Below are 461,373 nucleotides of genomic sequence, written 5' to 3'. Positions count from 1 at the left end.
CTATCCGCTCTGCACAGGACGCCCGCGAATGGGGAATCTCCCCGCGCCGCGCGCTGATCATCGCGCTGCTTCCACTAGGCATCGCACTCGCGGCCGCTGCCACTGCCCTGCACCCACCGCTGTTCATTTGGCTCCTCGACGAGGACTCCCTGATCGAGTGGTTCCAGTTCTTCTCCCTTGTGGCTGCCGGAGTCTTCCTGCCCCTCCTGGCGTACCACCTGTACAAGACCGGGCACAAAGCCATGGCCTTGCTGTACGGCGTGGTCGCTGCCGGGGTTTGGTTCCTGGCAGGAGAGGAGATCTCCTGGGGCCAACGCATCTTTGGCTGGCAGACACCGGAGGCCATGGAAGCGATCAACCGGCAGGGGGAGACCACTGTGCACAACATCGGCGGCGTGCAGGAGCTTGTCCCCGCCGCCATGCTGCTCGCAAGCCTGTACGGGGCCTGCGCACCCCTGGTCTGGAATGCCGTCAGCGCCCGTTGGAAGAACCTTGGCTCCGCGCATCTGCTCATCCCGCCGCTCTGCCTGGCGCCGGCCTTCGGGCTGGCAGCGGCCTACCGGCTTTTCCGTTTGCTGGTTTGGCCGTCGCCTGACTACGGCATCTCCGAATACGGCGAAGTCATGGAACTCAGCCTGTACCTGGGGCTGGCCCTGTTCACCTGGTTCAACCTGCGCCGCCTGCTGCCCGCCAGGCCCGCCGCCCGCGCCCCACGCCACCGGCTCACCGCCGCCGCGTAGCCTCAGCGACAGGGGCTCAGCCTCTTCAGAACTTTCGGTTATGCCGTTTCCGGGTCGATTTCCGGGGCAGGCTTAAAGGATGGAGACCATCAGCCCGAAGCTCTTGAACTGGGCGTCGATCCTGGATGACAAGACCCGCGAACAGGCGGTGATGACGGCGGCCCTGCCATTCATCTACCCCCACCTGGCACTGATGCCGGACGCGCATCTGGGCAAGGGCGCCACCGTGGGTTCGGTGATCCCCACGCTCCGCGCCATCATCCCGGCGGCCGTTGGCGTGGACATCGGATGCGGCATGATCGCGGTGCGGAACCAGTACTCGGTAAAAGACCTGCCGAGGGACCGGAAGAGCCTCCGCGAGGACATCGAGCGGGTCATCCCGTTGTCCGCCGGGAACAACAACCGGAAGATCCTCCCCACCGCGGAGCCGAGGATCGCCGAGCTGAAGCAGCGGGCCGCCAAAGCCGGCTTCAACCCCGCCCAGTACGTGGCCAAATGGGAGCTCCAGCTGGGCTCCCTGGGCTCGGGCAACCATTTCATCGAAGTGTCCGCGGATGAGTCCGACGGCGTGTGGCTGTTCCTGCATTCTGGCTCGCGGGGCATCGGCAACAGGATCGCCCAGCACCACATTGGTGTGGCCCAGCATGTCAGCCGGAAGAACCAGATCTACCTGCCCGATCCGGACCTGGCGTACCTGGACGAGGACACCCCGCAGTTCGAGCGGTACATCGCTGAACTGCGATGGGCCCAGCACTTCGCGCTGCTGAACCGGGAGGAAATGATGGACCGGGTGACGGCCCAGTTCAGCCGCTGGGTGGGCGGACCGGTGCAGGAACGCGAGCGGATCAACTGCCACCACAACTTCACCCAGCAGGAGACGCACTACGGCAAGCCGGTGTGGGTGTCCCGGAAGGGTGCCATCAAAGCCGGCCACGGCGATGCCGGGCTGATCCCGGGATCCATGGGGACGGCGTCGTATGTTGTGGAAGGCCGGGGCAACGCTGCCTCGCTCAACTCCTCCCCGCACGGGGCTGGTCGCGAATACTCCCGCAACGCAGCCCGGAAGACCTTCACACTGGAGGAACTGAAGCGCGCCATGCGGGGCATCGAGTTCCGCGCGTCGGAGGCCTTCATCGACGAAATTCCCGCCGCGTACAAGCCGATCGACCAGGTCATGCAGGACGCCGCGGACCTGGTCACCGTGCGGCACAAACTGCGGCAGCTGGTCAACGTCAAAGGCAATTGAAGCTGCGCATCAGGGCAACGGCACGGCAAAATGTGACGCCAGATGAACGTGCGTGACCCCCCGTTTCCGCTTCGTTGAACGGGTTTGGGCCACTCCCTATGGTGAAGCAATGACTAGTTCCAAGCCCGGGATGACCCGCATCGTGGCAGGCGAAAGCGCGCGCCCCACGCGCACGCGCGCCGTCGAGGCTGCGCTGGCCATCGGGCTGGTCCTGCTGATCGCCGTCGGAGCCGTCGTGGCCTCCAATATCTCCCGAGACACCGAGGCCCAGGCCGCCGAGCCCACGCCGGCCGCCGAGCTGAAGCTGGGTTACTTCGGGAACGTCACCCACGCTCCGGCGCTGGTGGGCGTCAAAAAGGGATTCCTGGCCGACGCCCTGGGCGGTACGAAGCTCAGCACCGAGACCTTCAACGCCGGTCCTGCCGCCATTGAGGCACTGAACGCCGGCGCCATCGATGCCGCGTACATCGGCCCCAACCCGGCCATCAACTCCTTTGCCAAAAGCCAAGGCCAGTCTGTGCGCGTGATCGCCGGAGCCGCGGCGGGCGGCGCCCAGCTGGTGGTCAAGCCCGGCATCGACTCCGCGGCTGACCTTCGGGGCAAGACCCTGGCAACGCCGCAGCTTGGCGGCACCCAGGACGTCGCCCTGCGCGCCTGGCTCTCCAAGCAGGGCTACAAGACCGGGGTGGACGGCAGCGGTGACGTGGCCATCAACCCCACGGACAACGCCCAGGCGCTCAAGCTGTTCCAGGACGGAAAGCTCGACGGCGCGTGGCTGCCCGAGCCGTGGGCCTCACGTTTGGTGCTCCAGGCCGGCGCCAAGGTGCTGGTGGATGAAAAGGACCTGTGGGATGGGGCCGACACCGGCAAGCCCGGCGAATTCCCCACCACCATCCTGATCGTGAACCAGAAGTTCGCCGCAGACCACCCGGACACCGTTAAGGCCCTGCTGAAGGGCAATGCGGACTCCGTGGCGTGGCTCAACTCGGCCCCGGCCGACGAGAAGGCCGCTCTTATCAACTCCGCCCTGCAGGAATCCGCCGGGGCCGCGCTGCCGGCGGATGTCCTGGCCCGGTCGCTGGCGAACATCAGCTTCACTCTTGACCCGCTGGCGGGCAGTTACCCCAAGCTGCTGCAGGACGGCATCGACGCCGGCACCACCAAAAAGGCCGACATCAACGGCCTCTTCGACCTCAGCGCCCTGAACCAGGTGACCGGCGGCGCGGACAAGATCTCAGCCGCCGGCCTCGGCCAGGACTGATCCACCACCACTTAAGGACGCCACCATGCCAGTAGTACTGGAACACCTGGGCAAGCGCTTCGGCGATGGCGCCCCGGTACTTGACGACGTCAACGCCAACATCAGGCAAGGCGAGTTCGTTGCCCTCCTCGGTGCCTCCGGCTGCGGCAAATCCACCCTCCTGAACATCATCGCGGGACTTGAAGCGCCGACGTCGGGCGCCCTGGAAGTGCCCAGCGACGGCGCCGCCTTCATGTTCCAGGACGCGGCGCTGTTTCCGTGGCTGACCGCACGGGAGAACATCGAACTGGCACTGAAGCTGCGCGGCGTGGGCAAAGCCGAACGCCGCACCAAGGCCCAGGAACTCCTCGAACTGGTGCACCTGGGATCCGCCGGGGACAAGCGCCCGCACGAACTGTCCGGCGGCATGCGGCAGCGCGTGTCCCTGGCCCGTTCGCTGGCCCAGGACCGGCAGCTGCTGCTTATGGATGAGCCCTTCGCCGCCCTCGACGCCATCACCCGCGACCTCCTGCACGATGAGCTGGAACGCATCTGGAAGGAAACCGGGCGGACCATCGTCTTCGTCACCCACAACGTCCGCGAGGCCGTCCGGCTGGGCCAGCGCGTCCTGCTGCTGTCCTCCCGCCCCGGCCGCGTGGTCCAGGAATGGGCAGTCACCGAGGAACACCGAACCGACGCCGGGCTCGCCGGCCAGCTGACCGGGGTCATCACCGCCCGGCTGCGGGAGGAGATTCGCCGCCATGCCAAGTAAGTTCCTGTCTGGCTCCGCGCCGGATGCCGCCCCCGCCCCTTCGCCGGACGGCTTTCGTCCTTCGGACGAAGCGTCCGGCTCCGACAAGCCCGATGCTACTCCCTGGGCGGCATCCGGCGCTGCGCCCGCAGCCCGTGAGCACGTGCATGCCGCCCTGACCCGGACGTCCACCGGCAACGAGGACCTCCGCGAGCTTGAATCCGGCTTGGACTCGCTGCAGTCCGACGCAGACCGCAAGCACCGCGTCGACTGGAGCCGGATTCTGCTGCCGGTGGCCGCCCTGGTGGTCCTGGTGCTCATCTGGCAGTTCTATGTGTCGCTCGGCGTGAAGCGGCGGGACCTGGTTCCGGGGCCGCTTGATGTGGTGGCCCAGATGGGTGTCCTGTGGAGCGACGGAAAGTTCCAGCAGTCCATCTGGACGTCACTGCAGCGCGGTGTGGTGGGCTTCCTGATATCGGTGGCCATCGCCACGCCGGTCGGCCTCCTGCTGGCCCAGGTTGCCCCGCTTCGACGCGCATTTGGACCGCTGATCTCCGGCCTCCAGGTGCTGCCGTCCGTGGCGTGGGTTCCCGCGGCCATCATCTGGTTCGGCCTCACGGATGCCACCGTGTACTTCGTGGTGTTCATGGGCGCCATCCCGTCCATCATCAACGGCCTGATTTCGGGCGTGGACCAGATCCCGCCGCAGTACCGCCGGGTGGGCACAGTCCTGGGCGCATCGCGGCTGCAAATGGCCCTGCAGGTGATCCTCCCGGCCGCACTGCCCGGCTACCTCAGCGGCCTCAAACAGGGATGGGCCTTCTCCTGGCGCTCACTCATGGCCGCGGAGATCATTGCCGTGGGCGGCACCATCGGCTTCGGCCTGGGCTCCCTGCTGGACCAGGGACGGGACCTGTCGGACATGACTATCGTCATGGCCGCCATCCTGCTGATCCTCGCCGTCGGCATCCTCATCGAGCTGCTGGTCTTCGGGCCCATCGAGAAGCGCCTCCTGCGCCGACGCGGCCTCCTGGCCGGCAGCACCCGCTAGCCCCAACACACCGCAAGCAGAGCCCGACGGCGACCTTCCGCCGTCGGGCTCTGCTGTTTCCTGGCGCATGGCAGACTGGCGCCATGACCGCCAGTTTCGTGTGCCGGACCGAATCCCAGCTACCCGTGGAGCAGCTGTTCGACTTGGCCCGCAGCATCGACCTTCACGTGGACTCCCAGAGGGACTCGGGGGAGCGGGCGGTTGCCGGCGTCACCAGTGGGCTGATCGGGGAGGGCCAGGAGGTGACCTGGCGGGCGAAGCACTTCAGTATTCCGCTCACCATGACCAGCAGGGTCACCCACCTGGATTTCCCCCGCAGCTTCACCGATGAGCAGGTGAAGGGCCCTTTAAAGGCCTTCCGGCACGTCCATGAATTCGAGCCCACGGCCGCCGGAAGCATCATGACGGACCGGGTGGAGTTCACCGCCCCGCTGGGAGTCCTGGGCCGCGCCGTCGAGCGCCTCATCCTGGCCCGGTACCTGGAACGGCTGATCCGGGACCGCGGCCGTTTCCTGGCCGCGCGAGCCTGAAAATCCTTTGTGACGCAGCGTTACCTTACGTGAACTGGTGTTGCTGGGCCTTTGTTGGCGAATGTGACGCCGCCCTACCGTTGATTCATGGCAATTCAGGACATATACCCCACGGCGCTGCGGCTGCTCGGCCGCCCCGTGCTGGTGGTGGGCGGCGGACCCGTCGCTGCCCGCCGCGCCAAGGGACTGCTCGACGCCGGTGCCCTGGTCACCGTCGTGGCTCCGGTTGCCTCGCCCGCGCTGCAGGAGTTGGTCGACGCCGGCCTGCTCACCTGGGAGGCGCGCCCCTACCTTTCAAGCGATGTCGACGGCGTCTGGTTCGTCCAGACAGCCACGGGCACCCCGGAAGTGGACGCCCGGGTCTCGGCCGACGCCGAGGCGCAGCGGGTGTGGTGCGTCAACGCCTCCGACCATGAAGCGTCCGCCGCCTGGACCCCCGCCGTCGCCGTGGTGGACGACGTCAAGATCGCCGTCAACGCCGGGGGAGACCCGCGCCGCGCCATGGCCGTCCGCGATGCCGTGGCCACCGCCCTGGAAACGGGAGACCTGCCGCTGCGCCGCCGCCGCGCGCACCGCGGGTCAGTCGCCCTTGTTGGCGGCGGCCCCGGCGACACCGGCCTTATCACCGTCCGCGGCCGCCGGCTCCTGGGCCAGGCCGACGTCGTTGTTGCGGACCGCCTCGGCCCCCGCGAACTGCTGAACGAACTCGCCCCGGATGTCCGCGTCATCGAAGTGGGCAAAACCCCCGGCCACCACCCCGTCCCGCAGGCAGACATCAACCGTCTCCTCGTCGAGGAAGCGCTCAAGGGCCACCGCGTTGTCCGGCTCAAGGGCGGCGACCCGTACGTGCTGGGACGCGGCGGCGAGGAAGCAGAGTACTGCCGGCAGAACGGCGTCGAGGTTGAGGTGGTCTCCGGCGTCACGTCCGCCATCTCCGTCCCGGCAGCCGCAGGTGTTCCGGTCACGCACCGCGGCCTGGCCAAGGGCTTCAGCGTGGTCACCGGCCACGAGGAACTCTCCGAGATCCCGGCCCGCCCGGACCACACGATTGTCCTGCTCATGGGCGTCGGCCAGCTGCGGGAATCCGCGTCCGCGCTGGGCGAAGCTGGACTGCCGCTGGACACACCTGTTGGTATCGTGGAAAACGGCTATTTGCCGGACCAGCGCGTCACCATTGGCACGCTCGGTTCCATCGCCGACCAGGCCAAGGCGGCCGGCGTCGCAAATCCTGCCGTGATTGTCATCGGTGACGTGGTGCGCGTGAGCCCGTTCGCGCCGTCGCACTTCAAAACCGCTGACTACAGCACCACCACCCCGAACAGCCCCCGCAAGACCGCCCTCACCACCTGAAACCCATCGATTGCTCCGTACTTGTCGTTATGAGCGTTCAAAACGACAAGTACTCAGCAGTCGATGCAGAAGAAAAGGAACACAGCCGTGTCATCCAGCACCACCGTAGGATCTGCTGAGCGTCCGCTGCGCGTCGCCGTCGTGGGCTCCGGCCCGGCCGGCGTCTACGCCGCCGACATCCTCACCAAGAGCGAAGCCGTCAAGAGCGGCGAGCTGACCGTCAGCATCGACCTCTTTGACCGCTACCCGGCACCCTACGGCCTGATCCGCTACGGCGTGGCCCCGGACCACCCCCGCATCAAGGGCATCGTGAACGCCCTGCACAAGGTGCTGGACCGCGGCGACATCCGCTTTTTCGGCAATGTCGACTACGGCACGGACCTCACCATCGAGGACCTCCGCAAGCACTACGACGCCGTCATCTTCGCCACCGGCGCCATCAAGGACGCGGACCTGAACATCCCCGGCGTCGAGCTGGAGGGCTCCTTCGGCGGCGCCGACTTCGTCTCCTGGTACGACGGCCACCCCGACGTGCCCCGGGAGTGGCCCCTGGAGGCCAAGGAAATCGCCGTGATCGGCAACGGCAACGTGGCCCTGGACGTGGCCCGCGTCCTGTCCAAGCACGCCGATGACCTGCTGGTCACCGAAATCCCGGACAACGTCTACGCGGGCCTGAAGGCGTCCCCGGTCACCGACGTCCACGTCTTCGGCCGCCGCGGCCCCGCCCAGGTCAAGTTCACCCCGCTGGAGCTGCGCGAGCTGTCCCACTCCAAGGACGTGGACATCATCCTGTACCCGGAGGACTTCGAGTTCGACGAGGAATCGGACCGCCAGATCCAGACGAACAACCAGACCAAGACCATGGTGGGCACGCTCACCAACTGGATCGCTGAGCAGCCCGAGGACCTCTCCGAGCTCAAGGCTTCGCGCCGCCTGCACCTGCACTTCCTGCACAGCCCGGTGGAGATCTACGACGACGCCGAGACCCCAGGCAAGGTGGCCGGCATCAAGTTTGAGCGCACCGAGCTGGACGGCACCGGCAACGCCCGTGGCACCGGCGAGTACGTGGACTACCCGGTCCAGGCTGTGTACCGCGCCATTGGCTACTTCGGTTCGGCCCTGCCGGACGTTGAGTTCGACCACAAGAAGGGCGTGGTGACGAACGACGGCGGCCGCGTCCTGGACGCGTCGGGCACCCACGTGCCGGGTCTCTACGCCACGGGCTGGATCAAGCGCGGACCGGTCGGGCTCATCGGTCACACCAAGGGCGACGCCCTGGAGACCGTCACGTACCTGCTGGAAGACCGCGAAAACCTTCCGGTCGCCGAGGCACCCGCAGAGGACGCGGTCACCGAACTCCTCGATGCCCGCGGCGTGAAGTTCACCAGCTGGGAAGGCTGGCTGGCCCTCGATGCCCACGAGCTCGCCCTCGGCGCAGCAGCCACGGAGGCCGGCGGCTCGCACGGCGTTAAAGTCAAGCGTGAGCGCATCAAGGTGGTGCCGCGCGGGGACATGGTGGACATCTCCCGCGACGGCGTAGCCGCCCAGGTCTAGAACCTAAATGCAGGAACCGCGGGGCCAATGGGCCCGCGGTTCCGGCATTTAAGCTGTGTTAACCGGGCTGCGCTACTTCCCCGCGCCGCCGATCGCCATCAGCTCCAGGCGCCGGAGGGTTTCGCGGTTCCGGGCAGAAATCAGCGGATCGCGCAGGAACTTGGGCATCAGCTTGCCCGGCCCGCGGATGGCGTCCTCGGCGATGGTCACCCGGCACTGGTTCCCGCGGTCCTCCAGCGTAATCTCCACCTTGGCCTCGCCCATGGGCCAGCCGCGTGCAACGAGTTCCAGGGAGCGGCCGGGCTCCACGGCGGCCACCTTGGTGCTGTCGTCGATGACCAGCGGCCAGGTCCCCACGGAGTGGTGCAGCTGGGCGCCGGCCTGCGGCCATTCGGCGTCCACGTCCCTGATCCGGGAGGCTCCCACCACCCAGCCCGAATAGAGCCAGCCGTCAGAGATGACCCGCCAGACGTCGGCGGAGGATGCGTTGAACAGCAGCGAGACGGTGGACATGGTGTTCCTTCCGGTTCCGGTGGTGCTTTGCTGAAGTGTTACGGGAGCGTTCTTTGGGCGCGCAGGTTGCTTGGCGCGTACGACGGCGGGAGGTGCGGGCCGCCGTGCGGCCCGGTAGGAGGGCTTCCGCAGGCGCCGGGTCCATCCGTAGGCCTCGGCGCCGGGCGGCTGGTTCTCCAGGGGATCGAACCGCAGGGGGATGTCAGCGGGGTTGCCGCCGGCGTGCAGCCGCAGCTCGCCGCACTCCCGCCAGGGTCCGCCCGGTGAGGCCCAGTGCAGCCCCAGCACCCATTCCCCGGACGCCAGCGAACCCGGCGGGAGGCTCCGCGTCCGCACGCCCAGCAGGACGGGACCGCGCTGGCCCCGGTATGGCATCAGCGTGGTCATGGTGGCTCCGGCGACGTCCAGCCGCGGCACAAGCAGGAACCGGCCCGGCCTGCCCCACCCGGTGGAGGCAAACAGCACGTCAGCCGGACCGGCAGCAGCGTCATCGGCGGCAGCAGCATCGCCGGACGGGGAAACGCGGAGCGCCAGGCCCAGGATGTCCGGCAGCGCCTGCGGCAGCCCCACGGACCGCGAGAAGCGGGCCACTACCTGGTCAGTGCCGGGGGAGTCCAGCCAGTCGATGCCGCTGGGGCCTGCCGGGTTGCCCGTCCTGGTGAGTACTCCGGCCAGGCCGAGGCCCTCCGGGTGGATGGGCCGGTCAGGCCGCGCGAGTTTCAGGAGCCGGAAGAGGGCGGCAAAGGCCTGCCCGGCACTCCCGATGACGGCGGAAACTGCGCGCAGTTGTTGGGTCATACTTCCTTCCTACCCACAAACCCCGGGACTACATGCGGCCGAACCGGGCCCGGATCAGTGCGAAAATCCCGTAGGCGATAAACCCGGCACCGATCGCCACCAGCAGGGTGGGTCCGAAGGGGTGGTCCTGCAGGGCCTTGAGGCTGCCGTCCAGCCCCGTCGACTCCTCGGGCCGGTGCTTGGCCGCGGCAATGATGAACAGCAGTCCGGTGAGGTCCAGTGCAATGCCTTTGGCGACATGGCCGGTGACGCCCAGGCTGTCGATAAGCCTGCCGCGCCGGGTGCCCTCAAAATGGAACAGTTCTTCCTTGAAGCCGCGCCGCAGCCCCTTGACGACGAAGTAGATGCCGATGCCCAGGATGGTCAGGCCCAAGGCCACCAGGAGCCATGGCCCCTCCGGGTGGTCCATCAGGCTGGCGCTGAAGTCGCGCGTGTTGTCGCCTGAGTCGCTGCGCTGGCCCAGCGCGAATCCTGCGAAAGTCAGGCCCACGCTGCCGTACGCGACCGCCAGGAACCCTGAGGAAACCAGCTTGGCCAGCCGTTCCTTGCGCGGGAGGCTTCGAGCCCGCAGGGTCGCTTCACTGGCCTGCCACAGGGCAAGGCCGAGGCAGGCCACCACGCACCCCCACATGACGAACGGGCCCCACGGGTTGTCCGCCAGTTGGGCGATGGCGCCGGTGGGTTCGGCCTCGCCCGGATGCCCGAAAGCGATGGCAATGGCGATGGCACCGAGGATGACGTGGAGCAGGGCCATGACGGCAAACCCGGCGCGGGCCAGCACATCCAGGACCTTGTGGTTGGAGGCCTCCTCGACAGCGTCCGCTGCCTGCCTGAGCGTGGATTCGCCGTTGGACATCCGTCAGCCGTTCATGGGCCCTTCGGCCCGCAGCTTTTCTGCGCCCGGTCCCTCGACGTGCACGGTGCAGCGGACCACCAGCTGGCCGGGGGCGTTGTCCAGCTCCACCAGGGATTCGTCTGCGCTGAGGACGGTGAACACTTCAGAACCCGCCACAACGTCCACGCCCTTGGCCTTTGCCGTTTGTTTGGCATTCCGCAGCGCCTCGCGCTCCAGTCCGTCCACGTAGCCGCTGTCACTTTCGCGGGCGGGGTTCCCGAAGGCCCAGCCGAACAATGTCCCTGTGTTTCCCATGGCGACGATATTACGCGGTGCGCCCTGTCCGGGACGGGCTTTCGTAATATTAGTAAGTGTGCTTACCATGGGCCGACCATACCTCGATGGAACCAAGGCAAGTGAAGTCTGCCGCGCAGCGGCAACCCGGAACCAGTTCACAACGTTAGGAATGCACATCATGGCAGGAAATCTCATTGCCCGTTCAGTTCACGACCTGACGGCAGCAGCATGGTTTGGTGGATCCCTGATGGGTGCCATCGGGCTCAACGGGGCTGCGGCCCAGGCCAAGGACCCCTCCGAGCGCACCCGGCTTTCCAGCGCCGGCTGGATGAAGTGGGCTCCGTTCCAGACCGCTGCCTTCGCCTCCCACCTGGTGGCGGACCTCGCCATCGCCTGGGAGAACAAGGGCCGGATCGCCAAGCAGGAGGGCGTGGCCCGCGACACCGTCATCAAGACCGCCGTCACGGTGGTGGGCGCCGCGGTGACCCTGTACTCGGGCATCCTGGGCAAGAAGGTGGACAAGCTCGCCGGTGAAGGTGCAGAGGGCGCAACCGAGCCGCACGGCGCTGCCTCGGACGAACTGAAGACCGCCCAGCAGCAGCTCAAGCTCCTGCAGTGGGCCATTCCCGGCTTCGCTGCCCTGGTGATCATCCTTGGCGCCAAGCACGGCGAGATGCAGCGGCCCAAGAACGTCTTCGCGGGCCTGCGCGGCGACTAAGGCGAATAAGAAACACACGGCGTACGACGGCGGTCCGGCACCACAGTGCCGGGCCGCTGTTTGTGTGCCGGCTTATTCCGCCAGCCACTCCGCACAAGAGTTCAGGTTCCGGCTCACGGTGGCCACGGCGGCGTCCTCATCCCGCCGTTCGATGGCCTCGAGCAGGGTTTCGTGGCCGTCCCGGGGCAGCCCGTTGAAGCCCGGCCGGCGCTGCTGGGTCAGCAGGTCCTGGTGGAACACGGTCCCAAAGCTCGCGTAGAGCTCGTGCAGCAGGGGGTTGCCGGACGCCCGCGCAATGCCTTCGTGGAAGTGCCAGTCGGCGTCCGCCCAGGGTTCGAAGTCGCCGTTCTTCCAAGCCTGGTCCCGGGTGGCGAGGAGCGCGCGCAGGGCCGTGACGTCGTCGTCCGTTGCATTGCGTGCGGCCAGCCGGGCAGCCTGGGTGTCCAGGCCCAGCCGGACCTCCAGGATGTGCTGTTCGGTATGGTCCTGGTACATGCGGCGGGCCGCGCCGGACATCTCGCTGGTGGCGCGCACGTAGGTGCCATCCCCGCGCCGCACCTCCAGCATGCCGCCGTGGGCCAGGGCCTTGACCGCTTCGCGGAGGGTGCCGCGGGAAACGCCCAGCCTGGCCACGAGCTCGGGTTCGGGCGGGATGCGCTGGTTCAGCGGCCACTCGCCGGAGTGCACCATTTCCCGCAGCTTGGCCGTGACTTCGGCGGCGAGCGGCGGACGTACCGAAGGGCTCAGCGACATGATGCTATTTTCCTTCCGAACGGTTGGGTCGCCCGGCAATAGTGCCGGCAGCCTCAGCGGGTTTAACCGACATGGCCTTCCCGGTAAGCAGATGGGACACCACGATCTGCACCAGTGCGAGCCCCAGCAGCAGCGCAAGGGGCAGTGACCAGCCACCGGTGGCGCTGTGCAGCAGCCCCATGCCGAACGGGCCCACGGTGGCCAGCAGGTATCCCGAGGACTGGGCCAGGGTGGACAAAGCGGTGGTTTCGGCGGTGCTGGTTCCGCTGCGGCTGATCATCACCATCACCAGCGGGAAGATGCCCAGGCCAAAACCGAGCAGGACAGCGGGGATGGCTGCCAATCCCACGGGCAGGACCAGCAGTGCCGCGATGCCCACCACCATGGTGATGCTCACCAGGTAGAAGGCGGGGCGCAGCATGCCCGGCCGGGCTCCGATGGCAATCAGCACCATGCCTGCCGGGACGGAAACAAGCTGCATCAGCCCGAACATCAGCCCGCTCTCCGACGCGCCCAGTCCCATGGTGGTCAGCATGTACGGGAACCAGCTCAGCAGGGCATACGCCAGCAATGCCTGCAGGGTGAAGATGGCGGTAAGGAGCTGGCCCTTGCGGGTGCGCAGCAACGGCCACGGGGAAACGTGCCCGGCCGCGGTCCGGACGGTGTGGCGGTGGGCGTGCAGGGCCACGGGCAGGAATCCCAGGAAGGCTGCGACGGCGGCGATGCCCACAGCACCCACGGCGGCGGACGGGGATCCCAGGGCCTGCGCCAGCGGGACCACCAGGACCGAGGTCAGGGTGCCGCCGGTGGTCATGGTCACCGTGTAGACGGCGGTCATGAGGGAGGTCCGGGAGGCGAAGTGCTCGCGGATGAAGGAGGGCATGGCCACATTGCAGATGGCCAGCCCGGACATGCCCACCACGCTGCCGGCCACCAGCATTCCGGTGGCGGGGATGCCGCGCAGCAGCAGCCCGCCGGCCAGCAGCGCCAGCGACAGCAGGATGGCCTTCTCCACCCCCACCTTGCCGCTGAGCCATGATGTCGCTGCCCCGGCCACCGCGAAGCAGAGCGTGGGGATGGACGGGATGCTGGCCGCCACCAGCGCCCCATAACCCAGCACGGCCTGGAGGTCGTGCAGCAGCGCGGAGGCCCCGGTGATGCCTGCGCGCAGGTTCAGCCCGATCAGCACCAGCGCAATGACACCAAACACGACGGCGGAGCGCGGCTTCGCAGGAACAGTCCCGGGATCCGGTGCGGCGGGAGCGGCCTGAGCGGCCGTGGGGGCGTCGGCGGTGACGGGGGCGGGGGAAGGGGGAGTGGCGGGCATACCCTCCACCGTAAAGGTTAGACGTTTGATGTTTGCGTATTTGTGGCCAACCTCTCCCTCCAGCGGGCGCCTGCAATAGACTGCCAACGGACTGTCGGAGGGCCTGGCGTTGACCAGGCGGCGCTGGAAGGACGGCTGTGGAGGCTTCCCGGGGACTTGAGATCGAGAAGAAGTACGACGTCGACACCGCCGCCGAAGTGCCGGCACTGGAGCAGGCTCCCGGGGTAGCCCGGACGGGCAAGCCGCACACGGACCTGCTGGAGGCGGTGTACTTCGACACTCCCAAACATGGCTTGGCCGCCCGCCGCATCACGCTTCGCCGCCGCACCGGAGGCAAGGACGCCGGGTGGCACCTGAAGCTGCCGCCGCAGGGCGCCGCAGCCGGGGAAAGCCCGCAGCACCGGACGGAGTTGCACGCACCGCTCGGCCGGCCCGACGTCGTCCCGGACAGCCTGCTCACCCACCTCCACGCCTACCTGCGGGGGACTGTCCCGGCTCCGGTGGTCCGGCTGGAAACCCGGCGCACTACCTACCCCCTCTATGGGGAAGACGGCGTGCACCTGGCCGACCTCGCCGACGACCACGTCACCGCCGCCCGGCTGGAGGACGGGCCGGACGCGCCCCGGCAGGAATGGCGTGAATGGGAGCTGGAACTGGTCCACGGTGACCCTGGCCTCTTCGTCCCCGTGGAGGAACTGCTCACCGCCGCCGGTGCCCGGCCCGCCGGCCACGCCTCCAAACTGGCGCGCGCCTTGGGCAGTGGCACCAAGGCGGGGAAGCGGGTTGCTGCCAGGGCTGGGACCGCCGCCGGCGAAGAGGCTCCCGGCGATGCCGGCGGGGCCGAAAGCAGCTCCGCCCTTCTGGCCGGAAAGCGTGCCCCGGCTGCCGCCGTCGTCACCGTCTATGTGGCCGCGCAGATCGACCAGATCCTCGCAAGGGACGCGGACGTCCGGAACGAGGAACCGGACGCCGTGCACGCCATGCGTTCGGCGACGCGCCGCATCCGCTCCGTTCTGGCCGCCTACGGCCGGCTCTACCGGGCGTCGCCGGTGCGCAAGCTGCGGAGCGAGCTGAAATGGCTGGGCCAGTTGCTGGGCCAGCCGCGCGACGCCGAGGTCCTGGGGAAACAGCTCCGCGAACAACTGGGCGCACTGCCGCCGGGGGAGGGCATCGCCGGCGCCACCTCCAGCGTGGAACAGCGTACCGGCAGCGATTATGACGCAGCCTACCGGCTCCTGCGGGAAGCCCTGGGATCGGCCCGCTACTTCCGGCTGCTGGACAAGCTCGAGGATTTCCGGGACAACCCGCCCGTGCGCGCCGAAGCAGTGACTCCCGGACGCCGGGCTGCCGCGAAGGCGGTGGACAAAGCCGCCAAACGCCTGCGCCGTTCGCATAAAGCCGTGAAGCGGGCCCGGCGCGGCAGGGAGGAGGAGCTTGCCCTCCACCGCGTCCGCAAAGACGCAAAGCGGCTGCGCCACGTGGCCGAATCGGCGGCCCTGGTGCACGGCAAGCGCGCCGGCAAGGTGGTCAAGGCCGCGCACCGGCAGCAAAAAATCCTGGGCCGCTTCCAGGACGCCGTCGTGGCCCGCGACCTGCTCGCCGCCATCGCCGCGGACTACAGCGATCCGGCCACGGCAGCCATCTACGCGGACCTGCTCAACCAGCAGGAAGAACGGATGCTGGCGGCAAAGGCCGGGTCCCGGAAGGCGTGGAAGAAGTCGCGCGACCTATTGGGTCACGGCGTGATCTGAGGTTGTGTACGGGGCTACTTGCCCTGCCGCGCCGACAACCGCGCCACCGCCAGCGCAAGCCACAGCTGCACCCGGTCCGCGGTGACCGCGGGATCGTAGCCGGTGAGCTCGGTGATCTGGGCCAGCCGGTAGCGGACCGTGTTGCGGTGCAGCGTGAGTTCCTCCGCCACCGCCGCCACGGAGCCGTTGTTGTTCAGGTAGCTTTCCAGCGTGGCCATGAGTTCGGAGCCGTGCGCGGCGTCGAAGGACCGCAGTGGGTTCAGCGACTCGTGCGCCATGTCCGCCAGCGGCACGTCCTCGCTGGCCAGCAGCAGGGACGTCAGGCTCAGCCGCTCCGGCTCGTTGACGGGCAGGCCATGGCTGGCGGCGTCGCGGGCCTCGAAATAGCTCCAGCGGAGCCCGTTGGGCTTGGTGTATGCCCCGCCGATGCCGATCGTGGCATGGATCCCGGCCTCGGCGAGGTGGTCGCTGAGCCTCCGGGCCAGCGACGGCGCCGTCCCGCCGTCGTCATTGACCACCAGCACCAGGTCCTTGCCCACGACGGCGGCGACTGCCTTCTCCAGTTCCTGCGGCACCGAGGTGCTCCCCAGGGCCTTGCCGTGGGCGGCGGATACAGCCAGCAGCACCACGTTCTTGCGGGTGCTGTTCACGCCAACGCCGGCCAGCCTGCGCTGAGCCTCGCTGGTCTCCAGCGCCCCGTGGATGACGTCCTCCAGCACCTGGCCGCAGAGGGCTCGCTGGGCCTGCCGCTGCTTGACCATGTTGTTCAGCTCCACGCTGATGAGGTTCTGCGCGTAGCCGATGATGCCGGTGTCCTCGAAGGGCTGGCGCACCCACAGGGTGCAGGCGTCACGCCGGCCGGTGGGCACGGGATAGCTGGACCAGCTGTCCGCCGAGGGGTGGGTGCTGCTGCTGTTGTAGAGCTGGGCCGTGAACTGGGTGAGCGCAATGTCCGTGCGCAGCATGCCACCAAGGTTCTTCAGCAGCTCCGCGAGCCCGCCGCCGGTCAGCAGCGCCCGGGCCAGCACCTGGTGCCCGGCGATCAGCCTCTCCAGCTTGGCGTAGTGGTCGGCGGACTGGGCGTCCGCCACCAGCTTGGTGATGGCGATGAACGGGGTCTCGTACGGGACCTCCACCACCGGGAGCCCCCACCGGTTGGCCTCCGCCAGCAGGGCCGGCGGCACCGCTTCGTGCGACAGTCCAACACCGAAGCCAATGCCCACCGCTCCGGCGCGCTGCACCTGGCGGACAAAGCGGCGCTGCTCGGGTGCCGAGCGCAGCCGCAGGCCCGTGGTGAGGACCAGTTCGCCGCCGTTGAGGAACCGCTGGGGATCCTCCAGTTCGGTCACCGCAACCCAGTTGATGTCCTGGTTCCAGGTAGTCTCCGCCACGCCCGCCTTGGACAGCTTCAAGGACGTCACGCCCACCAGGGCAGCAAGGGAAATGGCCATGAAGCAAGGATAAACGTGAGCTGGGCAACCGCACTAAACCCCTTTGGCAAGGGTGTGCAGGTGGCTATTCACCCGGCTTGGGCGCTGGCATAGGCTCAATGCAGTTCCATCCATCCGTCCTGGTCTCCGCCCGGCAGCAGATGGCCCATACGAAAGAGGTTGCACACCGTGGTCCAAACCTTGCAGAACTTCATCAACGGGAAGTTCGTTACACCCGCCGGCACCACCCTGCTGGACGTGGTCAACCCCGCCAACGGCGAAGTGGTGGCACAGGCTCCCGTGTCGGTGCAGGCGGATGTGGACGCCGCCATGGCGGCCGCCAAGGACGCCTTTCGGACCTGGAAGCACGTCACCCCGGGCCAGCGCCAGCTGATGTTGCTCAAGCTCGCGGACGCCATCGAGGCCAACAGCGACGAACTGGTCGAAGCCCAGCACCGCAACACCGGCCAGGTCCGGTCGCTCATTGCCTCCGAGGAAGTGGCCGCCGGCGCCGACCAGCTGCGCTTCTTCGCCGGTGCTGCCCGCATCCTGGAGGGCAAGTCCGCCGGCGAGTACTTCGAGGGCCATACCTCCTACGTCCGCCGCGAGCCCATCGGCGTGGTGGCCCAGGTGGCCCCGTGGAACTACCCCTTCCTGATGGCCATCTGGAAGATCGGTCCCGCGCTCGCCGCCGGCAACACCGTGGTGCTCAAGCCTTCCGACACCACCCCCGAATCCACCCTGGTGCTGGCCCGCCTCGCCGGGGAGATCCTGCCCACCGGCGTGCTGAACGTGGTACTCGGCACCGGCGAAACCGGCGCCATGATGGTGGAGCACAAGGTCCCCGGCCTGGTGTCCATCACCGGTTCGGTCCGGGCCGGCATCGCCGTCGCCTCCGGCGCCGCGAAGGGCCTCAAGCGCGCCCACCTGGAACTGGGCGGCAAGGCACCGGCCATCGTCTTCAAGGACGCCGACATTAAGAAGAGCGCCGCGGCCATCGCCGAGTTCGCCTTCTTCAACGCCGGCCAGGACTGCACCGCCATCACCCGCGTGCTGGTGGAGGAGTCCGTCCACGACGACGTCGTGGCAGCCATGGTGGAGCACACCAGGACCCTGCACACCGGCTCGCAGAACGACGAAGACAACTACTTCGGGCCGCTGAACAACATCAACCACTTCAACGCCGTCACCTCCGTGGTGGAGAACCTGCCCGCCAACTGCCGGATCGAGACCGGCGGGCACCGCGCGGGGGAGAAGGGCTTCTTCTTCGAGCCCACCATCATCACCGGCGCCAACCAGACCGACGACGTGGTGCAGAAGGAAACATTCGGCCCCGTCATCACCGTCCAGAAGTTCAGCACCGAGGAAGAAGCCGTGGCCATGGCCAACGACGTCGACTACGCGCTGGCCTCGAGCGTCTGGACCACCAACCACGGCACCGCCATGCGCCTCAGCCGCGACCTGGACTTCGGTGCCGTCTGGATCAACACCCACATCCTCCTCACCGCCGAAATGCCGCACGGCGGCTTCAAGCAGTCCGGCTACGGCAAGGACCTCTCCATGTACGGCGTGGAGGACTACACGCGCATCAAGCACGTCATGTCCGCGCTCGATTCCTGACGCCAACCGCTTCCCTTAGCAAGAAAGAAAACCCATGACCACCACCGCAGCAGACCCCACCTACCGCCTGGAGCAGAAGCGCCGCGTCCAGGCCGACTTCCCCGGCCCCAAGTCCGTGGCACTGACCGAACGCCGCAAGTCCGTGGTGGCTGCCGGCGTCGCCTCCAGCGTTCCGGTCTACGTGGCCGACGCCGACGGCGGCATCATCCAGGACGTCGACGGCAACTCCTTCATCGACCTCGGCTCAGGCATCGCCGTGACCAGCGTGGGCGCCTCCGACCCCGCCGTGGTCGGGGCCGTCAAGGAAGCCGTGGAGCACTTCACCCACACCTGCTTCATGGTCACCCCGTACGAAGGCTACGTGGCCGTCGCCGAGCAGCTGAACCGCCTCACCCCGGGCGACCACGAAAAGCGCACCGTCCTCTTCAACTCCGGCGCTGAGGCAGTGGAAAACGCCGTCAAGGTGGCCCGCCTGGCAACCGGACGCGACGCCGTCGTCGCCTTTGACCACGCCTACCACGGCCGCACCAACCTGACCATGGCGCTCACTGCCAAGGCCATGCCGTACAAGACCAACTTCGGCCCGTTCGCGCCCGAGGTCTACCGGATGCCCATGAGCTACCCGTTCCGCGAGGAAAACCCCGCCATCACGGGTGCCGAGGCCGCCAAGCGCGCCATCACCATGATCGAGAAGCAGATCGGCGGCGACCAGGTTGCCGCGATCATCATCGAACCCATCCAGGGTGAGGGCGGCTTCATCGTCCCGGCCGAGGGCTTCCTGCCCGCGCTGGCCGCCTGGGCCAAGGAGAAGGGCATCGTCTTCATCGCCGACGAAGTCCAGTCCGGCTTCTGCCGCACCGGTGAATGGTTCGCCGTCAACCACGAGGGCGTCGTCCCGGACATCATCACCATGGCCAAGGGCATTGCCGGCGGCATGCCGCTGTCCGCCATCACCGGCCGAGCCGACCTCCTGGACGCCGTGCACCCGGGTGGCCTGGGCGGCACCTACGGCGGCAACCCGGTGGCGTGCGCCGCTGCGCTGGCCGCCATCGGGTCCATGGAGGAATACGACCTCAACGGCCGTGCCCGCCACATCGAATCCATCGCCACGGCGCGCCTGAGCGAGCTCCAGGCTGAACTGGCCGGCGCCGGAACCGACGTTATCGGTGACGTCCGTGGCCGCGGTGCCATGCTCGCCGTCGAACTTGTCCAGGCAGGCTCCAAGGAACCGAACCCGGAGCTGACCAAGGCTGTTGCCGCCGCCTGCCTGAATGAGGGCGTCATCATCCTCACCTGCGGCACCTACGGCAACGTCATCCGCCTGCTTCCCCCGCTGGTCATTACCGATGAACTGCTCGCAGACGGCCTGGAAGTCCTCGCCGGCGCCATCAAGGCCAACGCGTAGAGGACCAAAACCCGCACCAATAAAAGGGCAGCACCCCCCCGGGGGGGGTGCTGCCCTTTTGTGCTGCCGGGAAAGCCTTGCTTGGGGGGTACCGGGGGTACCTACGCCCCCTCGCCGCACGGCGTCAACTACCTAACAACAGGCCAGCGCCAGCGGCAAAGCAGCGGTGCCCCCAACGGCGGTGTCGGTAGGTAACCCTCAAATTGTTTATTGAGTACCCGTTACTCGTGTCCGTCCTCCGCAGGGATACGTAATTTTGAACCTATAAACGGGTTGGGCTGCGCGCGACGCCGGTTGCCTAAGGCGCCGCCCCCACACCCCAAAAAGCGGAGCCACTCACGCTCCAATCGTGTCAGCCGCAGGGTAATGACGCTGCCCTCCCTTGGCGCTAATGACAGGTACTTCAACCAACGCCTGGTGTTTGGGCACCCCAGGTGGTGATACCCCAAAGCCCAATGACGGACTTCTTGCTTGAGACAAGGGGAATGGCAGTGACGCATCCGGGAAGTTTCGCAATACCTGCAGCAGTGCCGGCACAGGCCACCTTCGGCCGGGACGGAGCGATGTTTGAAAGCCTGCTGGGTTTCGTGGCCCAGCTGAGCCTGGTGCTGTGGAGCGTGGTCACCCTCACCGTGGTCATCCGCTTCATCGGCATCCGCTTCTACCGGCGCGCCGCCCGCAGGGCCCTGGCCCGGATCGCGGCCGCCAATGCTTCGGCCCCCGGCCCTGCCGGCGCCGCAACGGGTTCCGGCACCGACGTTTTCGGACCGAAGGAGGCTGCCGCCAAACCTTCCGCGAAACCTGCAGTCCCACCGGTTGTCCTGCCTGCCATCGCCGTGGTTCCGGTGATCAGGGCCGGGCTGGACCTGCTCCAGCCGGCCAACGTTCCGCTGCCCGAGGCCGTGACGAACGTGCTGGCCAGCCAATCAGTGGACGGGTGAACTAATGGACATCGCGCTCCTGGTCTTCTGGCTGTTCGCGGGCGTCAGCATCCTCTACGTGGTGCACTTTGGCCTCTACCTGGCCGGTGCCAATTTCTATGACATCTGGCAGCAGCGGCGGAAAGGGATTAGGGGCGTCCGGCTCCCCACCGCTTTCCAGCCCGAGTGCGCGGCCACGGCCACCTGGACCCTCAGGGCGCTCCCCGAGGTACCCGGCCTGGTGTCCATCGTCATTGCCGCGCACAACGAGGAAGCAGTGATCGTCCGGACGCTCGACTCCATCCGGCGCAACAACTACCGCTCCTTCGAGGTCCTTGTGGCGGACGACGCATCCAGCGACCTTACCGGCCGCCTGGTCCGCGACTTCCAACTGCGCCATCCGGAAATGAACCTGCGCCTGGTGCGGATGCACAGGAACGTGGGGAAGGGCGCCGCACTCAACGCCGTGCTCCGGCGGTTTGCCCGCGGCCAGTACGTGATGACGCTCGACGCCGACTCGGTCATCCAGCCGGACGCCATCACCAATGCGCTGTCCTACTTCGACGACCCGTACGTGGCCGGTGTTGCGGCGAACGTCCAGATCATCGAGGAGACCACAGCCCTGGGCATCCTGCAGCGCTTCGAGCACATGATCGGTTACCGCTCCAAGAAGCTCTACTCGCTACTGAACTGCGAGTTCGTGGTGGGCGGTGTGGCCTCCACCTACCGGATGCGCGTGCTGCGCAAGGTGGACTTCTACGATACAGACACAGTGACTGAGGACATCGGGCTCAGTACGAAAATCACCCACCTGGGCAACCGCCGGTTCCGGATGGTCTACGGTGCGGACGTGGTGGCCAGGACCGAAGGTGTGCTCACGTTCCGGGCCCTGGCCAAGCAGCGCTACCGCTGGAAGTACGGAAGCATCCAGAACCTCATCAAGTACCGCGGCATGGTGCTTAACCCCAGCCGCCGGTACAGCCGCACCCTGGCGTACTACCGGATGCCGATGGCCCTGCTGAGTGAGTTCACGCTGCTGGTCTCGCCCCTGGCCTGGACGTACGCCGTCTATTGGTCGCTGGCCACGTACACGCCGGCCCTGATCATCGGTTCGTATGCCACCATCACCGCGTACACGCTGCTGACGGTCCTGATGGATGAGAACCTCACGGCGGGGGAACGCACCAGGCTCTGCATGTACGCACCCACTGCCTACTTCCTCTTCTACATCATGGACTTGGTGCAGCTCGTGGCGGCCGTCCGCTGCATCACCCGATCGAGGGGCCTGGTCCGGCGTCCCGAGACCAACACCTGGAAGTCCCCGCAGCGGGCCGGCAGCGTGGGGGTGGTGACCAGTGCCGCCTAAGCGCCATAGGGTTCGCCGGGTACTTCTGAATCCCCTCGTCGTCATCACCGTCCTGGTCCTCCTGATCAGCGCCGGCTGGCTGGCGTACACGGGTAAGACGGGCAGCTTCGCCCAGCCCCGGCCGGGAGCCAACCTGCTGCCGGCACTCTTCCCCGCCCTGGCCGGACCGTCCGCCACACCCGGCCCGTCGCCGTCGGCCAGTTCCTCCCTGGATCCTGCCGGCGGCTGGACCGCCGGGCATAGCGGTGACGCCAAGACTTCTCTTGAGTTGGCGGCCGGGCAGATGGGCGGGCAGGCGCTTAAGCTCACGATCAGCCAGTACGCCTCAGGCGACGTCACCCTCAGCAGCCCGCGGGTGGACCTCGCCCCCGGCAAGAATTACTTCTTCAAGGCGTTCACCACCACCGACCCCGATTTCCGGTTGCTGGCCCGGAAGTACCACAAGGACGGCAGCACCACCCTGGAGCAGCTGCGGAATCCGCTGGAACGCCCGGGCACCTCGGCGTTTACGGTCAGCGACGCGTTCAACAGCGGGGACACGACGACGGCGGTGCAGTACGTCTTCCGCTTCGCCTCAGCGGGCACATTCCAGGTGGAGGGCGTGTACCTGGAAGCAGCCGAGGACGTCCAGCTTCCCGCATCCGGAGCAGGTGGCCCCAACGTGATCCCCAACCCGGGGTTTGCCGGTACCGATCCGGCCCGGCCCGCCTTCTGGTCCCCGTACTCGTCCGGGACATCGACGGTTGAGTCCGGGCGCGGCGAGGACGGGCGCGGCAGCTTCCTGTGGACCCGCGTGGGCAATTACCAGAACGGGGAAGCGAAGTGGCAGTACGAGCCCATCCCGGTGGCCGCCGACCGCTATTTCACCTTCAGCGCGGCCTACAAGTCGGATTCCAAGGCGGATGTGGTGGCCGAGTTTGAGCTTGCCGGCGGCGGGCGGAAATTCCGGAACCTGGAGACGGTGCCCCCGGCGGGGGAGTGGACCACCATCAGGGAATCGTTCCAGGTCCCGGACGGGGCGGAGACCGCGATGGTCACCGTCATTTCCCACGGGAACGGCACCACCGCCGTCCGCGACTTCTCGCTGATGGATGTCACCAGGCCGGGAGCGCTGCGCTGGCAGCAGCCTATGGTCTCGATCACGTTCGACGACGGCTGGCAGTCGGTGTACGATCGCGCCCTGCCGCTGCTGGACAAGCACGGCTTCAAGTCCACCCAGTACGTCAATCCCAGTTCCATCGAGACGCCGAACTTCATCACCGCGGCTGAGGTCCAGCAGATGAACCAGGCAGGACACGAGATTGCCGCCCACAGCTTCCAGCACGTGGACCTCACCTCCGTGGGCACCGGGAGGCTGGACGACGAGCTGCGCAAGAGCGAGGACGCCCTGGCAGCAGCGGGGCTGCCCACCGATGACCTGGCACCCCCGTACGGACGTTCCGACGCGCAGGTGGACTGGTACGCCGCCAAGTACTTCAAGATGGTCCGCGGCACGGGCGACGGCATCAACACCAGGCAGAACATCAACCCGCGCGATCTGAAGGTCCTCTACGTGACGGACACAACCACGCCGGAGATCCTCAAGGAAGCGCTCGCCGAAACCTCCCGGTCCAACGGCTGGCTCATCCTCGTGTACCACCAGATCGCGGCCCCCGACTCGTCGGGTACCCAGAAAAACACTATTGCGGCGGACAGGAGCACCATCACCAGCACCGTCCTCGCAACCCAGCTGCAGCTCATCGACGAAAGCGGCATCCAGGTTAAACCGGTCGCCCAGGCGTTCGAGCAGTTGCAGGGCCCGTGACCACCACCAGGCGGTGAAACGCGGCGCCTTCGCCATCCGAAAGAAGGAGAAAGTCATGATCAGATCAAGATCCAGCCTGGCGCGGCACCGCGCCAAGCTATTGACCATTGGGGCGGCGGTGTGGGCCATAGCGGCCGCACTCCTGTCCCCTGCGGCCGCCAATGCCGCGGTGGACAATCCCGCCCCAACTCCGCTCGTGTCCTTCACCTTCGACGACGGCATGCAGAATGCCCTGACGCAGGCGGCCCCCACACTCAAGAAGTATGGACTCACCGGGACCAGCTACATCATTACCAACTGCGTGGGCATGACCACGGTGCCGAACAACTGCCGCGCCAACACGGACGTTCCGTACATGACGTGGGACCAGATCACCCAGCTGCAGAACACTTACGGCTGGGAGATCGGCTCGCACACCGTGGACCACCAGTGCCTTGTGAGCGTGGGCAATGACTGCCAGGCAACCAAACTGACGGCTGCCCAGGTGGATGCCGAACTGGCCAACAGCCGGGCAGCGCTGGCGGCGCATGGCTTTACCGCCACAGCCCTCGCCACGCCATACGGCGACTACGACATGTCGACACTTGCCCAGATCGCCAAGTACTACAGCTCCATGCGTGGCTTCGCCGACGTGGGCAACAACATCTGGCCGCTGGGCGACCTCCTGCTCCACAACACCCCCGTGCAGGAGGTGACCACCCCGGTGGCCACCCTGAAGGCCAAGGTGGACGAGGCGATCGCGAACAAGACCTGGGCGATCTTCACGTTCCATGACATCAGGCCTTCGCCGAGCAAGACCCCGGACGACTACCAGTACGGGACGGCGGAGCTGGACCAGCTGGCTGCTTATGTGCAAACCAAGGTGGCGGCCGGCCAGATCAGGAACGTCAATGTCAGCAAGGGCCTGGTGAACGGCAGCCCCAACCTGCTCCCGAACCCGACGTTCAATAACGGCATTGCCGACGGGTGGCGGACCGACGCCCCGGCAGCGGTCACCGCTGACTCCGGGAACCATGGCAGCTACCCCGACCCAGCCAAATCCGTGAAGCTGGTGTCCGGTTCCGCCGCAGGCCACCTGTTCTCGCCGAAGGTTCCGGTCTCGGCAGCCAACAGCTACCTGTACAAGGCCTACCTCAACGTCGCCTCAATCTCCTCCGGCGAAGTTGGCTTCTACGTGGACGAATACAATGCGGCCGGGCAGTGGATTTCCGGGCAGTTCCGCAAGCGGGAAAACAGCCGCTGGGTGGAGTCGATGAACTTCACCTACACTCCCAGCTCCACCTCTGTGGCGTCTGCCAGCCTGCAGGTCTACGTGACCGGCACAGGCATCACCGCCTACCTGGACAACATGCAGATGATGGCCCTTGGGGCGGCAGCCCCTCCCACGCAGTCCCCGAACCTGGTGGCCAACGGCACGTTTGACGCCGGCATCGGCTCGGGCTGGAGGACGGACTCGGCGTCCACCATACTGGCTGACGGAGGGAACCACGGGAGCCCGGCCAACCCGGTGAACTCGGTCAAGATGGCGGCCACCACGGCCAACAGGCACCTGTTCTCCCCGCAGGTGGCGGTGGCCGGCGGCAGCTACAGGATTGCCAGCTACCTCAACATCACGGCGCGGATCAGCGGCGAGATGGGCTTCTACATTGACGAATACAACTCCGCCGGGCAGTGGATCTCCGGGCAGTGGAAACTCGGTGTCTCGGCCGGCGGCGTGACCAATGTGGACCTGACGTACTCGCCGAGCAGCACCGCGGTGGCCAAGGCGAGTCTGCAGGTCATCGTCCAGGGCAATTCAGGGCTGCAGGCGTATTTCGACGACGTCCGCTGGACCAAGTCGTAGCCGCACCAAGTCCTGGTTACAGGGAAGAAGACGAAGGATGGCCGGACGCCTGCACGCAGTGACGGTGGTGCTGGCGTCCGCCCTCCTCGTCATCCTCGCTTCCTGCTCCCCGCCCAAACCGGACGTGACGCTGGACCTGCTGCATGTGGACTGGCAGGACGTTCCGGGCGTCCGGGCCGGCAGCAGCGGCCTGCAGGTGACGCCCACTGCCAGGCGGATCGTGGAGCAAAGCGGGCAAGGGGGCCAGCCGAACCCTCCGCTCAACCTGGCCGGCACCCACCTTGTGGTGGGCGGGGATTTTTCGCTGAGCGCCACGTTCGCGGATGTCACCGCGGACGCATCCTGGGCCATATACAACCAGCCGCCAGTCATTGCGGATGAGTTCCGCGTGGAGCCGGCCGGCGTGCGGCTTACGCTCCAGGGCAACGGGTTGAGGATCGCAGTCTTTGACGGGGCGCAGAAGAAGGACGTGACCCAGCCGGTGCCCGTCCATGACGAGCACGTAACGGTGAAAGACGCGGCCGCTCCGCTCACGGTTCGCCGGTCCGGCGACACACTGGCCGTCGCCAGCGGCAGTGACACGCTCTCCTCGCTGCCCCTGGGCAAGGTCTTCTCATCAGGGCAACTGTGGCTGGGGTTCTCCAGCGACTCCGGGGACTTTGACATCACCTCGTTGAAGGCCGTGGCCCCGGGAAGTACCGGACTGCGCACGTCGGGGGCCGCGGCGGCAGACGCACAGCGGTCGGCCGACGGGCTCCAGGCCCTGGCCGCCAAGATCCGTCCCGACTTCCTGGTCGGCGCAGCCGTGGCCCTTGGACCCCTCACAGGCGACGAGGACTACGCGCGGGAGTTCGTGGGAAACTTCGGGGCGCTCACCCCGGAAAACGCCATGAAGCCGCAGTTCCTCTCCCCGCAGCAGGGCGTCTACACCTTCGAAGAGGCCGATGCCATCCTGGCCATTGCCCAAAGCAAGGGCATGGCGGTGCACGGCCACACCATCGCCTTCACGGAGGCCATGCCCCCCTGGATGCAGGAGCTGCCCACCGGCTCCGAGGCGGAACGACAGGCCACCGGCGCCGCACTGCTGGACTACGCCAGCACCGTGGTGGCGCACTTCAAGGGCAGGCTGGCTTCCCTGGACGTGGTGAACGAGCCGTTCGACGTCAGTCAGGGGACCAGCATGCAGCAGAACATCTGGTACCGCGCCTTCGGGCCCGGGTATCCCGCGGTGGTCTCCAAGGCTGTGTACGCCGCCGACCCGCAGGTCAAGCAGTACATCAACGAGAACGGCGCCGACGTGCCGGGCCGGCGCCAAGACGCCCTGCTCAAGCTCATCCTCGACACCAATGCGAAGGGCGGCCACATCTATGGTGCAGGCCTGCAGGCGCACGTCTACGACCTCAAGACCGACGCCATCTCCGCCGATGACCTCAGCCGAACGCTCAAAACCTTTGGGGACGCCGGGCTGCACGTTCGCATTTCCGAAAACGACGTCACGGACGATCAGGGGACGGACGCCCAGGCGAAGCAGTACGCCACGGTCCTGGCCACCTGCCTGCGCTCGCGCACCTGCGTCTCCTACACCACCTGGGGCGTTGACGACCGTTACGACTGGTGGATTGACGACGACGGGAGCCTCCGCCAGGGCCACGACCACCTGTTCAACGACGGGAAGCCTACGCCCGCGTACGACGCCGCGAAGCGCGCCTTGGGCGGCTGATCAGGCGGCCTTGCGGAGCGCCCTCCGGGCCAGCGAGTTCCTTCGTGCCGCCCGAAGCATGTCCAGGGTCAGCAGCACCAGGGCAAGCCACACCACCCCGAACCCGATCCAGCGCTCAATGGTCATCGCTTCACGGAACACGAACAGGGCCACCAGGAACTGCAGGACGGGGGCGAAGTACTGGAGCAGCCCGATGGTTGTCATGGGCAGCCGGCGTGCGGAGGCGCCGAAGAAGAGCAGCGGCACGGCCGTGATCACGCCGGAGGCCAGCAGCAACCAGAAGTGTCCCGCACCCTGGGATGTCAGGGTCGAACCGCCGCCGGCTGCCAGGACCACCATGGCCACCGCGGCCAGCGGGGCGAGCACCATGGTCTCCACGCTGAGGCTGGTGATGGCATCCACTTTTGAGCCCACCCGGTTCTTCACGAAGCCGTACAGGCCAAAGCTGAACGCCAGCGTCAGGGCGATCCAGGGCAGCTTCCCGTAGGAGTAGGTGAGGACACCCACCGCCACGAAGCCGACAACCACCGCCGCCCACTGCAGCGGCCGCAGCTTTTCCTTCAGGACCAGCACGCCCAGCAGGACCGAGACCAGCGGGTTGATGAAGTAGCCCAGGGACGTTTCCACGGCCTGCCCCGTGGTTACGCCGTACGTGTAGGTCAGCCAGTTGATGGCGATCAGGAACGCTGCCAGCGCCAGGGAGCCGAAAACCCGCCGGTCCTTCAAGGCCGCGGCAAGCACCCGCCACGTCCTGGTGACGGTGATCAGGAGTGCGCAGAACAGCAGCGACCAGACCACGCGGTTGGCGACAATTTCGACGGCGCCCGCCGGCATGAGGATGAAGAAGTACAGGGGGAGCAACCCCCACAAAACGTAGGCGCCGATGCCGAACAGCATTCCCGCCGTCGTGTCCTTGCCAACAGGCCCGGGGCCTGCCGGTGCACCTGCGGTGGATTTCGCCACCGGGGGAGCGGCGGCTGGGGTGGCGACGGGCGTGGCTGGAGAGGTTCCTTCTGGCGTGGGCACGCTCTCAATAACAGCATCCAGACGGCAGGTATTCCAGCAGGCAGGCGGCAATCCGGAAAATAGTCAGTAGGCTTGCTTTCATGACACGTGCGCCTCTGCCGAAGCCCGCCCCATGAGGCTCCGGCGCAGCAATGCCTCGGGCCGCGGCTACCGCAGGGTGGCCGCCGGCAAGGGCTTCAGTTACCGGGACCTGGACGGCTCCACGCTTCCGCCCGGTCCCATCCGCGACCGGCTGGAAAGCATCGGCATCCCGCCGGCATGGACCGACGTCTGGATTGCACCGTTCGAGAACGGCCACATCCAGGCCACCGGCGTGGACGGGGTGGGCCGCCGCCAGTACATCTACCATCCGGAGTGGCGCGAGCGTAAGGACCGGGTGAAGTTCGACCGCTCCCTCCAGTTGGCCGAATCCCTGCCCGCAGCCCGGCGGCGGGTCACCATGGACCTGCGCAGCGACGGCTTTACTCGGGACCGCGTCCTGGCAGCAGCCTTCCGGATGCTGGACAGCGGATCGCTCCGGGTGGGTTCCGAGCGGTACACCAATGAGAACGGCAGCAGAGGTTTGGCCACGCTCCTGTGCGCCCACGTCCAGGTGCGCAAGGACCGGATCCTGCTGCGTTTCCCGGCCAAAAGCGGCAAGGACTGGGAGTCCGAAATGCGCGACCCCGATCTCGCTGTCCTGCTGCGCCTGCTGAAGCGCCGCGGCTCCAACGCCAGGCTCCTGGCCTACAAGGAGGGCAGGACCTGGCGCCCGGTCACCAGCGCGGACATTAACGCCTACGTGAAGGAGCGCACCGGGGACGATTTCACGGCCAAGGACTTCAGGACGCTGCGCGGGACGGTGGCGGCCGCCGAAAGTTTGGCCCGCACCGGCCCGCAGCGCACCGCCGCCAAACGCAAGCGAGCCATCAGCCGGGCCATGTACGACGCCGCGCAGACGCTCGGCAACACCCCTTCCATCGCCCGGAAGAGCTATGTGGATCCGCGGGTGGTGGACCACTACCACGACGGCGAAACCATCGACCCGAAACGGCCGGACTCTGCGGAAGCCGAACTGCGCGCGCTGCTGTACCGCGAAGGCAAGGTTGTGCCCCTGGCCGCCAACTAGAATGGGGGACTGTGCGCTGCACCATGCCGCGCACCCTCATGGATCATGAGCAGGACCAGTCAGAAGGGCTCCCGGTGTCCAACCACAGCGAAACCCCAGCCAACCGTCCCCTCCGCGTTGCCATCGTCGGCGCGGGACCGGCAGGAGTCTATGCTGCGGACATCCTCACCAAGTCCAGCGGCGTGAAGGACGGGGACTTCCAGGTCAGCATCGACCTTTTCGAGGCCTACCCTGCGCCCTACGGCCTGATCAGGTATGGCGTGGCCCCTGACCACCCGCGCATCAAGGGCATCGTCAACGCCCTGCACAAGGTTTTGGACCGCGGGGACATCCGCTTCCTGGGCAACGTGACCTACGGCCGGGACCTCACGCTGCACGATTTCCGCGCCTTCTATGACGCCGTCATCTTTTCTACGGGTGCCGTCAAGGACGCGGACCTGGACATTCCGGGCATCAACCTGCAGGGCTCCTTTGGCGGCGCCGACTTCGTCTCCTGGTATGACGGCCATCCGGACGTCCCCCGTGAGTGGCCCCTTGAAGCCAGGGAAATCGCCGTCATCGGCAACGGCAACGTGGCCCTGGACGTGGCCCGCATGCTGGTCAAGCACCCCGAGGAACTACTTACCACCGAGATCCCGGACAACGTTTACGGCGGCCTCAAGTCCTCACCCGTCACCGACGTGCACGTCTTCGGCCGCCGCGGGCCGGCCCAGGTCAAGTTCACGCCGCTGGAGCTGCGCGAGCTCAGCCACATGGACGACGTGGACATCGTCCTGTACCCCGAGGACTTCGAATTCGACGATGCCTCGGACGAGGCCATCCGCACCAACAACCAGGTTAAGACCATGGTGAACACCCTCACCAACTGGCTGGTGGAGGAGCACGCGGAATCCGAAAACCCCTCCTCCCGCAGGCTGCACCTGCACTTCCTGCACAGCCCCGTTGAAGTGCTCGACGACGGCACAGGCAAGGTGGGCGGCATCAAGTTTGAGCGCATGCAGCTGGACGGGACAGGCAACGCCAAGGGGACGGGGGAGTATGTCGAGTACCCGGTCCAGGCCGTCTACCGGGCCATTGGCTACCACGGCTCGGCCCTGGACGAACTGGAATACGACGCCAAGCGCGGCGTCATCCCCAATGAGGGCGGCCGCGTTTTGGACGCCGAGGGCAACCCGGTCCCCGGTGTCTACACCACGGGTTGGATCAAGCGCGGTCCCGTCGGGTTGATCGGGCACACCAAGGGTGACGCGTTGGAGACCATCGGCTTCCTGCTGGAGGACCGGCTGAACCTGCCGGCGGCCAGCAACCCGGATCCGCAGGCCATCATCGATCTCCTTGAGGAACGCGGCATCGAATACACCACCTGGGAAGGGTGGAACAAGCTCGATGCGCACGAGGCAGCCCTGGGCGCGGCCTGGACCGGCCCTGGTGAACTGGACCACGTGGTGCGCGAACGCGTCAAGGTGGTGCCGCGCGAGGACATGATCCGCATCTCGCGCAGCTGACCCTATCCCGGGACTTTGGGCCCTGTCCCGCGGGCCGTATTCGAGTTAATCTGATTAACATGAATACGGCGGCGGCCAGGAGCCGGGCCTACGATTCGCCCAAGCGGACTTCCGCCGCCGCCCAAACGGGGCGCCGCATCCTGCAGGCTACCGAGGACCTCTTCATGGAGGGCCCGCTCGCCGACGTCACGCTGAGCGCCGTTGCAGCGCGGGCCGGGGTGACGGTCCAGACCGTCATCCGCAGGTTCGGAGACCGGGCAAGCCTCATCGGGGCCTGCAGCGCGGCCGCCATGGACCGCGTGGGCAGCGAGCGCAACGCTGCTCCTCCCGGCGACGTGCCGGCCGCCGTCGACAATCTCCTGGAGCACTACGAAACCACTGGCGCCCTGGCCCTGAAGATGCTTGCCGAGGAGGAAACCTCCTCCGTCCTCGCCGAGATCACCGAAGGCGGGCGGCAGCTCCACCGGGAGTGGTGCGAACGCGTCTTCGCGCCCTTCCTGACGGATGACTTCCTGCCGGACGGGGTGGAGCGGAAGCGCCGCTTTGCCCAGTTCGTCGCCCTCTGCGACGTCTACACCTGGAAACTGCTGCGTCTCGATGCCGGGCTCAGCCGCGACCAGGTGGCCCACTGCTTGCTCGAAATGCTGGAACCCTTCGTCCGGAGGCCCTGATGTCCACCATCCTTGCCTACACCTCTCCCGCCATCGGCCACCTTTTCCCGATGGTCCCGCTGCTCCAGGAGCTGAAGGCCCGCGGCCATGATGTCCACGTCCGTACCCTGCGCCGGCAGGTCCCGCTGCTCCTGGAGGCGGGGTTCCATGCCGGACCGGTAGATGACCGGATACTCGCGGTCGAGGCCACTGACTACCGCGCCAACAACGCGAAGGCGGCCTTGGCTTCCAGCGTGGAGACCTTCACGGCCCGTGCCAGGTTCGACGCCCCGGACCTGCAGCAGGCCATTGCTGACGTTCGCCCCGACCTGCTGCTCATCGACATCAACGCCTGGGGAGCCCGCATTCAGGCCGAATTTTCGGGGCTGCCGTGGGCCACCTTCAGCCCTTACACCCCGCCGCTGCCGTCAAGGGGTACCCCGCCGTTCGGGCCGGGACTGGCTCCCATGCCCGGCCCGCTGGGGAGGGCCCGTGATGCACTGGCCCGCCGCCTGGTGATTGGCGCCGTGGAAAAGCTGATGCTGCCGCACATCAACTCGCTGCGGGCGGAGCTGTCCGCCGGCCAACTTCCACCCGTCAGCGGTGCGGACGAGATGTTCCGCACCGCGCCGCTGATGCTCGTGGCCACGTCGCAGCCGTTCGAGTACCCGCATCCGGACTGGGGCCCGGATGTGCGGATGATCGGCGCACTCGCATGGGAGCCGCCGGCCGAACCTCCCGCCTGGCTCGTCGAGGCCACCCACCCCGTGGTCCTGGTGACCACGTCCTCCGAGTACCAGGCGGACGAAGCCATTGTCCGGACCGCCATGGCCGGACTTGCCGGGGAGCCCTTCACCGTCGTCGCTGCCCTCCCTGCAGCCCAGGCGGGCTCGGCGGGCGCCGCCAAAGCCGCCGGCACGGACCAGTTCGGGCCGCCGCCTGCCAATGCGCGGCTGGAGCATTTCGTCCCGCACGGGCCTGTGCTCGAGCGGGCGGCGGTCGCCATCACCCACGGCGGCATGGGGGCCACGCAGAAGGCGCTGGCACAAGGAGTGCCCGTGGTGGTGGTTCCGTTCGGCCGCGACCAGCACGAGGTGGCAGCCCGGGTGGCAGCAGCCGACGCCGGGGTGCGGCTGAGCCGGAAAAACCTCACCCCGGAGCGGCTCCGGGCAGCCGTCCACCGGGCCCTGGGCAAGGCGCCGGGTGCGCGGCGGGTGGCCGCCGGCTACGCCGCTGCCGGGGGAGCGGCGGCAGGGGCGGATGCACTGGAGGAACTGATCCGGGTGCGCCGGTGACACGGGGGTGCTGTCCGGCTATGCTGGCTGGGCCACCCTCCAGCCCTGCCTCGCCGGACAAGACTCCGGAACGGGAGTTCGATGACGAACCTGCTCCACCCAGAACCGCGCCAGCGTGCCGCGCTGGCCGGCCACGAGCGCCTGGGATCGGACCCGGGCGCGCCGGCCCCCGAGATCCCCGGGCTGCGCAACCTCATCAGGGAGTCCTGGCAGCGCTCGGCGGGCTTCAAGGCCAACCCTGACAATGCGGCGGCTCCGCTGGCCCTCGACTGGGACGAGCTGGAGGACTACCGCCGCCAGCACCCACTGGCAGCGATCATGCCGGTCATCAACAAACTGCTGGTCCAGCCCAGCCATGACAGCGGGCTCCTGGTTGCGGTGGGCGACGAGGTGGGCCGGCTGCTGTGGGTGGATGGCGACCCCACCCTGCAGCGCCGCGCCGAAGGCATGATGTTCGTTCCCGGCGCCGACTGGTCCGAGGCCAGCGTCGGCACCAGCGCGCCCGGCACCGCCCTTGCCCTGGGCCGGGGGATCCAGATCGCCGGAGCGGAGCACTACCAGCGCGCCGTTCATCCCTGGAGCTGCACCGCCGTCCCCTTCCATGACCCCGACTCCGGCGCCATGCTCGGCGTCGTGGACATCACCGGCACGGACACCGCGGTGGCGCCGCACACGCTGTCGCTGGTGGAGGCAACGGTGGCCGCCGCCCAGGCGCAGCTGCGGGTGGAGCGCCTGCAGCATGCCGCGGAACTGGCCAGGAAGCCCGTACGACGGCGGCCCACGGCCTCCGGAGGCGTCCGAGGCTTGGGTGCCAAGGAAGGCAGCCCGGCCAGGGAAGGCAGCCTCTACCGGAACAGCCTGCAACTGCTCGGCCGCGACCAGGCGCTGCTCAGCCTGGGGGGACGGACGGTCTCCCTGTCCGCCCGGCACAGCGAGATCCTTGCGCTGCTCAGCACGCACCCGGACGGGCTCAGCGCCGAGGAGCTCGGCTCGCTGCTGTACCCGGGGGAGGGTTCCACCATTACGCTCCGGGCCGAGATGGTCCGCCTCCGCAAGGTCATCCAGGAGTTGAGCGCGGACGCCGTTCCCGGCTCACGCCCCTACAGGCTCCCGCTGGACCTGGTGCCGGACACCGGCCAGGTGCTCAGCTGCCTGCAGCGCGGTGCGCACCGGATTGCCCTGGAGATATACCGCGGCGAGGTGCTTCCGCGCTCCGAGGCGCCCGGCATCGTGGACCTGAGGAACAGGGTTTCGTCCCTGCTCCGGGAAGCTGTCCTCACGGATGGCAGCGCCGAGTCCCTGCTCAAGTACGCTGCGCTGCCTGAGGCGAGGGACGACGTCGGCATCCGCCGTGCCGCGCTCCGCCTCCTGCCGCCGCGCTCACCCAAGCGGGCCGCCGTCGTGGCCGACCTGGAACGGCTGGAAGCCGAACTCCGCGCCTGAAAGCCGGCTCACCGGCACCTGTTGTGACCTGCGTCGCATCGTTGCAACCTTGCTGCAACCTCCCTGCTCCTACGCTGGCTTCATCGGCGAGCGCCCTTATGGGCCAGCCTTCTGCACAGCAAAGGAGCTAAGCACATGACCGTTTACGCACAGCCGGGAACCGACGGTTCGAAGGTCACCTTCAAGGACCGGTACGAGAACTGGATTGGGGGCGAATGGGTGGCCCCCGTGAAGGGCCAGTACTTCGAGAACATCACCCCGGTGACCGGCAAGGCGTTCTGCGAGGTGGCCCGCGGCACCGCCGAGGACATCGAACTGGCCCTGGACGCGGCACACAAGGCCGCACCTTCGTGGGGCAAGACGTCCGTGGCAGAACGGGCCGCCATCCTGAATAAGATCGCCGACCGCATCGACGAGAACCTCGAGATGCTCGCCGTCGCCGAAACCTGGGACAACGGCAAGCCGGTCCGGGAAACCCTCAACGCCGACCTGCCCCTGGCCTCGGACCACTTCCGCTACTTCGCCTCCGCGGTCCGGGCGCAGGAGGGCAGCCTCTCCCAGCTCGATGACAACACCACTGCGTACCACTTCCACGAGCCGCTCGGCGTGGTGGGCCAGATCATCCCCTGGAACTTCCCCATCCTGATGGCGGTCTGGAAGCTGGCGCCCGCGCTCGCTGCCGGCAACACCGTGGTGCTCAAGCCGGCCGAGCAGACGCCGTCGTCCATCCTGGTGCTGATGGAGCTCATCGCGGACCTGCTGCCCGCCGGTGTGGTCAACGTGGTCAATGGCTTCGGCGTGGAGGCCGGCAAGCCGCTGGCGTCCAGTTCCCGGATCCGGAAGATCGCGTTCACCGGTGAGACCACCACCGGGCGGCTGATCAGCCAGTACGCCAGCCAGAACCTCATCCCCGTCACCTTGGAACTGGGCGGCAAGAGCCCGAACATCTTCTTCAACGATGTTGCCCAGGAAAACGACGCCTTCTACGACAAGGCACAGGAGGGCTTTGCGCTGTTCGCCTTCAACCAGGGTGAAGTCTGCACGTGCCCGTCACGGGCGCTGGTCCAGGAGGACATTTACGACTCCTTCATGGCCGACGCCGTGGCACGGGTGGAAAAGATGATCCAGGGCAACCCGCTGGACACGGAAACGCAGGTGGGCGCCCAGGCTTCCAACGACCAGCTGGAAAAGATCCTGTCCTACATCGACATCGGAAAGCAGGAAGGCGCCAAGGTGCTAACGGGCGGTGCGCGGGCCGAACTCCCCGGCGACCTCGCCGGTGGTTTCTACGTCCAGCCCACCGTGTTCGAAGGCCACAACCGGATGCGGATCTTCCAGGAGGAAATCTTTGGCCCCGTGGTGGCCGTGACTCGGTTCAGTGACTACAACGACGCCATGGGCATCGCCAACGACACCCTGTACGGACTGGGCGCCGGCGTCTGGTCCCGCAGCGGCAACGTTGCCTACCGGGCGGGCCGCGAAATCCAGGCCGGCCGCGTCTGGATCAACAACTACCACGCCTACCCGGCAGGTGCCGCGTTCGGCGGCTACAAGTCCTCGGGCATCGGGCGTGAGAACCACGCCATGATGCTGGACCACTACCAGCAGACCAAGAACCTGCTGGTCAGCTACGACGAAAACAAGCTGGGCTTCTTCTAGGCCAGCCCGTACCACTACAACGACGCAAGGATTTCGCCAATGACGACGACAATGCAAGCAGCAGTAGTAACCGAATTCGGCACCGACCTGAAGGTCAAGGACATCGCCATTCCCCAGCCGGGGCCCGGACAGGCGCTGGTCAAGGTCCTGACCACCGGCGTCTGCCACACCGACCTCCACGCCGCGGAAGGCGACTGGCCGGTCAAACCATCCCCTCCATTTGTTCCCGGCCATGAGGGCGTGGGCGAAGTGGTGGCCCTCGGCGACGGTGTCACCGACCTCGCCATCGGTGACCTGGTGGGCAACGCCTGGCTGTGGTCAGCCTGCGGCGACTGCCAGTACTGCCGCACCGGGTGGGAAACACTGTGCGAGGCGCAGCAGAACGGCGGCTACAGCGTGGACGGCTCCTTCGGCGAATACATGTTGGTGGACTCGCGGTTCGCGGCCCGGATACCGGCGGGATCCGACCCCGTCGAGGTGGCGCCGGTGCTGTGCGCCGGCGTCACCGTCTACAAGGGCCTGAAGATGACCGAGACCCGGCCGGGGCAGTGGGTCACCATATCGGGCATCGGCGGCCTGGGGCACATAGCCGTGCAGTATGCCGTGGCCATGGGGCTTCGTGTCGCCGCCGTGGACATCGCCGACGACAAACTGGCCCTGGCCAAAGCCCATGGCGCCGAACTCACGGTCAACGCGCTGCACGAGGACCCGGCCGAAGTGATCCAGCGGGAAACGGGAGGCTGCCATGGAGTGCTGGTTACGGCGGTGCACCCGTCGGCGTTCGGACAGGCCATCGGCATGGCCCGGCGCGGCGGAACCATCGTGTTCAACGGGCTGCCCCCGGGGGACTTTCCGGCTCCGATCTTCGATATAGTGCTCAAGGGACTGACCGTCCGCGGTTCCATCGTGGGCACCCGGCAGGATCTTGAAGAAGCCCTGGACTTCTATGCCCGCGGAAAGATCCATCCCACGGTGTCCGTGCGGGAGCTGTCCGAGGTCAACGCGGTTTTCGACGAGATGAAGCACGCCAAGATCGACGGCCGCGTGGTGCTGAGGTTCTGATGCCCGCTGAAGGGTTGGCTGCCGCCGTGACGCTGCCCGGGGAAGACTTTTCCCGGGTGGCGCTCACGCCGGCTGCCGTGGACCTGCTCCGGATGCTGTGGGACAGGCACGGACCGCTCATGTTCCACCAGTCCGGCGGCTGCTGCGACGGGTCGTCGCCCATGTGCTATCCGGCAGGGGACTTCATCACGGGTGACTCGGACGTGCTGCTGGGGCTGTTCGACCTGGCGGACGGGCTGCAGCCCCGGCCACTGGAATTCTGGATGTCCAGGGAGCAGTTCAACTACTGGAGCCACACCCACCTGACCGTCGATGTCGTACCGGGCCGGGGCAGCGGATTTTCCGTTGAAGCGCCTGAGGGTAAACGCTTCCTGATCCGGTCAATGCTGATGGATTGGCCGTCCTAGGAAGTTCGACCAACAACGCCTCGGGGCTCTCCAATCGGAGGGCCCCGAGGTCGTTCACAGAAGAATGTTCGGCCGTAAGGGCGTCTCACTATTCGGGACAATTGGGACCGTCCAGTGGATGGACCGTATCGTTGATAGGTCTGTTTCCCTCACAAACCAGGATTGTGACCCCCAAATGAACCTTCTGCGGACAAAATCCATCGAGCAGTCGATCGCCGACGCCGATGAGCCCGGACGCAAGCTTAAGCGTTCCCTCAGCACCTGGGACCTCATGATCATGGGCGTCGCCGTTGCTGTCGGCGCCGGCATCTTCTCGGTCGGTGCCAAGGCGGCGGCCAACTTTGCCGGTCCCGCCGTGACGCTCTCCTTCGCCATTGCCGCCGTCACCTGCGCGCTGGCCATCATGTGCTACGCCGAGTTCGCCACCGCCATCCCCGTGGCGGGGTCGGCCTACGTCTTCACCTACGCCACCATGGGCGAACTCCTTGCCTGGATCATCGGCTGGAACCTGATCCTTGAACTCTTCACGGCAGCGGCCGTGATCGCCAAATACTGGGGCATCTACCTCAGCAAGGTGTTTGCCCTGACGGGCCTGGACATCCCGCCAGCCATCTCGCTGGGCGGCGTGGACCTCTACTGGGGCGCGTTCCTGATCGTGGCCATCTTCACCGTGCTGCTGGTGCTGGGCACCAAGCTCTCCGCACGGGTGGGCAACATTTTCACGCTGATCAAGATCGCCGTGGTCCTGTTCGTGATCGTGGTGGGCTTCACCTACGTGAAGTTCGAAAACTACACCCCGTTCGTTCCCGCGGCCGAGCCGACCGCGGGCACCGGCGCCGCTGACGTCCTGAAGCAGTCGTTCTTCGGCTTCCTGACCGGCGCTGCCCCGGCCCAGTACGGCACCATGGGCATCTTTGCCGGTGCCGCCCTGGTGTTCTTCGCCTTTATCGGCTTCGACGTGGTGGCCACCTCCGCCGAGGAAGTGAAGAACCCGCAGAAGACCCTGCCCCGCGGCATCTTCGGCGGCCTGGCCCTGGTGACGCTGCTCTACATCCTGGTCTCCTTGGCCCTGACCGGCATGGTGTCCTACACGCAGCTGGCCCAGGCCAAGAGCCCCACCCTCACCACCGCCTTCGAAGCCGTGGGCGACACGTCCGCCGCCAAGGTCATTGCCTTTGGTTCCCTGGTGGGCCTGACCACCGTGATCATGGTGCTCCTCATGGGCCTGTCCCGCGTGGTGCTGGCCATGAGCCGTGACGGCCTGCTGCCGCGCGCGCTGTCCAAGACCAGCGACAAACGTTCCACTCCGGTCCGACTCCAGATCATCTGCGGCACCGCGGTTGCCCTGGTGGCAGGCCTCACCAACGTGGACCTGCTCGAGGAGATGATCAACATCGGCACGCTGTCCGCGTTCGTGGTGGTCAGCCTGGGCATCCTGGTGCTCCGCAAGAAGCGCCCGGACCTGAAGCCTGCCTTCCGCGTCCCGTTCGGCAAGGTGGTGCCGGTGGTCTCTGCCGTGCTGTGCCTGTACCTGATGACCAACCTGGCCGTGGAGACCTGGATCTTCTTCGCGTTCTGGCTGGTCCTGGGCCTGGCGATCTACTTCGCCTACGGCCAGCGCCACTCGCGGCTCAACGAGCGCTTCGCCGAGGCCAACGCCACGGTCAACGGCACCGCCGGCAAGGCTTCGCACACGGCAGCTGAGCCCGATGACGAGGACGAGCTGAGCCGCACCTGACGGCCCTCCTCCCCAGCTGTTGAACTGCCCGCCCGGCCTCTGCCGGGCGGGCAGTCGCGTTTCCGCCGGCAGATCCGATCCTGTTCACGGTGCCGCGTACCTCCCCACCCACTCGACGAGCGGGCGCAGCTGCCGCCACCTGCCCGCGATCTCCTCCGCGGCAGCCTCCGTGGCCGTCCACTCCGGCTGGCCCAGCTCCACTCCCGTATACAGGGTTTTGTGCTTAAGGAGCTCAGCCCGCGGATGGTCCCGGTCGAAGCCGCGGGGGACTGTCTTGAGCTTCTCGCCTTCGATGCGGAAGCCGGCCGCCGCAATCGCATCCACGATCTCCTGCAGGGCAGTGCCGCTCCCCGAGGCGTCTGCTGCCGCCCGGAACCTGGCCAGCTGCGCAGGCGTATGGGAACGGTACCCGCCTCCCACCAGCAGCCCGTCGGCGCTGACCTGGAGGTAGTAGCCCACCCCTTCCTGCCGGGTGGCAAAGACACCCTGGGCGGTCTTATAGGGAGACTTGTCCTGCGAAAAGCGGACGTCCCGGTAGGGGCGGAACAGCCTGGCCGGACCAAACTCCGGCTCCAGCCCAGCCAGAAGTGCCCCCAGCGGCTCCTTGACTGCGGCGTCATACACGTCCTTGTGGCCAAGCCACCACTCGCGGTTGTTGTTCTCTTCCAGCTCCGCATAAAACCGGAAGGCTTCCGGGGGAATGCCTGCAAATGTGTCCATGAACGGAGCCTAGGAGGGCCCACGGGGAGCACGCCAGGGGACCAGGACCGTATGTGCAAAAAGACCACCCCTCCACGAAAAGCCCGTGGAGGGGTGGTCTTTCAGTTCAGCCTGCAGGAAGCCTGGCTAGCCGATCTTGTTGGCGGACTCTGCATCGGAGGCCGGAGCCGACGGGGCAGCGTCGGCGCCGAGGTTGGCGCGCAGCTTGGCGCCGAGTTCGGCATCCACATTGGTCCAGTACTGGATGGCGCGTTCCTTGATGCCGGAGCGCTTCACGCCGCCCACGGCGCCGGTGATGGTCTCCAGGAAGCGGGCCTTTTCACCTTCGTTGTAGACCTCGCGGTACAGCGCGCCGGCCTGGACGAAGTCGCCGTCCTCGGCGTGGAGGGAGTGCGCGGCGAGCGTCAGCTCGCCGTCGTTCTCCCAGCCGCCTGCCGCGTTCTGCGGCTCAACCGCAGCCGGGCCGCCGAAGGTGTTGGGGGCGTAGACCGGAACGGACGGCGCGTTGAACAGGAAGCGTCCCTGGCCGTCCTGGCTGTAGTTGTTGACCTGGTTCTTGGGCTGGTTCACCGGGATCTGGGCGTGGTTGGTGCCCACGCGGTAGCGGTGCGCATCCGCGTAGGAGAAGATGCGGGCCTGCAGCATCTTGTCCGGGGAAGCGGCGATGCCCGGGACGAAGTTCGACGGCGCGAAGGTGGCCTGCTCGATCTGCGCGAAGTAGTTCTCCGGGTTCTTGTTCAGCTCCATGGTGCCCACCTTGATCAGCGGGTAGTCCGCGTGCGGCCAGACCTTGGTCAGGTCGAACGGGTTGAAGCGGTAGGTCTTGGCATCCTCGTACGGCATGACCTGCACGTGCAGGTCCCAGGACGGGAAGTTGCCGGCCTCGATGTTCTCGGACAGGTCGCGGATGTAGAAGTCCGCGTCGGAGCCGGCAAGCTGTTCGGCCTGCTCGGAGCTCATGGAGTTCACGCCCTGATTGGACTTGAAGTGGTACTTGACCCAGAAACGCTCACCCTCGGCGTTGATCCACTGGTAGGTGTGCGAGCCGTAGCCCTGCATTTCACGCCAGGAGGCGGGCAGGCCGCGGTCGCCCATCAGCCAGGTGACCTGGTGGGCGGACTCGGGGGACAGGGTCCAGAAGTCCCACTGCATGTCGGCGTCACGCAGGTGCGTGCCCGGGAGGCGCTTCTGCGAGTGGATGAAGTCCGGGAACTTGATGCCGTCGCGGATGAAGAAGACGGGGGTGTTGTTGCCCACCAGGTCGTAGTTGCCCTCGCTGGTGTAGAACTTCACCGCAAAACCGCGCGGGTCGCGCCAGGTGTCCGGGGAGCCGTTCTCGCCGGCCACGGAGGAGAAGCGGATCAGCATCTCGGTCTCGAGGCCCGGCTGCAGGAATGCGGCCTTGGTGTACTTGGAAACATCCTCGGTGGTCTTGAACGTGCCGAATGCACCGCCGCCCTTGGCGTGCACTACGCGCTCCGGAACCCGCTCACGGTTGAACTGGGCGAGCTTCTCCACCAGGTAGTGGTCAGTCAGGATGATGGCACCATCGGCACCAACTGACTTCGAGTGTGCGTCGGATGTAACCGGCGCACCTGACTGGGTTGTGGAAACGGCAGTCATTGTTCTCCTATTTCTCTTTTTCTTGCGAGGGACTGTGGGGAGGAAGTTGCTGGGCCTGCTGGCATTCCTGGCAGATGCCCTGGTACATGACATCGGCGATCTGGATGGTCATGGGCTTGGCGTCCGGATTCCAGTGCGGTGTGAGGCAGGGGGCGTGGCCGACGGCGCAGTCCACGTCTTCCACGCGGCCGCAGCTGATGCAGATGGCGTGGTGGTGGTTGTCGCCTACGCGCGTTTCATACAGGGCGGGGGAGTGCGGCGGCTCGAAGCGGCGCAGCATGTGCAGGTCCGTCAGGTCGCCGAGGACGACGTACACGGACTGGGCCGTCAGTTCGGGAAGCTCGGCGCGGGCTGCGGCAAGGATGCTTTCGGCAGGGGAATGCGGGTGGCGTTCGACGGCGGCGAGGACAGCGAGCCGCTGCTTGGTCACCCTGCGGCCGTGGGCGCGCAGGGCTGCAGCCCATGCTTCCTGGCCGTCAAAGTGCTCCGTCATGGCTCCATTGAAACACTTATTTTGAGCAACTCACAATAAGGCTTGGCTAACCTCTCCACGTGTCCCGCTAGTGTTACGGAGTGGGGAAATTACTTGCCGATGTCACGCCGCTCAAGGAAAGCCCCGCATTCCGCCGGCTCTGGCTCGGATCCGCCGTGTCCGCCGTCGGCAGCCAGCTGACTTTGGTGGCGGTGAGCCTGGAGGTGTACCGGCTAACCTCGGACAGCTTCTACGTGGGCCTGCTGGGCATCTTCGCATTGGTTCCGCTGGTGATAAGCGGCCTGATGGGCGGGTCCATCGCCGACGCCCATGACCGCCGCCGCATCGCCCTGTTCGCTTCCGCGGTGCTGTGGCTGACCACCGGCCTGATCGCGCTGCAGGCCTGGCTGCACCTGGGCAACGTCTGGCTGCTGTACCTGCTTGTGGCACTGCAGAGCGGGGCGCAGGCCATCAACCAGCCGGCCCGCAGCGCCATCATCCCCATGCTGATCCGGAAGGAACTCCTGCCGGCAGCCAACGCGCTCAGCATGCTGTCCATGGGCCTGGCCATGACCGCAGGGCCCCTGCTGGCCGGCGTGCTCGTGGCCTGGCTCGGGTTCGGCTGGACCTACACCATCGACTTCGTCAGCTTTGCCTTCGTTCTCTGGGCTGTGTACCGGCTTCCGCCGATGCCTCCTGCCGGAACCCGCAGCAAAGTGGGGATTCGTTCCGTGATCGAGGGTTTCCGGTTCCTGGGTACCCGTCCCAACCTCCGCATGACCTTCATCATCGACCTGGTGGCCATGGTCCTTGCCCAGCCGCGGGCGCTGCTCCCGGCCGTCGCGGCGCTGATGATCGGCGGCGGCGAGGCAACCGTGGGCATCCTGCTGGCGTGCACCGCCGTCGGGGCTTTCCTGGCTGGCCTGTTCTCCGGACCGCTGGGCAGCGTCCGCCGCCAGGGGACCGCCGTCGTCGTATCCGTCATGGGCTGGGGTGCATCCATCGGGGCGTTCGGCCTGGTGGTGCTGCTCGCCGGCCCGGCACCGGATGGCGCGGTGACCGTGTGGCTGCTGCCCGCCGCCGTGTGCTGCGCCCTCGCCGGCATCGCGGACTCCATCAGCAGCGTCTTCCGGAACACCATCCTCCAGGCCGCAGCCCCCGACCACCTGCGCGGACGGCTGCAGGGCGTGTTCATCGTGGTGGTGGCCGGCGGTCCGCGGATCGGGGACCTACTGGCGGGCGGCGCGACTAAGATTTTGAGTGAGGGCTGGGTCCTGCTGTTCGGCGGTGTGCTGTGCATCGCGGGGGCGTGGCTGGCGGCGAAACTGCAGCCGGGCTTCGGGAAGTACGATGCGCGGAACCCGGTGCCCTAGCAAGCCGTTCCCTTAGTAAGGAGGAAACGTGCACAACCATCACAACGGCCTGAAGACCGCGGCACTGTTCGGCGTGCTGTGGGCCGTGCTGCTCGGCCTTGGCGGCCTGATCGGCGTCGGTACCCGCAGCTCGGCGCCCATTTGGATCATGGCGCTGATCGGCGTCGGGACCACGTTCTACGGCTACTGGAACAGCGACAAGATCGCCATCAGGTCCATGCAGGCCTTCCCGGTGACCGAAGCCCAGGCCCCGCAGCTCTACCAGATCGTCCGCGAGCTCTCCATGCGCGCCAACCAGTCCATGCCGCGCATCTACGTATCGCCCACGATGAACCCCAACGCCTTCGCCACCGGCCGCAACCCGCGGAATGCCGCCGTCTGCTGCACGGAGGGCATCCTTCAGCTGCTGGACCCGCGAGAACTCCGCGGCGTCCTGGGACACGAGCTCATGCACGTCTACAACCGCGACATCCTCACCTCGTCTGTGGCGGCCGCCGTTGCCGGCGTGATCACCTCGGTGGGCCAGATGCTGCTGTTCTTCGGCGGCGGCGACCGGCGCAACGCCAACCCGCTGGCCATGATCGCCATGGCTTTGCTGGCACCCTTCGCGGCGTCGCTCATCCAGATGGCCATCTCCCGCACCAGGGAGTACGACGCCGATGAGGACGGTTCGCAGCTCACCGGCGATCCGCTGGCACTCGCCTCAGCCCTGGGCAAGATCGAGCGCGGCGTCAGCCTTGCGCCGCTGCCGCAGGACCAGCGGCTGGTGAACGCCTCGCACCTGATGATCGCCAACCCGTTCCGCGGCGGGGCGATGAACAAGCTCTTCGCCACGCACCCGCCCATGCGGGACCGGATCGTCCGGCTGGAGCGGATGGCTGGCCGGCAGCTGTAGCCGGGACCCCGCCGTCGGACGCGTCCCCTGCCGCCTGCGACGCGCCCCTGTTCTGCCGACGCGCGAATTCGCCTGTGACGCGCAAAAAGGCCGGCGTACCCCAAATCCCGGGTGCGCCGGCCTTTTTGCGCAGCGAGGATCCTCTCGCGCGTCGAAAAAGACGCCGGAGGGCTAGCTGCGGAAGTTCACGAACTGCAGGTCGGCTTCCTCGAAGTCCTTCAGCAAGGCCATGGTAGCCTGCAGATCGTCACGGGACTTGGACGAGACACGGAGTTCGTCGCCCTGGATCTGGGACTTGACGGACTTGGGGCCTTCGTCGCGGATCAGCTTGTTGATCTTCTTGGCCAGGTCCTGGGCAATGCCCTCCTTGATGGAGGCCTCCAGGCGGTACTCCTTGCCGGAGGCGTAGGGCTCGCCCTCGTCCAGGGACTTCAGCGAGATGCCGCGCTTGATCAGCTTGGACTGGAAGACGTCCAGGACGGCCTTGACGCGTTCCTCCGAGTTGGCCTTCATGAGGATTTTTTCGCCGCTGAAGTCGATCTCGGCGCCAACGCCCTTGAAGTCATAGCGCTGTGCGATTTCCTTCTGGGACTGGTTGAGCGCGTTGGCCACTTCCTGCTTGTCCACTTTGCTTACGACGTCGAACGTTGACTCGCCTGCCATGACTCTCCTTTTGCTGATGGGAGCCCTGCGCGAAGGACAGGGCCTGGATTCCTGCGTTCCAGCCTAATACGGATGCCCCGCCCGGTGGGATGCGCATTTCACAGTTCCCTCTCAGCGGAAGCACCGGCGGAACGAAGGAGGGGTGGCCAGAGTTGGACCAGATGTACAGCAGTTGAAGGGAACACCACGATGCACCGCAAAACCGCCCGTTACGTCACCCGCACCACCACCGCAGCAGCCGGGGCGGTGGCAACAGCCGCAACGTCAGTGGCCGCGGCAGCGGTGGCGGCCTCCATTGTCCTCAGCCCGGCGGCAGACGCCTCATCCCGGATGGACGGCGTGCGCGCAGACCTCCAGCGCGCAGTCCAGTTGAACCAGATCACCGAAGAACAGGCGCTCAGCTTCGAGGCCAAGCTGGCGGGGCGCATCCTTGGCCAGGCCTAAGTTCGGGTTTTTGGCGTATTTTCGGGGCTTTTGAGGTGCCGTAGGGCCCGATTCGATTCTTCGCCCGAAGTTCTGTAAAGTTGTCTTGCCCGCGGTTACTGAAGCGGAACGGACCGGAAACGGCCCTTCCGAACACTGCATCGGCGGGTACTTCTTTTGAAGTTCGGCAGATTACCCGAGCGGCCAAAGGGGGCTGACTGTAAATCAGCTGGCAACGCCTACGGGGGTTCGAATCCCTCATCTGCCACCCAAGGAAAACCTCCGGAACCATCAGGTTCCGGAGGTTTTTTCGTGCTTCGGCACGACCCTCGGGTTGCACCCCGGTCCGGACGACGCACCCGCGGGTGCGGGGGTGCATCGTCCGGGCGCCGGTGCACACCCGTCGGGCCCCGGGAGGTGATACCGCGCCGTCGACACGATGTTGGGGCGGGCGTAATCTGGCAGCATCGGCGCATGTGCTCCGATGCCCTGCGTCGATATCCAATATCGGTGAAGGAGGATTCAATGAGTGCCGTACGCGAATTCATGACTACTGATGCGCGATGTGTCGGGGAAAATGAGTCCCTTCTTGAGGCTGCCCGGATGATGCGGGACCTCGATTGCGGAGCTCTTCCCATCTGCGGTGACGACGGCAAGTTGAAGGGCATGATCACCGATCGTGACATTGTGCTCAAGTGCGTCGCCGCCGGCCGGGACCCGGGCCAAATGATGGCCCGTGACCTCGCCTCCGGCAAGCCGTACTGCGTTGATGCCGACGCCAACGTTGATGCCGCCATCGACATGATGGAGCAGCACCAGGTCCGCAGGCTCCCGGTGATCTCGGACCACAAGCTGGTGGGCATCATCAGCCAGGGCGACATTGCGCGCAACTACTCCGAACAGCGCGTGGGCGAACTGGTGGAACACATCTCAGAACGCCACGGCATCTAGCGCAGGCAATCATGGCCTTGTCCGCGGATCCAGCCCCTGAAGGCCAGGACCCGCGGACAAGCTTAGGAAGACCTGCCGTGGGACAGGTTCAGTTCAGCGCGATCAGGAGCATCGTGCTGGTCCCCGGGATGCAGGTCTGCAGGATGGCCCGGGGGAAGCCGCCGAACACCGCGATGACGTCATTGGTGGTTCCCGGGTTGGGAACCGTGCCGCGACCCGTCACCGTGTAGGTGCCGTAGCCCGGAATGCTCACCGTCTCGCCCACCCCGATCCCGGAGAACCGGGCCCACCCGCCGCAGAAGTCGTGCTCGGTGATGAACAGCGAGTAGCCGTCGTTCGGGGTGTAGTGGATGGGCCCGATGCAGGCGTCCACCATCGATTGGCCGCCGGAGCCCGCAACGTAGATGGTGCGGACGGCAGGCGCTGCCGGCACGGCCGCGGGTGCGGGAGCAGGAGCGGGTGCGGCGGCTGGTGCCGGTGCCGCGGCAGGCTCAGGTGCGGCAGCTGGTGCCGGTGCAGGGGCGGCTACCGCTACCGGCGGCCCGGTCAGCAGCAGCGTTTCGCCCGGGTAGATGATGCTGTAGGCGCTCAGTCCGTTGGCTGCCAGCATCACATTCATGTCCACGCCATGGCCCGCGGCGATCGCGCCCACGGTGTCGCCGGGTACCACGGTGTAGAGGTTGGGATCACCGGCAGGTTCGGGGGCTGGTGCGGGCGCGGGCTCAGCAGGGGGCACGGGTTCGGCCGCCGGCACAGGTTCCGTGGGAGGGGCAGGCTGCGCCTCCGCAGCCGGGGCGGCTGCCTGGGCCGCCACCGCGGCAACGGCGCCTTGGTCCCCCTGCCCGGACGCGGCGCCGGAAGACGCTTCGGCGGGCGTGCCGGGCGACGGCGGTGAGGCGGCTTCCGCGACCTGGGCGGCCGCCGTCGTACTTCCATTGAGGGAGGCGGGCGGTGCCGCCAGGGCGCCGACGCCCACGGCCGCTACCACTGCCGCCGTGGCCATGCCGGCCCACAGCTTGTTGCTGATGACCGGATGGCCGGTGCTGAGGTCCGTGCGGGGTTCGTCGGTGGCGAAGCTTCGGCTGGTGCCGTCGGGGGAGGTGAGGGAAGGCTTGTTCATGGGTTGCCCATCAGGTGCGGTCCCGTCCGGGCATGCGGTGCAGGCCAGGACTGGACGGAGCGAGATGTCATTGCACCGCCGGCCCCGGCGAACGACGGGGCGGTTGGCGGTACAGGTTGGAGGCATCCGCACACCCAGAAAATGCAGAGCTCCGCATGAAGGCAAAACTCCCGGAAGCCACCCGGGGGACCTGCCAGTGCGTGTTGGTCCTAGGAATCCCGAGTCTAGGAATCACGCCAAGGGGCAGGCACCAGTAGGAATTACCCGACTTTTCCGGCCCGGTACTCGCCCGCGCGGGACCCGCTACTCAACCCCCGAAGGTCCGATACTTGCCGCTACAGCGGGCGGTGTTCCCGCAGTTCAGCGATTTCCCGCCGCAGCAGGGCGATCTCCGCCACCAGCTCCGCCACCTCAACCCGGACCGGTTCCTCCACCGCCTCAGCCACAGATTCAGCGGTGTCCTCCACGCGTTGGACCAGCCAGGACGCGATGGAGGCCGTGACCACACCTAGCACCGCGATTCCGCTCATCATCAGCGCCGTCGCCACCAAGCGGCCGATCGGTGTGATCGGATACATGTCCCCGTAACCCACCGTGGTGATGGTGGCGGTGGCCCACCAGAGGGCGTCGCCGAACGTGGTGATCTTGGCATCAGGCGCCCACTGCTCCACATCCAGGACCGCCAGCGCCCCCACAAAGACCAGCAGCGCCGCGGACGCCGCGACATAGGTGACCACCCGGCCGCGCAGTGTTTCGCCCACGGTCCGGTGCAGCACGGACAACAGCGTCACCAGGCGCAGCAGGCGCAGGGGCCGGAAGAACGGCAGCGCCACGATCACCAGCTCGTGCAGGTTCCGGACGAACCATTGCCGGCGGTTCTCTGCCAGCCACAGGTTCGCCGCATAATCCAGGACGAAGATGCACCAGGTCACCCACATGATGGCCTCAAGCCAGTCGGCGCCGGTGCCCTCAATCCGGCCGATCACCTGCCACGCATAGGCGGCCAGGAACACCAGCGCCGTAGCCATCAGGGGCCACTCCGCCAGGGCCCGGTAGCGTTGCTGCGTCATGCAGAAAATCCTACGGCGGATGGCCCCGGCCGGCAGGCCGCAAGATGTTACTGGCGGGTAACATTGGTACATGCACCTGCTCCTGAGAACCCTTTTTCTGCTCTTCCGTTCGTCCCGGCGCCCGCCGCTCGCTGTCTGGGAAGCGTCGTCGCTGCCGCTGCGGGTCCTGCCAACGGACATCGATATCGCCATGCACGTCAACAACGGCATGTACCTGTCCCTGATGGACCTGGGCAGATTCGACCTGATGGTACGCAGCGGCGTCTGGAAGCGGATGCGCCGGCGCGGGTGGAGCCCGGTGGTGTCCGCGGAAACCATCTCCTTCCGCAAGTCACTCCAGCTATGGCAGGAGTACACCATCGAGACCCGCATCATCGGGCTGGACACCAAGGCGATCTTCTTCGAGCAGCGCATGGTGGCCGACGGCGAGATTTACGCACGTGCCTACATCGCCACCCGGCTGGTCACCAAGGCCGGCCCGGTGGGCCAGGAGGACATCCTCGCCGAATTCGGCACCCCGCCTGCGGACCTCATGCTCCCCGAATGGATCCACGAATGGCGCGCCTCCAGCGCCCTCCCCGGCAGCCGCACACCCGCGCCGCACCTATGGAAGACGGGCGCCTAAAGGCCGGGTGCCGGCGTCGTACTCCCTGTTGTTCCCAATGACGCGGGGAGCGAACAGGCGCGACAGGGACGGGCCGGGCGCGTACCGTGGACACATGGCTACCCTTGACATCACAGGTGAAAAGTTCGCATCCACGATCGAAGGCAACGACATTGTCCTGGTCGATTTCTGGGCAGAATGGTGCGGTCCCTGCAAGCAGTTCGGCCCCACGTACTCCGCGGTTTCGGAGAAGCACCCCGACGTCCTCTTCACCAAGGTGGACACCGAAGCCGAGCAGCAGCTTGCGGCGGAGGCAGGCATTACCTCAATCCCCACGCTGATGGCCTTCCGCGAAAAGGTGCTGGTGTTCTCCCAGCCCGGCGCGCTGAACGCCCAGCAGCTGGAACAGGTGGTGGACGCAGTGAAGGCGCTGGACATGGAAGAGGTCCACGCCCACGTCGCCAAGCAGCGGGAGGAAGCAGAAGCGGCAGCAAGCAAGCCCGCCGGATCCCAGGGCGGCACGCAGGACGGCACGCAGATCCCCGACTTCTAAGACTCGTCTTAAAGCAAATGCGGGACCTCCCATGGGAGGTCCCGCATTTCTGCGTTTAAGAGTCAGCGCTAGACGCGTTCCACCTTAACCGGTTCGGCCAGCAGCGCGCTGAGCGACTCGTTCAGGTCCTGCACTGCGGTGCCCTTGGAATGCTTGTCCAGCTCCTCCTGGGACGCCCACTGCTCGGTCAGGACCAGCTTTTCCTCGGTGGCCTCGGTCAGCTCGTAACGGATGCAGCCGGGCTCCTTCACCACCTCATCGATCGCGATATCCAGGGCCAATTTCACGCGGTGGAACTCGCCCTCGTTGGGGATGAACGTTGCTATCAGGTCAATGGGTGCACTCATGGTTTTCACAATACCGGGCGCCGCCGGCCTGCCGGTTCTGTTGCGTCCGTTTCCCCGCCTGTCGTCCTTCTCCTGCCGTGATCCTGTTGGTAGCGTGCCTTCATGCGTGCTTACACAGCCGGGGACACTGACGTCCCGCTCCTGGGGGAAACCATCGGCGCCAACTTTGAGCGGGTGGTGGCGCAGTTTCCGCTGCATGACGCCCTGATCGAGGCCGCCCCGGTGCCAGGCGGTGACGCCCGCCGCTGGAGCTACACCAAGATGAACGACGACGTCGACCGGCTGGCACGCGCGCTCCTCGCCTTGGGCGTCGACAAGGGGGAGAGGGTGGGCATCTGGAGCCCTAACTGTGCCGAATGGACGCTGTTGCAGTACGCCACCGCGAAAGTGGGCGCCATCCTGGTCAACGTCAACCCTGCCTACCGCAGCCATGAACTCGAATTCGTGGTCAAGCAGAACGGCATGCGCATGCTGGTCACCGCGCCGTCTGACAGCAACAGCGCCTACGTGGACATGGCCCGCCATGCGCTCCTTACCTGCCCGGACCTGCGGGAGCTCGTCTTCCTCCCGGACCACGGACTGGACTCCCTCAAGGCCGGCAGCCCCCAAAGTGACGCGGAACTTACGTATGGCGAATTGCTCACCCGGGCGGACGGCGTCGGGCATTCGGTTCTGAAAGCCCGCATGGCCGAACTTTCGCCGCACGACCCCATCAACCTGCAGTACACCTCCGGCACCACCGGATTCCCCAAAGGTGCCACGCTGACGCACCACAACATCCTGAACAACGGCTTCGCGATCGGCGAGCTGCTGGGCTACACGGAACGGGACCGGGTAGTCATCCCCGTGCCGTTCTACCACTGCTTCGGCATGGTGATCGGCAACCTCAACGCGCTCAGCCACGGTGCCGCCACGATCATCCCGGGACGCGGCTTTTCACCCTCTGCCGCACTTGAGGCTGTCCAGGACTTTGAGGGGACGTCGCTGTACGGCGTGCCCACCATGTTCATTGCCGAGTTGGCCCTGCCCGACTTCGGCAGCTATGACCTGTCCACGCTCCGCACCGGAGTGATGGCGGGTTCGCTGTGCCCCATCGAGGTGATGAACCGGGTGATTTCGGAGATGAACATGGTGGATGTGGCCATCTGCTACGGCATGACCGAGACCTCGCCGGTGTCCACCATGACCCGCAAGGGGGACACGCTCCAGCAGCGCACCGAGACAGTGGGCCGCACCATGCCGCAGCTGGAGAGCCGGATCGTAGACCCTGCCACCGGCGAGGAGCTGGAGCGCGGGCAGATCGGCGAACTCTGCACCCGCGGCTATGCCGTGATGGCCGGGTACTGGAACCAGCCGGACAAGACGGCCGAAGCCATCGACGCCGACGGGTGGATGCACACCGGAGACCTTGCCCGCATGGACGACGACGGGTACGTGGTGGTGGAAGGCCGGATCAAGGACATGGTCATTAGGGGCGGCGAGAACATCTACCCACGCGAGATCGAGGAGTTCCTGTACACCCACCCCGACATCCAGGACGTGCAGGTGATCGGCGTCCCGGATCCGCGGTACGGCGAGGAACTGATGGCCTGCGTCATCCTCAAGCCAGGGGCCGGGCCGCTGACTGCTGAATCCCTCACCGAGTTCTGCCGCGGGCAGCTGGCCCACTACAAGATCCCCCGCTATGTGGAAGTCAGGGAGAGCTTCCCCATGACGGTTTCGGGGAAGATCCGGAAGGTCCAGATGCGCGAGGAAGCCGTGGCCCGGCTGGGCCTCTAGGCGTTGACGCGGCGCCGGCGGCTGGTTCCCGCCCGGACAGCCACGACGGCGGCAACGGCAACCGCTGCCAGTGCCGCCAGGGCCAGGACCGCCCCGCTTTCCCACTGCGGCAGCGACAGCGTGCGGGTGCTGCCGCCGGTCGTCCCGCTGCCGGGGATGTTCCAGTCTTCCTGGGATGGGAAGATGCCGGCCGGGAGCTTCTCCTGCTGGAGCTCACGCTGGGCGGCCAGCCGGTCCCGGACCTCCTGATTCGGGGCGGGCACGATCGTATCTGCGACCACGGCAGCAGGAAGGTTCACAATGTATGGCTCACCGTAAAAGGCTGAGGATGCCACCGATTCCAGCCAGGTGCCTGGGGGTGTCTCGACGCCGTGCCGCGCGAAGGCAGCGCGCAGCATCTCCTGGATGTCGCCGAGGCTCCTGCCGTCGGCGTCCCGGGTGACCTCGAAGATGGCCAGCTGAAGCCGCACCTTCTCGTCCCCCATCGGGTCTGCGATGGTGGGATCATCAGCGGCCGGGTCATTGGCGGTGGGGTCCTGCGCCTCGGGGTCCAAGGCGGCGGGATTCGCGGCCTGCCGCTCGCTGCTGGCCCGGTTCATGCTGACTGGGTTGGTGCTCATGGGGTCCCTTCCGTCCTGTTGCAGCCCTCCGCCTCTCGGGCGGCTTTCACCCATGGCCGTACCCATCGCCCGGCGGATCAAGCGCCCTGATTTAAAGCAGGGCCTGTGGTGCGGGCCCGGATCACGGTCCGCAGGTCAGTACCCGCGGTGGTCCTGGATGGTCATGCGCGGGCCGAAGGTGGGCTTGCGGAAGCCGGTGCTCTGGATCATCCGGACCACGCGCTGCCGGTGCCCGCGCCACGGTTCCAGCAGTCGGAGCATGCCGGCGTCGTCCGTCCGGCGTCCGGTCAGTGCCGCCCCCACATAGGCCGCCAAGTGGTAGTCGCCCACCGAAATCGAGTCCGGGCAGCCATGCGTGCGCTGCACCACCTCCGCCGCGGTCCACACCCCGATGCCGGGGATTACCTGCATCTTCTGGGCCGCCTGCCCGGCCGGCAGGGCGGCGAGGCGTTCGAGCGCGACGGCGGAACGCAACGCCCGCATGACCGTGGCCGAACGCTGGGGTCCTACGCCGGCCTTGTGCCACTCCCAGCTGGGAACCTGCAGCCACTGCGCCGCGGTCGGCGGCACGACGAGGCCAGCCGGTGTGGACGTTCCGGCCGGGGGAGCCGGCGTTCCATAGCGGTGCACCAGGTAGCGGTAGGCGCGCCGTGCCTCGATCACCGTCACCTTCTGCTCCAGGATGATCGGCACCAGTTGGTCCACCATGCGGCCGCTGGACGGCAGCCGCACCGCCAGGCAGCGCCGCCGCGCCTCCCGCACCATGCGGGGGAGGGTGGCGTGGAAGGAGGGGTCGTCAAAACCGCCCCAGTCGTCCTCCGCACCCAGCAGCCGGGGTGCCGCCTGCACGGCGGCCGCAGCCCCGGGGCCCCACGCCTGGATGTCCACCAGCGGCCCGCCTGCTTCGCCGCCGCCCGCCGGGGCGAGCCGCAGGGTTGCCGGGCCGGCCGGCGTCGTAAATGCGTTCCAGATGACGTCCCCCTGGACGCTGAACGAAGGATCGCTGTTGCCGCGCAGGAGCGGTGCAAGAGTGCGGGAAAGGCTGTAGGGAGCCTCCGGATACCACCGCAGGGACATGTCCGCCGCGGCTGCCAGCCGGGGAGGTGCCTCTGCGATCGTCATGCCTTCCATCGTCCCATGGACCACCGACCCCGGCGGGACCATCGGCCCTTCTGCGCCTTCCGGGCCCGGATTACGATCGCCGCGTGGCACTCGGGCAAGCAGTACAGGAACCCGGGACCGGGCAAGCCAATAGACCGCGCATCACAAGATTCGGAGGGCCCCATGGGCGGAGTAGTGCATTTCGAGATCCCCGCGGACGACCAGAAGCGGGCAAGGAAGTTCTACCAGGAGGCACTGGGCTGGCGGATCGAAGCAGTGCCGGGGATGGACTACAGCATGGTCATCACCACGGACATGGACGACGACGGCCGGCCGGCGGCCGCGGGCGCCATCAACGGGGGAATGATGGCCAGGGACGGCCGGATCACCGCCCCGGTCATCACCGTCGACGTTCCGGACATTAACGCCACCCTCAAGAGCGTCGAGGAGCTGGGCGGCTCGGTGGTCATGCCGAAGAACGAGATACCCGGAATGGGCTACACGGCGTACTTCAAGGATCCCGAGGGCAACGTCATGGGTCTTTGGCAGAACCTTCCCGGCGAGGGGCCGGGCGCAGGCAGCTGATCGGGAGCCGGGCGCCGGCCGCCGCAACGCAAGGCACCCCAAAACTCAGGGCATCCCGGCAGCCGCCCACAGCGCCAGGACGGCCAGCGGGACGGTCAGCGCAACGGCCACCAGGCCCGCGGCGGCAAACCCGCCCCACCTGATGGGCACGTTCAGGACGCGCAGCCGCTCGTGCCACAGCAGCGTGGCCAGCGAGGCCCACGGGGTCACCAGCGGGCCCAGGTTCACTCCGATCAGCAGGGCGGCCAGTCTGGCCGGCGATCCCGCCACCGGTTCCAGTGCCAGGTAGGCGGGAAGGTTGTTGGCTGCGTTGGCCGCGGCCGCCCCGACGCCGGCCAGTTGCAGCAGTGCGGGCAGGGTGTCCCCGGACCCGGCCACGCCCGCCAGCAGGGTGGTGAGCCCGTGCGCGTGCAGGGCCTCCATCAGCATGAACAGGCCCACCGTCAGCATCAGCGGCCGCCACGGGACCATGGACCACCGCAGCACGGAGGGCCTGCGGCGGAGGAAGACCGCCAGCAGGACGGCGGCCGCGGCGAGCGCCGGGTACTGGACGGGTATCCCGGACACCAGCGCGGGCAGCAGGACCAGGAGCGTGACGGCCGCGGCCTTCAACAGAGTGTTGTCCCGGACGGGATGCGCCGGCTGCGGCCCGTAGGTGCCGCGCAGGTCCCGGCGGAACGCGAGCCAGAGCAGGGCAAGCGGGACCAGCAGGCCAACCAGGGCAGGGGCCCAGACCAGACCCGCAAAGCGCCAGGGGGTCAGGCCCAGCCGGTCCTGGGCCAGGAGGTTGGTCAGGTTGGAGACCGGCAGCAGCAGGGAAGCGGTGTTGGCCAGCCAGATGCTGGTCAGCGCAAACGGCAGCGGCGGGATCCGGGCGTGGACCGCCAGGAGGACCACCACGGGTGTCACCAGCACGGCGGTGGTATCCAGGGACAGAAAGACGGTGGATATCGTCGCGACCGCCACCACCAGGAGCCACAGGAGAAAGACGCGGCCCCGGCCCAGGGCAGCAAGCCGGTCCGTCACCACCCGGAACAGCCCAGCCTCGTCCACCAGTTCGGTGACCAGGGACATGGCCAGCACGAAGGCAAGGATGGGAATGGTGCGGGTGGCCAGCTCCCCGAACGCGGGAAGGGGGAGTACGCCCCATGCAAGGGTGGCCACGCCTGCTGCCAGGATGGCGCCGGGCAGCAGGTAACTCCGGGCGGCTTCGAGCCATGCGAACTGCTTCACCGGGCTATCCTCGCACCCCCGGCAGGGAAGGGCTCACAGGAAGCGGTAGTTTTGTACCTATGAAGTACGCCCAGTCCATCCTGGACCTCATCGGCAATACCCCGCTCATCAAACTCAACCACGTGACCGAAGGCATCAAAGCCACCGTCCTGGTCAAGCTGGAGTACCTGAATCCCGGCGGCTCCATCAAGGACCGCATCGCGGCGCAGATGATCGAGGACGCCGAACGCGAGGGCAAGCTGAAGCCCGGCGGCACCATTGTGGAGCCCACGTCCGGCAACACCGGGGTGGGCCTGGCGCTGGTGGCGCAGCAGAAGGGCTACAAGTGCGTCTTCGTGGTCCCGGACAAGGTGGGCGAGGACAAGCGTGCCGTGCTCCAGGCCTACGGCGCCGAAGTGGTGGTGACGCCAACTTCCGTCCCGCCGGACAGCCCGCAAAGCTACTACGGTGTGTCCGACCGGATCACGCGCGAGACCCCTGGCGCCTTCAAGCCGGACCAGTTCTCCAATCCTGCGGCACCGGGCAGCCACTACAAGACCACGGGCCCCGAAATCTGGCGGGACACCGACGGCAAGGTTACCCACGTCGTCATCGGCGCCGGTACAGGCGGCACCATCACCGGCACCGGGCGGTACCTCAAGGAGGTTTCGGCTGACAGGCCGGAGTCCGACGGCGGGGTGGTCCGGATCATCGGCGCGGACCCCGCGGGTTCGGTCTACTCAGGCGGCACCGGCCGCCCGTACTTTGTCGAGGGCGTCGGCGAGGACATGTGGCCGGCGAACTACGACAAGACCATCCCCGACGACGTCATCGCGGTCACCGACGCCGATTCCTTCGCCATGACCCGCCGCCTGGCCCGGGAAGAGGGGCTGCTGGTGGGCGGCTCTTCCGGCATGGCCGTAGTAGCCGCGCTCCAGGCGGCCAGGGACCTGCCGGAAAGTGCCGTCGTCGTGGTCATCCTTCCCGACTCGGGCCGCGGCTACCTGGCCAAGATCTTCAACGACCAGTGGATGCGTTCCTACGGGTTCCTCTCCGGTGGCGAGGAAACGTCCGTGGGGGAGGTCATCAAATCCAAGAACGGCGAGCTGCCGGACCTGGTGCACATCCACCCCAACGAGTCCGTCCGCGACGTCATCAACATCATGAACGAGTTCGGCGTCAGCCACATCCCGGTCCTGTCACAGGAACCGCCCGTGGTCATGGGCGAGGTCCTGGGCGCCGTGGACGAACGCACCCTCACCGCCAAGCTGTTCCGCGGCGAAGCCAAGCTCACGGACAAGATCTCCGAGCACATGGGACCCAAACTTCCCGTCATCGGGTCACTGGAAACCATTTCCGCGGCCAGGGAACTGCTCTCGGACTCGGACACCCTGATGGTCACCTTCGTGGGCGCGCCCGTGGGCATCCTCACCCGGCACGACCTGCTGGCCTATCTCAGCAACTGAACTGCCTGACCCCGATCAGCCAACCCCGATAAGGAGCATCATGCCTGCCTCTGAAAACCAGGGTTTCAACACCCGTGCCGTGCACGCCGGCCAGGACTTCGAGCCCCGCACCGGTGCCGTGGTGCCGCCGCTGCACTTCAGCTCCACGTATGCGCAGGACGGCATCGGCGGCCTGCGCAGCGGCTACGAGTACGGCCGCGGCGGCAACCCCACCAGGGATGCGCTGCAGGAACAGCTCGCCGCGCTGGAACTGGGCACCCACGCCTACAGCTTCAGCTCGGGCCTTGCTGCGGAGGACGCGCTCATCCGCGCGCTGACCCGGCCCGGGGACCACATTGTGCTGGGCAACGACGCGTACGGCGGCACGTACCGGTTGATCAGCCGGGTTCTGGGGGACTGGGGGATCGGCAACACCCCGGTGGACATGGCCAACCTGGACCGGGTCCGCCACGCGGTGGAAGCCCACAAGACCCGGTTCGTGTGGGTGGAGACGCCGTCCAACCCGCTGATGAAGATCACCGACATCGTGGCGCTCGCCGACATTGCGCACGACGCCGGCGCCCTCCTTGTCGTCGACAACACCTTCGCGTCCCCGTACCTGCAGAACCCGCTCGCCCTGGGTGCCGACGTGGTGGTCCATTCCACCACCAAGTACATCGGCGGCCACTCCGACGTGGTGGGCGGCGCCGTCGTGGTGAAGGACGCAGAGCTGGCAGAGAAAATCGGCTTCGTGCAGTTCGCCGTGGGCGCCGTGTCCGGGCCGATGGATGCGTTCCTGACCACCCGCGGCCTGAAGACGCTGGGCGTCCGGATGGACCGGCACAGCGAGAACGGGCAGGCCGTGGCCGAATGGCTGCTGGAACGCCCCGAGGTGGAGGCCGTCCTCTACCCGGGCCTGCCAAACCACCCGGGCCACGAGCTGGCCAAGCGCCAGATGCGCAAGTTCGGCGGCATGGTGTCCGTCCAGTTCAAGGGCGGCGAAGCAGCTGCCCGCAAGGTGGCCGAGTCCACGTCCGTGTTCACGCTGGCGGAGTCCCTGGGCGGGATCGAGTCGCTCATGAACTACCCCTCCGAGATGACCCACGCTTCGGTTAAGGGCACCGAGCTGGCCGTCCCCGTGAACCTGCTGCGCCTATCTTGCGGCATCGAGGACGCGGGGGACCTGATCGCGGACCTGGACCGGGCGTTCTCCAACATCTCTTAACATCCCTCCGGAAACCCTGGCTTTCTTGAAGAAAGTCAGCTAGCTTTTTCCGTATGCCTCTTCGATCCGACTGGTCCCAACGCAACTGCAGCATGGCCCGCGGCCTGGACATCCTGGGCGACCCTTGGAGCATCCTGGTGCTGCGCGAGGTCTTCTTCGGAAACGGCCGCTTTGATGCCATGAAGGACCGGCTGGAGGTGGCGGACTCGGTCCTCACCAAGCGCCTGGCAGGCCTTGTTGAGTCGGGGCTGCTGGCGAAAAAGGCATATGACGACGGCGGCCGCTCCCGCCAGGAGTACGTCCTCACTCCCATGGGTGAGGACGCGCTCCCGGTCCTGAACGCGGTGACCATCTGGGCGGAGAAGCACCTGCCGGCGCCCTCGGACAAGGCGCACCTCTACGTCATCCACGCCGGGTGCGGGAATCCCACCACCTCGGCGGACACCTGCACGGAATGCGGGGAAAGGCTGACCGCGGCTAACACCAGCTGGCACAGCCGGGCCAGGTCTGAGCAGCCCATTCCGTTGTCCACTGCTTCCGCGAAGGGATCAGCCGCATGAGCATCCTGCCAGAAGAGGCCTCCCCAATTCCCGCGGACTCTGTTGCCCCCGCCTCGCCGCCCCGGAAGCGCAGGCGCCTGCACCCCGCATGGACGGTGGCCGCGGTCGCGTTCCTGGCCCTCGTCGGGGCAGCCGGGTTCCGGGCCGCCCCGGGTGTCCTCATGGTCCCGCTCCAGCAGGAGTTCGGCTGGTCCACCACCGTGTTGTCCGCGGCCGTGAGCATCAACCTGGTGCTCTTCGGCCTGACCGCCCCGTTCGCCGCCGCCCTGATGGAACGGTTCGGCGTCCGGGCCGTCACCGCAACGGCACTGGTCCTGATCGGCATGGGCAGCGCCCTGACCGTGCTGGTGAACCAGTCCTGGCAGATCCTGCTGACATGGGGGCTGCTGATCGGGCTGGGTACCGGTTCCATGGCCCTGGTCTTTGCCGCCACCATCGCCAACACCTGGTTCACCAGGAGCCGCGGCCTGGTGATCGGCATCCTCACCGCCGGCAGCGCGGCCGGACAGCTGGTGTTCCTGCCCTTCATCGCCATGCTGGCCCAGGACCCGGGCTGGCGGCAGGCCTCCCTGCTGATTGCCGCCGGCGCGCTCGCCGTTGTCCCGCTGGTGTTGAAGTTCCTCAAGAACTCGCCTGCCGACGTCGGGGTCCTGCCGTACGGGGCGGAGCCAGCGGCCCTGGAAGCCCCGGAACCGGAAACCGCCACGGTTCCGGACAATGGCCCCCGGACCAACGCCGCCATCCGTGCCCTGCAGGTGCTCCGACGCGCCAGCAAGGTCCGGACCTTCTGGGCTCTCGCAGCCGGATTCGCCATCTGCGGCGCCACCACCAATGGCCTGATCGGCACCCACTTCATCCCCTCCGCCCATGACCACGGCATGCCGGAAACCACCGCGGCGGGGCTGCTCGCCGTCGTCGGGATTTTCGACATCATCGGCACCATCGCCTCCGGCTGGCTGACGGACCGCTTCAACCCCCGCATCCTGCTGGCCGTCTACTACCAGTTCCGCGGCATCGGCCTGCTGGTGCTCCCGCTGCTGCTCAACGCCGAGGTGCAGCCCAGCATGATCGTGTTCGTTGTGATCTACGGCCTCGACTGGGTAGCCACCGTCCCGCCCACGGCCGCCATTTGCCGGGAGACGTTCGGGGCTGACGGCAGCGTGGTTTTCGGGTGGGTCTTCGCCGCCCACCAGCTCGGGGCTGCCGCGGCCGCCATCGCTGCCGGCGCCCTCCGCGACGCCACCGGTCACTACACCTACGCGTGGCTGGGGGCCGCGGCTATGTGCACCATTGCCGCCGTCATCAGCGCCACCATCCGCCGGCACAAAGGCTCAGCGGGGACGACGGCAGGGGCAGAGCCGGCAGCGGCCTGAACAGCGCGGGCACCAGCCGCCGCTAGGCTGGTCGGATGGAATCCGTCGCACCCGTCCCCACCCGCCCCGTTGCCCTGGTCACCGGAGTGGGGCGCCTGGCCGCCATCGGCGCCGGCATCGCCCGGCAGCTCGCTGCGGACGGCTGGGACCTGGTCCTGTCCTACTGGGCAGACTACGACGCCCGCATGCCCTGGGGAAGCGAACCGGAGGACGTGGTCCGGCTCACCGCCGAGCTGGAAGCCATCGGCGCCAAGGTCCACGTCCTGTCGGCCGATCTCCAGGACCCCGGCGTCCCGGACCGGCTGGTTGCAGAGTCCGCGCAGCTGGCCGGACCATTGCAGGGCCTGGTGCTCAGCCACGCGGAGTCGGTGGATTCGGGCGTGCTGGACACCACCATCGAATCCTTTGACCGGCACTTCGCGGTGAACACCCGCGCCAGCTGGCAACTGATTGCCGCGTTCGCACGGCAGGCAACGGACGACGGCGGCGCGATCGTTGCGCTGACCAGCGACCACACAGCGTTCAACCTTCCTTACGGCGCCTCGAAGGGGGCGCTGGACAGGATTGTGATTGCCGCCGCCCGCGAACTGGGCCCGCAGGGGATCTCGGCGAACGTGCTGAACCCGGGCCCGGTGGATACGGGCTGGATGACCACGGACGTCCGCGAGGAGCTCACCGCGCAGCAGCCTACCGGCCGCCTGGGCACCCCGGCCGACGTCGCCGGAACCGTTGCCTTCCTGCTCTCGCCGGCCGGCCGCTGGGTGTCGGGACAGCTGATCAAGGCCGACGGCGGCTTCTCGGCCTGACCAGCCGGGCCAACCCGCGCTTAGTGGAAAGCGCCCAGGCCGGTGATGTGCCTGCCGAGGATCAGGGTGTGCACGTCGTCGGTGCCCTCATAGGTCCGCACTGATTCGAGATTAACGGCGTGCCGCAGCGGGGAGTAGTCGGTGGTGATGCCGTTGCCGCCCAGAACGGAGCGGGCCTCCCGCGCCACGGCGATGGCCTCCCGCACGTTGTTGAGCTTGCCCATAGAAATTTGCTCCGGCCTGATGGTCCCCGCGTCCTTGAGTCGGCCCAGGTGCAGCGCCAGCAGCGTGCCCTTCTGGATCTCCACCAGCATGTTCACCAGCTTCTCCTGCGTGAGCTGGTAGCCGGCCAGCGGCTTGCCGAACTGCAGCCGGTCCTGCGAGTACGCCAGGGCGGCCTCATAGGAATCGCGGGCCGCGCCCATGGCGCCCCACGCGATGCCGTACCGGGCCTCGTTCAGGCAGGTGAACGGGCCGCGCAGCCCCCGCGCTCCCGGCAAGAGGGCCTCGGGACCCAGCCGGACGTCGTCGAACACCACGTCGCACTGGATGGACGCACGCATGGACAGCTTCTGTGTGATGGGTGTGGCGGTCACGCCGGGGGTTCCGGCCGGCACCAGGAAGCCGTGGACGCCGTCATCCGTCATGGCCCACACCACCATTACGCCCGCCACCGACGCCAGGCCGATCCAGCGCTTTGCCCCGTTCAGGACCCAGCCGGCGTCGTCCCCGGTGCCGTCGCGCTGGGCAAAGGTGGCCATGGACGCCGGGTCCGAACCCGCGGTGGGCTCGGTCAGGGCAAAGCACCCAATGACTTCGCCCGCCGCCATCCGCGGCAGCCATTCCTGCTTCTGCTCCTCCGAGCCCCAGGTGTGGATGGCGGTCATGGCCAGCGAACCCTGGACGGATACAAACGTGCGGATGCCGGAGTCGCCGGCTTCCAGTTCCATCGCGGCAAGGCCGTATTCGACGGCGGACCGGCCCGGGCAGCCGTAGCCCTCCAGGTGCATGCCCAGGACGCCCAGCTCGCCCAGTTCCGGCGCCAGTTCGAGGGGAAAGACGGCGTCCTCGTACCAGCGGGCTATGTCCGGCTTGATGCGCTGCCGGGTGAAGTCGCCGACCTTCTGCCGGAGTTCCCGCTCCTCCGCTGATAACAGGGCATCGAGGTCCAGGATGTCGGATGGGTTGGTGCTCAACGCTTAACCTCGAAGTAGCCGCGGGTGGCGGGCAGGAACCGGCATACGGCAGCCAGCACAACTCCGAGTGCCAGCAGCACCACACCGCTCACAAACGCCCCGCCGACGCCGAAGATCTGCGTATCGCCGTACGCCGGGTCCCACATCTGCACGGCGGAAATGAAGAACGCGGCGGTCAACAGCAGCGCGCCCACCAGGGGGAGAATCCCGCGGAACCAGAGGTTGCGGGCGGATTCCCGAAGTGTTCCCCGGAAGTACCAGAAGCAGGCGAAGCCGGTGAGGGCGTAGTAGAAGGCGATGAACAGGCTGATGGCACTGATGGAGTCTGCCAGCAGGTTTTCGCTCAGGAAGCTCATGGCCACGTAGTAGGCTGCCGCAGCCCCGCCCATCACCTGTGTGGAGAACCCGGGAGTCTGGTTGCGCGGGTGCACCTCTGCGAACCTGGATGGTAGGGCGCCGTGGACCCCCATGGACAGGGTGCCGCGGGCGGTGGGGAGGATGGTGGTCTGCGTGGAGGACAAGACAGAGGCCAGAACCGCGACGACGATCAGCCAGCCCCAGGGTCCCAGCACCACGTCCTTCATGGCCAGGAACACGTCGTCCTTGTTTGCCTCGTTGCCCAGGCCGATGCCCTCCGAGCCCACCGTGGCGTACATCATCACCAGGAGCGCCACGGAAACATAGATCGCCACCAGGACGAAGGCCGAGATCACGGCACCGCGGCCGGGGGTCTTTGACGGCTCCTCGGTTTCCTCGTTCACGGCCAGGCAGGTGTCCCAGCCCCAGTAGATGAACAGCGCCAGCAGGGCTCCGTGCACCACGGCGCCGGGGTCGGTGAAGGCACCTACCGGGTTGAACCACTCAAAGTCGAAGGCCTGGCCCTCCGGGGCACCACCAACAATCCGCACCACGATGGCCAGCGCGAAAATGCCCAGCGCAATGTACTGGACGTACGTGAGCACCCGCTGGACATGCTCGCCCAGCCGGATCCCGCGGTAGTTCACCACGGTCATCAGCACGATGAACAGCAGGCCCGTCCCGGTGACCAGAACCTTGTTCTGCGCCAGTGACCCGTCGCCCACCAGCAGCCACAGGTACTGCCCGGCCACCTGTGCCAGGTTGGCCAGGACCACGATTCCGGCAAGCGCCACGCCCCACCCGCCCAGCCAGCCCGCCCAGGGGCCGAAGGCCTGGCGGGACCAGGTGAACGTGGTGCCGCAGTCAGGGATGGCGCTGTTGAGCTCGCGGAAGGCGTACGCGATGAAAAGGACCGGGATGAAGCCCAGCAGGAGGATCAGGGGAGTGTAGTTGCCGTTGACAGCAACGATCAGGCCCAGGGTGGCGGCCAGCGAGTACACCGGCGCGGTGGAGGCCAGCCCCAGCATCACCGAGTCGCCCAGGTCCAGGATCCCGGCCCGCAGCCCCTTGGCCGGCACCGGGGTGCCCGGTCCGCCTCCGGAGGCGCCCGTCGTCGTCATGTCCGTACTCATAGGGTGATACCTGCCTTGGTGGAGTCGGCCACCGCTGAAAGCGGCGCCGGTGCATCAATCGTGTTGGGGACGAAGCGGCAGAAGTAGTCCGTGACCGGTCCGTCGGATTCCCGGATGCCGCAGCCCACGGACTCGCCGTCCACCACCCAGAGCCCCAGGACGGGACGGTTGCCGTCGAAATCCGGCAGCGGGTGGTATTGCTGGTAGCACCAACCCTCGCGGCCGTACCCGCCGGGCTGCTCCAGGTTGATGCCGTCCGCGTGGATGCGGATGTTGTCGCCTTCGCGGCCGTGCAGCGGCTTGGCCACCCATTCCTTCAACGGTCCCGGATCGGTGAGGTAGGCCGGCAGCAGGTTGGGGTGGTTGGGGTAGAGGTGCCAGAGGGCGGCCAGCAGGGCTTTGTTGGAGAGCAGCATCTTCCAGGCAGGTTCCACCCAACGCGGGTTGTGGGCACGCTGCAGCAGCCGCGGGCCGAACTCCTCCTTTACCATCAGCTCCCAGGGATAGAGCTTGAAGATGGTGCTGATCATGAAATTGTCCAGGTCCACGAAGCGGTTCAGGTTGGGGTCCCAGCCAATATCGGACATATTGATGCCGATGGTGGTCCACCCGGCCTGGCTGGCCACGTCCCGCATATAGGCGGCGGTCATCCAGTCCTCGCCGGACTCCTCCACCTCCGAATGGGCAACGTGCAAAGTGCTCATTCCCGTGCGGTACTGGAATTTCTTCCACTGCCGGATCAGGGCCTCGTGGATGCCGTTCCACTGGTCCTTCTCCGGGTGGACGTCCTGCAGCCAAAACCACTGGGCCACCGCGGCTTCGATCAGCCCGGTGGGGGTGTCGGCGTTGTATTCCAGCATTTTGGCCGGCCCGCCCTGGCCGTCATAGATGAAGTCGAACCTGCCGTAGACATCCACGTCGCCCGCCTGCAGGGATTCCGCTGCCAGCTCCAGGGCCTGCGGACCGATGCCGATGCTGCCCATGGCGCCGGTGGCCAGGAACTTCGCGGCCTCCAGGCACATCCGGTGCATGTCCTCGGCCACCACCTCGAGGGTCTCCACCTCGTCCATGGTGAACTCGTAGTACGCCGACTCGTTCCAGTACTCGATGCGGCGCCCGTCATCCATCGTGGTGGTGGAGAAGACCAGGCCCTGCTCTTCAATCTTTTGCTTCCAGTCCGGCCTTGGCTCAGACAACATTCTCTTCATCCGTCAGCCCCCCGAAACCTTTCCGCCGCCGCTCGAGCCGCTCTTGGCGCTTGACCCAAAACCTCCACGGCTCACCGTGCCGCCCTTGCTGCTGTACCCCGTGGAGGCCTTGGCCCCGCTGGGAACAGTCCGCGTGTAGTTGGGTGCGGTGGACCGGTTCTGGCCGATCGAGGGGACGCTGGCTCCGCGGGAGTAGAAGTACCAGGCGTAGATGCCGCCGCCGCGGCCGGCCGAGCTGTCGCAGTTCCTGTCCTCAACGCGCTCGCCGGTTTCATCGTTGAAGCACACCTGGGCATACTCGGGATCATCCTCGTTGCTGGCCACCACGGCGGTAATGGTGCCAGCGAGGAGGGCAGTCACGCCGAGGCCCACCACCACCGCGCGGCGCTGGGAGCGCTTCTTCCGCGCCGCAGCATTGTTGAGCTGCTTTTCCCGCTCGCGCGCAAACGGGTCAACGGGAGAGACGGATTCGTTGAGGAGGTCGGGGCGCAGTTCAGGCTTGGGCACCTGCCAGGGCGGCGGCTTGGCACTGCTGCCCGCACCGCTGCTGCCCCCGGCGCTGTCCGCCCCATTCGGGTGCCCGTCCTCCGGTTCCCCTTGTGGGTTTTTCTGGTTCGAGTCCACGGCGTCCCCCTCAGTTGTCCGCACGATTTGGGCGCAGCACTGCCCCCCAATGCAAGTCTCGAATCAGCGTAGTCCCTGCCGGTGCCGCCTGCGAGTAGGAACGCAGTGCGGCAGCAGGGGAGAACTGCCCATGGCCGGCAGTCGGGGACGGCGTCGCGGGGAACCCTAGACTGATGCCATGGAATCAGGTTCTGTCCTTGCCGTCTGCCGCGTCCACCAGCTCGTGGGGGACCAGGGAAGCATCGGCGTCACCGCCATCGACAAGCGTCCGGCAAGTGGTGCCGTCAAGGTCCACAAGCTGGGCCTGCGCGGGGACATCCAGGCCAACCGGGCACACCACGGCGGGGAGGACCAGGCCGTCTACGCCTATTCCCAGGCCGACGCCGATTACTGGGCCGGCACCTTGGGCCGGGAGCTGCCGCCGGGCATCTTCGGCGAGAACCTGCGGGTGACCGGCATCGAAGCCACGCACGCCGTGATCGGGGAGCGCTGGAAGGTGGGGTCCGGCGTCGAACTCGAAGTCACCTCCCCGCGCACCCCCTGCGCCACCTTCCAGCGCCGGATGAAGGAGCCGCAGTGGGTCAAGCGGTTCACGGACGAGGGACGCGTGGGGACGTACCTGCGCGTCATCCGCACCGGCAGCATCCGGGCCGGCGACACCATCGAGCGGACCTTTGTCCCGCGCCACGGCATCACCATAGGTAGGTGGTTCAGTGCGCCCGACGCAGAGGCCATCGAGGCCCTCCGCGGTGCAGAGGCCGACGGCGAGATCCGGCTCCAGGACGAGTACCACGCCAGGTTTGAGGTGCTGCTGCGGCGGCTGGCACGGTAGCCCGGCTTTCCCGGGTGCCGCCCAAGGTGAGCTGTGTGCGCAAGCTCACCGCCGCCGTCGCCCGTTCGATTAACGCCGCGGCGCCTGCGTGCCCTACACTTGAAACATCCCCCACTCCGGAAATCCCTTATTCCTGCCCAATTTTTGAGGCAGGACTGGCAAGTGTTGGGGCCCGCGCAAGCGATGCGGGCATTTTCATAGGGAGAGCCGGCTAAAGAGAAACGCTGTACAGACTGCTGGGATAGCAGCCAAGAGATGCAGCGCGAAGTCCTGCCATGGGATTGCGAAAGCGCCGGACTTCTGTGACCGGCCGGTCAACGTTTGCCCGGCACCATCGGCACGTGTACTGCGGCTCCGCTCACCTTGGGTAGTGCCGCCTGGCCCCCTATGGATGAGGAATCTCCCTATGCCCGAAAACCAGAACGAAACCACCGCCGTTATCGAGGACGCCCCCGTGGCCGCCGCAGAGGCTCCCGCAGCCGTTGAGGCCCCCGCAGCTGAGGCACCTGCCGCGGATGCTGACGAGAACACCGTGAAGTTCACCGACCTCGGCATCGACGGCCGCGTCCTTGCCGCCCTCCAGGATGTCGGATACGAAAAGCCGTCCCCCATCCAGGCAGCCACCATCCCGCTGCTGCTCGAAGGCCGCGACGTCGTGGGCCTGGCGCAGACCGGTACCGGCAAGACTGCAGCATTCGCAGTGCCGGCGCTGTCCCGCCTGGCCGAACTCCACGACCTCAACGGACCGTCCCGCAAGACCCAGGCCCTGGTCCTGGCCCCCACCCGCGAGCTGGCCCTCCAGGTGGCCGAGGCGTTCACCTCCTACGCCAAGCACATCGATGACTTCACCGTGCTGCCCGTCTACGGCGGCTCCGCCTACGGTCCCCAGCTGGCCGGCCTGCGCCGCGGCGCCCAGGTGGTCGTCGGTACCCCCGGCCGCGTGATCGACCACATCTCCAAGGGTTCCCTGGACCTGTCCGAGCTGCAGTACCTGGTGCTGGACGAGGCCGACGAGATGCTGCGCATGGGCTTCGCCGAAGACGTGGAGCAGATCTTCCAGCAGACCCCCGAGGACCGCCAGGTGGCGCTGTTCTCGGCCACCATGCCGGGCCAGATCCGCCGGATGTCCAAGCAGTACCTGAACGATCCCGCCGAGATCTCGGTCAAGACCAAGACCACCACCGGCAACAACATCCGCCAGCGCTACCTGCAGATCATGGGCCCGCAGAAGCTCGATGCCATGACCCGCATCCTTGAGGTGGAAGAGTTTGACGGCGTCATCGCCTTCGTGCGCACCAAGATGGCCACCGAGGACCTGGCTGACAAGCTGAAGTCCCGCGGCTTCCAGGCTGCCGCCATCAACGGCGACATCCCGCAGCAGCAGCGTGAGCGTACCGTTGACGCGCTGAAGGAAGGCCGCATCGACATCCTGGTGGCCACCGATGTCGCCGCCCGTGGCCTGGACGTGGAGCGTATCAGCCACGTCATCAACTATGACATCCCGCACGACACCGAGTCCTACGTGCACCGGATTGGCCGCACCGGCCGCGCGGGCCGCAACGGTGACGCCATCCTGTTCATGACGCCGCGGGAGAAGTACCTGCTGCGCGCCATCGAGAAGGCCACCCGCCAGCCCGTGGAGCAGATGCACCTGCCCACCGCGGAGACCGTGAACACGCTGCGCCTGGGCAAGTTCGCTGACAAGATCACCGAGACCCTCGCCTCCGAGGACGTCTCCATGTTCCGCGACCTCATCGCTTCCTACGAGGAAGAGCACAAGGTGCCGGCAGCAGAAATCGCTGCGGCACTGGCCGTCATGGCCCAGGGCGGGCAGCCGCTGCTGGTCAAGGAACTGCCTGCTGCTCCCGAGTTCCAGAAGCGCGAGCGCTCCAAGGACGGCTTCGGTTCACGCGGTCCCAGCCGCCAGCTGACCGAAGGCAACGCCACCTACCGCATCGCGGTGGGACGCCGCCAGCGGGTCATGCCCGGCTCGATCGTGGGCGCCATCGCCAATGAGGGCGGCATCTCTTCCGCGCAGATCGGCGGCATCGACATCCGTTCGGACCACTCCCTGGTGGAGCTGCCCGCGGACCTGAGCCAGGACCAGCTGCGCGCACTGTCCCGCACCCGGATCGGCGGCGAGCTGATCCACCTGGAACTGGACAACGGCCGCCGTCCCTCCGGCGACCGCCCCAGCTACCAGGGCAACCGCGGCGGCAACTTCAAGGGGAACGGCGGCTTCAAGAAGGAATTCCGGAAGAACGACGGCGAGCGGTCCTCGGCTGACCGTGGCGGCCGTTCGTACAGCGAGCGTTCCGAGCGTTCCTTCAGCGGCCACGGCGACGGCTCCCGCAAGCCCCGCCAGGGCGACTTCAACCGCAAGGGCAAGTGGTAAACCTTCCGCAGGTTTGCATGATTGACGACGGCGATGGGCCGGCTTTCGAGCCGGCCCATCGGCTTTTAAGCAATCGAGTGTGGGGATGGACACATTCCGCTCCCGGCATGGAGCCGTGGGACGTCCGAAGGGTGCCTCCCGCCTTCGTAAGCCCTGTTGTCGATGGCCCCTCCAGCCCCGGAAATCCGCGGAAAACGGGCCTTCCGGGCCCCGAAATTGGGGGCACTTCCCGGCTCCGCGAGCCCGCCGGACGCCGATTTGTTGGTGCGGAAATCTTCCGGTAGAGTATTTACTCGTTGCCCCCCTAGCTCAGTGGTAGAGCGCGTTCTTGGTAAGAACGAGGTCACCGGATCGATTCCGGTGGGGGGCTCTGAATGAGGGCCTGCGTCAAGGCGGTTTGACCGGCTTGACGCAGGTTTTTCTCATTCGTGGCGGTGTAGCTCAGTTGGTTAGAGCGCACGACTCATAATCGTGAGGTCGGGAGATCGAGCCTCCCCACCGCTACAGGCTAAGCCCCCGGATTCCTCAAGGATCCGGGGGCTTTCTTGTTTACCTGATGCCCGGTAGCTTGGCAGCAACTGGCGGATGGGGGATTCGGTGGACTTTTTCGCGGCGGTGATGGAACCGTTTCGGTGGCTGGTGTCCGTCATCCTGGTGGCTTTCCATGACGGGCTGGGCACTGCAGGCATGCCGGCAGCAGATGGCTGGACGTGGACGCTGGCCATCATCGGGCTGGTCCTGGTTATCCGCGCCGCGCTGATCCCCGTTTTCCTGGCGCAGGTTCGCACCCAGCGCCGGATGCGCCTCCTGCAGCCGGAGCTTAAAGAGCTCCAGGACAGGTACAAGGGCAGGACGGACCAGGCATCCCGGCAGGCCATGGCCCAGGAACAGATGGCCCTGTACAAAAAGCACGGCACCAACCCGTTCTCCGCCTGCCTGCCGCTGCTGATCCAGGCGCCGTTCTTCCTGGCCCTGTTTCAGGTCCTGTCCGGAATCTCCAACGCCGCGCCGCAGGGCCAAGGTATCGGCGCGCTGGGCCGGGACCAGGCGGTCCAGTTCGATTCCGCCAGCATTTTTGGCGCGCCGCTGTCCGCCTCGCTGCTGCACGGCGGCGGCGACCCCACCGCCGTGGCCGTCCTCGCCGTCGTTATGATCCTGGTGATGATTGCCTGCCAGTTCCTGACGCAGAAACTGGTGTCCTCACGAAGCATGGCCGGGCAGGACAGCGAAAGCCCCCTGATGCGCCAGCAGAAGATACTCCTCTACGTCCTGCCGCTGGTATTCGGTGTGGGCGGGATCTTTTTTCCGATAGGCGTCCTGGTCTATTGGACGGTCTCCAACCTTTGGACCCTGGGGCAGCAGTTCCTGGTGTTCCGAAAGGGCTGATTACCTCGCGGGCCGGGCCATTGCCCGTGCCTGTTCTTCCAGGAAGTCCGTCACAGGCTTCGGGTTGATCCCGCGTTGGCGGAGCGGCATGTCGTCCCAAGTGGCCACGTTGAGGTCCGACGTCAGGCCCGCCCCCAGCGCGGAGGCGAGGCCGTCGTTACGGCCTGACAGCAGGCGGACAGCGAGGCGCGCTACGGGGCGCGGCATATGCCGGACTTTCATCCTTCGGTGCATTAATTTCCCTGCCACGGCGCTGGCTTCGTTCTTCGTGAGCGATTCGGGGCCGCCGAACTCCACCAGCCGCGGCGGTTCCGGCTCGATCGCCACGGCACAGAGAAGCGCCGCGACGTCATCCTCAGCCACCCACCGGGCTTTGGTGTCGCCCTTGCCGATGACCGACACTTTGCCGGCTCCCATGTCGAAGCGGCTGAGGGGAGAGAAATGCACTTCCTGGAATGCGTCCGACCTCACGATGACCGTTTGCATGGCCGAGGCCGCGAGCCGCCTCTCGATGGCCAGCTTGGCGTGCTGCAGGGGTGTCTCCACTGCTGTTGCAACGCCGGTGAAGGAGAGGTAGACGAAGCGGCTCACGCCGGCTGCCTCCGCTGCCTCGATAAGGTGGCCCATGCCCACCTCGTCGACATCGTGGATGCTGGCCGTGCTTTGCCCCTGCAGCCTCCGGCTGATCGCCGTGGCGGTGGCGATCACGGTAGCTGCTCCCTGACAAGCGGGGAGCAGCGTGTCGCGCTCAGTGAGGTCGCCGTGGACAACCTCCGCTCCAATGGCCAGCAGGCCCGAAGCGTCAGTGGTGCTCCTGACCAGGCAGCGGACATCCTGCCCGGATTCACGCAACCGCCTCGCGATTCTTCCGCCCAGATCACCGGTGGCCCCCACCAGGAGTATCATCTCAAGGCTCCTTCTGAGCCGGTCCCGGCGATCGCCCGGACCGCGGCATTGACGTCCCCGGCGTCCTGATCCACTGGCTCCAGGTAGAACCTTACGGCTGCGACCTGGTTGCCACGAAGGCTGAAGATACCCACTCCCGCCTGCTCGACGGCGGTGCCGTCGCGGCGGGTGCCATGGGATCCCCACTCAACCCAGACTTTGCCGTCGGTTCCGGTCGCGGCATCGGACACCTCCACGCTTAGGTCGGGGATGCCCGCGAAAAGCGCAGACCAGTTGGACCGCACCTGGGCGCTTCCGGTGAAGCTGCGGGAGGGGTGGTTGGGAGTGGTATTGACGTAGTCGTCGGCAAATTCGGCCATCATGGCGTCGAGGTTGTGTTGCCCGGCTGCGTTGAAAATGCGGCGAACAGGGCCGTCGGGGAGGCGGTCCACGCCGTTCGGCGTGTCCATGGAAAACTCCTTGGTGCCCGCGGAAGCGGGGCTGTGACCTGTTAGATTAAATTCAATACAGTGAACTGTATTGATTGGAGTTTAGGACCGCATGCAGAACGCCGTCAATGCCCCCGGGAAGCACACCTCCAGGCGCAGCTATGACGCACGGCGGCGTCGGCAGCTCGCCGAGGAGTCACTGCGAACGGTCCGCGCCCGCGCCCGCGAGTTGTTCCTGGCCAAGGGATTCGGCGCCACCACCATCGCCGGGATTGCCGAGGCTGCCGGAGTGTCGGCCGAGACCGTCTACAAGAACTTCGGCGGCAAACCGGGGCTGGTGCGGGCCATCTACGAGGACAGCCTCCTGGGCGCGGGTGGGCCGCCGGCCGAGGAACGGTCTGATCTTGCCCAGCTGACCAGCACTGATCCTGCAGCCCTCATGGAGCAGTTCGGCCGCTTCACCACCGAGGTGAGCCCGCTTGGGGCTCCGGTGTTCCTGCTCATCCGCGAGGCTGCCGCCGGCGGCGATGCCACCATGGCTGCCTTGCTGAACGAAGTGGAGGAGGCGCGGTACCGGCGGATGCTGCACAACGCGCGGCAGTTGGTGGGCCGGGGACTCCTCCGGCCGGGCCTCAGTGCCAGGGAGGCCGCGGACGTCATGTTTACCTGCACCGCGGCTGAGCTTTACGAGACGCTGGTCCTGAAACGCGGCTGGTCTGCTGAGCGGTACGGGACGTTCGTCGGCAGGACCCTGGCAGCGAACCTGCTTTGAATTGCGTGCGGGATCTGCCCAACACCGGCAGAATGGGCCCATGGCGCAGCTGATCTACTCCGCAATCATGTCCCTGGACGGCTACACGGCAGACCCCAACGGCAACTTCTCCTGGTCCATGCCGGACGAGGAAATCCACGCCTTCATCAACGACCTGGAGCGGGATGTGGGTACCTACCTCCTGGGCCGCCGCATGTATGAGGTGATGTCGGTGTGGGAGACCATGGGCACGCCCGAAGAGCCGCCGGTGATCCAGGACTATGCCCGCGTCTGGCAGGCGGCGGACAAAGTGGTGTATTCGACGTCCCTGGACACCGTCGCCACGCCACGGACCCGGCTGGAGCGGCAGTTCACTCCGGAGGCGGTGCAGGAGCTGAAATCCACCAGCGACAGGAACATCAGCATCGGGGGCCCAACCCTCGCCGCGCACGCCCTGAAGGCCGGCCTGGTGGACGAGTGCCAGCTGTTCATCAATCCGGTTACGGTGGGCGGCGGCCTGCGCTTCCTGCCGGACGGATTGGCGGCGCGGCTGGAACTGCTGGAGGAGCGCCGGTTCGGCAATGGCGTGGTGTACCTGCGTTACCGCGCCCTCTGAACCGCTGCGGTGCCGGCCCTGTGCTGGACCGCGAAGAGGGTGAACACCAGGGCCACCAGAGCGGTGACCACCAGCAGGAGCAGGCCGATCGAATAGCTGCGGGTCGCGGCGTCGTACGTTGCGCCCATGACCAGCGGGGGGAAGTAGCCGCCCAGGCCACCCGCGGCGCTCACGATGCCGCTGATGCTGCCCACCTTCCCTGCCGGCGAAAGGACACCCACCCAGGCAAACACCCCACCCGTCCCCAAACCCAGCGCAGCGGCCATGGCAACGAACGTGGCACCCGCCGGGACCTCGCCGTCGGGCCGCAGGTTCACCACCCAGCCCAGGACGGCAACGGCCCCAAGGGCCACCAGGACCACCGGCCTGGGGCCCACCTTGTCCGCGAGCACGCCGCCCACCGGACGGGCCAGGACGGCGGCGAGGGCAAACCCGGCGGTCCGGGCGCCCGCTCCGGCGGGGTCGAAGCTGTAGACGTCGCGAAGGTAGGTGGGCAGGTAGGTGGCAAAGGACACGAAGCCGCCGAAGACCACGGCGTACAGGAAGCACATCTTCCAGGTGACGGCTGTCCTGGCGGCATCCAGGAGCTTGGGCAGCACCGGTGCGTGATTGGGTGCCCAGCCGGGGGACTCCTTCATGAGGAACCAGACCAGCGCCGCCATGACGGCCAGGACACCGGCGATCAGCAGGTGCGTCGGGAAGTAGCCGATTCCTGCCACCAGCCGGGGATTCAGGAAGGCCGCCAGCGCCGTCCCGCCCATGCCGGCACCGAAGACGCCGGTGGCGAACCCTCGGCGGGCCGGCTCGTACCAGGCGCTGACGAAGGGAATCCCAACGGCAAATACTGTTCCGGCCACGCCCAGCAGCAGCCCGGCGCCCAGCACCAGCGCGAACGAACTAATGAGGCCGCCCAGGGATACCAGGAGGATGGGAGGGATGGCGGCCAGCAGCACGAACGTGAACATGGCCCTGCCGCCGTACTTGTCCGTCAGGGTGCCCACCACGATCCGTCCCAGCGACCCAACGAACACCGGCATGGCCACCAGGACCCCCGTGGCGGCCGGTGTCAGCGCCAGGTCCTGCGTGTAGAAGGCACCCAGCGTAGCTACCGAGTTCCACGCCCAGAAACCTGCCACGGAGGCCGCCGTCGCGAGCGCAAGGTTCAGCGCCCTTCCGGTAAGTGGCGTTGGGGTTGTTCCGGCCACTGCTAGCTCCTCAGCTCTTTGCCTAAAACGCACCGCCGGTCAGCGGTTGCGGGTGTCCCGGTCCGGCGTGCCCACGGCAGACCAGCCCCGGCCCTTCGTCTCCCTGTCCCGGGATCGGTAGACGATGTACGGGCGGAACAGATAGTGCAGCGGCGCGGTAAAGGCGTGCACCAGCCGCGTGAACGGCCAGATGACGAACAGTGCCATCCCCACCAGGGTGTGCAGGTGGAAGGAGAACGGCGCCGCGGCCATCGCCGCGATGTCCGGCTGGAAAATGAAGAGCGAACGGAACCACGGCGCCACGGTTTCGCGGTAGTTGTGCCCGTGTTCGCCTTCGAAAACGCTGGCAAGAGTGGTCCACAGCCCGAACACGATGGCAGCGGTCAGCACCACGTACATGGTCTTGTCGTTTTTGGTGGTGGCCATGAACACCGGCCCGGTGGTGCGGCGGCGGTAGATCAGCAGTGCGATTCCGCCCAGCGTCGCAACCCCGGCGATGCCGCCAACCAGCAGGGCATTGAAATGGTAGAACTCCTGGCTCATCCCCACCGCCTGCGTCCAAGCCATCGGGATCACCAGGCCGAAGAAGTGCCCGGCGATGACAGCCAGCAGCCCAAAGTGGAACAGCGGGGAGGCAATCCGCAGCAGCCTGGATTCGTACAGCTGGGAGGACCTGGTGGTCCAGCCGAACTGGTCGTACCGGTAGCGCCACACCAGTCCTCCCACCAGCACCACAACCATGACATAGGGCAGGACGCCCCACAGCACGGTGTCCCAGGTGTTAAGCACGGCGGCGGGTCCCGGCTCCGCAGCCAGCGCCTCGTTGAGTGCCGCCATGGTCAGGCCCTCCCAATTGGCAGCAGCCGCGGGTCGTAGGGGTCCAGCCCCACGCTCTCGGCGGGTGGACCGTAGCCGGCCATGCGCATCACTTCCTGCTCGTCCTGCGGTGACTTCCCTGGCAAGGTGGCGCAGATGGCCGCCAGGATCCGGGCGTGCGGCAGGTTGTCCCGCAGCAGCCCGAGCCGGAGCATTTCCAGGCTGGCGCGGTAGCGCTTCAGCAGTTCCCGCCCTGCCTCGCCATCCACCCGGGCGGCGAATTCCAGCACCATGGGCAGGTAGTCGGGAAGTTCCCCGTCCAGGTCCACCAGTACCCCGCTGTGCCGGTAGGCCTCCTTGAAAAGGGCCAGCACCTCACCGCGCCGGCGGGTGTCGCCGTCCGTCCAGTAGCTCAGGTGCAGGGCGTGCCGCCTGCCCAGGTCGAATTCGCGGACGTACTGGGCCTGCAGATCCATGGGCTGGGTGGTTTCCAGGAGGTCCAGCACCGGCGCGAACCCCGGCAGTGTCCCGGGAAACTCGGCCAGCGCGGCCCGGACCAGGGGTACGCGTTCCACCAGTTCCCCGTCCGGATAGGACAGGCACCAGGCCGCGGCGAGGTACACCACCTGGTCGCGGCGGCTAATTGCTGGCGCGTTGACGGCTGGCCGGTTCACGGCTGGTCCCCGGCCGCCGCCAGAGTGTCCGGCTCCGGTCCCTCGTTCGGGGAAAGCTTGTTCGGGAACAGTCCCGGCGGGGCGCCGCGGCCGTCCCAGTTCAGCAGGTTCACCCGGCCGTGCAGGCTGGAGCCGGCCGCAATGGTGTCGGTGCTCTGCCGGTCCCGCAGCGCGTGGAAGGTATCCACGGCCACCGGGACGGGCCTGCCGCTCGCCTCACCGAACGGTGCCGAATCCTGCATGCCCGGTCCGCCGTCGAAATCCAGCGAACAGCCCAGTTCCTCCAGGTCATGCGCCTGCTCCAGGTGTGCCGTGGGGATGACGTAGCGCTCGCTGTATTTGGCGATCGCCATCAGCCGGTACATGTCGTACATGCTTTGTCCGTCCATGCCCACGGACTCCGGGATGGCCTCGTCCGGGTCGTCGCCCATGCTGATGCCACGCATGAAGGAACGCATGGCAGCCAGCTTTCGCAGGACTGCGGTGACCCGTTCCGTATCCCCGGCGGCGAAGAGTTCGGCCAGGTACTCCACCGGGATCCGCAGCGCGTCGATGGCGCCGAACAGGTTGCCGGCATCCTCGCCGTCGTGCCCCTGGTCGCGCAGCAGATCCACCACGGGGGAGAGCGGCGGCACGTACCAGACCATCGGCATGGTGCGGTACTCCGGGTGCAGCGGCAGGGCAACCTTGTACACCTTGGCCAGCGCGTAGACGGGGGAGCGGCGGGCGGCGTCGAGCCAGTCCTCCGGAATGCCCTGCGCCCGCGCCTCGGCCTGGACGCGGGGGTCGTGCGGATCCAGCAGCACGTCCATCTGGGCGTCGTAGAGGTCCTGCGGGTCGGTGACGGACGCCGCCGCGGTGACGGCATCGGCGTCGTACAAAAACAACCCAAGGTACCGCAGCCGCCCCACGCACGTCTCGGAGCAGACGGTGGGCAGGCCAACCTCCACGCGGGGGTAGCAGAAGGTGCACTTCTCGGCCTTGCCGGTCTTGTGGTTGAAGTAGATCTTCTTGTACGGGCAGCCGGTGATGCACTGCCGCCAACCGCGGCACCGGTCCTGGTCCACCAGTACGATGCCGTCCTCCACCCGCTTGTAGATCGCGCCCGACGGGCAGGATGCCATGCAGGAGGGGTTCAGGCAGTGCTCGCAGATCCGGGGCAGGTAGAACATGAAGGTCTGCTCGTAGGCGAACTTGATCTTGTCCTCGGACTCGCGCCGGACCTTCTCCACCAGCGGGTCCAGGTGGCCGTGGTCCTGCGAGCCGCCCAGGTTGTCGTCCCAGTTGGCGGACCAGGTGATCCTGGTGTCCTCCCCGGTGATCAGGGACTTGGGCCTCGCCACCGGGAAGTCGTCGCCCAGGGGCGCGTCCACCAGGGTCTTGTAGTCGTAGGTCCACGGCTCGTAGTAGTCCTTGAGCTCCGGCTGGACGGGGCTGGCAAAGATGCCGAACAGCTTCTTCACCCGGCCGCCGGCCTTCAGCACCAGCCTGCCGCGCCGGTTCAGGGTCCAGCCGCCGTACCAGCGCTCCTGGTCCTCGTACCGCCGCGGGTAGCCCTGCCCGGGCCTGGTCTCCACGTTGTTGAACCACACGTATTCGGTGCCGGCCCGGTTGGTCCACGCCTGCTTGCAGGTCACGGAGCAGGTATGGCAGCCGATGCACTTGTCCAGGTTCATCACCATGCCCATTTGGGCCATCACGCGCATCAGTACTGCACCTCCTGCGAGCGGCGGCGCACCGTGGCCACCATGTCGCGCTGGTTTCCGGTGGGGCCGAGGTAGTTAAAGGCGTATGCCAGTTGGGCGTAGCCGCCGGCCAGGTGCGAGGGTTTCACCAGCAACCGGGTCACTGAGTTGTGGATGCCGCCGCGGCGGCCGGTGGCCTCCGATTTCGGCACGTCGATGGTGCGCTCCTGGGCGTGGTGGACGTACACAACTCCTGAAGGCATGCGGTGGCTGACAATCGCGCGGGCCACCAGCACGCCGTTGACGTTGGTGCACTCCACCCAGTCGTTGTCCCGGACCTGGATCGCATCGGCGTCGGCGGGGCTCATCCAGACGGTCGGCCCGCCGCGGGACAGGGAGAGCATCAGCAGGTTGTCCTGGTACTCGGAATGGATGGACCACTTCGAGTGCGGTGTCAGGTACCTGACCGTCACCTCCATGGCGCCGTCGGTGCCGAGCCGCGGTTCGCCGAACAGCCGGTGCATGTCCAGCGGCGGCCGGTAGATAGGCAGGGCCTCGCCGATGTCGGTCATCCAGTCGTGGTCCAGGAAGAAGTGCATCCGGCCGGTGAGGGTGTGGAACGGCTTGAGCCGTTCGATGTTGATGGTGAACGGGGCGTACCGCCGTCCACCGGTTTCGGAGCCGGACCATTCCGGCGAGGTGATGACCGGCACCGGACCTGCCTGGGTCTGGGCGAAGGTGATGAACTTTTCCTCGGAACCCTCCGCCAGGTCCGCCAGCTTCTGGCCGGTGCGGACTTCCAGGTCCTTGAAACCCTGGACGGACAGGGCGCCGTTGGTGGTCCCCGAGAATGCCAGGATTGCCTCCGCCATCTTCGAATCGGTGTCCATGGCCGGCCGGCCGTCCGCAGCCCCGCCCAGCATCACGCCGTTGGCGTGGCTGAGCCGGGCCAGCGGCTCCGCCATCTTGTACGTGACGTTCTTGACGGTGAAACCCAGCTTGTCCGCCAGCGGTCCGACGGCGGCGAGCTTGTCCGCGATGGCTGTGTAGTCCCGCTCCACGACCGAAAAGACGGGCATGTTTTGCCCCGGCACGGCAGGGATGTCCGGGTCCCGCCAGTCCCGGACCCGACCGCCGGGCTGGGCGAGCTGCCCCGGGGTGTCGTGCTGCAGCGGGATGCTGACGAGGTCGCGGCGGACGCCCAGGTGGGTCTGTGCCTGCCGGGAGAATTCCCGCGCCAGCAGGTGGAAGGTCTCGAAGTCCGTCTTGGTTTCCCATGGCGGATTGATCGCGGGGCTGAAGGCGTGCACGAACGGGTGCATGTCCGTGGAGGAAAGGTCATGCTTTTCGTACCAGGTGGCGGCCGGAAACACGACGTCGGACAGCAGCGTGGTGGACGTCATGCGGAAGTCGGCGGAGACCAGGAGGTCCAGCTTCCCCTGCGGCGCCTCCGGGTGCCACGCCACGTCCCGGGGCTTGAGTTCCTCTGCGCTGTCCCCGCCCAGGACGTTGTTGTGGGTTCCCAGCAGGTTGCGGAGGAAGTACTCGTTGCCCTTGGCGGAGGAACCGAACAGGTTGGACCGCCACAGCACCAGGGTCCGCGGCCAGTTGGCCGGGGCGTCCACGTCCTCGATGGCAGGGTTGAGCGAGCGGTTCTTCAGCGACTCGGCGATGTAGGAGGGTGTGTCAGCGGCGCTCCCGGCGGCCACGGCGGCCTCCGCCTCATCGGCCACGTCCAGGGGATTGCGGTCGAACTGCGGATAGAACGGCATCCAGCCCAGCCGGGCGGACTGGGCGATGGCGTCCGCCGTGTGCATGCCGTCCAGCTTGCCGGTGGACAGGGGTGACTTGAGGGCGTCGGCGGAGTACCCGTCCTGCCGCCACTGGTCCGTGTGCATGTACCAGTAGCTGGTGCCGGTCATGGTCCGCGGCGGCCGCGACCAGTCCAGGGCGTTGGCCAGGGACACCCAGCCGGTGATGGGCCGGGTCTTTTCCTGGCCCACATAATGCGCCCAGCCCCCTCCATTGCGGCCCATGCAGCCGGTGAGCATCACCAGGGCCAGCACCGCCCGGTAGGTGGTGTCGCCGTGGAACCACTGGCAGATGCCTGCCCCCATGATGATCATGGAGCGGCCGTTGGACTGCTCGGCATTGCGGGCGAACTCGCGCGCCACCCGGATGCAGGCCTGCGCGGGGACGCTGGTGATCTCCTCCTGCCACGCCGGTGTGTACGGGCTGGCGGCGTCGTCGTAGCCGGTCGCCCACTCGCCGGGCAGGCCGTCCCGTCCCACTCCGTATTGAGCCAGCATGAGGTCGAACACGGTGGTCACCAGCTGGCCGCCCACCTCCATCACCGGGACGCCCCTGCGCAGGATGCTGCCTTCGCCGCCTGCGTCCTCGAAGCAGGGGAGCAGGATTTCGGCGCTTTCCCCGGATACTTCCCGGAGGGACAACGCAGGTTCGATTCCCTCGAGGTCCAGGTTCCACTTGCCTTCACCACTGCCGGAATAGCGGAAGCCCATGGACCCGTTGGGGACCGCGGGGCGCCCGGCGGCCCTGTCAAACAGGACGGTGCGGAACGCTGCGTCCTCAGCCCCGGACTCGCCGGGGACGTCCAGGGCGGTGAGGAATTTCGACGGCGTCAGGGCGCCGTCGTCGTTCTCCTCCAGCCTGACCAGGAAGGGAAGGTCCGTGTACCGCTTCACGTAGTCGGTGAAGAACGGCACGTCCCTGTCCACGAAGAATTCCTTGAGCATGACGTGCCCCATGGCCATGGCCAAGGCGGCATCTGTTCCGGCCTGCGCCGGAAGCCATTCGTCGGCGAACTTGGTGTTGTCCGCATAGTCCGGGCTGACGGTGACCACCTTGGTGCCGCGGTACCGGACCTCGGTCATCCAGTGCGCGTCCGGCGTGCGCGTCACGGGAACATTGGAGCCCCACATCATGAGGTAGCGTGCGTCCCACCAGTCCCCGGATTCGGGAACGTCGGTCTGGTCCCCGAACACCTGGGGACTGGCGACGGGCAGGTCGGCGTACCAGTCGTAGAAGGACGTCATCACCCCGCCGATGAGCTGGATGAAGCGCGTCCCCACCGCATGGGACACCATGGACATGGCCGGGATGGGCGAAAAGCCGGCGCAGCGGTCAGGGCCATACGTCTTGATGGTGTTGACGTGCCCGGCGGCGGCGATCTCGATGGCTTCCTGCCAGGACACCCGCACCAGTCCGCCCTTGCCCCGGGCCTGCTGGTAGCGCCGGCGCTTCTCGGGGTCCGCCGCGATCTCCGCGAAGGCGAGGACCGGATCGCCCAGCCGCGCCCTGGCTTCCCGGTACATCTCCACCAGGACGCCCCGGGCGTACGGAAACCGCACCCGGGTGGGGGAGTAGGTGTACCAGGAAAAGGCCGCCCCGCGGGGGCAGCCTCTTGGTTCGTACTCCGGACTGTCGGCCCCCACGGAAGGGTAGTCCGTCTGCTGCGATTCCCAGGTGATGATGCCGTCCTTGACATACACCTTCCAGGAGCACGAACCAGTGCAGTTCACCCCATGCGTGGAGCGCACCACCTTGTCGTGGCTCCACCGATCGCGGTAGAAGGTGTCACCCTTGCGGCCGCCCTCGCGGAACACCGCCCTGCCGTCCTCTGTCTGGTCCCACTTCGTGAAGAAACGGCCCAGCTTCAACATCGCTTCTGATGCGGGTCCATCTAACCCCGCATGGGGTCCGGCAGCCATTCCCCCAAGCTAGGTGGGTGCCGGAAACGTGGAACAGGGCACAAAGTCCCTGTTCAGGGCCATGTTGCTTCTGCGGGCAGGTGCCTGGCAGGCAGAATGGGTGCATGACACGTATCGCCATCATTGGCGGCCACGGGAAAGTGGCCCTCCTCCTGTCCGAACTGCTCACCGGCGAGGGACACTCCGTGACCTCGTTCATCCGAAACCCGGATCATGCCGGCGACGTCACTGCCACCGGCGCCACGCCGTCCGTCCTGGACGTGGAAAATTCCACGACGGCGGCCATCGCCGAGGCGCTCGCCGGGCACGACGCCGTGGTCTGGTCGGCAGGCGCCGGCGGCGGCAACCCGGACCGCACCTACGCCGTGGATAAAGATGCTGCCATCCGGTCCATGGATGCCGCTGCCCAGGCCGGGGTGAACCGTTACGTCATGGTGTCCTACTTCGGCGCCGGCAAGGACCACGGCGTGCCGGAGGACAGCAGCTTCTTTGCCTACGCCGAAGCCAAGGCAGCTGCGGACGAGTACCTGCGCGGCACCGGGCTGGCGTGGACCATCCTGGGGCCCGGCGCGCTGACGGACAACCCTGGAACGGGACGGATCGACGTCGACCCCTCGCCGGAAGGGGAACGGGAAACCTCCCGGGCCAATGTGGCGATCGTGGCGGCGGCGGTGCTGGACCTGCCGCAGACCGCAGGCCGGACCATCGAGTTCCGCGACGGCACCCTGCCGGTGGCCGCTGCCCTGGAACCGCGCCCGTAGACGCCGGCAGGGAAGAGGCTTATGGATCAGCTCGCACTAATAGTCGGACTGCTGCTTGCCACGGTGGTGGCCGTGGGCCTGGGGGACAGGTTGCGGTTGCCGTACCCGGTCCTGATGCTCCTCCTGGCGGTGGCCCTCACGTTCATACCGGGTTTCCCGGACCTGGAGATTGAACCCGAGCTGATCCTGCCCATCTTCCTGCCGCCGCTGCTGTTCGCCACCGCCCAGCGAAGCTCGTGGGCCGTGTTCCGCGTCCGGTGGCGGACCCTGATTATGCTGGCCGTTGCCCTGGTGGTGATCAGCACCGCCGTGGTGGCCGGCGCCGCCTGGCTGATGATCCCCGGCATCGGAATACCCGCCGCCATCGCCCTCGGGGCCATGGTGGCCCCGCCGGATCCGGTGGCCGTGGAATCCGTGGCGGGCCGGGTGCACATGCCGCGCCGCCTGATCACCGTCCTGCAGAGCGAGGGCCTGTTCAACGACGCTGCCGCCATCGTCATTTTCCAGGCAGCTGTGGCCGCTGCCGTGGGCGGCACCAAGATAGGGCCCGACGTCGTCCTGCAGTTCCTGGTGGGAGCGGCGCTTGCCGTCGTGGTCGGCGTCGCCATGGGCTGGCTGATCGCGCTCATCACCCGGCTGGTCACGTCCATGGTGGCCCGGAGTGCCGTGACCCTGGTGGTGCCGTTCGCCGCCTACATCCTGGCGGAGGAGGTGCATGCCTCCGGCGTCATCGCCGTGGTGGTCACCGCCCTGGAAATGCAGCGCCACGCCCGCCCGCAGGATGCCGCCGAGCGGGTCACCCGGAACGCCTTCTGGGATGTGGTGGAGCTGCTGGCCACCGGGCTGGCGTTCGGTTTGGTGGGGCTTGAAATCCGCCATGTCATCCGGGACGAGGGAACGGAAATTTTCGGCATGACCGGGGCTTCCCTTGTGGTCTGTGTCCTGGTCTTCGCGGTCCGGTTCCTGTGGCTTGGCGTCCTGGCCCTGGGCGCCAGGAAACGCAGGAACCTGCTGCAGCCCACATCCCTGAAGGAAGTCCTCATCCTGACGTGGTGCGGCATGCGCGGCCTGGCCACCCTGGCGCTGGCCCTGGCGCTGCCGCTGACCCTGGCCGATGGCACGCCGTTCCCCGGCAGGGACTATCTGCTGGTCATCGCCTGCGCGGTGCTCCTTGCCACGCTGGTCCTACCGGGCCTGACGCTGCCATGGCTCATGCGGGTCCTCAACGCCTCCGAGGACGGAACGGCCGAGCGCGACGCCGTCCGGCTGCTGGCCACCAGGGCCCAGGCGGCCGCGGTGGCGGCCCTGAAACAGCACGACCTGATGACGGACCTGCCGCCGGAGAAAGTGGCGCTGGTCAAGGACAGGATGCGGCGCCTGCACGCGGAACTGACGGACGGCAGCCTGCGGAACGAGCCCTTGGCCGAGAAGCGCCAGCGCGGACGCGAACTGGCCATCGCCGTGCAGACCATCGCACTGGACGCAGCCCGGCAGGAAGTGGTGGCGGCGCGGAACGAACCGGACATGGATCCCGAGGTGGCGGACAGGGTGCTGCGGCAGCTGGACCTGCGCACCATGGTCATGCCGGAGTAGCCGGCCCTGGACTGGAGCAGCGAATGCTAGGCCGGAGCAGCGAATGCTAGGCCGGAGCAGCGGGCGCCGCCAGCTCCAAGTCCAGGGAGTTCTTCTCCACGTAGTCCAGCGCGCACCGTACCGCGCCCACCGTCACGATGGAGTCACCCAGCGGCGACACCGCCACGCGTGCGGGGGTGGCAGTGAACTCCTTCAGGCGCTCGCTGATCGGCGCCAGGAGGACGTCCGCTGAATCGGCCACACCGCCGCCGATCACCACCAGTTCGGGGTTGAGCAGGGTTGCCACAGTGCCCACCACCCGTGCCATCCTGTCCGCCAGCCGGTCCAGGATGCCCAGGGCCACAGAATCACCTCGGGCCGCTGCGGCGAAGACCTGCTCGGCCTCCACCCGCCCTGGCCGGAAGTCGCGGAGGGCAGTGGGCCTGTCCGTGGCCAGTGCCTCGGCTGCCCACGTCCGGGCCAGGTGGGCGATGCCGTAGGTGTCACCTACGCCTTCCACCAGGTCCAGGTAGGCGAGCTCCCCGGCGCTGCCGCGGCTTCCGTGCACCAGCCGGCCGCCCTCCACGATGCCTGACCCCAGCCGTTCGCTGGCCAGGATCACCACAACGTCGTCCACGCCGGCAGCCGCCCCCTGCCACCGATCGCCAAGGGCGGCAAGGTTGGCATCGTTCTCCAGCAGCACTGTCCACCCGCGGGTCTCCTTGAGGGCCGGCGCCAACCCCAGGTCGAACAATCCCCAGAACTTTTGCGTGGCCACCACATCACCGTGCCGGTCCACGGGCGCCGCCACCCCGGCGCAGACGGCCAGCACCTGTTCAGACCCGGTCTCCGCGGAGCGCAGCGCCGCCATGGCCACGCCGTCAATATAGGCGATGCGTTCCTTCGAGCCCACGTCGCCGGCCTGGAACGGTTGGCTGGAACGGCCAAGGGTCCTGCCCCGTAGATCGGAGACCACCACGGTGACCTTGGAGTAGCCGATGTCCATTCCCAGGACCACGCCCGCCTGCCCGTTGAGCTCGAACCGCCTGGCGGGGCGGCCCTTCTGGTACCCGCCAAACTCGCGTTGGTTCTCCAGCTCCAGGAGCCAGCCGCGCCGCACCAGGTCCTCGCAGACGGCGATGGTGGTAGCGCGGGTCAGCCCGGTGGCAGCCATGACGTCCGTGACCGTCACCGCAGCCGCGGTGCGCATGAATTCCAGTACCGCGCCGGCACTGACGCGCCGCAGCAACTGGGGAGTTGCCGGAACCGGTTCGGGCATGGTGTTGACCTTCCTGTACAAAGCACCAGATAATACTTGAGGAAGTAAATTTAGGCTCAATATAAATATAACCGCACTGAAGAAGAGGGTTAGTCCTTGTCCACCACTGCCACGCTGGCAACCCTGTCCGACTCTGACCGTCTGGCCGACCCCAACTGGTGGCGCCAGGCCTCCGTCTACCAGATCTACCCCCGCAGTTTCGCCGACTCCAACGGCGATGGCATCGGCGACCTCAAGGGCATCACCGCCAAGGTCCCGTACCTGAAGTCGCTGGGAATCGACGCCGTCTGGCTGAGCCCGTTCTACCCGTCAGCGCTCGCCGACGGCGGTTATGACGTTGACGACTACCGCGACGTCGACCCCAAGCTGGGCACGTTGGCCGACTTCGACGAGATGGCCAAGACCCTGCACGGCGCCGGCATCAAGCTGATTGCCGACATCGTCCCCAACCACTCCTCGGACCGGCACCAGTGGTTCCAGGAAGCGCTGGCCTCGCCGAAGGGCTCCGCCGCCCGCGACCGCTACATCTTCCGGGACGGCAAAGGCCCCAACGGCGAGTTCCCGCCGTCGGACTGGGACTCCGTCTTCGGGGGGCCGGCATGGGAGCGCATCACCGAACCGGACGGCACCCCCGGCCAGTGGTACATGCACATCTTCGCGAAGGAGCAGCCGGACCTGAACTGGTCCAACCGCGAAATCCGCGACGACTTCCTCAAGACCCTCCGCTTCTGGTCCGACCGGGGCGTTGACGGTTTCCGCGTGGACGTGGCACACGCCCTCACCAAGGACCTCACCGAACCGCTGCTGTCCAAGCTGGAACTGAGCGCCGCCAACACCGGCGTGGACGGCTTCGATGACGGCACGCACCCTTTCTGGGACCGCGACGAAGTGCACGAGATCTACGCCGAATGGCGCGAGGTGTTCAACGAGTACAACCCGCCCCGCACTGCCGTGGCCGAGGCCTGGGTGCACGCCACCCGCCGCGCCCGCTACGCCAGCCCCCAGGGACTGGGCCAGGCCTTCAACTTCGACCTGCTGCAGGCCGACTTCGATGCCGCCGAATACAAGGAGATCATCACCCGCAACCTTGCCGAGGCAGCTGCCACCGGCGCCTCCTCCACCTGGGTGTTCTCCAACCACGACGTGGTGCGGCACGCCACCCGCTACGGCCTGCCCCAGGTGGCCAAGGAAAAGGCCGGCGCCAAGGGCCAGGACGGCAAGGACTGGCTCCTCGCCGGCGGCCCCAAGGACCAGCTGGACGTTGCACTCGGCGAACGCCGTGCCCGCGCAGCCACCCTGCTGATGCTTGCCGTGCCCGGATCCGCCTACCTGTACCAGGGTGAGGAACTGGGGCTGCAGGAAGTGGCCGAGATTCCGGAATCGGAGCGGCAGGACCCGTCCTTCTTCCGCAACAAGGGCGTGGAGATCGGCCGCGACGGCTGCCGCGTGCCGCTGCCCTGGAAGGTGGAAGGCACCTCCTTCGGCTTTGGCGACGGCGGCTCCCACCTGCCGCAGCCGGATTGGTTCAGCAAGTACGCCGTCGAGGCCCAGGACGGCACCGACGGTTCCACGCTGGAGCTCTACCGCAAAGCCCTGAAGCTCCGCCGGGAACTGCTGACGGACGAGGACCTCGAATGGGTTGAAAACGGCAACGCGGACGTCCTGCACTTCAAGCGCCCCAACGGCTGGCACTCCGTGACCAACTTCGGCACCACCACCGTGGACCTTCCCGCGGGCCAGGTGCTGGTCAGCAGCGCTCCGCTGGAGGACGGCAAGCTGCCGGCCAACACCACCGCCTGGCTGCGGGACTGATGCAGGAAGTCATTTACGGCTGCATGGGCCTGGGCGGCAGCTGGTCTGATGAGCCGCATGGCACGCACCATGTGGACCAGGCTGCTGCTGCCGTCCAGGCAGCCCTGGATGCCGGCATCACGCTGTTCGACCACGCGGATATTTACCGCAGCGGCAAGTCCGAGGCGGTGTTCGGCGAGGTGCTGGCCGGCACGCCCGGCCTGCGGGAGCGGATCCGGCTGCAGACCAAATGTGGCATCCGGCTGAACGAACGCGGCCTGCAGACCCACTACGACCTGAGCCGGGACGCCATCCTGGAGCGGGTCAACGGCAGCCTTCAACGGCTCCGGACCGACTACGTGGACGTCCTCCTGCTGCACCGCCCGGACCCCTTGGCGGACCCTGCGGAGGTGGCATCCGCCGTCGGTCAGCTCATGGCCGAAGGGAAGGTCCGGCAACTGGGCGTGTCCAACATGTCCGCGGCGCAAATCGAGGTGCTGCAGGACAAGCTGGAGACGCCCGTCGTGGCCAACCAGCTGGAGATGAGCCTGCTCAAGCGGGCGTGGCTGGAAAGCCAGGTCCTGGTCAACCACCCGGAACACCTGGACTACAGCTTCCCCCACGGCACCGTGGAGTACTGCACCCGCAACAACATCACTTTGCAGGCCTACGGCTCGCTGGCCAAGGGCGTTTTCACCGGCGCCGAGCAGGAGAGCCCCACGTCTGCGGAGGCAGCCACCGCCGAACTCGTGGCCCAGCTGGCCGGGGAGTATGGCACCTCCGGCGAGGCCGTCCTCCTGGGGTGGCTGATGAAGCATCCGGCCGGGATCGCGCCGGTGATCGGCACGGTGAACCCGGACCGGATCCGGGCCTGCGGCGATGCCGCCCGCGTGGCCGGTGCCCTCACCCGCCCAGACTGGTACAAACTCTGGGTCACCGCGCGGGGCAGCAACATCCCCTGACCCTCCCAACTGACTGGCAGTAGTTGTCGTTTTGAAGCTCCAAAACGGCAACAACTGCCAGCTGGTTTCCCCACCAAGCCAGTCACATCGCGTTTAGTTCGTATTGAACCTCACAAGCTGGCCGTTTTCTTCGCCGTGCCGCTTCCGGGCCGGATACTGTAGAAAGCATGACGTCTACCATCGCCGCCGAAACTGTTAGGCCGGAACGCAATATCCCCGCAGAGATCGCCCGCTCTTGGCTGCTGGTCAATGCGATGAAGCCGGAACTCTTCGACCAGTCGGCCGTGTCCCGCGCCGACTCGATCATCCTGGATATTGAAGACGCCGTGGACCCGTCCCAGAAAGACCAGGCCCGGGACAACGTCATCAACTGGCTGACCGCCGGCGGCAAGGCCTGGGTCCGGATCAACGACGCCACCAGCCCCTTCTGGGCCGATGACCTTGCCGGCCTTCGCGGCACCCCCGGCCTGCTGGGCGTCATGCTCGCCAAGACCGAATCCGCGGACCAGGTCACCGAAAGCTTCCACCGCATGGACGGCAAGACCCCCGTCATCCCACTGGTGGAATCCGCCCTCGGCATCGAGGAAGCCAACCACATCGCCAAGGCCCAGGGCGCGTTCCGCCTGGCCTTCGGCTCCGGCGACTTCCGCCGCGACACCGGCATGGCCGCCACCCCTGAAGCCATGGCCTATCCCCGCGCCAAGCTAGTGGTCGCCAGCCGCGTTGGCAACCTGCCGGGCCCCATCGACGGCCCCACGGTGGGCACCAACCACCCCATCCTGCGCGAGCAGACCGGCATCACCGTGATGATGGGCATGACCGGCAAGCTCTGCCTGGCCATCGACCAGACCCCGGTGATCAACGAGGTCATCAGCCCCACGCCGTCCGACGTCGCCTGGGCCACGGACTTCATGAACGACTTCGAGGCCAACGGCCGCGTCATCCGTGACGGCTCCGACCTGCCGCGCCTGGGCCGCGCCGAGAAGATCATGAAGCTCGCGGTAGCCTTTGGGGTGCAGCCGGCGCTGTAGCGCCACCCACCACGTCAGGAGACCCCGTTGACCGATACACGCTATCTGGTCCACGGGGTCTTTTGGGATGGGCGGCCGGACGACGGCGGACGCCCGGTTCTGCGCCTCCAGTCACCGGAGGGGGAGTTCCGGGAGATCGCCCTCAGCCGGGGCCAACGGCTCGGCTTCGAGGTGGTGGAGCCAGGCAGGTTCTGCCTGGGGCATGTACAGATGCAGCAGGCCGGCTCGCGTAGCCACGTCCTCTGTGCCTCCGGGGCTCCCGCCATCCGGGGAAAGCAGTGCGAGCGGTGCTTCGTGCTGGACGAGTCGCGGCTGATGCATGACTTCCATCGCGGCGGCCGCACCACTCCCGGCCTGCGGGACTACCTGATGCAGGAACACTGGCTCTATGTGGCGACCTTCGCCGGCGGCGCCACCAAGGTGGGAACGGCGTCCGGCCCGCGGAAGTGGAACCGGCTCGCGGAGCAGGGGGCCGCGGTGGCCCGTTATGTTGCCCGGGCTCAGGACGGCCGGGTGGTGCGGATCCTTGAGGACCTGGTGACTGCCGACGTCGGGCTGACGCAGCAGGTGCGCTCGGCGGCCAAGGCGGACGCGCTGCTGCAGCCGCGCCTGGCCACGGCGTTGGACACCGTCAATGCCTGCGCCGCCGCTAACGTTCGCGGGCTCCTGGCGCGCACCGCTGTCGACGGTTTTGAAACTGTGGAGGAGCAGTGGGCCAGACCGGCCCATGCTGACGCCCTGTACGGGAATGCCCTTTACGGCAACAAGCCCCGCCACGCGTACCCGCACGCCCTCGAGGCGGGTCGGCACGGGTTCGGCATTGCCGCGATGAGCGGCGCGAACGCCCTGGCCCGGCTGGACGGCTCGGATACCGATTTCGTGGTCAACCTGTCCCAACTGGCCGCCCGGACGATTGTCCTGGGCGACTTCGCCTCCGACGTCCCCGCCGTGCAGGAAGCCCTGTTCTGACCCTGCCAGGGGCCAAGCCGGCCGCGGCCGGTAGACTTGGATCGTGCTGAACGAATTCTGGGCCACCGCGCCAACCCGCTACAAAGTCCTGGTTTTCAGCGCGATGGGCCTCATCGCCGTCGGCATCATCCTCACCCTCATCGGCAACACCAGCGGCAACCAGGGACTGGCCATGGCCTCCCTGCCGCTGATCGGACTCGGCCTGGTCCTGCACGTCGTCGGCCTCGTGGTCCGCGGCCAGGCCATCCGCAGGAACCTCCGCCGGTAGCGGGAGACAGCAACCGCGGCGGGCCTTTTCTCCCCGCCAACAAGCGGGCGATAGGCTGGAATCCATGACTATCAATCCGGATCTGCAGGGCCGAAGCTACCCTGCCGCAGAGGTGTATGACGTTGGCCGCGAGAAAATCCGCGAATTCGCCCGCGCCGTGAAGGCCACCCACCCTGCACACTTCGACATCGAGGCCGCCAGGGCCCTGGGCCACAGTGACCTGGTGGCGCCCCCCACCTTCGCCATCATCATCGCCCAGCGCGCCGACGCCCAGCTCATCCAGGATCCGGAAGCGGGCATCGACTTCTCCCGCGTGGTCCACGCCGACCAGCGCTTCATCCACCACCGGCCCATCGTTGCCGGCGACCGCCTCGTGGCGGAACTGCACGTGGACGGCGTCCGGGCCATGGGCGGCGGTGCCATGATCACCACCCGTTCGGAGATCTTCGCCTTGGGCACCGGCGACTCCCGGGAACCCGTCACCACCACCACGTCATCCATCCTGGTCCGCGGAGAGGGACAGTAGCCATGAGCCTCAGCATCCATGAACTCAGCCCCGGCCAGGAGATCGGCAGCCGCACCATCGAGGTGACCCGGACAGACCTGGTGAAGTATGCCGGCGCTTCCGGAGACTTTAACCCCATCCACTGGAACGAAGCCTTCGCCACCAGCGTGGAACTGCCCGGCGTGATCGCCCACGGCATGTTCACCATGGGCTCAGCCGTCCAATTGGTGACCGACTGGGCAGGCGACCCCGCCGCCGTTGTCGATTTCCAGACCCGCTTCACCAAGCCCGTCCTGGTCACCGACACCACCGGCACGGACCAGCCTGGAGCCAGCATTGAAGTCAGCGGCATTATTGGAAAGCTCGACGCCGAAGCCAACACGGCGCGCATCGACCTCACGGTGGTTTCCGCCGGGCAGAAGGTCCTGATGAAGGCCCAGGCACTCGTCAAGCTGTCCTGAGTGTTCCTGACGACGAGCTGCACCCCTTGACCACTCCTGCAGGAACCACCGCCTCGGCTGCCCAGGTCACTGCCTGGCGCAACGCCGTCGTCGTTGCCTACGGCGCCAGCGGACTTGCCTTTGCCTCCTGGGTCTCCCGGTTGCCGGCCATCCGGGACGCGCTGGATCTTACCCCGGGCAACGTGGGCGTCATCCTGCTGTGCATGACGCTGGGTTCGTTCGCGTCCGTTTCCATGTCAGGACTGATCGTGCTGCGGCTGGGCTCCAAGCGGACCATCCGCACCGGCAGCATCATGGTGGGTGCCGGGCTGCTGACCACGGGTTTTGGCACGACTGTGCTGGCAAACCCCGTAGCAACAGCCATAGGTCTGGCCATCATCGGCCTGGGCACCGGGAGTTGGAACACTGCCTCCAATGTGGAGGGCGCGGCGGTGGAACGGGCCGTTGGCCGGCACATCATGCCCCGGCTCCACGGCGCGTTCAGCCTTGGAACCGTGGCCGGTGCCGGACTGGGTGCCCTTGCTGCGGCCGTGTCCCTGCCCGTGTTCTGGCACCTGGCAGCAGCAGGGGCGGTGGTTGCTGTTTCGGTGGCGACGGCGGCGTCCTGGTTCCGTGCCGATGCCATCCCGGTGCCGGGGGAGCGCAGCTACTCCCCGGACAACTTCGAGGACCCCACCACAGGGCCCGTTCCCGTGATCCCTGCCGTGGGCGCGGCGGAGGCGCCGCTGGACAACAAGCGAAGGATCGCCCAGGCCTGGCGGGAGCGGCGGACCCTGCTGCTGGGCATCCTGGTGCTGGGGCTCGCCCTGGCGGAGGGTGCCGCGGGGGACTGGGTGGCCCTGGCCCTGGCGGACGGCCACGGGCAAAGCGACGCCGCAGGTGCTGCCGGGTATGGCCTCTTTGTCACGTTCATGACCATCGGGCGGTTCGCCGGAACGCCGCTGCTGGACCGGTTCGGACGGGTACCGGTCATGCGCTGGTGCGCTGCCGCCGCCGTCCTGGGCCTGGCCGTGTTTGTCTTCGCCCCGGTGCCGTGGCTCGCGTACGTTGGGCTGGCGGCATGGGGCCTGGGCGCCTCCCTGGGCTTCCCGGTGGGCATGTCCGCTGCGGCCGACGACCCCGCCAAGGCCGCGGCCCGGGTATCGGTGGTGTCCACCATCGGGTACGGCGCATTCCTGTGCGGGCCGCCGCTGCTTGGCCTGCTCGCCGAACACGTGGGCATCCTGCACTCACTCCTGGCCGTGATGGTGATGCTGGCCGTGAGCTTCGTGCTGTCGCCGGTGGCCCGGAAGGCCGCATAGGTTTCCCTAGTATTGTTGACGGGTGACTCCCACCCTGCTTTCCTCCCTGACCACGTCCGCCGTCGGCGGCCCCGCCGGAACGTTCATCGAGGCGCGGACCGAGGCGGAGATCATCGAGGCCGTCCGTTCCGCGGACGCGGCCGGTGAACAGGTCCTGATCATCAGCGGCGGATCCAACCTCCTGGTGTCCGACGACGGGTTCCCCGGCACCGTCATCAAGATCGCTTCCGAGGGGTTCACGGTCAACGCGGAGGATTCCTGCGGGGGAGTGGCCGTGGTGGTGCAGGCCGGCCATAACTGGGACAAGTTGGTGGAGCACGCCGTCCGTCATGCCTGGTCCGGCATCGAAGCGCTCTCCGGCATCCCAGGCTCAACCGGCGCCACTCCCGTCCAGAACGTGGGCGCCTACGGTGCGGAAGTTTCCCAGACCATCGCCGCCGTCCGCACCTGGGACCGGCAGCGGAATGCCGTGCAGACCTTCACCAACTCGGAGCTGAAGTTCGGCTACCGGGACTCCATCCTCAAGCAGACCACCGTCAACGGCTCGCCCCGGTACGTGGTCCTCACTGTGGAATTCCAGCTGCCGCTGGGGCGGATGAGCGCCCCCATCCGCTACGCCGAACTGGCCCGCGCCCTCGGCGTGGAGGTAGGCAAGCGTGCCTACGCCAACGATGTCCGCCGTGAAGTGCTCCGGCTGCGGGGCTCCAAGGGCATGGTGTGGGACTCCGCGGACAGGGACACCTACTCCACCGGCTCGTTCTTTACCAACCCCATCGTTCCGGCTGAGGTTGCGGACACGCTCCCTGAGACGGCGCCCCGCTACCCCGCCGGGCAGGACGGGCTGGTGAAACTGTCGGCAGCTTGGCTGATCGACCAGGCAGGGTTCGGCAAGGGCTTTGGTTTGGGTCAGGAAGGCGTGGCCGGTGGCCGCGCCTCGCTGTCCACCAAGCACACCCTGGCCATTACCAACCGCGGCTCCGCCAGCGCCGCTGACATGGTGGCCGTTGCGCGGGAGGTGCGGGCCGGCGTCGAACGCCGCTTTGCCATTTCGCTCCATCCGGAGCCGCTGCTGATCGGCCTGGAGCTCTAACCACTCAGCGTGTTCCCACCGCCGTCAGCGGGCCTAGGATGGGCGCATGGCTGCACAGGGTGTTCTCCGCGACCGCAGGGTGGTGGGGCGGCTGAGGCTCGCGTCCCAACGACTTGGCGATACAACCCGACCACCACTGCGGCCGTCCACAAGCACTACGCCACCCAGCGCAACACCGATGACGGTTTCAATGCCCAACCCGGGTTCAACCCGTACAACATCCTCGTCCAGAACGTCGATTCCAGCACCACCACCGCCACGGTTCAGCGCTGGATCAATACCGCCAAAGCAAGCAACACATGGCTGGTATTGGTTTACCACGAGGTCGGAGCGAGCGTAGGCCAGGACATTTACCATACGGGCACTGCCGTACTTGATTCCCATATGGGGGCAGTGAAGAACAGCGGGTTGCCAATGGTTACTGTCCGCCAGGGTGCCAGCGCCCAGACCTCGCCGAATGCAGCACCGCCGGCCAGCACCGCCGCCCGTCACCAATAAGTTGCCACAAAGAGGCCCGGCCCGCACAAGCATGCTTTGTGCAGGCCGGGCCCCTTATTCGGCTGTAACTGCTACAGGTTGCCGGTGGCGATGTTGAGCATGCGGCGCAGTGGCTCGGCAGCGCCCCAGAGGAGTTGGTCACCAACGGTGAACGCGCTGATGTACTGCGGGCCCATCTCCATCTTGCGGATGCGGCCCACCGGAATGTCCAGGGTGCCGGAGGCAGCCACCGGGGTCAGCTCGGCCATGGAGGATTCCTTGTTGTTGGGAACCACTTTGGCCCACTGGTTGTCCTCGTCCAGCAGCTTCTCGATCTCGGCGATGGACAGGTCATCGCGGAGCTTCAGGGTCAGGGCCTGGGAGTGGGAGCGCATGGCACCGATCCGGACGCAGAGGCCGTCCATGATCACGCGGCTTTCCTCGGAGGTGCCCAGGATCTTGTTGGTCTCAACCCCGGCCTTCCACTCTTCCTTGGACTGCCCGTTGCCCAGGTCCGCGTCAATCCAGGGGATCAGGGAGCCGGCCAAGGGGACGCCGAACTGGGTGGCGTCGATGTCGGTGCGCTGGTGTGCCAGGACCTTGCGGTCGATGTCCAGGATGGCCGATGCCGGGTCATCCAGTTCCGTGCTGACCTCGGCGTTGAGCGTGCCGAACTGGCTGAGGAGCTCACGCATGTGTCGGGCGCCGCCGCCGGAGGCAGCCTGGTAGGTCATGGAGGTTCCCCACTCGACCAGGTTGTTCTTGAACAGGCCGCCGAGGCCCATGAGCATGCAGGAGACGGTGCAGTTGCCGCCGATGAAGTCCTTGGTGCCGTTAACCAGGCCTTTGTCGATGACGTCCCGGTTGATGGGGTCCAGCACGATGATCGAGTCATCGTTCATGCGCAGGGTGGAGGCGGCGTCGATCCAGAGGCCGTCCCAGCCGCGGCTGCGCAGTTCGCCATGGACCTGCTTGGTGTAGTCGCCGCCCTGCGCGGTGACGATAATGGGCAGCTTTGCCAGGGTGTCGAGGTCGAACGCGCTCTCGAGCTTGCCGGCGCCGTCAGCGAAGGACGGCGCGGCACCTCCCGCGTTGGAGGTGGAGAAGAACACCGGGTTGATGTTGGCGAAGTCGCCCTCGTCCTGCATGCGCTGCATCAGGACGGAACCGACCATGCCGCGCCATCCGACCAGGCCGACGGAAGGGGTAGCTGCTGTAGTCATTGGTCCAGTTTAGACTTCGCATCCGGCAGGGCGCAGTCGGTTACGTCACGCCCCGCGCCGGGGTTCGGTCATAAAGTACGACGGCGTTAGGCGGGTTTGCGCTGTCAGCTGCCGTTACCAGTCCGGCCGGCTTGAGCGGCGGGTAGGAGGTTCAAGGGTCTTCCCGGCCGCCTTCCGGAGGCGTGCAGCCTTGCGCTCCTTGAAGTAGTAAGCCCATGAGGTGGGCACCAGGACGATGACAATGGCGCAGCCGACGACGAATTGCACCCAGTTGGTGACCCCTTCGCCAGTGAGCAGAATGATGGCCGCTCCAGAGACAACAGCCGAAAACACTGAGATCAAAATAGCAAGAAACAGTAGGCCGCCAGCTGAATTGATGGGCCTGATGGCGCTGCCGGTTGAGCCCTTGTAGACCCCATATTCCTCGGGCGTCAGCCCCTGCCTCTCGGCTTCCACCTCCACCTGCTGCCGGTAGTAACCGTTTCGGCAGCGCGGCCCTGTCGGTCCAGAAACGGAGTTGTCCATCAATTTCCGCGCTTCATCGGGAAGCCGCAGGCGGTCGGAGCCTGTGCGGAGAATCACTGGTTGACATGTCCTGCTCCAGGTTCCGGTGCATTTCGTTCCTTGCGCAGCTTCTTGGCTCGGTACTCGTCCCTTGCCAAGCCAAAGGTGAACCAAGCCCCGAAGCCACACAGGCCGATTGCGAACAGCGCGCCCCACTCGGGGCTCGTGCCCTGCCTGAACGAGGCGAGGAACAGCACCATGGAGCCAACGAACATGAGCCCCAGAAAGGCGGACACAATACCCATGCCCCACCAGCTCCGGACCTGTGCCTGGCCACGGCCCGGAGAAAAACCGATCTCGTCCCCGGGATAGCTGTGCAGTTCACCCGTATTTGTCCTGCGCAGAACGCGCTTCTCGCCCCGTGCCAGCGCTGCCTTGTGTTCGGAATACACTTCGTCGTTGCGGCGTTCACGGTCTCGGTCGAAGGTCACAGTCAGTCCTGACGGATGGCGCGGATCTGGTCAAGAAGGAAAGCCTCATTGACGTCCTTGGTTTCAGCAATGTTCTCTTGCCGGGAGTCGGCCGTGCCGGTTGTCCATGTTCCGTGTCCACCCTTCTTCACGTAAAGGGTCTGTCCGGTGGGATCCTCGCGGCGGCGAAGAGTGGCGCCGCCCCCGGGGTTGCTGTCCAGGTGCTGCTTGATAACCATGAGGTTGGCCTCGGGTGCGGTAACGTCCGGTCGCTGAGCCATTGCCCACCACGTGAAGTAGGCTCGGGGCTGAAACAGCAGATGGATGTCATCATTTTCCATGAAGACTACGCTGTCGCCCCCTTCGGCCGTCAGCAGCGAGATCTCAATGCGACGGATGGCGGAGGAGAGCAGGGCAGCCACGGCGGCAGTGGGACCTGATACGGAAAGGAGCCCGTCGTTTTCGGCTTTGGCCAGGCCTCGGGCCACCAGAGACGACGCGCCTGCGCTCACCATGTCCGTGTTGTCCAGATAGCCGTCCACCCTCAGTGCTTCAGCGCTGAGGACCGCGGCTTCCCCACCCTCAAGGCTTGCGAGAGTAACCATCTCGGCAAAGCCGTATCCGATTGCATCGGGGATGGTGGCGGCTTCCGTCGTTATCTCAGTCATCGTCGATACCTCTCGTTTTGGGCTCAGAATCCAAAGAAGTCGCCGACTTTTTCGGCGGCGTCCCCAGCGCCTTCCCAGACTTCCTTGGCGCCGTCAGCTATGGACCCCCCAATGGCATTGACGGTTTCCTTAACTATCGGCACGTTGTCATAGATGGCCAACGCTCCGGATGCAACCATGGCAACGGTCCCAACTGGTGGTGGGATGAAGCCGGCCGCGCCCAGGCCTGCCTTGACCACCGAATACCAGGCTTGGCCGTTGTCGTCGGGGTTTCCATTGGCGAAGTTGTTTATAGCGTCGAGGGCATCGAGGCCAGCCCCTATTCCGCCCAAGGCTTTACCGCCGAACTCGAAGAACTTGGCCGCCTTGCCGCCCTCGGCAAGGTTCAAGGCCGTGTCCCACCTGCCGTCGAACAGCTCAGAAGAGGTGTTGAAATACTGGCTCAGGATGTTCGAGTCCTGGAACGCCTTCGCCACGCTCCGGAAGTCCCTGGAGAAGAGGAACTCGCCGAGGTTGTCTGCCTTGCTGATGAAATGGGGAAGATCGAACAACCCTGCACGCAGGTTCGGCAGGGCTTTGGTCAAACCATAAATGTCCCAGCCGTCCCGGAACGGCGAATCCGGATCAGCGAGCCAGTCCGGGCCCCAGGGATCGTTGCTGCCCTGCCCCGGGCTTGGCGGGAGCGGACCGTTGTTGCCGGCGGGCGAACCGGCGCCCGAGCCCGTGGTACTGGCCTTCTCCTGCTCATCTGCGTTCTTGAGCAACACCTTTGATTCCTGCTTCAGCCGCGAGACGGTCTGCTGGAGAAGGGTGCGGTGGCTGGCGTTCCAGTCAGAGCGGAACCGCTGGGCATCTGCGCCCTTCCAGGCCGGATTGTTGTTGATCTGGCTGCTCAGCTGCGTCGACTGCTGCTGCAGCAGATCCGCCGTCTTGTTGAACTGCTGCGCGAGGGCCCGCAGTTGCTCGACGTCGGCGCCCCACAAAGTTCCTGCCACCAGGATTCCCCCCAATATTCATTCAACAGCCCCCAGAGTGCTGCGTGCCCCAGCCTAGGCCAGGACACAGCCAGCCGCGATGGGGTGGCCTCCCCATGCAACCTACACACCGGCCGCAGCTAGCCTTGGTCGGACTGCTCCAGCACGGCTGCCTTCCGGGCGCGCAGCGCGAAGAACGCGCCGAAGGTGAAGACCTGCGTGACCACTACGAGCACGATGGCGCCGGCGATCTTGTTGCCGCCCAGGATCATGGTCAGCCCCACGATCGCGGACAGCAGCGCCAGCAGGGGCAGCAGCATGTAGCCCAGGACGAACAGGGTTTCCGGTTTCTTCAGCATGTTCCTAGCCCTCGGTCCGTGACCATTTGGTGAATCGGTAGCGTGTGCCGTTGGCGGCCGTGAGCCATCCGTCCGGCGGGACGGAGGCGGACGCCTCCCAACTGGGGCCAAGCTCGGGAGCGAACGTGTCGCCGTCGGCCTTCACATCGATGGTGGTGACCACCGCGACGTTGGCGAGCTCGGTGGACTGGCGGAAAACCTCGCCGCCGCCCAGTATCCACACCGTCTCGCCGCCGTCGACAAACTGCGACTCAAGGAGCGCATCATCCAGCGAGGGAACCACGACGGCGCCCTCCGCCTCAGGCGTGTCGGCCCAGCTCTTCTGCCGGGTGATCACAATATTGGTGCGGCCGGGCAGGGGACGGTACTTGTCCGGGAAGGACAGCCAGGTCTTGCGTCCCATGATGACAGGATGCCCGGTGGTAAGACGGGTGAAGTGCTTGAGATCCTCGGGCAGGTGCCAGGGCATGTCCCCGTCCTTGCCGATCACGCCGTCGGAGGTCTGCGCCCAGATCAGCCCGACGCCTGTGATCGACGCCGCGAGCTCCTCGGTGAAGGACTGGGGATCCGTGTAGTTTTCGGTGCTCATACGGCGATCGGTGCCTTGATTGTGGGGTGGTGCTTGTAGCCCACCACTTCGAAGTCCTCCAGCGTGTAGTCAAAGATCGACGCCGGCTTGCGGGTGATCTTCAGCTGCGGGTATTCGTAGGGCTCGCGTTCCAGCTGCTTGAGGACCTGGTCCATGTGGTTCTCGTAGATGTGCACATCCCCGCCGGTCCACACGAACTCGCCCGGTTCCAGGCCCAACTGCTGCGCGATCATGCAGGTGAGCAGCGCGTAGGAGGCGATGTTGAAGGGCACGCCCAGGAACATGTCCGCGGAGCGCTGGTAGAGCTGGCAGGAGAGCTTGCCGTTGGCCACGTAGAACTGGAAGAACGCGTGGCAGGGAGGGAGCGCCATGTCGTTCAGTTCGGAGACGTTCCACGCGGACACGATGTGCCGGCGCGAGTCCGGATTGGACTTCAGGTTCTCCATGAGTTCGGCGATCTGGTCGATGTGGCCGCCGTCCGGGGTGGGCCAGCTGCGCCACTGCACGCCGTACACCGGGCCCAGGTCGCCGTCCTCATCGGCCCACTCGTTCCAGATGGTGACGCCCTGGTCCGTCATCCACTTGATGTTGGTTTCGCCGCGCAGGAACCACAGGAGTTCCACCGCCACGGACTTGAAGTGGACGCGCTTGGTGGTGATCAGCGGGAAGCTCTTGGAAAGGTCAAAGCGGATCTGGCGCCCGAAAACGCTGGTGGTTCCGGTGCCCGTGCGGTCCGATTTATGGGTGCCGTTGGCCAGGACATCGCGCAGGAGGTCTTCATAAGGCGTTGGGATGCTCACGCCTCAAGTCTACTTGCTGGGGTTTGCTCGCCGGCGGAACTGGCGCGTCTCCGCGGGAGCGAACTCCTGCAACTGGGATCACCGCGATCACCACTGCCGCCGTGGCCAGAAGAACCCCGACGGCAGGGGCCGCCTGCCACACGACGTCCCACGGTTCCGGACCAATTGGCGATGCCCGGTGCAGCTTTGGACCTGCGGTCATCAGAAGCACCCCTGCCTGGGCGGCGAAGGACGCGGCAACAGTCCGGACCACACGGTGCGTGGTGATCGCGCGGAGTGCGCTGTCGAGCCCCTGGAGCGGTCCCGGAACACTTCCGCGCCGGCGGGCCAGCACCAGGGGAAGCCCGGATACGAGCGCAATGACCGTGCTGGTCCAGGCAGTCATTTCCCACGACTGCTCCGCTTCCAACTCAACTTGTCGCCAGGCCACAACGGAAATGACAGCCACAAGAATGGCCACAGCAATAACGAAAGTGCCGGTCATGGTGCGCGAAACCGTTTGGCGCGGCCAGTGGCGGGGCTCGCGTGCGGTCCCGTAATTCCGGTGCATCAGTAGCTCGCCGAGGGATACAACCGCCAGGACCGAGGTAGCTGAAGCGGCCACTAAAAGGGCGGGATGCCCGGTTGCCGCTCCCGGGACAAAGATTGCTGCGGGTACAGGCAGGAATGCGGCCAGTCCCATGACCGCACCTACGGAGACAGTCAGTTTCGTGGCCGGCTGCGACCCGGCGCCGCCATGTCTCCGGGCCGGCGATATCCCGGAAAGATTGGGCGGGGCCCATGACAGCATCAACAGCAGGACGGCCAGGTTCAGGGCCCCGGCAGGGTTGAACCAGTTAGCCGGTCCGGTGGCAGGATCGGGGCGGGCTGAATGGTTGCCCGCGATGGCCGCCAGGCCTGCAGCAACTGTTGCGACCGTCCGCAGGAGCCGGTTCATGGAAATGGTTCTAAGCAGCCCATCAGCATGGGCGGCCAGTCCAGCCAACGGCGGCCGGCGGGCGATCAGTGCCAGCACAGCCAAGGTTCCAGCGGCCAGCACCAGCAGCGCCCCGCCAAGGTAGGCCGCGAGTTCGACGCCGGGAATCCGGCCTTCCCCGCCGAAGGTGACATAGCCACCGGAACCGTCCGGACGTGAGCCGTAGCGATGGGCGGCGAAGCCGGACAGCGTGGATGTCCATCCGATTTGCGCGGCGGAAAGCATGAAGATGGCCGTAACGGTCCAAAACAGGCGGCGGGGCAGGAATTGCCGGATGCCTCGGCCAGCCCCAGGCCGCACGGGCATCAACTGGGCCCTGGGGTAGCTCAGTTGGCCGAGGATGTGCACAATCAGGCAACCGAGAACCGGCCACGCAAGCGCCGGCAAAGTCTCAACCGGTCGATTGGCGGTTCCCGGGACGGGAAGAATCCCCGCGTTGGCCGCCGGGAGCAGTGAACTAACCAGCCAGCCAATCAGTCCGACGCAGAACGCATGCCGGGATACCGCCGTGGTGACATCATGGCCGCGTGTACCGCGAATCAGGTAACGGAGCAGGAGGAAGACGGCACCGCTGAGCAGGAACGGCCAGAAAAGGGCCACTGGCGGAATATCCTGGAAAACTAAGGTCGTGGCAGCCTGCACTTTTCCCCCAAAAGTGTGCGTCGTTTACTAAGTCAAGGCTGGCAGAACCGTTAGGTCAACCCGGACCGGCAGGACCTAGTCATCGAAGGGCTTGAACTGTTCCACTGCCACAACACGTTTCCTGCCGCCCAAGGCCACGTGGCACACCACCACTTCGCCGGGTGACAAGTACGGCTCGTGCGCCGGCAGCAGCTTTGCGAGGTGCGACGGCATGTGTTCCGCCAGTTGCTTGAGCACGGTCGGCAGGGCAGGCCGGTGCGTGCAGGCCACCACCGGGCGCTGCTTGTCGAACAGGGACTCAATGACGGCGGCCGTCTTCTTCGGACTGCGTTGGTGCTTGTGCTCGGTCAGGCCTTCGGCCAGCTTCACCTTGGCACCCGTGGCCCGTGCGTACGGAGCAACGGTGGCGACGCAGCGCAGCCACGGGCTGGTGACCACCCGCATCGGCTTCCACGCCTGCAGGAGCCTGCCGACAGCCTGCGCCTGCCGGGTGCCGGTGGCTGCGAGCGGACGCTCGCCCTCGGCCTTGCTCCAGGATGAGCGCGGTTTGGCCTTTGCATGCCGCAGAACCAGCAGCGGCCAGGTGTCCAGCGCGCCCCGTTCGTGTGCGTCCCGCAGGTATTCAAGGGGGACGACGTCGGACGGGTTGGACAGCAGGCGGGCGGCCTTTTCGGGGGCGCACCACATGACGCTGTCCACCTCCTTGCCGTCCGGCACCAGGGTGGTGCCGTTGACCTTGACCGCCCAGTAGTGGACCACCTTGAGGCCCGACGTAACGTGGTAGTGGATGGGCGGCAGCGGTATGCCCAGCGGCGCCCGGAGGCCGATTTCCTCCCATACTTCACGGACAGCGCATTCAGGGACCGTCTCGCCGGCGTCGATCTTTCCCTTGGGCCAGGACCAATCGTCGTAGCGGGGCCGGTGGATCAGCAGGACTTCAAGGCGGTCCTTGTTGATCCGCCACGGGATGGCCCCCGCAGCGGTGACGGCTACAGGTTCCCCCGGGTGGTCAGTTTGGTCAGCTACGAGTGCATCGCTCGACACGCGGCTGCCTATCGCCGGCTCAGGCTGCGTTGCCGCGGCCGGGATGCCAGCAGCCAGGACTGGACGTCTTCAAGCGGTTTGCCGTCCTCGGACAGGTGGTGCCGGGTCCAGTGGCCCTCGTTGTCCAGGTGCCAGCTGGAGGTTTCCGGGTCCATGTAGCGCCGCATGAGGTCAAGGACGTAGGTGATGTCGTCCGGGCTTGCCAACTGGACCAGAGCCTCCACCCGGCGGTCCAGGTTCCGGTGCATCATGTCAGCGGAGCCGATGTACACCACCGGGTCACCACCGTTGGCGAAGGCGAACACCCGCGAGTGCTCCAGGAACCGGCCCAGGATGGAACGGACCGTGATGTTCTCGCTCAGGCCGGGAACGCCGGGGCGCAGGGAGCAGATGCCGCGGACCACCACGTCCACCTTCACCCCCGCCTGCGACGCGCGGTAGAGCGAGTCGATGATGGCTTCGTCCACCATGGAGTTCACCTTGATCTGCACGTGCCCCGGCACTCCCGCATGGGCGTTGCGGATCTCGGTCTCGATCCGGTCGATGAGTCCCGACCGGACGGAACGGGGGGCCACCAGGAGCCGCTTGAAGGTGGACTTCGGTGCGTAGCCGGAGAGCTGGTTGAACAACTTGGAGAGGTCCTCGCCCACCTGCTCGTTGGCGGTCAGCAGGCCCAGGTCCTCGTAGTACCGCGCCGTGCGGGGATGGTAGTTGCCCGTGCCGATGTGGCAGTAGCGGCGCAGCCCGTCCACTTCCTGGCGGACCACCAGCGACAGCTTGCAGTGTGTCTTCAGGCCCACGATGCCGTACACAACGTGCACGCCGGCCTGCTCCAGCTTGCGGGCCCAGGAGATGTTGGCCTGCTCATCAAAGCGCGCCTTGATCTCCACCAGGGCCAGGACCTGTTTGCCGGCCTCGGCGGCGTCGATCAGGGCATCAACGATGGGGGAGTCGCCGGACGTGCGGTACAGGGTCTGCTTGATGGCCTGGACCTTCGGGTCCGCCGCAGCCTGTTCCAGGAACGCCTGCACCGAGGTGGAAAACGAGTCGTAGGGGTGGTGCAGCAGGATGTCCCGGCGCCTCATGGCGGCGAACACGTTCGCGGCCTTGGAGGTCTCGGACTCGTTCAGGTACCTGGAGGTGTGCGGGACGTGCTTGGGGTAGTGCAGGTCGGCCCGGTCGATGCCGGCAATGACCGACAATCCCCGGAGGTCCAGCGGAGCTGGCACCGAGTACACCTCGGATTCCTCCACGCCCAGTTCCCGGATCAGGAGCGCCCGGATGTTGGGGTTGATGTCATTGGTGACTTCAAGCCGAACCGGCGGCCCGAAGCGGCGGCGCAGGAGTTCCTTCTCCAGTGCCTGCAGGAGGTTTTCGGCGTCGTCCTCTTCCACCTCCACGTCCTCGTTGCGGGTGACGCGGAAGGTGTGATGCTCCAGGACCTCCATGCCCGGGAACAGCTTGTCCAGGTGGACGGCAATGACTTCCTCAAGCGCAATAAACCGGGCAACCCGGCCGGGCACCGCACCGGCGCGGGGACCATCGATGGAGATCAGCCGCGGCAGCTGGTCCGGGACCTTGACACGGGCAAAGAGTTCCTTGTCGCTGACGGGGTTCCGGACCACCACGGCCAGGTTCAGCGACAGGCCCGAAATGTAAGGGAAGGGATGTGCCGGGTCAACGGCCAGGGGGGTGAGGATGGGGAAGACTTTTTCCGCGAACATGGCGCTGAGCTGCTGCTGGGCGGCACCGTCCAGTTCGCCCCACTGCATGAGGTGGATGTGCTCGTACGCCAGCGCTGGCCGGATCTGGTCCGCATAGACCTGGGCGTGCCGCGCCTGGAGCCGGTGGGCTTCCTCGCTGATGCTCTCCAGTACCTCGACGGGGCTCAGCCCGGCCGGGGAGGGGACGGCGAGCCCGGTGGCGATGCGGCGCTTGAGGCCGGCCACGCGGACCATGAAGAACTCGTCCAGGTTGGAGGCGAAGATGGACAGGAAATTGACGCGCTCCAGCAGGTGCAGGGTGGGGTCCTCGGCCAGCTCCAGCACCCGGGAATTGAAGGCGAGCCAGCTCAGCTCCCGGTCCAGGAACCGGTCCGGGCGGATGTCACCCTCCGGCTGCAGGTTCGGCGCGAACTCCGGGATGTCGATCCGGTCCTGGGTTGCCCTGGATGCCGGTACCTCGGAGGAGCCGAAGCGTGCCCTGACAGGCACCGCAACATCCTGGGACGTGGCTGTTCCGGAAGGTTCCGGGTTCATGGCTGCTCCTTTTGCTGGCGCTCTGGTGCCGGCGCTTCCGCCCCGCGCGGCTCCCTTTCAACCTTACAAGCATTCACTGGCGCCACGGCCCTTGTTTTGCGCGGTGACGGCGTCAGTCGGGGCCGCCCTCTTCAGCCCGCCGCCGGGCCGTACATGACGTCCATGTCCCACCGGGTGAAACCCAGCCGCCGGTACAGGGCCACCGCCGCGGCGTTGTCCGCATCGACGTAGAGCATGACGGCATTCAATCCCGTGTCGCGGAGGTGCTTGATGCCTGCAATCGTCAGGGCCTTGCCCAGGCCCATGCCCTGCGCCTGCGGTGTCACTCCCACCACATACACCTCGCCGATGGCCGGATGCGCACCATGCCGCGGGTGGACCTTCGTCCAGTGGTAGCCCAGCAGCCGGCCATCCCGGTCCTCGGCCAGGAAGAACCCGGCGGGATCAAACCAGTCTTCCGCCATGCGCGCCTCGAGGTCGGCCCTGGTCAGGTTGCCCTGTTCCGGGTGGTGGGCAAACGCCGCCCGGTTGGCGGCCAGCCAGGAATCCTCATCCTTGCCCGGCGCGAAGGTGCGGATGGCCACACCCTCCGGCAGGCCGGCGTCGGGCAGGTCCGCTCCCGCCGTCGTCATCCGCATCTTCCACAACTCGCGCACGGGCGCGTAACCGTAGCGGGAGGCAAGGTCGGCAGCGGCCTCATGGTTCCCATGGGACCAGGCTTTCAGCCCGTCGAAGCCGCGCACTTCCTTGAGCGCGCCCACCAGCCGGTCCGCCACTCCCTGGTTCCGGTAGGAGGGGTGGACGGCAATTTCCAGGATGCCGTTGCCGTCCGGCTCTTCGACCACCACAGCGAAACCTGCCAGGTCCTGTGCGGTGGCGGGATCGGAGTCCTCGTCCGGCGCGTACAGGGCCAGTGTCAGCAGCGTGTGCTCCGCGGAATCCCCGGCACGCATGGTCACCAGGGTCTGCTCGGAAATGGAGGGGTTGCCGTCCGATTCCTCGGCGGCGGCCAGGAGATCCCGGCAGTCTTTCAGGAGTTGCTGGTCAACACCGCCACGGACAACATGGACGGGCCACTTCTGCGGATGCGCTGGAGTCATGAGCCAAGGCTATACGTCGACGCGGGCCGCGGCTCAGGCTTCGGTGAGTTCGTCTTCCTGCTGCCGGACCAGAGTGAGCCGGTAGCCGACGTTCCTTACAGTGCTGATGAGGTTCTCGTGATCCGCCCCAAGCTTGGCCCGCAGGCGCCGGACGTGGACGTCCACGGTGCGGGTGCCGCCGTAGTAGTCGTAGCCCCAGACTTCGGTGAGCAACTGCTGGCGGGTGAAGACGCGGCCGGGGTGCTGCGCAAGGTACTTCAGGAGCTCGAACTCCTTGAAGGTCAGGTTCAGTGGCGCCCCATTCACACGGGCGGTGTAGCTGGCTTCGTCGATGATGACGCCGGCGGCGCGGATTTCGCTTGGAGCGTCTTCCTGTTCCGGGACGGCACGGGCAACGGACAGCCGGATGCGGGCCTCCACCTCGGCGGGACCGGCGGAATCAAGGACGATATCGTCAACAGCCCAGGCTGAGGAGACTGCGGCCATGCCGCCTTCGGTCAGGATCAGCACCAACGGGGCGCTGAGGCCGGTGGCTTTGAGGAGTTGGGTGAGGGAACGGGCGCCCACCAGGTCCTTGCGGGCGTCCAGCAGGACGATGTCGCAGGGGTCCGTTTCCAGCAGGGCAGTGGGTTCGGCGGGCAGGATATGGACCCGGTGGTTCAGCAGTTCGAGGGCAGGCAGGATGTCCACCGAAGAGCCGGTGCTGTTGGTCAGTAACAGGATGTGCGACATTGTTCCTCCAAGGGCCGTCCGCGCATCATTGGGCGACTGAACCGGTTTCTCACCGGCCGGTACTGGCTTCCTGCAGGAGGTTTTTGGACCGTCAGCACGCCGCCGGCCAGCCACCTCAGCAGGGAGCGTAGCTGATCCTTGAGTATACCCGGCGGGTCCCTTCCGGCCACAGATTGCGGCCATGAACAGGCTCGATTTGCGACATATCCGGTTCACATAAGGCAGGATTGAACCAGGGCTGACCAGCCCTGCCATGAGGGGGCGGACCAGCCTTCCGGCCGAACGCCAGGATGGGAAACCAGCGCAGTGAGTGCACCGACGAAGCACAGGCCGGGCCGCGCATGACGGCTGAATTGCAGGCACCCGCGCGTTCGCTTGGTTCATGGACCGTCGGCGTCGTTGGGATCGCCGGGCTCATCGCCATCATCGCCGGGGTCTATGCCTCACCGGAGGCGCTCGTGGCCGTCGGCATCCTGATCGCCGCGGCTGTGGGTATTGGCTGGCCGCACTTCCTGCGCATCCCCGCCAAGAAGACCCTTGCCGCCGTGATCGCCCTGCCCGGCGCGGCCTCGGCAGTAGCCGCCGGCCTGGCCCCGGCCCCGGGGTACCTGGACTGGACACCGACATTTGTGGCGCTGGGGATGATGGCCGTCTTCGTAGTGCAGTTGATCCGCGGCACCGGCCAGGCGCAGCGGCTGGAATCCACCCTCGGATGCTGCGCAGGCGTCCTGCTGTCCTGCCTGGGAGCGGGCTGGATCGCCGGCGCCCGCTTTAACGGCGTCCGCGAGATGCTCCTGGTGGCGGCGATCAGCGCGGCCGTGGCCCTGCTTGCCGGGCTCATCCGCTGGCCGGACAGCATCGTGGCGCCGCTGGGAGTGGTGCTGGCCGGACTGGCAGGTCCGCTGGCCGGACTGGTCCTGTCCGATATCGCCGTCCTGCCGGCCGCCGTCTTCGGCGTGGTGGTCGGCGCGGTCCTGGCCAGCTTCCGCCGCCTTGCCACACTCCGCGGCGCCCCACTGAACATCCCCGCCGCACTGAGCATGGGCCTTGCCCCGGTTTCGGCCGTGGGGTCCCTCGCCTACTTCATCGACAAACTACTCATCTACTAACGGGTTAGGATGGCACCATGTCCGTACTTGCTTTTGAAATCTTCTTCCTTGTCCTGCTCGGCATCGCGAGCCTGTCCATGGCCTGGTTCGCCGGTTTCGTGGTCTACCGCCTCTTCAAGGGCCAGAAGTAGCCACCCCCTTTCCGGAGCCAGCCGCATCTGGAGGTAAGACCAATGCCTATTGAGATTCCTACAGACCTGACCCCAGAACTCGTCCCCCTTTCCTGGCTCATTGGTGAGTGGGAGGGCCGCGGCCGCCTCGGCAGCGGCGACGAGGATTCCGAACACTTCCTGCAGCACGTTTCGTTTACCCATAACGGCCTGCCGTACCTTCAGTACCGCGCCGAAAGCTGGCTGACCGACGACGAAGGGACGCGGCTGCGGCCGCTGACCGTCGAGACAGGTTTCTGGGCACTGGAGCGCAAGCAGTTGGATGCCGACGGCGGTCCCGGCCTGGTGCCGGCAGACATCGTGCCGGTGTTGAAGAGCGCCGACGAAGTGGAAGCGCTGCGGAACAAGGACGGCGGCTTCGACATCTCCGTGTCAATTTCGCACCCGGGCGGGATCTCGGAGCTGTACTACGGGCAGATCAAGGGCCCGCAGATCCAGCTGACCACCGACATGGTGATGCGCGGCAGCCACTCCAAGGACTACAGCGCGGCCACCCGGATCTTCGGGCTGGTGGACGGCAACCTGTTGTGGCGGTGGGACGTTGCCACCGGCGGTGAAGCCGGTAAGGGGTTGGAGGCCCACGCCTCCGCGTTCCTGCACCGCGTTTCCTGAGCAGGGTTCCACCCTAATTCCAGGGAACCCGGAATACCGCAGACCCGTGAGGACTTCTACTTCATATGACTACGCCCAGCCCTTTGTTGTCGCGACCCGGCGCCGTCGAGGCCGCCGGCCCTGACGCCGGTGTCGCCGCCCACTACGGTGAGCCGCTGCGCGAGCAGCGCGCCCTCGCAGCCGGATCCGCCGTCGTCGACCTTTCCCACCGCGGCGTGGTTACCGTCACCGGACCGGACCGGCTGAGCTGGCTCAACACCCTGTCCTCCCAGCAGGTGGCAGCCCTCAAGCCCGGCGAGTCCAGCGAGCTGCTGCTCCTGAGCGTCCAGGGCCGCATCGACTTCGACGCCCGGGTGGTTGACGACGGCGGGACCACCTGGCTGATCGTGGAGGCCGCCGAGGCCGCGCCGCTGGCTGAGTACCTCAACCGCATGAAGTTCATGCTGCGGGTGGAGATCGCCGACGTTTCGGCGGACTGGGCCGTTGTGGGCAGCACCCGTGCCGTGCCCGAATGGTCCGGCCACCTCGCCTGGCAGGACCCGTGGCCGCACGTGGGCGCCGGCGGCTACTCTTACGCAACTGTTTCCGAAGAGAACCATCCAGGCGTGGACCGGCCCTGGTTCGAGTACCTCGTCCCTGCCGCCGAACTGGAGGACGCCGTTGCCAGCCGCCCGCTGGCAGGCGTGCTCGCCGCCGAGGCCCTGCGCATCGCCGCCTGGCGCCCCCGGATCGGCGCCGAAACCGATGACAAGACCATTCCGCACGAACTGGACCTGCTGCGCACCGCCGTGCATCTGGCCAAGGGCTGCTACAAGGGGCAGGAAACCATCGCCCGCGTCCACAACCTGGGCCATCCACCGCGCCGGTTGGTCTTCCTGCAGCTGGACGGCTCGCAGCACACCCTGCCCGCCGCCGGCAGCCCGGTCCTGGCGGGGGAGCGGAAAGTAGGGACCGTGACTTCCGTGGTGCAGCACTACGAGATGGGGCCCGTGGCCCTGGCGGTCATAAAGCGTTCCGTTGCCCCCGATGAGATACTGACGGTCCTGGACGGCGACGAGCCGTATCCAGCCGCCCAGGAACTCATCGTCGGCCCCGACGCCGGCCAGGTTGTGGGGCGCCAGACCGGATTCCTGAGGGGGCCACGCTGATGACCGAAAACACCACGCCCGTCCACGTTGGGACAGAGGCAGCGGAAAGGCCCGACGACGACGCGCTGGCTTTGGCGCATGCGCTCTTCCAGGCTGCGCGGGAGGGCAACAGTGCGCTGCTGGGTGCCTACCTGGACGCCGGCGCCCCCGCCACCATGACGAACGCTGCGGGGGATTCCCTGCTGATGCTGGCCGCGTACCATGGCCACGCCGGCACCGTTGAGCTGCTCCTGCAGCACGGGGCCGACGCCAACACCGCCAACGACCGGGGGCAGACACCCCTCGCCGGTGCGGCATTCAAGGGTTACACGGACGTGGCCCGGGTCCTGCTGGGCGCCGGAGCGGATCCGGACGCCGGTGCGCCGTCGGCCCGTGCCGCCGCGCAAATGTTTGCCCGCACGGAGATCCTGGACCTGCTGGGCTAGCCTCACCCCGTGCCCCCCGCGGCACAGCCACAACTTCAAAAGGATGACCGAGTGGAAAACGTAGAAAAGCCCTGGCCGGCGTTGTGGTCCCTGGTGATCGGGTTCTTCATGATCCTGATCGACACCACCATCGTGTCCGTGGCCAACCCCCGCATTATGGAAGGCCTGCACGCCGACATCAACGCGGTGATCTGGGTGACCAGCGCCTATCTGCTGGCATACGCCGTCCCGCTGCTGATCACCGGCCGCCTGGGCGATAGGTTCGGTCCGAAGAAGCTCTACCTCACCGGCCTGGTTGTCTTCACCCTCGCTTCACTGTGGTGTGGCCTGTCCGGTGATGTCCGGATCCTGATTGCCGCCCGCGTCCTGCAAGGCCTTGGCGCGGCGATGATGACCCCGCAGACCATGGCCGTCATCACCCGGATCTTCCCGCCGGACCGCCGCGGTTCAGCCATGGCCGTCTGGGGCGCAACTGCCGGCATGGCCACCCTGGTGGGCCCCATCCTCGGCGGTGTCCTGGTGGACGGCCTTGGCTGGGAGTGGATCTTCTTCATCAACGTTCCCGTCGGCGTCGTGGGCTTCATCCTGGCGCTGCGCAACGTGCCGGCCCTCAGCACCCACCCGCACCGGTTCGATATCCCCGGCGTACTGCTCAGCGCCGTCGGGCTGTTCCTGCTGGTGTTCGGCATCCAGGAGGGCGAAACCTACAACTGGGGCACCATCGCCGGTCCCATCAGCGTGTGGGGCCTGATCATTGCCGGCATCGTGGTGCTGGCCGCCTTCGTCGCATGGCAGCGGTTCAACAAGGGCGAGCCGCTGCTGCCGCTGGGCCTGTTCCGGGACCGGAACTTCTCCCTCGCCAACATCGGCATCACCACCGTGGGCTTCACGGTGACGGCCTTCAGCCTGCCGCTGATCTTCTACTACCAGCTGGTCCGTGGCCTCACCCCCACGCAATCGGCCCTCATGATGGTGCCCATGGCGCTGATCTCCGGCGGACTTGCCCCGGTGGTGGGCAAGCTGGTGGACCGGGTCAACCCGAAATTCATTACGGCCACCGGCCTGGTGCTGATGGCGGTGGCGCTGCTCTGGAACTCGGCACTGATGCAGCCCGACACACCCATCCTGATGTTCCTGCTCCCCAGCGCTGTCCTGGGCTTCGCCAACGCCGGCATCTGGGCTCCGCTGAGCACCACGGCCACCCGGAACCTGCCCCCGCGCCAGGCCGGCGCCGGGTCAGGCGTCTACAACACCACCCGCCAGATCGGCGCGGTCCTGGGCAGCGCCGCCATTGCCGTGCTGATCCAGTCCCGGCTCGCCGCCGAGCTGCCCCAGGGAGGGCCCGGCGGGGCGGCCGGCGAAGGCCTTGCGATGGGCGGCTCGCTGCCCGAGTTCCTCCACAGTGGATTTTCGACGGCGATGGGCCAGTCCATCCTGCTGCCCGCCGGGGTGATCCTGGTGGGGGCGGCGGTTGCGTTGTTCTTCGCCAAGCCCCAGCCGGTCCAGGGCTGGAGCAGCCAGGGCCGGCTGGGCGCCGGGGCCCAGGGCCAGGACGGTGGCCAGGCGTCAGCGAAGGTGGACGCTGGTCTGGATTCCGCCGGCTGAGAGGCCGAGTTTCCGGGCAAGTGCCAGGCATCCGGTGCTGCTGACATCCGCGCGCCATTGCAAGGTCAGCCCGGCGGCGAGTGCCTCGTGGGCCGCGATGGACCCAGCCAGTGCGCCCAGGCCCCGGCGGCGCCACTCAGGATCCACCAGCACGCCCATGTTGGCCAGCAGGCCTTCCCATTCCCCGTAGGCACCGCAGGCCAGGGGCACCCGCCTGCCGTCCAGCTGATGCACGATGGTGAAGCGGTTCTCCAGGTCGGAAAGGCCCACTTCGTTGACGTCGTCCGGCGGGCAGCGTCCTTCCAGCTCGATCGCCTCGGGGTTGCCGTGCGAGACGGTCAGTTCCTCGGACGGCTGCTGAAGCGGCAGGTCGTCCGCGAAGAACAGGGCAGCTGCACCCAGCCCGTGGCCGCCGCGTTCCCTGGTCAGTTTCAGGAGCGTGACGTGGTGGGCCATTTGTTCATCAGGGATGTCCGCAGCGGCATCGATCACGCTCTGCGGGCCCACCAGCGCAGAACTCCCGAACAACCGCACGAACTCCACGGTGCGGCACGATTCGTCGGCGCGGACAATCCTTTTCCCGGACGCCAAAGCGTCACCGAAAGCGTCGTCGTCAAGGCCCAGCCGGCGCGCCCAAGCAAGCTGGATAATGGCCGCAGAGCCGGGATCGAGTGTCATGGTCCCAGCCTAGGGCGGCCCGGGGGGCTTAGCCGAACGGACAGGCCTAACCGAACAGGACTGCAGCTTCGTCGTACCGGTTTTGCGGGACGGTCTTGAGCTGGCCCAGCGCTTCCTCGAAGGCCACGTGGCGGATGTCGGTGCCCTTGAGCGCCACCATGGTGCCCCAGTAGCCCTCCACCACGGAGTCGATGGCGGCCATGCCCAACCGGGTCGCGAGGACACGGTCGAAGGCGGACGGGACGCCGCCGCGCTGGATGTGGCCCAGGATGGTGGCGCGGGTTTCGATGCCGGTTCGGGCTTCGAGTTCGGGGGCAAGCTGGTCGGCGATGCCGCCCAGGCGGGGCCGGCCGAAGGTGTCCAGGCCGCGCTCGGAGTGCGGGCTCTCCATGTGTTCCGGCACGAATCCTTCGGCCACCACCACCAAGGGCGCACGGCCACGGTGCTGGGCTTCCTTGACCCATTCGGTGATCTGCTCGATGCTGATCTTCTGCTCCGGGATAAGGATGGCGTGGGCGCCGGCGGCCATGCCGGCATGCAAGGCGATCCAGCCCACGTGCCGGCCCATCACTTCGGCGATCATGCAGCGGTGGTGCGATTCACCGGTGGTGCGTAGGCGGTCGATGGCCTCGGTGGCAATCTGGACTGCGGTGTCGAAACCGAAGGTGTAGTCGGTGGCGTCGAGGTCGTTGTCCACCGTCTTGGGGACGCCGACGATCTTCAGGCCGGCGTCGGTCAGGCGCTTGGCGGCAGCCAGGGTTCCCTCACCACCGATGGCGATGATCGCGTCGATGCCCAGCCGGTCCATATGGGCCTTGATGGCCTCGGGGCCGCCACCGTTTTCGAACGGGTTGGTGCGGGAGGTGCCCAAAATGGTGCCGCCCTGCTTGGCGATGCCGCGGACCATGGTGCGGGGGATGTCGATGATGTCGCCCTCCACCACGCCGCGCCAGCCATCGCGGAAGCCGACGAATTCCTGGCCATGGACGGCGATGCCTTTCAGCACCGCGCCTCGGATGACGGCGTTCAATCCGGGGCAGTCGCCACCGCTGGTGAGGATTCCAATTTTCATGTTCGGCTCAAATCCTGGGAGAAGGTTTACAGGCAGAGCGCCACGCTGAGCTCACCTAGAAGTGTAGTGGGGTGTGTGGGGTACGACACAAACCGGTTACATAAGGGTGCGCTGTCAAGAACCGGAGAACAGCGAAAGGCCCCTGCCTGGGCGGAACATCCGCGTCAGGCACGGGCCTTGGTCCGGTCGGTGGAAGCCGGGTCTGTTTCAGCGCCGGGTCAGGGGCTGGTCAGGGCCGGTTGAGCGACCGGCGGTCCAGGAACGTCTGGAGCAGGATCTCGTTGCGCTGGTCCGGAATGATGATCCATGCCAGGAGGTAGAAGATCACGGCGGGTCCGGGGAGCAGGCAGAACAGCAGGAACGCGATGCGCACGTAGGCTACGTCAACGTTTAGCTGCGCCGCGATGCCACCCAGCACCCCGCCAAGCCAGCGCTGCGGGCCGCGCTTCAGGCCAAAGCCCCTGACAATGCTGAAGAACTTATCCATGGTTCAAGACTTCCCTGTAGTTGGTTCGTTGTCACGTTTCCGCGCGGAGAGCAGGCCGCCCACCACCAAGGCCACGCCCGCCCCGATCATGAGGCCGATCAGGACGTAGGTGCCGTTGAGGGTGACGATGCCCAGTTGCGCCACGATGATCAGTGCCGCCAGTGCCAGGACGATCAGTCCCCACACCACCGTTCCCACCCTGGCAGGTGCCGGGCCCCCGGTGCCCGGTTCCGTCGTCGTGATGTTGCTGCTGTCCATGTCAGTTCCCTTCCTGGATGGTGACGTTGCTGAAGGTGCCGTCGATCTGCACCACCAGGCGGTTGCCCGGCCTGTCCGTGTTGTAGCTGCTTTCGCGGGTGGTGGTGCCGCCGCGCTGGCCGCTTCCTTCGTTCAGGTTGCCCATGGTCATGTCCGCCTTGATATCAACGGGCAGGTTCTGCGGGATCACCACGGTCACGTTGCTGGCGGTGATGTCCAGGGGAACCACGACGTCGGACGTCAGGGGGGCGGTTGGGGAGAGGCCCGTGAGGTCCACGGTTCCGCGGCCAGCGGTGATGTCGATGCCCCCGCGCGCCTCTTCGATGCTTGCCGGGTTCCAGTCCACCTGCTGGAAGCGCATCCGGCCGTCGTCCACCGTGTTGTAGACGCCACCGGTAACAAGGGCGATGACGGCGAAGAGGCTTAGGATGCCCGCGGTCCGGCCGCGGAAGCCCGCCACCAGGATGCCCAGGCCCAGGACCGCGGCCGCGCTGGCCCACACAATGGCGTTTGCGGACCCGCCCAGGTGGATGAGGTTGGCGGCGTCCAGTGCCTTGAGCCCGCCGCCCACCAGCAGGGCGCAGCCGGTTGCGATGGCGACGGCCGGGGCGCCGGGACCGGACGGCCGGGGCTTTGGCGGCCGCGGCGGGACCCACGGGGCGGGGTAGCTGCTTCCGCCGGGTACTCCGCTGCCGGGGCCGCCCGGTGAGCCACCGCCGGGTGCACCTGCGCCGGGGACCCTGCCCGGGGGAACGGTGCCGGCATACCCGCTGCCGGTTCCCGCGCCTGTGGTGCCGTAGCCGCCTTGGCTGGACCCCGTGCCACCGGGATAGGTGGGCGCACTGCCATAGGTAGGCGCCCCGCCGTAGGTAGGCGCACCGCTGCCGGACGCCGAAGGTTGGCCAGGTGCCGGTGCCGGAACCGTGCCGGCGGAGAAGGATGACGTGTAGCCCCTGCCGGAGTGTCCCATGGGGTGGGTCGTACCGTGGACTGGTCCGTGGCCGGCCACAGTGGGGTGGGCCTTGTTGCGCTGGGAGAGGTAGTAGACCAGGTAGATCGCGCCGCCCACCCAGAAGACGGTCCACAGCAGGCCGCTCAGCCCGTTGTGGCTCCACCCCCAGAACCCTCCACCCAGGCCCGTTAGTCCCAGGACGGTGGCGATCAGGGAGCCCGTCATGCCGCTTGACCAGCGCCCGGCGCCGGCTTCCTGCACGTGGATCCTGCCATCCGGCTCCGGAAGGAAGGCCCATGCCAGGCCGTAGAGCAGTACGCCGATGCCGGCCAAGAGGGTCAGGACGATGAAGACGCCGCGGATGATGATGGGGTCCACATTCAGCCGGTGGGCGATGCCGCTGCACACGCCGCCGATCCACCGGTCGTTGCCCCGGTAGATACCGTGACTGCGGATCCAGCCGAAGAAGTCCGTGGAAGGGGCTGGAGGCGGGCTGTTTTGGAAGGCGTATCCGTTGCCGGGAGCAGCGCCGGGGTTCACATCAGCACCAGGGCCCGAACCTGCACTATCTCCAGCGGAGGGATCCGGCGCAGGCGCAGGGGGCGTCGAATCGGAAGATGCCAGCGGCTCGGTGGGCCGCTCGCTGCCCGTACCTCGCGGCCCTTCAGGGAGAGGTTCGGCAGGGTGTTCGTCGTCGGGGGAGGGAGTCTGCGAGTTCATACCTCGATCCTCCCGTCCGGGCCGGTTGCCGCTCTACTGGGGGAAACCCTGAACCGTCCCTGAGCTGTCCCCGGGAACAGGCCGGATGCGGTCCGGGCCACCCTGATCCGTGCTTGGATTGATCCATGACAACCCTCCCGGCACGCCCGCCCCTGGCACGGAGCAGCGACCGTGTCATCGCCGGGGTGTGTTCGGGCCTGGCCGCTCACCTGGGCTGGCCGGTCAAGAACGTCCGGTTGGGCATGGTTCTCGCCTCCTTCGCTGGCGGTGCAGGCCTGGTCTTCTACGCGTGGCTGTGGATCATGGTTCCCACGGCGGATGAGGCCGCCCGCCGCAATGCCCGCCGCCCGGCGTCGCCCATTGCCCCGGCCGTAAGCCAGCCAATGCCGGGCCAGCCGATTCAGGGCCCGGCCACCCCGGGCTATCCGGCGCAGGGAGCAGCGCCCGACGCCGGGACGCCAACAGGAGCCGACGGTTCCGTCCCTGACGGCCCGGCATCCGCCGCCCCACCATGGTTCCGGGTGCGCGGCATGCGGTACGGCAAGGAAATCCTCCTGGGCTGCGGGCTCCTGCTGGTGGCCGGAATCATGATTGCCCAGCTGCTGGGCGTGGACGTCTCCCTCGGCACGCTGATCCCCGCCGCCGCCGTTCTGGGCGGCGCCTCCATCGCCTGGATGCAACTGGACGAAACCCGGCGCGCCGGACTGGTGGACAAGACCAAGGCGGACCAAGCCGGCGGATGGGGGCGGCTCGCCGCCGGACTGGCCCTGGTGGTGGCCGGCGTGCTGGTGATGGTCTCCGGCTCCGGATCGTGGGAACAGACGTGGCTCGCGCTGCTTGCCTCCGTGGCCGTGCTGGGCGGGGTGGTGCTGGTCCTGCTGCCGTGGGCGCTGAAGTTCTGGCGCGACCTGGAGGCTGAGCGGGCCGGCAGGATCCGGGAGACGGAACGGGCGGAGATCGCTGCCCATCTCCACGATTCCGTGCTGCAGACGCTCGCCCTGATCCAGCGGCGGGCGGGGAATGAGCACGACGTCGTCCGCCTGGCCCGCGCCCAGGAACGTGAGCTGCGGGGCTGGCTGTTCCAGGACCCGGGCCGCGAAAGCGGGCAACTCTCAGACCGCATCAAGGCGGTTGCCGCCGAGGTGGAGGACCTGCTGGGCAACGCCGTGGAGGTGGTCACCGTTGGTGATGCGGCCATGACGGAGGCACACGAAGCCCTGGTCCAGGCCAGCCGCGAGGCTATGCTCAACGCGTCACGCCACGGCGGCGGCACCGTCTCGGTCTACCTTGAGGCTTCGGACGGGCAGGCAGAGATCTTCATCAAGGACAGGGGGCCCGGCTTCGAGCTGGGCGACGTACCGGCGGACCGGCTCGGTGTGCGGGAATCGATTGTTGGCAGGATGAAACGCCACGGTGGTTCGGCTGCCATCCTCAGCACGGGGGACGGCACCGAGGTCCGGCTCAAGCTGCCGGCTGCAGCAGAACATGCGGAAGGGAAATCATGAACACGACCCAGGGGACAGGTGCACCCGGGACAGGTGCCGGAAGCGGCCGCCCCGCTAATTCCGTGCGGGTGGTCATCGTGGATGACCATGCCATCTTCCGGTCCGGCCTGAAAGCCGACCTCGACGCCAGCATCCAGGTGGTGGGGGAGGCCGCCACTGTTGAACAGGCCATCGCCGTGATCGCGGAACAGCGGCCCGACGTCGTCCTCCTGGACGTACACCTGCCCGGCGGCCTTGGCGGCGGCGGCCGGGAAGTCATCGCCGGTTCCGCGGCATTGCTGTCCACCACGCGCTTCCTGGCCCTGAGCGTCTCCGATGCGGCCGAGGACGTGGTGGCCGTGATCCGCGCCGGTGCCCGGGGCTACGTCACCAAGACCATCTCCGGCGCCGAGATCACAGACGCCGTGTTCCGCGTGGCCGGCGGCGATGCCGTCTTTTCGCCCCGCCTTGCCGGGTTCGTCCTGGACGCCTTCGGAACCGCCCCGGCGGACATCGCCGACGATGAACTGGACAAGCTCTCCGCCCGCGAACTCGAGGTGATGCGGCTCATAGCCCGCGGTTACAGCTACAAGGAAGTGGCCAAGGAACTCTTCATCAGCATCAAGACCGTGGAAACCCACGTGTCAGCAGTGCTGCGCAAGCTCCAGCTCTCCAGCCGCCACGAACTGACCAAGTGGGCCGCGGAGCGCCGCCTCCTCTAAACCAAAGTTGCTCCATCACTTTTGGCAGCCATTTTCCCAACGCCCCATCACCTTTGGCGGCTTAAATCCAAACGCCCGCTCACTTTCCCCAAGAAAGTGAGCGGGCGTTTGGTTTGTCCCTGCCAAAAGTGAGCGGGCGTCCTACTGTGCCTTGCCGAGGAAGTCCTGCAGGCGCTGCACACCGGTGGCGAGGTCGTCGTCGCCCAGAGCGTAGGACAGGCGCAGGAAGCCGGAGGGTCCGAAGGCCTCGCCCGGAACCACTGCCACCTCAACCTCGTCGAGGATCAGCGAGGCCAGCTCGGCGGAGGTCTGCGGCGTGGCGGTGCCGGACGCCGTCGGGAATTCCTTGCCCAGCAGCGCGCGGACGTCCGCGTACACGTAGAAGGCGCCCTTCGGCGTCGGGCATTCCACTCCCTCGATCGCGTTCAGGCCGGCGACGATGGCCTTGCGTCGGCGGTCGAAGGCCACCTTCATCTCGTCGACGGCGGTCAGCGGCCCGGAGACAGCGGCGAGGGCGGCTATCTGCATGATGTTGGACACGTTGGAGGTGGCGTGCGACTGCAGGTTGGTGGCCGCCTTGATGACGTCGGTGGGGCCGATCATCCAGCCCACGCGCCAGCCGGTCATGGCATAAGTCTTGGCCACGCCATTGAGGATGACCACCTTGTCGCCCAGTTCCGGGGCAGCGGTGGCGATGGAGGTAAAGGGGACGCCGTCGTAGGTCAGGTGCTCGTAGATCTCGTCCGTGACCACCCACAGGCCCTTGGCGGCGGCCCATTTGCCAATCTCCGCCACCTGTTCCGGGGAGTAGACAGCGCCCGTTGGGTTCGACGGCGAGACGAACAGCAGGATCTTGGTGCGGTCAGTCACGGCTGCTTCGAGCTGGTCGACCGTCACCAGGTAGTCCTGTTCCGGACCGGCGAAGACCTCCACGGGGACGCCGCCGGCAAGCCGGATGGCTTCCGGGTAGGTGGTCCAGAACGGGGCAGGCACAAGGACTTCGTCGCCCGGATCCACCAGGGTGGCGAACGTGTTGTACACGGCCTGCTTGCCGCCGTTGGTCACCAGCACCTGTGACGGGTCAACCTTGTAGCCCGAATCGCGCAGGGTCTTTTCGGCGATGGCCTTCTTCAGCTCGGGCAGCCCGCCGGCGGGGGAGTAGCGGTGGAACTTGGGTTGGCCCGCAGCCTCAATGGCTGCCTGGACGATGTAGTCCGGGGTGGGGAAGTCCGGTTCGCCCGCACCGAAGCCAATCACCGGCCGGCCAGCTGCCTTCAGCGCCTTGGCCTTGGCATCAACGGCCAGGGTTGCGGATTCGGCAATGGCGGAAATGCGTTGGGAAACGCGGGCGGCAGACATGGCAGGTCCGTTCTTCGCTTGCAGCCCGGAGGCTGGAATGTGGATTCGACGATTTCTACTCTATGCTGTTCACCGGACCCTCCGGGGTGCCGGTTTTGATTTATGACTGCCCCGCGCAGCAGGTTTCAGGCCGGTGGTTCGGACGGGCCGGAACGGGCTGGTTTTACCTACGCGAAGTTCTTGCGTAGACTGGTTCACCGGTGTTGAAACACGGATGATGACGTGTGCCCCAGTTCGAACTGGTGTTGGGTCGTCAAAGAGTGGCATTCACTCCATAGGGTAGTGGCGCAATTGGTAGCGCAGCGGTCTCCAAAACCGCAGGTTGCAGGTTCGAGTCCTGTCTGCCCTGCGCAAGCTGTTCCGGGCGAAAGCCCGGAACAGGCGCAGCAACCATGGTTCTGATCAGGGCCGGGTAATCCACCATTGCAAAGATGAGCGAGGACCAGGTGACCGAAACAGCTGCCAGCAGCTCCAAGGGCCGCCCAGCTAAGAAGGAAGCCAAGGCAAGCTTCTTCGCCCGCATTGCACTTTTCGTCCGCCAGATCATCGGCGAACTGAAGAAGGTCGTTGCCCCCACCCGCAAGGAACTGATCAACTACACGCTCGTGGTGCTGGTGTTCGTGGCCATCATGATGGTCATCGTCAGCCTGCTGGACATAGGTTTTGGAACCGCTGTCAGCTGGATCTTCGGCGGTACCGGCTCCAAGGACAGCTAAGGCTGCACGGTCCGCAGGCCGCGTGTTCCGCCCGGGAAACCGGGAAGGATGCACCGGTGTGCGGAATTGAGCCATTTAAATAGGCATGTTAGGCAATGAGGAAGCAGGAGACCAAGTGTCTGAGCAGGAGCTCGAGGTAACCGAGACTGGGCTGGAAGAATCCCCGGACGTCACGGCAGAAGCCGGCGAAGAGTCCGAGGTTGAGTCCTCCGCGCCCGAATCCGACGACGCCGCCTCCGACGTTGCCGACGCAGACGCAGAAGCCGGCGACGAAGAGACCGACGCCCTTGCCGCCGCGGCCGCCACTGCAGCTGCAGACCCGGCCGAGGAATTCAAGGCCAAGCTGCGCCGCCAGGAAGGTGACTGGTACGTCATCCACTCCTACGCCGGTTACGAAAACCGCGTAAAGGCCAACCTTGAAACCCGCATCCAGACCCTGGACATGGAAGATTACATCTTCGAAATCCAGGTTCCCATGGAAGAAGTCGTGGAGATCAAGAACGCCCAGCGCAAGGTGATCAACCGCGTCCGCATCCCCGGCTACGTCCTGGTCCGCATGGACCTGACCGACGCTTCCTGGGGCGCCGTCCGGCACACCCCGGGCGTCACCGGCTTCGTCGGCAACGCACACAACCCGGTCCCGCTGCGCCTGGACGAGGTCTTCTCCATGCTCGCTCCTGTCTTCGAAGAAGAGCAGGCCGAGAAGGGCAAGCCGGTCAACAAGCAGAACCAGGCTCCCGTGGCCGTGGACTTCGAGGTCGGCGAGTCCGTCATCGTCAAGGAAGGCCCGTTCGAGACCCTTCCCGCCACGATCTCCGAGATCAAGCCCGAGTCCCAGACCCTCGTGGTGCTGGTCTCCATCTTCGAGCGCGAAACGCCTGTCACCCTCGCGTTCAACCAGGTCACCAAGATCTGAGAATCCTAGAATTCGTCCCGGCGCCGCCCGCTTAGCGGCACCGGAACGGCCGGCCGCCTTGCCATGGCGGCCAAAAACCTGAGGCACGCTCCTGTGCCCCAGGACGTTATTGAGAGAAGGACCCTACATTGGCTCCCAAGAAGAAGGTCACCGGCCTCATCAAGCTGCAGATCCAGGCAGGTGCCGCCAACCCGGCCCCGCCGATCGGTCCTGCGCTTGGCCAGCACGGTGTCAACATCATGGAATTCTGCAAGGCGTACAACGCTGCAACGGAAGCCCAGCGCGGAAACGTCATCCCCGTGGAAATCACGGTCTACGAGGACCGCTCCTTCACGTTCATTACCAAGACCCCGCCGGCTGCAGAGCTCATCAAGAAGGCTGCAGGCGTTGCCAAGGGTTCATCCACCCCGCACACCGTCAAGGTTGCCAAGCTGACCCAGGCCCAGGTCAACGAGATCGCCTCCACCAAGATGGAAGACCTCAACGCCACCAGCCTCGAAGGCGCAGCGAAGATCATCGCCGGCACCGCCCGCTCCATGGGCATCACCGTCGAGGGCTAGTAGCCCTTACCGCTGTCCAGCGTCAGGTAATTGACGACGACGGGCGGCACCGCCGGGAAACCGGCACCAACAAAATTCAAATGTTGGCCATCCGGCCGGATAACGAACCGGATTGGGCGACTGTGGCAGGGCCCAGCGCGGTCCGCAGACCACAACTGCACAAGGAGAAACAAGCAGCATGGCAAAGCGCAGCAAAGCATATGAGGCAGCAGCCGCCAAGATCGATGCAACCAAGCACTACGCACCGCTCGAGGCAGTAACGCTGGCTAAGGACACCAACCCGTCCAAGTTCGACGCCACCGTTGAGGTTGCTTTCCGCCTCGGCGTCGACCCCCGCAAGGCTGACCAGATGGTCCGCGGCACCGTCAACCTGCCCCACGGCACCGGTAAGACCGCCCGCGTCCTGGTCTTCGCCACGGGCGACAAGGCAGAGGCCGCAATCGCAGCCGGCGCCGACTTCGTTGGCTCCGACGACCTGATCGAAAAGATCGCCGGTGGCTGGACCGACTTCGACGCAGCCGTTGCCACCCCTGACCTCATGGGCAAGGTTGGCCGCCTCGGTAAGGTCCTGGGTCCGCGTAACCTGATGCCGAACCCGAAGACGGGCACCGTGACTCCCGATGTCACCAAGGCCGTCAACGACATCAAAGGTGGCAAGATCGACTTCCGCGTCGACAAGCACTCCAACCTGCACTTCATTATCGGCAAGGTTTCCTTCGACACCGCGAAGCTGGCCGAGAACTACGCAGCAGCCCTGGAAGAGGTTCTTCGCCTCAAGCCGTCCGCTGCCAAGGGCCGCTACATCCAGAAGGCCACCGTGGCCACCACGTTCGGCCCGGGCATCTCCGTGGACCCCAACGTCACCAAGGTGCTCACCGAGGCGTAGTCCTTGATTGAAGTTCCCGCCCTGGACTGATTCCGGAGCACCCGAAGACCGTCCCGGCGCAACAGCGCCGGGACGGTCTTCTTTTTGGACCCTTTGATGGTGATTGCCGCCGTCGTCCGTCCGTCTGCCCGGGGAGAAAAAGGGCCGTCGGCGCGCTCGGTCCCGGCATGGAATGCCAGCGGAAACCAGCATATGCTGGCGATAAATACCGCACTTGGATTCAAGCCTGCTGGCTATGAAGGTGAGTGGCACAAACGGCTGGGATGATGCCCGAATGGCAATAGACGTTAAGATCGAGCAGCTCTGGATTCCTGACTCACTGGACACCCCGGACGCTGCCGACTTCCTGGCGGCCGTGGAAGTGGGCCGCAAAGTGCGGATGCAGACCTGGGGAAGTGACGATCTCGCCTACGGTCCGCTCGAGAAGCTGCTGGAGTTCGCGGACCCGTATGAGCGCCAGCTGATCCTGGTGGCAAAGGTGGACGGCGCCATCGTAGGTACGGTGGACATCGCGTTGCCCCTGACCGACCACCTCAACCTGGCCGAGCTCACCCTGGACATCCTGCCGGAGTACCAGCGGCAGGGGGTGGGGCGCCGGCTGCTGGAGGCGGCCGAACACCTGGCCCGGGGCGAAGGCCGCACCATGATCCTGGTGGACACCAACCACCCCGGCGCGTCACTGCACGAGTTCGAGCAGGCCCAGCTTGTCCCCGGGTCAGGCCAGGGGTTCGTGCCGCTGGAGAGCCGGGAAGTGGAGTTCGCCCGGAAGACCGGATACACACTGCAGCACATCGAGCAGTTCAGCTCCTGCCTCCTGCCCCTGGACACCAAGCTGGTGGCTGACCTCCAGGCCGAAGCGGAGGAGGCCAACAACGGCAGGTACCGGTTGCACCACTGGACGGACCGTTGCCCGGAACGCTGGCTGGAGGCCGTGGCGGCCCTTGAAAACCAGGCCGGAGTGGACGTTGACCCGTCGCTGGATGCGCCGATTGAGCAGGACATGGTGTTCGACGCCGGCATCCTCCGGGAGGCGGAGGACGTCGCCATCGCGCAGGGGAGGCGGACGGTGGTCACCGCCGTGGAGCACATCGCCACGGGAACGCTGGTGGGACTGACCACCATCACGGTGCTGGCGCACCGGGCGGACGTCGTGTTCCAGGACGATACCCTGATCCTGCAGGAGCACCGCGGCAACAAGCTGGGCCTGCTGATCAAGGTGGCCAATATGGAACGGCTCAGCGAGCAGTTCCCGGATGCACGCATTATTTACACCTGGAATGCGCCGGAGAACCGGTACCTCCTGACGGTCAACAAGCAGCTCGGTTTCCGGACGGCGGGGGTAACGGGAATCTGGCAAAAAGAGCTTCCAACCCTGCGAACCAGCACCAGTTGAGCGCCGATTTGGCGGACGGGCGGCGCCTCGCGTAAGCTGGGGGTACCAAAGACCGTCGGTTGTTGGAAATCCACTCTCCTGAACATGGCTCAACTCTGTAGTCGTGCGCTGGGGACCACAGTGGCTTTCCGGACGAAGGACCCTCAACGCAGGGCGGCCGGCGCAGGTGAACGAAGCAAAGCTCCGCGGTAAAGCCGTGTTGAGCCAAGCCCCGTGCATCTGCGCGGGGCGTTTTTAGTTTTAGCTCTCTTGAGCGGGGACCGTCGAATACCGGCACTATCCCCGGAAGGAGGGTTATGGCAACGCCTACCAAGGTTTCAGCAGTAGCTGAGATCACTAACGATTTCAAGGAATCGAACGCCGCTGTCCTGACCGAATACCGCGGGCTCACCGTTGCACAGCTCAAGCAGCTGCGTGTTTCTCTCGGCCAGGACACCAAGTTCGCGGTCGTCAAGAACACCCTGACCGCCATTGCAGCCAAGGAAGCCGGCGTCGAAGCATTCGACGGCCAGCTTGCCGGCCCCACTGCAATCGCGTTCATCAAGGGTGACGCAGTTGCCGCTGCCAAGAGCCTGACGGATTTTGCCAAGGCCAACAAGCAGCTGGTCATCAAGACCGGTTACTTCGAGGGCAAGGCGCTGGACGCCAGCGAGGTTGCCGCACTGGCTGCCCTCGAGTCCCGCGAGCTGCAGCTCGCCAAGGTTGCAGGCGTCCTCAAGGCCCCTGCCGCCGCAGCTGCACGCATCATCGACGCACTGCGCCTCAAGCTTGAAGAAGAGAACGGTGCACCGGCAGCTGCCGAAGCGCCCGCCGCTGAAGAAGCTCCTGCCGCTGAAGCTGAAGCTCCCGCTGAAGCTCCCGCTGCCGAAGAGAACTAATTCTCTTACCCCCACCAGACTCCGGTGTTGGTGCGGCCCCGCGCCGTTCCGGCACCACAACAGGAAGGACGCCTACCATGGCGAAGCTCAGCAACGAAGAGCTCATTGAAGCTTTCAAGGAACTGACCATCATCGAGCTCTCCGAGTTCGTCAAGCTCTTCGAAGAGACCTTCGAAGTTACCGCTGCTGCTGTAGCCGTTGCCGGCCCCGCCGGTGGCGGAGCTGCTGAAGAGGTTGAAGAGAAGACCGACTTCGACGTCATCCTCGAATCTGCCGGTGACAAGAAGATCGCAGTCATCAAGGAAGTTCGCGCCATCACCTCCCTCGGCCTCAAGGAAGCCAAGGACCTGGTTGACAGCGCCCCCAAGGCTGTCCTCGAAGGCGCCAACAAGGAAGCTGCCGAGAAGGCCAAGGAGCAGCTCGAGGCTGCAGGCGCCACCGTTACCCTCAAGTAACAACGCCTTTTCCTTCGGAAACCCCGCCCACTGCGAAGCAGTTGGGCGGGGTTTCCTGCTTTAACCCGGTTTCGGCGCTAGCCGGGCTCGCTGATGTCAGCCACCACGGCACCCAGGGCGGCGGTCAGCGCGTCGGCATCGACAAAGGCACTGTAGCCGTGGGCGCCGGCCCCCATGGAGATGCGGCGTCCGGTGATGGTGGCATCCGCGTAGACGGGCCATGCGGTGGTGCTGCCCAGGGGCGTGATGGTTCCGCGCTCGTAGCCAGTCGCCTCCAGCGCCGTTTCGGCCGGTGGAAGCGACAGCTTGTTCACGCCAACCAGTGTGCGCAGCTTGGGCCAGGAGATCTGCCGGTCGCCCGGGATCAGGGCGAACAGGAAGGTCCCGTCCTTGTGCTTGACCACCAGGGATTTGACGATGTCCGCCGGGGTGATGCCCAAGATGCCCGCGGCCTCTTCGAGGCTCTTCGCTGCGGGCCGCTCCACCACCTCGACCTGCAGGCCACGGGCTTCGGCGTCGGCCAGGAACCGTTCCTGTCCAACGCCGTCCGCTCGGCTTCCGGATGCGCCCGCCATCAGTCGCGGTACAGCAGGAGGGCCTCGCCCTGCCCGCCCCCGCCGCAAAGGGATACGGCAGCCTTGCCGGTTCCGCGCCGCTTCAGCTCATGGGCGGCATGGGCGGCCAGTCGGGCTCCGGAGGCGCCGATGGGGTGCCCCAGTGCGATGGCACCGCCGTGGATGTTGCACTTTTCCAGGGGGTAGTCCAGGTCCTTGAGGGACTGGACGGCAACGGAGCCGAAGGCCTCGTTGATCTCGATGAAGTCAAGGTCGGAGGTGCTCCAGCCGGCCTTGCCAAGGGCATTCATGATGGCGTTCGAGGGCTGCGAGTGCAGGGAATTGTCAGGACCGGCAACCTGCCCGGGCTTTCCCACCACCGCCAGGTACTCCAGCCCGTGCTCCTCCGCGTAGCCGCGGGACGCGAGGACCAAGGCGGCAGCCCCGTCCGACAGGGGAGAGGAGTTGCCTGCCGTGATGGTGCCGTCGGTGACGAAGGCCGCGCGCAGGCGGGCCAGCGACTCCACCGACGTATTGGGGCGGACGCCTTCATCTGTATCAACTACCAGCGGATCGCCCTTGCGCTGCTTGACGCTGACAGGTGCGATCTCGCCGTCGAACGTTCCGTTCTTTGCCGCAAGCGCCGCGCGCTGGTGCGACTGGGCCGCTACGTTGTCCTGCGACGTGCGGTCAATGCCCAGCGTGAGGTTCCGCGTCTCGGTGGACAGGCCCATGGACTGTCCGTCAAAGGCGTCGGTCAGGCCGTCGTGGGCGGCAGCGTCCAGCGCCTGGATGGATCCGTAGGTCCAGCCCTGGCGCGATCCGGGCAGCAGGTGCGGGGCCCGGCTCATCGACTCCTGCCCGCCTGCCACCACCACCGCGGCCTCGCCGGCGCGGATCATCCGGGCGGCGTCGATCACCGCGGTCAGGCCGGAAAGGCACACCTTGTTGACCGTTACCGCCGGGACGTTCCATCCGATGCCGGCGCCGATGGCGCTCTGCCGTGCGGGGTTCTGTCCGGCGCCCGCCTGGAGCACCTGCCCCATGATGACCGCCTCCACGTCGGCGGCCTCCACGCCGCTGCCTTCCAGCGCGGCCTTGATGGCGTGGGCACCGAGGTCCACTGCCGTGAGGCTTGAGAGCTGGCCGTTGATCCGGCCCTGCGGAGTCCGTGCCGCCCCGAGGATGACAACGTCGCTGCTGTCAGGAGAGTTGACCATGGTTACCACTTTCAATCCGGTTCCGGTGTAGGCCACCAAGGCTATCGTGAGCCTGGTCACCCATCTATTCAAACGCTGGAACGCCTATGTGCATTCCGGCCTATGTGCATTCCTGGCCGGGGAGCGGTCCCCAATGGCGCATTGTGCACGACGGCGGCCGCTTGCGTAGGGTGGATGGCGAGGCTTGCGGGGGACGCGCTTTGCGGGGAAACCGGCCGGCAGGCGGGACGGACGGAGTGGGGATCGTGAAGAAGACAGTGATAACGGCAGCGGTCGCGGTAGTCGCAGGCTGCGCGCTGGCAGGCTGCTCCGTGTCCACGCCCGCCCCGGCGGAATCGTCCCAGGCCGGCCCGTCTTCTTCGGCCCCGGCCCTCGAAACGAAGGGCAGCAGCCCTTCAGGTACCGGCACGGCAAGCCAGGGCGCCAACGCGGCCGCCACCCGGGAAGCCTGCGAGCTCTTCAACAAGCTGGTGGCGGACTATGGCGCCGTGTCGCCCACCGACTCCAACGGCTACGAGGACGTGTACCTGAAGGCCCAGGACGCAAAGGACACGGTGTCCGGTGACCTTCGGGGACTGTTCAGTTCCCTCGGCCTGCTGGCGCTGGACAAGTCCTCGGCAGCGGAGTCCAGCGGCAAGCCGGCGAAGGAATCCCAGGACGCAGTCAGGGATGCCGTCTTCGCCAACTCCGCGGCGTGCACTGCGGCCGGTGTAACGCTCCGGCTTTGACCTCGGGGGCCCGGGAGGCCTGTGCTGGGAGCCGGATATCCGGTGCTTGCAATCCGACCGGATGTGGGGTAGACAACGAAGGTTGTTTTGCCGTATCGTAGATATTTGCGTCTTCCCTGTTTACCTTCAGCCTTCATATAGCGGTGGGCTTCGCCCGGCAGCTGGCAATCAACGTGCCGTAACAACGGTCACAGCATAGCTAGTTTCGGGTCCCGGGTCATATAGCGGAACCGGATGGTAGCGCTGCGGAGTCACTTCGCAGGGTGCACAGCGGGGGAGATCTGAAAACGCCTGAAGGTCTGTGGAAGGATCCCTCTTGGTCGCCTCGAGCACCTCTAATAACGAAACCGCTAACACTGCCGACAGCACTGATGGTGCCACTCGCCGGCTCTCATTCGCAAAGATTCACGAACCTCTTGACGTTCCGAATCTGCTTGCCCTGCAGACGGACAGCTTTGACTGGCTGGTCGGCAATGAGCGCTGGCAGGCACGCGTGGCAAAGGCTGTCGAAGAAAACGATCTCAGCGTCGCCACCACGTCCGGCCTGTCGGACATCTTCGAAGAGATCTCCCCGATCGAGGATTTCCAGGGCACCATGTCCCTGAGCTTCTCCGATCCGGAGTTCGCTGACCCCAAGTACACCATGGCTGAGTGCAAGGACCGGGACGCCACCTACTCGGCTCCGCTGTACGTCAAGGCCGAGTTCATGAACAACAACACGGGCGAAATCAAGCAGCAGACCGTGTTTATGGGTGACTTCCCGCTGATGACCGAGAAGGGCACCTTCGTCGTCAACGGCACCGAGCGTGTCGTCGTCTCCCAGCTGGTCCGTTCGCCGGGCGCCTACTTCGAGCGTGCCGCTGACAAGACCAGCGACAAGGACATCTTCACCGCCAAGATCATCCCGTCCCGCGGTGCCTGGTTCGAACTCGAAATCGATAAGCGCGACCAGGTCGGTGTCCGCCTCGACCGCAAGCGCAAGCAGTCCGTCACCGTCCTGCTGAAGGCACTTGGCTGGACCGAAGGCCAGATCCTCGAAGAGTTCGGCCAGTACGACTCCATGCGGGCAACCCTGGAGAAGGACGCCACCGAAACCCGCGAAGACGCCCTGCTGGACATCTACCGCAAGCTGCGTCCGGGCGAGCCGCCCACCGTCGAGGCTGCCCAGTCCCTGCTGGACAACCTGTACTTCAACTCCAAGCGCTATGATCTGGCCAAGGTTGGCCGCTACAAGATCAACCGCAAGCTGGGCATCGACCGCTCCCTTGGCGACAAGGAAGCTTCGGTTCTGCACGTTGAAGACATCGTTGCCATGATCAAGTTCCTCGTCGCGCTGCACGCCGGCGAGAAGACCATCAAGGGCACCCGCGATGGCCAGGAAGTGGACTTGCGCGTCGAAATCGACGACATCGACCACTTCGGCAACCGCCGCATCCGCGCCGTGGGCGAGCTCATCGAGAACCAGGTCCGCACCGGCCTGTCCCGTATGGAGCGCGTTGTCCGCGAGCGTATGACCACCCAGGACGTCGAGGCCATCACGCCGCAGACCCTGATCAACATCCGCCCCGTGGTTGCAGCCATCAAGGAGTTCTTCGGAACCTCCCAGCTGTCGCAGTTCATGGACCAGAACAACCCGCTGTCGGGCCTGACCCACAAGCGCCGCCTGTCGGCCCTTGGCCCCGGTGGTCTGTCCCGTGACCGCGCCGGCATGGAAGTCCGTGACGTGCACCCGTCCCACTACGGACGCATGTGCCCCATCGAAACCCCTGAAGGCCCCAACATTGGCCTGATCGGTTCGCTGGCATCCTACGGACGCATCAACCCGTTCGGCTTCATCGAGACCCCGTACCGCCTGGTCAAGGACGGCGTCGTGTCCGACGACGTCCAGTACCTGACGGCCGACGACGAAGCCGAGGTGCTGATCGCCCAGGCCAACGCGCCGCTGGACGAGAACAACAAGTTCGCCGAAGACACTGTCCTCGTGCGTGCCCGTGGTGGTGGAGGCGAGCCCGTCCTGGTTCCGGCCGAGGACGTTGAGTTCATGGACGTTTCCCCGCGCCAGATGGTGTCCGTGGCAACCGCCCTGATCCCGTTCCTGGAGCACGACGACGCCAACCGTGCACTCATGGGCGCCAACATGCAGCGCCAGGCTGTGCCGCTGGTCCGCTCCGAGGCACCCGTTGTGGGTACCGGCATGGAGCGCGCCGCCGCCGTCGACGCCGGTGACGTTGTCATCGCCAAGAAGGCCGGTGTGGTCACCGAGGTTTCCGCCGAGCTCGTCATCATGCTCAACGACGACGGCACCGAGACCAACTACCGCATCAACAAGTTCGCCCGCTCCAACCAGGGCAACTGCTACAACCACCGAGTCCTGGTGAATGAAGGCCAGCGCCTGGAAGTTGGCGGCATCATCGCCGACGGCCCGGCAACGGACCAGGGTGAACTGGCACTCGGCAAGAACCTGCTCGTGGCGTTCATGTCGTGGGAAGGCCACAACTTCGAGGACGCCATCATCCTCTCGCAGCGCATCGTTGCCGAGGATGTCCTTTCCTCCATCCACATCGAGGAGCACGAGATCGATGCCCGCGACACCAAGCTTGGTGCCGAGGAAATCACCCGTGACATCCCCAATGTGTCCGAGGAAGTCCTCGCTGGGCTGGACGAGCGCGGCATCATCCACATCGGTGCCGAGGTTGAAGCAGGGGACATCCTGGTCGGAAAGGTCACCCCGAAGGGTGAAACCGAGCTGACCCCGGAGGAGCGCCTGCTGCGCGCCATCTTCGGCGAGAAGTCCCGCGAAGTGCGCGACACGTCCCTGAAGGTGCCCCACGGCGAGTCCGGCACCGTTATCGGCGTGCGCGTCTTCGACCGCGACAACGACGACGAACTGCCCCCGGGCGTCAACCAGTTGGTCCGCGTCTACGTGGCCGCCAAGCGCAAGATCACCGACGGCGACAAGCTCGCCGGCCGCCACGGCAACAAGGGTGTTATCTCCAAGATCCTCCCGATCGAGGACATGCCCTTCCTTGCCGACGGCACGCCCGTTGACATCGTCCTGAACCCGCTGGGTGTTCCGGGCCGTATGAACGTGGGCCAGGTGCTCGAAACGCACCTCGGCTGGGTTGCCAAGACCGGTTGGAAGATCGAAGGCGAGCCCGAATGGGTCAAGCAGCTGCCTAACCTGCCGCGTGAGAGTGGTCCCACCACTGTTGCAACGCCGGTGTTCGATGGCGCCCGCGAAGAGGAAATCACGGGCCTGCTGGATTCCACCAACGTAACCCGCGATGGTGACCGCCTGATCAACTCGTCTGGCAAGACGCGCCTGTTTGACGGCCGCTCCGGCGAGCCGTTCCCGGATCCGATCTCGGTCGGCTACATGTACATCCTGAAGCTCCACCACCTGGTGGACGACAAGATCCACGCACGCTCCACCGGTCCGTACTCCATGATCACGCAGCAGCCGCTGGGTGGTAAGGCACAGTTCGGTGGCCAGCGCTTCGGTGAAATGGAAGTGTGGGCCCTCGAAGCTTACGGCGCCGCCTACACGCTCCAGGAACTCCTCACGATCAAGTCGGATGACATCCACGGTCGTGTGAAGGTCTACGAAGCGATCGTCAAGGGCGAGAACATCCCCGAGCCGGGCGTTCCCGAATCCTTCAAGGTCTTGATCAAGGAAATGCAGTCGCTGTGCCTGAACGTGGAAGTTCTTTCTACGGACGGAACCACAATTGAAATGCGTGACTCTGATGACGCAGTCTTCACGGCTGCGGAGGAACTGGGCATCGATCTGTCTCGCGCAGAGCCCAGCTCCGTAGAAGAGGTCTAGCAGGCGCCCGTACGACGGCGGGTGGGAACCCGCCGTCGTACGCCGCCTCCCTCATCCCGCACCAAGACTTCAGAATTTAGAGAACAAGAGAGAACAGGGACCATATGTCCAGCGAATCCTCCTTCGGCCTCATGCAGATCGGCCTCGCCACCGCGGAAGACATCCGCGGCTGGTCGTACGGCGAGGTTAAGAAGCCGGAAACCATCAACTACCGCACGCTTAAGCCCGAGAAGGACGGCCTCTTCTGCGAGAAGATCTTCGGCCCGTCCCGCGACTGGGAATGCTACTGCGGCAAGTACAAGCGCGTGCGCTTCAAGGGCATCATCTGTGAGCGCTGTGGCGTCGAAGTCACCCGCGCCAAGGTCCGCCGTGAGCGCATGGGCCACATTGAACTGGCCGCCCCGGTCACGCACATCTGGTACTTCAAGGGTGTTCCGTCCCGCCTGGGCTACCTCCTTGACCTGGCTCCGAAGGACCTCGAAAAGGTCATCTATTTCGCTGCCTACATGATCACCAGCGTTGACGAGGCCGCCCGCCACGAGGAACTGCCCAACCTGCAGGTTGAGCACGACATCGAGAAGAAGCAGCTGATCGACAACCGCGACGCCGATATCGCCGCGATCGCCCGCGACCTCGAAGGCGAAATCGCCCGCCTTGAGGGCGAAGGCGCCAAGGCTGCGGACAAGAAGAAGGCCCGCGACTCCGCCGACCGCCAGATGGCCAACGTCCGCAAGCGTGCCGACGCCGACATCGAACGCCTCGAGCAGGTCTGGGACCGCTTCAAGAACCTGAAGGTCGCCGACCTTGAAGGTGACGAAGGCCTGTACCGCGAACTGCGCGACCGCTACGGCATGTACTTCGAAGGCTCCATGGGTGCCGAAGCCATCAAGAAGCGCCTTGAGAACTTCGACATGCAGGCCGAGTCCGAGGCACTGCGCGACGTCATCGCCAACGGCAAGGGCCAGCGCAAGACCCGTGCCCTCAAGCGCCTGAAGGTGGTCAATGCATTCCTGACCACCAACAACAGCCCGCTTGGCATGGTCCTCGACGCCGTCCCGGTGATCCCGCCGGAACTGCGCCCCATGGTCCAGCTGGACGGTGGCCGCTTTGCGACCTCGGACCTCAACGACCTGTACCGCCGCGTGATCAACCGCAACAACCGCCTCAAGCGCCTGCTTGACCTGGGTGCTCCGGAGATCATCGTCAACAACGAGAAGCGCATGCTTCAGGAAGCTGTTGACAGCCTCTTCGACAACGGCCGCCGCGGCCGTCCGGTCACCGGACCGGGCAACCGTCCGCTGAAGTCCCTGAGCGACATGCTCAAGGGCAAGCAGGGCCGTTTCCGCCAGAACCTCCTCGGCAAGCGCGTCGACTACTCCGGCCGTTCGGTCATCGTCGTCGGCCCGCAGCTGAAGCTGCACCAGTGCGGCCTGCCCAAGCAGATGGCCCTGGAGCTCTTCAAGCCGTTCGTGATGAAGCGCCTGGTTGACCTCAACCACGCCCAGAACATCAAGTCCGCCAAGCGGATGGTGGAGCGCTACCGCCCCCAGGTCTGGGACGTGCTCGAAGAGATCATCACCGAACACCCGGTGCTGCTCAACCGTGCACCTACCCTGCACCGCCTGGGCATCCAGGCGTTCGAGCCGCAGCTTGTTGAAGGCAAGGCAATCCAGCTGCACCCGCTGGTTTGTGGCGCGTTCAACGCCGACTTCGACGGCGACCAGATGGCAGTCCACCTGCCGCTGAGCCCCGAGGCGCAGGCTGAGGCCCGCATCCTGATGCTGTCCTCGAACAACATCCTGAAGCCCTCTGACGGACGCCCGGTCACCCTGCCTTCGCAGGATATGATCATCGGCCTGTACCACCTGACCACCAAGCGCAAGGGTTCAGCTGGTGAAGGCCGCGTGTTCGGTTCGGTCTCGGAAGCCATCATGGCCTTCGACGCCCGCGAGCTGCACCTGAACTCGCAGGTCAAGATCCGCCTTGAAGGCTTCGTCCCGTACGCCGGCTGGGAAGCTCCCGAAGGCTGGGAGCAGGGTCAGCCCGCACTGGTTGAAACCTCCCTGGGCCAGGTCATCTTCAACGAGACCCTGCCCGAGGACTACCCGTGGGTTGAGGCTGTTGCCGACAAGGGCGAACTGTCCCGCATCGTCAACGACCTCGCCGAGCGCTACCCGAAGGTTGTCACCGCTGCAACGCTGGACAACCTGAAGGATGCCGGTTTCTACTGGGCCACCCGTTCAGGCGTCACCGTTGCCATCTCCGACATCGAGGTTCCTGCTGCCAAGCCGGAAATCCTTGCCGGGTACGAAGAGCGCGCCGCCAAGATCCAGGGCCAGTACGACAAGGGCCTGATCGATGACGACGAGCGCCGCCAGGAGCTCATCGAGATCTGGAACAAGGCCACCAACGACATCGCCTCGGTGATGCGTGAGAGCCTGTCCCCGATGAACACCATCAACCGCATGGTGTCCTCCGGTGCACGTGGTAACTGGATGCAGGTCCGCCAGATTGCGGGTATCCGTGGCCTGGTGGCCAACCCGAAGGGTGAGATCATCCCGCGCCCCATCAAGTCCTCCTACCGTGAGGGCCTGTCGGTGCTGGAATACTTCATCGCCACGCACGGTGCCCGTAAGGGCCTCGCCGATACCGCTCTGCGTACCGCCAACTCCGGTTACCTGACCCGTCGTCTGGTGGACGTCTCGCAGGACGTCATCGTCCGTGAAGAGGACTGCGGCACCGAGCGCGGCCTGGTCACGCCCATCGCCGTCGCCGACTCCAACGGTGAGCTGGTCCTGGACGAGAACGTCGAGAACAGCGCTTACGCACGTACGCTGGCTGTCGACGTCGTGGACTCCGAGGGCAACGTCCTCGCAGCCGCCGGCACCGACTGCGGCGACGTGGTTATCGACGAGCTCTTCAAGGCAGGCATCACCGAGGTCAAGGTCCGCTCCGTACTCACCTGTGAGTCCAGCGTCGGCACCTGCGCCCTGTGCTACGGCCGCTCGCTGGCCACCGGCAAGACCGTGGACATCGGCGAGGCCGTGGGCATCATCGCCGCACAGTCCATCGGTGAGCCCGGTACCCAGCTGACCATGCGTACGTTCCACACCGGTGGTGCTGTTTCCGCCGGTGGTGGCGACGACATCACCCAGGGTCTGCCCCGTATCCAGGAGCTCTTCGAAGCCCGCACTCCGAAGGGTGTTGCACCGATTGCTGAAGCAGCCGGCCGCATCACCATCGAAGAGTCCGAGCGCCAGATGCGCCTGGTCATCACCCCGGATGACGGCTCGGAAGAGATCGCCTACCCGGTGCTGCGCCGTTCACGGCTGCTGATCGAAGACGGCGACCACGTCTCCGTCGGCCAGAAGCTGATCAACGGCCCTGTGGACCCCAAGCAGGTCCTGCGCATCATGGGTCCGCGTGCGGCGCAGAAGTTCCTGGTGGACGAAGTCCAGGGCGTGTACCGCAGCCAGGGCATCGGTATCCACGACAAGCACGTCGAGGTTATCGTCCGCCAGATGCTGCGCCGCGTCACGGTCATCGAGTCCGGCGAATCCGACCTGCTGCCCGGCGAGCTCGCCGAGCGCAGCCGGTTCGAGGAAGCCAACCGCCGTGTTGTGTCCGAGGGCAAGACTCCGGCTTCCGGGCGTCCTGAACTCATGGGCATCACCAAGGCGTCGCTCGCCACCGAGTCCTGGCTGTCCGCAGCTTCCTTCCAGGAGACCACCCGCGTCCTGACGCAGGCGGCCATGGAAGGCAAGAGCGATCCGCTGCTGGGCCTCAAGGAGAACGTCATCATCGGTAAGCTGATCCCGGCCGGCACGGGCCTCCCGCGCTACACCGAGGTCACCGTCGAGCCCACTGAAGAAGCAAAGGCCAACCTGTTCACCGGCCCCAGCGCTTTCAGTGACTTCTCGTACGACACCCTGGGCGGTGACGGAGCTCCCGAGTTCCACGCCATCCCCCTGGATGACTACGACCTGGGCAACGACTTCCGGTAACGGGCAGGGCGGTCCCTTTCGTGTCGCGTTCCGCGCCACGTAGGGACCCTCCGCCCCGCCTTAGGACGTAGAGGAATGGTCCCGCACCGCAAGGTGGGGGACCATCCCCGTTTAAGCCGGGGGAGTGCCCCGATTAAGGCATGGAGCCTGTCCGTGCTAGACTTGTTACCAATTGTTATTGTGGCAGTGGATGAGAGCGCCGGTATCAGCTGAAAGGCTGGACCAGAGCGACGTTTCCGGTTTGCAGGGTTCTTGTGCAACGTATGCCACATTTTTGCATGCCTAGGGAACTGCAGGAATGTACGTTTCGTCCCGGTATGCGATCCGACTATTAAGGCTTCGCCTTCGCCGCCATGGAGATTCCCTTCAGGGCCCGGGCGGCGGGGCAACGCAACAGGAGAGTGGCCGGAAACAGCCACTCCGGATAAAACGGAGAACACGAGAGTGCCTACGATTAACCAGCTGGTCCGCAAGGGCCGCACGCCTAAGGTCTCAAAGACCAAGGCTCCCGCGCTTAAGGGCAGCCCCATGCGCCGCGGTGTCTGCACCCGCGTCTACACCACCACCCCGAAGAAGCCGAACTCGGCTCTGCGTAAGGTGGCACGTGTGCGCCTCAACGGCGGCGTGGAAGTTACCGCCTACATCCCCGGTGTTGGCCACAACCTGCAGGAGCACTCCATTGTGCTCGTTCGCGGTGGTCGTGTGAAGGACCTCCCGGGTGTCCGCTACAAGATCGTCCGTGGCGCCCTCGATACCCAGGGTGTGAAGAACCGTAAGCAGGCCCGCAGCCGCTACGGCGCAAAGATGGAGAAGAAGTAATATGCCTCGCAAGGGTCCGGCCCCCAAGCGGCCGCTCGTTTCGGATCCGGTATACGGTTCCCCGCTGGTAACCCAGCTCATCAACAAGGTGCTCGTTGACGGCAAGAAGTCCACGGCAGAGCGCATTGTCTACGGTGCACTCGAAGGCGCCCGCGCCAAGTCCGGCGGCGACCCCGTTGCAGCCCTCAAGAAGGCCATGGACAACGTCAAGCCTTCCCTCGAGGTCCGCTCCCGCCGTGTCGGTGGCGCCACCTACCAGGTTCCGGTTGAGGTCAAGCCGGGCCGCTCCACCGCACTCGCTCTGCGGTGGCTGGTTGGCTACTCCAAGGCCCGCCGCGAAAAGACGATGACCGAACGCCTCCAGAACGAAATCCTGGATGCGTCCAACGGTCTCGGTGCCGCTGTGAAGCGTCGCGAAGACACCCACAAGATGGCCGAGTCCAACAAGGCCTTCGCACACTACCGCTGGTAATACTCCCCGGGCGCCGCCGGCTCAACAGAGCCGGCGGCGAACGTGTAGTCCATCCCAAAAGGAGACCCCGTGGCACAGGACGTGCTTACCGACCTTAGTAAGGTCCGCAACATCGGCATCATGGCCCACATTGATGCCGGCAAGACCACCACAACCGAGCGCATCCTGTTCTACACGGGTGTGAACCACAAGATCGGCGAAACGCACGACGGCGCTTCGACCACCGACTGGATGGAACAGGAAAAGGAACGCGGCATCACCATCACGTCTGCCGCCGTGACCTGCTTCTGGGAAAACAACCAGATCAACATCATCGACACCCCCGGCCACGTGGACTTCACGGTTGAGGTTGAGCGCTCCCTGCGCGTCCTCGACGGTGCAGTTGCCGTCTTCGATGGCAAGGAAGGCGTTGAGCCGCAGTCCGAGACCGTGTGGCGCCAGGCCGACAAGTACAACGTGCCGCGTATCTGCTTCGTCAACAAGATGGACAAGCTCGGTGCTGACTTCTACTTCACCGTAGACACCATCATCAGCCGCCTCGGTGCCAAGCCGCTGGTCATGCAGCTGCCCATCGGTGCCGAAAACGACTTCATCGGCGTCGTCGACCTGCTTTACATGCGTGCCCTGGTGTGGCCCGGCGATGCCAAGGGCGACGTGACCATGGGTGCCAAGTACGAGATCCGCGAGATCCCGGCCGACCTCCAGGAAAAGGCCGAGGAGTACCGGTCGAACCTCGTTGAGACCGTCGCCGAGTCTTCCGAAGAACTCATGGAGAAGTACCTCGAGGGCGAAGAGATCTCGATCGACGAGCTCAAGGCCGGCATCCGCAAGATGACCATCAACTCTGAGCTCTACCCGATCTTCTGCGGCTCCGCCTTCAAGAACCGTGGCGTTCAGCCGATGCTCGATGCAGTTGTGGACTACCTGCCCAACCCGCTCGACGTCCCCCCGATGGTCGGCCACGATCCCCGCGACGAAGAGAAGGAACTGACGCGCAAGCCTTCCGCCGAGGAGCCGTTCTCGGCTCTGGCGTTCAAGATTGCAGCACACCCCTTCTTCGGTCAGCTCACCTTCATCCGCGTGTACTCCGGTCACGTGGAAGCAGGCGCCCAGGTGGTCAACTCCACCAAGGGCAAGAAGGAGCGCATCGGCAAGCTGTTCCAGATGCACGCCAACAAGGAAATGCCCGTTGAGGGCGCTACCGCCGGCCACATCTACGCAGCCATCGGCCTGAAGGACACCACCACGGGTGACACCCTGTGTGATGCCAACAACCAGATCGTGCTTGAGTCCATGAGCTTCCCGGAGCCCGTGATCTCGGTTGCCATCGAGCCGAACACCAAGGGTGACCAGGAGAAGCTCTCCACGGCCATCCAGAAGCTCTCCGCTGAGGACCCCACCTTCCAGGTGTCCCTCAACGAAGACACCGGCCAGACCATCATCGCCGGCATGGGCGAGCTCCACCTGGACATCCTGGTGGACCGCATGCGCCGCGAATTCAAGGTCGAGGCAAACGTGGGCAAGCCCCAGGTTGCCTACCGCGAGACCATCAAGCGCGCCGTCGAACGCCACGACTACACGCACAAGAAGCAGACCGGTGGTTCGGGCCAGTTCGCAAAGATCCAGATTGCCATCGAGCCGCTGGACACCGCCGAGGGCGAGCTGTACGAGTTCGAGAACAAGGTCACCGGTGGCCGTGTTCCGCGCGAGTACATCCCGTCCGTTGACGCGGGCATCCAGGACGCACTGAACGATGGCGTCCTGGCTGGCTACCCGGTTGTCGGCATCAAGGCAACGCTGATTGACGGCGCATACCACGATGTTGACTCCTCGGAAATGGCGTTCAAGATCGCCGGCCGTATGGCTTTCAAGGAAGCTGCACGCAAGGCGAACCCGGTTCTGCTCGAACCGCTGATGGATGTCGAGGTCCGCACCCCTGAGGAATACATGGGTGAAGTTATCGGTGACCTCAACTCCCGTCGTGGCCAGATGCAGTCCATGGAAGATGCACAGGGCGTCAAGGTCATCCGTGCGCACGTTCCGCTGTCCGGCATGTTCGGCTACATCGGTGACCTGCGCTCCAAGACCCAGGGCCGTGCTGTGTACTCCATGACGTTCAACAGCTACGCCGAGGTCCCGAAGGCTGTCGCCGACGAGATCATCCAGAAGTCCCGCGGCGAGTAGTCCTTTCCGGACTTTCAAAGCGAACACCCCGGGTACGGCGGCCTCCAAGGTCAACGAATCCGGTGCAGGGGGCCGGCCGGTCCAGGCCGGCCGCCTGCACGAACAGGCTCAGGGGACTAGTATTAGTTCCTGAATCTGCGATTTCACCAATCCAAAGCCCCCCAAGTAGACTTGCCTGAGTTCTACCGCGACAAGCGCGGCTGGAGGGCAAGCTATTTGTAAACGTTCTAGGAGGAACCTGTGGCAAAGGCAAAGTTCGAGCGGACTAAGCCGCACGTCAACATCGGCACCATTGGTCACGTTGACCACGGTAAGACGACGCTGACGGCCGCCATTTCCAAGGTGCTGTACGACAAGTACCCGGATCTCAACGAGAAGCGTGACTTCGCGTCGATCGACTCTGCACCCGAAGAGCGTCAGCGCGGTATTACCATCAACATCTCCCACGTGGAGTACCAGACCGAGAAGCGTCACTACGCACACGTTGACGCCCCCGGCCACGCTGACTACATCAAGAACATGATCACCGGTGCTGCTCAGATGGACGGCGCAATCCTCGTGGTTGCCGCTACTGACGGCCCGATGGCTCAGACCCGCGAGCACGTTCTGCTCGCCCGCCAGGTTGGTGTTCCCTACCTGCTGGTCGCGCTGAACAAGGCTGACATGGTCGATGACGAAGAGCTCCTCGACCTCGTCGAAATGGAAGTTCGTGAGCTCCTGAGCTCGCAGGGCTTCGATGGCGACAACGCTCCGGTGGTCCGCGTTTCCGGCCTGAAGGCCCTGGAAGGCGACCCCGAGTGGGTCAAGTCCGTTGAGGACCTGATGGCTGCTGTCGACGAGTCCGTTCCGGACCCCGTACGTGACCGCGACAAGCCGTTCCTGATGCCGATCGAAGATGTCTTCACCATCACCGGTCGTGGCACCGTTGTTACGGGCCGCGCCGAGCGTGGAACCCTCGCCATCAACTCCGAGGTCGAGATCGTCGGCATCCGCCCGGTCCAGAAGACCACGGTTACCGGTATCGAGATGTTCCACAAGCAGCTCGACGAAGCATGGGCCGGCGAGAACTGTGGCCTGCTGCTCCGCGGTCTGAAGCGCGACGATGTCGAGCGTGGCCAGGTTGTCGTCAAGCCGGGTTCCATCACCCCGCACACCGACTTCGAGGCCAACGTCTACATCCTCTCCAAGGACGAAGGCGGACGTCACAACCCGTTCTACTCGAACTACCGCCCGCAGTTCTACTTCCGTACCACGGACGTAACCGGCGTTATCACCCTGCCCGAGGGCACGGAAATGGTTATGCCCGGCGACAACACTGAGATGACCGTTGCGCTCATCCAGCCCATCGCCATGGAAGAGGGCCTCGGCTTCGCAATCCGCGAAGGCGGCCGCACCGTTGGTTCGGGACGCGTTACCAAGATCATCAAGTAGTACTTACTGATCTCTTAGGACGGCCCCGCTGCTTCAAGCAGCGGGGTCGTTCTTTCGTTAAAGTGCCACTGATACTGTTGCAGCACTGAAAGGAGATCATCATGGGATGGCTTATTATCCTGATCATCGCGGTTGTGGTGGTGGGCGGGGTGTTCTGGGTCAGAAGGAACTTCCGGCACGAAATCGACCGGGCCAAGCGGATCAACAGGGCTAACAAAAACCAGTAGCAGAGAGGCTGCCCAACGATCTGCCGGTTGCCCTTATAACTACTTTTCGGTACACCTAAATTCTTGGTATCCTCGTCTTAGTGACGCCGCAACGACGAGGACGTGTGATGGCTGTATCGACTATGACGGCGCAAACTGCCACCCCAGGGTTCTGGTCCCGGCTCCTGCTGCTGGGGCCTGCCTTCGTGGCAGCCATTGCGTATGTGGACCCCGGAAACGTGGCGGCCAACCTCACGGCCGGGGCGAGCTTTGGGTATCTGCTGGTCTGGGTCCTCGTGGCGGCCAACGCGATGGCCGTCCTCATCCAGTACCAGTCCGCCAAGCTTGGGCTTGCCACCGGCATGAGCCTGCCGGAAATCCTCGGCCAACGGCTGGGAACCCGCCGCCGGCGCGCCTACTGGGTGCAGGCCGAGGTCGTTGCCGGGGCAACGGATCTGGCTGAGGTCATCGGTGGGGCAGTGGCGCTCAACCTGCTGTTCGGCCTGCCACTGCTTGCGGGCGGTGTCGTTATCGGCCTGGCATCCATGCTGTTGCTGGCACTACAGTCCCGCCGGAGCCAGAAATCCTTCGAGCTTGCCATCCTCACCCTGCTGGGTGTGATTGCCGTGGGGTTCGTGTCGGGCCTGTTCGTCGCTCCGCCGGACGCGGGGGGAGCCCTGGGCGGGCTTGTGCCCCGCTTCGAGGGAACTGATACCGTCCTGCTCGCTGCAAGCATGCTCGGGGCAACCGTCATGCCGCATGCAATCTACCTGCATTCAGCCCTTGCCCGCGACCGCCACGGCTTCTCGAAGGACCCCGCCATCAGGACGCGGTTGATCCGCACCACCCGCGTGGATGTCGCCGGCGCCCTGTTGCTTGCCGGCGTCGTGAATATCGCCATGCTGCTCCTGGCCGCCACCAGCCTCCGGGGGGTGGAAGGCACTGACACCATTGCCGGTGCCCATGCGGCCGTAACGTCCGCACTTGGCCCGGTCATCGGCGTCGTATTCGCTGTAGGCCTGCTGGCCTCCGGGCTGGCGTCCACCTCCGTGGGCTGTTATGCAGGTGCCACCATCATGGGCGGCCTGCTGAAGATGAGGATTCCGCTGCTGGTCCGCCGGACGGTGACCCTGATCCCTGCGTTGCTGGTTCTGGGCGCGGGCATTGAACCCACGGTGGCTCTGGTCCTCAGTCAGGTCCTCCTGAGTTTCGGTATCCCGTTCGCTCTGATTCCGCTGATCCGGCTTACCGGAAGCCGCAAGGTGATGGGTGTCCATGTTGATTCCAAGCCCCTGCGCATCGCCGGGTGGACCAGTGCCACCCTGATAGTGGGACTGAACTGCGTGCTGATCTTCCTGACTGTCACCGGGCACGCGTGACCGGCAGGGCCAGGCAGGCTAGTCTGATCGGCCGCGCCTTGCGCGTGACAGCGCCTGGTACCAGTAAAAGGACCTTTTCGGGGTCCGCTGGAGCGTCTCAAAGTCCACGTGCACCAGGCCAAAGCGCTGCGAATAGCCAGCGGCCCACTCGAAGTTGTCCATGAGCGTCCACACGAAATAGCCGCGCAGGTCCACGCCCTCCGCTAAGCCTCCGGGGGCCGTGGCCTCAAGCGCAGCCCCCAGGTGTCCCGCCAGGTACTCCACCCGGTCGGCATCCTCGAGCGTTTCCGACACACGGTCAGGTTCCGGGAAACTGGCGCCGCCCTCGGTGATGTACACCGGGGGCAGGGCCTGCCCGTACCGGTCCCGCATTTCCTGCAGCAGTATGCCCAGGTGTTCCGGCGCCACGGGCCAGCCGAATCCCGTGCTGCCGTACTCCGGGTAGCCCACCTCGTGGAAGGGCAGCTTGGCGAGCTCCTGGTGCATGTCCGCAGGCAGGGGTGTGATGCCAGGTCCCAAGGCCACCTTGACCGGGAAGTAGTAGTTGAGTCCGTAGAAGTCCAGCGGTTGGTGGATGGTTTTGAGGTCGGCGTCGGAGATCCTGCCGATGGAGCGCAGCCAGGGTTTCGCGTACAACGGCAGGGATGGGTAGCGGCCCAGCAGGACCGGGTCCGCGTAGATCCTGTTCATCAGCAGGTCGTAGAGGTGCGCCACCAGCCGGTCCCCGATTTTCCGGGTGGCGGGCCTGACGGGGGAGTGCAGGTTGGTCAGTCCAATGCCGCCGGCTACTCCCGCAGCCCGCAGCGCCTGCACGCCGAGTCCATGCGCCAGGAGTTGGTGGTGGATGGCCGGAAGGGCATCGAACAAGAGCCGGCGTCCGGGCGCATGCACCCCCAGCGCGTACCCATTGAGGGTGACCGAGACCGGTTCGTTGAGCGTGACCCACTGCGCCACCCGGTCCCCGAACCGCTCGCCGGCGGCCCTGGCGTAGTCGCCGAACCGCTCGGCGGTGTCCCGGTTCAGCCAGCCGCCGCGGTGTTCCAGGGGCAAGGGGGTGTCCCAGTGGTAGAGCGTTGCCATGGGGGAGACGCCGGCTTCGAGCAGTTGGTCGATCAGGCGGTCGTAGAAGTCCAGGCCTTCGGCATTGAAACCGCCCCGGCCGTCAGGCTGGATGCGTGGCCAGGAGAGTGAGAACCGATAGGAATCAACGCCCAGTTCCTTCAGTAGCGCCACGTCTTCGGGAAGCCTGTTGTAGTGATCGCACGCAACTGCGGGGGAGTGCCCGTCCAGGATGGCTCCCGGTTTCTCCGCAAAGGCATCCCATCCAGACGGTCCGCGACCTCCGGCCTTGAGTGCGCCTTCAATCTGGAACGCCGCTGCCGCGACGCCAAGGATGAACGACGGCGGCACGCGCCCGGCCAGTTCCGTCACCGCTTCAGTGCTCTCCAGGGTCATGCCCCTATCATCCAGCCGGTTCCTGCCGGCTGCAATGGTCCTGACCGGCGACGATCCAGGGCCGATTCGCATCTGCCGCGTATTTCCGGCATACTAGATGAGTTGTTCAAGCGCTTCTTCGCGTCCCGATCCGGATAATGCCGGGTGCAGGGTCCAAGTGGAAGACCAAACATAACCCACCCCAATGGAATTGCGGATTTGTATGCGTGTTCAGCGCGACACGCCCGACCGCGGGGGTCGGTTGCGCCGGCAGGTTGAGGAACCCGGATTTATCCGGATTCAGCTTGTGCGGCGGATGGTGGTTACGACCTCAAATGCTTCGGCAGCCATACAACGTGTAAGTGAACAGGGCAGCCCTAAACCGGGGAAGCACAGACTGAAAGAGAGTCAGGCGACATGGCGGGACAAAAAATCCGCATCCGGCTGAAGTCATACGACCACGAGGTCATTGACGTTTCAGCACGGAAGATCGTTGAGACGGTCACGCGCGCAGGCGCAACGGTAGTTGGCCCCGTGCCGCTGCCTACGGAGAAGAACGTGTACTGCGTTATCCGCTCTCCGCACAAGTACAAGGACAGCCGCGAGCACTTTGAAATGCGCACGCACAAGCGTCTTATCGACATCATCGATCCCACGCCGAAGGCTGTTGACTCGCTCATGCGTCTCGACCTGCCGGCTGACGTGAACATCGAAATCAAGCTGTAGGGAGGTGCTGAGAAACTATGACCGCAACCCGTAACGTAAAGGGCCTGCTGGGCACGAAGCTCGGCATGACCCAGGTCTGGGACGAGAACAACAAGCTCATCCCCGTCACTGTGGTCCAGGCAGACTCGAACGTCATCACCCAGCTGCGCAATGCAGACGCTGATGGCTACGTCGCCGTTCAGATCGGCTACGGCCAGATCGATCCCCGCAAGGTCACCAAGCCGCTGGCTGGTCACTTTGAAAAGGCAGGCGTCACGCCTCGCCGTCACGTCGTCGAACTCCGTACCGCAGATGCTGCCGAGTACGAGCTGGGCCAGGAACTCTCCGTAGAGCTCTTCGAAGCCGGCCAGAAGATCGACGTCGTCGGCACCACCAAGGGTAAGGGCTTCGCCGGTGTTATGAAGCGTCACGGCTTCCACGGCGTTGGAGCTTCCCACGGTGCCCACAAGAACCACCGTAAGCCCGGTTCAATCGGTGGCGCATCCACCCCGAGCCGCGTCTTCAAGGGCATGAAAATGGCCGGCCGCATGGGCGCCGTTCGTCACACCACACTGAACCTCACGGTTCACGCGGTTGACGTCGAGAAGTCGCTGCTCCTGATCAAGGGTGCCGTTCCCGGTGCCCGCGGCCAGGTCGTACTCGTACGTACCGCCGTGAAGGGAGCCTAGTTCAATGGCTAACACTGTCCAGGTTGACCTGCCTGCAGAGATCTTCGACGTTCAGACCAACGTGCCCCTGCTGCACCAGGTTGTCGTTGCCCAGCTCGCTGCTGCCCGCCAGGGAACCCACAAGACCAAGACCCGCGCTGAAGTTTCCGGTGCAGGACGCAAGCCGTTCAAGCAGAAGGGTACCGGCCGCGCCCGTCAGGGTTCCGTCCGTGCTCCGCACATGACCGGCGGTGGCATTGTCCACGGTCCCACCCCGCGTGACTACAGCCAGCGGACCCCCAAGAAGATGATTGCTGCTGCCCTGCGCGGTGCACTGTCTGACCGGGCCCGCAACGGTCGCATCCACGTTGTCTCCGAGCTGGTTGCAGGAGACAAGCCGTCTTCCAAGACTGCCCTGGCAACGCTCCGCGGCGTTTCCGACCGCAAGAACCTGCTGGTCGTCATCGAGCGCGATAACGATGTTGCTGCACTGTCCGTGCGCAACCTCAACGGCGTTCACGTTCTGTACGCAGACCAGCTGAACACCTACGACGTTCTCGTCTCTGATGACGTTGTCTTCACCAAGGCTGCCTACGACGCATTCGTTGCCGCTAAGGCAGCAAAGAACGAGGAGGATGCCAAGTGAGTGCAGCCACCATCAAGGATCCCCGCGACGTCGTGCTTGCACCCGTCGTGTCGGAAAAGAGCTACGGCCTGATCGACGAGGGCAAGTACACCTTCCTGGTGGACCCCCGTTCGAACAAGACCGAGATCAAGCTGGCCGTGGAGAAGATCTTCTCCGTCAAGGTCGAATCGATCAACACCATCAACCGTGCCGGTAAGCGCAAGCGCACCAAATTCGGATGGGGTACCCGCAAGAACACCAAGCGTGCGATTGTCACCCTCAAAGAAGGCACCATCGACATCTTCGGCGGTCCGCTCGCGTAGCGGAGACCACTTTAACGAGGAAATAAATTATGGGAATCCGTAAATACAAGCCGACTACCCCGGGCCGTCGTGGCTCGAGCGTAGCGGACTTTATCGAAATCACGCGGTCGACGCCGGAAAAGTCGTTGGTACGTCCGCTGCCCAAGAAGGGCGGCCGTAACAACACCGGCAAGATCACCACGCGTCACAAGGGTGGTGGACACAAGCGCCAGTACCGTCTGATCGACTTCCGTCGCCACGACAAGGACGGCGTCAACGCCCGCGTTGCCGAAATCGAGTACGATCCGAACCGCACGGCTCGCATCGCCCTCCTGCACTACGTTGATGGCACCAAGCGTTACATCATCGCTCCCAACAAGCTCTCCCAGGGTGACGTTGTAGAGGCAGGTGCCGGTGCTGACATCAAGCCCGGTAACAACCTGCCGCTGCTCAACATCCCGGTGGGTACCGTCATCCACGCAGTTGAACTGCGTCCGGGCGGCGGCGCCAAGATGGGCCGCTCCGCCGGCGCATCCATCCAGCTTGTTGCCAAGGAAGGCCGTTTCGCCCAGCTGCGTCTGCCCTCCGGTGAAATCCGCAACGTTGACGTGCGCTGCCGCGCAACCGTCGGCGAAGTTGGCAACGCCGAGCAGTCGAACATCAACTGGGGCAAGGCCGGCCGTATGCGGTGGAAGGGCGTCCGCCCGACCGTCCGTGGTGTCGCCATGAACCCGGTTGACCACCCGCATGGTGGTGGTGAAGGTAAGACTTCCGGTGGACGTAACCCCGTGAACCCGAACGGTAAGCGTGAAGGCCGCACCCGCCGCCCCAACAAAGAGAGCGACAAGCTTATTGTGCGTCGCCGTCGTACTGGCAAGAACAAGCGATAGGAGCCTGGACACATGCCACGCAGCCTGAAAAAAGGTCCTTTCGTTGACCAGCACCTCTTTGTGAAGGTAGCCAGGGAAAACGAAAAGGGCACCAAGAACGTCATCAAGACCTGGTCCCGCCGTTCGATGATCATCCCCGACATGCTCGGACACACGATCGCCGTACACGACGGACGCAAGCACATCCCGGTGTTTGTCACTGAGTCGATGGTCGGGCACAAGCTCGGCGAATTCGCTCCCACGCGGACATTCCGCGGCCATGTCAAGGACGACCGTAAGGGCAAGCGCCGCTAGGCGCCTGCGTTTACGTCAAAGACGAGAGAAGGAAAGCAATGGAAGCCAAGGCAATTGCGCGCCACATCCGCGTAACGCCTATGAAGGCCCGGCGCGTCGTCAACCTTGTTCGTGGATTGCAAGCGAATGAGGCTCTGGCAATTCTGAAGTTTGCCCCGCAGGCAGCTTCGGAGCCGGTATTCAAGGTAGTACAGTCGGCAGTCGCCAACGCCCGGGTCCTCGCGGACCGCGATGGCGTGGCGTTTGACGAAGGCGACCTCATCATCAGCGAAGCGTTTGTTGATGAAGGCCCGACCATGAAGCGGTTCCAGCCGCGTGCCCAGGGTCGTGCATTTCAGATCAAGAAGCGCACCAGCCACATCACCGTGGTAGTCGCTACCCCGGAGAAAGAGGAGGCTCGCTAAGTGGGACAGAAAGTAAACCCGCACGGGTTCCGACTCGGCATCACCACCGATCACGTATCGCACTGGTTCGCTGACAGCACCAAGGCCGGCCAGCGGTACAAGGACTTCGTTCGCGAAGACATCCGCATCCGCCAGCTCATGTCCACGGGCATGGAGCGCGCCGGCATCGCCAAGGTCGAGATCGAGCGCACCCGTGACCGCGTCCGCGTGGACATCCACACGGCCCGTCCCGGCATCGTTATCGGCCGCCGTGGAGCAGAAGCAGACCGCATCCGCGGCGAGCTCGAAAAGCTCACCGGCAAGCAGGTCCAGCTGAACATCCTCGAGGTCAAGAACCCCGAGATGGAAGCCCAGCTTGTTGCCCAGGGCGTTGCAGAGCAGCTGACTTCCCGCGTGGCTTTCCGCCGTGCGATGAAGAAGGCCATGCAGTCCGCACAGCGTGCAGGTGCCAAGGGCATCCGTATCGCCTGCTCGGGCCGCCTGGGTGGCGCTGAAATGTCCCGCTCGGAGTTCTACCGCGAAGGCCGTGTGCCCCTGCACACCCTCCGCGCGAACATCGACTATGGCTTCTACGAAGCCAAGACCACCTTCGGCCGCATCGGTGTGAAGGTCTGGATCTACAAGGGTGACGTCACCGCCAAGGAACTGGCCGCACAGGCCGCCGCTGCACCGTCCCGCGGTGGCCGTGGCGACCGTCCCGGCCGCCCGGGTGGCGCTGACCGCGGTGACCGCCGCCGTCGCAACGACCGCCCGGCCGCTGACGCAGCTCCTGCTGCCGAAGCACCGGCAGCTGAAGCTGCACCTGCAGCAGCAGAAGGAGGACAGGCTTAAATGCTTATCCCACGTCGAGTCAAGCACCGTAAGCAGCACCACCCGGGTCGTTCCGGCGCTGCCACGGGCGGCACCGAGGTCTCGTTCGGTGAGTGGGGTATCCAGGCGCTGAGCCCGGCATACGTCACCAACCGTCAGATCGAGTCCGCTCGTATCGCCATGACCCGCCACATCAAGCGTGGCGGTAAGGTCTGGATCAACATCTACCCGGACCGTCCGCTGACCAAGAAGCCTGCCGAAACCCGCATGGGTTCCGGTAAGGGTTCGCCGGAATGGTGGGTCGCCAACGTCAAGCCGGGGCGGGTTCTGTTCGAACTCTCCGGTGTCAATGAAGAGGTAGCTCGCGAGGCCCTGCGCCTGGCAATCCACAAGCTGCCGTTGAAGGCACGCATTGTGCGTCGCGAAGGTGGTGAATAGAAATGGCAGTAGGATCCAAGGATCTGGCTCCCGCACAGCTGGACGGTTTCGACAACGAGCGTCTCGTTGAAGAACTCCGCAAGGCCAAGGAAGAGCTGTTCAACCTGCGTTTCCAGTCCGCCACCGGACAGCTGGAGAACCACGGTCGCCTGCGCGCGGTAAAGAAGGACATCGCACGCATCTACACCGTTCTCCGCGAACGCGAGCTGGGCATTCGTGCCGAGGTTGCCGCACCGGTTGTGGAAGCCAAGGAAGAGAAGAAGTCCAAGAAGGCTTCAACCAAGAAGGCCGACAAGGCTGAAAAGGCTGAGACCGAGGAGGACGCCAAGTGAGTGAAAAGGACCAGAACGTGACCGAAACTGCTACCGAAGCCAAGGCTGGGCAGCGCGGTTACCGCAAGACCCGTCGCGGCTACGTGGTCTCCGACAAGATGGAAAAGACCATCGTTGTCGAGGTTGAGGACCGCGTGAAGCACGCACTGTATGGCAAGGTCATCCGCCGTACCTCCAAGGTCAAGGCACACGACGAAGAGAACACCGCCGGCATCGGCGACCTCGTTGTCATCGCCGAGACCCGTCCGCTGTCCGCCACCAAGAACTGGCGGCTCGTGGAAATCCTCGAGAAGGCCAAGTAGCACCTGCTGCTTAGCTGAGGCCCCTGCTCCTTGCGGAGCGGGGGCCTCCTCGTTTAACTTGCGCGTCACGCCAGGTACCTTTTCGCGTCGGCGGACGACGGCGGGACCCGGCTTGGCGGGGGAGTGGCACCCTGGGTGCGGCGAAAGGCTGCCCTGCGTGACGCCGTCGTCCGCCCCGCCCCAACGCCCGCTCACTTTTGACCGCTTTTCTTGCGACGCGCGCTCACTTTTGGCAACTTCTCCAGGGACGCCCGCTCACTGTCTTCAAGCGAGTGAGCGGGCGTTGTGCTGGAACGTGCCAAAGGTGAGCGGGGGTCGCGTTGGGACACGCCAAAGGTGAGCGGGCGTTCGACGGCGGGACCCGGCTTGGCGGGGGAGTGGCACCATGGGTGCGGCGAGAGGCCGCCCTGCGTGACGCCGTCGTATGTTCTTCCTGCTTGCGGCAGCAGGGACAGCGGTGATATGGGAACCGGTGGAAAACGTGCTAGGATATTGAGTTTGTATGGCGCCTTTTGCGCGCCATCATCAACCTCGTAAACAAGCGTGCCACAGCATAGTGCCCCTGTGCGCCCGGGATTTCGTCCCGGACGGGGTGGGAGCAACTGCTTCTGGCACGGGCGTTTAGGCCTGGTCTGGCAAAATCCAGGCAGGTCAAGAGACACCCCGATCAACCGTTCCGCAAGGCTCATTCCGTAGCAAGACCACGGCCTGAGAACCGGCGCGACGCAAGGAGTAAATAGTGATTCAGCAGGAGTCGCGACTGAAGGTCGCCGACAACACGGGTGCTAAGGAAATCCTTACCATTCGCGTTCTCGGTGGATCCGGCCGTCGCTACGCAGGCATCGGTGACGTCATTGTCGCCACCGTCAAGGATGCAATCCCGGGCGGCAACGTAAAGAAGGGCGATGTGGTCAAGGCCGTCATCGTCCGTACCAAGAAGGAACGCCGCCGTGCGGATGGTTCCTACATCAAGTTTGACGAGAACGCAGCTGTGATCCTGAAGAACGACGGTGACCCCCGCGGTACCCGTATCTTCGGACCGGTTGGTCGTGAACTGCGTGACAAGAAGTTCATGAAGATCGTTTCTCTGGCTCCGGAGGTGCTCTAGTCCATGGCTGCAAAGATCAAGAAGGGTGATCTGGTTCAGGTCATCACTGGCGCCAAGGCTGAGCGCGGCGGCGACCGTGGCAAGCAGGGCAAGGTTCTGCGCGTCTTCACCGACACCAACCGCGTGCTGGTTGAGGGTATCAACCGCGTCACCAAGCACACCCGTGTTGGACAGTCGCAGCGCGGCACCAAGACCGGCGGCATCGAGGTCGTAGAGGCCCCGATCCACATTTCCAACGTGGCCCTGGTTGACCCGTCGACCAAGAAGCCGACCCGCGTGGGCTTCCGCCTCGACACTGTGGAGAAGAACGGTGTCAAGAAGACCGTCCGTATCCGCGTGTCCAAGAGCTCCGGGAAGGACATCTAATGACTGAGACTCTCGAGACTCCGGCAACGAAGATCGTTCCTCGTCTGAAGACCAAGTACGCCGAAACCATCAAGGGCCAGCTCCAGGATGAGTTCAAGTACCAGAACGTGAACCAGGTGCCCCGCCTGGTGAAGGTCGTTGTGAACATGGGTGTTGGAGATGCCGCCAAGGACTCCAAGCTGATCGACGGCGCTGTCCGCGACCTGACCCAGATCACCGGCCAGAAGCCGCAGGTTACCAAGGCCCGCAAGTCGATCGCACAGTTCAAGCTGCGCGAAGGCATGCCCATCGGTGCACACGCAACTCTGCGTGGCGACCGCATGTGGGAATTCGTGGACCGCCTGGTCAGCCTGGCACTGCCCCGTATCCGCGACTTCCGCGGCCTCAGCGGCAAGCAGTTCGATGGCAATGGCAACTACACCTTCGGTCTGACCGAGCAGGTTATGTTCCACGAAATCGACCAGGACAAGATCGACCGCGTCCGCGGTATGGACATCACGGTTGTGACCACCGCCAAGACCGACGACGAAGGCCGCGCGCTGCTCAAGGCGCTTGGTTTCCCGTTCAAAACCGAAGCTTAATTAACTACGTAAAAGGTCCGGCCGCTGCGCCCCGCAAGGGACGGAACGGCGGAAACCGTTACGAGGAAGGGCATGAGCCCACATGACAATGACAGATCCTGTCGCAGATATGCTTACGCGCCTGCGTAACGCAAACTCGGCATACCACGACTCCGTGTCTATGCCTTACAGCAAGCTCAAGGCACGCGTTGCCGACATCCTCAAGGCCGAAGGTTTCATCGCCGGCTGGAAGGAAGAGGACGCTGAGGTTGGCAAGAAGCTGACCCTCGAACTCAAGTTCGGTCCGAACCGCGAGCGTTCCATCGCCGGTGTACGCCGCATCTCCAAGCCGGGCCTCCGCGTTTACGCGAAGTCCACCAACCTGCCGCACGTGCTGGGTGGCCTGGGTATCGCAATCCTGTCCACCTCTTCCGGCCTCCTGACTGACAAGCAGGCCGGCAAGAAGGGCGTGGGCGGCGAAGTCCTCGCGTACGTCTGGTAACGGGAAAGGAAGAGAATAATGTCACGTATTGGACGTCTCCCCATCACCGTTCCTGCCGGCGTTGAGGTCAAGGTTGACGGCTCTGTCGTCAGCGTCAAGGGTTCCAAGGGCGAACTGACCCACACTGTGGCCAGCCCCATCGAGGTTGCCCTGGACGAGAACACCCTGACCGTAACCCGCCCGAACGACGAGCGCGCCTCCCGTTCGCTCCACGGCCTGACCCGCACCCTGATCGCCAACATGATCCAGGGCGTCACCGCAGGCTACGAGAAGAAGCTTGAAATCGTCGGTACCGGTTACCGCGTTCAGGCCAAGGGTTCTGACCTTGAGTTCGCTCTCGGCTACAGCCACCCGGTCAGCGTTTCGGCTCCGGCCGGCATCACCTTTGCAGTAGAGGGACCGACCAAGCTCTCTGTCTCAGGAATCAACAAGCAGCAGGTCGGCGAAGTTGCTGCCAACATTCGCAAGCTGCGGAAGCCCGACCCGTACAAGGGCAAGGGCATCCGTTACGCCGGCGAAGTCATCCGCCGCAAGGTCGGAAAGGCTGGTAAGTAACCATGGCCATCTCCATTAACAAGAAGCGTACGAACAAGAGCAAGGCTGCTGGTCGCAGCCGCCGCCAGCTTCGTATCCGCAAGCGCATTTCCGGTACGGCTGCCCGCCCCCGCCTGGTGGTCAACCGCTCCGCACGCCACGTATTTGTCCAGGTTGTCGATGACACCATTGGCCAGACCGTAGCAAGCGCGTCCACTCTGGAAGCTGACCTTCGTGCATTCGACGGTGACAAGACTGCCAAGGCCAAGCGCGTCGGCGAGCTCGTTGCCGAACGTGCCAAGGCTGCCGGCGTCGAGGCTGTTGTCTTCGACCGTGGTGGTAACAAGTACCACGGCCGGATTGCCGCCGTCGCTGACGGTGCACGCGAAGGTGGGCTGTCACTGTGACCGAAGCAAACAAGGAAAAGGACACTGTGTCTGCAGATCAGAAGGCTCCCGAAGCCGCAGCTGCTGAGACCACTGCCCCCGCTGCCGACGACCGCCGTGGTGGCGCCCGTCGTGGCGAGCGTGGCGACCGCGGCCAGGGCCGCGGCGACCGCGGTGGCCGTGGTGGCCGCGACGGTGGACGTGAAGCCGAAAAGAACCAGTTCGTAGAGCGCGTTGTCACCATCAACCGCGTTTCCAAGGTCGTCAAGGGTGGTCGTCGCTTCAGCTTCACCGCACTCGTCGTCGTTGGTGACGGGAACGGCATGGTCGGCGTGGGCTACGGCAAGGCCAAGGAAGTTCCCGCTGCTATCGCCAAGGGCGTTGAAGAGGCCAAGAAGTCCTTCTTCCGCGTTCCGCGCGTTGGCAACACCATCCCGCACCGTGTTCAGGGTGAAGCCGCTGCCGGCGTCGTTATGCTGCGTCCGGCCTCCGCCGGTACCGGTGTTATCGCCGGTGGTCCGGTCCGTGCAGTACTGGAGTGCGTGGGCATCCACGACATCCTCTCCAAGTCGCTCGGTTCCTCCAACGCCATCAACATCGTTCACGCCACCGTTGATGCCCTGAAGCGCCTCGAAGAGCCGGCAGCAGTGGCAGCACGCCGCGGCCTGCCGCTGGACGAGGTTGCTCCCCAGGCACTGGTGAAGGCACTCCTGGCTCCGAAGGCAGGTGTTTAGTCATGGCTAAGAACCTGGTTCCTTCCGACGCTCAGTTGGAAATCACTCAGATCAAGTCCGCCATTGGCGGCAAGCAGAACCAGCGCGACACCCTGCGGTCCCTCGGCCTGAAGCGGATCGGACACACCGTTGTCCGCACCGCCGACGCCGTGACTGTTGGAATGCTCAACACGGTTCCGCACCTGGTAAAGGTAGAGGAGGCGAAGTAAATGGCAGAGAACACTGCTGATAAGGCACAGGCTGCTGAGAAGCAGAACGCCCTGAAGGTTCACCACCTGCGTCCCGCCCCGGGTGCCAAGACCGCCAAGACCCGTGTTGGTCGTGGTGAGGCATCCAAGGGTAAGACCGCCGGCCGCGGTACCAAGGGTACGGCTGCCCGCTACCAGGTGAAGGCTGGCTTTGCCGGCGGCCAGCTGCCGCTGCACATGCGCCTGCCCAAGCTGCGTGGCTTCAAGAATCCGTTCCGGGTCGAGTTCCAGGTTGTAAACCTGGACAAGCTCAACGAGCTGTTCCCGGAAGGTGGCGCAGTCACCGTGGAGAACCTGGTCGAAAAGGGTGCCGTTCGCAAGAACCAGCCCGTCAAGGTGCTGGGCACCGGCGACATCACCGTCAAGGTTGACGTCACCGCCCACGCATTCTCGGCCAGCGCCGCTGAAAAGATTGCTGCAGCAGGCGGAAGCACCACCGCCCTGTAAGGGACGGCGCCAGCTGTTGAACTCCCGGTATCCGTGGGCTTTGGCCCCGGATACCGGGAGTTTTTCATATCCGCCGGGCGAATTATTCCCGCCATCCGGCGCATGTGCGCTGCCGTGGATTGTTCGCAGGGCGCATTCAACCGTTAGACTCGGTTGTCGGGATTTATCAAATTCCGCCACCCCACCCTTATTGACACCACAGGAGGACGCTTGCTTAGCGCATTTGGCCGGGCCTTTCGTACGCCTGATCTGCGACGCAAGTTGTTGTTCACGCTGGCAATCATCACTATCTTCCGCTTGGGTGCTTTCATCCCCTCGCCAGGTGTGAACTACCAGAATGTCCAGCAATGCTTGCAAAGCGGTAAGACCGCCGGCGGGTTGTACCAGCTCGTTAACCTCTTCAGCGGCGGCGCGTTGCTCCAGGTGTCCATTTTCGCCCTGGGCATCATGCCTTACATCACGGCGAGCATCATCGTGCAGTTGCTCCGGGTGGTCATTCCCCGGTTCCAGCAGCTCTATGAAGAGGGCGCCTCGGGCCAGTCCAAGCTGACCCAGTACACCCGCTACCTCACCATCGCCCTTGGCCTGCTCAACGCCACCACACTGGTGTCCCTGGCCCGTTCCGGGCAGTTGCTGCCAGGTTGCCAGCTGCCGGTGATCCCGGACTCCAGCATCATCACCACCATCCTGATCATCATCACGCTGACGGCCGGTACCGGCCTGATCATGTGGATGGGCGAGCTCGTCACGGAGAAGGGGGTGGGCAACGGCATGTCGCTGCTCATCTTCACCTCCATCGCCGCGCAGTTCCCCACCTCGCTGGGCGCCATCTGGACCTCCCAGGGTCCCGGGACTTTCTTCATCGTCCTCGCCGTGGGCCTGCTCACCGTTGCGCTGGTGGTCTTCGTGGAACAGTCCCAGCGCCGCATCCCCGTGCAGTACGCCAAGCGCATGATCGGGCGGCGCACCGTGGGCGGCACCAGCACCTACATTCCCATCAAGGTGAACATGGCCGGTGTCATTCCGGTGATCTTCGCTTCCTCCATGCTCTACATTCCCGGGTTGATTGCACAGTTCAACCAGCCCCGGAACGGTGAGCCCATCCAGCCGTGGGTTGAGTGGATCAACAACAACCTGACCCGCGGTGACCACCCGATCTATATGGCGGTTTACTTCGTCCTGATCGTGTTCTTCACCTACTTCTACGTCGCGATTACCTTCAACCCTGAAGAAGTCTCAGACAACATGAAGAAGTACGGCGGCTTCATTCCAGGTATCCGCGCCGGCAGGCCGACCGCTGATTACCTGCAGTACGTGCTCTCACGGATTACCCTGCCCGGCGCCCTCTACCTGGGCTTCGTGGCACTGATTCCGCTGGTGGCACTGGTACTGATCAACGCGAACCAGAACTTCCCGTTCGGTGGCACCTCGATCCTGATCATGGTGGGCGTTGGTTTGGAGACCGTAAAGCAGATTGATGCGCAGCTACAACAACGTCACTACGAAGGGCTTTTGCGATGACGAGAATGCTGATTATTGGACCTCCCGGTTCCGGAAAAGGAACGCAGGCGGAGCGGATCTCAGAACGCCTCGGCGTTGTGGCCATCTCCACCGGCGACATCTTCCGTGCCAACGTGAAGGGTGAAACGCCGCTGGGCCTCGAGGCCAAGAAGTTCATGGACAACGGCGACTTCGTTCCGGACAGCGTGACCAACAAGATGGTCCGCGACCGCCTCGGCGAGTCCGACGTGAACAACGGCTTCCTCCTGGACGGCTACCCGCGCACCACCGCGCAGGTGGATTACCTTGACGAGATCCTCGCCGACGGCGACGAGAAGCTCGACGTGGTCCTCCAGCTGACCGCCGATGACGAGGAACTGGTGCACCGCCTCCTGGGCCGGGCCAAGGAAACGGGCCGGAGCGACGACAACGAAGCCGTCATCCGCCACCGCCTGGACCTGTACCACGAGCAGACCGAAGCTGTGGTGTCGAAGTACGCCGAGCGCGGCATCCTCACCCAGGTTGACGGGATCGGTCCCATCGACGAAGTCACCAACCGCGTGATGCAGGCCATTAAGGCAGCACAGGCAGCCTGACCAAAGGCGGCCCCGGTTTTATCGAGGCTCCTCCCGGCATCCGGGAGGAGCCTCAGCCATTTGAAAGGAAACACCATGGCCTTCGGCCAGCCCCGCATCGAATACAAGAACAACGCCCAGATGCGCACCATGCACGAGGCAGGCCTGGTCCTCAGCCGTGCACTGGACGCCGCCGTTGCCGCCGCCGTGCCGGGGGTCACCACCAAGCACCTGGACGACGTCTTCGCCGCTGTACTCAACGAGGCTGGCGCGAAGTCCAACTTCCTGGGCTACCACGGCTTCCCGGCCACCATCTGCACCTCCGTGAATGAGGAAGTGGTGCACGGCATTCCCGGCAGCCGGGTCCTGCAGGACGGGGACATCATCTCCATCGACGGCGGGGCCATCGTCAACGGCTGGCACTCGGACTCCGCGCGCACGGTGATTGTAGGCACGGCGGACCCGGAGGACCAGCGGCTCTCCGATATCACCCAGGCCGCAATGTGGCGCGGCATCGCGGCGCTGGCCAACGGCTCGCACGTTGGGGACATCGGCGCGGCGATCGACGACTACGTTTCGTCCGTCCCCGGCAAGCCGCTGGGCATCCTGGAGGACTACGTGGGACACGGCATCGGCTCCGAGATGCACATGGCCCCGGACGTCCTGAACTACCGGACCAACCACCGCGGCCCCAAGATCAAGCCGGGCCTCTGCCTCGCCATCGAGCCCATGCTGGTCCGCGGCGGCATCGAAACCGCTGTCCTGGAAGATGACTGGACCGTGGTGACCACGGACGGCAAGCGCTCCTGCCAGTGGGAGCATTCCGTGGCGGTGCACGAGAAGGGCATCTGGGTACTTTCAGCGTCCGACGGCGGCGCGGAGCACCTGGTGCCCCTCGGCGTCACCCCGGTGCCGATCCCGTAAGGGACACGCACATCTGCCTGCGACGCAGAAAATCCCTGCCGACCCCCGTAAAGAGGGGTCGACAGGGATTTTGCGTATCGCCAGCGCTTTTGCGGGTCAGAAACTCTTACGACTTCAGCTTCGGCTTCACGTCGCGGTCGTAGATGCTCTGCAGCGTGTTCTTCAGGTCCGTCATGGTGGACTTCACGTCGCCCTGCTGGGTGAGGATCTTCGCCGCGGCCTTGGCCATCTCCTGGTCTGCACCGGGCAGGAACACACGCGCGTTGTCCTGGACCTTGGTGACCGCGAGCTGGTCCACGGCAGTCTGGATCTGCGGCGTCTTGGCCAGGACCGCGCTCATGTCCGCCGACTTCCGGGTGGGCATGTAGCCGGTGGCCGCAGAGAACTCGACGGTGCTCTCCGGTTGGGTGACGAAATCGAGGAACATCCCTGCGGCGAGCTGTTCCTCCTTGGTGATCCCGCTGGGGATGCCCAGGCCCGCGCCGCCCGTGGGGCAGACGTTGGTGGTGGCCTTGGGACCGCCCGGCAGGAAGCCGACGCCCACGTTGAACTTGGCCGACTTCAGGATCCCCAGCAGCGAACCTGTGGAGGCGATGGTGGCGGAAGTCAGGCCGGCCGAGAAGTCGTCCGCGGCTTCCTTGGAGGAGACGCCTGCCCACTTGTCCTTATAGATCGAGTCCTGGGCCCACTGCAGGGCGGCAACGGAGTCGGCGGAGTCGCAGGTAATGTCCCATTCCTTGGACCAGCCGCCGCCCCAGCCCCACAGCATGTTCTGCAGCGTCCAGCCCGCGTAGCCGGCAAGGGCGGGGTAGATGTAGGCGTACTGGGCGCCGGAAGCTGCCTTCAACTTGGGCGCCCACTGTCCGAATTCGTCCCAGGTCTTGGGCGCGCGGTCCGGAATTCCGGCAGCGGCAAAGTGGTCCTTGTTGTAGTAGAACAGCGGGGTCGAGCGGCCGTATGGGAGCGCCCACTGCTTGCCGTCGTACTTGTAGTCGTTGATCAGCGACTGCTGGAAGTCGTCCATCTTCATGTTCAGCTGCTTGGTGAGGCTGTCCACGGGGATGATGCTGCCGTTGGTGTAGTAGCGGAACCACCACACGTCCGAGAGGACCACCACGCCCGGAAGGCCCGACTTGGCGGCCTGCGCCGTCTGGAACTTCTGCGCGATTTCCTCGTAGTTGGCGCCGGCCGTCACCAGGTTGACGGTGATGCCGGGGTTCTTGGCCTGGAATTTCTCGATCAGGCTCTTCTCAACATCCTGCGACTGGCCGGGGTGGCTGGACCAGAAGTCGATCTTGGCCGCCGGCTTCACGCCGCTGAAGTCGATGTCGGCCGCCTGGGAGGTGGCCTGCCCGCCGCCGGTGGTTGAGGGTCCGCCGCACGCGGCCAGGGCAGCGGCAGAGGCGGTTACCCCTGCCAGGCCCAGGAAATGCCTCCGGTCCAGATGAAGTGTCATGACAGTTCCTTTCGGTTGTTGCCTTTGAAAATGTGAAAGTCGAAGGTCGAAAAGTACGACGGCCGCAGGCAGCTCAGCCCGTCACGCTCCCTTGGGTGAGGCCGGCCACGATGTAGCGCTGCAGGGCGGCGAAGATGATCAGGATGGGGACGATGACCAGGACCGCGCCGGCCATGAGGACACCCCAGCCGGCGGCATTGCTCTCGTTGTTCTGCAGAAGAGTCAGCCCCACGGGAAGGGTCATGGTTTCCGGGCGGTCGGTGATGATGAGCGGCCAGATGTAGTCATTCCACTCGGTCACGATCGTCACCAGCGCCACGGTGGCGATGGACGGCACCGAGACCGGGACCACGATCTGCCACAGCCGGCGCCAGTGGCCGGCGCCGTCCATCTCTGCTGACTCGAGGATCGAATTCGGCAAGGTGCGGAAGTGCTGGCGCAGCAGGAAGGTGCCGAACGCAGTGCCCAAGCCGGGAAGGATGATGCCCCAGAGGGTGTTCTTGCCGCCCATCCCGGCGATCAGGATGAAGTTGGGCAGGATGGATACCTGCGGCGGCACCATGAGGGCTACCAGGATCAGCAGGAAGATGAAGTTCCGGAACGGGAAGCGGACAAAGACCAGGGCGTACGCCGTCAGGATCGCCAGGATCACCTTGATGGTGGCGCCGGCCAGGGTGACGATGGTGCTGTTCAGGAAGAACTGCCCAAACGGAACGGTGGTCATGGCAGTCCGGTAGTTCTCCAGATTGAGGCTCTCGGGGAGGATCTTCAGGTCCGTGGTGACGATTTCGCCGGACTGCTTGAAGGAGCTCAACACCATCCACAGCAGCGGCAGGAAGACCACTAGTGTTGCGATGAGCAGGGGCAGGTAGCCGCCCACCACCGTCTGGATGAGGTTGCGGCGCGAGAACGGGCGGTCGCGGCGGAGGTCCTGGGCGGGGCCGGGAACGGCAGGGGCAGCGGGGTCCGGGTTGACCGGTGACAGGGAGGTCACGAGTAGTGCACCTTTCGTTCCACGAACCGCAGCTGCAGCACGGTGATGACCAGGAGGATGGCGAACAGCACCACGGAAATGGCTGCCGAGTAGCCGGCCCTGTTGTACGCGCCGAAGGCCTGCAGGTAGGCCTCGTAAATCAGGGTGCTGGTGCCGGTGCCCAGCGGCGTCATGATCCGGATCAGGTCGAAGGCCTGCAGGGAGCTGAGCATGGTGGTGATCAGGAGGAAGAACGTGGTGGGGGACAGCAGCGGCAGCGAGATGCTCATGAAGCGCCGGAACCCGTTGGCACCGTCAAGGGAGGCGGCTTCCATGACCTCCGTGGGGAGGGACTGCAGCCCGGCCAGGTACACCACGGCGCAGTAGCCCAGGTTCTTCCAGACGTAGACCAGGATGACCATGACCAGCGAGAGCTGGGGATCGTTGATCCACTGCGGGCTCTGCTGCCCGATGCCTCGCAGCAGCCAGGCCAGGACGCCGTAGCCGGGGTCGAAGATGAACAGCCATACCAGGCCCACGCCGACGCCGGAGAGCACATAGGGCGCAAAGACGGCGGAGCGGGCGAACGTGGTGCCGCGGACCTTCGCGTTCAGCGCCAGTGCTACCAGCAGGCCCAGCAGCATGGATCCGCCCACCGTGACCAAGGTGAATACGGCAGTTGTGCCCAGGACCTTCGGCGCATCGTTGCTGCTGAAGAAGGTGACGTAGTTGGCAAGGCCCACGACGCTGGCGGTGGGGGAGCCCAGGGTCCAGTCCAGCGTGGAGTAGTACATGTTGCTGAACAGTGGACGGTAGGTGAAGACGGCGATCAGCACCAGGTTGGGCAACGCCATGGCAAGGAAAACGAAGAAGTCCCGGCGGCTTCTGGCGGTCCACCGCCTGCGGGGTATCTTGGCGGCACCGGCCGCGGGGTCAGCGGGCCTGGTGGAGGGCCGCGGGGAGAGTTGACGTGTCATGCGGATCTCTCACGGGTTTCGGAGCCGGCTTGTGGCCGGTCTCGCGGGTAAGGGGAATCAAGCCATTACTTCACCACATTGTCGGTGGGCGAAACCCCTGAAAAAGCCCTTCTCCTCAAATAGTTAACAAAGGCTTCCTTGCCCATTAACCCTGTGTTGTTTGCAGTCTCGCATAAAGTTTGCTCCTGCGGCAGGGGCGCGCCAGCAGAGGGGACAATAGGGGCATGGGAACCATTACCGACGTCGCGGGCATTCGCGTGGGCCATGTCCAGAACGACGGCGACGGCTGGCTGACGGGGGTCACCGTGGTCCTGCCGCCGCCGGGGACGGTGGGCTCGGTGGATGTCCAGGGCGGCGGGCCTGCCACCCACGAAACAGACGCCCTTGACCCCACCACGCTGGTCAGCGGCGTCGACGCGGTGGTCCTCACCGGGGGCAGTGCGTACGGGCTGACGTCGGCGGCAGGAGCCCAGCGCTGGTGCGAGGAAAACGGCCGCGGCTTCGCCGTCCCCGGGGGAGTGGTGCCCATTGTTCCCGCCGCCGCCATCTTCGATTTGGGCAGGGGAGGCGACTTCTCCGCACGCCCGACGCCCGACATGGGCTACGCGGCAACGGCCGCCGCAGCAGGGCAAAAGGAAGGGCACGACGTCGAACGCGGCAACGTGGGCGCCGGCACCGGGGCGCTCATCGGCAGGGGGCAGTACAAAGGTGGCGTAGGAACAGCGTCGGTCACGCTCAATAACGGTGTAGTTGTGGGGGCAATCGCAGTGGTGAATGCGTTGGGATTGCCGGTGTCCCCGTCGGGGAATCACGAACCCTCCGCGCGCTCGGTCGTTCCTCCCCACGAGCCCCCTAACCTCGCAAGCTCGGCCAGGGAACCCGGCTCGCGTGGGCCCACCTTAGACGCGCGCTTCCGGGTTCCTGATTCACCTCAAGCGGGTGCCGCTGAGCCGCCCTTCAACACTACTTTGGTCGTTGTGGCTACCAACGCCGTCCTTGATGTGGCCGAATGTAAGCGGACTGCCGCGGCGGCTCACGCGGGGATCGCGAGAGCTCTCAACCCCTCACACACCCTGGCCGACGGGGACACTGTCTTCTGCCTGGCAACCGGTGCCGTGGCACTCGACCGCTCGGACGAAGCTGCCCGGCAGCTGAGCCTAATGACGCTGCAAAGTGCGGCAGCCGACGTCGTACGTTTGGCCATCCTTGACGGCGTGGCCAGCGCTGAAACCGTCACCACCCCCGCGGGTGAATATGGTGCGTACCGCTCCGCGTAGGCTACTATGGCCGATTTAACTTTTACCGGCTGACGGGGTAGTGTTGTTTGTTGGTTGTCTGGACTGCCACGCCCTTTTGGGCCTGGAGACGGCAATCGATCCAACAAAAACGTTCGTGGTCATGCCCGGTGCAATCCGGCGGGGCCGCGGCAACAACAGTTAGCGGAGGGTATGGCCAAGAAGGACGGGGTCATTGAGATCGAAGGCGTTGTGACCGAGGCGCTGCCTAACGCGATGTTTCGCGTTGAGCTCACCAACAAGCACATCGTTCTGGCACACATCTCTGGAAAGATGCGTCAGCACTACATCCGAATCCTCCCTGAGGACCGCGTAGTGGTGGAGCTGAGCCCGTACGACCTCACCCGTGGTCGTATCGTCTACCGCTACAAGTAAATTGCTGGGCGGCGTCAGGACAAACTGGCTGCCGCTCCAGTTGACCAAACTGCTACACGCAAAGGAATGCCATGAAGGTCAAGCCGAGCGTCAAGCAGATCTGCGAAAAGTGCAAAGTGATCCGCCGTAATGGCCGGGTCATGGTGATCTGCGAGAACCCGCGCCACAAGCAGCGCCAGGGCTAATTTCCTTCCCTGAAGGAAATCCTGGGTTGCTAACCCACGCAAGTAAATAAAGGCAGCACAAGCTGATCTGGAACATTGAGCTCGAAAGAGTCCGGACAGCTAACCCCCGGTCGGAGGCTGGGGCCGCACGGATTGTGCGGGTGTACTGCCTACGACCTCCGGTTTATCAAGGAGTACTGCCACTATGGCTCGTCTCGCTGGCGTAGACATTCCCCGCGAAAAGCGGCTGGAAATTGCGCTTACTTACATCTACGGCGTGGGCAAGACCCGTGCACACGAAACCCTGGCTGCCACGGGCATCAGCGCTGACGTTCGCGTCAAGGACCTGACTGACGCCCAGCTGGTTGAGCTGCGTGACTACATTGAAGGCAACTACAAGGTTGAGGGTGACCTTCGCCGCGAAGTAGCAGCAGATATCCGCCGCAAGGTTGAAATCGGCAGCTACGAAGGCCTGCGCCACCGCAAGGGCCTGCCCGTACGCGGTCAGCGTACGAAGACCAACGCACGTACCCGCAAGGGCCCGAAGCGTACCGTCGCCGGCAAGAAGAAGGCCCGTTAAAATCCCCGCCCGGGATTTACGGACTTTCCCCAATAACTTTCTGTAGGAGAAAAAATGCCCCCGAAGACTCGTGGCGCGGTTCGCAAGCCGCGTAAGAAGGACAAGAAGAATATCGCGCTTGGCCAGGCGCACATCAAGAGCACCTTTAACAACACCATCGTTTCCATCACGGATCCGAGCGGCGCTGTTATTTCCTGGGCTTCCTCCGGTGAGGTTGGCTTCAAGGGCTCGCGTAAGTCCACCCCGTTCGCTGCCCAGATGGCTGCCGAAGCCGCTGCCAAGCGTGCGCAGGAGCACGGCATGCGCAAGGTAGACGTTTTCGTCAAGGGACCGGGTTCCGGACGCGAGACCGCCATCCGTTCGCTGCAGGCCGCAGGCCTCGAGGTTGGCTCCATCCAGGACGTCACCCCCGCAGCCCACAACGGCTGCCGCCCGCCGAAGCGCCGCCGCGTCTAATTCTTTTCCGCAGCAGGAGCTTGCCCGGACCAGCGATGGTCCGGGCAAGCCCAGCGCGTTAAGTCTTCAGACCGAATTTCCACCACCTGTGTTGCGTCATATAGCGGATGCTCGCCGAAAGGAAACCTAAGTGCTCATTGCACAGCGCCCCACCCTCTCCGAAGAGGTCGTCTCCGAAAACCGTTCGCGTTTCATCATTGAACCGCTGGAACCGGGCTTCGGCTACACCCTCGGAAACTCCCTCCGCCGTACCCTGCTCTCCTCCATCCCCGGTGCTGCCGTAACCAGCATCCGGATCGATGGTGTGCTGCACGAGTTCACCACGGTTCCGGGTGTCAAGGAAGATGTCACCGAGATCATCCTTAACATCAAGAGCCTGTCGGTTTCCTCCGAGCACGACGAGCCTGTCGTGGCTTACCTGCGCAAGCAGGGCCCCGGAGTCGTCACCGCCGCGGACATCGCTCCGCCGGCCGGCGTCGAATTCCACAACCCGGATCTGCACATCGCCACGCTGAACTCGAAGGGCAAGTTCGAACTCGAACTGACCATCGAGCGCGGCCGCGGCTACGTTTCGGCAGCTCAGAACAAGTCCGGCGACGCAGAGATCGGCCGCATCCCGGTCGACTCCATCTACTCGCCGGTGCTGAAGGTTACTTTCCGCGTGGAAGCAACCCGTGTTGAGCAGCGCACCGACTTCGACAAGCTGATTGTCGACGTCGAGACCAAGCAGGCCATCGCCCCGCGCGATGCCGTTGCTTCCGCAGGCACCACCCTGGTGGAACTGTTCGGTCTGGCCCGTGAGCTGAACACCGCAGCTGAAGGTATCGAGATCGGCCCGTCGCCCACCGACGCTGCCCTGGCAGCCGACATGGCACTGCCGATCGAGGATCTGGACCTCACCGTCCGTTCCTACAACTGCCTCAAGCGTGAGGGCATCCATACCGTGGGTGAACTCGTTGCCCGCTCCGAGGCTGACCTGATGGACATCCGCAACTTCGGTGCCAAGTCCATTGACGAGGTCAAGGCAAAGCTGGTTGAACTGGGCCTGTCCCTCAAGGACTCGCCTCCCGGTTTTGACCTCGCAGCACGCGCCGCAGCAATCGAAGAGGACGACGCCGCGTTCGGCGACGACGAACTCTAAACCAGACCTTGGCCGGCGGGCAGCACCATGGTGTGCCGTCCACGGCTTCCACATGAGGAGAAACAATTATGCCTACCCCCACTAAGGGTCCGCGCCTCGGAGGCGGCCCGGCTCACGAGCGCCTCATGCTCGCGAACCTGGCAGCATCCCTGTTCGAGCACAAGCGGATCACCACCACGGTGACCAAGGCCAAGCGCCTGAAGCCGTACGCAGAGCGCCTGGTCACCTTCGCCAAGCGTGGCGACCTCGCTTCCCGCCGCCGCGTGCTCGGCCTGATCAGCAACAAGGGCGTCGTCCACGAGCTGTTCACCGACATCGCGCAGGCTGTGGAGAACCGCGACGGCGGCTACACCCGCATCACCAAGATCGGCAACCGCAAGGGCGACAACGCTCCCATGGCTGTCATCGAGCTGGTTCTCGAGCCGGTTTCCGCCAAGCAGGCCGTCGTAGCCGAGGCTACCCGGGCTGCCGCCAAGGCTGCTCCGGCCGCCGAGGAAGCTCCTGTTGAAGAGGCTCCGGCCGCTGAGGAAGCTGCTGCAACCGAAGAGGCACCCGCTGCTGAGGAAGCTGCAACCGAAGAGGCTCCGGCCGCTGAGGAAGCTGCCGAGGCTCCCGCAGTCGAGGAGAAGGACGCGAAGTAATTCGCCGATTTCCTTCGCATAGACTTAGGTCTGTGAACCACCAAGAACCCGCGGCCCCCGTTTCAGGGGGCGGCGGGTTTTTGCGTATCCGGCTTGATCTTTCGTACGACGGCGGCCCGTTCAGCGGGTGGGCCGTGCAGCCCGGACTGCGGACTGTCCAGGGCGTGCTTGAGGAAGCGATCGAGCTTTTGGTCCGCCGCCAGGTCCGGGTCACCGTTGCGGGGCGGACCGACGCCGGAGTCCACGCCCGAGGGCAGGTGGTGCACTTGGACCTCACCGAAGCCGAGTGGCTGGGGCTGCCGCGCGGACATGAGCTGGATCCCGCCGTCGCCATGTTGCGCAGGCTCCGCGGCGCCCTGAACCGGGCCCTCGGCGACCTCCACGGCGCGGTGGAGGTGCATTCCATCGGGTTGGCGCCTGAGGGTTTCGACGCCCGCTTCTCCGCGCTCTGGCGGCGGTACAGCTACCGGATCGCGGACGGGCCCGCCCTCTGGGACCCGCTGGAGCGGTACTTTACGCTATGGCACAAGAGCCCGCTGGACGTTGACCTGCTCAACGAGGGCGCCTCGCAACTGCTGGGCCTGCAGAACTTCCTGTCTTTCTGCAAGCCACGCGAAGGAGCCACCACCATCAGGGAACTGCAGCGCTTTGAGTTCCGGCGCGGCGAGGACGGCGTCATTGTGGCCACCGTCCAGGCCGACGCCTTCTGCCACAACATGGTCCGCGCCCTGATCGGCTCTGCCCTGTACGTGGGGGAGGGGGCGGTGGAACCGGGCTGGTTGTACGAGCGGCTGCTGCTGCAGAAGCGCGATGCCAAGTCTGTCCTGGCCGCTCCGCACCCCCTGGTGCTGGAGGAAGTGGCCTACCCGTCGGACAGCCAGTTGCTGGCGCGCGCCGAGCAGACAAGGGCCGTCCGCGAGTACTGATTAGAACGCCGGGGGCGGGCCTTCTGCCGGCAGCGTCACCGTGAAGGTGCTGCCCTGGCCTTCGCCGCTCTCGCACATGATGCTGCCGCCGTGCCGTTCCACGATCATGCGGGTGATGGAAAGCCCCAGTCCTGCCCCGGGAATGGCGGCCTTCTGCGCGGACTCGGCGCGGAAGAAGCGGTTGAAAGCCCTGGCAGCGTCCTCGTGCGACATGCCCATCCCGGTGTCCGTGACGCTCAGGCGGACCCACTGCCGGTCCGCCTGGGCGCTGATGCTGACCTTGCCGCCGTCGGGACTGTATTTGATGGCGTTGGACACCAGGTTGTCCAGCACCTGCCCGATCCGCAGCGGGTCCGCGTAGGCCCACAGGGGCGAGGGGACATCGGCGGCAATCTCCACGTGGGACCGCAGGGCCGAAGCCTGGGCGGAACTCAGGCTGGTCTCCACCAGGCTGGCCAGGTCGGTCCGCTTGGGATGGACGTTCAGGGTGGTGGAGGCGGAAGCGGTCAGGTCGGCCACCAGGTCCAGCAGCCGTTCGGCGTTGCGCTGCACCACCAGCAGGCGCTTGGCGACGTCCGCGGGCAGCTCATCGAGGTCTTCCAGCACCAGGTCCACGTTGCCCAGGATCGAATTGAGCGGGGTCTTGAATTCGTGCGTGACATTGGAGATGAGCTCCTGGTTGGCCGCCAGGGATTCCACCCAACCGGTGACGTCGCTGTAGACCACCACGGCGCCGGTGAGCCGGCCGTCCTCGCTGACCAGGGGGCGGGCGGCCGTGGATACGGCACGCTGCTCCGGTCCCTCGCCCGCCCACACCAGATAGTCGGCGAACGACTCACCGGCCATGGCCCGGCTGATAGGCCTGCGGTCCCGCGGAAGCAGGGTGCGGCGGTCCTGCCCAAAGATCAGCTGGTGCCCCTGCCCGGGAATGGCTTCGTCGGCCCCCGTGGCGCGGCGGAAATTGCGCTGCCGGCTGTTGGACACCAGGAAGTGCCCGGAACGGTCGACGGCGGCAATACCGACGTCCGTGGCGTCCAGTACGGTTTCCAGCAGCTTCTCCCGTTCCCGGCTTGCGGCCAGCAGGTCCCGGAGTTCGCGGTCCTTGTCCGCCAGCTCGGCCTGCTGCTGCCGGAGGCTCACGCTGGCAAAGCGGATGGCCAGGGACACGGCGAGCATCATCACAGGGAAGAGAACGACGATGGTGAAGTCGGAGGCGGTGACAGCTGGGAAGTCGGCCGCGGCTGACGGAAGCATGATCAGCAACGGCCCCAGGAAGCTGAGCACCAGGCTGCTGCGGGCCAGCATGCCGGAGGCGGAGAGCCAAATGACCGGGAAGACCACCAGCACCGCAAGGCCAGGCAAGAGGGGCGCCGCGCCATTGCGGAGGAAACCGATGGCGGCGAAATCCAGGACGGGAATCAGCAGGTAGGGGCGGTGTGCCAGCCGTTCCCAGGGGACCAGGAAGCAGCCAAGGAACAGGATTGCGTGCAGGACTATTCCGGCCACATACAGGGGGCTGTGCGTCAGGGAAGGCCAGGCGAACGGTGTGGCCACGGCAATGGCAGCCACAAGGAAGGTAAGGGGGAGCTGACACAACGCCACTTGGGCACGGGGTCCCAACCGGCGGAAGATGCGGCCGGGTCCACGCTGGAACAACGGCTCAGCCATGTTTCTGACTCGTACCCCTTCGCATTTGGAAAGCAGGTGCCGCCAAGGTCTATCAATTCCCCCCAGTTACCTTGGGCAACCACCCTTTCCCATGGATATTGCACATGTCTTGTCATAATAATTGACTTTTCAATTTTGGGCGCCGATCCGGGTGTCATCAGTCGGGCTTACTAGTAGCGTATAAATGGTTGGAGCGGGATTGGCATTGGCGCTGGGCCAATGGGGGGCCATCTTCGCCTGGCGCAGGGATAGCAATGGACGATCTTGGTGTAGCTGTAGTAATCGAGGATGACGCCGACGTGCGTAACCTCCTGGAAGGTGTTTTGACCCAGGCGGGCTTCGAGGTGCATTCAGCGGTGGATGGGCGGACCGGGGTTGACGTAGTCCGCAGCAAGCAGGCAAATGTCGTGACGCTCGATATTGGCCTGCCGGATATTGACGGGTTTGAGGTTTTGCGGCGGATCCGGAATTTCAGCAACGCATATGTGGTGATGCTGACCGGCCGCACGGAGGAACCGGACCTGCTGTCGGCACTCAATGCGGGGGCGGACGACTACATTGCCAAACCCTTCAGGCCCAGGGAACTGCGGGCGCGGGTGGCGGCAATGATGCGCAGGCCCCGGCATGAGTCGGACGGGCAGAACGCGTCCACGTCCTGGGGCCAGGCCCCGGCTCCTGCCGCCCACGCAGAGCCCGGAGTCCTGCAGCACAACGGGCTCCTCCTTAACCACCGGACGCGCACCGTGGAAATCAAAGGCCAGCCGCTGGGACTAACCCGCAGTGAGTTCGACCTCCTCCACGTGCTGCTGAAGGGCGGCGGTGCCGTGTGCACCAGGGCTGACCTGGTGCGGGCGGTCCGGGGTGAGTTTTACGACCGGGAAACCTATATCAGCGAAGCGGACGAGCGCGCCGTGGAGGTCCACGTGGGAAACCTGCGGCGCAAGCTCAAGGAGGACCAGCTGTCGCCGCGCTGGCTGCAGACGGTCCGAGGTGTCGGCTACCGGTTGGCGCCGCGTCGTCCTGATGACGCCTAACCGCGATCCTCAAGGTGCTGACTCCTGGAACTGAGGGGTCAGCCCTTCTCCAGGATGTAGGTTGCCTGCAGCTCGGAGACTGTGCGTGCCCCGTCCCGGGCCACACCGGCCATCATGGCCTGGCCCTGGGCAAAGTCGCCCTGCCGGATCAGGCCTTCCAGGAGTTCGGCGAGCCTTGCCAGCCTGAGGCCGCCCACCATGGCGGAGCTGATTTTCAGGCTGATGACAGCGTCCAGGGCGGAGTCCTCATCCCGCCTGTCCACCGCTGTTCCGAGCCGGGTCAGCCGGAGATCCCACATGGCGGCATAGTCTCGGGCGAAGCGCTGGGCCAGTCCGGTACCGGCCAGTTCCTCTTCAAGCTCGTCCAGGACAGCAGTATCAATCAGTGGCAACAGATTCGCCGCCTCGAGTGAAGGTCCCACGCTGGGAGCGGGAACGGCAGGAGCAGGCAGAGCGACCCCGGGCAGCGGCGAGTCCGCAGCGGGGCTCTTTCCGCCGGGACCGGGATCGGTACTGTGCATTGTTCAAGGCTACTTCCTGGAAATCCGTCGTTGGCCTATTTGTCATCATTCTGTGTAAACCTTGAGGCAAACTTGCCGTCGGCCTGCGTAGGCGCTACTGCCCGCTGAAGGTCATCACCGCATTGATCACGGCCGGTCCCAGAATGGCGATGAAGAGGACCGGGAAGATAAAGAACAGCAGCGGGAAAAGGATCATGACGGGTAGCTTCATGGCCTTTTCCTCGGCCCGCTGGCGCCGCTTGACCCGCATGACCTTGGCCTGGACGCGCAGTACCCGGCTGATGGCGATGCCGTACGTATCGGCCTGCACCACGGCCTGCACAAAGCTGCGCAACTCCGGGATATTGGTCCGCTCAGCCAGGGCGATGTAGGACTCGCGCCGGCTGCGTCCCACCTGCATGTCCTGCAGGGTGCGGACCAGTTCCTCTGCGAGCGGGCCCTTGCCGTTCTCGCCGGCGCGCGCCATGGCGCCTTCGAAGCCGAGTCCGGCTTCCACGGAGATGAGCATCTGATCCAGCGTGTTGGCCAGCTCCAGCTGCATCGCCTTTTGCCGCTCCTGGCCCTTGCTGTAAAGGAGGAGGTCAGGGATGAAGTAGCTGAGGACCAGGACGAAGATCCCGGCGAGTTTCATCATCGGTGAACTGCCGATGGAGGTCAGATAGAGGCCAGCCGCGGCACCGGCGACGCCAAGGCCGATCTTCGATCCCAGCACTTTGCCCAGGGGCATGGAGGCGGGCCGGCCGGCGAGGGACAGGAGCCGGTCCAGGAACGCGACGTAGGCCGGGGGAGTGAGGCGCCGGCCCAGGGCTTCGAGCCGCGCCGGCGCTCCGGTAGGAGCAACCGCGACTGGTGGTGCACCGCGGGAGAGCAGTTCGGTGACAGCCACGCGCCCCTGCTTGTCCACGGTCAGGACGGACCATGCCAGTGCCGCCACCGGGACGCAGACCAGCAGGACGGACAGGAGAACTAGAAGGTTCATGGCAGCCTCAGAACTTCAGGTCGATGATCTTGCGCATCCACAGCGCGCCAATGGTCATCAGGACAAACGAGGCACCGATCATCACCCAGCCCAGGGGATGGGTGAACATCGAGTTCATGTAGCTCGGGCTCACCGCGAGCAGCATGGCCACGATGCCAAAGGGCATGGCGATCAGGATGTACGCGGAGAACTTGCCTTCGGCCGCGAGGGCCTTGATGTGCCCCTTGATCTCCGCGCGCTCGCGGATGGTCTCGTTGACCTGGTCCAGCACCTCGGCCAGGTTGCCGCCCACTTCGCGGTTGATCTGGATTGCCTGGGAGATCCAGATGAAGTCCTCATTCTTCATCCGGTCGGCGGTGTCGTTCAACGCGGCAAGAAGGTCGCGGCCCAGGCTGGTTTCGGTGATCACCCGCCGCATCTCCTCCGACGTCGGCTTCTGCGACTCAGCCGCCGCTGCGTCGATGGCGCGCAGGATGCTGTGGCCGGCCCGGAGGCCGCCGGAGAGCAGCTGCAGCGTGTCGCCCAGCTGCCCATCGAAGGCGGTGCGGCGCTTGCCGGCCAGGAAACCCAGGACCAGTTTGCCCACAAACGGAGCCAGCAAGGCAAGCAGCAGTCCCACCAGGGGACCCACAGTCACGGTGCCCACCAGCATCCCAACACAGGCGCCGATGCCCACCAGCAGGAAGAACTCGGCCTGGCTGAGGCGCAGGCCCGCATTCTCCAGTTCCGCGCGGGAAAAGACCTTAACGTTCCGGCCCGCAAGCAGCCGTTCGAAGGACCTGACGCCGGACAGGGCCAGGCGGGAGAGGGAGGACGGCGGCTCGGGCTCAAACGGACGACGGCGGTCCAGCGGCACCGAGGGTGCGCTCGGCAGGAGCACGGCCACCCCGAGCAGGACGATGGCTGCCAGGAGGATGACGCTTCCGATGGCGATGATCATGGCTCAGTCCCTACTTCGCGCCGGGACCCAGCGGGGTGGCGAACACTGCCGGCGACACGTGGATGCCTAGGTCCTCAAACCGGTCAATGAACCGCGGCCGGATACCGGTGGCCACTGGCCTGCCCAGGAACCGTCCCTGCGCGTCCACGCCTGCGGAATAGTCGAAGACGAAGGCGTCCTGGAGGGTGACGATGTCGCCTTCCATGCCCTGCACCTCGGTGACGTGGGTGATGCGGCGGGAGCCGTCGCGGAGCCTTGAAATCTGGACGATGAGGTTCACGGCGGAGGCGATCTGCTCGCGGATGGCGCGCAGCGGAAGGTCCATGCCGGCCATCAGCACCAGGGTTTCGAGGCGGGCCACGGCGTCGCGGGGGGAGTTGGAGTGCACGGTGGAGAGGGAGCCGTCGTGGCCGGTGTTCATGGCCTGCAGCATGTCCAGGGACTCGCCGCCACGGACCTCACCCACCACGATCCGGTCGGGGCGCATACGGAGGGAGTTGCGGAGGAGTTCGCGGATGGTCACCGCGCCCTTGCCCTCAGTGTTGGGCGGACGGCTTTCCAGCCGGACCACATGGTCCTGCTGGATCTGCAGTTCCACGGCGTCCTCGATAGTCACAATGCGTTCGTCGTGCGGGAGGAATGAGGAGAGGACGTTCAGCAGCGTGGTCTTGCCGGTGCCGGTACCGCCGGAGACGATGATGTTCAGCTTGGCTTTGACGCAGGCGTTCAACAGTTCGGCCATTTCCGGCGTCAGCGTGCCGAAGTCGATCAGGTTGCGGACCGTCAGCGGGGTCTTGCTGAACTTTCGGATGGTCAGCGAGGAACCGCCCACGGCCAGCGGCGGGATGACGGCGTTGACACGGGAGCCGTCTTCCAGGCGCGCGTCCACCAGCGGGGAGGACTCGTCGATACGGCGGCCCACCTTGGACACAATGCGTTCGATGACCTTGCGCAGGTGTTCCTCGGAGCTGAACCGGGACTCGGTGAGCGTGAGCTTGCCTTTGCGTTCCACGTAGATCTGGTCCATGCGGTTGACCATGATTTCGGTGACGGCGGGATCGTCCAGCAGGCGCTGGAGGGGGCCATAGCCCAGCACATCGTCGGCTACGTCCTGGACCAGGCGGGTGCGTTCCTCCGGGGTCAGCGGCACCTGCTCGGCGTCGACGATGCGGGTCAGCTCCTCCTTGGCGGTGCTCCGCAGTTCCTGTTCGGTGACGGCGGCATCGTTGAAGCGCGTTCCCATGCGCTCGAACAGCGCGGTGGCCGCCCTGTCCTTCATGGCGGCGAAGACGTCCACCTTGGGTGCCGTGGGCACCTGCTGGGTGCCGCCGTCGTGCGCTGAATGCACGACGGCGGCATGCGCCGGAAGGTGCCGCTCCGTGCTTTCCGCCGGGGTCGGCGACGGCGCCGGGCGCGGGGGCTCGAGCAGTGCGGTGCCGGACGACTGGCGGCTTTGGGCCGCGTTGATGCGTTCGGAGAGTTTCATCAGATAACCACCCTTCGGTGAAGCTTCCGCTGGGTCTGCGTGCGCCACGCCGGGTTGAAGCGCTCCACCAGCTGGCGGAGGCTTTTGACGGCGGGGTCTTTCTTCGATTCCTGGAGGACGGGGATGCCGCGGTTGGTGGACAGTGCCACGGCGCGCGAGCGGGGGACGCTGACGTCCACGGGGGCGCCGATAGTGGATTCGACATCCTGGACGTTCAGGCCGGCTTTGGCGTCGGCCATGTTCAGGACCACGTGGCGGGATTCGGGCATGATGTCCAGCTGGCGGAGGACCTCCAGGCCGGAGCGGAGGCCGCGCAGGCTGGGGATGTCCATGGCGCTAACCCAGACCACGTCGGTGCACTGTTCCATGGCGGCGAGGCCGATTTCCGGCATGCCGGGGGCTGTATCTATGACCACGTACTGGAATTCCTGGGCCAGCTGTTCCAGCAGGTGGCTGACCTGTTCCGGGGTGATGTGGTCCGCGTCCACCGGGTTGGGCGGGGCGCACAGGGCGTAGATGCCGGCGGGGTGCACGGTGAGGAAGGCCTTGAGGACCAGCGGGTCCTGGGCGGCGGCCGGGGTGACGGCGTCCGTGACCGTGTGCTGCGGGTTGAGGTAGAGGCCGGAGGCGACGTCCCCGAACTGCAGGTCCAGGTCCACAATCACTACGCTCATGGGCGCGATCTGGCCCAGGCCGATGGCGATGTTGGTGGCCAGGGTGGTTTTGCCTACGCCGCCCTTGGGGGAGAAGACGCCGATGACCAGGCCCTTGCCGTTCTCCGCCTGCTGCTGCTCGGGGCCGCGGTGGCGGGTGGCGAAGGACTGGCATGCGCGCTCGAGCAGCACCCTGATTTCGGCCGCGTCGGCCTGCGGGCTGAGGATGTCCCGGATGCCGGCGCGCATGGCGTGCAGCAAGAAGTCCGGGTCCACGTCGCTGACCAGGACCAGGCTGAGGCCTGGGAGCTGGACGTCGAAGACCTTGGCGAAACGGAGTGCTTCTTCGTAAGGAACGTCCGGGCCGATGATGAGGACTTCGGGCTGCTCCTGGTTGAGGAGGCCGAACAGTTCCGCCGGGCCTGCCGGGAGGATGTCACTGGCGATGGTCTGCACGCTGCCGCGCAGGCCGTGGGCGACGGCGGCGCGGAGCTTTTGGTCGAACTCGGCGTTGGGGGAGAGGAGGACGAAACGGCTCATTTGTACACGTTGTCCTTCCTGGCGATGAAGCCGCCGTTGTCCTGGGCGTCGAGGGGTTCCTTGGTGAGCCAGAGGCTGCCATTGATTGTGGTGAAGATGATTTTGTTGGCGTCCACGTCACTCACCGCAACAGTCACCATGAAGGAGCCTTGGGGAAGGGTGGTGTCCTGGGGGTTGGTGCCGTCGGTGGGCTTTGCCGTTGGCTGCGTGGCACGCTGGACGGCGGTGACGAGGACCTTGCGGAGAGAAAGCTGGGTGGTGGGTTCGCCGGGCTTACTCTTGTCTGCACCCCCGGCGAAGCTGAATCCAATGCCCACATGGTCACCTGCTTCGAGGCGCCCACCGACCACCATCTTTGGTTCCAGCTCAAACGTCACTTCTTGCAGCCCTGCCGGCACCTTGGCCGCACTGCTGCTCTTGGCATCGGAGGGTGCAACAAGACGTTCCGCGAGCAGCTGTTCGCCGGGGACCAGGTCCACGGCGGCAACCGTTCCGCCCTTGCCATCCAGTGACGTGAGGGCTGTGGCGGCTATACCGGCGGCGGGAACGTCCTCGATGACCAGGGAGGCCGTCATGTCATTCACCGGGGTTCCGGCCGGGATGGCTTTTTGGACAACCAGCACTTTCTTGGGGTTGGTGCTGGCCATCGCCCGTGCGTCCGCGCCGTTTGCGTAGACGATTATGAGGAGGGCTCCCACAAGCGCCAGGGCTACGGCGGCCGTGCCGGCGAGCATGCGAGACTTCACGTTGTTCTCCTGATGGGGTAGCGCTAAAGGGTAGGACGGACGATGGTGGCGCCATAGGGGTCAACGGGACCCAGCGTGTAGCCGTCGGCGAGGGAAACGTAGGTGACGAACTTGCCGATGATGCCGCGGCAGTTTCCGGTGCATTGGGTAGCCGTGGTAACCCCTGTAGCGGTGGACTTGGTGCTTTGGAATTCATAGGGCAGGCCTGTGCCGCCGCTGAACTTCCAGCCGGTGACGTCGAAGGCTGCAAAGGAGACCAGGCTGTAGATCGCTCCCGATCCAGTGCCGGTGATTTTGTTGAAGACGGGAAGCAGCACGATGACCTTCTTGCCGGCCGCGATGTCTGCACCCCAGCCGTTAAGTGTGGCATCGCAGTTGCCAGGCGCGTTGTTGCCCGGGTCGCTGCCGCCCTCGCTCACTGCCAGGTCGATGGTGCCGCCGCATTTTCCGGCGTCCTGGACCAGCCATCCGTAGCCGCCGGATACCGCCGCTCCGGAGGGTCCGTAGTTGCAGGAGGCATTGGCATTCTGGCCATGGTCTTGGAGAAGCTGCAGACCGCCGTCGACGTAGCCCTTGACCTGGCAGATGGAAAAGGCAAGCGGGAAAGCAGTGCGTCCGGCTTTGGGGCTGCCCCAAACAGCCGACGCCTTCGCCCCAACCTCTTTGGAGGGGATGCCCAGCACTCCGGCAAAGAAGAGGGAGACCGAATTGTCCGGAGCTCCCTTTTCCCTGGATGTGGTGGTGACCGAAACAGTCCTGGCCGTTGTGTCTAACTGGATGTTGTTGACGTTGCTCAGGCCGTCCAGCGCGTTTTGGTTCGCCAGGCTGCCGGCGAGCGTGGACGTCGTCGAACACAGCGGGTCTGCTGGATTGCGCGCGCACTTTTGTGCGACGGCGATTGCGGAAGCGTCCGCGCCGTTCTGCAGCTGCGCACGCTCGGAATAAATCACCCCGACGTCGACTGCGATGGCCACGAAGCCGAGGAGGGTCACCAGGAGGATGGCAACGATGACGCTGATGGCGCCGCGCTCGCCGTGCTGTTCGGTCCGCTTGTTCTTGCCTACCCGCCGCACAGCATTACCCCTTTGCCTGTCATCGGGAACGGGCCGGCGATGCCGGTGATGGTGGACAGCGTGTACTTGATGGTCAGTGTGACCTGGTTCCCTGTGCTGCACGTGGTGGCGCTGAGCGTGATGTTTGAGACAGGGATGGTGCTGATCGATGCCGCCGCGTTCTGGGCTGCTTTCTTGGCGGCGGTGGGATCGTTGTTGATCGCCATGACCCGCACCCCGTCGCGGGCTGCGTTGGTCAGGGTGATCTGGGCGTTGTACGCACGGCCAAATTCGATGGTGCCCAGCACAAGCATCAAGAGGAGGGGCAGCAGGATCGCGAATTCGACGGCGGCCGCGCCGCGCTCCGAATCACGTTTCACCTGCTGCACCTCCTCTTGGATTTGCTTGTTTTTGTCGCGTAGAGTGCCGCCGTTTCGATATGGGGTCCGGAACGGCGGTCAGATGCTACGGGGAAGGAACGGCGGTAGTGCTCGGGTGTGCGATATCGGTTGTGACGCCGGTGAAGAGGGTGCCGAGCTGGCCTCCGAGGGTGCTGACGGCGACGATGATGACGACCGCGATGAGGGCGACCATGATGCCGTATTCAACGGCGGTTGCGCCCTTTTCGCTGCGGAAGCGGGTCATGATGTTGGTGTAGAGAGAAAGCATCTGAGACTCCTGTGCGAGACGGATTGGCTGGCCCTGCACCAGCACTGAATCGAAGTTAGCAACGCTTGATCCGGCGTTGACCCGATCTTGCAACATCCTGCGCAAAGCCTTTACTGGGTGCATGTTTGCTGTGCTTTTGCCCGGGTTTTGCTGCGCTAAAGCTGCGCTGGCGCAAGCTGCGGGCACCCAAAAAGGACCCCCTCGGTTCTGGGTGCCGAGGGGGTCCGGTTTTTGGGGCGCGAGTAACGCCAGTACGAACGTGCTCGCTAGGGGAAACCGAGCGCGGTCTTTACTCCGGTGGTGAGGTGGTCAAAGTAGCCATTTAAGGAGAGGCCAAAAAAGCCAGCTCCAGCCACAATCACGACTGCAATGAACCCGGCTGTGATCGCGTATTCCGTGGCGGTTGCACCGTCTTCTTCACCTGTCAGTTCCTGCAAGGTGTTTCGGACCAAGGACAAAGCCTCCATCAAGTTCCTCACGGTTCCTCCTAGGCAAACGCGGCGATGATGTTCATGACTGCCGGCCCCAAAAGGATGATGAAGAGGGTCGGGAAAATGCAGAAGATGAGTGGGAAAAGAATCTTCACGGGGATCTTCATTGCGTGTTCTTCCGCCCGTTGGCGTCGCTTCATCCGCATTTCGTGGGCCTGGACTTTCAATACCTTGGCGATCGCGATCCCATATGCATCCGCTTGAACGATGGCGCGTATAAACGAGCGCAGGTCGGGAACGTCAACGCGATCGGACATGGCCAAGTAGGCTTCCTTCCGCGAACGCCCCACCTGCATGTCCTGAAGCGTGCGCGTCATTTCGTCCGCGAGGGGGCCGCCGCCGTTTTGTGCCGTACGGGCCATGGCAGCTTCAAACCCGAGACCCGCCTGTACAGAGATCAGCATCTGGTCGAGCGTGTTCGGCAGCTCCTGCCGAATCTTGTCCCTCCGCTTTTCAGCGTTAGTGCGTATCAGCAGGTCTGGAGCAAAATAGCCAAAAGCAATAGCGGCAAGAAGGATCGCGAAGCGTGACGGCTCCGGCGAGGCAAGGAAGTAGAACAAGCCGAGGAGCCCGGCTCCGAGCGCCAGCAGCGGCTTTACCGCCAGGAGGCGTTCGAGGGGCCACTCCTTAGGGCGTCCTAAGGCAGCGAGCTGTTTGTCCAGCCAGGCGACGTAGCGGACTGGCGTAACCCTGCGGTTGAAGGCACTGAACTCGAGCGCCAGGGTTTGCGGGGCAGCGTTCCTGGCACGCTGGCCCAGGTTGGCTTGTATGTTCCGGATGGCAACCCTGTCCGTAGCCACCACCGACCAAACCAGATATGAGACGGGTAGAACGATGGCCAGGATCGCCCCGAGTGCTATGGGTGACATATCGCGCTCCTAATACTTAGGCTTGATCAGCCGGCTGAGCCAGAACCCGCCGGCAGTGAGCATCACAGCGGCAGCGCCGAGCATCAGGAACCCGGGAACCGTGCTCGTAAATGTTTTTAGGTATTGACCGTTGATCAGGATGAGTGCGAAGAACAGAACCACTGGCAACCCCATGAGAACAGCAGCGGACATCTTTCCCTCTGCACTCAGGGCTTTGACTTGGCGACGGATCTGGTTGCGGTCGCGGATGGTTTCACCAACGTGGTCGAGGACTTCCGCAAGGTCTCCGCCTACTTCCCTGTGGATCTCGATGGCTTGGGAAATCCAGCCGAAGTCTTCGCTTCCGGTACGGGCGGACACTTCCATCATTGACTCGCCCAGATCGCGGCCAATCCGGGTTTCGTTGACGATCCTGCTCAGCTCTTCGGACATTGGAGCGTCCGTTTCGCGGGCGGACGCGTCTATGGCCCTGAGGAGCGAATGCCCGGCCCGCATGCTCCCAGTCAGCATCTGCAGCGTGTCTGGAAGTTGCTCGTCGAATTTGCTCCTCCGCCTGGAACTAAGCATCGAAAGGTAAGCGAGCATACCGGCTGGAACGACGGCGATCATAAGGATCGCGAAGAAGAGTCCTCCGAGAAGGAACCCCAAGACACTGCCTGCCAGTGCGCCCGCGCCCATCATGAGCAGGAAATCGGCAGGTTGGGCCTTCAGCCCCGCCCGTTCCAGCTTTTCGCGGGTGACCAGGAAGTCGTTTCTTCCTTTGAGGCGCTTGTTGATGGCGCCAACAGCAGTATCGGTGAGGACGGTCAGTTTGGATGCACCTGAAGGAACATCCGGCCGACGCCTTGACAGCGGGATCGCATGTCGGGGCTTCAACACGACAACAAATAGGACGATGATCGATGCGAAGATCATCAGTACCCCTGCGACCAGGATCATGAGCGGGGCTTCAGGAGTTTCCATCTACCGACTCCTTGGCCCTTGGGCTCCGAATACGGAGGGAGAGACCCTGATTCCCAGTTCTTCGAACCTGTCCGTGAACCGCGGACGGACCCCGGTGGGAACGGGCTTCCCTAGGAATCTGCCGTTGGCGTCGATGCCCGCAGAGTAGTCGAAGACGAAGGCATCTTGAAGCGTAACGATGTCGCCTTCCATCCCCTGCACTTCAGTTATGTGCGTCACCCGGCGGGTTCCGTCGCGGAGGCGGGAGATATGCACGATCAGGTTGACCGCTGATGCGATCTGCTCCCGGATCGCCCTGAGCGGAAGGTCCATTCCGGCCATCAGGACGAGGGTTTCCAGTCGGGCCACTGCGTCACGGGGTGAATTGGCGTGAACTGTTGAAATCGAGCCGTCGTGACCGGTGTTCATGGCTTGCAGCATGTCCAACGATTCGCCACCGCGGACCTCACCCACAACGATGCGGTCCGGCCTCATCCTGAGGGAGTTGCGGACCAGGTCGCGGATGGAAACCTCACCTTTGCCCTCAATGTTCGCCGGCCGGCTTTCCAGCCTGACGACGTGGTCCTGTTGGAGCTGCAGTTCGACGGCATCTTCAATGGTCACAATCCGGTCAGTGGCAGGGATGAACGACGACAGAACATTCAGCATTGTCGTTTTACCGGTGCCGGTACCGCCGGAGACGATGATGTTCATACGGGCCAGGACGCAAGCCTGGAGTAGCTCGGCCATTTCGGGAGACAGGCTTCCGAAGCTGATCAGTTTTTGTACCGTCAACGCCTCCCGCCCGAACTTTCGGATTGTCAGCGACGCGCCGTTGACGGCCAACGGGGGAATGATGGCGTTTACGCGCGACCCGTCAGCCAGGCGGGCATCCACAAGTGGGGAGGATTCGTCGATCCGCCGACCGATCCGGGTGACGATTCGTTCGATGACCCTCCGCAGCGCTTCCTCGTTGCTGAATTTAGTGTCAGTTAGGAACAGGTGGCCGTTTCGCTCCACATAGATCTGGTCTGCCCTGTTGACCATAATTTCCGTGACTGACGGGTCATCCAGGTACCGCTGCAGCGGTCCGTGTCCCAAGACGTCGTCTATGATCTCCCGTGTAAGTCGCTGGCGCTCTCCCTGTGACAGAGGTACCTGCTCCTCATCAACGACTAACTTGAGCTCATCCTTCACAAACTGATGGAGTTCGGCCTCCTCAAGGGATGAGTCGGTGATACGAGAGCCTAGCCTCTCGTACAGTGCCTGGCTGGCACGTTCTTTAAGGCCTGCTAGTGCCTCACTCGCAATCCCGCCGATAACTTCAACTGTGACCGGGGCTTGGGCCTGCTCTGCTGCCTGAGCCTGCTGGATGGTTCCCAAAGTGGATGCTGCATGTGGGGAGGTTGTGGGATCATCGGGCTCGGACTCGCCGCGCATCTTGGCAAAACGGTTTGAGAGACTCACTGCACTACCGCCCTTCTATGAACCTTCTTGCGTGGTGCTTCCCAGTTGGGTTTGAAACGCTCCACCAGCCGTCGCAGGCCCTTGGCCACCCCATCTCGGCTACCGTCCTGAAGAAGGGGGACTCCCTTGTTAGTGGAGAACGGCACGGCGCGGGACTTAGGCAAAACAACGTCAACCGGAGCGCCAATAGTGGCCTCCACGTCCTGGACCGTGAGGCCCGTTCGCCGGTCAGCCATGTTGAGGACAACGTGCCGGTTATCAGGAAGCAGGTCGAGTTCCGAGAGGATTTGGAACCCGGTTCGCAATCCACGGATACTGGGCACATCCATGCCGCAGACCCAGACAGCATCTGTCGCCTGCTCCAGAGTTGCCAACACGTGCTCGCCCAGCCCGGGTGCGGTGTCAACTACCACATATTGGAACTCGGCCCGCAGTTGGCGTAGCAGATGGCTTATGTTTTCGCCGGAGATCCGATCCATATCGATGGGATTGCGGGGTGCGCAGAGCACGTAAATGTTGCTGGGGTGCAGCGACAAATATGTCTTGAGCACCATTGCGTCCTGGCTTGCGGCTCCAACCACAGCATCCGTGATCGTGAATTCAGGCTCGAGCATCAGGCCGCTTGCGATGTCGCCGAACTGAAGATCAAGGTCGACGACCACCACGCTCATGGGTGAAACCTGTCCCAAGCCGATTGCCAGGTTGCTTGCAACGGTGGTTTTGCCTACGCCGCCCTTGGGAGACATGACGGCGATGACTCGCCCTCCTTCAGCGGCAGGGCGCTCGGCCGTGTTGGGGGCCAATCCGCGGCGACGTCCAGCGGCGGCAAGGCTTGCCCGTTCCACCAGCGCTCGAACCTGGTCCATATCAGCTGACGGCGGGATGAGGTCGCGGATACCAGATCGCATGGCGTTGAGAGCCAGTTCGCCGTCATCATCTGCTGCCAGGACGATGCTGATTTCCGGGTATTGGAGATCCATCACCGCTGCGAATTTGAGAGCTTCGTCCTGCGGAAGGCCAGGGCCAAGAATCAGCACCTCCGGTGGTTCGCCTGCCTGTTGCCGGAGGATATCGTCAGGGGACTCGGGGAGGTATGCGGCCTGGAAATACTGCAATGAGCCGCTGAGGGGCGCTACTGACGCGCGAACTTTCCGTTCGTATTCAATCGACGGCGAGATCAATATGAAGCGGCTCATTTGAATACCTTTGTCTGATTGACGACGCCGTCAGTGCCCTCGGTGGCGTCAGCCGGTTCTTTGGAGAGGTAAACCTTCCCGAATTCAGCTGCGTAAACCAGCTTTTCGGTGTCAATCGCATTCCGTGCGAAGGTGATCAGGTAGGAGTCACTTGTTGCCGGCTTGTTCTCGCTGGCGGCATTGAGGGCACCCGATGAGCTCCCTTGAGTCGATTGCGCCTGCGTTTGCGCCGCGGCTCCCGAACTGAACTGGACGGCCGTAACCAGAACCTTGTGAAAAGTCAGCTGGGTTCCGTTGCCGCCACCCGCGGAGTCGGCCATGGAGATGAAGACACCCACTGTGTCGCCGGCCTGGATCTTGCCGCCCACGACCCTCTCTATACCTAGGCGAAGCGTGATCTCCTGAAGCCCGGCAGGAACAGCAACCCGGGAGGGCCCGAGGTAGGCATTTGCATCAACCAGGCGGCTACTCAGGAGTTGTTCGCCAGGCACCAGCGCCACTGAAGTAACAGTCGATCCCAAGGAACTTAGATCGTGAACTCCGTCGGCTGCGACTGCGCTACGTGGCACTGCTTTGGTGGCGACGTACTGCGCGAGTTGGCTGGCCGGCGTACCGGCAGGAACGTTCTGCTTGACCACTAGGACGTCCTCGGTCTCGGTGTTGGCCAACGCGCGTCGGTCGGCTCCCTGGACGTAATTGAAAAGGAGGACTGTGCCTATGACTGCGACAACCAGCGCGGCGATGCCTCCCAGTAGGCGTGCTTTCATTACTTTCCCCTTAGAAATTCATTACTTTATGAGGCCGAGAACTGTAACTGTCCCGGTGGATGTGGCACTTTCTCCGGTGAATAAGGCCGGATCAGCTGAGTAGCCCACAAAAGTCCCGTAAATGCCTTTGCCGCTGGTGATCTTGTTAAGCGGGTCGTACTTGGCTTGACCCGTCAAGTTCCACGCTTCGATTTTGAAGCCAGCCCACTTTTCGATGTAGTACTGCACCGCGCTGCCCTTGCATGTGCCGAAAATTGCGGGATTCATTCCGTCGCACGTGTACTTGTAGACAGGCAGTGCGACGGTGGAGCCAGCCAAGCTGGGATTCTTCGTCGGGTCGAAGAGGTCGATGCAGCTGTTGGGAACTGCCCCACCAGCGCTCGTGAGGCTCCATTTTCCAACCTCTGCTGTGACGGTGCAGCCACTGGAGGAATCTGGCATCAACCAACCGAAGCCGCCAGGGATGACCTGATTGGACGGGTTCAAACCCGTGCATTTGAGGGTGCCGCTCTGGACTTGAATTAGGTGCGGCAGACCGTCGTCGTTGAACTCGCAAGGTGCGAACGTCAAGGGGAGCACCGTAACGCCTTTGGTCGGGTACTTCAGCTTCACGGTCGCGCTGGCAGCAACCTTAACGGGACTAGCGCTTAGAACACTAGCGAACAGCTTTGTCAGAGTTGGCCCGTTATTCGTTCCATTCTTCGTTGCTGTGGTCACCGTTATCTGGCCTGCAACGGAAGTAGTGTCTACGGACGTAACGGTGCTTTTTCCGTCCAGGGAGTTTGCATTGGCAAGCGAGTCAGCCAAGCCCGGATTGCACGTACCTTTTGCGCAGCTATCTGCGACAGCAAGGGCGCCAGCATCCGCCGCATTCTGCAACTGTCCCCGTTCGGCGTAAATCTGCCCAGCATCAACAGCCAGCGCGCCAGCGCCGATCAGCACCATCATGAGGATGACAACAACAACTCCGGAGACTCCTTCCTCGCCGTGCTGCAGGAGAGTTCTTGTTAGCCGCCGCATCGCATTGCCCCTACTCCGGTGGTGACGAAGGTCTTAGAAAAAGAAATGTTGCTTCCCTGCACCTTGAGCGCGAACCCCGTGGGCGATTTGAAGGTGTGCTTGACTGTGACATGGACTGTCATGTCGGCGCCTGAGCAGGCGGTTGGGGTCAACGTAAAGTCTGAAGCTGTGAGTCCGCTCCCTGGGGCGCCGGCGATGCCTGCATCGGTGGCTTTTGACCAAACCTTCGTAACGGCGTAGGTGCGCGCTGCTTCCCGCGCCGCCTGCGAGAGCGAGATCTGGGTGTTATAGGCGTAGGAAAATTCCACAACGCCCGCGATCAGAGCCAGGAGTAAGGGCGCAATCAGTGCGAACTCTACGGCGACAGCACCTCGTTCATTGTGCTTTGAAGTTCTGGGGCTGCGTTTCAATGGGTCTCCCTGGAGTTGCAGCTGGAAGAGAAAAGGTGTGCCGCGCCGTGGAGCGCGGCACACCAAGTGAATGGCTACCAGCCGCTAACGGTGGTACCCAAGGTGCTGAACCAAGTGTTGAGTGCTCCACCGAATGCGCCAACGCCGACGACCAGAACCAATGCGATCAGGCCCACAAGCAGTGAGTATTCCGTGGCAGTGGCGCCCTTTTGGGACTTGAAATCCGTCTCGAACCAGGTCTGGACTGCCAGCAGGAAGATGTGCAGGTTTTTCATCTCTATAACCCCTATCCGTTTCTCTACCAGCCGGACACGGTTGTGCCCAGGTTGCTGAACCAGGTATTGAGTGCGCCGCCGAAGGCGCCAACGCCGACAACGAGGACCAAGGCAATCAGCCCAACGAGGAGCGAGTATTCGGTGGCAGTCGCTCCCTTTTCAGAGTCAAACCGATCCTTGACGCCGGCGACAAAGGCCATCATCGAGACCATGAGAGAAGTCATTGTGTTTTCCTTAATTCGGTGAAATGAATGATCTGTATTTCAACGAATTTCCAGCTGCCCCCATAAATCCTTAGCGGCTGGACTTCGCTAAGAAGAGATTGTCACCGGGTGCCATAAGGCAACAATGCGTAGTGGTACTCGATTTTTCTGAGGTGCTCTAGAAGTACGTACTCGAAAAATGCAGGTAGTACTCACTGAGTGACAGGGGTACGCGGCCTACTACTTGGGGCGACGCTGAACTGGAGGCAACTTCCGCGCGGAAATTGCTATGGAATGAAGAAGGCAGTGGCCGCCAAGGCACCGAGCATGGAGGGGCCGTGCGGCACTTCGGTGGCTTTATCCCGGCCTTTTCTGCTCAGCACAAGCACGGTGACGACGCCGTTCAAAACGAACCCCAGGAGGGCGCCGTAGAGGAACTGGGTCCAACCTAGGTACCCCAGGTAAAGGCCGACTGGGGCGGCGAGCTTCACATCACCCATTCCGATGCCGCCGGGAGAAATAAGTCCCAAAATCAGGTATGCAACGAACAAGATGATGGCGCCAAGCGCCGCACGAACTAGTTCATCATATTGCTTATCAATAATTCCGGGCAGTAAAAGTAGTAGAAAGCCGCCGGCAAGCAGCATTAGAACGAGAGGATTTGGCAGCAGATGGAGTGCCACGTCGATTCGTGCCAGCTGGACGCCTACTACGGCAAGCAAGAGGAAGGCTGGAAGGCTCAACGCGCTACCGAAGTGCGCAGCAAAGGCTGCGCACGCGATGCCGGCGAGTGCCGTCGTCGTAATCCGCACTTGGAGACGCGGTACTGTTCCGAGTCTAGGGAGCAGCTTTGCGATCAGGATCTCTGCGATGGAGGAGAGGGTGCCGCCCATTATGGCGGCACCAAGTACCAGGAGCAGGCTTGTGGAGTCCGTGCTCACCGCTGATAACACTGCAATCCCCCTGTATAGATGGGCCGGCAGAGCTCCAGCGGCCTCCGGCTACCTCATTTTGACCCTGAACCACCTGACGCGCTAATCTTGGTAGTCGTTGTGCGTGTCCTATTCCGATGGTGCGTGCCCGCTTGAGAATCCGGTTGCAGGATAACTACTCAACGTGCACATTCGGAACTTCAGGATGACTGGTTACATGGAGCCCTCACCTCTGTTCCGGTAGCGCGCAGACAGTAGGTGCGCGAGCTAGCGACACCTTAACAAGAACGCCAGAACAAGAACGAGGCAAACACCGTGCGTACGTACACCCCGAAGCCCGGCGATATCAACCGCCAGTGGCACGTCATTGACGCCACCGACGTTGTCCTTGGTCGTCTTGCAAGCCAGACCGCAATCCTGCTGCGCGGCAAGCACAAGGCCACTTTCGCATCCCACATGGACATGGGCGACTTTGTCATCATCATCAACGCTGAAAAGGTAGCCCTGACCGGCGCCAAGCTGGAGCAGAAGCGCGCTTACCGCCACTCCGGCTACCCGGGCGGCCTGACCTCCGTCAACTACGCGGAACTGCTGGAAACCAACCCGGTCCGCGCCGTTGAGAAGGCCATCAAGGGCATGCTCCCCAAGAACTCCCTCGCTGCCCAGCAGCTGGGCAAGCTGAAGGTGTACCGCGGTGCCGAGCACCCGCACGCTGCCCAGCAGCCCAAGACTTTCGAAATCACCCAGGTCGCCCAGTAGTCCTGGCCACCAAACAACTTATCTATACAAGGAGAATCGTGGCTCAGAACGAAGAGACCACCGAGGTCGTCGAGACCGAGGAAAACCTGACCAGCTACACCTCTGAGAGCTCAGCTGCTGAGGCTGCTCCCAAGAAGGAGCGTCCGGCCCTGACCGTTGCCGGCGCAGCTGTTGGCCGCCGCAAGGAAGCCGTTGCACGCGTCCGCGTTGTGCCCGGTTCCGGCAAGTGGACCATCAACGGCCGCGAGCTGGCGAACTACTTCCCGAACAAGCTGCACCAGCAGGACGTCAACGAGCCCTTCAAAATCCTTGATCTCGAAGGCGCCTACGACGTTATCGCCCGCATCCACGGTGGCGGCATCTCCGGCCAGGCCGGCGCCCTGCGCCTCGGCATCGCCCGTTCGCTGAACGAGATCGACGTCGAGAACAACCGCCCGACGCTGAAGAAGGCCGGTTACCTGTCCCGCGACGCCCGTGTCATCGAGCGTAAGAAGGCCGGTCTCAAGAAGGCCCGTAAGGCTCAGCAGTACTCCAAGCGCTAAATTCGCTTGCACGGAAGCCCGTCCCGCCGTTTGGCGGGGCGGGCTTCTATCGTTTGGTCTCGGTTCTAGTTTCTGAGACGGTATACCGTTGTTCCATCGAGCCTTTCTGGCTGGTAATTACCCTCAATCCACTTTGAGATCAGAGTGGATTGAGACTCATTTGCCTGCACCTCCACAAAGGACTCTTGCTGGACAAAGTAGCAAATCTTGCCCGCGGCAACGTCGGCTTTGAACTCCTCCAATGTTGGGGACGGGTCGCTGCCTGAGAAGCCTCCTAACGGCATCACGGGACGGCCGGATTCCAACTGAAGTCTGGCCGCAGTTTGGCTAGCGTAGCTCGCTGCCGCCCAGGTGCATCCCCGGCTCATGGTCAGTGTGCTTACAACGGCGCTATCGGGCTGGCGGCCGAAGGCGATGTCGTGGCCCCACGGCAGTTCGTTATTCTTGAGCGATTCAAGAAGGTGGCTTATCCCAGCAGGGTTCTTCGACGGGAAGCCCGATAGGGGATTAGAACCTGTGAAGCTCAAAGTGACATTGTGAATCGAGGTCACTACTGGACCGAAGAGTACTGCTGTGGCGAGCAGCCCGGCAGCAAACGCTTGAATGACCTGTGTTGGTGGTCGCACAATCAAAGCAGCAATTGCAGTAAGTCCGGTGCCAAGCACGGCAATTGGCATCCAGGCCGGCCACCCTAGAGTGCCTTGGAGAATAAGCCAAGATGATAAGAGCCCGATCGACGCGATGAAGGTTCCGAGAAGGCGTGCTAGCGCCGAGTGACGATTCGTCACTACATAATCAAATACCAGGCCCAGCGTCAGCGCCAAGGGCGGGACAACCGCGGCTGTGTAATAGGTATGTATCTGGTTACCCATGAAACTGAGCAAAAAATATGCGGTTAATAGCCACACCGTCGAGATCACGAGCAACGCTTTGGAGACGGCATGCCCCCGGGTGATCCTCTTCCACATGAGGGGTATTAGCAGAACGGACGAGAGTGCCGCAAAAAGCAACCATGAGGCCTCTTGGTTGTAGTTTGCGTTGAGAAGCCGGAACAATCCCGCATCGCTTTCGACTGTTCGATACGTGTCCGGGACTTGCATCGCATCAGGTACAACGCCGCTGCCGGCTATTCGGTCAAGTCCGTTATAGCCAAGCGTCAGCTCGAGAACGCTGTTGTTGGGGGAGCCCCCGATATATGGACGGCTCCCAGCGGGAATCAAATCGACGATTGTCATCCACAGACCGCCAGTAAGAACCAGTGCAGCCGTCCCGGCGGCGACTACGCGGATGCGTTGAATCCACGGCTGAGGGCTGTAGATCAGGTAAGCCAATCCCAGGCCGGGAAGGCTCAGCATTCCCTGTAGTTGCTTGGTCATGAAGGCCAAACCCAGCAATACGCCAGCCGCTACGAAAGGCAGTGTGCGCCGCGACTCAATTGACTGGAGCACAAACCATAACGCTCCCAGCATCAAGAGCAGCATCAGCGGATCAGGATTGTTGTAGCGGGACATCAGGGTCACGATCGGCGTAGTGAAAAAGACTACTGCACCAAAAAGTGCGGCAGCCCCGGCAACGCATCGCTTGAGAATTGCATAGATAAGCAGTGTGCTTCCAACGCCAATGAACGCTTGGGGAAGCAGCATGGCCACTGGGTTGAAACCAAATAGTCGAACAGATAGTCCCATAATCCAAAGGCTCAAGGGCGGCTTATCCACCGTTATGGAGTTTCCCCAATCCGAGGATCCAAAGAAGAAGGACGACGTGTCCAGAAGGCCAGACTGAACTGCAGCGCTGTAGAAATAATTGGCCCATCCGTTGATCCCCAAATTCCAGCAATACAGGAGGGTATTTGCCGCGAGAATCAGCAACAGCGCCGGTCGTTCCCAGATGGGATCTGCAGTACGACCTCGCAGGAAGTGCCGGGCTGCCGCCTGGATCATCGAAATGGGCACTGCAGGCTTGAACTTGATCACTGACTTATTGTCATCTCCGGAGATCGTAGATGCTGACACCGTCCACCACCTCTTCTGTGAAGTTGCGGCGAACCCATTCTGTGATTTCCTGGGTTTGAGTACTTAGACCGCCCCGCTCCAGCAAGTCCTGAGACAAAATAAAGTACCCGATCTGCTTTTCTGCCACTAAAGTCCTAAATTGCTCCGGTGTTGGTGCTGGATCGCTTCCCAGCCAACCTCCCAGGGGAATTACTGGCCTTCCGGATTGCAGCTGGTAAAGAGCAGCATTCTGTGCGGTGAAGGTTGCGGCTCCCCATTTTTGGTTTGAGGTTCGGGTTCTGACCATCTCCGTCACCTCTGGAACCGTGACTCCGAGCGCTGTTTGCTGCGCCCACCGGATCTCCCCCTTCTTCAAAGCTGCCATGAGTTTTGTCAAAGAACCGGGATCATTGCCGGCTGGCCCTGACATGGGATTGGTGCCCCGCTGGGGAGTTGACACCGTGTATATGTTGGTTGCTATAGGGGCGGCCAAGAGGCTACAGGCAAGAACGGCCGAGGTAAGAAGATCGAGGTGACGACGAGTTGGTTGTAGAAACCAAAGCATCGCCCCGACTAAACCGAGAGCAGGCAAGCCGATGCGCAGCCACAAAGGCCACTCATGGCTGTATTCCATCACTCTCATAGCCACGTACACCGAAGACGCAATCAAGATGGCCCCCAAGGCGCGAAGAACCCTTCTATGGCGGAGTTTCCAGAGGGACGCGAGCCCCAAGGCTACGGTCATAGCAAGAGGTGCACCCAGGGAGTACGTGTAATACGTATGGATCATTGTGCCCATGCAGCAAAGCACCAGAAGTGCTGTGCTGAACCAGAGTATTGAAACTGCAACGATGTTCCGCTGAACGCGGCTCAAGTTAAGAGTGCGATGCAGGACGACAAGTACGATACTCGCGAAGATCCCGGTTACTAGCAACCAAGCGATTTCCTGCGCGAAGTTGCCGTTGAGGAGCCGAGGTAGGCCCCCGACGAACTCCACGGCGTCGCTGGCTGTACCTGAAACTTTGTTGCCTTGGGAATTCAGCGGTATCTGAAGAAACCGTGCAAGACCGTTGTAGTCCATAGTCAGTTCGAGTGCGCTGTTGTTTACCGATCCACCGATGTAGGGACGATCGGCAGCGGGAATTAGGTCCACGGTGATGAGCCACCCTAACGAAGTGGCTAGAAGGGTTCCCGATGCGACCATTCCTTGCTGAAGCCTGTGCCGGAACTGCCCTTGGCCGAAGGCAAGGATGGAAATGCCAAGCGCCGGCAAAACTAGGAGGGCTTGAACCTGTTTAGCCATGAAACCAAGCCCCAAGAGGAGCCCTGCCAAGGCAAATGTTCGCAGCTTGGCGGACTCCATGGCCTTCAGAGTTATGGATACTGCCGACACTGTCAGCAAGCCCATCAACGGTTCAGGGTTGTTGAACCGTGACATCAGCATGACAACAGGCGTGGTTGCGAAGACGGCTGCACAAAAGAGAGAAGTGCGCGGACCGAAACCGCGCCGCATCAAGCGGTACAAAAGGTAGCTGGTAGCCACTCCCATCAGGACCTGGGGAACCAGGATGCTCCAGCTGCTGAGACCGAACAGCCGAACTGATAGGGCCATGACCCAGATACTCAACGGGGTCTTGTCAACCGTTATCAGATTGCCCCACTCGAAGGATCCGAAAAAGAAAGCCTTCCAGTCCTGAGCTCCCGCTTGGGCAGCGGCCGAGTAGTACGGGTTGGCCCAGCCGTTCGCGTCCAGCCCCCAAAAGTACAGGGCTGCAATAACAGATAGGAGGCCCAAAAGCGCCCGCCTCTCCCATGGCTCGGTCTCGTCCGGGCCGCGCCAGATGCGGTGCAAAACTAATAACAGTTGGCGGCTCCATTCCCACGGGTTTGTCCGTTTTGCACCCACAAACCCGCTGTTTCTGTCGGTAGCTGTGGAAACGCGGGCGTTATTTAGCAGGCGGCTCACGAGACGCGTCCGTCGACTGTTATAGGCGCAACGACAAGACGTGGCAGGATTTCCTGATTTCGTCCCTTCCTGAATACCCACAGGCGCAGGAGGACGAACCGCATTAAGGTCGCAAGGACATTGGCGCCTGTTAGCGTCAGCAGTTCCATGCTCGGCAGTGCATCCGGGTTGGCGGCATGGAGGATGAACAGGGCCGAAGAAGTGATGCCCCATGCGAGCAGGAAGACAATCAGTCCTTGAATCTGCTGGGTTACTAGTCTCGAAGGCCCGATGATCCCGAAGGTAAAGCGCCGGTTCGCTGCGGTGTTTCCAATGGCGGTCAACAGCAGCGCCAAGAAATTGGCTTCTTGAGATCCGAAGGGTCCCTGCAACATGAGGTAAAGCAGTGCGAAAGCCAATGTTGAGGCGGCACCAACTAGCCCAAAACGTAGTACTTGGCCAAAGAAGCTCGGCCGGCCCACCGGCGCTATAGGCCTGCGTCCTAGTTCCGCGTAGATCGCCTGGACTGGAATAACTCCCCTTATGAGCGAGGTGCCTACACGGACCATTCCCCGGAGGTCATCAAGTGCGGTTTGCCTGATATCGACGCGGCTGTCCGGATCGTCAACCCAATCCACGGGAATTTCGTGTATGCGAAGCCCAGACCGCTCAGCAATGATCAACAACTCTGTGTCGAAAAACCAGCCGTTGTCCTCGACATGGGGGAGTAGACGCTTGGCAACATCGGCACGAATGGCTTTGAATCCGCACTGCGCGTCGGAAAACCGTACCTGCATGGTCCGGCGAAGCAGGAAGTTGTAGGACCGGGAAATGAATTCCCGTTTGGGGCCGCGGCTCACCCGTGAACTCTGGCCCAAACGTGTCCCGATGGAAATATCGGAATGCCCCGATAATAGGGGAGCCACCAAAGGGGGAAGCGCTGCCAGATCCGTTGACAGGTCAACGTCCAGGTAAGCCAGGACTTTCGCGTTGGAAGCGGACCATGCATCTCTCAGCGCGTAGCCACGTCCCTTAACCTCCAGGCGGCGATAATCAACATTCGGCAAATGCTCGCTCAAGCGGGCGGCAATCACCGAGGTCCGGTCGGTGCTTGCATTGTCGGCGATGGTAATCTTCCACGTCGACGGCATTTCAATCGTCAGGTACTCGGCGAGCCTTGTGATGCTGCGTTCCAGTACCGCTTCTTCGTTGAAAACCGGAACCACAATTTCGAGCGCCAAGCCCCCATAGCTAGGTGTCATGCATGGATCGTAGGGGCCGCTAAAGAGGCGTGGCGAGGGTTTCGAGTAAAGACAGGTAGCAACCCAAAAATCCAAGTAGTCCCAGTAATTACCCCTGGCAGCAAGCAGGTACTCAACAGGTAGGAACAGCCGCATGGAGCCGCCTACGCAGTTGCGCTCCGCGCCCATCCTCTACACTTGACCGGTGTCTAGATTATTTGGAACAGATGGTGTCCGGGGGCTGGCCAACGGCCTGCTGACAGCAGAACTGGCCCTGCAGCTGGCCCAGGCGGCCGCCGTCGTGCTTGGTCATGACCGCGCCGCCAACGGTGCGAGGCCCCGCGCCGTGCTGGCCCGGGACCCGCGCGCCAGCGGCGAATTCATCGCCGCCGCAGTGGAGGCAGGCCTCTCCAGCTCAGGCATCGACGTCTACGATGCGGGCGTCCTGCCCACCCCCGCCGCCGCCTACCTGGTGGCAGACCTTGACGCCGACTTCGGCGTCATGATCTCCGCCTCCCACAACCCGGCGCCGGATAACGGGATCAAGTTCTTCGCCCGCGGCGGCCAGAAGCTGCCGGACGAGGTGGAGGACGCCATCGAGGCCCAGATGAGCAAGGAAGCCGTCCGGCCCACCGGCGCCGACGTGGGCCGCATCCAGCGCTTCTCCGACGCCGAGGACCGCTACATCGTCCACCTGCTCCGCACCCTGCCGCACCGCCTGGACGGCCTCACGGTGGTCCTGGACTGCGCCAACGGTGCCGCCAGCGGCTGCTCGCCCCAGCTCTTCAAGGACGCCGGCGCTGAGGTCATCGTCATCGGTGCCGATCCTGACGGCCTGAACATCAACGACGGCGTGGGCTCCACCCACCTTGGCCCGCTCAAGGAAGCCGTGGTCAAGTACGGCGCTAACCTGGGCATCGCCCACGACGGCGACGCCGACCGCTGCCTGGCCGTGGACCACGAAGGCAACGAGGTGGACGGCGACCAGATCATGGCCATCCTCGCCGTCGCGCTCAAGAAGTCCGGCAAGCTCAGGGACGACGTCCTGGTGGCCACCGTCATGAGCAACCTTGGCCTCAAGATTGCCCTCCGCGAGGCCGGCATCACCATCGTGGAAACCGCAGTCGGGGACCGCTACGTGCTGGAAAGCATGCGCGACGGCGGCTACAACCTGGGCGGCGAACAGTCCGGCCACGTCATCTTCTCCGACCACGCCACCACCGGTGACGGCCTCCTCACCGGCCTGCAGCTCGCTGCGCAAGTAGCCCTGACGGGGAAGCCGCTCAAGGAGCTGGCAAGCGTGATGACCAAGCTCCCGCAGGTGCTGATAAACGTCAAGGGCGTGGACCGCAGCCGCGTCAGCAGCAACGACGTCCTTGCCCAGGCCGTGGCAGCGGCGGAAGCAGCGCTGGGTGAAACCGGCCGCGTCCTGCTCCGTCCATCCGGCACTGAGCCCGTGGTGCGCGTCATGGTGGAAGCCGCGGACGAGGAGACGGCCCAGTCCATCGCCGAACACCTGGCCCGGGTGGTCCGGAGCGAGCTTGCGCTGGAGCTCGCCTCCAACTAGTAGCAGCAAGAAGAGTGGCCCGCCTCCCACGAGGGAGACGGGCCACTTTGCGTTCAAGGCAAGCTCAGGGGGTGCGCTCTTTCAGCGCGTCCCGGATCTCGGTCAGCAGCGCCACCTGTGGGTCCTCGGCAGCGTCCTTCTTCACATCCTTGTTGATTCCCAGCCGGCGGTTGCGGCGCTCGATCATCAGGTTCATCGGCATCACCACCACAAAGTAGATGGCGGCGGCGATCAGCAGGAAGTTCACCACCGCGGTCAGCAGCACCCCGAACTCGATGGCGTTCCCGTTCAGTTCCACACGAGCGAAGCTGTCGAAGTTGGGCGCCCCCACCAGGCCGGAGACGAAGGGCATCAGCACCTTGTTCACCAACGCCGTCACTACCGCGCCGAACGCAGTACCCATGACCACGGCGACCGCAAGGTCAACCACATTGCCCTTCATGATGAAGTTCTTGAATCCAGTAAGCATGGTCACCAACCTAGCGCACCGGCATTACAAGTACGCGGGCGCCGCTTCCAGACCAAAATATTCCTCCAGGGTGCCGATGCCGCGGTTCAGCATGTCCGTGGCCGCCTCCACTCCCACATACCGCAGGTGCCACGGCTCGTAAAAGTACCCCGTGATGGGATGCAGCATCCACGGATACCGCACCACGAACCCGAACCGGTGCCCGTTCGCCTTCGCCCAGGCCGCCGCCGGCTGTTCGGCGAAGCACGGCTCAAAGCTGCACGCCCCGCCGCCGTCGCCGATGTCGAACGCCCACCCCGTCTGGTGCTCCGAGTGGCCGGGCCGCGCGCTGGCGGTGTCGGCGTCGGCCTGTCCGCGCGCCGCGACGTACCCGTTGTAGGTGGTCACCTGCGTGCTGTACGAACGGTAGCCGCTCGCCAGGACAATCCCAACGCCGTCCCGTGCGGCCGCCGCGAACATCGCTTCGGCGGCGGCCGCCGTCGTACTGTTCAGGAGCGAGGCCTCACCGGCGGCAGAAATGGTGACGGCGGGACGCACCAGGTCAGCCGGCACGTAGTCCGCGGGCTTCAGCGGCCGGTGCTTGTTCACGATCACCCACGGGCTGGCCGGGTCATCCAGCGAGAACTGCCGCGCCAGGGTGGCTGACGGGGACGGCGTGGGGGACGGGGCCGCGGGTGACTGGCCCACCGTGGCCGCATCCGCCGTCGCGCCCGCCGAAGCCGTAACCGCCTCAGGGGAGGGGGGAACCGAGGAGGGAGCAGTGGACGACGACGGCGCCGCCGCCTTAGGTGCCTCCGGGGTGCAGGCTGGCAGGACAGTCAGCCCGGCCCCCGCTGCGAGGAACTGGGCGAAGCTGCGCCGGCTGGGGGAACTGCATTGGTAGCACACCTGTGCTACACCTTCCGGAGCAGCATGCGGCGGATGGAGTGGTCCGCCTCTTTGGTCAGCACCAGCTGGGCCCGGCCCCGCGTGGGAAGCACGTTCTCCTCCAGGTTGGGCTCGTTGATCCGCTTCCAAATGTCCCGGGCGGTGCTTTCGGCTTCCTCATCGGACAGTGTGGCGTAGCGGTGGAAGTAGGACTCCGGCTGCGCGAACGCCGTGCTCCGCAGCTTCCGGAACCGGTCCACGTACCACTCCTCAATGTAGGAGGTCTTGGCGTCCACGTAGATGGAGAAGTCAAAGAAGTCGCTCAGGGCCAGGCCCTGCCGGCCGTCATGCCGGGGGCGGGCCGGGGCCAGCACGTTCAGGCCCTCCACGATGAGCACGTCGGGCCGGCGGACCACCACTTCCTTGCCGGGCACGATGTCGTACGTGACATGGGAGTACCAGGGTGCGCGCACTTCTTCGGCGCCGCCCTTGATCTCGCTCACGAACCGCAGCAGCGCCCGGCGGTCGTAGGACTCGGGGAAACCCTTCCGGTCCAGCAGCTGCCGGCGCTTGAGCTCGGCCAGGGGATAGAGGAAACCGTCAGTGGTGATGAGCTCCACGTTGGGGGTGCCGGGCCAGCGGCGCAGCATCTCCCGCAGCACGCGCGCGATGGTGGACTTGCCCACGGCAACGGATCCGGCGACGCCGATCACGAACGGGGTGCGCTGGGTCTGCTCACCCAGGAACGTGGTGGTTGCCGCGTGCAGCTGCCCAGCCGCCTCGACGTAAAGGTGCAGGAGCCGGGACAGAGGCAGGTAAACGTCCCTGACTTCGTTGATGTCCAGGGGGTCGCCGAGCCCGCGAAGGCGCAGCACGTCCTCTTCATTAAGGGGCTGTTCCATCTGGGCGGCGAGGCGGGACCAGGTGTGCCGGTCCAGCTCCACGAACGGCGAGGCACCCTCCCCGTTCGCGTCGTTGCGTTGCGAAGTCACCTAAAGATTCTGCCCCGCGCCCGGCCCATCGCGAAATGACGCCCCTGCTCAGCGCGGCGTAGGTCACAGACGCCCGGCAGCGTGGTCTGCCGGTTTAGAGCAACTGGCACGCTGCCGATAGTCTTGAGCCTATGTGTGGAATCGTGGGGTATGTAGGCCGTTCAGTTGACGGTGCAATTAATGGTCACAGTGCGTTGGACGTTGTCCTTGAGGGACTGCGCCGCCTGGAGTACCGCGGTTATGACTCTGCCGGTGTGGCTGTGGTGTCCCAGGGGAACATCGAGTCCCGTAAGAAGTCCGGGAAGCTGAGCAACCTGATTGGTGAGCTGGAGGCCCGGCCGCTGCCGGAGACCCTCACCGGGATCGGGCACACCCGGTGGGCCACGCACGGCGGCCCGACGGACCGCAATGCGCACCCGCACCTGGCGGACGGCGGCAAGCTCGCCGTGATCCACAACGGCATCATCGAGAACTTCGCCGAACTCAAGCTGGAGCTGCTGGAGAAGGGCGTGACGTTCCTGTCCGAGACGGACACCGAGGTCGCTGCCGCGCTGCTGGCCGACATCCTGCGCAACCAACTGGGCGGGGACCCTGCCAACGGTGGCCTGACCCGGGCCATGGAGCTGGCCTGCCAGCGCCTGGAGGGTGCCTTCACCCTGCTCGCGGTGCACGCGGACCAGCCCGACGTCGTCGTGGCCGCCCGCCGCAACTCACCGCTGGTGGTGGGCCTGGGCGAGGGGGAGAACTTCCTGGGCTCGGACGTGTCCGGGTTCATCGATTACACCCGCCGCGCGGTGGAGCTGGGCCAGGACCAGATCGTCACCATCACCGCCGATTCCGTGGCGATCACCGATTTCTTCGGCAACCCGGCCTCCGGCAAGGAATACCACGTGGACTGGGACCCGGCCTCGGCGGAAAAGGGCGGCTTTTCCTCGTTCATGGAGAAGGAAATCCATGACCAGCCCGATGCGGTGGCGCAGACCCTGCTGGGCCGGTCTGACCTGGACGGCAAGCTGACCCTGGATGAGCTGCGGATCGATCCGGAGCTGTTGAAGCAGGTCAACAAGATCATCGTGCTGGCCTGCGGCACCGCCGCCTACGCCGGCACGGTGGCGAAGTACGCGATCGAGAACTGGTGCCGGATCCCCACCGAGGTGGAGCTCGCGCACGAGTTCCGCTACCGGGACCCGATCCTGGACGAGAACACCCTGGTGGTCTCCATCTCCCAGTCCGGGGAGACCATGGACACCCTGATGGCCGTCCGCTACGCCCGGGAACAGGGCGCGAAGACCATCTCGATCTGCAACACCAACGGCTCCACCATCCCGCGTGAATCCGACGCCGTGCTGTACACGCACGCCGGCCCGGAGATCGCGGTGGCCTCCACCAAGGCGTTCCTGGCCCAGATCACCGCCGCGTACCTGCTGGGCCTGTACCTGGCGCAGCTGCGGGGGAACATTTTCACCGGGCAGATCAAGGACGTCCTGGCGGACCTGAACAAGATCCCCGCCAAGATCCAGACGATCCTGGACAACGCCGGCCCCCTGCGCGAACTGGCCCGGTCCATGGCGAACGAGAAGTCCGTGCTGTTCCTGGGCCGGCACGTGGGCTACCCCGTGGCCCTGGAAGGTGCGCTGAAGCTCAAGGAGATCGCGTACATCCACGCCGAAGGCTTCGCCGCCGGCGAGCTCAAGCACGGCCCCATCGCCCTGATCGATGAAGGCCAGCCGGTGTTCGTCGTCGTCCCGTCCCCGCGCGGGCGCGACTCGCTGCACTCCAAGGTGGTCTCCAACATCCAGGAAGTACGTGCCCGCGGCGCCCGGACCCTGGTCATCGCCGAGGAAGGCGACGAAGCCGTCAAGGCCTACGCCGAGTACGTTTTCTACGTCCCGGAAACCCCAACCCTGCTGATGCCCCTGCTGACCACCGTCCCGCTGCAGATCTTCGCCGCGGAACTCGCCGCAGCAAAGGGCTACGACGTGGACCAGCCCCGCAACCTCGCCAAGAGCGTCACCGTCGAGTAATTGCTGTGCGACGCGAACCCCGGGCCCTAGCGGCCCGGGGTTTGCGCGTTAAAGTCCAGCTTTTGCGCTGATGGCGGACAGCTGGGGCCAGCGGCGTGGACCGGCTCCCCGCGGAGGGGCGCGACCGTAGAATGAACCGCATGATCGTTGGCATTGGGGTAGACGTAGTAGACATCGAGCGGTTCGGCCGCCAGCTGGAACGGACGCCGGGCCTGAGGGACCGCCTGTTCGTACCTGCGGAACGGGACCTGAACACCCGTTCCCTGGCTGCCCGGTTCGCCGCGAAGGAGGCCGTAGCAAAGGTGCTGGGCGCCCCTGCCGGCATGAACTGGCAGGACTGCTGGATCGGCCTCGACCAGAACGGACCCACCGTCCAGGTGAAGGGGACGGTCCTGGCGGTGGCCGAGGCCAAGGGCGTCAAGCGCTGGCACCTGTCCATCAGCCACGACGGCGGCATTGCCACGGCTACGGTCCTGGCCGAGGGCTGACCCGGGCGGCCGCCATGATCAGCGCCTACACCGGAACGCAGGTCCGAGCAGCAGAGGAACCTCTCCTGGCCGCTGGGCTGGGGGACGCGCTCATGCAGCGCGCCGCGCATGGGCTGGCCAACGCCGTCGTCCATGAACTGAAGGACAGCGGCACCCGCCTGAGCGGTGCCCGGGTTGTGGTGCTGGCGGGCAAAGGCAACAACGGCGGGGACGGCTTGTATGCCGCCGCTTTCCTCGCGTCCCGTGGGATGCGAACGACGGCGGTACTCACCGGAGATGCGGCCCACCCGGCCGGCTTGGCCGCATTTGAGCGTGCCGGCGGCAGGGTGCACCGGCTCACCGAGGCGGCACTGCCGGGACTTGCCGCCGAAGCCGCCGCGGCCGACGTCGTGATTGATGCCGTCCTGGGGACCGGCGCCAAGGGCGGGCTGCGGGGGAGCGCCGCGGACCTCATACAGGCCATCACGGACGCGCACCTCCACGGCTTTGTGGTGGCCTGCGACCTTCCCAGCGGAGTGGACGCTGATACCGGCGAGGCTGCCGCCCCGGTCCTGCCAGCTGATTTGACCATCACGTTCGGCGGTGCAAAGTCAGGGTTGCTGGCCGATCCCGGTGCGGACTACGCCGGGCGGGTCCTGGTGGTGCCGATCGGAATCGAGGAGCACCTGCCGCAGCCCACGCTTCGCCGCCTCGAGAACCCCGACCTCGCGCGCCTCCTGCCGCACCCCGCCCGCCGCGCCCAGAAGTACTCCCGCGGCGTGCTGGGTGTGGTGGCCGGATCCGAGGACTACCCCGGTGCCGCTGTCCTTGCCTGCCGGGGTGCGCTGGCCGCAGGGGTTGGCATGGTCCGGTACCTCGGCCCGCCGTCCGTGGCCGACCTGGTCCGCCAGTCCTGCCCCGAGGTTGTCTGCAGCACCGGAACGGTGGCCGAAAACCGGGTGCAGGCCTGGCTGGTGGGCTCGGGCATGGGCCCGCATGACCACGAACAACTCACCCGCGCCAGGGACGCGATCGCGTCGGACCTTCCCGTGGTGGCCGATGCCGGCGCGCTGCCGGCACTGCCTGCCATCCTGGCCCCGCATGTGGTGCTGACGCCGCACGCCGGTGAGCTTGCGTCGCTGTTCCATCGCCTGGGCCGCGGGGAGGACCGGGAATCGGTGGAAGCCGCAACGCTAGGTGCCGTCCGCCATGCGGCCGACCGTACCGGGGCTACCGTCCTGCTCAAGGGTGCCACGACGCTCGTGGCCGCGCCCTGGGGCGCCACCTACAGCCAAGCGGACGGCACCCCGTGGCTCGCCACTGCCGGCAGCGGGGACGTCCTGGCCGGCGTCATTGGCGCGCTGCTCGCCCAGGCAGGGTCCGACGTCGGCCGCTTCAGCCAGCTGGGCATCGAACCGGACGGGCGGTGGGCCGCTATCGCCGCACTTGGCGCGGCCCTGCACGGCCAGGCGGGACGGGCCGCATCCGAGGCTGTGTCCGGCGGACCGATCACTGCAGGCCGCGTTGCGGATGCCTTACCCGAAACTTGGGGTAAAGTAAGCATGCTTAGTAACTATGGAGCCTGGAAACGTAATAGTCACAGCCAACCACTACGGTAGGCATTAGTTCGCACCAGCAGCAGGGGCGTGCCAATGCCGTCTGCTGCTGACCAACAAATGAGGAGCACGATGGAAGTCTGGCCTGGAAATGCCTACCCGCTGGGAGCTACCTTTGACGGCACCGGCACCAATTTCGCCCTGTTCAGCGAAAGGGCAGAGCGGGTTGAACTCTGCCTCCTGGCCGATGACCTGACCGAGACCCGGATCGAGCTGACCGAGGTGGACGGCTACGTGTGGCACTGCTACCTGCCGCACATCCAGCCCGGCCAGAAGTACGGCTACCGCGTGCACGGACCCTACGATCCCGCAAGCGGCAACCGCTTCAACCCCAACAAGCTCCTGATGGACCCCTACGCCAAGGCCATCCAGGGACAGATCGACTGGGATCCCGCGCTCTTCTCCTACGAGTTTGGCGACCCCGATTCCCGCAACGACGCCGACTCCGCGCCGCACACCATGCACGGCGTGGTCATCAACCCGTTCTTCGAGTGGGACGGCGACCGCCAGCTCAAGATCCCGTACCACCAGTCGGTTATCTACGAAGCGCACGTCAAGGGCCTCACCCAGCTGCACCCGGAGATTCCCGAAGAGCAGCGCGGCACCTACGCAGGCGTGGCACACCCCGCCGTAATTGAGCACCTGAAGAAGGTGGGCGCCACCGCCATCGAGCTCATGCCGGTCCACCAGTTCGTCAACGATGGCACCCTGGTGGAGAAGGGCCTCAACAACTACTGGGGCTACAACACCATCGGCTTCTTCGCGCCGCAGAACACCTACAGCGCCACCGGCGACGTGGGGCACCAGGTCCAGGAATTCAAGGCCATGGTCCGCGACCTGCACCGCGCCGGCATTGAAGTGATCCTCGACGTCGTCTACAACCACACGGCCGAAGGCAACCACCTTGGCCCCACGCTGTCCTTCAAGGGCATCGACAACCAGGCCTACTACCGGCTGGTGGACAACGACTGCAAGCACTACATGGACTACACCGGCACCGGCAACTCGCTGAACGTCCGCCACCCGCACTCCCTGCAGCTGCTCATGGATTCCCTGCGCTACTGGGTCACCGAGATGCATGTGGACGGCTTCCGCTTCGACCTCGCCTCCACCCTGGCCCGTGAGTTCTATGACGTGGACAAGCTCTCCACCTTCTTCGAACTCATCCAGCAGGACCCGGTAGTTTCCCAGGTCAAGCTGATTGCCGAGCCGTGGGACGTTGGCCCGGGCGGCTACCAGGTGGGCAACTTCCCGCCGCAATGGACGGAATGGAACGGCAAGTTCCGCGACACCGTCCGCGACTTCTGGCGCGGCGAGCCCTCCACCCTGGGCGAGTTCGCGTCCCGCCTCACCGGCTCCGCCGACCTGTACGAAAGCTCGGCCCGCCGCCCGGTGGCGTCAATCAACTTCGTCACCGCCCACGACGGCTTCACCATGCGGGACCTGGTGTCCTACAACGAGAAGCACAACGACGCCAACGGCGAAGGCAACAACGACGGCGAATCGCACAACCGCTCCTGGAACTGCGGCGTTGAAGGCGACACGGACGACGAGAAGGTGTTGGCACTCCGCGCCCGCCAGCAGCGGAACTTCATCGGGACGCTGCTGCTGTCCCAGGGTGTCCCCATGCTGCTGCACGGCGACGAGCTGGGCCGCACCCAGCAGGGCAACAACAACACCTACTGCCAGGACTCGGAGCTCAGCTGGATCCACTGGGAAGCCATGGACCAGCCCCTGGTGGAATTCACCGCGTTCGTCAACAAGCTCCGCCACGACCACCCCACGTTCCGCCGCAGCCGCTTCTTCGACGGCCGCCCGGTCCGCCGTGGTGAAGGCGAGAAGCTGCCGGACATCGTCTGGCTGAAGACCGACGGCACCGAGATGCTGCCCGAGGACTGGGGGAGTGGCTTCGGCCGGACCATCGGCGTGTTCTACAACGGTGACGGCATCCAGGAACAGGATTCCCGCGGCCGCCGGATCACCGATGACAGCTTCATCATGGCCTTCAACGCCCATGACGATGCCGTGGACTTCTGCCTTCCCGCCGAGGAGTACTCCCAGTACTGGGAGGTCCAGTTCGATACCGCCGCCCAGGCGGACGACTACGAGCCGCTCAAGGCCGGTGCCACGCTGAAGCTGGACGCGAAGTCCATGGTGGTCCTGCGCGCGTACTCCGGCCCGGAGGAAGAGGTCGACTACTCCGCAGCGGCCTCCATTGCGTCCATGGCCGAGCAGGAGGAAGCCCAGGAGGAGATGGTGGAAGCCCAGACCAAGGCTGCGGAAGCCAGCGAGGCAAGGGCAACGGGCGCCGACGAGGACGCCAAGGCATGAGGACTCCGGTCTCCACTTACCGCTTTCAGATCCGCAGCAGCTTCACCCTGTTCGACGCCGCTGAACAGGTCCCGTATCTGAAGGACCTCGGCGTCGACTGGGTGTACCTCTCGCCCATCCTCACCGCGGAGAAGGGTTCGGACCACGGCTACGACGTGACCGATCCCTCCGCCGTGGACCCGGACCGTGGCGGGCCGGAAGGCCTGCGGGCCCTGTCCAAGGCGGCCCGCGAACACGGCATGGGCGTCCTGGTGGACATCGTGCCCAACCACGTCGGTGTGGCCACTCCCGTGCAGAATCCCTGGTGGTGGTCCCTGCTCAAGGAGGGCCGCGAATCGCCCTACGCCGAAGCGTTCGACGTCGACTGGGACCTGGGCGGCGGAAAGGTCCGGCTGCCCATGCTGGGCTCGGACGACGACCTGGACAAGCTGGAGGTCAAGGACGGCGAACTCCGCTACTACGACCACCGGTTCCCGCTGGCCGAGGGCACGTACAGCGAAGGTGACTCCCCGCAGGAGGTGCACAGCCGCCAGCACTACCAGCTGATGGACTGGCGCCGCGCCGACGCCGAGTTGAATTACCGTCGCTTCTTCGCGGTGACCACGCTGGCCGGCATCCGGGTGGAGGAACCGTCTGTCTTCGAAAAGGCTCATGCCGAGGTGGGCCGCTGGTTCACCGAAGGCCTGGTGGACGGGCTCCGCGTAGACCACCCGGACGGACTCGCCGATCCCGCCGGCTACCTCCGCTGGCTAAAGGACCTCAGCGGGGGCGCATACGTCCTGGTGGAAAAGATCCTGGAACCGGGCGAAGTGCTGCCGCAGGACTTCGCCTGCGAAGGCACCACCGGCTATGACGCACTAGCTGACGTGGACCGGGTCTTCGTTGACCCGGCGGGGCAGCAGGCGCTGGACGCACTGGACGCTTCCCTGCGGGGCACCTCCGAACCCGCCGACTACGCCGAAATGATCCGCGGCACCAAGCGCATGATCGCCGACGGCATCCTGCGCTCCGAGGTGCTGCGGCTGGCCCGGCTGGTACCTGAATCCCACGGGCTCAGCGTTGACCAGGCAGCGGATGCGATCGCGGAAATCATCGCATCGTTCCCGGTGTACCGTTCCTACCTGCCAGTGGGCGCCGACGTCCTCAAGGAGGCGTGCGAGTCCGCCGCCGCGCACCGGCCGGACCTGGAAGTGGCGGTGGGAACCCTCCTGCCGCTGCTGCTGGATCCCGCCAACCCCATCGCCATCCGGTTCCAGCAGACCTCCGGCATGGTCATGGCCAAGGGCGTGGAGGACACCGCGTTCTACCGCTACACGCGGCTGGGCACGCTGACTGAAGTGGGTGCTGAGCCTACCGAGTTCGCCGTGTCTCCGGAGGAGTTCCACCAGCGGATGGAGCGCCGTCAGCAGGAGCTGCCGCTGTCCATGACCACGTTGTCCACCCACGACACCAAGCGCAGCGAGGATGCCAGGGCCCGGATCTCGGTCATCGCCGAGCTGCCGGAGGAGTGGGCGGAAACGCTGGAGGAACTGCGTAAACTGGCGCCGATCCCGGACGGCCCGTACGAGAACCTGCTGTGGCAGGCAATCGTCGGCGCCTGGCCGGCAAGCCGGGAACGGCTTCAGGGTTACGCCGAAAAGGCAGCCCGGGAGGCCGGCAACTCCACCAAGTGGACCGACCCCAACGAAGACTTCGAGTCCAAGGTGCAGGCCGCCGTCGATGCAGTCTTCGACGACGCCAAGGTCGCCAAGGTTCTCACGGACTTCGTGGCCCGGATCGCTGCCTTCTCCGCGGCCAACTCGGTTTCCGCCAAGCTGGTCCAGCTGACCATGCCCGGTGTGCCTGATGTGTACCAGGGCAGCGAGTTCTGGGAACGCTCGCTCACGGACCCGGACAACCGCCGGCCCGTGGACTTCGGTGCCCGGCAGGAGGAACTGGCAAAGCTCGACGCCGGTGCGTTGCCGGACGCGGGCACAGAGGCCAGCAAGCTTCTGGTCACCTCGAGGGCACTGCGCCTGCGCCGGGACCGGCCGGAGCTGTTCCAGGGGTACTCGCCGGTGAACGCCGCCGGTGCAGCTGCGGAGCACCTGCTCGCTTTCAGCCGCGGAACGGACGCTTCCTCCGGTGCCCTCACGCTGGCCACCCGGCTCCCTGCAGGACTGCAGGCCGGCGGCGGATGGCGGGACACCGCCGTCGACCTTTCCACTGCCATGCGCGACGAACTCACCGGGGCCAGCTACGGACCCGGCCAGGTTTCGGTCGCGGAGGTCCTGGGTACCTACCCGGTGGCCCTGCTGGCACCTGTGGATGGAGAAAAGGCATGACCTTGGTCAACGTTGGACCCGAACGCTTCGATGTGTGGGCGCCGGACGTTTCGTCGGTGGTACTGGTGGCTGACGGCCGGCAGTACCGCATGCAGAAAAAGGAAACGGCGCCCGGCTCTGAAGGATGGTGGACGGCGTCCGACGCCCCGGCTGACGGTGATGTGGACTACGGCTACCTGCTGGACGGGGACACCACCCCTGTCCCGGACCCCCGCTCCCGCCGGCTCCCCGCCGGCGTCCACAAGCAGTCCCGGACCTACGATCCCGCCGCCTACGCGTGGCAGGATTCCGGGTGGCGCGGCAAGGACCTGCAGGGAGCCGTCATCTACGAGCTCCATGTGGGCACCTTCACGCCCGATGGGACCTTGGACGCCGCAGGGGAGAAGCTCAGCTACCTGGTGGACCTGGGCATCGACTTCATCGAACTGCTGCCGGTCAACGGCTTCAACGGAACCCACAACTGGGGCTACGACGGCGTCCAGTGGTACACCGTCCACGAAGGCTATGGCGGCCCTGCTGCGTACCAGCGGTTCGTCGACGCCGCCCACGCCGCAGGACTGGGCGTCATCCAGGACGTGGTGTACAACCACCTGGGACCCAGCGGCAACTACCTCCCAAAGTTCGGCCCGTACCTGAAACAGGGCGACGCCAACACCTGGGGTGACTCGGTGAACCTGGACAGGGCCGGCTCCGATGTGGTCCGCGAATACATCCTGGACAACGCCGCCCTGTGGCTGCGCGACTACCACGTGGACGGGCTGCGACTCGATGCCGTGCACGCGCTGCGGGACGAGAGGGCCGTGCACATCCTGGAGGACCTGGGAGCCCTGGGCGACGCTATTTCGGCTGAGACCGGGCTGCCCAAGACCCTCATCGCGGAATCGGACCTCAACAACCCGCGCCTGATCTACCCCCGCGACGTCAACGGGTACGGTCTGGCCGGGCAGTGGAGTGACGACTTCCACCACGCGGTGCACGTCAGCGTCAGCGGCGAAACCACCGGCTACTACTCGGACTTCGAATCCCTTGGCGTGCTGGCCAAGGTGCTCAAGGACGGGTTCCTGCACGACGGCAGCTACTCCAGCTTCCGCGGACGGCACCACGGCCGGCCCATCAACCCATCGTTGGCCAACCCGGCGGCGCTGGTGGTCTGCAACCAGAACCATGACCAGATCGGCAACCGGGCCACGGGGGACAGGCTGTCGCAGTCGCTGTCCTACGGGCAGCTGGCTGTGGCGGCGGTGCTTACGCTGACCTCGCCGTTCACGCCCATGCTGTTCATGGGTGAGGAATACGGCGCTTCCACGCCCTGGCAGTTCTTTACCTCGCACCCCGAACCGGAGCTTGGTAAGGCCACCGCGGAAGGGCGCATCAAGGAATTCGAGCGCATGGGGTGGGATCCCGCCGTCGTACCTGACCCGCAGGACCCGGAAACCTTCAACCGCTCCAAGCTGGACTGGTCCGAGGCTTCCACGGGTGACCATGCACGGCTGCTGGAGCTGTACAAGTCGCTGACGGCGCTGCGCCGCGAGCATCCGGACCTGGCAGGTCCCGGCTTTGGCCAGACGGAGGTTTCGTTCGACGACGACGCCGGCTGGCTGCGCTTCAGGCGTGGCTCCGTGGAGGTGCTCGTAAACCTTTCAGACGCCAAGATACGGCTGGATGATGCGGCAGGCGACCTCCTTCTGGCCACGGACGAAGGGAACGCTCTGGACGGCGGCTCCCTCGCCCTGGCGCCGTGGAGTGCCGCGGTCCTCAAGTCCTGAATCAGCGGTTACGCCGGGGGCATGCGCCCCCGGCGTAACTTTTCCTCTTAGCGCTAACAACTTCCCGTGTAGCGCGGGTCACAACTGGCAGGATGGAACGTATGACATATATTGCAGCGGACAACCGCTACGAATCCATGCCCTACCGCCGGGTGGGCCGCAGCGGCCTCAAGCTCCCGGCCATATCCCTGGGCCTATGGCACAACTTCGGCGACGACAAGCGCTTCGAGGAGCAGCGCGACATCCTCCGCCGTGCCTTCGACCTCGGGGTGAACCACTTCGACCTGGCCAACAACTACGGTCCGCCGGACGGGTCCGCGGAAACGAACTTTGGCCGGCACCTGCGGGACGATTTCAAGCCCTACCGCGACGAACTGGTCATCTCCACCAAGGCCGGCTACTACATGTGGCCCGGCCCCTACGGTGAATGGGGTTCCCGCAAATACCTGATCTCAAGCCTGGACCAGTCGCTGCAGCGCATGGGCCTGGACTACGTGGACATCTTTTACAGCCACCGGCCTGATCCCGAAACACCCATGGAGGAAACCATGGGCGCCCTGGACTACGCCGTCCGCTCCGGCAAGGCGCTGTACGCGGGCATTTCCTCCTACACCCCGGAGCAGACCCTCGAGGCCGCCCGGATCCTCAAGGAACTCGGCACGCCGCTGCTGATCCACCAGCCCAGCTACTCCATGCTCAACCGCTGGACCGAGAACGGCACGCCCAACCTCTACGAGGTGCTGGACCAGGTGGGCGCCGGATCCATCGCCTTCTCGCCCCTGGCGCAGGGGATGCTCACGGACCGCTACCTCCACGGCATTCCCGCCGACTCGCGCGCAGCCAAGGCCCGGTTCCTCTCCGAAGAGTCCATCACCGAGGAGAAACTGGACCGCGTACGGGGGCTGAGGAAGATCGCCGAAGGCCGCGGACAGACACTGGCGCAGATGGCCATCGCCTGGATCCTGCGTGACCAGCCCAAGGGCTCACCCGTCACGTCCGCGCTGATCGGTGCCTCCAGTGTCCGCCAGTTGGAGGACAGCCTGTCCGCCATCAACAACCTCAGCTTCTCCGATGACGAACTGACCGCCATCGACGAATTCGCGGTGGAGTCGGACATCAACCTCTGGAAGCAGAACGCCTGACGCGCTTTGTTTTCATTACATAGCGGGACCGGCGGAACAACTGCCGGTCCCGCTGTGTTGGGTAGTATGAAAAGGCGCCGCGCGGCGCCAAGCCAGCCGGCCGCCGTCGTCCATTCCATGGCGGCAAACCAGGCAGGCTGACGTTTGTCCCCAAAGGAGTTCTGTGTCTTCACATCCCATTCGTGTTGCAATCGTTGGCGTGGGCAACTGCGCCGCCTCGCTGGTGCAGGGCGTCCAGTACTACAAGGACGCCGATCCTGCGGATACTGTTCCGGGCCTGATGCATGTTGAGTTTGGCCCGTACCACGTGGGTGATGTTGAGTTCGTCGCCGCGTTTGACGTGGACGGCAAGAAGGTCGGCGTTGACCTTTCCGATGCCATCTCGGCGAGCGAGAACAACACCATCAAGATCGCCGACGTTCCCCCCACCGGTGTGACGGTCCAGCGCGGCCACACCCTGGACGGGCTGGGGAAGTACTACCTGGAGACCATCGAGCAGTCCACCGAAGAGCCCGTGGACGTGGTCCAGGCCCTGAAGGACGCCAAGGTTGACGTCATGGTCTGCTACCTGCCGGTCGGTTCGCAGCAGGCTGCCGAGTTCTACGCCCAGGCAGCGATCGACGCCGGCGTTGCCTTCGTGAACGCCCTGCCGGTCTTCATTGCCGGGACCAAGGAGTGGGCTGACAAGTTCACCGCCGCCGGTGTGCCCATCGTGGGCGATGACATCAAGAGCCAGATTGGCGCCACCATCACCCACCGCGTGATGGCGAAGCTGTTCGAGGACCGGGGCGTGACCCTGGACCGGACGTACCAGCTGAACGTCGGCGGAAACATGGACTTCAAGAACATGCTGGAGCGTGACCGGCTGGAGTCCAAGAAGATCTCCAAGACCCAGGCTGTGACCTCCAATGTCGAGGCCGAACTGGCTGCCAAGGACGTGCACATCGGCCCGTCCGACTACGTCCAGTGGCTCGATGACCGCAAGTGGGCCTTTGTCCGCCTGGAGGGCCGCAACTTCGGTGACGCCCCCGTGTCGCTGGAGTACAAGCTGGAGGTGTGGGATTCCCCGAACTCCGCAGGTGTGATCATTGACGCGATCCGGGCCGCCAAGATCGGCCTGGACCGTGGCATCGGCGGCCCGCTGCTGTCGGCGTCGAGCTACTTCATGAAGTCCCCGCCGGAGCAGTTCAACGACGACCTCGCCCGCGAAAAGGTCGAAGCCTTCATCCGCGGCGACGTAGAGCGCTAACCCTTACGCACCGCTTTAGGACGCTCCCTCACCAGTTCACCTGTGGGGGAGCGTCCTCCGTTAACACGCCCGCTCACATTTGGCATGTTTTTTACTAACCCCGGCTCAACTCTGACGCGTCTTCCAGGAACGCCCGCTCACTTTTGGCCGGAGTTTTGACGACGCCCGCTCACGTTTGGCATGTCTTGCCTGGACGCCCTCACATTCGGTGGCCTTGCTCGGGTGACTAAGCGTATTGTCCTCTGGCAGGCGCAAAAGGGCCGGGAATAATGTTCAGAGGTGCGAAAGGCAAGAGCTGCTGAATCACTTGCTGGCGAACCCTGAGCTGATTGAGGGATCGACCGTTGAACTACTCAAAGCCCGCTTGATCTTCTTGATGGCAGCCGCGAAATCATCTTCCTGATCGGCCTTATCGATAATGACGACGGTCCACCCAGCCGCTTCGAAGGCCTTGTCCCGGCGCCGATCGCTCATGCGCTGCGGTTCCAACAGGTGATGGCCGCCGTCGTATTGGATTGCAACTCTCCGTCGTCGAAAGCCGAGGTCAGCAGACGGCGATCGCGCGTCCTCCGGGCGAAGCCGAACCTGCAACTCGGGTTCGGGCAGGCTTGCCTCCAGCATGGACAATCGAAGGAACGTTTCCGGCGCAGAGTCCGATCCGACCCGTATCAGGTCCAGCGCCTGCCTGGCACGAACAACGCCCTGAAGATTTGGGTGTTGGGCGACCAAATACCGCAGTTCCTCAACTGTTGAATATGCGCCCTCCCTGCCCTCAAGTTCAGGGCGAGGTGTCCGGACGAGTTCGTCTCCCATAGCCACTAAGTCGGTCAAAGGACGTTGCCGTGCCATGTCCAACCACGTTCGCGCCCTGGTGCTGAGCCAAATTCCCTCAACGAACTCGACCTCCCCAGGCTTCACAATCACCCTGTGGCCATAGATTCCCTTTCTCCGGGCTCCGGGAAGGGCAGTGGATTTGCTGAGGTGCAGCTCGTTGGAGTCTGAGAGCCATGCGGGCAGGAGGGAACCTCGGAGCCTGGCTGAGGTTACGTGTGAAATCCACGCTCCGGGCGTCGCCTCCGATAGAGCACGGGCAGCGTCCTCAAGACAGAAATCCCAGCCGGCCGGACGGTAGAGTCCCCGGCTGATGTGCTGAATATCCCTGCGTCGCAAGCGGTTGCGGTGTAGCCCTGCACTCCTGGAATTCTCGAGCGTGAAAGGGCTGCTGGCCAATCGACCGGGCAGGGGCGGGCGGAATCGCATACTGCATTCTCATACAAACAGAAGGCGCTTGTTTGAGGTTATCCACAGGCGACCAGCAAGCGGTAGAACGTGAGCGGGCGTTTCTAAACGACTTGCCAAACGTGAGCGGGCGTTTCTAAAAGACTTGCCAAAGGTGAGCGGGCGTTTCTAAACGACGTGGCAAAGGTGAGCGGGCGTTTCTAAAAGTCCCGCCAAAGGTGAGCGGAAGTTTTAGGTGAGGCCCACGGGGTTGCCTTCCGCGTCCACGTCCATCCGCAGGGCGGCGGGGAGGGCGGGGAGGCCCGGCATGGTCATCACCGCGCCGGTCAGGGCCACGATAAAGCCCGCACCGGTTTTCGGCAGCAGGTCCCGGACGTGGATGGTGAAGCCCTTGGGTGCGCCGAGGCGGGAGGCATCGTCCGTGAACGAGTACTGCGTCTTGGCCATGCAGACCGGCAGGGAGCCCCAGCCGTTCCGCTCGATATCGGCCAAGCGCTTCAGTGCCGGAACGGAGAAGTCCACGCCGTCGGCACCGTAGATCTCCTGGGCAATGGTCCGGATCTTGTCCTCCACAGGCAGCTCCAGCGGGTACAGATGCCGGAAACTGCTGGGCGTCTCCACTGCCTGGGCCACCAATGCGGCGAGCTCGTCACCGCCGTCGCCACCGCCGCCGCGGCCCCACACGTCCGCAACGGCCGCCCGTACCCCCTCCGCGGCGCACCACGCCAGCAGCCAGTCCAGTTCCTCGGGCGAATCGGACGAGAACTGATTGATGGCCACCACCGGCGTGACCCCGAACTTCTCCACATTGCGCACATGCCTGCGCAGGTTGACCACGCCCGCCTCGAGGGCAGCAACATCCGGCCGGGTCAGCTGGTCCTTGGCCACCCCGCCCTGCATCTTCAGGGCACGCACGGTAGCCACCACCACGACGGCGGATGGTGCCAGGCCGCCGTACCGCGCCTTGATGTCCATGAACTTCTCGGCCCCCAGGTCCGCCCCGAAGCCGGCCTCCGTCACCACGATGTCCGCCAGCCGCCGGGCGGTCTGAGTGGCGATGAGCGAGTTGCAGCCGTGCGCGATGTTCGCAAAGGGACCGCCGTGCACCAGCGCAGGTGTGCCGGCAATGGTCTGCACCAGATTGGGCTTGACCGCCTCCTTGAGGAGCAGCGTCAAGGCACCCTCCACCCCGAGGTCCGCCACCGTCACGGGCGCCCGGTCATACGTGTAGCCAAAGGTGATGCGGCCCAGCCGGGAGCGCAGGTCTGCAAGGTCCGTGGCAAGGCAGAAAACGGCCATGATCTCCGATGCCACGGTGATATCGAACCCGTCCTGGCGCGGCACGCCCTGCGTGGGACCGCCCAGGCCAATGACCACCTCCCGCAGGGACCGGTCGTTTATGTCCAGGACGCGCTTGAACGTCATCCTGCGTGGATCGATGTTCAGCGCGTTGCCTTGGTAAATATGGTTGTCCACCAGCGCCATCAGGGCGTTGTTGGCTGACGTGATGGCGTGGAAGTCCCCGGTGAAATGCAGGTTGATCTCGTCCATGGGCAGCACCTGCGAATAACCCCCGCCGGTGGCGCCGCCCTTCATGCCCAGGACCGGGCCCAGCGACGGCTCCCGCAGCGCGATCATCACCTTGTGCCCGGCCCGTGCCAGCGAGTCCGCCAGCCCAACGGTGGTGGTGGATTTGCCCTCGCCCGCCGGGGTGGGCGACATGGCCGACACCAGCACCACCTTGCCGTGCGGAGCGGGGGCAGCGAGGCGGCCAGGATCGATCTTCGCCTTGTACCGCCCGTACATCTCCAGGGCGTCGGCATTGACGCCTGCGGCAGCCGCAATGTCCCCAATGGGCCGGATCCGGGCAGCACGTGCTATTTCAAGATCAGAAGGAAACGCTGACATCCTTGTCCTTTCCTGCACCGGCCCGCGCCGGAGACCTGCCCCTAAGCTAACAGGAGCAGGGCGGAGGACGAAGGAACGTCAGGAAGCGGGAACCACCGGGGCCAGGCGGCGGACCACAAAGTTGTCGACGGCGGCATGGTAGCTTTCCAGCGTAATGGCGGCAGTGCGCTGCCAGCCGGAGTTCTGAGCACGGATGGCGGCGGCACGCCCCAGGTCCTCGCGGGTGGCGGGGTCGTCGTACAGGGCCTCCAGTGCGTCGGCCCAGTCGGCAGCGTGGTGGCCGTCCACCAGCAGCCCGGTGCGGCCGTGGAAGATGGCGCGGGACAGCCCGCCCACGCGGGTGGCCACCACGGGCGTGCCGCAGGCCTGGGCCTCGAGGGCCACCAGTCCGAAGGATTCGCTGAAGGAAGGCATCACCACAACGTCGGCCGCGCGGAACCAGGACGCAAGCTCAGGTGCCTTGACGGGCGGAAGCTGCGTGACGACGTCGTCCATTCCCGCCTCCTTAATCAGGCAGCGGAGGTTGAATTCCTTGTTGCCGCTCAAGGCGCCCAGGATGGTGACGCGCAGGTCGATGTCGGGGCGGCGCTTCCGCAGCAGCGCGGCGGCCTTGACCAGCACCTGCGGACCTTTCAGCCGCTGGATCCGGCCAGCGAAGACCAGATGGAAGGTGTCCGGGCTGACGCCGTGCTCCGCCCTGGACCGTGCCCGGAACGCCGGGGTGAACGTGGCGAGGTCCACGCCCGGCGGCGCGATATCGATGCGGTCGTAGGTGGCCCCGTAGTGGGAGACGAGCTCGGCGGCCTCGGAACTGGTGTTGGCGATGAGCCTGGACGCGCCCTCCACAATGCGGTGCTCGCCCAGCTCACGCCGCCGCGGCTCCGGCTGTTCGCCGGACTCCAACAGAAGGTTCTTGACCTTGGCCATGGTGTGCATGGTGTGCACCAGCGGGACGCCCCACAGCTGGGACAGCTCCAGCCCGGCGATCCCGGACACCCAGTAGTGCGAATGGATCACGTCATAGCGCCCGTGCGGCTGGCGCCGGCGGATCTGCTCGATTTCCGCCACCATGGCGTGCAGCAGCCCGGGCAGCTCCTCCTTGGGGATCTTCCTGGGCGGCCCGGCCAGCACGTTGTGCACGCATACCCCGGGATCGGGATGCTCGACGGCGGGCTGGTCGACGGAAGTGGCGCGCGTAAAGATCTCCACCTCAACACCCGCCTCGGCCAGCGCGGACGCCAGCTCGCGGATGTAGACGTTCATTCCGCCGGCATCGCCCGAACCGGGCTGTTCCATGGGGGAGGTGTGGAGGGAGAGCAAAGCGACCCTGCGGATCAGTGCCATGGAACCTCCTTCCGGGCGCCGGCGCGTGTGAGCGGAGCCGGTTCAGTGCGCATTCGGTAAAACACTACTCCTTCCCGTAACGCCCACCGCCCTCCCACATCTTCCCCAGATCCGGAAATTCCTGTTCGTAGCCGGCCAGGAGCCTGGCGGCCAGGTCCGACGAATCCACCAGCGGATGCCGGGCGAAGGCCGCGAGGGCCGCGGCACGGTCCCCGGTTGTGGCGGCCCGGACCGTGGACCGCTCCACCTCCTTGACCCGCTTAAGCAGCTCGAGCTGCGCGCCGGCGGGCATCTGCTGCGGCAGCGGGACGGCGCCCGCGCTGGTGACAGTGCAGGGGACTTCGACGACGGCGTCCGCGGGAAGGCCGGGAATGGCGGGTTGGGAAGGGCCTGGGCCGGCCGGGGCCGGTTCGGGTGCCCGCGTTTCCGGATTAGCCAAGGGAGGCAGTGCGTTCCGGGTGTTCAGGATCAGCTGGGCCTCCCCGCCACCGGCCAGGGCACGCATGGCAGCCAGCGCCACCCGCTCATACCCGCCGCCGGCAAGGTCCTCCTCGGTCCGGCGTTCGCCGTCACGCCGTGCCTCGGCCAGGTACCCCTCCTCCCGCGACCGCCGGGCCTCCTCCCACAGCCGGTAGGCATCAGGCCCTGCCGCGGCCAGACGCGGATACAGCTCCTGCTGCTGGCTGTGGATGGTTTCACCGCGGGTCTGCGCCATGGCCTGCATCGCCCGCCGGGCGGTGCCCTGCTGGTAGTAGTAATACAGGTACTCGTTGGGCAGCAGCCCCAGTGCGGCCAGGAACGGCTGCGGAAAGAGCCTGCCCTCCTCGAACGACTGCAGGGCAGCGGCGTCTGCCAACAGGCCAGGCAGCACATCCCTCCCGCCGGACTCCAGCCGGTACAGCCAGCCCAAGTGGTTCAGCCCGTAGTAGCCCACGCCGTCGAGCCGATCCTTAGCCAAGGGGACGCCCGCAGCACGCGCGGCCCGCTGCACCAGACCGCCCGCGGAGTCGCAGATCCCCACGACCCGGTGGCCCAGGACAGGGAGGAGCGCCTCCGTAACCATGCCGGCCGGGTTAGTGAAGTTGATCAGCCAGGCGTCCGGGCAGCGCTCCCGCATCAGCCGGGCAAGGCCAAGCATGTGCGGAATGGTCCGGAGGGCGTAGGAAATCCCGCCGGCGCCCGTGGTTTCCTGCCCCAGCAGCCCAAGGTCCTGGGCGACCTTCTCATCGGCGATCCGCCCGGCCGTGCCGCCCGGGCGGATCGCCGCGAACACCATGTCGGTACCGTCAAGGGCCTCGGGGAGAACGGTTGTGGCACGCACGGGAAGCCGCGCACCCTGTCTCGCGGGCATGCTCTGCAGCACCGAGGTGACGGCCTGCAGCCGGGCAGGATCGACGTCGTACAGCACCAGCTCGGCGACCAGACCGGAAAAGGGACCGGCCACCAAAGCCCGGTATATGAGCGGCACCCGGAAACCCCCGCCGCCAGCGATCATCAGCCGCATGCATGAAGTCTAGGACCGGCCCCTGACACCGTGTCCAGACCGTTCCAAAGGCCCTACCGCAGCACGGCGGTGCGGCGTATCCTTCGCACTATGGACGCGATGCCAGCCCGCCCCTTCGATCCGCTGGCTGCCGTCCGATCGCACGGCGAACCTGGGTTCGACCTCCTGCTCGCCGGGACCGTTTTCCAGGACATCATCTTCACCGGACTGCCGCACGGGCCCGAACCCGGCACCGAAATCTGGAGCGACGGCATGGGCAGCTGCCCCGGCGGGGTGGCGAACCAAGCCATCGCCGCCGCCAGGCTGGGGCTGCGCACCGGTCTTGCGGCGGCATTTGGGGACGACGGCTACGGGGACTTCAACTGGAAGATCCTTTCCGGGCAGGAGCACGTGGATCTCAGCCTGTCCCGCCGCGTCCCGGGCTGGCACTCGCCCGTCACCGTGTCCCTCTGCGTGGACCAGGACCGCTCCCTGGTGACCCACGGGCACTCCGCCCCGGTGACAAACTCCGAACTGATCGGAGACCCGCCCAACACGCTCGCCGGCATAGCCGAGGTGGGCCTGGAGATGGAACCGTGGGCCCGGGCCGCGCATTCGGCCGGAGTGAAGCTGTTCGGGGACGTGGGATGGGACCCCAGCGGGGAATGGGCGCCGGTGCGGCTGGACAACCTGCAGTACTTTTACGCCTTCCTGCCAAACCAACGCGAGGCCATGGCCTTCACCGGCAAGGACAACCCGTGGAACGCCCTCTACGCACTGGCTGACCGCGTACCCGTGGCGGTGGTGACCCTCGGAGCGCAGGGCGCCATGGCGGTGGACTCGGAAACGGGGGAGGAGGAATGGGTGCCGTCCCTGCCGGTCAAGGCCCACGACCCCACGGGAGCCGGCGACTGCTTTGACGCCGCCTTCATCGTGGGCACCCTCGCAGGGTGGCCGCTGGGGGACAGGCTGCGGTTTGCCAACCTGTGCGCATCGCTGGCCGTGCAGGAGGTGGGCGGATCCCTGGCAGCACCGGGCTGGGGGGACATCGCCGACTGGTGGAAACGCGCCAACGCCCGGCCCGAACGGCAGACCAGCCAGTGGCTGCGGCGCTTCGGGTTCCTGGCGGACATCATCGAGGACGTGCCGTTGGCTGCCCAGCGCCGGGCCTCAGCCACCATCGCGCACCTCTCGGATGCCTGAGTGATGCTGGAGGCCCTGATTATTCGGCGCGAAGTGCCCGCACTAGAATCAATTAGGTGACCTACCCCGCAACAACCGGTGAATTCAGTGCTGCCTCCGGGCCGGACCCCCGCCATGAGCGGTCCGCCGTAATCGACCTGGACGCCATCCGGCACAACGTCCGCCGGCTTGCCGCCGCTGCTTCCCCCGCAAAAGTCATGGCGGTCGTCAAGGCCGATGCGTACGGGCATGGTGCCGTTCCAGTGGCCCGCGCAGCCCTGCAGGCAGGCGCCTCCTGGCTTGGCGTGGCCCACATTTCCGAGGCCCTCGCGCTGCGTGCCGCCGGCATCGATGCGCCGCTGCTCGCCTGGCTGCACACCACGGACAGTAACTTTGGCGCGGCCGTGGCTGCCGGCGTCGACATCGGCTGCTCCGGCTGGGAGCTGGAACGCATCGTTGCCGCGGCACGTGAGCAGGAACGCCCCGCCCGCATCCACCTGAAGGTGGACACCGGGCTTGGCCGCAACGGCGCCACCCCTGAGACCTGGGACCGGCTGGTGGGGGAGGCCGTGGAATACCAGGACCAGGGACTGCTGCGCGTGGTGGGCATCTTCTCCCACCTGGCCGTCGCCGACGAACCGGAGCGGCCCGAAACAGACCAGCAAGTGGCAGCCTTCCGTGAGGCGCTCGCTATCGCCGAGGATGCGGGCGTGGACCTTGAGGTCCGGCACCTGGCCAACACCCCGGCCACGTTGTCCCGGCCGGACACCCACTTCGACCTGGTGCGCGTTGGCCTGGGCATTTACGGGCTTTCGCCGTTCGATGGGACCACGTCCGCTGAGCTGGGCCTCCGCCCGGCCATGACCCTGCGCACCTTGGTGTCGCAGTGCAAGGCCGTTCCCGCGGGGCAGGGCGTCTCCTACGGGCTGCACTACCGCACCAGGGAAGCCAGCACCCTCGCGCTCATTCCGATGGGTTATGCCGACGGCGTTCCCCGCGTCGCCACCGGCGGTCCCGTCCGCATCGCCGGCAAGACCTACCCCGTGGTGGGGCGGATCGCCATGGACCAGATGGTTATTGACCTGGGGCCGGAAACTTCTGGAGCCGGCCTGCAGGGCACCGAAGCGGAACTGTTCGGTAGTGGCGCGGACGGTGGGCCCACGGCTGACGACTGGGCGCGCGCCGCCGGAACCATCAACTACGAGGTGGTGACGCGGATCAGCCCACGCGTTCCCCGCCGTTTTATCAACGAGGACCAGCCGGCGGACAACAGCCAGGGCCTGGCGGGCGTGCCCGGCAAGGCAGGAGCCGCATGAGCGCGCCCGGGCAGTTGGCGGCCAACTGGGAAAAGACGTTTACGGCGACGACGGCGGAACAGACCCACGCGTTCGGCGCCCGCTTGGCGGGGGTGCTGCGGGCCGGGGACCTGCTGGTGCTCTCCGGCGAGCTTGGTGCCGGGAAGACCACCTTCACGCAGGGGCTGGGCGAGGGCCTGGGGGTTCGCCCGGGCATCATCTCGCCCACCTTCGTCCTGGTCCGGATCCATCCCAACCTGCCGGGCGGTCCGCGTCCCGGCGGACCGGACCTGGTCCACGTGGATGCGTACCGGCTGGGCTCGGCCGCGGAGATCGATGACATCGACCTTGAAAACACCATGGACTCCTCCGTCACGGTGGTGGAGTGGGGGCACGAACGGGTGGAACACCTGAGCGAGAGCCGGCTGGAGATCGACCTGCACCGTGCCATCGGACTGGGTGGCATCGGGCGGGGGACCACCGGGCCGGGAACCTCCGTGAACCTGGACTTCGACGGCGAGGACACTGACGAACCCCGCACTATCGTGATGCGCGGCTATGGGCCCCGGTGGGAAACCGCTCCCGAACTCGGAAGCCCGGAAGGGAGCAACCCGTGCTGATCCTCGCCATTGATACGTCGGCCGTGGCCAGCGCCGCGCTGGTGTCGGACGATGCCCCGGAAAGCGTGGTGGCAAGCTTCGCCACGGAGGACACCCGCAGCCACGCGGAGGTGCTCGCCCCGGGCATCCACACCATGCTGTCCGAGGCGGGAGTCAAGGGGCAGGACGTCGACGCCATCGTGGTGGGCGTGGGTCCCGGCCCCTTCACCGGGCTACGTTCGGGCATTGCCACGGCGCGCACCCTGGCATTCGTCTGGGGCAAGCCCCTGCACGGCGTGATGAGCCTGGACGCCGTGGCCCTTGAAGTTGCGGAGTCCACGGCGGCGCCTTCCGAGTTCCTGGTGGTCACGGACGCCCGCCGCAAGGAGGTCTACTGGGCCCGCTACAGCCTAAGTGATGCCCAGTTGCCCCAACTGGAGGACGGCCCGCACGTCGGGTTTGCGGCAGACCTGCCGGACCTGCCAGCCTTCGGTGCGGGTGCCGGGCTCTACGCCGAGACGCTCCAGGCGCACCCCGAGTTCGCCGGCGAGCAGCCGGACGCCCTGTACCTTGGCCAGTTCGCGCTCGCGCGGCTCGCCTCCGGACATACCTTGCTGGACTCCACCCCCCTCTACCTGCGCGAATCGGACGCGCAGGTTCCCGGACCACGGAAGCGGGCATTGTGACCACCATCCCGGACCCCCGCATGGCCGGAATCACCATCCGCGACATGACCCTGGACGACGTGCCCGCCGTCGGCGTTCTCGAACACAGGCTCTTCCCGATTGACGCCTGGCCCGTGCAAATGTTCCTGGACGAGCTCTCCCAGCCGGAGACCCGCCGCTACCTGGTGGCGGAGGGCAGCGACGGCATCGTAGGGTACGCCGGCCTGATGTGCATCGAGCCCATAGCGGACGTCCAAACCATCGCCGTCGTCCCTGGTTATGAGGGGCGCGGCATCGGCAGCACGCTGCTCACGCACCTGATCGATGAGGCGCGGCAGCGCGGCGCCGCGGACGTCCTGCTGGAGGTCCGTGCCGACAACCCCCGGGCGCAGCAGTTGTATGTGCGGTTTGGCTTCGAACAGATCCATATCCGGCCCCGCTATTACCGCGACGGCGTGGACGCCCTCATCATGCGCCTCCAGCTGACCGCACCGCACCCCGAAGGCCACGAAGCAACGGAAGCAGGCCAGGCATGAACCGTACGCAGCCCCTGGTGCTGGGCATCGAATCGTCCTGCGACGAAACCGGCGTGGGCCTCGTCCGTGGCACTGAACTCTTGACCAACACGGTGTCGTCCTCCATGGACGAGCACGTCCGCTTCGGCGGGGTCATCCCCGAGATCGCTTCCCGGGCGCACCTGGACGCCTTCGTCCCCACCCTCGAGCAGGCCCTGGCGGACGCCGGGGTGAGCCTGGAGGAAGTGGACGCCATCGCGGTCACCTCCGGACCCGGGCTTGCCGGCGCGTTGATGGTGGGCGTGTGCGCTGCCAAGGCGCTCGCCGTAGCCACCGGAAAGCCCCTGTTCGCGATCAACCACCTGGTGGCGCACGTCGGCGTGGGGCTCCTGGATGACCGCGCGAGCGGCCGGAAGCAGGAGCTGCCGGAAAACCTGGGGGCCCTGCTGGTGTCCGGCGGCCACACCGAAATCCTGCGGATCAACAGCATCACCAGCGACGTGGAACTCCTCGGCTCCACCATCGACGACGCCGCCGGCGAGGCATACGACAAAGTGGCACGCATCCTGGGGCTCGGCTACCCGGGCGGACCCGCCATCGACAAAATGGCCCGCAGCGGCAACCCGAAGGCGATCCGCTTTCCCCGCGGCCTCACCCAGCCCAAGTACATGGGCACGGCGGATGAGCCCGGGCCGCACCGGTACGACTGGTCCTTCAGCGGGCTTAAGACGGCGGTAGCCCGGTGCGTGGAGCAGTTCGAGGCGCGCGGGGAAGAGATCCCCGTGGCAGACATCGCGGCGGCGTTCCAGGAGGCGGTGGTGGACGTGGTTTCGTCCAAGGCGGTCCTGGCTTGCCGCGAGCACGGCATCAAGGACGTCCTGCTGGGCGGCGGCGTGGCCGCAAACTCCCGCCTGCGGGAACTCACCGGGCAGCGTTGCGCCTCCGCCGGCATCCGGCTGCATGTTCCGCCGCTGGACCTCTGCACGGACAACGGCGCCATGGTGGCCGCCCTCGGTGCCCAGCTGGTGATGGCGGGCGTCGAGCCCAGCGGGATCGGGTTCGCCCCGGACTCGTCGATGCCGGTCACCGCAGTGTCCCTTCCGGCCTGAGCCCTTCAAACCGCCGGATGCTCCATCAGATATGGCTCCCAAACCGGCGGTTTAGGAGTCATATCTGATAGAGCAACTCAGGCGGTGAGAGTGGCGATGACAAGCAACGCCACGTCGTGCAGGCCATGGGCAGTTCCGGTGGCGAACGTTGAGCAGTGCCGGATCTTTATCCGGGCAGCGCTCCACAGCACACCGAAGAACATGGTTACCAGGACCTGAAGCACGTCCTGGCCGCCGGGGTAATGCCACAGTCCGAAGAGCGCCGAGGACAGCAGCACGCCGGTTGCCCCGGAGCGCAGGTTCCGGCGCAGCGCGCCCAGGACGTAGCCGCGCCAAATGAACTCCTCGCCAAACCCCACCAGCAGAAAGCTGCGCAGTGCCGCGTACAGGAAGGGCAGTAATCCGGTCTGGCCTTCGCCAAACATGTGGAAGCCCAGCGCGGCCAAGGCCAGGGTCACGGCCAGCGTGACGGCCAGGAGCGCAAGGGCAGTCAGAAGCTGCAGCCCGGCATGCCGCGTGGAGAACCCGACGGCGGCGGCGAACCTGATCCCCTCAGCCCGGCCTGCCAGGGCAACGGACCCGAAGGAAACCACGAAGGGTGCAAGGCTGGCGGCGATCTGAACCGGAGGCTGGGCCTGCTCCGTGGCAGCAGCCAGCAAAGGCCAGAGCGCCGCCACGGCGAAGAGCACGAGCAGCACGCCTATGAGGGGAAGGAGCCGGCCGGTCCGGCTGCCCACAGGAACCGTAGGGGACACCCAGCCTCCTTCCCGCAGGAACTCACACGCCTACACGAAGAATTGCCCCGTACTGCGGGGCCGGGCAGGGCCCAAAGGCCCATCAAACCCCTCAAACACCAGTTGCTCTATCAGATATGGCTCCCAAACCGGCGGTTTGGGAGCCATATCTGATAGGGCAAGTCAGGCGGTGGGGCCGTTGCGCATCTGCTTGACCAGGTCCAGCACCACGGCCTGCAGGTTTCCGCCGTTTTCCTCGGCCACGCGGCGTTGGCGCTGGTAACCGGCGCCGCGGCGGATGATCTTCTCCACATCGGCAAGCTCGTCGGAGCAGCGCAGCTTGGCCGCCACGGGTTCCAGCCGGTTCAGCGTTTCCAGCAGGTGGTCGGTGACCAGCTGCTCGCGGCCTGCGGCGTCCAGGATGATGATGGCGTCCATGCCGTAGCGGGCGGCGCGCCATTTGTTCTCCTGGACGTGCCATGGCGGCATGGTGGGGATGGTGCCGCCGTTGTCCAGGATGGTGGAGAACTCGTCCACCAGGCATTGGGTGAGGGCCGCGATGGCGCCCACTTCCTCCAGCGTGGCCAGGCCGTCGCAGATGCGCATCTCAATGGTGCCCAGGGCGGGAACAGGCCGGATGTCCCACCGGATCTCCGAGATAGTGTCGATGACGCCCGTGGTGAACATGTCCTGCACGTAGGACTCATACTCTGCCCAGGACTTGAACTGGAAGGGCAGTCCGGCGGTGGGAAGCTGCTGGAACATCAGTGCGCGCTGGGACGCGTAGCCGGTGTCCTCGCCACCCCAATACGGGCTGGACGCGGAGAGCGCCTGGAAATGCGGGAAGTAGTTGAGCAGGCCGTCCAGCACGGGGAGGGCCTTGTCCCGGCGGTCCAGCCCCACGTGGACATGGACGCCGTAAATGACCATCTGCCGGCCCCACCACTGGGTCCGGTCGATAAGCTTGGCGTAGCGCGCCTTGTCGGTGACCGGCTGCAGCTGCGGCGGGCTGAAGGGATGGCTGCCGGCGCAGAACAATTCCACGCCCATGGGATCTGTGATTTCGCGGACAGCGGCGACGGACCGGCTGAGGTCCTCCTTGGCCTCGGCCGCTGTCTCGCAGATACCCGTGACCAGTTCCACCGTGTTCAGCAGCAGCTCCTGCTTGATGTGCGGATGTTCGTCGTCTTCGTTGAGCTCGGGGTGGCGGGAGGCCACGCCGCGGAGCACCTGGTTGGCCACGGAGGCGAGCTCGCCCGTCTTTCCGTCCACCAGGGCAAGCTCCCACTCAACACCGAGGGTCGACTGCCTCGATGACGCGAAGTCGATCTTCACACGTTTCCTTACTCTCCGGTTTGCCGCTGGCTGATGCCGCTCACAGGCTGCTGCCGGCAGGCGAACGGGTGTTTCAAGTCTATAGGGCAGGGGTAGCATCCTATTGATGGCACCATTCCCCCTGCGTCACAGCCCTGCCAAATTCTTCCCCCTCCTCCTGGCCTTGTCAGCCCTCGCCCTGGCCTCGTGTTCCCCATCCCCGAACGCGGCCCCGCCGTCGTCCTCCGCGCCGCCCACCGAGGCGTCCCCAGCGGCACCGGCAAGTACGACGCCGGAACCTCCTTCAGCTTCTCCGTCACCCGATCCGGGTTCCCGGCCTTTGGGGTGGGGACCGGAGCAGCGGGACCAGGACGCCGCCGCGGCGGCCGTGGCGGCGATGTCGCCGGAGCAAAAGGCCGGCCAGGTCCTGCTGCCGTTCTTCAAGGGCAATCAGGTGGAGGCCCACGCCGCGCTCATCCAGCGCCTGCATCTTGCGGGGTCCATCATCATGGGCGACAACGTGCCGCTGGACGGCCAGGGAAACGTCGACGTGGCCGCCATGGGAGCCGTGAACCAGCGGCTGCTGCAGGCTGTTGCGGCCGACGGCCGGCGCTGGCCGGGGATCATCGGGGTGGACCAGGAAGGCGGTGCCGTGGCACGCCTCGGGGCGCCCCTTACCGACTGGCCCACTCCCATGAGCTACGGTGCCGCCGGAAACCCGGACCTCACGCGCAAAGGCGGCAAGGGACTGGCGGCTGAGCTGGCCCCGCTGGGCTTCGATCTGGACTTCGCCCCCGACACCGATGTAACCATCGGTCCCAGCGACCCCACCATCGGGGCCCGCTCCATGTCCGCCGACCCCGTGGCAGCGGCCACCCACGGCGTGGCCTTTTCGCAGGGCATGCTGGACGCCGGCGTGCTTCCCAGCGTCAAGCACTTCCCGGGACACGGATCCGTGACTGCAGATTCGCATCTGAGCCTTCCCGTGCAGCCGGCCGGCATCGACGCTCTCAGGGCCCGGGACTGGAAGCCCTTCCAGGCCGCCGTGGGCGCAGGCCTGCCGATCATCATGACCGGGCACATCGCCGTGCCTGCGCTGGAACCCGGCGTGCCGTCGTCGCTCTCTGCCCCGAGTTACGCGGCACTGAGGGGGCTGGGCTTCAAGGGGGTGGCCGTGACTGATGCCCTTAACATGGGCGCGGTGGACAACCAATACCCGGCTGGGGCTGCCGCGGTGAAGGCGCTCGCCGCCGGCGCCGACCTGCTGCTGATGCCGGCGGACGTGGCACAGGCCCATGCCGCCATCGTCCAGGCCGTCGCCGCGGGCACCCTTCCCGCCGCCCGGCTGGATGAGGCAGCGCAGCGGGTGGCCACCATGATGATCTGGCATGCCCGGACCAAGCCTGCTCCCGGAACGCCGGGCGCCGGTGCTCCGGCCGGAAGTGCTGCCGCCTTGTCGGCCCAGGTGTCGGCGTCTGCCGTCACGGTGGTGTCCGGCCCCTGCGCCGGACCGCTGGTGCCCGGCTCCGTGCGTGTGGCCGGCGGGGGACCGGGGGACCGGGAGCGGTTCGAAGCCGCAGCCGCCCGCGCCGGCGTCAAGACCGGTTCGGGACCGCTGGTCAACCTGATCGGTTTCGGCGGAAAACCGGCCGGGGGCGACATCGCGGTGGCCCTGGATGCCCCGTGGCCGCTCCAGGGCTCCACTGCGCCGGTGAAACTGGCACTTTATGGGCATACCGACGCCGCTTTCGATGCACTGGCCGCCGTCCTGGCAGGGAAGGCGCCCGCCCCTGGGAAGCTTCCCGCCGCCGTCGGGCCCTTCCCTGCGGGAACCGGCTGCCCCTGACCGCACCACGGCGCCGGGCGAACGCGGGTTTAATGGTCTGGTGCCCATTCTGAATAAAGACATGACCCTTTGCATCTCGCTCTCGGCCCGGCCCAGCAACAACGGGACCCGGTTCCACAACCACCTGTATGGCCAGCTGGACCTGAACTGGATCTACAAGGCGTTCGCGCCCACCAACCTGGAGCAGGCCATCGCCGGTGTCCGCGGGCTGGGCATCCGCGGCTGCGCCATCTCCATGCCATACAAGGAAGACGTCATCGCGCTGGTGGACGAGATGGATCCGTCCGCCAAGGCCATCGACTCCGTGAACACCATCGTGAACACGGACGGGCACCTCAAGGCGTACAACACCGACTACACGGCCATCGAGCAGCTGCTGGCCGCCAATGCGGTGCCCACCGACTATTCGGTGCTGGTCCAGGGCGCGGGTGGGATGGCGAAGGCCACGGTCGCTGCCCTGCGGGACGCCGGCTTCAAGGACGTCACCGTCATCGCCCGGAACGAGGGCGCCGGGCGTGCGCTCGCCGACCAGTACGGCTTCCAGTGGCGTGCAGCGCTCGACGGCGGGACGGCCGACCTGATCATCAACGTCACCCCCATCGGCATGGCGGGAGGGGCGGAAGCGGACAGCCTGGCTTTTCCTGCCGAAGCCATCGAGGCCGCCCGCGTGGTGTTCGACGTGGTGGCGCTGCCTGCCGAAACGCCGCTGATCCGCGCTGCCAGGGCAGCCGGCAAGCCAGTCATTACCGGTGCGGAGGTGGCCACCATCCAGGCGCTGGAGCAGTTCGTCCTGTACACGGGGGTAAGGCCGACGGGAGAGCAGGTGCGGGCCGCCGAGGAATTCATGCGCGCCCAGTAGCTGCGCGAGGGGCTCCCGGCCAGGCAGTCAGACGGGTTCCACCACGATAGCCACCCGGTCCTCGCCGATGCGGGTCAGGACCAGGGTGGCCGTTTTGCCGCCCTTCCTGGCTCCGCCCTTGCCGCCGGTGTTCTTCCCGCCCGGCAGCAGCTGCTTCCGCAGCTCTTCCGGGGTCACCGCGGTGCCGCGTTTCTTGATGTCCAGCACGGTGATGCCCTCCTGCTTCACCCACGCCTTCAGCGCCTTGACGTTGTAGGGCATGACCTGCAGGACCTTGTAGGCCCTGGCAAAGGGGGTGTCCAGGAGCTCCGGGGCGCAGATGTAGGCGATGTGCTCATCCACCAAGTGTCCGCCGAGTTCCAGCGCCACGTCCGCCACCAACCCGGTGCGGATCACGGCGCCGTCGGGTTCGTACAGGTACCCCTCCACGGCTCCCACCGGCGCTGTCGGGCCGGCGCCGAAGTCCTCCCCGCTGGTGAGCTCGGCCGGCCCTTGGGAACCCAGGACCAGGGCAGCGCGGCGGACACCGGGCCTGCGCACGGCGTTGAACCACAAGGTCACTTCGGTGACGTCGCCGCCTACCGACACCCATTGCGCCTCGCACCCGGCGGGAACGGATTCGTGCGGCATGCCCGGGCCCATCTTCACTCCCACCGCCTTCCCCCCGGCGGCGAGCGACTCCACGAAGGACAACGGCGGCGAGAACGCCTCGGGGTCCCAGATCCGTTTGGTGCCGGAGGTGGAGGTGACGCGGCGGGCCGGATCCAGCCAGACGCCGTCGATCCCTTCCAGCGGGACCGCCGCCGCGTCCGCGTGGACCACCGTGGCGTTGGGGAACGGGATGAGGTTCACTGTGGCGCAGGCCGCGGTGGTTTCATCCATTTCGACGGCGGTGACGTTGATGTCCAGGGAAGCCAGGGCCAGTGAGTCGGCGCCGAGGCCGCAGCCCAGGTCCGCCACGTGGTTGATCCCCGCAGCCGCGAACCGGCGTGCGTGGTGGGCGGCGACATTCAGGCGCGTGGCCTGCTCCAGTCCGGCCTGGGTGAAGAGCATCTGCCGGGCAAACTCGCCGAATTTCGCCTCGGCCCGGGTCCGCAGCCGGGACTGCGTGAGCACGGCGGATACGAGCTCGGGAGAGTGCCCGGCCTTGCGGAGGGCGGAATTAAGCTCGAACGAATCCTCGTCCCGGTAGGGGCCCAGGGACGCCAGCAGCTCCCAGCCCTCGGGGGTCAACAGCGGTGCGATCTGGTCCTGTGCAATCTGGTCCTGGGGAGCGTGAGCCATGGGTTCCAGCGTAGTGGAGGAGCGCGCGGCCGGGATGCGGATACTGTTGAAACCATGGATGAGAGCGCAGCCCCCGGAGAGACCGCGGACCACGAGCCCCGCCACAGCGGGCCGGCCAGGTTCGCCCGTCCCGTGCTGATCGCCGCTGCCGTGGTGGCCGTGGTCTGCATCGCCCTGCTGGTGATCATCTTCCTGCTGGACACCTTTAACGCCACCGTCTACTCCGTGGGCGGCAACGACATCCAGGACAACACCCAGGAGGCCAAGGACATCCGCGGGCTGTACGACGGCGCCCGGGCGGGGAGCATCGTTTTCCTCGTTATTGCGCTGCTCGCCGCAGCGGGATCCGGGTGGTTCCTCTATCGGGGCCGGAAGCAGGGTGGCGGCGATTCCGACGGCGGCGAAGACGTGGACTTCGACGACCTGGGCCGGTAGGTGCGCTGCGGCTTCGGCCCCGCCACCCGGCGTCGTACGTCCTGCTAATGGCGTACGCCCGTGACGAAACGTTGGCACTCACCTTGACCGAGTGCTAACCCTTACATAGAGTCTTCATTAGCACTCTCCCTAGGAGGGTGCTAACACATGAAGAGCTGCCAGCCAGGCTGCTGCCGGCACCGCGACGACGGTTTGCCAGCTACGGCGGAAAGCTTTCCAGTCCACGAATTTGCTGACGAAAAGGAGAGGTCCGAGTGTCGGTCTCTATTAAGCCTCTTGAGGATCGTATTGTTGTCCGCCCGCTCGAAGCCGAGCAGACCACGGCTTCCGGCCTGGTCATCCCGGACTCCGCACAGGAGAAGCCGCAGGAAGGCGAAGTTGTCGCAGTAGGCCCCGGCCGCTTCGAAGACGGCAACCGCGTCCCCGTTGACGTAGCCGTTGGCGACGTTGTCATCTACTCCAAGTACGGCGGAACCGAAGTCAAGACCGGCGGCACCGAGTACCTTGTGCTCTCCGCCCGCGACGTCCTGGCGATCGTCGTAAAGTAACTCTTCCGGATCCCCGTGCCGCCGGCCATGCTCATGCTGGCCGGTAGTGCGGGGTTCTGTCTTTGAAAGGACAAAACCATGGCAAAGCAGCTTGCGTTTAATGACGCTGCCCGCCGGTCCCTTGAGGCCGGCATCGATAAGCTCGCGAACACCGTCAAGGTGACGCTCGGCCCGCGCGGCCGCAACGTCGTCCTGGACAAGAAGTGGGGCGCCCCCACCATCACGAACGACGGCGTCACCATCGCCCGCGAAGTGGAACTGGACGATCCCTACGAGAACCTTGGCGCCCAGCTGGCCAAGGAAGTAGCCACCAAGACCAACGACGTTGCCGGCGACGGCACCACCACCGCCACGGTCCTGGCCCAGGCCCTGGTCAAGGAAGGCCTGCGCAACGTTGCAGCCGGCGCTGCCCCCGGCCAGATCAAGCGCGGCATCGAAGTTGCGGTTGAAGCCGTGGCTGCCCGCCTGCTGGAGAACGCCCGGCCGGTTGAAGGCACCCAGGTGGCAAACGTTGCCGCCATCTCCGCCCAGAGCGACGAAATCGGCGAGCTCCTCGCCGAGGCCTTCGGCAAGGTGGGCAAGGATGGCGTCATCACCATCGAAGAGTCCTCCACCACGCAGACCGAACTGGTCCTCACCGAGGGCATGCAGTTCGACAAGGGCTACCTGTCTCCGTACTTCGTCACCGACGCGGAGCGCCAGGAAGCTGTCCTCGAGGACGCACTCATCCTGATCAACCAGGGCAAGATCTCCTCCATCCAGGAATTCCTGCCGCTGCTCGAAAAGGCGCTGCAGGCCTCCAAGCCGCTGTTCATCATTGCCGAAGACGTTGAGGGCGAGGCCCTGTCCACGCTGATCGTCAACCGCATCCGCGGCACCCTGAACGTCGTTGCCGTCAAGGCTCCGGGCTTCGGTGACCGCCGCAAGGCCATGCTGCAGGACATCGCCACCCTCACCGGCGCGCAGGTTGTCTCCCCGGAGCTGGGCCTGAGCCTGGACTCCGTTGGCCTGGAGGTGCTGGGTACCGCCCGCCGCATCACCGTCACCAAGGACAACACCACCATCGTGGACGGCGCCGGTTCGGCCGAGGACGTAGCGGCACGGGTTGCCCAGTTGCGCGCCGAGCTGACCCGCACCGACTCCGACTGGGACCGCGAAAAGCTCCAGGAGCGCCTGGCCAAGCTGGCCGGCGGCATCGGCGTCATCAAGGTCGGCGCGGCCACCGAGGTTGAGCTGAAGGAAAAGAAGCACCGCATCGAGGACGCCGTGTCCTCCACCCGCGCTGCCCTTGAAGAAGGCATCGTCTCCGGTGGCGGCTCCGCCCTGGTCCACGCCCTCAAGGCACTGGATGAGGACGCCTCGGTCAAGGCCCTGGAAGGCGACGCCGCGGCAGCCGTAGGCATCGTCCGCCGCGCGCTGGTCCAGCCGCTGCGCTGGATCGCCCAGAACGCCGGCTTCGACGGCTACGTGGTGGCCGCCAAGGTTGCCGACGCCGAGGTCAACAACGGCTTCAACGCCAAGTCCGGCGAGTACGAGGACCTGATCGGCGCGGGCGTCATCGACCCCGTCAAGGTCACCCGTGCAGCCCTCCGCAACGCGGCCTCCATCGCCGCCCTGGTTCTCACCACCGAGACCCTGGTCGTGGAGAAGCCGGCCGAAGAGGACGAGCACGCAGGCCACAGCCACTAGTCCCCACCGTCTCCCTAACCTCGCTTCGCTCGGTTAGGGAACCCTGACGGCGTGGGCCCAGCTCTTTGGCTGAGAAGGCTGGTCCGGCATTTGCCGGGCCAGCCTTTTTCATGTCCCCTGAACGAGGCCCCTTTAACCCGCCGCCATGTCCCGCGTCTCTACGCCGCCTACAGGCTCGTAGACCAAAGACACAGCGCCTTTGGGGAAGCTGCGTGCCGGCTCGGCCAGGCTGAAAGTGGTGGGTACGGCGCCGTCGTCGAAAAGGCGCTTGCCTTGTCCGAGCGCGACGGGATAAAGCCACAGGTGAAGACGGTCCAGCACGCCTGCCGACAGGAGGGACCGGATGAGGAACCCGCTGCCGAACATGTGCACCTGCCCGTAGTCCTCCCGGAGCCTGCCGGCCGCGGCGGCATCCGGCAGCACTGTGGTCCCTGCCCAGCTGGGATCGTGCAGGGAGCCGGACACGACGAACTTGGGCACCCGGTTAAGTGCGTCCGCAATGTCGCCGGACTGGTGGGGCCAGTACGACGAAAAGATGTTATAGGTTGCCCGCCCCAGGAGCAACGCGTCCATGCGTCCGATCTCGGCAGCGATGGCGGCGCCCGCTTCGTCGTCGGACACCGGCGCCTGCCAGCCGCCGAATTCGAAGCCGCCTTCGCTGTCTTCCTCGCGGCCGCCGGGCGCCTGGTACACGCCATCGAGGGTGATGAACAGGTTCGCGACAATGATCCCCACGCGCCCATTGTGGAGCAGGGCCGGGAGGCTGTCCAGAGCCGTGGCAGGATGGTCCCATGTTGCTCCTTGAGCTTGTGGAAACCAGCGCGTCCGTTGCGTCGACCCGCTCCCGGCTGGCGAAAGTTGACGCCTTGGCCGGCCTGCTGCGCCGCCTGGAGCCGGCCGAGATCCCGACGGCGGTGGGCCTGCTCACTGCCAAACCGCGCCAGGGCCGCGTGGGCGTCGGATGGAGCGCGGTGGCAGCGGCCAAGGAAGAGCCGGCCGTCGAGCCAAGCCTTACAGTGGCCGATTTTGATGCGGCGCTGGACCGCCTGCTCGCTGCCGCCGGGACCGGATCCGGCGCGGAGCGGGCAGCGACCCTGCGGAAACTGATGGCGGCTGCCACCGGGCCGGAGCAGGCGTTTATCACCGGCGTCCTGCTGGGCGAGCTGCGCACCGGTGCGCTGGAAGGAGTCCTCACGGATGCCGTGGCCCGCGCTGCCGGGAAGCCCGTGGAAGCCGTCCGGCGTGCCGCCATGCTCTCGGGGGACCTTGGCGAAACAGCCCTCCTGGCCATCACCGGCACCCAGGCCGAGCTGGACGCCGTCGGACTGGTGGTGGGCCGCCCTGTGCTGCCTATGCTCGCCTCCACCGCGTCCAGCCCAGGCGCAGCACTTGAAACCACGGGGGAGGCCTCGGTGGAATACAAGCTCGACGGCGCGCGCATCCAGGTGCACCGCGCGGACGACGACGTCAGCATCTACACCCGCAACCTGGCCGACGTCACCCACCGGCTTCCCGAAGTGGTGGAAGTGGTCCGTGGCCTGCCGCTGCAGCACGTGATCCTGGACGGCGAGACCCTGGCCCTCGATGAGGAAGGCGGTCCGCGGCCCTTCCAGGAAACCATGGCACGGTTTGGTGCCGATGCAGTGCGGGAAACAGTTTTGCATCCCTGGTTCTTCGATGTGCTGCATATCGATGGCCGGGACCTGCTGGATGAGCCGTTGGCCCACCGCATCGAAGTACTTGAGCGCATCGCCCCTGCCCACCGGATTCCTGGGGAGGTTACGGCTGACCCGGCCGTTGCGGAACGTGTCTCACAGGATGCACTTGCCGCTGGCCATGAGGGTGTTGTGGTGAAGGCGATCGGCTCCACTTATGCCGCTGGCCGGCGTGGATCGAACTGGGTAAAAGTGAAGCCGGTCCTGACCTATGACCTGGTGGTGCTCGCCTGCGAATGGGGGTCCGGCCGGCGCACCGGGATGCTGTCCAACCTGCACCTGGGCGCCCTTGACCCCGCAGGGGAGTTTGGCACACCCGGCGGTTATGTGATGGTGGGCAAGACCTTCAAGGGCCTCACCGACGAACTGCTGCGCTGGCAGACCGGACGGTTCCAGGAGCTTGAGGTACGGCGCACTGCCGGCACCGTCTGGGTGGAGCCAGTCACCGTCGTCGAAATTGCCATTGACGGCGTGCAGCAGTCGCCGCGCTACCCCGGCGGCATCGCGCTTCGTTTTGCGCGCGTCAAGCGCTACCGCGACGACAAGGCCCCGGCCGAAGCGGACACCATCCAGACCCTGCGCGGACTGCTGCGCCGGTAGGGGAGCGCACCTAGTTGCGGGCCCCGCTTCGCTGGCGCTGCAGCCTGCGCGCCACGCCGTCCGGCAGGCGCCTGGCGACCACCCGGTAAAACAGCAAAACTGCCAAGGCAGCCACCACGATGCCCACGAGGTTGAGCAGCAGTTGCAGGGCGGAGCCTGCTGCCTTTTGGTATTCGCCCAACACCAAGGCCACCGCTACATACCCGGCCGCCGGCACGGTGGTCACCGAGATGAAAACGCCGATCAGCGCGGCGGAACGCCGGCCAATGATCGATAACATCCCCGCGATCCCGGCCAGCACCGCGACAATCAGCGAATAGGGCCCGGGATGGTAGATGAACTCGACGGCCGAGCCTTTGTCCAGGGCATCACGCGGGAAGAGCCCCAGCGGCACCGAAAGCCAGGCAGTGACGGCTGCGAGCACCATGGCAGCGGGGAATCCGACTCCCAACGCAACGGCTGCGCGCCGTCCAAGCTTCCACTGGCGTGTGGCAAGCGAGACTGCCAGGGCGGCCAGCGGTCCGAACTCGGGGCCAACAGCCATGGCGCCCACGATGGCAATCGGGGAATCGGTCACAATGCCAATTCCTGCGAGCTGGGTGGCCAGGACCAGGAAAGCGATGAAGTTCCATGTCAGGCGGGAATCCTCGCCGGTTTGCCGTGTCACGTCGTCCCAGATGACCGCGTCGGCCCCGTCGCCCGGGGCGGCTCGTTCCGCCCGGTCTGCCTTCCTGGAAAGGACGAATTCCGGCGTGGTCATGGCAATGGAGCCCGCGTCCCGGATCTTCAGGATTTCCAGCTTTTCGAGCAGTTCCTCCACCGACTCCCGGGCGATGAGAACCTCGATCACGTCGCCGGGAGGCACCACAGCCACCCCCTTGGCCACCGTGACTTCCGCCACGCCCCGCTGGTCGCGGCAGGTCTGTACCGTCACCGCGGACAGCTCCCCGGGCACACAGATCCGCAGCTGGACAACCATGCCCGCTCCCTTCGCCGGTTGTGGCCAGCATAGTCCGGACGGGCGCGTTGATTAGCTGTTAACAGCGGGGTTGACTAGGCTTGCTGCTTTGGCTGGCGGGATTTTGAGAGGTTCTTGTGTCGATAACGGAAACCCCGAAGGCACCCGAACCCAGGTCCCATGCTGTCCCCAGACAGCGGAAACCGTCTTTCCGGCCGGAGATCCAGGGCCTGCGGTCACTGGCTGTCCTCATGGTGGTGACCTACCACGTCTGGTTCGGGCGCGTGTCCGGCGGGGTTGATGTCTTCCTCTTCATTTCCGCCTTCCTGATGACCCTCCAGTTCCTTGGACGCCATGACCGGAACCAGCCCTTCGCCCTGGCGAAACACTGGCTCCACCTGTTCCGCCGGCTCCTCCCGGCAGCCGTCACGGTCATCGTGGCAACCCTGGCCGTGTCTGCCCTGGTGCTTCCACCGACGCGGTGGCTGGACCTCATCGCGCAAGGCTGGGCCTCCCTGTCCTATTCCGAGAACCGGCTGTTGCAGCGGGACGCGGTGGACTACTACGCCAACGACCACAGCGTGGCCAGCCCCTTCCAGCACTTTTGGTCGCTGTCCATCCAGGGGCAGGTCTTCATCCTGTGGCCCCTGATCTTCGCGCTGGCCGGCTGGACGGCGCGCCGCTACCGGTTGTCCTACCGTCCCCTGCTCGCCTACATTTTCTTCGCCATCTTCCTCGGTTCGCTGGGCTACTCCATCATCTTCACCGCCACCAACCAGGTGCAGGCCTACTTCGACACGGGCGCCCGGCTGTGGGAATTCGCCTTGGGCACGCTCGTGGCCCTGATCCTCCCCGGCCTGCGTTTCCGGCGCCGGACCCGCGTCATCATGGGCTGGGTGGGCGTCCTGGCCATGCTGGCGTGCGGCATTGTCCTTGATGTGCAGGGGGCTTTCCCCGGTATTGCCGCGCTGTGGCCCACCGTCGCCGCGGCCTTGGTCATCGTGGCAGGCCAAACGGAAAGCGCCGCAGGGATAGACCGCGTCCTCTCCGCCAAGCCACTCGTCAAGCTCGGTGACATCTCCTATGCCCTTTACCTGTGGCACTGGCCGCTCCTGGTACTCGCTCTCGCCTGGAGCGGGAAGGACCACGCGGGCTGGCTGTCCGGTTTAGTCATTATCCTGGTGGCCCTGGCGCTCGCCTACCTGACGACGCGCTACATCGAAAAGCCCTGGCGGGAATGGAAATGGCCGGAAGTCCGGAAGCGCAGGGCGGTCCTGGCCATCATGCTGGCTGTCGCTGTGGCAGCGGTGCCCCTGTCCGGCTGGAACTTCCAGCTCGAGATGGAACGCCGCGCGGTGGAGGCGCAGAAGATCGCCAACAACCCCGGCTCCCGCGTCCTTGACACCGCTTACGCGGCCGGAACACCGGCCGCGGATGCGGCCCTCCTGCCGCTGGCGGCGGATCTCACCAAGAACTGGGTATCCCTGGATGGACCGTGTACGGAGGAGATCGCCCCGGAGAGCCGCCTGCTGAAGGGATCGTGCTTCGAACAGCGCCCCGCAGGTGAGCCATCCAAGCGCGTCCTGGTGCTGGGGGACAGCCATGCGCAGCAGTGGTCCGGCGCCGTCAAACCGTTGGCAGCCCAAAAGAACTGGCTTTTGTACTCCATCCTGAAGGGCGCCTGCAAGGCCACGCCGCGGGACCTGGGAGGAAGCGCGGACTGCGACGCTTTCAATGCGGACGTCCAGAAGGAAATCACCAGGCTGAAGCCCGACGCCATCATCGTGGTGGGAACTGCGGCGGCGCCCTCGAGTCCTGCCGAGGCCCTGACGCCCGGTTTCGAGGAAATGGTCTCCGGGTGGCTGGGCCAGGGGATCCAGGTTGTTGCCCTCCGGGACAACCCCCGTTTTTCCTTCAACATGGCCGAATGCGTGGTGCGGGAAGGCGCCGAGGCCCAGGCCTGCCGCCCGCCGGTCAGCAACAATTTTCCGGCCAGCAGCCCCTTCGACACCTTGGACATGTCCCGTCTGCCCGGCTTGTCCCTGGTGGACCTGACAGACCGGATCTGCACCCCGACGGAGTGCCCTGCCGTGGTGGGTAATGTGTATGTGTACCTGGACGACAACCACCTAAGCGCCGAATATGCGGCCAGCATGGCGGACGAGTTCGCCAAGCGGCTGCTGGCAGTTGCGGGCTGGGCGGGCTGATGCCGCAGGCAGCAGGCACCAAAGCCCCCTCAGCAGACCCGGCGCCTTCGAAGCCCAGAAAGCCCTCCTTCCGCCCTGAAGTCCAGGGCCTGCGCGCCCTGGCTGTCCTGATGGTGGTGGCCTATCACGTCTGGCTGGGCCGCGTGTCCGGCGGTGTGGACATTTTCCTCCTGATTTCAGCTTTCCTGCTCACCCTCTCCTTCATCCGCAAGGCGGAGTCAGGCAAGCCCTTCCGACTCCTGGCGCACTGGCTGCACCTGTTCAAGCGCCTGCTGCCCGCCGTCGTCGTGGTGATCCTCGGAGTCCTGGCCGGCACCTGGCTGATCCTGCCCCAGGGGCGCTGGCCGGAGGTGCTCGACCAGGCGTGGGCGTCCCTGCTCTACCGCCAGAACTGGCTGCTGGCAGACGCCGCCGTTGATTACTACGCGCAGGACCACGCGGGCGCCAGCCCGTTGCAGCACTTCTGGTCGCTGTCCATCCAGGGCCAGGTCTTCATCCTGTGGCCGCTGATCTTCGCCGCCGCGGCCTTTGCGCTGGCCGGGCTGCGCCAGGTACCCCGCCTGCGCCGGCTGACCTACCGCGGGCTGCTTGCCGCCGTGTTCGGGACCGTGTTCGTGCTGTCCCTGGCCTATTCCATGGAGCAGACCGCCACCAACCAGGCCTACGCCTACTTCGATACCCGGGCCCGGCTATGGGAGTTTGCGCTTGGGTCGTTGCTGGCCCTGGTGCTGCCGTACCTGAAACCCGGCCGCATCTTCCGGGTGGTGCTGGGCTGGGCCGGACTGGCAGGCATGGTTTCCTGCGGGCTGGTCCTGACCGTTGACCGTTCCTTCCCCGGGTACGTGGCGCTGTGGCCAACGGTGTCGGCGGCCGCGATCATTGTTGCGGGGCAGACCGGCAGCAGGTTCGGGGTGGACCGCCTCCTCAGCAGCCGGCCCGCCGTCGCGCTGGGCGATAACTCCTACGCCCTGTACCTCTGGCACTGGCCCGTCCTGGTGCTGGCCCTTGCGGCCACCGGAGTAGAAGCGCCCAACCTCAAACAGGGCCTTGGCATTGTCGCGGCCTCCACCGTGCTCGCCATCCTGACCACCCACTTTGTCGAAAAGCCCCTGCGCGACTGGCACTGGCCCAAGCTCCGCGCCTGGCGCACCGCCGTCGTTATTGTTGCGTGTGGTGCCCTGCTGGCAGGGCCCGTTGCCGTCTGGCAGACATCGCTCAGCAAGGAGGAAATCGCGACGGCTGCACAACCGAGGGAGCTGACGCCAGGGGCGCTGGCACTCACCCCGGAGAACGAAAACACTCCCGCCCCCAGGGCCCGGACCATCCCCGGGCCCACCGCGCTGGACAACGACTGGGCCGGCATCGACTCAGCCTGCACGGGCGCCAACGCCACCAGCGATCCAATTCTCGAAGGCTGCCGGCAGGAGCTCCCGGAGGAACCTTCCTCCAAGCGCATCGTGGTGCTGGGCGATTCCCATGCCCAGCAGTACCTTGCCGCCCTGGCACCCCTGGCGGCGGCCCGCGGCTGGGAGCTGGTGACACTGCTGATGCCGGCCTGCCGGTTTGGTGCCGAATCGGAGGCGCGGAGTGCGGAGTGCAACGCCTACAACCGCGCCAGTTCCACCTACGTCCTGGAGCACATGCCGGATGCTGTGTTCACGGTGGCGTCGCTGACCCATGAGGAAGCTCCGTTCGAAACCGAAGTGCCGGGATACCTCGAAGGCGTGCGGCCATTCGCCGACGCGGGAATCGAGGTTGTGGGAATCCGGGACAACCCGCGGTTCACGTTCAACATGCCGCAGTGCTCCCAGCGGCACGGTGCCACTGCGCCGGCTTGCAATCCGGCGCTGGCTGAGTCCCTGGTGGAACCGTCGCCCCTGGAGAATTACCGCGGCAAGCTGCCGGGGCTGCACCTGATGGACATGAGCGACTTCATCTGTGCCCGCGGCGTCTGCCCGGCGGTGGTGGGAAACGTCTACGTCTACAAGGACGACAACCACCTGACCCGGACGTATGTGGAGACCATGATCCCCATGTTCGAACAGCGGCTGCTGGCGGCCACGGGCTGGAGCTGAGCCCGGGCCAGTCGCGGGAAGTGCCGTTGCTCACATCCGGAGCCTGGAATAGGGGGATCGGCGCCGAGGTTCTAATATTTACTCAACACTTTCTGCCCCCGGAATGCCGTGCTGCACGGTGCTCCCGCAGGATCGTCTGCACAGGCCAGTTCCGTAATAACGGGCTGGTCATCGGCTGCAACCCCTACCCGTGACCCAGCAACCAAGGTAAGAGGCGCACTCATGACCGAGCCCGAACACAACCCCTTTGGCTTCATTGGCCTGACCTACGACGACGTCCTCCTCCTTCCGGGCCACACCGACGTCATCCCGTCCGAGGCAGACACCTCCTCCCGGATCTCCAAGCGCATCAGCGTGCAGACTCCGTTGCTCTCCGCCGCCATGGACACCGTCACGGAGTCCCGCATGGCCATCGCCATGGCCCGCCAGGGTGGCCTGGGCGTGGTGCACCGCAACCTGTCCATTGCAGACCAGGCGGACCAGGTTGACCGGGTCAAGCGGAGCGAGTCCGGCATGATCACCAACCCGCTCACCATCCGCCCCGAGGCGACGCTGCGCGAACTGGACGATCTTTGCGCCCACTACCGCGTGTCCGGCCTGCCTGTCGTTGACGAGGACAACCGCCTGCTGGGCATCGTCACCAACCGCGACACCCGCTTCGTCCCGGAGTCCGACTTCCCGCTGCGACTGGTCAGCGACGTCATGACCAAGATGCCCCTGGTCACCGGGCACGTGGGCATCAGCCGCGAGGAAGCCTCGCACAAGCTGGCCACCAACAAGATCGAAAAGCTCCCGCTCGTGGACGACCAGGGCCGGCTCAAGGGCCTGATCACCACCAAGGACTTCACCAAGGCCGAGCAGTACCCGCTGGCTACCAAGGATGACGAAGGCCGGCTCCGGGTCGGTGCCGCCATTGGCTTCTTCGGGGACGGCTGGGAGCGCGCCATGACCCTGGTGGACGCCGGAGTCGACGCCCTCTTCGTGGACACCGCCAACGGCCACTCCCAGGGCGTGCTGGACATGATCCACCGCCTGAAGTCGGAGCCCGCCGCGGCCCACGTGGACATCATCGGCGGCCAGGCTGCCACCCGTGAGGGCGCACAGGCGTTGATCGACGCCGGTGCCGACGGCATCAAGGTGGGCGTCGGCCCGGGATCCATCTGCACTACCCGCGTGGTTGCCGGCGTGGGCGTCCCGCAGATCACCGCCATCTACGAATCGGCCAAAGCCGCCATTCCGGCCGGCGTGCCGCTGATCGCCGACGGCGGCCTGCAGTACTCCGGCGATATCGGCAAGGCGCTCGTTGCCGGCGCCGACACGGTCATGCTCGGTTCCCTGCTCGCCGGTTGCGACGAGTCCCCGGGCGAGCTGATCTTCGTCAACGGCAAGCAGTTCAAGTCCTACCGCGGCATGGGCTCCCTGGGCGCCATGCAGTCGCGCGGCAAGAATACGTCCTACTCCAAGGACCGCTACTTCCAGGCCGATGTCTCCGGCGATGACAAGCTCATCCCCGAAGGCATCGAAGGCCGGGTTGCCTACCGCGGCCCGCTGTCCTCCGTGGCCTACCAGCTGGTCGGCGGCCTGCGCCAGACCATGTTCTACACCGGCGCGCCCACCATTCCCGAACTGAAGGTCCGCGGCAAGTTCGTTCGGATCACCTCTGCCGGGCTGAAGGAATCGCACCCGCACGATATCCAGATGACCGTCGAGGCGCCGAACTACGGCTCGCGCTAAAGAACCCCGATTGGGATGGGCATTTCTGCCCATCCCAATTTTTTGCGCTAATTACTATAGTCGTTGGAGAAATATCGTTGCGGGTTGGGGGCAGCAGTGGCAGGCACTTTCTATGGGGCGGACGTCGCCCAGCTGCGGCTACTGGCTGCCAGCATCCGGTCGGCAGGGCGGAGCCTTGATGGGCAACGACAAATGCTCGCCGCGGGCGTGGACGGCACGCTCTGGCCCGGGCCTGACGCCGAGAGGTTCCGCGGGGAGTGGAAATCCAGCCATAGCCGTTCCCTGTCCGCCGCAGCTCTGTTCCTCAAGCAGGCGGCCGAGGAGTTGGTGCGGCAGGCAAACGAACAGGAGTCGGCGAGTGGCGGAAGTGGAGGTCTTATTGCCGGTGGTCCAGGTGCAGGACTGCAGGCATCGACTCCTGGTCCGGGCGACGTCAGCGGCAAGTCCGCTGCTGAAGTCCGCGCTTGGTGGCTGGCACTGACAGCTTCCCAGCAGCAAGCCTTCATCCGGCGCTATCCTATTTTGGCCGGGAACACCAACGGCATACCCTTCTCTGCGCGGATCGAAGCGAACCGCGCCAACGCGCAAAGCCGGATCGACTGGCTGCGGAACAATGATCCGGAACCCAAGCTGAACCCCTGGATCTTCGACTCAAGCTACCCCGCACGCTTCGCTGCCGAACACGAAGCGTGGCGGAAGCGCCAGGAGGGTATCGGATACCTGCACAAGGTTGTGGAGGGCAAGGTGCAGCTAGCCGCCTACGACCCTGCCCGCAGTTCCATCATTGAGCTCATTGGCAACTACACCGCGGATACGACGACGGTTGTCACCTACGTTCCTGGAACCACCACCAATGAGGCGTCGTTCTACGCAGGCCGGTTGCAGGACGTACCGGGTCGTTTGGTCACGGCGGATAAGTCGGGCGGCACGGCCGCTTTCGTCTACAAGGGGTCCGAGTTCCCGCACGGCGGGTTTGTGGAAGCATTCCTGGTGGAAGCAAAGGACGACGGTTTCGTGGCCCGCTCAGCGCCCGTCCTCGCCGGTTTCCAGCAGGCCGTTGCCCTGGAGTTGCCAGTCCAGGCACAAGCAGTCGGCATCGGTCACAGCTGGGGCCTTCGGAACCTGACCGGTGCAGAAATGGAAGGCGCCAGGTTCAACAAGCTCATTGCCCTGTCGGGTGCCGCCATGCCGCCTGCCTGGACGCCTGTGCCAGGCACCGATTACACCAGCTACACCTATCCGGATATCCTGCTCACGGCCGAGACTATGGGGCTGGTGGGGGAAAACTATCCCATGCGGGAACCTGCCTTCGACAAACACGTCTATGCCCCGCCCGGCGGCCTCACTCCAGCCGAGCTGTACAGCAAGGACAACCACTCCCTGATCGCCACCACAGACCCCGAAAACGAGGAAGCCCTTGCCGACGTCCTGGCGGAAATCCGTGAACGGTGAGGCCGGCCCATGGCCGGCATGGCGATTAACCGGGTTAGCAATTCTGCTGGCGATAACGGCCTCATGCGGCCAGCCAGGAAATGGAGGAAACATGGGCGTCAGCCTCGAATCAGCCAAGACCAAGGTAATGTCCTCGGAACAGGAAATCCTGGCCCTGCTGCCGGGCAGCTCAGTGGTGTCCACGTTCGCTGACAACACGTCCCGCCTAATGTCCTGCACGGATGGAAACCGGCGCAAGTGGACAGGGGACGCGGAAGCCAAACTTGGCAACGCTGTGGACCGGGAAGGCTTTCTGGACGAGGTGGTGCAGCATATGCAGGCCAAGGACGGCTGGACGGTGAAAGATGGGACGGCGCCAGACGGAGCGCGGCGGTTAGACCTTCTGCACAGCGACGGCACCCATCTGTTCGTGTTCTTTTTGGACAGCCCCGAATCACTGAGGGTGGAAGGTTACAGCGCCTGCTTCGATTTGCCCGAGTACGAGTACGGCGAGGAGTACTGACCTCCGCCGTACCCAGGGGCGCGGCACTAGGCTGATTCCATGTCCCAACCGCGCCATCCGGCGGAGCTGACCCCCAAACGCGACCCGCAAAAGCGGCTTGCCCTGCGCCCCTATGCCAAGGCCGTGGCCCAGGTCCTTCGCGTGAGCTTCCGGGCGTCCCCGGGGGCCGTGGTCATGAAGGTCCTCGGCTCACTCATCTCGGCCGTTCTACCGTTGGTCACCACCTACTTCGCATCCCTCACCACCTCTGCCTTGGCCGCAGCGTACGCGGGCGACGGCGGAGCAGGACGCCGTGCCATCGTCTACGTCGTCGTCACTGCGGCGCTGGGGCTGTTTTGGGGCGCCTTCAACAGCGTGGACCGATATATCCAGCAGCTGATGAGTTTCAAAGTCGGCGCCATCGTGGGGGACCAGATGTATGAGCGGTTCCTCGCCCTCGAATTCTGGCGCTACGACGACAAGGAAACGGTTGACCTCTACGACCGCGCCAAGCGGTTCTCCGACTCCTACGCCCGCGTCCTTGACCGGATCGCCGCCATCTTCACGCAGCTGGTCTCGGTTATCCTGGCCATTGGTGCCCTCCTGCTGGTCAGCTGGTGGATCGCCGTCATCGTCCTGGTGGCCATCGTGCCCAGCGTGTACCTGCAGTTCAAGCTGTCCCGGGAGCAAATCGCACACTGGAACACCCAGGTGGACTCCCGCCGCCAGCGCCGCATGATCGAAACCAACCTCCTCCGGCCGCAGCACATTGCCGAGATGCGGCTATACGGCATTGTCGGCTTCCTCATGGATCTTCGGTCCCGGCTCCGCGACGCGGATGAGCGGCGGCGCCTCGACTACCAGCGCCGCTACATTCCCAAACAACTGGCGGCGGACGCCCTGCAATACGGTGCCGAGGTGGTCTCGCTGATCTGGGTGGTGGGGCAGATCATCGCCCGCGCAGCCCCCGTGGGTCAGTTCCTCTACGTCCAGCAGATTGTGAGCCGCGCCCTGTCCACGGCGAACAACCTGGTGTCGTCCCTGAGCTCCATCGATGAGGACCTCGCCAACCTGAAGGACTACGAGCTGTTCATGGCGATGCCCGTGCCCTCGGAACATGCGCCGCCGCTGCTGCAAGCACCGAAGGAAGTGGAGTTGAAGGATATCCGCTTCACTTACACGGGCAGCGACATTGAAGTGATCAAGGGCATCAGCCTCACCATCCGGCAGGGCCAGCACATCGCCATCGTGGGGGAGAACGGTGCCGGCAAGTCCACGTTGATCCGCATCCTGGCAGGCCTCTACCGTCCCGACTCCGGACAGGTACTGCTCGACGGCGTGGACCTGGCCGCCGTCGACGTCACCTCCTGGCACCGGCACCTGGCCGTGCTCAGCCAGGAGTTCCTGAAGTACGAATTCGCGACGGCGGCCGAGAACATCTACTTCGGCGATGTGGAAAGTCCCCGCGATGACGACCGCATCCGCAGGGCCGCAGCCGACGCCGAAGCACTCGACTTCATCAACAAGCTGCCCAACGGCCTGGACAACCACGTCAGCAACTGGATGGAAGACCCAAGGGGCCGGAAGGGCAGCGGCCTTTCCGGCGGCCAGTGGCAGCGACTGGCCATGGCCCGCAACTTTTACCGCGACGCGTCGTTCATGGTCATGGACGAGCCCACCTCCGCCATCGACGCACTGGCCGAGCACCGGATCTTCACGCGTCTCTTCGCAGACCGCAGCAGCACCATGATCGCCATCAGCCACCGCCTTGCCACTATCGAGAAGGCGGATGTCGTCTACATGCTGGAGGATGGCCAAATCGTGGAGCAGGGAACCCATAAGGAACTCGTGGCCCAGCGCGGCCGCTACTTCCGCATGTTCGAGTCCCAGCTTTCCGTGGAGGAACCGGAAGGAGTCTGACGCAGGTTCGCGAAGCGAGTGTGCCGCGGTGGGCAGTTCTATTCGTCGTTGGAGGCCCCAATGATGGTGGTGCGCACACGCGCCACGCTGGGCCGCGGAGGGACGCTGCTGAAGCCGAACGTGACGGCCGGCCGGATGGGGGAGAGCGTCCCGGCATTGGCACCTTCCCAGGTGACGACGGCGGAGGCCAGGTGGTGCAGGTCGGTCACCCCATAGAACTCCGCCCTTCCACTGCCGGCAGTTCCGTACGTGCGGGCGCCGGGTGCCGCGAGGGCAGCGAACGGGTTGACCGCGGCGAGCCAGCGGGGATGGACGGCAAGGCGCCGGGGTACTGCCCGCAGCGCTGCTCCCAGCAGGGTCCTCGCACCGGTGACGGCCCGGATTGCCAGCGGGCCGGCGTCGACCGTCAACGTCTGATCGGTGAGCGAGGCACCAACGTCCAGCACCCGCACGTCATCAAAGTTGTAGGTGGCTGAGATGAAGGCGGCCACTTCGGGTGTTGGTGCCAGCAGCAGCCGGTGTCCTGAAGGCTGTTGCACCATGACGTCGGCGAACGACCCAAAGGGGGAGTCCTGCCAAATCCCGACGACGGCGCGCAGCCCGGAAGCAGTGCCGATGCCAGCGATGTGCCCGTCAAATGTCCAGCGGCTGCCCATCACGCCACTGTAGCGGGAAGGGTGTGCCTCATAGAGGCCCGTAGGCGGCATTGCCGTACGGATCGCGCCAGACGGCCAGGTCCTCCTCGACTGCCCTCCGAAGGCTCGGGTTGGTTTGCACCCGAAGGCGGAACGACTCCCGGGCCCTGCCCAGGACCGCGGACGGGACGATGATGCACGCGACCAGCAGGGCCAGGAGGAGCACGTAGATGCCCACCACGATTGTGACCTCACCGGCACCCTTTGCCACGGCCGAGGGCAGGGCGAGAATCATGATCCCGCCCAGAATGGCCCCCAGAAAAGACATCATGGCGATGCCGCCCCGGGAGGATCCCGGACCACGGGTGATCAGGACCCTGTCGGACCTGGGCAGGACGGCCCGGACCCGTCTCCACCCGACCAAGCCCAGCACCATCAGCACAGCCCCCAACGGGACCAGGACGAGCGCGGCCACAGGGTTCCCCGACATCACGGATGTGAAGGCGCCTGCCAGGGCCAGGACGGGTCCGCCGGCGATCGCCCCGCTCCAGCCGGCGGCCACGGTGCCTTGGGCATCCGCCAGTTGGCGCTGCCGGGACGGGGCGTCCGGTGGGCTGACCCGGGCCACTTCCGGGGAGAGCCAATGGTCGAGCGAATGGACAGGCGTCTCGGCGGGAAAAGGAACGGAGTTCGTCATATCGGAAGGAGGCCAATCGTTGAAGCCATCGGGAAGCATCCACCGAAGCCCCCTGCCTAGGCTACGTGCTTGCTCGGCGCAGTCTCCAGGGCCGAGGATGCCCTTCTGGTCCGGCCCAGGCAAGGCCAGCGGACCTGCTGGGATAACCTAGAGCAGTGACTTATGAGATCGAGATCGGCCGTGGCAAGCGTGGGCGTCGTGCCTACTCCCTGGATGACATTGCAATCGTCCCCAACCGTCGCACCCGCGACCCCAAGGACGTCTCCGTCTCCTGGCAGATCGACGCCTACCAGTTCGACATGCCGGTAATTGCCGCCCCAATGGACTCAGCCATGTCCCCGCAGACCGCCATCGCGCTGGGCAAGCTCGGCGGGCTCGGCGTGCTGGACCTGGAAGGCCTCTGGACCCGGTACGAGGATCCGCAGTCGGTTCTCGATGAGATTGCGGCGCTGGAGGACGAGACCAACAGCCCCGCCGTCACCGGTCGGATGCAGGAGCTGTACCAGGCGCCCATCCAGCCCGAACTCATCACGTCCCGGCTGGCCGAAATCCGGGAAGCCGGCGTCACCGTGGCCGGGTCCCTGACCCCGCAGCGCACCCAGGAGCACTACAAGACCGTCCTGGCCGCCGGTGTCGACATCTTCGTCATCCGCGGCACCACCGTTTCCGCCGAGCACGTCTCCAAGGACCACGAACCGCTGAACCTGAAGCAGTTCATCTACGAACTCGACGTCCCCGTCATCGTCGGCGGTGCTGCCGGCTACACCCCGGCGCTGCACCTCATGCGCACCGGCGCTGCCGGCGTACTGGTGGGCTTCGGCGGCGGCGCAACCACCACCACGCGGCGCGCGCTGGGCATCCACTCGCCCATGGCCTCAGCCATCTCCGACGTCGCGGCCGCCCGCCGGGACTACATGGACGAGTCCGGTGGCCGCTACGTGCACGTAATTGCCGACGGCGGCATGGGCACCTCGGGCGACATCGTCAAGGCAATCGCCATGGGCGCCGACGCCGTCATGCTGGGCAGTGCCCTGGCCAGGGCAGAAGAAGCGCCGGGCAAGGGCTGGCACTGGGGCCAGGAAGCCCACCACACCGAACTGCCGCGCGGGGACCGCGCCAACGTCGGCACTGTGGGTCCGCTGGAGGAGGTCCTCTTCGGACCCGGCCACCACACCAACGGAACGTCCAACCTCATCGGGGCCCTGCGGCGCTCCATGGCGACCACCGGCTATTCGGACCTGAAGGAATTCCAGCGGGTCGACGTCGTCGTATCTCCCTACGAAGGAAACTAACGCACAGGTCAGGGCCGGGTGGGCACCACCCGGCCCTGCCCAAGCACGCCACTTGCAAGTAGTGTGGGTTTACTACCGGCACTAGAGGCACTGGAGGCGTTCAATGAAGAGTGTTCCTGCAAACGGCGGGGTCCTTGGCCCCGAAGCCAGGGAAGCATCCATCCAGCGGCTGCGCGCCACCACGGAACCCGGCCAGGAACTGGACATCCTGATTGTCGGCGGCGGCATCGTCGGCACAGGAGCCGCCCTTGACGCCGTGACCCGGGGGTTGAGCGTCGGCATCGTCGAGGCCAGCGACTGGGCTGCGGGAACGTCCTCCCGGTCGTCAAAACTCATCCACGGCGGCCTGCGCTACCTGGAAATGCTGGACTTTGCCCTGGTCAAGGAAGCCCTGCAGGAACGCGGGCTGCTCCTCTCCGAGATTGCACCCCACCTGGCCCGGCCGGTGCCGTTCCTGTATCCGCTGACCAAACCCTTCATCGAGCGGCCCTATGTTGGTGCCGGCATCGCCCTCTATGACGCCATGTCAGTCTCCGCCGGCCACAGCCGCGGCGTCCCGTTCCACAAGCACCTGAGCCGCCGCGGCACCCTGCGCGCCGCGCCCAGCCTGAAGGACGACGCCTTCGTCGGGTCCATCCGGTACTACGACGGGCAGGTGGACGATGCCAAATACTGCGCCAACCTGGTCCGTACCGCTGCCTACTATGGCGCCCATGCCGTGAACCAGATGAAGGTGGTGGACTTCCTCCGGGAAGGCGAACGGGTAGTCGGTGCCAAGGTGGAAAACCGCGAAGATGGGACCCAGTTCAGCATCCGCGCCAAGCAGGTCATCAACGCCACTGGCGTATGGACCGACGAGACCCAGGCCATGGTGACCGACCGCGGCCAGTTGCGCGTCCGTGCCTCCAAGGGCATCCACCTTGTGGTTCCGCGGGACCGCTTCCAGTCCACCGTGGGGCTGATCCTGCGCACCGAGAAGTCCGTGCTGTTCGTCATCCCGTGGGGGCGGCACTGGATCATCGGGACCACCGACACCGACTGGCACCTGGACAAGGCCCACCCCGCCGCTTCCAGCAAGGACATTGACTACGTCCTGGAACACGTGAACCAAGTGCTGAAGCGGCCACTGACCAGGGAAGACGTTGAAGGGGTCTACGCAGGGCTGCGGCCGCTGCTTGCCGGCGAAAACGACTCCACCGCCAAGCTCTCCCGCGAGCACGTGGTGGCGCATCCGGTCCCCGGACTGGTGGTGGTGGCGGGCGGCAAGTGGACCACTTACCGGGTCATGGCCAAGGATGCCGTCGACGAGGCCACCCGCACCATGGACGAGCGGGTGCCGCCCAGCTGCACCGAGACCATCCCGCTGCTGGGTGCCAGCGGTTTCCGGGCTGCCTGGAACCGCCGGAACCGTACCGCCGAGGAATCCGGGGTCCACGTGGCGCGGATCGAGCACCTGCTCAACCGGTATGGGTCCATGACGCCCGAAGTCCTGGAAATCATCGGGCAGAATCCTGAGCTGGCTGAGCCCATCCCCGGAGCAGACGACTACCTGCAGGCGGAAGCTGTCTACGCCGCCACCCACGAAGGTGCCCGCCACGTGCAGGACGTCCTGACCCGGCGGACACGGATCTCCATCGAGGCCTGGGACCGCGGCGTATCCGCCGCCCCCGTTGTCGCTAAACTGATGGGTGACGTCCTTGGCTGGAGCGAGGCGCAGCGCGAAAACGAAGTCCGCCACTACCTTGCCCGCGTGGAAGCGGAACGCCTTAGCCAGCAACAGCCGGACGACGAATCCGCAGACGCCGCCCGCCTGGGCGCGGAAGACATCGTGCCCTTGCGTTGAGGGGCCGCTAGCCCCACTGCTGACCGAAGGGATACGCCTTGGCGGAACCACTGGACCCGTATGACGCCCACCTGACCACCGCCGACATGGTGATCCTGGAAATGGAGGCGAAGGACAAGACCGACGCCACCAACCAACTGGCAGAGCGGCTGTACGCCGCCGGGCGGATCTCGGATCTTGACGGGTTCCTGACGAATGTCAATGCCCGGGAGCACCAGCTGGCGACGGGGCTCCCGGGCGGCATCGGATTGCCGCATGCCCGCAGCGAATTCGTCTCCCAAACCTCCATCGCGGTGGGCATTGCCAAATACGGCCATGCGCTGGACTTTGGTGCCGCGGACGGTCCCGCCACGGTCATCCTGCTGATTGCCACGCCAGCCAGCTCCTTCTCGGACCACTTGGAAGTGTTGGCCACCTTGGCCCGGTCGCTCTCCAAGGAATCATTCCGGGAGTCGCTGCGGCGGGCCTATGACGCCGAAGTGATTGCCGAACTCATCAATTCCAGCCTGGTGTTCTTCGACCACTAGGCACCGCTGGGGCGGACCGTCCCGTTTCCGGTCCGAATGCCCAGGCGTTTAGTTGTTCTACAGAAGTACGAAGTACGGTTAAGACGTGTGGAAAACAGCCCTTAAGCCCCGATGGATCGCAGGCTTTATCTTCGCGATCGTTATCTCCGGGGTCTTCGTGCTGCTGAGCCAGTGGCAGTTCGGCCGCTCCACCCAGCCCGAAGTGCCGGTCAACCCGGCTTCCGAACAGGTCCAACCGCTCACAAACACCCTGCAGCCAGGGGAGTTCTTCCACGGCAGCGTCGCAGACCAGATGGTCACGGCACAGGGAACGTACAGCCCCGACAAGCAGGTCCTGGTTCCGGGCAGGCTCCACGACGGCAAAAGCGGCTACTGGGTAGTGTCCGCCTTCGCCGTCAACGGAGCCCCCACCCTGACCGGCGCGGGCGCATCTCCCCAGACCTGGATCCCGGTGGCACGCGGGTGGGTGGCCCAACCCGGGGACGCGGCAGCACCGCCGTCGGGCGTTGTTGAACTCACCGGGCGCCTCCTGCCATCGGAGGCACCGGTGGCAGGGAAGGCACCGAAACCGGGGGAGGCCTCGGCTGTTTCCGTCGCCGAACTCATCAACTACTGGGACGTGAGCAGCTACCCGGGCTTTGTGTCCGCCACCGCAGAGGTGGTGGGCGGCCAGGACCTCAGCGCCTCAGCCGTCCCTGGAAAACTCCTGCCCCTGAACATCGGGCCACAGCCCCCTGAACAGCACATCAACTGGCTGAACCTGTTCTACTCCATCGAATGGGTCGTCTTCGCCGGCTTCGCCTTCTTCATCTGGTGGCGCCTGGTCAAGGACGACTACCACCGCGACCTTGAGGAAGCCCTTGAGGACGACGATGAAGCCCCCGCAGGCGGGCTCCACGAAACACCGCCTCTTCCACACGGGCCTGAACAGCAGCAGCCTGACCAGCACCAGCAGAAGGTACAGCCATGATTGATCCGAAACCCGCCACTCCGTCCCCGCAGGCATCCGGCGGCAAGACTTCCCCCAAGAAGCGCCGCTTCGGCGGTACTGAGGCGCAGATCCGGTCCGCCCTGAAGTTCTACAAGGTCATGGCCTACCTCACCGGAACCATGCTGCTCCTGCTCTGCGCCGAACTCGTGGTGCGGTACGGCTTCGGGCAGTACCTGTTCGCGGGCGGCACCAACGCCGTAAGCGGCCAGCCCTTCGGCTTCGGATTCGCCGACGCCGAGCCGGCCGGGGTGATCAACGGCGTCAACGTCTCCGTCACGGTGCTGATCGTGCACGGCTGGATGTACGTGGTGTACCTGATCTCCAACTTCCGGCTGTGGTCCCTCATGCGCTGGCCGTTCCTGAAGCTGGTCCTGCTGGCACTTGGCGGCGTGGTGCCGTTCCTGTCCTTCATCGTCGAGAAGAAGTTCCACGCCGAGGTGGAGGCCGAGCTGGCCGCCAACCCGCAGGCTCCGCAGCGCTACTGAACCCCTCCGCGGCAGCCCCGCATCGGGAACCGGCCGCCCGCCGTCGGACGTTTGCTCCGTCACAGCGCGGCGTCCCAAGATGCGCCGGTGCAATGGCGCCAAGTAGGCTATTACGGTGACTACTCCCACTGCATCCCAGACTTCCCAGAAGCCGGTGCTGGTTGTTGATTACGGTGCCCAGTACGCGCAGCTGATTGCCCGCCGCGTCAGGGAAGCGAATGTGTATTCGGAAGTGGTTCCGCATACTTACTCCACCGAACAGCTCCTGGCCAAGAACCCCGCCGCCATCGTCCTGTCCGGCGGCCCCTCCAGCGTTTATGCCGACGGCGCCCCGAGCGTTGGTGCCGACCTCTTCGAAGCCGGCGTCCCCGTCTTTGGCATCTGCTACGGGTTCCAGGCCATGGCCAACGCGCTGGGCGGCAAGGTGGACAAGACCGGCCTGCGGGAGTACGGATCCACCGAGACCACCATTCTGGGCGAGGGGCGGTCCGTGCTTGAAGGCATGCCCCAGCACCAGAAGACCTGGATGAGCCACGGCGATTCCGTGCACGCGGCGCCCGAGGGCTTCGAGGTCCTGGCCACGACGGCGGGCGCGGAAGTGGCTGCCTTCGCCAACGAGGAAAAGGGGCTCTTCGGTGTGCAGTGGCACCCGGAGGTCAAACACTCCGCGTACGGCCAGCAGGTGCTCGAGAACTTCCTGTTCAACTGCGCCAAGATTGAGCCCAACTGGACCACCGGCAACATCCTGGAAGAACAGGTGGAGCGGATCCGCCGGCAGATCGGGGATTCCCGGGTCATCTGCGGGCTTTCCGGCGGCGTCGATTCAGCAGTGGCCGCGGCCCTGGTCCAGCGTGCCGTAGGCGACCAGCTCACCTGTGTGTTCGTGGACCACGGACTGCTGCGTGAAGGCGAAGCGGAACAGGTGGAACGCGACTTCGTCGCCGCCACCGGCGTCAAGCTGTATGTGGCCAACGAACAGGAGCGCTTCCTCTCGGCACTGGCGGGCGTCAGCGACCCAGAAACCAAGCGCAAGATCATTGGCCGCGAGTTCATCCGCGCCTTCGAAGAAGCCGAACTGGCCATCATTGCCGAGGCCGCCGCACACGGCGAGAAGATCAAGTTCCTGGTCCAGGGAACCCTCTACCCGGACGTCGTCGAATCCGGCGGCGGCGAAGGTGCCGCGAACATCAAGAGCCACCACAACGTCGGCGGCCTTCCCGAGGACCTCCAGTTCGAGCTCGTTGAGCCTCTGCGCGCCCTGTTCAAGGACGAGGTCCGCGCTGTTGGCGCCCAGCTGGGCCTGCCGCAGGAAATCGTTGGCCGCCAGCCGTTCCCCGGCCCCGGCCTGGGCATCCGAATCGTCGGTGATATCACCAAGGAGCGGCTTGACCTGCTCCGCAAGGCAGACGCCATCGCCCGCGCCGAACTGACCGCGGCGGGCCTGGACAACGAGGTGTGGCAGATGCCGGTAGTGCTGCTGGCGGACGTCCGCAGCGTCGGCGTCATGGGTGACGGCCGCACTTACGGCCACCCCATCGTGCTGCGTCCCGTTTCCTCTGAGGACGCCATGACCGCCGACTGGTCGCGCCTGCCCTACGACCTCCTGGCCAGGATTTCCAACCGGATCACCAACGAGGTGGACGGCGTCAACCGGGTGGTGCTGGACGTCACCAGCAAGCCGCCGGGAACCATCGAGTGGGAATAGCATCCTAAGTGGCCGGCCTCCGCCAGCGGGGGCCGGCCACTGCTTTTCCCCAACGAATCCTCCGCAATTTCCCGTGCTCCAGTGTTGCGGTCGCTCAAGTCCGGCGCCGAAGCGGCTACTCTCGAACCTATGCCGGTATGGTCCAGGGCGTCACGTGCAAACGCAGAAAAGAAGGCAGAAGTGTCAGTTGGTCAAGGCCACCCGGAGGGCTCGGAAGAGCTTCGTAAATGGCTGTCCGGGCTCAAACCCGTCACCGGCGCGGACACAATGCTGCGCTTCACCAAGACGCCCGAAGGTTCAATCGACCTCACCTCGGCACACCCCTCCGGACTCGCCCAGCTCATGGCCGGGCGCCGCACCCGCCTGTCCACCCTGATCCGGGACCGGCAGCAGTACGTGGTGGCGGCCAGGGCTTCGCGCAACATCCGGTCCAAGATCTTCGAGCTCGCCAACGACCGCGGCATCGACGCCGGGTACCTGTCCGCGGGAACGGTGGTGTGGACCTCCGCCGTCGGAGGTAAGCCCCAGCGTGTCTCCGCCCCCGTGATGCTGACCGCCATCTCCCTCACGGTTCGGCCGGGGGAGGACGACTTTGAACTGCAGCTCACCGAGCAGGCGCAAATTAACCCGGCACTGGTGCGGCACCTGAAGAACATCCACGGCATCGTTTTCGACGTCAACGCCGTGACCCGCCTGGCCTACAGCACCGCCCGGTTCGACCCCCAGCCCGTCCTTGACCGTCTGGCCACCCTGATCCGGCCCATCCACGGAGCGGAAACCCAGCACAACCTGCTCGTTTCCACCTTCGCCGATCTCTCCGGCAACCTGGACGACCCCTGGATCAACGACACCCACCCCATCGTGTCCGCGCTGGCCACCGCCGCCGGCGGCGAGATGGTAGACGTCGAGGAACCGGACCCGTCCCGCTTCCCGAACCTGGACAACCGGCACCCCAAGGATGAGCTGCTCCTGCTGGACGCGGACACGGACCAGCAGTATGTGATCGACGCAGCCCGCGCCGGGGACTCCCTGGTGGTCAGCAGCCCTCCCGGCACCGGCCAGACCCAGACCGCTATCAATACCATCGGCGCCCTGGTGGATGCCGGCAAGACAGTGCTGGTGGTGGGCGACCGCCGCGCCAGCCTCAACGAGGTCTCCGGACACCTGGAGTCGCTGGGCCTGGACTCCATCCTGCTCCAGCTCACCGGGAACGTCACGGCCCAACAGCTGAAGGGCCAGCTGGTCCGGGCGATCGTCCGCAACGAGAAGTCGCTGGAACCGCAACTGGGGAACCTGCACAACACCCTCACCGAGCACCGGCACGCGCTGATGGACCACGTGGCATCGCTGCACAACGTCCGCGAACGCTGGGGCTGCTCGCCGTACCAGGCCATGCAGTCCCTCGCCGAGCTCACCTCCATCCACCCGGCACCGGCCACCACCGTCCGGCTTAAGCGCAGCGTGCTGGACAGCATCCGGGACCGCGAGGAGCTCGCCGGCCGTCTGCGCCGGGCTGCCGAGCTGGGCAGCTTCAGCAAGGCGGCCACCACCAGCCCCTGGCACGGCGCAAGGTTGCTGACCCGCAAGGAAACCGAGGAAGCGCAGGACCTGGTCCGGTCTGTGGCCAAGAGCCTTCCCATCCTCCGCGACCGCATGGACGCCGTTGCCGAGCACGCCGAAATCCGCCTGGGCGAATCCTTCGCCGAGTGGGGCGAACAGCTGGAACTGCTGGTCGCCGTGCGCGGCAGCCTGGACAAGTTCACCCCGGACATCTTCGACCGCCCGGTGACGGACCTGATCTCCGCCACCGCGCCGTCCTCGTGGCGGCGTGAGCGCGGCATCGAGTTGACCGCCATGCAGCGCTCCAGGCTGCGCCGGGTGGCCAAGGAATATGTGCGCCCGGGCGTCCACATCGCGGATCTGCACTCGTCCCTGCTGCTGGTCCAGGAACAGCGGGCCCTGTGGGCCGGATACGCGACCACGCAGCGGCACCCCGCCGTTCCATCGGGCCTGGCGGAAATGAACGCCATGTACCGCTCGCTGGACAAGGAGCTGGCGCAACTGGGCGAGGCCCTGCGGCATACCGAAGACGGCGGGTCACTGACCGGCGTTCCCTACCGGCAGCTGATGGAACGCCTGGAACGGCTGGTGGCGGACACCGACACACTCAAAACGCTGCCCGAACGCACGCTCCTCATTGAGAGCATGCGCGAACACGGCCTCGGTGAACTCCTTGCCGATCTTGCCGAACGGGAGGTGCCCGAAGGATCGGTCGCGGCCGAACTGGAGCTGGCCTGGTGGCAGTCCGCCCTCGAGGCAATGATCAGCGGTGACGACTACCTTGCCATGTCCGACGGCGACGCCCTGCGCCAGCTCGAGGCAGAGTACCGCCTCGCGGACAACGCCCACATTGCCAGCGGCGCAGCCCGGCTGCGGTGGGCCCTGGCGGAGCGGTGGCGCACCGCCATTGCCGCCCAGCCGCGGCAGGCCGGCCTCCTGCGCAGCCTGCTCAAGGACGGGCGGGTCTCCCTGCCCGCCCTCACCGCACAGGCTCCGGACCTGATCGGCACACTGGTTCCCGTCTGGTCTGTCAGCCCCTACCTCATGACGGGCCTGCTTCCAGCCGAACAGCACTTCGACGCAGTGGTGATCCTCGATGCGGAGGCCACCTCCCTGCAGGCGGTCCTGCCCTCGATTGCCCGTGCCCGGCAGGTCATTGCCTTCGGCGATTCCCGCATTGCCACGCCGCGGACCTTCACGGTGGGGGTGGAGCGGCTGGCGCCCGGAGAATCGGCGCACCACCGTGTGGAAAGCGCCTTTACCGCGCTCTCCGCCGTCCTGCCGGTATGGCAGCTCAACGTGGTGTACCGCGCAGTGGATGAGGACCTGGTCCTCCAGCTGAGCAAGAGCTTTTACGACGGCGGCCTGCGCCGGCTGCCGGAAGGGCAGTCCGCCACGGGGCTGGACCGCTCCCTGCTGGTTGAGTACCTGCCGGACGGCACCGGCCTTCCCAGTGCCGACCACGAGGGGGTGGAATCCGTCGTGGCAGAGGTCAACCGCGTTGTGGAACTGGTCTTCGAGCACGCCCGGATGCGTCCCCGGACTTCCCTCGCCGTGGTGACCGCCAGCCTCCGGCATGCGGCCCGGATTGGCGAGTCCATCCGGCTCCAGCTGTCCAACCAGCCCGGCCTGGCCGGATTCTTCGGAGCCGGCCCGGAGTCCTTCCGGGTGGTTGACCTGGAACGCGCCCAGGGCCTGGTCCGTGACCACGTCATCTTCTCGCCGGGATTCGGGCGCACCCCGCACGGCCGTGCACTGCACAACTTCGGGCCGCTGTCCGCGGAAGGCGGCCGGGAGAAGTTCGCCCTGGCCATGACCCGGGCACGGCGCTCCCTGCACGTGCTGACCTGCTTCCGCCCGGAAGACCTGGACCACACCCGCCTCACTCATGGCGCCGTGGACCTGTACACGCTGCTGGACCGGGAAATCTCCGGCAACACCGACCTTGGTACCCCGGCCTCCCGCGCCGCTGCCAGCGAACAGGCACTTGGGGCGGACCCCCTGGTAGCGGATCTGGGGGACCGGCTCCGCGCCCGCGGGGCCAGGGTATGGCACCAGTACGACGGCGCCATTGACGTGGTCGCCGCGGCCGACCCCCTGAACACCATGGGCCAAGACGACCTGGACCTGCCCCGGCCTGTGGCCATCGAGTCCGACGGCACCAAGCAGTACCGCGCCATGAGCGTACGTGAACGCAGCCGGCTGCGCCCGGAACTGCTGGAACGCCTGGGCTGGCGCTACATGCCGCTGTGGACCATTGAAGTCTTTACCGACCCCTCCACCTGCGCCGACCGCATCGCCGGGTACCTGGGACTTGAGAACATCGTGCTGCCGGGCAGGAGCACCACCTCCACGGGATTCCTTGACGACGACGTCCACCAGGCGCTCAATGGAATCGATACTGCACCATCCGCCGCCTCCTACCTGCCGGGCGGGGCGGCCGGAAACCTGGACAGCGACGGGGACCGCCAGGAAGCCGGGACAATCCGGCACAGCGCCGACGGCAACTCGGACGCGTCCGGCGCGGACCGTTCCGGCGCCGGTTCGGGTCACCACGGCCAGGGCAGGCGCTCGGGCAGCCCGAAAATCGAGGAGTCGGACCCCGTGAGCAACGAAAACCCGAGTAAGGAAGACAGGGCCGGGAACGCCGGGCCCGAGGAAGATATGCACCACGATCGGAACAAGAACCAAGAGACTGCACCAGGTGCTGGCCCTGCCTCCTCCGGGGACGCTGCGGCATCCGCCCCGGCCGCACGCACAGCACAGGGTGGCAGTGAGGAAATCCTTCCGAGCAAGGCTGCTGAGGACGATGCCCGCAGCTGGGGTGACCGGGAGGACGACCATGACACCTGGTTGAAGGAACAGAAGCCACCGCACTGGGGCTGACCGCACTGGGGCGGACCGCGGCGTCCGGAGGGACCCGGCGCAGGGGATCGACTACCCGGTGTCCGGTTTCGGCCCGGTGCGGCTGGCTGATGTTACGGCGGGCCGACCAGGACGAAGAACAGCCGGCCCTGGGTTGAGGCTCCGGCCAGGCGCGAGGATTGTTCCGCGTTGGCCGCCACCACAATCAGTCCATCCGTTTCGGTGGTGCCCAGCCATTGCCCGCCCTGGCCGCCGTTGTTTGAAGTCCATAGGACGGGGACGGCAGATGCCAGGACCTGGGAGGGACCCTGCTGGTCAAACCCGTTGGCCGATGTCAGCACCACGTTGACCAGCTGGCCGGGGGAGACCAGCTGGATGGATGCGGCGTCCGCCATGCGGAGGGGAACCGCCGCTGAACCGGGCGGAGTGCCTGCGAGCAGTCCCGGACCGAGCAGTTGAGCGTCCGTGAGGAGTTGGCCTTTGCGCACGGGTGCGGCCAGTTGCTTGCCCGCTGCGGCGGCGTCATCCTGCAAAAAGCCGTCGGCCACCATTCCCGGCGGCACCTGGAGGTGCGCCAGATCTGCTGCCGTCACGGCGGTCCCGGCGGGAAGATCCCGGGCTGCGGCCAACGCCGTCACAGTGGCGAGCGGGGGAGGAGTGAGCTGCTGCACCGTAAGGGCTGCAGCTGCGCATAACAACAACGCGGCAACAAGCCTGCGGTTGCGGTTCAGCCACCCGGCGAGACGTGCCCCCGGGGAACGGTCTTTACCGCGGCGTGCAACGTTTCGGGGGCTGGCGGGAGGCCGGTAACGGTCGCGGCGACGGCGGGGAAGTCTGGACATGCGCCCACGCTAGTTGCGGTAAACGCACCTGGGGAGCCGGAACGAACGCTATGTGGACAACGGCGGCCGGCGCTGGAACGCGCCGGCCGCCGTCGTACTTAAGACTTATGCCTGTCTAGCTGGCTGCTGCAGCCGGCGCCGAAGCGGCGGGGGCAGCTGCGGGCGCAGCCGGGGCCGCGGCCGGCGCCGGGGAGACGGAGCTGCCCTTGGAATCGCGCGAGTCGGTGCGGTAGAAACCGGAGCCCTTGAAGACGACACCCACGCTGTTGAACTTCTTGCGCAACGTACCCTGGCATTCAGGGCAGGACGTCAGGCTGCTGTCCGAGAACGACTGGACAATGTCGAAGGCGTGGCCGCAATCCTTGCAGGCGTAAGCATATGTTGGCACTGGTGCTCCTCCTCTTGGGCAAACGAGAGGTCCCGAGCTGCCACCTGGTAAACCATTAGCAGTCGCAGGGCCTGAGTGCTAATTCTATCACTGCCCCCGGACGGCCCGGGGTCAGGCGCCGCCCGTGAGCGGCTGGTACCCGGACGGCGCAAGGACCGCCGGCACCGGCCGGTCGAACTCCTCCGCAGGAATCCGTCCCGCAGGCAGCAATTCATCGTCGTAGATAACAGCGGCCAGCGGAATTTCCTTCCCGGCCGTGGCAAGATGCCCCAGGAACTTGTCGTAGTACCCGCCGCCCTGGCCGATCCTGTTGCCGGCACGGTCCACCGCGGTGGCGGGAATGAAAAGGACTGCCGCCCCGCCTGCCGTTTCAGGCCCGTGCCGGGGTCCGGCGGGCTCAAGGATGGGCGCATACTTACTGCGTTCGAAGCCTGTTTCCGGCGTCCAAAACACCCAGCTCAGCTCCCTGCCGGGTTCGCACACCGGAAGCAGCACCTTGTGCCCGCTGCTGTGCAGGGCATTAATGAGCGGCAGGGTAGGCGGTTCCTGTCCCACGCCCAGGTACACGCACGCAATGCCGGGCCGGCCGCCGGTGACCGTCCCGGCCCAGGCATTGCCGTGCACAGCCAGGGCGCTGCCTGCCGCTTCCAGTTGCGCCGGGGTCAGCCCGGCGCGCCGGCGCCGGTGGGCGGCCCGGATATCGTCCTTGACCGCGTTCGTCTCCTGCAGCATGGTGTCCTTCCTGCGTTGCCAGTACTCTACGGCTTCTGGCTGGATGCCAGCCTGCCGCGCCGATGGTTACTGAAATGCTTGACGCTGACGTTAGATTAGTCCGGTGAACACCAGTAACCCCAGAGTCCGCAAAGCTGTCATTCCCGCCGCGGGCCTTGGCACCAGGTTCCTGCCCGCCACCAAGGCGATGCCTAAGGAAATGCTTCCCGTCGTGGATAAGCCTGCCATCCAGTATGTGGTGGAGGAAGCGGTCCATGTAGGCCTCAACGACGTTCTGATGATTACCGGCCGCAACAAACGCGCCCTGGAAGACCACTTCGACAGGGTGCCCTCCCTTGAATCGACGCTGGAGGACAAGGGAGACACGGAAAAGCTTGCATCTATCCAGGCGGCCAGCCAACTGGGCGACATCCACTACGTCCGGCAGGGCGACCCCCACGGGCTGGGACACGCGGTACTCCGGGCAAAGCAGCATGTAGGCAACGAAGCCTTCGCCGTCCTGCTGGGGGATGACCTGATTGATGCCCGCGACGAACTGCTCAGCACCATGATGGACGTGCAGGCGAAAACGGGAGGGTCCGTCGTCGCGCTTATTGAGGTGGAACCCTCGCAGATCAGTGCCTACGGCTGCGCCGACATTCAGGAGATTGACGGCGAAGGCTACGTCCGCGTCAACCGGCTGGTGGAGAAGCCCACACCGGAGGAAGCCCCGTCCAACCTTGCGCTGATCGGGCGCTATGTCCTGCACCCGGCCGTGTTCGAAGTCCTCGAGCACACTAAGCCGGGACGGGGCGGTGAAATCCAGCTGACGGATGCCCTCCAGGAACTTGCCTCCGGTGATGCCGAGGGGCACGGCGTCTACGGAGTGGTCTTCCGCGGCCGCCGCTACGACACCGGAGACAAGCTGAGCTACCTCAAGGCCTGCGTCCAGCTGGCCGTCGACAGCGAAGATCTGGGTCCGGGCCTGCGGGAATGGCTGCCCGGCTTCGCCGCCGGCCTTTCCCGGTAACCCCGTGCGCACAGGTCCCATTTGGCCGGTCACCCTTGAATGCGGCGACCTGGTCCTGCGGCCCATCCGGTACCGCGACAAGAAAGAATGGACCGAGGTGCGGTCGCGCAACAGCCAGTGGCTGGCACCGTGGGAGGCGTCCAACCCGGACCCGGCAGGTGGCCTCCCTGACTACCGGCACATGGTCCGCTCGCTCAATATCCAGGCTGCCCAGGCCACTGCACTGCCTTTCCTTATCACCGAATGGCAGCCGGGGCTTCGGAACCCCGCCATCGTGGGACAGTTGACAGTGTCCTCCATCGTCTGGGGTTCGGCCATGATGGCCACCCTGGGGTACTGGGTGGACCAGGACAGGGCAGGACGGGGGATAGCGCCCACCTCAGTGGCGCTGGTAACCGACCACTGCTTCAGGGCGCTCGGCCTGCACCGGATGGAAATCAATATCCGGCCCGAGAACGGACCAAGCCTGCGCGTGGTGGAAAAACTGGGGTTCCGGGACGAAGGGTACCGGCCCCGCTTCCTCCACATCAACGGCAAATGGGCAGACCACCGCTCCTTCGCCCTCACCGCGGAAGAAGTCCCGGAAGGCCTGTTGGGTCCCTGGCTGGCATCGCGTCGGTCATAAATCAAACGGTTTGCCCACAGGGGCACGACACACCCTTGATAATGCGGCCTGAGCAGGCATGATGCTCATACGGTTTTGAGTGTGGACTTCCCCCTTAGCAGCTCAGTGATCCTTGTGGTTGCCGTCGCGCTCTGGATTGTGTGGGTTGCCCCCTACGTCCTCCGGAACCGCCGGCACCAATTCCAGCCTGCCGGCGATTTCCTGGCAGACGCCCCCGCCGATGAAAGGCCGGATCCGCACCCCGGCCTGGTCCTGAACGTCGCCGCCCAGCAGGAGAAAGCCATGGAACCCAGGAAGAGTGCCGCACCCGCTGCAGGCACTGCAAGCACCCCGCCCCCGGCCAGGTTCCGCGTCCGCTACGGCCGCACGGCCCTGGCCCTTGTGGGGCTGCTGTCCCTGGTCACCGCTTTCATCTCGGGCGTGCTGCTTCCGTTCGGCGTCGGTTCGCCAGCTCTTCCCCTCACCTGCACCCTGTTGACGGTCGCGTCGGTGGCACTGCTGCGATGGCTCGCTGTCCGCGACCGCAAAGCGAAGGTGAACGCCGCCTTCCGCTCTGCCATGAGTGCCCCGGCACGCCGCCCGGAAGACGCCGTCGTTGTACCTGCCAAGCCGGAGGTTGCCCCCGTGCTGCCGGAAAGCACGCTCTTCGATGCGGAGGCGGGCCAGGCGAAGGTCAAGCCGCTGACGGCCGTAGAGCTGCGTGAAGCGGCCCTCGCCGTCGCTGTGGCTGCCGGTGACACCAGCGCAGCGGCTCCATCCGTCATTCCCGTGGGCACGCCCTGGGAGCCGGTGGAGGTTCCCAAGCCTGTTTACGTGGAGGCGGCCAAGGCTGAGCGCCCCGAGCCGGAGCCGCTGGAGCTTCCGGAGGCGCCCAAAGCAGTCGGGAAGCCGTCCCTGAAGAAGGGCGCTGCCGGCGCACCGTCAGCCGAAGCCGGCGAAGCGGAGCAGTTGAGCGCCCAGCAGTTGTCCAAGGCCCAGAGCGCACTGAGCAACCTCGACGACGTCCTCCAGCGCCGCCGCGCATAAGGCACGGCAGGGGAGCCCGCATTCCCGGCAGCTGCCCGCGCGTCAATTGGCGTTAGGGATGGAAAATTTGTAGCCTAGGGACACCGGTTCCGCACCAGCCTGGAACACCTTCCAGGAGGCAGCCAGTTCCGGGGCTATAGCTCAGTTGGTAGAGCGCTTCGTTCGCATCGAAGAGGTCAGGAGTTCGAATCTCCTTAGCTCCACATCAAAGCCCGCTGGAAACAGCGGGCTTTTTTCGTGCCTACCTGCCCGATGCTCCGAATCCGGTCCGCGAAACGCTGGGCGATGCCCGTCCCATTCCCACAGCTCAGGCCTAGAGTGGGCCCATGGGAATCATCATCGGCCTTCTGGTCCTCTGGCTCATCCTGTCCATCCTCGGCTTCGTCGTGAAGGGCCTTCTCTGGCTCGCCATCATCGGCCTGGTCCTCTTCGTTGCCACCGGCGTCTGGGGTTGGCTGAAACGCAGGACCAACGCCTGACAATCACCGCCTTCCGGACCGTTATTGGGGCCGGTAGGCGGCGGTCATCAACCGCCCAAGGACCCTGGTCTTTTCGAACTGGCGGCGGCACGTTGGCTCCATGGGCCTTGCAGCGAAGCCGGGCGGCCTGACGCCGCTGGTTCCTCCGATCCGGCGTAACCTTGCCGCCAACCACGCCCTGCACCCGGACCGTCCGTGGATACGCGTCATCCGGGTCCTGGCAGGCCTGATCGTTCTTGCCGCAGTGGTCCAGAAGACCGTGGATGCCACCCTGCCCGGCAACGATGTGGACATCCCCCAGCTCTATTCGGAATTCACCGTGCAGGGGAACCTCGTTTTCGGTCTTGTCCTGATCATGTCAGGAGTACTGCGGCGGGGCGTGCTGCCGCCCTGGTGGGACCACGTCTTCGGGGGACTGGTCCTGTACCTGGTCATGACCGGGATCATCTACGTGGTGCTCGTGGCTCCGCCGGGAGAGCCCTGGTGGACCCTGGACCTGTATTGGCCACAGCTTGTCCACCACCGCCTGGCCCCGCTGGTGGCGGCCCTTGACTGGGCCCTGGTCACCCGCACGGTCCGCGGCCCCTGGTGGCGGCCCGCTGCGTGGCTGGGCTACCCCGTAGTGTTTTTGGCCTTCTCGTGGATCCGGGGCGGGCTGGACGGGTGGTACGTCTATGACTTCCTTGACCCCACCCTCGACGGCGGCTGGCCCAGGGTGCTGGTGGCCACCGGGCAGGTCCTGGCCGCCTTCCTGGCAGTGTCGGTCCTGGTGCATGCCGCGGGCAACGCGCGGGCGGCGCTGGCAGCCGGAAAGGCTGCGGGGGCCAGGATGCCTAGATCCAGCCCTTCTTTTTGAAGATCCCGTACATGAGGGCCCCGGCGGCAACCATGAGGACCAGCGCGTAGGGATAGCCGAAGGCCCAATGGAGCTCGGGCATGTTGTCGAAGTTCATCCCGTAGATCCCGGCGACGAAGGAGGGCGCGAACAGGATGGCCGCCCAGGAGGAGATTTTCTTCACCTGCTCGTTCTGCTCGGCGCTGGCCTCATTCTGCCGGTTCGCGGTGAGGGTTCCGTCCAGGGTCAGGGCGTTCTGCAGCAGGTCCCGGAAGGAATCCGCCCGGGAAATCACCCGCTCAACATGGTCCTCCACATCGCGCAGGCTGTGCCGCAGGTCGCCTTCAACCTGGTACTTTTCGAAGCCCCGCTTGAGCTGGTCCAGCATCTCCGGCAGGGGATGGATGGCCCGCTGGAATTGGATGACTTCGCGCGCCAGCTCGTAGATCCGGCGGGACACTGAGGAGTCGCCGCTGAACAGCTGGTCCTCGATCTCGTCAATGTCGTTCTCCAGCCCTGCCACCACCGGGGCGTAGTCGTCCACCACCCGGTCCAGCAGGGCGTACAACACCGCTTCGGGGCCATGCTGGAGGAGATCCGGCCGTGACTCCAGCCGCCGCCGTACCGTGGCCACGCCCGCTGTTTCGGCATGCCGTACGGTCACCACGAAATTCTTGCCCGTGAAAACGTGAAGTTCGCCGAACTCCACCGTCTCGTCCTCGTCCAGGTACCTGGCCGGCCGCAGGACCGTGAAGAGGTTGTCATCGTAACGCTCCAACTTGGGCCGCTGGTGGGCCGAAACGGCGTCCTCCACCGCAAGGGCATGGAGCCCGAATTCGGCGGCCACTGCAGCCATCTCCTCAACAGTGGGCCGGTAAAGCCCGATCCAGGCCATTCCGCCGTGCCGGGCCAGGGTCTCAAAGGTCTGCTCCAGGCTTTCAGGCTCCGCGTGGCGGACGCCGTTGACGTAGACGGCGTTATCGATGATGGTCATTCAGGAAATCCTAGCGGCCGAAGCTGCACCGCTGCTGAGGCCGCTGATGAGGGGCTCCGTCCGGTAAGGGATATGCGTGTGCAGGGCGAGTACCGTTTCCGTCCGGATCACGCCTTTGATCCTCAGGACCTGCCGCAGGGACGCTTGAAGGTTATGGGTGTCCGTGGCCACCACCCGGCACCAGACATCGCCGCGGCCGGAGATTTCGTGGACCTCCAGGACCTGCGGAATGAGCCTCAGCGCCGCCACGACCCCGTCGAGCTCCCGGTGGGAAACCTCGATGGTGACGAACGCCACCACGTCATAGCCCACTGCTTCCAGGTCGACTTCCCGCCCGCCCGGGCGCAGCACCCCGGCGCGCAGCAGGCGGCGTACCCGCGACTGCGCGGTGTTGCGGGCAATGCCCAGGGACTCGCTGATTTCGCCGATCTGGACTCGGGGGTCCCTGATAAGGGCCAGGAGGATCTTCAGGTCGGTAGGGTCCAACTTGTTCAAAATCGTCACTCTCCATCAGGTTGGAAGTCGGAAGTTGATAATTCTGGTCAATTATCCCCGTGAAAACCGATGGATCGCGCAGCCCTACCGCATTCTTGGAGCATCAAAGTTGTATCCGCGCGCAGGCTCCCACAAGGACAACCTGCCGCGACGATCCCTAAGGCGGCACATTGACGGTCTTCAGTGAACTGCGCATGCGTCCGGCAACGGCGGCGTCCAGTGGATGGAATGCCTCCACCACGGCGCGGCTGGTGATATCCGGCGCGGCCATCTTCCTGCTCCTGGTAGGTGCCAACCTTGCCACGCCGCTCTACCCGCTGCTGCAGGCCAACCTGGGGCTCTCCAGCCTCGAGGTGACCGCAGCTTTCGCCAGCTACGTCCTGGCACTGGTGGGAACCCTGCTGCTGGCCGGCCACTGGTCTGACCATATCGGCCGGCGTGCTGCACTCCTGCTTGCTGTGCTGACCGGGCTGGCGGGCGGCTGGATCTTCGCGGAAGCGGCATCGCTCGCCGCACTCTGTGCCGGACGTGCCCTGCAGGGAATGGCTGTTGCGCTCGCCACCGGGGCAAGCGCCGCTGCCCTCCGGGAGCTGCTTCCGTCCCGCCCGGAGTGGGCATCCCGCTTCACGCTGCTGGCCTCGTCCGGGGGAGTGGCCGCGGGCCCCGTTATCGGCGGGCTGCTGTCGCTGCTTCCCGGCCCCACCACCGCCCCGTACGTTGTCCACTCGCTGCTGCTTGCCGGGCTCCTGGTCCCGCTGTACCTGGTCCGTGCCCGCCCGGCCATCATGGCGCCCGCCGTGTCCCGTCCGATGCACGCGCTTGCACCGCGCCGGCCGTCCGTTTCACGCCAGGCGAGGGGCGCTTTCTGGCTGGCGTCCGCCGTCGGCTTCCTCAGCTTTGCCGTGTTTGGCTTCTCCCTGTCCCTGGCGCCGGGCTACTTTGCGCAGGTCCTGGGCACGGAGTCCCGGCCGCTGGTTGGCGTGCTGGCCGGCCTTCCCCTGGCGGCGTCAGCCCTGAGCCAGCTGGTCACCGTGCGCGGCCGCCTGACCCTCCCCGCGGGCCTGGCCGTCCTTGGCGTCTCCGTCATCCTGCTGGGGGCCGCCGGCGCCTGGCACAGCCCCCTGTTGCTGGTTGGGGCCGCCGTTACGGCGGGGCTCGGGCAGGGCCTGGCATTCCGGATCGTCTTCAACGACGTTGCGGACAGGGTGGAGCCGTCCCGCCATGCCCAGATCATCAGCACCGTCTATGTCATCACCTACCTGGGGAGCGCAGTGCCGGTCCTGGGCCTTGGCTGGGCCAGCGCCGCGTTCGGAATGGCCCCGGCCGTCCAAGGCTTCGTCCTGCTGTGCGGCGCAGCGGCCCTTGTCCTGTCAGCCTGGACATTCACCGCCTCCGCCGTCCGGCGGGGAAAGTAACGCCCGGCCTCCCTGCGTAGCAGCGCTAGTCCGGAAGGGGACCGTGGTTGCCCTGGATGTGTTCGAACACTAGCGTCGTCTCGGTGTGCCCCACCACGGGATCGGTAGCGAGGTTGTCCAGGACCCAGTCCCGCAGGTCTTCGGTGCTACCGACGGCGATGTGCAGCAGGTAGTCCACGGATCCTGAGGTGTGGAAGGTGGAGAGCACGGCCGGCAGGTGCGGGACGCGTGCGGTGAACCGGTCGATCTGGTCCCGGTCATGGGCGCGGAGCCGCACGGCCACCAGCGCCTGCACGGACCTGCCGATGGCCGACAGGTTCAGCTTCGCCTCATAGCCCTGCACGATGCCCCGTTCCGACAGCGCGCGGGTGCGCATCAGGGCTGTGGACGGTGCGATCCCCACCAGTTCGGCGAGCTGCTTGTTGGAAATCCTGGCATCGGAAACGAGGGCTTCCAGGAGCCGTTCGTCAATCGCATCCAGCGGCTCAAGATGTGGCCCGGGCCTGGTGTTCCTGGGATTCGTACTCACTGCGGTTCCTTCCACACGGTCTTTGGTTCATCCTAGACCGCAGAATCGCCGCCATCCGCGCAGCAGGGACGCGCCCCGCCGAATATCCAGACCACGCTTGCGGCTGTTGAAGCCGGATAATTCATGAGTGGCTCGGCGGGCCTCAGGCTGGGAGCGTTTCGGCCCGGGGGTGGACGACGGCGACAGTTGCGGCAGTGAGGCAAGCCAGGGCCATGACGGCTCCCGCCAGGGCGCCCCAGCCCCAGGCCTGGAAGACCAGGCCGCCGGCCCACCCCAGGAGGCTGGAACCCAGGTAGTAGGCCAGGTTGTACAGCGAGGCCGCCTGGGCCCGTCCGGTACTGGCGATGGCGCCGGTCCACCCGGATCCGATGCTGTGCGCGGCGAAGAAGCCCCCGGTGAACACCACCAGCCCGGTCAGGATCAGCACCAGGGCCGGGGTGAGGGTCAGGGCGAGACCGGCCACGGCAAGGACAAGTCCCGCGAGCAGGACGTTCCGGCGGCCAAACCTCATGGTCAGGCCCGCCGCCCAGCGGGAGGAGACAGTGCCGGACAGGTAGGCCAGGAAGATCAGGCTGATCACGGTGGCCGGGAGCCCGAACGGCGCAGCGGACAGCCGGAAGCCCAGGTAGTTGTAGACGGCCACGAACCCGCCCATCATCAGGAATGCCTGCGTGTAGATGGCCAGGAGCCGGACATTCCGCAGATGGGCGGCGAGCGTATGGATGGCGCTCCGGAGGCCAGTGGCCTGGGCCGGAACGAAGCCCCGGGCCCGGGGCACCAGGACAAGAAATACGACGGCGGCAAGGGTCGCCAGCAGGGACACAGCCAAGGCCGCTGATCGCCAACCCCACAGTTCACCAACCGGCCCCGCCACGAGCCGGCCGGACAGGCCCCCGAGGGTGGTGCCGGCAACATAGCTTCCTGCTGCCAACGCGGCATGGGCTTTGCTGACCTCCTCGTTGAGGTAGGCGATGGCGATGGCGGGGATCCCGCCCAGGGCCATGCCTTCCAGCAGCCGCAGCACAAGCAGCATAGTGAAGTTCGCGGACAACGGCACCAGCAGGCCCAGGACGGTGGCCGCGGTAATGCCCCACATCATGGCTTTCACCCGGCCAATGCGGTCTGCCAGGAAGGACCAGGGAATCACCGTGGCGGCCAACCCCATGGTGGCCAAGGAGATGGTGAGGGCGGCCTCGGCAGCAGTGATGTCCAGGTCGGCCGCCATGAGGGGCAGGACAGCCTGGGTTGAGTAGAGCTGCGCGAAAGTGGCCACACCGGCGCACGCCAAGCCGGCGAGGATCCGGCCGTAGTCCCGCGATCCCTTGGGATGGCCACTCCAAACGGGGGAAGAGCCGGTGCCGGCTGGTGCTTTCTGTGGCATCCAGTCAGGGTAGTCCTCCGCCGATGGATGCTTCCAATGCATGTTTTCTGTTTGACTGATATCAATATCGGATTACTCGGAAGACGGAGGAAAGAGGAGCCATGGAACCGGACCGGAAACAGTTGGCGCAGCTGCTGCCGCTCCTGCCGGTACTGGCCGAGCTGGGCCGCACTGAGCACGTGACGGAGACAGCGGAACTGCTCGGCGTACCCCAGTCAACGGTGAGCAGGGCGCTGGCCCGGGCCAGCGCCGCCGTCGGCACCGAACTCCTGGTCCGGGACGGGCGGGGAGTCCGCCTGACTCCCGCCGCCCGTACGCTGCTGCCCTACATCGAGCATGCCCTCGCGGAGTTCCAGGCCGGGCTGGACCTGGTCCGGAACGAGTCCGAGGTGGTCAGGGGCACCGTGTCCGTGTCCTTCCAGCACACTTTCGGCGAAGCCACACTGCCCCTGCTGATTAGCGCCTTTCGCGCCCGGCACCCCGGAACCGCCTTCCGGCTCAGCCAGGGCGCCCGCAGCACCTGCCTGGAGGAGCTTGCCTCCGGCGAAGCCGACCTTGCTCTCACCGCCCCCGTGGCCCCACCCGGTAAAAACGCCGAGTCGGCACCGCTGTACCGGGAGCCGCTCAGGCTGGTGGTGCATCATGGCCACCCACTGGCGCGGCGGCGCAAGGCGGCCATGGCCGATATCCGGACAGAGCCGTTCGTCGCCCTGGGGCCCGGGTACGGGCTCCGGTCCTTGACTGACGCCCTGTTTCGCGCGGCCGGGTACCGCCCGCGGATCGCCTTTGAAAGCCAGGATTCCCACACTGTCCGCGGACTGGTCTCGGCAGGCCTTGGCGTCAGCATCCTGCCGCCAGGTGGTGACGCGCCCGGCCGGATATTGCGCCCCGAAACGGGTGACCTGGGCTGGGTGGAAGTGGCGCTGGATTCACCGCTCGCGTTCCGTGAGTCGGCGTGAGCTGGCGGCGCCGGAAGCCTGAAAACGAACCTGTTCCGGCCAGGCTCTTCCGCGAACTGGTGGTAGCCCAAGGTCCGGGCCTGTTGGCGGGGCTGGTTACCAAAGCGGGCCGCTGACCAAGTGAGGCGTCCGACGGCGGCGGGCGGCGCGGCGCCGGGCGGCACCCTGGTGCAGCACCGGCAAGCCGTCCCCGCAAGTACCCTTGTGACGTGACGAACACCCAGAACCCTTTCGCCCATCCTGTCGAGCCAGCCGCGGAATCTCCGCGCGAACCGCGGCCTGGCGATCCGCTGCCCGGAAACCCGCTTCGGGGCGTCACGATCGGCCTGGACATCGGCGGCACGAAGACGCACGGGGTCCGCTTTGAGGACGGCCATCCGGTCGCGGACGATTCGGCAGGCAGTTCCAACGTCCAGAACGTCACCCGTGACCAGGCGGCCCGCAACCTGGCGGAGCTTTTTGGCCGGATCGGCGGTGGGCGCGTGGACCGGGTTTATGCGGGTTCCGGCGGAATCGATACCGACGAGGACGCCGATGCCTTGGCTGCCCTGATCCAGCCGCTGGTCCCGGAAGCACTCATCACCGTTGTCCACGATTCCCGCTTACTGCTGGCGGCCGGCCGTGCGGGCACGGGTGTGGCCGTCATCGCGGGAACCGGCTCGGCCGCCTGGGGACGCAATGCCGAAGGCGGCGAGGCCCGGGCCGGCGGCTGGGGTTACCTGTTGGGGGATGAAGGCAGCGGCTATTGGCTGGGACGGGAAGCCGTTCGGCACAGCCTCCGCAGGATGAACCAGGGCCTGCCCATCGACCAGCTCACCGCAGCCCTTATGCAGTCCTGCGGGCTGGACCACCCCAACAAGCTCATTGCGCTGTTCCACTCCCCGGACACCGGGCGCCGCTTCTGGGCACAGCAGGCCAGGCACGTCGTGGAAGCAGCAGCTGCCGGGCACCAGGACAGTGCAGCCCTGCTGGACCAGGCCGGGCGGGACCTGGCCGACCTGGCGGGGCAGGTGCTGGGCCAGCTCAAGATTGACGGGCCGGTGATCCTGGGCGGCGGGCTGGGGATGAACGTCGCGCCCCTGCAGGAGTCATTCCGCCGGAACCTTGCCGCAGCCGGGATTATGGATGTGCGCGTCCTGGACCAGGAACCCGTGTTCGGTGTCCTCCAGCTGCTGGCAGAGCCCGCCTGACTCTTTAGGCACGGCTCCTAGCTGACCGAGCGCTTGCGGGGCGTCAGCCGAACGCCCGGTAACGGGGGAGCCGGGATGCGTCCTGCCTCCGCTCCGGCGTCCGGACCGTGCCCGGGCACCAGGCCGTAGCGGGCGGCGGCCGTTTCGGTGTCCGGCAGCCCCGCCTGTGCTTCCCAGTCGTCCCGGGCCTGTTCCACTTCGTCGTGCGTGCGGCCCACAAAGTTCCACCACATCAGCAGCTCCTCGCCGAACGGCTCACCGCCGATCAGCAGGAACCGGGTGCCGGGGCGCGCTTGCATCCGTAATTCACTACGGCCGGTGCCCAGGTAGCCCAGCGGACCCGCCGGCAGGTCCTCCCCGTCCACCGCCAGGCCGCCGTCGAGCACCAGTATCCCGTGCTCAAAGGTGGGGTCCAGCGGGAGCACAGCATCGCCTTCACAGGAAACGTCAGCGCCGACGATGGGCGAGTACACCGTTGCCGGCGAGGTTACTCCCGCAAGGCTGCCCACCATCACTGTGGCGGTGTAGCCCTGGCCGGCGGCGCGCGGCAGCTCGCGGTGCTGTTCGAACGCCGGTTCCCTGTGCCTGTCCCCGTCAGGAAGGGCAACCCACAGCTGCAGGCCCTGCTGCAGCGGCAACTCCTGGCCGCCGTCGGAAGGAAGCACCGCGAACTCCGAGTGCGACACGCCCTGCCCAGCAGTCATGATGTTCAGCTCCCCGGGGCGCACCACCACATCGCTGCCCACACTGTCCCGGTGCCGGATGTGCCCCGCCAACGGCCAGGTCACCGTCTGCAGCCCGATGTGCGGGTGCGGAAGGACGGACATGGCGGTCCGGTCCGGGCCGAAGCTGTCCAGGAAGCACCAGGCGCCGATGGTGGGAAGCCCGCGCTGCGGCAGCGTCCGTTTGACGTTCATGGCGCGGACGCCTCCCAGGGGAACTTCACGTTCAGGCCACAGCTGAAGGCAGGGGCCGGAGGTTTCCTCGGCGGTGGCAGGCGGGCAGAGCTCTTCCTGGGGTGAAACTTCCAAGTTGGTCACGCCTTTACTCTAAGCGGGCCGAGGGCACCCCGACAGGAGCAGTTGCGCATGCGGATTCGAAACCCATCCGGGCCGGCGCGGGTACCGAATGGTTACAGTAGGGATTCCTTTGCGGGGATTAGGGCTTTAGCTGCTGAAGCCTGCCCCCGTTTGGGTTACCGTAACTATCAGCATGCTGATGGCAATGTCGCGGTGCTGGGAGCAGTCCGTCCAAGAGAACAGGTAAGTCCGCACCATGGACCAGGCGATGATCGAGTTCCAGAGCGTTACCAAGCAGTACCCGGGCGGCCAGCCTGCTGTTGATGGGCTGTCCATGTCCATCGCCAAGGGCACGGTCACCGTCTTCGTGGGCCCTTCCGGCTGCGGCAAAACAACATCCCTCCGGATGATCAACCGCATGGTGGAACCCACGTCAGGGACCATCACCGTGGATGGCCGGGACGTGACCTCGGTGCCTGCGGCCGAACTGCGCCGGTCCATGGGATACGTCATGCAGTCGGCAGGGCTGCTGCCGCACCGATCGGTCCTGGACAACATCGCCACCGTCCCCAGGCTGAATGGCGTTTCGAAAGCTGACGCCCGCAGGCGTGCCGAGGAACTCCTGGACGTGGTGGGCCTGGCGCACTCCCTGGGCAGGCGCTACCCCTCCCAGCTGTCCGGCGGCCAGCAGCAGCGCGTGGGCGTGGCACGTGCCCTCGCGGCGGATCCGCCCATCCTCCTCATGGACGAACCGTTCAGCGCAGTGGACCCGGTTGTGCGGGACGAACTCCAGCAGGAACTGCTGCGCCTGCAAAAGGACCTGGCCAAGACCATTGTGTTCGTCACCCACGACATTGACGAAGCGACGGTCCTGGGTGACAAGGTTGCTGTCTTTGCCACTGGCGGCAAGCTCGCCCAGTACGCCACCCCTGAGGAAATCCTCCGGGCGCCGGCCAACAACTTCGTGGCGTCCTTTGTGGGCCGGGACCGCGGCTTCCGGCACCTCGGTTTCAGCCCGTCCGACGGCGTGGTGATCCACCCTGTGCCCACGATTATTCGCGCCGCGGGAGGATATGAGTCCGATTCCAGCGCAGTCGGCGGCTGGCAGTTGGTGGTGGATGCGGACATGCGTCCGCTGGGATGGTCGGCGCCGGGCACCGAGACTGAACTCGTTCCCGGCGGTTCGCTGTTCCGTCCCGGGGAGAGCCTCCGGCGGGCCCTGGACGCAGCCCTGTCCTCGCCGTCGGGCCTGGGCGTTGCCGTTGACGCCGACGGCAAGGTACTTGGTGTGGTCCGCGGCGGGGAAGTGCTGGCGCTCATCGAAGAAGCGCGCCAGGTGCGGCAGGCCGCCCTCTGATGGAATGGTTCCTTGCCAACATCGGCATGATCCTGGAACGCGGCGGCCAGCACCTGGTGCTGGCCATCGTTCCCATGGTCCTGGGCCTGCTGATCTCCATCCCGCTGGCGCAGTTGGCCCGGCGGAACAGCGCACTGCGTTCCGTGGTGCTGACCGCATCCTCCCTCCTGTACACCATCCCGTCGCTGGCGTTGTTCATCATCTTGCCCACCATCCTGGGCACCCGGATCCTGGACCCCCTCAACGTGGTGGTGGCACTGACCATCTACGCGGTGGCCTTGCTGGTCCGCGCCGCCCTGGACGCCTTCGATTCCGTTGACGCGGACATTAGCCAGGCCGCCCAGGCCATGGGCTTCAAGCCGCTGGCCAGGTTCCTGCAGGTCGACCTGCCGCTCTCCCTGCCGGTTCTGTTCGCCGGACTGCGCGTGGTGTCCGTCAGCAACATCTCGCTGGTCAGTGTTGCGGCCCTCCTGGGTGTCGGCAACCTGGGCATGCTCTTCACGGACGGCCTCCAGCGTGACTTCGTCACCGAGGTGGTGGTGGGCATCATCGCCATCCTGGTCCTGGCCCTGCTGATGGATGCTGTCCTGGTCCTGCTGGAGCGCATCCTCACCCCCTGGGAGCGGGCCGGCAACCGGCGGGACCGCGGCGTGGGGCGTACCTCTTCGGAAGCACCTGCCGCAGCCGAACCGTCCGCGTCAACGGCGGGAGGAACAGCGTGAGCAACGTCTTTGCCGATACGTTCGCCTGGCTCGCCGACCCGCTCCACTGGTCCGGAAGCATGGGCATCCCAGCGCGCATGGGGGAGCACCTCCAATACACCGGGCTGGTCATGCTCATCGCCACCGCCATCGCCGTTCCGGTCGGGCTTTTTGTCGGCCACACGGGAAAGGGCCGCGTGGCCGTCGTGGCGCTGGCCGGGGCACTCCGTGCGCTTCCCACCCTTGGCCTGCTGATCCTGTTCGTGCTGCTGGCCGGCATCGGACTGATGCCCCCGGTGTGGGCCCTGGTGATCCTCACCGTCCCGCCGTTGCTCGCCGGAACCTACGCAGGAATTTCCAGTGTTGACCGGAACGTGGTGGATGCCGCCCGCGCCATGGGCATGACGGAACTGCAGGTCCTGTTCCGGGCCGAGCTGCCCAACGCGCTCCACGTCATGTTCGGCGGATTCCGGACCGGCGTGCTGCAGGTGATCGCCACCGTCTCCGTGGTTGCCTACATCAACCTCGGCGGCCTGGGCCGCTACCTCTTCGACGGCCTGGCCCTCAGCGACTTCCCCCAGATGCTGGGAGGTTCCCTCCTCATCGCTGTGCTGGCCATCGCCGTCGACCTCATCCTGGCCCTGTTCCAGAGGCTGTTCCTGACCCAGGGGCCCTCGAAGCTGTCCTACCGCAGCCAGGAGGCTGCGGTTGATCTCACAGACCCCGTTGTTGCGGAGACTGTTGTACAAGGAGGTAAGTCATGAAAGATAGCCGTCCCCAGCGCCTCGGCAGGCGGGCATTCGGTGGCCTCGCCGCCGGAGTTGGCCTGGCTGTGGTGCTATCCGCCTGCGGCGGTTCATCCGACCCCCTGAAGAACCCGCCGGCGTCCAGCAGCGGGGCTTCCGGCGAAGCCACCTCCCTGGTGGTGGGTTCCGCCGACTTCCCCGAAAGCCAGATCATCGCCGAGCTCTACGCCGGCGCGCTGAACGCCAACGGAATCACCGCCACCACCAAGCCGAATATTGGTTCCCGGGAGGTCTACTTCAAGGCGGTCCAGGACGGCTCCGTGGACGTGGTGCCCGACTACAGCGGCAACCTGCTGCTGTACGTGGACAAGGAAGCCAAGGAAGTCTCCGCCGGCGACATCGCCAAGGCGCTGCCCGGCAAGCTGCCGGACGGGCTCGGCGTGCTGGACGCGTCCAAGGCTGAAGACAAGGACGCCATGGTGGTCACCAAGGCCACCGCGGAAAAGTACCAGCTGAAGTCCATCGAGGACCTGGCCAAGGTCTGCAGCCAGATCGTCGTCGGCGCCCCGGCTACCTTCGCCGAGCGCGCCTACGGCCTGCCCGGCCTGAAGAAGAACTACAACTGCGAGCCCAAGAAGCTGGAGCCCTTCAGTGACGGCGGCGGCCCCGTCACGCTGAAGGCGCTGCTGGAGGACCAGGTGCAGGTGGCGGACATCTACACCACCACCCCCTCCATCGCCGACAACGACCTGGTGGTGCTGGACGATCCCAAGAACAACTTCATCGCCCAGCAGGTCCTGCCGCTGTACAACAAGGCCAAGATGACGGACAAGGCCAAGCAGGCACTGAACTCGGTGTCCAGCACCCTCACCACCGATGACCTGATCAACCTCAACCGTGCGGTCAGCGGCAGCCAGAAGCAGGACGCCAAGACCGCGGCGAACAACTGGCTCAAGGAGAAGGGCATCGTTAAGTAGGCATTGCGCCTCCCCTCCGGCGAGGGGAACTTCGGTGACGACGACGGCGGCTGCCGGACCTGCAAAAGGTCCGGCAGCCGCCGTCGGCCGTGTGGTGGATGTCTCAACGGGGACGCATCCCTTCTGTGGCATATTTGAGGAATGGCAGAATTCAGGCAGTCCACGAAGCTTCACAACGTTCTCTATGACATCCGTGGACCGATTCTGCAGGCCGCCCAGCAGATGGAGGCGGAGGGCCACCGGATCCTCAAACTGAACATCGGCAACCCGGCCCCGTTCGGCTTCGAGGCACCGGATGCCATCCTGGTGGACATGATCCGCCACCTGCCGCACGCGCAGGGGTACAGCGACTCGCGCGGCATTTTCTCGGCGCGCACCGCGGTGTCGCAGTACTACCAGACCCGGGGTATCCAGAACATCCACGTTGATGACATCTACCTGGGCAACGGTGTCAGTGAGCTCATCACCATGTCCCTGATGGCGCTGCTGGATTCAGGCGACGAGGTCCTCATCCCCACGCCGGACTACCCGCTGTGGACGGCCTCCGTGGCGCTCGCCGGCGGTAAGCCCGTCCACTACCTTTGCGACGAGGAATCCGGCTGGCAGCCTGACCTTGAGGACATGGAAGCCAAAATCACGCCCCGCACCAAGGGAATCGTGGTCATCAACCCGAACAACCCGACGGGCGCCGTCTACCCCGAAGAGACGCTCAAGCGCATCGTTGCCTTGGCTGAAAAGCACGGCCTGGTGATCTTCGCCGACGAGATCTACGAAAAAATCCTGTACGAGGATGCCGTCCACGTAAACCTTGCCAAACTCACCGACGACCACGTCCTGTGCCTGACGTTCAGCGGCCTGTCCAAGGCCTACCGGGTCTGTGGCTACCGGGCCGGCTGGATGGCCATATCCGGCCCCAAGAAGGAGGCCGCCGACTACCTCGAAGGCATCAACCTCCTGGCCAACATGCGGCTGTGCGCCAACGTTCCGGCCCAGCACGCCATCCAGACCGCACTGGGCGGCTACCAGAGCATCAACGACCTCATCCTCCCGGGCGGGCGCCTGCTGGAGCAGCGGAACAAGGCCTACGACATGCTCAACGCCATTCCCGGCGTCAGCACCCAGCAGGCAAGGGGCGCACTGTACCTCTTCCCGCGCCTGGATCCAGAGGTGTACCACATCCGGGATGACGAGAAATTTGTCCTCGACCTGCTGAGGGAGCAGAAGATCCTGCTGTCCCATGGCCGGGCCTTCAACTGGGTCCGCCCGGACCATTTCCGCATGGTGACGCTGCCCAACGTGAAGGACATCGAGGAAGCCATTGGCCGGATGGGGGACTTCCTAAGCAGGTACCAGGGGAACTAGCCTGTGCTCACGGGCCGCCGGTCCGTGCAACCCTTGCCGAAAGGATTCCCCATGGCCCGCGTCGTTGGCTTCGACCAGCATCCTGCTCAGACCCTTCGGGCGGGGGAGGGGTTCTCCCTTGCCGCGGTGGATCCCGACTCGACTCCCGGTTACAGCGGGAACAAGGACGACGGCAAGCTGCTCCTCGCGGAGATGGACGACGAACTTTCCGGGTTGCAGGAGAAGCTCTTTGCCGAGTCCCGCTTCGGCGGGACCAAGCGGGTCCTGCTGATTCTGCAGGCCATGGACACCGCCGGCAAGGGCGGAATCGTCAGCCACGTCATGGCCTCGATGAACCCGCAGGGTGTCCAGTTCAAGGCTTTCAAGGCACCCACCGACGAGGAAAAGTCCTACGACTTCCTGTGGCGGATCGAGAAGGAAGTGCCGGCCGCCGGGATGGTGGGTGTGTTTGACCGTTCCCATTATGAGGACGTCCTCATCCACCGTGTTCATGGCTGGGCCAGTCCGGATGAAATCAAGCGGCGGTACCTTGCCATCAATGAATTCGAGGCGAGACTTACGGATTCCGGGACCAAAGTGGTCAAGGTGATGCTGCACATCAGCGGTGACGAGCAAAAGGAACGCCTGCTGGCCCGGCTGGACAACCCGGCCAAGCACTGGAAGTACAGCCACGGCGACCTGGACGAGCGCGCATTTTGGGACGATTACATGAGTGCCTACCAGGCGGCGATCGACGAAACGAGCACGCCGGACGCGCCGTGGCACATCGTCCCGGCCAACAAGAAGTGGTATGCCCGCATCGCGGTCCAGCAGCTGCTGCTCGGAGCCCTGTCCGGAATGAACCTCAAATGGCCAAAGGCTGCATTCGACGTCGCCACGGAGCGCGAACTGGTGGCCCGTTCCTGAAAATCCGTGGCCTACAGTGGTTGGTCCCTGGCTGCAGCCAGGCGCTTCCGTGCACCTTCCAACCACTCCTCGCAGCGGGCTGCCAGGGCCTCGCCGCGTTCCCACAGCGCCAGCGATTCCTCAAGGCTCGCGCCTCCCGCCTCCAGCCTGCCCACCACGGCGATGAGCTGTTCCCGTGCTTCCTCGTAGCTCAGACCTGCGACGTCCGGCTCTGGTTTCTGTTCCGTCATGCTTTTTCTTCCAACTCCTCGTGGTGGTCTGGGTTTCCCGGTTGGGATCCGCCGGCGGACTGCACAGGTCCGGTGGACGTGGCGCCGAAGCGTCCCTCCGCCACGCGGATGGACAGGGCGGCACCAGCAGGCGCCTCGGCGGGGCGGCGGACAACTGCGTGCCCGGCTTCGGCGATCCGCGCGGCCTGGTTTCCTGCCAGTTCGACGACGGCGTACCCCCGGTCCAGCGTCTTCTGCGGGGACAGTGCGCGTACCTGGGCTTTGAGGTGCTCAAGCTGGTCTGCTGCGCGCACCACGGTGGAACTTACCGCAGCGGACGAACGCCGCAGAAGCCGTTCTATTTCCTCGGCCCGGACCGAGACCATGCCCTCCGGGGCCGCCATGACAGGCCGCGAGTGCAGGGCTGCCAACCGGTCCGATTCCCGGTCCACCAGCCGCTCCATGCAGCGGCGCAGCTGTTCACGGGCCTGGCGTACTCCGGCAAGCTCTTCGGAGACCTCCGGCACGATCCGCTTGGCGGCATCGGTGGGGGTGGAGGCGCGCAGGTCCGCGACATAGTCCAACAGCGGGCGGTCCGCCTCGTGGCCGATGGCGCTCACCACGGGAGTCGAGGCCGCAGCCACTGCGCGGATCAGGTCCTCGCTGTTGAATGGCAAAAGGTCTTCCAGCGCTCCGCCGCCGCGGGCGATGACAATTACGTCCACCTCCGGCCGGGCATCCAGTTCGCGCAGGGCACGGACCACCTGGGCCACAGCCGTATTCCCCTGGACGGCGACCTCGCGGATCTCAAATTCAACCGCCGGCCACCGCAGGGCTGCGTTCCGCAGGATGTCCTTCTTTGCATCCGAGTCGCGGCCCGTAATGAGACCGATCCGGTGCGGCAGCAGCGGCAGGGGCTTCTTCCTGGAGTCTGCGAACAGGCCCTCCGCTGCCAGGGCCTGCCGCAGCCGCTCAATCCTGGCCAGCAGGTCACCAAGTCCCACCGGACGGATGTCCCGCACCAGCATGTTGAGCCTGCCCGTTTTCAGCCAGAACTCCGGCTTCAGCAGTGCCACCACCCGCGACCCGCGCTCCAGCGGTAGGTTCTGGCGTTCCAGCACCTTGGTCCATACGGACGCCGGCAGTGAGACCTCTGCGTCCACGTCGCGAAGGGTCAGGTAGGCGTTGCTGCCGCGACGGTTCAGCTCGATGACCTGGCCTTCCACCCATGCGGACGGAGTGCGGTCAATGTGGGCCTTCAGCTTCTGCGAGAGCAGCTGCAGGGGCCAGGGGTTATCCGGGCTGGTTTCCGCCGCGGTAGCCGGCAGCGTAGTGGGGGCGGTACCCGGTAGGGACGCCTGCTCAGACATGCGGACGCCATTGGGAAGCTGGTGCTGCGGGCATGCGGTCCTTTATCTCGTGGGGGCTTCAATCAACCTTATCCATAAGGTGTAGCACCGGGGGCTGACAGGGAGAGCCCAACTGTCCTGCCTAGGATGGGTTAAGGCCCCCAACCACGAAGGACCTGTTGTGCGTACTTTTGTCTCTGCCATTGCCACCGTGCTGGGCATCCTCCTGGCCGCTGTCGCCGTTCCCGCTATCTGGGTGGACCGGAACATTGTCCAGGAAGACGGGTTTGTCCGCCTCGCCGCTCCGCTCGGAAAGGACTCCGACTTCCAGCGGAAGCTGGCTGGGGCGGCCGTGGGAACGATTGACACCGGATCGGTCCCCAGCTTTCTTTCGGGACTGGTCGAACCAATGCTTGAGAAGGCGGCGGAATCGCTGACCGGGCTGCCGGGCTACCCGGCGGCTTGGGAGGAGACGCTCCGCCGCAGCCACCGTCTGAGTTTCGCCGACCCTTCGGCGGATTCCCAGGGCGGTGCGTCGCCGTCATCGCTGACTCTCGACGTGGCCCCCTTGGTAGCCCTCGGCTCGGAGGAGATCTCCCGGACCACGCGGCTTCCCCTGAACCCGCCGGAGCAAACCCTGATCAACGTCGGCCAGCCCGCGCAAAGGGAGTGGACCGAACGGCTGGCCACCTATGCGCCGATGGGCTACATCCTGGCCATCGGTTCGGCTGCAGCGTTCCTGCTGGCGTTGGTCGCTGCACGGCGCCGCTGGACCGTGCTCTTGGCAGCCGGCGTTGGAGGATTGGCGCTCGCCGCCCTGTGGGGGACCGGGTTGCAGGTGGGCTCGGCCCGTGCCCAGGCAACAGACACCGGCAATGCAATGGCCAACATGTTCCGTGACGAGTTCCTGGCCGCCGCAGGGGCGGACTTCGAGGGGTGGATCACCACTGCAGCAATTACGGGTGGCGTCCTGGTGGCGGCGGGCATTGTGACGTTGTTCGCATCCCGGAAACGGGCGCGGACCAGCCGGTAACATGGAGGGATGACCACCACGGCCGTACCCCTTTCGATGCCAACCATTCCACGTAGGCGCCGTTCGCCTGAGGAAGTAGCAGCCGCAGCCCCCGTCGACGGCACCAAGAAGGTGCTGCTGGCGGCTCCCCGCGGCTACTGCGCCGGCGTTGACCGGGCCGTCATTGCGGTCGAGAAGGCGCTGGAGCACTACGGCCCGCCCGTCTACGTCCGCAAGCAGATCGTCCACAACGTCCACGTAGTCAGCTCCCTGGAGGAAAAGGGCGCCATCTTCGTGGACGAGACTGACGAAGTCCCGGAAGGCGCCTTGGTCATCTTCTCCGCCCACGGCGTCTCCCCGGCAGTGGTCCAATCCGCGGAAGACCGCGGTCTGCGCACCATCGACGCCACCTGCCCGCTGGTCACAAAGGTGCACAGGGAAGCCGTTCGCTTCGCCAAGGACGATTTCGACATCCTCCTGATCGGCCACGACGGACACGAGGAAGTGGAAGGCACCTCCGGCGAAGCGCCGGAGCACATCCAGATCATCAACGGCCCCCACGAAGTGGACAAGGTGACCGTCCGCGACCCCGGGAAGGTCATCTGGCTTTCCCAGACCACGCTGAGTGTTGACGAGACCATGGAGACAGTCCGGCTGCTCAAGGAACGGTTCCCCACCCTGCAGGACCCGCCCAGCGATGACATCTGCTATGCCACCACCAACCGGCAGGTGGCCATCAAGAAGATCGCGCCCAAGGCGGACCTGGTGATCGTGGTGGGCTCGGCCAACTCATCCAACTCCGTCCGCCTGGTGGAGGTGGCGCTCGAATACGGTGCCAAGGCTTCCTACCGCGTGGACTTCGCCAATGAGGTTGACGAAGCATGGTTTGAAGGCGTCGCCAGCATCGGGGTCACGTCTGGGGCGTCCGTTCCGGAGGTGCTGGTGCAGGACGTGCTGAGGCTCTTGGCCGATTACGGTTATGGCACCGTGGAGGAAGTGGTGACGGCCGAAGAAGACTTGCTGTTCTCGCTGCCCAAGGAACTTCGCGCAACCCTGAAACAGTCCGGCGATGTCAGCCGCGCCCTGGGTGGCCGCCGGTCCCGCAACTGAAAACAACCACGGCAAACAGCCAGCGCATTTAAGCAGAATTTAGGGGGGCCGGGCAGTCACCGACTGCCCGGCCCCACCTGTCTTCATGGGAACTTCAGGCCGCCTCGTCATCACCCTGAAGTTCGGGAGCCACCAGCGCGCGTGGGGTTACCTCCACCACCGAAGGCGTGGTGAGGCCCGACTCTTCCAGGCTGTTGAGTTTCCGGGCGGTGGGCAGCACCCTGGCTTCCAGCGTGCCGACCATGGCGTTGTAGCGGTCCACGGAGGTCTTCAGCGAGGATCCGAGTTTGGTGACGTTCTCTCCCAGCGTGCCCATCCGGTCGTACAGCTGCCGCGCGAGTTCGAAGAGTTCGCGCGCACTGTCCGTCAGGACGTCCTGGCGCCATGTGAAGGCCACGGACTTCAGCACGGCCAGCAGGGTGCTCGGGGACGCGAGGACGACGTTGCGGGACAAGGCGTGGTCCAGAAGCCCGGAGTCAGCCGTCAGGGCAGCCGCCAGGATGGATTCGGCCGGGATGAAGCACACCACCAGTTCCGGCGAGTTCCCCGGAATGTCCCAATACTTCTTGGTGCCCAGCGCATCGACGTGTGCCCTCAGGGCCTTGGCATGCGCGGCCAGCAGGGCCTGCTGGTTTCTTCCGTCGTTCGCCGACTGCGCCCCGGACCGCCGGCCCGGGCCAAGGTCCACCGCGCCCAGTTCCTGCGCCTCAAGGTATGACGACAGTGGAACCTTGGCGTCCACCACCAGCTGCTTTTGGCCCGGCAGCTGCACCACCAGGTCCGGCCGGACAGCCGAGTCATGGCCGGCGCTGTGCACCTGTTCCACGAAGTCCACGTGACGGAGCATCCCGGCGGCCTCCACCACGCGCCTGAGCTGCACCTCGCCCCACTGGCCCCGGGCGCTGTTGGACCGCAGCGCCGATTCCAGGGCATGGGTGGAGCGGATGAGCTGTTCGTCGGAAAGCCGGGCCTCCTGCAGCTGCTGGGCCAGCTGGCCGTACTGCTCCACCCGGTCCCGCTCCAGCAAAGCGACCTGCTGCTGGACGGCGGACAGCTTCTCCGCCACGGGCGCAAGGGCACGCAGCACACTCCCGTCCTGTGTCCTGGCCTCTCCCAGCTCGCGGTTCTGTGCCGCCAAAAGCCGCCGCTCGGCGTCGGCCGCTGCAAACTGCGCCGTGACCTCTGAAAGGCGCGACGAGACCTGGTCAAAGTCCGCCTCCAGCGCATGGGAATTGCGGCGAAGGGAGAAATAGGTGGCTGCGGCGCCGGCAAGGGCGCCCAACAGCAGCATGAAGAGGGCCAGAATCAAGGCAAAAGCATCCATGGCTTCACTGTTGCACGGGGCTCTGACATTCACCGGCAGTGACATTCCCCGGTACTGTCCCCGGCGGCCCGGCGGGTAGAATCAATGCTCGTGGCTCTTACTATTGGCATCGTCGGACTGCCCAACGTCGGCAAATCAACCCTCTTCAACGCGCTTACCCGCAACCAGGTCCTGGCCGCGAACTACCCGTTCGCCACGATCGAACCCAACGTGGGTGTGGTGAACCTCCCGGACCCCAGGCTGCAGAAGCTCGCCGGAATCTTCGGTTCCCAGCGCATCCTGCCCGCCGCCGTGTCCTTCGTTGACATCGCCGGCATCGTCAAGGGCGCATCCGAGGGGGAGGGGCTGGGCAACCAGTTCCTCGCGAATATCCGCGAGGCTGAAGCCATTGCCGAGGTTGTCCGGGTCTTCGACGACCCCGACGTGGTGCATGTCGACGGCAAGGTGGACCCGCGCTCGGACATGGAAACCATCAACACCGAACTGATCCTCGCGGACCTGCAGACCATCGAAAAAGCCATCCCGCGGATCGAAAAAGAAGTCAAGATCAAGAAGCGCGAAGCCGCCGAACTCGCCGCCATCAAGGCCGCGCAGGCAGTGCTGGAGCGCGGTGACACCATCTACTCCTCCATCAAGAGCGACAAATTGGAGATGGAACACCTCAAGGAACTGGGGCTGCTGACGGCCAAGCCCTTCATCTACGTCTTCAATGCCGACGAAGGCATCCTGGGCAGCCCGGAAAAGCAGGAAGAGCTGCGCGCCATGGTCGCTCCGGCAGACTGCATCTTCCTGGACGCCAAGCTCGAAGCGGACCTCGTCGAACTGGACGAGGAAGAGGCCCGCGAGATGCTCGAGATGAACGGCCAGGACGAGTCCGGCCTGGACCAGCTGGCCCGCGTCGGCTTCCACACCCTGGGGCTGCAGACCTACCTCACGGCCGGCCCCAAGGAAGCACGGGCCTGGACCATCAGGCAGGGGGATACGGCACCGCAAGCGGCGGGTGTCATCCACTCCGATTTCCAGCGTGGCTTCATCAAGGCCGAAGTTGTTTCCTTCAATGACCTGGTCGAGGCCGGCTCCATGGCCGAGGCAAAGTCCCGCGGCAAGGTGCGGATCGAAGGCAAGGAATACGTCATGGCCGACGGCGACGTGGTTGAATTTCGCTTCAATGTGTAGTTTCTGACCCTCGTGAAACCTCTGCGAAGGCCGCCAAGAACACTGTTCTTAGCGGCCTTCGCCTGTATCCAGGGTCAGAAAAACCTGTCCCGGCAAAAATTGACTGCGGCTCGTTTTTGGGGGGATAAGCGGTCGTTCGAGCATTCCCCTTACGCCCGTCCGGGGAATGAGTACGGGCGTTTCGGACTCAAGGCTTGGTGAGCAGGGCCGGGACGGGGAATGGCTCTTTGCCGTGCTCGAAGCAATGTACACACCGCCAACACTGCCTCAAGGCCAATGACTCCGCCGCGCAGCTCAGCCCGTGCTATCGAGGATCAGGCGTGCCGTTTCCGTTGGTTGGTCCCAGTGTGGGAAGTGACCGGAGTTTTCGAACCAGTGAAGGGTGGCATCCGGGAACAGCTCCGCGGCACGCGCCGCCTCACTGGGAGGGGTGACCTTGTCCTTCCGCCCCCATCCGATTACCACTTTGCCCTTGAGTGAACCGGCCGGTGCGCCTTCCTGGCGGGGGCCGTGAATCAGCGCGTTGAGGGCCGGGTCCAGGCTGGTCGATGTCTTGAACCCGCGAAGCTCATGCAGGACCAGATCCTGCTGCAGTTTCCAGGGATGGGCGGAGAACTGAGCCAACAGGGCCGTGCGGCCCACGGGGTTGCCCGTGAGGAAGGGGAGTGCCGGTTGGATGCGGCGCACCAGTGCGACGGATGCTTTGATGCTTGCCCCAAAGATCGCTGCCTGGCGGTCATTCCAGAAGCCACCAGGGTCCAGTGCAATCGTGGTGGCAGCGTGCCCTCGCCGCGCCATTTCCATTGCCATCCGGGCGCCCATGGAGCTGCCTACGAGATCAATGTCATCCAGTTTCTCGTCGCGGATAAAGGCTTCGACGGCATCGGTCAGCGTGGCAATGGTGGTTTCGCCGGTCAGCGGCGCGGATTCGCCGCAACCGGGGAGGTCGATGGCGATTACATTGCGTTCAGCGGCCAGCGCCGGGATTACCGGGTTCCAGTTACCAATACTGGAACCGAGTCCGTGGATCAGGAGGAGTGGCTTACCGGAGCCTTGCCGGGTTGAGTGCAGCATGCCTTCACTCTAGGGGGCGGTGCAATATATCTGGCCAACACCGGCCTCGTTCCGCTTCAACGTCTAGCCCGTGGTGGCCACGACACCATGACGTGCCCGCTTCCGCGGGCGGCTGCCGCTGCTACCGCGCCCGAAGCTTGTAACGGACCACCTCGATGGCGGCCCCGATATCCTCCGGCGAGCGGATCCGGACGACGACCGGCAGCATCGCTCCGGACATCTCCACCCCGGTGATCTGGGCCCGGAGGTTGTCAGGGAGGGGCAGCGCGGCGAGGTCATTGCGGTGTCGGGCGGAGAAGTAGCACGTGACCGTGGCGTAGCCGTCCCAGACCGCCAACCACGCCATATTCTTGCTGCCCCGGAGAGCCTTGCACAGCCATCCGCCGTCCCGATAGTGGTGCCACGACAACTCCAGGCCAAGGTAGGGTCGGGACAACAGCTCTTTGAGGTCTTGCCAGGCGGCGAAGGAAGCACCCAGATGCTGGCGGATCTGTTCGTCGTCGGGCATGCGGCCGGGATCGGTCAGGACAGCGACATGGCCAGGCACGGGTTCATAGTAGCGGCCCGGCGGGCGGAACCACAGGGTCCAATGCCCCACATCAACGACTGGCCGGCCTGACAGCTTATCCTGAAGTGGTAGGGCGCGATTGGGCGGCCCGGGTCCCCTCCTGGAGAGGGAAAAACACAAGGAGGCGGCATGCCGGTACGGCGTCTGATGCAGTTGGTCGTCGCCGCATTGTCGGCCGCCCTGGTTCTCTCAGGTTGTTCGGGCGGCAGCACCCCCTCAGTGGTGGTGGGGGAGGCAAAGCGCGGCGGCAGCGTAACGGTGGCTGAGGTCAACGCCTTCTCCTCGTTCAACCCCTACAGCGCCGGCGGCAATACCGACATTAATTCCAAGATCGGTGCTATCACCCATTCCGGCTTCTTCTACCTGGATGACAGTTCCAAGGTTGTCCGCAACGACAAATTCGGACACTTCGAGAAGGTCTCCGACCAGCCGCTCAAGGTGAAGTACACGGTGAACGAGGGCGTCAAGTGGTCCGACGGCGCCCCCATCGGCGCCGCCGACCTTCTGTTGAGCTGGGCCGCAGGGTCGGGCTATTACGACGACGTCGATCCCGCGGCCGGCAAGGGGACCAAATACTTCTCGGTTGCCTCCGACACCACGGGACTCGCCGGCACGCTGTTTCCCGAGATCGGATCCGACGGGCGTTCCATCACCATCGAGTACGCCGCACCGTACGCTGACTGGGAAGTTGCGTTCGACGTCGGACTCCCGGCGCACGTCGTTGCCGCGAAGAGCGGACTCAACGATGAGGAAGACCTGGTGACGCTGCTCAAGGACACGCCACGTGGCAACCCGGAAAAGCCGGCGTCCAACCCTGCACTCAAGAAAGTCAGCGACTTCTGGAACACCGGGTTCAACACAAAATCCGTGCCCGACGACCCGGCACTCTACCTGTCCAGCGGTCCCTACATCGTTCGGGACATCGTCCCGGAAGTCTCGATGAAACTGGTCCGCAACCGGGACTACACATGGGGCGCCGAACCCTGGCTGGACGAGATCAATGTCAGGTTCACCGGGGCGGTGCCCGCAGCGGTGGATGCCCTCCGCAACGGCCAGGCCGACATCATCTCACCCCAGCCCTCAGCCGCCACGGACAGTCTCCTGACCGGCCTGTCAAGCCAGGGCATCACCGTGGAACGGTACAAACAGTCCGGCTACGACCACCTGGACCTCAGCTTTTCCGGGTCCTTTGCCAGCAAGGATGTCCGGGAAGCCTTCCTCAAAACAGTGCCGCGGCAGGCGATCATGGACGCTGTGGTGGGAACCCAGCTGCCGGACAACAAGCCGTTGGATTCACAGGTGTTCCTGCCGGGACAGCCAAAGTACGACGACACCGTGAAGAAAAACGGTTCCTCCGATTACGCCAAGGTGGACATTGAAGGGGCAAAGAAGCTCCTGAAGGATGCCACGCCCAGCGTCCGCATTCTTTACAACCGCGACAATCCGAACCGGGCCAAGTCGTTCGCCCTGATCCGCGACTCGGCCGCGCTGGCCGGGTTCCGGGTGGTCGACGGCGGGCAGGGAAGTGCCGACTGGGCCGCCGCACTCAGCCGGGGCGGCTATGACGCCGCCCTGTCGGGATGGATCGGCACGGAGGCTGGCGTAAGCCGGGTGCCGCAGATTTTCCGCACCGGCGCAGGCAGCAACTTCACGGGATATTCCGACGGCGACGCGGACAAAGTCATGGAGCAACTGGCCGTGACCACGGACCTGGGCAAGCAGGATGAACTCCTGGCCGAAATCGACAAGCACATCTGGGAGGACGCCTATGGACTCCCGCTTTACCAAACCCTGGGAACAACTGCCTTCAACTCCCGGGTAGCCGGCATTAAGACCAGCCCCGGACCCCTGGGTGTCTGGTGGAACGTTTGGGACTGGCGCCTAACCAACCCTGCGGCGTGACTTAGGGGCTTTCGCCCCTTGCGCAGCCTCCCCGGGCCCGATTCGCCGTACGGCTTACCGGCGAGTAGCATGTGACGTGCCTTACTGCCGAATACCTGCCGGGCATTTCACTGCGCCGGTCACGGTTTGGCAACGGAGTACCAGTATCTGGACTTCGTGCGGTTAGGCTAACTCCGTATTATGTAGGTTTCGTCACAGCGGTGAGCTGCGTCCAGCCTGCGGGGAAACACAAAGATTCCCCTATATCTCTCCCACAACTCATAGGAGGCGGAATGCGTTTTACGCGCACTTCCAAAGCACTGGGCATCGTGGCAATCGCCGCGCTTGCCCTGACCGGGTGCGGCGCCGGCGGCGGCGGCAGCACTGACGGTTCCAGCAGCGCAGCTGGCGATCCGAACAAGGTCATCACCGCCTACAGCAACGAGCCACAAAACCCGTTGCTGCCGGCTAACACCAATGAGGTGTACGGCGGCCGCGTCGTCAACCTGCTGTTCGAAGGTCTTCGCAGCTACGATGCGAACGGCAAGGCAGTTAATGCGCTGGCCGACTCCATCGATTCCACCGATGCCCAGAACTGGACCATCAAGGTCAAGCAGGGCCAGAAGTTCACCAACGGCGAGGCCATCACGGCCAAGACCTTCGTTGACTCCTGGAACTTCGCCGCAAACTCCAAGAACCTGCAGAACAACGGATTCTTCTTCGAATCGATCGCCGGTTATGAAGATGTGTCGGCAGTTGACTCGGTAAAGGGTGCTGACGGCAAGACCACCACTACTCCGGCCCCCAAGGCCGACACCATGTCCGGCCTGCAGGCAACCGATGACTCGACCATCACGGTCAAGCTCGCCCAGCCGGAGGCCGACTGGTCCCTGCGCCTTGGCTACTCCGCCTTCTACCCGCTTCCTTCCGCCGCCCTGAAGGATCCCAAGACCTACGGTGAAAACCCCGTTGGCAACGGCCCCTACAAGTTCGAAAAGCAGGGTTCCTGGGTCCACGACCAGTCCATCACCCTGGTGAAGAACGCCGACTACAAGGGCACCCGCGAAGCCAAGAACGGCGGCGTGACCTTCAAGTTCTACACCGATCCAGGCCCCGCCTACACGGATCTGCAGTCGGACAACCTGGACATCACTGACGTCCTGCCGTCCAACGCCCTGAAGACGTACGTCAACGACTTCCCGGACCGCAACGCCACCAAGGCCGTGGCCACCGACTCCACCCTGAACATCCCGGGTTACAACCCGAACTTCCAGGGTGAAGCGGGCAAGCTGCGCCGCCAGGCCCTGTCCTACGCCATCAACCGCGAGGAAATCGCCAAGGTGGTCTTCAACGGCACCCGTACCCCGGCCAAGGCCTTCGCCCCGCCGGTTATCGACGGCTTCAAGGAAGGCCTCAAGGGCAGCGAGGTCCTGAACTTCGATCCCGCCAAGGCCAAGGACCTGTGGGCCCAGGCCAACAAGATCCAGCCATACGACGATTCCAAGCCGCTCCAGATTGCTTCCAACACTGACGGTGGCAACAAGGAATGGATCGACGCCGTAGCCAACGGCTTCAAGAACAACCTCGGTATCCAGGCTGAAATCCAGCCCTTCGCCAAGTTCGCCGAAGTCCTGAACCTGCGCAAGTCCCAGCAACTGCCGGGTCTGACCCGTGCCGGCTGGCAGGGTGACTACCCGTCCCTGTACAACTTCCTGGGACCGGTCTGGGCCACGGGCGCTTCCTCCAACTACGAGAAGTACTCGAACCCCGAGTTTGACAAGCTGCTGAAGGAAGGCCTGGCAGCCAAGAGCACGGACGAGGCAAACGCCAAGTTCAACCAGGCACAGGAGATCCTGTTCCAGGACCTGCCCGGCCTGCCGCTCTGGGACCAGGCACGTCCGATCGTGTGGAGCAACAACATCACGAAGGCCGAGACCGGCTGGAACGGTGAAATTCTCTACTACGGCATCACGGCCAAGTAGTTCCAAGATCTAACTTGCCGACAAGCTGATGGGGGTTCCGGTTACGTCCGGGCCCCCATTGGCTTGCAAGCGGCAGGAAGGCATTCATGAACGCGTTTTCCCCTTTACCGGAAGGCAGGTGATCCTGTGATCCGGTTTATTCTGCGCCGACTCCTGCAGGTGATCCCTGTTTTCCTCGGCACTACCCTCCTGGTGTACTACATGGTGTTCGCCCTCCCCGGCGACCCCATCGCCGCGCTGTTCGGCGACCGCCAGCCCCCGCAGGCAGTCATTGACACCCTGCGCAGCCAGTACAACCTCGACCAGCCCTTCTGGGTCCAGTACGGTCTGTTCCTCAAGAACCTCTTCACCTTCAACCTGGGCAACGACTTCACCGGCCAGCCCATTGCGGCCAGCCTGGCGCGTGTCTTCCCGGTAACCGCGATGCTCGCCATCGAGGCACTGGCCATCCAGGCCATCTTCGGCGTGGCCTTCGGCGTGTTCGCCGGCCTGCGCCGCGGTGGCTGGTTCGACTCCACCGTCCTGGTGGCTTCGCTGGTGGTCATCGCAGTTCCCACCTTCGTTCTCGGCTTCGTTTTCCAGCTCGTCTTCGGCGTGCAGCTGGGCTGGGCCAAGCCGACAGTAGGCGCCAATGCGAACTGGGGCACCTTGTTGCTGCCCGCAATTGTTTTGGGGCTTGTTTCCTTTGCCTACGTCCTGCGCCTGACCCGCGCTTCAGTCAGCGAGAACATGAACGCCGACTACGTGCGGACTGCCACCGCCAAGGGCCTGTCACGGCCCCGGGTGGTCCTGGCACACATCCTGCGCAACTCGCTGATCCCGGTGGTGACCTACCTGGGCGCCAACCTTGGCGGCCTGATGGGCGGTGCCATCGTCACGGAGGGCATCTTCAACGTTCCCGGCGTGGGCAACAAGCTTTACCAGGCAGTCCTCCGCAGTGAAGGTCCCACCATCGTCTCCATCGTCAGCGTGTTGGTGCTGGTGTTCGTCGTGGCCAACCTGCTTGTCGATCTCCTGTACGCCTGGCTTGACCCGAGGATCCGTTATGACCAGTAATAACAGCCACTTCGTGGCCCCCATTGAAGAGACGCCGCTGCAGGCAACGGACGCCGTCAAGACTGACCAGGCCCCGCTCAGCCTGTGGGCCGACGCCTGGCGCAAGCTCCGCCGTCGTCCGCTGTTCATCATCTCGGCACTGCTGATCCTCGCCCTGATCGTCATTGCGCTGTTCCCTGGACTTTTCACGTCCACGCCGCCCAACGAAGGCTGCGAACTCGGGAACTCGGAAGGCGCCCCCACTGCCGGGCACCCGTTCGGCTTCACCTTCCAGGGCTGCGACGTGTACTCCAGGGTTATCCACGGCACCCAGGCCTCGCTGTCCGTGGGCCTGCTCTCGGTGCTGTGCGTCCTGGTGATCGGCGTGACCCTTGGCGCCCTTGCCGGATACTACGGCGGTTGGATTGACGCTGTTCTTGCCCGCCTGGGTGACATCTTCTTCGCACTGCCGCTGGTCCTCGGCGCGTTGGTGATCACGCAGCTGCCGCTGTTCCGCGAGAACAAGAGCGTGTGGACCGTGGTGTTCGTCATCTCGCTCCTGGCGTGGCCGCAAATGGCACGCATTACGCGCGGCGCAGTAATTGAGGTACGCAATTCCGACTTCGTCACCGCGGCGCGCTCGTTGGGTGTCTCCAAGTTCGGCGCGCTGATCCGGCACGTCCTGCCGAACGCCCTGGCTCCGATCATCGTGCTTGCAACGCTGGAACTCGGCGTGTTCATCGTGGCCGAAGCCACCCTGTCCTTCCTGGGCATTGGCCTGCCGCAGAGCATCATGTCCTGGGGCAATGACATCGCAGGTGCCCAGGCGTCAATCAGGACCCGGCCGGAAATCATGCTCTACCCGGCCGCGGCGCTGTCCATCACGGTGCTGAGCTTCATCATGCTGGGCGACGCAGTGCGTGACGCCCTCGACCCGAAGAGCCGTCAGCGATGAGAGATAAAGAGATGACAACTCCCGACGTCCGCATCGAAGAGGCCGGCACCACCGGCGTGAGGCCGCTGCTCGAAATCCGTGACCTCGCCATCACCTTCAAGACCGGCGGCGGTGAGGTCCAGGCCGTGCGGAACGCACACCTGACCATCATGCCGGGCGAAACGGTCGCCATCGTGGGGGAATCGGGTTCCGGCAAATCCACCACGGCCCTCGCGGCCATTGGCCTCCTGCCCAACAACGGCAGGGTGTCCGGCGGACAGATCCTGCTCGACGGCGAGGACATCGCCCACGCCACCGAGCAGCGCATGATCGAGCTGCGCGGCAACACGATTGGCATGGTTCCGCAGGACCCCATGTCCAACCTCAACCCCGTGTGGAAGATCGGCTACCAGGTCCGGGAAACACTGAAGGCAAACGGCCGCCCCAGCGGGCCGGACGATATTGCCAAGGTGCTCTCCGAGGCGGGGTTGCCGGACGCCAAGCGCCGGGCCAACCAGTACCCGCACGAGTTCTCGGGCGGCATGCGCCAGCGCGCGCTGATCGCTATTGGCCTCTCCTGCCAGCCGCGCCTGCTGATTGCGGACGAGCCGACATCGGCCCTCGACGTCACCGTCCAGCGGCAGATCCTGGACCACCTGGAGACGATGACCAACGAACTTGGCACCTCGGTGCTGCTGATCACCCACGACCTGGGCCTGGCAGCCGAGCGTGCAGACAAAGTGGTGGTCATGTACCAGGGCCGCGTGGTTGAAGCAGGCCCCTCGCTGGAGCTGCTCCGCAACCCGCAGCACCCGTACACCAAGCGGCTCGTGGAGTCCGCGCCGTCCCTGGCCAGCCGCCGTATCCAGGCCGCCAGGGAGCAGGGCGTGGAGACCGCGGACCTGCTGGCACCGGCAGCCGAGGCGGCAAAGTCGGACACCTTCCTGCAGGTCCAGGACCTGCGCAAGGTCTACAAGCTGCGCCAGGGGCTGGGCAAGGCGACGGACTTCGCGGCGGTGGACGGCGTGAGCTTCGACGTCCGGCGGGGAACCACGACAGCGATCGTGGGGGAGTCGGGTTCCGGCAAGTCCACGGTGGCAAAGATGGTGCTCCAGCTGGAAAAGCCGACGGAAGGCAGGATCCTGTTCGATGGTGTGGACACCTCGGCCCTGAAACCTGCCGAACTCTTCAAGTTCCGCAGGCGCGTCCAGCCCATTTTCCAGGATCCGTACGGCTCCCTCGATCCGATGTACAACATCTACCGCACCATTGAAGAACCGCTCCGGGTGCACAAGATCGGGGACCAGGCCAGCCGGGAGAAGAAGGTCCGCGAACTGCTGGACCAGGTGGCCCTGCCGCAGTCCACCATGCAGCGGTACCCTAACGAGCTGTCAGGCGGGCAGCGGCAGCGTGTTGCCATTGCGCGCGCACTGGCGCTTGACCCCGAGGTCATCATCTGTGACGAGGCAGTTTCCGCCCTCGATGTGCTGGTACAGGCTCAGGTGCTGAACCTGCTGGCGGACCTGCAGGCCAACCTTGGCCTGACGTACCTGTTCATCACCCACGACCTTGCCGTGGTGCGGCAGATTGCGGACCACGTGTGCGTGATGGAAAAGGGCCGCCTGGTGGAGACCGGTTCCACGGACGAGGTCTTCGAGTCGCCGAAGCAGGACTACACCAAGGCGCTGCTCAATGCCATCCCCGGCGCTAAGCTGATGCTTCCGCCCGAGGTGGCGTAGCGGGACATTTGAGTCCAGACGGCTGGAGCCGGGGCCTTCGGGTCCCGGCTTCAGCCGTTTTCGCCGTTCGCTCCCGTATATGCCAGCGCCTGTCCGGCGCCCGGGGCAGGGGGAACCCCGAGTTCACGCAAGCGGCGCTCCAGGACCCCGCCCAGCTGCTTCCGGCCTTCCGCATCCATATGGACCGCATCAGCAAGGTGCTGGGTCAGGTTGTATTTGGTCAGCCAGTCGCCGGCACTCACGAACGTGACCCGCTGCCGGGCTGCGATGCCCGCCAGCAGTGCGTCCACCTGGCTCCGCCGGCCGCCGCCGTCCTGGGCTCCGCGCGCAAGGGTTCCCACCATCACGATCCGCGTGCCGGGGTACCTGGCTTTCAGTGCGTCGATGAGCCGGTTGGCGTTGGAACTGATTTGCGCATCGGACGCGCCCCGGGCAGCGTCGTTGCCGCCGCCTTCAATCACGATCAGGCCTGGTTCTCCGGCCGGCAGCAGCCAATCGCCGCGTTCCAGGGCATCGATGTAGTTGCCCACTTTCCCATTGGCAGCAGTGAAGCCCGTGCCGCCGTAGCCGCAGAAGTGGACGCCGTAGCCCAGGCCCGCCAGGGCCCTGCGCGGCCAGCTGTCATCGGGTACGGACTGGGAGTCGCCGATCAGCACGGCGGTGCTTCTCGCATTAGCCACCACCAGCTCATTGCGTCCAAAGACCGGATTGCGGTAAATCTCACCCGGGAACAGTGCGGGGCGCGTCAGCACCGTTGAGAGGTCGACGCCTGACGCGTACTGGGTTGCATTAGGTTGGCCGACGGCGTTGGCCCTGAGCAGTGCGGATGGCAGGTAGCCCTCTGTGGTGGAGGCCTCATCAGGTGCCACGTCTGCCTGCTGCCCGGGGGCGGCAAGGACAAGTCCCGCGGCAAGGGCCAGCACCGCGGCGCGCGTGAGCACGCGCGCTGTACGAGGGGATTCTTTGCGGGGCGATGGGCTGCTCATCAACAGCAATAATGGGGCATTGGCGGGTATTTATCCAGTGAGTGTGACCTGGCAGGCAGAGGTGGTTCCGGGGACTGGCGGCAGCCCCGCATGCGTCCGGATTTAGGCCATCACTTGCCGCAGCGTTTAGACTGGAAGCAGACGCCCTGTGTTAAGGGCCAAGTCCGTCGTGCGTTCCAGTTGGAAATGTCGCGATACAACAGCTGACTCCACTGAATCGAGCCATTACGCATGTCTGAAACCACCACCAACACCGCGGTAGCCACTGCATCGCGCAGTGATCTGCGCAACGTCGCGATTGTGGCCCACGTTGACCACGGCAAGACCACTTTGGTCGATGCCATGCTCAAGCAGACCAATTCCTTTGCCGAGCACAACCACCTCGAAGACCGCGTGATGGACTCCGGTGACCTTGAGCGCGAAAAGGGCATCACCATCCTGGCCAAGAACACCACGGTGGCCTACAACGGTCCTTCCTCCAACGGCGAGACCATCACCATCAACGTCATCGACACCCCCGGCCACGCCGACTTCGGCGGCGAGGTGGAGCGCGGCCTGTCCATGGTCGATGGCGTCGTCCTCCTCGTTGACGCCTCCGAGGGTCCGCTGCCGCAGACCCGCTTCGTCCTCCGCAAGGCCCTTGCCGCCCACCTGCCTGTCATCCTGCTGGTCAACAAGACCGACCGTCCCGATGCCCGCATCGAGGAGGTCGTCCACGAGTCCATGGACCTGCTCCTCGGCCTGGCTTCCGACCTGGCGGACGAAGTTCCCGACCTGGACCTGGACAAGATCCTCGAAGTTCCCGTTGTTTACGCTGCAGCCAAGGTTGGCCGTGCGTCCCTCGAACAGCCCGCTGACGGCACCGCCCCGGAGAACGAGGACCTCGAGCCGCTCTTCAAGACCATTGTCGAGCACATTCCGGCCCCCACGTACAACCCCGAGGGCGTCCTGCAGGCCCACGTCACAAACCTGGATGCCTCCCCGTTCCTGGGCCGCCTCGCCCTGCTCCGCATCTACAACGGCACCCTCCGCAAGGGCCAGCAGGTGGCCTGGGCCCGCCAGAACGGTGAGCTCAAGACTGTCAAAATCACCGAACTGCTGGCCACCAAGGCACTGGAGCGCGTTCCCGCAGAATCAGCCGGCCCCGGCGAGATTGTGGCCGTCGCCGGCATCGAGGACATCACCATTGGCGAAACCCTCACCGACGTCGAGAACCCGCAGCCGCTGCCGCTGATCACCGTTGATGACCCCGCGATCTCCATGACCATCGGTATCAACACCTCCCCGCTGGCCGGCAAGGTCAAGGGCGCCAAGGTCACGGCCCGCCAGGTAAAGGACCGCCTGGACAAGGAACTGATCGGTAACGTCTCCATCAAGGTGCTCCCCACCGAGCGTCCCGATGCCTGGGAAGTCCAGGGCCGTGGCGAGCTGGCGCTGGCCATCCTGGTTGAGCAGATGCGCCGCGAGGGCTTCGAGCTCACAGTGGGCAAGCCCCAGGTGGTTACCAAGACCATCGACGGCAAGATCCATGAGCCCATGGAGCACATGACTATCGACGTGCCCGAGGAATACCTTGGCGCCGTCACGCAGCTCATGGCAGCCCGCAAGGGCCGCATGACCAACATGGCCAACCACGGTACCGGCTGGTGCCGCATGGAGTTCATCGTTCCGGCCCGTGGCCTGATCGGTTTCCGGACCCGGTTCCTCACCGACACCCGCGGTGCCGGCATTGCAGCCTCCATCTCCGAAGGCTACGAGCCCTGGGCCGGCCCCATCGAGTACCGCACCAACGGCTCCATGATCGCCGACCGCGCCGGTGTGGTCACCCCCTTCGCCATGATCAACCTGCAGGAACGCGGCTCCTTCTTCGTGAAGCCCACCTCCGAGGTGTACGAAGGCATGATCGTTGGCGAGAACTCCCGCGCCGACGACATGGACGTCAACATCACCAAGGAAAAGAAGCTCACCAACATGCGTGCCGCTTCCTCCGACACCTTCGAGAACCTGACCCCGCCGCGGGAGCTCACCCTCGAAGAGTCACTGGAGTTCGCCCGTGAGGACGAGTGCGTCGAGGTGACCCCGGAGGCCATCCGCATCCGCAAGGTGATCCTGGACACCAACGAGCGCGCCAAGGCCAACCGCGCCCGCGCCAAGGCCTAGTAACTCAACAGGTCCACAGAACGCCACCGGTATCTACCGGTGGCGTTCTGCTTTAACGGGCTCGCCGGCACAATGATGTAGCGGTTCATTGTGCAGGGACTGTCCGTGCACAACGAGCCGCGCTGTCACCGCGCACTGACGGTTGTCCACATAGCGGTTTCCTGGCCCTGCGTCCGGCCCCGTAAACGGCAAGCATGCAGTTATGCCGACTGTTTCCGAAGTCCTGGCTGCCCTGGGCGGCGTTGCCAGTACCCACTCGCTGTCCATGGCGGGAGTTTCGCGCCGGAACCTGGAATCGGGGGTGGCCGCAGGCTCAGTCCAACGAATTGCCAGGGGCGTCTATGCCCACCCGCAGGCGGACCCGGTGCTTATCCACGCGGGCCGCCACCACGCGGTCCTGGGCTGCGTCTCGGCTGCCGGCGCCGCTGGCCTGTGGGTTGTCAGCCAACCAGACAGACCGCACCTGGCCGCAGCACACGGCAGGCCGATCCCGGGTTGCATGGTGCACCGGAGCAGGATTCCGCTGACACCCCTGGACGTTGTGTGCCAGTCGTTGCGCTGCCTGGCGCCCCTGGAGGGACTGGCCATTGCGGAATCCGCGGTCAAGAACGGGCTCATCCAACTTCCTGCCCTGCGGGAGCGATTTCCGGCCGTCCGCGAAAAGGGCCTCCGGGAGTTGGTGGCACGGATCCGCCCCCAATCCGGGTCCGTCATCGAAACGATGGCACGGTATTTGCTGGAGGAAGCCGGGCACACGGTCGAGCTGCAGGTCAGGATCCCCGGGATGGGACACCTGGATCTACTCGTTGATGGCCTGCTCGGTATTGAGACGGATGGTTACGCCCACCACAGCAGCCGGGAGGCTTACCGCGAGGATAGACGGCGTTGGAATGCCACCGTTATCCAGGGTGTCCCAACCCTTCGGATCACCTTTGAGATGCTGCTACGCGAGCCGGACGGGTTCGTGAAGATGGTGCAGCGGGCGTTGGCTACGTACCGTACTGCGCAATGACTGCGGGAGTGGGTGCGCCGCGGGGACAGTGCCTGCGCCGTGGGCGGCGGTGTCAGTGTGCAGCGGCGCGACGCGGGGGAGCGGGCGGCACTTTCTTGGCCGCCACCACGCGGTCAAGGGGAATCACGACGTCGGCCTGCCGGGTGCGGACGGTACAGGAACCGGCGTCGCAGGCCAGCAGATGTCCCAACGCGTCCGTGAGGCCGCCCTCGATTTGGTAGCGCACCACCACCCGGGTGCCTGGCTCGGCCGCGGCGAGGAAGCGCGCTGGCGCAGGTACTGGCTGACTCACCAGTTCATACTAGGGTGCCCGGCTAGGTTCGCGGGAACGGGCTGAGAGATAATAGGCTCAGATGTCAGATACCGGCTGTGCTGCCGGATGCAAGAGCCGGCGGGACGCCGGAACCCCAACGTGGAGAGGCCAGGGACGTGACGTACGTAATCGCGCAGCCGTGTGTGGATGTCAAGGACAAGGCATGTATTGAAGAATGCCCCGTCGACTGCATCTATGAAGGTGAGCGTTCGCTGTACATCCATCCGGATGAGTGCGTCGACTGTGGAGCCTGCGAACCGGTGTGCCCGGTTGAGGCCATCTACTACGAGGACGACACCCCGGAGGAATGGGCCGACTACTACAAAGCCAACGTTGAGTTCTTCGATGACCTCGGCTCCCCGGGCGGCGCAGCCAAGATCGGCAACACTGGCAAGGACCACCCGATGATCGCCGCCCTGCCCCCGCAGAACCAAGACCACTGACGCGGACGGACATCGTGACCGCAGCAGTGAATTCGTTTGGCCTGGATCTGCCTGATTACCCCTGGGAGGCCATGGCACCATACGTGGCCAAGGCCTCCGGGCATCCCGGCGGAGCCGTCAACCTCTCCATCGGCACGCCCGTGGATCCCACGCCGCAGCTGGTCCAGGACGCCCTGAAGGCCGCCGCGAACGCCCCCGGCTATCCCACGGTCCACGGCACACCGGCGCTGCGGGAAGCCATCGCGGGCTGGTTTGAACGGCGGCGCGGTGTGGCGGGCATGGACCCCAAGAACATCATGCCCACGGTGGGTTCCAAGGAACTCGTTGCGTGGCTGCCGCTGCTGCTGGGACTCAAGCCCGGAGACGTCGTCGTACGTCCCAAGGTGGCCTACCCCACGTACGATATCGGCGCGACCCTCGCGGGCGTCACCTCGGTGGCAACGGACAACCTGGACGAGCTGGACGAGGCCACCCGGGCGCGGGTCCGCCTCATCTGGGTCAACTCGCCGGGCAACCCCACAGGCAGCGTCAGGGACGCTGACTCCCTGAAGGCTCTGGTGGTCCAGGCCCGTGAACTGGGCGCCGTGGTGGCGTCGGACGAATGCTACGCGGAGCTCGGTTGGGGCGACTGGGACGTCCAGCGCGGCGGCCAGCGCGTCCCCAGCATCCTCGATCCCCGCGTGGCCGGTGGCTCGCACCAGGGACTGCTCGCCGTCTACTCGCTCAGCAAGCAGTCCAACCTGGCCGGCTACAGGGCAGCTTTCGTCGCCGGTGATCCGGACCTGATGCCCAACCTGGTCAACAGCCGCAAGCATGCGGGCATGATCGTGCCCTACCCCATCCAGGAAGCCATGCGGGTGGCACTGGGCGACGATGCGCATGTCGAGGCCCAGAAGGACCTGTACCGTGGCCGGCGCGAACGCCTGGTGCCCGCGCTGCTGGACTTCGGTCTGGAGATCAAGGAATCCGACGCCGGCCTGTACCTTTGGTCCACGGCAGGAGAGGGCACCTGGGATACCGTTGCCCGCTTGGCTGAGCGGGGCATCGTTGTGGGGCCAGGGGTCTTTTACGGGGACGCGGGCAATGGCTATGTGCGGGTCGCCCTGACCGGCTCGGATGAGCGCATCGACGCAGCAGTGGCCCGGCTGGCCGAAGCAGGCTCCTAAGGGTACGTAATATTCGTGTGACTCGCCGCACATCCGGTGTGTTTTAGGCCGCACGGGCGGACCCCGGATTAGTGACACCCGCCAAGGAGCGGTACTTTTTAACTGATCAATGGTGGCTTTCTACAAGAAGGCAGCCCGGGTGTTGGAACCTGTCTCTTCAGGCTTCGTGCACGGCTCACCTGATGTTGGATCAAGCTTTCGACAGAGGCCAAAGACGCCTCATGAAGGGGACTCCATGACTGAGACCAACAATGCTGCGACCCTGCTCCACGCAGGTGGCGAGCTGAAGCTCCCGCGCATCCAGGTTGTTGAAGGGAACGAAGGTTACGACGTCTCCAAGCTGCTGAAGCAGACCGGTGCCGTTACCTTCGACCCCGGCTTCATGAACACCGCAGCAACCACCTCCGCCATCACCTACATCGATGGCGATGCAGGCATCCTGCGCTACCGCGGATACCCCATCGAGCAGCTGGCGCAGCACTCCAGCTTCCTGGAGGTGTCCTACCTTCTGATCTACGGCAACCTGCCCACGCCTACTGAGCTGGATGAGTTCGACCAGAAGATCCGCCGGCACACCCTGCTGCACGAGGAACTCAAGGGCTTCTTCGGCGGCTTCCCCCGCGATGCGCACCCCATGCCGGTGCTGTCCTCGGCCGTGTCCGCGCTGTCCACCTTCTACCAGGACTCGCTGGACCCGTTCAACGCCGAGCAGGTGGAGGTTTCCACCATCCGCCTGATGGCCAAGCTGCCGGTCATCGCCGCCTACGCGCACAAGAAGTCCATCGGCCAGCCCATGCTGTACCCGGACAACTCCATGAACCTGGTGGAGAACTTCCTGCGCCTGAGCTTCGGCCTGCCTGCCGAGCAGTACGAGCTGGATCCGGTGATCGTCAAGGCACTGGACCTGCTCCTCATCCTGCACGCGGACCACGAGCAGAACTGCTCCACCTCCACCGTGCGCCTGGTGGGCTCCTCCAACGCCAACTTGTTCGCCTCTGTGTCGGCCGGCATCAACGCCCTCTTCGGACCCGCCCACGGCGGCGCCAACGAGGCCGTGCTGAAGATGCTCCGCCAGATCCAGGCCGAGGGCCTCAAGCCCGAGGACTACATGGAGAAGGTCAAGAACAAGGAAGACGGCGTCCGCCTCATGGGCTTCGGGCACCGCGTCTACAAGAACTACGATCCGCGCGCCAAGATCGTCAAGGCCACGGCCCACGAGATCCTCAGCAAGCTCGGTGGCAACGACGAACTGCTGGATATCGCCATGCGCCTGGAAGAGAAGGCGCTCAGCGATGACTACTTCATCCAGCGCAAGCTCTACCCGAACGTGGACTTCTACACCGGCCTGATCTACAAGGCCATGGGCTTCCCGGAGAAGATGTTCACCGTCCTGTTCGCCATCGGCCGCCTCCCGGGCTGGATTGCCCAGTGGCGGGAGATGATCAGCGATCCGAACACCAAGATCGGCCGCCCGCGCCAGCTGTACATCGGCGAACCGGAGCGCGACTACCCAGCACGTTAGCAATTACGACGACGGCCGCCCACCTTCCACAGGTGGGCGGCCGTTCCGCGTTTAATAACCATCCACTGCTGACTACTTGTCGTTCTGGGGCTCCAAAACGACAAGTAGTCAGCAGTGGACGGGGAGGCGGGGTCAGGAGGCGTAGCCCTGGGGGTTGTTCTTTTGCCAGCGCCAGTGGTCCTCGCACATCTGGTCCACGGTCTTGGTGGTGGACCAGCTCAGGTCCGCCAGGGCGGAGGTTGCGTCCGCCCAGAAGGCCGGAAGGTCCCCAGCACGGCGGCCGGTGATCTCGTAGGGGATGGGCTTGCCCACGGCCTTCTCGAACGAGCGCAGCACCTCGAGCACGGAGGAGCCCTTGCCGGAGCCCAGGTTCCAGCGGAAGACGCCGGTGCGTCCCGCGATATGGTTCAGCGCGGCCACGTGCCCCTCGGCGAGGTCCACCACGTGGATGTAGTCGCGCAGGCAGGTGCCGTCGGGGGTGTCGTAGTCCCCGCCGAACACCATGAGCTTCTCGCGGCGGCCAACGGCCACCTGGGCGATGAACGGGACCAGGTTGTTCGGGATGCCCTGGGGGTCCTCGCCGATGCGGCCTGAGGGGTGCGCGCCCACCGGGTTGAAGTAGCGCAGCAGTGCTATGTGCCAGCGGGAGTCGGCCGCGCCGAGATCGGAGAGGATGTCCTCGATCTGCTCCTTGGTGCGCCCGTAGGGGTTGTTGGCGCCGATCTCCATCTTTTCCACGTAGGGGATGGGGTTGTGTTCGCCGTAGACGGTGGCTGAGGAGCTGAAGACGATGGACCGGACGTCATGCCTGTCCATGACGCGGATCAGGTTCAGGGTGCCCACCAGGTTGTTGTAGTAGTACTTCAGCGGCTCCTGCACTGACTCCCCGACGGCCTTGAGTCCGGCGAAGTGGATGACGGCGTCAATCGCGCTGCCGGCAAAGACCTTTTCGACGGCGGCCTCGTCCACCAGGTCAACGTGGTGGAACTCGGCGGCCTTGCCGCTGAGCTCAGCCACGCGCCGCAGCGATTCCTCGCTGGAGTTGACCAGGTTGTCGATGACGACCACGTCGTGGCCGGCTTCCTGCAGGGAAAGAACAGTGTGGGAACCGATGTAGCCGGTGCCCCCCGTAACCAAGATTTTCATGCCTCAACGCTATCCCACGCGGACCGCCCGCCGCGGCAGCGTTCCGGATGCCGGGCGCGCGGGTGCGGTGATGGAAGCACATCCGTGCTAATAAGGATGGTGCCCAAAATAGTTGACGCCGATGCCAGGCGGCAGGATGTTGTCCAGGCGGTTCTCCGCATTATCGCCGTGGACGGGCTGGAGCGGGCCTCCCTGCGGGAAGTGGCGGACGAAGCCGGGCTGGCCGTTGGTTCTGTGCGACACTACTTCCAGGGGAGCGAGGAGCTCCTGGCCTTCTCCTTCGGCACGGTGGTGGACCGGGTGGTTTCCCGGCTGGAGGGACTGCTGCCGCCCGTCCAGGGGGCGGCAGCGGGCAGCCCCGAGCAGCGTGCAGCTGTTTTAACCCTCCTGGGCGGCATGCTTCCCCTGGATGAACGCACAGCCATGGATGCCTGTGCCTGGCTGGCCTTCAAGAACGCCGCCCGGATCAGGCCCTTCCTTGCGGGCGAGGCCGACCGCAGCCATCGTGAAGTCGCCGCCATCGTGGGTGGTGTGGTGGCTTCCCTGCTCCCGAACGATGAGCCGCAGGAGAATTTGGTGGTCGAGGCCGAACGGCTGCTGGCCACCCTGGACGGGCTGCTCATGCATGCCCTGCTGCAGCCGGGCTGGATGACCGCGCAGATGTGCCGGGACGTCCTGGAGCGGCACCTGGACGGGCTGGCACGGTGAACGGCCGGACCGCCCGCCGGCACTACCGTGAATTGGCTGCGGGAATAGACTGATAGCCGGATGCGCCGGACCGGTCATGGCGCCCCGCAGGAGCAGGCCAGGGAAGGACTTCGGATGCAGCACGCAAGCGGTTCAGGGTGGCAGATCACTACGGACACGTCCGGGCCGATGATGATTGCGCTGTACGTGCGGGACGCGGCCGGCCTGAATGGCGTGGGCCGCCCCATGTTGTCCCACGGAACGCCCAAAATCCGCCCGGCAGACCACAAGCACCTGACCTCGGATGTGGGCGGCCTCAGCGCATTGAAGACTGAATGGGAGGCCTGGTGGGAACAGCTGCTCAAGGCCTATCCGCAGTCGTCCCCGGAACTCTCTCCGCCCAGCTTCGAAGCCTTCGGCAACTCCCCCGCCCTGCAGCGGGTACTGCAGGCACATTTCGGCGCCGCGCTCACCTGGGCAAGGGAGCGCAGGAGCGAATATGCAGAGCTTGAAGCCGAACGCGTGGCCACCGGAACGGACCAGCTGCTCCAGGACATGGTGGACGACAGGCTGATGGAAGTGGGCCGGGACTCGCGGGATTTCAAGCTGACCATCATCGAGCTGCCCTTGGATGAACAGCGGGCCTGGTACCTGGAACCTGACAAGATCATCATGAGCCAGGAGCTGATGAGCCAGCCCGAGCTGTTCCGCAGCTACGTCCAGCCGGTGCTGGAAATCCTGGTCTAGCCCCCGCACAGGAGGCCGACGGCGGCCCTCAGCTGCCGCCGTCGGCCGTCCGCACGGTGATGCGCACCTGGCCGTCAGGGGAACCTGTCACCTGCCAGCCGTCGCCACTCGCGCGCTGCCACGTGTGCCCCTCCACTTCCACCCGCACGACGGAAAGGTCCTTGGCGTTGGCGACTGCCCATTGGGCAACCGACCAAGCCAGCGCCCCTTGGGAGTCCACCACCAAGGTGGCGCCGTCCACCCGGCTGTCAACGCCGCCATAGGCCTGGTCCAGTTCCGTGGCCACCGACGCGGAATTCCCGCCGGCTGTGGGGGAGCGCAGCGTGCATTGGACTCCTGCCGGCGTTTGTCCGGTGAGCCCGGACGCGAATGCCCGTCCCATTTCCTCATGCTGCGCGTACGCCTTGGGGTAGGCGGACCGCTGGACCTGCTGGGCTGCGTCGGTGATGTCCAGTGTCTCGTAGCCGGGAATCTTCACCAGCGCGTCATAGAACGCATTGACGGCGTAGTAAGGGTCCATGATCTGCGCTTCCGTGCCCCAGCCCTGGGACGGCCGCTGCTGGAAGAGTCCGCGCGAGTCCGGTCCGGCTTGGTCGCCGTGGCCGATGTTGCGCAGCTTCGACTCCTGCATGGCCGTCGCCAGGGCGATGGTGGCAGCACGCGGGGGAAGGCCCCGCCGGACCGCCGCCGCGGTGATCAAGGCCGCGTTGGACGCCTGGTCTGGTGCCAGCTCCCCGGTCCGGTCGGCGGCCTTGGCTGTGCAGCGTTCCGAAACGAGGGTCTCGGAACGCTGCACAAAGTACACCGCCGTATAAATGCCTCCCGCTACCAGTGCGAGGGTGAGGAGCAGCACCGCCAGACGGCGCAGGCCGCGTCTGCGCGCCACAGACAGAGGTGCCATGAAGGAACTAGTTGGCGTGCAGGGCGTCGTTCAACTCAACGGTCTGGCCCTTGCGGGGGAGGGCCTCCACTGCGCCGGTGGTGGAGTTGCGGCGGAACAGCAGGTTGGGGACGCCGGAGAGTTCGGCGGCCTTGACGATCTTGGTGGTGTCCTCGCCCACCTCGTCCTTGGGTCCCGGAACGCGGACGCGGGTGCCTGCCGTGACGTACAGTCCCGCCTCCACCACCGAGTCGTCGCCGATGCTGATGCCCACGCCCGAGTTGGCACCCAGAAGGACCCGCTCGCCGATGGTGATCTTTTCCTTGCCGCCGCCGGAGAGGGTGCCCATGATCGAGGCACCGCCGCCAACGTCGCTGCCGTCACCGGTGACAACGCCGGCGGAGATCCGGCCTTCCACCATGGAAGTGCCCAGCGTACCGGCGTTGAAGTTGACGAAGCCTTCATGCATGACGGTGGTGCCGGCCGCGAGGTGGGCACCCAGTCGGACCCGGTCGGCGTCGGCAATCCGAACGCCGCTGGGCACCACGTAATCCACCATGCGCGGGAACTTGTCGATGCCGTAGACGGTGACGGCACCACGGCGGCGCAGCTTTGCGCGGGTCAGTTCGAAGCCTTCGACGGCCGCCGGCCCGAAGTTGGTCCACACGACATTGGGGAGCTTGCCGAAGATGCCGTCCAGGTTGATGGTGTTGGGCTGGACCAGGCGGTGTGACAGCAGGTGCAGCCGCAGGTAGGCATCAGCGGTGTCCGCGGGGGCCTCATCCAGGTTGATCTGGACGAAGACCACCTTCTGTTCCGTGCCGCGGTCCTCGTCGGCGCCATTCTCCGCGATGCGGGTCAGGGCTTCGTCGGCGTTTTCCACCGAGCGGAGGTCTTCCGCCGCAACACCAAGTGCCGGTGCCGGGAACCAGACGTCCAGGACTGTCGCCTCGCTGCCGGCGGTGGCGATGGTGGCCACGCCAAAGCCATAGGCGGAACGGTCATCAGCGGTTGAGGTCAGGGTTGCGGGCACGGCGGAGGAAGCGGTCTCAGTCATGTGCCCCAGTCTATCGAGGGCCGGGCAGGCGGTTCGAACTAGACTGGCTTCGTGACTGCTGAAACCGCCCCTGAACCTGCCGTATCCGCCCTTGACCTCCGCCAGGACGTGGCGTTGCTGACCGCAGCCCTGATGGATATTAACAGTGTGTCCGGCAATGAAACGCAGCTGGCGGACGCCGTCGAAGCCGCCCTGCTGGAGATTCCGCAGCTCAGCGTGGTGCGTGACGGCGACGCGATCATCGCGCGGACGGAACTCGGCCGCAGTGAGCGCGTAATCCTGGCCGGACACCTGGACACCGTCCCGCTGCCGCTCACCGAAGGTTCCAGGGGCACCGTCCCCTCCAGCTGGGAGTCCCGTGTTGCGGGCGAGGGCATCCTGTATGGCCGCGGCGCCACGGACATGAAGGGCGGCGTGGCGGTGCAGCTGGCCTTGGCCGCAGGAATGTTCGACGGCGGCGCGCAGCCCAAGCGTGATGTGACCTTTGTGTTCTACGACCACGAGGAAGTGGAGGCGGTGAAGAGCGGCCTGGGGCGCCTGGTCCGGAACCACGGAGACCTGCTGCAGGGAGACTTCGCCATCCTGCTGGAGCCGACCGACGGCACCGTGGAGGGCGGCTGCAACGGGACGAGCCGGTTCGAGGCCAGCACGGCGGGGGAGGCCGCGCACTCGGCCCGCGCGTGGATGGGGAGCAACGCCATCCACGCCGCCGCGCCCATCCTGGCCCGCCTGGCAGCCTACGAACCCCGGACCATCAACGTGGACGGGCTCGACTACCGTGAGAGCCTCAACGCGGTGAAGATCAACGGCGGCACCGCCGGCAACGTCATCCCGGACCGTTGCGTGGTGGAGATCAACTACCGGTTCGCCCCCGACAAGACGCCGGACCAGGCCGAAGCGCACGTCCGGGAACTGCTGGAAGGCTTCGACGTGGTGCGCACCGATGCCGCAGCCGGGGCCCGGCCTGGTCTGCAGCACCCCGCCGCCGCCTCCTTCGTTGCCGCCGTGGGAGCCGAGCCCAAGCCCAAATACGGCTGGACCGACGTCGCGCGCTTCAGCGAACTGGGCATCCCGGCGGTGAACTTCGGCCCCGGCGATGCGCTCCTGGCCCACAAGGATAACGAGCACGTCCACGCCGACGCCATTCGCAAATGCCTTGCCGCGCTCCAAAGCTGGCTCGCTGCCTGAGGAAGGGTTAAACAGCAGAGGGCCGGAACTCCCAGGGGAGTTCCGGCCCTCTTTGGTGGGCAGCTGCGAAGACTAGGGAGCCGCAGCTTCCAGGACGTCCGGTTCCGCCTTGGCCGTTCCGCCGGCAGCCTTCTTGGAGCCGCGGCGCTCGATCCACACAGCCAGCCGGGACACCGAGATGTTGATGGCGATGTAGATGGCGGCGGCTACGAAGAATACGGGGAACAAGTACTGCGGACCCAGGAAGTCCGCCATGACCTGCACCGCGCGCAGCAGTTCACCGTAGGCCACGATGTATCCGAGTGAGGTGTCCTTCAGGAGCACCACCATCTGCGCCACCAGCGAGGGCATCATTCGCCGGATGGCCTGCGGCAGCTCGATCAGCATTCGGGACTTGTAGCTGGTCAGGCCGATGGCCAGCGCCGCTTCGCGCTGTCCCTTGGGCAGGGACTGGATGCCGGCGCGGATGATTTCCGCGAAGACGGCGGCGTTGTAAAGCACCAGGCCGGCGATGACGGCGACGAAGGCAGAGGTGCGGAACCCCAGCAGGATGAAGAGCATCATCAGGACCACGGGCATGCCGCGCAGGAACTCCAGGATGATCCGCATGGGGACGCGGATGGCAGCTGCGTCCGAGATGCGCAGCAGGCAGAGCAGCAGGCCCAGCGGGAAGGCAATCACCGCAGCAATGGCTGCCGCGGAAAGCGTTGCCCCGAGGCCGTTGCCGAGCAGCCGCCATACGTCGGCCCGGGTGAAGATTTGCCAGCGGCGGCTCTCGAAGATGCCCTGCTGCCCCAGGGTCATGATGATCCAGGCCAGCAGGCCGAGAATCAGCAGGCCGCCGATGATCGAGGCAATGAGGGAGATCCGGCGTGCTTTGGGGCCGGGAACGTCGTACAGGACGGAGCTCATCGGGCAATCGCCACCTTTCGTTCAACCGTGTTGGCGAGGATTCCCAGCGGAACGGTGAGGAGCAGATAGAAGAACGCGGTGCCCAACAGGACGGTGATGACGGCGTCACCGTTGGCATTGGCCAGCTGCCGGCCGTAGCCGAACAGTTCCAGGACGAAGAACGCGCCGGCCACAGAGGAGTTCTTGACCAGGGCGATCAGGATGTTGATAAGCGGCGGGATCACCGTCCGCAGGGCCTGGGGGAGGATGATGAGCGTGAGTACTTGGCCGAACTTCATGCCGATACTGCGTGCGGCTTCGGCCTGGCCGACGGGCACGCTGTTGACACCTGAGCGGACAGCTTCGGCGATGAACGCTGCGGTGTAGGTGCTGAGGGCGATGATCGCGGCAATTTCGAACTGCTCAAACTTGACCCCAAGCCGGGGGAGCACAACGGCTGCGAAGAAGAAGGCGATGGTCAGCGGGGTGTTGCGGAGGATCTCCACGTAGACAGTGCTGAAACCGCGCAGCGCCGCTACGGGTGAAACGCGCGCCGCCGCCAGCAGGGTGCCGAGGATCAACGCGAAGACGCCGGAGACGGCGGAGAGGAAAAGTGTGCGAAGAAAACCGCTCCAGTACAGGGGCAGGTTTTCAATGATGACGTCCATAGGATCCTTCGGCTGTAAGCGTGGACGGATTAAAAGCTGTGCTGCCGGGGCCGTTGTGCAGCCCCGGCAGCGTGGACGCTGTTTAGTAGCGGTTGATGGCCGGGAGGCTCGGTGCGGTCTTGATGACCGAACCTGCGGTGGCTTCCCAGGCCTTCTTGTAAGAGCCGTCCTTTTCGAAGGACTCCAGCTGGTCGTTGATCCAGTTGCGGAACTCGGTGTCGCCCTTCTTCAGGCCGATGCCGTAAGGCTCCTTGGTGAAGGTTTCGTCGGAGGCCAGCTTGAAGGCGTCCGGTTCCTTGTCGACGAAGCCGGCGAGGATCACGTTGTCCGTGGTCACGGCTTCAACCTGCTTGTTGCGCAGCGGCTCGAGGCAGGCGGAGTAGGTGGCGGCCGGGACCAGTTCCGCGCCGTACTTGTCCACGATCGTGGCAGCAGGGGTGGAGCCCGTCACGGAGCAGACCTTCTTGCCCTTGACGTCCTCGGGCTTCTTGATGGTGTCGTTGTCCTTGTTCACCATGAGGGCCTGGCCGGCTTCGTAGTACGGGCCCGCGAAGTCGACAACCTGCTTGCGCTTGTCGCTGATGGTGTAGGTGGCGATGACCAGGTCCACCTTGCCCTGCTCAATGAAGGGTTCGCGGTTGGCCGAGACGGTCTCCGACCATTCGATCTTGTCGGCGGGGATGCCCAGCTTGGCGGCGATCAGCTTGCCCATTTCAACGTCGAAACCGACGGGCTTGCCGTCCAGGCCCACCTGGCCGAACAGCGGCTGGTCGAACTTGGTGCCGATCTTGATGGTGCCGGCGGAGGCCAGCTTCTCCATGGTGGTTCCGGCAGCGAAGGACGGCTTCTCGACCGGGCTCGGGTTGCTGGACCCGCCGGAGTCGCCGCCGCCGCAGGCGCTGAGGGACAGGGCGAGGGCAGCGGTAGCCGCCACGACGAAGGACTTCCGCCGGGACATAAATGTCTTCATGACATTCCTTTCATTGATGGCCGTGGGTTTTCCGGCCTGGATGCGAACTGAAGTGTGTTTGTTCGGTTGAGTCAGTGCGTGAGCAGCTTGGACAGGAAGTCCTTGGCGCGGTCACTCTTCGGGTTGGTGAAGAATTCCTCCGGGGTGGCATCCTCAACGATTTGGCCGTCAGCCATGAAAACCACGCGGTCCGCCGCCTTGCGGGCAAAGCCCATCTCGTGCGTGACCACGATCATGGTCATGCCTTCCTTGGCGAGCTGGACCATGACGTCCAGCACTTCGTTGATCATTTCGGGGTCCAGGGCGGAGGTTGGCTCGTCGAACAGCATGACCTTCGGCTTCATTGCCAAGGCGCGGGCAATCGCGACGCGCTGCTGCTGGCCGCCGGAGAGCTGGGCCGGGAGTTTGGGGGCCTGGTGGCCCACGCCCACCCGTTCCAGGAGCGCCATGGCGTCCTTTTCAGCGGCCCCCTTGGAAACGCCCTTGACCTTGATAGGCCCCAGGGTCACGTTTTCAAGGATGGTTTTGTGTGCGAAGAGGTTGAACGACTGGAAGACCATTCCGACGTCGGCGCGGAGCTGGGCGAGCTCCTTGCCTTCCTCGGGGAGGACTTTCCCGTCGATGCTGATGGTTCCGCCCTCGATGGTCTCCAGGCGGTTGATGGCCCGGCAGAGGGTGGACTTACCGGAACCTGAGGGTCCGATGACCACAACAACCTCGCCCTTGCGGACCTGCAGGTTGATGTCCTTCAGAACGTGCAGCTGGCCGTAATGCTTGTTAACGGCGTTCAGGGAGACGAGAGCATCGCCGGGCACATGAGTAGTCATAGGAAAGAATCTAGCGAACAACCGGGGGTTATGACGCCAATCACCCCAACTTCGTGCTGATCGTGATTCAAGAGATACCTGCAGTTGGAGGTTAGCCTAGGGGAATGAGCATCAACGCAGATCCGGCCAAGAATTCCCAGCCGCGCCGTAAGGGGCCCCTTGAGCTGCGCCGCAAGCAGGCGGCAGTGGAAATGTCGGACCAGCACCTGCTTGATACCAAAGGCCCCGGCCAGTTCGTCCACACGGATCCCTGGCGCGTGCTGCGTATCCAGAGCGAGTTCGTGGAAGGCTTCGGGGCGCTCGCGGACATTGGAAAAGCGGTCAGCGTCTTCGGTTCAGCCCGCACCAAACCCGGCAGCATCTACTACGAGATGGGCGTGGAAGTGGGCCGCAAGCTCGCCGAGGCCGGAGTCGCCGTGATTACCGGTGGCGGCCCGGGCTCCATGGAGGCGGCCAACCGGGGAACGGTGGAAGGCAACGGGGTGTCAGTGGGCCTGGGCATCGAGCTGCCGTTCGAACAGGGCCTGAACCAGTGGGTGGACCTCGGCATCAACTTCCGCTACTTCTTCGCCCGCAAGACCATGTTCGTTAAATACGCCCAGGGCTTCATTGTGCTCCCCGGCGGACTGGGCACCCTGGACGAGCTGTTCGAGGCAATGGTCCTGGTGCAGACGCGGAAGGTGACGTCCTTCCCCATCGTGCTCCTTGGCGTCGACTTCTGGGGACCGATGATCGACTGGATCCGGGGCACGCTGGTGGCCGAGGGCATGGTTTCCGAAAAGGACCTGGACCTCATCCAACTGGTGGACGACCCCGCGGAAGCCGTGGACCGCGTCCTGCACGTCGCGGTGGCCCCAGCGATGACCGGCGAGCAGCGGCCGGAGTAGCCTGGCGCAACGGTTCCAGCCGGCGGGTCTGGCACGATGGAACCGTGAGCTTCTTCCTCGTTTTCCTCGCCGTCCTGCTGGTGGCGGCGGTCCTTTGGGCCGGCCTGGGCCGGCGTTCCCGCGCAACCGGCAACACCGGGCTGCCTGCACTCCTGGATGGCGGATTCGAGGAGCCGCCCGCGAACCTTCCGCCAGTGCTCCTTCCCGGGAACGCCGTTCCCGAGGACGTGACCCGGCTGCGTTTCTCGCTTGGCCTGCGCGGCTACCGGATGGACCAGGTGGACCAGGTCCTGGACGAGCTACGGGGCCAGCTGGCTGCAAAGGATGCGGAAATAGCCGAGCTTCGCGGCAGGCTGGAGGCCCCGGAGGATCCTGCGGAGCAGTCGTCCGACGCCGGATCCGTCACCGGTGATGAGGCAGGGGAAGAGCCGGGCACAGGAAGCGCCGGAGAGGCTGCCCTCCATGGCGGTTCCGCGCAGGTCCCTGAGGACGCAGCACCGGGGAAGGGTGGCCTGTGAGCACGGTGGCCCGCCGCAACCCGCTGGCATCGGCCGGCAACGCAGCCCACCGCGCGGCCTCCGCCGTCCGCAGTTGGCCGTCCTGGCTCCAGGTGATGGCCCTGTACGCGGCGGCGAGGCTGGTTTCCGCCTGCATCTTCATGGCCGCGGCCCTCCACCAGGGACCCAACCCCTGGTTCCCGCCAAAGCCGGACTACTGGAACTTCATCAACATCTGGGACGCGCGCTGGTACGGCCAGGTCATCGCCAACGGCTACCCGTCGGTCCTTCCCACGGACACTGCCGGCAACGTGCAGGAAAATACCTGGGCCTTCTACCCGCTCTTTCCGGCTCTGGCAGGCGGACTCAGTCGCCTCACCGGCCTCAACCCAGCAGCCTCGCTGACTCTGATCGCCATGCTGGCCGGCTGGGCCGCAGCGCTGGCGGTGTACCAACTGTTCCGGCAGAAGGCCGGCCATGCCACCGCCATGTGGGGGGTTGCGTTCTTCTCGGTCTTCCCCGTCTCCGCCGTCCTCCAGGTGCCCTACGCCGAACCCCTGTCGCTCCTGCTGCTCGCCTGGGCCCTGCTGCTGGTAGTGCGCCGGCAGTACCTGTGGGCCATGCCCGTGGTGGTCCTGCTGTGCCTGTCCCGGCCGGTGGGTGTCCCCTTTGCCGCCATGGTGGGCCTGCTCCTGGTCTTCCGCGCCGTCGCATTCGTCCGCGCCGGCCCGCAGCGCGGCAGCGATGACGCATCCCATTCCGGCCGGGACCTGGCGGCACTTACCGGGCTTACCGCCGTCGCAGGCGTCTCCGGCCTCGCCTGGCCCGCGGTGGCGTGGGCGGCCACGGGTGACCCGCAGGCCTATACCAAAACGGAGACGGTGTGGCGCGGCCAGGACCTGGTGCCTTTCAAACCGTGGTTCGACACCGGCGTCGAGCTATTTGGCCCGGTGGTGGGCGTCCTGGCCCCCGTGATGTTCGTGGCGCTGTTCGGCGCGATGCTGTTCCTTCCCCCGGTGGTGCGGCTCGGCGTCGAACTGAGGCTGTGGTGCGCCTGCTACATGGGCTACCTGCTGGCCTTCCTCCACCCGCAGACCAGCACCTTCAGGATGTTGCTGCCGCTGTTTCCACTGGCCCTGGGCGCGGTGTTCCTCTCCCGGTCGAGGGCGTACCGGGGGACCGTTGTGGTGATGTTCCTGCTGCTCCAGGTAGTGTGGATCGTCTGGCTGTGGGCGTGGGCGCCGCTGCCCGGCGGAGGGGATTATCCGCCGTAGCAATACATGCTTCTGCGCAGGTCAGGGCGGGAATAACACGCCCAGGAAAATGTCCATCGATTAGCTACGTGCGGGTAATTCCGCGATAATGATAGGTAAGCAAGGACAAAAGCATTCAGAAAACGCGCAGCCTTGGCGGTGGAGCCAACACCCCGCCATAGCCGCCTGATCGACATGCGGACACAGCCCGCCCGGGCTGATCAGTCCTGGGACAAAATGGAGGGGAATTCCTCATGGCGGCTATGAAACCACGCACCGGCGACGGCCCAATGGAAGTCACCAAGGAGGGCCGCAGCCTGATCATGCGCGTCCCGCTCGAAGGCGGCGGACGCCTGGTGGTCGAACTGAATGCTGCCGAAGCAGCCAATCTCAAGGAATGCCTGGTCGGCGTTACCGAATAAACGTGCCGGACAGGGTCCGCAGCCTGCGGGCTGCGGACCCTGTCCGTCTCTGGGGGATACCTATTTCTTGACGGCCACCAGCAGGCCGTCCCCGGTGGGAAGCATTGCCGACGCCAGCCTGTCGTCGTCGCGGATCGCCTTGCCCACCTGACGCAGGGTCACCGTGTTGGGCTCCCGGCCGGCGGGGTTGGCCACTTTGTCCTTGTCCAGGGCGTCGTTGATGACCAACAGCCCGGAACGCTTGAGCAGCCGGATGGCCTGTTCCACATAGCCGGGGAGGCCGGGCTTGTCCGCGTCGATGAACACCAGGTCGTAGGCCCCGTCCGTCAGCCGCGGCAGGACATCGCCGGCGCGGCCGGAAATGGTGCGCGTACGGTTGGCCGGGCTGCCGGCCTCGGCGAATGCCTCGCGGGCCGCCCTCAGGTGTTCGACGTCCACGTCGATGGTGGTCAGGACCGCGTGCGGGCTTAGGCCGCGCAGGAGGCACACGCCGGAGACGCCGGCGCCTGTGCCGATTTCCACGGCGGTCTGGGCTTTGGATGCAGCAGCCAGCACCGTGAGGACGGCGCCCACGCCGGGGCTGATGGCGCTGACGCCCAATTCAAACGACCGCTCCCGGGCCCGAAGCATAACCTCATCCTCAGCGGGCAGATCTTCTGCATAGGACCAGCTGCTGGACTTGTCGGCGCTCATGGATTTCGCTTTCTGGGCGTAAGGGGGGAATGTCTCCCCAAGCCTACTGTGTCCGGCCGGTCAGGCCGGGAAAGCACCCGTTGCGCCCAAGGCTGAAGTTTGCCTGCGGTCAGGAAATTCCCAGCCAAGTTTGACATGATTGGTATCCGCTCATCCAAAAGGTGACCGGCGCCGAATCAGAGATGTCAACAGTATCCGGGCGTTAGCATTCCACGAGGGGAGTGGACGATGTCATCTTCAGTTGTGGCACCTGTCCCTGCAGTCAACAATCCCGATGATGAGTGGGTCCGTCCCACCTGGGAAGAAGTGGTCACCAACCATTCCGCGAAGGTCTACCGGCTGGCCTACCGCCTGACCGGCAACAAGTTCGACGCCGAGGACCTCACCCAGGAAGTGTTCGTCCGCGTCTTCCGTTCCCTGGACAACTTCAAGCCGGGAACGCTCGACGGCTGGCTGCACCGCATCACCACCAACTTGTTCCTTGACCAGGCGCGCCGGAAGACCCGCATCCGTTTCGATGCCCTGGCGGAGGACGCAGAGTCCCGGCTGCCGGGCCGCGAGCCCGGTCCCGAGCAAAGCTTCGAACTGAACAACCTCGATCTTGATGTGCAGGCCGCGCTGGAGGAACTTCCGCCGGACTTCCGCGCTGCCGTGGTTTTGTGCGACCTCGAGGGGCTGTCCTACGACGAAGTCGCGGAGGCGCTGGGCGTCAAGCTGGGCACTGTCCGGTCCCGCATCCACCGGGGCAGGACGATGCTCCGGGAGAAGCTGGCCCACCGCGACCCGCGCCCCCAGCAGTCCCGCCGCAAGCTCAAGATGCCGCGCATCGCCGGCATCCTCTGAACGGCACATGAGGTCCCAGTTTCCTTTCGGTGGCAGGCATCAGCGCACGGGCAGCCACCTGGAGGCCTGCCAGGAGTGCGCTGCCACCGTTCGCCGGGAACGCCAGTACCTGGAGCGTCTGCGGGACGCTCCCGTACCGCCCGCCAGCGATGACCTGACCGCACGGCTGCTGGCGCGCACCTCAGAACTGGCCGCACAGCCGGCACCGTCCGTGGACCACAGCAGCACTTCCCGCCTGGCTGCCCGGGCCCTTGCGCTGACTGCCGGCGGGACAGTGGCCGCGGCCGGAGTGTTGGCCGTTGGGGCGTTCACGGCGGCTGGAGATCCCACGGCCGGCGGGGCGGTGGGCACGGAGGCGGCCTTTTCGCATGTCTCCTCGCAGACACCGGCGGACGGCAGGACGTTGACCGCGGCACAGCTCGCAACGCTGCGCTCCGAGGGCTGGGCCTGCCCTGAACTGCAGGCCATGGGATTCCACGTGGAATCGGCCAAGGCGCTGGTTGTTGACGGCCAGCCTGCGGTGCAGCTTTGGCTTACGGACGGCGCCAATCATGCCACCGTCACGGAACAGCATCCCGTCGCCGGGCAGGCGGCAGTAGAGGCTGCCGCTGCCGGAAGTGCGCCGGCGGAAGCCGACGGTGGGAAAACAGGCCCCTCGCAGGATTGGGCCACGTCACCAGGGGCCGCCACTTACCGCGCGGCAGGCCTCACCGTCACCTACCGCTCCGACCTGCCCGCCGCGCAGTCGAACCAAGCCCTGCCCATCCTCAAACGGCTTGTGGACAGTGCCGCAGAGGGGGTGGCGGCCGCTGTTCCGGACAGCTCAGAGGGGCAGGCGGCCGAGCCGCTGGAGGCACGGCTGGAGCGCGGGTTCGGCAAGATTGCGGCGCTGTTTACGCAGTGACCCGAACTGTTGCTCCGTCCGCCGGACGGGAATCGTCACTCGTGGCCCGGAAAGGGTAATCTTCCTAAAGTGTTTGGAATCAACGGCCCGGAGTTCATTCTTCTGCTGATCATTGGCGTGCTGGTGATCGGCCCCCAGCGGCTGCCTGAATATACCCAGAAGCTGGCGAACCTGGTCAAGGAAGTCCGCCGCATGGCCAACGGCGCGCGTGAGCAGATCAAGGAAGAAGTGGGCATCGATATCGACGATGTCGACTGGAAGAAATACGATCCGCGCCAGTACGATCCCCGACGCATCATCAAGGAAGCACTGCTCGACGACGACACCAAGCCTGTGAGCGCGGGCGCCCCGGCCGCCGTGGCTGCAGTTTCCGGCGCCGCGGCAGCAGCCGAGTCCGCTCCTGCGCGGCCCGAAAGGGTTGTGGAGAGGCTGGCCCCGGGCGAGATTGCCCCGTTCGACACCGAAGCCACCTAAGCCCGCCCGGCCACTTAGGCCTGCCTCGTCATCGGGGCTTACTGCTCAGCGGGGCTGCAGCCCCAGCTTCATCCCTGCCAGGCCGCGGGGTTTGGCCGCCAACTGCCCTGCAATGGCCGCCAGCGCCGCCGCTCCCGCCGAAGCCGGCTGGCCCAGGACGATCGGCACCCCAGAGTCCCCGCCTTCCCGCAACTGGATGTCCAAGGGTATCTGGCCCAGCAGCGGAACGTCGGCCCCTACCGTGGCGCTAAGGCGTTCCGTGAGGACCGCCCCGCCGCCGCTTCCGAACAGTTCCATCCGCCCGCCGTCGGGCATTTCAAGGTAGGACATGTTCTCGATGACGCCCGCGATCTTCTGCCCGGTCTGGGTGGCAATCGCACCTGCGCGTTCTGCGACGTCCGCCGCTGCCGCCTGGGGAGTGGTGACCACCAGGATTTCGGCCTTGGGCAGTAACTGGGCAACGGAGATGGCAATGTCACCCGTGCCCGGCGGAAGGTCCAGGAACAGGGCATCCAGGTCGCCAAAGTAAACGTCGGTGAGGAACTGTTCCAGGGCCCGGTGCAGCATGGGTCCGCGCCAGGCGACCGGTTTGTTGCCGCTGACGAACATGCCGATGGAAATCACCTTCACGCCATACGCAACGGGGGGAAGGATCATGTCGTCCACCTGGGTGGGTTTTTGCGTGACGCCCATCAGCGCAGGGACGGAGAATCCGTACACGTCCGCGTCCACGATGCCCACTCGGAGGCCCTGGGCGGCCAGGGCGCTGGCCAGGTTGACGGTGACGGAGGATTTGCCCACCCCGCCTTTGCCGCTGGCCACAGCGTAGACCTTGGTGAGCGAGCCGGGGTCATTGAACGGAATGCTGCGCTGCCCGCCCGCGCCGCGCAGCTTCTCCTTGAGGGCGTCGCGCTGCGCCTGGTCCATCACCTTAAGTTCGACGTCGACGGCGGTGACACCGGGAACGGCGAAAAGGGCCTTTTGGGAATCGGCGGTGATGGTGTCCCGCAGCGGGCAGCCGGCGATGGTAAGCAGGACCGCCACGGTGACCTTGCCGTCGTCGGACACCTGGACGGAATCCACCATGCCCAGCTCGGTGATGGGACGGCGCAGTTCGGGATCGATGACCGTGGCCAGTGCGTCGTTGACGGCCTGGTGCAGCGGGGCGGCGCTTGCTGTGGCGGGATCGATAGGGGCGCTCATAGGAGGAGCCTCGGCTTTCATGCAGTTGCGGGCCGCCGGATAGTGGACGGCCTGGCGGTCATTGGGCAGAGTGGCCGGGTTTGACCCGGGGGATCTGCTGGGTACGCGGGCTGCGCTGCCGGTCCCGTTGTTCGCGCAGTTTGTCCTTGACCTTGTCCCGCGGAGATTCGTGGGATCCCGGGCCGGTGTCGTCGTGGGTGCGCAGCTCCTCCTGGGCCTCGAGCAGGTCCTCAAGGAGGGAACGCAGTTCGGCCCGGACGTAGTCGCGGGTGGCTACCTCGCGCAGTGCGATCCGAAGGGAGGCAAGCTCCCGGGTGAGGTACTCGGTATCGGACAGGTTGCGTTCGGCGCGCTGGCGGTCCTGCTGCAGGGAGACGCGGTCACGGTCGTCCTGCCGGTTCTGCGCGAGCAGCAGCAGGGGTGCTGCGTAGGAGGCCTGCAGCGACAGCATTAGGGTCAGCAGGGTGAAACCAAGGTCCCGGGAGTCGAACTGCCAATCAACCGGCGCCCACGTGTTCCAGCCCAGCCAAAAGATGCAGAACACCGTCATATACACCAGGAACTGGGGCGTACCCATGAACCGGGCGAAGGCCTCGGTGGCGTGCCCGAACGCATCAGGGTCCGGGCGGAACGTCGGCAGGATCCGTTGCCTGCCGCTCAGGGGAGTGTCGAGGCTGCCTTTTGATTCCGCTTTGGCCAGGTTCCGCTGGTTGGGGTTCTTCGGAGCACTGATATCAGCCAATGCGGCCACCGAGCTTTCTTATCGGGGCTTCGCCATCATGGGCGCGCCAGTCGTCCGGCAACAAATGATCCAATACGTCATCAACAGTCACCGCCCCCACAAGCCGGCCGGCGTCGTTAATCACCGGGAGGGAGTTCAGGTTGTAGGTAGCCAGCGTCCGCGCCACTTCGCTGATGTGCGCCTGGTCGGACAGCGGCTCCAGGTTCTTGTCCACCAGGTTTCCCAGTGCCTCGAACGGCGGGAAACGCAGCAGCTGCTGGATGTGCACCACGCCCAGGAAGCGGCCGGTAGGCGTTTCCAGCGGCGGCCGGGCAATGAAGATCGACGACGCCAGGGCGGGGGAGAGCTCCTCGCGCCTGACGTGGGCCAAGGCTTCGGCGACGGTGGCTTCCGGGGGGAGGATCACCGGCACGGGGGTCATGAGGCCGCCGGCCGTGTCCTCGTCATATTCGAGCAGGCGGCGGACGTCCTCGGCGCCTTCGGGTTCCATCAGCTGCAGCAGTTCCTCGGCCTGGGCAGAGGGGAGCTCACCAAGGAGGTCGGCGGCGTCGTCCGGGTCCATCTCCTCCAGCACGTCGGCTGCGCGCTGGAGATCCAGTGCGGAGAGGATTTCCACCTGGTCGTCCTCCGGGAGCTCCTGGAGGACATCCGCCAGGCGTTCGTCCTGCAGTTCGCTGGCCACCTCGAAGCGGCGCTTGTCGCTCATCTCCTGGAGGGCCTCGGCGAAGTCGGCGGGTTTAAGGTCCTCGTGGTTGGCCACGAACTGGGTGGCGGCCTGCGGCTCGGTCTTCTGGCCTTGTTGGGCGTCTGCCCAGTCAATGATCAAGGTTTCGTTGCGGCGCAGCCGGCTCAGGGGCGACAGCGAATGCCCGCGCCGGACAAAGAGCTTGCTGACGAACCAGTCACGCGACCTGTGCTGGTCGATGGCGATGTCTTCGATGGTGGCGTCGCCGCTGCCGTCGCGGAGCGTGACGCGCCGGTCGAACATCTCAGCTACCACCAGAGTTTCCGCCCCGCGCTGTTCAAACCGGCGCAGGTTGACCAGGCCGGTGCAAATGACCTGGGTCTGGTCGATCGAGGTGATGCGGGTCATGGGCACGAAGACGCGCTTCTTGCCCGGAACTTCCACCACGATGCCCACCACGTGCGGGGCACCCTGGGTTCCCCGGGACAGCACAACAACATCGCGCAACCGGCCCAGCCGGTCGCCCAGCGGGTCGAAGACATCGAGGCCCAGAAGGCGCGCCACGAAGACGCGTGTAGGTGTTGTGCTCACCACTACAGGCTACCGAGTCTGCTCTCTTTTAGCTGAATTTACAGGCAGCACCCACCTTGATGGGCAAGAATGGGGTTATGTCGAACTTATTTGGTGCACCCAGGGCCGGCGCCCCGAACGGACCGGACGATGCCCGGGCTGTTCCCACCGGTGACACCGTTGGCTCCTACACCTCCTACCTCGACGCGCAAAAAGCCGTGGACTACCTGGCGGACCAGCAGTTCCCGGTCCAGATGGTCTCCATCGTGGGCAATGAGCTGAAGATGGTGGAGCGGGTGACCGGGCGGCTGAGCTACCCCCGGGTGGCACTTTCGGGGGCACTGAGCGGTATGTGGTTTGGCCTGTTCGTCGGCGTCATGCTGTCCTTCTTCGCGTCTTCCCCCGGATACTTTTCGATCATGACGTCGGTGTTGATGGGTGCCGCCTTCTTCATGCTCTTCGGCATCGTCACCTACGCCATGCAGCGCGGCAAGCGCGACTTCACGTCCACCAGCCAGGTGGTGGCAACGAACTATGACGTCATCGTGGCCCCCGAAGCAGCCCACGAGGCCCGGCGCCTGCTGCAGCAGCTGCCGATGTCCCGTTCCGACGCCGCCTCCAGCCATGGTCCGTACACGCAAAACGACTACTACAACCAGCCCCACCAGCAGCAGCATCCGCAGCAGCAGGGGCCCGCGCGTCCGGCCGGCTGGAATGACCCGTACGGCCAGCGGCCTGCAGGCCCTTCCCACGAGGGACCCGAGCACAGTGCCTCGGCCCAGGACGGACACGCGTATCCGCACGACGCCGGGCAGCAGGGCAACCAGCAGTATGGCGGCGGCCAGCAACAGCCCGTCCGTTCGGTCCGCTACCCGGACCTGCCGGACGGCCGTCCCCAGTACGGCGTCCGGCTCCCGCAGGGTCCCGCCGCGGACGCCGGGCAGCAAGGTCCGGGACATAGCCCGGAACATGGTGCGGAACAGCAGGAACACCATGGTGGAGCACATCGTGCGGAAGAACATTACGGATCCGACGGCGACCAGCACCGGGGCGAACACCGGCAGTAGCAGCCGGTAGGTTTACAGAGCCTGACAGCAGGACACACAAAGAGCGGGACCGCCGGAAAGAATCCGGCGGTCCCGCTCTTTGTTAATCGCTGGGGCGAATCAGGCTTCTTCGGTCCGGTAGATCCCGGCCATCCAGTCCTCCACGTCCTCTGCCTTGCGAGGCAGCGCTGCGCTGAGGTTGACGGGGCCCTCAGCAGTCATGAGGATGTCGTCCTCGATCCTGACGCCGATGCCGCGGTACTCCTCCGGGATCGCCAGGTCTTCCTTCTTGAAGTACAAGCCCGGCTCGATGGTGAACACCATGCCTTCGGTCAGGACGCCGTCGAGGTAGAGTTCCCGCTTGGCCTGCGCGCAGTCGTGGACGTCCAGTCCCAGGTGGTGGCTGGTGCCGTGCGGCATCCAGCGGCGGTGCTGCTGGCCTTCCGGGCTGATCGCTTCCGCAACAGTGACGGGCAGGATTCCCCACTCTGCCAGGCGCTCGGCCAGGACCGTGGTGGCCGCGGTGTGGATGTCGCGGAACTTGGTCCCCGGCTGGGCGGCGGCGAAGCCGGCATCGGCTGCATCGAGCACCGCCTGATAGACCTTGCGCTGGATGTCGCTGAAGGTGCCGCTGGCCGGAAGCGTCCGGGTGATGTCCGCGGTGTAGAGCGAGTCGGCCTCGACGCCGGCGTCCAGGAGCAGGAGTTCGCCGGCGTGGATGCGGCCGGTGTTGCGGGTCCAGTGCAGCACCGTGGCGTTGTTGCCGGAGGCCGCGATGGTGTCGTAGCCAAGCTCGTTACCCACCTCGCGGGCCCTGGCGAAGAACGCTCCCTCCACCACGCGTTCGCCGCGGGCGTGGGTGAGGGCGCGCGGCAAAGCCTTAACAACCTCTTCGAAGCCTTCCACGGTAGCGGACACCGCGATCTTCATCTGCTCAATTTCCCACTCGTCCTTCAGCAGGCGCAGTTCGGAGAGCGCCTCGCTGAGCTTTTCGTCCAGGGCATCCAGGACGCCCAGGTCCAGGTTCTCGGGGTCCCTGGCGGTGTTGTAGCGGGCGGTGTCCACCAGGGCGTCGATGTTCTCGTCGACCTTACGGACCAGGCGGATGGAAATGCCGCCGATTTCCGGGGCGCCCACATTTTTGGTGATGGCTGTTTCCAGCTGGTCGATGTGTGCGGTGGCCAGGCCCAGGCGGGCCTCGAACTCTTCGAGGGTGGGACGGGCCCCGATCCAGAACTCGCCCGAGCGGGAGTCCGCGTAGAACTGTTCCGTGTCCCTGCCGGCCAGCGGCCGGAAGTAGAGCGTGGCGCGGTGGTTCCCGCCGTCCTCGCCTGTTCCTTCTTCCACCGGTTCCAGGATCAGGACCGCGTCCGGCTCGTGGTCCAGGCCGAGTCCGGTCAAGTGCGCGAAGCCGGAGTGCGGGCGGAAACGGTAGTCGCAGTCATTGGACCGGACCTTCAACGGCCCCGCGGGGATGACTAGGCGTTCGCCCTTGAACAGGGCGGAGATCGCCTTGCGCCGGTTTGCGGCATAGGGGGCGACGGCGTCGAGTTGGGGAAGCTCCTGGCTGGACGGCGCCCAATTGCTGGCCATGAAGGCCTTGAAGGCGTTGGAACTGGGCCGCTGGGAGCGGTTGTTGACGCGCTCCTCCAACGGCTGGGAAGCAGAGTTTTGGGTGTTTTCGGCATCGTTCACGGCACAATCGTCTCACCAGCTTCCCGGCTAAGCGAACAGGCCTCCCGGGTCTGTTGTTCCCGGTCCACTACGCTGGATAAGTGAGGATTGACCTGCATGCCCACTCCAACGTCTCCGACGGCACCGAGACCCCTGCCGATGTCATGGCCTCTGCTGCCCGTGCGGGGTTGGACGTGGTGGCGCTGACCGACCATGATTCAACGGCAGGCTGGGCGGAGGCTTCCGCCGCTGCTGCAACGTACGGGGTGGCCCTGGTACCTGGGATGGAGGTCTCCTGCCGGACGGAGGAGGGCATCAGTGTCCACCTCCTGAGCTACCTGCACGATCCCACCCATCCAGGCCTCCTGGAGGAGATCACCAAGGCCAAGGATTCCCGCCAGACCCGGGCCGAGCGGATGGTGACCATCCTGGCCGAAGACTATCCGCTGACCTGGGACGACGTGATCCACCACGTTGCGCCCGGCGCCACCCTGGGCCGGCCGCATATCGCCGACGCCCTCGTTGCCGCAGGGGTAGTGGAGGACCGTTCGGAGGCCTTCGCCTCCATCCTCACCTCCCGCTCGCGGTACTTCATTCCGCACTACGCTCCGGACCCTGCCACCGCCGTCGAACTTGTCCGTGCCGCCGGCGGCGTGCCGGTGTTCGCCCACCCGGTGGCCTCCGCCCGGGGGCGGATCGTGGGGGAGCGTACGTACCGCGACATGATCGACGCCGGCCTGGCAGGCCTGGAGATCGACCACCGGGACAATCCGGAGGAGGGCCGCGACTTCCTCCGCCGGCTCGCGGCGAAGCATGACCTGCTGGTCACCGGCTCCTCTGATTACCACGGAACCGGGAAGCCCAACCTGCTCGGGGAGAACCTCACGGCGCCAGGCATGTTGGCGCGGATCGAGGAACTCGGGACGGGAGCCATGGTCGTCCGCCCCTGAAACGCAGCCCGTCCCCGAAGGGCCGGCGGGAACCTAGCTGGGCTGGCGGGATACCAGGGTGGCGTGCGCACCCAGCCGCTTGGCCATGATGTCAATGGCCGGCTGGTTCTGGTCCACGCACACGAACTTCCGGCCCAGCTTTGCGGCCACTGCCCCCAGGGTGCCGGAGCCGGCGAAGAAGTCCAGGCACCAGTCCCCGGGACGGGACGAGGCAGCGACAACGCGCCGGACCAGGCCCTCCGGTTTCTGGGTGGGGTAGCCGGTCTTTTCCTTGCCGGTGGGCGAGACGATGGTGTGCCACCAGACGTCGGTGGGCAGCTTTCCCAGCTCCCGCTTGGCAGGAGTCACCAGGCCCGGTGCCATGTAGGGTTCACGGTCCACCTCGGCGCTGTCGAAGTGGTACTTGGCCGGGTTCTTGACGTAGACCAGGATGTTGTCGTGCTTGGTGGGCCACCGGTTTTTCGCGCGGGCGCCGTAGTCGTAGGCCCAGATGATCTCGTTCAGGAAGCATTCCCGGCCAAAGATCGCATCCAGCATGACCTTGGCGTAATGCACCTCGCGGTAGTCCAGGTGCAGGTACAGGGTGCCGTCATCGGCCAGCAGGCGCCAGGCCTCCACGAGCCGGGGTTCCAGGAAGGACCAGTAGTCGCTGAACGCGTCGTCGTAGCGGTGCAGGGCGCCCTTGATCGTGTCGTAGGAGCGGCCCTTGAAACCCACCCGGTCCCCGCTGCCGCCGGCGTTGACCACCATGCGGGTTTCCTGGCGCTGCTGCGGCCGGCCGGTGTTGAAGGGCGGGTCCACGTAAATCAGTGTGAAGGCGCCGTCCGGCAGCGTGGGGAGGTACTCCGCGTTGTCCGCGTGCACCACCAGGCTGCCGCCGTCCGGCGCCCAAACAGTGTCAGTCATCGAGGCAGTTAGCCCTCGGAGTTGCCAGGCTGCGTGCCCTTGTCGGCACCCGCCACCACTTCGCCGTTGCGGCGGCGGGTGCGGGTCCGGGTGCGGCGGGCGCGCGAGGGCTGAGCGCCGTCGGCTGCCGGGGCGGCAGCTTCACCGGCAGGTGCGGCTTCCGGGTTGGACGTACGACGCCGGCGCTCACCCGAGTGGCCGGCCGAATCGCTGCTGCGGCCTCCTTCGCGGTTGCCGCCCTTGCTGCGCCCGCGTCCGTCCCGGTCCTGGTCGCGCGAGCGGCCTGAGTCCCGGCCGCCGCGGGTGTTCTTCTTGCCAGTCTCGCCGAGATCCTCGAGCACCTCGGCGTCGACGCCGGCCAGCGTCCGCTTGTCGCGGGGCAGGCGGCCCTTGGTGCCCTCGGGAATATCCAGGTCCGTGTACAGGTGCGGGGAGGATGAGTAGGTTTCCACGGGCTCCGGGACGCTGAGGCCCAGTGCCTTGTTGATCAGCGCCCAGCGCGGCATGTCGTCCCAGTCCACGAACGTGACTGCGGTGCCCTTGTTGCCGGCGCGGCCGGTGCGGCCCACCCGGTGCAGGTAGATCTTCTCGTCTTCCACGCACTGGTAGTTGACCACGTGGGTGACGTCCTCGACGTCGATCCCGCGGGCGGCAACGTCCGTGGCTACCAGGACGTCCACCTTGTTGTTGCGGAACGCCCGCAGCGCCTGTTCACGGGCGCCCTGGCCCAGGTCCCCGTGGAGGGCGGCGGCGGCGAAGCCGCGGTCCACCAGTTCCTCGGCCACCTTGGCGGCGGTGCGCTTGGTCTTGGTGAAGATGATGGTCCGCCCGCGGCCGCGTGCCTGCAGGATGCGTGCCACCACTTCGGTCTTGTCCATGCTGTGCGCACGGTAGATCAGCTGGCGAATGTCCCGCTTGGTCAGGCCCTCGTCCTCCGGATCCGCTGCGCGGATGTGGGTGGGCTGGGTCATGTACCGGCGGGCCATGGCGATGACGGGGCCGGGCATCGTGGCGGAGAACAGGAGTGTCTGGCGGACGGCGGGGGTGGCGGCGATCAACGTCTCCACATCCGGCAGGAAGCCCAGGTCCAGCATTTCGTCGGCTTCGTCAAGGACCACGATCTTGACGTTCTTCAGGCTCAGGTGCTTCTGCTTGTAGAGGTCGATCAGCCGGCCGGGGGTGCCAACCACTACCTCGACGCCCTGCTTCAGGGACTCGACCTGGGGTTCGTACGCGCGGCCACCGTAGATGGTGGTGATCCTGGCATTGCGCTTGCGCGACGCGGTCTGGAGGTCGCTGGCCACCTGTACCGCCAGTTCACGGGTGGGAACGATGACCAAGGCCTGTGGGGCACCCGGCACGGCCAGTTTGGCGTAGCCGGGGTCGTCCTGGCCGATGACACGCTGGAGCGCCGGGATGCCAAAACCGAGGGTCTTGCCGGTGCCGGTCTTGGCCTGGCCAATGATGTCGTGGCCGCCCAGGGCCACCGGCAGGGTCATGGCCTGGATGGGGAAGGGGTGCGTGATCCCGGCGTCGGCCAGGGACTCCACGATGTCTTCGCGGACGTTGTAGTCGGCAAAGGACTTCTCGGCGATCTCGTGCGGCGTCTCGTCCGAGATGATGGTCTCTTCCGGTTCGATGGTCTCGGTACCGGACACGTCGCTCAGAAGCTGGTGGGTATGCAATTCACTCACAGGGGAGTTTCCTTATTCATTTAGGCATTGGCGCTGCCTGCTCAACGGGCCGGCCAAGGCTGGCCGCTCCGGAGCACGCTCTGGCGCGAAAGCGATTCCAGTGGAAGCCGATCGCGGGCTATCTAATGCTGGCACTGGGGACCAGCGGGCAAATCTCAAGATCGCGTAGGGGCGGGCTTGTTGGTTTCAAATGGAGGAAATCAACGACCGGGCATCCAGTTCTACCCCTCCAGTCTAGCCGCATGGGTGCGGAAACACGCTTTCGGCCCGCCTGCGGCGTCCGCTGGTTCCTCAGCAAACGAGTTCGAAGTGGATCTCCCGGGTGGTGATGTCCGAGGACACCAGCCGGACCCGTACCTTGGTGCCGGATTCCAATTCGCCGGCGCAGCGCGCGGTCACCGCGGGTTCTGCGATCTGGATGATCCCGGAGCTTCCGTTGCCGTTCTTCGCATTGCCGTTGCCATTTTTCCCGTTGCTTCCACTGCCGTTCTGCGGCTTGGACCCGGAGATTACGATCGCGTCGAACTCCTGCCCGATGTGGTTCAGCAGCAGGGCCGCCTCCACGGTGTCCAGGGCCAGGCGTTCCATCCGGGACGCCAGCTGGTCCGATCCCGCCATGATGCCAGGCAGCAGCGGCAGGGCTTCGCGTGCCCAGCCGGGAACATCGCCGCCATTGCTCAGGGCCTCGCAGATGACCAGGACGAAGCGGTCCACCAAGCGGCGCAGCGGCGCGGTGGTGTGGGCATACGCCGCGCCGATGGCGGACTGGATCCCATCCTCGGGGACGGTTCCGTCAAAGGCGGTGTAGGAGGCTCCGCGGAACAGCATGCCTGCCGAATGCATGATGGCCAGCTGCCTCGGGTCGGTGGGATCCAGTGACCGCAGGTATTCGCCGTAGCTGACTTCGCCGTCCCACGGCCTGCCCAGCACCTCGGTCTGCAGCCGGAAATGCCTCAGGGACCGTTCATCCGGGGCCGGCATAGTTCGCAGGATGCCCACCTTGCCCTCCAGCATGAGCTCCGCCGCCGCCATCCCGGTCATCAACGAAATCTGCGCGTTCCAGTCCTCCACGGGAAGCTGCGGAACGGCGTCAATCCGGTAGCCGCCGTCGGGCAGTTGGACGATCTCCTGTTCGGGCATGTTGAGGCTGGCGCCTTCACGCGCCCGCTCCAGTGCCACCCGCTTCAGGCCCACCTCGCGGAGCAGATGGAGCACGGGGGAGGCCGTCCCGGCGTCGAGGTCTGCCTGGGCGCCCTTGTAGCTGAGCTTGTCACGGCTGCGGACCCGCGCCCGGCGGACGCCCACTGTCAGGACGGTTGCTTCGCCGTCGAGAGTGAAATCCCATACGAAGGCAGAACACTCCTGGCCGGGCAGCAGGCTCCCGGCCCCTTCGCTGATGACTTCCGGGTGCAGCGGGATCCGGCCGTCCGGTGCGTAGAACGTCTGTCCGCGCCGCCGCGTCTCGGCGTCCAGGGGACCTCCCGGCGCAACGAAGGCCGGAACATCGGCGATCGCGTACATCACGCGGTAGCCGTCCCCGTCCAATTCGATGAACACCGCCTGGTCCAGGTCCGTGGAGGACGCCGGGTCGATAGTGACAAACTCGACGGCGGTCAGGTCGTAGGACGGCAGTTGCAGCGCCGCCACGGCGGCCAGGGCGTCTTCCACGGCTTCGGCGGGATAGGGGCCGGGAAGTTCAAGTTCCGTCCGCAGCAGGCCCAGCGCCTCTTCCAAGGCATTCTTGTGGTCGTGAACGTTGGGAGCCAGCCGATGATGTGACACAAAATTCAGCGTAGCCCCAAGTTCCGCGATTAAGCAGGCTCAGGAGCCGGCGGCGTCCAGCGCGTCGAGGAGGGAGGCAGCAGCTGCGGCGGGATCAGGGGCTTCGGTGATGGCGCGGACCACCACGATCCTGCGCGCACCCGCCTCCGCCACCTGGTGGACGTTGCCGTGGTCGATGCCGCCAATGGCAAACCAGGGCACGGGATCGGCAGCCTGCCGGGACGCCCCGGCTGCGTACTTCACCAGTTCGGGACCGACGGCGGCCCTGCCGGGTTTGGTGGGGGTGGCCCAGACCGGACCCACGCAGAAGTAGTCCAGCCCGGAGGGGCCGGCGGTTGCGGCCAGGGCGGCATCCACCTGTTCGGTGGTGTGGCTGGAAAGTCCGATGGCGGCGTTGCCGTTGACCAGAGTGCGTGCTGCCGCCAGCGGCAGGTCCTTCTGGCCAATGTGGAACACGGGGGCCCCGGAAAGCACGGCGATGTCGGCGCGGTCATTGACCGCCCACAGCTTGCCGTGCCGGACCGCCACTTCCTTCAGCACCGCCAAGAGGTCCAGTTCCTCGGCGGCTTCGATGGTCTTGTCACGCAGCTGGATGATGTCCACGCCGCCGGCAAACGCCGCGTCCACGAACTCCGCAAAGTCGCCGCGGTCCCGCCGCGCATCGGTGCAGAGGTACAGGCGCGCCTTGAGGGCCTCGCTGTCGCGGGCATTGACAACCTCGGCACTGGCAACTCCGCCGGCCGGAGCATGGGAACCTGCGGGAAAGGATGAGGTGGTCGCATTCATGCCTGCAAGCCTAGTTCCTCTAAACTGGGGAGGTACTGCGGGAGCCCGCGGCAGCTGTCACAAAGCGCCGGGCTGAGAGGGCGTCAGAGCCGACCGCTTGACCTGATCCGGTTAATGCCGGCGTAGGGAAGGAACCCAGATGCATACCCCCGGCACCGCTCAGCCCGCATCCGTTGACGCGTCCATCCCCTCCACCCTTCGTGCCGACGTCGCCGTCATTGGCGGGGGAGTGGTGGGACATGGCATCGCCTGGGAATTGCAGCGTTCCGGACGCTCCGTCGTCCTCATCGACGATGCGCCGGGCGCCGGCGCCAGCTGGGCCGCGGCCGGCATGTTGGCCCCGGTGAGCGAACTGCACTACCAGGAGGAGGACCTCCTGGAACTCATGCTGGACGCATCGTCACGGTGGCCGGCGTTCGCTGCCGGTGTCACCGATGCATCGGGGGCGGATTCCGGATACCTCACGACGCCGACACTCGCCGTGGGTGCCGACGCCGCCGACCGCCGCGCGCTGATGGACCTGCGCACAGTTCAGCAGGCGAGCGGCCTGGCCGTGGAACCCCTGACCGTGCGGGAGGCCCGCAAACGCGAACCCCTCCTCAGCCCTGCCATCGCCTGTGCCCTCGACACCCCGGCGGACCACCAGGTGGATCCCCGCCGGTTGGTGGCGGCCCTGCGGCAGGCCCTGGCCCGCGCCGCCCAGGAGTTGCCTGGCCTGGTCGTGGCCGGTGCGGTGGACGGGTATGCCGTGCCGAAACGGGCAGCCGGGCTGATGTGGGAAGGCGGAACGGTCGCCGGCGTCCGGCTCGCCGGTGGCGGTGCCGTCCTGGCAACAGAAACCGTGGTGGCCAACGGCCTGCAGTCAGGCGCGCTCGCGGACCTGCCCCGTGGCCTCGAACTGCCGCTGCGGCCCGTCCACGGGGACATCCTCCGCCTTGCGGTTCCCCGGCACCTCCAGCCCCTGGTGACAGCAACGGTGCGGGGCCTGGTCCACGGAGTCCCGGTCTACATCGTCCCGCGGCAGGACGGGACCGTGGTGATTGGAGCCACCCAGCGCGAGGACGCCCTGTCCGATGCCGTCAGCGCCGGCGGCGTCTACCAGCTACTGCGCGATGCCCAGGCCCTGGTGCCCGCCGTCGCCGAACTCGAATTGCTGGAGTGCACCGCCCGTGCCCGCCCCGGAACCCCGGACAATGCACCGCTGCTGGGGCGGGTGCCGGTGGACCTGGCCTTAGGAAGCGAAGGATCCGGAGCGGATTCCGGTCACGTCCCGGGGCTCATCATCGCCACCGGGTTCTTCCGTCACGGCGTCCTCCTCACACCTGCGGCAGCAGCAATTTGCGCGGAACTGCTGGACGGAAAAGCCGACCCCCGCTGGGCACCCTTCAGCCCCGACCGGTTCTCCAGGCCGGCACCGGCGGCAAAAGACACCGATATCAAGGAGACAGCGTGAACATCACCCTCAACGGCAACCCGCACACGGTGGCGAACGGCGCCTCCATCACCACGCTCGTCAGCCAGGTCACCGGACGCCCGCTGGCTGACAACGGGCAGGCGACGGACGGTGGGAAACTGGGCGTCGCCGTCGCCCATAACGCCCAGGTGGTGCCGCGCAGCCAATGGTTCGCCACGGTGCTCGCCGAGGGCGACGACATCGAACTCGTTACAGCAGTACAGGGAGGCTGACGCCATGACCGAAACCAGCACCATCAACCCCGCCGGGAACACAGGTGCCGCCGACGCCCTGGTGATTGACGGCGTCGCCCTCGGCTCCCGCCTCATCATGGGCACCGGCGGGGCGCCCAGCCCGGACGGCCTGGGCGCAGCGCTCCTGGCCTCCGGCACTGCCCTGACCACCGTGGCCATGCGTCGTTACTCAACCGCCGAAACCGGCTCGCTGTTCCAGCTGCTGGTGGACCACGGGATCCGGGTGCTGCCCAACACCGCCGGTTGCTTCACCGCCAGGGACGCGGTCCTCACGGCGGAACTGGCCCGCGAAGCCCTGGAAACCGACTGGGTGAAACTGGAGGTCATCGCCGACGAACAGACCCTCCTGCCCGACGCCGTGGAGCTCGTGGAGGCCACGGAGCAACTGGTCAACCGCGGCTTCAAGGTCTTCGCCTACACCAACGACGACCCCGTGCTTGCCCTGCGGCTCGAAAACCTCGGCGCCACCGCCGTGATGCCCCTGGGCGCCCCGATCGGGACCGGCCTGGGGATCCTGAACCCGCACAACATCGAGCTCATCGTTTCGCGCGCATCGGTTCCGGTGGTCCTGGACGCCGGTATCGGTACGGCGTCCGACGCCGCCCTTGCCATGGAGCTGGGCTGTGACGCCGTACTGCTGGCCACGGCCGTGACGCGCGCGCAGAACCCGGCCCTCATGGGCGAGGCATTCAAGCACGCTGTGATCGCGGGCAGGATGGCCAGGGCAGCGGGCCGGATTCCCCGCCGGGAGCACGCCCTTGCGTCGTCGGCTATGGAGGGCCGGGCGGAGTTCCTCTGACCGCCGCCTAATCTGATCAATCCTTAAATGGCTGTGGCCACTACCCCTGGGGGTAGTGGCCACAGCCATTTAAAGACGCATCAGCGGCGCAGGATGGCCGTCAGCCGCTCCATGTCGTGGCGGGTACGCGAACGGCCCAGGTAGACCACGGCCCCGGTTGCGGCCGCGATGCCCAGGACCATGGGCAGGACCCAGGGGAGCCAGGTCAGGCCGGGCAGGTAGCCGAAGCCGGCCGTCATGAGGATGATCCACGCCAGCGCAGCAACACCCACCGCAATTCCAGCCGGCAGCGCCGCGCCGTAGGTGGCATGGCGCTTGTCATTGGCCCAGACGATGAAGCCGCCCGCGGCGGTTGCCAGCACCACGATGGTCAACGAAAGCATGGGTCTCCCTCTTCGGCGCGGGTTAGAACTGGCCGAAGCCCACGCGGCGGACCTCTTCAGCGCCGATTTCAACGTACGCCAGGGCGTTGCCCGGAACGATGATCAGGCGTCCCTTGTCATCCTTGAGGCGCAGCTCATTGCCTTCGCTGATGGCCTCGCCGACAACCTTGGCCACCGTCTCGGCATCCTGGGTCGATTCCAGTACGATTTCGCGGCCAACGTTCTGAACGCCGATCTTAATTTCCAAGGGGGCCTCCCAGCCTGTGAAGTGCTCGTACTTCTCTACGAGGTGTTGTCTTATTTGTAGTCTAGGACTCTTTGGGGAAGCGAGAGATTCCGCGCCAAGCTAAACGGTAGATGAGGTCGCTCGCCACATCGAGGTCCAGGTTGCCGTCGGTTTCCAGCCAGTACCGGGCACTGACCTGCGCCATCCCCGCCAGGCCGCGGCCCAGCAGTTCCGCCTCGAGATGGGGGAGCTTGGTGTCCTCCGCGATGACCCGTGCAATGGCATCGGCGAAGGTCCGGTTGAAGGTTTCCAGCCGGGAGCTGACGTCGGGGTCGTTGATCAGGTCGGATTCGAAGACCAGCCGGTGGGCCTGGTCGTCGCTGGCAATGAAGTGGAAGTACGCCCGCATAACGGCTTGCACGCGTTCGTCGTTGTCCGTGGTGGAGTTCAGGGCACCGAGCATCAGTTCGGTCAGGGACGCCAGGTGGCTTTCCAGCAGGGCGAGGTACAGGTCGCGTTTGGAAGGAAAGTGCTGGTACAGCACCGGTTTGCTCACATGGGCGGTCTCAGCGATCTCGTCCATGGCAGCACCGTGGTAGCCGTTGGCAACGAACACTTCCTGGGCCGCAGCAAGGAGTTGGGCGCGGCGCTCATCCCGGGGCAGCCGGGCGGACCGTTGGCCTGCGGGGCGGGAGGGAGTTTGCGGTTCGGCGGCGGGCGGGCGGTCGGCCCGTGCTTCAGGGACCACAGTTGTCCTTCTTTCCATTGCAGTTACCCTTCACTTTACTGCGGGGTAATATGACCCGGCGGTATCCCGGGGCATACATTGAAGTATGGCTTCGTCTTTCACCGCAAATGTTTCAACCCTTTCCCTGGATCCGCTGGTGGAACCGGCTGCGGACCTGAGCCCAGACGAGGTGGAACGGTACTCCCGGCACCTGATCATTCCCGAGATCGGAGCCCTGGGGCAGCGGCGGCTTAAGAACGCCAAGGTCCTGGTGATCGGCGCCGGCGGCCTGGGCGCGCCGGCGCTGCTGTACCTGGCCGCGGCGGGTGTCGGCACCATAGGAATCATCGACGACGACGTGGTGGACCTGAGCAACCTGCAGCGACAGGTCATCCACGGGGTGGGCGACGTGGGACGGCCCAAAATCGAGTCGGCACGCGACGCCATCGCCGAACTGAATCCGCTGGTGGACGTCCGGCTGCACAACGTGCGCCTGGACTCGTCCAACGCTCTTGAGCTGTTCAGCGGATACGACCTCATCCTGGACGGTGCCGACAACTTCGCCACGCGCTACCTGGTCAATGACGCCGCGGCCATCCTGGGCAAGCCCTACGTGTGGGGTTCCATCTTCCGTTTCGACGGCCAGGTCAGCGTGTTCTGGGAGAAACACGGCCCCACCTACCGCGACCTCTACCCGGAGGCCCCGCCCGCAGGTTCCGTCCCCTCCTGTGGTGAGGGCGGCGTGTTCGGCATGCTTTGCGCCGCCGTGGGGTCGCTGATGGTGACCGAAGCGGTGAAGTTAATTACCGGCGTCGGACGTTCCCTGCTGGGCCGTGTGGCGCTCTTTGACGCTCTAGGCGGCAGCTGGCGCGAGATCCGCGTGTCCAAGGACCCTGCGGCGGAACCCATCACCGAACTGACGGACTACGAGGCCTTCTGCGGGATCACGCCGGCAGCGCCGGCCGATACCGAACACACCGTCACCGCCACCCAGCTCGCCACCATGCTCGCCTCGCGGAAAGCCGGGCTCAAGGATTTCGAGCTGGTGGACGTCCGGGAAGCAGGGGAGTACGACATCGTGCGGATCGATGGTGCCAGGCTCATCCCGCAGGGACGTATCCTGGCCGGCGAGGCATGGGACGAACTTCCGCAGGACCGGGACATCGTGTTCCACTGCAAGGCCGGGACCCGGTCCGCCAACGTGCTGGCGGCGGCGCGGCAGGCCGGTTATCAGCGGGTGAGCCACCTCGACGGCGGGATCCTGGCCTGGGTGCGGGACGTGGAACCCGAAAAGCCCGTCTACTAACAGTTGCTCTATCAGATATGGCTCCCAAACCGATGGTTTAGGAGCCATATCTGATAGAGCAAGGGGCTCAGGCGGTTTCGCGGCCCTTGTGGTCCACCGGGCACTCGGCCTCAGCCGGTGCGGGGGAGGCGGCCGGTGCGGTGGCCGGCTGTTCGACGGTGATGCCGTACAACGCTTCCAGCGCTGCCACATAGTCGTCCTGCTGGCCGTTGGCGGCGAGTTCACGGGCGCGCACCGTGGGCACGTGCAGCAACTGCTTGACCATGCGGCGGAGGGCAAACTCCACTTCTTCGGCGGCGGCGGTGCAGCCGTGCCGGGCCCGGACCTTTTCCATTTCCGCGTCCAGCACGTTCATGGTGTGGCGCCGGAGGGCAACGATGGCCGAATCGACGGAGCGGGCTTCGCGTTCCTGCTCAAAGGCCTTGGCCGCACCTTTCACGATGCCGCTGGCCTGGGCGAGTGATTCCGCCTGTTCCTGCGGTGCCGCGAGCCGGACCGATTCGAGGGTGAGCAGCTCAACGCCGTCCAGCTCGCCGACGGCGGGGTCGAAGTCGTGCGTGAGGGCCAGGTCGATGGCGATCAGGGGCTGCGCGGAGCCGGCGCGGACCTGGGCCAGTTCATCAGCCTCGACGCGGTTATCCGAGCCGCTGCAGCCGATCATGACGTCGGCGGCGGCCACCGCAGGCCGCAGGGACTCAACGTCCAGGGCCACACCGCCCCGCGAGGCCACGAAGCCTTCGGCCCGGCCGGATGAGGAGAAGACGGAGATGTCCGTGCAGCCGCGTTCGCGCAGCAGTGCCATGGTGGCGCCGGCGTAGGCGCCCGTCCCGAAAAGCACAACCTTCTTGGTTGACCAGTCAGGGTTTTCGGAAAGATCCGTGGCCAGGTCCAGTGCCACGGAGACGATGGAAAGCCCACGGGAACCAAGGGCGGTCTGGGCGCCCACATCCTTGGCGGTCTTCGAGGCCGCCTGGAACAGCCGGACAAGGCCGGCGCTGACGGTGCCATCGTGCTGGGCGTTGATCAGCGCCCGCCGCACCTGCCCGGCGATTTCGCGTTCACCCACGACGGCGGAGTCCAGTCCAGCGCTGACGGCGAACAGGTGCTGGGTCACCTCGGGTCCCGTCCGGGTGCTGAAGGAACGGGAGACGAGGGGTTCGGCCAGGCCGCTGGCCTCGCTGATGCGTGATACGAGGGCTGCCCGGGCCGCTTCGACGTCGTGCGGGTTGGGAGCCTCACCGTAGATTTCGTAACGGTTGCAGGTGGCAAGGACCACCGCCCCGGCCACGGCAGGGGATTCGGTCAGCGCGGATGCGGCAATCCCGGAGGAACCGTTGCTCAACTGAGCAACGGTTTCAAGATCGATGTCGGCGTGTGTAGCCACCAATGAGAAAAGAACCACAGCAGACCAATCATAGCTTTTTCGTTGCCCGGTAGAACAACCTCCGGAAAGGATAGTCGCCACACTTCGCGGTGATTCGCGCCACCTTACCGGAGCGGGCCCTGGCAGCGACAGGTTGTCGTTATCTTTTGCTGCTCTTTTTGGGCACAATCAAAAGCATGACTCCTAGCCCCGCCGTCTCAGCTGCCGGCGCCCTCGCCGCAGACCATCCACTGATGGACGGCCGCACCGCCGACTCCCCGCTGATCACGGCTTACCGCGGGGGCACGCCGTCCCGCCGTCCCGTGTGGTTCATGCGCCAGGCGGGCCGGTCGCTGCCGGAATACCTGAAGGTGCGCGAGGGCATTGCGATGCTGGACTCGTGCCTCCGTCCTGAGCTGGCCTCCGAGATCACCCTCCAGCCCGTCCGCCGACATGACGTGGACGCAGGCATCTTCTTCTCCGACATCGTGATCCCGCTGAAGCTGGCCGGTGTTGGAGTGGACATCGTGCCCGGGGTGGGGCCCGTCCTGGAAAGGCCCGTGCGCACCGCGGCCGACGTTGCCGCCCTGCCGCAGCTCACCTGGGAAGCCCTGGAGCCCATCCGCGAAGCCGTTCGGCTGACGGTGGCCGAACTGGGCAAGACACCCCTCATCGGCTTCGCCGGCGCACCATTTACCCTTGCCGCCTACATGGTGGAGGGAAAGCCGTCCCGCGACCACCTTGGCCCCCGGACCATGATGCATGCGGACCCGGAGACCTGGGCCGCGTTGGCCAACTGGGCTGCCGACGCCTCCGGCATGTTCCTCCAGGCCCAGCTCGAGGCGGGTGCCTCGGCCGCCCAGCTCTTCGACTCCTGGGCAGGCTCGCTGGGACTGGCCGACTACACCAAATATGTTGCGCCGGCGTCGGCCCGTGCCCTGGACCATGTCCGCCACCTCGGCGCCCCGCTGATCCACTTTGGCACCGGCACCTCCGAACTTCTCGTTGCCATGCGCGACGTAGGCGTGGACGTGGTGGGCGTTGACTACCGGCTGCCGCTCGACGAAGCAAACCGCCGCCTGGGCGGAACGGTGCCGCTGCAGGGAAACATCGATCCCGCGCTGCTGTCAGCCCCCTGGGAAATCCTCGAAGCCCACGTCCGCGAGGTCATAGCCGCGGGATCGGCAGCGCCGGGCCACGTCCTGAACCTTGGCCACGGCGTACCGCCGGAAGCGGACCCTGACGTCCTGACCCGGGTCGTGAAACTCATCCACTCCATTTCATCGGAGTAAACCCGTGGGCAGCTCTCCGGCAGTGCCCGGCACAGCATTGGTGGTGGGCGGCGGGATCTCCGGGCTCCTGTCCGCCCGGGAACTTGCCGCCGCCGGCCACCAGGTGACCGTCCTTGAAGCGGGGACGGCGTGGGGCGGCTGCGTGGGCAGCCACGTGGTGGCCGGACTCACCCTTGACAGCGGCGCCGAGTCGTTCGCCACAAGGTCCGACGCCGTCGCCCGGCTCTGCGCCGAGCTCGGCCTGGGTGGAAAGATCGTTCCTCCGCGGCCCGGCGGTGCCTGGGTGCATCTTCCGGACGGGCCCCGCGAACTGCCCCGGACCGGAGTCCTGGGCATTCCGGCGAACCCCTGGGATCCTGAGGTGCGGCGCACCCTGGGGACACTTGGCTCGTTGCGCGCCTCCCTGGACCGCCTGCTGCCTGCCTCCGTAGGAGCCGGCGCGGGTGTTACCAGCGTGGCCGCCCTGGTCCGGGCCCGGATGGGGTCGCGGGTGCTGGAGCGGCTCGTCTCGCCGGTGGTGGGCGGCGTCCACTCAGCCGACCCCGGCCTCCTCGACGTCGACATGGTGGCTCCGGGCCTGCGTGCAGGCCTGCGGAAGCATGGTTCCCTCGCTGCCGCGGTGCTGGCGCAGCGCCGCCGCGCCGGCACTGCGGCAGCCCAGCAGGCTCAAAAAGGACAACCGGCGCAGCAAGCCCAGACCGGTAAACCGGCCAAGGCAGGCTCCGCCGTCGCCGGGCTCGAAGGCGGCATGCGCATCCTGGTGGACGCCCTGGTGGCGGAGCTCCAGCGCCTGGGCGTTACGCTGCTGCCGGGCACTGCCGTCACGGCTGTCGCCCGCACCCAGGACGGCTGGCGCGTTGAAGCGGCCGGGGCTTCCCATAGCGCCGCCCTGCTGGTCGTGGCTGTGGACGGGCCTGCCGCCGTCGAACTCCTGGAAGATGCAGTTCCTGCCATCGCAGGGAAGAAGCCGGCCTCCGGGCCGGACGTCAAGCTGGTCACGCTGGTCCTGGACAAACCGGACCTGGACGCGAGGCCCCGGGGAACCGGGATCCTGGTGGCCCCGCAAACGCCGGGGATCCAGGCCAAGGCCCTGACGCATGCCACTGGCAAATGGGACTGGCTGGCTGCCGCCGCCGGTCCCGGGAGGCACGTGGTGCGCCTCTCCTACGGCCGGGTGGACGGCGCTTCCGCCCAGCTTGCCGGGCCGGAAGCCGATGAAGAATTGTTCGCGGCCGCCGTCCGTGACGCGTCCGCACTGCTCAGCGTCCGCATCACGGGGGAGGACGTGGAGGGCTGGGATGTGGTCCGGTGGCGGGGCGCCTTGCCGTTCGCGGCGGTGGGCCACCGCGAACGGGCAACGGAAATCCGCAGGGCCTGCGCCGCCGCCGGCGGCCTGGCCGTAGTGGGCGGCTGGGTGGCCGGGAACGGGTTGGCCGCTGTGGTGGCCGACACACGTGAGCAAATCGGTCAACTGACCGCCACCTGAGCATCGCTGCTGGTCAAGCGGCCGGGTCTGGTTTTCGGAGCCCATCCAGGACACGCCCCGCCGGTCTTTCCGGTTTTCAATCGGCCAACCGTTCTGGTTAGGGTCGATGACTATGGTTTCAAACAGGTCCGAGCTTTCACTGTCCCGGACCGGTATCCATGGGGGAATCCGACGTGGTACCGCAGCAGCGGCCGTCGGAGCGGTACTGGTTCTTTCCACCGGCGTCCAGGCAGCCTTGGCTGACGATGCAGTTTCCCCTCCCCAGGACCCGCCGGTGCAGGCTTCCGCGGCAGCATCTGCTGCGGCGTTCGGACTTACCATCGCTTCGGGCCAAGGCACCCCGGGGCAGCAGGAAGCCAAGCGGGGCGATGAAAACGGTGCACCCGGGCAGCAGGGTGACACCCCTGCCGGCACCCCTGCAACCCGGGCCCCGCGGACGCCGTCTCCGTCCATCTCCTTGCCGGGTACCTTGCTTCCGGTGATCACAGGTTCCGCGTCTGCAAGCACGACGCCCTCCCCGTCGCCGACCACCTCCGGAACGCCCCTGGCACCCGGCCCGCAGACCACAGCCCCCGCGGCTCCAACGGGCACCGGATCCGCCCTGGCCACCGTCCGGCCGGGATCCCCCTCCGCACCCGGCGGAGCCCCGGCTGCCGGCACCTCGAATGCGGCAGGCGCTCCTGGACAGGCCCCAGTGGCTGTTCCTCCGGCCGGCGCACCGGGAACAGGAGCAGTTCCGGGCGGGGACCCTGCTTCCGGTGCAGCGTCCTCCGTGTCGGGTGCCGGAGCGCGTGGACCTGCGGGCCCAGGCATCCTTGGGGCCGACGGCAATGCTGCGGGCCAGCAAGGGGCCATCCGTGAAGGAACAAACGGGGCAGGGAGCAGCGAAGCGGAGGCAACGCCAGCGCCGGCCCTGCCAATCGCCCTGCCGACCGCCCTGTCGATCAATGCCCGGCAGTCCCTGCGCACCCGCGCGCCCCAGGCTGCGGGTGCACCTGCAGGTCCAGGCCAGGCAGTTTCATCCACCGGACCGCTGCCGGACGTGCCGGACGCCATGATCTGGCTTGGGGCGGGCCTGGTCGGTGTGGGAGCCGCGGCAGGCTTGGTGTTCCTGCGCATGCGCCGCCTCTAGGACCCCTCCCCAATACGGTTCGCTGCAGTGCTAAACGTGACTTTGATCACTTCTACGAGTTGTAGAACTCTTCGGTTTCGTCTTGGAGGGAGGGAGGGGGCAAACTTGTAACCATGAGCCACACTTCTGCCGAATCTGTCACTAAAACCGAAGAATCAGCCGAGCAGTTCTTTACCCTTTGGACGGTCTTCAAGCGGTCGGAGTCCGTGGTCCGCAGCGCCGATGCCGCCGCAGACTTCGAAGCGCTGCTGGAGCGGCTCGCCGCTGCCGGGGTAACGCACCGGGGCAGCTACGACGTCTCGGCCATGCGCGCCGACGCCGACGTCATGGTGTGGCTCCACGGCTCCAAGCCGGAAGCGCTGCAGCAGGCCATCCGCGACATCCGACGCAGCACCCTGTTTGCCGGCACCGAGATTGTCTGGTCCGCCATGGGTGTCCACCGCGAGGCCGAGTTCGCCAAGAACCACACCCCCGCCTACTCCCGCGGAGTCGCTCCGGCTGAATGGCTCTGCGTCTACCCGTTCGTCCGCTCTTACGAGTGGTACATCCTTCCCGAGGCCGAGCGCGGCAAGATGCTCCGCGACCACGGCCTGCTGGGCCGCGACTTCCCGCAGGTCATCTCCAACACTGTCTCCTCCTTCGCGCTGGGCGACTGGGAATGGATCCTCGGCCTGGAAGCACCGGAACTGGTGGACCTGGTGGACCTGATGCGCCACCTGCGGGCCACGGAGGCACGCAACCACGTGCGCGAAGAGATTCCCTTCTACACGGGACGCCGTATCTCTGCCGACGAGGTTGCCGAGGTGCTGGCATGAGCCCCGAGCAGCAGGCCACTGCCGTCAACCCCGTCACCGAGGCCGGACGCATGGCGCCGAAGAATTACGACGCCGTCCTGCTCGCCTCCTTTGGCGGTCCTGAAGGGCAGGAGGATGTCATTCCGTTCCTCCGCAATGTCACCCGCGGCCGCGGCATCCCGGACGAGCGGCTTGAGGAAGTCTCGCACCACTACCGCGCCAACGGCGGCGTCAGCCCCATTAACCAGCAGAACCGCGAGCTCAAGGCCGCGCTGGAAGCCGAACTGGCAGCCCGCGGCATTGAGCTGCCCGTGCTGTGGGGCAACCGCAACTGGGCTCCCTACATCCCGGAGACCCTGCAGGAAGCGTACGACGCCGGCCACCGCCGGGTGCTGATGCTTACCACGAGTGCCTACTCCTGTTACTCCAGCTGCCGCCAATACCGCGAGGACATTGGCATGGCGCTGACGGAGACCGGCCTGGACGGCAAGCTGGAGGTAGACAAGGTCCGGCAGTACTTCGACCACCCCGGCTTCGTGGAGCCGTTCGTGGAAGGAACCGCCGCCGGCCTGGCCGACGTCCGCGCCAAGCTCGCAGAAGCGGGTACGCCGGATGCACCCATCCATGTCCTGTTCGCCACCCACTCCATTCCAACCCGCGACGCCGAAGCTGCAGGCCGTTCCGAGGGGGAGCCGCGCGTGTTCGAGGAAGGCTCCGCCTACGTGGCCCAGCACCTCGCCAACGCCGGCGCCGTCATCGAGCGCGTCAAGGATGAATCCGGGCTGACCGCACCGTGGTCCCTGGTGTACCAGTCCCGTTCCGGTGCCCCGCACGTGCCGTGGCTCGAACCGGACATCAACGACGCCATCGAGGAGCTGGCAGGCCAGGGCGTCAAGGGCATTGTCATCGTTCCCCTCGGCTTCGTCAGCGACCACATGGAAGTTGTCTGGGACCTGGACACCGAGGCGATGGAAACCTGCGCCAACCTGGGCCTGGCCGCCACCCGTGTCCCCACTCCGGGGACACACCGGAAGTTCGTCGACGGCCTGGTGGACCTCATCCGTGAACGGACGGTGACCAACAACATCGCCGACCGTCCCGCTGTCACGGATCTTGGTCCTTGGTACGACGTCTGCCGGCCGGGATGCTGCGCCAACTTCCGCGGCGAAAAGCCCACCATCGCAGGCGCCGACACCACTGTTGGCACCGGCCACGATCCGTACCCGTCGGCCGCTGCCGGGGAAACGGCCCAGCTGTGACGGTCCGCATTGGAACCCGCGCCAGCAAGCTGGCGCTCACCCAGACCCAGCAGACCGCAGACCAGCTGGCCGCCGTCGGAGGTTTCCCGGTGGAACTGGTGCACGTCCGCACCGATGGCGACGTCCTCACCGGGTCGCTGTCCCAGATGGGCGGGACAGGCGTCTTTGTCGCTGCCCTGCGCGACGCGCTGCTGCGCAATGAGTGTGACGTGGCGGTTCATTCGCTAAAGGACCTGCCCACCGGGGCCGCAGTGGGCTTGAGCCTTGCCGCCACCCCGCGCCGCGTGGACGTCCGCGACGTCCTGTGCGCCCGCGACGGACTCAAGCTGGCAGACCTGCCGGCCGGTGCCCGTGTGGGGACCGGGTCGCCGCGGCGTGCAGCCCAGTTGCGTGCCGCCCGTCACGACCTGGATATTGTCGATATCCGCGGCAACGTGGACACCCGCCTGGGCCGTGTTCCCGGATTGCCCGGCAACTCCACGGACCAGGTGGTGCCCGGCAAGTCCTGCGACCTCGATGCCGTAGTCCTCGCCGCGGCCGGCCTGCAGCGGATCGGCAGGCTGGACGCCGTCACCGAGTACCTCGAAACCGACGTCATGCTGCCCGCGGCCGGCCAGGGATCCCTCGCCATCGAGTGCCGTACGGCCGACGCGCCGCCGAAGCCCGGATCGGCCGAAGGGTCCCAAGCAGTCTTGGCCCAGGCCCTGGCCGCGCTGGACGACCCCGACACCCGCCTGGCCGTCACCGCCGAACGCGCGCTGCTGGCCCGGCTCGAAGCAGGATGTGCCGCTCCGGTTGGCGCCTACGCCTACCGGAAGGGCAGCATGCTGCACCTGGAGGCCGTAGTGTGCGCCGTCGACGGAACAGACACGGTGCGGGACAAGCGCGCTAGCGACGGGCTGACCGAGGTCGGTGCCACCCTGTTGGGAATCGAACTGGCTGAAGCCCTCCTGTCTGCCGGAGCAGCCGACATCGCAGACCTGCAGGCGTCCTGACCTGGCAATGACGCAGCCTTCCAGCAGATCCGGGCAGGACGAGCCGAACGGCAACGCGCCGCTCGGCGGGGTCCGGGTCCTGGTCACGCGCAGCCCGGAACGCTCCGCAACACTGGTGGCGGCCCTGCGGGACGCCGGTGCCACGCCGGTGCTGCTCCCGCTCATCGATTTCGAACGGGCCCGGGACCAGCATGCCCTGGACGTCGCCTGCGACGCCCTGGCGGCAGGCGCCTTCGACTGGCTGGTGGTCAGCAGTGCCACCACCGTCCACGTCCTGATGGAAAAGGCAGCCGAGCGTGGGCTGCGGCTGGACCAGCTGGTTCCTGCCGGCACCCGGGTCGCCGCCATCGGTCCCGCCACGCGCAGGCTTCTGGACTCGGCCGGAGTTCAGGTAACCCTCACGCCGGACGCCGAGCAGTCTGCTGCCGGCCTGCTCGCTGTGTGGCCCGGCGGCGGTACAGTGTTCCTGCCCCAGGCGGACATTGCCGCACCCACCCTGGCGGAAGGCCTGGCAGCGGCGGGCAGTGCCGTTGAGGCGGTAACCGCCTACCGCACCGTTGACTACCCGGCGGCAGCGGAGCGAAGGCTCGGCGTGCAGCCGGAGGACGGCGACGCCGGCCCGCAAGCGCCGTCGTACTACCTCCTGACGCCGAAAGCCGCCGCGGCAGAGATCGCGGCCGGAAAGATCGCCGCCGTGATCGCAGCCTCCCCGAGCGCCGTCCGCCGGATCGCTGCGCTGGGGCCGCTGGCGGCTTGCAGGCTGGTCGCCATAGGACGCTCGACGGCGGACCAGGCCGCCGCCCTGGGCCTGGACGTGGCGGCAGTGGCGACTGAGCCGACGCCGGACGGGCTGGTGGCGGCCGTGGCCAAAGCACTCAACCCGCCCTGACCGGGACCGGCACGTTACCTCCAAAAAGGCTTCACAACCAATGCGAAGGACAGGATCCATGACTTTCCCCAACCAACGCCCCCGCCGCCTGCGCACTACCCCCGCCATGCGCCGGCTGACCGCCGAAACCCGCCTTGCACCGGCCGAACTCATCCTTCCGGCCTTCATTCGGGAAGGCCTCACCGAACCCAACCCCATCACGTCGATGCCCGGCGTGGTCCAGCACACAACCGACACCCTGAAGCGCGCCGCAGCGGAAGCCGTTGAGCTCGGCCTCGGCGGCATCATGCTCTTCGGTATCCCGGAAACCCGCGACCCGGAAGGCTCGGCTGCGCTGGACCCGGACGGGGTGCTGAACAAGGCCATCCGGGACGTCCGTGCCGAGGTGGGCGACGACCTGGTGATCATGAGCGACGTGTGCCTGGACGAATTCACCGACCACGGCCACTGCGGAGTGCTCGACGCCGACGGGTACGTCGACAATGACCGCACCGTGGAGATTTACGCCCGGATGGCCGTTGCACAAGCGGAGGCCGGGGCGCACATGCTTGGCCCTTCGGGCATGATGGACGGCCAGATCGCCGCGATCCGCTCGGCCCTGGACGAGGCCGGCCACGTCAACACCTCCCTCATCGCCTACGCCGCAAAGTACGCCTCGGCGTTTTACGGTCCCTTCCGCGAAGCCGTGGACTCCCAGCTCAAGGGCGACCGGCGGACCTACCAGATGGACGCCGGCAACCGCACCGAAGCCCTGCGCGAGGTCGAACTCGACCTCGCTGAAGGTGCGGACATCATCATGGTCAAGCCGGCCATGAGCTACCTGGACATCGTGGCGGATGTGGCCGCGATGAGCCCCGTGCCCGTGTCCGCGTACCAGATCTCCGGTGAGTACGCGATGATCGAAGCCGCCGCCGCCAACGGCTGGATCGACCGCCGGGCCGCCATCACCGAATCCGTGCTGGGCATCCGGCGCGCGGGCGCCCACACCGTCCTCACCTACTGGGCCGCCGAACTGGCCGGCTGGCTCAAGGAATCCCGATGACGGACGGGCCTGCTGCTGTGCGCACCGCACCGGGACCCACCGCGCCGGTGGGGGAGGAGCGGATCCTCCTGGGCCTGAACACCTTTGGCGACGTTGGCGAAAATCCCGACGGCAGTCCTCAAAGGCACGCTGAGGTCCTGCGCCAGCTGCTGGAGCAGGCGGAACTGGCCGACGCCGTCGGGCTTCATGCATTTGGCGTGGGGGAGCACCACCGCAAGGACTACGCTGTGTCCGCGCCGGAGGTCTTCCTGGCTGCCGCTGCGGCGCGGACGTCCCGAATCCGGCTGGGCTCCGCCGTAACGGTCTTGAGTTCCGACGAGCCCATCCGGGTTTTCCAACGGTTCGCCACGGTGGACGCCATCTCCAACGGCCGCGCCGAAGTGATGCTGGGCCGCGGATCGTTCGTGGAGTCCTTTCCGCTGTTCGGGCTGGACCTGGCGGACTACGAGGTCCTGTTCGAGGAGAAACTCGAGCTGTTCGACAAAGTGCGGGCGCAAAAGCCCGTGCACTGGGAAGGCCGCACCCGGCCCGCACTGGCCGGCCTGAGCGTCTACCCGCCGCTGGAGCACCACCTGCTCCCAACGTGGATCGGGGTGGGCGGAACGCCCGAATCCGTGCTCCGCTGTGCCCAGTACGGCTACCCGATCATCTTCGCCATCATTGGCGGCCAGCCGCGGGCCTTCAAGCCCCTGGCGGATCTCTACCGCGAGGCGATGGCCAAGTACGGGCACCCGATGCAGCAGATTGCCACCCACTCGCCGGGGCATGTGGCCGAAACCGACGAACAGGCCCGGGAAGAGCTGTTCCCGCACTGGCTGAAGCTGCGCAACAAGCTGGGAGCCGAGCGCGGTTGGGGGCCGGCGGGGCGGGGCGAGTTTGACGCCCTCTGCTCCACGGAAGGTGCCCTCTACGTTGGATCGCCGGAAACGGTGGCCCAAAAGATCGTCCGGCTCAAACGGAACCTTGGCGTGGACCGCTTCGACCTCAAGTACAGCAATGGGCCGCTCCCGCACGCAGCCATGATGCGCTCCATTGAACTGATGGGTACGGCGGTGGCGCCGCGCGTGGCGGAGCTGCTCGCCGGCTAACTGTGCCTTCCGGCTAACTGAGAGAATAGGAACCATGACTTCCAGCAATCCTCGCAATGAGGCACTCTTCGACCGCGCCCGCCAGTTGATGCCGGGCGGCGTCAACTCCCCGGTCCGGGCTTTCGGTTCCGTCGGCGGTACGCCGCGCTTCATGGTCTCCGCCAAAGGCCCGTACCTGACGGACGCGGACGGCAAGGAATACGTGGACCTCGTCTGCTCGTGGGGCCCGGCGCTCCTGGGCCACGCCCACCCTGCCGTCCTGGATGCCGTGCACGCCGCCGTCGACCGCGGCCTGTCCTTCGGTGCGTCCACCCCTGACGAGGCCAACCTCGCGGAAATCGTCAAGGAACGCGTCCCCGCCGTCGAACGCCTCCGCATGGTGTCCACCGGCACCGAGGCCACCATGACCGCCGTCCGTCTGGCCCGCGGGTTCACCGGCCGCAACCTCATCATCAAGTTTGCCGGCTGCTACCACGGCCACCTGGACGGCCTCCTGGCCGCCGCGGGCTCCGGCGTGGCCACCCTGGCCCTTCCCGGCTCCGCGGGCGTCACCGAGGCCACCGCGGCCGAGACCCTGGTGCTGCCCTACAACGACCTCACGGCGGTCAAGGAAGCCTTCGCCGCCCACGGGCAGAACATCGCAGCCGTCATCACCGAAGCCGCACCTGCCAACATGGGTGTCGTCACCCCAGCCGAGGGGTTCAACGCCGGGCTCTCCCGGATCACCCGCGAGCACGGCGCACTCCTCATCGTCGATGAGGTCCTCACCGGCTTCCGCACCGGCTACTCCGGCTACTGGGGCCTCACCGGCGGGGCGCCCGACGCCGAGGACCCCTGGACGCCCGACCTGCTGACCTTCGGCAAGGTCATCGGCGGTGGAATGCCGACGGCGGCACTCGGCGGCCGTGCCGACGTCATGGACTACCTGGCCCCCACGGGCCCGGTGTACCAGGCAGGAACCCTGTCCGGAAACCCGGTAGCCATGGCGGCCGGCGTTGCCACCCTAACCAACGCCACCCGGGACGTCTACTCCTTCATCGACGTCCGGTCGCTGGAGCTTTCCTCGGCGCTGTCCAACGCGCTGGATGCCGCGGGTGTGGACCACTCCATCCAGTTTGCCGGGAACCTCTTCTCGGTGGCCTTCGGGACCTCGGCCCACGGCGTGCACAACTACGCCGACGCGCAGGCGCAGGAAGCGTTCCGCTATGCGCCGTTCTTCCACTCCATGCTGGAATCAGGGGTCTACCTGCCGCCGTCGGTCTTCGAAGCCTGGTTCCTGTCGGCCGCCCACGACGACGACGCCATGAACCGCATCTACGACGCCCTGCCCGCGGCAGCGAAGGCAGCAGCCGCCGCACGGGGCTGAGCCCGGGCCGAAAGGCTCATCCCGCCGTCGTCCTCTCGCGAGATGAAACAGAAATCCCCGCCTGCACGCTGCAGGCGGGGATTCCTTTTTGTGTTCCGGGTGCTACAGGACGTCTGAAAGGAAGCCTTTGAGCCGGTCCGTCCTGGGTTCAGTGAAGAGCTGCTCAGGCGAGCCGGTTTCCACCACCACGCCGGCATCCATGAAGGTTACCGAGTCCGAAACGTTGCGGGAGAAGCCCATCTCGTGGGTCACCACCACCATGGTCATGCCGCCCTTCGCCAGGTCCGTCATCAACGCCAGAACGCCCTTGACCAGCTCAGGGTCCAGTGCGGAGGTGGCTTCGTCGAAGAACATAACCTCGGGCTTCATGGCAAGCGCCCTTGCGATGGCCACGCGCTGCTGCTGGCCGCCGGAGAGGTTGGCCGGGCGCGAATCCGCCTTGTGCTTCAGACCCACCAGGTCCAGCTGTTCCAACGCTTCGCTGCGCGCCTGCTCCTTGGAGAGCTTGCGCAGTTTCCGCAGGGCCAGGGAGACGTTTTCCTCCACGGTCTTGTGCGGGAACAGGTTGAACTGCTGGAACACCATGCCGATCCGGCGGCGGAGTTCGTCCGGGTTGTCCTTCAGCACGGAACGGCCATCCAGCAGGATGTCGCCCTGGTCCGGCTCGATCAGCCGGTTCATCACTCTTAGCAGGGTGGACTTGCCCGAGCCCGACGGTCCGATGACGGATGCGGTGGTGCCCTGCGGAACGTGCAGGTCAATGCCCCGCAGGACGTGGTTTCTGCCGAAGGAAAGGTGGATGTTCTTGGCGCTCAGCGTTCCTGATGCGAATTCGCTCATGCCTGGGCTCCCTTTCCAACGACGGCTGCGGCGTCGTCCGGTTCTTTCTTTTCGGGCCGCCCGGTACGCAGCCTGGCGTCGATGTAGTTGACCAGGTGGGTGAGCGGAATGGTCATGGCGAGGTAGAAAATCGCCGCTGCCACGTACGGGGACAAGTTTCCGCTGCGGGCGGCGGCGTCCTGGCCGATCTGGAACAGTTCCCGTTCCGTGGCCAGCAAGCCCAAGGTGAAGACCAACGAGGAATCCTTGATCAGCGCAATGAACTGGTTCATGAGCGCAGGAAGCACCCGGCGGATACCCTGGGGAACCACTACAAGCCGCATGGATGCGCCGTAGCCGAACCCCAGGGCACGCGATGCCTCAAGCTGTCCTTTGTCTACGCTCTGGATGCCGGAACGGAAGATTTCACCCGTGTACGCGGCGGCCATGAGCGACAGAGCTGCAACTCCCATGGGGTAGGGGCTGTTGCTGCCAGTCATCTCGCGGAAGATTGGTCCGAACCCAAGGCCGATGACCAGGATGGTGAGGACGGCCGGGAGTCCACGAAATACGTCCGTGTACACCCGGGCAGCCCACCGCGCCACAGGATTCCGTGAGATTCCCATGAGAGCCAGGACCAGGCCGACGACGGCACCGATCAGTCCCGAGGTGATCGCCAGGACCAGGGTATTGGGCAGGCCCACAGTGAACATGCTTGGCAGAACCTCGGCGATCTTCTCCCAGTCAAGGAAGGTCTCTCCGAGTCGTGTCAGGAAATCCATATGGCGTCGCTATCTTTTCTGGGTAGCCGGTGTCTAGTTCGCTGGGACCTTGACGGCCTTGCTGCCCGGCTTCCAACCCTCGGGGGTCTGCTCGGCAGCCGTCGGGCGGTCCGTGTACCACTGGGCAGTCAGCTTGGACCAAGTGCCATCGGCAACTATGGCGTCAAGGGCCGAGTTCAGCGCTTCGAGCAGCGCAGGGTTGTCCTTGGCCACGGCGTACGCGGTGAAGTTCTGCGTGTTGAGCTTCTTCTCGGCGATTTTCGTGCCGTCTCCGGGCTTGACCTGGCCGGTCGCCTGCTGGGAAGGAGCCACCCAGGCGTCCACCTGCCCACTCTTCAGGCTGGCAAAGACGGTGTTGTAGTCAGGGAAGGAAACGGGCTCAATGTTCAGGGTGTTCTTGACGTAGTCTTCCTGGACACTGCCGCTAACGACGCCGATGCGAAGGCCGCTCTTCAGTTCGGCGAACGTCTGAACCTTGGCGTTTTCTTTGGTGACCAGAGCCATGTAGCCGAAATCGTAACCATTGGTGAAGGCAACCGTTTCACGGCGGGCGTCCGTGGTGGAAATCGAGGAGGAGCCGACGTCGAACTGCTTGTTCTTGACCTGGCTGAGAAGCGCCTGGAACTTGGTGGAGGCGAACTCGATCTTGAGCCCCAGCTTGTCGGCCATGGCACGCAGAAGCTCATTGTCGTAGCCGGTGAACTTGCCGGACGCATCAACAAAGATATTCGGCGGGGCGTCTGACAAGGTCCCCACGCGCAGGGTGCCCTCGGTGGCGAGGCCGAGCTTGCTCTTGTCAATCTTGTCGATCGGGGTCACGTTGGCAGTGGTGTACTTGTCCAGCGTCTGCTGGTCACTGCCCTTCAGCGCGTCCGTGGGCGTGCCGCTGGGCTGGGAAGATCCGCCGCCGCAGGCTGCGAGGGACACCGCGAGGGCAAGTGCAACGGGAGCGGTAGTGAGCCACTTCATCGCTTTGATTTTCATCAGGTTGTCACTTTCATGTGAGTCGTAAGTCGACTGGGCCGCAAGGCAGCGCTGTGGCGCCTGGCACCTGCCCGGCGCGGGTTGGGCTGTCCGGGGCAGGGGTGACCGCAAAACTTTATTGTCTCACCAAGGCGGAACCGGAGCCTGGGCAGAAGAAAACTGCCCTACGCTGCTGCTGATGCCGAATTTTATGCGCAGAATGGGTTTTCTGCGCAGTATTTGAAGCGGTGCGCACGCATGAAGGCGAACCAGGCTCGATGGGTAGCGGCCCGTTTACTTCGCGGCGTGACTGTGACATGTCTCCCACTTGGAGTAGGCCCGGCGGCCTAGAAGCCTCCAGCCGTGGCGTCCTGCGGCGGAAGTACGGGCCAGTCTCCCTCGATTACGGCCGCGGGCTTGGTCTTTCGAAGATACCCCTGGAAGTCCGCCGCCTGGCTCACCGCCCAGTCCACCTGCAGCTGGTGCAGCTGGCTGGCGGGCATCATCAGCTTGGGAAACTTTCCCGCCATCGCATCAAGGACGCGGAGGGTTGCCAGGGCATCGGCAGCCGACGTGTGGGCATTGTCCAGGACCACTCCGTACTCCTCGCAAAGCGCGGTGAGTGTGCGTTTGCCCTTGCGGTACCTGTCAACCTGTTTGTTCATGATGTACGGGTCCAGGACGGGGAAGCGGGTGAGCTGCGGGATCCCGTAGCGGGCCGACTCGGCGGCAAGGACCGTGAAATCATAGCTGGCGTTGAAGGCGATCACCGGGGTTCCGGAATCAAAGAGCTCCTGGAGGACGCCCGCCACTTCCCGCGTGACCTCGTGCGCGGGCCGCCCGTCCCGCCTTGCCTGCTCCGTGGTGATGCCGTGGACGTCGCTTGCCTCGGTGGGAATTTCAACGCCCGGATCGGCCAGCCACTCGTGCTCGGTAATGACCTTGCCTTCGTGATCCACCACGGTGATGGATGCCGTGACGATTCGTGCCGCCCTTGAATTGCGGCCGGTGGTCTCAAGATCGAAGGCTGCGCGGGGGAGCGTGTTCCAGGAACTCATGCTTCAACGCTAAGGGGACCCGCCGACAATTCCCGGGAGCGCCACTGCGGCTACATTGGATCAATGCGGAATGAGTACGTCCAAGCGGTCCTGGCCGTCGTCAGGCTGGTGCCTGCAGGGTCCGCGGTCTCGTACGGGGACGTCTCCGAGCTCCTGGGGTCAGGAGGTCCCCGCCAGGTGGGTTACGTCATGAGCCACCATGGCGGAGGTGTTCCCTGGTGGCGCGTCCTGAAAGCCAGCGGCCATGCACCGGAGGGCCATGAAGCCGAGGCTCTGCTCCTTTACCTTGAGGAAGGAACCCCGCTTCTGGGGGCCTACAGTTCCTACTTGCGCACCGGGGAGGGGCGGTGGCGGGTGGATCTGGGGACCGCGCGCTGGGCGCCGACAGACAGTGATTTTGACAGTATCGATGCCGTTGCCGAGGACCTGGAGCGCCGCCTCCATGAATTGTCGGTGGCTGATGATGGAATGAGTTTGTGACCGTAACGATTCCTTTGACCGGCCCTTGGGACCCCCAACGGCAAGAGCCTGGGATTGGCCAGGAGCCCGCTCTACCGGGCACAGGGGACTCCGCATCCAGCGGAGCCCTGCCGGAGACCCCCGCCCTTCGGCTGCTCCCGCCACGGCGGGCGCACGCGGACGCGCCCCGGCTCACACCGGACCAGCAGGCGGCGGTTGACGTCGTCCAGGGCTCGGGGCCCGTCCTGGTGCCGGGCGCTCCGGGCACGGGAAAGACCACCGTCCTCGTCGAGGCCGCGGTCCAGCGGGTCTTGCGTGACGGCGTCGACCCCGAACGCATGCTGATCCTTGCGCCCACCCGCCTTGCAGCGGATTTCCTGCGGGACCGTTTCACCGCCCGGCTGGACAGGAGCCTCAGCACCACACCGGCCAGGACATGGGCTTCCTATGCATTCGACCTGATCCGACGTGCCAAGGCAGAGGGAGTTATTCCGCTGTCCAGGCCACCGCGCCTGCTCTCAGGCCCTGAGCAGGACCTCATCATCAAGGAACTCCTTGAGGGCCACCGGCTTCCGGGACTGGAATTGCCCTGGCCCGCGGACCTGCACGGTGCCATGGAAACCCGCGGTTTCCGCCAGGAAGTGCGGCAGCTCTTCGACCGCATCATTGAATCAGGCCGCACAGCCGAAGACCTTGCGCAACTCGCGGTTGACTGCGACCGGCCGGACTGGAAGGCCGCAGCAGCCCTCTACGCCGAATACCGGGACGTCCTGGACCTGCGGATGCCGGAGGCCTTCGATCCCGCTGGAATCATCACCGCGGCCCGGCAGATCTTCCAGGACTCACCCGATTTCCTCGCTGCGGAACGCGCCCGGCTGCAGGTTGTCCTGGTGGACGATGTCCAGGAAGCCAACCCGGCAATCTTCGAGCTGCTGGCGGACATCACCGCCGGCAAGGACTGCTACGTGACCTCATCCCCGGACACAGTGGTCCAGGGCTTCCGGGGAGCCCGGCCCGATCTGGTGGCTGAACTGCCCCGGCTGCTCTCGGCCACGGGGGCCGTCAGCGAGCGTCCGCTCTGGAACGCCCACGGCCTCACACCTGCCGTGGCCCAGGCCTGGTTGAACGTCGCAGGCCGCATTTCCCAGCGCGCGGGCGGGCAGCTGGCCCGCCGCCTTGAGCAACCCTCATGGCCCGGAAAGCCCGAACATCCCGTACAGCCTGCACACCAACCGGTGACGGGCGGGGTGGAGGCCCACTTGGTTCCCACTCCCGTGCATGAGCTGCGGTACGTTGCGCAGCGGATCCTGGACCAGCACATCAACCTCAACCGCGACCTTGCTGACATTGCCGTCATCGTGCGCAACGGCGGCCAGGTCAGCGAGCTGCAGCGGTACCTTTCCGGGCAGGGCATTCCCGTACGCGTACCAGTGGCTGAGTCCGCGGTCCGGGACGAGGTGGCGGTGCGTCCACTCCTGGATGCTTTCGCCATCGCCCTGGACCCTGCGCTGTTGACACCGGAAGCTGCGGTTTCATTGCTGACCTCCCGCATCGGCGGGGCCACCTCCATCGAGCTGCGCAGGCTGCGCCAGTCGCTGCGGCGGGAGGAACTCCTGGGCGGTGGGGGACGCGCCAGTGATGCCCTCCTGGTCGAAGCCCTGCTCGAACCCGGTGCGCTGGGTGCGTTGGGTATTGAGGGCCGCGCCGCCCGCCGCACTGCGCGAATGATCCACGCCGGGAGGGAGGCTGCAGCCCTGCCCGGAGCCAACGCGGAGACGGTGCTGTGGGCACTGTGGGACTCCACCGGGCTCTCGTCGGCCTGGACGGCAGCGGCATTGGAGGGCGGACCCCACGGGGCCCGCGCTGACCGCGACCTCGACGCGATGATGGCGCTCTTCCACACGGCGGAGCGCTATGTGGACCAGATGCCCGGCGCCGGCCCTGAACAGTTCCTCGAATACCTCCTGAACCAGGAGCTTCCCATGGACACCCTTGCCGCCCGCGCCCAGCTCGATGACGCCGTTGAGCTGATGACCCCTGCTAGTGCTGCAGGCAGGGAATGGCCGGTGGTGATCATCGCCGGACTGCAGGAGGGCGTATGGCCCAACACGAGGCTCCGAGGCGAGCTTCTCGGAAGCACGCTGTACGCGGACGCTGTGGAGCATGGTCCCGCCTATGCCCTCCAGCGCGACCCCTTGAGCCGGTTGCGCGACATCCGTTACGACGAACTCCGAAGCTTCTCCACGGCGGTCTCCCGGGCACGGGAAGTGCTGGTGTGTACGGCAGTGTCTTCGGAAGACGACCAGCCGTCGTCCTTCCTGGACTTCGTTGCGCCCTTGAGGCCGGGCCAGGAGGGCAGGGCTTTCACCCAGGTGGAACGGCCGATGACGCTGCGCGCGTTGGTCGCTGAACTCCGGCAGTATGCCCAGCTGGATGGTGACTCGGGGCAGGCGCAGGAAGCAGCCAGGGTACTGGCGCACTTGGCTGCAGCGCAGCCCGCTATTGCGGGAGCGCACCCCGACAGCTGGTGGGGGCTGGCGCCCCTGACATCCTCCGGCGCGGTTGTTCCCCCGGGCGGAACGGTTTCCGTGTCCCCCTCGAAGGTGGAGACGGTGCAAAAGTCGCCGTTGGACTGGTTCGTGCAGGCAGCAGGAGGGGAACCGGCAACAGATTTTGCCCGGAGCCTCGGGACCCTGGTCCACGCGATCGCCCAGGACATACCGGACGCGTCCGGATCTGAGTACGTCGCTGAACTGGTCCGCCGGTGGCCGGCACTGGGCATGAAGGACAACTGGGAAGGAAGGCTGGACTTCCAGCGTGCCGAGGCCATGGTGCGGAAGCTGGCGCAATACGTGCTGTCCATGAGGAGCGAAGGCCGCAGCCTGCTGGGCGTGGAACAGGACTTCGAAGTGGCCCTTGGCGAGGTGGCGGTGGATGAGGCAGCGCCGCGGGAGGCGGTCCTGCGCGGGCAAGTGGACAGGCTGGAGATCGACGGCGAAGGCCGCCTGGTGGTGGTGGACCTCAAGACCGGGAAGCGGCAGCCGGGCAAGGGCGAGTTGTCCCGCCATCCGCAGCTTGGTGCCTACCAGGCCGCAGTATTGGCCGGTGGCTTCGAGACCGGGTCCCCGGGGTCCGGCCAGCCCGGCGGGGCGGTGCTGGCGCAGCTGGGGACCACCGCCAAGAGTCCCGCCATCCAGCAGCAGGAACCTCTCGACCCGCAGGAGAACTGGGCATTGGACATGGTCAAGAACGCCGCCGCCGTGATGGGCGGCAGCGAGTTTATTGCCCGGCACGACCCCTCAAAAGGCAGCCATGGCGGCCATGGTTGCCGGCTCCCCGAGGTATGCCCCTTATGCGTGCGCGGAAGGCAGGTGACCGAATGAGCGAGGCACTCTCCACGCTGCCTGCGGCGCAGGTTACACCGCCCGTACGCTTCAGTCCGGAAGAACTTTCCGTGCTCCTCGGCGAAAAGAACACCCCTACACCCGAGCAATCCGCCATCATCTCCTCGCCCTTGGCACCCCGCTTGGTGATCGCGGGAGCGGGCTCGGGAAAGACCGCCACCATGGCGGACAGGGTGGTGTGGCTGGTGGCCAACGGCTGGGTCACCCCGGAGGAGGTCCTGGGCGTGACCTTCACCCGCAAGGCTGCGGGCGAGCTGGCCAGCCGGATCAGGTCAAAGCTTCTGGCCCTGCAGCGCCTCGCCGCCAAGGACACCGTGAAGGGGATGTTCCCCGAGGGCCTTCTCAGCAGTGACGCCCTGGAGCCCAAGGTGTCCACCTACCATTCGTTCGCAAGCGGCATTGTCTCGGACTACGGGCTGAGGCTTGGCGTGGAGCGGGACGTGGTGCTGCTGGGCGGAGCGCAGGCCTGGCAGCTGGCAAGCGAAGTGGTCGAGGCCTACGATGGCGAATACGCCCACTTCCGGGCCGCGAAATCCACCCTTGTCAAAGCGGTCATCCAGCTGGCGGGAGAGTGCGCAGAACACCTCCAGGAACCGGAAGATGTCGAAGCGTGGCTCATGGCGCGCCTTTCGGAGTTTGAGTCGCTGCCGTACCTGGCCGGCAAGATGAAGAACCCGCCCAAAGCGGCCGCGGACCTTGCGGGCATGCTGCGGACCCGCGCAAGCGTCGCTGACATGGTGGGCCGCTACGCGGCAGCCAAACGTGCCCGCGGGGCACTTGATTTCGGCGATCTGGTGGCGCTCGCCGCCAAGGTGGCGCAGGATGTCCCGTTGGCGGCTCAGATGGAGCGGCAGCGGTACAAGGTGGTTTTGCTGGACGAGTTCCAGGACACGTCCTACGCGCAGCTGGTCCTCTTTTCCCGTCTCTTCGGCGGCGGCCACGCGGTGACAGCGGTCGGTGACCCCAACCAGTCAATCTATGGATTCCGTGGGGCTTCCGCGGGACAGTTGTTCCATTTTGTCCGCGAGTTCCCCGTCCGCACCGGGCAGACGGAACCTGGAGGAGGTTGGGCGCCGGCTCCAACCTCCTACCTGACAACCGCATGGCGGAATGGCCGGTCCATTCTTGGAGCAGCCAATGTCATGTCGCAGTCCCTCGGCAGGGCAGCAGCACAAAACGGACCTGCCGGGGGCAAGGCCGCCGCCGCTGAGGTCCCTCCATTGCAGCCGAGTCCATTTGCCGTGGAGGGGACTGTGGTGGTTGGCCGTTTTGCCAGCGACGTTGAGGAAGCCGCAGCCTTGGCCGACGACGTCCTCAAATATCGGGTCACCGACTTTGAGCTCAAGCCAGACGGCACTGCCGAGCCTCCGGCCATCGCGGTGCTGTGCCGCAGGCGAGCCCAAATGGAGACCGTCCGGCGGCAGTTCGAAGCCCGGGGCATCCCATACGAAATCGTGGGTCTTGGGGGGCTCCTGGACACCCCGGAGATCGTCGACCTTGTGGCCACCTTGCGGGTGCTTGCCGATCCGGGCCGCTCCGACGCCCTGATGCGGCTGCTTGCCGGCGCCCGGTGGCGGATAGGTCCCGCCGACCTCATGGCATTGCGCGACTGGTCGGGCCAGCTGGCCCGGCACCGGGAGAGGGCAGCACAGGGCTTCGACGTTGACAACCCCGACACCGACAGCGACGAGGCGGACGCGCCAATCCTCGAAGGCGACCTGACTGACGGCGCCAGCCTGGTCGAAGCGTTGGACTTCCTGCCCCGGGACGGGTGGACGTCGCCAAATGGCCGTGCCCTCAGCACGGGGGCGCGCAGCCGGTTGTCGCGCTTGTCGATCGAGCTGCGGCAACTGCGGGCCTATCTGGGCGACGATCTCACCACACTTCTGGGTGAGGTGGAGAGGGCCATGCTGCTGGATATCGAGGTGGCGGCCCGCCCGGGGATCAGCATCCACCAGGCGCGCCGCAACCTCGACGCCTTCCAGGATGCAGCTGCCGGTTTCCTCCGTACCTCCCAGCGGGTGGACATCCTCGCGTTCCTGTCCTGGCTGGAGGCTGCGTCGGCGGAAGAGAACGGGCTGGAAGCGCCCGCCAGTGACGTTAACCGGGAAGCGGTGCAGCTGCTGACCGTGCACGCATCCAAGGGCCTGGAATGGGACGTGGTGTTTGTGCCCGGAATGAACGCGGGCGCCTTCCCCAGCGACAGGGACTCCCGCTGGAGCAGTGGTGCCGCCGCGCTGCCGTGGCCCCTGCGCGGGGACCGGGCGGACCTGCCCCAGTGGGACCTTGACCAGCCGGACCAGAAGGGCTGGCTGGACGCCGAGAAGGACTACAAGGCCGGCGTACAGGCGCACGGCGAGTCGGAGGAACGGCGCCTGGCCTATGTCGCCTATACCAGGGCCAAGCACGTGCTGTGGGTATCCAGCGCCGCCTGGGTTGGTTCGCGGGCCGGGCGGGCGGAGATGTCACCGTTCCTTGCCGAGCTTGAAACCTTGACGCAGCGGGCGGGCGGTGCCTCGCCTCCGAACGCGGTGGTCCACCCACTGTCGCTGGAAGAAGCTGCTCTTCCTGACCAGAGCCCGCTGACCCTCGAAACAGAAGAAGCACGCTGGCCGTACGATCCACTGGAAGGTCCGGTGGACCCGCGGAGCGGTGAACGCCTGCGCCTGGCCAGCGGACGCCGGACAGCCATGGAAGCAGCCGCCCAGCGCGTGCTGGGGATTCTGGAGCCAGGCGCCGGCAAACCGGCTCCCGGGGAGTGGGCAGGGCAGCACAACATCCCGGGGCAGGGGAGCAGTTCACTGCCTGGGGTCCGGCCGGAACTTACGGGGGCCGCGGCGGGCTGGGCCCGTGAAGCGGCCTTGCTGCTTGAGCGCAGGGCAAGAAGGTCCAGCGGCCAGGATGTGCACCTGCCCACCCATATCTCCGCTTCAACCCTGGTTGACCTCGGCGACGACCCCCACGCTGTAGTGGGGCGGCTGCGCCGGCCCGTGCCCCGTGAACCAGGTATGTCGGCGCGCAAGGGAACGGCCTTCCATGCCTGGGTTGAGGAGTACTTTGGAACGGCAGGGATGCTGGACCTCGGTGAAGCGCCGGGTTCAGACGACCACATCGACGCCGCTTACAACCTCGACGAGATGGTGGCCACCTTCAAGGCTTCCCCGTGGGCTGACAGGTCGCCCGCGTTCGTTGAGGTCCCAGTGGAAACCAGGGTGGGCGAGGTAGTGGTCCGCGGACGGGCCGATGCAGTCTTCCAGGACGCGGACGGCCGTTGGGACCTGGTGGACTGGAAGACCGGACGCCGCCCGTCCGGGGCACAGCTGAAGACCCGTTCAATCCAACTCGCGGTGTACCGGCTGGCGTGGGCGCGACTGAAGAATGTGCCGCTGGAGGATGTGCGGGCCGCGTTCTTCTACGTTGCCGATAACGCCGTGGTCCGGCCGCACGACCTGGGAACGGCCGCCGAGCTGGAAGGAATCGTCGCCGCGGCGCTCAGCCAACCCTAGGACGCGCAGGTTAGGCCCGGTACCAAGGCGCGGGCGCCAGCTCCAGGGCCGGCGCAAGAGCAGTTCCGCGCGAAGCTCAGCCCTGTTTGACGTTTATGACCGAGATAGCGGCTGTTGACGTGTCGTCCGGACCCTTCTCTTCCTGCTCCTGCCCCGCCTGGGCTTTGCTTTCGGCAGCGGGCGGTTCCACCGGAATGGGGGCCACCTGAACGGCAGGACGGGCATGCACGACCGGCTCCGCTTGGGCAGCCGGCTGGCTGCCAGCGGCGGGTTGTGCCGGTACGGCAGGTTGGGCAGCCTCGAGGCTGCTGGTGCCAGGTTGGGCAGCGGCAGGACTGGCGGGACCAGGTTGGCCAGGGCCGGCTTGCGCGGGGACGGGGATGACGGTAACGGCGGGAGTTACGGCGGAACTGCCGCTCCCCGTTACATGGGCTGTCCCGGAAGCCCCACCAGCCGTTGCTGCTCCAGAAGTCTCCGGCCCATTCTTGGCCGGCAGCGGCTCAACGCTGATCGGCTGCCCGCCGTACTCGGCGATGTCGCTGGCGAGGCTTTCCAGCATCCCCTCCGCTTCGGTGACCATTTCCGCGTCACCCGCGGCCAGGCCCTTGACCAGGTACTGCGCCAGGGCGAACTCCGCGGACAGGGCGGCCCGGCGCAGTAGGTGCTGGTCCGGCACGTCCCGCCGGCTGGACGTGTAGGCCGCCAGCACGGTGTCAATGAAGTCCTGCTCGTTGGACGCCACGAGCCAGGCAAAGTCGTCGGCAGGATCGCCGATGCGCAGATCGGTCCAGCCGGTGACTGCGGTAACCCGTCCGGACTCCACCAAAAGGTTGTCCTCGTGCAGGTCGCCGTGGACCACGCAGGGGTTGAATCGCCACAGGGACACGTCCTCCATGGCGTGTTCCCACCGGCGCAGCAGCGTGGCAGGAATTCGCCCGGTGGTTGCTGCCTGGTCCAGTTCGTTCAGCCTCCGCTGGCGGAATTCGTTGGGGGTGTAGCTGGGAAGGTCGGCGTTGCTGACCAGTGACCGCGGCAGGTCATGGATCGCCGCCAGGGCGGAGCCGATCTCGCGGCCCAGGCCGGCCGGGCCCGAGGTGAGTTCCTCCACGCTGCGCGTACTGCCGGACAGGTGCGAGTAAACGAAAGTGCTCAGGGTCCCCAGGCGGACGCTGCCGGCCACAGTCGGCATGAGGAACGGCAGTTCCGCCCGCACCCCGGGCGCGAAAGCCCGCAGCACCAGGAATTCCGTTTCCAGCCGGGCGCTGGCCTCGGCGTGCCGCGGCGACCGGACCCGCCAGCGCTTTCCCTCGGAGTCTAGGAGCAGGGCTGAGTCGAAGTCCGCGGGATCATCCGGCGCAGAGCTAACGGCCGTCGGGGTCAGTCCGGGGACTGCCGCGGTTGCAATCGCCGCCAGTTCAATCGGTTTTCTTCTCACCGTTCCACGGTAAGTTGCGCGCCGTCCCAGAAGGCGGTCCGGCCGCGGCGAGTCTTGAGATAGCTGCAAATAGGGGGGGGCACCCCCGCAGGCGATTGCCCGGGAAATGTGAAATGTCGGTGGCAGTCAGTACGGTGGAACCATGAGCCACACGGAGTCCATAACACCCGTCCACCAGGCTGTGCCTGCACCACTGCCGGCAAACCACCTTGTTGACACCCTGCTCCCTGTGCGGCCGGCCCTGGTGGACCGCGGATCTGCCGTTCGCGGCCGGCCCGGCATGGTCGATGAGTTGCTGGCCGGTCCGGAGGCGGTGGCCGCAGTCTTGTCCCGGCGCCAGGGACTGGTGCGGGGCAGCAACCTGGTCCTGACCGGGGCCAGGGACCTCCTTGCGGAACTCACGGAGGCAGGATCCGCGCCGGAGCTCATCGTGTACCTGGGGTCGGCACTACCCGACGCCGATCTCCCAGCCGGTACCGAACTGCTGCTGTTCGTACTGCCTGAACCCGCGGAGCCAGGCACTGCCGGGATTCCCGCCGATGCAGCCTGGGCCGGGTTCAGGGAGGTCGCGGCAGGATTGACCGCCACTTCCACTGCCCTTTTCGTGGAGTCCAGCGCCATCGCCAACTGGCACGCAGCCCACACCCACTGCCCCCGCTGCGGCACACCCACCCAGGTGGAAGCCGGCGGCTGGGTGCGCCGGTGCCCGGCAGACAACTCCGAGCATTTTCCCCGGACCGACCCCGCCATCATTGTCACGGTGGTAGGCCCGGACGGCAGGCTGCTCCTGGGCGGCGGCGGCCCCCTGGATGCACGGAACTACTCCACCCTGGCCGGATTCGTTGAGCCCGGGGAGTCGCTCGAGGAAGCGGTGGTCCGCGAGATCCAGGAAGAGGTGGGAGTGCGTGTCACCGCCTGCCAGTACCTGGGCTCCCAGTCGTGGCCGTTCCCGGCCTCCCTTATGCTTGGATTTACCGCCGTTACCGACGACGCTGAGGCAACGCCCGACGGCGTGGAGGTCACCAGGGCGCGCTGGTTCAGCCGCGACGAACTCCAGGAGGCGGTGCTCAGCGGGGAGATCACCATTTCCACCAGGCTCTCCATCGCCCGCTCGCTGATTGAGCACTGGTACGGCGGCCGGATCCAGGACCTGGCCGGCGCCTAAGTTATTCCATCCACCAGACACCAGCACGCGGTAGTCGAGAAACAAAGCAGCAGAAGTGACTACAGAGAATTTTGATGGATCAGGCTCCCTTGAGGACCGGATCCTTGGAGGGCTGGACGACGAACAGCGTGAGGTGGCCAGCACCCTGAACGGGCCGCTGTGCGTGCTGGCCGGGGCGGGAACCGGAAAGACCCGCGCCATCACGCACCGCATTGCCTACGGTGTGCACTCCGGGGTCTACACCCCGCAGCGCCTCCTCGCAGTCACCTTCACCGCCCGCGCCGCCGCTGAGATGCGCAGCCGCCTGCGGGACCTCGGCGCGGGAAATGTGCAGGCACGGACCTTCCACGCGGCCGCCCTGCGGCAGTTGCAGTTCTTTTGGCCGCAGGCTGTAGGCGGCACGCTGCCCAACCTGCTGGACCACAAGGCCCAGCTGCTTGCGGAGGCGGCCCGCCGGCTCAGGCTCAGCACCGACCGCGCATCCATCCGCGACCTTGCCTCGGAAATCGAGTGGGCCAAGGTGTCAATGCTGACACCTGCCAACTACCTGGAAAACGCCCAGGGGAGGGGCGCGCCCGGCGGGTTCGACCTCACCGCGGTGGCGCGTGTCTTCCAGGCCTATGAGGACGTTAAGACCGACCGCAACGTGATTGACTTCGAGGACGTCCTGCTGATCACGGTGGGCATCCTGCAGGAGGACGAAAGGGTGGCCGCCACCGTTCGCGAACAGTACCGGCACTTCGTGGTGGACGAATACCAGGACGTGTCACCGCTGCAGCAGCGGCTCCTGGAGCTCTGGCTCGGCGGGCGGGACGAACTCTGCGTGGTGGGCGACGCCAGCCAGACCATCTATTCCTTTACCGGCGCATCGCCCCGGCACCTCCTGGACTTCAAGGCCCGCTATCCGCAGGCCAATGTAGTCAAGCTCATCAGGGACTACCGTTCAACGCCGCAGGTGGTGAAACTGGCCAATGACCTGCTGGCCGGCCGCCCCAGCGGAGGGCCTGCCGCCGACGCAGCCTGGGCCACGCCCCTGCAGCTCGTGGCCCAGCGTCCTGCCGGGCCTGCACCGCAGTTCACCGAGTGCACGGATGATGAAGCGGAAGCCGCCACAGTGGCGCAGAAGATCAAGGCACTGCTCGACGCCGGCACTCCGGCCAGCCAGGTGGCTGTCCTTTTCCGCACTAACGGACAGTCCGAGGCGTACGAGCAGGCACTGGCAGCGGCGGGCATTGGCTACCAGCTTCGGGGCGGTGAACGCTTCTTTGCCCGCAAGGAGGTTCGGGACGCAATCCTCCAGCTCCGCGCAGCCACCAGGGCTGTGTCCGAAACGGATACCCCCGAACCTCTCGGGCAGCTGGTGCGCGACATCGTTTCCTCCCTGGGCTACACCGAGTCCGCGCCGCACAGTGGCGGCGCCCTGCGCGAACGCTGGGAGTCGCTGGCTGCCCTGGTGGCGCTGGCCGATGAGCTCGTGCAGAACCGCGGAGCCCAGTTCGGCCTGGCGGACTTCGTTAACGAACTCCAGGAACGCTCGCTCGCCCAGCACGCGCCCACCGTGCAGGGCGTCACGCTTGCCTCCCTCCATGCCGCCAAGGGCCTGGAATGGGATGCCGTCTTCCTGGTGGGCCTTAGCGAAGGGCTGATGCCTATTTCCTTCGCCGATTCGCCCGAATCGGTGGATGAAGAACGCCGCCTGCTGTATGTCGGGATCACCCGTGCCCGCGAACACCTGTCCCTCTCATGGAGCACGGCAAGGACCCCCGGGGGCCGGGCCAACCGCAAGCCGTCCCGGTTCCTTGACGGCCTGCGGCCTGACTCGGTAGCAAGCTCAAGTACCCGGGGGAAGGGAACGGTGCCCCGCCGCAAGGCTGCCGCCCCCGCCGTCTGCCGGGTCTGCGGCAGCATGCTTGCCACCGGAGCTGAACGGAAGGTGGGACGCTGCAACGCGTGCCCGCCCACCTACGAGGAACAGACCTTCGACGCCCTCCGCAGCTGGCGCCGGGAAGTGGCGCAGTCCGCGGACGTTCCGGCGTTCGTGGTGTTCACCGATGCCACCCTCACGGCCATAGCCGAGGCGCGGCCGGCGTCGCTGGAGGAGCTGTCCGGGCTCGCCGGCGTGGGTCCCTCCAAGCTGGAGAGGTACGGGGAAGACGTCCTCCGGGTACTGGCTGAAAGCTCCGTCCTGTGAGGCGCAGCCCCAGCAGCAGTTCCCGGCAGGCACCCGCCCGGCGGGCAGCGCCCCAGCCGGCCGCGGCCTTGGCCACTGCCGACGGTTTCCCCGTGGAGGTGCGGCGGTCTGCCCGGCGTACCCGCACGGTAGCTGCGTTTTGGGAAGACGGGACGGCGGTGGTTGCCATCCCGGCCCGGTTCACTGCTGCGCAGGAGCGGGAGTGGGTCCAGCGCATGCTGGAAAAACTGCACAGGCAGGGGGAGCGGCGGGCAGCATCCGGCCGGCGGCGTCCTGCCACCGATGAGGCCCTTGCAGCCCATGCGGCACAGCTGTCCGCCAAGTATCTTGGCGGCCGGTCACGTCCTTCCGCCGTCAGGTGGGTGGGCAACCAGAACTCCCGGTGGGGTTCTGCCACCCCGGCCGATGGAACCATCCGGCTGTCGGACAAGCTGCGGCCCATGCCGCAGTGGGTCATCGACTACGTCCTGCTCCACGAACTGGCCCACCTCCTGGTGGCCTCCCACAGCGCGGCGTTCTGGAAGTTGCTGGAGGCGTATCCGGAGACCCGGCGGGCCAAGGCATTCCTCGAGGGTGTCTCGTATGCCACGTCCCGGGGGCTGGCACACCAGGGCCTGAAGCAAGATGCGGCAGGGAGCCAGACAGACACCGGGCAGCTGCAGGGAGACTGGTTGGCAGACGCGGACTAGGCCCTTCCCGGGGAATCCGGCCTTTGTTCCGGCGGGTTAAACACCCCGGCGGGCCAGGAATTCCTGGCCCGCCGGCTAAGTGTCAGCCCCTGGGCTGGTCGGTTCCGCCGTCGTCGTCCTTGCCCCGCGAGTCCTTGCCCCCGGCGTCCCCGTCCCCACCCTCGGAGCTGTCGGCTTCGGCGGTGTCCTCGAATCCGCCGCTGAGCAGCTTCTGCAGGGCATCATCCACTTCGCTGTCGCTGGCTTCGGCGAGCTTGCGGCGTGAGCTGAAGCCCTTCGGGTCATCCAGGTCCTCGGCGGTGGGCAGCAGGTCGGGGTGGTGCCAGATGGCGTCACGGCCTTCGATGCCGCGCTCTTCCTTCAGGCTGGCCCACAGGGTGGCGGCGTCGCGGAGCCTGCGCGGCCGCAGCTCGAGTCCCACCAGGGAAGCGAAGGCGTGTTCGGCGGGGCCGCCGGTTGCCCGCCGGCGGCGCACTGTTTCGCGCAGCGCGCCGGCGGACGGCAGGACCTTCTCGGTGGCAGCAGCGGTGAGTTCGTCCACCCAACCTTCCACCAGGGCCAGCGCCGTCTCGAGCTTCTTTAGCGCCTGTTCCTGGGCGGGGGTCCGCTGCGGCATGAAGACACCCTGGGACAGGGCCTCCTGGATGCCCTCGGGGTTGCTGGGGTCCAGGTCGCGGGCAAGCTCCTCGATGCGTGAGGTGTCGATGTGGATGCCCCGGGCGTATGCCTCGATGGCGCCCAGCAGGTGTCCGCGCAGCCACGGAACCTGTACGAAGAGGCGCGCGTGCGCGGCTTCCCGCACGGCAAGGAACAGCCGGATGTCGTTTTCGGGCAGGGACAGGCCTGCACCGAACGCCGCAACATTGGTGGGCAGGAGCGCCATTTCCAGGTCGGCGAGCGGCACGCCGATGTCAGTGGAGCTCACCACGTCCTGGGAAAGGGCACCGATGGCCTGCCCCAGCTGCATGCCGAAGATCGCGCCGCCCATGTTCTGCAGCATGGACGAGGCCCCGCCCATCATGGCTTTCATTTCCTCGGGCATCTGCTCCGTCATGGCGGAGGACAGGGCGTTGGCGATGCTGTTGGCCACGGGCTCAGTGAGCCGCTTCCAGGTCCCCAGCGTGGCCTCCACCCACTCGGCGCGCGACCAGGCTTTGCCGATCAGGCCGGTGGAGGGCAGGTCGGTGACGGGGTCCAGCCACAGCTCTGCGAGGCGGAGGGCTTCGTCGACGTCCCGCGACTGCTGCGCAGTGACCGACGGGTCAGAGCTGCTTGCGGCTACGCGCCGGGCATTGTCGTGGGCCAGGGTCCAGTTGACGGGGCCCTCGGACGGGGCGCTCATCATCGCCTGCACCTGGGAGAACATCTGTGCCAGCAGGTTGGGGTCGTCCGGGAGGCCTGCAGCCTTGGCGAGTTCGGCGGGGTCGAAGTTTTCCATCCCCTTGCCGCCCATCAGATTCTGCAGCATTTCGGTCAACGGATCCTTCGGATTGTCGTCGCCGTTGGACGGATTGAGTGGGTTGGAGGTCATGGTCCCGCCGATCGATGGTGTGACTGTTGATCAACCTTCACGGTACCCCGGCGGGGGTCGGCTGTCTGCCGTCCGCCGCCGTCGTTCGCTCTAGGCAAAGCGCCCCCGCCGCGCCGTCACCGCGTAGTGTTGGGGGGTGACTACAACCCGTGGCGGACATCCCTCCGAGGACCACGTTCCCGACGTTTCCCCCTTTTCCACTCCCGCGCCTGTGGGCGCCGGCGGTCCACCGGAAAGCACTGGTGGAAGCGGCACCGAGGGCGCCGGAGGCGGCTCCGGGGATTACGACGGCGGGCAGCCCCGCAGGCGGCTTTCCACCATGATGGTTGCCGGGCTGGCGGCGTTGGGGTTGGGGATTGCCGTGGGTACCGTTCCAGTGCCCTATGTCATCGAGTCTCCCGGGCCCACCTACAACACCCTGGGGGAGAGCCAGGGCCATCCGGTGATCAATGTCAGCGGCCATGAAACCTATCCCGCTGCCGGGAGCCTCGATCTGACCACGGTGTACGTCGACGGCGGCCCCACGGGCTCCGTCAGCATCCTCGACGCCTTCTCCGCCTGGCTGGACGGCTCCAAGGCCGTATACCCGGTGGAGTTGATCTATCCGACCGGCACCACCAAGGAAGAGGCCCAGGAACAGAGCGCGGTGGCCATGGCCACGTCGCAGGAGAACGCCGTGGCCTCCGCACTGAACGAACTCAAGATCCCGTTCGGCCAGCAGCTCCAGGCCGCGGACCTGTCCAAGGACTCGGCGTCGGCAGGAAAGATCCAGCAGGGGGACATCCTCAAGGCCATCAATGGCAAGGACATCACCTCACTGTCCGTTGTCCAGGATGAGCTGGCCGCGGGCAAGGGAGCGCCGGCAACGGTGACAGTTGAGCGGGCGGGCCAGCCTGTCACGGTCCAGATCACCCCCAAGGACAATGGCCAGGGCCGCTTCATCCTAGGTGTCATGTTGAAATATCTCTTCACTTTCCCGTTCCAGGTGCAAATCTCGCTGGACAAGGTGGGCGGGCCCAGCGCAGGCCTCATGTTCTCGCTGGGCATTATCGACACCGTCACGCCGGGCGACCTCACGGGCGGCAAGCACATCGCCGGCACGGGCACCATATCCCCGGACGGAGCGGTGGGCCCCATCGGTGGCATCGGCCAGAAGATGCGGGGGGCGCGCTCCGCCGGGGCCACCCTCTTCCTGGCGCCCGCCGCCAACTGTGACGAGGTTGCCGGCCACGTTCCCGACGGACTCCAGGTGGTCCGGGTGGAGAACCTCGCCGGGGCCCGGCACGCGGTGGAGCTGGCGGGAAGCGGGCAGGACACCTCCGCACTTCCGTCCTGCACCGGCAAATAGCACCGGCGCCAGCACTAGACTGAGCCCAACTAGACTCGACAGGAACTAAGCTCCACCGCCACTCGTGGCACAGATGACGGACGAAACCAGCCGTTTGACCGGTACCGTACGTCGCTCGCACGCTTCGAATCTCGACGACCAGCTATGAGGTACCCAGTTTGTCCCGTCCCGCCAGCACCATGTCCACAGGCAGGCCCCCTTCACGACGCGGCGCCCTGACGCCCACCTTGATCGTCGTCGCCCTGGTGGTGGTGGGGTTCATCTTCTTCGCCAACGTCTGGACCGACGTCCTCTGGTACCGGCAGCTGGGCTTCGTCGAGGTCTTCATTACCGAGAACCTCGCCAAGATCGCAACATTCGCGGCCGGCTTCGCCATTATGTTCGCGGCCGTCTTCTTCTCGATCCGGATTGCCTACAACGCCCGGCCCGTTTACGCGCCTGACTCGGAGGTGCGGGACAACCTCAACCGTTACCAGGCACAGCTGGAGCCTGTCCGCAGGATTGTCATGGTTGGCCTGCCGGTCCTGTTTGGCTTGTTTGCCGGCAGCGCAGCCGCCAGCCAGTGGCAGAAAGTCCTGCTGTTCTTCAACCAGGTGGGCTTTGGCCAGACCGATCCGCAGTTCAACATGGACATCAGCTTCTACCTGATGACCCTGCCGTTCCTTGGGTTTGTGACCGGATTCCTGATCAGCGTGGTGGTGATAGCGGGCATCGCCGGCATCCTCACCCACTACCTCTACGGCAGCATCCGGCTGATGGAGCGCGGCGTGTTCACCAGCCGGGCCGCGCAGATCCACATCGCCGTCACGGGCGCCGCTTTCCTGGTGCTCCTGGGCGTCAACTTCTGGCTGGACCGCTACTCTTCGGTGCAGAGCAACGGCGGCCGCTGGGCCGGTGCCCTTTACACGGATGTCAACGCCGTTATCCCCACCAAGGCCATCCTCGCGGCGGCCGCGGTCCTGGTGGCCATCCTGTTCATCGTGGCTGCCGTCATCGGCCGCTGGCGCTTGCCGGTGATCGGCACTGCCATGCTGATCATCACTTCCATCCTGGCCGGCGGTGTCTATCCGTGGGTCATCCAGCAGTTCCAGGTCCGCCCATCCGAGCAGACGCTGGAAAGCGAGTACATCAAGCGCAACATCGATAACACGCGCAAGGCCTACGGCCTGGACGGCATCCAGGAAACCCGTTACGACGCCACCAATACGGCCAACACCGGGGCCCTGGCCCCCGATGCCCAGACGACAGCCAACATCCGCCTCCTGGACCCGAACCTGATTTCGGATGCTTTTGCGCAGCTGGAACAGTACCGCCCGTACTACCAGTTCCCCAAGGCCCTCAACGTGGACCGTTACGAGGTGGACGGCAAGATCCAGGACACCGTGATCGCGGTCCGGGAACTGAACCCCACCAACGTACAGACCAACCAGCAGGGCTGGCTCAACCAGCACGTGGTGTACACCCACGGCTATGGAGTGGTGGCCGCCAAGGGCAACAAGTTCACGGCTGATGGCAAACCTGAATTCCTGCAGTCCGGCATTCCGTCAACAGGCGTGCTGGGCAACGACAGCACCTACGAACCCAGGATCTACTTCGGCGAGTCCTCACCCGAATACTCCATCGTGGGCGCCCCCGACGGCGCCACGCCCCGTGAGCAGGACCGGCCCTCCGGCAAGGAAGGGGAGGGGGAGACCCAGTACACCTTCAAGGGCAACGGCGGCCCGAACGTGGGCTCGTTCTTTAACAAGATCCTCTACGCCATCAAGTTCCAGTCCTCGGACCTGCTGCTGTCGGACGGCGTGAACCCGCAGTCCCAGATCCTCTATGACCGCAGCCCGCGCGAACGGGTCCAGAAGGTGGCCCCCTACCTGACGGTTGACGGCGGTGCGTATCCGGCGGTGGTGGACGGCCGGGTCAAGTGGATCGTGGACGGCTACACCACCAGCCAGTACTTCCCATACTCGCAGCAGAAGTCATTGTCGGATGCCACCGCTGATTCGCAGACGAGCTCCGGCCGTGCCGTGGCCCTGCCCAACAGCACGGTGAACTACATCCGCAACTCGGTGAAGGCAACGGTGGACGCCTATGACGGTTCGGTCACCCTGTATGCCTGGGACGATACGGATCCTGTCCTGAAGGCCTGGCAGAAGGTCTTCCCCTCAACGCTGAAGCCGTATTCAGAGATGTCCGGCGCCCTGATGAGCCACGTCCGGTACCCGGAGGACCTGTTCAAGGTCCAGCGTGAACTGCTGGGGCAGTACCACGTGACAGATCCCACCAGCTTCTACAAGAACAACGACGCGTGGAGCACGCCTGCCGATCCCACCGTGAGCACGGACGTGAAGCAGCCGCCGTTCTACATGTCGCTGCAGATGCCGGACCAGCAGAAGCCTGCCTTCCAGCTGACGTCGTCGTTCATCCCGCAGATCGTCAACGGAAACGCCCGCAACGTCCTGTACGGCTTCCTCGCCGCTGACTCGGACGCAGGCAACCAGGCCGGCGTGAAGGCGGACGGCTACGGCAAGCTGCGGCTCCTGCAGATCCCGCCGGAAACTCAAGTTCCCGGTCCCGGGCAAGCGCAGAACAAGTTCAACTCCGATCCCACGGTGTCCCAGGCGCTCAACCTGCTGCGGCAGGGCGCCTCGGACGTCCTGAACGGCAACCTGCTGACCCTGCCCGTGGGCGGCGGCATCCTCTACGTGCAGCCGGTCTACCTCAAGTCGACGGGTGAGACGTCCTACCCGACGCTGCAGCGCGTCCTGGTGGCCTTTGGTGACAAGGTGGGCTTCGCGCCTACCCTGGACGCCGCGCTCAAGCAGCTCTTTGGCGGGGATTCCGGGGCGGCCGCAGGTGACTCCGCCAACAACGGCCAGACGCCGGCTGGTCCGGCGGCGCCCACCACACCGGCGGAGGCGGATGCGAAAGCCCAGCTGAAGGCGGCGCTGGATGAGGCGAACTCGGCTATCCAGGCCGGCCAGAGCGCGCTTGCGGCCGGCGACTTCGCTGCCTATGGTGACGCGCAGAAGAAGGTTGCGGCGGCGCTGAAGAAGGCCATGGACGCCGAGGCTAAGATCCCGGCCACTGCTCCTGAGGCCAACCCGGCCCCCGCAGCATCCGCCTCGCCTTCGGCCACGCCTGCACCGTCCGCCTCAGCGGGGCGGTAGTACGACGGCGGCAGCCCGGCACTTGAGCCCTTGGGGGAGCGGGTGCCGGGCTGGCGTAACGGACGTCACGCCGCTCCGATTTGGCCTCGGGTTCACCTCCCGGTAAAGTAGTTCTTGCGACGCGGGGTGGAGCAGTTCGGTAGCTCGCTGGGCTCATAACCCAGAGGTCACAGGTTCAAATCCTGTCCCCGCAACTGAGGAAAGGCCCGGACACTGGAAACAGTGTCCGGGCCTTTTGCTTTGCCCGGCACGGGCGGCCGCGGCAGCACCGCCGTCGAACTTTGCCATAGCTGCACCTGACGTGACCACGCTACGTCGCCGGGGACGGGCCTTAGGGCCTGCGTGGTCGGGGCGCCGGCAAAAGTAGGGTAATGTTGATCAAGCGACGCGGGGTGGAGCAGTTCGGTAGCTCGCTGGGCTCATAACCCAGAGGTCACAGGTTCAAATCCTGTCCCCGCAACTTATAAAGGCCCCGACCGGCAGTTACGCCGGCCGGGGTTTTTCGTTTCCTTGGATGCGCCCAGTTCCTAGTATTCTCTTTCGAAGGGCCCCGCGATCTGCGGGCAGCCCCAGTCCTTCCTGAGAGGTATGTTGTTCGATGGCCACACCCACGAAGAAGCCCGGCGCCGCGACGGGCAAGCGGTCCCGGCTTTACTGGATGGTTCCCGCCGTCCTCGTGGCCGTGGTCCTGGTGGTGCTGATCGCCAAACTGCTCATGGGGCTGCCGGCGGTGGCTTCCTTCGTCGCCGACTACCCGGGCCAGTCGAAACTGCCGGGCGACGCCCCTGTAGGGTTTCCGGCCTGGCTGGCGTGGCAGCACTTCCTCAACGCTTTCTTCCTGCTCCTGATCATCCGCACCGGCTGGCAGGTGCGGACCACCACGCGGCCCAGCGGCCACTGGACCAGGAACAACAAGGGCTTGATCCGTACAAGGAACGCGCCCACCAAGATCAGCCTTGAGCTCTGGTTCCACCTGACTCTGGATGCGCTCTGGATCCTGAACGGGCTCATCTTCGCCGTCCTGCTGTTCGCCACAGGGCAATGGATGCGCATCGTTCCCACCAGCTGGGACATTTTCCCCAACGCGCTCTCGGCCGCACTGCAGTACGCCTCCCTGGACTGGCCCACTGAGGACGGCTGGATCAACTACAACGCGCTGCAGCTGCTGGCCTACTTCGTGACCGTTTTCATCGCGGCGCCGCTGGCGTTCATCACGGGCCTGCGGATGTCCGGCGCCTGGCCCAGGAAGGCAGCCAGCCTGAACAAGGCGTTCCCCATCGAATGGGCCCGTGCCGTCCACTTCCCGGTCATGATCTACTTCGTGGCGTTCATCGTGGTCCACGTCTTCCTGGTGCTTACCACCGGCGCGCTGCGGAACCTGAACCACATGTACGGAGGGAGCGACGACGACGGCTGGTTCGGCTTCTGGGTGTTCCTTGCCTCCGTCGCCGTTATGGTGGCCGCATGGTTCCTCGCCCGCCCCATCTTCCTGCGGCCCATCGCCTCCCTGATGGGCAAGGTCAGCCGCTAAAGGCTGCGGCGCTGCCTTGTGCTTGGTCAGGCGCTTTTGATCTTCTGGTAGGCGTCCAGGGCCCGCTCCCGCGATTCGGCCAGGTCCACGAGCGGCTTGGGATAGCCTTCCGCTTCAACCGTCCACGGCTCGTGGATGCCCTTGCCCTCGACGTCCCGGAGCTCCGGGATGAAGGTCCGCAGGTAGCTGCCGCCGGCGTCGAACTTCTTGCTCTGCGTGACGGGATTGAAGATCCGGTAGTAGGGCGAGGCGTCCGCCCCGGACCCGGCCACCCACTGCCAGTTGGCGGGGTTGTTGGCGGCGTCCGCGTCCACCAGCGTGTCCCAGAACCATTCCTCCCCGATCCGCCAGTCGGTGAGGAGGTTCTTAACCAGGAACGACGCGGCGGCCATCCGAACCCGGTTGTGCATCCAGCCTGTCTGCCACAACTGCCGCATCCCGGCATCCACCAGCGGGTAGCCCGTGTTGCCCTGCTGCCAGGCGGCAAGCTCTTCACGGGTGGTGGGGGCCCACTGGAAGTTATCGAAGGCCGGGCGGAAGTTGCGGGTGGCTAAATCCGGGTTGTGGTAGAGCAGGTGCCAGTTGAATTCCCGCCAGCCCAGCTCGGCCCGGTAGGTACCGACGTCGGAAGGGACGTTGTGCGGATGCCGGCGCCGGATCTCCCGCCACACGCGGAACGGGCTGACTTCCCCGAACCGCAGGTGCGGTGACAGCCTGCTGGTGCCTTCGGTGCCGGGCAGGTTCCGGCCGGTTCCGTAATCCTCGATGGGCCCGTCCAGGAAGTCTTCCAGGCGCTGCTGTGCACCCGTCTCACCGGGCCGCCAGGTGGCAGCCAGGCCGCCGCTCCAGTCGGGGGAGGAGGGCAGGAGGTTCCAGCTGCTGAGCGTGTCGCTGGCAGGGAGGCCGCGTCCCGATGGCGCAGGCTCCGGCAGGGTGTCCGGCGCCTCGAAGGGGTTCCGGATGTCCTGTGATGCGAGGCAGGCCCGCCAGAACGGCGAATAGACCTTGTAGGGTCCGCCCGCTCCGGTCTTGACGGTCCAGGGCTCGAAGAGGAGGTTCGCCTGGTAGCTGGACGCCTGCATCCCGTGGCCGCCCGCCCACTCCTTGAGGTCGGCGTCGATAGTCCGTTCCGGCTGCCCATACCGGCGGTTCCAAAAGAGGTGGTCCGCCTTCGTCTGGGTGGCCAGCGTCCTGATGGCCTCTCCGGCAGGGCCACGGCGAAGTACCAGGCGTGATCCCCGGCTTTCGAGGTCCGCGGAGAGTGCGGCCAGGGAGTGGTGCAGCCACCACCGGGCGGCTCCGCCGAGGGGCCGCACACCCTGGGACTGCTCATCCAGGATATAAACGACAGTGAACGGCAAACCGCGGCCGGCCGCTTCGGACAGGGCCGGGTTATCGTCCAACCGCAAATCATCGCGCAGCCAGACCAGGGACGTTCCTTCGGAAGAAGCCATGGCACCACGGTACACACAGCGGACACAACTATGGCCGGGACCCGGTCCCGGCCATAGCCATGTATCAGTTGGCGACGTATCGCCGGGCTTTACAGCTTGTCGAAGTCTGCCTCGTCGACCGTCGATTCTGATGATGCCGGGCTTGCTGCGCCCAGAGCAGGCTTGGAGTTGCCGCCGGCCTTGAGCGCCGCCAGGCGCGCTTCGATCTCAGTCTGCTCACCCAGGTCCTCCAGCTGGTTGAACTGGGCGTCCAGGCTGGACGCTGCAAGCTCCTGCTGGCCGCGGACCTTTGCCTCTTCGCGGCGGATCTTCTCCTCGAAGCGGCCCACTTCGCTGGTGGGGTCCATGATGTCGATGCTCTTGATGGCGTCGTGGACCTGGGTCTGCGCGGCTGCGGTCTTGGACCGCGCAACAAGCTCGTTGCGCTTGCTCGTCAGCTGGTTGAGCTTGTTCTTCATCTGGTCCAGCCCGGTTTTCAGCTTGTCCACGACCTCGCGCTGGGAGGCGATGCTCGGCTCCGCGCCCTTGGCTTCGCTTTCAGCGGCCATCTGCCGCTGCAGGGCCACCTTTGCCAGGTTGTCGAACTTCTCGGCGTCGGCTACGTCGCCGGCCGCGCGGAACTCGTCAGCCTTGCGGGAGGCGGCAAGTGCCTTGTTTCCCCAGTCGTGGGCGTTCTTGACGTCCTCGTTGTAGTCGTCTTCCAGCATCCTGAGGTTGCCGATGGTCTGCGCTACGGCGGACTCGGCTTCGGCGATGTTGTTGGTGTAGTCGCGGACCATCTGGTCCAGCATCTTCTGCGGGTCCTCGGCGTTGTCCAGCAAAGAGTTGATGTTCGCCTTTGCCAGCTGCGCGATCCGGCCGAAAATGGACTGCTTAACCATGGTGTTTGCCTTTCGTCCTGCTCTTTGTTGACCACTGGAACCGGTGCACAGTGGTGTAGTTCGTCTGTCCGCCCGCCGGGATCTTCCGGCGTGTCCGGCGGAAGTCTTTAGAAACTGCCGGAGTCTCCGCCGCCGAAATCGCCGCCGCCAAAGTCCCCGCCGCCGAAGCCGCCGGAGTCTCCGCCCCAGCCGCCTCCGTCGCCGCCGCCCCAGCCGCCGCCACCGCCCCAGCCTCCGTGGCCACCGTTGAGGATGGAGTTGATCAGGATGCCACCCAGGATGGCGCCGCCCAGTCCGCCGCCGCCTCCGCCGCCGAACATGCCTCCGCGCCCGAAGCCCTGGTTCGCGTAGCCGTCGAAGTGCTCCACGTCCGCCTGGGCCTGCTGTGCCGCCTGCGCCGCGAGGGCGTGGGCCTGCTGCGCGTAAGTGAGCGCGGTGACGGGGTCGGTCCGGGCAATGGACAGCGCATAGTCGAGGTTCCGTTGGGACTCCGCCAGCCGGGTGCGTGCCTCGGTTCCCACGCCGCCGCGCCGGGCGGTGATGTAGTCGGAGGTGGCGCTGATCTGGGCCTGCGCGGACATGATGGTTTGCTGCAGTGATGCCTGTGCCCGCCGTGCCTGCTCCTGCTGGTCGCGGATCCCGGTCAGGGCCTGGTCCAGGGACTGGTGGGCCGTTTCTACCCGCTGAAGGGTGGCGATGGGATCGATCTTCCCGCCCTGGATCTCCGTCTTCACCTGCGCGAGCGCTGCCTCCACCGCGGCTACCGGTCCTGCAAGTTCCGCGTGGGCGCCGGATTGGATCATGGCTTTTGCCTGGGCCAGGTCCTGTGAGGTGTCCACAACTGCTGCTTCGAGCCCGTTGCGGGCCTCGTCGAGGTTGCCGGCAACCTTGGTGATGGCGTCCAGGAGGACGTTGGTCTGGTGCAGGCTCTCCTCGGCAGCACGGACGGCCACGGCCGCCATGCTGCCTTCGCCTTCACCCAGCTTCTGCCGCGCGGTCTCGGATGCGTTCTGCACGAACGCCAGGCGTTCCTTGGCCTGGACGATATTGTCCGAGACCTGGACCAGCGCGCTGTCGGCATACTTGGACCGCATGGCCGCCAGGGACTGTTCGGCGCTGGAGATCTTGGCGTCCGCCTCGCGGGCTCCCGCGTTGACGGCGGCCAGGGCCTGCGGAGCGTTCTTTTCGAGTTCGCGCAGGGAGTCGAAGTCAGCTTTCTGCTCCTGCAGCGACTCCAGGGCGGCCTCAGAGCGGCGAATGATCTCACCCAGCCAGGTCCGCTGCTGTTCCTCGGTGTCCGGGATGTGGTCATCGAGCTGCTGCTGCAGCTTGAAGGACTCCGTCATGTGCGCCTTCGCTTCCGCTAGGGCTTTGGTGAAGTTTCCGACGGCGGCATCCCCGTACTGGGCCTGGGCGAAGCCAAGTTCCTGCTCACTGGACTTGATGGCGTCGTCCGCCTCGATAAGCAGCGAACCGCCCTTCCGGCGGAGTTCCTCAACGCTTAGCGAAGCCAGCGGGTCCAGTTCGGCCCCCTGGGGGCCGTAGCTTGCGCTGGATGCACCCTGTCCGGCTGCCTTCTTTCGGCGGTTCCGGTAATACAGATACGCGCCGCCGCCGGCAACCACCACGCCTGCGCCTACCAGCAGGCCCGCACCTGCGCCGTCACCGGAGGACACGTTGCCACTGCCGCCGCCGGCAGCGTCGCCCACGGCGGATGCGGTGTCGATGGCGGCCTGGGCATAGTCCTTCTTCCCGCCGGCGAGGTTGGCGACAACCGCGTTCTGGGTGATGTTGCTCCGCTTGGAGTAAATGGCGCTGGCCGAGTTGGGGGAGAAGTAGTACTTGCCCTGGTCGGTGGCGATGGCAAGGATGACATCGGCCTTGCCCATGCCTTTTGTCTTTGCCACGGCCTGGCTCCAGGCCGTGGGGTCAGAGGGGTTGTCGAACGACTTCACTGTGATCACGTACAGGTTGTACTTGTGATCCTTCAACAGCTTCTGAATCGCATCCTGGACTTCACCCTTCCGGCTGCCCAGCACGTTTGCGTTATCAACGATGTTGGTCCCGGAGGGGATGGTGACCGGGTCGTCGGCCCAGGCGGCGCCGGCAGGTACCGCCAGCAGTCCGGCAAGGCCGATCACGGCGAGGATACGTTTGAACTTTGACCGCATGTGCAACCCTTCAGCACGCCTGACACCGATTCGGGACGAATCAGTCGTCGAATCCAGCAGCGCCCCCACGCTTGGTGTGAAGCCGCAGGTCGCTGTGGCATTTCATCTTGATTCTATGGTGCACCCCACAGGCAGTCCATGCGACCGAATATGCCTCCAGCGAAACGCCCCCCGACCAAACAGGCTTGCTTGAAGCGTTCAGGAAGCTCTCAGCAAACATCCGAGCTTGTTCCAGCGGAACGGTTCATAGTTAATGGCAGACGAGGATGAAAGGAAGTCTCATGACTGAGAATCAAACCCCAGGACCGGTCCCTGAGGACAACGGTGCGCAAAGCCGGAACCCGTGGCACCAGCAGGGGGCGGAACAGCCTGGAAACCGCCAGTCGGAAACTCAGTATGGGAACGCAGGCGGCCCCCGCACCCCTCAAGGCAACCCGGCCCCCCAGGATCACGCCGGCCCACAGAACAACACGGAGCGGCTGGACCGGCCGGAGGCGCGTGACCACCACACCCAGGAATTGCCGGGCGCACCACGCCCCGTCTACCCGCAGCGTCAGCCGTTCTACGGCCAGTCCGCAAATTATGGCCAGCAGCACCAGGACGGCCAGCCCGGATACTACGGCCAGCAGCAGCACCAGAATGGCCAGCCCATGCACGGCACCGGCCACGGCGCGCCCAACGGGAACGTCGGCCTGGCCCCCAACCCCAAGGACGCCCCGCGCCGGAAAGCGACGTTCGGCATCGGCACCCTCGTGGCCAGCATCCTCGCAGCAGGCCTGGTGGGCGGCGGAGTGGCGACCGTTGGCGCGGGCGAGCTCTCCGGACATAACGCCTCCAGCACCTCGACCGTTGGCAGCAACAGCCAGCCCGGTACGGTCATCGTCAACAACAAGGACGACGTCAACGCGATTACCGCAGCTGCGGTGAAGGCTTCGCCCAGCGTGGTCACCATCAGCGCCACCAGCGGCAGCTCCGGCGGCACCGGTTCCGGCATTGTCCTTGATGACCAGGGGCACATCCTGACCAACACCCACGTGGTGACCCTGGACGGCCAGACCGCCAACGCCAGCCTTGAGATCCGCACCAGCGACGGAAAGGTCCTGCCGGCAAAGCTGGTGGGCACCGACCCCCTGTCCGACCTCGCCGTCATCAAGGTGGACGATACCTCCGGCCTCACCCCTGCCACCCTTGGTGACTCGTCCAAGCTGAATGTGGGCGATACTGCCATCGCCATCGGTTCCCCGCTCGGTCTGACCGGAACCGTCACGGACGGCATCGTCTCCACCCTCAACCGGACCATCAGCGTGGCATCGTCGGCTGCTCCCAAGGGCGGGGACAACAGCCAGGGCGGCGACCAGGGATTCCAGTTCGCCCCTCCGGGCGGCGGGCAGAGCCAGCAGAATTCCAGCGAGGGCTCAATCGCCATTAACGTGATCCAGACGGACGCGGCCATCAACCCCGGCAACTCCGGCGGCGCCCTGGTGAACAGCAAGGGCGAGATCATCGGCGTGAACGTGGCCATCGCGTCCGCCGGCTCCGGCACCTCCACCTCGCAGAGCGGGAATATCGGCGTCGGGTTCAGCATCCCGATCAACCATGCCAAGCGCGTGGCACAGGAGATCATCGACAGCGGCAAGGCCTCCCATGGGCAGCTTGGCGTCAGCGTCAAGGCCAAGACCACCTCGGGCGCGGCCTCAGAGTTCTCCGTCGGCGCCGACGTAGCCACCGTCGATCCCAATTCCGCAGCGGGCAAGGCCGGCATCAAGGCGGGTGACGTCATCACCAAGTTCAACGACCTCACCATCGGCGAGCCCAACCAGCTGACCGCGGCAGTCCGGGAACAGCCGGCAGGATCCAAGGTAAAGATCACCGTGCAGCGCGGCGGCAGCGAGCAGACGTTCGACGTCACGCTCGGCGCGGCAGCCAGCTAAGGCAGGACAGCACTAACGCAGGCCCTGACGACGGCGGCGTCCCCACCAATGGGGGCGCCGCCGTCGTCATTCCCTGCTCGGGAAACAGCGCTGAAACAGGCGTTAACGGAAGGGGGCGCGGGGACGCGCCGATATGGTTAGCTAGGAGCTACCCGCCTGCCGGGCATTCCGCGGCCATGCCCACCCGGCTGGCTGTCCACAAGCATGGAAGGCTGCTGTAAACACAGTGGAAGAGACATTGAAGATCGTAGTCCTGGTCAAACATGTACCGGACGCCCAGTTCGACCGCCACCTCAACGGGGAGGGCAACACCGCGGACCGCGACGAAAGCATTCTGTCCGAGCTTGACGAGTACGCCCTTGAAGCAGCCCTGCAGCTGGCGGAGGCGCGCGGCGGAAGCAAAGCAGGCAACCAGGTCATCGCCCTCAGCATGGGACCCGCCGGAGCCGTCAACGCAGTCAAGAAGTCACTGCAGATGGGCGCCACCGAAGGCGTGCACCTCACGGACGACGCCCTGGCGGGATCCGACGCCGCGGCCACCTCGCTTGCCCTGGCCGCCGCAGTTCGGCACCTGGGCGACGTGGACCTGGTCATCACCGGCATGGCTTCCACCGACGGCGAGACCTCCCTTGTTCCGGCGCAGCTGGCCGAGCGGCTTGGGCTGCCCCAGGTCACGTTCGCGTCCACTCTCCAGGTGGACGGCGGCCGCCTGACCGCCCGCCGCGACGCCGACACGTCGTCTGAAACGGTGGAGGCACCGCTGCCCGCCGTCGTGTCCGTCACGGACCAAATCAACGAACCCCGGTACCCCAACTTCAAGGGCATCATCGCCGCAAAGCGCAAGAGCATCACCACCCTGTCCCTGGCCGATATCGGCGTGCAGCCGGCGCAGGTGGGCTTCGCCGGCTCCTGGACCAGCGTGACCAGCGCGGACCAGCGGCCGCCCAGGACCGCAGGCACCATCATCACCGACGAGGGCGACGCCGGCATCAAGCTGGTTGACTTCCTGGCCGCCCAGAAGCTGCTCTAAGAGGGACACCGACATGGCAAAAGTACTCGTATTCATCGACAACCCCGGCGCGTCGCTCAAGAAGAGCAGCCTGGAACTGCTGACCCTGGCCCGTTCCCTGGGCGAGAGCACAGTGGCGCTCAACGGCGAACTCTCCGACGGCGTCGCTGCCACCTTCGCCGAATACGGCGTGGGCGGCATTCTGCGCCCCTCGGCCCAGGACCTGGACGACTTCCTGGTGGCACCGAAGGCTGCCTATGTTGCCGCCGCCGCTGAAACCACCGGTGCCGGCATCGTCCTGCTGGACAACTCACCGGAAGGCAAGGAGATCGCTGCACGTGCGGGCATCCGCTTGAACGCCGGCGTCATCACCGACGTCGTCGCCGTGGACCCGGACGGCACCGCTCACAAATCGGTGCTGGCCGGTTCCTACAACACCGCCTGCAAGGCCAGCACCCCGGTGTCCGTAGTGACCCTGAAGGCCAACAACGTCACCCCGGAGCCCGCGGCGGCCCCCACAACTCCCGGGACCGCCACGGTGGAGGTTCCCGCGGTAGCCGCAGCGGCCCGCATCACCGAACGGCAGCAGAAGGTGGCCAGCGGCCGGCCCGACCTCACCGACGCGCGGATCGTGGTGGCCGGCGGACGCGGCATGGACGGCGACTTCGGTCCCGTCGAAGAGTTGGCCGATGCACTTGGAGCAGCTGTCGGCGCCTCCCGCGCCGCCACGGATGCGGGCTGGATCAGCCACGACGCCCAGGTGGGGCAGACCGGCAAGACCGTTTCCCCGCAGTTGTACATTTCCGCGGGCATCTCCGGCGCCATCCAGCAGAAGGCGGGCATGCAGACGTCCAAGGTCATCGTTGCGGTCAACAAGGATGCCGAGTCCCCGGTCTTCGAGATTGCGGACTTCGGCATCATCGGCGACGTCTTCGATGTCCTGCCGCAGGCCGCCGCCGAGATCAAGAAGCGCAAGGGCTGATTCGTTGACTGCCTCCACGGGGCAGGCAGGGAGCCCGTTCAACCCGGATAAGCACCGGGTTGGGCGGGTGCTCTGTTTTGCGGCCCATCCTGACGACATCGACTTTGGCGCTGCCGGAACCGTCGCCGCCTGGACGGCGGCCGGCGTCCAGGTCAGCTACTGCATCATGACCGACGGCGAAGCGGGCGGCTTCGACCCGGCCCACCGTGCGGACATCATCGCCATGCGCGACGCCGAACAGCGCCGGGCCGCCAAGCTGGTCGGTGTCACCGACATCCACTACCTCCACCAGCGGGACGGGTACCTTGAGCCGTCGCACGAAGTGATGAAGGCCGTGGTGCGGCTGATCCGCGAAGTCCGTCCCGACGTCGTCCTTGCCATGCATCCGGAACGGAACTGGGAGCGGATCCAAAAGAGCCACCCGGACCACCTGGCCGTGGGGGAGGCAGTGACGCGGGCCGTGTATCCGGCACTCGAAAACCCTTTCGCCTACCCCGAACTGGCCGACGCCGGTCTAGAGGCCTACAAGCTGCCATGGCTGTGGCTCTACGCAGGGCCCGGGGAACGGGAAAACCACTTCGTGGACGTCACGGACCACGTGGACGCCAAGCTGGCTGCCATCCATGTCCATGTCAGCCAGCACCCCGACGTCGCGGCGATGGAAGTCACCGTCCGCCAGGGGATGCAGCATAATGCCGCCAGGGCAGGGTTGCCGGAAGGGCGCAGCGCGGAAGCCTTCCACGTGGTGGCCGTCAACGGGCCAGACACAATCGCAGGTTTCTAGGTACGGAAAAGCGCCCCCGGTTCCTGTCATAACGGAACCGGGGGCGCTTTCCTGTTGCCGGGACTCGAACCTCAGGCTCCGAGCGGAGCCGCCGCGACCGTCGGCAGCGTGGGGGCCTTGGACCCGCCGGCCGGCTCGACAGTGATGCCCAGCGACGCGGCAGAATGGATGCCCTGGACCACGGCAGGCTTGGAGAGAGCCTGCTCGTCCATCAGCCCCTGCGACACCGGTGCCGAACCGTCCTTGGGGATCAGCCACATTTGGTAGACCTTGCCCGCAGGGGGAGCGGGGACGCCGCTCATCTTCACTACGGCAGCGTCCTCGGATGCTGAAATCAGCAGGGTTGCCTTGCCGCCGCCCGCCACGTTCACGGACGCCTCGCGCAGGTCGCCTGCCCTGGCCACCTGGTTGACGGGATCGTTCTGGTCGGCCATGTAGGCGCCCACGCCCACACCGCCGAGCGCGATGGCCGCTGCTGCCGCGACGCCCACCAGCCAGCGCCGGGTGCCGGATGGGCCGCGCCGCTCCTCGCGGCGCTTGCGCGCCTGCGCCAGCTCATCCTGTGTACCGGCGCCGGCAGGGGTGCCCTGCGAAGAAGCCGGCAGTGTGCTTCCGGCCGGTGCCGGTGCGTCGACCGCTCCTGGTCCACCATGGCTGGGGAGTTGGGCAGGAAGCTGGGCGACGATCCGTTCGAACAGGTCCGACGGCGGCTCCTCCTCCGCACGGAAAGTACGGGCCAGGGCCTCCCGGGACTGCCGGACGCGTGCAAGGAAGGCCAGCCGCTCCGGCTCCGGGGCGGTGGAGATGTACCGGTCAATGGCATCGCGTTCCTGCTCCGTGACCGCGTCAAGGGCATAGAGCTCTGCGAGGTCCACGGCGCGGCCTGCGGCAAGATCCATCGCCACGGTGTCACCGAAGGAACTTGACCGACTGTTGCGGCCTTCTTCCATTCCGCTCATCTCAACTCACCCCCAAACAGGTCTTCAATCGGATCAGTCCGTCGCGGATGCGGGACTTGATAGTGGGCACTGCCGCATTCAGCCGTTCTGCCACCTCACGGTAAGTGAGGCCGCCGTAGTAGGCCAGGCGCACGGATTCCTGCTGTGTTTCCGTCAGCGTCCCCAGGCAGCGGACCACGGCCTCCGCTTCCAGCCGGCTGCCCACTTCATCGGAAACGGTGTCATGGTCGATGTCCTGCGTGCTGGCACCGTACTTGGCTTCCCTGTCGGTGGAGGACTGTGACGAGCGCACCTTGTCCACGGCCCGCCGGTGCGAGATGGTCATCAGCCAGGAGAGCGGGCTGCCTGCCTGCGGATCGAACTTCGCGGCGTTCTGCCAGACCTGCAGGAAGACTTCCTGCGTGGTGTCCTCGCTGAGTTCGGGATCGATCAGGACGCGGCGCGCCATGCCGAAGACCCGCCGGGACGTCAGCTGGTAGAACTCGGCAAACGATGCCTGGTCCCCACGGGCGATGCCCGCCAGCAGGACCGAGAGGCGTTGGCTGAGGTCAGCCGGTGGGTCAGTCACCGCGGCGGAGCCCTCGGAATTCGGCGCGTTGGGAGTTTCCATTACGTCCAAGCATAAGTCTCCGGGCGGGGAATCCTCAGCAGTGCCGTGCCGGCTGCGGCTGTCCGGCCTGGATCCTGCCTCCAGTAGTGTCACCTGCCGCTCCTTGGTCCCGGTCCGCTTGAATGCCTACAGGAGCTGTTCGGAGCAGGGCCGGGCGCGGATGGGACGACGGGTAAAGATTTTCCGTGATCCGGAGCGGGATCCTAAAGCCTTGCCCCCGCAAAGCCCTGCTGGCGCCAGGCTTCATAGACAGCGATGGAGGCGGCATTGGCAAGGTTGAGGGAACGAAGGGCCGGCAACATGGGCAGCCGCACCGTGGCGGTCACGTGGGCATCGTTCTTCAGTTCGGCCGGCAGCCCGACGGATTCGCGGCCAAACATCAGGACGTCGCCCGGGGCGTAGTCGATGTCCGTGTAGCTGGTGGTGCCGTCAGAGGTGAACGCGTAGACGCGCTCGGGCTGGAGGTGCTGCCAGGCGTCCTCGATGGTCTTGTGCACGGTAACCACGGCGAGGTCATGGTAGTCCAGCCCGGCCCGGCGCAGCTTGGCGTCGGAAAAGTCGAAGCCAAGGGGTTCCACAAGGTGCAGTTCGGCGCCCGTGATGGCGGCGAGGCGGATGGCGTTGCCGGTATTGCCGGGAATCTCTGGTTCATGGAAAAGGATGCGGAACACCTCCCCATCCTAGCCACCGCCGTCAGTGCATGCCGCGCAGCAGCCTGGCCAGGACCGGGACGTTCACTGTGTTGGGTGCGGGACCGGAGGCAAGGAAATCCTTCAGGCCCCGCACCGTGCCCGCCGCGTTCAAGATCTGGACGGTCTCCAGGGCTCCGGCGGGCCGCCGGTGGTGGTCAATCACGGGTTCATGGAGGTTTCCGTCCGGGCCGTGCACCACGGTCCATCCTGTGACGTTGAGCTCCGGGAAGATTTCCTGCATGGCCCACACCACCCGGGCCAGCTGCGGAGGTGCCACAGAGCGGCCGCCATGGTTGAGCGTCCTGCCGTCCCAGGCGTAGGCACCCCTGGGCAGGAGCATGGAGTTGACCAGGGCCAGCCGGTAGCCGGAAAGGACCGCATGGTCGATGTGGCTGTTGTCCGCCGGGGATTGGAGTCCATTGATGAGCCGGGCGGCGGGAATGGCAGGCAGCACCTGCCGGGTCAGCAGCTGCACGGTGCGCATCTCGCGCTGGATGCGGGCCTCAGCGCCAAAGATGCCGCGTTTCCGCGGCACCCCGTGAACCTGCTGGCGGGCTTGGGCCAGGGGGATGAGGGCAACGTCGTTTCCTTCGTACGGCGGAACGTAGATCGGCGGGTCGCCGGCGGTGTTCCTGCTGTTGCCTGGCCTCCGGACGGTGGCCGACGCTCTGCTTCCGGCGGCCGGGGCATCAAAGTGGGCGCCGTCGTCGGGCGCAGCGCCGCGGACTGAACCGGCGCCATAGGACCGGTCGTATGCTTTTCGCCGCTGCGGATCGATCAGGGTTTCGTAGGCAGCAGTCACGCGCCGGAAGGTTGCGGCATCACCGCCGTGGTCCGGATGCGCAATCCTGGCGGCTCGGCGGTAAGCCACCTTGATTTCCTTGTCGGTGGCGGTGACGGCCACGCGAAGGACCTGGTAGTGGGAGCTGCTGCTCTCGGTCAAGCATTCTTCCTTTTCATCATGCGCGGCTTCCTGTTTTCCGTCGGGGAAACCCGTGCCCGCCCAGTCTAGCCAGCACTTGTGGCGGCCATGCCGTGACAACGAACGCCGGGTGCTTGCGGGTTCCCGGGGGACCGGAGTCTAGACTCGTGCCTGCGCGGCTGAACGGGGACCCGCGGCCGGAAGGAAACTAACAGGGGTGGAAATGGAAATGCCGACGACGGCTGGGCGGCCCGGCAGGGCACGGCACAGGGGAGTGCCGCTCGCCTTCGCATGCCTGGGCGCTGTGCTCTTGGGCGGCTGCAGCGTTGGGGTTCCGGATCCTTCCGCACCGGCTGCAACTTCGAATACTCCGGTGCCGGCCACTCCCACCATCACCCCGGGATACGACGCCGCCGCAGTTGCGGCGCGGGACCTGCCCTTCGCTGCCGGCGGGACCCTGGCGCCGGGAGTGCCGGTGGGCATCTCTGATGAGCTGAAAGGCGCGCCGGGCTGGAAGCTCGAAAAGGAAAACGTGGCCGGTGCCAGCCAATATGCAAAGACGGACGGCTGCGTTGTGGCGGCCCGTGTCAGTACAGGCCAGGCTCCGCTGGCGCGGGGCGGGGACCGGGATTCCACTGTTGCTCTCTTCCAGTACCTGGACGGCACCATCCAGCCTTCGTACCTGAAAACGGAGACATTGCAGTGGGGCGGCACCCCGGATGCCCCGGGCAAAAACGTGGAAGTGCTGGCGCTGGAGCAGGCGGCCCCGGGCGGACGGTCCACTGCGGTGATGGCGAGGGTTTTTGGTACGGCGGATTCGTCGGCCTATATATCGGTGTCCTGCCCGGACGCGGCGGCGTTGGCGTCAGCGCGCAACGACGTCCGCCGCTACCTGCCGCTGCTTCCTCCCGGTGCTTGACCTGGCCCGTTGGCAAGGCCGGCCAGTTGGCGCAAGGCCGCCGGCGGCTGGAGGGCACAGCTGCCGGCGGATTCTTTGCACAGAACGCCCGCTTCCGCGGGCAGAACCGGGCTACTCGGCGGCCCGCCCGACCCCCACTGACAACCGATTGAGGGCCAGGGCGCCTACCAGGAGCCCGAAGTCCCGCAGGGCCACATCGTAGAAGCTTCCCAGCAGCAGCAGGTTGATGATGATCCCGGCCAACCAGGCGGCCACCAGCAACGAGCCGTATTTTGGACGCACCGCCACAACCACGCCGGCGATGATCTCCACCAACCCAACGACATACATGAAGGTCTGGGGTGGCAGTGGCACCACCGCGGTGGCCTGGGGCGCTAGATAGACAGTCCACTGGGCAAGGACGTTCGTGAACTTGTCCAGGCCGAAGAGGATGGGTGCAACGGTGAAGACAGTGCGCAGCAGCAGGAAGGCCTGCCGGGCCGCCGGCACGGTGGTGAATGCATGCCGGGTGCGCACTGCCGATGCTGGTTTCATGGTGTACTCCTTCTAAAAGTAGGTATCGTAATTTTAGAAAGCTGGCGTTCTATAATCAATAGATCTTGAATTTGGATTTGGAGGCCCCATGTACCGACTTCCCTGGGCGGACAGGATCGCGGCCGTCGCCTCACTCACGGATGATAAAAGGCTGCAACTATTCGAGCTGGTTACGGCGTCGCCCCGGCCGATGGGGCGCGATGAGGTGGCCGAGGCCGCAGGTATGGCGCGGAGCACCGTTTCCTTCCACCTGGACAGGCTGGTCCAGGATGGACTGCTGGCCGTGGAGTTCCACAAGCCAGCGGGCAGGACGGGGCCAGGCTCGGGACGCCCGGCCAAGATGTACCGGCCGGTGGGCGGCGAAGTGGCAGCCTCCGTACCGGACCGGAACTATGACCTCGCCGGGGAGCTGATGGCCGCTGCCATCGAGTCTTCGCAGGCCGAAGGCGGGCCGGTGGGGGAATCGCTGCGCGCCGTTGCGTTCCGGAAGGGCCGGGAGCTCGCAGCAGCGGCCGGCGGTCTGGAGGATTTCCTGTCGGAGGCGGGCTACCAGCCGCAGCCTGATGGTGACGGCGGCTACCTGCTGCCCAACTGCCCCTTCCATAGACTTTCGAGGGCCCACGCAACAGTGGTGTGCGACATGAACGGCGCCTTCCTGCGTGGGGCGGCGGTTGGCTGCGGCGGCCCCGAGGACCGTGTTGCCGAGGCCTCCGGACCGGGTCATTGCTGCGCCCGGATCAAGGGCGCCGGCTGACGGTGCCCGGCGGGAGCTGAGGCGCGGCACGATAGAATTGAAGGATGCCCGCCTACCTCGATCATGCCGCCACCACGCCGCTTTCCGGCGCCGCGCTCGCCGTCTTGACCCGGGAACTCGCGCGGACCGGCAACCCCTCATCTCTGCATGGGTCCGGACGGCGTGCCCGCCGTGCCGTGGAGGATGCGCGGGAGGCCATCGCCGCAGCGGCGGGAGCGCACCCCTCGGAGGTGATCTTCACCTCGGGAGGCACCGAGTCGGACAACCTCGCGGTGAAGGGCATGTACTGGTCCCGAGTGGCAGAAGACCCCCGACGGCGTCGCATCCTTTGTTCCGCCGTCGAACACCACGCGGTCCTTGACACCGTGGAATGGCTTGAGCGCCACGAAGGTGCCGAGGTGACCTGGCTGCCGGTGGACGGCGAAGGAGTGCTGGACCTCAACGTGCTCGCAACTGAACTTGCGCGCGATCCAGGTACCGTGGCGCTGGTGACCGTCATGTGGGCCAATAATGAGGTGGGCACCATCCAGCCGATCCGGCGCATCGTTGAACTGGCCCATGGTGCGGGCGTCCCGGTGCATTCCGATGCAGTCCAGGCGTTCGGCTCGGTGCCGGTGCACTTCAAGGATTCCGGCCTGGACGCCATGTCCATCTCGGGGCACAAAATCGGGGGTCCCGTGGGGGTGGGGGCACTCCTGCTGGGACGGGCGGTGAAATTGACGCCCGTGCAGCATGGCGGCGGGCAGGAGCGCGATGTACGCTCCGGCACCCTGGACACCCCTTCCATTGCCGCCTTCGCTGCAGCCGCGGAAGCTGTCACTGCAGCGCTTCCCACGGAGTCGGCACGGATCGCCGCGCTGCGGGACAGGCTGATCGACGGCGTCCGCGAACGGGTGCCGGAGGCGGTCCTCCGAGGTGCACCCGGCGCCGGCCGGCTTCCGGGAAGCGCCCATTTCACCTTCCCCGGCTGTGAAGGGGACTCGCTGCTGTTCCTCCTTGACCTCGCGGGGATCGAATCGTCCACTGGTTCGGCGTGCACGGCCGGCGTGCCCCGGCCCTCCCACGTGCTCCTGGCCATGGGCCTGGACGAGGAAACGGCGCGTGGAGCCCAGCGGTTCAGCCTGGGGCACGCTTCCACGGAAGCCGACGTCGACGCCCTGCTTGCGGCGCTGCCTGAGGCTTATGCCCGGGCTCGCCAGGCGGGCATGGCCGGGCATGAGTCCTCGATCCAGACCGCAGGGACCGTGGCACGGCAGGTGCCGGGCGGGGCGTGACCCTCACCCTCACCTTTTCCGGCCGATTTGCCTGCCGCCGTAGAATGGATAGTCGAAGATCGTTTCCGCCGCCGCTGCGTCCAGTCCATGGCGGCCCCGGGAAGCAAGCATCCCCCAACAGAAAGCCAGCATGCGAGTACTAGCAGCCATGAGCGGTGGAGTTGACTCCGCTGTTGCCGCCGCCCGCGCGGTGGAGGCCGGGCACGACGTCGTCGGCGTCCACCTTGCCCTGTCCCGCATGCCCGGAACCCTGCGCACCGGCAGCCGTGGATGCTGCACCATCGAGGACTCCCGCGACGCGTGGCGTGCCTGCGACGTACTCGGAATTCCCTACTACGTGTGGGATTTTTCCGAGCGCTTCAAGGAAGACGTCGTCCAGGACTTCATCGACGAATACGCGGCCGGCAGGACGCCCAATCCCTGCATGCGCTGCAACGAACGCATCAAGTTCGCCGCCCTGCTGGAGAAGGCCATCGCCCTGGGCTTCGACGCCGTCTGCACCGGGCACTACGCCAAGGTCATCGAGGACGCCGACGGCAACCGGGAACTGCACCGCGCTGCCGACTGGGCCAAGGACCAGAGCTACGTCCTTGGCGTGCTCACCCACGAACAGCTCAAGCACTCCATGTTCCCGCTGGCGGACACCCCCTCCAAGGCCGAGGTGCGGGCCGAAGCGGAGCGGCGCGGGCTCTCGGTGGCCAACAAGCCGGACAGCCATGACATCTGCTTCATCCCCGACGGCGACACCGCGGGCTGGCTTGCTGAAAAGATCGACATGACCAGCGGCGACATCGTGGACGAGACGGGAACCAAGGTGGGGGAGCACCCCGGTGCCAATGCGTTCACCGTCGGCCAGCGGCGCGGACTGAAGCTGGGGACTCCTGCTGCTGACGGCAAGCCCCGCTTCGTGCTGGAAATCCGGCCCAAGGAAAACAAGGTGGTGGTGGGCCCAGAGGCGCTGCTCGCCATTGATGAGATCCGCGGCATCAAGGTGTCCTGGGCAGGGCTTCCCATCGCAGAAGTGGAAACGGGTGCCGGGTTCGACTGCTACGCACAGGTGCGGGCCCACGGGGACCCGGTTCCGGCCACTGCGCACATGGAACCCGCCGCCGACGGCGCGGCCGGAGGCCAGTTGGTGGTCCGGTTGGTGACACCGCTGCGGGGCGTAGCTCCCGGCCAGACCGTGGTCCTGTACCAGGGCTCCAGGGTTCTGGGCCAGGCAACCATCGACGCCGCTCGTTCGCTCCAGCGGGCTGCCCTGTAACCCACCCCTTTTGATAGCCCCGTCCCGGTCTGCCCCGGGGCGGGGCTTTGCCGTCCCCGGAACTTTTTGCGGCCCGGCGCGGGCAGACTTTGTCCGGCAAGTGGGCAACAGTACCAATGAGATAAATTTTGTGTTTCAAGTCACGGAATTGGCCGTCTTGAGGGCTGACTCTCTGATTGAATCTAGGGATCAGCACTGCCCGCCGGGGCAGGGGTCAACATTGCCCGTGTCTCCGGCGCGCGCGTACTCATCGGACAGAAAGTTCACAGATGATCAAGAGCACAACCGGCCTGCACCGCGCCATCGCGCTGGCAGGCATTTCCGCCCTGGCCCTGACAGCCTGCACCGGGCCATCGGGCGGCGGCGGTGGAACGTCGAGCGGCGGAAGCGCCGGTGGCGGTGCCATCACCTTCGGAACGACCGACAAGGTCGTCACCCTCGACCCCGCGGGCTCCTATGACGCCGGGTCCTTCCTGGTGATGAACCAGGTCTACCCCTTCCTGATGAACTCCAAGCCCGGCTCAGCCGAGGTCAGTCCGGACATCGCTGAGTCCGCGTCCTTTACCTCGCCGACGGAGTTCACGGTGAAGCTCAAGCCCAACCTGAAGTTCGCCAATGGGCACGCCCTGACCGCCTCGGATGTGAAATTCTCCTACGACCGCGTGGTGAAGATTGACGATCCCAACGGTCCCGCCTCCCTGCTGTCCAACCTCAAGTCGGTTGAAGCCAAGGATGACACCACAGTGGTGTTCACCCTCAAGGCCGGCAATGACCAGGTGTTCCCCAGTGTCCTGGGTACCAACACCGGGCCGATCGTGGACGAGGAAGTCTTCCCGGCCGACAAAGTGATGAGCGATGAAGACATCGTCGCCGGCAAGCCCTTCGCAGGCCCCTACACCATCGATTCCTACAAGAAGAACGAACTTGTCAGCCTCAAGAGCAACCCGGACTACAACGGACTGCTGGGCAAGCCCGCAAACGACAGCGCCGTCATCAAGTACTACGCGGACTCCAACAACCTGAAGCTGGACGTCCAGGGTGGCAACATCGACGTTGCCGGCCGCAGCCTGACCGCAACCGATGCCGCGGACCTGGACAAGGACTCCAAGGTCAAGGTCTACAAGGGCCCGGGTGGTGAGCTCCGGTACATCGTCTTCAACTTCGACACCATGCCTTTCGGTGCCAAGACGCCGGAAGCCAACCCAGCCAAGGCGCTGGCGGTCCGCCAGGCCATGGCTGACATCGTGGACCGCCAGGCCATCTCCGACCAGGTCTACAAGGGAACCTACGTTCCCGCGTACTCGGTGGTCGCTGACGGCCTGCCGGGTGCAACCCAGCCCATGAAGGAGATGTACGGCGACGGCAGCGGCAAGCCGAGCCTGGACAAGGCCAAGAAGACCCTGTCCGACGCCGGCATCACCGGTCCGGTCAACATCAAGCTGCAGTACAACCCGGACCACTACGGCAAGTCCTCCGGCGACGAGTACGCCATGGTGAAAGAGCAGCTGGAGAAGTCAGGCCTGTTCACCGTGGACCTGCAGTCCACCGAGTGGGTGACCTACTCCAAGGCACGCACCGCTGACGCCTACCCGGTGTACCAGCTGGGGTGGTTCCCGGACTACTCCGATGCTGACAACTACCTCACGCCGTTCTTCATCCCCGGTAACTTCCTGAAGAACCACTACGAGAACCCGACCGTCACGGACCTGGTGCAGAAGCAGCTCACCACCCCGGACAAGACCGAGCGCCAGAAGCTGATCGGCGATGTGCAGACGGCTGTGGCCAAGGACCTCTCCACCCTGCCGCTTCTCCAGGGCTCGCAGCTGCTGGTGGCGGGGAAAGATGTCAAGGGCGTCGAAAAGACCCTTGATCCTTCCTTCAAGACCCGCCTTGGCGTCCTGTCCAAGTAAGCACTCCACCCCCATCGGGCTCTGACAGGCCAGAGGCGGGACGCCGCGACGGTGTCCCGCCTTTTGCCGGTCATCAGCCAGCACCGAGGGGACTGCTGGCTCCCGGTCACCACGAATCCAGGTACCGATGACAACTTTGATTGACGCGCCACCCAGTGACGCGGACGCGCTCCTTCCGCCAAAGAAAAAGCAGGCAGGCGGAGGGCTTGGCCAGTACATCCTGGTCCGCTTTCTGCTGATTTTCCCAACCATCCTCATCCTCGTCACCATGGTGTTCTTCCTCATGCGGATTACCGGGGACCCCATCACGGCCGCCATGGGCGGCCGGCTGCCCCCGGACCAGCTGCAGGAACGGATCCACGCCGCCGGCTATGACCGGCCGCTGCTCGTGCAGTACTTCGAATACCTGGGCCAGCTGGTCACAGGAAACTTCGGCACAACGCTTTCGGACAACCGCCAGGTCACCGAGATGCTGACCACCTACGGCTCGGCCACACTGGAGCTGGCAATCAACGCCCTCATCGTCGCCCTGCTGGTGGGAATCCCGCTCGGCATGGTCGCCGCGCACCGGCGTGACCACCTCCCGGACGCCGTGCTCCGGATCCTGGCCATCCTCTTCTACGCCACCCCGGTTTTCTTCGCCGGCATGCTGCTCAAGCTGGTGTTCTCGGTGTGGCTGGGCTGGCTTCCCGTCGCCGGCCGAGCCGGCACCAGGACCGAGCTGTCCCTCACCGCACTGGAAGCTCCCACCGGCATCTACTGGCTGGACGCCCTGCGCAGCGGCAACATGGCCGCCTTCAGCGACGTGATGTCCCACGCCGTCCTTCCAGCGCTGGCACTGGGCTTCCTTACCGCGGGAGTCTTCCTCCGGCTGGTGCGGACAAACGTCATCGGCACCCTGGGCAAGGACTACATTGAAGCGGGGCGCTCGCGTGGGGTCAGCGAGTACCGGCTCGTCACCAAGCACGCCTACAAGCCGGCGCTGATTCCCATCATCACCGTCATGGGCCTACAGATCGCGGTGCTGCTCGGCGGCGCCGTGCTCACCGAAACGACCTTCGAATGGAAGGGCCTCGGGTTCCAGCTGGCCAACTACCTCACGGCGCGCGACTTCGTGGCTGTCCAGGGCATTGTGGTGCTGCTGGCAGTCATCGTCGCCGTCACCAACTTCATCGTGGACATTATCGCCGCGCTGATCGACCCCCGCGTGAGGTACTGACATGACCGCAGAAACCACTCTCGAACCCGTCGCAAACCCGCGGGCATCCTTCATCCGCCGGCTGCCGGTAGTGTCGCACTTCAACAAGAGCGTCGGCCTGCAGCGTTTCATGCTGGTGGTGGGCCTGGTCCTCACCGGCATCTTCCTGCTCACGGCGCTGGCCGCACCATTGCTGGCGCCCTACGGCTTCGCGCAGCTGTCCGACGCCGACGGCAGTTTCCCCACCCAGCAGGCCCCGGGAGGTAAACACCTCCTGGGCACCACCGTGGGTGGATACGACGTCCTGTCACGCGTCATCTGGGGTACCCAGACGGCACTGCTGGTCATCATCGTGGCCGTGGTCCTCTCCATTTTCGCGGGCGTCATCCTCGGTTTGGTGAGCGGCTACATCGGCGGGTGGCTGGACCGGGTCCTCGTGGTGGTGGCCGACGCGATCTACGCGTTCCCGTCACTGCTGGTTGCCATCGTGATGGCCATCGTCATCAGCGGCGGCCAGTCCAGCCTGTTCGGCGGTATCCTGGCCGCGGCCATCTCCATCACGGTGGTGTTCATCCCGCAGTACTTCAGGGTGATCAGGGCAGAGACCATCCGGCTCAAGGCTGAACCCTTCGTGGAGTCGGCAAAGGTGGTGGGCGCATCGAACATCCGCATCATGACCCGGCACATCTACCGCAACGCCACCCGCACCCTGCCGTTGATCTTCACCCTCAACGCCTCCGAAGCCATCCTGACCCTGGCGGGCCTGGGCTTCCTGGGCTTCGGCATTGAACCAAGTTCTGCGGCCGAGTGGGGCTTCGACCTGAACAAGGCGCTCGCGGACACCACGTCGGGGATCTGGTGGACGGGCCTTTTCCCCGGCCTGGCCATCGTATGGACAGTCCTCGGGCTGACGCTGGTGGGCGAAAGCATTAACGACCTCAACGATCCGCGCCTCCGCGGCCGCAAGCGCAGCGGACGCAAGGGCACTGGCGCTGCGCCGGCCGCTTCCGGCGGATCCGGCACCGAAACAGAATTGAGCAACCCGTGAGCGAAAACCTTGGTTCACTGTCAGACCAGCAGGACCAGGACCGTATAACAGTCCTGGACATCGACCACCTGAAAGTCACGTTCGCCACGGACGGCGGTGACGTGCGCGCCGTCAAGGATGTCAGCCTGGAGGTCAGGGCCGGCGAGGTGCTGGCCATCGTTGGCGAGTCCGGCTCCGGTAAAACGGTGACCGCGAAAACCATCCTGGGCCTGCTTCCGGAAACTGCCGTGAGTTCGGGCGCGGTGCTGATCAACGGCGCCAACGTCATCAGCCTCAGCCCGGGGCGGCTGCGCCAGATCCGCGGCCGCGACGTGGCCATGGTGTTTCAGGAACCGTCCACCGCCCTGAACCCAGTGTTTACGGTGGGGTGGCAGATCGCCGAAGGCATCCGTGCCCATGCGGGAGCGAACGGCGGGGGACGGGTGTCCGCGAAGGAAGCCAAAGCCCGCGCCATCGAGGCCCTGCGCAAGGTGGGCATCCCCGATCCCGAACACCGCGTCAACTACTACCCGCACCAGTTCTCCGGCGGGCAGAAGCAGCGGGTGGTGATCGCCGCGGCGCTGGCGCTGAACCCCGGCCTCATTGTTGCCGACGAACCCACCACCGCCCTGGATGTCACCGTCCAGGCCGAAATCCTGGAACTCCTCCGGGACCTGCGGGACAAGTACGGCACCTCGATCGTATTGATCACGCACAACATGGGCGTGGTGGCTGACCTGGCGGACCGTGTGGTGGTGATGTACCAGGGCGACGTCGTGGAGGAAGCTCCGGCGAAGACGCTGTTCGCCGAACCAAGGCAGGAATACACCCGCAACCTCCTTGCCGCGGTGCCGCACCTGGGCCGCAACTCGGCGTCGGCAGGCCTGACCGAACGCCGCCACCAGGATGAGGAAGTGCTGGTGGCTGCCGACAACCTGGAGATCGAGTACCCGGGGCGGCTTGGGGCGCCCGCCTTCAAAGCCGTGGATGGTGTCAGTTTCACCCTGTCCAAGGGCGAGGTGTTTGGCCTCGTGGGGGAGTCAGGGTCCGGAAAGACCACCATCGGCCGCGCCATCGCCGGGCTCAACCGCACCACCGGCGGGAGCCTCAAGGTGTTGGGCTACGAGATGCTGAATCTTCGCGAGCGCACTTTCAAGCCGCTGCGCAAGGATATTGGCTTCGTGTTCCAGGACCCGGCCGCCTCCTTCAATCCGCAGCTGACCATTGGCGAGTGCATTGCAGAGCCGATGCTCATCCACACGAGGCCAAGCGATGCCCAGGCGCGCAAGCGCGTTGGTGAGCTGCTCGAATCAGTCCAGCTGCCGGCGTCGTACGCGGGGCGTTACCCGCACGAGCTGTCCGGCGGCCAGCGGCAGCGGGCATCACTGGCGCGTGCCCTGAGCCTGAACCCCCGGCTGCTGATAGCGGATGAGCCGACGTCGGCCCTGGACGTTTCGGTGCAGGCGAAGGTCCTGGAGCTGTTCAGGGACATTCAGGAGGAGTTTGGGTTCGGCTGCCTCTTCATCAGCCACGATCTTGCGGTGGTGGACATCCTGTCCTCCTGGGTTGGCGTGTTGTACAAGGGGAAGCTGGTGGAGCAGGGGATCGGCAGCCAGGTGATGGGCAACCCGCAGCATGACTACACGCGGCGGCTGATTGCATCCCTGCCCGTTCCTGACCCGGCCGAACAAGCGAAACGCCGGGAGGAGCACCGGGCGCTCCTGGGCATCTGACCCTGCAGTGCGTCACGCAGTGAAGCGCCGGTGCCGGCAGGCTGCCGGCACCGGCGCTTCACACCCGCGGTGATTCCGTCCGCTCCCATAGACTGGAGCCATGACGCAGCACAACCCCATCCCTCCTGGCTCCGATGATTTCGATCCCACCGCCAGTTCCCTGGCAGGCCACGTGGACGAATCGGTGATGGCTGAACTGCTGTCCATCCGCTCCAGCATTGACAACATTGATGCCACGCTGGTGTACCTCCTGGCTGAACGCTTCAAGGCCACCCAGAAAGTCGGCTTCCTCAAGGCCACCCACCGCCTGCCCGCCGGTGACCCCGGTCGGGAGGCCGCCCAGATCGCGCGCCTGCGCCGCCTGGCCGAGGACGCGCACCTTGACCCGGCATTTGCCGAAAAGTTCCTCAACTTCATCATCGGCGAGGTAATCCGCCACCACGAGGCCATCGCCGAGGACCACCAGGCTTCCTCCGGCCAACAGTCCCAGACCTCCGCACTGGCGTGAGCCGGGAACCGAACCAACGGGGGTCCGGCGAGCCAGCGGCTGAGGCCGCGGGGCCTTCATACGAAGCCGCGGAGGTCACGGCAACGGCACTGGGTCCGTGGCCGGGCGAGGACCCGCTCGAGGCAACCCGGATTATCCGGGGCGAGCTCGGCAGCCCGCACCTGCCGTTCCTGGCCGAGCTTCCGGACCGCGGGGTTGGTTCCGACGCGCTGGGTCGTACCGCTTCCCTCCTGGAGGAACTCGCGGTGGATGTCCAACCCCACGGATGGCGGCTTGTGGACCGGCCCGGCAAGGACATGCGGCGTGCCGCGTCGGCGCTCTCCACCGATTTGAACGTGCTTGCCGACGTGGCGGGGGCGGAAGACGTTTCCGCTGCTGAATTCAAGGTGCAATTGGTGGGCCCGCTGAGCCTTGCCGCAGGCCTGTACCTGCACAACGGTGAGCGCGCGCTGCTGGACCATGGCGCGCGGCGGGACCTGGCCGCTTCCCTCGCAGCAGGAGCCGGCAGTTACCTCGCGCGGGTGGCAGCAGCCGTTCCGGGTGCCCGCTTGGTGGTGCAGGTGGACGAGCCCGCCATTGCCGCCGTGCTGGCCGGAACCATACCCACCGCCAGCGGCTACCGCACACTCCGTGCGGTGGCGGCATCGGAAGCACGGGAGTCCTGGCGGCTGGTCCTGGATGCCCTGCGCGCAGCCGGTGCCGCAGACGTGGTGGTTTCGTTTCCGGAAATCGAGGCGCCGATCGAACTGGTCCTGTCCGCCGGCGCCGACGGCGTTGCGTTGCCGCTGAGGGCGTTGACGAACCGCCAGTGGGAGCAGGTGGCCGGTGCGGTGGAGGCCGGGAAACAGTTTTGGGCAGGCGCCCTGGAGGTGTCTGGGGGGCCGCTGCCCAAGGTTGCCGACTGCGTGGAGTCCGTATGGCGTCCCTGGCGCCAGTTGGGCCTTCCGGCGTCGCTGCTGGCCGCCACCCGGGTGACGCCCTCGGCAGGACTGGCCGGCCTCACACCCACGCAAGCCACCGCGGTCCTGGGCAGGCTTACCCAGGTGGCTGACGGCCTCAACCAGCAGGTACTGGGGTAGGGGCTAGACCCTGCTTTCCCAGCGTTCCGGCTGCGCGTAGCGGGGAAGGTAGCTTTGCGCGGAACTGCCGCCGCTGTAGGGGCGCAGCCGGTAGTCGAAGGCACCCGCGTACACCAGGACCAGGCCGATCTGCGGCTGGATGACCTTCACCTGGATGCGGTGCCGCCCGTTGCTGCCCTCCTCCGGGTCCCACCACTGTTCGGCATAGGCCTTGGCATCCAGGCCTGGCGGAAGGGGTACCCGGAGGGGGCCCAGGAAGAGCCGCGAAGCTTCTGATACTCCGCGCAGCCTTCCTTCCAGGGTGACGCTGAGGTTCAGGTCAGTTACCAGGCGCCGGTACCGTCCCACGTAGTCCACCAGCTGGGTGGCGCCGGTCCGGGTGGTGGCGCTGGTGGTGTCCTGGAAAAGCCGGGTGCGTTCCGGGAAACGTATTTCGCGGCGGGCGGTGAGGCTGGAACGGCCGAACGGATCCTGGTGCGCATGGTTCTCGATCCGGAACGGGATGTTTTCACCGTACTCGGGAAAGAAAGCTTCTTCGCCCCCAGTGAGGCGCAGCAGAGGGCGCAGCCACCGCTGGCGGCACCCGACGACGTCGAACGTTCCTTCCCCCACGCCGTAGTGCCCGGATCCCGGCGCCAGAGAGAAGTACTCCTGCAGCTCGGGTTGCAGCCGGGAGAACTCCGCGCCCAGGGCCTGCCGGTAAATGGGGACGCTCATATATAGTGGACCTCCTGTTGCCTGTGACCTCGTGCCAAGCGGGGCTGACTGTCTCCGGGTTCACAATCTACCGGCAGCTTTGAGCCGGATGTACATGTCCGCCAGCCGGGGCGGCAGTTCGTGGGGCTCGGCGTCCACCACCTCCACTCCATAGCGCCGCAGCTCCGCGGTCACCGCCGCACGCTGCAGGAGTGCCCGCTCAGCCGCTGCCGCGCGGAAGACTCCGGTGGCGTCGTTTCGTTCCCTGAGCATGGCACCCAGTTGGGGGTCGCGGACGGCCGCCACTACCACCACATGCTGGCTGGCCAGCCGCTCGGCCACCGGCAGCAGGCCCTCTTCCGACGCTCCACCGTCCAGTGACGTCAGCAGCACCACGAGGGACCGGTGCGTGGATACGGCCCGGATCTGCGCAGGGACGGCGGGCCAGTCCATCTCGATCAGTTCGGCGTCAAGGGGCGCCATGGCCTGGACCAGCCGGCCGAGGATGGTGCCCTGCCCGGCAGAGCCTGCCCGCGCCCGCGTCCTGCGGTCGAAGGCCACGAAGTCCACCCGGTCTCCGCCCCGTTCGGCCAGTACCCCCAGGAGGAGTGCCGCCTCGATCCCGGTGTCGAGGCGCGTTTCGTCACCAATCCTGGCCGCGGACGTGCGGGACGTGTCGAGGACCATCACCACCCGCCGGTCCCGTTCCGGGCGCCACGTCCGGACCACCACTGCGGAGCGCCTCGCCGTGGCGCGCCAGTCGATGGAGCGTACGTCATCGCCGCGGACGTAGTCGCGCAGGGAGTCGAACTCGGTGCCGGCGCCGCGGATCTGGACGGCGGCCTTCCCGTCGAGTTCGCGCAGTTTCAGCAGTTTCGAGGGCAGGTGCCGCCTCGAATGGAAGGGCGGCAATACCCGCACTGAGCCGGGGCATTCGATGGTGCGCTGGCGGGCGGCCAGGCGCAGGGGCCCGAACGAGCGAAGCGTCACGTGCGGCGCTGCCAGGTCACCCCTTCGGACCGGCAGCAGCCGGACATCGTAGCGCCTGCCTTCCCCGGCCGGTACGTCGATGTCCTGGACCGGGTTCTGTGCCCCGGCGGACGGTTGCCAGCCATCCCGCAGCGATCCCCGGAGCGCGCGGCTGCCGCTGTTTCGGACCGTGAGGACGGCGTTCATCGACCTGTTAAGCGTCACGTTTTCCGGCTCCGCGCGCACCACGCTGACCCGGCGAAGGGAGGCCGCGAAGACCAGGTCCGCCACCAACAGGGCCGCGAGCACGGCGGCGGTGGCAAGCACGGTCAGCCACCCTGGGGACAGCAGCACCGGCACCAGGCCAAGCAGCACCAGCGCAACGAAGCGTCCCGAGACGGCCATCAGCGTGGGACGGGGACGGACGCCAGGATGCTGCCCAGGACATCGTCCACCCGGACGCCGTCCATCTGGGCTTCGGGCTGCAGGGCCACCCGGTGCCGCAGGCACGGCAGGGCCAGTGCCTTGACGTCGTCAGGGGTGACGAACGGGCGGCCGGAGAGCCATGCCCAGGACCGTGAGGTGTTGAGGAGTGCAGTGGCACCGCGGGGTGATACGCCCAGCTGGAATGAAGGGGCGGCCCGGGTTGCCCGTACGAGGTCAACGATGTACGCGATGATTTCCGGTTCCACGGCCACCCGCGTCACTGCCTCCCGCGCCCGTTCCAGGTCCTCCGCGCCGGCCACCGCCCGGACGCCGGCTGCTGCCAGGTCCCGGGGATCGAACCCGGCGGCATGGCGGCGGATGACTTCAATTTCGTCCCCGCGCTCAGGCAGCGGCATGGTGAGCTTGAGCAGGAACCTGTCCAGTTGCGCCTCCGGCAGGGCATAGGTCCCCTCGTACTCCACCGGATTCTGCGTAGCCGCCACAAGGAAGGGCGCCGGCAGCCGCCGGGAGGCGCCGTCCACCGATACCTGCCGCTCTTCCATGGCCTCGAGGAGCGAAGCCTGGGTCTTTGGAGGGGTGCGGTTGATCTCATCAGCCAACAGCAGGTTGGTGAAAACAGGTCCCTCCCGGAAACTGAATTCGGAAGTGTGGGAGTCGTAAACCAGAGAACCGGTGACATCGCCTGGCATGAGGTCGGGGGTGAACTGCACGCGCTTGGTGTCCAGGCTCAAGGCGGAAGAGAGCGCCCGGACCAGCAGGGTCTTGGCAACTCCGGGTACACCCTCCAGCAGCACGTGCCCCTGCGACAGCAGGGCAATCAGGAGGCCGGTGACGGTGGCGTCCTGTCCCACCACTGCCTTTGCCACTTCCCGACGGACAGCAAGCAATGCCTGCCGCGCGCCGTCGTCGTCCATGTAGCTGCCGGAGTCCACGGCATTAAGGGTTCCCGGGCCACTGCTCTGTTCGCTCATCGGGTCATGACCTCTTTCTCGAGTTTGTCCAGCGCCTGTGACCAGGCCACAAGCCGGGCTTCGGTTGCGGGGTGTTCGTTTATCAGCGCGCGGATGGCGGTAGCGTCCATGCCGAGGAGCCTGGCGGCAGCGGCTATGGTGTCCTCGGCAGTGGCGCCCGGGCCCAGGCGGAGCTTTCCGGAGAGCCGCACCAGCAGCCCGGCCCGCAGGTTGTCCCGGGCCTGGCCGATGGAGCGGGAGTCCTGGTAGAGCCGGGCGCGCCCCTCCGCCGTCTCAACAGCCTTGACCACCACCGGCAGCGGCTCGAACACCAGTGGGCCGTGGCGGCGTCCCCGCCACAGGACGGCGGCCAATGCCACCAGAACCAGCCAGGGGCCCAGGAAGCGGGCCCAGTCCGGTGCAAGGTCATCGAGTGTTTTCCCGGATCCGGTCACCGCTACGTCCTCCAGCGAGGGCAGGTACCAGACGAGGTCCGGCGACTTACCGAGCATCCGGACCGCGAGCGCGGCGTTGCCAAGTTCATCCAGCTTGTCGTTGCCCAGCACGGCCCTGTTGCCCAGCACGGCCAGGCGTCCGTCGTTGCTGACGGCGAGCATCCCGGCGGTTCCCGCTGTCCGGTAACAGGACGTCCCGCCGTCGTACACGAAGCCACCTTGGCCCGTGACTTGTCCGGCTGCCTCCGCGTCCGGGTGCGTGCATCCGGGCTCCAGGACCGGGAAGCCATCGGGAACCACACCGGCCTGGCGGATCCCGCTGTCAAGGGCGGTGACAGTTTCCAGCCTGGGGGAGACCACCACCACTTTGTCCGCGGCCGAAATCAGGGCGGCCAGCTGTGGCTCACCCAGGATGCCGTTCCTGTCATAGAGCAGGAGGGTAGGGGAGGAGCCGGAACGCAGGTCGTTCAGCGCTGCGTCGAAGCGGGCGGGCGTGTGGACGGAGACTCCGTGCCGGCCCAGGATTTCGCCCAACGCCCTGGCCCCGTCCGGCCCGGCATTGTGGACGGAGAGGGGAATGGTGTCGCCCTTGGGAGCGAGTTGCGTGCCGATCACCAGTGCCAATGCAGCAGCCACCAAAACACCCGCTGCCGTTAGTCCACGGTGCTGCCGCAGCCACGCGAGGAACTTTCGGGCCTGCGGCCTCGCTGTGACGGGCACGGCTTCCGGGGTGTCTGCCAGGCTGCCGGCCGGCCCCGGCTGCCTGGTGTCAGTAGCGGACACGCTCATGGCAGCCGTACCGCGCTGCCGGCGGGAACCGGTTTCATGGCGTCCAAGGCGGAGTCCAGACCCGTCATCTCCTGGTAGTCGGCCCTGCCTGCTGCCCTGTTCCCATACCGGATGCCATCAAAGACGGCCGCCGCCCGCAGCAATCGCCCCGACTCAGTATTGAAAGGTATGGACAGTGCCCGTGCCGCTTCGTCCGCGGTGCGGCCCGGCTGCGGGTCCAGTACAGTGCGGGCTTCAGCGCTGCGGACCACCGCCCGGAAACGGTCGACGACGGCGTCCCCCCACTTTCCGGCCGCGGCTGCGGCGTCTGCCCGGTTCCGGTAGTCCGTGGCTGACATGGAGGCTTCGCTTTCGAAGACGTCCCTGGCTTTCCGCGCGCGGGCGTTCAGCCGGGGGCGGGCGAGGATGATGGCGGCTGCGATGATGGCCGCAATGACGAGGGCGATGACCGGGCTGGGCACCGCTGCCGGGTCCCCGGAGGAGCCGCCCAGAGACTGCAGCCAGTCGAGGAAGTTCCGCCAGAGGGTGTCCAGCCAGGACGGGGCGGCGTCCCGGTATTCCGGTTTGGCCAGCTCCTCCACCGCCCAGCGCCGTGCTTCCGCCGAATCAGGGAGCACCGGAGGTTCAGCGGCCATACGGCCATGCCCCCGGCGACCCTGGTGCCGTCCCGTATCCGGGGTGCGGCGTGCTGCTGCCTGCCTGCGTTCCCCGGCCCGGGACGCCGTCAGGATCAGCGCCGGTCTCCAGCTGGCGCAGCAGCGCGATGTCCAGACCGTCCTTGCGCATCCGCAGGTCCATGTAGAGCAGCGCCATCACGGACGTCTGGTAGGCGTAGGCCACCGCGCCCACCAAGGCACCGATCACCGCAGTGACCACGCCCATGACGGCGCCCATTGTGGCGTCCTGCCCGCTGCCGCCGTGCGGCGAGACAACACCGGACACGAACGCGGGCAGGAGGCTTACCGGGATCAGGACCACCTGGGTGATCACTCCGACCAGGATGGCGACCACCAAGGTGATGCCCAGGATCCGCCACCAGTTGGCCCGCGTGAGTTCCCAGGAGCGACGGATTCCGGCGAGGGCCCCGACTTCTTCGATCACGACGGCGGCAGGGGCCACCATGACCTTCACCGCCACCCACGCAACCGCGACGCCAAAAGCCAGCATGAGGGGGAGGACCAGCAGAACGGCTGCGCCCCGGACATTGGAGAACAGGAAAACAATGATGGCGAAAAAGATCGCCGTGGTGGCCATAACCGCGGCAACCAGCAGCGCCGCCAGTGCGGCCAGCGCGCCGAACCTTGGCCGCGCCAGCGACAGCATGCGGCGGAAGCCCGTGGGCCGGTTCAGGATGGAGCGCGCCACGGGCACCACCATGGCGCCTTGGAGGATGGCGGAAATGAACACCGACAAGATCGACAGGAGGATGAAGCCGGCCATCATCCCGATCCCCAGGGAAGTAAGCTCGGCGCTGCTGGCCGTTTCCGCCCAGGCCTGGACAGACCCTGACGACGTGGCAACGAGTGCAGCGACCACCGCAGCGAGGACGGCAGACAGTGACTGCGCCAGCAAACCGGCTCCGAGCATTGCCTTGGCATTGCGCCTGATGGCCTGGAACGATCCGTCCAGGACCTCCCCGAACATCAGGGGCCGCAACGGAATGATCCCCGGCTTGGGCGGGGCCACGTAGCGCGGATGGGTGGCGGGCGAGGCGCCGTACGGGGAGGCTCCGTAGGGCGATCCTCCATAAGGCCCAGGGGAATAAGGGGAGCCCGGGTACTGCGGCCCGCTGTACGGGGATCCATTCTGGGGCTGCCCGCCATATGCCTGGCCGCCGTACGCCTGTCCGCCGTAGGCGTTGCGGCCGTATGCCTGGCCGCCGTCTGGCTGGGTCCCGGAGGTAGAGGCGCCGGGGTATGGACCGCCCGCGTACGGGTTATTCCCGGACTGCTGCCGCCACTGCTGCGGCTGCGTTTGGTACCCCTGCTGCCATGGCCGCTGCTTCTCCCAAGGGGACTGCCGCCCGGACTGTGATTGCTGGCCTTCGCGTGGCTGGTGGCCCGGAGGCGCCCAGGGCTGGTCCCAGGCACCCGCGCCTGGTCTGGGCGTTTCCGGTCCTGGCGTCCCTGGTGGGGGCATTCCTGGTCCCGGCGCGCCTGCCGGCGCCGGCGCACTGCCGTCCGGTGCCTCGCCCGGCCGCTCCTGCCCGGGCTCCCCGGGCCCCGACTCCTGTGGTGACACTGATTCCTCCCCCAATACCAGTCCGCCTGCCCCGCCTGCCGCCCGCCGCAAGGTGCGCACCGGAAGCGCAGGACATGACCCCAAGACTATAGTTCCGGCGTCGGACGGCCTAGTACTCCCGCCATGCCGGAAGCCCCTCAACAGGACAAACCCATCCCGATAAGGGAATATATAGCTATGAAGGCACGCATTCTGGTGGTAGATGATGACGAAGCGCTGGCCGAGATGATTGGAATTGTCCTCCGTAATGACGGCTTCGAGCCGGTCTTTTGCGCCGACGGCGCCCAGGCACTGGACGTCTTCCGGTCATCACGGCCGGACCTGGTCCTGCTCGACCTCATGCTTCCCGGCATGGACGGCATCGAGGTCTGCCGGCAGATCCGCGGCGAGTCGGACGTGCCCATCGTGATGCTGACCGCCAAGTCGGACACCTCCGACGTCGTCCGCGGACTGGAGTCCGGTGCCGATGACTACGTGCCCAAACCCTTCAAACCCGCCGAGCTGGTGGCACGCGTACGTGCCCGCCTTCGCCCCGGGGACCAGAAGGCGCCCGAGACTCTTCGCATCGCCGACATCACCATCGATGTCGCCGGCCACACCGTCAGCCGCGGTAGTGAGCGGATCTCCCTCACCCCGCTGGAATTCGACCTCCTGGTGGCACTGGCCCGTAAACCCTGGCAGGTATTCACGCGGGAGCTGCTGCTGGAACAGGTTTGGGGATACCGCCACGCTGCCGACACCAGATTGGTCAACGTCCATGTCCAGCGGCTGCGGTCCAAGATCGAACAGGACCCGGAAGCCCCGGAAGTTGTATTGACGGTGCGTGGTGTCGGCTACAAAGCAGGGGTCTGACCCCGCTGCGCAGGGCGGGGAACCGGACCAGCGCACAACCCCGCACACTGCGGTTGCCGGCCCGAACGGGAACACCGCGGGCCAGGACGACGCCGCGGGGGACAGCACCCCACGGGAGGGCCCCGCAAGCGGGGCCGCCCCTGACGGCGCGCCCGGCCCCGGGGACGGCATCACTCCCGTGCTCAGGCATGTGGCATTCCGGGCAAGGATCTGGCAGCGGCGTGCCCTGATCGTCGCCCTGCGCGTGGCACGCCTGGTCCGCACGGGTGTGCGCCGCTTCCTTCCCGGCCTGAGGTATCTTGGCCGCGCCCTGCAGCAGCGCTGGCGCCGGTCCCTGCAGTTCCGCACCGTCCTCACCACCCTGATGCTGGCTGTGACCTCGTTCGCCCTTGTAGGCGCATATCTGTCCAACCAGATCGCCAACAACCTGTTCCAGGAGCGGCTGACCCAGGCGGAGTCGGAGACCCGTTACAACGTCAAGCAGGTACAGGACACGTTCGACGGCGCCCAGGTCACCGACCAGTCCAGCGTCATCACCTTGGTTTCGGACACGCTGAGCGCAGTGGAAGGCCGGGGTTCGGTCATCCAGCGACGCTACGTCTTCGAAGCGATGCCGAACCAGACCAAACCCCGGAACCGCTGGGTGGAGTCAAGAGCCTCCGACCAGCTGACCGTCAGTGTCATTCCGGCGGACCTGCGGAAGGCAGTCCAGGACTCCGGCAAGGACCAGTACTGGGCCTCCACAGTCATCCCGGTGGGCACGGAGGACCGGCCGGGGATCGCCGTGGGGAACAAGGTGACCTTCAACGGCACGGTTTATGAGCTTTACCTGATCTATGACCTGAATACCGCCCAGCAGACACTCAACGAGATCCAAAGTGTCCTGTGGGCCGGCGGTGCAGTGCTGGTCCTCCTGATCGGCGCCGTAGCCTGGTACGTCACCCGTAACGTGGTCAGTCCTGTCAGCCATGCCGCCATGGTGTCCGAGAAACTGGCAGCCGGGCAGCTGCAGGAGCGCATGGTGGTCAGGGGCGAGGACGAAGTGGCGCGCCTTGGCGCTTCCTTCAACCACATGGCAGCCAGCCTGCAGGAGCAGATCACCCAACTGGCAACGCTTTCGCAGATGCAGCAGCGATTTGTCTCCGACGTCTCGCACGAGTTGCGGACGCCGTTGACCACCGTCCGGATGGCAGCAGAAGTCCTCTACGACGCGCGTGATGATTTCGATCCCATTAATAAGCGGTCCGCAGAGCTGCTTTACAACCAGGTGGAACGGTTCCAGTCCCTCCTCTCCGACCTCCTTGAAATCAGCCGCTTCGACGCGGGTGTGGCAATGCTGGATGCCGAGCCGGAGGACCTGCTCCAGGTGATCGCCCACGTCATTGAAGGAGCGGCACCCGTGGCCGCGGAGTATGGCTCCGAGATCATCTTCGCTGCCCCCGAAGGTGCCATGATCGTGGAAATGGACGCTCGGCGGATTGACAGGATTTTGCGGAACCTGATCCTGAACGCGGTGGAGCACGGTGAGGGTAAACCGGTCACGGTCACGGTCGCGGCCAATGAAACTGCCGTGGGCGTCGCCGTCCGGGACCATGGCATCGGCATGGACCAGGCACAGGCGGCCCGGGTTTTCGACAGGTTCTGGCGTGCCGATCCCGCCCGCGCCCGCACCACCGGCGGCAGCGGCCTGGGATTGTCCATCGCCATGGAAGACACAAAACTGCACCATGGCTGGCTGCAGGCCTGGGGACGGAAGGGCGACGGCGCCAACTTCCGGCTCACCCTTCCACTGCGCCAGGATGTCGTGATCGCCGAATCGCCCGTGCAGCTGGAACCAAAGGACGTGACCTTTCCGGGAGCACCGGGAAGTATCCCGGCAGAACAGGACTACAAAAACATGCTGGTGCTGCAGACAGGCACCGCCAGGCCTGCTCCGGCACGGGCGCCTGAGGAGACGCCATGAGGGCCGCAGTGCGCCACGCCAAGTATCCGGCGGCATTGCTGGCGCTGCTGATGGTCCTGCTGTCGGGGTGCGCGCGGATTCCCACTTCCGGCCCGGTGGGGAAGAGCAGCGAAAGCAGCGCCGGAAACGTCAGTGCACCGGTGTTCCTACCGGCAGCGCCACAACCGGGCGCATCACCGGAAACCATCATCGACTACTTCTACCGTGCCGGCAGCGGCTACGAGGACGACTATGCGGTGGCCCGGCAATACCTGACGCAGGCATCGGCCGTGTCTTGGAAACCGGACAAGCGCGCGCTGGTGTACCGGGAGGCACGTGTTGTCCCCGCGGGCCCCGAGAACGTCTTCAACTATGAACTGGACGTCTCCTACACGGTTGACGCCGACGGCATCGCCACACAGTCGCCGCCCGGAACAGTGGAACGCATTCCCGTGACGGTGACGCAGGTTGACGGGGAGTGGCGGATCTCCGGGATTCCGGATGGGACCGCCATCGCGGAGGAGACGTTCAAGGTGATCTACGGCGCCTACCCCATCTACTTCTACGACCCCACCTTCACCTACGCCGTCCCCGACGTCCGCTGGTTCCTGAAGAACAAGACTGTCAAGGCCATGACCAGCGCGCTGCTGGCCGGCCCTGCTCCATACCTGCGTGGCGCCGTCGCCAGCGCTTTTCCCTCGGGGATCAAGCTCGCCCGTGAATCAGTACCCGTGGTGTCGGGGGCGGCCCAGGTGGACCTGACGGCCAAGGAATTGACGGAAACGTCAGCCGAGGACCGGCTGCGCATGCAGATGCAGCTGACGCTCACGTTCCGAAGCCAGCCCGATGTGGTCAACGTTGAGTTGCGTGCCAACCAGGACCTGGTCCGGGTGGAGGACAACGGGAGTGTTCTTCCGCCGGTGCTGGACAAGACCGTGCCGTCGCGGCAGATCGCCGTCAGCGGTAATGAGCTGGTGCGCTACGAGAACAACCGGGTGTCACCGCTGCCCGATATGCAGCCGGTTTCCGCGCTCAATCCCCGGTATCCTGCCGAGTCCCCGGTGTCGCAGACTGCGGCCTTCCTCAATGACGGCCGGACCACCCTGTACAGCATCAGCCCAGGGCAACCGGCGCGTGCGCTGACCACCAGGAGCACTCTCAGCCGGCCGTCCATTAACCTCAACGACTGGGTATGGACAGCGGGGCCGGGCGCCACCGGTGCCACTGAGGTGGTGGCGTTCCACCCAGCCGGCGTGGCGGAAGGAGCAGCAGTCCCATCCGTAACGCTGGCCCCTGCCTGGCTCGCCGGCCGCACCGTGAGGGAGCTCCGCATCTCTCGCGACGGCGTGCGCGCCCTGGTCATCTCCGAACAAAACGGCAAGTCCAAGGTGCAAATAGCCGGCGTGATCCGGGCCGGGGACGGCACCCCCCGGGAGCTGACGGCGCCCATTACCCTGGTGGCTTCCAGCGATCCCGACCAAGGGGTTTGGGTGAACGGCACCACTATTGCGGTGATGAAGGGGGCGGCAGGTACGAATGTCACGCCGGAACTGCTGTCCCTGACTTCCGGGCAGCCGCAGCAGCTGGCTCCCTGGCCGGGCCTGGTGGCTATCAGCGCGGGAAATGGCGCCGACGACCTTTACGTACAATCCGGGGAAGGGATCTTCCAACGCCTCGGCAATGGCTGGTCGCCGCAAATCAAGGGCCCCATCGATCCTGCGTTCCCGGGCTGACCTGCTCCTGCCCCCAAAATGGCAAACGGCAGGCAGCTTAGCGCTTCACGGCGTTGGTGTTCCCCGCCTTGTCCACATAGCCGCCGGCGTGCTGCCGCAGGCCCGGGATCCGGGCCACAGTGGAACGGTGAACGGCATCACCCCAACGGCGGACCCCATTGATCGGCGCCGCAGCGGAACCAGGGCAGTGGATCCGGATCTTGCCCCGCACCCGCCCTCGGCGGCCCTGCACCGCGCTGAACACCAGGCCGCCTTCCTGCGACTTCTCGACTGGGTGGCCGGCGCCGCGGAAGACCTCTTCGCTTTGGCGGTCCCGGTGGACTGCGTCTGCTGCGGATCAGAAGACCACAGTCTTTGCCCCTCCTGTGCTGGCCGCCTCCGGCAGTTGACCAGGGAGCCCTTCCGCGTGGAAAGCGGGGCGCCTGCACTGATGGATGTCGCGGGGACAGTCATACTGCCAGTGGTGGCGGCAGGCGTGTACCGGGACGAACTGGCACAGGGGCTGTTGTCGTTCAAGCGGCACGGGCAGCACCAGCTCGCCAAGAGTCTTGGCCGCGCGCTGGCCTCGGCAGTCAGGGCGGCAGCCCGCGGCGGCCCCGGGTTCCTGCTGGTTCCGGTGCCCACCAGCACGTCCGCATACGTCAGCCGGGGTTTCAGCCCCGTCCACCTGCTGCTGAAGCAGGCGGCGCGGCAGTTGCCGGGGTTCGAGGTCGCAGATGTCCTGCGTAAGGCGGCCCCCGGGGGCCGGGTTCCGGACGGGTACAAGGGGTTTGTAGGCCGGAAAGCTTTAGGGGGTCAAAAGGGGCTGGGCAGGGGAGCCCGATCACAACGGGTCCGGGGATCCATGCAGGTCAAGCCCAGGGTCCGGGCAAAGGTCACAGGGCGCCCATGCATCCTCATCGACGACGTCCTGACCACCGGCGCCACCCTTGGCGAAGCAGCCCGGGCACTTCACCTCGCCGGCGCCCAAGTGAGGGGTGCTGTCGTGTTGGCGGCGACACGCCCGCCCGACGCCCCTGACCCGGACGCGGTACCCGCAGGGCCGCCGCGGAACCACCATGACTTAGAAAAAAATAAACCGGGAAAGGATGAATAACGGGTGGCTATGAACTAACGTCTGAGGTGGGTACCAAGAACAGAATGTACCTTTCGATGGCGGCTCGGAGAGGGGCTCGACTGTCAGGCAGCAGGGCCCATGGAAGTGCCGCCGTCGTGTCACCGAAGTCATTTGGAGGGCACCATGGAGTTTATGATCAGCGGACGAAATCTGACGGTTTCAGACCGGTTCCGCGAATACGCCGGGGAAAAGATCGCAAAAATCGAATCGCTGGGTGACAAGATCCAGCGTGTCGATACGAAAGTCTCCAAGGAGACCAATGCCCGGCAAACCGGCGACCAGTTGACGGTCGAGGTGACAGTCCTGGGCCGGGGCCCTGTGATCCGTGCCGAAGCGAGCGCCCCAGACAAATTTGCCGCCTTCGACCTCGCCTACAACAAGCTGCTTGAGCGGCTCCGCCGGGCCAAGGACCGCAAGAAGGTCCACCATGGCCGCCACACTCCCAAGGCTGTCCGTGAAGCAACAGCCACCCTTGAACCAGCCAGCGCGCACGAACCGTTGTACCTTGAAGCCAACCGCAGGAGTGAATCCGCGCAGGCGCCGGAAGAAAAATCCCCCTACGACGTTGAAAATGACATCCCGGCCGGGAACTCGCCGGTACTGATCAGGCGCAAGGTCTTCCCCGCTGCTTCAATGACGCTCGACGATGCCGTGGACAACATGGAGCTCGTCGGCCATGACTTCTATCTCTTCGTGGACAAGGCGACCAATACGCCTTCCGTCGTGTACCGCCGCCGCGGCTGGACCTACGGAGTCATCACCCTGGACCACGAATGCGAGCCAGGGGACACCGCCGTGGAGGAAAAGGTCCTGGCCTACCGCTCCGATGACGCTGCTGCTAACGCTTAAGGTGGACAACACCACCGCCAGAGAGGACTGAATTGTCAGCAACGCTGAGCCTTGACCAGGCCCGGCGGATCGCACTGGCAGCACAGGGACTCCATAAAGGACGGCCCGCCGGCCCCGTGACAGCACGGACGGTGGGCCGTACTTTTGCCCGGCTGCAGCTCGTCCAGATCGATTCCGTCAACGTCCTGGTTCGGAGCCACTTCCTGCCCTTTTATTCCCGGCTTGGCGACTACGACCGCGACATCCTGCAACGCATGTCAGCCAGCCATCCGCGCCGAATGCTTGAATACTGGGCCCACGAAGCCAGCTACATCCGGCCGGAGCATTACCAGGACCTGCTTCCGTGGCAGAAGCGGTCCTGGGTGGGCGCTTCCCGGCTCGACCCCGGGATTCGTGCTGACGTCGCCGCCAGGATCCTGGCAGCCCTTGCCCGGTCCCGGCCCATGACCGCCTCGGAACTGACAGCACGGCTTGGCCATGTGGAGGAAAAACAGTCGGACAACTGGGGCTGGAACTGGAATGCGGTTAAACGCGTGCTGGAAGACCTCTTCGAAGAGGGGCTGGTTTCGGCGGCCTCCAGGACCGGGCAATTCGAGCGCAGGTACGCGCTGACATCGAAGGTCCTGCCGTACCGGGCTTCTGAAGTCCGCGAGGTGGACCCAACTGCTGCACTCCAGCGGCTCACCGATGCGGCCGCGCTGGCGCATGGAATTGGAAGCATCCGCTGCTTCGCCGATTATTTCCGCACGCCGGTCAAGGCAACCGCCCAGGCCGTGGAGCATCTCGTGCAGCAGGGCCGGCTGGAACCCGTCAAGGTGGCTGGCTGGGGGCGGGACGTCTTCCGGCATGTGGAAGCGACACTCCCACGGCGTGCCACCGGCCGTGCCCTGTTAAGCCCCTTCGATTCGCTGGTCTTCGAGCGCCGGCGCCTGTGGGAACTGTTCGGGTTCCATTACCGGATCGAGATCTACACGCCGGAGCCAAAACGGCGTTTCGGATACTATGTCCTGCCTTTCCTGCTTCGTGACAGGATCGTGGCACGGGTGGACCTGAAAGCGGACAGGGCGGGCGGCCGCCTGTTGGTGAGGTCCGCTTTTGCCGAGCCGGACGCGCCGCTGGACACCGCCGTCGAACTCGCCGCGGAGCTGAAGCTGATGGCCCAATGGCTTGGCCTGCCGGAGGTGGAAGTGGGGCAGGCAGGCGACCTCGCCGCGAGTCTGTCCCAGGAACTGGCACGCCTGTAGCGAGTATCCGCTCTCAGGGAAAAGGGGCACCGGCCGCGTGTCTCTCCCGTAGACTGAACACGCCAGAATTCGGCGGCATCAGACTGGGAGCATCTTCACGTGGCATCACTTATCGAAAAAATTCTCCGCACGGGTGACAAGAAAACACTCCGGCAGCTGCGGAACTATGCCGATTCCATCAACGCCCTCGAAGACTCATTCAAGACCTTTACCGACGCCGAGCTGCGCGAGGAGACCGACCGTCTCCGCGAACGCCATGGGGACGGTGAAAAACTCGACGACCTGCTTCCGGAGGCATTTGCCGCCGTGCGGGAAGCGTCCTCACGCACCCTGGGGATGCGCCACTTCGATGTCCAGCTGATGGGCGGCGCCGCCCTGCACCTGGGCAATATCGCTGAAATGAAGACCGGTGAAGGCAAGACCCTGGTGGCGACCGCTCCCGCCTACCTGAACGCCCTCACCGGCAAGGGCGTGCACGTGGTCACCGTTAACGACTACCTGGCCGAATACCAGTCCGAGCTGATGGGCCGTGTGTACCGGTTCCTCGGGCTGACCAGCGGTGTTATCCTCGCCAACCAGGATCCGGCCGTTCGCCGCCAGCAGTACGCCGCCGACATCACCTACGGAACCAACAACGAGTTCGGGTTCGACTACCTGCGCGACAACATGGCGTGGGACCGCAATGAACTGGTGCAGCGCGGGCACAATTTCGCCATTGTCGACGAAGTCGACTCCATCCTCATTGACGAGGCGCGGACGCCGCTCATCATCTCCGGCCCGGCCCAGGGCGATACCAACCGCTGGTACAGCGAGTTCGCAAAAGTCGTGCTCCGGCTGCAGCCCGAGAAGGACTACGAAGTCGACGAGAAGAAGCGCACGGTTGGCGTCCTGGAGAGCGGGATCGAGAAGGTCGAGGACTACCTCGGTATCACCAATCTCTACGAATCGGCGAACACCCCGCTGATCGGCTTCCTGAACAACGCCATCAAGGCCAAGGAACTGTTCAAGCGGGACAAGGACTACGTCATCCTTGACGGTGAAGTCCTGATTGTCGACGAGCACACCGGCCGCATCCTTGCGGGACGCCGCTACAACGAAGGCATGCACCAGGCGATCGAGGCCAAGGAAGGCGTCGAGATCAAGGCCGAGAACCAGACGCTGGCCACCGTGACGCTGCAGAACTACTTCCGCATGTACGGCAAGCTTTCGGGCATGACGGGTACCGCCGAAACTGAGGCCGCTGAATTCATGAGCACCTACAAGCTGGGTGTTGTGGCCATCCCCACCAACCGGGACATGCAGCGGATTGACCAGTCCGACCTTGTGTTCAAGAACGAAGTTGTAAAGTTCGACGCCGTGGTTCGCGATATCGCCGAACGACACGAAAAAGGCCAGCCCGTCCTGGTTGGCACCACCAGCGTGGAGAAGAGCGAATACCTGTCCAAGCTCCTCGCCAAGGAGGGCATCCGGCACGAGGTCCTGAACGCCAAGAACCACGCACGCGAAGCTGCCATCGTGGCCCAGGCAGGCCGGAAGGGCGCTGTCACCGTGGCCACCAACATGGCCGGCCGCGGCACCGACATCATGCTGGGCGGCAACGCCGAATTCACTGCCGTCGCCGAGCTCGCCAAGCGCGGGCTGGACCCGGAGGAGAACTCCGAAGAGTACGAGGCCGCCTGGCCCGCTGCGCTCGAAGAAGCCAAGCAGTCCGTGAAGGATGAACACGAGGAAGTCCTGAACCTCGGAGGACTCTACGTCCTTGGCACCGAACGCCACGAGTCACGCCGCATCGACAACCAGCTCCGCGGCCGGTCCGGCCGACAGGGCGACCCCGGCGAATCACGGTTCTACCTCTCGCTGACCGATGACCTGATGCGGCTCTTCAACTCCGGTGCCGCAGAGCGTTTGATGAACAGCTCCGTCCCGGACGACGTGGCGCTGGAATCCAAGCTCGTGTCGCGTGCCATCGCTTCCGCCCAGGGGCAGGTGGAAGGCCGCAACGCCGAGCAGCGCAAGAATGTGCTGAAGTACGACGACGTCCTCAACCGCCAGCGTGAGGCCATCTACAGCGACCGCCGGCGCATCCTTGAGGGCGACGACCTGCACGAAAAGGTGCAGTTCTTCGTAGAGGACACCATCACGGCACTCATCGATGCCGCAACCGCCGAAGGAAACGGCGACGACTGGGACTTCCACCAGCTGTGGACAAACCTCAAGACGCTCTACCCTGTCAGCGTTACTGCGGAAGACATCATCGAAGAGGCCGGCGGCAAGTCCAGGGTCACCGTGGAGATGCTGAAAGAGGAAATCCTTTCCGATGCCCGCCTGGTGTACCAGGCCCGGGAAGAGGTTATTGGCTCCGAAAGCATGCGGGAGCTTGAGCGCCGGGTGGTGCTTTCCGTCATCGGCCGAAAGTGGCAGGAACACCTCTACGAGATGGACTACCTCAAGGAAGGCATCGGCCTTAGGGCCATGGCGCAGCGTGATCCGCTGGTGGAATACCAGCGCGAAGGCTTTGCGATGTTCCAGAGCATGATGGAAGCCATCCGCGAGGAGAGCGTCGGGTTCCTCTTCAACCTGGAGGTGGAAGTGACTCCTGCACAGGATGTCGTAGTGCAGGACGCCGCCGGCGGACACACCGAACATGTGGACCCCCAGGTCCGCGCCGCCGGTCTGGAAGCCCCGGAGAGGCCTGCACAGCTGCAGTACACCGCTCCCAGTGAGGGCGGTGGAACCCAGACCCGGGTGGAAACCCGGTCCGGGGGCGGACGCTCCGGGAATCCGGCCAAGGCGGCAGCGCAGGATGCTGCCAAGCGGCCCGCGAAGAAGAAAAAGCGTTAGCAGTACCGCCGGAAGTATCGGGAGGCAGCAAGCAGGACAGGGACGGAAGCGTCCCTGCCCTGCTTGCTGCCTCCTCGCTTGTAGCTTCGCCCCCGGGGGGCAGTTCCAAATCTCAACCGATGACGAGCTCGACTATCCGCCATACCTGTTTGCTGCGCTCAAGCCTGACAGCAACGGCACGGGCGCGAACGTCATCCACCACTACGGCACTTGCCTCGTAAATGCCGTCGGCCACCTCGCACACCCGGACGGAGCGGACCGTCGAATTGCGGTGGAGCCGGGCCAGTGCAGGGTTTCCGGTCCGGGTCAGTTCGCGCCTGATCAGGGCTGCACGATGCTGCAGCGCTGCAAGGCACCGCGGATCAAGGCGGCGGGCCAGCTGGTGGACGGGACGGATTCCCGCCAGGACTTCCATGGAGGCTTGGATCGTGCCCCGCGTGATCGCCCTGACTTCCGCCGCCTCATTGACAGGCTGCAGGGATGGCTTCGCCCCGGGAGGCTGGGCTATCGGTGCCGGTGCAGGGCGGGTTTCTGCCGTGCCCTTCCCGCCGTTTCCCGTAGTGGCGGCAAGCCCCCGGACGGTCCGGACAGGTGTCGCTGCAGTCATTGTGTTCCCCTAGCTTCATGTCGTCTGATGGATTGTGTGGCAGGCTGGGGCCCGCCAGGCTGCCGGCCGGAATTTGCGGGATGCACCCTGGCCCGGGTGGCCTGGCTACGACGCCGCAGGCGCCTGCAGTATTTGGCCGGGAAGCAGGACGTCGGGGCTTCCGCCGATCAGGGCGCGGTTTGCTGCGTACCACCGCGGCCATTCAAGGGCCACCTCCACGTCCGATGCCTCAGGCCCCAGATAGGTCGCCACGATGCCCCATAGTGTGTCGCCGGCCAGCACGGCTACTGAAGTTGCCTGGCCACTTAGGGCTGGACCGGAGGCATCTCTCACCTGAGGTCCGGCCAGCAAACCGGGTTCCACCACCGGGGGAGCAGGCTGCCAGCCGGGGTGGAGCGTGGCATCGGGGAGCTCGCTGCGGGAACTCCGCGCCATCGCAGCGTCTTCAGGGCCTCTTGGCGCTTCTTTTGCAGCCACGGTTGGCGAAGGGACCTGCATGCCGCCGGCGCCCAGGCTCCTACCTCCCTCCGCAACAGTGCCTGCGGGCGCAGGTTGCGATGGGACTGACGCCGCATATGCCTGTGTGGGGGTCCACGCAGGCCCGGGCGTGGCCGGTGCGGCATTCGCCGCGGCTCCTGCCACCAGCTGCAGCGACAGTGCGGCAACCACTGCCCGCTGCATGAAGGCCGGAGACAGACTGCGGGCCGACGCCGCGGCATGGCCTCGTCCGAAGCGTTCCAGCAGAACCGAGGCGCCTGCGGTCAGGATCGAAAAGACCCACCACAGCAAAAGGGCCATGCCGGCTGCAGCTGCGGCCGCCCCCAGAAGAACACTCACGGGTGCGTCCTGGTTGCGGGCTGCGGAGTCCTGCCACTGTCCAAGCAGGCCAACCCCCAGGAAGCAAAGCAGAATGCCCAGCACCAGAAGACCCAGTGCCATGAAGGCATCGGACCACTTTGCCTCTTCGGAGGGGCCCATTACTTCTCCTTTGATGTCGTTTGATGCTGTTTGATAATGCTTGAACAAGTTTGAGCGCAAAGATCAGCGTTTGTCCATACGTTGGAGAGGAAAAGATGCGGCCGTTGACTGGCCGGGCAGGGCAACCTACGCTGACGGGATGCGCTGGGATGCTCTCTTTAGTGACATGGAAAGCCAGTTCGCAGAGGCCGACCGTTTAGCGCTCGACAGCGAGATCAACGAGCGGACCCGGGCCGAGATGGTCAGCCTGCCACTCGAGCACCGGCTGCGTGCGGCCGTCGGGTGCCGCATCGGCGTTTACCTGCTTTGTGGAGAATTGGCGCGCGGGGAACTCAGGCATGCCGGAGCGGACGCGCTGGTCCTCGACGAAGACCAGCACCAAGTACTCATCCCTTACGCCGCTGCGGCGCGGTACGTCGGCCTCGGCAGGCACGCGTTGCCGGAGAGCTCACCGGTTCGCCGCTCAATCGGGCTTGCCCACTCCCTCCGCGGCCTTGCCCGCGACCGTGCGGAATTGTCCGTGACGATCGCGGCGGGAGCCGGCGCACAGCGGCTGGCCGGCGTTATCGACCGCGTCGGCCGGGACTACGTAGACCTGGCCTCGGTTACTCCTGGGGAGGTACGGAGGAGCCGGAGTGTCGGTGAAGTGACAGCTATCCCATTCACTGCCCTGGCCATGATCAGGTCGCCCAAGGCAGGCTGACTCCGGCTGGGAATCCGCGAAGGGTGCGGGGCGTCAAACAGACTTGGAGCGTGATTCCTGGATCATGCGACTGGCCTCGGCGTAGCGTTCCTCGATGTACTGCTCCAGCATTTTTTCTTCCACCCGCCACTGCCCGCGGCCGCCCACCTGGATGGCTTTCAGTTCGCCGCTGCGGACCAAGGCGTACGCGGCAGGGGAGTTGATCTGGAGCTGCTCTGCTACGTCGGCAAGCGTGAGGAACCTTGGCATACATCCATTTTGCCATCAAGTGGCACCTTGTGGGCCTGTTATCCACAGTTTGGCCGTATTTGGATATTTGACTTTTGTTCGCGTGGCCTTGCGGTAACAATGGGGAGTCCGGCCAGAGCGGGCAGGTCCGGTATACCTAGGGGGAGAACGGTATGGTTCCTGATTCAAGTGCCACAGCGGCGCGGCTGAAGCGCCCTTCGTGGAAGGATCCGCGGCTACTGGTGGGCGTCCTCCTGGTCCTGGCATCCATAGCGGGGGTCATCTTCCTGGTTGGCAGTGCAGACCGCAGCACTGAAGTCTATGCAGCACGGGAGGGCATCGCTGTCGGCGAGCGCCTCACGCAAGAGAACGTGGTGCGCGCCAAGGTCCGGCTGGGTGACACGGAACAGCACTACATCACGGTGGCGGCCGGCCTGCCCCAGGATGTTGTGGCCATGCAGAGGATTGGTAAGAACCAGCTTGTTCCCAGGGCGAGCCTTGGTGCCGTCGACCAGCTGAACCGAAAGCCCGTTGCCCTCACTGTCGAACAGACGTTGCCATCGCAGGCGGTCGCCGGGGCCCGTGTGGACGTCTGGGTGGCCCAGCCCGATGCGAAGAACGGATTCAGCGAGCCCAAGCTCATCCTTCCCGGAGCGGAAATTGCAGAGGTTGCGAATGGGTCCACTGCCCTCGGGTCATCAAAAACCACCGTGCTCATGGTCCTGGTCGAGGACAAGCAGATGCCTGCATTGCTGGGTGCCCAGGCCAATGAGGCGAAGATCTCCGTCGTGTGGAACCCGGGCGGCGCCCGATGAACATCCCCGTCGTCACCGTCGGCCAAAGCCGTGAGGACCTGGTTGGCGGTCTCGAAAGACTGCACGGTCCGGTCACGGTGGTACGCCGGTGCGCGGAACTTCCCGAACTGCTGGCGGCCTGCCAGAGCGGACTTGCCCGGGCGGCCGTGGTTGCCGATGGGTCCGAGGGGTTGACTGCTTCCCTGGTTGACCGGCTTGGTGCAGTAGGCGTCGCGGTCATCGCGCTGACCGACAATGCAGAGGAGGCGGTGAGGCTCCGCAAAATTGGCGTTGCCTCGGCGTTGACGGGGGTCGAGTCGGCAGAGCTTTCGGACAGGATCGCCGACGCAGTCGCTCAACTTACGGGTGGGGCCCGTCCGGCCAGCCTCAGCGCAGCCGCTGACCCCGGAGCTGCGCTGGCAACCGATCCTGTTGAGTCGGAGCAGGAGGCTGAAGGGCGCGGAAGCGGAAGGCTCATCGTCGTCTGGGGACCAGCAGGCTCGCCCGGAAGGACCACGGTGGCGGTGAACATCGCCGGGGAGATGGCCGCCGACGGCCAGGACGTCCTCCTGGTCGACGCCGACACCTACGGCGCCAGCGTCGCTGCAGTACTTGGTCTCCTGGACGAGTCAGCCGGGCTGGCCCAGGCGTGCAGGCTCGCCGATCACGGGCAGCTGGATGCCGATGCACTCCGGAAGGTTGCCGCCACGGTCGCTACGGCATCAGGACAGTTCCGGGTGCTGACGGGTATCACCCGGGCGGACCGTTGGACAGAAATCCGTGCCACAGCGCTGGCGCGGGTCCTCGAAAGGGGCCGGGAGATCGCCGAAGTGGTGGTGGTCGATACCGGCTTCTGCCTGGAAGCCGACGAGGAACTAAGCTTCGACACCATGGCGCCGCGCCGGAACGCGGCCACACTGCGGCCGTTGGAGCTGGCGGACACCGTCTACGCCATAGGCGCTGCCGATCCCGTGGGCGTACCCCGGATGGTACGCGCGCTCGCCGAGCTCGAAGACGCGGTTCCGCAGGCGTCACCCACTGTCCTGATGAACAAAGTGCGTTCCTCCTCCGTCGGGAGGGATCCTGAGCGCCAACTGCGCGATGCATGGGAAAGATACGGGCCGGCCTCGGAACTGAGGGCATTCTTGCCCCATGATCCCCGCGCTGCCGACGCCGCACTCCTGGCAGGGTCCCTCCTGCTGGAGGCCGCCCCGGATTCTGAACTGCGCCGTGCAATCCGCGGACTCGTTTGTGCACCAGACCAGCAAAAGCGGAGATCCTCTGTATTTTCTTCCACACCACGGCGAAGGGCGAAGGACTAGGCTCGCCATAAGAGCTGCAAAGGTGCGGCGAATATCTCTGATGGAGGCGTTGTCGATGTCGTCTGGATCCAGTGTGGAGGACCAGCCCCTCTCCATTGAAGGCCTTGAGGGTTTCATGGGGGACTACTACCAGCACCTGGCTGAGGAGGATGCGCGGAGCTACCCGCGTGATGTGCTGGAGGCCCGGGCTGAAGAGCACCGCCGCGCGGCTTCCGTGAGGCAACCCGGACAGGCCAGGATCTCGATTGTCGATGAAGAAGACAGCAGCGTCATCTTTGTCGTCACCGACGACATGCCATTTCTGGTCGATTCGGTAAACGCCGAACTTGTCCGGCAGCACGCGGCCATCAAACTCGTCGTCCACCCGCTTTTCGTGGCTACCCGCAACCGGGAAAGCGGTGAGCTGGTCAAGGTGAACAGGGTGCCCGCACACCTCGGGATTTCCAGCGGGGACACCGCTGCGATGCCCAACCTTTCCCACCTCATCGCGCAGGGGGAGAACGCCTCCCACATGGAATCGTGGATCGCCGTCGAAATCCAGCGCGTCCCGGACGAAACGAAGACGTCGCTGCTCGAGGGCCTGACCCGCGTGCTGAACGATGTCCGGGCCGCCGTGGAGGACTGGCCCAGGATGCGCCAGAAGGCGCTGGAAATCGCCGAAAGCCTGGACCGGGTGGCCAACTCTACGCAAATTGCCGAGCTCCGGCAGGCGAAGGACCTGTTGCGGTGGCTGGACGACGGGAACTTCACGTTCCTCGGGTACCGAGAATACGACCTGCTCAACGTGGACGGGGAAGACGTCCTCGAATTGCGCGAGGACAGCGGGCTCGGGCTGTTACGTGCCGCCGCAGACTCCCCCCACATCCAGCACCTGACCGATACCGGCCGCAAGAAGGCACGGGAAAAGCGTGCGCTCGTCATCACCAAAGCCAACTCGCGTTCCACCGTTCACCGTTCCGCCTACCTGGACTACATCGGCATCAAAAGCTTTGACGCTGCTGGGAACGTCAACGGCGAACGGCGCTTCATCGGACTCTTCGCCACCAGCGCCTACGCCGGCTCCGTCCGCGACATTCCCATCGTCCGGGAAAAGGTGGACGCCGTGCTGCAGAACGCAGGCTTCCCGCCGGACTCGCACTCCGGCAAGGACCTGCTGGGAATTCTGGAAACCTATCCCCGTGACGAGCTGTTCCAGATCGAAGTCCCCGACCTTGCCGCCACCGCGCTGGGAATCCAAAAGCTGCAGGAACGGCGGCGCACCCGCCTGTTCCTGAGGCCCGACATCTACGGCCGCTTCATGTCTGCCGTCGTCTACCTGCCCCGCGACCGCTACACCACCAACGTCAGGCTCCGTATTGAGCAGGAACTGAGGGAAACGTTCCAGGCAGTCTCGATCGACTACGAAGCCCGGATGACCGAATCGGCACTCGCGCGGCTCTTCTTCCGCATCCGCCTGCCCAAGGACGCCGACGTCAGCCATGTCAACAGCGATGAGCTGGAAAAGCGCCTGGTCCGGGCCGCACGGTCTTGGAGCGAAGGCATCGCGGAAGTCCTGCGCGAGGGCCGGGATGCAGCCGAGGCCAAGGAACTTGCTGCCATCTGGGCCGAGGCGTTTCCTGCCAGCTACCGGGTGGACTACGAAGTAGAGGACGCGCTGGAGGATATTGCGCGTTTTGAGAAGTACGGGGCTGCGGCCGAGCGAAGCACCGGCGAGCGTCAGGACCGGCCCGGCGTGCATGTGTACCTTCCCGAAGGTGCCGGTGCCACGCTGGAGGAGGATGCCCGGGTCAAGCTCTACATGCTGGAGCCCAAGAGCCTGAGCCAGATCCTGCCGTACTTCCACAACCTCGGACTTGAGGTCCTGGATGAGCGCCCGTTCGAAATCGAAACGGCGGACCACCGGGACTTCTTCCTGTACGACCTGGGCCTTAAGTACCCGGGGGCAGTGGACCCGATGTCCACGGGAGAGTTGCTGGCTGAGTCCTTTGGCGCGGCCGTCACCGGCGCCGCGGAATCAGACAGCTTTGACCGCCTGGTGCTGCGGGAAGGCCTGCACTGGCGGCAAATCACGGTGCTGCGCGCGTACGCCCGCTACATGCGGCAGATGGGCAACAGCAGTTCCTTCGGCTTCATGGCTGACACGCTCCTTGCCAACCCTGACGTGACCAGGGGCCTGACCGCGCTCTTTGCGGCCCGCTTTGACCCGGCGCTGGCGGAAGACAGCCGTGAAGAGGCCCAGGCGTCCGTGCGGCAGGAACTCGCAGCCTCCATTGAGAAGGTGGCAACGCTCGACGCCGACCGCGTGCTGCGGACTTTCGTCAACCTGATCGAGGCGACCCTCCGCACCAACTTTTACCAGGACAAGCCGCACCTCAGCTTCAAGCTGGATCCGGCGCAGATCGAAGGGCTGCCTTTCCCGCGGCCAATGTTTGAAATCTGGGTTTACGCTCCCCGGGTGGAAGGTGTGCACCTTCGCTTTGGCAAGGTGGCGCGCGGCGGGCTCCGCTGGTCCGACCGTCGGGAGGATTTCCGGACCGAAATCCTGGGCCTGGTCAAGGCGCAGACAGTCAAGAACGCCGTCATCGTGCCCACGGGCGCAAAGGGCGGTTTCTTCGCCAAGCAACTCCCGGACCCGTCCACGGACCGTGCCGCCTGGATGGCGGAAGGCGTCGAAAGCTACAAGACGTTCATCCGGGGCCTGCTGGACCTTACCGACAACCTCCTGACCGAAGGTGACGGCCAGCGGCTTGTGCCGCCGTCGAACGTTGTCAGGCATGACGACGACGACTCCTACCTTGTAGTTGCCGCCGACAAGGGCACGGCTACTTTCTCCGACATCGCCAACGGCCTGTCAGCGGAGTACGGCTTCTGGCTGGGCGACGCCTTTGCCTCGGGCGGTTCCGTGGGCTACGACCACAAAGCGATGGGCATCACGGCGCGCGGCGCCTGGGAATCGGTGAAGCGGCACTTCAGCGAGCTGGACCTTGATACCCAGACCGAACCGTTCACCGTGGTGGGCGTGGGTGACATGTCCGGGGATGTCTTCGGTAACGGGATGCTCCTGTCCCGGCACATCCGCCTGCTTGCCGCATTCGACCACCGTCACATCTTCCTGGATCCCAATCCGGATGAGGAATCCTCGTTTGCGGAGCGGCAGCGGCTGTTCGAGCTGCCCCGGTCCTCCTGGGACGACTATGACAAGTCACTGATCAGCGAAGGGGGCGGGATTTTTGCCCGCCAGGCCAAGTCCATCCCGGTATCCGCGCAGGTGCGCACCGCACTTGGGCTGCCGGCGGAAACCACTGAACTGAGCCCGCCGGAACTCCTGCGTGCCATCCTGCTGGCACCGGCCGACCTGCTGTACAACGGCGGAATCGGGACCTACGTCAAGGCAAGCTCAGAGTCCAACGCCTCTGTGGGGGACAAGGCCAACGACGCGATCCGCGTCAACGGCCGGGACCTGCGCGTCAAGGTGGTCGGCGAGGGTGGAAACCTGGGCATGACGCAGCGCGGCCGTATCGAGGCAGCCCTGCAGGGTGTCATCCTTAACACGGACGCCATTGACAACTCCGCGGGCGTGGACTGCTCGGACCACGAGGTCAACATCAAGATCTTCGTGGACCGGATGGTCGCTGCCGGCAGGCTGCCCGCCGATGAACGCGCGGACTTCCTGGCCTCGATGACCGACGAAGTGGGTCGCCTGGTCCTGGAAGACAACATCGACCAGAACATCCTGCTCCTGAACGACCGCACCCGGGTGGCGGAGTGGAGCCCCAGCTATGAACGGCTCATGGACTGGCTGGAGAAGAGCGCCGACCTGAACCGTGACCTGGAGGCGCTGCCTTCCACGGAAACCCTTCGGGAGCGGCTGCAGCAGGGCCAGGGGCTGACCTCCCCGGAGTTGTCGGTGCTGGCCGCCTACGCCAAGATCGAGCTGGCGTCGGCCCTGCGGGACAGTGAACTCGCCGACGATCCGTGGTTCCGTGGGACGCTGCGCTCCTACTTCCCGCACCAGTTGCGCGAACGTTTCGACGCCGAGCTGGACACCCATCCGCTGCGCCGCGAAATCATCGCCACCGTGGTGGCGAACGACATGATCAACCTGGGCGGCATCACCTTCGCCTTCCGGGTGATGGAGGAAACGTCGGCCAGCGAAGTGGCGGTGGCCAAGGCTTTCGTGGCCCTGCGTGAGGTGTACGAACTCGACGCGATGGTGTCGGAACTGAACAGCCTGCCCGCTTCGTTCCCCACCGAGCATTGGAGCGCCGTCCACCTGGACATCCGCCGGCTCCTGGACCGGGCAGTCCGGTGGCTGCTCAGCCAGGAAAGTGTTTCGCGCCCCATCGCCGAGGTGGTGTCCGAGTTCAAGCCGCTGATGGATCCGATGCGGGCCCGGCTGCTCGACTATCTGCGCGGCGATGACCGCGAGCGGGTGGCGGCGTGGCTGGCCAAGGGCCGTGAGTGGCAGCTTCCCGAAGACCTTGCCCTGCGCTGGGCCGAGCTGTTCGAGAGCTTCGTGCTGCTGGACATCGCCAAGATCGGCCGCTCCCGCAAGGACCCTGTCGAGGAGATCGCGGCTGTCTACTACACGGTCTTCAACCGCTTCCATGCGGACTCGCTGCTGGAACGGATCAGCAGCCTGCCCCGGCAGGACCGGTGGCAGGCGCTGGCCCGCGCCGCCTTGCGCGATGACCTCTACTCGACAGTGTCGGATATGACGACGGCGGTGCTGGACGCCACGTCCGCCGCCGAGTCACCCGACGCGCGGCTCAAGGACTGGGAGGCCCAGAATGCCGAGCAGCTGGGCCGGGCCAAGAGCATGTTCGATGAGGTGAACGCCCTGGAGGCCGACGACATGGCCTCACTGTCGGTAGCATTGAGGCTCTTGAGGTCAATCGTCCGACGCTAGCAAGCCGGCGTCGCAAATGGAGGTGCAGTGGCAATCTTTACGGACCCCATCAGGGAACACGCTGATTTCGGGCCGGGCGATGCCGAATGGCTGCACCTCCTGGTGGGGGACTGGCAGATGGTGGCGGACCTGGCGTTCGCCGACCTGGCGCTGTGGTTCCCCCACCCGGAGCTTGGCTACATTGCGCTGGCGCACGTGCGGCCCTCCACCACCCACACGGCGTTCCACAGCGACTTTGTGGGCGAAGGCATCAGGTCCGATCTGCAGCCACTTGTGGACAGGGCGTGGAACAGCAGGACCATCGAGCGTTCCAGCGAGACGAACTGGAACAGCGAGATGGCCCTGCGGGTGGAGGCCGTTCCCATGGTCCGCAATGGCAGGACCCTTGCGGTGGTCACCACGCACATGGACTTGTCCAGCTCCCGGATGCCGTCCCGGCTGGAACTGACGTACCGCCAGTGCGCGTACGACCTCCTGCGGATGGGAACCCTGGGGTTGTGGCCGGACTTTGCCTCACCCACCGGGTCCCGCCGGGGCGCCCCCCGTGTGGGGGACGGGCTGATCAGGCTGGATGCCGACGGCGTGGTGCAGTATGCCAGCCCCAATGGCGTGTCGGCCTTCCGGCGGTTGGGTGACGGCGAGTCCCTGGAGGGCCGTTCGCTCGCTGAGGTGACGGCCGGCCTGCTGAAAGACCGCCGGATGGTTGATGAAACCCTGCCGCTGGTGGTGACCGGCCGCATGCCGTGGCGCAGCGAAATTGAGTCCCGGGGGGTGAGCCTGTCCCTGCGGGCCATTCCGCTCCGTGATGAGCAGCAGCGGTTTGGCGCGCTGGTGCTCTGCCGCGACGTCTCCGAATTGCGCCGTCGTGAGATGGAGCTGGTAACTAAGGACGCCACCATCCGGGAGATCCACCACCGGGTCAAGAACAATCTTCAGACCGTTGCTGCGCTCCTGCGGATGCAGTCCCGCCGCATGAGGAGCGACGAGGCAAAGCAGGGCTTGGAACAGGCAATGCGACGTGTTGCCACCATTGCGCTGGTTCACGAAACCTTGTCGCAGGGCCTCACCCAAAGCGTCGATTTCGACGAGCTGATCGGGCGCCAGTTCCGGCTGTCCGCGGAGGTGGCGTCCCCCTCCCAGCAGGTCCGGACCGAGCGGGAGGGCACGTTTGGCGAACTCCCCAGCGATCTCGCAACCCCTCTTGCCCTGGTCATCAACGAACTGGTGACCAACGCCGTAGAGCACGGACTTGAGGGCAGGGCGGGAACAGTATGGCTTGTTGCCGACCGGTCCGAAGGTGAAGACGGTGAGGAGTTGACGGTCACCATTGCCGACGACGGCGTGGGACTTCCCGAAACCCCGCACGTTGAGGGACTGGGCCTGCAGATCGTGCGGACCTTGGTCACCAGTGAACTGGGCGGCACCATCACGTGGCAGCGCCGCGAGGGCGGCGGCACCGAAGTCAAGATCCGGCTGAGCCTGGCCGGCAAGTAAGGCGCGGCCTCCCCTCCCTGCCGGCGCATGCCGGAAGTGAGGCCAACGCCAGCAGGAGAACAGACAGAGGCCCCGGGACAATCCATCTGGATAATCCCGGGGCCCCTGTTTTAGTTGCTCTGCGCTTTTGCCTTGCCGTTTGAAGCCTTACTAGGAGGCGCGGCGGGCACGGGCAGCGCGCCGTTTCAGGGCGCGGCGCTCGTCTTCGCTCATGCCGCCCCACACACCGGCATCCTGGCCGGATTCCAGCGCCCACTGCAGGCATGTGTCCACGACGGGGCACCGCCGGCAGACGCTCTTGGCTTCCTCGATCTGCAGGAGGGCCGGCCCTGTATTCCCAACGGGGAAGAACAGTTCCGGGTCCTTGTCGAGGCACGCTGCGCGATTACGCCAATCCATGCTGATCAGTTGCTCCATTTCTGGGAAGTGCCTTTGTGAAATTATTCACTAGTGGCTACAAAGGAAAAGGGCCCTCTGGGCCCCCTTGGTCATCTGCATCAAGCCTGTCATGTTAACGCTGTGTAAACAAGGGGTAATAACGCCCGAAATCCCACGAAACCTGAGCGATGCATCACAGTGTCGGCCTGCGCCTTCACCAGTGTCCGACTATGTCCGGTAGGGTGCCATTGTGTCAAGACCCCCGGTGAACCCAGCAGGTACCCCATCTTCTCCCGATGACTCCAGCGGGGACGCCGGTCGCCCAGTGGGCCGACCGTCGACGGTGCCCGGTGGGGCCAAAGTGGTCGCGCTCGTGGCTGCTGCCGAGGCTTCCGCGCTCCTGGTGGCGGCGGGGTGGTATGCCTACGAGTTGCTGTCCGGGAGCCCCGTCCTGTCCTTCTGGGGCGCGGTCTTCACCCTGGGCCTCCTGCTGGCCTTTTCCGCCTGGCTTTACGCCGTTGCCGTCTCTCTCTACCGGGGCTTCCGGTGGACCAGGGCGGCCGCCCTGGTGGCCCAACTGTTCGTACTGACCATTGGCGTGCCGGCCATGACGAGCGGCCTGGTCCTCGTCGGGATCGCAATGGTGGTTCCGGCGGTCGCAGCCATCGTTCTCCTGTTCTCCAACAGGGTGATAAACCATGCCTCACGCACAGGGACCGCGCCGCCCACTCTCTGACCTTGCAGCCGGGGTGTTCCCAATCCGGGGCCTACATGTTTGTGGGACGGTGAAGCTCGCTCCCATGCTCCGCCCTGGCCACCTGAAGGGAGCAGGACCGGCCGCCGGAGATCAGCACGCCGCGGCCGGCCGGGGGATTCGGCTCGATTTCGAACCGGCTTCCGAACAGGTCACCGTCAGCTGCTGAGCGCGGACAGAGCAGCAGTCCAATGCCCGATGCCCTGGAGCTCATGATCAGCGGAATGCGCTGGGGGAGCGCCGGGCTGAAAGCGGCGGTGACCACGGCAGGGTAGCCAAGGGCAGTCAACTGGCTTAAGTCCCTTATTGCGGGTGGTGCGAGCAGATCGACATCATCAACAAGGAGAATTGACCCGCGGGGCACCTGTCCTGCTTCGGCCTGCACCAGCAGCTGGGACCAAAAACTTCCAGCCGGGTCCGACGGTTCAGGACAGGTGCACCAGGACTGTTCCGGGTTGAGCGCCTCCAGTGCGTGCAAGGTATTGGTCTTGCCGCTTCCGGGGCTGCCAAGGACCGCCATGACGCCGCCGCCGGGCAGGCGAAAGGACAGTGGGGCAACTTCGTCCCCCGATACCCCGAGGAGGATCTCGCGCTGGCGTCGGTCCCTTCCCGGGGGCGCCGTTGCTGACAATCCGGAATGGGGCCCTCCGTCCATCCCGTCCCGTCCTGGTGACGGGTGTTCGGGGACAGGGCCAACTCGCGTTGGCTCTGCCATTGCTGCAACCTGACTGACCGTGATTGTCACCGGGAGGGGTGCCACGCGAAATGGAGGCGGGCCCGCAGGCAGGTAATTGGGGTTGCCCGCGATGTCCGGGACAGCGGTGCGGTAGAACTGGCACACTGCGGGGTCGCCGCCGGAGGCAGGGCCAAAGACTGCCGCCCGCCCCTGGACGGCCGGGGCCGAGGGCAGCCGCGGCCACATGCCCCGGCTTTCCTCCGTGGAACCGGCCGGAAAGTAGAAGCGGTTGGGAAGGGCGCCGAAAAACCTGGCCGTTACCAGCTCGCGCTCGCCCGAGAGCAGCAGCGTGATTCCTGCTGTGGCGCCGTCACGAACGAGGTCGTGGACCAGGTCCTCAGCCCAGGCCAACGGCCCCGACCGGAAGGCCGAAACCCAGGACCCCCAACCGGAGATGACGAGGACGAGAGGTGTCCGGCTGCCGGCTGGATTACTCAGCCGCTGCCCAAGTTCCCGCGCCAGCCGCTCCAGGATCCGTACTCCACGCCGCAGCTCGTGCAGTCCGGCATGAGCGCCCGTCCTGGCTGCCCGGGCCAGCGGCAAGAAGCCTCCTGTGGCGTCCAACAGGTAAAAGTGGGTTTCAGCAGGACGGGTCATCAGTTTGTGGACGGCCAGTTCCAGGCCTTCTCCGGCGCCGGAAGCGGCACCGCCGACGAATGCAGCGTGACCGTGGCGGGCGGGGCTCCACACCAGGGCCTCTACCTTTTGCTTTTCCGGTAGATCCATCAAGCCCAGCTGTACGTGGCCGGCTTGGGCCAGGGGTTCCCCCCGGCTGGGGGTGGCGGTTGCCGGGCTCCAGGCGGGGCCACACGGAGCAGGTTCTTCCAGTTGCTCCGGCAGAGGCGGAGCTACAGGCCTCCGTGGCAGTGCTTTTTCCTGCGCGGCGCACAGGTTCCGCACCATGGCTGTCAGCGGTTCCACTGCCCGCGCGGGGGTTGGCGCAGCGGCTGGCCCGTGGCCGGGTTCGTCGCCGTGTGCGGTGAGGTAATCAGTTGTCCGGTGGACTTCAATTGCGGCGGAACGGCTGACCCCGGAAGGTGGGGCGAGGGAGGCTGCCTGGAACTCCTCTGCTGCCTCCGCTCCACGGGCCAGGAAGGCGCGGCCTGGCGAGTCGACACTGATGGCCGCGGCGGCCTTTGAGTTGACGATATCCAACGACTCCATAGCTGACTGCACGCGAAGGGCAATGCTGGAGGTGACGTTGGCGCGGATGTCTGCCGTCAGGGCGCCCTGCGGTCGCTGCGTTGCCATCACCAAGTGGATGCCGAGCGATCGCCCGATAGCTGCAATCCGCAGCAGTTCACGCAGTGCTTCCGGGGCGTCGTCAACCAGCATCCGGAACTCGTCGATGACGATGACCAGATGGGGAAGGACAAAGTCCCGGGCCGCAGCCGTGGAGCGGTATGCGGAGATATCCGGGACGCGGGCGGCTGAAAGGCAGCTCTCCCGAAGCCGCACTTCGGCGCGGAGTGAAGTCAGTGTCCGGACCATTTCGCCATTGGAAAGGTCTGTCTGCAACCCGACACAGTGCACGAGGCTGGCCAACGGGGCCAGCCCTGAACCGCCCTTGAAATCGATGAAAAAGAAGTTGACCCGCTCCGGCGGATGGCTCAGGGCGAGGGCAAGTGTGAGGCTGCGGAGCAATTCCGACTTTCCCGAGCCGGTGGTGCCTGCGACCAGAAGGTGGGGTCCGTCGGCATGGAGGTCGATGTACTTCGTTCCGGCTGCGCTCCGTCCCAGCGGTGCGGCCAGCCCGTCATCCTGTGCACTGGAGTCCCAGCGGTCAGCTGTGGCCTCAGGGGTGAGGGACAGGACCTGGCCGAGGCTGCAGGCAGCCGGAACAACACTGCCCGCTTCCCCGTCCCCGGAATGTTCGCCTGCCAGGCGCCGGCAAAAACGGGTGAACACGCCTTCGGGTGCCAGGTCGGGGACGAAGACCGTCTCGCCGAGGTCTAACAGTGCCACCGAGTGTCGTTCGGATAGAAGGACATCGGGTGCGGGCCGTTCCCCTTCGTCCGGAAGGAAATGCAGAACCTGCCACCCGTGCCGGAGTGCTGCTTCGCGGATCCGGTGTTCAGCCTCGAGCGTGGAGGATTCCCCCCTAATCAACAGGACCCCGCGCTCGCAGCCTGGTGGATGGCTGCTGTTCACGACTCCGAGTCCGGCACCGGCTGTTGCCGTGAGCGTCACCCTGGAAAGGTAGCGGGCAGCGAGTGGCAGGGTTCCCGGCGTCCCGTGGACGACGACCTGGGTGGTGCCCCCGCGCGGGTACCCCGCCAGTTGCATGAGGAAGGAGCGGATGGCCCCGTCGGTGGCAAAGCGCGGTCCGCCCACCGTGGTGAGCGGGCGGGCCGGGTCGAGCAGCACAGGCGCAATTCCGGAGGATGGAACCACTTGGGCAGCGCCAAGCGGTTCGACTCTGATGTTCGGCGCCTGTTCTGCCTGGCCCACCCGCAGCCAGATGCCATCGGCGCCCGTATCGTCATAGGGCATCTCCTTGGCTGATTCCGCGGCCATTGCTACGAGCGACAGGGGAGGGGCGCACCGCCGTCGGCGTTTTCTGTCTTCCTCGACAGCGGCATCCACAGCGGCGGACAAATCCCGCTTCTGCCGCCTTCCGCTGAGGGCGGTAACCAGGACCGGGAACGCGGAAGCCAGGGAAAAGGCGAGGAACATCCACATGCCGGTGAACGAGGCGAGCAGCACCCCGATTGCAAGTGGCAGAACAGCGGTGACAAGGAGTACGAGACGGTTTCCGGCCTCGGCCCGGCCGGCCACCACGATCGGGTCCGCCACCGACTTTCCAGCATCTGCCAGGATCTGAACCGGCAGTTCTGCAAAAACCAGTGACAGGTTGGACTGCCCGCACCTGATGCTGGAGTCCGTGGAGATGACCGTGCTGCGGATCCGCTCCCCGTTGACGTATGTCCCGTTGGCGCTATCCAGGTCAACCAACATGATGTCCGTCTCCGTAACCACGACGCGGGCGTGTTCGCGGGAAAGCTCCGGATCCGGAATGACAATCCTCGTGCCGCTGCGGCCAATGCTGTAGCTGCCACGTTGGAGCCGGACAATCGTTCCCGCTGCCGCGCCGCTGTCAACAGTGAGGGCCAGCGGAGCCACAGGACCGCCCACCGGCGGACGTTCAGGCCGCCGCCTCAAAGGAGCGGTGCCGGCATCGACAAGGATGGCCGCCTCCACCAACGGAGGAACACCCAGCACCAGGCAGCATAAATCTTCCCCGTCCACGGTGACAGCGCCTGCGCCGAACTTTCGTACCAACTGCTGGTGAATCACGGAGCCGGACGTGCCAAACGGGGCATCGATGGATAATTCCACAGGTGGCTCGACCTTCGGTGATCCCGGGCCGCCAACCAGCGTGCAGTTGAATGTCATGGTTGGGATCCTTCATGTTGTAACCCACACGCTAACCACGGCGGGCAGGCCCGGGCAGGCACTTCAGGCTCTATGTGGATAAACGTGTGGTTTCTGGTGTCCCCGGAGCCTGGCAGCGCGGTTAGGATCACTACATCCTGGACCTGGCCAATGCGTCCGTGAGTTGCGAAGGAGTCCCCCTTGACCACGATCGCTGACAGCGCGGACGTTGCGACCGGAGCCCACATCGGGGCAGGCACCAAGGTGTGGCATCTCGCACAGATCAGGGAGGCAGCCCGCCTGGGGGAGAACTGCGTCATCGGCCGCGGCGCCTACATAGGGCCTGGGGTGGTACTGGGGGAGAACTGCAAGGTCCAGAACTACGCGCTGGTGTACGAGCCCGCGGTCCTGGAAGCAGGTGTCTTCATTGGTCCGGCAGCGGTGCTGACCAACGATGTCTTTCCCCGGGCTGTCACACCGCAGGGCGTCCTTAAAACGGAGGACGACTGGGACAAAGTGGGTGTCACCATCCGGCAGGGGGCTGCCATCGGGGCGCGGGCAGTCTGCATAGCACCCCTGACCATCGGCGCGTGGGCCACGGTGGCGGCGGGCGCCGTCGTCACCAGGGACGTGCCGGACTTTGCGCTCGTTGCCGGGGTACCCGCGCGTCGTATTGGTTGGGTGGGGAGGGCCGGCCAGCCACTCCGGCAGGAGGGCGGGCAGTGGATCTGCCCCGGTACGGGGGAGGCCTACATTGAAGACGGCGGGACACTGCGCCTTGCCTGACGGCGGCCTGTGTGCCGGCTCACAGCCAGCGGGCTGATTCGACGGCCCGTGCAGTCCCTCGGGTAGGCTAGAGCAGCAGACAATGCGCACCATTGCGCTGCCCGCATTCGAACCAGGAGATTTTGTGACCGCTGACCTCGTCATCGTAGGGTCCGGCTTTTTTGGCCTGACAATCGCAGAACAGGCCGCCACTGAGCTCGGCCTGAAGGTCGTCGTCATCGACCGTCGCCATCACATCGGCGGAAACGCGTACAGCGAAAAGGAAGAGCAGACCGGGATTGAAATCCACCGGTATGGCGCCCACCTTTTCCACACCTCCAACGAGCGGGTGTGGGAGTACGTGAACAGGTTCACCACCTTCACGGACTACGTCCATAAGGTCTATGGCGTCCACAAGGGCGAGGTCTACTCACTGCCGATCAACCTGGCCACAATCAACCAGTTCTTCCGGGCCAACCTCACCCCCGGCCAGGCCAGGGACCTTATCAAGGAACAGGCCGGCGAACTGGCCGGAACGGACCCGCAAAACCTGAACGACAAGGGCATCCAGCTCATTGGCCGCCCGTTGTACGAAGCGTTCATCAAGCACTACACCGGCAAGCAGTGGCAGACGGACCCCAAAGACCTTCCGGCGGGCATCATCTCCCGGTTGCCCGTCCGCTACAACTACGACAACCGGTACTTCAACGACAAGTACGAGGGCCTGCCGACCAACGGTTATACCGCATGGATCGAAAAGATGGCGGAGCACCCCAACATCGAGGTGCGGCTCAACACGGACTTCTTCGACGAATCCCACGAGTACAGCAAGAACAAGGTTGTGGGCAACATCCCCGTCGTCTACACCGGCCCGGTTGACCGGTACTTCGACTACGCCGAGGGCGACTTGTCCTGGCGCACCATCGACTTCGAGGAAGAAGTCCTGGAGATGGGTGACTTCCAGGGCACGTCCGTTGTGAACTACAACGACGCCGATGTTCCCTACACCCGCATCATCGAACCCCGCCACTTCCACCCGGAGCGCGACTACCAGACCGAAAAGACGGTCATCATGCGCGAGTTCTCCCGTTTCGCAGAGAAGGGCGACGAGCCCTACTACCCGGTCAACACCTCCGCGGACAGGGAGCGCCTGCTCAAGTACCGCGACCTGGCGGCGGCAGAGAAGGATGTTCTGTTCGGTGGCCGGCTGGGCACCTACAAGTACCTGGACATGCACATGGCCATCGGAGCCGCGTTGAGCATGTTCGATAACAAGATCAGGCCGCACTTCGAAAGCGGCGTACAGCTTGAAAGCGGGGGAGTCGACGCATGAGCGTCCCTACCGACAACAAGACGAAGAAGTCCGTGAAGACTGACCGGGCGGGAAGCCCGCAGGCGTGGCAGACGCTTCAACGCGTGATCCTGCCCAGTGCAAGCCAGATGGACACGGTTCCCCTGTACATGGACATGGGCACCGCTACCGGTATCCAACTGCCTACTGCCGGGGACCGTGAGGGGAAGGCCAGCAAGGCCCGGACCATCAGCAGCCCCACCAAGGAAGCCCACGTGGAAGACTTCCTTTCACGCCACTCAACGTCTGTCCGCTCAGGCGAGCGGGTGTCCTTCGGTTCCTACTTCAATGCATTCCCGGCCAGCTATTGGCGGCGGTGGACCACCGTGGACAAGGTCAGGCTGCAGGTCCGAACCCAAGGGACCGGCTCCGTCATCGTGTACAAGTCGAATGCGCGCGGGTCCCTGCAGCGGGTGGACACCCGAAGGGTTGAAGGCACAGCGGAAAGCACCTTTGAGCTTTCGCTCGCACCCTTCGGTGATGGCGGATGGTACTGGTTTGACCTGCTTGCCGGTACAGAGCCGTTGATCATGCTCGACGCCGAGTGGCAAGGAGCAGCGGTCGAAACAACGCCGGGGTCCGTCACGCTCCAAATCACCACGCTGAACAAGACGGATTTCTGCCTGAACAACCTGCGCCTCCTTGCGGAAAGCGAAGAAGCACTTGCCCACGTGCAGGAAATCCTGATTGTGGACCAGGGGACGCAGAAGCTTGCCGACGCAGAGGGCTTCGACGAAGTCAAGCGGTCCCTGAACGGCAAGCTTCGCATCATCAACCAGTCCAACCTGGGCGGCTCGGGCGGGTTCGCCCGCGGCATGTTTGAAGCTGTAGAGAACGGCAGCGACTACGCCCTGTTGATGGACGATGACGTGGTTGTCGAACCGGAAAGCATCATCCGCCTGCTGACTTTCGCGGATCGGTGCAAGACACCGACTCTCGTCGGCGGGCATATGTTCGACCTCTACAATCGCACTGTGCTGCATACCTTCGGCGAGGTGGTCAATCCCTACAGGTTCCAGCCGTCGCTCCCCAGCGAGGACATGATCCTGGGCCACGACTTCCTTTCGTCCAACCTTCGGCAGACCCCCTGGCTGCACCGGCGTTGCGACGTCGACTACAACGGCTGGTGGATGTGCCTCATCCCCACGCAGGTCATCCGCGATATCGGATTGTCACTTCCGCTGTTCATCAAGTGGGACGATTCCGAGTACGGGTTGCGGGCCAAGGCCGCCGGCTACCCGACGGTGTCCTTGCCCGGCTCAGCTGTCTGGCATGTCTCGTGGATCGACAAGGACGACCTTGTCGGCTGGCAGGCCTACTTCCACGCCCGCAACAGGGTAGTGGCCGCGCTCCTTCACAGCCCCTACGAGTTCGGCGGCAGGGTCATCAAGGAGTCGCAGTACGCCGACGTCAAGCACCTCGTCTCAATGCAGTACGCCACAGCGCAGGGCCGGCAGTGGGCGTTGGAAGATGTGCTGAAGGGCCCGGATGCCCTGCCAGGACTGCTGTCCGCCAAGCTGCCGCAGATCCGCGACATGATGTCAGCACACTCTGACGCGGTTTTCCGGCCAGACCCGGAAGACTTCCCTGCGCCAAAGATGGATAAGCCGCCACGCCGCGGCCACGGCCCCTCCCAGCCCGGGAAGCTGACGCTCCTTCCCTGGGCCGCAAAGACTGTCGTCCGGCAACTGGCGAGCCCGGTCAAGGGCACCAGCGCCGAGCGCCCACAGACGACAATTGCGCACCAGGACAACCGGTGGTGGCGGATGGCACAGTATGACAGTGCCGTGGTGTCCAATGCCGAGGGCACAGGGGCCTCCTGGTACCGGCGTGATCCCCAGCGGCTGCGGAAGATGCTGGCCGAAAGCGCCAAGCTCCACTCTGCCCTGCTGAAGGAGTGGCCTGCTCTCAGTAAGAAGTACAAGTCCGCCGTTTCGGAGCTGACCTCCATGGAGTCCTGGAGGAAGACGTTCGAGCAACACACCCAGAACGAGATCAAGTGAGCGCAATCGCATCCGGTGAGCTGACCACTCCCGGGCTGGGCGGTGGGTTGCGGGACATCAGGCAGTCCGGCTTCCTGCTCAAGCTGCTGGTCCGCAAGGAACTCAAGGTGCGTTACCGGGGCTCCGTGCTGGGCCTGCTGTGGTCGTACGTGAAGCCCGGGGTGCAGTTCATTGTCTTCTACGTGGCCTTGGGGGTTTTCCTCGGCCTTGAGCGGAGTGCACGGAACCCGGAAGGGCTCTCAAACTACGCGGTCTACCTGTTCTCCGGCATTGTCCTGATTAACTTCTTTACCGAGGCTTTGGGCAACGCCGCGCGGTCGATAGTCAATAACGGAAACCTCATCAAGAAGATCTACCTTCCGCGCGAGCTCTTTCCCGTTGCTTCCGTCTGGGTCTCGGCTGTGCACTTCTTCCCGCAGCTGGTGGTGCTGGTCATCGGGTGTGTCCTGGCCGGCTGGCATCCCAACCTCATTCAACTGCTGGCTGCGGTTGCGGGTTTCGTTATCGTGGCTCTGCTTGCCACGGGACTAGGTCTCTTGTTCGGGGCTGCCAACGTCTATTTCCGGGATTCGGAAAACCTGGTGGATATGCTCCTGATGGTTGCCACCTGGGCTTCCCCTGTGATGTATGCGTGGTCCATGGTCCACGACAAGCTTGGTGCGGGGTGGTTCGCCGTCTACCAAGCAAACCCGATCACTATTGGGGTGGAGCTTTTTCATTATGCGTTCTGGTTCCCCACAACGGACGGATCCGTGGCCATGCCCCCGAATCTTTTCAGTCTTTGGCTGTTTGTTGGGCTGGGCGTGGCGGTGGCCATCCTCCTCTTGGGCCAATTCACCTTCCGGCGCCTTGAGGGCCGTTTCGCGCAGGAGCTATAAGTGGTCAAGGCAATTGAAGTTTCGGATATCAGCAAGCAGTTTGTCCTGCGCCACACACGGTCCATCAAGGAAGCCGTCGTTTGGCTCATAAAGGGGCGCAAGGGAGATCTTTCCGAGAAGTTCCACGCCCTGAAGAACGTATCTCTTGACGTCGAGGCAGGGGAGACCGTGGCGCTCCTGGGCCTGAACGGTTCGGGCAAGTCCACTTTGCTGAAGCACATTTCGGGAGTCATGCTTCCCGACACCGGAACGGTAAAGACGAGGGGCCGGGTTGCCGGACTTATCGAAGTAGGTGCCGGCTTCCACCCCGACCTCTCCGGGCGGGACAACGTGTTCCTCAACGGTGCCATCCTGGGAATGACTGAGCAGCAAATTAAGGAGAGGTTCGACGCTATTGTCGAGTTTTCCGAGATCGGCCAGTTCATTGATACCGAGGTCAAGTTCTATTCTTCAGGGATGTACCTGCGCCTGGCTTTTTCGGTTGCTGTGCACACAGACCCGGAAGTCTTCCTGATCGACGAGATCCTCGCGGTGGGTGACGAGCCTTTCCAGCGCAAATGCATCGATAAGATCCAGGAACTGGCGCACGAGGGAAAGACACTCGTTGTGGTGAGCCACGACTTGGACCTCGTTTCCCGCATCTGCGACCGGGGAATCCTGATGGAGCACGGTAACGTGAAATTCGATGGACCCATCCATGAGGCCGTCTCGATTTTGAGGGCCTGACGGGCGTCATCTGCAGCAGGTCAACGGCTGCACTCACTTTTTGATTGACCATCAGCGGTACGAGGTGCCGCTTCGGCTGGCGTGCCGACAACTTTTCGGAGGATTCTTGTCCTGGTTTGACGCAGTACCGCAGTTTCTCCTCGCAGTGGTTCTGCTGTTCATTCCGGGACTTGCCGTTGGCTTTGCTGCGCGGCTTGGCGCACCCCGGGCGGTCGCAGCAGCTCCGGGCGTAAGCGTCTCGGTCATCGGTATGGCGGCCATCGCCGCACCCTTCCTCGGAGTCACGTGGTCGCTGTTGCCGGTGGTGGCGGTAACCATTGGAATGGCAGTAGTAGCCTTTGGCGCTTCCGTTTTGCTTCGAAAGAGAGCCAAACCGGTTGAATTGGCTGGTGAGGACAGGCCGCGCTATTGGATCGTTGCATCTTTAGCGGCAGCGGCCGTGGCAGCATTCCTGATAGGGCGCAGGCTCCTGAACGCCATTGGCTCGCCTGAGTCGTTCTCGCAGACCTTCGATAACGTCTTCCACTTGAACGCGGTACGGTACATTCTCGACACCGGGTCCGGTTCGTCCCTTACCCTCAACGCCATGACAGGTGCGGGGTCGTATCCTGCCGCCTGGCACGACGTGGTGTCCCTGCTCGTGAGTGCCGGCGGTGGGGAAATAACCTCGTCAGTGAACGCCGTCAACATAGTCGTCGCCGCCCTGGTGTGGCCGCTCGGATGTATATATCTCGCGCAGACTATCTGGGGACGCCGTCCCGCGGTCAGCATCACGGCAGGCGTGCTGTCTGCCGCCTTTGGCGCGTTCCCCATCTCCCTGCTGGATTTCGGAGTCCTCTACCCGAATTTCCTGGCGCTGGCCCTGCTGCCCCTGGTATTGGCCCTGGGAGTGGATGCGCTTGGCCTGTCCGCCGTTTCGCACGGGTCCAGGATCATGAGCCTGCTGCTGTTGCTCGCGGTTCTACCCGGTATGGCCCTCGCCCACCCCAGTGCCGCCATGGCCTGGCTTGCTTTGATGTTGCCTCCCGCCTTCTATGTCTATGTCCGCGTTTTCGCTAAAACCCTTAGGTCCCGGAGGGGCAAGGGACGAGTGGCCGCTTCGGCTGCCCTGGTACTGGCTTTCGTTGCCGCCGTCGTACTGATCCGCCTTCTGTGGGACGTCGTGCGTCCCCCGGCGGAGGCTGCTTTCTGGCCACCGGTGGAGACGACGGGCCAGGCCATCGGGGAACTGATTGCCAGTTCGGCGATCGGACGCCCCGTTGCTTGGGCCGTCATGGCGCTGACGCTCCTTGGCATCTATGCGACCATCCGTTCCGGCCGCAAGGTATGGCTGCTGGGAACTTACCTGGTCGCGGCAGCTCTCTTCGCCGTCGTCAGTTCCTTTCCTGCGGATGACTTCCGGCTGTCTCTCACTGGTATCTGGTACAACGATCCGCCCCGCCTGGCCGCACTCCTGCCATTGGTGACAATCCCGCTGGCCTGCAGGGGCGCCGTCGAGGTCTGGTGCTGGTTGTCCTCAGCCCTGGCGCTGGCTGCCGGCTACCTGAACAAAAGGCGGCCTGGCCGAACCTTCGAGGGGGCAACCACGACGAACAGGCTGCGTCCCGCGGTTCTCTTCACCGCTGCTGGAATCGTCATGATTGTGGCATTGGCAGCGGCCACTCAACGCGGCAACGTCAGCCAGGCGCAAGCTTCGATGGCGGGATCCTATCGGTTGTCGGAGGATTCGCCGCTGGTCTCCACTGATGAGCTGGCGCTCATCAAACGCCTGCCCGGAGAAGTACCCAAGGATGCCCTTATGGTCGGGAATCCCTGGAACGGCAGCTCGCTCGCCTACGCCTTCGCTGACCGGAAGCTCGTCCAGCTGCACATCCTCAGTGCTGTTCCGCAAGGCGCGGCGCCGCTACTCAACGGGCCTGTTCCTTCCAAGGACGATCCCGCCGTGTGCCCCACAGTAGAAAGCCTGAAGATCGAGTACATCCTCGACTTCGGGCACCGTGAAGTACACGGCCGGGACAGTGGCTACAAAGGGCTGGACGCCCTCATAGCTGCAGGTTTGGCCACGTTGGAGGACTCACAGGGTGAAGCAAAGCTGTACAGGCTTGACCTGTGCCCTGCTCCCTAATGCTTGCAGTGGAATAAAACTTAGTGGTTTGCGACCTCGTGGGCCCTCGCACATCACATGTGGGCTGCCGGTTACCTTATGCACGAAGATAACGCCGGAGCACGTACACCTGGAAAGCGGCGACCGCCACTTCTGAAATCGCCATACCCCAAATCACCCCGGCCACACCAAAGTATGCTGCTCCCAACAGGATCAAGGGGGTACCAAGGACAGCCCCGACCAAAGTGGACCTCGCCAACTCCCTGGCCTTGCCAATGGGTACCAGGCATGCAAGCCCAATGACTTGTGACACGGCAACTGCAGCAAAACTAGTACCAACGGGAATACTCAGGTTATAACCGAAATTGGTCGGTCCAGGGACAAGGAGTTGGGCCGCCCAAGGTCCCGCCGCCGCGAGAACTGAACCCCCGACAATCCCCAGTAGCGGGGCAAATTGTGCTGCCCTCCTGATCCTATGGGTAGTGGAGCCAGCACCCCCCTCGGGGATCCAGCCTTGAACGAATTGCAGAATGGGTGAGAACGCGGTGACCGAGAAGCGGAAGAGACGGTCTGCGATGGCGTAGCTCGCCAATTGCGCGGGAATGATCATATTCACCGCCACCATGGGCAAGTTGACGTAAAAGCTTCCAGTGGCTGCCGTGATGACCCCATGACGTTGCTGCGCCATTTGCCGGAGAGAGTTCCGCAAAGAAAAGTTGGGCGCCAGTTGGCCGCTACCGTCCCGAAGTATCACGCGGGAACTAATCACAACGGCACAAATGTTGAAGACCAGTTGCGTGATGACCAGTAACGTGAAATCCCCGGTCATCACCAGAACGCCCACGCCTGCCACCGTGCCGAGCAACTGGGGGAGGGCATCAAACAGGAACAGTCTCATGGGCTTGCCCTCGCCGACAAAGTACCAGGAAGCCCCGACGAATGGCATGAGGTAGGCGGCTGAAGCGATAGAAACAAACACAGCTTCCCGGGGCCGCAGCACTGCCAAGACGATCATCATGACAGGAGCAGCCACGAGCAGCAGGTACGTGCGGGTGATTAGGGAGTCCAAAAAAAGCTGCGGCCGGTCCCTGCGGTCATGGGAGGCTACAAGACCCGGACCTATTGTTCCCCAGCCGAAAGCAACGACTACACCAAACAGGGTTGCGAGCGATTGCACGAGAACCTGCACCGCCCACGCATCGGCACCCACCACTCTCGTGATGATTGGAATCGCGAGAAGTCCAACGACAGTTCCTGCTCCAACGGTGAGAGCGAAGGTACCCATGCGAAACAGGGCGGCCATGATTGCCTTCATGACGCTTAGACCAACCTTTCGATCCCAGGCGCGGGTTAAGCGCCAAAGTCTCCAGCTTAGAGCAGCGATGGCACTGCCGCTCCGCAAGCCCACGCCGGTCCACTAAGCTGTATTGGTAACTCGCACCGCAAAGTCAGGATGGTCCATGTCCGTAGCAGCCGTAGTTGTGTCCTTCAATAGACTGGATTATCTGAAGAAGTGCCTCACGGCATTGGAGGAGCAAACTCGGCCACTGGATGAGATCATCGTGGTCGAAAATGGCTCCACTGACGGCAGTGCCGATTACGTACGGCAAAACCATCCAGGCATCACACTCTTTGAAACCGGGGCGAATCTGGGTGGGGCCGGCGGATTCGCTTGGGGTCTTGAGCTTGCCTTGAAGCATGGGCACAGTCTCGCCTGGTTGATGGACGACGACGCCGAGCCCAGAAGGGATGCATTGGGGCCCCTCGTTGCTGCGATGGAGAGCGAACCGCGGCCGGGATTTGCCGCGCCGCTTGTTGAAGACGAGACCGGAGCGGTTGTCCAAGGGAACCTCCCAGCAGTGTCGACGGACGCCAATGCGCAGCTTGTCGCCCGGAAGCTGGGGGGCATTGCGCTGACGCACACCACGTTTGTAGGGGCCCTTGTCGATCTCAAGCTTTCGGCGGCCATGCCCCTTCCCTATGCAGACTTCTTCATTTGGTTTGACGACGTTGAGTACACCAAGCGCTTGGCCCGTACCTCCTTCGGCATCCACGTAGTCGAGGCGCGCATGAAGCACCCCAATAATGCCGGAAAAAAGGACATGGGCGGACGCCTTTACTACTACCTGCGAAACCAGTTGTGGATCACCCGCCTCAGCCCTCGGCCGTGGTCGCTTACTCAGCGTCCGCTCTTCAGGCTTGCGGAGTTGTCAGTACTGGCGCTCCATCAGTTCAAGATCGCTGGAAACAAGCGGCTCTGGGTCTCGAGCACCGCACGGGGCCTCGCCCACGGGATGTTCCGCACGCCCGCTGCGCTTCAGCCAGGCGACCTTTTCGCCACCCTGCCGCCCGAGAAGCGGAAGCAGTTTGGTTCCCGGCCCTAGCGGCACCAAGGTCTGAAAACGGCGCCGAGCAGGATCTCCAGGACCCTCATCATGGGTACGTTCCGGCGCCGCCAACCGCCGGCCAGAAGCTGCACAAGCCGTACGGTGCGGGGCTTGGCATATACATCCAAGGCTTCCGTCAGATCGGCCGGGAAGGGTTGCCCCGCTGGCTGACCACGCTGCAGGAGCGTACGTGCCATCAGCGTCCGCCAGCCCAGCCCCGTCTTGTAAATGATCCTGCAGATACTCCGTGCTGAGGCATTGCCTTCGTAGCGGCGGACGAACCGGAAGGTGTTCCGGATCGAGCCGACAAGGCTCTGGCTCGATTCCCCAACTACGTTGCCGCCATGTTGGACGTAATCCTGCAGCACCAAGTCTTCGATCCTGACGCCCTTTCCGGCCATGGCGCAAAGTGCGATCCAGTGGTCGTGGTACTGGGAGGGAGCGGCCAGAGATGGAAAAGGCAGCGCCAAGTCGAGGACCTCACGGCGGAAGGCACACAGCGAGCCTGTGACTTGATTATTGGCGAAGAGGTCGGCTGCGCCAACATTCTTCCGGTCGGTCAACTCGCCTTTGGCCGGATCGGGATCTGTCATTGAAATTTCCGCTGACACTACCCGCGCCTGGCAGGTCACAAGCGCGGAATCATCCAGATACGGCAGTAGCTTGGTCAGCTTCTGGGGATACCAGTAGTCATCCTGGTCGCTGAGGGCAACCCAGCGGGCCTCCGCCGGCACTTCCTTCAGCGCCCGCTCAAAGTTGTGATGGAACCCGAGCCTGTTGTCGTATCCGAGTACGCGGAAACGGTCATCGTCGCCGCACGTGCGCTTCACGATGCCCTGAACCCGTTCGACGTTGCCGTCAACTGAGATAAGGCATACGAACTCCTTATGCGTCTGTGCCTGGATGGACAAAAGCTGGCGCGCGAACATCGCTTCATCAGGCTCATAGGCCGCCAGAGCCACCGCTCCGTATGATCCGGCGAAGGTCTGGGCAGCTAAGGACGGACTGGAAGGCGTACCGGTCATCGGGTCTGGAGCTTTCGACTTAGGGCAACGAAGAAGGCACGGAGCAGCATGACCCTTGCCCGGATGATAACGGAGACGGGCCGTCGCGATTTGGGTGTGGTGTTTTGCTCGTGCAAACGGCGTGCCACGGTGGCAGATTCCACGTGTGCCATTTCCCGGTTCAGGTTCGCCACGATTGCTATCCACTGGTCATGCGTTTCAGTCAGAAACGACGGGAAAGGAAGAATGAGCCGTTTCGCGTCGGCGCGGAAAGCCATGGTGCAGCCGTAGTAGGGCCGGATGCCGATCCACGTGGTGACCAGGTTGGCTAGCCACCGCCTGCTGTCGGCCTCCTTCAATTGCACTTTCTGCAATTTGTTGGCAGGGCCGCCGAACACGGTGAAATTGCTTGCCGCGAATGCCTTGGTTTGCAGGGCCTTCAGCAGTTTGTCCAGCCGCCCGGGTATCCAGACGTCGTCCTGGTCAGAGAGCATAATGTAGGCCCCTCTGCTCGCCGCGATAGCCTTCTCGAAGCTGGCAACGTAGCCCTGATTTTCCCCGCTCGGAAGGAGGATTATGCGCGGATCCTTGATCCTGCGGACGACGTCGGTCGTTGCATCCTTGGAGGCATCGTCAACGACGACGAGTTCATCATCCGGCGAAAGTTGGTCGAGGATGGACGCTATTTGCTCCGCAACGTAATCCTGGCCGTTGTAGGTGGCCATGCAGACAGATACCCGGACAGTTTCTTTTGCGCTCATGAACTGATCCGTTCCTGCAGCGAAGGATCGATTTTCCCAAGCCGTCCGGTCCAGCCATCCCAGCACCCCCGGGCGAGCGCGCGCAGTTGGCCTTTGCGGTTTGCGCCGTACAGCAGCCTGAAGATGTCACTTTCCATCTGGAAGCGGAGCCGCCGCACCAGCCAGCCCGGAAAGCGCGCCCCGTATTGGCGCCACAGGTAAATGCTGTTCCGGGTTATGTAGTAGACCCGGAACGGCGCATGCGAGTGGACGTGCCGTTTGATGCCCAAAACCGTTACGTGCCACCCGAACAACATCATCGGCTGTGCGTGCCCGAGTGAGTGGGTCATATTGCAGCCTTTTCCGATCAAAGTCGCAAGGCCATGCGACCGTACGCGCAGGTTGAATTCCGAGTCCACGCAGTCTATAAAGAGCCGCTCGTCCATCATCCCAACGGACTTGAGGGTGGAGACGGGTATCAGGGCGCCGGACTGCAAGGGATCGAACGCCTCGGGAAACTCTGCCCGTCGGGTGAGCAGGGGAACGTTTAGTCCATTGTGCGACTGGGCGCTGACGAGCCCCGGCTCGATTCCCTTGGCCTTGGCTTCTGCAAAGGTCTCCAGCGCCGCAGCGACGTAGCCGGGATCCAGCGCCGAGTCCTGGTCCAGGGTCAACACAAAGTCGGGGGACCAGTTTTTGAGCGCCAAATCGATGCCGGCGTTGAGGGCGGCGGCAATGCCTACATTTCCGGGCATCCGGATTACTGAGCAGCCCATCCCTTCGAGCTCCTGCAATACGGGGCTGGAGCGGTTTATGTCGGAACCATCGTCCACCACCACGGTCTGCGCCACTTGCTTGTTGAGCTCCAGGACCCTCTCGGGCAAGTCCTCAGGGGGGTGGAATGCTGAAATAATGGCCACCACTCGGGCGTCACTCTGGCGCGTCACGTCTCACTGTTCCTTTTCGCTTATCCGGATTGACCGACCCGCATGCGAGGGGACTGTCAGGCAGCACGGCCCAGTCTATCGTTGGCTCGTAGAGCCCTTCCATTCGTCCCCGCTGACCGTGGTCTGTCGAGACACCCGACGAGGGTGGCCAGCGGTGACGGGGTAGCATTATCGGGGTGCTCATTACCGGGCAGACAGATCCCACCTGTGTTGATTCAAGAAAAGGACCTACCTGGCACATGGCCATTGACGTATTGCTTCCCTACTATGGGGATGTCGACCTGATGAAACTCGCTGCCCAGAGTGTCATGAGCCAGCAGTTCGAAGACTGGCGCCTCATTGTGGTGGATGACGGGTTTCCAAGCCCGGAACCCCAGCGTTGGTTCGAATCCATCTCCGATCCCCGGGTGACGTACCAGAAGAACGAAACGAACCTTGGTGCCAACGGTAATTACCGCAAAGCGCTGGAATTGGCCGATGCGCCGATCGTGGTCGTTATGGGTGCTGACGACATCATGCTGCCCAACTACTTGTCCGTCGTTTCCAATGCCTTCGAGGCCTTCCCGCAGGCCAGCGTGGTCCAGCCCGGCGTGCAGGTGATTGACGAGAAGGGCCGCGCCTGCTCACCCCTTGTCGACATCGTGAAAAAGGTCTACGCGCCGAGCACGAAGGAACCGGTTCTCCTTCAGGGCGAAAAGATGGCCACCAGCCTCGTGCGCGCCGATTGGGCTTATTTCCCGTCTCTCGCTTGGCGAACCGACGTGATCCGGCGCATCGGCTTCACTGAAGGATTGCACGTCGTGCAGGACCTCGCCCTCCTGCTCGATATCGCCGCTGAAAACGGATCAATGGTAGTTGACCCCACCTTGGCATTCCTCTACCGGCGCCACTCGGCGTCAGATTCATCAGTCAAGGCCTTGGACGGGCGGCGCTTTGATGAGGAGCGGGCGTTCTTTGAAGGGCAGGCGCGGCGGTTCCGCGAGCTTGGCTGGCAGCGGACGGCCCGGGCTGCGGCCTTCCATACGACGTCACGCCTGAACGCTGCCACCCTGGTGGCCCGTTCGCTGGCTGTTGGAAAAACGGACTCGCTGCCCCGGCTGCTGAAGCACGTTGTTTCCTAGCAGGGCTTAAACAGTAAGGTGGCTCCCGGCCCAAGGCCGGGAGCCACCTTACTTTTTAACCGGTGGGCTATTTCAGGCAGTGGTTTCAGGCGGTTTCCCGACTCCGCGAACGTCACCGCCCGGTGCAGATTGGTTCCCGGCCCTGCCGGTCTCCAGTTCCTGCATCTTGAGGCGAAGAATTCCCACTTCCTCAGCCAGGACCCGGATCTCATCCTCTGCTTGGGACTGTTCGAAGGAAAGGTGCAGGCAGACCAGAACGAGCAGCAGCAGCGCCATCGCGAAAAGCAGATTGGAAGGTACCTGCACGCCGAGCAGGCCACTGGCCCAGAACAGAAGCTGTGGGAAGGCAACCAGGATGAGAACGCCGATGCCTATGATGATCCAAAGCACAGCGTACTTTTCCCGCAGGTGCCGGCGGCGGAGCATCTCGAAAATGATGAGCAGGATGACCAGCACAAAGATAAAGCCAACGAGGGTGGCCATGGAAACTCCTAGTTGGATGACGGTTCGTTCTTCTTGCGCGTCAAAGCGAAGAGGAGGGCAAAAGCTGACCGGCCCAGGTAGATGGCAGCTTTGACGGGGTCGTGGCTCGGCGTTCCGCCCTGCCGTTCCCGCATGGAGACACCAACCTGGCGTACCGTGCATCCGGACCGGATCGCAACAACCAGGGAATCGATGGTGTCGCCAAGGTACTCCGCCGGGTAGTGGTCAACGTATTGCCTGATGGCTTTCGCGTTGGCAGCGCGGAAACCCGAGGTGACGTCGGTCAGCTTGGTCCCGGCGATCTTCGATATGGTCCAGGCAAGGACGTTCATGGCCCACTTGCGCGGACCGCGGACCGTGTAGTTTCCTTTGTCCGCGAAGCGGGCACCAATGGCGATGTCTGCTTCCCGAAGGCCGTCAAGGACTGCCTTGATGTCGCGGGGATCGTGCTGGCCGTCCGAGTCGACTTGGATGACCTGGTCATATCCGTGCATCTTCGCGTACTTGAACCCGGTACGCATGGCACCGCCCACGCCCATGTTGAAGGGAAGCTGCACTACCAGCGCGCCTGCTGCACGGGCCACCTGTGCGGTGTTATCCCGGGAACCGTCGTCCACCACCAGAACATCGCAGGCGGGCCCGAATTCAAAGACTTCCCGGACCGTGTTGCCGATGGCCTCGGATTCGTTCCAGGCCGGCATGATGACCAGAGTGCGCAGGGCTTGCTCCGCAGGTGTCATGCCTTATCGGTTTCCAACTTGAGATACGTTGCCAGCCGCTGATCGGCGTCAACAACTTCGAAACCCGTTGACCGTGCCTTTTCAAGGTTAAGTGCACTGAAAAGGGGGCGGGGGGCTGCCGCTTTGTCCTTGAAGTACTCGGCTGTCGTGATGCCCGTGACGTCACCCCGGGCCGCTCCGGATTGCTCGTAAACGTCTCCGGCGATATCCGCCCAGCTTTTGACCGGGCCGTCATTGCTGAAGTTGTATGTTCCGAAGGCGGCGTCCCCACTCAGCAGGTGTCGAATGAAGGCTGCGATGTCTTCGGTGAAACTCAGCCGGCCCTTTTGGTCATTGACGACCGAGGGTTTGACCCCTTTGCGCGCGAGGCTGGCCATCGTGCGCACAAAGTTGTTGCCTTCCCCGATGACCCAGCTCGTCCTGACGATGTAGTGGCGCGGAACGACGCTCACCACCGCGTCCCCTGCGGCCTTGGTCTGCCCATAGACGCCCAGGGGCGTGAAGGACTCGTCTTCGTCGTGGTTGTCCAGAGTTCCGTCGAAGACATAGTCCGAAGAGACATGCACCAGAGTGAGGTTATGCTCGACGGCGGTGCGCGCCAGGTGCGCCACGGCGGCGACGTTGATGGACCAGGAGGCGCTCCGGCCTTCTGCCGTTTCTGCAGCGTCGACGGCGGTGTAGGCGGCAGCGTTGATGATGGTGGAGTAGTTCTTCCAGTTCCTGCCCGTGAAACTGGCCTCACTGGTGAGGTCAAACTCCGCCCGGCTTGCGAACTCAACTGTTGTGTCGCCGTCGTACGTCCTGCGCAGTGCTTTGCCCAGCTGCCCGTCCGCGCCCACCACAAGGATCTTCCTCGCGGGCATCGGCGCGACATCAGCCATCCGCGGATGCGCCTTATCCTTGTCCGAGAGCTCGGCCTGGGCAAGTGGAATGGGCCACTGGATGGCCGCTGTTTCATCCGCCAGGTTGAGGAAGGTGTACTGACCCTGTGCGTCCGCGGACCAGTGGTCATTCACCAGGTAGGTGTATGCCGTGTTGTCCTCAAGTGTTTGGAAGGCGTTGCCGACTCCCCGCGGAATGAAGATGGCCTGGCTTGGATCAAGCTCCGCGGTGAAGACAGCCCCGAAAGAGGGCCCCTCACGCAGATCGACCCATGCCCCGAAGATACGGCCGGTGGCAACCGAGATGAACTTGTCCCAAGGCTCGGCGTGGATCCCGCGGGTGGTGCCGGCCTTTTCGTTGTATGAAATGTTGTTCTGGACCGGGCGGAAGTCGGGCAGCCCGAGGGCGACCATCTTTTCCCGCTGCCAGTTCTCCTTGAACCAGCCCCGGTTGTCGCCGTGGACCGGAAGGTCATAGAGGACGACGCCGGGAATGGGGGTTTGGTGGGCGGCAAGCTTTTTTGAGAACTCCAGGGACATTTGTTACTGGCCCTGTTCCTTGTACTTGGCCTCGGTGGCCGCTTTTTGTGGACGCCACCAGTCCTCGTTTTCCCGGTACCACGCGATGGTGTTTTCGATCCCCTCATCGAAATTGGAGAACCTGGGCTCCCACCCGAGCTCATTGCGAAGCTTGGTGGAGTCAATCGCGTACCTCAGGTCGTGGCCGGGGCGGTCGATCACGTGGTCGTACGCGTCAGGGGACTGGCCCATATGCTTGAGGATCAGTTCGACAACTTCTTTGTTGTTCTTTTCTCCGTCGGCCCCGATCAGGTACGTTTCGCCGACGGTTCCCTTGGCGATGATGGCCAGCACAGCTGAGGAATGATCATTGGCATGGATCCAGTCCCTGACATTCTCGCCCTTGCCGTAGAGCTTGGGGCGGATCCCATCGATCACGTTGGTGATCTGCCGGGGAATGAACTTTTCCACGTGCTGGTACGGACCGTAGTTGTTGGAGCAGTTGCTGATGGTGGCCTGCAGGCCGAAGGACCGCACCCACGCCCGCACCAGGAGATCAGATCCGGCTTTGGTGGAGGAGTACGGACTGGACGGGTTGTAGGGAGTCTGCTCCGTGAAGCGCTCCGGGTCATCCAGTTCCAGGTCTCCGTAGACCTCGTCAGTCGAAATGTGGTGGAAGCGCTTGTTGTGCTTGCGGGCTGCTTCGATCAGCGTGTAGGTGCCGATGATGTTGGTGTCCAGGAACGGGCGGGGGTCGTGGAGGGAGTTGTCGTTGTGGGACTCAGCAGCATAATGAACGACTACGTCGGCGTCGGCCACCAGGCCATCGACAGTCCCGGCGTCCGCAATGTCGCCCTGAACGAAGTTGAAGCGTTCCTGCGGAAGGCCCTGCAACGACTCAAGATTGCCCGCGTAGGTCAGCTTGTCCAGAACAGTGACATGGTCTTCGGTGTTTTCGAGAACGTAGTGGACAAAGTTTGAGCCGATAAAGCCGGCTCCGCCGGTCACTAGAAGTCGCTGCATAATTCCCTAGACTACCGGATTTGCTGCTGCCCTAAGCGAAGGGAAAGATGGGTGCATGCGCGGAATAATACTTGCCGGCGGAACCGGCTCCAGGCTTCATCCCATCACTCTGGGTGTCAGCAAGCAGTTGGTACCGGTCTACGACAAGCCAATGATCTACTACCCGCTGTCAACGCTGATCCTTGCAGGTATCCGGGACATCCTCATCATCACGACGCCCCACGACGCGGAGCAGTTTGAACGCTTGCTGGGGGACGGCTCCCGGTTTGGCGTTTCGATCACCTACAAGCAGCAGCCTTCGCCCGATGGATTGGCCCAGGCCTTTGTCCTCGGCGCTGACCATATCGGCGATGACAGTGTTGCACTGGTGCTGGGCGACAACATCTTCTACGGTCAGGGCATGGGGACCCAGCTACGCCGCTTCAAGACCATCGACGGCGGGGCTGTCTTTGGTTACTGGGTCAAAGATCCCTCCGCCTACGGTGTGGTGGAATTCGACGACAACGGCAAAGCCCTCTCGCTCGAGGAGAAGCCGGCGGCGCCGAAGAGCCATTACGCGGTGCCGGGGCTCTACTTCTATGACAACAATGTGGTTGATATCGCCAAGAACCTGAAGCCCTCCGCCCGGGGAGAACTGGAAATCACCGACGTAAACCGCATCTATCTGGAAGCCGGAAAGCTGCAGGTCGAAATTTTGCCGCGCGGAACCGCTTGGCTCGATACGGGCACCTTCAATGACCTCAACGATGCTTCAAACTTCATTCGCACTGTTGAGAACCGGCAGGGCCTGAAAATCGGTGCCCCTGAGGAGATTTCGTGGCGGCTCGGGTTCCTGACCGACGACGAACTCCGCGAACGGGCTGAGCCCCTGGTGAAGAGCGGATACGGGGCGTACCTGTTGGAGCTTCTGGCGGAGAAGTAGTCCTGGGGTTTGGACACGAATAAGGGGGGTGAAGCCGCGGCTTCACCCCCCTTATTCGTGTCCTAGTAAGTCAACGTACGGCATCCCAGCTGGGAGTTGTACGCAGCAAATATTGAGACCGCCACCCCATAAGTGCAGACGCGGTATTGGCCGCGGGCGGTGATGGGGACCGATGTCGAATACCCGTGGTCGCCGACTGTCTGCAGGGCGCTGTTGACATCCGGCCGCTTCAAATTCGCGGTGAACGCGTAGCCTTTAGTGCTCCCGTCAGGATAGGTGATGTAGGCGTGCACCGGATTGGAAATACCGGGCAAGGCAGGATCAAGCGTCCAGCCTTGCGTTACGACGGCAGCCTGTCCATTGGACACCTGGATGCCGGCGCTGTCGAGGAATCCCATGGTGGGCGGCGTGGAACTGACCGTAAAGTTCTTGCAACCGAGCAAGGTGGGCCCGTTGGAGACAGGTGCTACGCCCACTGCCTGGGCACAGACCGAATAGGTCCCGGTGGCGGTGATGGGGAGCCCGGCTTGGAAACCATGATCACCCACAGTCCCTAACGCGGAGTTCACGTCCGGCCTCTTGAGGTTTGCCGTGACGTTCAAGGGCGCAGGACTCGTTACGGTTGTTCCATCCTTGGCGGAAATGTACACGTTGACAGGAATGCTCGTGGCGGGCTGGGTGGGATCCAGAGCCCACCCTGTGACCTGAAGGGCTGCAGAATTGGCCGCCTGGGTTATGGACAGGGTGTCGTAACTTCCGATGGGCGATGGATTCGCGTCGATGCTTACAGTCCTGCACCCAAGGGGAGTGTTTGCATTCTGGCCTATCGCATATGTGCAGACCTTGTAAGACCCTGGAGCTGTTACGGGTACCTGATAGTCGAAGCCGTGGTTCGAACCCAGGCCCGTCGCTGATTGCACGTCCGGCCGGGAGGTGTTCGCCGTCATTCGGTAACCGGTAGTTGTTCCATTCGGTGCCGTCACGTAGGCGTCTGCGTACGACGACGCGGATGGATTGGCCTGGTCGACTGCCCACCCTTTGAGTTGCAGTGTGACTTTGTCAGCCGCAACGACCTTTGTGAGGCTGTCAAAGCTGCCTACAGGCACCCCGATCCCTGTAGCGGTGACGCTCTTGCAGCCAAGGGGCGTATTGCCAAAGGTGCCAATCGAATAAGCGCATGCAGTGTATGTGCCTGATTGGGTAATAGGGACAGATCCGTCGAAACCGTGGTTGGGTCCATAGCCCAGGGCTTGGTCGACATCGGGTCTGTAGGCATTGGCCGTCCATGCATACCCGGTGGTGGTGCCACCCGGCGACGTGACGTACACGTGTGTCTGGTTCGAGGCGGCGGTGTTGGCAAGATCAGCCGACCAGCCACGCGCACGCAGCGAAAACTGGGTTCCGCTGCCTGTTATAGACAGGGAATCAAAGCTTCCCGTGGGAAGCGCTGACCCTGCCAACCGCTGCAGTGACGGGTAGTCACCGTTCCAGACGTTCGAGTCGCCCGCGAACGGTCCAGTGCTGCTGTACTGCCAAATGCTATAGGTGCTCCAACTGCCTGTCGGAATCGGCCCGGCATCGTTGGTAGGCGCACCGGGGTAAGCCGCCACCCACAGTGGATAGTCGCCGAAGCCCGACGGGTTGCCGAGGCACTGGTTCCACCAGCTTGTGTTTGTGTAGATTGCCGGAAGCCGGCCGGTCAAGGACTTCATGGTGTTCCCAAAGTCCTGGACCCAGGAGGTCAGCTGCCCGGGCGTCATGTTGTAGCAGGTATTTCCGAAGTAGAAACCGTTGATGGTCCGGCCCTCGTAGGGATTGAACTCGAAGTCCAGGACGGGCGGCATGGTGTAACCGTCGGCTGACCAGCCACCGCCATTCGCTACGAAATACCGGGCCTGGTCGGCTCCCGACGACCAGTTCGGGATCGCGAAGTGGTACGCGCCGCGAATCATTCCGACATTCCGTGAGCCCTGGTACTGCGCGCTGAATTGGTCGTTTGTCATGTAATTGCCCTCGCTGGCCTTTACATATGCAAATCTCGCACCCATGTTCCACTGCTGCTGCCAGTCGACGTTGGGCTGGTAGCCACTGACGTCGAGTCCCTGGACCCCGAACGTGGGCATCCAGGTACCTTCGGTAGAGAGGGACTCCATGCTCGGGCTTTTTGTGGCGGGAGTAGTGGAGGAGGCTGTCACCCTGGCGGAACGTTGGCCCATTTCAGCGCCGCGCCCGACTGCTTCGGCCATCGTTTGCGTTGCCGACGCGGACGGAGTCGGGGCGGACGGAGCTGACTGGGTGGGCGCGGGAACCGGGACAGCGGTTCCAGCGGCAACGGAAGGACTGGGGCTGGGGGTCGCGGCGGTTGCATTACCCGGCACGGCACTTTGAGATGATGACGGCGAGGGAGAGGGCGTGGACTCTACTGCGGCCGCAAACCCTGTAAGACCTGGACTCGTCAGCAGGGATGTGGCGAGTACGACGATCCCGATGGATTTCAGGGCTTGGTGACGGGACTGAGACAGGTTCCGCTTCATATGTGCTCCGGAGACAAACAAGCGCTCCGCTGAGCGCTCATTCTTGATTGCTGCTCAGGTGCTTCCCCCCAGGGAAGACACGTGGGACAGGTGGTGCCGATTATTAACGCGCTCACCATAGCATCGCGGGGTGCCATGTAACCAGTGGTTCTGATGTTGCCCATGTGACTCAAGGAGCTCAAGAGCTGCGGGTCAAGCAGGAAAACTGGGCTCGGAACATGCCATGCCGGGAAGTGCGTTCCAAAAAGAAAGCCCAGGAGTGGTGGTCCAGACCTGCCCAGCTGGAGTTCAGGCGCGGGATTTCTCCAGTGGCGCTACCTTGTTCTTAAAAATCCATTCCCTGTAAAGGAAATAGTTCCAAACTGTGGTGAGCACGGTTGAGGTTCCCTTGCCGATTATGTAATACCACCCCAACGCGTCAAACCCAGTGACGATGAAATCGCTGACAACGACATTGAAAATCACCAGGGAGATGTACTTTGCGGCACTAACACCGTGGTGATTGGTGGCCTGGAAGGTGAAGATGCGCTGCAGAAAGTAGTTGAAGACCAGGCTTACCAGGAAAGCGATTGGAGTCGCTATGACGAGATCTACGCCGACTACCTCGTGAAGGAGTACAAGAAGCCCCAAATCCAAAGCAAACGAGAGCCCGCCCACAAAAAGGAATCTGAGTACGGAGTTCTGGTACAACTTCTGCGCCCGGGTGCGCAGGACACTACTTTGCCCGGCTGGTCTGCTGGCTGGTGTTGTGGTTCTTGAAAATCGCACGCGTCTTGGTGCCCTCCCCGGCATAACGGAGACTCAAGGCGTTCTGAGCTGACCTCCTAGTAACATCAAATTATCATGCCAAGAACTCAGTCAAAACGACTCGCCATCCCGGGACCAGCCTCCGACGGTCGCCCAGAACGCCCTTCTTCCGCCAAAGTGCTGGTCGTTGCTTGGCTGTTGATCGGGCTGCTGGGCAGTGTCTGGTGCTTTGCGTCCCCCTTGATGTCAGCCCCTGACGAGCCGGCCCACACGGTGAAGGCTGCGGCAGTGGCACGAGGGCAATTCACTGGCAGCTCCACCGGTGTCCAAGGTGAGCGTTTGGCGGTTCAAGTCCCGGGCTACATCGCGAAACTGGAAAGCAATCTCTGCTTCGCGCACCATCCGGAAGTGACGGCAAACTGTGCGTTGCCCATTGATGCCGCCGACAGGGGGACAACAACCGCGCTTACATCAGCAGGTAACTACAATCCCGTGTACTACGGGATTGTAGGGTTGGCAAGCCGTGGATTGAGCGGCGAAACAGCTCTCTATGCCATGCGGCTGGTAAGCACTTGGGTGTGCGCCTTTTTCCTTGCCACAATATTTTGGGCAGCCTCCAGTCTTCGGCGCTTCGTCTGGCCTTCGCTCGCTGCAGCCGTCGCCATAACGCCCGCGGTCCTCTTCCTGTCGGCGAGCATCAATCCCACCGCCTTGGAAATCAGCACGGCTGCCAGCGTCTTTATGTGCCTTTGCTCTTTGCTGGAGCGCAGCCGCGCGCTGCAAGACTCGCATGCGAAGATCTGGTGCCTGGCTGTTGCGGGGGCACTTCTTGCCAACACACGCCCGGTCTCATTGCTGTGGCTGGCTGTGGTGGTAGCTGCCGCCGTCCTCGCCTATAACCTGCAAGCGTTCGGGCGGGTCTTCCGATATCGTCCAAGCTGGGTTCCCGTGGCCGTCTTAGGTCTGGCTTGCGTCTTTGCGCTTGGCTGGGTTGTCAGCTCCAACAGCTTTGACAGCCTTTTGGCCGGCGCCCCCGTCCCCAGCGACGTGGCAGCAGTCACAATGGCAGACCGCACCTTTATCTACGTTCCCGAATACGTGGGGGTCCTGGGCTGGTTGGACACACCTCCGCCACCTGCCGTGGTGTATGCGTGGGTTCTGGCCATGGGCGTCGTTCTGGTAGTCGGCATGACGGCCAGGCCCCTGCGGGCAAGATGGTCTGTAGCTTTGCTGACCGTGGTCGTACTGGTGGCGCCGGTGGCGTTGCAAGCGTCGTCAAGCGAGAAAGTGGGATGGATCTGGCAGGGGCGCTACATCCTGGCGGTGCTGGTGGTCCTGCTTCTGGCGTGTGGAGTCGCGGGACGTTTCGCTCCATTCCGAACTTCAACGCGTACTTTGTCGATAGTCAGGTGGACTCTCGTGGCCGGAGCTCTTGCCCATATATACCTTTTGCTTCAAGGGCTGAGGCGCTACACCGTCGGCATTACGGAGGGACACGTCAACTGGACAGAAATGTTCGCCCCCCACTGGCAGCCGCCCTTTTCATGGCAAGGGCTGACGCTTGCATACATTGTAGTTTTGGGAATAGCCGGATATTGCCTCTACCGGTTGCTCGCTTCGCCGCAGGGAAACGGCAGGGGCACTGTGCTCAAGCAGGGAACTCATAGCCCTTCCATGCTGGGCAGCTAGGGCCGGAGGTCCGGGGTCGCCGTGAAGCGCCTGGCTGAGGCCTCGGTGTTCTAAGGCCAGTAGGTCTTAGTGTCTGTGGCTCGCCGCCGTGGTGGCGGTCAGCTGTGCGTAGTGCTGATATGATTCCCGCTGGCCGCTTCTAACCATTTCAATTTCGGTGATAACGGTCATAAGGGGGATAGCGGCTTCCGCGCAACAACCCCAATTCCAGCTGCGGCTCTTTGGGCCGGCCAGGTCAGTGAAAGGGTGTTATGCCAGCAAGAAGTATATCAACGGGCATTCGTCCCCTTGGCGGCACACTGTACTCGCTATTCGATCCTCGTCGGAATTCGCTGAACGCAATCCGCCTACTTCTGGCAGCGGCCGTCATTGTTTCTCATTCATCAGTGATTGGAAACCTTGGGCCAGAACCGGAGGCTGGCGGGGAACACCTCGGTACATGGGCGGTCCTCGGGTTTTTTGCAGTGTCCGGTTACCTTATTACCCGTAGCCGCCTCAACGGGCAGTCCCCGTGGTCCTTCTACACCGCACGCTTCCTTAGAATCTATCCTGGGTTCCTTGTCTGCCTGCTTGCTGTCGCCTTTGTTTTTGCCCCCCTGTCTTTGTTGGTTGGCTCTTCGGGCACATTTACTCTCGTTGACTCGCTGAGTTACCTGGCGCGCAATTTCCTGCTTTATCCGCCATTCATAAGTCAAACGAACATTGGCACTACCGTCCCAAACGTGCCAGTGCCGGGTATCTGGAACGGTTCCCTGTGGACGCTTTTCTGGGAGGCTTCCTGCTACATCGCCGTGGGAACGGTTTGCTATGTCAAAAATGAGAAACTCCGAGCGGCGTTCATCGGTGCTGGATTCCTCACTGCCAGTGCCGTTTCGGCGGCAAAGCTGGTGGGCTGGGTTCCCGCCAGCGTGTACACTCTGGTGGCGCCACTTGTTGCAGCGTTTTGCGCCGGAGCCCTGCTGTTCCATTTCTCCGACAGGGTTCGGGTTCGGCCTGCCGTTGCACTATCTGCGGCTTTACTCATGTTGGCCATCTTCACGGAAACCGCTTCGGTTTTGGCCCCACTGCCGTTCGCCGTGATCATCATGGCTCTGGGCTCCGTTCTGCCGTTCCAGTCGGTGGGCGCCAAGTCGGATCTTTCGTATGGGGTTTATATTTACGGCGTCCCAGTTCAGAACATTCTGGAAATAGGATGGCCTGACCTTCCCTTGATCCCGTATATATTACTGAGCCTTGGCCTGACACTGCCTTTGGCCTGGCTTAGCTTTCGTTTTGTTGAAGCCCCGGCGCTTGGCTTGAAGTCCCGGCTGAGGAATAGCCCGTTCAGGTCGGATGTAGCGACAGGATCTAAATAATCCGGTGGACGCAGAATTCAAATAACCTGGCCAAAGCTGTACATACTTCCGCGGCCACAGCCGCTTCTGGTGACGACTTATTTCATGGCGGCGGAGACGGACCCGATAGGCATAACGGGCAGACATTCGCTTAGACAAGGGGTGTCTGTCCTTTAGCGCAGGTCTCTTTAGCCGGCGGAGGGTGCCGATTTGATGCCGGCGGAACTCCTTTGTCCACAGCTTGATCCATATGACTTGGCAGTCTCTTCCCTGCTCCTTAGGCTGGACCTCAGTCGCACTGCCTCCGCCGGGGGCGGCAGTTGTATGGGGGAACATATGGACGCGCTGGGAATAGTCGAGGACGAAGTCCGCGAGCTCATTCGCCGTCGCGGGCTCGACCCGCTCAGGCAGGCAGGCGAGGTCCGTCGATTGGTCGAAGCCGCAGTCACCGACTACGACGAACGGGCCCTAATGGGACCCCTTCCGCCCCTTGGTCCCCTTGACGCAGCCCGTCGCTTTCTTTTCGACGCCGTCGCAGGGTTCGGCGTACTTCAACCTCTCCTTGATGATCCAACCATTGAGGAGATCTGGCTCAACGCCCCTAACGAAATCTACGTGGCGCGGAACGGTGAGTCGGAGCTGACGTCACTCAGTCTTTCGGAGCAGCAGGTGCGGGACCTGGTGGAGCGCATGCTCAAGAGCTCCGGCAGAAGGCTGGACATGTCTTCACCATTTGTCGATGCTGCGCTGCCTGACGGCTCCCGGCTGCATGTTGTGATTCCAGATGTGACCCGCCGCCACTGGGCTGTGAACATCCGCAAATTCGTCGTGAAAGCCAGCCGTCTTGAACATCTGGTGGAGCTGGGGACGCTGACACCCCAAGCCGCACGGTTTCTCGGTGCGGCGGTCTCCAGCGGCCTCAACATCCTCGTTTCCGGCGCGACCCAGGCAGGCAAGACAACCATGCTGAACTGCCTGGCGGCCAGTATCGGAACCCGGGAACGAGTCATCACGGTCGAGGAAATTTTCGAGCTTCAGTTCCCGCTCCGGGACGTCGTGGGCCTGCAGTGCAGGCAGCCGAACCTCGAAGGAGAGGGCGAAATCCCACTTCGTCGGCTGGTGAAGGAGGCTCTGCGGATGCGTCCGGACCGGTTGGTGGTGGGCGAGGTGCGGGAAGCCGAGAGCCTCGACATGCTGATCGCTTTGAATAGCGGTCTTCCCGGTATGTGCACCGTCCACGCCAACTCGGCACACGATGCAGTAACCAAAATCTGCACACTCCCGTTGCTCGCCGGGGAGAACATTTCCAGCGCTTTCGTCGTCCCCACTGTTGCGTCGTGCATAGACCTCGTGGTGCACTGCAGCCGGCACACCGACGGGCGGCGGCAAGTAACCCAAGTCCTGTCCTTGGGACGACGCGTGGAAAACGGCGTAATCGAATCATCCCTGGTCTTTGCCCTGGAAAACGGCGTCCTGCAGCCCCGGGCGAACGCCATGCCCGCAGCGGAGAAGTTCTCGAAGGCAGGGTACGACGTCGCCGCGCTGCTGGATCCGCGATGATCGCGGCGCTGGTGGGAGCGGCGACAGGAGTTGGCTTCTTCCTCATTTGGTGGTCCTGTTGGGAAACGCCGGACCATGGAAAGCGGGAGCGGAAGCCGGGCCGGATGGCGGACCTGCTCGCGGGCGCCGGAGTAGATAAGGTCTCGCCCCGCGGTTTGGTTGGGACTTGCCTTGGGCTCGGGGTATTCGTGGTTCTGGTCTTCTATGGTCTGAGCCGCTCCTGGCCTATCGCCTGTTGCTTCGGTCTTTTCGGCGGCTGGCTGCCTGTCACCCTTCTTCGGTGGCGGGCGAAGAAGAGGACCGCCATGCTGCGTCAACTCTGGCCTGACGTCGTTGATCATCTTCGCTCTGCTATCCGGGCAGGCCTGCCCCTACCCGAGGCCCTTATCCAGCTTGGAGACAAAGGGCCCGAGGAACTGCGGCCAATCTTCCGGGAGTTCGGGGCTGACTACCGGGCCGGGGGCCAATTCGATGGTTCTTTGAACAAGCTGAAACATCGGCTTGCCGACCCTGTGGCTGACCGCATTATCGAAGCACTCCGGCTGACGCGGGAAGTGGGCGGGTCAGACCTGGGAAAGCTCCTCGGAACCTTGGCAGAATTTCTGCGGGAAAATGCCCGCACCCGCAGTGAACTTGAGGCACGCCAGTCCTGGACCATCAATGCGGCCCGGCTCGCCGTTGCTGCGCCCTGGATTGTCATGATTCTGCTGGCGACCAGACCGGAAGCAATCCAGGCCTACAACACGCCCACGGGCGCCGCCGTGCTGCTCGGTGGGCTGGTGGTCTCCCTAATTTGCTACACAGCGATGTTGAAGATCGGGGCCCTGCCGCAGGACGAAAGGGTGCTGCGTTGATGACTGTTTTCCCTGCCGCCGTAATCTGCGGAATTGCCTTGGGCCTTGGATTATGGCTCGTTATCTTCCGGTCTCCTCCGATGCGCCCCATAACGTTGTCTGAACGGATCGAGCCGCAGCTGAAGTCCCAGAACCTGGAATCGCGGCTCCTGCGTGCCGGGGAACAGAACCTCACGCCGTTTGGTCCGCTTGAACGGATCCTCCGGCCGGTCTTCCGGGACTGGCTCACCACCCTGGGAAAGCTCAGCCCCTCGCCCGGGGCCACCGGTAGGCGGCTCGCCCAAGCGGGAATCAACAAATCCCCGCTTGACTTCCGTGCAGAGCAATTGCTGTGGGCGGCGGCCGGATTTGTCATCGCACTGGTCGTCGTCCTGGTCGGAGCGGCAGCCGGCAGGTTCAGCCCGGTTTTTGCGGCTGCCGTGATCATCGGTAGTGCCGGAGCGGGCTTCGTGCTGCGGGACTACTGGCTGGGCGCCCAAGTTCGGCGACGGGAAACACGGATGATGGCGGAGTTTCCCAGCCTTGCCGAATTGATGGCCCTAGCAGTGGGCGCGGGGGAGAGCGCAACGGGCGCTTTGGACCGTGTGTGCAGGAGTGCGAACGGTGAACTATCCAAGGAGTTCTCGAAAATCCTGGCGGAGACAAGAGCCGGTAAGCCATTGGTGGTGGCCCTTCAGGAGTTTTCTGCACGCACCGACCTTGCACCACTGGTCAGGTTCGTTGACGGGATCGTCGTGGCGGTGGAAAGAGGAACACCTTTGGCGGACGTGCTCCGGGCACAGGCGCAGGACGTACGGGACTCAGCGAAGCGTGACCTTATGGAAGCTGCCGGGAAAAAGGAGATCGCCATGATGGTGCCCCTTGTCTTCGGGGTACTTCCCCTAACCGTCGTATTCGCGGTATTTCCCGGCCTCGCTGCCATCAACTTGGGCTTCTGATGGATGCCAGACCCGGGACTCCCCTTCAGCAACACCTTCATGTCCCCTCTAGGAAACAGGAATAGGACGCAAGATGAAAACCATGGGAACCCGCTTCGTAATGCTGCTTCTTGGCCTCGCAGCCTTGCTCCAGTTACAGGTGGGACGGGCGGGCCGGCCGCAGTCTCTTAGGGGCGGACACGGCAGCGATGGACAGGATATCGCCGAATTGACCGTGATGAACCCGGGCGATGATCCTGAACGTGGTGACGTTCCGGGATGGGTGATGATAACCCTGATGTCCGCCGTCCTGGTCGCAGCCCTGCTGGCGCTTGCAGGCCCGGCGCTGGAGGCGATGTTCAACCAGGCGATGGACAAGGTGGGGAACTGAACCATGAGGGTGTCCGCTCCCGGGCCGGCGGTGCAGCCTGAGTTGTCCCGGCCCGGCGAGCGGGGTTCGGCCGTTGTGGACTTCGTCCTGGTCGGCGGGCTGCTGACAATGTTCTTCCTGGCGATCATCCAACTGACGCTAGTATTGCACGTCCGGAATACGCTCATTGATGCTGCAGCATCGGGGGCGCGGTATGGAACCCTTGCGGACCGCAGCGCCTCCGATGCCGAGGAACGAACCCGCAGCCTCATCAGCATGGCCTTGAATCAAGGCTTTGCGGAACAGGTCAGTACCCGGGAAGTAAACGTGCAAGGGATGCGCACACTGGAGGTGACCGTACGGTCTCCAATGCCCGTCCTCGGTCTGATCGGACCGCGGGACATGCTGGAGGTGAAAGGGCATGCGGCCGTTCAGCCCTGATCCGTCCCCGTCCACACCGTTGCGCGGGGCCACAGTTCGGTTCTATTCCAGCGCCCACCGGCGCTTTCGGGTGCGTCTGGCAGAAGTGCTGTGCCTGCGGAGATCGGCCGAATACGAGCCGGGTTGCGCATCCCAAGGGCCTGGGCAGGGCGCCGAACATAAATCTTCCGGCCGCGTGCCCGGCGTGCCGGGGGTGCGCGGGCAGCGGCATTCCAGTGAACAGGGAAGCGCCGTAGTCGAGTTCACCTTCCTTGCACTCCTGCTCATGGTCCCACTCGTGTACTTCGTGATCACGGTTGGCCAGATCCAGGGAGGCTCGTTTGCGGTGGTGGGTGCCGCAGACCAGGCAGCGAAGGTTTTTGTCGCCCAGCCCGATTCCGCCACGGCGCAGGCAGCGGCGGAACAGGCGGTGGCCCTCGCCCTTTCCGACTTCGGGCACCAACCGGACCGCGCCACCATGACCACCACCTGCAATCCTGCGGACTGCCAGGCGGCGGGCACTGCGGTAACAGTGACCGTCAGCCTGAGTGTGCCCCTGCCGTTCGTGCCGTTTGCCGAAGGGTTGTCCGCAACAGAGGTGGAAGCGTCCTCCACCCAGCTCGTAGGTCGGTACCGGTGAGTCGCAGGGAAGCGGACGAAAGCGGACAGCTGATGGTGATGATCCTCGGCTACGTGCTCCTGGCGCTTTTGGTGGCGACGGTGGTCGTCGGCATCACCGCGGTGTACCTGGAGCACAAGCGCCTCTTGTCCTTGGCGGACGGGGCGTCCCTGGCCGCGGCCGACAGCTACACGCTGGGCGAAGTCTCAGCAGAGGGGGGAAGCCCGTCCGCTGTCCTCAACCCCGGCCGGGTTCGAAATGTGGCCGCAGACTTCGTCGCCAGGAGCCCCGCCTCCCAGCGTTTTTCCGGCCTTGCCGTCGCCGGCGCAACGGGCACGCCGGACGGTTCCACCGCCGTCGTGGTACTCACTGCCGCCGTGCACCCGCCCGTAGTGAATTTCCTGGTTCCTGACGGCATCCGTATCGAGGCGACATCCACTGCGCGTTCACGCCTGACCCGCTGAAGCACTGGCCCGCCAGCCTTCAAGGCGACGTGCACTCGCCAGCCCACGCGCCGAGCCGGGCGGTATGCCCCGATAGCGTAGGCTTAAACCACCATGGCCAATATTGATTTTTCCGCTGAAATCCGGGCGCTCCGCGCCACCTACGAGTCCATTGAACGCGTCACCGACGTGGAGGCACTCAAGGAAGACATCGCCGAACTCAGCGAGCGGGCAGGGGAGCCGGACCTTTGGGACGACCCCTCGGCCGCACAGAAAATCACCTCGAGGCTCTCCCACCGGCAGTCGGAACTGGAACGTCTCACCAACCTTGCCGCCCGGATCGATGATCTGGAAGTCTTGGTTGAGCTCGGGCAGGATGAGGACGACGCCGACTCGATGGGGGAGGCCGCGGCTGAACTCGAGTCCATCAAGAAAGCGCTCAAGGACCTGGAAGTCGTGACGCTGCTCTCGGGCGAGTACGACGAGCGCGAGGCCGTGGTTTCCATCCGCGCGGGCGCGGGAGGCGTGGATGCCGCAGACTTCGCAGAGATGCTCATGCGTATGTACCTCCGCTGGGCGGAACGGCATGGCTATCCCACTACCGTCATGGATACCTCCTACGCGGAGGAGGCCGGGCTCAAATCCGCCACCTTCGAGGTGAAGGCGCCCTACGCGTACGGGACCCTCAGCGTGGAAGCCGGTACCCACCGCCTTGTCAGGATCAGCCCGTTTGATAACCAGGGCCGCCGCCAGACCTCCTTCGCTGCTGTTGAAGTCATTCCGCTGATCGAACAGACCGACTCCATCGAGATCCCGGACAACGAAATCAGGGTGGACGTGTTCCGTTCATCCGGCCCTGGCGGCCAGTCGGTGAACACCACCGACTCCGCTGTCCGGCTTACCCACATCCCCACGGGCACCGTGGTGTCCATGCAGAACGAAAAGTCCCAGCTGCAGAACCGTGCAGCCGCCATGCGCGTGCTGCAGTCCCGTCTCCTGCTCTTGAAAAAGGAGCAGGAGGATGCGGAAAAGAAGGCGCTGGCCGGGGACGTGAAGGCGTCCTGGGGCGACCAGATGCGCTCCTACGTCCTGAACCCGTACCAAATGGTGAAGGACCTGCGCACCGAGCACGAGGTAGGCAACACCGCCGCAGTGTTCGACGGCGAAATTGACGACTTCATCGACGCCGGCATCCGCTGGCGTACAGACAACCGGAACGCCGAAAAGTAGCCCTGGCTCCAAGGCGGGGGGACCGCTGATCCGGCGACACGCCCCCACAAGCCCGGCCAACCACCGGACGTTTTGCGTATAGTCAAGGGGCCGGGGCCCTACTTTCCCCCAAACGAAGACCCGTGCACCGGCTGCAGAACTGGGCTGCATCAGAAGAATCAGCCATGCCCTGCAGGGTACTTAGGGCCATGATCCGATTCGAAAATGTCACCAAGGTTTACGACCAGAAAGCCCGGCCGGCGCTGGACTCCGTCACCCTTGAGATTGATCGCGGCGAATTCGCCTTCCTCGTCGGTGCGTCCGGCTCCGGAAAGTCCACGTTCCTCCGGCTCGTGCTCAAGGAAGACCGCGCCACGTCCGGCGCCGTCTACGTCGCCGGCCAGAACGTAGCCAGGATTTCCAGCTGGCGCGTTCCGCGCCTCCGCCGGGGCATCGGCGTCGTCTTCCAGGACTTCCGCCTCCTGCCCCAAAAGAATGTGTTCGCGAACGTGGCCTTCGCCATGCAGGTAATCGGCAAGAGCCGCAGCGTCATCCGCGACACCGTCCCCGAGGTCCTAAAAACGGTGGGACTTGAGGGCAAGGAACACCGCATGCCGCACGAGCTCTCCGGTGGCGAGCAGCAGCGCGTCGCCATCGCCCGCGCCGTGGTCAACCGCCCCGGGATCCTCCTCGCCGACGAACCTACCGGAAACCTGGACCCCACCACCTCCATGGGCATCATGGGTGTGCTGGACAAGATCAACCAGAACGGAACCACCGTGGTGATGGCCACGCACGACGACGACATCGTCAACGAGATGCGCAAGCGGGTGGTCGAGCTCAAGAACGGCGTGGTGATCCGCGACGAAGCCAAGGCACTGTACACCTCGATGATTCCGGTCGTCGGCCAGTCCCGGCGCCTGAAGGACGCAAGCGGCAGGGAGACGCCCGACGGCGGACTGCCGGGTAAGAGCGACGAAGGCGAGGCCCAGCGATGAGGCTCGCGTTCATTCTGTCCGAGATCGGCAGCGGCCTGCGCCGCAACCTTTCCATGGTGGTCTCGGTCATCCTGGTGACGTTCGTGTCCCTCACCTTCGTGGGCGCTGCGGGCATGCTGCAGATGCAGATCAACCAGATGAAAGGCTACTGGTACGACAAAGTCCAGGTAGCCATCTTCCTGTGCAGCGAAGGTTCGACGGCGCCCGGTTGCGCGTCCGGGCCAGTCACCCCGGAGCAGCAACAGGGCCTCAACGCACTCCTGGAGTCCCCGGCCGTGGCGCAGTACATCAACGACTTCCAGTTCGAGTCCAAGGATGAGGCCTACAAGCACTTCAAGGACCAGTTCTCCAATTCGCCCATCGTCGATTCCGTGACGCCGGACCAGCTGCCGGCATCGTTCCGGATCAACATGAAGGACCCGGAAAAATACCAGATCATCAGTGAGACGTTTTCGTCCCAGCCGGGCGTCGAAACCGTGATTGACCAGCGCCAACTGCTTGAACGCCTGTTCTCGGTGATGAACGGGGCCTCCCTGGTGGCCGTGGGCATCGCAGGCGTCATGATCGTCTGCGCCATCCTGCTCATCGCCACCACCATCAGGCTCTCAGCGTTCAGCCGGCGCCGGGAAACCGGAATCATGCGGCTCGTCGGGGCCTCCAAAACCGTGATCCAACTGCCGTTCATCCTGGAAGGCGTCATCGCAGCAGTCATCGGCGCCGCCCTGGCCTCGGGCACCCTGTGGGCGGTGGCGCGGTTCTTCCTGGGCGACTACATGTCGCGCCAGTACCCCGATACGGCCTTCATCTCCTCCGGCCAGACCCTGATCCTCGCCCCGGCGCTGCTGGTCCTTGGCGGATCCTTGGCAGGAATTTCGTCTCTCTTGACCTTACGTAGATATTTGCGCGTTTAGGCTGTGCACACCGACCAAGGAATGCCCATGAACGTAACTGATCAAACCTTGCCCCGTCCCCGCCACAGCCAGGGACGGGCCGCTGCGCGCCGCTTGGGGATCGTTAGCGGCGTGCTCACCATCATGCTTTCTGCGGGCATGGCGGTTGCCACGCCCGTCGCCTTCGCCGACGACCTCGAGGACCGCAAAGCCGCGCTCGAAGCAGAAGCCGCACGCGTGCAGGCTTCCCTCGAATTTGTCGATTCCCGGATCGCAAAGGCCGCCGGCGACCTGGTGATCTACCAGGGCCAGTTGCCGGGTGCTCAGCAGGCGCTGCTCGACGCGCAGGGCCGCGTGGCCAGCGCCGTCAAGGAATCGGAGGCACTGGCCGCGCGTGTCGACATGGCCCAGCAGAACAAGGCCAAGATCACCCAGCAGCTGGAAACGGACAAGCAGAAGATCGCCGACACCAAGAAACTGATCGGCCAAATCGCCACGCAGGCCTATAAATCCGGTGGCGTTCCCTCCAATCTGTCCCTGTTCTTCGGTTCCATCAGCGGCAGCAGCCTGACTGAAACCATGGACCTGGCGGACCAGGCCATGCGCAGCCAGAACGCAGCCATGGACAAGCTCAACCAGCAGAATGCCACCAACGTCAACTCCGAAGCCCGCCTCCAGGCCGTGGAAGCGGAGATCAAGGACCTCAAGGCCAAAGCCGACGCCGCGCTCGAACGGGAAAAGGCTGCGCGCGACGAAGCAGCAGCGAAGAAGGCCCAGGTAGACCAACTGATCGCTGATACCACCCGCCTTGACGCCGAGCTCCAGGCAGCCAAGCCGGGAATCCAGGCCCAACTGGCCGGTGTCCAGGCCAACCAGAACCAAGTGGCCAACGAGATCGCAGAACGCGACCGCAAAGCCCGCGAAGCCTGGGAAGCGGAGCAGCGCCGACAGGCAGAGGCTGCTGCTGCGGCTGCCGCCGCTGCTGCCGCTGCTGCCGCGGCAGCGAACCGACCCGCCCCGCCCGTCCAGCCGTACGTACCGCCCGCAGTGGGGTCGCCGTCGGCCTTTGGCCTTCGCCACCCCTTCGACGGCAGCATCCCCATCACCTCGGGCTTTGGCTACCGAACAACCCCGCCGGGAACGATCGACTTCTATGGCACCGGTGGCTACATGCACACCGGAATCGACTTCGGTGCGGCCTGCGGCACCCCCGTATACGCGGCGGCGGCCGGGGAGGTCTTCAGCTCCGGCTGGAACTCCGCCGACGGTGGCGGGTGGCGCGTCAAGATCGATCATGGCCTGGTGCAGGGCAACACCCTGACCACCATCTACTACCACAACTCGAGCATCGTGGTCTCGAACGGGCAACACGTTTCCCAGGGCCAGCTCATCGCCTACTCCGGCAGCACAGGCAACTCCACCGGCTGCCACGCCCACTTCGAAACCTGGCTCAACGGCAAGGCTGTAGACCCCATGGGGCTGCTGTAGGGCAGAACAGCGCTGCCGTAGACTGGGATAGCTCCGCGCCGCCAGGCGGGGAGCTGTCAACCTGAACTTGAGGAGTTTTCCCGTGCCTAAAGAAAGTGGCCGTAAGGTGGTGGCCACCAACCGCAAGGCCCGGCACGACTACCACGTGCTGGACACTTACGAGGCCGGCATCGCGCTGATGGGCACCGAAGTGAAGTCCCTGCGCGAAGGCCACGCCTCCATGGTGGACGGATTCTGCACGTTCTATAACGACGAACTGTGGATGGAAGCCATCCACATTCCCGAGTACAACCAGGGCAGCTGGACCAACCATGCTGCCCGCCGGCGCCGTAAGCTGCTGCTGCACCGCGAGGAGCTCATCAAGATCTCCCGCAAGGTTCAGGAAGCCGGCTACACCATCGTGCCACTGCAGCTCTACTTCGTGGACGGCCGCGCCAAGGTGGAAATCGCCGTTGCCCGCGGTAAACGGGAGTACGACAAGCGGCAGACGCTGCGGGAGCAGCAGGACAACCGCGAGGCCCAGCGCGAGATGCGCGAACGCAACCGGCGCCGGTAGGAATTATTTCGCCGAGGCATACGTTAGTATGAATAGTCCGGCAGGCTTGCCAGCCGGTTTGGTAACAAAATACGGGGATGATCGGTTTCGACGGTGTTAGTCGCGACAGGTGAAGCGGGCCGAGGATGCAGAATTATCTCGTAAACGCTTTCTGCAAACCAATAAGTGCCGAATCTAAGCGCACTGACTTCGCTCTCGCTGCCTAAGCAGTAAGACAGTCCGTCAGCCCGGGGTTGCTATCGCCCCGGATCCTGGCGTCATTTAGATAGCCACTGCTGTTTGCTCCCGTCATCGGAGTAAACGGGACTTTTAGATGACTGGGCCCGGATCAGCTAGCTGTTTGCAGCATGGCTGGGGCCGAGAAAATCCGACGCAAACTGCGCCCGGAGAAGCCCTGACAACACGACATCGGACGGGGGTTCAATTCCCCCCATCTCCACCCCACGGTTCGGGCCATCCTTCACGGATGGCTCGAGTCATCGAAAACACTCCGGTCTTCGGACCGGGGTGTTTTTCTTTGCCCTGCGCCGGTGATTGCGTGCCGGGAGTCTGTACTGAAACGCGACTCCTCGGCTGGGACGAAATGCTCTAGTCCCCGGGCCGGCGCGCCGCTATGTTCGGATCATGCACAATGACGCCCCGCAAACGCCCACCGAAGTCCTGGATGCCGGAACGTGCTGGGACCTCCTCCGGGGAGTGTCCGTCGGCCACCTGGCCGTACTGGTGGACGGGTATCCGGAAGTCTTTCCGGTCAACTTCAAGGTGGACCAACAGTCAGTTGTGTTCCGCACCGGGGAAGGAACCAAACTGCGCGCAGCCGGGGGACCACTCGCCGTCGCGCTTGAAGCCGACGGCCATGACACGTCCCAGGCGTGGAGCGTGCTGGTCAAAGGCAGGGCCGTCATTCTGGACCCTTCAGAGGAACTCCTGACCGGGGCCGGACTGACACTCTTTCCCTGGCAGGCGGGCGAAAAGGACCACTTCGTCCGCATTGTCCCCACCGCCGTCAGCGGAAGGCGTTTCACCATCACGTCGCCGCTGACCTGGTGGAACCACGTGGGACACGCCGCAGGCAGGGGCACTGCGTAGCCGGCGCCGGGCCCATCGGCCCTTTCCGGAACGTGCTCTTGCTGGTACCACTGACCTATGATCGGGTCGCCCACCGCCGCTGCCGCCAAGCCACCATTCGACGCCGTCATTTTCGACCTCGACGGGGTGGTCACCAACACGGCGCTGGTCCACCAGGCTGCATGGAAAGATGCGTTTGACCGGATCCTGCACGACCCCCGGGTTCCCGCGGGCGCCAACCGTGCCACCCTCAGCAGGGCGGACTACCTCACCTTCATTGACGGGATGCCGCGTGAGGAAGGGGTGGTGCGGTTCCTGGCCGCCCGCGGGGTGCAGATTGAAAAGGGGAAAGATACTGACGAAGCCGGAGCCTGGACGGGATTCGGCTTGGGCGCCTGGAAGAACGAATACTTCCTGCAACACCTCCGGGACGACGGCGTCCAGAGCTACCCCGGGACGCTCGAACTTTTGCAGCGGCTTGAGGGCGCGGCGGTTCCAACCGCCGTGGTCACGTCAAGCCGCAACGCCGCGTTGGTCCTGCAGGCGGCAGGCATCCACGATCTGTTCCACGTAGTGATGGACGGAACGACGGCGGCCGGGCTGGGTTTGCGCGGAAAGCCTGCACCGGACGTGTTTCTCGCGGCCGCGTCACGGCTCGGGGTGGCCCCGGCGCACGCCGTGGTGGTGGAGGATTCGGCGGCGGGGGTTGAAGCCGGCCGGCGGGGCGGGTTCGGCCTCGTAGTGGGAATCGACCGCACGGGTAACCGCCGCCAGCTCGAAGCGGCCGGTGCGGGAATAGTCCTCAACGACGTGGGAGAGCTGGACCTGGGACAAGTCATCGGTAACGCCTGGCACCTCGTTTACGAAGGGTTCGACGCCGCGCACGAGGGACACCGGGAAGCCCTGACTACCCTCGGTAACGGCTACATGGGCGTCCGGGGGGCGGCACCCGAGGGCGGCCCCTTCAGCTACGCAGGAATGTATCTTGCGGGCGTGTACAACCGGGTCCTGGCCACGGCAGCCGGAGAGACGCTACTGGAAGAACACATGGTCAACGCACCGGACTGCCTGCCGCTCGATCTGCGCCTGTCCGGCCAGCCGTGGTGGTCGGAGGGCGGGATGACCGTAATCCGGGAGCGCCGTGTCCTGGACCTCAAAAAGGCGCTGCTTGAGCGCAGGCTGCTGTTGGAGGGCGCGGACCACCGGCGGCTGGAAGTGGTGCAAACCCGCTTTGCATCCATGGCCGAACCCCACCTGCTGGTCCTCGAAACGGTAATCACTGCCCTAGGCTGGAACGGTGACGTGGAAGTCCGCAGCGGAATAAATGCCGCCGTGCGTAACGCCAACCTGCCTGAACGCGCCCAGGGCTCCGACGTCCATCTCGCCGACAGGACCGCCCTGCGCGGCTCCAGCCCGGAGGGGCCACCCGACGCAACCTCCGTCGTCGAAGTCGAAACAACCCAAAGCCTGATCCGCATCGCTGCAGCCTACCGAACATTCTTTCGCCGCGAGGCGGCCGGAATCGAGGGCAGGAAAGGTGCGTACCACTTCCACACCTTCCTGCTTTCCCTTGAGGCGGGCAAGGCGGCGCGGATCACCAAGACAGTGGCAGTGGTAACCTCCCGCGACCGCGCCATCTCCTCCCCGGAGACGGGGGCCAGGGCCGTGCTGGAGCGCACGGGCGGAGACTATGATGCGCTGCTGGCGGCGCACGAGGAGGCCTGGCGGCGCGAACTCCGGCCGTTCCTGGTGGACATCGACGCCCCGGTCCAGGTGCAACTGGTCCTTAACCTGCATATCTTCCATCTGCTGCAGACCTTGACGCACCACACGGCCGAACTCGATGCCGGCGTCACCGCGCGCGGCCTGCATGGCGAAGGCTACCGCGGCCACGTCTTTTGGGATGAGCTGTTCGTTTTGCCGGTACTCACCTCAAGGACGCCCGACATTGCCCGCTCCGTACTCGACTATCGGTGGCGGCGGCTT

At 65.4% G+C, this 461,373-nt stretch carries 421 protein-coding genes, 7 tRNA genes, 1 other RNA gene, 2 pseudogenes and 1 riboswitch (2 of these 432 cut by a window edge); of the genes and pseudogenes, 269 read left to right on the top strand and 162 right to left on the bottom strand.

What is annotated here, in order from left to right:
- From JCQ34_RS14240 to JCQ34_RS14205, 8 genes are all read left to right on the top strand, one after another.
- Window positions 1-740: the 3' portion of a hypothetical protein gene (locus JCQ34_RS14240; RefSeq protein ID WP_286398429.1), read on the top strand. Its footprint begins 34 nt before the window's first position; the window shows 740 of its 774 coding nt (coding positions 35-774); its start codon lies off the left edge, out of view; its stop codon occupies window positions 738-740.
- 79 nt (window positions 741-819) lie between these two features.
- Window positions 820-1,986, top strand: a complete 1,167-nt coding sequence (locus JCQ34_RS14235; protein ID WP_286398427.1) for an RtcB family protein — start codon at window positions 820-822, stop codon at window positions 1,984-1,986.
- A 130-nt stretch (window positions 1,987-2,116) separates the two neighbouring features.
- Window positions 2,117-3,247 (top strand): ABC transporter substrate-binding protein, encoded by a 1,131-nt coding sequence (locus tag JCQ34_RS14230; RefSeq protein ID WP_286404529.1) that lies wholly within the window; start codon window positions 2,117-2,119, stop codon window positions 3,245-3,247.
- A gap of 25 nt (window positions 3,248-3,272) precedes the next feature.
- The gene (locus JCQ34_RS14225) at window positions 3,273-3,998 is read left to right on the top strand and encodes an ABC transporter ATP-binding protein (protein ID WP_214944836.1); all 726 of its coding nucleotides are present in this window, start codon (window positions 3,273-3,275) and stop codon (window positions 3,996-3,998) included.
- A complete protein-coding gene (locus JCQ34_RS14220; protein ID WP_286398424.1) occupies window positions 3,988-5,028 on the top strand; it encodes an ABC transporter permease in 1,041 nt (346 codons plus the stop codon). The genes JCQ34_RS14225 and JCQ34_RS14220 overlap by 11 nt, the downstream gene beginning before the upstream one ends.
- An 83-nt stretch (window positions 5,029-5,111) precedes the next feature.
- Entirely contained in the window at window positions 5,112-5,558 is a 447-nt protein-coding gene (locus JCQ34_RS14215; RefSeq protein ID WP_286398422.1) for an SRPBCC family protein, read from the top strand.
- 87 nt (window positions 5,559-5,645) lie between these two features.
- A complete protein-coding gene (cobA, locus tag JCQ34_RS14210) occupies window positions 5,646-6,908 on the top strand; it encodes a uroporphyrinogen-III C-methyltransferase (protein ID WP_286398420.1) in 1,263 nt (420 codons plus the stop codon).
- A gap of 87 nt (window positions 6,909-6,995) precedes the next feature.
- A complete protein-coding gene (locus JCQ34_RS14205; protein ID WP_286398418.1) occupies window positions 6,996-8,462 on the top strand; it encodes an FAD-dependent oxidoreductase in 1,467 nt (488 codons plus the stop codon).
- 72 nt (window positions 8,463-8,534) lie between these two features.
- Here JCQ34_RS14205 and JCQ34_RS14200 read toward each other — a convergent pair whose 3' ends face one another.
- Genes JCQ34_RS14200 through JCQ34_RS14190 form a run of 3 tightly spaced genes read right to left on the bottom strand, consistent with a single transcriptional unit; the run spans window position 8,535 to window position 10,923 of the window.
- Window positions 8,535-9,773, bottom strand: coding sequence for an SRPBCC family protein (locus JCQ34_RS14200; protein ID WP_286398416.1), 1,239 nt, complete (start codon window positions 9,771-9,773; stop codon window positions 8,535-8,537).
- Between the two features lie 28 nt (window positions 9,774-9,801).
- Window positions 9,802-10,629 (bottom strand): DUF1206 domain-containing protein, encoded by an 828-nt coding sequence (locus JCQ34_RS14195; protein WP_286398414.1) that lies wholly within the window; start codon window positions 10,627-10,629, stop codon window positions 9,802-9,804.
- 3 nt (window positions 10,630-10,632) lie between these two features.
- Window positions 10,633-10,923, bottom strand: coding sequence for a hypothetical protein (locus JCQ34_RS14190; protein ID WP_236799207.1), 291 nt, complete (start codon window positions 10,921-10,923; stop codon window positions 10,633-10,635).
- A 160-nt stretch (window positions 10,924-11,083) separates the two neighbouring features.
- On the opposite strand from JCQ34_RS14190, the gene JCQ34_RS14185 reads away from it, so the two are divergent.
- Complete coding sequence (locus JCQ34_RS14185) at window positions 11,084-11,623, top strand: hypothetical protein (protein WP_286398411.1); 540 nt, start codon at window positions 11,084-11,086, stop codon at window positions 11,621-11,623.
- Window positions 11,624-11,695: 72 nt separating this feature from the next.
- On the opposite strand, the gene JCQ34_RS14180 is transcribed toward JCQ34_RS14185, so the two are convergent.
- The gene (locus JCQ34_RS14180; protein WP_286398409.1) at window positions 11,696-12,376 is read right to left on the bottom strand and encodes a FadR/GntR family transcriptional regulator; all 681 of its coding nucleotides are present in this window, start codon (window positions 12,374-12,376) and stop codon (window positions 11,696-11,698) included.
- A 4-nt stretch (window positions 12,377-12,380) separates the two neighbouring features.
- On the bottom strand, window positions 12,381-13,703 hold the full coding sequence (locus tag JCQ34_RS14175) for an MFS transporter (RefSeq protein ID WP_286398407.1): 1,323 nt from the start codon (window positions 13,701-13,703) through the stop codon (window positions 12,381-12,383).
- A 137-nt stretch (window positions 13,704-13,840) separates the two neighbouring features.
- On the opposite strand from JCQ34_RS14175, the gene JCQ34_RS14170 reads away from it, so the two are divergent.
- Window positions 13,841-15,454 (top strand): CYTH and CHAD domain-containing protein, encoded by a 1,614-nt coding sequence (locus JCQ34_RS14170; RefSeq protein ID WP_286398405.1) that lies wholly within the window; start codon window positions 13,841-13,843, stop codon window positions 15,452-15,454.
- Window positions 15,455-15,468: 14 nt separating this feature from the next.
- On the opposite strand, the gene JCQ34_RS14165 is transcribed toward JCQ34_RS14170, so the two are convergent.
- Window positions 15,469-16,905, bottom strand: coding sequence for a PucR family transcriptional regulator (locus JCQ34_RS14165; RefSeq protein WP_286398403.1), 1,437 nt, complete (start codon window positions 16,903-16,905; stop codon window positions 15,469-15,471).
- Window positions 16,906-17,073: 168 nt separating this feature from the next.
- Between JCQ34_RS14165 and JCQ34_RS14160 the strand changes: the two genes are divergently transcribed.
- The 7 genes from JCQ34_RS14160 (at window position 17,074) to JCQ34_RS14130 (ending at window position 27,562) form a co-directional block, all read left to right on the top strand.
- Window positions 17,074-18,504, top strand: coding sequence for an aminobutyraldehyde dehydrogenase (locus JCQ34_RS14160; RefSeq protein WP_286398401.1), 1,431 nt, complete (start codon window positions 17,074-17,076; stop codon window positions 18,502-18,504).
- 34 nt (window positions 18,505-18,538) lie between these two features.
- A complete protein-coding gene (gene gabT, locus JCQ34_RS14155; protein WP_286398399.1) occupies window positions 18,539-19,909 on the top strand; it encodes a 4-aminobutyrate--2-oxoglutarate transaminase in 1,371 nt (456 codons plus the stop codon).
- Window positions 19,910-20,400: 491 nt separating this feature from the next.
- On the top strand, window positions 20,401-20,850 hold the full coding sequence (locus JCQ34_RS14150) for a hypothetical protein (protein WP_286398397.1): 450 nt from the start codon (window positions 20,401-20,403) through the stop codon (window positions 20,848-20,850).
- A 4-nt stretch (window positions 20,851-20,854) separates the two neighbouring features.
- Window positions 20,855-22,195 carry a glycosyltransferase family 2 protein gene (locus tag JCQ34_RS14145; protein WP_286398395.1) on the top strand — a complete coding sequence of 447 codons (1,341 nt, stop codon included), beginning with the start codon at window positions 20,855-20,857 and terminating at the stop codon, window positions 22,193-22,195.
- Window positions 22,185-23,999 (top strand): polysaccharide deacetylase family protein, encoded by a 1,815-nt coding sequence (locus JCQ34_RS14140; protein WP_286398394.1) that lies wholly within the window; start codon window positions 22,185-22,187, stop codon window positions 23,997-23,999. Before JCQ34_RS14145 ends, JCQ34_RS14140 begins: the two co-directional genes overlap by 11 nt.
- Window positions 24,000-24,054: 55 nt before the next feature.
- A complete protein-coding gene (locus JCQ34_RS14135; RefSeq protein ID WP_286398392.1) occupies window positions 24,055-25,842 on the top strand; it encodes a polysaccharide deacetylase family protein in 1,788 nt (595 codons plus the stop codon).
- A gap of 37 nt (window positions 25,843-25,879) precedes the next feature.
- Window positions 25,880-27,562 (top strand): endo-1,4-beta-xylanase, encoded by a 1,683-nt coding sequence (locus tag JCQ34_RS14130; protein WP_286398391.1) that lies wholly within the window; start codon window positions 25,880-25,882, stop codon window positions 27,560-27,562.
- Here the strand turns inward: JCQ34_RS14130 and rarD are convergent, their stop codons facing one another.
- The gene (gene rarD, locus JCQ34_RS14125) at window positions 27,563-28,597 is read right to left on the bottom strand and encodes an EamA family transporter RarD (RefSeq protein ID WP_286404526.1); all 1,035 of its coding nucleotides are present in this window, start codon (window positions 28,595-28,597) and stop codon (window positions 27,563-27,565) included.
- A gap of 103 nt (window positions 28,598-28,700) precedes the next feature.
- Between rarD and JCQ34_RS14120 the strand changes: the two genes are divergently transcribed.
- The 9 genes from JCQ34_RS14120 to JCQ34_RS14080 all read left to right on the top strand — a co-directional run bounded on the left by JCQ34_RS14120 (window position 28,701) and on the right by JCQ34_RS14080 (window position 39,455).
- Complete coding sequence (locus tag JCQ34_RS14120; RefSeq protein ID WP_286398389.1) at window positions 28,701-29,696, top strand: DNA topoisomerase IB; 996 nt, start codon at window positions 28,701-28,703, stop codon at window positions 29,694-29,696.
- A 38-nt stretch (window positions 29,697-29,734) separates the two neighbouring features.
- A complete protein-coding gene (locus JCQ34_RS14115) occupies window positions 29,735-31,201 on the top strand; it encodes an FAD-dependent oxidoreductase (RefSeq protein WP_434738951.1) in 1,467 nt (488 codons plus the stop codon).
- Window positions 31,202-31,260: 59 nt separating this feature from the next.
- Window positions 31,261-31,872 (top strand): TetR/AcrR family transcriptional regulator, encoded by a 612-nt coding sequence (locus JCQ34_RS14110; RefSeq protein WP_286398387.1) that lies wholly within the window; start codon window positions 31,261-31,263, stop codon window positions 31,870-31,872.
- Window positions 31,872-33,146, top strand: a complete 1,275-nt coding sequence (locus tag JCQ34_RS14105; RefSeq protein WP_286398385.1) for a glycosyltransferase — start codon at window positions 31,872-31,874, stop codon at window positions 33,144-33,146. The genes JCQ34_RS14110 and JCQ34_RS14105 overlap by 1 nt, the downstream gene beginning before the upstream one ends.
- A gap of 81 nt (window positions 33,147-33,227) precedes the next feature.
- Complete coding sequence (locus tag JCQ34_RS14100) at window positions 33,228-34,589, top strand: helix-turn-helix domain-containing protein (RefSeq protein WP_286398383.1); 1,362 nt, start codon at window positions 33,228-33,230, stop codon at window positions 34,587-34,589.
- A gap of 135 nt (window positions 34,590-34,724) precedes the next feature.
- Window positions 34,725-36,248: an acetaldehyde dehydrogenase ExaC gene (gene exaC, locus JCQ34_RS14095; RefSeq protein WP_286398381.1), complete on the top strand. Its 1,524-nt coding sequence runs from the start codon at window positions 34,725-34,727 to the stop codon at window positions 36,246-36,248.
- Between the two features lie 39 nt (window positions 36,249-36,287).
- A complete protein-coding gene (gene adhP, locus JCQ34_RS14090) occupies window positions 36,288-37,310 on the top strand; it encodes an alcohol dehydrogenase AdhP (protein ID WP_286398379.1) in 1,023 nt (340 codons plus the stop codon).
- On the top strand, window positions 37,310-37,717 hold the full coding sequence (locus JCQ34_RS14085) for a DUF779 domain-containing protein (RefSeq protein ID WP_286398377.1): 408 nt from the start codon (window positions 37,310-37,312) through the stop codon (window positions 37,715-37,717). Before adhP ends, JCQ34_RS14085 begins: the two co-directional genes overlap by 1 nt.
- Before the next feature lie 175 nt (window positions 37,718-37,892).
- Window positions 37,893-39,455 (top strand): APC family permease, encoded by a 1,563-nt coding sequence (locus JCQ34_RS14080; protein ID WP_286398375.1) that lies wholly within the window; start codon window positions 37,893-37,895, stop codon window positions 39,453-39,455.
- 84 nt (window positions 39,456-39,539) lie between these two features.
- Here JCQ34_RS14080 and JCQ34_RS14075 read toward each other — a convergent pair whose 3' ends face one another.
- The 3 genes from JCQ34_RS14075 to JCQ34_RS14065 form a co-directional block, all read right to left on the bottom strand.
- Window positions 39,540-40,175 carry a DUF2461 domain-containing protein gene (locus JCQ34_RS14075; protein WP_286398374.1) on the bottom strand — a complete coding sequence of 212 codons (636 nt, stop codon included), beginning with the start codon at window positions 40,173-40,175 and terminating at the stop codon, window positions 39,540-39,542.
- Between the two features lie 126 nt (window positions 40,176-40,301).
- Window positions 40,302-41,798 (bottom strand): catalase, encoded by a 1,497-nt coding sequence (locus JCQ34_RS14070; RefSeq protein ID WP_286398372.1) that lies wholly within the window; start codon window positions 41,796-41,798, stop codon window positions 40,302-40,304.
- Window positions 41,799-41,805: 7 nt separating this feature from the next.
- Window positions 41,806-42,291: a Fur family transcriptional regulator gene (locus JCQ34_RS14065; RefSeq protein ID WP_142133005.1), complete on the bottom strand. Its 486-nt coding sequence runs from the start codon at window positions 42,289-42,291 to the stop codon at window positions 41,806-41,808.
- A gap of 80 nt (window positions 42,292-42,371) precedes the next feature.
- On the opposite strand from JCQ34_RS14065, the gene JCQ34_RS14060 reads away from it, so the two are divergent.
- Both JCQ34_RS14060 and htpX read left to right on the top strand, forming a co-directional pair.
- Window positions 42,372-43,643 (top strand): MFS transporter, encoded by a 1,272-nt coding sequence (locus tag JCQ34_RS14060; RefSeq protein ID WP_286398370.1) that lies wholly within the window; start codon window positions 42,372-42,374, stop codon window positions 43,641-43,643.
- Window positions 43,644-43,671: 28 nt separating this feature from the next.
- Entirely contained in the window at window positions 43,672-44,538 is an 867-nt protein-coding gene (htpX, locus tag JCQ34_RS14055) for a zinc metalloprotease HtpX (protein ID WP_286398368.1), read from the top strand.
- A gap of 171 nt (window positions 44,539-44,709) precedes the next feature.
- Here htpX and JCQ34_RS14050 read toward each other — a convergent pair whose 3' ends face one another.
- Window positions 44,710-45,201, bottom strand: coding sequence for a YajQ family cyclic di-GMP-binding protein (locus tag JCQ34_RS14050; protein WP_141159686.1), 492 nt, complete (start codon window positions 45,199-45,201; stop codon window positions 44,710-44,712).
- Between the two features lie 189 nt (window positions 45,202-45,390).
- Between JCQ34_RS14050 and JCQ34_RS14045 the strand changes: the two genes are divergently transcribed.
- The 3 genes from JCQ34_RS14045 (at window position 45,391) to JCQ34_RS14035 (ending at window position 46,575) form a co-directional block, all read left to right on the top strand.
- On the top strand, window positions 45,391-45,645 hold the full coding sequence (locus JCQ34_RS14045) for a hypothetical protein (RefSeq protein ID WP_286398351.1): 255 nt from the start codon (window positions 45,391-45,393) through the stop codon (window positions 45,643-45,645).
- Window positions 45,646-45,810: 165 nt separating this feature from the next.
- Window positions 45,811-45,892 (top strand) — tRNA-Tyr (locus JCQ34_RS14040).
- Window positions 45,893-46,149: 257 nt separating this feature from the next.
- Window positions 46,150-46,575 carry a CBS domain-containing protein gene (locus tag JCQ34_RS14035; protein WP_142133012.1) on the top strand — a complete coding sequence of 142 codons (426 nt, stop codon included), beginning with the start codon at window positions 46,150-46,152 and terminating at the stop codon, window positions 46,573-46,575.
- Between the two features lie 88 nt (window positions 46,576-46,663).
- Here the strand turns inward: JCQ34_RS14035 and JCQ34_RS14030 are convergent, their stop codons facing one another.
- Both JCQ34_RS14030 and JCQ34_RS14025 read right to left on the bottom strand, forming a co-directional pair.
- Window positions 46,664-47,695: a LysM peptidoglycan-binding domain-containing protein gene (locus JCQ34_RS14030; protein WP_286398349.1), complete on the bottom strand. Its 1,032-nt coding sequence runs from the start codon at window positions 47,693-47,695 to the stop codon at window positions 46,664-46,666.
- Window positions 47,696-48,030: 335 nt separating this feature from the next.
- A complete protein-coding gene (locus tag JCQ34_RS14025) occupies window positions 48,031-48,765 on the bottom strand; it encodes a potassium channel family protein (protein WP_286398347.1) in 735 nt (244 codons plus the stop codon).
- A gap of 70 nt (window positions 48,766-48,835) precedes the next feature.
- Between JCQ34_RS14025 and JCQ34_RS14020 the strand changes: the two genes are divergently transcribed.
- The gene (locus JCQ34_RS14020) at window positions 48,836-49,390 is read left to right on the top strand and encodes an acyl-CoA thioesterase (RefSeq protein WP_286398345.1); all 555 of its coding nucleotides are present in this window, start codon (window positions 48,836-48,838) and stop codon (window positions 49,388-49,390) included.
- A 94-nt stretch (window positions 49,391-49,484) separates the two neighbouring features.
- Window positions 49,485-49,922: a thioredoxin family protein gene (locus tag JCQ34_RS14015; RefSeq protein ID WP_236799181.1), complete on the top strand. Its 438-nt coding sequence runs from the start codon at window positions 49,485-49,487 to the stop codon at window positions 49,920-49,922.
- A 68-nt stretch (window positions 49,923-49,990) separates the two neighbouring features.
- Here the strand turns inward: JCQ34_RS14015 and JCQ34_RS14010 are convergent, their stop codons facing one another.
- Entirely contained in the window at window positions 49,991-50,269 is a 279-nt protein-coding gene (locus JCQ34_RS14010; protein ID WP_286398342.1) for a putative quinol monooxygenase, read from the bottom strand.
- A 102-nt stretch (window positions 50,270-50,371) separates the two neighbouring features.
- Here JCQ34_RS14010 and JCQ34_RS14005 point away from each other — a divergent pair, with 102 nt between their 5' ends.
- Window positions 50,372-52,048: an AMP-binding protein gene (locus JCQ34_RS14005; protein WP_286398341.1), complete on the top strand. Its 1,677-nt coding sequence runs from the start codon at window positions 50,372-50,374 to the stop codon at window positions 52,046-52,048.
- Here JCQ34_RS14005 and JCQ34_RS14000 read toward each other — a convergent pair.
- Both JCQ34_RS14000 and JCQ34_RS13995 read right to left on the bottom strand, forming a co-directional pair.
- The gene (locus JCQ34_RS14000; RefSeq protein ID WP_286398339.1) at window positions 52,045-52,668 is read right to left on the bottom strand and encodes a hypothetical protein; all 624 of its coding nucleotides are present in this window, start codon (window positions 52,666-52,668) and stop codon (window positions 52,045-52,047) included. The genes JCQ34_RS14005 and JCQ34_RS14000 overlap by 4 nt on opposite strands.
- 135 nt (window positions 52,669-52,803) lie before the next feature.
- Window positions 52,804-53,790, bottom strand: coding sequence for a DNA-3-methyladenine glycosylase family protein (locus tag JCQ34_RS13995; RefSeq protein ID WP_286398337.1), 987 nt, complete (start codon window positions 53,788-53,790; stop codon window positions 52,804-52,806).
- A 162-nt stretch (window positions 53,791-53,952) separates the two neighbouring features.
- On the opposite strand from JCQ34_RS13995, the gene JCQ34_RS13990 reads away from it, so the two are divergent.
- Window positions 53,953-54,354, top strand: coding sequence for a VOC family protein (locus tag JCQ34_RS13990; protein ID WP_286398335.1), 402 nt, complete (start codon window positions 53,953-53,955; stop codon window positions 54,352-54,354).
- A 45-nt stretch (window positions 54,355-54,399) separates the two neighbouring features.
- Here the strand turns inward: JCQ34_RS13990 and JCQ34_RS13985 are convergent, their stop codons facing one another.
- On the bottom strand, window positions 54,400-55,587 hold the full coding sequence (locus JCQ34_RS13985; RefSeq protein WP_286398334.1) for an SLC13 family permease: 1,188 nt from the start codon (window positions 55,585-55,587) through the stop codon (window positions 54,400-54,402).
- 59 nt (window positions 55,588-55,646) lie between these two features.
- Here JCQ34_RS13985 and JCQ34_RS13980 point away from each other — a divergent pair, with 59 nt between their 5' ends.
- Genes JCQ34_RS13980 through JCQ34_RS13960 form a run of 5 tightly spaced genes read left to right on the top strand, consistent with a single transcriptional unit; the run spans window position 55,647 to window position 60,975 of the window.
- Entirely contained in the window at window positions 55,647-57,032 is a 1,386-nt protein-coding gene (locus tag JCQ34_RS13980) for a cystathionine beta-synthase (protein ID WP_142133021.1), read from the top strand.
- A gap of 40 nt (window positions 57,033-57,072) precedes the next feature.
- Window positions 57,073-58,236: a cystathionine gamma-synthase gene (locus tag JCQ34_RS13975; RefSeq protein ID WP_286398331.1), complete on the top strand. Its 1,164-nt coding sequence runs from the start codon at window positions 57,073-57,075 to the stop codon at window positions 58,234-58,236.
- A gap of 53 nt (window positions 58,237-58,289) precedes the next feature.
- Entirely contained in the window at window positions 58,290-58,796 is a 507-nt protein-coding gene (locus JCQ34_RS13970; protein ID WP_286398329.1) for a winged helix-turn-helix transcriptional regulator, read from the top strand.
- Complete coding sequence (locus JCQ34_RS13965; protein ID WP_286398327.1) at window positions 58,793-60,169, top strand: MFS transporter; 1,377 nt, start codon at window positions 58,793-58,795, stop codon at window positions 60,167-60,169. Before JCQ34_RS13970 ends, JCQ34_RS13965 begins: the two co-directional genes overlap by 4 nt.
- Window positions 60,170-60,204: 35 nt before the next feature.
- Window positions 60,205-60,975, top strand: coding sequence for an SDR family oxidoreductase (locus JCQ34_RS13960; RefSeq protein WP_286398326.1), 771 nt, complete (start codon window positions 60,205-60,207; stop codon window positions 60,973-60,975).
- Window positions 60,976-60,995: 20 nt separating this feature from the next.
- Here JCQ34_RS13960 and JCQ34_RS13955 read toward each other — a convergent pair whose 3' ends face one another.
- Genes JCQ34_RS13955 through JCQ34_RS13940 form a run of 4 tightly spaced genes read right to left on the bottom strand, consistent with a single transcriptional unit; the run spans window position 60,996 to window position 65,493 of the window.
- Entirely contained in the window at window positions 60,996-62,171 is a 1,176-nt protein-coding gene (locus JCQ34_RS13955) for an acyl-CoA dehydrogenase family protein (RefSeq protein WP_286398325.1), read from the bottom strand.
- A complete protein-coding gene (locus tag JCQ34_RS13950) occupies window positions 62,168-63,661 on the bottom strand; it encodes an APC family permease (RefSeq protein ID WP_286398323.1) in 1,494 nt (497 codons plus the stop codon). Before JCQ34_RS13950 ends, JCQ34_RS13955 begins: the two co-directional genes overlap by 4 nt.
- Complete coding sequence (locus JCQ34_RS13945; RefSeq protein WP_286398321.1) at window positions 63,658-64,869, bottom strand: glutathionylspermidine synthase family protein; 1,212 nt, start codon at window positions 64,867-64,869, stop codon at window positions 63,658-63,660. The genes JCQ34_RS13950 and JCQ34_RS13945 overlap by 4 nt, the downstream gene beginning before the upstream one ends.
- Before the next feature lie 3 nt (window positions 64,870-64,872).
- Window positions 64,873-65,493: a Tat pathway signal protein gene (locus JCQ34_RS13940; protein WP_286398320.1), complete on the bottom strand. Its 621-nt coding sequence runs from the start codon at window positions 65,491-65,493 to the stop codon at window positions 64,873-64,875.
- Window positions 65,494-65,671: 178 nt separating this feature from the next.
- Here JCQ34_RS13940 and JCQ34_RS13935 point away from each other — a divergent pair, with 178 nt between their 5' ends.
- The 5 genes from JCQ34_RS13935 to yidC all read left to right on the top strand — a co-directional run bounded on the left by JCQ34_RS13935 (window position 65,672) and on the right by yidC (window position 70,106).
- The gene (locus JCQ34_RS13935; RefSeq protein WP_286398318.1) at window positions 65,672-66,325 is read left to right on the top strand and encodes an MOSC domain-containing protein; all 654 of its coding nucleotides are present in this window, start codon (window positions 65,672-65,674) and stop codon (window positions 66,323-66,325) included.
- A gap of 406 nt (window positions 66,326-66,731) precedes the next feature.
- Entirely contained in the window at window positions 66,732-68,720 is a 1,989-nt protein-coding gene (locus JCQ34_RS13930; RefSeq protein ID WP_286398316.1) for a DEAD/DEAH box helicase, read from the top strand.
- A gap of 298 nt (window positions 68,721-69,018) precedes the next feature.
- A tRNA-Thr gene (locus tag JCQ34_RS13925) sits at window positions 69,019-69,090 on the top strand.
- Window positions 69,091-69,150: 60 nt separating this feature from the next.
- A tRNA-Met gene (locus JCQ34_RS13920) sits at window positions 69,151-69,224 on the top strand.
- A 93-nt stretch (window positions 69,225-69,317) separates the two neighbouring features.
- A complete protein-coding gene (gene yidC, locus JCQ34_RS13915) occupies window positions 69,318-70,106 on the top strand; it encodes a membrane protein insertase YidC (RefSeq protein WP_286398314.1) in 789 nt (262 codons plus the stop codon).
- Here the strand turns inward: yidC and JCQ34_RS13910 are convergent, their stop codons facing one another.
- Window positions 70,107-71,012, bottom strand: coding sequence for an SDR family oxidoreductase (locus JCQ34_RS13910; protein WP_286398312.1), 906 nt, complete (start codon window positions 71,010-71,012; stop codon window positions 70,107-70,109).
- Window positions 71,009-71,461, bottom strand: a complete 453-nt coding sequence (locus JCQ34_RS13905) for a nuclear transport factor 2 family protein (protein ID WP_286398310.1) — start codon at window positions 71,459-71,461, stop codon at window positions 71,009-71,011. Before JCQ34_RS13905 ends, JCQ34_RS13910 begins: the two co-directional genes overlap by 4 nt.
- Window positions 71,462-71,552: 91 nt before the next feature.
- Here JCQ34_RS13905 and JCQ34_RS13900 point away from each other — a divergent pair, with 91 nt between their 5' ends.
- Both JCQ34_RS13900 and JCQ34_RS13895 read left to right on the top strand, forming a co-directional pair.
- Window positions 71,553-72,212, top strand: a complete 660-nt coding sequence (locus tag JCQ34_RS13900; RefSeq protein WP_286398309.1) for a TetR/AcrR family transcriptional regulator — start codon at window positions 71,553-71,555, stop codon at window positions 72,210-72,212.
- Window positions 72,213-72,252: 40 nt separating this feature from the next.
- Complete coding sequence (locus JCQ34_RS13895) at window positions 72,253-72,807, top strand: dihydrofolate reductase family protein (protein ID WP_286398308.1); 555 nt, start codon at window positions 72,253-72,255, stop codon at window positions 72,805-72,807.
- Here JCQ34_RS13895 and JCQ34_RS13890 read toward each other — a convergent pair.
- The 5 genes from JCQ34_RS13890 to JCQ34_RS13870 are packed head-to-tail and all read right to left on the bottom strand — an operon-like array spanning window position 72,792 to window position 80,918.
- Window positions 72,792-74,012, bottom strand: a complete 1,221-nt coding sequence (locus tag JCQ34_RS13890; RefSeq protein WP_286398306.1) for an MFS transporter — start codon at window positions 74,010-74,012, stop codon at window positions 72,792-72,794. The genes JCQ34_RS13895 and JCQ34_RS13890 overlap by 16 nt on opposite strands.
- 39 nt (window positions 74,013-74,051) lie before the next feature.
- Entirely contained in the window at window positions 74,052-74,849 is a 798-nt protein-coding gene (gene narI / locus JCQ34_RS13885) for a respiratory nitrate reductase subunit gamma (RefSeq protein WP_286398305.1), read from the bottom strand.
- Between the two features lie 2 nt (window positions 74,850-74,851).
- Window positions 74,852-75,472 carry a nitrate reductase molybdenum cofactor assembly chaperone gene (gene narJ / locus JCQ34_RS13880; RefSeq protein WP_286404520.1) on the bottom strand — a complete coding sequence of 207 codons (621 nt, stop codon included), beginning with the start codon at window positions 75,470-75,472 and terminating at the stop codon, window positions 74,852-74,854.
- Between the two features lie 26 nt (window positions 75,473-75,498).
- Complete coding sequence (gene narH / locus JCQ34_RS13875) at window positions 75,499-77,208, bottom strand: nitrate reductase subunit beta (RefSeq protein ID WP_286398304.1); 1,710 nt, start codon at window positions 77,206-77,208, stop codon at window positions 75,499-75,501.
- Window positions 77,208-80,918: a nitrate reductase subunit alpha gene (locus JCQ34_RS13870; protein ID WP_286398302.1), complete on the bottom strand. Its 3,711-nt coding sequence runs from the start codon at window positions 80,916-80,918 to the stop codon at window positions 77,208-77,210. The genes narH and JCQ34_RS13870 overlap by 1 nt, the downstream gene beginning before the upstream one ends.
- Before the next feature lie 104 nt (window positions 80,919-81,022).
- On the opposite strand from JCQ34_RS13870, the gene JCQ34_RS13865 reads away from it, so the two are divergent.
- On the top strand, window positions 81,023-81,679 hold the full coding sequence (locus tag JCQ34_RS13865; RefSeq protein ID WP_286398301.1) for an NAD(P)H-binding protein: 657 nt from the start codon (window positions 81,023-81,025) through the stop codon (window positions 81,677-81,679).
- A gap of 21 nt (window positions 81,680-81,700) precedes the next feature.
- The gene (locus JCQ34_RS13860) at window positions 81,701-83,272 is read left to right on the top strand and encodes a Na+/H+ antiporter (protein WP_286398299.1); all 1,572 of its coding nucleotides are present in this window, start codon (window positions 81,701-81,703) and stop codon (window positions 83,270-83,272) included.
- A gap of 46 nt (window positions 83,273-83,318) precedes the next feature.
- Here JCQ34_RS13860 and JCQ34_RS13855 read toward each other — a convergent pair whose 3' ends face one another.
- Window positions 83,319-84,530 (bottom strand): ROK family protein, encoded by a 1,212-nt coding sequence (locus JCQ34_RS13855; RefSeq protein ID WP_286398297.1) that lies wholly within the window; start codon window positions 84,528-84,530, stop codon window positions 83,319-83,321.
- 96 nt (window positions 84,531-84,626) lie between these two features.
- On the opposite strand from JCQ34_RS13855, the gene JCQ34_RS13850 reads away from it, so the two are divergent.
- The 9 genes from JCQ34_RS13850 to JCQ34_RS13810 all read left to right on the top strand — a co-directional run bounded on the left by JCQ34_RS13850 (window position 84,627) and on the right by JCQ34_RS13810 (window position 92,908).
- Window positions 84,627-86,342 carry a glycoside hydrolase family 13 protein gene (locus JCQ34_RS13850; protein ID WP_286398295.1) on the top strand — a complete coding sequence of 572 codons (1,716 nt, stop codon included), beginning with the start codon at window positions 84,627-84,629 and terminating at the stop codon, window positions 86,340-86,342.
- Window positions 86,342-87,283 carry an aldo/keto reductase gene (locus tag JCQ34_RS13845; RefSeq protein WP_286398293.1) on the top strand — a complete coding sequence of 314 codons (942 nt, stop codon included), beginning with the start codon at window positions 86,342-86,344 and terminating at the stop codon, window positions 87,281-87,283. Before JCQ34_RS13850 ends, JCQ34_RS13845 begins: the two co-directional genes overlap by 1 nt.
- A 167-nt stretch (window positions 87,284-87,450) precedes the next feature.
- Window positions 87,451-88,314 carry an HpcH/HpaI aldolase/citrate lyase family protein gene (locus JCQ34_RS13840; protein WP_286398291.1) on the top strand — a complete coding sequence of 288 codons (864 nt, stop codon included), beginning with the start codon at window positions 87,451-87,453 and terminating at the stop codon, window positions 88,312-88,314.
- 27 nt (window positions 88,315-88,341) lie between these two features.
- Complete coding sequence (locus JCQ34_RS13835; RefSeq protein ID WP_286398289.1) at window positions 88,342-89,283, top strand: DUF2797 domain-containing protein; 942 nt, start codon at window positions 88,342-88,344, stop codon at window positions 89,281-89,283.
- A 43-nt stretch (window positions 89,284-89,326) separates the two neighbouring features.
- Entirely contained in the window at window positions 89,327-89,551 is a 225-nt protein-coding gene (locus JCQ34_RS13830) for a DUF3188 domain-containing protein (protein ID WP_286398287.1), read from the top strand.
- 64 nt (window positions 89,552-89,615) lie between these two features.
- Window positions 89,616-90,077, top strand: a complete 462-nt coding sequence (locus tag JCQ34_RS13825) for an FAS1-like dehydratase domain-containing protein (protein WP_286398285.1) — start codon at window positions 89,616-89,618, stop codon at window positions 90,075-90,077.
- 2 nt (window positions 90,078-90,079) lie between these two features.
- Window positions 90,080-90,517 carry a MaoC family dehydratase gene (locus JCQ34_RS13820; RefSeq protein ID WP_236820196.1) on the top strand — a complete coding sequence of 146 codons (438 nt, stop codon included), beginning with the start codon at window positions 90,080-90,082 and terminating at the stop codon, window positions 90,515-90,517.
- Window positions 90,518-90,543: 26 nt separating this feature from the next.
- Entirely contained in the window at window positions 90,544-91,818 is a 1,275-nt protein-coding gene (locus JCQ34_RS13815; protein WP_286398281.1) for an MFS transporter, read from the top strand.
- A gap of 22 nt (window positions 91,819-91,840) precedes the next feature.
- The gene (locus tag JCQ34_RS13810; RefSeq protein ID WP_286398279.1) at window positions 91,841-92,908 is read left to right on the top strand and encodes a UDP-N-acetylmuramate dehydrogenase; all 1,068 of its coding nucleotides are present in this window, start codon (window positions 91,841-91,843) and stop codon (window positions 92,906-92,908) included.
- A 569-nt stretch (window positions 92,909-93,477) separates the two neighbouring features.
- Here JCQ34_RS13810 and asd read toward each other — a convergent pair.
- The 13 genes from asd to JCQ34_RS13745 all read right to left on the bottom strand — a co-directional run bounded on the left by asd (window position 93,478) and on the right by JCQ34_RS13745 (window position 105,724).
- Entirely contained in the window at window positions 93,478-94,608 is a 1,131-nt protein-coding gene (gene asd, locus JCQ34_RS13805; RefSeq protein ID WP_286398277.1) for an aspartate-semialdehyde dehydrogenase, read from the bottom strand.
- A 114-nt stretch (window positions 94,609-94,722) separates the two neighbouring features.
- The gene (locus JCQ34_RS13800; protein WP_286398274.1) at window positions 94,723-95,133 is read right to left on the bottom strand and encodes a hypothetical protein; all 411 of its coding nucleotides are present in this window, start codon (window positions 95,131-95,133) and stop codon (window positions 94,723-94,725) included.
- Between the two features lie 53 nt (window positions 95,134-95,186).
- The gene (locus JCQ34_RS13795) at window positions 95,187-95,603 is read right to left on the bottom strand and encodes a hypothetical protein (protein WP_286398273.1); all 417 of its coding nucleotides are present in this window, start codon (window positions 95,601-95,603) and stop codon (window positions 95,187-95,189) included.
- A 2-nt stretch (window positions 95,604-95,605) separates the two neighbouring features.
- On the bottom strand, window positions 95,606-96,250 hold the full coding sequence (locus JCQ34_RS13790; RefSeq protein WP_286398271.1) for a hypothetical protein: 645 nt from the start codon (window positions 96,248-96,250) through the stop codon (window positions 95,606-95,608).
- A 23-nt stretch (window positions 96,251-96,273) separates the two neighbouring features.
- Complete coding sequence (locus tag JCQ34_RS13785) at window positions 96,274-97,245, bottom strand: hypothetical protein (RefSeq protein ID WP_286398269.1); 972 nt, start codon at window positions 97,243-97,245, stop codon at window positions 96,274-96,276.
- Between the two features lie 119 nt (window positions 97,246-97,364).
- Complete coding sequence (locus JCQ34_RS13780; RefSeq protein ID WP_141159734.1) at window positions 97,365-97,583, bottom strand: NF038396 family protein; 219 nt, start codon at window positions 97,581-97,583, stop codon at window positions 97,365-97,367.
- Between the two features lie 4 nt (window positions 97,584-97,587).
- Window positions 97,588-98,172, bottom strand: coding sequence for a dihydrofolate reductase (locus tag JCQ34_RS13775; protein WP_286398267.1), 585 nt, complete (start codon window positions 98,170-98,172; stop codon window positions 97,588-97,590).
- Window positions 98,169-98,972, bottom strand: coding sequence for a thymidylate synthase (locus JCQ34_RS13770; protein ID WP_286398265.1), 804 nt, complete (start codon window positions 98,970-98,972; stop codon window positions 98,169-98,171). The genes JCQ34_RS13775 and JCQ34_RS13770 overlap by 4 nt, the downstream gene beginning before the upstream one ends.
- Window positions 98,950-100,548, bottom strand: a complete 1,599-nt coding sequence (locus tag JCQ34_RS13765; RefSeq protein WP_286398263.1) for a hypothetical protein — start codon at window positions 100,546-100,548, stop codon at window positions 98,950-98,952. Before JCQ34_RS13765 ends, JCQ34_RS13770 begins: the two co-directional genes overlap by 23 nt.
- Window positions 100,549-100,665: 117 nt before the next feature.
- Window positions 100,666-101,634: an NUDIX hydrolase gene (locus JCQ34_RS13760; protein WP_286398261.1), complete on the bottom strand. Its 969-nt coding sequence runs from the start codon at window positions 101,632-101,634 to the stop codon at window positions 100,666-100,668.
- An 8-nt stretch (window positions 101,635-101,642) separates the two neighbouring features.
- Complete coding sequence (locus JCQ34_RS13755) at window positions 101,643-103,892, bottom strand: RNA degradosome polyphosphate kinase (protein WP_286398259.1); 2,250 nt, start codon at window positions 103,890-103,892, stop codon at window positions 101,643-101,645.
- A gap of 131 nt (window positions 103,893-104,023) precedes the next feature.
- Window positions 104,024-104,992 carry a mycothiol synthase gene (mshD, locus tag JCQ34_RS13750; RefSeq protein WP_286398257.1) on the bottom strand — a complete coding sequence of 323 codons (969 nt, stop codon included), beginning with the start codon at window positions 104,990-104,992 and terminating at the stop codon, window positions 104,024-104,026.
- 33 nt (window positions 104,993-105,025) lie between these two features.
- Window positions 105,026-105,724 (bottom strand): winged helix-turn-helix transcriptional regulator, encoded by a 699-nt coding sequence (locus JCQ34_RS13745; protein WP_018769102.1) that lies wholly within the window; start codon window positions 105,722-105,724, stop codon window positions 105,026-105,028.
- Between the two features lie 341 nt (window positions 105,725-106,065).
- Between JCQ34_RS13745 and JCQ34_RS13740 the strand changes: the two genes are divergently transcribed.
- The 5 genes from JCQ34_RS13740 (at window position 106,066) to JCQ34_RS13720 (ending at window position 110,793) form a co-directional block, all read left to right on the top strand.
- A complete protein-coding gene (locus tag JCQ34_RS13740) occupies window positions 106,066-106,833 on the top strand; it encodes a permease (protein WP_286398254.1) in 768 nt (255 codons plus the stop codon).
- Between the two features lie 173 nt (window positions 106,834-107,006).
- Window positions 107,007-107,615 (top strand): FABP family protein, encoded by a 609-nt coding sequence (locus tag JCQ34_RS13735; RefSeq protein ID WP_142133067.1) that lies wholly within the window; start codon window positions 107,007-107,009, stop codon window positions 107,613-107,615.
- A gap of 65 nt (window positions 107,616-107,680) precedes the next feature.
- Window positions 107,681-108,763 (top strand): YgfZ/GcvT domain-containing protein, encoded by a 1,083-nt coding sequence (locus JCQ34_RS13730; protein ID WP_286398252.1) that lies wholly within the window; start codon window positions 107,681-107,683, stop codon window positions 108,761-108,763.
- Complete coding sequence (locus JCQ34_RS13725; protein WP_286398250.1) at window positions 108,763-109,188, top strand: ankyrin repeat domain-containing protein; 426 nt, start codon at window positions 108,763-108,765, stop codon at window positions 109,186-109,188. Before JCQ34_RS13730 ends, JCQ34_RS13725 begins: the two co-directional genes overlap by 1 nt.
- Before the next feature lie 51 nt (window positions 109,189-109,239).
- On the top strand, window positions 109,240-110,793 hold the full coding sequence (locus tag JCQ34_RS13720; protein ID WP_286398248.1) for a DHA2 family efflux MFS transporter permease subunit: 1,554 nt from the start codon (window positions 109,240-109,242) through the stop codon (window positions 110,791-110,793).
- Here the strand turns inward: JCQ34_RS13720 and JCQ34_RS13715 are convergent.
- From JCQ34_RS13715 to JCQ34_RS13695, 5 genes are all read right to left on the bottom strand, one after another.
- Window positions 110,755-111,471 (bottom strand): GNAT family N-acetyltransferase, encoded by a 717-nt coding sequence (locus JCQ34_RS13715; RefSeq protein WP_286398246.1) that lies wholly within the window; start codon window positions 111,469-111,471, stop codon window positions 110,755-110,757. The two genes, JCQ34_RS13720 and JCQ34_RS13715, sit on opposite strands and share 39 nt — an antisense overlap.
- Window positions 111,472-111,517: 46 nt before the next feature.
- Entirely contained in the window at window positions 111,518-112,543 is a 1,026-nt protein-coding gene (locus JCQ34_RS13710) for an ATP-dependent 6-phosphofructokinase (protein ID WP_286398244.1), read from the bottom strand.
- 229 nt (window positions 112,544-112,772) lie between these two features.
- Window positions 112,773-113,030, bottom strand: coding sequence for a PspC domain-containing protein (locus JCQ34_RS13705; protein WP_142133071.1), 258 nt, complete (start codon window positions 113,028-113,030; stop codon window positions 112,773-112,775).
- 3 nt (window positions 113,031-113,033) lie between these two features.
- Window positions 113,034-113,288, bottom strand: coding sequence for a hypothetical protein (locus tag JCQ34_RS13700; RefSeq protein WP_286398242.1), 255 nt, complete (start codon window positions 113,286-113,288; stop codon window positions 113,034-113,036).
- 1 nt (window position 113,289) lies between these two features.
- The gene (locus JCQ34_RS13695; protein WP_286398240.1) at window positions 113,290-114,960 is read right to left on the bottom strand and encodes a PspC domain-containing protein; all 1,671 of its coding nucleotides are present in this window, start codon (window positions 114,958-114,960) and stop codon (window positions 113,290-113,292) included.
- Between the two features lie 125 nt (window positions 114,961-115,085).
- Here JCQ34_RS13695 and JCQ34_RS13690 point away from each other — a divergent pair, with 125 nt between their 5' ends.
- Both JCQ34_RS13690 and JCQ34_RS13685 read left to right on the top strand, forming a co-directional pair.
- On the top strand, window positions 115,086-116,465 hold the full coding sequence (locus tag JCQ34_RS13690) for an ATP-binding protein (protein ID WP_286398239.1): 1,380 nt from the start codon (window positions 115,086-115,088) through the stop codon (window positions 116,463-116,465).
- On the top strand, window positions 116,462-117,166 hold the full coding sequence (locus JCQ34_RS13685) for a LuxR C-terminal-related transcriptional regulator (protein WP_286398238.1): 705 nt from the start codon (window positions 116,462-116,464) through the stop codon (window positions 117,164-117,166). Before JCQ34_RS13690 ends, JCQ34_RS13685 begins: the two co-directional genes overlap by 4 nt.
- Before the next feature lie 141 nt (window positions 117,167-117,307).
- On the opposite strand, the gene JCQ34_RS13680 is transcribed toward JCQ34_RS13685, so the two are convergent.
- A complete protein-coding gene (locus JCQ34_RS13680; RefSeq protein WP_286398236.1) occupies window positions 117,308-118,525 on the bottom strand; it encodes a pyridoxal phosphate-dependent aminotransferase in 1,218 nt (405 codons plus the stop codon).
- 276 nt (window positions 118,526-118,801) lie between these two features.
- Between JCQ34_RS13680 and JCQ34_RS13675 the strand changes: the two genes are divergently transcribed.
- The 9 genes and pseudogenes from JCQ34_RS13675 (at window position 118,802) to rplL (ending at window position 124,329) form a co-directional block, all read left to right on the top strand.
- Window positions 118,802-118,874 (top strand) — tRNA-Trp (locus JCQ34_RS13675).
- 82 nt (window positions 118,875-118,956) lie between these two features.
- A complete protein-coding gene (gene secE / locus JCQ34_RS13670; RefSeq protein WP_286398234.1) occupies window positions 118,957-119,241 on the top strand; it encodes a preprotein translocase subunit SecE in 285 nt (94 codons plus the stop codon).
- A gap of 115 nt (window positions 119,242-119,356) precedes the next feature.
- Window positions 119,357-120,157: a transcription termination/antitermination protein NusG gene (gene nusG, locus JCQ34_RS13665; protein ID WP_142133077.1), complete on the top strand. Its 801-nt coding sequence runs from the start codon at window positions 119,357-119,359 to the stop codon at window positions 120,155-120,157.
- A 128-nt stretch (window positions 120,158-120,285) separates the two neighbouring features.
- Window positions 120,286-120,717, top strand: a complete 432-nt coding sequence (gene rplK, locus JCQ34_RS13660; protein WP_018760472.1) for a 50S ribosomal protein L11 — start codon at window positions 120,286-120,288, stop codon at window positions 120,715-120,717.
- Window positions 120,718-120,895: 178 nt separating this feature from the next.
- Window positions 120,896-121,603, top strand: a complete 708-nt coding sequence (rplA, locus tag JCQ34_RS13655) for a 50S ribosomal protein L1 (protein WP_286398230.1) — start codon at window positions 120,896-120,898, stop codon at window positions 121,601-121,603.
- Between the two features lie 135 nt (window positions 121,604-121,738).
- A pseudogene (locus JCQ34_RS13650) lies at window positions 121,739-121,870 on the top strand (GNAT family N-acetyltransferase); the annotation flags it as partial.
- Window positions 121,871-121,877: 7 nt separating this feature from the next.
- Complete coding sequence (locus JCQ34_RS13645) at window positions 121,878-122,996, top strand: GNAT family N-acetyltransferase (protein ID WP_286398228.1); 1,119 nt, start codon at window positions 121,878-121,880, stop codon at window positions 122,994-122,996.
- 296 nt (window positions 122,997-123,292) lie between these two features.
- Complete coding sequence (gene rplJ / locus JCQ34_RS13640) at window positions 123,293-123,874, top strand: 50S ribosomal protein L10 (RefSeq protein WP_255172854.1); 582 nt, start codon at window positions 123,293-123,295, stop codon at window positions 123,872-123,874.
- 77 nt (window positions 123,875-123,951) lie between these two features.
- Complete coding sequence (gene rplL, locus JCQ34_RS13635; RefSeq protein WP_018760467.1) at window positions 123,952-124,329, top strand: 50S ribosomal protein L7/L12; 378 nt, start codon at window positions 123,952-123,954, stop codon at window positions 124,327-124,329.
- Window positions 124,330-124,406: 77 nt separating this feature from the next.
- Here rplL and JCQ34_RS13630 read toward each other — a convergent pair whose 3' ends face one another.
- Window positions 124,407-124,904 (bottom strand): aminoacyl-tRNA deacylase, encoded by a 498-nt coding sequence (locus JCQ34_RS13630; RefSeq protein ID WP_286398227.1) that lies wholly within the window; start codon window positions 124,902-124,904, stop codon window positions 124,407-124,409.
- Window positions 124,904-126,103: an acetyl-CoA C-acetyltransferase gene (locus tag JCQ34_RS13625; protein WP_286404517.1), complete on the bottom strand. Its 1,200-nt coding sequence runs from the start codon at window positions 126,101-126,103 to the stop codon at window positions 124,904-124,906. Before JCQ34_RS13625 ends, JCQ34_RS13630 begins: the two co-directional genes overlap by 1 nt.
- A 245-nt stretch (window positions 126,104-126,348) precedes the next feature.
- Between JCQ34_RS13625 and JCQ34_RS13620 the strand changes: the two genes are divergently transcribed.
- The 9 genes from JCQ34_RS13620 (at window position 126,349) to JCQ34_RS13580 (ending at window position 141,152) form a co-directional block, all read left to right on the top strand.
- Entirely contained in the window at window positions 126,349-126,831 is a 483-nt protein-coding gene (locus tag JCQ34_RS13620) for a hypothetical protein (protein WP_286398225.1), read from the top strand.
- 316 nt (window positions 126,832-127,147) lie between these two features.
- On the top strand, window positions 127,148-130,657 hold the full coding sequence (rpoB, locus tag JCQ34_RS13615; RefSeq protein ID WP_236799115.1) for a DNA-directed RNA polymerase subunit beta: 3,510 nt from the start codon (window positions 127,148-127,150) through the stop codon (window positions 130,655-130,657).
- A 104-nt stretch (window positions 130,658-130,761) separates the two neighbouring features.
- Complete coding sequence (locus JCQ34_RS13610) at window positions 130,762-134,661, top strand: DNA-directed RNA polymerase subunit beta' (RefSeq protein WP_142133083.1); 3,900 nt, start codon at window positions 130,762-130,764, stop codon at window positions 134,659-134,661.
- A 444-nt stretch (window positions 134,662-135,105) separates the two neighbouring features.
- Complete coding sequence (gene rpsL, locus JCQ34_RS13605; RefSeq protein WP_009358312.1) at window positions 135,106-135,480, top strand: 30S ribosomal protein S12; 375 nt, start codon at window positions 135,106-135,108, stop codon at window positions 135,478-135,480.
- 1 nt (window position 135,481) lies between these two features.
- On the top strand, window positions 135,482-135,952 hold the full coding sequence (gene rpsG, locus JCQ34_RS13600; protein WP_003803829.1) for a 30S ribosomal protein S7: 471 nt from the start codon (window positions 135,482-135,484) through the stop codon (window positions 135,950-135,952).
- Between the two features lie 69 nt (window positions 135,953-136,021).
- Window positions 136,022-138,136: an elongation factor G gene (fusA, locus tag JCQ34_RS13595; RefSeq protein WP_286398223.1), complete on the top strand. Its 2,115-nt coding sequence runs from the start codon at window positions 136,022-136,024 to the stop codon at window positions 138,134-138,136.
- Between the two features lie 240 nt (window positions 138,137-138,376).
- Entirely contained in the window at window positions 138,377-139,567 is a 1,191-nt protein-coding gene (tuf, locus tag JCQ34_RS13590) for an elongation factor Tu (protein WP_141159762.1), read from the top strand.
- A 101-nt stretch (window positions 139,568-139,668) separates the two neighbouring features.
- On the top strand, window positions 139,669-139,794 hold the full coding sequence (locus JCQ34_RS13585; RefSeq protein ID WP_286398220.1) for a hypothetical protein: 126 nt from the start codon (window positions 139,669-139,671) through the stop codon (window positions 139,792-139,794).
- A gap of 107 nt (window positions 139,795-139,901) precedes the next feature.
- A complete protein-coding gene (locus JCQ34_RS13580; RefSeq protein ID WP_286398219.1) occupies window positions 139,902-141,152 on the top strand; it encodes an Nramp family divalent metal transporter in 1,251 nt (416 codons plus the stop codon).
- Window positions 141,153-141,170: 18 nt separating this feature from the next.
- Here the strand turns inward: JCQ34_RS13580 and JCQ34_RS13575 are convergent, their stop codons facing one another.
- A complete protein-coding gene (locus tag JCQ34_RS13575; RefSeq protein ID WP_286398217.1) occupies window positions 141,171-142,607 on the bottom strand; it encodes a GH1 family beta-glucosidase in 1,437 nt (478 codons plus the stop codon).
- 396 nt (window positions 142,608-143,003) lie between these two features.
- Between JCQ34_RS13575 and rpsJ the strand changes: the two genes are divergently transcribed.
- From rpsJ to map, 23 genes are all read left to right on the top strand, one after another.
- Window positions 143,004-143,312 (top strand): 30S ribosomal protein S10, encoded by a 309-nt coding sequence (gene rpsJ / locus JCQ34_RS13570; protein WP_003803825.1) that lies wholly within the window; start codon window positions 143,004-143,006, stop codon window positions 143,310-143,312.
- A gap of 17 nt (window positions 143,313-143,329) precedes the next feature.
- A complete protein-coding gene (rplC, locus tag JCQ34_RS13565) occupies window positions 143,330-143,980 on the top strand; it encodes a 50S ribosomal protein L3 (protein ID WP_142133086.1) in 651 nt (216 codons plus the stop codon).
- Between the two features lie 4 nt (window positions 143,981-143,984).
- Entirely contained in the window at window positions 143,985-144,605 is a 621-nt protein-coding gene (gene rplD / locus JCQ34_RS13560) for a 50S ribosomal protein L4 (RefSeq protein WP_286398215.1), read from the top strand.
- Window positions 144,602-144,907 (top strand): 50S ribosomal protein L23, encoded by a 306-nt coding sequence (gene rplW, locus JCQ34_RS13555; protein WP_011692807.1) that lies wholly within the window; start codon window positions 144,602-144,604, stop codon window positions 144,905-144,907. The genes rplD and rplW overlap by 4 nt, the downstream gene beginning before the upstream one ends.
- 29 nt (window positions 144,908-144,936) lie before the next feature.
- Window positions 144,937-145,776 (top strand): 50S ribosomal protein L2, encoded by an 840-nt coding sequence (rplB, locus tag JCQ34_RS13550; protein WP_026264302.1) that lies wholly within the window; start codon window positions 144,937-144,939, stop codon window positions 145,774-145,776.
- 12 nt (window positions 145,777-145,788) lie between these two features.
- Window positions 145,789-146,070 (top strand): 30S ribosomal protein S19, encoded by a 282-nt coding sequence (gene rpsS / locus JCQ34_RS13545; RefSeq protein WP_003803803.1) that lies wholly within the window; start codon window positions 145,789-145,791, stop codon window positions 146,068-146,070.
- 38 nt (window positions 146,071-146,108) lie between these two features.
- On the top strand, window positions 146,109-146,474 hold the full coding sequence (gene rplV / locus JCQ34_RS13540; RefSeq protein WP_050054313.1) for a 50S ribosomal protein L22: 366 nt from the start codon (window positions 146,109-146,111) through the stop codon (window positions 146,472-146,474).
- Window positions 146,475-147,305, top strand: a complete 831-nt coding sequence (rpsC, locus tag JCQ34_RS13535) for a 30S ribosomal protein S3 (protein ID WP_286398212.1) — start codon at window positions 146,475-146,477, stop codon at window positions 147,303-147,305. It abuts the gene before it with no gap.
- A complete protein-coding gene (gene rplP, locus JCQ34_RS13530; RefSeq protein ID WP_015937848.1) occupies window positions 147,306-147,722 on the top strand; it encodes a 50S ribosomal protein L16 in 417 nt (138 codons plus the stop codon).
- Between the two features lie 2 nt (window positions 147,723-147,724).
- The gene (gene rpmC, locus JCQ34_RS13525; protein ID WP_018769136.1) at window positions 147,725-148,054 is read left to right on the top strand and encodes a 50S ribosomal protein L29; all 330 of its coding nucleotides are present in this window, start codon (window positions 147,725-147,727) and stop codon (window positions 148,052-148,054) included.
- Entirely contained in the window at window positions 148,051-148,356 is a 306-nt protein-coding gene (gene rpsQ, locus JCQ34_RS13520) for a 30S ribosomal protein S17 (RefSeq protein ID WP_043454607.1), read from the top strand. Before rpmC ends, rpsQ begins: the two co-directional genes overlap by 4 nt.
- Window positions 148,357-149,095: 739 nt before the next feature.
- The gene (gene rplN / locus JCQ34_RS13515) at window positions 149,096-149,464 is read left to right on the top strand and encodes a 50S ribosomal protein L14 (protein ID WP_003803789.1); all 369 of its coding nucleotides are present in this window, start codon (window positions 149,096-149,098) and stop codon (window positions 149,462-149,464) included.
- 3 nt (window positions 149,465-149,467) lie between these two features.
- A complete protein-coding gene (gene rplX, locus JCQ34_RS13510) occupies window positions 149,468-149,830 on the top strand; it encodes a 50S ribosomal protein L24 (protein WP_015937845.1) in 363 nt (120 codons plus the stop codon).
- Window positions 149,830-150,411, top strand: a complete 582-nt coding sequence (gene rplE / locus JCQ34_RS13505; protein WP_142133089.1) for a 50S ribosomal protein L5 — start codon at window positions 149,830-149,832, stop codon at window positions 150,409-150,411. The genes rplX and rplE overlap by 1 nt, the downstream gene beginning before the upstream one ends.
- An 82-nt stretch (window positions 150,412-150,493) precedes the next feature.
- Window positions 150,494-150,892 (top strand): 30S ribosomal protein S8, encoded by a 399-nt coding sequence (rpsH, locus tag JCQ34_RS13500; protein WP_018769139.1) that lies wholly within the window; start codon window positions 150,494-150,496, stop codon window positions 150,890-150,892.
- A gap of 18 nt (window positions 150,893-150,910) precedes the next feature.
- Window positions 150,911-151,447, top strand: coding sequence for a 50S ribosomal protein L6 (gene rplF, locus JCQ34_RS13495; RefSeq protein WP_142133090.1), 537 nt, complete (start codon window positions 150,911-150,913; stop codon window positions 151,445-151,447).
- A gap of 2 nt (window positions 151,448-151,449) precedes the next feature.
- A complete protein-coding gene (gene rplR / locus JCQ34_RS13490) occupies window positions 151,450-151,833 on the top strand; it encodes a 50S ribosomal protein L18 (RefSeq protein ID WP_141159771.1) in 384 nt (127 codons plus the stop codon).
- Window positions 151,830-152,546: a 30S ribosomal protein S5 gene (rpsE, locus tag JCQ34_RS13485; RefSeq protein WP_142133091.1), complete on the top strand. Its 717-nt coding sequence runs from the start codon at window positions 151,830-151,832 to the stop codon at window positions 152,544-152,546. The genes rplR and rpsE overlap by 4 nt, the downstream gene beginning before the upstream one ends.
- A 2-nt stretch (window positions 152,547-152,548) precedes the next feature.
- Window positions 152,549-152,755, top strand: coding sequence for a 50S ribosomal protein L30 (rpmD, locus tag JCQ34_RS13480; protein WP_009358731.1), 207 nt, complete (start codon window positions 152,549-152,551; stop codon window positions 152,753-152,755).
- Window positions 152,756-153,241: a 50S ribosomal protein L15 gene (gene rplO / locus JCQ34_RS13475; protein ID WP_013601817.1), complete on the top strand. Its 486-nt coding sequence runs from the start codon at window positions 152,756-152,758 to the stop codon at window positions 153,239-153,241.
- Between the two features lie 210 nt (window positions 153,242-153,451).
- Complete coding sequence (gene secY / locus JCQ34_RS13470) at window positions 153,452-154,762, top strand: preprotein translocase subunit SecY (RefSeq protein WP_142133092.1); 1,311 nt, start codon at window positions 153,452-153,454, stop codon at window positions 154,760-154,762.
- A gap of 5 nt (window positions 154,763-154,767) precedes the next feature.
- The gene (locus tag JCQ34_RS13465) at window positions 154,768-155,337 is read left to right on the top strand and encodes an adenylate kinase (protein WP_286398204.1); all 570 of its coding nucleotides are present in this window, start codon (window positions 154,768-154,770) and stop codon (window positions 155,335-155,337) included.
- 75 nt (window positions 155,338-155,412) lie between these two features.
- Window positions 155,413-156,240: a type I methionyl aminopeptidase gene (map, locus tag JCQ34_RS13460; protein WP_286398202.1), complete on the top strand. Its 828-nt coding sequence runs from the start codon at window positions 155,413-155,415 to the stop codon at window positions 156,238-156,240.
- A gap of 106 nt (window positions 156,241-156,346) precedes the next feature.
- On the opposite strand, the gene JCQ34_RS13455 is transcribed toward map, so the two are convergent.
- From JCQ34_RS13455 to JCQ34_RS13445, 3 genes are all read right to left on the bottom strand, one after another.
- Window positions 156,347-157,696 (bottom strand): ABC transporter substrate-binding protein, encoded by a 1,350-nt coding sequence (locus JCQ34_RS13455; RefSeq protein WP_286398201.1) that lies wholly within the window; start codon window positions 157,694-157,696, stop codon window positions 156,347-156,349.
- A 73-nt stretch (window positions 157,697-157,769) separates the two neighbouring features.
- Window positions 157,770-158,690 carry a carbohydrate ABC transporter permease gene (locus tag JCQ34_RS13450; RefSeq protein WP_286398199.1) on the bottom strand — a complete coding sequence of 307 codons (921 nt, stop codon included), beginning with the start codon at window positions 158,688-158,690 and terminating at the stop codon, window positions 157,770-157,772.
- Window positions 158,687-159,646, bottom strand: a complete 960-nt coding sequence (locus JCQ34_RS13445) for a carbohydrate ABC transporter permease (RefSeq protein ID WP_286398197.1) — start codon at window positions 159,644-159,646, stop codon at window positions 158,687-158,689. The genes JCQ34_RS13450 and JCQ34_RS13445 overlap by 4 nt, the downstream gene beginning before the upstream one ends.
- A 224-nt stretch (window positions 159,647-159,870) precedes the next feature.
- Here JCQ34_RS13445 and JCQ34_RS13440 point away from each other — a divergent pair, with 224 nt between their 5' ends.
- The 8 genes from JCQ34_RS13440 to JCQ34_RS13405 all read left to right on the top strand — a co-directional run bounded on the left by JCQ34_RS13440 (window position 159,871) and on the right by JCQ34_RS13405 (window position 165,224).
- Window positions 159,871-160,923: a P1 family peptidase gene (locus JCQ34_RS13440; RefSeq protein ID WP_286398196.1), complete on the top strand. Its 1,053-nt coding sequence runs from the start codon at window positions 159,871-159,873 to the stop codon at window positions 160,921-160,923.
- 171 nt (window positions 160,924-161,094) lie between these two features.
- Entirely contained in the window at window positions 161,095-161,316 is a 222-nt protein-coding gene (gene infA, locus JCQ34_RS13435) for a translation initiation factor IF-1 (protein WP_009358723.1), read from the top strand.
- Window positions 161,317-161,387: 71 nt separating this feature from the next.
- The gene (gene rpmJ / locus JCQ34_RS13430) at window positions 161,388-161,501 is read left to right on the top strand and encodes a 50S ribosomal protein L36 (RefSeq protein WP_009358722.1); all 114 of its coding nucleotides are present in this window, start codon (window positions 161,388-161,390) and stop codon (window positions 161,499-161,501) included.
- 184 nt (window positions 161,502-161,685) lie between these two features.
- Window positions 161,686-162,060 carry a 30S ribosomal protein S13 gene (rpsM, locus tag JCQ34_RS13425; RefSeq protein ID WP_003803743.1) on the top strand — a complete coding sequence of 125 codons (375 nt, stop codon included), beginning with the start codon at window positions 161,686-161,688 and terminating at the stop codon, window positions 162,058-162,060.
- A 54-nt stretch (window positions 162,061-162,114) separates the two neighbouring features.
- Window positions 162,115-162,516, top strand: coding sequence for a 30S ribosomal protein S11 (gene rpsK, locus JCQ34_RS13420; RefSeq protein WP_018760435.1), 402 nt, complete (start codon window positions 162,115-162,117; stop codon window positions 162,514-162,516).
- A 130-nt stretch (window positions 162,517-162,646) separates the two neighbouring features.
- Window positions 162,647-163,657, top strand: a complete 1,011-nt coding sequence (locus JCQ34_RS13415; RefSeq protein ID WP_013601812.1) for a DNA-directed RNA polymerase subunit alpha — start codon at window positions 162,647-162,649, stop codon at window positions 163,655-163,657.
- Between the two features lie 68 nt (window positions 163,658-163,725).
- Window positions 163,726-164,298: a 50S ribosomal protein L17 gene (rplQ, locus tag JCQ34_RS13410; protein WP_286398194.1), complete on the top strand. Its 573-nt coding sequence runs from the start codon at window positions 163,726-163,728 to the stop codon at window positions 164,296-164,298.
- A gap of 32 nt (window positions 164,299-164,330) precedes the next feature.
- A complete protein-coding gene (locus tag JCQ34_RS13405; protein ID WP_286398193.1) occupies window positions 164,331-165,224 on the top strand; it encodes a tRNA pseudouridine synthase A in 894 nt (297 codons plus the stop codon).
- Here the strand turns inward: JCQ34_RS13405 and JCQ34_RS13400 are convergent, their stop codons facing one another.
- Window positions 165,225-166,892, bottom strand: coding sequence for a sensor histidine kinase (locus JCQ34_RS13400; RefSeq protein WP_286398191.1), 1,668 nt, complete (start codon window positions 166,890-166,892; stop codon window positions 165,225-165,227).
- Window positions 166,893-167,146: 254 nt separating this feature from the next.
- On the opposite strand from JCQ34_RS13400, the gene JCQ34_RS13395 reads away from it, so the two are divergent.
- Window positions 167,147-167,926: a response regulator transcription factor gene (locus JCQ34_RS13395; RefSeq protein ID WP_286398189.1), complete on the top strand. Its 780-nt coding sequence runs from the start codon at window positions 167,147-167,149 to the stop codon at window positions 167,924-167,926.
- Window positions 167,927-167,964: 38 nt separating this feature from the next.
- Here JCQ34_RS13395 and JCQ34_RS13390 read toward each other — a convergent pair whose 3' ends face one another.
- From JCQ34_RS13390 to JCQ34_RS13295, 20 genes are all read right to left on the bottom strand, one after another.
- Window positions 167,965-168,447, bottom strand: a complete 483-nt coding sequence (locus tag JCQ34_RS13390) for an Hpt domain-containing protein (protein ID WP_286398187.1) — start codon at window positions 168,445-168,447, stop codon at window positions 167,965-167,967.
- Between the two features lie 94 nt (window positions 168,448-168,541).
- Complete coding sequence (locus tag JCQ34_RS13385; protein ID WP_286398185.1) at window positions 168,542-169,426, bottom strand: type II secretion system F family protein; 885 nt, start codon at window positions 169,424-169,426, stop codon at window positions 168,542-168,544.
- Window positions 169,427-169,433: 7 nt separating this feature from the next.
- Window positions 169,434-170,366: a type II secretion system F family protein gene (locus tag JCQ34_RS13380; protein ID WP_286398184.1), complete on the bottom strand. Its 933-nt coding sequence runs from the start codon at window positions 170,364-170,366 to the stop codon at window positions 169,434-169,436.
- Between the two features lie 10 nt (window positions 170,367-170,376).
- The gene (locus JCQ34_RS13375) at window positions 170,377-171,852 is read right to left on the bottom strand and encodes a CpaF family protein (RefSeq protein WP_286398183.1); all 1,476 of its coding nucleotides are present in this window, start codon (window positions 171,850-171,852) and stop codon (window positions 170,377-170,379) included.
- A complete protein-coding gene (locus JCQ34_RS13370; protein ID WP_286398181.1) occupies window positions 171,852-173,045 on the bottom strand; it encodes an AAA family ATPase in 1,194 nt (397 codons plus the stop codon). The genes JCQ34_RS13375 and JCQ34_RS13370 overlap by 1 nt, the downstream gene beginning before the upstream one ends.
- A complete protein-coding gene (gene cpaB, locus JCQ34_RS13365) occupies window positions 173,042-173,791 on the bottom strand; it encodes a Flp pilus assembly protein CpaB (RefSeq protein ID WP_286398179.1) in 750 nt (249 codons plus the stop codon). The genes JCQ34_RS13370 and cpaB (JCQ34_RS13365) overlap by 4 nt, the downstream gene beginning before the upstream one ends.
- 23 nt (window positions 173,792-173,814) lie before the next feature.
- On the bottom strand, window positions 173,815-174,864 hold the full coding sequence (locus JCQ34_RS13360; RefSeq protein WP_286398177.1) for a TadE/TadG family type IV pilus assembly protein: 1,050 nt from the start codon (window positions 174,862-174,864) through the stop codon (window positions 173,815-173,817).
- Entirely contained in the window at window positions 174,852-175,223 is a 372-nt protein-coding gene (locus JCQ34_RS13355) for a TadE/TadG family type IV pilus assembly protein (RefSeq protein ID WP_286398175.1), read from the bottom strand. The genes JCQ34_RS13360 and JCQ34_RS13355 overlap by 13 nt, the downstream gene beginning before the upstream one ends.
- Window positions 175,224-175,308: 85 nt before the next feature.
- Window positions 175,309-175,512, bottom strand: a complete 204-nt coding sequence (locus tag JCQ34_RS13350) for a Flp family type IVb pilin (RefSeq protein ID WP_286398173.1) — start codon at window positions 175,510-175,512, stop codon at window positions 175,309-175,311.
- Window positions 175,513-175,778: 266 nt separating this feature from the next.
- A complete protein-coding gene (locus tag JCQ34_RS13345; protein ID WP_286398172.1) occupies window positions 175,779-175,991 on the bottom strand; it encodes a Flp family type IVb pilin in 213 nt (70 codons plus the stop codon).
- An 8-nt stretch (window positions 175,992-175,999) separates the two neighbouring features.
- The gene (locus JCQ34_RS13340) at window positions 176,000-176,872 is read right to left on the bottom strand and encodes a type II secretion system F family protein (RefSeq protein ID WP_286398170.1); all 873 of its coding nucleotides are present in this window, start codon (window positions 176,870-176,872) and stop codon (window positions 176,000-176,002) included.
- Between the two features lie 9 nt (window positions 176,873-176,881).
- On the bottom strand, window positions 176,882-177,835 hold the full coding sequence (locus JCQ34_RS13335) for a type II secretion system F family protein (RefSeq protein ID WP_286398168.1): 954 nt from the start codon (window positions 177,833-177,835) through the stop codon (window positions 176,882-176,884).
- Window positions 177,836-179,254, bottom strand: a complete 1,419-nt coding sequence (locus JCQ34_RS13330) for a CpaF family protein (RefSeq protein WP_286404514.1) — start codon at window positions 179,252-179,254, stop codon at window positions 177,836-177,838.
- 23 nt (window positions 179,255-179,277) lie between these two features.
- Window positions 179,278-180,477: an AAA family ATPase gene (locus JCQ34_RS13325; protein ID WP_286398166.1), complete on the bottom strand. Its 1,200-nt coding sequence runs from the start codon at window positions 180,475-180,477 to the stop codon at window positions 179,278-179,280.
- Window positions 180,474-181,244 (bottom strand): Flp pilus assembly protein CpaB, encoded by a 771-nt coding sequence (gene cpaB, locus JCQ34_RS13320; RefSeq protein ID WP_286398164.1) that lies wholly within the window; start codon window positions 181,242-181,244, stop codon window positions 180,474-180,476. The genes JCQ34_RS13325 and cpaB (JCQ34_RS13320) overlap by 4 nt, the downstream gene beginning before the upstream one ends.
- 21 nt (window positions 181,245-181,265) lie before the next feature.
- The gene (locus tag JCQ34_RS13315) at window positions 181,266-182,264 is read right to left on the bottom strand and encodes a pilus assembly protein TadG-related protein (RefSeq protein WP_286398163.1); all 999 of its coding nucleotides are present in this window, start codon (window positions 182,262-182,264) and stop codon (window positions 181,266-181,268) included.
- Window positions 182,252-182,674, bottom strand: coding sequence for a TadE/TadG family type IV pilus assembly protein (locus tag JCQ34_RS13310; RefSeq protein ID WP_286398161.1), 423 nt, complete (start codon window positions 182,672-182,674; stop codon window positions 182,252-182,254). The genes JCQ34_RS13315 and JCQ34_RS13310 overlap by 13 nt, the downstream gene beginning before the upstream one ends.
- A 74-nt stretch (window positions 182,675-182,748) precedes the next feature.
- Window positions 182,749-182,949, bottom strand: coding sequence for a Flp family type IVb pilin (locus tag JCQ34_RS13305; protein WP_286398159.1), 201 nt, complete (start codon window positions 182,947-182,949; stop codon window positions 182,749-182,751).
- Between the two features lie 23 nt (window positions 182,950-182,972).
- Window positions 182,973-183,173, bottom strand: coding sequence for a Flp family type IVb pilin (locus tag JCQ34_RS13300; RefSeq protein WP_286398158.1), 201 nt, complete (start codon window positions 183,171-183,173; stop codon window positions 182,973-182,975).
- 266 nt (window positions 183,174-183,439) lie between these two features.
- Complete coding sequence (locus tag JCQ34_RS13295) at window positions 183,440-184,045, bottom strand: prepilin peptidase (protein ID WP_286398156.1); 606 nt, start codon at window positions 184,043-184,045, stop codon at window positions 183,440-183,442.
- Window positions 184,046-184,399: 354 nt separating this feature from the next.
- On the opposite strand from JCQ34_RS13295, the gene rplM reads away from it, so the two are divergent.
- Both rplM and rpsI read left to right on the top strand, forming a co-directional pair.
- Window positions 184,400-184,843, top strand: a complete 444-nt coding sequence (gene rplM / locus JCQ34_RS13290) for a 50S ribosomal protein L13 (RefSeq protein ID WP_043454696.1) — start codon at window positions 184,400-184,402, stop codon at window positions 184,841-184,843.
- 38 nt (window positions 184,844-184,881) lie between these two features.
- The gene (gene rpsI, locus JCQ34_RS13285) at window positions 184,882-185,385 is read left to right on the top strand and encodes a 30S ribosomal protein S9 (RefSeq protein WP_286398153.1); all 504 of its coding nucleotides are present in this window, start codon (window positions 184,882-184,884) and stop codon (window positions 185,383-185,385) included.
- A gap of 65 nt (window positions 185,386-185,450) precedes the next feature.
- Here rpsI and JCQ34_RS13280 read toward each other — a convergent pair whose 3' ends face one another.
- The 3 genes from JCQ34_RS13280 to JCQ34_RS13270 are packed head-to-tail and all read right to left on the bottom strand — an operon-like array spanning window position 185,451 to window position 190,583.
- Window positions 185,451-187,358: an ArnT family glycosyltransferase gene (locus JCQ34_RS13280; RefSeq protein WP_286398151.1), complete on the bottom strand. Its 1,908-nt coding sequence runs from the start codon at window positions 187,356-187,358 to the stop codon at window positions 185,451-185,453.
- A gap of 10 nt (window positions 187,359-187,368) precedes the next feature.
- Window positions 187,369-189,342, bottom strand: coding sequence for an ArnT family glycosyltransferase (locus JCQ34_RS13275; protein ID WP_286398149.1), 1,974 nt, complete (start codon window positions 189,340-189,342; stop codon window positions 187,369-187,371).
- Window positions 189,339-190,583 (bottom strand): bifunctional glycosyltransferase family 2/GtrA family protein, encoded by a 1,245-nt coding sequence (locus JCQ34_RS13270; RefSeq protein ID WP_286404513.1) that lies wholly within the window; start codon window positions 190,581-190,583, stop codon window positions 189,339-189,341. Before JCQ34_RS13270 ends, JCQ34_RS13275 begins: the two co-directional genes overlap by 4 nt.
- A 184-nt stretch (window positions 190,584-190,767) precedes the next feature.
- Between JCQ34_RS13270 and glmM the strand changes: the two genes are divergently transcribed.
- A complete protein-coding gene (gene glmM / locus JCQ34_RS13265; RefSeq protein ID WP_286398147.1) occupies window positions 190,768-192,129 on the top strand; it encodes a phosphoglucosamine mutase in 1,362 nt (453 codons plus the stop codon).
- Between the two features lie 64 nt (window positions 192,130-192,193).
- On the opposite strand, the gene mscL is transcribed toward glmM, so the two are convergent.
- The 3 genes from mscL to coaA are packed head-to-tail and all read right to left on the bottom strand — an operon-like array spanning window position 192,194 to window position 194,457.
- The gene (mscL, locus tag JCQ34_RS13260; protein WP_286398145.1) at window positions 192,194-192,598 is read right to left on the bottom strand and encodes a large conductance mechanosensitive channel protein MscL; all 405 of its coding nucleotides are present in this window, start codon (window positions 192,596-192,598) and stop codon (window positions 192,194-192,196) included.
- Between the two features lie 24 nt (window positions 192,599-192,622).
- Window positions 192,623-193,486 (bottom strand): M15 family metallopeptidase, encoded by an 864-nt coding sequence (locus JCQ34_RS13255; protein WP_286398144.1) that lies wholly within the window; start codon window positions 193,484-193,486, stop codon window positions 192,623-192,625.
- Window positions 193,487-193,491: 5 nt separating this feature from the next.
- Window positions 193,492-194,457, bottom strand: coding sequence for a type I pantothenate kinase (gene coaA / locus JCQ34_RS13250; protein ID WP_142133124.1), 966 nt, complete (start codon window positions 194,455-194,457; stop codon window positions 193,492-193,494).
- Between the two features lie 131 nt (window positions 194,458-194,588).
- Between coaA and glmS the strand changes: the two genes are divergently transcribed.
- The 8 genes from glmS (at window position 194,589) to JCQ34_RS13210 (ending at window position 207,376) form a co-directional block, all read left to right on the top strand.
- The gene (gene glmS / locus JCQ34_RS13245; protein WP_286398143.1) at window positions 194,589-196,481 is read left to right on the top strand and encodes a glutamine--fructose-6-phosphate transaminase (isomerizing); all 1,893 of its coding nucleotides are present in this window, start codon (window positions 194,589-194,591) and stop codon (window positions 196,479-196,481) included.
- 140 nt (window positions 196,482-196,621) lie between these two features.
- On the top strand, window positions 196,622-196,969 hold the full coding sequence (locus tag JCQ34_RS13240) for a holo-ACP synthase (RefSeq protein ID WP_141942574.1): 348 nt from the start codon (window positions 196,622-196,624) through the stop codon (window positions 196,967-196,969).
- Between the two features lie 14 nt (window positions 196,970-196,983).
- On the top strand, window positions 196,984-198,567 hold the full coding sequence (locus tag JCQ34_RS13235; RefSeq protein ID WP_286398139.1) for an NAD(P)H-hydrate epimerase: 1,584 nt from the start codon (window positions 196,984-196,986) through the stop codon (window positions 198,565-198,567).
- Between the two features lie 69 nt (window positions 198,568-198,636).
- Window positions 198,637-200,895, top strand: a complete 2,259-nt coding sequence (gene glgX / locus JCQ34_RS13230) for a glycogen debranching protein GlgX (RefSeq protein WP_286398138.1) — start codon at window positions 198,637-198,639, stop codon at window positions 200,893-200,895.
- The gene (treY, locus tag JCQ34_RS13225; protein WP_286398136.1) at window positions 200,892-203,219 is read left to right on the top strand and encodes a malto-oligosyltrehalose synthase; all 2,328 of its coding nucleotides are present in this window, start codon (window positions 200,892-200,894) and stop codon (window positions 203,217-203,219) included. Before glgX ends, treY begins: the two co-directional genes overlap by 4 nt.
- Window positions 203,216-204,985 (top strand): malto-oligosyltrehalose trehalohydrolase, encoded by a 1,770-nt coding sequence (gene treZ, locus JCQ34_RS13220; protein ID WP_286398134.1) that lies wholly within the window; start codon window positions 203,216-203,218, stop codon window positions 204,983-204,985. The genes treY and treZ overlap by 4 nt, the downstream gene beginning before the upstream one ends.
- Before the next feature lie 101 nt (window positions 204,986-205,086).
- Window positions 205,087-206,127, top strand: a complete 1,041-nt coding sequence (mgrA, locus tag JCQ34_RS13215) for an L-glyceraldehyde 3-phosphate reductase (protein ID WP_286398132.1) — start codon at window positions 205,087-205,089, stop codon at window positions 206,125-206,127.
- A 163-nt stretch (window positions 206,128-206,290) separates the two neighbouring features.
- Complete coding sequence (locus tag JCQ34_RS13210; protein WP_286398131.1) at window positions 206,291-207,376, top strand: inositol-3-phosphate synthase; 1,086 nt, start codon at window positions 206,291-206,293, stop codon at window positions 207,374-207,376.
- A gap of 303 nt (window positions 207,377-207,679) precedes the next feature.
- Here JCQ34_RS13210 and JCQ34_RS13205 read toward each other — a convergent pair whose 3' ends face one another.
- The 4 genes from JCQ34_RS13205 to JCQ34_RS13190 all read right to left on the bottom strand — a co-directional run bounded on the left by JCQ34_RS13205 (window position 207,680) and on the right by JCQ34_RS13190 (window position 213,371).
- A complete protein-coding gene (locus tag JCQ34_RS13205) occupies window positions 207,680-208,225 on the bottom strand; it encodes an endonuclease domain-containing protein (protein WP_286398129.1) in 546 nt (181 codons plus the stop codon).
- Between the two features lie 621 nt (window positions 208,226-208,846).
- Entirely contained in the window at window positions 208,847-210,523 is a 1,677-nt protein-coding gene (locus tag JCQ34_RS13200) for a formate--tetrahydrofolate ligase (protein WP_286398127.1), read from the bottom strand.
- Between the two features lie 78 nt (window positions 210,524-210,601).
- Window positions 210,602-211,867 carry a D-inositol-3-phosphate glycosyltransferase gene (mshA, locus tag JCQ34_RS13195; RefSeq protein ID WP_286398125.1) on the bottom strand — a complete coding sequence of 422 codons (1,266 nt, stop codon included), beginning with the start codon at window positions 211,865-211,867 and terminating at the stop codon, window positions 210,602-210,604.
- A gap of 64 nt (window positions 211,868-211,931) precedes the next feature.
- Window positions 211,932-213,371 (bottom strand): 6-phospho-beta-glucosidase, encoded by a 1,440-nt coding sequence (locus tag JCQ34_RS13190; protein WP_286398123.1) that lies wholly within the window; start codon window positions 213,369-213,371, stop codon window positions 211,932-211,934.
- A 90-nt stretch (window positions 213,372-213,461) separates the two neighbouring features.
- Here JCQ34_RS13190 and JCQ34_RS13185 point away from each other — a divergent pair, with 90 nt between their 5' ends.
- The 6 genes from JCQ34_RS13185 to tsaD are packed head-to-tail and all read left to right on the top strand — an operon-like array spanning window position 213,462 to window position 218,715.
- Window positions 213,462-214,553 carry a carbohydrate kinase family protein gene (locus tag JCQ34_RS13185; RefSeq protein WP_286398121.1) on the top strand — a complete coding sequence of 364 codons (1,092 nt, stop codon included), beginning with the start codon at window positions 213,462-213,464 and terminating at the stop codon, window positions 214,551-214,553.
- Between the two features lie 56 nt (window positions 214,554-214,609).
- Entirely contained in the window at window positions 214,610-215,848 is a 1,239-nt protein-coding gene (gene alr, locus JCQ34_RS13180; RefSeq protein WP_286398120.1) for an alanine racemase, read from the top strand.
- Entirely contained in the window at window positions 215,845-216,447 is a 603-nt protein-coding gene (gene tsaE, locus JCQ34_RS13175; protein WP_286398118.1) for a tRNA (adenosine(37)-N6)-threonylcarbamoyltransferase complex ATPase subunit type 1 TsaE, read from the top strand. The genes alr and tsaE overlap by 4 nt, the downstream gene beginning before the upstream one ends.
- The gene (gene tsaB, locus JCQ34_RS13170) at window positions 216,441-217,112 is read left to right on the top strand and encodes a tRNA (adenosine(37)-N6)-threonylcarbamoyltransferase complex dimerization subunit type 1 TsaB (RefSeq protein ID WP_286398116.1); all 672 of its coding nucleotides are present in this window, start codon (window positions 216,441-216,443) and stop codon (window positions 217,110-217,112) included. The genes tsaE and tsaB overlap by 7 nt, the downstream gene beginning before the upstream one ends.
- Before the next feature lie 20 nt (window positions 217,113-217,132).
- Window positions 217,133-217,627 (top strand): ribosomal protein S18-alanine N-acetyltransferase, encoded by a 495-nt coding sequence (gene rimI / locus JCQ34_RS13165; RefSeq protein ID WP_286404512.1) that lies wholly within the window; start codon window positions 217,133-217,135, stop codon window positions 217,625-217,627.
- Window positions 217,624-218,715: a tRNA (adenosine(37)-N6)-threonylcarbamoyltransferase complex transferase subunit TsaD gene (tsaD, locus tag JCQ34_RS13160; protein ID WP_286398114.1), complete on the top strand. Its 1,092-nt coding sequence runs from the start codon at window positions 217,624-217,626 to the stop codon at window positions 218,713-218,715. Before rimI ends, tsaD begins: the two co-directional genes overlap by 4 nt.
- A 77-nt stretch (window positions 218,716-218,792) precedes the next feature.
- On the opposite strand, the gene JCQ34_RS13155 is transcribed toward tsaD, so the two are convergent.
- Both JCQ34_RS13155 and JCQ34_RS13150 read right to left on the bottom strand, forming a co-directional pair.
- A complete protein-coding gene (locus JCQ34_RS13155; protein ID WP_286398113.1) occupies window positions 218,793-219,470 on the bottom strand; it encodes a CPBP family intramembrane glutamic endopeptidase in 678 nt (225 codons plus the stop codon).
- A 162-nt stretch (window positions 219,471-219,632) separates the two neighbouring features.
- A complete protein-coding gene (locus JCQ34_RS13150; RefSeq protein WP_286398112.1) occupies window positions 219,633-220,784 on the bottom strand; it encodes a glutamate--cysteine ligase in 1,152 nt (383 codons plus the stop codon).
- A 376-nt stretch (window positions 220,785-221,160) separates the two neighbouring features.
- On the opposite strand from JCQ34_RS13150, the gene JCQ34_RS13145 reads away from it, so the two are divergent.
- Both JCQ34_RS13145 and JCQ34_RS13140 read left to right on the top strand, forming a co-directional pair.
- Window positions 221,161-222,609 (top strand): glycoside hydrolase family 3 N-terminal domain-containing protein, encoded by a 1,449-nt coding sequence (locus tag JCQ34_RS13145; protein ID WP_286404510.1) that lies wholly within the window; start codon window positions 221,161-221,163, stop codon window positions 222,607-222,609.
- Between the two features lie 40 nt (window positions 222,610-222,649).
- Complete coding sequence (locus JCQ34_RS13140; protein WP_286398110.1) at window positions 222,650-223,468, top strand: shikimate 5-dehydrogenase; 819 nt, start codon at window positions 222,650-222,652, stop codon at window positions 223,466-223,468.
- A 27-nt stretch (window positions 223,469-223,495) separates the two neighbouring features.
- Here the strand turns inward: JCQ34_RS13140 and JCQ34_RS13135 are convergent, their stop codons facing one another.
- Window positions 223,496-224,752 (bottom strand): class I SAM-dependent methyltransferase, encoded by a 1,257-nt coding sequence (locus JCQ34_RS13135; protein ID WP_286398108.1) that lies wholly within the window; start codon window positions 224,750-224,752, stop codon window positions 223,496-223,498.
- Between the two features lie 54 nt (window positions 224,753-224,806).
- Between JCQ34_RS13135 and JCQ34_RS13130 the strand changes: the two genes are divergently transcribed.
- The 3 genes from JCQ34_RS13130 (at window position 224,807) to groL (ending at window position 227,424) form a co-directional block, all read left to right on the top strand.
- Entirely contained in the window at window positions 224,807-225,187 is a 381-nt protein-coding gene (locus tag JCQ34_RS13130) for a hypothetical protein (RefSeq protein WP_286398106.1), read from the top strand.
- A gap of 254 nt (window positions 225,188-225,441) precedes the next feature.
- Window positions 225,442-225,735, top strand: coding sequence for a co-chaperone GroES (groES, locus tag JCQ34_RS13125; protein WP_003805290.1), 294 nt, complete (start codon window positions 225,442-225,444; stop codon window positions 225,733-225,735).
- Between the two features lie 78 nt (window positions 225,736-225,813).
- Window positions 225,814-227,424, top strand: a complete 1,611-nt coding sequence (gene groL / locus JCQ34_RS13120) for a chaperonin GroEL (RefSeq protein WP_286398104.1) — start codon at window positions 225,814-225,816, stop codon at window positions 227,422-227,424.
- A gap of 132 nt (window positions 227,425-227,556) precedes the next feature.
- On the opposite strand, the gene JCQ34_RS13115 is transcribed toward groL, so the two are convergent.
- Window positions 227,557-228,159, bottom strand: coding sequence for a dihydrofolate reductase family protein (locus tag JCQ34_RS13115; protein ID WP_286398102.1), 603 nt, complete (start codon window positions 228,157-228,159; stop codon window positions 227,557-227,559).
- Between the two features lie 56 nt (window positions 228,160-228,215).
- Here JCQ34_RS13115 and JCQ34_RS13110 point away from each other — a divergent pair, with 56 nt between their 5' ends.
- Entirely contained in the window at window positions 228,216-229,739 is a 1,524-nt protein-coding gene (locus JCQ34_RS13110; RefSeq protein WP_286398100.1) for an ATP-dependent DNA ligase, read from the top strand.
- A 10-nt stretch (window positions 229,740-229,749) separates the two neighbouring features.
- Here the strand turns inward: JCQ34_RS13110 and JCQ34_RS13105 are convergent, their stop codons facing one another.
- Window positions 229,750-230,718, bottom strand: a complete 969-nt coding sequence (locus tag JCQ34_RS13105; protein WP_286398098.1) for a DUF389 domain-containing protein — start codon at window positions 230,716-230,718, stop codon at window positions 229,750-229,752.
- A 116-nt stretch (window positions 230,719-230,834) separates the two neighbouring features.
- On the opposite strand from JCQ34_RS13105, the gene JCQ34_RS13100 reads away from it, so the two are divergent.
- The 6 genes from JCQ34_RS13100 to JCQ34_RS13075 all read left to right on the top strand — a co-directional run bounded on the left by JCQ34_RS13100 (window position 230,835) and on the right by JCQ34_RS13075 (window position 240,566).
- The gene (locus JCQ34_RS13100; protein ID WP_286398096.1) at window positions 230,835-232,904 is read left to right on the top strand and encodes an acyltransferase family protein; all 2,070 of its coding nucleotides are present in this window, start codon (window positions 230,835-230,837) and stop codon (window positions 232,902-232,904) included.
- The gene (locus JCQ34_RS13095; protein WP_286398094.1) at window positions 232,904-234,979 is read left to right on the top strand and encodes an acyltransferase family protein; all 2,076 of its coding nucleotides are present in this window, start codon (window positions 232,904-232,906) and stop codon (window positions 234,977-234,979) included. The genes JCQ34_RS13100 and JCQ34_RS13095 overlap by 1 nt, the downstream gene beginning before the upstream one ends.
- A gap of 222 nt (window positions 234,980-235,201) precedes the next feature.
- Window positions 235,202-236,713 (top strand): IMP dehydrogenase, encoded by a 1,512-nt coding sequence (gene guaB / locus JCQ34_RS13090; protein ID WP_142133152.1) that lies wholly within the window; start codon window positions 235,202-235,204, stop codon window positions 236,711-236,713.
- Window positions 236,714-236,809: 96 nt separating this feature from the next.
- Window positions 236,810-238,165: a hypothetical protein gene (locus JCQ34_RS13085; RefSeq protein WP_286398093.1), complete on the top strand. Its 1,356-nt coding sequence runs from the start codon at window positions 236,810-236,812 to the stop codon at window positions 238,163-238,165.
- 91 nt (window positions 238,166-238,256) lie between these two features.
- The gene (locus JCQ34_RS13080) at window positions 238,257-238,667 is read left to right on the top strand and encodes a hypothetical protein (protein ID WP_286398092.1); all 411 of its coding nucleotides are present in this window, start codon (window positions 238,257-238,259) and stop codon (window positions 238,665-238,667) included.
- A gap of 39 nt (window positions 238,668-238,706) precedes the next feature.
- A complete protein-coding gene (locus JCQ34_RS13075; RefSeq protein WP_286398091.1) occupies window positions 238,707-240,566 on the top strand; it encodes an ABC transporter ATP-binding protein in 1,860 nt (619 codons plus the stop codon).
- 38 nt (window positions 240,567-240,604) lie between these two features.
- Here JCQ34_RS13075 and JCQ34_RS13070 read toward each other — a convergent pair whose 3' ends face one another.
- Together JCQ34_RS13070 and JCQ34_RS13065 are read right to left on the bottom strand one after the other, a co-directional pair.
- Window positions 240,605-241,222 carry a hypothetical protein gene (locus tag JCQ34_RS13070; RefSeq protein ID WP_286398090.1) on the bottom strand — a complete coding sequence of 206 codons (618 nt, stop codon included), beginning with the start codon at window positions 241,220-241,222 and terminating at the stop codon, window positions 240,605-240,607.
- Window positions 241,223-241,250: 28 nt separating this feature from the next.
- Window positions 241,251-241,898 (bottom strand): hypothetical protein, encoded by a 648-nt coding sequence (locus tag JCQ34_RS13065; protein ID WP_286398088.1) that lies wholly within the window; start codon window positions 241,896-241,898, stop codon window positions 241,251-241,253.
- Between the two features lie 155 nt (window positions 241,899-242,053).
- Between JCQ34_RS13065 and JCQ34_RS13060 the strand changes: the two genes are divergently transcribed.
- From JCQ34_RS13060 to JCQ34_RS13030, 7 genes are all read left to right on the top strand, one after another.
- Window positions 242,054-243,190: a GuaB3 family IMP dehydrogenase-related protein gene (locus tag JCQ34_RS13060; protein WP_142133157.1), complete on the top strand. Its 1,137-nt coding sequence runs from the start codon at window positions 242,054-242,056 to the stop codon at window positions 243,188-243,190.
- Window positions 243,191-243,293: 103 nt separating this feature from the next.
- Window positions 243,294-245,033 (top strand): glycerol-3-phosphate dehydrogenase/oxidase, encoded by a 1,740-nt coding sequence (locus JCQ34_RS13055; RefSeq protein ID WP_286398086.1) that lies wholly within the window; start codon window positions 243,294-243,296, stop codon window positions 245,031-245,033.
- 38 nt (window positions 245,034-245,071) lie between these two features.
- Window positions 245,072-245,560, top strand: coding sequence for a PTS sugar transporter subunit IIA (locus JCQ34_RS13050; RefSeq protein WP_286398084.1), 489 nt, complete (start codon window positions 245,072-245,074; stop codon window positions 245,558-245,560).
- 85 nt (window positions 245,561-245,645) lie between these two features.
- Window positions 245,646-246,530 carry an SURF1 family protein gene (locus JCQ34_RS13045; RefSeq protein WP_286398082.1) on the top strand — a complete coding sequence of 295 codons (885 nt, stop codon included), beginning with the start codon at window positions 245,646-245,648 and terminating at the stop codon, window positions 246,528-246,530.
- On the top strand, window positions 246,527-247,036 hold the full coding sequence (locus JCQ34_RS13040; protein WP_286398080.1) for a DUF3817 domain-containing protein: 510 nt from the start codon (window positions 246,527-246,529) through the stop codon (window positions 247,034-247,036). The genes JCQ34_RS13045 and JCQ34_RS13040 overlap by 4 nt, the downstream gene beginning before the upstream one ends.
- A 115-nt stretch (window positions 247,037-247,151) precedes the next feature.
- Window positions 247,152-248,741, top strand: a complete 1,590-nt coding sequence (gene guaA, locus JCQ34_RS13035) for a glutamine-hydrolyzing GMP synthase (RefSeq protein WP_286398078.1) — start codon at window positions 247,152-247,154, stop codon at window positions 248,739-248,741.
- Between the two features lie 180 nt (window positions 248,742-248,921).
- On the top strand, window positions 248,922-253,187 hold the full coding sequence (locus tag JCQ34_RS13030) for an AAA family ATPase (RefSeq protein WP_434738912.1): 4,266 nt from the start codon (window positions 248,922-248,924) through the stop codon (window positions 253,185-253,187).
- A 92-nt stretch (window positions 253,188-253,279) separates the two neighbouring features.
- Here the strand turns inward: JCQ34_RS13030 and JCQ34_RS13025 are convergent, their stop codons facing one another.
- From JCQ34_RS13025 to JCQ34_RS13015, 3 genes are all read right to left on the bottom strand, one after another.
- A complete protein-coding gene (locus JCQ34_RS13025) occupies window positions 253,280-254,008 on the bottom strand; it encodes an RcpC/CpaB family pilus assembly protein (RefSeq protein WP_286398074.1) in 729 nt (242 codons plus the stop codon).
- Between the two features lie 115 nt (window positions 254,009-254,123).
- A complete protein-coding gene (locus JCQ34_RS13020) occupies window positions 254,124-254,396 on the bottom strand; it encodes an FmdB family zinc ribbon protein (protein ID WP_188570909.1) in 273 nt (90 codons plus the stop codon).
- A 111-nt stretch (window positions 254,397-254,507) separates the two neighbouring features.
- The gene (locus tag JCQ34_RS13015) at window positions 254,508-255,128 is read right to left on the bottom strand and encodes a 5-formyltetrahydrofolate cyclo-ligase (protein WP_286398071.1); all 621 of its coding nucleotides are present in this window, start codon (window positions 255,126-255,128) and stop codon (window positions 254,508-254,510) included.
- A 103-nt stretch (window positions 255,129-255,231) separates the two neighbouring features.
- Between JCQ34_RS13015 and galU the strand changes: the two genes are divergently transcribed.
- The 6 genes from galU to JCQ34_RS12985 all read left to right on the top strand — a co-directional run bounded on the left by galU (window position 255,232) and on the right by JCQ34_RS12985 (window position 259,123).
- The gene (galU, locus tag JCQ34_RS13010) at window positions 255,232-256,137 is read left to right on the top strand and encodes a UTP--glucose-1-phosphate uridylyltransferase GalU (RefSeq protein ID WP_286398070.1); all 906 of its coding nucleotides are present in this window, start codon (window positions 255,232-255,234) and stop codon (window positions 256,135-256,137) included.
- A gap of 4 nt (window positions 256,138-256,141) precedes the next feature.
- Window positions 256,142-256,762, top strand: coding sequence for a GNAT family N-acetyltransferase (locus JCQ34_RS13005; RefSeq protein WP_286398068.1), 621 nt, complete (start codon window positions 256,142-256,144; stop codon window positions 256,760-256,762).
- 105 nt (window positions 256,763-256,867) lie between these two features.
- The gene (locus JCQ34_RS13000; RefSeq protein WP_286404508.1) at window positions 256,868-257,788 is read left to right on the top strand and encodes a hypothetical protein; all 921 of its coding nucleotides are present in this window, start codon (window positions 256,868-256,870) and stop codon (window positions 257,786-257,788) included.
- A gap of 130 nt (window positions 257,789-257,918) precedes the next feature.
- A tRNA-Ala gene (locus tag JCQ34_RS12995) sits at window positions 257,919-257,991 on the top strand.
- A gap of 123 nt (window positions 257,992-258,114) precedes the next feature.
- Window positions 258,115-258,267, top strand: a complete 153-nt coding sequence (locus JCQ34_RS12990; RefSeq protein ID WP_286398066.1) for a hypothetical protein — start codon at window positions 258,115-258,117, stop codon at window positions 258,265-258,267.
- A gap of 100 nt (window positions 258,268-258,367) precedes the next feature.
- A complete protein-coding gene (locus JCQ34_RS12985; RefSeq protein WP_286398064.1) occupies window positions 258,368-259,123 on the top strand; it encodes a Pr6Pr family membrane protein in 756 nt (251 codons plus the stop codon).
- Here JCQ34_RS12985 and corA read toward each other — a convergent pair.
- Window positions 259,101-260,096 carry a magnesium/cobalt transporter CorA gene (gene corA / locus JCQ34_RS12980; RefSeq protein WP_142133170.1) on the bottom strand — a complete coding sequence of 332 codons (996 nt, stop codon included), beginning with the start codon at window positions 260,094-260,096 and terminating at the stop codon, window positions 259,101-259,103. The genes JCQ34_RS12985 and corA overlap by 23 nt on opposite strands.
- The gene (locus JCQ34_RS12975; protein ID WP_286398061.1) at window positions 260,097-260,591 is read right to left on the bottom strand and encodes an Lrp/AsnC family transcriptional regulator; all 495 of its coding nucleotides are present in this window, start codon (window positions 260,589-260,591) and stop codon (window positions 260,097-260,099) included.
- 170 nt (window positions 260,592-260,761) lie between these two features.
- On the opposite strand from JCQ34_RS12975, the gene JCQ34_RS12970 reads away from it, so the two are divergent.
- On the top strand, window positions 260,762-262,006 hold the full coding sequence (locus tag JCQ34_RS12970; RefSeq protein WP_286398059.1) for an MFS transporter: 1,245 nt from the start codon (window positions 260,762-260,764) through the stop codon (window positions 262,004-262,006).
- A gap of 25 nt (window positions 262,007-262,031) precedes the next feature.
- On the opposite strand, the gene JCQ34_RS12965 is transcribed toward JCQ34_RS12970, so the two are convergent.
- Together JCQ34_RS12965 and JCQ34_RS12960 are read right to left on the bottom strand one after the other, a co-directional pair.
- Window positions 262,032-262,535, bottom strand: a complete 504-nt coding sequence (locus JCQ34_RS12965) for an Lrp/AsnC family transcriptional regulator (RefSeq protein WP_142133173.1) — start codon at window positions 262,533-262,535, stop codon at window positions 262,032-262,034.
- A 142-nt stretch (window positions 262,536-262,677) separates the two neighbouring features.
- Entirely contained in the window at window positions 262,678-263,916 is a 1,239-nt protein-coding gene (locus JCQ34_RS12960) for an MFS transporter (protein ID WP_286398057.1), read from the bottom strand.
- 101 nt (window positions 263,917-264,017) lie between these two features.
- Here JCQ34_RS12960 and JCQ34_RS12955 point away from each other — a divergent pair.
- A pseudogene (locus tag JCQ34_RS12955) lies at window positions 264,018-264,991 on the top strand (LysR substrate-binding domain-containing protein).
- 93 nt (window positions 264,992-265,084) lie between these two features.
- Entirely contained in the window at window positions 265,085-266,065 is a 981-nt protein-coding gene (locus tag JCQ34_RS12950; protein WP_434738911.1) for an N-acetylglucosamine kinase, read from the top strand.
- A 17-nt stretch (window positions 266,066-266,082) separates the two neighbouring features.
- Here JCQ34_RS12950 and JCQ34_RS12945 read toward each other — a convergent pair whose 3' ends face one another.
- The gene (locus JCQ34_RS12945) at window positions 266,083-267,105 is read right to left on the bottom strand and encodes a pirin family protein (protein WP_286398055.1); all 1,023 of its coding nucleotides are present in this window, start codon (window positions 267,103-267,105) and stop codon (window positions 266,083-266,085) included.
- A 235-nt stretch (window positions 267,106-267,340) separates the two neighbouring features.
- Between JCQ34_RS12945 and JCQ34_RS12940 the strand changes: the two genes are divergently transcribed.
- The 6 genes from JCQ34_RS12940 to JCQ34_RS12915 all read left to right on the top strand — a co-directional run bounded on the left by JCQ34_RS12940 (window position 267,341) and on the right by JCQ34_RS12915 (window position 273,133).
- Window positions 267,341-268,441: an ABC transporter ATP-binding protein gene (locus JCQ34_RS12940; protein ID WP_286398053.1), complete on the top strand. Its 1,101-nt coding sequence runs from the start codon at window positions 267,341-267,343 to the stop codon at window positions 268,439-268,441.
- Window positions 268,441-269,163: an ABC transporter permease gene (locus JCQ34_RS12935; protein WP_286398052.1), complete on the top strand. Its 723-nt coding sequence runs from the start codon at window positions 268,441-268,443 to the stop codon at window positions 269,161-269,163. The genes JCQ34_RS12940 and JCQ34_RS12935 overlap by 1 nt, the downstream gene beginning before the upstream one ends.
- Window positions 269,160-269,906, top strand: a complete 747-nt coding sequence (locus JCQ34_RS12930) for an ABC transporter permease (protein WP_286398050.1) — start codon at window positions 269,160-269,162, stop codon at window positions 269,904-269,906. The genes JCQ34_RS12935 and JCQ34_RS12930 overlap by 4 nt, the downstream gene beginning before the upstream one ends.
- A complete protein-coding gene (locus tag JCQ34_RS12925; protein WP_286398048.1) occupies window positions 269,903-270,865 on the top strand; it encodes an ABC transporter substrate-binding protein in 963 nt (320 codons plus the stop codon). The genes JCQ34_RS12930 and JCQ34_RS12925 overlap by 4 nt, the downstream gene beginning before the upstream one ends.
- A gap of 141 nt (window positions 270,866-271,006) precedes the next feature.
- Window positions 271,007-272,227, top strand: coding sequence for a pyridoxal phosphate-dependent aminotransferase (locus JCQ34_RS12920; protein WP_286398046.1), 1,221 nt, complete (start codon window positions 271,007-271,009; stop codon window positions 272,225-272,227).
- 51 nt (window positions 272,228-272,278) lie between these two features.
- On the top strand, window positions 272,279-273,133 hold the full coding sequence (locus JCQ34_RS12915) for a polyphosphate kinase 2 family protein (RefSeq protein ID WP_286398044.1): 855 nt from the start codon (window positions 272,279-272,281) through the stop codon (window positions 273,131-273,133).
- Window positions 273,134-273,144: 11 nt separating this feature from the next.
- Here the strand turns inward: JCQ34_RS12915 and JCQ34_RS12910 are convergent, their stop codons facing one another.
- Window positions 273,145-273,363 (bottom strand): exodeoxyribonuclease VII small subunit, encoded by a 219-nt coding sequence (locus JCQ34_RS12910; RefSeq protein ID WP_285248717.1) that lies wholly within the window; start codon window positions 273,361-273,363, stop codon window positions 273,145-273,147.
- Window positions 273,360-274,712 (bottom strand): exodeoxyribonuclease VII large subunit, encoded by a 1,353-nt coding sequence (gene xseA, locus JCQ34_RS12905; protein WP_286398043.1) that lies wholly within the window; start codon window positions 274,710-274,712, stop codon window positions 273,360-273,362. The genes JCQ34_RS12910 and xseA overlap by 4 nt, the downstream gene beginning before the upstream one ends.
- A 160-nt stretch (window positions 274,713-274,872) precedes the next feature.
- On the opposite strand from xseA, the gene JCQ34_RS12900 reads away from it, so the two are divergent.
- Window positions 274,873-275,724 carry a hypothetical protein gene (locus tag JCQ34_RS12900; RefSeq protein ID WP_286398042.1) on the top strand — a complete coding sequence of 284 codons (852 nt, stop codon included), beginning with the start codon at window positions 274,873-274,875 and terminating at the stop codon, window positions 275,722-275,724.
- A 9-nt stretch (window positions 275,725-275,733) separates the two neighbouring features.
- Complete coding sequence (locus JCQ34_RS12895; protein WP_286398041.1) at window positions 275,734-276,813, top strand: 4-hydroxy-3-methylbut-2-enyl diphosphate reductase; 1,080 nt, start codon at window positions 275,734-275,736, stop codon at window positions 276,811-276,813.
- A gap of 94 nt (window positions 276,814-276,907) precedes the next feature.
- Here the strand turns inward: JCQ34_RS12895 and JCQ34_RS12890 are convergent, their stop codons facing one another.
- Entirely contained in the window at window positions 276,908-278,137 is a 1,230-nt protein-coding gene (locus JCQ34_RS12890; RefSeq protein WP_286398040.1) for a DNA recombination protein RmuC, read from the bottom strand.
- A gap of 90 nt (window positions 278,138-278,227) precedes the next feature.
- Here JCQ34_RS12890 and ychF point away from each other — a divergent pair, with 90 nt between their 5' ends.
- Window positions 278,228-279,313 carry a redox-regulated ATPase YchF gene (gene ychF, locus JCQ34_RS12885; RefSeq protein ID WP_236799007.1) on the top strand — a complete coding sequence of 362 codons (1,086 nt, stop codon included), beginning with the start codon at window positions 278,228-278,230 and terminating at the stop codon, window positions 279,311-279,313.
- 294 nt (window positions 279,314-279,607) lie between these two features.
- Here the strand turns inward: ychF and JCQ34_RS12880 are convergent, their stop codons facing one another.
- On the bottom strand, window positions 279,608-280,387 hold the full coding sequence (locus tag JCQ34_RS12880; protein ID WP_286398039.1) for an alpha/beta fold hydrolase: 780 nt from the start codon (window positions 280,385-280,387) through the stop codon (window positions 279,608-279,610).
- A gap of 121 nt (window positions 280,388-280,508) precedes the next feature.
- Entirely contained in the window at window positions 280,509-280,934 is a 426-nt protein-coding gene (locus JCQ34_RS12875; protein ID WP_286398038.1) for a DUF3788 family protein, read from the bottom strand.
- Window positions 280,935-281,084: 150 nt separating this feature from the next.
- On the opposite strand from JCQ34_RS12875, the gene JCQ34_RS12870 reads away from it, so the two are divergent.
- The 5 genes from JCQ34_RS12870 to JCQ34_RS12850 all read left to right on the top strand — a co-directional run bounded on the left by JCQ34_RS12870 (window position 281,085) and on the right by JCQ34_RS12850 (window position 288,526).
- Window positions 281,085-282,857 (top strand): ABC transporter family substrate-binding protein, encoded by a 1,773-nt coding sequence (locus tag JCQ34_RS12870; protein WP_286398037.1) that lies wholly within the window; start codon window positions 281,085-281,087, stop codon window positions 282,855-282,857.
- Between the two features lie 272 nt (window positions 282,858-283,129).
- Window positions 283,130-284,818, top strand: coding sequence for a peptide ABC transporter substrate-binding protein (locus JCQ34_RS12865; RefSeq protein WP_286398036.1), 1,689 nt, complete (start codon window positions 283,130-283,132; stop codon window positions 284,816-284,818).
- A gap of 126 nt (window positions 284,819-284,944) precedes the next feature.
- Entirely contained in the window at window positions 284,945-285,874 is a 930-nt protein-coding gene (locus tag JCQ34_RS12860) for an ABC transporter permease (RefSeq protein ID WP_236799003.1), read from the top strand.
- Entirely contained in the window at window positions 285,864-286,808 is a 945-nt protein-coding gene (locus JCQ34_RS12855) for an ABC transporter permease (RefSeq protein ID WP_286398035.1), read from the top strand. The genes JCQ34_RS12860 and JCQ34_RS12855 overlap by 11 nt, the downstream gene beginning before the upstream one ends.
- 11 nt (window positions 286,809-286,819) lie before the next feature.
- Window positions 286,820-288,526 (top strand): dipeptide ABC transporter ATP-binding protein, encoded by a 1,707-nt coding sequence (locus JCQ34_RS12850; protein ID WP_286398034.1) that lies wholly within the window; start codon window positions 286,820-286,822, stop codon window positions 288,524-288,526.
- 50 nt (window positions 288,527-288,576) lie between these two features.
- Here JCQ34_RS12850 and JCQ34_RS12845 read toward each other — a convergent pair whose 3' ends face one another.
- A complete protein-coding gene (locus JCQ34_RS12845; protein WP_286398033.1) occupies window positions 288,577-289,467 on the bottom strand; it encodes an SGNH/GDSL hydrolase family protein in 891 nt (296 codons plus the stop codon).
- Between the two features lie 276 nt (window positions 289,468-289,743).
- Between JCQ34_RS12845 and typA the strand changes: the two genes are divergently transcribed.
- Window positions 289,744-291,672, top strand: a complete 1,929-nt coding sequence (gene typA / locus JCQ34_RS12840; RefSeq protein ID WP_236798999.1) for a translational GTPase TypA — start codon at window positions 289,744-289,746, stop codon at window positions 291,670-291,672.
- 202 nt (window positions 291,673-291,874) lie between these two features.
- The gene (locus JCQ34_RS12835; RefSeq protein ID WP_286398032.1) at window positions 291,875-292,684 is read left to right on the top strand and encodes a hypothetical protein; all 810 of its coding nucleotides are present in this window, start codon (window positions 291,875-291,877) and stop codon (window positions 292,682-292,684) included.
- A 52-nt stretch (window positions 292,685-292,736) separates the two neighbouring features.
- Here JCQ34_RS12835 and JCQ34_RS12830 read toward each other — a convergent pair whose 3' ends face one another.
- The gene (locus JCQ34_RS12830; protein ID WP_286398031.1) at window positions 292,737-292,976 is read right to left on the bottom strand and encodes a putative acetyltransferase; all 240 of its coding nucleotides are present in this window, start codon (window positions 292,974-292,976) and stop codon (window positions 292,737-292,739) included.
- A gap of 137 nt (window positions 292,977-293,113) precedes the next feature.
- Between JCQ34_RS12830 and fdxA the strand changes: the two genes are divergently transcribed.
- From fdxA to JCQ34_RS12815, 3 genes are all read left to right on the top strand, one after another.
- Entirely contained in the window at window positions 293,114-293,440 is a 327-nt protein-coding gene (fdxA, locus tag JCQ34_RS12825; RefSeq protein ID WP_013601705.1) for a ferredoxin, read from the top strand.
- 14 nt (window positions 293,441-293,454) lie between these two features.
- Window positions 293,455-294,606, top strand: a complete 1,152-nt coding sequence (gene dapC, locus JCQ34_RS12820; RefSeq protein ID WP_286398030.1) for a succinyldiaminopimelate transaminase — start codon at window positions 293,455-293,457, stop codon at window positions 294,604-294,606.
- 235 nt (window positions 294,607-294,841) lie between these two features.
- A complete protein-coding gene (locus tag JCQ34_RS12815; protein WP_056334606.1) occupies window positions 294,842-296,128 on the top strand; it encodes a citrate synthase in 1,287 nt (428 codons plus the stop codon).
- A gap of 132 nt (window positions 296,129-296,260) precedes the next feature.
- Here JCQ34_RS12815 and galE read toward each other — a convergent pair whose 3' ends face one another.
- Complete coding sequence (gene galE / locus JCQ34_RS12810) at window positions 296,261-297,274, bottom strand: UDP-glucose 4-epimerase GalE (protein WP_286398028.1); 1,014 nt, start codon at window positions 297,272-297,274, stop codon at window positions 296,261-296,263.
- 99 nt (window positions 297,275-297,373) lie between these two features.
- Between galE and JCQ34_RS12805 the strand changes: the two genes are divergently transcribed.
- A complete protein-coding gene (locus tag JCQ34_RS12805) occupies window positions 297,374-297,982 on the top strand; it encodes a TetR/AcrR family transcriptional regulator (protein ID WP_286398026.1) in 609 nt (202 codons plus the stop codon).
- A 114-nt stretch (window positions 297,983-298,096) separates the two neighbouring features.
- A complete protein-coding gene (locus tag JCQ34_RS12800; RefSeq protein ID WP_286398024.1) occupies window positions 298,097-298,708 on the top strand; it encodes a hypothetical protein in 612 nt (203 codons plus the stop codon).
- A 28-nt stretch (window positions 298,709-298,736) separates the two neighbouring features.
- On the opposite strand, the gene JCQ34_RS12795 is transcribed toward JCQ34_RS12800, so the two are convergent.
- Both JCQ34_RS12795 and dapD read right to left on the bottom strand, forming a co-directional pair.
- The gene (locus JCQ34_RS12795; RefSeq protein ID WP_417281457.1) at window positions 298,737-299,594 is read right to left on the bottom strand and encodes a hypothetical protein; all 858 of its coding nucleotides are present in this window, start codon (window positions 299,592-299,594) and stop codon (window positions 298,737-298,739) included.
- Between the two features lie 22 nt (window positions 299,595-299,616).
- Window positions 299,617-300,645 carry a 2,3,4,5-tetrahydropyridine-2,6-dicarboxylate N-succinyltransferase gene (gene dapD / locus JCQ34_RS12790; RefSeq protein ID WP_286398022.1) on the bottom strand — a complete coding sequence of 343 codons (1,029 nt, stop codon included), beginning with the start codon at window positions 300,643-300,645 and terminating at the stop codon, window positions 299,617-299,619.
- Between the two features lie 51 nt (window positions 300,646-300,696).
- Between dapD and dapE the strand changes: the two genes are divergently transcribed.
- Window positions 300,697-301,833, top strand: a complete 1,137-nt coding sequence (gene dapE, locus JCQ34_RS12785; protein ID WP_286398021.1) for a succinyl-diaminopimelate desuccinylase — start codon at window positions 300,697-300,699, stop codon at window positions 301,831-301,833.
- 72 nt (window positions 301,834-301,905) lie between these two features.
- On the opposite strand, the gene JCQ34_RS12780 is transcribed toward dapE, so the two are convergent.
- From JCQ34_RS12780 to JCQ34_RS12765, 4 genes are all read right to left on the bottom strand, one after another.
- Window positions 301,906-302,745 (bottom strand): amino acid ABC transporter permease, encoded by an 840-nt coding sequence (locus JCQ34_RS12780; protein WP_286398019.1) that lies wholly within the window; start codon window positions 302,743-302,745, stop codon window positions 301,906-301,908.
- A complete protein-coding gene (locus JCQ34_RS12775; RefSeq protein WP_286398017.1) occupies window positions 302,742-303,392 on the bottom strand; it encodes an amino acid ABC transporter permease in 651 nt (216 codons plus the stop codon). The genes JCQ34_RS12780 and JCQ34_RS12775 overlap by 4 nt, the downstream gene beginning before the upstream one ends.
- An 82-nt stretch (window positions 303,393-303,474) precedes the next feature.
- Window positions 303,475-304,362 carry a glutamate ABC transporter substrate-binding protein gene (locus JCQ34_RS12770; protein ID WP_286398015.1) on the bottom strand — a complete coding sequence of 296 codons (888 nt, stop codon included), beginning with the start codon at window positions 304,360-304,362 and terminating at the stop codon, window positions 303,475-303,477.
- A 71-nt stretch (window positions 304,363-304,433) separates the two neighbouring features.
- Window positions 304,434-305,189: an amino acid ABC transporter ATP-binding protein gene (locus JCQ34_RS12765; RefSeq protein WP_175316462.1), complete on the bottom strand. Its 756-nt coding sequence runs from the start codon at window positions 305,187-305,189 to the stop codon at window positions 304,434-304,436.
- A 104-nt stretch (window positions 305,190-305,293) separates the two neighbouring features.
- On the opposite strand from JCQ34_RS12765, the gene JCQ34_RS12760 reads away from it, so the two are divergent.
- The 4 genes from JCQ34_RS12760 to JCQ34_RS12745 all read left to right on the top strand — a co-directional run bounded on the left by JCQ34_RS12760 (window position 305,294) and on the right by JCQ34_RS12745 (window position 308,248).
- Window positions 305,294-306,076: a TIGR00730 family Rossman fold protein gene (locus JCQ34_RS12760; protein ID WP_286398011.1), complete on the top strand. Its 783-nt coding sequence runs from the start codon at window positions 305,294-305,296 to the stop codon at window positions 306,074-306,076.
- Window positions 306,077-306,120: 44 nt separating this feature from the next.
- The gene (locus JCQ34_RS12755; protein WP_286398009.1) at window positions 306,121-306,594 is read left to right on the top strand and encodes a DivIVA domain-containing protein; all 474 of its coding nucleotides are present in this window, start codon (window positions 306,121-306,123) and stop codon (window positions 306,592-306,594) included.
- The gene (locus tag JCQ34_RS12750) at window positions 306,591-307,847 is read left to right on the top strand and encodes a hypothetical protein (RefSeq protein WP_286398007.1); all 1,257 of its coding nucleotides are present in this window, start codon (window positions 306,591-306,593) and stop codon (window positions 307,845-307,847) included. Before JCQ34_RS12755 ends, JCQ34_RS12750 begins: the two co-directional genes overlap by 4 nt.
- A 233-nt stretch (window positions 307,848-308,080) precedes the next feature.
- Window positions 308,081-308,248, top strand: coding sequence for a DUF3117 domain-containing protein (locus JCQ34_RS12745; protein ID WP_009357720.1), 168 nt, complete (start codon window positions 308,081-308,083; stop codon window positions 308,246-308,248).
- Between the two features lie 60 nt (window positions 308,249-308,308).
- On the opposite strand, the gene JCQ34_RS12740 is transcribed toward JCQ34_RS12745, so the two are convergent.
- On the bottom strand, window positions 308,309-308,941 hold the full coding sequence (locus tag JCQ34_RS12740; protein WP_142133214.1) for an O-methyltransferase: 633 nt from the start codon (window positions 308,939-308,941) through the stop codon (window positions 308,309-308,311).
- 228 nt (window positions 308,942-309,169) lie between these two features.
- Between JCQ34_RS12740 and sigE the strand changes: the two genes are divergently transcribed.
- From sigE to JCQ34_RS12725, 3 genes are all read left to right on the top strand, one after another.
- The gene (sigE, locus tag JCQ34_RS12735) at window positions 309,170-309,784 is read left to right on the top strand and encodes an RNA polymerase sigma factor SigE (RefSeq protein WP_286398004.1); all 615 of its coding nucleotides are present in this window, start codon (window positions 309,170-309,172) and stop codon (window positions 309,782-309,784) included.
- A 7-nt stretch (window positions 309,785-309,791) separates the two neighbouring features.
- Window positions 309,792-310,688: an anti-sigma factor gene (locus JCQ34_RS12730; RefSeq protein ID WP_286398002.1), complete on the top strand. Its 897-nt coding sequence runs from the start codon at window positions 309,792-309,794 to the stop codon at window positions 310,686-310,688.
- 69 nt (window positions 310,689-310,757) lie between these two features.
- The gene (locus JCQ34_RS12725; RefSeq protein ID WP_286398000.1) at window positions 310,758-311,162 is read left to right on the top strand and encodes a Sec-independent protein translocase TatB; all 405 of its coding nucleotides are present in this window, start codon (window positions 310,758-310,760) and stop codon (window positions 311,160-311,162) included.
- Window positions 311,163-311,207: 45 nt separating this feature from the next.
- On the opposite strand, the gene JCQ34_RS12720 is transcribed toward JCQ34_RS12725, so the two are convergent.
- The 3 genes from JCQ34_RS12720 to JCQ34_RS12710 are packed head-to-tail and all read right to left on the bottom strand — an operon-like array spanning window position 311,208 to window position 314,383.
- Window positions 311,208-312,365: an Mrp/NBP35 family ATP-binding protein gene (locus JCQ34_RS12720; RefSeq protein WP_286397999.1), complete on the bottom strand. Its 1,158-nt coding sequence runs from the start codon at window positions 312,363-312,365 to the stop codon at window positions 311,208-311,210.
- Window positions 312,366-312,423: 58 nt separating this feature from the next.
- On the bottom strand, window positions 312,424-313,116 hold the full coding sequence (locus JCQ34_RS12715) for a DUF1003 domain-containing protein (RefSeq protein WP_286397998.1): 693 nt from the start codon (window positions 313,114-313,116) through the stop codon (window positions 312,424-312,426).
- On the bottom strand, window positions 313,100-314,383 hold the full coding sequence (locus JCQ34_RS12710) for a magnesium transporter MgtE N-terminal domain-containing protein (RefSeq protein ID WP_286397996.1): 1,284 nt from the start codon (window positions 314,381-314,383) through the stop codon (window positions 313,100-313,102). Before JCQ34_RS12710 ends, JCQ34_RS12715 begins: the two co-directional genes overlap by 17 nt.
- Before the next feature lie 77 nt (window positions 314,384-314,460).
- On the opposite strand from JCQ34_RS12710, the gene JCQ34_RS12705 reads away from it, so the two are divergent.
- Window positions 314,461-315,429, top strand: coding sequence for a general stress protein (locus JCQ34_RS12705; protein ID WP_286397994.1), 969 nt, complete (start codon window positions 314,461-314,463; stop codon window positions 315,427-315,429).
- Window positions 315,430-315,528: 99 nt separating this feature from the next.
- On the opposite strand, the gene JCQ34_RS12700 is transcribed toward JCQ34_RS12705, so the two are convergent.
- The gene (locus tag JCQ34_RS12700; protein ID WP_286397992.1) at window positions 315,529-317,103 is read right to left on the bottom strand and encodes an aminopeptidase P family protein; all 1,575 of its coding nucleotides are present in this window, start codon (window positions 317,101-317,103) and stop codon (window positions 315,529-315,531) included.
- 80 nt (window positions 317,104-317,183) lie between these two features.
- Here JCQ34_RS12700 and JCQ34_RS12695 point away from each other — a divergent pair, with 80 nt between their 5' ends.
- Window positions 317,184-318,032, top strand: a complete 849-nt coding sequence (locus JCQ34_RS12695; protein WP_286397991.1) for a PHP domain-containing protein — start codon at window positions 317,184-317,186, stop codon at window positions 318,030-318,032.
- A gap of 33 nt (window positions 318,033-318,065) precedes the next feature.
- Here the strand turns inward: JCQ34_RS12695 and JCQ34_RS12690 are convergent, their stop codons facing one another.
- From JCQ34_RS12690 to thiE, 4 genes are all read right to left on the bottom strand, one after another.
- Complete coding sequence (locus JCQ34_RS12690) at window positions 318,066-318,938, bottom strand: DNA-methyltransferase (RefSeq protein WP_286397990.1); 873 nt, start codon at window positions 318,936-318,938, stop codon at window positions 318,066-318,068.
- A gap of 8 nt (window positions 318,939-318,946) precedes the next feature.
- Entirely contained in the window at window positions 318,947-320,632 is a 1,686-nt protein-coding gene (locus tag JCQ34_RS12685) for a DEAD/DEAH box helicase (protein WP_286397989.1), read from the bottom strand.
- A 291-nt stretch (window positions 320,633-320,923) separates the two neighbouring features.
- Window positions 320,924-322,414: an RNB domain-containing ribonuclease gene (locus tag JCQ34_RS12680; RefSeq protein ID WP_286397988.1), complete on the bottom strand. Its 1,491-nt coding sequence runs from the start codon at window positions 322,412-322,414 to the stop codon at window positions 320,924-320,926.
- A 39-nt stretch (window positions 322,415-322,453) separates the two neighbouring features.
- Window positions 322,454-323,200, bottom strand: a complete 747-nt coding sequence (gene thiE, locus JCQ34_RS12675) for a thiamine phosphate synthase (protein ID WP_286397987.1) — start codon at window positions 323,198-323,200, stop codon at window positions 322,454-322,456.
- 27 nt (window positions 323,201-323,227) lie between these two features.
- Window positions 323,228-323,346: riboswitch (TPP riboswitch) on the top strand.
- Here thiE and thiO point away from each other — a divergent pair.
- The 3 genes from thiO (at window position 323,340) to JCQ34_RS12660 (ending at window position 325,706) form a co-directional block, all read left to right on the top strand.
- Window positions 323,340-324,653 (top strand): glycine oxidase ThiO, encoded by a 1,314-nt coding sequence (gene thiO, locus JCQ34_RS12670; protein ID WP_286397986.1) that lies wholly within the window; start codon window positions 323,340-323,342, stop codon window positions 324,651-324,653. (Overlaps the previous riboswitch by 7 nt.)
- The gene (gene thiS, locus JCQ34_RS12665; protein ID WP_286397985.1) at window positions 324,650-324,886 is read left to right on the top strand and encodes a sulfur carrier protein ThiS; all 237 of its coding nucleotides are present in this window, start codon (window positions 324,650-324,652) and stop codon (window positions 324,884-324,886) included. The genes thiO and thiS overlap by 4 nt, the downstream gene beginning before the upstream one ends.
- A 4-nt stretch (window positions 324,887-324,890) precedes the next feature.
- Window positions 324,891-325,706 carry a thiazole synthase gene (locus JCQ34_RS12660; RefSeq protein WP_286397984.1) on the top strand — a complete coding sequence of 272 codons (816 nt, stop codon included), beginning with the start codon at window positions 324,891-324,893 and terminating at the stop codon, window positions 325,704-325,706.
- Between the two features lie 80 nt (window positions 325,707-325,786).
- Here the strand turns inward: JCQ34_RS12660 and JCQ34_RS12655 are convergent, their stop codons facing one another.
- From JCQ34_RS12655 to JCQ34_RS12645, 3 genes are all read right to left on the bottom strand, one after another.
- The gene (locus JCQ34_RS12655; RefSeq protein ID WP_286397983.1) at window positions 325,787-326,089 is read right to left on the bottom strand and encodes a hypothetical protein; all 303 of its coding nucleotides are present in this window, start codon (window positions 326,087-326,089) and stop codon (window positions 325,787-325,789) included.
- A 22-nt stretch (window positions 326,090-326,111) separates the two neighbouring features.
- Entirely contained in the window at window positions 326,112-326,336 is a 225-nt protein-coding gene (locus JCQ34_RS12650) for a DUF3107 domain-containing protein (RefSeq protein ID WP_142133232.1), read from the bottom strand.
- Between the two features lie 61 nt (window positions 326,337-326,397).
- On the bottom strand, window positions 326,398-327,063 hold the full coding sequence (locus JCQ34_RS12645; RefSeq protein WP_236798967.1) for a TetR/AcrR family transcriptional regulator: 666 nt from the start codon (window positions 327,061-327,063) through the stop codon (window positions 326,398-326,400).
- 85 nt (window positions 327,064-327,148) lie between these two features.
- Here JCQ34_RS12645 and moeB point away from each other — a divergent pair, with 85 nt between their 5' ends.
- Window positions 327,149-328,348: a molybdopterin-synthase adenylyltransferase MoeB gene (gene moeB / locus JCQ34_RS12640; RefSeq protein ID WP_286397982.1), complete on the top strand. Its 1,200-nt coding sequence runs from the start codon at window positions 327,149-327,151 to the stop codon at window positions 328,346-328,348.
- Between the two features lie 67 nt (window positions 328,349-328,415).
- On the opposite strand, the gene JCQ34_RS12635 is transcribed toward moeB, so the two are convergent.
- Entirely contained in the window at window positions 328,416-329,750 is a 1,335-nt protein-coding gene (locus tag JCQ34_RS12635) for a glutamyl-tRNA reductase (RefSeq protein WP_286397981.1), read from the bottom strand.
- A gap of 158 nt (window positions 329,751-329,908) precedes the next feature.
- Between JCQ34_RS12635 and hemE the strand changes: the two genes are divergently transcribed.
- The 10 genes from hemE (at window position 329,909) to hemL (ending at window position 341,054) form a co-directional block, all read left to right on the top strand.
- Window positions 329,909-331,003, top strand: coding sequence for a uroporphyrinogen decarboxylase (gene hemE, locus JCQ34_RS12630; RefSeq protein ID WP_286397980.1), 1,095 nt, complete (start codon window positions 329,909-329,911; stop codon window positions 331,001-331,003).
- A gap of 4 nt (window positions 331,004-331,007) precedes the next feature.
- Window positions 331,008-332,489 (top strand): protoporphyrinogen oxidase, encoded by a 1,482-nt coding sequence (gene hemG / locus JCQ34_RS12625; protein WP_286397979.1) that lies wholly within the window; start codon window positions 331,008-331,010, stop codon window positions 332,487-332,489.
- Between the two features lie 106 nt (window positions 332,490-332,595).
- Window positions 332,596-333,621 (top strand): hypothetical protein, encoded by a 1,026-nt coding sequence (locus JCQ34_RS12620; RefSeq protein ID WP_286397978.1) that lies wholly within the window; start codon window positions 332,596-332,598, stop codon window positions 333,619-333,621.
- A gap of 113 nt (window positions 333,622-333,734) precedes the next feature.
- A complete protein-coding gene (gene hemQ / locus JCQ34_RS12615; RefSeq protein ID WP_286397977.1) occupies window positions 333,735-334,436 on the top strand; it encodes a hydrogen peroxide-dependent heme synthase in 702 nt (233 codons plus the stop codon).
- Window positions 334,433-335,674: a ferrochelatase gene (locus JCQ34_RS12610; protein WP_286397976.1), complete on the top strand. Its 1,242-nt coding sequence runs from the start codon at window positions 334,433-334,435 to the stop codon at window positions 335,672-335,674. The genes hemQ and JCQ34_RS12610 overlap by 4 nt, the downstream gene beginning before the upstream one ends.
- The gene (hemC, locus tag JCQ34_RS12605) at window positions 335,671-336,669 is read left to right on the top strand and encodes a hydroxymethylbilane synthase (protein WP_286397975.1); all 999 of its coding nucleotides are present in this window, start codon (window positions 335,671-335,673) and stop codon (window positions 336,667-336,669) included. Before JCQ34_RS12610 ends, hemC begins: the two co-directional genes overlap by 4 nt.
- Window positions 336,670-336,676: 7 nt before the next feature.
- Window positions 336,677-337,558: a uroporphyrinogen-III synthase gene (locus tag JCQ34_RS12600; protein WP_286397974.1), complete on the top strand. Its 882-nt coding sequence runs from the start codon at window positions 336,677-336,679 to the stop codon at window positions 337,556-337,558.
- Window positions 337,559-337,616: 58 nt separating this feature from the next.
- Window positions 337,617-338,600 carry a porphobilinogen synthase gene (hemB, locus tag JCQ34_RS12595; RefSeq protein ID WP_236798958.1) on the top strand — a complete coding sequence of 328 codons (984 nt, stop codon included), beginning with the start codon at window positions 337,617-337,619 and terminating at the stop codon, window positions 338,598-338,600.
- Entirely contained in the window at window positions 338,597-339,688 is a 1,092-nt protein-coding gene (locus JCQ34_RS12590; protein ID WP_286397973.1) for an LLM class flavin-dependent oxidoreductase, read from the top strand. The genes hemB and JCQ34_RS12590 overlap by 4 nt, the downstream gene beginning before the upstream one ends.
- A gap of 34 nt (window positions 339,689-339,722) precedes the next feature.
- The gene (hemL, locus tag JCQ34_RS12585; protein ID WP_286397972.1) at window positions 339,723-341,054 is read left to right on the top strand and encodes a glutamate-1-semialdehyde 2,1-aminomutase; all 1,332 of its coding nucleotides are present in this window, start codon (window positions 339,723-339,725) and stop codon (window positions 341,052-341,054) included.
- Between the two features lie 102 nt (window positions 341,055-341,156).
- On the opposite strand, the gene JCQ34_RS12580 is transcribed toward hemL, so the two are convergent.
- The 4 genes from JCQ34_RS12580 to JCQ34_RS12565 all read right to left on the bottom strand — a co-directional run bounded on the left by JCQ34_RS12580 (window position 341,157) and on the right by JCQ34_RS12565 (window position 344,676).
- Window positions 341,157-341,894: an amino acid ABC transporter ATP-binding protein gene (locus tag JCQ34_RS12580; protein ID WP_286397971.1), complete on the bottom strand. Its 738-nt coding sequence runs from the start codon at window positions 341,892-341,894 to the stop codon at window positions 341,157-341,159.
- Window positions 341,891-342,655 (bottom strand): amino acid ABC transporter permease, encoded by a 765-nt coding sequence (locus JCQ34_RS12575; protein ID WP_286397970.1) that lies wholly within the window; start codon window positions 342,653-342,655, stop codon window positions 341,891-341,893. Before JCQ34_RS12575 ends, JCQ34_RS12580 begins: the two co-directional genes overlap by 4 nt.
- Before the next feature lie 33 nt (window positions 342,656-342,688).
- A complete protein-coding gene (locus JCQ34_RS12570) occupies window positions 342,689-343,639 on the bottom strand; it encodes a substrate-binding periplasmic protein (protein ID WP_286397969.1) in 951 nt (316 codons plus the stop codon).
- A gap of 326 nt (window positions 343,640-343,965) precedes the next feature.
- Window positions 343,966-344,676, bottom strand: a complete 711-nt coding sequence (locus JCQ34_RS12565; RefSeq protein ID WP_286397968.1) for a 3'-5' exonuclease — start codon at window positions 344,674-344,676, stop codon at window positions 343,966-343,968.
- A 63-nt stretch (window positions 344,677-344,739) separates the two neighbouring features.
- Here JCQ34_RS12565 and JCQ34_RS12560 point away from each other — a divergent pair, with 63 nt between their 5' ends.
- The 3 genes from JCQ34_RS12560 to JCQ34_RS21120 all read left to right on the top strand — a co-directional run bounded on the left by JCQ34_RS12560 (window position 344,740) and on the right by JCQ34_RS21120 (window position 352,045).
- Entirely contained in the window at window positions 344,740-345,156 is a 417-nt protein-coding gene (locus JCQ34_RS12560) for an MGMT family protein (RefSeq protein ID WP_286397967.1), read from the top strand.
- A 107-nt stretch (window positions 345,157-345,263) separates the two neighbouring features.
- Entirely contained in the window at window positions 345,264-348,518 is a 3,255-nt protein-coding gene (locus JCQ34_RS12555) for an ATP-dependent helicase (RefSeq protein ID WP_286404504.1), read from the top strand.
- On the top strand, window positions 348,515-352,045 hold the full coding sequence (locus JCQ34_RS21120) for an ATP-dependent helicase (RefSeq protein ID WP_434738910.1): 3,531 nt from the start codon (window positions 348,515-348,517) through the stop codon (window positions 352,043-352,045). Before JCQ34_RS12555 ends, JCQ34_RS21120 begins: the two co-directional genes overlap by 4 nt.
- Window positions 352,046-352,121: 76 nt before the next feature.
- Here JCQ34_RS21120 and JCQ34_RS12540 read toward each other — a convergent pair whose 3' ends face one another.
- A complete protein-coding gene (locus tag JCQ34_RS12540; protein WP_286397966.1) occupies window positions 352,122-353,480 on the bottom strand; it encodes a macrolide 2'-phosphotransferase in 1,359 nt (452 codons plus the stop codon).
- 142 nt (window positions 353,481-353,622) lie between these two features.
- Between JCQ34_RS12540 and nudC the strand changes: the two genes are divergently transcribed.
- The 3 genes from nudC (at window position 353,623) to JCQ34_RS12525 (ending at window position 357,525) form a co-directional block, all read left to right on the top strand.
- The gene (nudC, locus tag JCQ34_RS12535) at window positions 353,623-354,645 is read left to right on the top strand and encodes an NAD(+) diphosphatase (protein ID WP_286397965.1); all 1,023 of its coding nucleotides are present in this window, start codon (window positions 353,623-353,625) and stop codon (window positions 354,643-354,645) included.
- 55 nt (window positions 354,646-354,700) lie between these two features.
- Window positions 354,701-356,836, top strand: a complete 2,136-nt coding sequence (locus JCQ34_RS12530; RefSeq protein WP_286397964.1) for an ATP-dependent helicase — start codon at window positions 354,701-354,703, stop codon at window positions 356,834-356,836.
- Window positions 356,837-356,904: 68 nt separating this feature from the next.
- Window positions 356,905-357,525, top strand: coding sequence for a M48 family metallopeptidase (locus JCQ34_RS12525; protein ID WP_286404500.1), 621 nt, complete (start codon window positions 356,905-356,907; stop codon window positions 357,523-357,525).
- A gap of 82 nt (window positions 357,526-357,607) precedes the next feature.
- Here the strand turns inward: JCQ34_RS12525 and JCQ34_RS12520 are convergent, their stop codons facing one another.
- On the bottom strand, window positions 357,608-359,056 hold the full coding sequence (locus tag JCQ34_RS12520) for a zinc-dependent metalloprotease (RefSeq protein ID WP_286397963.1): 1,449 nt from the start codon (window positions 359,054-359,056) through the stop codon (window positions 357,608-357,610).
- A 136-nt stretch (window positions 359,057-359,192) separates the two neighbouring features.
- Here JCQ34_RS12520 and JCQ34_RS12515 point away from each other — a divergent pair, with 136 nt between their 5' ends.
- The 5 genes from JCQ34_RS12515 (at window position 359,193) to JCQ34_RS12495 (ending at window position 365,099) form a co-directional block, all read left to right on the top strand.
- The gene (locus tag JCQ34_RS12515) at window positions 359,193-360,404 is read left to right on the top strand and encodes a YlbL family protein (RefSeq protein WP_434738909.1); all 1,212 of its coding nucleotides are present in this window, start codon (window positions 359,193-359,195) and stop codon (window positions 360,402-360,404) included.
- A gap of 179 nt (window positions 360,405-360,583) precedes the next feature.
- Window positions 360,584-363,568 carry a UPF0182 family membrane protein gene (locus tag JCQ34_RS12510; protein WP_286404497.1) on the top strand — a complete coding sequence of 995 codons (2,985 nt, stop codon included), beginning with the start codon at window positions 360,584-360,586 and terminating at the stop codon, window positions 363,566-363,568.
- Between the two features lie 120 nt (window positions 363,569-363,688).
- A tRNA-Met gene (locus JCQ34_RS12505) sits at window positions 363,689-363,762 on the top strand.
- 192 nt (window positions 363,763-363,954) lie between these two features.
- Window positions 363,955-364,028, top strand: a tRNA-Met gene (locus JCQ34_RS12500).
- A 138-nt stretch (window positions 364,029-364,166) separates the two neighbouring features.
- Window positions 364,167-365,099 carry a cytochrome b/b6 domain-containing protein gene (locus JCQ34_RS12495; protein ID WP_286397962.1) on the top strand — a complete coding sequence of 311 codons (933 nt, stop codon included), beginning with the start codon at window positions 364,167-364,169 and terminating at the stop codon, window positions 365,097-365,099.
- Between the two features lie 26 nt (window positions 365,100-365,125).
- On the opposite strand, the gene JCQ34_RS12490 is transcribed toward JCQ34_RS12495, so the two are convergent.
- From JCQ34_RS12490 to JCQ34_RS12480, 3 genes are all read right to left on the bottom strand, one after another.
- Window positions 365,126-366,553 (bottom strand): cryptochrome/photolyase family protein, encoded by a 1,428-nt coding sequence (locus tag JCQ34_RS12490; protein ID WP_286397961.1) that lies wholly within the window; start codon window positions 366,551-366,553, stop codon window positions 365,126-365,128.
- Between the two features lie 89 nt (window positions 366,554-366,642).
- Window positions 366,643-367,434 (bottom strand): PspA/IM30 family protein, encoded by a 792-nt coding sequence (locus tag JCQ34_RS12485; RefSeq protein ID WP_286397960.1) that lies wholly within the window; start codon window positions 367,432-367,434, stop codon window positions 366,643-366,645.
- Window positions 367,435-367,541: 107 nt separating this feature from the next.
- A complete protein-coding gene (locus JCQ34_RS12480; RefSeq protein WP_286397959.1) occupies window positions 367,542-369,605 on the bottom strand; it encodes a TPM domain-containing protein in 2,064 nt (687 codons plus the stop codon).
- A 281-nt stretch (window positions 369,606-369,886) separates the two neighbouring features.
- On the opposite strand from JCQ34_RS12480, the gene JCQ34_RS12475 reads away from it, so the two are divergent.
- The 4 genes from JCQ34_RS12475 to JCQ34_RS12460 all read left to right on the top strand — a co-directional run bounded on the left by JCQ34_RS12475 (window position 369,887) and on the right by JCQ34_RS12460 (window position 374,311).
- Complete coding sequence (locus JCQ34_RS12475) at window positions 369,887-371,536, top strand: S1C family serine protease (protein WP_286397958.1); 1,650 nt, start codon at window positions 369,887-369,889, stop codon at window positions 371,534-371,536.
- A 238-nt stretch (window positions 371,537-371,774) separates the two neighbouring features.
- Window positions 371,775-372,566, top strand: a complete 792-nt coding sequence (locus JCQ34_RS12470; RefSeq protein ID WP_286404494.1) for an electron transfer flavoprotein subunit beta/FixA family protein — start codon at window positions 371,775-371,777, stop codon at window positions 372,564-372,566.
- Window positions 372,567-372,579: 13 nt separating this feature from the next.
- Complete coding sequence (locus tag JCQ34_RS12465) at window positions 372,580-373,527, top strand: electron transfer flavoprotein subunit alpha/FixB family protein (protein ID WP_286397957.1); 948 nt, start codon at window positions 372,580-372,582, stop codon at window positions 373,525-373,527.
- Between the two features lie 4 nt (window positions 373,528-373,531).
- Window positions 373,532-374,311 carry a PIG-L deacetylase family protein gene (locus tag JCQ34_RS12460; protein ID WP_286397956.1) on the top strand — a complete coding sequence of 260 codons (780 nt, stop codon included), beginning with the start codon at window positions 373,532-373,534 and terminating at the stop codon, window positions 374,309-374,311.
- Window positions 374,312-374,382: 71 nt separating this feature from the next.
- On the opposite strand, the gene JCQ34_RS12455 is transcribed toward JCQ34_RS12460, so the two are convergent.
- From JCQ34_RS12455 to JCQ34_RS12440, 4 genes are all read right to left on the bottom strand, one after another.
- On the bottom strand, window positions 374,383-375,261 hold the full coding sequence (locus JCQ34_RS12455; RefSeq protein ID WP_286404492.1) for an anti-sigma factor: 879 nt from the start codon (window positions 375,259-375,261) through the stop codon (window positions 374,383-374,385).
- A gap of 10 nt (window positions 375,262-375,271) precedes the next feature.
- Window positions 375,272-375,880, bottom strand: coding sequence for a sigma-70 family RNA polymerase sigma factor (locus tag JCQ34_RS12450; RefSeq protein WP_142133266.1), 609 nt, complete (start codon window positions 375,878-375,880; stop codon window positions 375,272-375,274).
- A gap of 203 nt (window positions 375,881-376,083) precedes the next feature.
- Window positions 376,084-376,551: a tRNA (cytidine(34)-2'-O)-methyltransferase gene (locus JCQ34_RS12445; RefSeq protein ID WP_286397955.1), complete on the bottom strand. Its 468-nt coding sequence runs from the start codon at window positions 376,549-376,551 to the stop codon at window positions 376,084-376,086.
- Between the two features lie 22 nt (window positions 376,552-376,573).
- Complete coding sequence (locus JCQ34_RS12440) at window positions 376,574-377,515, bottom strand: J domain-containing protein (RefSeq protein ID WP_286397954.1); 942 nt, start codon at window positions 377,513-377,515, stop codon at window positions 376,574-376,576.
- Between the two features lie 352 nt (window positions 377,516-377,867).
- Between JCQ34_RS12440 and JCQ34_RS12435 the strand changes: the two genes are divergently transcribed.
- The gene (locus JCQ34_RS12435; protein ID WP_286397953.1) at window positions 377,868-378,413 is read left to right on the top strand and encodes a hypothetical protein; all 546 of its coding nucleotides are present in this window, start codon (window positions 377,868-377,870) and stop codon (window positions 378,411-378,413) included.
- A 111-nt stretch (window positions 378,414-378,524) separates the two neighbouring features.
- Here the strand turns inward: JCQ34_RS12435 and JCQ34_RS12430 are convergent, their stop codons facing one another.
- Window positions 378,525-378,947, bottom strand: coding sequence for a hypothetical protein (locus JCQ34_RS12430; RefSeq protein ID WP_286397952.1), 423 nt, complete (start codon window positions 378,945-378,947; stop codon window positions 378,525-378,527).
- A gap of 88 nt (window positions 378,948-379,035) precedes the next feature.
- Here JCQ34_RS12430 and JCQ34_RS12425 point away from each other — a divergent pair, with 88 nt between their 5' ends.
- The 9 genes from JCQ34_RS12425 to JCQ34_RS12385 all read left to right on the top strand — a co-directional run bounded on the left by JCQ34_RS12425 (window position 379,036) and on the right by JCQ34_RS12385 (window position 389,694).
- A complete protein-coding gene (locus tag JCQ34_RS12425; RefSeq protein ID WP_286397951.1) occupies window positions 379,036-379,701 on the top strand; it encodes a helix-turn-helix transcriptional regulator in 666 nt (221 codons plus the stop codon).
- 44 nt (window positions 379,702-379,745) lie between these two features.
- On the top strand, window positions 379,746-380,975 hold the full coding sequence (locus JCQ34_RS12420; protein ID WP_286397950.1) for a cysteine desulfurase family protein: 1,230 nt from the start codon (window positions 379,746-379,748) through the stop codon (window positions 380,973-380,975).
- Window positions 380,976-381,105: 130 nt separating this feature from the next.
- The gene (mnmA, locus tag JCQ34_RS12415) at window positions 381,106-382,239 is read left to right on the top strand and encodes a tRNA 2-thiouridine(34) synthase MnmA (protein ID WP_286397949.1); all 1,134 of its coding nucleotides are present in this window, start codon (window positions 381,106-381,108) and stop codon (window positions 382,237-382,239) included.
- Between the two features lie 269 nt (window positions 382,240-382,508).
- Complete coding sequence (locus JCQ34_RS12410; protein ID WP_142133274.1) at window positions 382,509-384,149, top strand: ABC transporter substrate-binding protein; 1,641 nt, start codon at window positions 382,509-382,511, stop codon at window positions 384,147-384,149.
- Between the two features lie 127 nt (window positions 384,150-384,276).
- Complete coding sequence (locus tag JCQ34_RS12405) at window positions 384,277-385,368, top strand: ABC transporter permease (protein WP_286397948.1); 1,092 nt, start codon at window positions 384,277-384,279, stop codon at window positions 385,366-385,368.
- Between the two features lies 1 nt (window position 385,369).
- A complete protein-coding gene (locus JCQ34_RS12400; RefSeq protein WP_286397947.1) occupies window positions 385,370-386,395 on the top strand; it encodes an ABC transporter permease in 1,026 nt (341 codons plus the stop codon).
- Window positions 386,392-388,107, top strand: a complete 1,716-nt coding sequence (locus JCQ34_RS12395; RefSeq protein ID WP_286397946.1) for an ABC transporter ATP-binding protein — start codon at window positions 386,392-386,394, stop codon at window positions 388,105-388,107. The genes JCQ34_RS12400 and JCQ34_RS12395 overlap by 4 nt, the downstream gene beginning before the upstream one ends.
- 100 nt (window positions 388,108-388,207) lie before the next feature.
- Window positions 388,208-388,615 carry a chorismate mutase gene (locus tag JCQ34_RS12390; RefSeq protein WP_286397945.1) on the top strand — a complete coding sequence of 136 codons (408 nt, stop codon included), beginning with the start codon at window positions 388,208-388,210 and terminating at the stop codon, window positions 388,613-388,615.
- A gap of 89 nt (window positions 388,616-388,704) precedes the next feature.
- Window positions 388,705-389,694 carry a hypothetical protein gene (locus JCQ34_RS12385; protein ID WP_286404490.1) on the top strand — a complete coding sequence of 330 codons (990 nt, stop codon included), beginning with the start codon at window positions 388,705-388,707 and terminating at the stop codon, window positions 389,692-389,694.
- Window positions 389,695-389,697: 3 nt separating this feature from the next.
- Here JCQ34_RS12385 and JCQ34_RS12380 read toward each other — a convergent pair whose 3' ends face one another.
- From JCQ34_RS12380 to JCQ34_RS12355, 6 genes are read right to left on the bottom strand one after another with little or no spacing between them, the layout of a single operon-like run.
- Window positions 389,698-390,411, bottom strand: a complete 714-nt coding sequence (locus tag JCQ34_RS12380) for a DUF4166 domain-containing protein (RefSeq protein ID WP_286397944.1) — start codon at window positions 390,409-390,411, stop codon at window positions 389,698-389,700.
- A 60-nt stretch (window positions 390,412-390,471) separates the two neighbouring features.
- The gene (locus JCQ34_RS12375) at window positions 390,472-391,764 is read right to left on the bottom strand and encodes a DUF58 domain-containing protein (RefSeq protein WP_286397943.1); all 1,293 of its coding nucleotides are present in this window, start codon (window positions 391,762-391,764) and stop codon (window positions 390,472-390,474) included.
- On the bottom strand, window positions 391,764-392,720 hold the full coding sequence (locus JCQ34_RS12370) for an AAA family ATPase (RefSeq protein ID WP_286404488.1): 957 nt from the start codon (window positions 392,718-392,720) through the stop codon (window positions 391,764-391,766). Before JCQ34_RS12370 ends, JCQ34_RS12375 begins: the two co-directional genes overlap by 1 nt.
- A gap of 53 nt (window positions 392,721-392,773) precedes the next feature.
- Window positions 392,774-394,000 carry a DUF4350 domain-containing protein gene (locus JCQ34_RS12365; RefSeq protein ID WP_286397942.1) on the bottom strand — a complete coding sequence of 409 codons (1,227 nt, stop codon included), beginning with the start codon at window positions 393,998-394,000 and terminating at the stop codon, window positions 392,774-392,776.
- Entirely contained in the window at window positions 393,997-394,635 is a 639-nt protein-coding gene (locus JCQ34_RS12360) for a DUF4129 domain-containing protein (RefSeq protein ID WP_286397941.1), read from the bottom strand. The genes JCQ34_RS12365 and JCQ34_RS12360 overlap by 4 nt, the downstream gene beginning before the upstream one ends.
- The gene (locus JCQ34_RS12355; protein WP_286397940.1) at window positions 394,625-396,241 is read right to left on the bottom strand and encodes a hypothetical protein; all 1,617 of its coding nucleotides are present in this window, start codon (window positions 396,239-396,241) and stop codon (window positions 394,625-394,627) included. Before JCQ34_RS12355 ends, JCQ34_RS12360 begins: the two co-directional genes overlap by 11 nt.
- A gap of 177 nt (window positions 396,242-396,418) precedes the next feature.
- On the opposite strand from JCQ34_RS12355, the gene mtrA reads away from it, so the two are divergent.
- The 7 genes from mtrA to secA all read left to right on the top strand — a co-directional run bounded on the left by mtrA (window position 396,419) and on the right by secA (window position 406,819).
- The gene (gene mtrA / locus JCQ34_RS12350) at window positions 396,419-397,093 is read left to right on the top strand and encodes an MtrAB system response regulator MtrA (protein WP_214943351.1); all 675 of its coding nucleotides are present in this window, start codon (window positions 396,419-396,421) and stop codon (window positions 397,091-397,093) included.
- Between the two features lie 169 nt (window positions 397,094-397,262).
- Window positions 397,263-399,056 carry an MtrAB system histidine kinase MtrB gene (mtrB, locus tag JCQ34_RS12345; RefSeq protein ID WP_286404486.1) on the top strand — a complete coding sequence of 598 codons (1,794 nt, stop codon included), beginning with the start codon at window positions 397,263-397,265 and terminating at the stop codon, window positions 399,054-399,056.
- Window positions 399,053-400,768, top strand: coding sequence for an LpqB family beta-propeller domain-containing protein (locus JCQ34_RS12340; RefSeq protein ID WP_286397938.1), 1,716 nt, complete (start codon window positions 399,053-399,055; stop codon window positions 400,766-400,768). Before mtrB ends, JCQ34_RS12340 begins: the two co-directional genes overlap by 4 nt.
- A gap of 157 nt (window positions 400,769-400,925) precedes the next feature.
- Entirely contained in the window at window positions 400,926-401,864 is a 939-nt protein-coding gene (locus tag JCQ34_RS12335) for a ComF family protein (RefSeq protein WP_434738950.1), read from the top strand.
- A 144-nt stretch (window positions 401,865-402,008) separates the two neighbouring features.
- Window positions 402,009-402,734 (top strand): ribosome hibernation-promoting factor, HPF/YfiA family, encoded by a 726-nt coding sequence (hpf, locus tag JCQ34_RS12330; RefSeq protein WP_286397936.1) that lies wholly within the window; start codon window positions 402,009-402,011, stop codon window positions 402,732-402,734.
- 32 nt (window positions 402,735-402,766) lie between these two features.
- A complete protein-coding gene (locus JCQ34_RS12325; RefSeq protein WP_286397934.1) occupies window positions 402,767-403,978 on the top strand; it encodes a winged helix-turn-helix domain-containing protein in 1,212 nt (403 codons plus the stop codon).
- Window positions 403,979-404,077: 99 nt separating this feature from the next.
- The gene (gene secA, locus JCQ34_RS12320; protein WP_286397932.1) at window positions 404,078-406,819 is read left to right on the top strand and encodes a preprotein translocase subunit SecA; all 2,742 of its coding nucleotides are present in this window, start codon (window positions 404,078-404,080) and stop codon (window positions 406,817-406,819) included.
- A 112-nt stretch (window positions 406,820-406,931) separates the two neighbouring features.
- On the opposite strand, the gene JCQ34_RS12315 is transcribed toward secA, so the two are convergent.
- Both JCQ34_RS12315 and JCQ34_RS12310 read right to left on the bottom strand, forming a co-directional pair.
- A complete protein-coding gene (locus JCQ34_RS12315; protein ID WP_286397929.1) occupies window positions 406,932-407,426 on the bottom strand; it encodes an Rv3235 family protein in 495 nt (164 codons plus the stop codon).
- A 105-nt stretch (window positions 407,427-407,531) separates the two neighbouring features.
- The gene (locus JCQ34_RS12310) at window positions 407,532-408,404 is read right to left on the bottom strand and encodes a LysM peptidoglycan-binding domain-containing protein (RefSeq protein ID WP_286397928.1); all 873 of its coding nucleotides are present in this window, start codon (window positions 408,402-408,404) and stop codon (window positions 407,532-407,534) included.
- A gap of 166 nt (window positions 408,405-408,570) precedes the next feature.
- Between JCQ34_RS12310 and JCQ34_RS12305 the strand changes: the two genes are divergently transcribed.
- Window positions 408,571-409,107, top strand: coding sequence for a hypothetical protein (locus JCQ34_RS12305; protein WP_350310791.1), 537 nt, complete (start codon window positions 408,571-408,573; stop codon window positions 409,105-409,107).
- A gap of 33 nt (window positions 409,108-409,140) precedes the next feature.
- Here JCQ34_RS12305 and JCQ34_RS12300 read toward each other — a convergent pair whose 3' ends face one another.
- Window positions 409,141-409,356, bottom strand: a complete 216-nt coding sequence (locus JCQ34_RS12300) for a helix-turn-helix domain-containing protein (protein WP_018768505.1) — start codon at window positions 409,354-409,356, stop codon at window positions 409,141-409,143.
- A gap of 152 nt (window positions 409,357-409,508) precedes the next feature.
- Between JCQ34_RS12300 and JCQ34_RS12295 the strand changes: the two genes are divergently transcribed.
- Genes JCQ34_RS12295 through JCQ34_RS12280 form a run of 4 tightly spaced genes read left to right on the top strand, consistent with a single transcriptional unit; the run spans window position 409,509 to window position 417,854 of the window.
- Window positions 409,509-410,150 carry a hypothetical protein gene (locus tag JCQ34_RS12295; protein WP_286397926.1) on the top strand — a complete coding sequence of 214 codons (642 nt, stop codon included), beginning with the start codon at window positions 409,509-409,511 and terminating at the stop codon, window positions 410,148-410,150.
- Window positions 410,147-411,451, top strand: a complete 1,305-nt coding sequence (locus tag JCQ34_RS12290; RefSeq protein ID WP_286397925.1) for an AAA family ATPase — start codon at window positions 410,147-410,149, stop codon at window positions 411,449-411,451. The genes JCQ34_RS12295 and JCQ34_RS12290 overlap by 4 nt, the downstream gene beginning before the upstream one ends.
- Window positions 411,452-411,506: 55 nt before the next feature.
- On the top strand, window positions 411,507-416,360 hold the full coding sequence (locus tag JCQ34_RS12285; protein WP_286397924.1) for an NAD-glutamate dehydrogenase: 4,854 nt from the start codon (window positions 411,507-411,509) through the stop codon (window positions 416,358-416,360).
- A gap of 27 nt (window positions 416,361-416,387) precedes the next feature.
- The gene (locus JCQ34_RS12280) at window positions 416,388-417,854 is read left to right on the top strand and encodes a sensor histidine kinase (protein WP_286397922.1); all 1,467 of its coding nucleotides are present in this window, start codon (window positions 416,388-416,390) and stop codon (window positions 417,852-417,854) included.
- Between the two features lie 150 nt (window positions 417,855-418,004).
- Here the strand turns inward: JCQ34_RS12280 and JCQ34_RS12275 are convergent, their stop codons facing one another.
- Entirely contained in the window at window positions 418,005-418,253 is a 249-nt protein-coding gene (locus tag JCQ34_RS12275; protein ID WP_003804966.1) for a WhiB family transcriptional regulator, read from the bottom strand.
- Window positions 418,254-418,482: 229 nt separating this feature from the next.
- On the opposite strand from JCQ34_RS12275, the gene JCQ34_RS12270 reads away from it, so the two are divergent.
- A complete protein-coding gene (locus tag JCQ34_RS12270) occupies window positions 418,483-418,968 on the top strand; it encodes a hypothetical protein (protein WP_376976189.1) in 486 nt (161 codons plus the stop codon).
- Between the two features lie 31 nt (window positions 418,969-418,999).
- On the opposite strand, the gene JCQ34_RS12265 is transcribed toward JCQ34_RS12270, so the two are convergent.
- The gene (locus tag JCQ34_RS12265; protein WP_286397920.1) at window positions 419,000-423,061 is read right to left on the bottom strand and encodes an FtsK/SpoIIIE domain-containing protein; all 4,062 of its coding nucleotides are present in this window, start codon (window positions 423,059-423,061) and stop codon (window positions 419,000-419,002) included.
- A gap of 237 nt (window positions 423,062-423,298) precedes the next feature.
- Here JCQ34_RS12265 and JCQ34_RS12260 point away from each other — a divergent pair, with 237 nt between their 5' ends.
- The 6 genes from JCQ34_RS12260 to JCQ34_RS12235 all read left to right on the top strand — a co-directional run bounded on the left by JCQ34_RS12260 (window position 423,299) and on the right by JCQ34_RS12235 (window position 430,945).
- The gene (locus JCQ34_RS12260; RefSeq protein ID WP_286397918.1) at window positions 423,299-423,883 is read left to right on the top strand and encodes an acyltransferase; all 585 of its coding nucleotides are present in this window, start codon (window positions 423,299-423,301) and stop codon (window positions 423,881-423,883) included.
- Between the two features lie 124 nt (window positions 423,884-424,007).
- Window positions 424,008-425,195, top strand: coding sequence for a UDP-galactopyranose mutase (gene glf / locus JCQ34_RS12255; RefSeq protein WP_286397917.1), 1,188 nt, complete (start codon window positions 424,008-424,010; stop codon window positions 425,193-425,195).
- Entirely contained in the window at window positions 425,192-427,216 is a 2,025-nt protein-coding gene (locus JCQ34_RS12250; RefSeq protein ID WP_286397916.1) for a glycosyltransferase, read from the top strand. Before glf ends, JCQ34_RS12250 begins: the two co-directional genes overlap by 4 nt.
- Window positions 427,213-428,094 (top strand): ABC transporter permease, encoded by an 882-nt coding sequence (locus JCQ34_RS12245; protein WP_286397915.1) that lies wholly within the window; start codon window positions 427,213-427,215, stop codon window positions 428,092-428,094. The genes JCQ34_RS12250 and JCQ34_RS12245 overlap by 4 nt, the downstream gene beginning before the upstream one ends.
- Window positions 428,095-428,820: an ABC transporter ATP-binding protein gene (locus JCQ34_RS12240; RefSeq protein WP_286397914.1), complete on the top strand. Its 726-nt coding sequence runs from the start codon at window positions 428,095-428,097 to the stop codon at window positions 428,818-428,820.
- Between the two features lie 106 nt (window positions 428,821-428,926).
- On the top strand, window positions 428,927-430,945 hold the full coding sequence (locus JCQ34_RS12235) for a DUF6541 family protein (protein WP_286397912.1): 2,019 nt from the start codon (window positions 428,927-428,929) through the stop codon (window positions 430,943-430,945).
- 76 nt (window positions 430,946-431,021) lie between these two features.
- Here JCQ34_RS12235 and JCQ34_RS12230 read toward each other — a convergent pair whose 3' ends face one another.
- The gene (locus tag JCQ34_RS12230; RefSeq protein WP_286397911.1) at window positions 431,022-432,239 is read right to left on the bottom strand and encodes a lipopolysaccharide biosynthesis protein; all 1,218 of its coding nucleotides are present in this window, start codon (window positions 432,237-432,239) and stop codon (window positions 431,022-431,024) included.
- 145 nt (window positions 432,240-432,384) lie between these two features.
- Here JCQ34_RS12230 and JCQ34_RS12225 point away from each other — a divergent pair, with 145 nt between their 5' ends.
- Window positions 432,385-433,308, top strand: coding sequence for a glycosyltransferase family 2 protein (locus tag JCQ34_RS12225; RefSeq protein ID WP_286397909.1), 924 nt, complete (start codon window positions 432,385-432,387; stop codon window positions 433,306-433,308).
- Here the strand turns inward: JCQ34_RS12225 and JCQ34_RS12220 are convergent.
- From JCQ34_RS12220 to JCQ34_RS12210, 3 genes are read right to left on the bottom strand one after another with little or no spacing between them, the layout of a single operon-like run.
- Entirely contained in the window at window positions 433,305-434,336 is a 1,032-nt protein-coding gene (locus JCQ34_RS12220) for a glycosyltransferase (protein ID WP_286397907.1), read from the bottom strand. The genes JCQ34_RS12225 and JCQ34_RS12220 overlap by 4 nt on opposite strands.
- A complete protein-coding gene (locus JCQ34_RS12215) occupies window positions 434,333-435,076 on the bottom strand; it encodes a glycosyltransferase (RefSeq protein ID WP_286397905.1) in 744 nt (247 codons plus the stop codon). Before JCQ34_RS12215 ends, JCQ34_RS12220 begins: the two co-directional genes overlap by 4 nt.
- A complete protein-coding gene (locus JCQ34_RS12210; RefSeq protein WP_286397903.1) occupies window positions 435,073-436,002 on the bottom strand; it encodes a glycosyltransferase in 930 nt (309 codons plus the stop codon). The genes JCQ34_RS12215 and JCQ34_RS12210 overlap by 4 nt, the downstream gene beginning before the upstream one ends.
- 239 nt (window positions 436,003-436,241) lie before the next feature.
- On the opposite strand from JCQ34_RS12210, the gene JCQ34_RS12205 reads away from it, so the two are divergent.
- Entirely contained in the window at window positions 436,242-437,123 is an 882-nt protein-coding gene (locus JCQ34_RS12205; protein WP_286397901.1) for a glycosyltransferase family 2 protein, read from the top strand.
- 72 nt (window positions 437,124-437,195) lie between these two features.
- Here JCQ34_RS12205 and JCQ34_RS12200 read toward each other — a convergent pair whose 3' ends face one another.
- The 4 genes from JCQ34_RS12200 to rfbB are packed head-to-tail and all read right to left on the bottom strand — an operon-like array spanning window position 437,196 to window position 440,769.
- The gene (locus JCQ34_RS12200) at window positions 437,196-437,606 is read right to left on the bottom strand and encodes a DUF2304 domain-containing protein (protein WP_286397899.1); all 411 of its coding nucleotides are present in this window, start codon (window positions 437,604-437,606) and stop codon (window positions 437,196-437,198) included.
- Between the two features lie 8 nt (window positions 437,607-437,614).
- Window positions 437,615-438,346 carry a glycosyltransferase family 2 protein gene (locus JCQ34_RS12195; protein WP_286397897.1) on the bottom strand — a complete coding sequence of 244 codons (732 nt, stop codon included), beginning with the start codon at window positions 438,344-438,346 and terminating at the stop codon, window positions 437,615-437,617.
- Entirely contained in the window at window positions 438,343-439,767 is a 1,425-nt protein-coding gene (locus JCQ34_RS12190) for a bifunctional dTDP-4-dehydrorhamnose 3,5-epimerase family protein/NAD(P)-dependent oxidoreductase (RefSeq protein WP_286397895.1), read from the bottom strand. Before JCQ34_RS12190 ends, JCQ34_RS12195 begins: the two co-directional genes overlap by 4 nt.
- A gap of 3 nt (window positions 439,768-439,770) precedes the next feature.
- Window positions 439,771-440,769, bottom strand: coding sequence for a dTDP-glucose 4,6-dehydratase (gene rfbB, locus JCQ34_RS12185; RefSeq protein ID WP_286397893.1), 999 nt, complete (start codon window positions 440,767-440,769; stop codon window positions 439,771-439,773).
- A gap of 55 nt (window positions 440,770-440,824) precedes the next feature.
- Between rfbB and rfbA the strand changes: the two genes are divergently transcribed.
- Window positions 440,825-441,691 (top strand): glucose-1-phosphate thymidylyltransferase RfbA, encoded by an 867-nt coding sequence (rfbA, locus tag JCQ34_RS12180; RefSeq protein ID WP_142133309.1) that lies wholly within the window; start codon window positions 440,825-440,827, stop codon window positions 441,689-441,691.
- Between the two features lie 62 nt (window positions 441,692-441,753).
- Here the strand turns inward: rfbA and JCQ34_RS12175 are convergent, their stop codons facing one another.
- Together JCQ34_RS12175 and JCQ34_RS12170 are read right to left on the bottom strand one after the other, a co-directional pair.
- On the bottom strand, window positions 441,754-443,844 hold the full coding sequence (locus tag JCQ34_RS12175) for a lysozyme (protein WP_286397891.1): 2,091 nt from the start codon (window positions 443,842-443,844) through the stop codon (window positions 441,754-441,756).
- Window positions 443,845-444,513: 669 nt separating this feature from the next.
- Complete coding sequence (locus tag JCQ34_RS12170; RefSeq protein WP_286397889.1) at window positions 444,514-444,882, bottom strand: GtrA family protein; 369 nt, start codon at window positions 444,880-444,882, stop codon at window positions 444,514-444,516.
- 186 nt (window positions 444,883-445,068) lie between these two features.
- On the opposite strand from JCQ34_RS12170, the gene JCQ34_RS12165 reads away from it, so the two are divergent.
- The 17 genes from JCQ34_RS12165 to JCQ34_RS12085 form a co-directional block, all read left to right on the top strand.
- Complete coding sequence (locus JCQ34_RS12165) at window positions 445,069-446,661, top strand: DUF2142 domain-containing protein (RefSeq protein WP_286397887.1); 1,593 nt, start codon at window positions 445,069-445,071, stop codon at window positions 446,659-446,661.
- A 251-nt stretch (window positions 446,662-446,912) separates the two neighbouring features.
- On the top strand, window positions 446,913-448,016 hold the full coding sequence (locus tag JCQ34_RS12160; RefSeq protein WP_286397885.1) for an acyltransferase family protein: 1,104 nt from the start codon (window positions 446,913-446,915) through the stop codon (window positions 448,014-448,016).
- A gap of 315 nt (window positions 448,017-448,331) precedes the next feature.
- Window positions 448,332-449,555: a CpaF family protein gene (locus JCQ34_RS12155; RefSeq protein WP_286397884.1), complete on the top strand. Its 1,224-nt coding sequence runs from the start codon at window positions 448,332-448,334 to the stop codon at window positions 449,553-449,555.
- Window positions 449,552-450,409, top strand: coding sequence for a type II secretion system F family protein (locus JCQ34_RS12150; protein WP_286397882.1), 858 nt, complete (start codon window positions 449,552-449,554; stop codon window positions 450,407-450,409). The genes JCQ34_RS12155 and JCQ34_RS12150 overlap by 4 nt, the downstream gene beginning before the upstream one ends.
- On the top strand, window positions 450,409-451,347 hold the full coding sequence (locus JCQ34_RS12145) for a type II secretion system F family protein (RefSeq protein ID WP_286397881.1): 939 nt from the start codon (window positions 450,409-450,411) through the stop codon (window positions 451,345-451,347). The genes JCQ34_RS12150 and JCQ34_RS12145 overlap by 1 nt, the downstream gene beginning before the upstream one ends.
- A gap of 73 nt (window positions 451,348-451,420) precedes the next feature.
- Complete coding sequence (locus JCQ34_RS12140) at window positions 451,421-451,717, top strand: hypothetical protein (RefSeq protein ID WP_286397879.1); 297 nt, start codon at window positions 451,421-451,423, stop codon at window positions 451,715-451,717.
- A gap of 3 nt (window positions 451,718-451,720) precedes the next feature.
- Window positions 451,721-452,137 carry a TadE/TadG family type IV pilus assembly protein gene (locus JCQ34_RS12135; RefSeq protein WP_286397878.1) on the top strand — a complete coding sequence of 139 codons (417 nt, stop codon included), beginning with the start codon at window positions 451,721-451,723 and terminating at the stop codon, window positions 452,135-452,137.
- Window positions 452,138-452,312: 175 nt separating this feature from the next.
- Window positions 452,313-452,756, top strand: a complete 444-nt coding sequence (locus JCQ34_RS12130; protein WP_286397877.1) for a hypothetical protein — start codon at window positions 452,313-452,315, stop codon at window positions 452,754-452,756.
- The gene (locus tag JCQ34_RS12125) at window positions 452,753-453,199 is read left to right on the top strand and encodes a pilus assembly protein TadG-related protein (protein WP_286397876.1); all 447 of its coding nucleotides are present in this window, start codon (window positions 452,753-452,755) and stop codon (window positions 453,197-453,199) included. Before JCQ34_RS12130 ends, JCQ34_RS12125 begins: the two co-directional genes overlap by 4 nt.
- Window positions 453,200-453,292: 93 nt before the next feature.
- On the top strand, window positions 453,293-454,408 hold the full coding sequence (gene prfB / locus JCQ34_RS12120) for a peptide chain release factor 2 (RefSeq protein WP_286397874.1): 1,116 nt from the start codon (window positions 453,293-453,295) through the stop codon (window positions 454,406-454,408).
- A gap of 188 nt (window positions 454,409-454,596) precedes the next feature.
- Window positions 454,597-455,385: a cell division ATP-binding protein FtsE gene (ftsE, locus tag JCQ34_RS12115; protein WP_286397872.1), complete on the top strand. Its 789-nt coding sequence runs from the start codon at window positions 454,597-454,599 to the stop codon at window positions 455,383-455,385.
- Complete coding sequence (ftsX, locus tag JCQ34_RS12110) at window positions 455,382-456,296, top strand: permease-like cell division protein FtsX (RefSeq protein WP_286397870.1); 915 nt, start codon at window positions 455,382-455,384, stop codon at window positions 456,294-456,296. Before ftsE ends, ftsX begins: the two co-directional genes overlap by 4 nt.
- A 27-nt stretch (window positions 456,297-456,323) precedes the next feature.
- A complete protein-coding gene (locus JCQ34_RS12105) occupies window positions 456,324-457,763 on the top strand; it encodes a M23 family metallopeptidase (protein WP_286397869.1) in 1,440 nt (479 codons plus the stop codon).
- Window positions 457,764-457,845: 82 nt separating this feature from the next.
- Window positions 457,846-458,319 carry an SsrA-binding protein SmpB gene (smpB, locus tag JCQ34_RS12100; RefSeq protein WP_043453530.1) on the top strand — a complete coding sequence of 158 codons (474 nt, stop codon included), beginning with the start codon at window positions 457,846-457,848 and terminating at the stop codon, window positions 458,317-458,319.
- Between the two features lie 73 nt (window positions 458,320-458,392).
- Window positions 458,393-458,761, top strand: a transfer-messenger RNA (tmRNA) gene (gene ssrA / locus JCQ34_RS12095).
- Between the two features lie 182 nt (window positions 458,762-458,943).
- On the top strand, window positions 458,944-459,408 hold the full coding sequence (locus JCQ34_RS12090; protein ID WP_286397865.1) for a pyridoxamine 5'-phosphate oxidase family protein: 465 nt from the start codon (window positions 458,944-458,946) through the stop codon (window positions 459,406-459,408).
- Between the two features lie 57 nt (window positions 459,409-459,465).
- Window positions 459,466-461,373: the 5' portion of an HAD-IA family hydrolase gene (locus JCQ34_RS12085; RefSeq protein ID WP_286397863.1), read on the top strand. The gene runs 1,275 nt beyond the window's last position; 1,908 of the gene's 3,183 nt are visible here — the first part of the coding sequence; the start codon lies at window positions 459,466-459,468; its stop codon lies off the right edge, out of view.

This window comes from Pseudarthrobacter defluvii, assembly GCF_030323865.1.
Taxonomy (GTDB): domain Bacteria; phylum Actinomycetota; class Actinomycetes; order Actinomycetales; family Micrococcaceae; genus Arthrobacter; species Arthrobacter sedimenti.
This window is presented reverse-complemented; position numbering and strand designations above follow the sequence as displayed.

Coding starts and splice junctions, on each gene's coding strand:
- JCQ34_RS14235 (WP_286398427.1), top strand. CDS start 820: ATGGAGACCATCAGCCCGAAGCTCTTGAACTGGGCGTCGATCCTGGAT.
- JCQ34_RS14230 (WP_286404529.1), top strand. CDS start 2,117: ATGACCCGCATCGTGGCAGGCGAAAGCGCGCGCCCCACGCGCACGCGC.
- JCQ34_RS14225 (WP_214944836.1), top strand. CDS start 3,273: ATGCCAGTAGTACTGGAACACCTGGGCAAGCGCTTCGGCGATGGCGCC.
- JCQ34_RS14220 (WP_286398424.1), top strand. CDS start 3,988: ATGCCAAGTAAGTTCCTGTCTGGCTCCGCGCCGGATGCCGCCCCCGCC.
- JCQ34_RS14215 (WP_286398422.1), top strand. CDS start 5,112: ATGACCGCCAGTTTCGTGTGCCGGACCGAATCCCAGCTACCCGTGGAG.
- cobA (WP_286398420.1), top strand. CDS start 5,646: ATGGCAATTCAGGACATATACCCCACGGCGCTGCGGCTGCTCGGCCGC.
- JCQ34_RS14200 (WP_286398416.1), bottom strand. CDS start 9,773: ATGACCCAACAACTGCGCGCAGTTTCCGCCGTCATCGGGAGTGCCGGG.
- JCQ34_RS14195 (WP_286398414.1), bottom strand. CDS start 10,629: ATGTCCAACGGCGAATCCACGCTCAGGCAGGCAGCGGACGCTGTCGAG.
- JCQ34_RS14190 (WP_236799207.1), bottom strand. CDS start 10,923: ATGGGAAACACAGGGACATTGTTCGGCTGGGCCTTCGGGAACCCCGCC.
- JCQ34_RS14185 (WP_286398411.1), top strand. CDS start 11,084: ATGGCAGGAAATCTCATTGCCCGTTCAGTTCACGACCTGACGGCAGCA.
- JCQ34_RS14180 (WP_286398409.1), bottom strand. CDS start 12,376: ATGTCGCTGAGCCCTTCGGTACGTCCGCCGCTCGCCGCCGAAGTCACG.
- JCQ34_RS14175 (WP_286398407.1), bottom strand. CDS start 13,703: ATGCCCGCCACTCCCCCTTCCCCCGCCCCCGTCACCGCCGACGCCCCC.
- JCQ34_RS14165 (WP_286398403.1), bottom strand. CDS start 16,905: ATGGCCATTTCCCTTGCTGCCCTGGTGGGCGTGACGTCCTTGAAGCTG.
- gabT (WP_286398399.1), top strand. CDS start 18,539: ATGACCACCACCGCAGCAGACCCCACCTACCGCCTGGAGCAGAAGCGC.
- JCQ34_RS14145 (WP_286398395.1), top strand. CDS start 20,855: ATGGACATCGCGCTCCTGGTCTTCTGGCTGTTCGCGGGCGTCAGCATC.
- JCQ34_RS14135 (WP_286398392.1), top strand. CDS start 24,055: ATGATCAGATCAAGATCCAGCCTGGCGCGGCACCGCGCCAAGCTATTG.
- JCQ34_RS14130 (WP_286398391.1), top strand. CDS start 25,880: ATGGCCGGACGCCTGCACGCAGTGACGGTGGTGCTGGCGTCCGCCCTC.
- JCQ34_RS14120 (WP_286398389.1), top strand. CDS start 28,701: ATGAGGCTCCGGCGCAGCAATGCCTCGGGCCGCGGCTACCGCAGGGTG.
- JCQ34_RS14115 (WP_434738951.1), top strand. CDS start 29,735: ATGGATCATGAGCAGGACCAGTCAGAAGGGCTCCCGGTGTCCAACCAC.
- JCQ34_RS14110 (WP_286398387.1), top strand. CDS start 31,261: ATGAATACGGCGGCGGCCAGGAGCCGGGCCTACGATTCGCCCAAGCGG.
- JCQ34_RS14105 (WP_286398385.1), top strand. CDS start 31,872: ATGTCCACCATCCTTGCCTACACCTCTCCCGCCATCGGCCACCTTTTC.
- JCQ34_RS14100 (WP_286398383.1), top strand. CDS start 33,228: ATGACGAACCTGCTCCACCCAGAACCGCGCCAGCGTGCCGCGCTGGCC.
- exaC (WP_286398381.1), top strand. CDS start 34,725: ATGACCGTTTACGCACAGCCGGGAACCGACGGTTCGAAGGTCACCTTC.
- adhP (WP_286398379.1), top strand. CDS start 36,288: ATGACGACGACAATGCAAGCAGCAGTAGTAACCGAATTCGGCACCGAC.
- JCQ34_RS14085 (WP_286398377.1), top strand. CDS start 37,310: ATGCCCGCTGAAGGGTTGGCTGCCGCCGTGACGCTGCCCGGGGAAGAC.
- JCQ34_RS14080 (WP_286398375.1), top strand. CDS start 37,893: ATGAACCTTCTGCGGACAAAATCCATCGAGCAGTCGATCGCCGACGCC.
- JCQ34_RS14075 (WP_286398374.1), bottom strand. CDS start 40,175: ATGGACACATTTGCAGGCATTCCCCCGGAAGCCTTCCGGTTTTATGCG.
- JCQ34_RS14070 (WP_286398372.1), bottom strand. CDS start 41,798: ATGACTGCCGTTTCCACAACCCAGTCAGGTGCGCCGGTTACATCCGAC.
- JCQ34_RS14065 (WP_142133005.1), bottom strand. CDS start 42,291: ATGACGGAGCACTTTGACGGCCAGGAAGCATGGGCTGCAGCCCTGCGC.
- JCQ34_RS14050 (WP_141159686.1), bottom strand. CDS start 45,201: ATGGCAGGCGAGTCAACGTTCGACGTCGTAAGCAAAGTGGACAAGCAG.
- JCQ34_RS14045 (WP_286398351.1), top strand. CDS start 45,391: ATGCACCGCAAAACCGCCCGTTACGTCACCCGCACCACCACCGCAGCA.
- JCQ34_RS14035 (WP_142133012.1), top strand. CDS start 46,150: ATGAGTGCCGTACGCGAATTCATGACTACTGATGCGCGATGTGTCGGG.
- JCQ34_RS14030 (WP_286398349.1), bottom strand. CDS start 47,695: ATGAACAAGCCTTCCCTCACCTCCCCCGACGGCACCAGCCGAAGCTTC.
- JCQ34_RS14025 (WP_286398347.1), bottom strand. CDS start 48,765: ATGACGCAGCAACGCTACCGGGCCCTGGCGGAGTGGCCCCTGATGGCT.
- JCQ34_RS14020 (WP_286398345.1), top strand. CDS start 48,836: ATGCACCTGCTCCTGAGAACCCTTTTTCTGCTCTTCCGTTCGTCCCGG.
- JCQ34_RS14015 (WP_236799181.1), top strand. CDS start 49,485: ATGGCTACCCTTGACATCACAGGTGAAAAGTTCGCATCCACGATCGAA.
- JCQ34_RS14010 (WP_286398342.1), bottom strand. CDS start 50,269: ATGAGTGCACCCATTGACCTGATAGCAACGTTCATCCCCAACGAGGGC.
- JCQ34_RS14005 (WP_286398341.1), top strand. CDS start 50,372: ATGCGTGCTTACACAGCCGGGGACACTGACGTCCCGCTCCTGGGGGAA.
- JCQ34_RS14000 (WP_286398339.1), bottom strand. CDS start 52,668: ATGAGCACCAACCCAGTCAGCATGAACCGGGCCAGCAGCGAGCGGCAG.
- JCQ34_RS13995 (WP_286398337.1), bottom strand. CDS start 53,790: ATGACGATCGCAGAGGCACCTCCCCGGCTGGCAGCCGCGGCGGACATG.
- JCQ34_RS13990 (WP_286398335.1), top strand. CDS start 53,953: ATGGGCGGAGTAGTGCATTTCGAGATCCCCGCGGACGACCAGAAGCGG.
- JCQ34_RS13980 (WP_142133021.1), top strand. CDS start 55,647: ATGAAGTACGCCCAGTCCATCCTGGACCTCATCGGCAATACCCCGCTC.
- JCQ34_RS13975 (WP_286398331.1), top strand. CDS start 57,073: ATGCCTGCCTCTGAAAACCAGGGTTTCAACACCCGTGCCGTGCACGCC.
- JCQ34_RS13970 (WP_286398329.1), top strand. CDS start 58,290: ATGCCTCTTCGATCCGACTGGTCCCAACGCAACTGCAGCATGGCCCGC.
- JCQ34_RS13965 (WP_286398327.1), top strand. CDS start 58,793: ATGAGCATCCTGCCAGAAGAGGCCTCCCCAATTCCCGCGGACTCTGTT.
- JCQ34_RS13960 (WP_286398326.1), top strand. CDS start 60,205: ATGGAATCCGTCGCACCCGTCCCCACCCGCCCCGTTGCCCTGGTCACC.
- JCQ34_RS13950 (WP_286398323.1), bottom strand. CDS start 63,661: ATGAGTACGGACATGACGACGACGGGCGCCTCCGGAGGCGGACCGGGC.
- JCQ34_RS13945 (WP_286398321.1), bottom strand. CDS start 64,869: ATGAAGAGAATGTTGTCTGAGCCAAGGCCGGACTGGAAGCAAAAGATT.
- JCQ34_RS13935 (WP_286398318.1), top strand. CDS start 65,672: ATGGAATCAGGTTCTGTCCTTGCCGTCTGCCGCGTCCACCAGCTCGTG.
- JCQ34_RS13930 (WP_286398316.1), top strand. CDS start 66,732: ATGCCCGAAAACCAGAACGAAACCACCGCCGTTATCGAGGACGCCCCC.
- JCQ34_RS13910 (WP_286398312.1), bottom strand. CDS start 71,012: ATGATACTCCTGGTGGGGGCCACCGGTGATCTGGGCGGAAGAATCGCG.
- JCQ34_RS13905 (WP_286398310.1), bottom strand. CDS start 71,461: ATGGACACGCCGAACGGCGTGGACCGCCTCCCCGACGGCCCTGTTCGC.
- JCQ34_RS13900 (WP_286398309.1), top strand. CDS start 71,553: ATGCAGAACGCCGTCAATGCCCCCGGGAAGCACACCTCCAGGCGCAGC.
- JCQ34_RS13895 (WP_286398308.1), top strand. CDS start 72,253: ATGGCGCAGCTGATCTACTCCGCAATCATGTCCCTGGACGGCTACACG.
- narI (WP_286398305.1), bottom strand. CDS start 74,849: ATGGCGGCACTCAACGAGGCGCTGGCTGCGGAGCCGGGACCCGCCGCC.
- narH (WP_286398304.1), bottom strand. CDS start 77,208: ATGCGCGTGATGGCCCAAATGGGCATGGTGATGAACCTGGACAAGTGC.
- JCQ34_RS13870 (WP_286398302.1), bottom strand. CDS start 80,918: ATGGCTGCCGGACCCCATGCGGGGTTAGATGGACCCGCATCAGAAGCG.
- JCQ34_RS13865 (WP_286398301.1), top strand. CDS start 81,023: ATGACACGTATCGCCATCATTGGCGGCCACGGGAAAGTGGCCCTCCTC.
- JCQ34_RS13860 (WP_286398299.1), top strand. CDS start 81,701: ATGGATCAGCTCGCACTAATAGTCGGACTGCTGCTTGCCACGGTGGTG.
- JCQ34_RS13855 (WP_286398297.1), bottom strand. CDS start 84,530: ATGCCCGAACCGGTTCCGGCAACTCCCCAGTTGCTGCGGCGCGTCAGT.
- JCQ34_RS13845 (WP_286398293.1), top strand. CDS start 86,342: ATGCAGGAAGTCATTTACGGCTGCATGGGCCTGGGCGGCAGCTGGTCT.
- JCQ34_RS13840 (WP_286398291.1), top strand. CDS start 87,451: ATGACGTCTACCATCGCCGCCGAAACTGTTAGGCCGGAACGCAATATC.
- JCQ34_RS13825 (WP_286398285.1), top strand. CDS start 89,616: ATGACTATCAATCCGGATCTGCAGGGCCGAAGCTACCCTGCCGCAGAG.
- JCQ34_RS13820 (WP_236820196.1), top strand. CDS start 90,080: ATGAGCCTCAGCATCCATGAACTCAGCCCCGGCCAGGAGATCGGCAGC.
- asd (WP_286398277.1), bottom strand. CDS start 94,608: ATGACTACAGCAGCTACCCCTTCCGTCGGCCTGGTCGGATGGCGCGGC.
- JCQ34_RS13800 (WP_286398274.1), bottom strand. CDS start 95,133: ATGGACAACTCCGTTTCTGGACCGACAGGGCCGCGCTGCCGAAACGGT.
- JCQ34_RS13790 (WP_286398271.1), bottom strand. CDS start 96,250: ATGACTGAGATAACGACGGAAGCCGCCACCATCCCCGATGCAATCGGA.
- JCQ34_RS13780 (WP_141159734.1), bottom strand. CDS start 97,583: ATGCTGAAGAAACCGGAAACCCTGTTCGTCCTGGGCTACATGCTGCTG.
- JCQ34_RS13775 (WP_286398267.1), bottom strand. CDS start 98,172: ATGAGCACCGAAAACTACACGGATCCCCAGTCCTTCACCGAGGAGCTC.
- JCQ34_RS13755 (WP_286398259.1), bottom strand. CDS start 103,892: ATGAACCCGGAACCTTCCGGAACAGCCACGTCCCAGGATGTTGCGGTG.
- mshD (WP_286398257.1), bottom strand. CDS start 104,992: ATGACTCCAGCGCATCCGCAGAAGTGGCCCGTCCATGTTGTCCGTGGC.
- JCQ34_RS13745 (WP_018769102.1), bottom strand. CDS start 105,724: ATGTCGCACATCCTGTTACTGACCAACAGCACCGGCTCTTCGGTGGAC.
- JCQ34_RS13740 (WP_286398254.1), top strand. CDS start 106,066: ATGACGGCTGAATTGCAGGCACCCGCGCGTTCGCTTGGTTCATGGACC.
- JCQ34_RS13735 (WP_142133067.1), top strand. CDS start 107,007: ATGCCTATTGAGATTCCTACAGACCTGACCCCAGAACTCGTCCCCCTT.
- JCQ34_RS13730 (WP_286398252.1), top strand. CDS start 107,681: ATGACTACGCCCAGCCCTTTGTTGTCGCGACCCGGCGCCGTCGAGGCC.
- JCQ34_RS13725 (WP_286398250.1), top strand. CDS start 108,763: ATGACCGAAAACACCACGCCCGTCCACGTTGGGACAGAGGCAGCGGAA.
- JCQ34_RS13715 (WP_286398246.1), bottom strand. CDS start 111,471: ATGACACTCGATCCCGGCTCTGCGGCCATTATCCAGCTTGCTTGGGCG.
- JCQ34_RS13710 (WP_286398244.1), bottom strand. CDS start 112,543: ATGAAAATTGGAATCCTCACCAGCGGTGGCGACTGCCCCGGATTGAAC.
- JCQ34_RS13705 (WP_142133071.1), bottom strand. CDS start 113,030: ATGGATAAGTTCTTCAGCATTGTCAGGGGCTTTGGCCTGAAGCGCGGC.
- JCQ34_RS13700 (WP_286398242.1), bottom strand. CDS start 113,288: ATGGACAGCAGCAACATCACGACGACGGAACCGGGCACCGGGGGCCCG.
- JCQ34_RS13695 (WP_286398240.1), bottom strand. CDS start 114,960: ATGAACTCGCAGACTCCCTCCCCCGACGACGAACACCCTGCCGAACCT.
- JCQ34_RS13690 (WP_286398239.1), top strand. CDS start 115,086: ATGACAACCCTCCCGGCACGCCCGCCCCTGGCACGGAGCAGCGACCGT.
- JCQ34_RS13685 (WP_286398238.1), top strand. CDS start 116,462: ATGAACACGACCCAGGGGACAGGTGCACCCGGGACAGGTGCCGGAAGC.
- JCQ34_RS13680 (WP_286398236.1), bottom strand. CDS start 118,525: ATGTCTGCCGCCCGCGTTTCCCAACGCATTTCCGCCATTGCCGAATCC.
- secE (WP_286398234.1), top strand. CDS start 118,957: ATGAGCGAGGACCAGGTGACCGAAACAGCTGCCAGCAGCTCCAAGGGC.
- rplA (WP_286398230.1), top strand. CDS start 120,896: ATGGCAAAGCGCAGCAAAGCATATGAGGCAGCAGCCGCCAAGATCGAT.
- JCQ34_RS13645 (WP_286398228.1), top strand. CDS start 121,878: ATGGCAATAGACGTTAAGATCGAGCAGCTCTGGATTCCTGACTCACTG.
- rplJ (WP_255172854.1), top strand. CDS start 123,293: ATGGCAACGCCTACCAAGGTTTCAGCAGTAGCTGAGATCACTAACGAT.
- rplL (WP_018760467.1), top strand. CDS start 123,952: ATGGCGAAGCTCAGCAACGAAGAGCTCATTGAAGCTTTCAAGGAACTG.
- JCQ34_RS13630 (WP_286398227.1), bottom strand. CDS start 124,904: ATGGCGGGCGCATCCGGAAGCCGAGCGGACGGCGTTGGACAGGAACGG.
- JCQ34_RS13625 (WP_286404517.1), bottom strand. CDS start 126,103: ATGGTCAACTCTCCTGACAGCAGCGACGTTGTCATCCTCGGGGCGGCA.
- JCQ34_RS13610 (WP_142133083.1), top strand. CDS start 130,762: ATGTCCAGCGAATCCTCCTTCGGCCTCATGCAGATCGGCCTCGCCACC.
- rpsG (WP_003803829.1), top strand. CDS start 135,482: ATGCCTCGCAAGGGTCCGGCCCCCAAGCGGCCGCTCGTTTCGGATCCG.
- JCQ34_RS13585 (WP_286398220.1), top strand. CDS start 139,669: ATGGGATGGCTTATTATCCTGATCATCGCGGTTGTGGTGGTGGGCGGG.
- JCQ34_RS13580 (WP_286398219.1), top strand. CDS start 139,902: ATGGCTGTATCGACTATGACGGCGCAAACTGCCACCCCAGGGTTCTGG.
- JCQ34_RS13575 (WP_286398217.1), bottom strand. CDS start 142,607: ATGACCCTGGAGAGCACTGAAGCGGTGACGGAACTGGCCGGGCGCGTG.
- rpsJ (WP_003803825.1), top strand. CDS start 143,004: ATGGCGGGACAAAAAATCCGCATCCGGCTGAAGTCATACGACCACGAG.
- rplC (WP_142133086.1), top strand. CDS start 143,330: ATGACCGCAACCCGTAACGTAAAGGGCCTGCTGGGCACGAAGCTCGGC.
- rplD (WP_286398215.1), top strand. CDS start 143,985: ATGGCTAACACTGTCCAGGTTGACCTGCCTGCAGAGATCTTCGACGTT.
- rplB (WP_026264302.1), top strand. CDS start 144,937: ATGGGAATCCGTAAATACAAGCCGACTACCCCGGGCCGTCGTGGCTCG.
- rpsS (WP_003803803.1), top strand. CDS start 145,789: ATGCCACGCAGCCTGAAAAAAGGTCCTTTCGTTGACCAGCACCTCTTT.
- rplV (WP_050054313.1), top strand. CDS start 146,109: ATGGAAGCCAAGGCAATTGCGCGCCACATCCGCGTAACGCCTATGAAG.
- rplP (WP_015937848.1), top strand. CDS start 147,306: ATGCTTATCCCACGTCGAGTCAAGCACCGTAAGCAGCACCACCCGGGT.
- rpmC (WP_018769136.1), top strand. CDS start 147,725: ATGGCAGTAGGATCCAAGGATCTGGCTCCCGCACAGCTGGACGGTTTC.
- rplX (WP_015937845.1), top strand. CDS start 149,468: ATGGCTGCAAAGATCAAGAAGGGTGATCTGGTTCAGGTCATCACTGGC.
- rplE (WP_142133089.1), top strand. CDS start 149,830: ATGACTGAGACTCTCGAGACTCCGGCAACGAAGATCGTTCCTCGTCTG.
- rpsH (WP_018769139.1), top strand. CDS start 150,494: ATGACAATGACAGATCCTGTCGCAGATATGCTTACGCGCCTGCGTAAC.
- rplF (WP_142133090.1), top strand. CDS start 150,911: ATGTCACGTATTGGACGTCTCCCCATCACCGTTCCTGCCGGCGTTGAG.
- rplR (WP_141159771.1), top strand. CDS start 151,450: ATGGCCATCTCCATTAACAAGAAGCGTACGAACAAGAGCAAGGCTGCT.
- rpmD (WP_009358731.1), top strand. CDS start 152,549: ATGGCTAAGAACCTGGTTCCTTCCGACGCTCAGTTGGAAATCACTCAG.
- rplO (WP_013601817.1), top strand. CDS start 152,756: ATGGCAGAGAACACTGCTGATAAGGCACAGGCTGCTGAGAAGCAGAAC.
- JCQ34_RS13465 (WP_286398204.1), top strand. CDS start 154,768: ATGCTGATTATTGGACCTCCCGGTTCCGGAAAAGGAACGCAGGCGGAG.
- map (WP_286398202.1), top strand. CDS start 155,413: ATGGCCTTCGGCCAGCCCCGCATCGAATACAAGAACAACGCCCAGATG.
- JCQ34_RS13455 (WP_286398201.1), bottom strand. CDS start 157,696: ATGACACTTCATCTGGACCGGAGGCATTTCCTGGGCCTGGCAGGGGTA.
- JCQ34_RS13445 (WP_286398197.1), bottom strand. CDS start 159,646: ATGACACGTCAACTCTCCCCGCGGCCCTCCACCAGGCCCGCTGACCCC.
- JCQ34_RS13440 (WP_286398196.1), top strand. CDS start 159,871: ATGGGAACCATTACCGACGTCGCGGGCATTCGCGTGGGCCATGTCCAG.
- infA (WP_009358723.1), top strand. CDS start 161,095: ATGGCCAAGAAGGACGGGGTCATTGAGATCGAAGGCGTTGTGACCGAG.
- rpmJ (WP_009358722.1), top strand. CDS start 161,388: ATGAAGGTCAAGCCGAGCGTCAAGCAGATCTGCGAAAAGTGCAAAGTG.
- rpsM (WP_003803743.1), top strand. CDS start 161,686: ATGGCTCGTCTCGCTGGCGTAGACATTCCCCGCGAAAAGCGGCTGGAA.
- rpsK (WP_018760435.1), top strand. CDS start 162,115: ATGCCCCCGAAGACTCGTGGCGCGGTTCGCAAGCCGCGTAAGAAGGAC.
- rplQ (WP_286398194.1), top strand. CDS start 163,726: ATGCCTACCCCCACTAAGGGTCCGCGCCTCGGAGGCGGCCCGGCTCAC.
- JCQ34_RS13400 (WP_286398191.1), bottom strand. CDS start 166,892: ATGGCTGAGCCGTTGTTCCAGCGTGGACCCGGCCGCATCTTCCGCCGG.
- JCQ34_RS13395 (WP_286398189.1), top strand. CDS start 167,147: ATGGACGATCTTGGTGTAGCTGTAGTAATCGAGGATGACGCCGACGTG.
- JCQ34_RS13390 (WP_286398187.1), bottom strand. CDS start 168,447: ATGCACAGTACCGATCCCGGTCCCGGCGGAAAGAGCCCCGCTGCGGAC.
- JCQ34_RS13385 (WP_286398185.1), bottom strand. CDS start 169,426: ATGAACCTTCTAGTTCTCCTGTCCGTCCTGCTGGTCTGCGTCCCGGTG.
- JCQ34_RS13380 (WP_286398184.1), bottom strand. CDS start 170,366: ATGATCATCGCCATCGGAAGCGTCATCCTCCTGGCAGCCATCGTCCTG.
- JCQ34_RS13375 (WP_286398183.1), bottom strand. CDS start 171,852: ATGAAACTCTCCGAACGCATCAACGCGGCCCAAAGCCGCCAGTCGTCC.
- JCQ34_RS13370 (WP_286398181.1), bottom strand. CDS start 173,045: ATGAGCCGTTTCGTCCTCCTCTCCCCCAACGCCGAGTTCGACCAAAAG.
- JCQ34_RS13350 (WP_286398173.1), bottom strand. CDS start 175,512: ATGCTTTCTCTCTACACCAACATCATGACCCGCTTCCGCAGCGAAAAG.
- JCQ34_RS13340 (WP_286398170.1), bottom strand. CDS start 176,872: ATGTCACCCATAGCACTCGGGGCGATCCTGGCCATCGTTCTACCCGTC.
- JCQ34_RS13335 (WP_286398168.1), bottom strand. CDS start 177,835: ATGGAAACTCCTGAAGCCCCGCTCATGATCCTGGTCGCAGGGGTACTG.
- JCQ34_RS13330 (WP_286404514.1), bottom strand. CDS start 179,254: ATGCGCGGCGAGTCCGAGCCCGATGATCCCACAACCTCCCCACATGCA.
- JCQ34_RS13325 (WP_286398166.1), bottom strand. CDS start 180,477: ATGAGCCGCTTCATATTGATCTCGCCGTCGATTGAATACGAACGGAAA.
- cpaB (WP_286398164.1), bottom strand. CDS start 181,244: ATGAAAGCACGCCTACTGGGAGGCATCGCCGCGCTGGTTGTCGCAGTC.
- JCQ34_RS13315 (WP_286398163.1), bottom strand. CDS start 182,264: ATGCGGCGGCTAACAAGAACTCTCCTGCAGCACGGCGAGGAAGGAGTC.
- JCQ34_RS13305 (WP_286398159.1), bottom strand. CDS start 182,949: ATGAAAAACCTGCACATCTTCCTGCTGGCAGTCCAGACCTGGTTCGAG.
- JCQ34_RS13300 (WP_286398158.1), bottom strand. CDS start 183,173: ATGACTTCTCTCATGGTCTCGATGATGGCCTTTGTCGCCGGCGTCAAG.
- JCQ34_RS13295 (WP_286398156.1), bottom strand. CDS start 184,045: ATGGGCGGCACCCTCTCCTCCATCGCAGAGATCCTGATCGCAAAGCTG.
- JCQ34_RS13270 (WP_286404513.1), bottom strand. CDS start 190,583: ATGACACCTAGCTATGGGGGCTTGGCGCTCGAAATTGTGGTTCCGGTT.
- mscL (WP_286398145.1), bottom strand. CDS start 192,598: ATGCTTACTGGATTCAAGAACTTCATCATGAAGGGCAATGTGGTTGAC.
- glmS (WP_286398143.1), top strand. CDS start 194,589: ATGTGTGGAATCGTGGGGTATGTAGGCCGTTCAGTTGACGGTGCAATT.
- JCQ34_RS13240 (WP_141942574.1), top strand. CDS start 196,622: ATGATCGTTGGCATTGGGGTAGACGTAGTAGACATCGAGCGGTTCGGC.
- JCQ34_RS13235 (WP_286398139.1), top strand. CDS start 196,984: ATGATCAGCGCCTACACCGGAACGCAGGTCCGAGCAGCAGAGGAACCT.
- glgX (WP_286398138.1), top strand. CDS start 198,637: ATGGAAGTCTGGCCTGGAAATGCCTACCCGCTGGGAGCTACCTTTGAC.
- treY (WP_286398136.1), top strand. CDS start 200,892: ATGAGGACTCCGGTCTCCACTTACCGCTTTCAGATCCGCAGCAGCTTC.
- treZ (WP_286398134.1), top strand. CDS start 203,216: ATGACCTTGGTCAACGTTGGACCCGAACGCTTCGATGTGTGGGCGCCG.
- mgrA (WP_286398132.1), top strand. CDS start 205,087: ATGACATATATTGCAGCGGACAACCGCTACGAATCCATGCCCTACCGC.
- JCQ34_RS13205 (WP_286398129.1), bottom strand. CDS start 208,225: ATGGCACGGCAACGTCCTTTGACCGACTTAGTGGCTATGGGAGACGAA.
- JCQ34_RS13200 (WP_286398127.1), bottom strand. CDS start 210,523: ATGTCAGCGTTTCCTTCTGATCTTGAAATAGCACGTGCTGCCCGGATC.
- mshA (WP_286398125.1), bottom strand. CDS start 211,867: ATGGCACTGATCCGCAGGGTCGCTTTGCTCTCCCTCCACACCTCCCCC.
- JCQ34_RS13190 (WP_286398123.1), bottom strand. CDS start 213,371: ATGCGGCTGATGATCGCTGGCGGCGGGGGTTTCCGGGTGCCGCTCATA.
- JCQ34_RS13185 (WP_286398121.1), top strand. CDS start 213,462: ATGGACGCGATGCCAGCCCGCCCCTTCGATCCGCTGGCTGCCGTCCGA.
- tsaE (WP_286398118.1), top strand. CDS start 215,845: ATGAGCGCGCCCGGGCAGTTGGCGGCCAACTGGGAAAAGACGTTTACG.
- rimI (WP_286404512.1), top strand. CDS start 217,133: ATGGCCGGAATCACCATCCGCGACATGACCCTGGACGACGTGCCCGCC.
- tsaD (WP_286398114.1), top strand. CDS start 217,624: ATGAACCGTACGCAGCCCCTGGTGCTGGGCATCGAATCGTCCTGCGAC.
- JCQ34_RS13145 (WP_286404510.1), top strand. CDS start 221,161: ATGTCGCCGGAGCAAAAGGCCGGCCAGGTCCTGCTGCCGTTCTTCAAG.
- JCQ34_RS13135 (WP_286398108.1), bottom strand. CDS start 224,752: ATGGCTCACGCTCCCCAGGACCAGATTGCACAGGACCAGATCGCACCG.
- JCQ34_RS13130 (WP_286398106.1), top strand. CDS start 224,807: ATGGATGAGAGCGCAGCCCCCGGAGAGACCGCGGACCACGAGCCCCGC.
- groL (WP_286398104.1), top strand. CDS start 225,814: ATGGCAAAGCAGCTTGCGTTTAATGACGCTGCCCGCCGGTCCCTTGAG.
- JCQ34_RS13110 (WP_286398100.1), top strand. CDS start 228,216: ATGTTGCTCCTTGAGCTTGTGGAAACCAGCGCGTCCGTTGCGTCGACC.
- JCQ34_RS13105 (WP_286398098.1), bottom strand. CDS start 230,718: ATGGTTGTCCAGCTGCGGATCTGTGTGCCCGGGGAGCTGTCCGCGGTG.
- JCQ34_RS13095 (WP_286398094.1), top strand. CDS start 232,904: ATGCCGCAGGCAGCAGGCACCAAAGCCCCCTCAGCAGACCCGGCGCCT.
- guaB (WP_142133152.1), top strand. CDS start 235,202: ATGACCGAGCCCGAACACAACCCCTTTGGCTTCATTGGCCTGACCTAC.
- JCQ34_RS13080 (WP_286398092.1), top strand. CDS start 238,257: ATGGGCGTCAGCCTCGAATCAGCCAAGACCAAGGTAATGTCCTCGGAA.
- JCQ34_RS13075 (WP_286398091.1), top strand. CDS start 238,707: ATGTCCCAACCGCGCCATCCGGCGGAGCTGACCCCCAAACGCGACCCG.
- JCQ34_RS13070 (WP_286398090.1), bottom strand. CDS start 241,222: ATGGGCAGCCGCTGGACATTTGACGGGCACATCGCTGGCATCGGCACT.
- JCQ34_RS13065 (WP_286398088.1), bottom strand. CDS start 241,898: ATGACGAACTCCGTTCCTTTTCCCGCCGAGACGCCTGTCCATTCGCTC.
- JCQ34_RS13055 (WP_286398086.1), top strand. CDS start 243,294: ATGAAGAGTGTTCCTGCAAACGGCGGGGTCCTTGGCCCCGAAGCCAGG.
- JCQ34_RS13040 (WP_286398080.1), top strand. CDS start 246,527: ATGATTGATCCGAAACCCGCCACTCCGTCCCCGCAGGCATCCGGCGGC.
- JCQ34_RS13025 (WP_286398074.1), bottom strand. CDS start 254,008: ATGTCCAGACTTCCCCGCCGTCGCCGCGACCGTTACCGGCCTCCCGCC.
- JCQ34_RS13015 (WP_286398071.1), bottom strand. CDS start 255,128: ATGCTGCAGGAGACGAACGCGGTCAAGGACGATATCCGGGCCGCCCAC.
- JCQ34_RS12990 (WP_286398066.1), top strand. CDS start 258,115: ATGGGAATCATCATCGGCCTTCTGGTCCTCTGGCTCATCCTGTCCATC.
- JCQ34_RS12985 (WP_286398064.1), top strand. CDS start 258,368: ATGGGCCTTGCAGCGAAGCCGGGCGGCCTGACGCCGCTGGTTCCTCCG.
- corA (WP_142133170.1), bottom strand. CDS start 260,096: ATGACCATCATCGATAACGCCGTCTACGTCAACGGCGTCCGCCACGCG.
- JCQ34_RS12960 (WP_286398057.1), bottom strand. CDS start 263,916: ATGCCACAGAAAGCACCAGCCGGCACCGGCTCTTCCCCCGTTTGGAGT.
- JCQ34_RS12940 (WP_286398053.1), top strand. CDS start 267,341: ATGGACCAGGCGATGATCGAGTTCCAGAGCGTTACCAAGCAGTACCCG.
- JCQ34_RS12935 (WP_286398052.1), top strand. CDS start 268,441: ATGGAATGGTTCCTTGCCAACATCGGCATGATCCTGGAACGCGGCGGC.
- JCQ34_RS12925 (WP_286398048.1), top strand. CDS start 269,903: ATGAAAGATAGCCGTCCCCAGCGCCTCGGCAGGCGGGCATTCGGTGGC.
- JCQ34_RS12920 (WP_286398046.1), top strand. CDS start 271,007: ATGGCAGAATTCAGGCAGTCCACGAAGCTTCACAACGTTCTCTATGAC.
- JCQ34_RS12915 (WP_286398044.1), top strand. CDS start 272,279: ATGGCCCGCGTCGTTGGCTTCGACCAGCATCCTGCTCAGACCCTTCGG.
- JCQ34_RS12910 (WP_285248717.1), bottom strand. CDS start 273,363: ATGACGGAACAGAAACCAGAGCCGGACGTCGCAGGTCTGAGCTACGAG.
- xseA (WP_286398043.1), bottom strand. CDS start 274,712: ATGTCTGAGCAGGCGTCCCTACCGGGTACCGCCCCCACTACGCTGCCG.
- JCQ34_RS12895 (WP_286398041.1), top strand. CDS start 275,734: ATGACCACCACGGCCGTACCCCTTTCGATGCCAACCATTCCACGTAGG.
- JCQ34_RS12890 (WP_286398040.1), bottom strand. CDS start 278,137: ATGGATGCTTTTGCCTTGATTCTGGCCCTCTTCATGCTGCTGTTGGGC.
- JCQ34_RS12880 (WP_286398039.1), bottom strand. CDS start 280,387: ATGCTGCACTCAACCCGGCAAGGCTCCGGTAAGCCACTCCTCCTGATC.
- JCQ34_RS12870 (WP_286398037.1), top strand. CDS start 281,085: ATGCCGGTACGGCGTCTGATGCAGTTGGTCGTCGCCGCATTGTCGGCC.
- JCQ34_RS12865 (WP_286398036.1), top strand. CDS start 283,130: ATGCGTTTTACGCGCACTTCCAAAGCACTGGGCATCGTGGCAATCGCC.
- JCQ34_RS12855 (WP_286398035.1), top strand. CDS start 285,864: ATGACCAGTAATAACAGCCACTTCGTGGCCCCCATTGAAGAGACGCCG.
- JCQ34_RS12850 (WP_286398034.1), top strand. CDS start 286,820: ATGACAACTCCCGACGTCCGCATCGAAGAGGCCGGCACCACCGGCGTG.
- typA (WP_236798999.1), top strand. CDS start 289,744: ATGTCTGAAACCACCACCAACACCGCGGTAGCCACTGCATCGCGCAGT.
- JCQ34_RS12835 (WP_286398032.1), top strand. CDS start 291,875: ATGCCGACTGTTTCCGAAGTCCTGGCTGCCCTGGGCGGCGTTGCCAGT.
- JCQ34_RS12815 (WP_056334606.1), top strand. CDS start 294,842: ATGACTGAGACCAACAATGCTGCGACCCTGCTCCACGCAGGTGGCGAG.
- galE (WP_286398028.1), bottom strand. CDS start 297,274: ATGAAAATCTTGGTTACGGGGGGCACCGGCTACATCGGTTCCCACACT.
- JCQ34_RS12800 (WP_286398024.1), top strand. CDS start 298,097: ATGCAGCACGCAAGCGGTTCAGGGTGGCAGATCACTACGGACACGTCC.
- dapD (WP_286398022.1), bottom strand. CDS start 300,645: ATGACTGAGACCGCTTCCTCCGCCGTGCCCGCAACCCTGACCTCAACC.
- JCQ34_RS12780 (WP_286398019.1), bottom strand. CDS start 302,745: ATGAGCTCCGTCCTGTACGACGTTCCCGGCCCCAAAGCACGCCGGATC.
- JCQ34_RS12775 (WP_286398017.1), bottom strand. CDS start 303,392: ATGGACGTCATCATTGAAAACCTGCCCCTGTACTGGAGCGGTTTTCTT.
- JCQ34_RS12770 (WP_286398015.1), bottom strand. CDS start 304,362: ATGAAGACATTTATGTCCCGGCGGAAGTCCTTCGTCGTGGCGGCTACC.
- JCQ34_RS12765 (WP_175316462.1), bottom strand. CDS start 305,189: ATGACTACTCATGTGCCCGGCGATGCTCTCGTCTCCCTGAACGCCGTT.
- JCQ34_RS12760 (WP_286398011.1), top strand. CDS start 305,294: ATGAGCATCAACGCAGATCCGGCCAAGAATTCCCAGCCGCGCCGTAAG.
- JCQ34_RS12745 (WP_009357720.1), top strand. CDS start 308,081: ATGGCGGCTATGAAACCACGCACCGGCGACGGCCCAATGGAAGTCACC.
- JCQ34_RS12740 (WP_142133214.1), bottom strand. CDS start 308,941: ATGAGCGCCGACAAGTCCAGCAGCTGGTCCTATGCAGAAGATCTGCCC.
- sigE (WP_286398004.1), top strand. CDS start 309,170: ATGTCATCTTCAGTTGTGGCACCTGTCCCTGCAGTCAACAATCCCGAT.
- JCQ34_RS12730 (WP_286398002.1), top strand. CDS start 309,792: ATGAGGTCCCAGTTTCCTTTCGGTGGCAGGCATCAGCGCACGGGCAGC.
- JCQ34_RS12720 (WP_286397999.1), bottom strand. CDS start 312,365: ATGAGCGCCCCTATCGATCCCGCCACAGCAAGCGCCGCCCCGCTGCAC.
- JCQ34_RS12705 (WP_286397994.1), top strand. CDS start 314,461: ATGTCGAACTTATTTGGTGCACCCAGGGCCGGCGCCCCGAACGGACCG.
- JCQ34_RS12690 (WP_286397990.1), bottom strand. CDS start 318,938: ATGACTGACACTGTTTGGGCGCCGGACGGCGGCAGCCTGGTGGTGCAC.
- thiE (WP_286397987.1), bottom strand. CDS start 323,200: ATGAATGCGACCACCTCATCCTTTCCCGCAGGTTCCCATGCTCCGGCC.
- thiO (WP_286397986.1), top strand. CDS start 323,340: ATGCATACCCCCGGCACCGCTCAGCCCGCATCCGTTGACGCGTCCATC.
- JCQ34_RS12660 (WP_286397984.1), top strand. CDS start 324,891: ATGACCGAAACCAGCACCATCAACCCCGCCGGGAACACAGGTGCCGCC.
- JCQ34_RS12655 (WP_286397983.1), bottom strand. CDS start 326,089: ATGCTTTCGTTGACCATCGTGGTGCTGGCAACCGCCGCGGGCGGCTTC.
- moeB (WP_286397982.1), top strand. CDS start 327,149: ATGGCTTCGTCTTTCACCGCAAATGTTTCAACCCTTTCCCTGGATCCG.
- hemE (WP_286397980.1), top strand. CDS start 329,909: ATGACTCCTAGCCCCGCCGTCTCAGCTGCCGGCGCCCTCGCCGCAGAC.
- JCQ34_RS12620 (WP_286397978.1), top strand. CDS start 332,596: ATGACTATGGTTTCAAACAGGTCCGAGCTTTCACTGTCCCGGACCGGT.
- hemQ (WP_286397977.1), top strand. CDS start 333,735: ATGAGCCACACTTCTGCCGAATCTGTCACTAAAACCGAAGAATCAGCC.
- JCQ34_RS12610 (WP_286397976.1), top strand. CDS start 334,433: ATGAGCCCCGAGCAGCAGGCCACTGCCGTCAACCCCGTCACCGAGGCC.
- JCQ34_RS12600 (WP_286397974.1), top strand. CDS start 336,677: ATGACGCAGCCTTCCAGCAGATCCGGGCAGGACGAGCCGAACGGCAAC.
- hemB (WP_236798958.1), top strand. CDS start 337,617: ATGACTTTCCCCAACCAACGCCCCCGCCGCCTGCGCACTACCCCCGCC.
- JCQ34_RS12590 (WP_286397973.1), top strand. CDS start 338,597: ATGACGGACGGGCCTGCTGCTGTGCGCACCGCACCGGGACCCACCGCG.
- hemL (WP_286397972.1), top strand. CDS start 339,723: ATGACTTCCAGCAATCCTCGCAATGAGGCACTCTTCGACCGCGCCCGC.
- JCQ34_RS12580 (WP_286397971.1), bottom strand. CDS start 341,894: ATGAGCGAATTCGCATCAGGAACGCTGAGCGCCAAGAACATCCACCTT.
- JCQ34_RS12575 (WP_286397970.1), bottom strand. CDS start 342,655: ATGGATTTCCTGACACGACTCGGAGAGACCTTCCTTGACTGGGAGAAG.
- JCQ34_RS12570 (WP_286397969.1), bottom strand. CDS start 343,639: ATGAAAATCAAAGCGATGAAGTGGCTCACTACCGCTCCCGTTGCACTT.
- JCQ34_RS12565 (WP_286397968.1), bottom strand. CDS start 344,676: ATGAGTTCCTGGAACACGCTCCCCCGCGCAGCCTTCGATCTTGAGACC.
- JCQ34_RS12560 (WP_286397967.1), top strand. CDS start 344,740: ATGCGGAATGAGTACGTCCAAGCGGTCCTGGCCGTCGTCAGGCTGGTG.
- JCQ34_RS21120 (WP_434738910.1), top strand. CDS start 348,515: ATGAGCGAGGCACTCTCCACGCTGCCTGCGGCGCAGGTTACACCGCCC.
- nudC (WP_286397965.1), top strand. CDS start 353,623: ATGAGCCACACGGAGTCCATAACACCCGTCCACCAGGCTGTGCCTGCA.
- JCQ34_RS12520 (WP_286397963.1), bottom strand. CDS start 359,056: ATGACCTCCAACCCACTCAATCCGTCCAACGGCGACGACAATCCGAAG.
- JCQ34_RS12510 (WP_286404497.1), top strand. CDS start 360,584: ATGTCCACAGGCAGGCCCCCTTCACGACGCGGCGCCCTGACGCCCACC.
- JCQ34_RS12495 (WP_286397962.1), top strand. CDS start 364,167: ATGGCCACACCCACGAAGAAGCCCGGCGCCGCGACGGGCAAGCGGTCC.
- JCQ34_RS12490 (WP_286397961.1), bottom strand. CDS start 366,553: ATGGCTTCTTCCGAAGGAACGTCCCTGGTCTGGCTGCGCGATGATTTG.
- JCQ34_RS12485 (WP_286397960.1), bottom strand. CDS start 367,434: ATGGTTAAGCAGTCCATTTTCGGCCGGATCGCGCAGCTGGCAAAGGCG.
- JCQ34_RS12480 (WP_286397959.1), bottom strand. CDS start 369,605: ATGCGGTCAAAGTTCAAACGTATCCTCGCCGTGATCGGCCTTGCCGGA.
- JCQ34_RS12475 (WP_286397958.1), top strand. CDS start 369,887: ATGACTGAGAATCAAACCCCAGGACCGGTCCCTGAGGACAACGGTGCG.
- JCQ34_RS12465 (WP_286397957.1), top strand. CDS start 372,580: ATGGCAAAAGTACTCGTATTCATCGACAACCCCGGCGCGTCGCTCAAG.
- JCQ34_RS12455 (WP_286404492.1), bottom strand. CDS start 375,261: ATGGAAGAAGGCCGCAACAGTCGGTCAAGTTCCTTCGGTGACACCGTG.
- JCQ34_RS12450 (WP_142133266.1), bottom strand. CDS start 375,880: ATGGAAACTCCCAACGCGCCGAATTCCGAGGGCTCCGCCGCGGTGACT.
- JCQ34_RS12430 (WP_286397952.1), bottom strand. CDS start 378,947: ATGAAACCAGCATCGGCAGTGCGCACCCGGCATGCATTCACCACCGTG.
- JCQ34_RS12425 (WP_286397951.1), top strand. CDS start 379,036: ATGTACCGACTTCCCTGGGCGGACAGGATCGCGGCCGTCGCCTCACTC.
- JCQ34_RS12420 (WP_286397950.1), top strand. CDS start 379,746: ATGCCCGCCTACCTCGATCATGCCGCCACCACGCCGCTTTCCGGCGCC.
- mnmA (WP_286397949.1), top strand. CDS start 381,106: ATGCGAGTACTAGCAGCCATGAGCGGTGGAGTTGACTCCGCTGTTGCC.
- JCQ34_RS12410 (WP_142133274.1), top strand. CDS start 382,509: ATGATCAAGAGCACAACCGGCCTGCACCGCGCCATCGCGCTGGCAGGC.
- JCQ34_RS12405 (WP_286397948.1), top strand. CDS start 384,277: ATGACAACTTTGATTGACGCGCCACCCAGTGACGCGGACGCGCTCCTT.
- JCQ34_RS12400 (WP_286397947.1), top strand. CDS start 385,370: ATGACCGCAGAAACCACTCTCGAACCCGTCGCAAACCCGCGGGCATCC.
- JCQ34_RS12390 (WP_286397945.1), top strand. CDS start 388,208: ATGACGCAGCACAACCCCATCCCTCCTGGCTCCGATGATTTCGATCCC.
- JCQ34_RS12380 (WP_286397944.1), bottom strand. CDS start 390,411: ATGAGCGTCCCCATTTACCGGCAGGCCCTGGGCGCGGAGTTCTCCCGG.
- JCQ34_RS12375 (WP_286397943.1), bottom strand. CDS start 391,764: ATGGCCGTCTCGGGACGCTTCGTTGCGCTGGTGCTGCTTGGCCTGGTG.
- JCQ34_RS12370 (WP_286404488.1), bottom strand. CDS start 392,720: ATGGACGACGACGGCGCGCGGCAGGCATTGCTTGCTGTCCGTCGGGAA.
- JCQ34_RS12365 (WP_286397942.1), bottom strand. CDS start 394,000: ATGAGCGTGTCCGCTACTGACACCAGGCAGCCGGGGCCGGCCGGCAGC.
- JCQ34_RS12360 (WP_286397941.1), bottom strand. CDS start 394,635: ATGGCCGCTGAACCTCCGGTGCTCCCTGATTCGGCGGAAGCACGGCGC.
- mtrA (WP_214943351.1), top strand. CDS start 396,419: ATGAAGGCACGCATTCTGGTGGTAGATGATGACGAAGCGCTGGCCGAG.
- JCQ34_RS12340 (WP_286397938.1), top strand. CDS start 399,053: ATGAGGGCCGCAGTGCGCCACGCCAAGTATCCGGCGGCATTGCTGGCG.
- hpf (WP_286397936.1), top strand. CDS start 402,009: ATGGAGTTTATGATCAGCGGACGAAATCTGACGGTTTCAGACCGGTTC.
- JCQ34_RS12315 (WP_286397929.1), bottom strand. CDS start 407,426: ATGACTGCAGCGACACCTGTCCGGACCGTCCGGGGGCTTGCCGCCACT.
- JCQ34_RS12310 (WP_286397928.1), bottom strand. CDS start 408,404: ATGGGCCCCTCCGAAGAGGCAAAGTGGTCCGATGCCTTCATGGCACTG.
- JCQ34_RS12305 (WP_350310791.1), top strand. CDS start 408,571: ATGGAAAGCCAGTTCGCAGAGGCCGACCGTTTAGCGCTCGACAGCGAG.
- JCQ34_RS12300 (WP_018768505.1), bottom strand. CDS start 409,356: ATGCCAAGGTTCCTCACGCTTGCCGACGTAGCAGAGCAGCTCCAGATC.
- JCQ34_RS12295 (WP_286397926.1), top strand. CDS start 409,509: ATGGTTCCTGATTCAAGTGCCACAGCGGCGCGGCTGAAGCGCCCTTCG.
- JCQ34_RS12290 (WP_286397925.1), top strand. CDS start 410,147: ATGAACATCCCCGTCGTCACCGTCGGCCAAAGCCGTGAGGACCTGGTT.
- JCQ34_RS12285 (WP_286397924.1), top strand. CDS start 411,507: ATGTCGTCTGGATCCAGTGTGGAGGACCAGCCCCTCTCCATTGAAGGC.
- JCQ34_RS12275 (WP_003804966.1), bottom strand. CDS start 418,253: ATGGATTGGCGTAATCGCGCAGCGTGCCTCGACAAGGACCCGGAACTG.
- JCQ34_RS12250 (WP_286397916.1), top strand. CDS start 425,192: ATGAGCGTCCCTACCGACAACAAGACGAAGAAGTCCGTGAAGACTGAC.
- JCQ34_RS12230 (WP_286397911.1), bottom strand. CDS start 432,239: ATGAAGGCAATCATGGCCGCCCTGTTTCGCATGGGTACCTTCGCTCTC.
- JCQ34_RS12225 (WP_286397909.1), top strand. CDS start 432,385: ATGTCCGTAGCAGCCGTAGTTGTGTCCTTCAATAGACTGGATTATCTG.
- JCQ34_RS12220 (WP_286397907.1), bottom strand. CDS start 434,336: ATGACCGGTACGCCTTCCAGTCCGTCCTTAGCTGCCCAGACCTTCGCC.
- JCQ34_RS12215 (WP_286397905.1), bottom strand. CDS start 435,076: ATGAGCGCAAAAGAAACTGTCCGGGTATCTGTCTGCATGGCCACCTAC.
- JCQ34_RS12205 (WP_286397901.1), top strand. CDS start 436,242: ATGGCCATTGACGTATTGCTTCCCTACTATGGGGATGTCGACCTGATG.
- JCQ34_RS12200 (WP_286397899.1), bottom strand. CDS start 437,606: ATGGCCACCCTCGTTGGCTTTATCTTTGTGCTGGTCATCCTGCTCATC.
- JCQ34_RS12195 (WP_286397897.1), bottom strand. CDS start 438,346: ATGACACCTGCGGAGCAAGCCCTGCGCACTCTGGTCATCATGCCGGCC.
- JCQ34_RS12190 (WP_286397895.1), bottom strand. CDS start 439,767: ATGTCCCTGGAGTTCTCAAAAAAGCTTGCCGCCCACCAAACCCCCATT.
- rfbB (WP_286397893.1), bottom strand. CDS start 440,769: ATGCAGCGACTTCTAGTGACCGGCGGAGCCGGCTTTATCGGCTCAAAC.
- rfbA (WP_142133309.1), top strand. CDS start 440,825: ATGCGCGGAATAATACTTGCCGGCGGAACCGGCTCCAGGCTTCATCCC.
- JCQ34_RS12175 (WP_286397891.1), bottom strand. CDS start 443,844: ATGGAGTCCCTCTCTACCGAAGGTACCTGGATGCCCACGTTCGGGGTC.
- JCQ34_RS12165 (WP_286397887.1), top strand. CDS start 445,069: ATGCCAAGAACTCAGTCAAAACGACTCGCCATCCCGGGACCAGCCTCC.
- JCQ34_RS12160 (WP_286397885.1), top strand. CDS start 446,913: ATGCCAGCAAGAAGTATATCAACGGGCATTCGTCCCCTTGGCGGCACA.
- JCQ34_RS12155 (WP_286397884.1), top strand. CDS start 448,332: ATGGACGCGCTGGGAATAGTCGAGGACGAAGTCCGCGAGCTCATTCGC.
- JCQ34_RS12150 (WP_286397882.1), top strand. CDS start 449,552: ATGATCGCGGCGCTGGTGGGAGCGGCGACAGGAGTTGGCTTCTTCCTC.
- JCQ34_RS12145 (WP_286397881.1), top strand. CDS start 450,409: ATGACTGTTTTCCCTGCCGCCGTAATCTGCGGAATTGCCTTGGGCCTT.
- JCQ34_RS12140 (WP_286397879.1), top strand. CDS start 451,421: ATGAAAACCATGGGAACCCGCTTCGTAATGCTGCTTCTTGGCCTCGCA.
- JCQ34_RS12135 (WP_286397878.1), top strand. CDS start 451,721: ATGAGGGTGTCCGCTCCCGGGCCGGCGGTGCAGCCTGAGTTGTCCCGG.
- prfB (WP_286397874.1), top strand. CDS start 453,293: ATGGCCAATATTGATTTTTCCGCTGAAATCCGGGCGCTCCGCGCCACC.
- ftsE (WP_286397872.1), top strand. CDS start 454,597: ATGATCCGATTCGAAAATGTCACCAAGGTTTACGACCAGAAAGCCCGG.
- ftsX (WP_286397870.1), top strand. CDS start 455,382: ATGAGGCTCGCGTTCATTCTGTCCGAGATCGGCAGCGGCCTGCGCCGC.
- JCQ34_RS12105 (WP_286397869.1), top strand. CDS start 456,324: ATGAACGTAACTGATCAAACCTTGCCCCGTCCCCGCCACAGCCAGGGA.
- JCQ34_RS12090 (WP_286397865.1), top strand. CDS start 458,944: ATGCACAATGACGCCCCGCAAACGCCCACCGAAGTCCTGGATGCCGGA.